Genomic DNA, 461,373 nt, shown 5'->3' with positions numbered 1-461,373 from the left:
AGGAGATGTAAGATGGCTTTTAATTACGAAGAATATTTACGAATGGACAAAATGCCAACACTTTGGTGTTGGGGCTGTGGCGATGGTGTTATCTTAAAAAGTGTGATACGCGCTATTGATGCACTTGGTTGGAATATGAATGATGTGTGTATAGTAAGTGGTATTGGTTGCTCAGGAAGATTTTCTTCATATGTAAATTGCAACACTGTGCATACTACACACGGGAGGACAATGGCTTATGCTACAGGTATTAAGCTTGCCAACCCAGATAAAAAAGTAGTTGTTATCTCTGGTGATGGAGATTCTATGGCGATTGGCGGGAATCATACAATTCACGCTTGTCGGCGCAATATTGACCTTAACCTTGTAATGATTAATAACTTCATTTATGGGCTTACTAATTCTCAAACTTCGCCTACTACACCTAAAGATTTTTGGACGGTTACGGCGCAATATGGTAATATTGACCCTAATTTTGACCCTTGTGAAGTAGCGAGTGCAGCAGGAGCAAGTTTTGTTGCTCGTGAAAGTGTGCTCACTCCCAAAAAACTTGAAAAAGTCCTTATGGAAGGCTTTACCCATAAAGGATTTAGCTTTTTTGACATTCATAGTAATTGCCATATTAATCTTGGTCGTAAAAATAAAATGGGTGAAGCAACATCTATGCTTAAATGGATAGAATCTCGCCTTGTGTCTAAAAGTAAATTTGATACACTTTCTGCAGAGGAACGTGTAGGCAAATTCCCCACTGGAATCCTTAAACATCAGACAGATAGAATTGAATATTGTCAAGCGTATGAAGAGGTAATTAAAAAAGCTCAAGCTAAAGGGGGACACTAAGATGATGCATCAATTACGATTTACGGGTGTAGGAGGACAAGGTGTGCTTTTGGCAGGAGAAATTCTCGCTGAAGCACAAATTAAAGATAAAGGTTATGGAGTAAAAGCGGCAACTTATACGAGCCAAGTGCGTGGAGGACCAACAAAAGTGGATATTCTATTGAGTAATGAAGAAATCCTTTATCCCTATGCAAATGAGGGCGAAATTGAGTTTATGCTTTCTACAGCACAAGTGAGTTATGATTCTTTTAAAAATGGTGTAAAAGAAGGGGGTGTTATTGTTGTAGAGCCCAACCTTGTGCGACCAAGCCAAGAGGATTTTAAAAGGTTTAAAATTTATGAGATTCCCATTATTACGATTGCTAAAGAAGAGGTGGGCAATGTCGTAACACAATCTGTTGTAGCACTTGCTATTACAACTACCTTTACTCAATGCGTAGATAGAAATCTTGTATTCCAAACAATGATAGAAAAAGTGCCTGCTAAAGTTCAAGAAGCAAACAAAAAAGCTTTTGAGCTTGGTGAAAAGTATGCAAAAGAAGCCAAAGTGAGTTCATAACTCATAATTGAGAGAGTAAGAGATTTTGCTCTCTCAAATCTTAAACTTTCTGTTCTTTACTTACCTTTTTACATTAAGTGTCCCATCTTTAAATACAACTTCTAAAAAACCATTTTACATTGTTATATTATTTTTGATAGAATCCCCTAAACATTTTACTTCATAAAGGATTCTCTTGGCACATACGGCATTTGAAACAAGCTTGGACACTTTGCTTGAAGAACCAAAAATGTATCGTGTTTTGCTTTTAAATGATGATTGGACAGCAATGGATTTTGTAGCGCGCATTCTTATGGAAGTGTTTGACAAAACTTCTGATGAAGCTACAGCAATTACACTTAAAATCCATAATGATGGAAAAGGCGTATGCGGTATCTACACTTATGATATCGCTGAGCTCAAAATGCAAATTGTAAGTCAAATGGCGAAACAGCACGGATATCCCTTGCGCGTCATTACTGAAGAAATGCCTTAACGAGGAATATTAATGATAGGGCAAAACCTCACACTTGTATTTAATGAATCTATTGATATTGCACGTGAAATGCGACATAATATACTCACAACAGAACATCTTTTCCTTGCTACCCTGAACAACACGCAAGGTATGTCTATTTTAAAAAAATGTGGCGGTAATATCCAAGAAATGCGCCGAATGACAAATCTCTATTTACAAAAATATGTCCCTTTCTCTCACGAGCTCACTAAAAATCCAAAACAAACACCAGCACTTGATAGAATCATTGAAGCAATGGTAAAACACGCCCAAAATAGCAATCGTCAAAATATAGATGTTGGCGATTTACTTGCTTCAATTATGGAGGAAAATCAAAGTTTTAGCACACAGATTCTCAAGTCTCAAGGCATAGATAGATTAAGTGTATTAGAAATTATTACTCATCAAGAACAAGAGCAAGATATATATCAAGAGCAAAAAGAATCACCACGAGATATAAATGAAAGCTACCTAAACAAATACACAAAAAATCTTTCTACTCTTGCCAAAGAAGGAAAAATTGACCCAGTAATTGGACGAGAGGAAGAGATTTGGCGTGTAAGTGAAATCCTCGCTCGGCGCAAAAAAAATAATCCTATCCTTGTAGGAGAGCCAGGCGTAGGCAAAACTGCCATAGCCGAAGGCTTAGCACTTGAGATTTACCATAAACGACTCCCAAAAGTGCTACACAATGCACAAATTTTTGCACTCGATGTAGGTGCAATGATTTCAGGAAGTAAATATCGTGGCGATTTTGAAAAACGTCTCAAAGGTGTGCTTAAAGAAATAACACAAATGCCTCATAGTGTGCTTTTTATTGACGAGATTCATACTATTGTAGGTGCAGGAGCCACTTCTGGGTCAAATCTTGATGCGTCAAATCTCCTTAAACCTGCCCTTGCCAATGGTTCATTGCGATGTATTGGAGCGACCACATTTGCTGAATTTAAGACGCATTTTGATAAAGATAAAGCTTTATTACGCCGCTTTAGCAAGATAGAAGTCAAAGAACCAAGCTTAGAAGATTGCTATAAAATTATTGAGGGCTTAGCCCCTATTTACGAATCTTATCATCATATTAAATATACAAAAAATGCGCTCAAAGCCTGTGTGGATTTATCTGCAAGGTATGTAAGTGATAAATTCCTTCCTGACAAAGCTATTGACTTACTTGATGAAGTGGGTGCAAATATGAGAATCTATCACAACAAAATAGATTCGACCCCAACTATTACAATTAAAGATATAGAATCTATCCTTAGCAAAAGTGTGCATATTCCCAAAAGTTCTATAAGCAAAGATGAAGGAAAATCTCTACAAAATCTCTCTGCCAAACTCAAAGAGCGGATTTTTGCGCAAGATAAAGCTATTGATGAGCTAAGCAATGTTATTAAAACAAACAAAGCAGGGTTAAGTGAAGGCAATAAACCCATTGGTAGCTTTGTTTTTGCTGGACCAAGTGGTGTGGGAAAAACAGAACTTGCAAAAGAGTTAGCACGAATACTTGGCATAGGCTTTGTGAAGTTTGATATGAGCGAATATATGGAATCCCATTCTATTTCGCGTCTTATTGGAGCTCCTGCTGGATATGTAGGCTTTGAACAAGGAGGTTTACTTGTAGATGCGGTGCGTAAAACTCCTCATTGTGTTTTATTATTTGATGAAATAGAAAAAGCTCATCACGATATTTATAATATTTTATTACAAATGCTTGATGCGGCAAGTTTAACCGATAATACAGGGAATAAAGCCGATTTTAAAAATGTAATTGTTATTATGACAAGTAATGCGGGTAGCCAAGATGCAAATACTCTTGGTTTTAACGCCAATTTACAAGGCAAAAATGATGTAGCGATAAAATCACTCTTTTCTCCTGAGCTTCGTAGCCGCATTGATAGAATCATTGCATTTAATCCACTTGGCTTACGAGAATACAAACTGATAGCTAAAAAATATATTGATGACATTGCTACTTCATTAAAAGCACGTCAAATTCATCTTAGCATAGATTCTAAAGCACTTAATTATCTTGCTTCACAAAGTATGGATAAATCTCTTGGCGCGCGGGAGATGAAAAAAATCATTGATAGTCAAATTAAACTTGCTCTTAGTGATGAAATTCTCTTTGGTGCGCTTAAAAAAGGTGGGAATGTAAAAATTACGATTGCTCCATTGCCTAGCCCACATATTACACTCCTATGCGATAAACCCTCACATAAGCCTAAAATTACTTCCAAACGCAAAAAAAATGTTGCCAAATCTTTTTAATTTTTCTTGGGAAGAAAATCTTGCTTGTGTGTATCGCTCAACATTTGAAAGCTTTAATGGATATTTTAAACCCACTGCAGACTTTACACGGCATACTCAACTTATCGGTTTAGAAAAAGAAATTACTGCCTTAAAAAATAATACACTTGCCTTTATGCAAGGAAAAAAAGCTTCTCACGCTTTGTTGTGGGGAGCTAGAGGTTGTGGCAAAAGCTCCTTAATTCACTTTGTATTAAGTCATTTGCTCTCACCTACTTCACCCTTACGCGTCATAGAAATCAGTAAGGAATCTTTAGGAATTGTGCCTATGGTGCAAGATTGTGTGCGAGAATTACCTTATAAATTTATAATCGTATGTGATGATTTATGTTTTACTCCTTATGAGGAGCATTACAAATCCCTTAAAACACTCCTTGAAGGCTCTTTTGAAAATAAAGCACATAATATTCTTTTTTACACTACTTCAAATCATCGCCACCTCATTACAGAATCTTACGCTCAAGATACTCTTCATCTCAATGATGCTCAAGATGAGATTCTTTCTTTAAGTGATAGGTTCGGGCTCGTGCTAGGATTTTATACCCTTAGTCGCACTGAATTTATGCAGATTCTCAAAATACTTCTTAACGTGCCACTTGATGAAAATATCAAACAAAAAGCATTACAATTTAGTGCTATCAAAGGTTCGTGTAGCCCACGAATTGCTCAAGAGTTTTGCACACTCTATTACAATGGGATCCTTTAAGTAAGCTTCTACTTTCTTAAACATAAATCATCTCTTATATTTACACAAATAACAAATTTCTTTGTTATAGTTGTTTTTATATAAAACACTAAAGGAGTATATTTATGAAAAATATAATGTTATCAAAAGTTTTATTAAATCTAGTAGCTATTATAGGCTTGATAAATGCTGATACTGCAATGGCAGAAGAAGCTGTGCATTCATCTCATATGCACCAACATAAGAAAAAATCTCCCACTATTTCAGAGACAATGATGAATTCAATGCATAAACCTATGATGGATACAACATTTGCAGAAAGTGATAATATAGATTTAAACTACCTTTCAAATATGATTCCTCACCATCAAGGCGCGATTGACGCTTCAGAAATACTTTTAAAATATTCTAACAATCAAAAAGTAAGATCTCAAGCTCAAGCAATTATTAAAGAACAAAAAGCTGAAATTAAGGAGTTTCAAAATCTTCTCCCACAGCTTCAAGAACAAAAGAATCTTTATAGCCCTAAAGAAGTAACACTCTTTAATAACCAAGCTAAAGCAGATATGGATACTATGATGAAGAATATGAACGCAACTAAGCTTACTCACCAAATTGACCGCGATTTCCTTGAAGGTATGATTCCTCACCATCAAGGCGCGATTGACGCTTCAAAACAAATATTACAATACACGCAAAATGAAAATATCAAGAATATCGCTAAACGTATTATTCAATCTCAAGGACAAGAAATTGAGACATTCAAAACCATTCTTAAGACTATCAAGTGAATCTAAAAATGCAGGGGTTAAAAAAACTCTTGCACATACCAAAACAACAAACAAACATTGTGTTGCAAAAGCTATACAAATAGGCAAAATACAAAAGTTACGCATTATGCGCCTAAGCAAGTATGGTGCATATCTTGGCACACTGCCACAAGATTCTATACAACATAGAGAATCTACTTATTCCGCACAGATTTTTACAGAAGTGCTTTTACCTAATAAATTCCTTCCCCCACAAAGTGCAATCAATGATGAATTAGAAGTATTTGTGCTTACAGATTCAGAGGATCGGCTTGTTGCGACTACACAAACTCCAAAAGCACAATATGGCGATATAGTAGAGCTTGAAGTAATAGATTATGCCTCTTTTGGCTGCTTTTTAGACATAGGCGTTGATAAGCATATTTTTATGCCAACTCAAAACCCTACACGCTTTAAATTGCACCAAAAAGTAGTTGTAGTTATTACACTTGATAAACAATCACGCCTTATTGCTAAAACTAATATCAAATCTTATCTCAAACCCGCACCAATGCTACTATTACACAAAAAAATAAAAGCATTTGTCTTTGAGCAAACACCTTTAGGTTTTGGTTGTGTGATAGAAAATGCTTATTATGGCTTACTTTATCATAATGAATTACCACAAGGGATTACATTAAATATAGGCACACACATTGATGCTTACATCAAAAATACCTCATCACATTCACACCAACGCTCTGATGGCAAACTTGACCTCACACTTAATCCTCCACACTCACAAGAACAAAAGCAATTTTTACTTAATCAAATGCCCTTAGCACTTGATTTTTCTGCCTCGCCCCAAAAAGTCTTTAATACTCTACAAATGAGCAAAAAACTTTTTAAACGACTTATTAATGAACTCACAAGAGAAGGTAAGATTGAATTCATAAGTCACAAGCGTATGTTTGAACGCATCAATAAACCTCAAAAAAAGGAGATTTTATGACAGCACTCATCACTGGAGCATCATCGGGTTTTGGTAAAGCAATCGCTCGGCTTTTTGTCCGCAATGGGCACAAAGTAATTATTCTTGCACGAAGAGAAGAACGAATAAATACGCTACAAAATGAGCTTGGTGCATTATGTGAAAAAATTATATGCGATGTGCGAGATACACAAAAAATAGAATCTGCACTCAAATTGCTTCCTCAAGAATTTCAAAACATTGATGTGCTTATCAATAATGCAGGTTTAGCACTTGGTTTAACCAGCGCGGATAAAGCAAATATTGCCGATTGGGAACAAATGGTAGAGGTTAATATCTTAGCTCTCATAAAGCTTACGCATCTTATTTTGCCCCAAATGGTAGCTCAAGGTTATGGGCATATTATCAACATTGGCTCAATCGCAGGCACCTACTCCTATCCGGGTGGCAATGTGTATGGTGCTACAAAAGCTTTTGTGAAGAGATTTAGCCTCAATCTCCGTGCTGATTTATATGATAAAAATATCCGTATAAGTGATATTGAACCGGGCTTATGTGGTGGAAGTGAATTTTCACAAGTGCGCTTTAAGGGTGATGAAAGTAAGGCAAAAAGTGTATATGAAGGCACAACACCTCTTATGCCTGAAGATATTGCTCAAAGTGTATTGTGGGTTGCCTCACTGCCCCAACACATCAATGTTAATACACTTGAAATAATGCCCACAACCCAAGCTCCAGCAGCACTAAATGTATATAAAAATACAAAATAACAAAAAGTATGGTAAAATTTCATCTTTTTTTAGGTTTTATGCACGATAATAAAGGAGGATATTATGCAATGGCACGCAAAAAGTTGGAGAAACAAACCCATCAAACAACACCCTATTTATAAAAATCAACAGCTTTTAGAATCTGTTGAAATGCAGCTTAAATCTTATCCACCACTTGTTTTTGCAGGTGAAGCGCGTGCATTACAAGAACGCTTAGCTCAAGTATGCAAAGGAGAAGCATTTTTATTACAAGGTGGAGATTGTGCAGAGAGTTTTTCACAATTTAATGCCATTAATATTCGCGATTTATTTAAAGTCATTATTCAAATGGGTGCAATCCTTACCTTTGGTGCTTCGTGTCCAATCGTTAAAGTCGGGCGTATTGCAGGACAATTTGCCAAACCTCGCTCAAGTGATATAGAATCAAATGGAGATATTGAACTCCCAAGTTACCGCGGTGATATGATTAATGGTATGGAATTCACACAACAAGCGCGTGAGCACGACCCAAATCGCCTTATTCAAGCTTATAATCAAAGTGCAGCCACACTCAATCTTTTGCGTGCATTTGCACAAGGAGGCTTCGCAGACCTCAATCAGGTGCATAAATGGAATCTTGGTTTTGTTAAGAATAATACATTTGGGCAAAAATATGAAGAACTCGCCTCTCGTATAACTCAAGCTCTTGAATTTATGAAAGCCTGTGGCATTGATTCTGAACATTCTCCTACATTGCGCGAGACAGAATTTTATACCTCACACGAGGCTCTTGTGCTTCATTATGAAGAACAACTTTGCCGACAAGATTCTCTTACGGGAGATTGGTATGATTGTTCGGCACATATGTTATGGATTGGTGAGCGCACAAGAGGACTTGATGAAGCACACATCGAATTCTTGCGTGGTGTAAATAATCCTGTGGGTGTAAAAATTGGACCAAATGCCACAAAAGAAGATATTATGGGTATTTGCGATAAACTTAATCCGCTTAATCAAAGTGGCAGACTTAATCTCATTGTGCGAATGGGGGCTGAAAAAATCAAAAGTAATCTGCCTCAATTATTAGATTCTATCAATCCAGAAGGACGTGAGATTTTGTGGAGTTGCGACCCTATGCACGGCAATACAATCAAGGCAAATAATGGTTACAAAACGCGTGTATTTGATAGTGTGCTTGATGAAGTTAAAAGCTTTTTTGAAATCCATAAAGCCTATGGAAGCTATGCTGGAGGGGTACATTTAGAAATGACAGGAGCAGATGTAACAGAGTGTATTGGCGGTTCACAAGCAATTACCGAAGAAGGTTTAGCCTGTAATTATAACACGCAATGTGATCCACGACTTAATGCTACTCAAGCTCTTGAAATGGCTTTTCTTATTGCAGATATGATTAAAAATCGCTCATAAACTCTCTATAAAGTTTTAATAAACCTTTAATTAAACTTTAAATGGTAGAATAAGGTTTCATTTTAAAAAAATTATATAAGGAAATCATATGATGAAAGTATTAGTTTTTATTGGTATTACTTTTGGCATACTATCTCATAGTTTTGCAGATGAAATAATTATCAAAAATTATGATAAAACAAATATAAAGATAAATGATTTAAGTAATGTTGATTGGATTAAACAAAGACCAAAAAAGCCTAAATGACGACTACCACAGCAATGGCAAATCCCCCATCGTGGCTGATGCTTAGTGCAATATTTGTTACATTAAAATCATTTATTTTTTCAGATGCAAGATGAATGCTGGGTGCGTTTGTACTACTCTTGCTTATGTGCATATCTAAAAAGTTTAGCTTACTCCCTATACCTACACCTAATGCCTTAGAACACGCTTCTTTTGCCGCCCAGAATCCAGCTGCACGAGGAATATTTATAGATTTATTGGTATTCATACAAAGAGCTATCTCTTTTTCACAAAGAAAACGCTCCAATGCACCTCTGTCAAACTTCTCTATAAATTTCTGCATACGAGCAATACTAATAATATCAATCCCTATCAATCAACTAACTCACCACAAATTCAACAAAAAAGATATCACTCACTTGTCCATCAATCAAAAATTCATTAATACGTTTTACAATCTCATCTTTGACACGATTTTTTCCTTTTACTGTAGCAACATCTTCAATAGATTTTGAAGAGAGAATCTCAATAATGGTATCTTGCACCATAGGCAGTTTTTTGTCCAACTCTGCCTTAGTAGCATTTGCTTTTATCTCATCTTTATCAAGCTCAAATTGCACGCTTGTTTTGAGATAACGTTTGCCTGTTTGCGTCATTAAATTCACCGTAAAAGGGAGAGGACCCTCTGCAGGATAAATCAATCCCGGAGCAAATTTATCTGTGCTACGCACTGAAACCGTATTGCCTACAATGATTTTAGCAGCCTGTTGTGAAGGCGCACTAGTTTGAGTCTGGGCAACCTCTGCAGGTTTTTGTTCGTGTTCTTCCTCATCGTGTCCTCCGCCTGTCATCATTAGCACTACAACACCTACTAATAGAAGAAGCACTACCACAATGCCAATAATAACAAATAAAATTGCTTTGCTTTTTTTATCTCCGCCACTTTCTGCTGCTTTTTCTTCTTCTGCCATAATTAATCCTTTAATGTGTAATAAGTGAGGCTGCTTTTACCAAATTGACGAGTCTTAAGCAGTATATATTCCCCAACAATGGAAGGCATATTATACCCACTCCAATGTTCAAAAACAATAAAATTCACACTACATTGTCCAAGATTTTCTACCATTGTCAAAAGACGTTCATAAATATCTCCCATACCTTCCCTAATGCAAAAGGGTGGGTCAAAATATAAAATCACATTTTCTTTTGTAGTAATCCATCTTTGAAAACTTTGTGTAAAAAAATCGGTATTGTAAGCATAAAATTTTAGCCCTGATGCTCTTTTTTGTGCAAATGCAAGATTTTGCAACAAAATATTATATGCTCTTTTGTCTATCTCATAAAATATTGCTTCACTTGCTCCGCGAGAAAGTGCTTCAATTCCCATCGAACCACAACCACCAAATGCTTCAACAAATACACACTCTACAATATTTATGCTCATTGTGTTAAAAAAAGATTCTCGCACAATAGATTTCGTTGGGCGCGTGCTTTCTTGATTATTCCATATTAAAGGGAGATGTTTAAGTATGCCTGCTTGAATATGAAATTTTACAACGCCCATCTTTGTATCGCTTGTTCTATGTTAATGTGCTCAATATTTATTAAAATGTTATGTATGCTTCAAAAGAGCGATAATTTTTTGTGTAAGCTCTCTTGCACTTTCTTGACAAATTTGTTCTATTTGTGCTTCAAGTTGCCCTTGAATTTTGCGCTGTGGATAACTAGGTGGTGACATAGGTGGCTCAAAGACTTCTGGCAAACTCTGCACTTCTTGTAAATGTGCGGATTGACTAGGCATATCTACTGCTTGAGATTGAATATTCTCATAAAAAGCTTGTATATCTTCAAACAAACTTTGTTGTGTAAAAGGTTTGCGAATGTGTGAATGCACATCATCACTCACAAAACACACTGCTTTGGTATATTTTTTCTCATTGACATCATCAGTAATAATAAAATCACATTCACTTTCACTACTCAGATAGTCTTTTAAGAAAAAACTCAAACTATTTTGCATTAATGGCGAAAAACAAGATATAGCAATTTTCATTTGCTCTCCTTTATTATGTTGGGTTATACAATACTTTATTATAGCTAATCTACCTCTATACTATATTTAAAGGGTCTACATCAATTTCATACATACGCCCTAAATCTTGATGAGTATGAGCATTAAGATAATGCAATAACTCTAAAAGTGCTCGTGCAGAAGGTGAGCGAAGCAATAATATAAAACGATACTTATTATAGAGTCGCTCTACCAATGCCTTAGAATCCCCCACAATCTCTACCTCTCCTAAACCGCGTTTTAAAAGTATTTCACGCACATTTTGCATAGCATTAAGAGCTTTGGATTCTATCTTGTGTGAAAAAGTAAGAGTAGCTAATCTCTGATAAGGCGGATAGAGATGAGGGCGGTTGCGCAATTCATAATGTAAAAAATCCTCATAATCTCTCAAAAATTGCTCTAAAAATATACTATTAGCACTTTGAACATACACTTCGCCATCGTATTTACGCCCACTACGCCCTGCAATTTGATGTAACAAACTTATTGCTCGCTCATTGCAGCGATAATCACTTCCTTTGAGCACATAATCAATACCTAATATTATCGCAAGATTCACACGATGATAATCGTGCCCTTTACTTAACATTTGTGTGCCAACAAGCACATCAATGTCACCATCATTAAACTTTTGAAGTATCGTTTTAAGTTTTGTGTGTGTGGTGATATTATCCCTATCAAAAAGTGTAATTTTTGCGTTTGGAAGTGCTTTTTGTAAGGCTTGTGCAACTTGAGCAGTGCCAATACGATGAGAGTGCAAACTCTCACTCTTACACTTAGGACATAATGTAGGAATAGGTGAACTCCAATGACAATAATGGCAAATAAGTGCATTCTTATCAAGATGTAAGGACATATTTACCGAACAAAATGCACACTCTATACCACTTCCACATTCACTACATACCAGCATCTTATAATGTGCACGCGTAGGGATAAATACAATGGCTTGTTCATTATGCTCAAGTTTTTCTTTGATTTTTGCTACAAGCCCTTCATCAATGGGTGTAGATTCTGTTTCTATTGTCATTTGCGGATTTTGGCTTACTATATAAATAGATTTATGCGAAGTAAAATATCGCCCCCTCAAGCGATATACGCTGTCTTGCTTAATTGCATTATAGTAGCTGACTACACTTGGTGTTGCCGAACCTAAAACAACTTTGATATTTGTTTTGCTCCCGAGATAAAGTGCCATATCACGTGCATTATAATATGGTGTGCTTTGGGATTTATAAGCGTCATCGTGTTCTTCATCAACAATAACAAGCCCAAGCTCTCTTATAGGCAAAAATAATGCGCTTCTTGCTCCTGCAATTATGCGTATCGTGCCACTATGCAAAGCCAAAAGAAGTTTTCTTTTTTGTGCTGGAGTAACTTTGCTATGCCAAATTCCTACTGCATCACCAAATACTTCTCTAAGGCGGGATTCTATCTGTGGTGTAAGAGCGATTTCTGGCATTAAAAAAAGTGTGTTTTTAGCTTGAGCAAGTGTGTGAGCAATAAGATGAATGTATATTTCTGTCTTTCCACTTCCTGTGTCACCAAAAAGCAAAGGATTAGTGTGAGATAACAAAAATTTGAGAGCTTCATTTTGCTCCCGGCTTAAAGTTTTAAGCTCAAATGTTAGCTCTGCGAGATTCTTATTTGCGCTCTCTTCGCTCTTGCTTTCTTGAGGGACAAAAAGCCCATAGCTTTCCCCTAATCCCACACAATAATATTGTGCAATAAATGAAGCTAAAAGTATCTGATGGGGCAAAAAACAATTTGTAATCTTATGCGCAATTTTACATTCAAAAGAAGGTTTATCAAGCGATTGCAATATTACACCAAGATAGGATTTACCGCGCACAACAATAGAACAGATACTCTCTTTGGCACATTCCTCTTCACACTCATAAACAAGCGGCGGGGATTTTAGTCCAATCGGAGCTATAAGGTAATAATTCACAGATTCTCTATGGCGTGAATCTCCACACTTGTATGCGGAGTAGGCATCTCTACACTTTCAAGGCTTTTATAGAGATTTTCAAGTGATTGACAGATGAGGGCATATTCTTGTGCCTTAGTGATATAGAGTTTTAATAGAGTGAGTGGTTCAATTTTTTGGGTAGAAAGTTCTTTAAGTTTCCCCCTTACCTCATCGTGCAAACAATCAAGCGAAATCATATAACGTTTGCCATTAAGTGCTATTTCAAGGCTTTCTTGTGCCATTATTTTAAACCTTCATCAATTCTAGCAAAAAGGTTTTCAAAGCCTCTATCTTTAGAAGCAATTTCTTCATATAAATTAGAGATTTGGCTATCTTTGGCTTCATTTTGTGCTTTAAGTGAAGAAATTTCAAGATGTAAAGATTCTATTTCTTCTTTTTGATGAGCAATTTTTGAGAGCATTTCTTCAATTTTGTGGGAGAGTTTTTCCATTACGCTACTCATTTTACAATCCTTTGGTTGTGAAAAATAGATTATAATTTTAACACAAAATCTTCAAGGAGTGTGGATAAAATGGGAAAATTTATCTTAGATTCTCAATTTGCGCCCGCAGGAGACCAGCCCCAAGCTATCCAAAAAATCACACAATTTATTCATAATGGCGCACAATACTCTACTCTTGTAGGTGTTACGGGCAGTGGCAAAACTTACACAATGGCAAATATTATCGCTAACCTTAATATCCCCACACTCATTATGACACATAATAAAACTCTTGCTGCGCAGCTTTATAGCGAATTTCGTGGATTTTTTCCTAAAAATCACGTGGAATACTTCATCTCGCATTTTGATTATTACCAACCAGAAGCATATATACCGCGCCGTGATTTGTTTATTGAAAAAGATTCTAGTATTAATGAAGATTTGGAACGATTGCGTCTATCGGCTACAACCTCACTTTTAGCTTATGATGATATTATTGTCATAGCAAGTGTATCGGCAAATTACGGCTTAGGAAACCCTGCCGAATATCTCACAATGATTCACAAATTTGAAATCGGACAAGAAGAAGCTCAAAAAACACTTCTTTTAAAACTCGTAGATATGGGTTATACACGCAATGACACCATTTTTGAACGTGGAAACTTCCGCGTAAACGGAGAAGTCATTGATATTTTTCCTGCATACAATGAAAAAGAGTTTATTCGCATTGAGTTTTTTGGCGATGAAATTGAACGCATTGGCGTATTTGATGCATTAGAGCGCACCGCTCTTACACAATTAGAATCTTTTGTCCTCTATGCAGCAAATCAGTTTATTGTAGGGGCACAAAGACTTCAGAGTGCAATTAAAAATATAGAAGTTGAACTTGAAAATCGCCTTGAAGAATTTGTTTCCCAAGATAAACAAATTGAATATCAACGACTTAAAACCCGCACAGAGTTTGATTTGGAAATGATAAAAGAATCAGGAATTTGCAAAGGGATTGAAAATTATGCACGCCATCTCACAGGCAAAAAAGCAGGTGAAACGCCTTATTCGCTCCTTGATTATTTTGAACAAAAAGGCAAACCTTATCTTCTTATCGTTGATGAATCACACGTAAGTTTGCCACAATTTGGAGGTATGTATGCAGGGGATAGGAGTCGTAAAGAAGTGCTTGTAGAGTATGGTTTCCGTTTGCCAAGCGCGCTTGATAATCGTCCTTTACGCTTTGATGAATTTATCAATAAAGCGCCTCATTTTCTCTTTGTCTCTGCAACTCCTGCTCAAAAAGAATTAGAACTTAGCCAAGAACATATTGCCGAGCAGATTATCCGCCCCACAGGATTGCTTGACCCGCTCTATGAAGTGCGAGATGCTGATAATGCCGTGCTTGATTTATATGATGAGATAAAAGCAAGAATTGCCAAAAATCAACGAGTGCTCATTACCACACTTACAAAAAAAATGGCAGAGGAGTTAAGCAAATATTATGCTGAACTTGGCATTAAGGTGCGCTATATGCACAGCGATATTGACGCGATTGAACGTAATCATTTAATACGCGCTCTAAGGCTTGGAGAATTTGATGTGCTTATAGGTATAAATCTCTTGCGTGAAGGACTTGACTTACCTGAAGTGAGCCTTATTGCCATTATGGACGCAGATAAAGAGGGATTCTTGCGCTCTGAAACAAGTCTCATACAAACAATGGGTAGAGCTGCACGCAATGTAGAGGGAAAAGTAATTTTGTATGCAAAAAAGATTACAGGTTCAATGCAAAGAGCCTTTGAAGTTACTGATTATCGCCGCACTAAGCAAGAAGAATTTAATCGCATTCATAACATTACGCCCAAATCTGTGCAAAGGAATGTAGAGCAAGAGCTTAAAATAGAATCTAGTGGCTTAAGTAGGCTTTATGAAAAAGCAAGCAAAAAAATTCCAAAAAGTGAGCGCGAAAGTATCATTAAAGAGCTCAATATTAAAATGCACCAAGCAGCTAAAGCACTTGAGTTTGAAGAGGCGGCAAGATTAAGAGATGAAATTGCTAGAATCCGCACTATGTAGCGGGATTCTAACTCTATAATTAATGTGCTACAGCCTCACTTGCTCCTATACCGCTTTGCGCACGGAAATCCTGTGCTTCAAAACCTGCTCTATCAATTTGTGCTCGTTTAGAATTATCCAACTTTGAAATAATAAAAATAAGGATAAAGGTAAGTGGCATAGTAAAAATCGCAGGGTGATCATAAGGGAAAATCGCACTTTCAAAACCAAAGCTTTTCACCCAAATACTAGGACTTAAAATTACAAGTGTAAGCACCACTATAAGCCCTATAAGTCCGCCCCAAAATGCACCCTTTGTGGTGAGGTTTTTCCAATAAATACACAAAAGCAAAATAGGAAAATTCACGCTTGCAGCAATCGCAAAAGCTAATCCAACGGTGAAAGCAACATTTTGCTTTTCAAATACAATGCCAAGTGCAATTGCACATATTCCAATACAAATTGTAGCGATTTTAGTTACTCTCATTTCAAGTGCAGGATCACATTGTCCATTTTTACAAACATTGACAAACAAATCGTGGCTGATTGCACCTGCACCTGTAATTGCCAATCCAGAAACAACTGCCAAAATTGTAGCAAATGCCACCGCACAAATAAAGCCATAGAAGAAATCTCCGCCAAGCACAGAAGCAAGATTTACAGCAACCATATTTGTAACACCATTATAAGCACCATTTGCATCTGTATAATCTGGATTCCCAAGTAAAAGTGCAATTGCACCAAAACCAATGATGAAAGTTAGAATATAAAAATATCCAATTAACCCTGTTGCATAAAATACAGATTTACGAGCTTCTTTGGCATCTTTTACCGTGAAAAATCTCATTAAAATATGAGGCAATCCTGCTGTTCCAAACATAAGAGCTAACCCAAGCGATACTGCAGAAATACTATCAGGTAAAAAACCTCCAGGCGACATAATAGATTCTCCTTTAGGGTGATGTGAAACCGCCTGTGAGAAGTAGTAGCTTAAGTCAAATTTTGTCAAATACAAAATCATAATTGCCATAAAACTTGCACCTGCTAAAAGCAACACTGCTTTAATAATTTGCACCCAAGTTGTAGCGTGCATTCCACCAAAAACGACATAGCAAATCATTAAGATTCCCACAAGCACCACTGCTACACTATAAGGTAAACCAAAAAGCACCTGTATAAGCTGTCCTGCACCAACCATTTGTGCAATGAGATAAAACACTATAACGCTCAAAGCAGAAATAGCAGAAATAATACGAATAGGCTTTGCATCTAAACGATAGGCAGTAATGTCAGCAAAAGTGAATTTACCCAAATTTCTAAATTTTTCAGCAATCAAAAACAAAATGATAGGCCACCCAGCTAAAAATCCTATGGAATAAATAAGTCCATCAAAGCCATTTGTAAATACAAGCGCAGTAATACCTAAAAAGCTCGCTGCACTCATATAATCTCCAGCAATAGCTACACCATTTTGCATACCAGTGATATTACCCCCTGCAGTATAAAAACCACTTGCAGATTGACTCTTTTTGTTAGAAAGATAAGTAATAAATAAAGTTGCAAGCACAAAGGCTAAAAACATACCTATCGCTATTGGATTAATGTCTGATTTTGCACCACCAAAATCAATAGATGCACCAAAAAGCGAATTTACACTTAATAAGCTTAAGCTAAAAAATAAACTTTTCATTACTTTTCCTCCTTTTCTGTTTCAGCTGCTTGCTCTTTATAGTGAATCTCGCCACTTTTAAGTGCTTCAAGCACACCATTTTTTTCTAATTGCTCAAGCACTTCATTTTGGTCTTTATCAAAATAAGTATTTGCCAAAAATGTATAAAGCCCTGTGGCAATAATACAAAGCGCAATAAGAAAAATTCCTAGTATAATACCAAGTGTAATAGAGCTAGGACCTAAACGATAGCCCAATACTTCGGGGAAAAGCCCCACACCTATTACAAATACATAATAACAAACCAAAACAACAAGTGATAAGATAAGTGAAATTTTATTTCTAAAAGCAATAAAATTTCTAAACTTTACAACTGCCTTTTGCTGATTTTCAGATAGCTTCATACTCTCCTCCTAAATTTATTTACGTTAATCCCATTACTCAAAAGCTTGTGCAAAAGGTAACATATATTTATACTAAAAAAATATATGAAACTAAAAGTAATTATTGTATAAAACTTTATTGAAAAATAGAAGAATTGTAACATAATAATTTCATAGTTCTATTTGAGATTTTAGACAAAAGCAAGAAAACAGAATTATAAAATAACAAAGAAATTAAAGAATAAAGTAGCTTGTTAAAGCTATCCTCGCACAAAAAGTGCAAGGTTGTAGCTTTTGTATCGTCTTAGAGCTTATCAGCATTTTTAGCAAGGTATTCTGCTACACCTTTAGCATTAGCTTTCATACCCTCATCACCTTTATTCCAGCCTGCAGGACATACTTCGCCGTGCTCTTCAACAAACAACATCGCATCTACCATACGAATCATTTCATCAACATTACGTCCAAGTGGAAGGTCATTAATGACTGCGTGGCGAACTACTTTATTTTTATCAATAAGGAAGCTACCGCGAAGTGCAACTGCACCATTAAAAAGCACATCATAATCACGAGAGATTTGTTTTGTAATATCAGATACCATAGGGAATGTTACTGCGCCAATCCCTCCTTGATTTACAGGCACATTTCTCCACGCAAAATGCACTTCTTTAGAATCAATAGATACTCCAATCACTTTTACACCGCGTGCTTCAAAATCTTTCACGCGTTTGTCAAAAGCAATAATCTCACTAGGACATACAAAAGTAAAATCCTTAGGCCAAAAAAATACAACTGCACCATTCTTACCGATGTTTTTGTAGAGGTTAAAACTATCCTCAAAAGTTCCATCTGCTTTAATCGCCTCCGCTGTAAAATCTGGTGCTGGTTTTGTAACTAACATATTGAACTCCTAATAAAAAATATTAATAACAAATTGTTATTGAAATGCTATTGTAATACGCACAAGTAACTCAATAGTAACAATATCAATTTATTATATTAAAAAGTATATTGATAAGCTATGCCTGCGAGCATTGGGCTTTTCCAATAAAATTCCTCATCATAGTTTGCTTTCATCGGCATTTTGCAATACAACTCCAAATGATGTTTTGCACCACCGGTAAAAGCCAAACCAAAATTATAAAAATTTCTTCCACCTTTTAAATACACATAGTTCAATATACTTGTGCTTTCAAAATTTAAACTTCCAAATCCAACTCCACTAAAAAACCCAATATATTGATAAGTATTAGGAATACGTAAATCAACAAGTACATCAATATTCCAAGCCATAAAATCTTGTTCAACTTGTGTTAAAGTATTCTCTGTTTCTCCTCTGCCAATATGTGCATCAGCATAGATTCTAAAGCCAAATATACTATTATTGATGGAAAAATATTGATAACCCAATCTTGCGCCACCCACAGCCAAATCACCTTTTGCAGAATGTAATAAAGTCTTATATTCCATAGGCATAAATCCCGCACTAATGCCCAATAACACACCGCTACGATTTTTTCCAAACATTTTATCAGATTCTTCATCAAGCTCTTGTGTGATTTTATTAGTTTGCGCAAAATCCTGCTGCACAGGATTATTTTGTAATTTTTCTTCAGGATAGGAATATTGAAGTGATTTGAGCCTCTGCTCAAGCTTTTCTAATTCTTTTGTTCCTCTATGGCTTGTTGAGATTCAATCTCACGAATTTTTCGCTCAAGTTCCGCTTTTCTTTCACTCAAACTATCTGCATTAAGAATCTGCGCAGTTACTAAAGCATAAAATATATAATATCGCTTTTTCATCAAAATCTCCTTAGATTCTTACTAAAAGCGATATTATACCCCCCTTAAATTCTGCTTAAAAATACACTCTCATTTTTGTCCATATACTGCGTCCTGGCTCATAGATTCTAGTTGTGGGCGCAATATCTAATGCTCCAATGTCTATGCCATTTTTAGAGAGATGATAAGCATAAAGTGTATTTGTGAGATTATCTACTCCTGCTAGAAGCATAAAATATTTATGTTTGTAGCCTCCATAAAGATTAAGCGTTACAAATCCTTTAGAATTCCCTAAATCCTTACCCACCACATTACCATAATTAAATGCATAACGATTTTGTACGGCGTTTGCAATTACATCAAGGCGTAAAAGCCAATTGCCATTCTCATAAAAGCTTGAGATTTGAGCCTGAAGTGGGGCGACTTGTGGAAGTGGTGAATGAGATTGTAAGCCTTGTTTGGTACTTAGATTTAAACCATAAGTATAAGCAAGTGAACCATAGAAGTGCAAACTATCCCACACAATATACTCTGCTTCTACCTCCCCACCTGCAAGAAAAGCATCGGTATTAAAAGCACTTGCTGTTGCTGGAATATAGTTGATTAAAATATAATTTGCCATATGCGAAGCATAGGCTGAAACCTTACTCTTAAATGCATCGTCTTGATAAGTAAGCCCCACATCAAACTGGGTATTTGTTTCTGGTGAAAGATTCATACCATTAGCCTTACTTCGCTCCCAAAAGTCCGCTCCTCTCTGCGCTACACCTAATCCCGCATATAATGTGGATTTATCTAGATAATGTTCATATCGCACAAAGGCACTTGCAAGGTTATTTTTATCCTCTGCTGCACTTCGTGCTGCTAGCTGTTTTCGTTCTGTTACAAGATAATCATATCTTGCACCAAAGGCTATACCAAAGTTTGATTGTGAATGATATTGCCCTTGTGTGAAAAACCCTAGATTTTTGAAAGTAAAGTTTGGATTGTATTTTTGGTTAAGCACATTATTTGCATCTTGCAAAGTCGCACCTCCACCATTGCGACTCTCGTGCGAATCGTGGTTATAATTACTCCCCACATAAAACTCTACATTCTCACCAAAATAGAATCTCCCCTCTACCCTACCACCTGTATTTGTGCGTTTAGGATTACTAATATTGTAAAGATTATTATTTATTGCTTGTGGTGGGCGATGTGAAAAATTATCCATAATATGGTCTATAGCATTATGCCAAAGCCGCACATCAAGCCTATCAAAAGTATCATTAATATGCTGCTCTAAGGCAAGGTTATAGGAGATTCTATCAAATGTCCGAGCGTCCATTGCTCTATCTGCATAAGAAGCCCAGCCACGTCCTATATCAATATCAAACTCAAGAGCTGTGCTTGAAGTAGGTGTAAATGTGCCTATAAGACTTGCAGATTCTCTATTATAGGCTGAATGCACGATTCTCCTATCTCCAGCACGATAATCTGCAGATTCATAATGTGAAACTATCGCCTGCAAAGAACCATATTTTCCCCCAGCTAAAGCATTCGCATTTATATCAAAACGATTAAAACTCCCATACATTGCACTTGTATCAACATTAAAACTTCCCTTACCAAGTCTTAAAATATCGCGTTCAAAAAGTAAGCCACCACTTATAAGTGCACCATAACGAACATCTTGAGGACCTTTAAGAAAAGTGATACGATTGTAATTTTCCGGAAATATATAAGTCGTAGTCGTATCCATACGCCCGCCACAAGCACCATTTAACACACCGCTATTTAAAAATATAGGCAATCTTGAAGCAACTTGTGAGCGAAATATAACCTCACTTCCACCACCACCTTTGCGAGTCATAGAGAATCCAGGTACTTGCAGCATTGACTTGGCAATATCGCCGCTGTGCAAAATCGTATCTTTACCTTGCCAGGTTATATTTGTTGTAGATTGTAAATCTTTGCTAAAAACCGCCTTTACTACAGATTTAGGTAATACACGTTTATTTTCTACAATGCCTCTACTCGTGTTTGAGCGCTCATTTGCAGCAGATTCTAAAATATTATCTGCATAAGCAAAAGTGCTAAAAAGCATCGCTACTCCCATAGAAACATAAATTTTTCCCATAAAACTCTCCAACCCAAATTAATTTCTAGACATTATTGCAAAAAAAAACAAATTTGAATTGTGTGCAAGTCTTAATGTTTTACTAAATGCAATGTGCAAGATTTGCAAAAAATACAAAATACAATATGTAAGTTTAAAATTTTGTGTTAGCATTTCACATAAAATTTAAATTACAAGGCGAGTTTATGAAAAAATCGTTTCTATTCACTTCAGAATCCGTAACAGAAGGACATCCAGATAAAATGGCTGACCAAATCAGCGATGCAGTGCTTGATTATATTATTGAGCGTGATAAAAAAGCTCGTGTAGCGTGTGAAACGCTTGTGAGCAATGGTTTTTGTGTTATTGCAGGCGAACTAAAAACAAGTGTGTATGCGCCTATGCAAGAAATTGCGCGCAAAGTAGTGCAAGAAATTGGCTACACAGACGCACTTTATGGTTTTGATTATCGTTCAGCAGCAGTGCTTAATGGCATTGGTGAGCAAAGCCCAGATATTAATCAAGGTGTAGATAGAGAAGATGGCGAAATTGGTGCAGGCGACCAAGGACTTATGTTTGGTTATGCGTGTAAAGAGACACCTTCACTTATGCCTCTGCCTATTTGGCTCTCTCATCGCCTTACGGAAGGTTTGGCAAAAAAAAGAAAAGATGGCACTCTACCTTTTTTGCGCCCCGATGGCAAATCACAAGTAACCGTGCGCTATGAAGATGGCAAACCTGTGAGTATTGATACGATTGTTATCTCAACCCAACATAGCCCAGAAACGCAACAAAGTCATTTAAAAGATGCTGTAATTGAAGAAATCGTGCAAAAAGTGCTTCCACAAGAATATTTAAATGATAATATTCGCTATTTTGTTAATCCTACAGGCAAGTTTGTTATTGGAGGACCACAAGGTGATGCAGGCTTGACAGGGCGCAAAATCATTGTAGATACTTATGGCGGAAGCTGCCCTCACGGCGGCGGTGCATTCAGCGGCAAAGACCCTAGTAAAGTGGATAGAAGTGCTGCATATGCAGCACGCTATGTTGCTAAGAATCTCGTAGCAAGCGGTGTATGTGATAAAGCCATTGTGCAAGTAGCCTATGCTATTGGGGTAGTAGAACCTGTTTCAATTCTTGTTGATACGCAAGGCACGGGAAAAGTTGAAGATTCTAAACTCACTGAATGCGTAAAAGCAGTATTTCGTTTAACACCTAAGGGTATTATAGAATCGCTTGATTTACTCCGTCCAATCTATCGTAAAACAGCAGCTTATGGACATTTTGGACGCGAATTAAACGAATTTAGCTGGGAAAAAACAGATAAAGTTGAAGCAATTAAAGATTTTTGTGGTATAAAATAAATTATAGAAATTTCTTATACAAATCTGCGATTTTTAGATTCTCTATGCGATACTTTACTTGGAGATTCTTTTTTTGCAGATGTATTTTCCTCATCTTTGGCATTTTTGCCCTTTACACTTAATAAAATTGGCACACCTTCAAAATCAAATTGCTCCCTTAACATATTGATAATATATCGCTTGTAGCTAAAATGCAAACTTTCTGGGCGATTGCTCACAAGCGCAATTTGTGGCGGATGTGTGGCATATTGCGTAGCATAATAAATTTTGACAATCTTGCCGTGATCGCTTGGAATATGATGATGTGCTACTGCTTGAGCGATAACATCATTAAGCGCACTTGTAGGGATTCTATATGCAAAACGCTGATAAACCTTCAAAATTTCCTTTTTAAGTTTATCAATATTACGCCCATTAAGAGCACTCAATGTCATCACTGGAGCGAAAGAAAGAAATGGGAATCTATGCTTAAATTCTTTGATGATTTCTTTATATTCCTTATGCTTTTTGTCCCATTTATTTAGCACAACAATCACTCCCAAAGCGTGTTTAGGAATAAGAGAGCTAATTTTTTCATCTAATTCAACAAAACTTTCGCTCGCATCAAGAACTAAAATCACAATATGACTTTGGGCAAGTGCTGCATTTGTGCGTAAAAGTGCAAATTTTTCAATCCCCCAAATCTTACTCGCGCGTCTAATCCCTGCCGTATCCACAAATCTTACTCTTTTGCCCTCTATATCCATTTCATCATCTACAGGATCAATAGTCGTTCCAGCCACTTCACTTACTACACTTCTCTCTTTACCCAAAAGTGCATTTAAGAGGGAGCTTTTGCCTACATTTACGCGTCCAATAATCCCAACAGCAATGTTTTCCTCACTCTTATTTGGAGTAGATTCTAAAATACCCAAAAACTCCTCTAAACTCTCATCAATCTCTTCGTTATCCATTTGTGAGCGCAAATTATTACTTAAAGATTGCTCCTTTGCAAGAGAGAGGAGTTCAAAAATAGCTTCAAGCAAAATACTTAACCCACGATTGTGATGCACAGAAATAAAATACATCTGTTCTGCACCAAAACACGCAAAATCCCACGCTTGTTGCTTGATTTTATCATTATCAACCTTATTGATAACAAGCACAAGCGGTTTTTTAGCCTTTTGAATTGTGCGAAAATATGCAATATCATCATCTTGAGGCACAACATTCCCATCAACCATATATAAAACCAAATCTGCCTCTTGCCCTGCTTTTAGCGAATTGGCAGATACTTTGGCAAATAAACCCTCTGCCTTATCAATTCCACCTGTATCAAGTAGTTCTACTTCTACGCCACTTATATCAAAACACGCTCTTTTTACATCACGCGTTGTCCCACTTACATCTGAAGTGATAGCTAAATGTTGCTTGATAAGTCGATTAAAAAGGGAGCTTTTGCCTACATTGGGTTTGCCCAAAATTGCAATTGTTTTCATTGAGATTCTCTATTTGATAAAATATTTTTACAAGACATCTTAGCCAAAGTTGGATTAAAGTTGGATTTTAGATTGATAAAATAACTTTTTGATAATTTCGCTTAAAACCCCTTGCAAATACCAAATATCAGGCTTTATAATACTCATTTTTGCTTACTTAAGATGTGAAAATAAAAAGGGGAATAAAATATTTAAAGACTTTTTATAGCTTCTTTTAATAAAATATTTTTCCAACGATATTTTATTAAACTTAGATTCGGATTAGCAATAAGGAAGCACAAATGAGAGTATCTCTGCATCTCGCCATCTGCTGTATATATCTTGAATTAAGCATACTTATCACAGGCTGCGCAAAAACAAATGCACCCTTAGAAAATCAACCCTCTGCTAAACAAGCTCAGGAAGAAAGTGTCAAATCCCAATCTCATTTTAAAACAAAATCAAAATTTGAAGAAGTCTATGTCAATGAAGGTATAATCTTTATACTAAAAGAAGATGATGCAAATATTGCCCTCTATGGTAAATCTTACGCACTTTTACCTCGCTCTAAAGCTCTTAAAGCATTTCTTAATCAGCAAAAATCAATATTTGATGTGCGCACGCTTCGCTCCAACAAGAGTATGACGCAAATTTACAATCAAGGTAAAAATATTCTTTTTTATTACTCAAGCACCAAAGGCTCAAATCTCTATAATAGAATCGCTCCTAAACGCTTTAAACTCACGCTTGAAGAATTTAGCGATGAAAGTAAAGAACCTCACGAAATCTTACAAATTTATAGAATCCATCATTTTAACAAAGCCATTTTAAATACGCCTTGTATTATTGTCCAAAGTAATCAATTTATCCGTGATAGGGCACGGAGTGAAATGCTCATTAATCTTGATAAACATATCAATGCCAAGCTTTTAAGTCAAAAAGAAACAGAACTTTTCTTAGAATGCTCCATAGAAGAAAATGAAGATATTTCAAACCAAATAAGCCAAATATAAAATGACATTACCTATAATACAAAACATTTAACTTTACTTTTTAAAGGCTATTCTTTATGCGAGGTTTTAAAATCTTTAGTGGTTCAGCTCATACACTTTTTAGCAATGAAGTTGCCAAATGTCTTGATATTTCCCTCTCTAAAACAACAATCAACCGCTTTAGCGATGGTGAGATTAATGTGCAAATTGGAGAATCTGTGCGTGGCAAAGACATTTTTATTATTCAACCTACTTGTGCTCCAGCAAATGACCATTTAATGGAACTTCTTATTATGACTGATGCACTTAAACGCAGTGGAGCAAAAAATATCAATGCAGTGATTCCATATTTTGGCTATGCAAGACAAGATAGAAAAGTAGTCCCACGCGTGCCCATTACTGCTAAACTTGTAGCAAATCTCATAGAACAAAGCGGTATCCACCGCGTCATCACAATGGATTTACACGCAGAGCAGATTCAAGGATTTTTTGACATACCCGTGGATAACCTCTATGGTTCTATTGTATTTCGTGACTATTTGAAAACTAAATCCTTTAAAAATCCTATTGTTGCTTCACCTGATATTGGAGGTGTAGCGAGAGCTAGACATTTTGCTGATAGAATCGGAATGGATTTGGTTATCGTAGATAAAAAGCGTGAGAGGGCAAATGAAAGTGAGGTGATGAATATCATCGGTGATGTAGATGGCAAAGACGTCATTCTCATAGATGATATGATTGACACTGCTGGGACAATGTGCAAAGCCGCTGATGTGCTCAAATCTCGTGGTGCCAATAGTGTTATTGCATTAGGTACACACCCTGTGCTTAGTGGTCCAGCACTTGAGAGAATAGCCAAAAGTGCGCTTGATGAAGTTGTGGTAACAAACTCTATTCCTCTGCGCGTTGCACACCCAAAAATTAAAGTTTTAAGTGTTGCACCACTTTTTGCAGAGGTTATCCGTAGAATCTGCCATAATGAAAGTGTCAATTCACTCTTCTTCTAAATCGTTATGGGAAATATAGAAATTATAAGCCTCTTAAGCATTGCTTTTTTTGCCTCATTTGGGCATTGCATAGGTATGTGCGGAGGTATAGTATTAGCATATAGCACACTTTATATGCCTGTGCAAGATTCGCAAGTAAGCACAGCTTCACACACTTTACAAAAGCCAAAAAGCCATATCACATCTTTTATCTCCTCATTCATTACACAAATACCCTTTCACCTCCTTTATCATTGCGGTAAAACTACTACTTATGCTATACTTGGTTTCTTAGCTGGGAGCATAGGATATATTGCTTCACCAAATAATGAAATAAAATATGCAATAATGCTTATTGTAGGCACGCTTCTTGTCATTTTTGGCATAGGAATAGCGTGGCTACCTAAAGTTACGAGATTTTTACATACACCACTTCCTTTTCAATCACTTAGCAAAATAATGTGTTTTTTGCTCACAAAAGGTTCAATATGGCGACTTTATGCACTTGGCTTATGCAATGGATTACTCCCTTGCGGCATAGTCTATTATTTTCTACTCACTGCCGCGGTATCTGGCAGCGGTATCAATGGCGCAATCACAATGTGCCTTTTTGGCATAGCTGCTACACCTGCATTACTTGCACTAGGTCTTATAAGCACAAAAATGCAAAATAAGCGAATATTATTTTTGCGACTTGGAGGCGTGGGTATGATAGGCTTTGGTTGCTATGAAATATATAAAGCTCTTAGGGCTCTAGGATTTATAAGTGCTTGATTAATACAAAAGAAACACAGCTTTTTTGTATTATAATTTTTTATGTTTTGATATTTTATGACATTAAATTTATGGCAAAATTATAAATTATAGGAAACGGATATTCTTAGTTCTACATTAAACTTGAGAGAAAGTAAAGTGAAAATCTAAAAAAATTGCACAAAATTTATAAAATACTCACAAAAAATAAATAAAATTTGTTATAAATACTCTAAATATTTTGAGGAGAGTTTATGCAAAAATGTGCATTTTTTGATAGAGATGGAGTGATTAATCAAGATAATGGCTATGTATATAAAATTAAAGACTTTATCTTTTGTGATGGGCTTTTTGCATTACTAGAGACACTTAAAGCACAAAATTACCTCTTACTTGTTATTACAAATCAATCTGGCATTGCGCGCGGCTATTATAACGAATCTGATTTGAACACACTTCATCAATATATGCAAGAGAGACTCAAAGCACAACTTGGCTTTGGTTTTGATAGAATCTATCACTGCCCTCATTTACCGAGCGAAAATTGTGATTGTCGGAAACCTAAAATAGGTATGATTAAAGCGGCTTGCAGAGATTTTAATATTGATTTAGCACATTCATTTTTTATAGGCGATAAAATTACAGATATGCAATGTGCACAAAATGCACATATTAATGGGAAATTTTTACTAGGAGAGGCACAAGTAAATGATAATTCGCTTAAAAATGTGCAAAAGATTGCAACTTTACACCAACTCCATAGTATAATAAAAGAATCTCACTTTTAAAGGAGCAAGTATGAAATACATTTATGATGACCTTGCAGAAAAAAAAATACTCATTACAGGTGGAGCTGGATTCATTGGAAGCAATCTCGCCTTTTATTTTCAAAAACATCACCCACTTGCTCAAGTATATGTATTTGATAAGTTTCGTAATGATGAGACTTTCCCTAGTGGCAACCCAACAACACTTGGACATTTTAAGAATCTTATTGGTTTTAAAGACAAAGTGATTGTAGGCGATATTAATAATCCTAGCGATTTAGAAAAGCTTAAATCTTATGATTTTGACATTATCTTTCATCAAGCTGCTATTTCTGATACCACCGTGCTTAATCAAGAGCTTGTTATGAAAACTAATCACGAATCATTCTTGCGCTTGCTTGATATTGCCACTCAATCCCAAGCAATGGTTATCTATGCTTCATCGGCTGGAACTTATGGTAATTCTCCTGCACCCAATAGTGTAGGAAGCGGCGAAATGCCGGAAAATATTTATGGATATTCTAAACTCTGTATGGACGAAAGTGTAAGGAGGATTCTTACTTCAAATCCTAGTTATCCTATTATTGGATTAAGATATTTTAATGTTTATGGAGAGAGGGAATTTTATAAAGGCAAAACTGCCTCAATGATTTTGCAACTTGGACTACAAGCACTTAAACATAAAAAAGTGAGACTCTTTAAATATGGTGAGCAAAAGCGAGATTTTGTCTATATTAAAGATGTTATTCAAGCTAATATCAAAGCCATAGAATCTATGCAAAGTGGTATTTATAATGTCGGCAGTGGCGAGGCAAGAAGCTTTAATGATATTATTGCGTGTCTTAAAGATGGAATTGGAGATTTTGAAGTGGAATATTTTGATAATCCTTATGCTTTTTTCCAAACTCATACACAAGCTGATATTGCTTCTACAAAAGAACATCTCTCTTATATGCCACGTTTTAGTCTTGAAGAAGGCATAAAGACATACCTTAAAGAAATCAAAGCAATTTTTGAACGTGAAAATCCAAAAATATAATATTAAGGATAAAAGAGTAGATAATGTTTGGTTTAGAATCTAAGAGTCCTAAAATTCTTGTTATTGGTGATTTAATGATAGATCATTATGTATGGGGAAGCTGTGAGCGTATCTCGCCTGAAGCTCCTGTGCAAGTAGTAGATGTCAAAGATGAAAATAATCGCTTAGGTGGAGCGTGCAATGTCGTGCATAATCTCATTGCTTTGAATGCACAAGTCTTTGTGTGTGGCGTTGTGGGTAATGATGAGGCAGGATTCTGGCTTGGTGAAAAATTAGAATCTATGGGGGTGGATATTTCTTATCTTTTTGTAGATACTTCGCGTCCTACGACTAAAAAAACGCGTGTTATCATTGCTAATCAACAAGTTTTACGCGTAGATAGGGAAAGTAAAACGCCCATAGATTCTCATATTCATAATAATATTGTCCAACATCTCCACGCTGTGCTTGATGAAGTGGATTGTATTATTATTTCTGATTATGGCAAGGGATTATTAAATGATGAACTCACACATTTTGTCATTGATTATGCAAAAAGTAAATCTAAGCTTGTCCTCTGCGACCCTAAAGGCAAAGATTATAGTAAATACACAGGTGCAACACTCCTCACTCCTAATAAAAAAGAGGCTGAACTTGCCACAGGCATTACTATCTGCGATAAAGATTCGCTCATCAAAGCAGGTATGACACTCAAAACTCAATGCCAGCTTGATATTTCACTCATTACACTCAGCGAAGATGGGATTGGCATATTTGATAATAATCAAATACATATTATCCCTACTCGTGCAAAAGAAGTATATGATGTTACAGGTGCGGGAGATACGGTAATTGCTGCGCTTAGTTTTGCTCTAAGTAGTGGTTGTGATATTTTTCAAGCGTGTGAATTTGCAAATGTCGCAGCAGCAGTCGTTGTGGGTAAAGTTGGGAGTGCAGTTGCAACTCATAGTGAGATTCTACAATATATCCACACTCAACCCTCTAATCTACAGCAATATATAGAATCTAAAATCATCTCTCAAGAAAGTTTATTCACGCTCCTTAAAGACTTGAAACAAAGCAAAATCGTTTTTACAAATGGTTGCTTTGATATCTTACATATAGGACACTTGAGCTATCTCAACAAGGCACGTGATTTGGGCGATATTTTGATTGTGGGATTAAATGATGATGATTCTATAAAACGACTTAAAGGAAAGGAACGTCCTATCAATACCTTACATAATCGTGCCCTTATGCTTGCTGGCTTAGAATGTGTAGATTATGTAGTGAGCTTTTGTCAAGACACACCCTTAGAGCTTATTAAGGCTATTAAGCCCGATGTACTTGTCAAAGGCGGTGATTATCATAATAAGGAAGTTGTTGGGAAAGAATACGCCAAAGAAGTTGTGCTTATTGATTTTATTGAAGGGCACTCTACTTCAAATATCATAGAATCTATCCAAAGGAGCAAAATATGCAAACACTCATAGAATCTGAATTCAACGCTCATTTACAAAGCGCACAAAAGATTTTTACTCTCACCCCTGCAATACAAAAAGCAGCAGATATTCTTATTCAATCTCTTAAAAATGGGGGCAAAATTCTCATTTGTGGCAATGGTGGTAGCGCAGCTGATGCACAACATTTCGCTGCGGAACTCACAGGACGTTACAAAAGAGAACGAAAAGGCTTGGCAGGCATTGCTTTAAGTGTAGATACTTCTGCGCTTACAGCCATTGGCAATGATTATGGCTTTGAATATGTATTCTCACGACAAGTAGAATCTCTCGCACAAAAGGGCGATGTATTTTTTGGTATTTCTACAAGTGGCAATTCTCATAATGTTCTTAAAGCTGCACAAATAGCACGCGATATGGACTGCTTCGTTATCGGACTTAGTGGGCGTGATGGAGGAAAACTTAGTGCACTTTGTGATATTAATCTTATTATGCCAGATAATGACACGCCTAGAATCCAAGAATTACACATTTTAATTATTCATATTTTATGTGATATTATTGAAAGCGAATGTGGCGAAAATGGTAACACAAATGTTATTTCCTAAAACTATTCAATCTTTCCAAAACACGCAAAAACACGTTATCAAAGATACACTTTTTGATATGCTCCATAGTGATGGCATCAGTGTCTCATCGGTAGATTTAATCTTTGGACACTATTTTATATATGTTCTTCTAGGCGAGGGTATGCTTGCACCTGTGTTTTTATATGAAAAGCGCATTAGTTATAAACAATCTCAAACAAATGGTTTGCCTCGTCTGCATTTTTGTCAATGTGATAATATTCAAACTGACTTTAATCCAACAAATAAGCACCACACACTCACTCATCGCCATTACACCGCCAAGATTACAAAACGCAATGCTTTTAGCTTGAGCATCAAACAAGGAATAAGCGAAGTGGGATTATATAACGACTACCCACTTGAGCTCTGCCCATTATGCAGTGATATTTTAAAACAAATGAGAGAAGGACAAACTATTGATAGCACCTTGAGTGTATATGTCTTTAAAAATCAATATTTAGAACTTTTGGAAGCAAATCCCACCTTGCGGCAAAAAGAAATGATTGCTTTGCAAGTCGCCAATCTTGAATGCTATAAATGCAAAAAACATATTGATATAGATTCATCAATATGGATACAGATTCACGACAATATATTAAAAATTTGTTGTTGTTGATGCATCGTTTTTTTCCTTTTTTTGATACAATGTTATTTTATGCTTGAGTTTTGTTTTTTACTAAGGGGTTTTTATGAGTTTAACGCTAGGGATTGATATTGGTAGCACAACAGCAAAAGTCGCTCTTATGGACGGAGATGACATCATTTTTCAAGTGTATGAGCGACACTATTCAAAAGTGCGCGAAAAAAGCATACAAATCGTGCAAAGTATTGCTCAAATTATTGGCGATAGAGAATTTAAAGTTGCTATTTCAGGCTCTGCGGGATTTGGTATTTGCAAACTTACGGGGATTGATTTCGTGCAAGAAGTATTTGCTACAGCCGGAGCAGTGCGTCATCTTGTGCCTGATGCCGATGCAGTCATTGAGCTTGGCGGAGAAGATGCAAAGATTATATTTCTCACAGGTGGAACAGAGGAGCGTATGAATGGTTCTTGTGCAGGTGGAACAGGCGCATTTATTGACCAAATGGTAACTTTACTTGCAATTACACCAGAAGAATTTGATAATATTTCACTTAAATGCCAAAAACTCTACCCCATAGCATCTCGTTGTGGCGTATTTGCTAAAACTGACGTCCAGCCATTGCTTAATCAAGGTGTCAATAAAGAAGATATTACTGCAAGTATTTTTCAGGCTGTCGTAGATCAAACTATCACAGGATTAGCTCAAGGACGCAAAATTGAAGGGAAGATTCTCTTTCTTGGAGGACCGCTTTTTTATTATAAGGGCTTGCAAGAGCGATTTGCAAAAACTTTAAAACTTGATAAAGAACACGCCATTTTTCCTGATTTTGCACAATATGCCGTGGCGATTGGCGTCTCCCTTCAAGCACGTGAGTTAGAAAAAACTTATACTTGTCAGTCACTCATTACCATACTTGAAGAAAGCAAAAACACTACTTCAAGCAATAAATATCTTGAGCCGCTTTTCGCTTCAGAATCTGATTATAATGCCTTTATTGCACGGCACGAAAGTGCAAGTGTAGAAGAAATAGAAATTGAGCAAGCCTACAAGGCAAATAATCATCACAAAATTGATGTGTATATCGGCATAGATTGCGGAAGCACAACAACAAAGCTTGTTATGCTTGATAGTCATAATGCCATTGTATATCAATATTATAATTCTAACAAAGGCAATCCCGTAGAAGTCATATCAACGCAACTTACTTACATTTATGAACATTTTGGTGATAAAATCAACATTAAAGGAAGTGCGGTTACTGGCTATGGTGAAGAGCTTATAAAGGCTGCCTTTACCTTAGACGCTGGACTTGTAGAAACAATGGCACATCTTAAGGCTGCTAAATACTTTAATCCTAAAGTAGATTTTATCATTGATATTGGCGGACAAGATATGAAATGCTTTTATATCAAAAACCAAACCATAGATTCTATAATGCTTAATGAAGCGTGTAGCTCAGGTTGCGGAAGTTTTATTGAAACTTTTGCAAAATCTATGGGTTATGATATACAAACTTTTTCTAAGCTTGGTTTAGAATCCAAACAACCTGTGGAGCTTGGAAGCCGCTGCACGGTGTTTATGAATAGCTCGGTTAAAGAAGCACAAAAAGAGGGTGCGAGCATTGAAGATATTAGTGCTGGGCTTTCTATGAGTGTAGTTAAAAATGCTATTTATAAAGTTATACGTGCACGCGATGCAGATGATTTGGGTAAGCAAATTGTCGTGCAAGGTGGAACATTCCTCAACAATGCAGTGCTTAGAAGCTTTGAGAAAGAAATCGGTAGAGAGGTTGTGCGACCCAAAATCAGCGGACTTATGGGAGCATTTGGCGCAGCATTATATGCAAAAGACTTAGGGTTAGAACATTCAAGCACAATGAAACAAGAGGAATTAGCCACTTTCAAACATACTGCAACCGCAAGTGTATGTAAAATCTGTGGGAATAATTGCCATTTAACGATTAATCGCTTTGGCGAGGGCAAAAAGTTTATATCAGGTAATCGCTGTGATAAGCCACTAGGCTTTAAAAAGCTCCTCTTTTTGCCCAACTTGTATGATTATAAACTCAATAAAATTAAATCTCTTTGTGCTTATGAAAATATGGACAAATCTCGCCTCACAAAGGGAAAAATAGGTATTCCCTTAGGGCTTAATATGTATGAGAATCTGCCTTTTTGGCATACATTGCTTAGCGAATTGGGCTATGAAGTGGTAGTCTCTGATATTACCACACGAAAGACCTTTTCCTTAGGACAATATAGTATCCCAAGCGATACGGTATGCTACCCTGCTAAGCTCCTGCACGGACATATTGAGAATCTTTTGAAAAAAGGGGTGGATAAAATCTTTTATCCTTGTATGAGTTATAGTTTTGCTGGCGATGAAAAACACAAAGATTCAAGCACAAATAATTATAATTGCCCTGTTGTAGCTTATTATCCCGAACTTTTAAATGCAAATGTTGATAAATTACGAGAAGTAAGCTTTTTTTATCCGTATTTTGGATTACATCAAAAAGAAGATTTTAAGAAAAAGGGCTTTGTATTTTTCAAAAAAGAATTGGGTGCGGATAAAAAGTCATTCCTCAAGGCAGTAGAAAAAGCCTATGAAGTGCGTGATGAATGGCTAAGTGATGTAAAACTACAAGGCGAAAAAGCTCTACATTTCGCACGAGCAAATAAACTCAAGGCTATTGTGTTATGCGGACGTCCATATCATATTGACCCAGAAATCAATCACGGCATTGATAAGCTCATTAATTCTTTAGGGCTTGTTGTGCTAAGTGAGGATAGTGTCGAGCATTTAGCAGATGCGGGAGAACTTCATATCCTTAATCAGTGGAGCTATCATTCACGGCTTTATAATGCAGCAGCCTTTGTAAGTAGTGATGAGAATCTTGAGCTTGTGCAGCTTGTAAGCTTTGGTTGCGGAATAGATTCTATTACAACTGATGAAGTGCGCGAGATTTTAGAATCTCACGGGAAATTCTACACTCAGCTCAAAATTGATGAAATCAGCAATTTAGGCGCGGTAAAAATCAGAATCCGAAGTCTGCTTGGAGCAATGGAAGAAAAACAAGCGCAAAAAAATGCAAAAATTTTGCTACAATCAACTCAAATACTTGAGAATGCTTAAATTTATTTATAAAGGAATCCTATGACACAAAAAATGACCCCTCATATTAATTCTTGGCAAACGCCAGATTCTCAATCGTTGATTATCAAAACAGAAAATAAGCGCGAACTTAAACGCGTGCCATTTACTGCAGAGATGAAGCAAACACATACAATTCTTGTGCCGATGATGTTGCCTGTTCATTTTGAATTGCTTGTAAAAATCTTGCACTTACACGGCTATAATGCGGAGCTTTTGCATAATGATGGGAAAGGCGTGGTAGATGAAGGTTTGCGCAATGTCCATAATGATACTTGTTATCCTGCATTGCTTGTGATTGGGCAAATGATTGATGCGCTTAAAAGTGGTAAGTGGGATTTGCAAAAAGTCGCATTACTGATTACGCAAACAGGAGGGGGTTGTCGTGCAAGTAATTATATTTATCTCTTGCGAAAAGCTCTCAATAAAGCGGGATTTGGGAATATTCCTGTTATCTCTCTTAATTTTAGTGGATTAGAAGCTGACCAAGGCTTTAGCGTTACGCGCCCAATGCTACAAAATCTTTTAAACGCAATTGTGTATGGGGATTTGATAATGCATATTGCTAATCAATGCCGTCCTTATGAGAAAAATAAAGGTGATACCGATGCAATGGTAGATAAATGGGTGCGTCGCATTACAAGTGAGGGCACGAATGAGGGATTAAGAAAATATAGTGCGCTCAAAAAAGATATGAAACTTATCCTTGATGATTTTGCCTCTATCCCTAGAGATACCAAGCAAAAAGTGCGCGTAGGCATTGTAGGTGAGATTTATATCAAATTCTCTCCGCTTGGCAATAATAATCTTGAAGATTTCCTTTTAGCAGAAGATTGTGAGGTTGTAATTCCGGGCTTTATGGACTTTTGCTTGTATTGTATCAATGATACAATTGTGGGTGGCAAAATGTATGGTGGCACACTTATGCAAGCGCTTATTTATCGTGTGGTGTATTGGTTTTTTGCAAGCAAACAAATTGATACAATTAAAGCCATTAAAAAGCACGGTGTATTTAGAGCACCCACTGCGTTTAAATACACGAAAAAAGCGGTGCAAGGCTATGTCTCTGAAGGTATGAATATGGGCGAGGGGTGGTTGCTTACTGCTGAAATGCTTGAACTCATTGAGCAAGGTGTGGAAAACATTGTTTGCACCCAACCTTTTGGTTGTCTGCCTAATCATATTGTAGGACGCGGTATGATGAAAACGATAAAAGAGCGCAACCCACAAAGCAATATCGTCTCCATTGACTATGACCCGGGTGCGACAAAAGTTAATCAAGAAAATCGCATCAAGCTTATGTTAAGCAATGCTAAAAAGGCGCACACTGCAAATGCTTAATGCGCATTTATGCGCACCCAAGCAAGTGAGTAAAATTGTAACTTATATAAGATTGTATTCAGTATTCAAGGGGGTTTCATACTCTCTTTTCTTTTTATACACCCCCACATATTACTTAACCTAAAAGTAATGCTCAATACATTAATAAAAATTTAAACTTTATTATGGAAATATGACTAAGACTACTTAAAACTTGATAGTTTTTTTGTAAAGTCAATTTTTACATTTCAATATAAGGAGTTCGTATGAACAAATTTGGTTTGGTTTTGACTTTATGTTTGGGTTTAGCTTTTAGTCCGCTTTGTGCATTAGAATCTACTTCACAAAAGAATGCACACAATGCGCAAAACACATCTCTTAGTCAAGCTGATGCAGCATTTCTTTTTACTGCAAATGCAAACAATCTTAATGTAGTGGCTTTAAGTGATGAGGAAATGCAAAAGACAGAGGGAGAAGGAGTTATCCTTACTGCTGTAACAACAGCATATAAAGCGTATAAGTATTATGAAACAGGCAAACAAGTAGTCAAAGTAGTCAAAAAGATCAAAAAATGGTTTAGATAAGCTGGGGGGGATGAATAGTGAAACATTTCCGCAAAATATTTTTAGGTTGCTCTCTCTTTGGTGCAGTATGTGCGTATGCGGGTGAATATAGTGCGTCAAAAATAGGTATAGGCGGTGTATATAGCCTTCAACAACCAAGTGGGGAAAAAGACATCACTAATACAGGTGGTTATGTGGCTCTAAGAGGGAGAAGTTCTTTGCTTCAGGAAAGATTTTTGTTGCAATTTGATGTTGAAACAAATTTTGGTAAAGACAAAAGAGATAGAAGCAAAAGCAATTCATTTCGTATGAGCAATGTCCTCTTGGGTGCTGGGGTAAATCTCCTCACTCCAAATGCCCCACTCTATCTTAGCGTAATAGGTAGTCTTGATAATTTTGAATACTCAGCTTCAAATAATTGGATTGATAGTAGACTTATGCTTGTGGGAGCTGATTTGCAAGGTTTCATAAAAAGAAATCGCTTAACCTTTGAATATAATGTGGGCTATCACTATATGCTATCGGGCTATTATAAACAACAAAATGATGATATTGACGTAGATGGTTCTAGCTATGCTATTAAAGGTGGGGTAGGATTTGTATATGACATTACAGAGGAAATAGGTTTTTTTATGAATCTTCGTGCAAAATACTACAATCTAGCAACTTCTAAGTTCAATGCAACTTTTACTCGTCCTGCTACTAAACATTTCTTAGGTGGAGTAGAAGTAGGGATTAAGTTCTAAGGAGGCTTGAGAGATTCTTTAATAATAGAATCTCTAGGCTTGATGTTTCTAGGTTTTTTGCTACTTGAAGGTAGTATAAAGACTTAATTTTTGAAATAAATATTAAGGATTTTTTATGAATAAGAATATTACAGCTTTAACTTTATCTTTGGGTTTAGCTTTTAGTCCGCTGTGTGCGTTAGAATCTACTTATAAAAAGAATATGCAAAATACATCTCTTAGTCAAGCTGATGCAAATTTTCTCTTTGCTAGTAATGCTAGTCATCTTAATGTAGTGGCTTTAAGTGATGAGGAAATGGGGGTAGCAGCAGGAGAATTTTGGCCGATATTAATGGGGTTAGGATTAAGTTTTTTATCCTATTTAAATGCCCCAGCACCAAATGACCCTATTTATAGTGGCAAACCTCCATTTTGATTTATAGGCAATAGTGTAACAAGACAAATCTCCGTTACACTATCTTAACTTCAAATATAAGAGCTACAATTATGGCATTTATTTTGGAACAAATATTTATATGGCTTACTTTTCTTATTTTGCTTTGCACAAATTATTTGCTTTTTTCTTTTAAATATATGCATAAGTTTGAGTTTGTGGCTGTATTGATTGGCTATGTATGTATAATAGCCATATTTTTATGGGGGACTTCTTCTAGAGAACCTATAAATATCAGCTCGGTATTTGCTTCTTTAAACATAAATATTTGGATAACACTTTGTATTGGGCTATATGCATTTTTTATCTGCTTTATTTTGTTGAAAGTAATCAAAAGAAAAAATGAACAGAGATATTTTTATATCTTTTCAACTATCATCATTTGTTTGCTTATCCTTAATATAGGCAACAACATCGTATAACTTTTTATTATCAAAATTTTCTAAAGAATAAAAACCCATAATAATATTAATAAACTAAATTAAGTGTTTTTTATTAAATGTAATATACAATGTAAAACTCTTAAAATATGTTTTAAAGAACATATTTTAATATTTAAGGAGTTCTTTATGAACAAACTTGGTTTGGTTTTGACTTTATGTTTGGGTTTAGCTTTTAGTCCGCTTTGTGCATTAGAATCTACTTCACAAAAGAATGCACACCATGCGCAAAACACATCTCTTAGTCAAGCTGATGCAGCATTTCTTTTTACTGCAAATGCAAACAATCTTAATGTAGTGGCTTTAAGTGATGAGGAAATGAGATTGATAGAGGGGTAAATTATGAATTGCTTAATCAAATTAAAATATTGTTGTCTCATACTTCTTCTTTGCTGTGGGTTGTGTGCTAATGTATGGGCGTATAAATGTTCGGATACAAGCTGTGATGACTTACGCATTGGTTTGGGAGTATATTATGGTGATATGAATGCCTCTTCCAACCCAAAAGCCACAAGCTATGGCGGATACATACCTGTATCTGTAGGGAAACACTGGCGTTGGTTTGGCATAGGAGCTGATTTTCTAGGAGGAATATCTCACTCACAGATTGAGGGCTCCCTCATCGGAGCAAATGCTCCTGCTAAAGATATAGGAAACTTTGTATCTGCTAAACCTCGCGTAGGTATCAATCTCGGCTCACTGGAAAATCCGCTCTTTATCTCTGTTATCGTGCCTCTTGAGGTTTATGACTTTAGGATACAAAAGGGTAATCACCTCCAAAGTGCCTTTGTATTTATAGGTGGAAGTATTTCGGGACGCAAGAGTCTTAATAAAGCTGCCCTAGAGTATGGATTAAGTTATAGCTATGCAGTAGGCTCAAATCAAGGGCATACTTTCAAATATCAAGGCACTGGAGATTCTGGGCGTTTAAATATTGATGGCGGGAGTTTGTGGGAGGGTTCTTTGGGCATAGTATTTGGCAAAAATATGGCTCAATCTTATGAAAAAAGCCCTGTGTATTACACAAAGCTTAAGGTGCGATATTTTGATTTAAATGCCGGCTCTTCTAAAAATACTACTCCTGCTTTTACCTATCCTGCGACAAAAAATCTTGTCGCTATGCTTGAATTTGGCGTAAGTTTGGATTTTCGCTATTAATTGAAATGCAACATTTGAGTAAAGATAAAATCAAGATTTAATACAAGGAGTTCTTATAAACAAAATCATTTTAGTTTTTCTCCTTTACACTAATGCCTTTGCCTATACTTGTTATAGCTCACATTGTGAGGATATACGCATAGGGCTAGGGGCACATCATAGTAAAACTTATGATACAGGCGTATATCTCTCTGGATATGCTGGAGGACATTGGGATAAGCTCTATATCGCAGGGGGTGTGAATATAGGACAAGTCAATCCTACCTTTGCACCCACAATAGATTCAAATAAGCAAAATTATAATTCTCTTTTAGCTTCTGCCTACGCGCATATTGGCGCAAAACTTGGTGGAGAGAATCCTCTTTTTCTCTATGTTGAAACAAAAATTGAGCGATACAGCATTGGAGAAAATACCACCTTTAGTACAAATCAACTCTTTATGGGCGCATATATCGCCAATCACGCAAAGATAAGCAGTGGCATAATGTTAGAGTTAGGATTAGGAATAAGCCCAAGTATTGTAAGATACTACACAAGCCAAAATGCAGATAAAAACTCTATATCTCAAAGAAACAATATTGATGGAAGCTATCGCATTGATACTTTTATCGGTATACGCTTTAAAAGAGGAGATGAATACAGCAAGAAAAGCGATATTTATGTAAGAGCAATGGGTATTTTTTATCACAATAAAACATATAATACCCCTATCACGCTGCCTCCACGCAATGATTATGCACTTATGCTTGAATGTGGTATAAGCCTTAAAAATTTATTAAGTTAAATTGTAACACTTTTATAAGTTTCTATAATGTTTGGGGAATTTTGTAACTCTTAATGATTATAGAATCTTAGTATATCTTTTTGCTGAAGCAGGGGGTGAGATTCTTGGAGTTGGTGTAAGCAAAGCAAAGGGTAGTAAAAATGAGCCGTTCGTTTGGTATGATGCTCATATCAAGTTTGGAGTAAATATTGCTTCTCAAACAAATCCACTCTTTTTAAATGTAGCGTATTCATTTAATCATCAATGGAATGACGCAATAGGTAAAGACTTTAGGACAGGGCTTCATATGGCTGGATTAGATTTGCACGGCTTCATTCAAAGTGGTGCTAAGACAACTTATGAATACAATGTAGGCTACTACTATGTATTTCACGGCTATCACTATCTTGGCGAAACCCGCTCTGGCATAAATGATTATAGCTATGTGATTAAAGGGCATAGTGGCTTAAAATCTATTTTGTAGTGTCTTTGTCATTTTTACTATGCTTATGTAACCATTGCTTGACTTTTGTAAAGCACTCTTCAAAAACATTCTTATAAGGCTCGCTCTCAATGCCAAAGCTTTCTTGAAGCTTTTCAGTAAGCGCTCTTTGCTCGGCATTAAGCTTTGGAGGATAAGTGATTTTAATCTGTGCGACAAACTTCCCTCTGTATGCGCTATTGACATCTTTTATCCCCTCATTATCAAAAACAAATTGCTCTTTATCCCGTGTATTTGGCGGGATTTTAAGCTCTAATTCTCCACGCAAAGATGGAATCTTAAGCGTTGTGCCAAGCACGATTGAAGTAAAAAATACCGGCACTTCAATATAAACATTCTCTCCATCACGCACAAAATTTTCATCTTCTGCAACACTCACGGCAATATATAAATCTCCCCTGCTACCATTCTTATCAGCATTTCCTCGCCCACCAATGCGGATTCTATTCCCATCATCAATGCCTTCAGGGATACTCACTTCAAAGCTCTCCTCACTTATCTCAAACCCGCTACCCTTACATTTGGAGCATTTCTCGCTTGCACTTTGCCCCTCACCCTTGCAAGTAGGACAAGTTTGCGCAAAAGTCATAAATCCTTGTCGCATATATACCTGTCCCTTACCACCACAATCCTTGCAAGTATTGAGTTTGCCACCTTTAGCACCTGTGCCTTTACAATCACTACACGCAATTTTAAAACTATTATGAATTTCTTTTTTGCACCCAAATACGGCTTCTGTAAAGCTTAACTCTAATCCCACAATCTCATCTAAATTATATTTACCCCCGCCTCGTTTTTGAGTTGAGAATCCAAAGTTGGCACCGAATGCAGATTCAAAAATTGAACCCAAATCCCCAAAAATATCACTAAAATCGCGACCGCTAAAACCACTAAAACCTGAATTTTGCAAGCCTTCCTTGCCATATTTATCATAAATTTGGCGCTTAGAATCATCGCTTAGCACCTCATAGGCTTCATTCACGCGTTTAAACTGCTCTTCTGCATCTTTATCATCAGGGTTTCTATCAGGGTGATATTTAAGTGCCATTTTACGATAAGCTTTTTTGATTGTCTCCTTATCACTTGTGCGCGTAATTTCAAGGATTTCATAATAATCAAATGTCTCCAAAACTCACTCCTACTTTAATCAAAATTAAATCTGAAATTGTAGCGAAATTTTATAAGGCGAAGTTAAATTCTTTATAGCTATGATTGCAAGTTTAATCTTAGTAAGGGCATAATAATGAATCAATATAAATCCAGCCTTAAAGCGTTTTCAGAGCTTATCTCTACACTTGAGAAACTCCCCGCCATTGGCAAAAAAAGTGCGCAAAAAATGGCATATGCTCTCTGTATGGAAAACAAATTCTTAGGGCTTAATATCGCTCACGCCATTGAAAATGCTGCCCTTTTGGTGCAAAAATGCCATAAATGTTTTGGTATAAGCGAAAGCGAGATTTGTGATATTTGTCTTGATAGTTCAAGGGAAAATGGAGAATTATGCATCGTAGCAAATCCACGTGATATTTTTACGCTTGAAGATATGGGAGAATTTAAGGGGCGATATTTTGTGCTAGATTCACAAGGAGATTTAGAGCAAATTGACTTTACGCTCCTTAATCAAAGAATTGATACCGAATCTGTGCGTGAAATTATTTTTGCACTCTCGCCAAGTCTTGCAAATGAAGCAATTATGCTCTATATTGAAGATAAAATTAAAATGCCTTTGCATTTTAGCAAAATCGCACAAGGTGTGCCCACAGGGATAGGACTAGATGCTATTGACCAGCTCTCTCTTTCGCGTGCAATGAGTTTGCGCGTCAAGCTTTAATTAAGAAATAATTAAGAAATAATTAAGAAATAATTAATTTCTTTGGGCGTATAATTTACGCGTTTTCTAACTCCAATAACAGAAAGGAACAAACAATGAAAAAGTTGCTTTTACTCACACTTTTGGGTTTTGCTAGTCTTGCTTTCGCTGATGCTCCTGCAGCATTCAAAAAATGCGTTGCTTGTCACGGACCTGATGCAAAGAAAATTGCTCCGGGCAGCAAAGGTGATGTAACAATAGCTGGTATGGCAAAAGATGATTTGCTCAAAAAGCTTAAAGGTTACAAAGCTAAAACAGAAGATAATGGTGGTGCTAAGGCTATTATGTACGGACAGATGGCAAATGTAAGTGATGCTGATATTGAAGCATTAGCTGATTACATTTCTAAACTTCCTAAATAAATTTATTTATGCGGATATGACATTGTATCCGCATAAGCGACATTATGTCCGAAATAATTATTGATTCTCAATCTTACAAACACAATCTCAATCTCATATCTTCACACATCGGAACAAGCACAGAACTTGCTATTGTATTAAAAGATAATGCCTATGGACACGGCTTAGAGCAAATAAGTACTTTAGCGAGAGAATATGGCATTAAGAGTGTGTTTGTCAAAAACTATGCCGAAGCAATGCAAATCAAAGATGATTTTCCTTGTATTACTGCACTTTATGGAATGCCTCAAGGCACATTCCCTCCTCATATCGCCTTTGTTATTAATCATAAAGAACATATCTCTATCTTGCCAAAAGGCACAAATGTAGAATTAAAAGTGAATGCAGGAATGAATCGCAATGGCATACAAGCAAGTGAGATAAGTGAGTTTGTTGAACTTATTTTGCATCGGGGCTTAAACCTTATAGGTGTATTTTCACATAATGGCTATGGCGATGATATTGATGAAGAATTTGAACGCACACAGGAACGATTTGCACTTATCAAACAAGAAATCAAAGAATTAGCCCAAAAGTATGGATTTCCTCTGCCACGTTTTCACTCCCTAAGCTCCTCTGGGGCAATTCGGGAAGCAATGAATAATAACATTAATGATGATTTGGTGCGCATAGGTATTGCAGCGTATGGTTACCTTGATGTTGCCTTTGAGAATCCTATTAGCGCGAAATTACGCAAAGTTGCAGCCCTCTATGCTGATAGGATTTCTACACGTGTTTTACCCCAAAATGCGCGAATTGGTTATAGTGGTTGCACAAAGATGGATTCTAAAAATATAGTAAGCACTTATGATATAGGCTATGGTGATGGATTTTTCCGCGTGAGTGAGCGACACAAAGTCTATACTGCCAAAGGCTATCAAATCTTGCCCCGCTTGTCAATGGATTGCTTTTCTTGTATGTGTGATGAGAGTAGAATCTGTGTCTTTGATGATGCAAATACAATCGCTCAAGCTTTTGGCACAATCACCTATGAGATTCTAACTCATCTCTCGCCCTTTATCAAACGCACTATTATATAGCTATGTCGCCGCACCTTCCCCAGTTTACAAACATTTCTAGAATCTACCCCTTTACACACACTCCCATAGAATGCTATTTCAACACCTCACCTCGCGATTTTGTGATTAAAGAAATTCCTCTTTATGAGCCAAGCGGAAGTGGTGAGCATTTATTACTTTATGTGCGTAAAAAAGGCTTAAGCACTTTTGAACTCTTAAATATTCTTTCTAGCTCATTAGGTTGTAGAGTGCGTGATATTGGCTATGCAGGGCTTAAAGACAAAGCAGCTACAAGCTATCAATATTTAAGCATTCATCGCTCTTTACAAAATCGTCTTGAATCTGCCTTGCCTCATTTACACTCTCAACATATTAAAATTCTCACTATCACACCTCACAACCATAAACTCAAAATCGGACATCTCAAGGGGAATAGCTTTTTTATGCGCCTCAAAAAAGTTTCCTCAAACAATGCTACTAAACTTCATTCCACATTAGAATTACTCGCTCATAGTGGATTCCCAAATTATTTTGGTAATCAACGTTTTGGCAAAGAAGGGGATAATTTTCAAAGTGGAAAAGCTATCAGTGAGCACAAACTCACGCTTAAAAACAAAAAAATAAGCAATTTTCTCATCTCAAGCTACCAAAGTCATCTTTTTAATGCGTGGCTTAGCTCAAGGATACAACTCGCACAAATACTTCGCTCTTTTAAGCCAAATGAAGTTTTAAGAGCACTGCAAAGCCCAAATTTTCCTACTTTGCATACTTTTGCCAAGTCTTGCACACCTCAACTCATTAAAACTTTGCAAAGCCAAAAACAACCATTTGTGATTCTACAAGGTGATATAATGTGCCATTATCCATTTGGCAAAAACTTTGTATGCGATGATACATTAATAGAATCTACACGTTTTTTGCAAAAAGATATTGCTCCCACGGGCGCGCTCTGTGGCACAAAATTCACTCATTCAAAATGCCTTGCCTATGATATTGAAGAACAATTTTTAGATTCTCAAATCAAAGCAAATGGCACAAGACGTTATGCGTGGGTGTGGGCAGAAAATATAGAGGGGCGATATATTCCACAAGAGGCACATTTTGAATTGCATTTTCATCTCCCTAAAGGAAGCTATGCCACTATTTTCCTTGAAAGCCTACTTAGCACACATAATTGTTAATAATTCGCTATGTCTAAAAGATGTTGTTCTTTCATTGCTTGAGCAATCTCTTCATAACCCTTCAGTGCATCTTGATCGCATAAAACCCATTCATTAAGTCCCTCTAAACTCATCATATGTGCAATTTTTGGGTCATTTTTAAGGGCATTTTGTGATTTCATCATTTCTACAAAGCTTCTTTTTAAGTAAGAATCAAAACTTTTTAGGGTTGTAAAATTACAATGACAATAATCAGGGCTTGTGTAAAAATTCACCATTTGAGGATAATTTCCCTCTTGCATAACCCTCACCCAAGTAGTAGAGCCAATAGCTCCTGCATCTAATTCTCCACTTTTTATTTTATCCAGCACATCAAATTCACTTCGCCCTGTATCGCCGTGTTTGCCCACATCGCTATTAAAGCGGAAGATTCTAAGCATATCATCTGTGCCTTTTTGATTGAGTGAATCAAGTGGCATTTCTCTAAGATTCAATGCACTTTGCTGCAAGTAAAATAAAGGCATAATCGCCGCTTGAGCAGAATCTAAACTCCCTAAACCAAATTTTTTACCCTTCAAATCCTCTAAGCCCTTCATTGTATCTCTCTTGGCTACAAATACACTTTTAAAGCCAATATCAGTATCGCGCATTAAAATTGCCTCTGCACCATTATTTGTGCAATGCTTAGAGCGAATAAAAGCCACATTTGTATTCCAAGCAATATCTATTTTTCCCTCTTTAAGCCACTGCACTTGCCGCTCATAGTTGCTAAATAACACATAATCTAGCCTTATATCTTTAAAATAATCATTAGCATATTCCCTAATCGTATCCCAAATAGGGACAATTTGTGGCGCATACGCCACTGCACCTACTAAAATTGACTTCATATTTACTCCTTTGGTAAAAGTGCATCAGAGAGCCACACTTGTAAAATATCAAGACTTGGCGCCATTACTTGTGAAGCGAACGCATCTCGCAAATATCGCTCTAGTGGTAAGATCTTACTATAAGCTTTTCCTCCACCAAGTCGCATTGCAAGAGCACAAATATCCATAACAAGATGTGTGGCGTTAATCCTACACGCAAATATTTTGCACATTGCATCAGATTCTTTATTATCAAATGCCCTTGCAGCCTCATAAACAAGTGCAATTTGGCTTTGCGTTTTGGTATAGAGTTCTGCGATATGGATTCTCACTAACTCTTTATCTGCCAAAGAGGAGCCATCAGTATATTTTCTACTCTTACAATGACTAAGTGCGCATTCATAAGAAGCCTTTCCCACACCGCTATACACCGCTCCAAGCCCCACGACAAAATACATTGCTACAACTCCAGCTTGCGCTTCACCCTCTCCGTCTTTGCCTAGCAAATATTGTTTTGTATGAAGCTTCACATCATTATATTGCACAGGTTTTGAGACATTTCCGCGCATACCTAACCCATTCCACACGCCCTCTTCGTGATAAATACCCTCCACATTATTGGGTGTAATCCAATTATTTTTACCACCATTTACCTTGCAAGAATTTGTATAAGTAAGATAATAGTTAGCTTGTTGAGCCGAAGTTACAAAGCTTTTGCGCCCTTTTAAGATTCTATACTCTCCCGCTTCTGTCTCTGTTATATCAGGCAAACCAAAGTGTGTCCCAGAGCCACTTTCACTATAAGCAAGAGCAAAAGAAATCTCCCCTTTTGCTATTTTTGGCAAAAATTCCTCTTTTTGCCCCTTTGTCCCAAAAGTTGCAATACAAGCCGTTGCAACATTGTGCATCATATAACAAAGTGCAGTAGAAGCATCAAATTGTGCTAAAGTATAACAAGTTAAAGCGTGATGAGAGCAATTTCCACCGCTTCCGCCATACTCTTTAGGCACAAGTAGCCCCATAAACCCTTGCTTTTTGAGCTCATCATAGGCTTCTTTTGGGAATCTTGCTTCTTTGTCAATAGATTCTGTATGAGGAGCAACAAATACCTTACCAAACTCCGCTGCTTTTTGTTCTAAGTTTTCCAAACTTAACATATTTTCTCCTTACATAAAATTAGGTGTATGAGCCCTGCTTAAATCAAGGGCAAGTTCCTCATCAATGCCACATTCCACAAGCCGCTTTGTGCGATTTTTCTCCATTTTTTTCTTTAATTCCTGCACCTCCTCAAATCCATTCGAAATTAATGCGCTATCCTCACCTCCTCCACGCAATAGAGCCATAGATTCTAAAAGCAGGGAGGATTCGCCACTTTGTGCGTCTAAATAATTTTTACGCGCAAAAACGACTTCCTTTAAGGCAGCAATTTTGGCAGGATTTTGTGCTATTGCTTGTTTCACATTATTGATTCCATAGGCAACGTGGCGACTTTCATCTTTCCTTGCTAAAGCAAGTAAATATGCACTCGCCTCATCTCCTAATGCCCTAAAGCTCTCCTCTAAAAACTTTAATAAATCAATGAAAGTCCCTTCCCCCATAATATGCAGCAAAAAGCTAGATTTGAAATAATCTTTCTCATTCCACAGGCTAAAAAGGCTTTGTTGTGTTGTAAGTGTGGAGTATTGCACACCAAGCCCTGTAATATTTGCCCTTTTGATAAAAGATTCTATATGTCGGCTCTCATCACCGATAATAGAAGAGAGTAAAAGCGGAATAGGCGTGAAAAAGGGTGAAATCTGCCCTAAAAATCGTGCGGGGATATACAGAGCTGAAAACTCATTTTCAGTTAAATAAGTCATAATCTGTGCGATTGCAAATTGCAGGGCTGGGCTAAACTCTGGTATTTCTTGCCATTTTATATCTGTGGTGGCATTCCATTGCGACTTTTTAGAATCCTCATAAATTTGCAAAGCATTACTGCTCCAAATATTATTAGATTCTATACCAAAATGATAATTTGGACTTGCCAATTCCACTTGCACACCATTTGGTGCTAAACCTTGCGCCGATGGACTTATGTGAGAATGACAATCAAATTTTTGGAATCTTGTGGGGGATTTTTTGCACAAGATATACACAAAATTACCCTTAGAATCTGCATTTTGACTTATTGCACACTTTTGGACAAACTCCTCACCTTTGAAAGCACACCACATAATAAGGTCATTTTCTAAATTATCTACATCACTTACAACTTCTATCAATGCGCCTTTTTCTGTTAATAAAAAAGCATTTTCAAGTCGCATAAAAAAGAGTGTGCCAAGCGGTAAGCCACCCATAAAGCAGACGGATTTCAAAGAATTTTGCATAAAATGACTTTGTGTTAAAACTACATTCAAGTTTAGGAAGACTTGTATTCTTTCTTACAGAAAGCTTAGGAAGAAATGATAAAAATATTTAACTTAAATAACTCTTAAGGCAGATACCTTTCATATAAAGTTTAAAATATCTTCTAATACTTGCTCTTTATTTATTTCATTTAAAATCTCGTGTCTTGCACCCTCATAAAGTATCAACTCCACATTAAAGCCGCATTGCTCATATTGATATGCAATTTTCTCTACACCTGCACCAAAATCTCCACAACTATCACAGCTACCACTTATAATTAAAAGCGGAAGATTCTCTCCTTGTAGCCCTCGCATATCATTTACCTGTCTCATACCCTCAAAAAGTCCTATAAAGCTCTCTAGACTGAAAATAAACTGACACGCACTATCTGCCTTATATGCCTCTACTATGGCTTTATCGCGACAAAGCCACGCAAAGCCACCTTTTGTATTATCTTCATCCTCATTGTGTAAAAATGGTTTATTAAAACTGCCAAAAGAAAGATTATTAATTAAATGCTTCCCCCATTGCTCAAGTCGGCAGACATTAAGCATCTGTGCCAATGCTTGTCCAAAGCCAACAAGTGGATTGTATGCAGGTGAGCCTGATAAAATAAGTGTATCAAGCTCGTGTTTATAACTTTTAAGGTAACTACGCGCAAGTAGAGAACCCATAGAATGCCCAAGTAAGACAAATTTTTGCGGCTTAAAATGCTGTTTGAGCAAAAGCGTAAGCTGGTGCATATCTGCCACTGCTTTATCAAATCCACTGGCATTATTTGCCTCATTTTGTGCACTTCCCTTCATTTCACCCCATATATGATACCTATCAATACTCTTTCCGTGCCCTCTATGATCATTTATCGCCACAATAAATCCCGCTTTGGCAAGAGATTTGCCTACCCACTCATAACGTCCTTTATGTTCTACCATACCGTGTGCTATTTGAATGACAACAACATACTCTGACAAAATGCTTGGCATATATACATCATAAAAGATTCTAAGTCCATCTTGTGCTGAAATAAAACTATTATCTTTTTGTATAAAAATTTCTTCTGTAATATTTTTTTGCATATTTTATTCCTTATTCTTTTTAAGCCATTGTTCTAGCTCTATTTGTCCTCCATTAAACACATTTAAATCAATATACTTTTCAGCCCCGCTATATCCCTTTAATACACCTTTTGGATTATACTGCCAAAATATCCACGAGTTTTTATCAAAATACACATTAAACAACCTTGCCCATAGAGAATGTGGGGCAAAAAATACCGAACGTATCCATAATGGATTATCTTTATATCGCCCACGCAAATACATATCATAAAAACTAGGTGTTGTATAAATAATAGGCTTTACTCCATAGTATTGCTCTAAGTGCAAAAGAAGCTTATCAAGCTCTTTATATACAGATTGAGCACTTGGAGGATTGCTTGCCTTTGTGCCATAAAATTCTATATCTATCACAGGAGGTAATCTCTTAGGAGATTTATCATTTTGCACATTACGAATAAAATTTTCTGCCTGCGTAAGCCCACTGCTATCAAAGCTAAAAAAATGATAAGCTCCTACAAATAATCCTTGATTATGTGCATTTTCAAAATTATATGCAAAACGTTTATCTACCCATTTGCTTCCCTCTGTGGCTTTGATAAAAGCAAAGCTAATGCCTTGCTCTTTTAGAATCTTCCATTCAATTTGCCCCTGATGAGCAGAGACATCTACACCTTTGATAGGATATGCCTTATCACTTGGCATATTAAACCACACTACACCATTATGCTGCAAAATAAAAAAAATAAAACCTAACACACATAGCACACCTATACGAATGGCAAACTTCCCTACTCGCCGTAAAAACACTAAATAGCGCAAATATTGCAATCTCACTTTAATCTCGCATCATATTTTTCAAGCAAAAATGATGGCTGATAGGAAAGTTTCGCCTTTCGCAAGCCCTCAATGCCCAAATCTTCCTCACGATTAACATAGCGATGATTTGAAAATTCATTTTTTAACAAAGCTTGATTAATCGCTTGATATGCACCACTAAAAGCAATATTAGCCTTTTCAATATGAATAAGTGCCAAATCGTCATCAATCTCTTCACCAAAACTAAAAGCGATAATCTCCCCATCACAACGCAAAAGCCCTCCTCGCAATGAGAGTTTATCAAAATGAGAGAGAGCATCATTAATGCCTAGATTCTCAAAATATAATCCCTTATCTTCGCTATTTCCTGCTTCAAACCACATATTATTTACTTTTAGAACTTCGGTAAGATTAGCATTTGAAAAAGATTCATATTGTGTTTGTGGATATGTAAGCCAAAAACGATTCAAATGATTTTTTTTCTTATGAAACTTGCGTCCAGAAAGTGTTATAAGCTCCTCTACATTATACACATAATCAAATCTATCACGTCTTTGAGTGATTTCAAAAGTATGTGGAAAATAAGATTCAAGCTCTTCTACTTCATTACTTTGCAAAGAATGCAGCTCAAGCGGTAATGATAAGTCTTTATAAAATTGTATGAGGGATTCTATAATGGGTTTTTTATCTCCTGCTCCCAATGGATAGAATACAAATGGATTTTGATGAGGATAGCGTGTCTGCACAATGAGATGTTCTTGTAAAAATGTATAGCTAATCTCGCGTGAATGTCGCCACATAAACATATTGCTAAAATTCATATCTGATAGCCATCGTCCTTTCTGATTTGTAAATGGTTCTAGAAGTGTTCTATCTTCAAGTTCTATTTTTTTAAACTCCATTATTTCTCCTTAGTTGCCTATATTGCATTTATTTTTTAATATCAGTAAAAATATAACTTCCAAGCCATTTTATTTCATCACTTCTCTTAGCAAAAAGTCGCTGCAATGGTTTATCAAGGTAATGCCCCTCACAATCAATAAAAAATCCTGTTTTAAAGCTCTCATTTGAGCGAATCGGACGCGAATCTATTTTTGTAAGATTAATACCCTCTTTTTCAAAATCACCCAATAAACGAAATAAAGTGCCTACTTGGTCATCATTTTTGAGATTCACAAAAAGAGAGGTTTTATCCTTTCCACTAGGTGCATTCGCAAAATCACTCACTATCACAAAACGAGTTTTATTATTTTGGGAATCCTCAATATGTTCAAACATCAATGGCAAATTATAAAGCTTTCCTGCAATTTTAGAGCCAATAGCCGCACTTTGCGGGTTACTAGCAGCAAGTTGCACAGCACGTGCTGTTGAATCTGTAGGAATCTGTTCAATATGATGAAGATTATGTGCGTGAAGAAATTTTTGACATTGCCCAAATGCAATATCTTTAGAAAAAATCTTTTTCACTTCGCTCAAATGCTCACAGCTACTCAAAAAACTATGATGAATAGGCAAAATGATTTCTGCAATAATTTTAAAATCATAATATGCTAAAAAGTCAATACTCTCACCTACCATACCATTTGTATTATTCTCAAGTGGTATTACGCCATATTTTACACGTTTATAAGCAAGAGATTCAAAAACTGCACTGATAGTATTAAGTGGTATATACTTGCTCATTGCGCCAAATCGTTCTTCTGCCGCCTGATGCGTATAACTCCCTACAGGTCCTAAAAATGCCACTTTTTCAGGTAACTCCAAATTGCGCGAAATAGCAAAAATTTCTTGATAAATTGCCTCAATGGCACGTTCATTTAAATATTTACTTTCTCTTTGACTCAAACGTTCAATAATTTCCCTCTCTCGCTCTGGGCGATAAATTGCTCCGCCTTGCTTGGTCTTATGTGCTCCTACTTGTGCTACAAGCGCCATACGCTTTTGCAAAGCATCAAAAATCTCCGAATCAATGCTATCAATCTCATTACGGAGAGTTTGGAGTATCGTATCTTGTGGTATTTGAGGCATAATATGTCCTTATCTTGTTTTAGGGATTCTCTCCATCTTCTGATTGAAGAGGCATTTCTAAAGTATCTTCAAGCAATCTCTCCTCATCTTCTATCATTTTCTCAAAAGATTCTCTATGTTTAATAAGCCGTGCATTGCCTTGCATAAGAGCTACTTCTGCAGGACGAGGACGCGTATTATAATTACTTGCCATACTATAACCATACGCTCCAGCATTTTTAAGCACGAGCACATCTCCTGCCTGAAGTGGTGGAAGTTTAATATTTTTCGCCAAATAATCGCTGCTCTCACAAATAGGTCCTACAATATCGCATAGGCTAGACTCTAAAGAAGAATCTACTCTTTTATCTTTTAAAAAATATTCCACTTGATGCGTAGCACGATAAAGTGCAGGGCGCATTAAATCATTCATCGCTGCATCTACAATTACAAAACGTTTATGTCCATTATGCTTTTCATAGAGCACACGCGTAAGCAAAACGCCACTCTCCCCTACAAGAAATCGTCCGGGCTCACATATAATTGTTAAATCAAGCCCATACAATGCTTCCAAAATAGCTTGAGCATAATCATATGGATTAATAAGGGATTCATCAGTATAGCGAATCCCTATACCCCCACCAATATCAAAAAATTTCAAATCAATTTTAAGGGCAAGAAGAGAATGTGTAAGTTGTGCTATTTTTTGTGCAGATTGTTTAATTGGCTCTAAATCTGTAATTTGTGAGCCAATATGAAAATGAATCCCGATAGGCTCAAGAAATTGAGCATTTTTAGCAAAAATATACATAGATTTTGCCTGCTCTATATCTACGCCGAATTTATTTTCATTCAATCCTGTTGAGATATAAGGGTGAGTTTTAGCATCAATATTTGGATTAACACGCACTGATATTCTTGCTATTTTATCAAGTTTTTTTGCAATAGATTCTATACGCAATAATTCCTCTTCGCTCTCCACATTTAAAAATAGAATATCACTTTGAAGTGCTTCTTCAATTTCATTATCTTGTTTTCCTACACCACTAAAAATAATTTTATATTTAGGAATCCCGGCTCTTAAAGCGCGTCTTACTTCACCGATAGATACACAATCCGCTCCGCTCCCAAGTTGAGCTAGGTGATGAATAATAGAGAGATTAGAATTTGCCTTAAGTGCATAACAAATGAGCGATTTACGCGCTTTAAAAGCGTCTTTTATCGCACAAAATGCTTGAGTAATGCGCTCCAAATCATATACATAAAGTGGTGTTTGATAAGTATCTGCAAGGGCAAAATAATGTGTTTGCTCCATAATTACTCCGAATTTATCATTTCAATTACTTTTATAAATGATAATTTTAGCCACAATAGCATAATATTATGTTAAAATCTAATATGTAATAACAATTTTCTCTATCAAGGATTGCTATGGCGTTATCTCCAGATGGTGTCTTTATGCTCATAAGCATATTTTTTGTGGCTTTATTCGTGCTTATTTCTTTGTTATATATTTTTGGTCCAGCACCCAAAAAACCTGAATATCAATTTAAAGAAGAAGAGCGAAAAATAAGTATTGAAGATATTATGAAAATCCTTGATTCTCCTAAAAGCGATTTGCCCACGCTTAAAAAAGCAGCTGATATGTTTTTTGACAATTATGACAAACTTACCTTAAACGATTATCGCAAAAAGAGTTTCCTTTTTGCAATTACTACACACGCGCGCACCTCAACTGAACTCATTATGAATACAGAAAAACGTTTAAGGGAGCTTAATCCCGGTTTAGAAAAAGATCTTAATAAAACACTCCATCGTGCTCTTGATGCACGAGATATAATGGCTACTTGAATGTGTAAAATTATCAATTATGTGCCTTTACTTTGCTTATTGGTATGTTTTGGTGCGTGTAGTCAAGAGAATGAAGATGTTATCACAGAGCCAACATCAAAAACTCCTGCAAAACACCATTTTGCACCCTTAAGCGAATTTGAAAAAGTGAAATTATCTCAATATCTCAATGATAGTGTTTCCACAAGAGATTTATATGAGAAATCTTGTAAAAATGGTAATAAAGAATCTTGTGATGTGTTCAAATGGACTTATGCACCTTTGTATAAGATTTGGGGAGCAAATGCCCATAAAGCAAGCGAGCAGAAACAAGCTCAAAAAGCCTATATGAACCAACTCATAGATGAATATCGTGCAACCTGTGGCGATGATAGAGATATACTTACACTTATCACAAAGAATTCTTTTACTTCTGAATCCGCCCACCACATCGCACTTAATTGGAAAGACACCAATTATTCGCAATCTTGCGTATCTCTTGCTCATCGCCTCAATGCAGTGGCACATTATGATTTTAGATTCAAAAATCCTCCCTCTTATGCTATAAAAGAGGCGGCGTTAAGCAATTTGAGTGCGTGTTTAAAGCACAATAATATTACCTCTTGCCTTTTTGCACAAAATTTAAGCTTTGCTGGAGGTCCTGATACACTTGCATTCCTCCCACCACTAAATTTAAATATTGCATATTTAGCAAGTGAGCAGGGCAAAATCTTAAGTTTGGAAAGATTAGAGCAAATAGCAGCTCTGCAATCTTTAGATTCGGACACAATCCAAGAGAAACAATATTTTCTATTTAACTTAGCACTTTTATACAAAAATGATTTAAGAAATCTTGAGAGAGCATTTTATAAATCAACAAGAGAGTATCGCGAAGAATGTCTGGAAATTGAATACAAAGCACAAGATGAAGTAATGGCACAAACAACACAAGATTTCATACATATAAGCTGTGAAAAGGGTGAAGAGTGCAGAAATGAGAGTGTATATAGCAGATGGTTTAAACGACATTTTAAGTGCTGTTACTATAATGATAATGGAGTAAAATATCCACTTGAGGACAAGTGTGCTGCTATTTTAGAGCGCACAGAACCACAAGTAAGAGAACTCATAACTTCAACTCTTCCAAAGATAAATGCTGTGTATAAATCATACCAGTTAGCTCTTGAAACAGGTAAGGAATACTTTGCCAAAGCTTGTGAAGCAGGTATGCAGGATCTTTATTGTGAGCGTTTAGAATATCTAAATATAGGCGAGCCCTATTGGGAACTCCCAGAAGAGAGTGTGTGCCCACCAATAAAGCTCCTAGACAAAACTCTACAACCCAATTAATGTTTATGCTGTGTAGGCTGAATATCTTTATTGTCAGCAAGATTTTGCGATGAGACTTTTTCCAAAAAGTTTAGAATCTTTGCAGCGGCTTGCATATATGCCTTTGCACTTTGAGAATCTGGCTCAAAAAATGCAATAGGCTTACCACTATCACCACCCTCACGCACTTTTGGTTCAAGCGGCACTTGAGCAAGTATATGCGTAGAATATTCATTTGCTAGCACTTCGCTTGTGCCTTTACCAAAAATATCATATTCTTTACCACAATCTGGGCAAATAAAACCACTCATATTTTCAATAATCCCCGCAATTGGCACTTTAAGCTTATCAAACATATCTAAACTTCTCGCGCTATCATCAAGGCTTACTTTTTGTGGAGTTGTTACGATAACACCCGCACTCACAGGCACACTTTGAGCAAGAGTAAGCTGTGCATCGCCTGTGCCCGGTGGCATATCAATCACAAGCACATCAAGATTACTCCAAATCACATCTGTAAGCATTTGCTCAATCGCGCGCATAATCATAGGACCCCGCCAAATGAGGCTTTGCCCCTCATCATAAAGCACACCCATACTCATCATTTCAACACCAAAAGCTTTGAGTGGAATAAGCTTTTTTTGACTTTCATCTACTTGAGCCTTATTGGCATTAAGCCCGAGCATTCGCGGAATATTAGGACCATAAATATCTGCATCAAGCAAGCCTACTTTTTTGCCCTGCTGTGCAAGAGCAATTGCAAGATTCACGCTTGAAGTAGATTTTCCCACACCACCTTTACCAGAGCTTACCATTACAAAATGTTTAATATGTGGAGCAAGATTCTTAGTTTTTGGTTGAGGCTGTGGTGCAGGTTTAGGAGAATTGATTTCAAGATGTAAAGTCGCTCCTTGCAATACACTTTCAAGTTTTTGACTTATCTCTTGTCTTAATTTTTCAATTATTTCTTGTGAGCTTGAAGGTATATCTATACGAACTCTTACCTCATTATCGCTTACTTTCACTTCTTTAAGAAAACCAAAACTCACGATGTCTTTTGAAAAATTAGGATAAATCACACTTGATAAAATTTCTGTGATTTGTTCTTGATTTTGTGGCATATTCTATCCTTCCTTTATGTAAAGTATCTGAATGCTTGCTAAAACTCCTGTTTAACAATATCATTTATATCTCAAAGATTTAAGAAATTATAACAATTAATATTTAACCCTTGACTTTGATTGTATCTTCCCTAGAGTTATAAAATATTTGTATAAATAATATGTAATCTATTTAAAATATGTTAAAATTCGCATAAACCCACTTAAATTGGATAGAATTTATGCTTCTTGCGATTTATAGCGTATGTGTATTTATTTTTATCGGTTACATTGCAAAACTTTTGCGGCTTGTAGGAAATAAGCAAAGCGGTATTTTGCTTGGCTTTTTGCTCAATTTTGCACTGCCAGCACAAATCTTTAATGGCACTTATCACGCCGATATTGATAGTGTATTTTTTTCTGTATGTTTGGTAAGCTTTCTTTGCTCTATAAGCGGCGGTTTGGTACTTTTTGCGATTGGCAAAGCTTTAAAATTCAATCGAGATTCTATTATCACAATGAGCTTTATGGGAGCATTTGGCAACACACTTTTTTTAGGACTACCCATTGTTAATGGCGCACTTGGCGAAGCATATGCAAATAAAGTGATTATTTATGACCAAATTGTTACAGGTATTCCTATCGCTTTCCTTGCACCACTTATTCTAAGTCTTGGAGGCAAAGGAAGTTTTCGCCCCAAAGCGATTGCTTTGAGGCTTTTTCAAAGTCCTCTTTTCCTTGCTTTACTCTGTGGCTTAGCACTCAAATTTTTACCTATAAAAATCCCCGATGAACTCTTTCTCCCGCTTAAAAGCCTCGCTCAAACTGCTACTCCCGTGGCACTTTTTGCTATCGGGGTGCAAATGAGTCTTCAATCTATTAAAGAGGAATGGAAGCCAACTTCAATTTTGCTCTTTGGCAAAATGTTTATTGCACCTTTGTTACTTTTTAGTGCCGTAAAGATTGGTTTTAACGAATTTAATGATTTATGGCGTATGGCACTTATTGAAGTTGCTATGCCCCCAGTAGTAAGCGCTGGAGCAATTGTCATTAGAGCAGGATTAAATGCAAGACTTGCTGTAAGCGCTATCGCTTTTGGTATTTTACTTAGTTTTGTGAGTGTACCCCTATGGCTTACTCTCACATAATCTTACATTGAAAGGTGGAACAATGTTTCAAAAATATCTTATCCCTCTGTGTATCGTTACAATCATCTATCTTGTCTCTACGAGTGAGGCTCTTACAAGCGTTACTGCTGGACTTGCAATTTTGCTCTTTGGTATGCTTAGCCTTGGTAATGGCTTTAGAGTGTTTAATGGAGGCTTTTTAGAGAATCTTCTCACTTCATCAACGAATACCTCTATTAAAAGTGTAAGTTTTGGAGCAATAGCTACAGCAATTATGCAAAGTTCCTCTCTTGTTTCTGTGCTTTCTATATCTTTTGTTTCAGCTGCACTCCTTAATCTTTCTCAAGGTATTGGCGTAATGTTTGGGGCAAATCTCGGTAATAGTGCCGGTTCGTGGCTTATTGCAGGAGTAAGCGGTATGAAAATTTCAGCCCTTGCGTTGCCACTCGTTGTAGGCGGTGTATTGTTCAATTTTCAAAATAATAAAACTGCAAAAGGCGTAGGACAAATTTTTATTGGCATTGGATTCTTTTTCTTGGGTGTCTCTTACATTAAAGAAGGCTTTGAAGAATACAAAGAAATCATTGACTTCTCACAATATTCCATAGAAGGCTTAAGAGGAGTGCTCTTTTTCGTAGGACTTGGTGCATTAATGACAGCTATCGTGCAAAGCTCACACGCCACACTCACTATTATCATTGCTGCATTTGCTGCAGGAAGCTTGACTTATGAAAATGCCCTAGCAGCCACACTTGGCACAAGCGTTGGTGGTGTAGTAACTGCAGCAGTAGCCTCACTTAGCACAAATATAGATGGTAAGCGCCTAGCTGCAGCAAATTGTATTTTTAACTTCGGTATTGCCCTACTTGTAATTGCAACATTTGATTATTTTGTATGGGTTAATAGCACATTTGCTTCGCTTCTTGGTTTGGGTGAAGAAAGTGTGTTACGCATTGCTTTGTTTCACACACTCTTTAATCTTGTGGCAGTCGTTATTTTGCTTCCATTAATACCTAAAATAGCTACCATACTTGAAAAATCTATGACACAAAAAGATACTCAAGTAGATAAACCCCTTTATATTAACAGCACAATCGTGCGTTACCCAGATACTGCTTTTATTGCCCTTACTAAAGAAATTGAACATCTCTACCAAAATGCTTTTGAGCTTATTGCGCACTCTTTGGGTTTTTCACGTGCAGATATTACCAGTGATAAAAATATGAGTGAGGTATTAAAAAAAGATGTATGGAAAAAAGAGGATATTGATATTGAAATTTTTTATATCAAAAAAATCAAAGTGCTTTTTAATGCCATACTTGATTTTTCTACACAAGTGCAAGCTCACACGCAAGATGCAGCTTATATTTCCAAATTTGCGCTTCTTACTTCATCTTCGCGGCATATTGTTGAGGCTATAAAAAGTATGGAACTTTTACAACCCAATCTGAAAAAAAATAGTGTATCTAAAAATTCAATTCTCTCAAGCGAATATAATAATCTAAGATTGCATCTTGCTGAACTTTTGCGCAGTATCCAAGAAATAGGATTCGATAGACAAATCCACCCTGAAGAAGCTATTATTAAGCTTAAAGCGCAAAAAAAGACATTCAAAAAAATAGACAAAGATTCTATTGTGCATATAGAATCTATGCTAAGCAAAAAAGAAATTAGTGTCTCTAATAGCACTTCGCTTCTCAATGCAATAGGTTTTAGCCACAATATTGCCAAAGAACTTGCGAATGCAATCATTCAAATCCAAAAAACATATATAGAAAAAGATGAAGTGCCAAATGATATTATAGGAGGCAATGATAATGAATCAAGAGAAGGTCTTGCTGAAAAATAAACGATTTATTCTAAGTTTTATATTTATCGCTATATGCACTATTGTAGGCATTATAGCTTATGTATTCCTGCATCAAAAATACTCTAATCCGCCAAGTTTAGAATCTATTGTGGCTAAATATGACCACCTTAGCCCTACACAATGGGGCGAGAAACTAGAAGGCATTACTTCACTTTTGCCTGATAAAAGTAAGCCTGTTGCATATCTCACATTTGATGCTTGTGGTGGGGCGTATGATAAGGCATTGATTGATTATTTAATAGCTCATAATATTCAAGCCACCTTATTTATTAATGCACGTTGGATTCATAAACACACAGATGATTTTATAAAACTCGCTCAAAATCCGCTTTTTTCTATCCAAAATCACGGCACAAAGCACCTTCCTCTTAGCGTAAATGGCAAATCAATTTATCATATCAAAGGCACAGATTCTGTGAGCGGAGTATATAAAGAGATTATGGATAATGATGAGCTTATTTTTAAACTCACAGGTAAAAAGCCACATTATTTTCGCTCTGGCACAGCATATTATGATGAAATAGCAGTATCCATACTCAAAGATTTGGGTTATAAAATTGGTGGATTTGATGTATTGGGCGATGGTGGAGCAACTTTTTCTAAGCAAAAGATTATCAAACAAGCGCAAAAAGCGCGTAATGGTTCAATTCTTATTTATCATTTCAATAAACCTCAAAGCGATACATTTGCAGGAATTAAAGAAGTGGTGCCTATGCTTTTGGAGAAAGGTTTTTATTTTGGAAAGCTTGAAGAATAAAAGAAAGCCTCTCCCTTAGATAAGGGAAAAGGCTAAAGGCAAGACTTAGTTACCTTTTACGATTGTTGTTGAAGTTGTGTAAAGTCCAAGAATACTCCATATTTTAGTATCTACACTTTTAATTTGTGAGATATTACCAGCTTTTGCTGCTGCATCAACAGAACAATTACCAACACTAACTAAACCAAGAATGTTTGAGCATTTTGCTTGTCCTTGTTTAGAATCTCCACCTGTTGAAGTTGCTGCCACAGGACCTGTCATATCAGAATACAACACACCTGAAGCAAGTCCTGCGGTGCTACCTATTGCACAACCACTAAAAAGTGCTACTGCACCACCAAAACCTAGAGCTAAAACTAGCTTTTTCATATAAACTCCTTAAAGAAATAATGACGCATTGGATTAAATCCTTAATGCTGGAATTTGATTATACAAAAAAAAAAAAAAACAAAAGTCAAGGGTAAATCAATCCTTTTACGCTCAAGGTAAAATTAATAATTTTCTCTCTTTGCTATATACACGCCAAAAATAATAATTACAATGCCACATATTTCATATATACCAAGATGCTCTCCTAAGAACAAAAAGCCCATAAAAGCAGCAATCACAGGAGCAAAAAGCAGTAAAAATGAGGAAGTTTGAGTATTGACTTTGCCCATAATATAATTAAAGAATCCTTGCCCTATTACTTGTCCGCAAAGAGCAATAAGCACCACTATACCCCAATCTTTGGTATCCTTTGGCACTTCAAAACCTTCAAAAATAAGCACTAAAGCTAAAAGCACGATGCTTGAACCCACACAGGCAAAAAGCATAATCTCAAATGTGCCATATTTGCGCCGTAGTGAGTAAATCACACCCAAAAAACAGCTATAACACAACACACTCAAAAATGCCATAAAATCTCCATAAGGTGTTGCCACACTTAGTGCTCCTTTACCACCCATAAGCACAAATACACCAATAATTGCCACAAACCCGCCAAAGAAAAAGCTCTTTTTAATTTTCTCTTTAAAAAAAATAATGCCAATAGGTATAAGAATAAAACACGCAAGAGAAGCAAAAAGATTAACATTTGCTACACTTGTATGCCGCAAAGCAAGGTTGAAAAAAAGCAAATCAAAAGCAAAAAATACACCCGCCACAAACATTAAAGAAATATCTTTCAACGGAATACTAAATATATTATGTTTTAAATGAGCCATAAACCAAAAAATAGGCAAGGCAAGAATGATTCTATAAAATGCCAAATTAAGCGGTGACATATCTGTGAGTTTGACAAGCACACTTGCATAAATAATAAAACATTCTGCCATAAGAGCCACAGCAATAAAAAAAGGTGTATTTTTAGATGGAGACATCATCTATCCTTAAGAGGGTTAAGGGCTATATTATAGCACAAACACCCATACAAATTTATGCTATAATATATTGTTTAAATTGGAGAGGGGTTTATATGGCTTATTCATTTTCAAATTCACATCAACATTTCATATTTTTAATTATTCGCACTTGTCTTTTAACATTTGCACTCTTGCTTCTTTGCACACTAGCTCGTGGTATTATGGTGGCACATTTTTTACCACAAAGTATGTGGGAATCACACTTGAGCGATTTTGGTGCAATGTGGTTTATGGGATTTAAGCTTGATATGCGCAGTATTGGCATTGCTATGCTTGGATTCCTAGCATTAACTTATATTGTAGAAGCGATATATGCTCTTATTGCGCGTATGAGAAATAATTTAACGGGGGGGGGGGCATATAATCTTTGTGATAAAATCCGCCTGATAATCCCACAAATATATGCCTTTTTACTTGGTTTTATCTTTATGGTGGCTGCTATTGTTAATTTTTATTATTTTCGCACTTATGGAAATAAAATTGATGTTTTTATTTTTGGGTTAAAAGATGATGACACACTTGCCATTCTTCAAATTATGTGGCAAGATTATCCCGTCTTGCTTGGTATATGTAGTGCTTTTATTTTCGGATTCTTTACTCTTTATCTCTATAAGATTCCAAGCAAATTTTCATTTCTTAACACAATTACAATTCCCATAACCAAACTTCGCGTTTTTTATCATTTTTTCGCTCACCTTTTACTTATTGTGCTGCTTCTCATTGCTGCGCGTGGCTCACTTGGAACTTTTCCTCTTACAGCAAATAATTACACTATCTCTACATTGCCCATTTTTAATCATCTTGCTACAAATCCACTTCTTGCACTTGATTGGGCATATAAACATTATAAAGCAGATTCTCATTTTGCTCCACCATCACCTCAAAAGGGTGAAGAATTACAAAAAGCACTTTTTCCATTGTTTCATCAAAGTGCAGATTCTGTATTTTTAAAAAATAATCCTCCTCATATCGTGCTTAATCTTATGGAAAGTTTTGGAAGCAATATGCTTGCTTATGATGAAATCCCACATAATGACTTACTTGGAGCTTTACGCAAACATTTTGAAGAAGATTTTGTATTCTATAAATTCCTTTCAAGTACAGATGGCACACTTGGCTCATTTATCGCACTCTTTTTAAATAGCCCTTTTGGAAATATTTCACGCGGGGCTACCAAAAATACCCTCCTCCCCTATAATCCATTTTCTATCTATGCAAATGCAGGATATGAGGTTATTTATATTACTTCTGGCTATGCTTCGTGGCAAGATTTAGGAGATTATGTTAAGATTCAAGGTGCGCACCATATTTATGATGCCCTCTCGCTTATGGAGGTTTTTCCACAGAGCAAAATTGACAAAAACGCTTTTGGCATCCCTGATGAATATGCCTATAAGCTTGCATTTGAATTACTAGAAAATGCACAAAAGCCAACATTTATTGCCATACTTACCACCAGCAATCACCCACCCTATCATCTCCCTCGTCATTACACACCAAAACCTATCACACTTAATGAGAAACTCAAAGCAAAAGCGACAGATGAAGCAAGAAGAAAACTTGAAATTTCTGCTTCGCTCTATCAATATGCTAATGATACTTTCGGACACTTTATGGACAAGATTAAAGATTCTCATTTGGGGAAAAAGACGATTGTTGCCGCAAGCGGAGATCATCGTGTCAGGGATTTTACCAATAATCCAAGCACCGATAAAGCACTCAATCACGCTGTGCCGCTTTATATATATGTGCCACAGGATTATGCACACCATATACACTATGACCCAACTCGTGTAGGTTCACACAAAGACATACTACCAACTCTTTATGAATTAAGTCTTTCAAATACCCAATATATGAGCTTAGGCGGACGAAATATCCTCGCTAAACAAGACAATGAAAGATATGCTTTTGGCTATAATGCAGCTGTTTGGATTGATAAAGAGGGCATTTATCCAATTCCAAGTGATGTGGGCTATAAATGGGAAGATTCTAAAAATGCGTTTGGATTGCTCTCTACTGATACGCAAATACATCTTACACCTTACAAAAAGGCTTTTAGCTCTACTTATAAAGAACTTTTTGATTACTCAATAGCTTGGCGAATTTTTAATCCGCAACTCCACGATGATTCTCGTTAGTTTCCTCAAAACAACGGATTCCAGCAAAACCAAGTAATCCTAACTCCTTAAGAAGTGGGATATGATAATTATTAATACCACCAAGTGCGATAATGCGCGAACGCAAAGATTTCGGAATCTGATAAAAGACTTCCATACCTAATGGTGTGCCTTTATTTGGCGTAGAAAATATTGGACTAAGTGTGCAATAATCTGCCCCACACGCCAAAGCATATGTTACCTCATCTATACTATGCGCGCTATATCCAATGATTTTTTTTTCACCTAAGGCAAGATAAGATTCTCTTAAGGGAGTAATCCAAGAAAGATATATTGACTTTAAATGCACACCTGCAAAGTCTTTTGATAATTGCAATATCTCTTCTGTGTTTTTAAAAGGAATATTGAGCAAAAGAGGTTTATGCAAGAATGATAAAGATTGTGTAAAAGATTCTATCCATTCACTATTTTGATGACGATACATAATCCAATCAACAGACAAAGATTGTATTTTAAGCTGAAGATTCTCAAGATATGCCCCATTAATATGAGGCGTAATAAGAAGTGTAATAAAATCAGTGTTCTTCATCCACGACCACTGCGCCGTGAATATACACATAAGTAAGTATCATAAACACAAAAGCCTGAAGTAATGCCATAAAAGTAAGAATTGCAAAAGGAGCAACAGGCACAATCCAAGGTGCAAGCATTAGCATTACAAGTAAAAACATATCATCGCCTTTAATATTACCAAAAAGACGAAAAGAAAGCGAAATAATGCGCGAAAAATGTGAAATAATTTCTACGGGAAACATAAGCGGAGCAAGCCACCATACAGGACCCATAAAATGCTTAAAATATTTCAATACACCTTGAGCACGGATACCCTCAAAATGATAATAAAAAAATACAACCAATGCTAACACAAGCGTAAAACTCCAGCTTGAAGTAGGAGCCTCAAATCCCGGTATAATCCCTATGGCATTGCCAAAAAATACTAAAAATGCAATGGTTGCAGCAAGCGGAAAATATTTGCGAGCAACTTGCTCACCTACAATATCTTTAGCAAATGAGATAATGCCAGAAATAATAAACTCAAATACATTTTGTATGCCACTTGGAACAACTTGCATTTTATGTGTTGCATATCGTGCAAGAATAAGTAAAATTACTGCTACAAGCAGTGTATGAAAGCCAATGATAAAGTCGTGATTGGGATTAATCAACCCTGCAAAAGTAAAAAGCCTCTCGTCCATAGCAATACCCCTTTATTTATGATGTATTGATTGTGCCCAGTTTTTGGTTAGTTTTACTTTAAACTTTAAAATTTTTATGAAAACTTTTGATTTAAATACCGAATATGCCACAAAAATACCACAAATAAAATCCCCATAGGAAGCAATAATCCTATTTCGGGATATATAAGTCCTGCAACACTTAATTGTGAGAGAGAGAAAAACAACCCCCACACTGCCAATGCACCAATAATACATACAAAACTAATAAAAGTAAGATTTCCATAACGAGGCAATGAGGGAATATAATAAGAAATAATAGCAATACATAATGGCACAAAAAATGGAATCACAAGTAACGCATACAAAATACTACGTATTTTATCAGAACTTACATTTTGTTTGTGTGCAATTCTAAGTGAAGCAATTGCATCAATGACTGAAGCTGTGGGCTTATCTTGCGCAATGGTTTCAAGCACTTTTGAGCTAAAATCTTTGAGAATCTCAATCTCTCCACTTGTAGTTATTTTTAAAGCTTTTTCTCCAAGCGTAAGCGAAGAGGCAATCTCAAGGCTTTTAACATTTTTAAGAATCCAAACATTATTTTCAAAAAAAGCTTCCTGTGCCTCGTGATAATTTTTAAGCTTATGCTCACCATCAAGTGTAAAAACTTTAATTCCCTCTGCTCTTGCTTGCTCATTAAGTAAGGGATAAAGTTTGCGGATAAAAATATATTGATTGTCACTTTTTAAAAGGAGATTTTCACGCGCATTTTGGGTATTTTGTTGATAGATAATGGATTCTGCATATTCTTTTGCATAAGCAAAAGATGTTGTATTAAGCCCAATAAACCCTCCAATAAACACACTTGAAATAACAAGCAAAGGTGCAAGAATTTGCCGCTTAGAATATCCTAAAGCCATAAGTGCTGTTAATTGTGAACTTTTAAGAAATGCCATATAAAACAGAATTGAACACAACACAAGCGATATGGGCAAAGTATAAGTGAGTGCAAATATGCCATTATAAAATAAAAACAAAATCAACAAATTTGCAGAATCTGGCAATTCATCAACATATTTGAGCATATCAATAGCAAGAAAAAAGCCTTCTAAGCCTAAAAAAATAATGAAAAAATATTTAAGATAATATACACCTACAAAACGGAAAATCATTTTTATCCCTGCGTAAATCTTGTATACTGCATTTGTGAGAATTGTGTAGCAAAGGATTCATTATTTTGAGTTTGCGATGGCGTAAGCTTAGGTATTTTGAGAGTAAAATACTGCTGTAGATGAGTAAGAATATGCTCTTTAGGATATTGTGCCATATTACAAAAACTCATAACTGCTTCCTTAGCGTGAGCTATTAATCCTTCAAGTTGCTCTCTTTCTTGTGCATTAAAATCACTTAAAACATACTCTACTACATTTTTATTCGCACTTCGTCCCACACCAAAACGTAATCTAAAATATGTATCTCCCATAAATGAATCAATAGATTTTAAGCCATTATGTCCGCCACTTGAACCACCATATTTAAAACGCATATCACCAAAACCGATATCAATATCATCGTGAATTACGAATGTATGTGTGATATCAAAATACCGCACAAAAGGATTAATTGCCTCCCCGGAGAGATTCATAAAAGTTTGTGGTTTAAGAAAAAAAACTTTGTGAGGACCGATATTTATAGCACCAACTTCCGCATTAAATTTTTTATCAAAAGAAAAATCAAAGTCTAATTCTTTTGATAAAAAATCAAGCACCATAAACCCAATATTGTGCCGAGTATTTTGATATTTGGCACTCGGATTACCAAGTCCTGCGACAAGGAGGCAAGGCATTATTTAGCTTTAATTACCCCAACTACTGCCACAGATGGACGATTCAACACATTTACATTATCAAATTGTGGCAAATCGCGAATAAGGATAGAATCTCCCACATCTAAATCACTTACATCAATCTCATAAGCATTGGGGAGATTTTCAGCAGCACATTTAACACTAATACGTTTTGTAGAAATAAAAAGCACACCTTTATTCTTAAGCCCTTTTGCATTTCCTTTGACAATTACAGGAACTTTATATTTATTTAAAATACCTTTTTGTGCTAAAAGCAAATCCACGTGGATAAGAGTGTTTGTTACAGGGTCTTTTTGATATTCTTGTATCACCACTTCCAAAGTCTTGCCCCCTACTTGCACGGGAAAAATCAAGGTAGTCTTTTGCTTCATTGCTTTAATAAAATCATTAAGCTTAAAGGCACAATGAATATTTTGCTGTCCCTTGCCATAAATATTTGCAATTAGATAACCATCATTCCTCAAAGCCTTTGCTTGAGATTTTGAAATACTCTCTCTAATTTGTCCTTCTAACATTGTATGTCCTTATGTGAAAATTAAGGGTTGCATTATAGCTAAAAACCCTTAAATACACTTGAGTTACTCACCTATATACACTTGTCGTGGTCGTGTGATTCTTGTAGTTGGATCTTTAACGTGCTCTAAAAGCTGCGCACACCAACCCGGCATACGCCCAATAACAAAAATTGGCGTGAAAAGAGAAACAGGAATTTTAAGTGCAGAAAGAATGATACCGGAGTAAAAATCAACATTTGGATAAAGATTTCGCTCTACAAAGTAGCTATCACTTAATGCTACTTCTTCAACCTTATGTGCCAAATCACTTAATCGTGTATTCATTTTAATACCTTTAGCATCAAGGTCATCTTTGAGTTTTTTCAGAATCTTTGCACGCGGGTCATAGTTTTTATACACACGATGTCCAAAGCCCATAAGCCTAAATGGATCATTTTTATCTTTTGCCTTATTGATAAACTTATCAACATTTTTAGCATCGCCAATCTCATTGAGCATATCTAACACTTTTTCATTAGCTCCTCCGTGTGCTGCACCCCACAATGCATTAACACCAGCACTTAATGCTGCATAAGGGTGTGCTCCCGTAGAAGCAACATTGCGCACAGTAGTAGTAGAAGCATTTTGTCCGTGATCAGCGTGAAGCGTAAAAATCTTATCAAGAGCCTCTATTTCTAAAGGAGTGATTTCAACTTCACCCTTAATTGTATGTTTCATTTTACCACCAGGATATGCACGCAACATATAAAGGAAATTTTCAACATATCCACGCGCAACATCAGGATAAATATATGGAATCCCTAAAGAATGTCTATAAGAAAATGCTGCAAGTGTAGGGATTTTAGCAATTGCTCGCCGTGCCATTACTTGACGCTCTTCCTCATTACCCATATCCAAATGGCGGAAATGGAAAGTAGAAAGTGCAGAAAGCGAAGCAGAGAGATTTGCCATAGGGTGTGCGCTATCAGGAAATGCGTTAAAAATATTAATGAGTCCCTCATTCAAAAAACTACGATGCACAAGCTCAATTTCAAATTCCTTGGTTTCTGTCTCATTTTTAGGAACTTCACCTGTAATGAGTAGCTTGCACACATCAGTAAATTGGTATTTTTCTACAATTTTTTCTATTGGAAGCCCTTTATAAAGTAATTCTCCATTTTTGCCATTAATATAGCTAATGGTTGATTTACATCCTGCGGTTGAACCATAACCTGGGTCATAAGAAAAAATATTGGTGCGTTCAAAAAGCTTAGAAAAATCTACAGCCTTTGGTCCTCTTGTGCATTCAATAAGCTCAAACTCAAAACTCTCTTTTGTCTCATTGTTTGTTAAAGTAATGCTAGCCATGTATTCTCCTTTTTTAACAATTTTTAGAATCTATACACTTTTATTATGGCACAAACCTCTTTTAAAAGTCAAAAAAAAATTAAATTTTGTATAAAATTAGCACCAAAAGTGCCAAATCTTACATTTTATTTTCATAATATTTTCAAAAATACCATTTTCTTATTCATTTTTATGAAGTTTTGGTTTTTTTGTATAACTTTGTTTTATATAATATCGTAATCTTATAGAAGCTTAAAATGAGGGAGAAAATATGTCAAAGCATAAAGTTGTTTTAACAGCACAGGATAGAAAAGAACTTACACCTTTGCTCCATATCACAAAAGCTGAACGAGAACTTATGCCTCAAGAGATTCTTGATAAACTTGAAATCCTTGCCAAAGAAAAAGAACAAGAAGAAAATGAATTTCAAGATTTAGAACAAATCATTGAAGAATCATTGCATATTGTAGAATCTCTTGCGCCAAATGCAGACATAACTCATAAAGCACTTAAAAAAAGACATATTAAAGATTATCTTTGGTGGCAGACAAATTATAGAATCTTCCTTGCTCAACGCAAAGCCCAGCGCGCACGCCGCAAATGCTACAAAAATAAATCAAATTAGCTCTTTAAGGCTATGTATCCTTGTTTGCTTGCTTATCCGTATCAAGCAAATCGCTTGTATCAATATCAAAATCAAAAAATTCAGATTCAAAATCTGTATTTGCAATTTTATCATAATGCTGTGTCGCAGCTTTCATATTTTTACCTTCTTGATAGAGCAATCCAAGCGCATATCGTGCCTCAAAATTAGTCGCGGATTCTATCTTTGAGAGTTGCAAGAGGGCCACCGCATTTTCGTGGTGACCTGCCCCCATAGCCGCAATCGCAGCATAAAAACGTGTTTGAGAATCATCTTCGTGCAGATCATCAAGCAATGAATTATAAAATGCGAAAGCTTTTTCAAAATCATTGCTGTAGATATTTGAAAGTGCTAATGCCTGCAAAATACCATTACTTGTGCGAGTTTCTACTACAAGCTTCGCCTCTAGCTCTTCTTGCACGGAACGCAAAGAACCTGTTACAAAGCCTACATAAACATACAATTCACGTGCAAGAGAGGGACCATAATAAATTGAGCGCATATCAAGATTTTTTTCTTTATAAATGATATTCATTTGCAAGGCAAAATCTTTTAAATTGCTGCCAAATCGCTTGCCTAACTCATACATTGTATTTGCCACAACATCTTTTGTATAAATCTTTTTTATCCCCTCAAATGCACTCACAATTTGATTTGCATTCGCAGTATAAATACCATACACAGCATTAAGCGCGTAATAAATAGGCTTTCTATCCTGTAAAGCTTCGCTTTGCATATTATTAAGCCAAGATAGCGAATCTGAAGGAGAATTACCAGTATAACGAAAGAGTGAAAGTAAAAAATTATGTTCAATTTTGCTTGTATAATTAATCTCTGCTAAATCATTAGAAATTGAATTACTAAGACGCGAAGTATCTCTATAAGTGAGTTCTGCACACATTAATGCAAAAATGCCCGACATTGTATCATTACTATCAAGATGATAAGCACGAATAAAATGCAAATACGCATTGTCAAAATCGCTCATCTGTGCATAAAGTAAGCCCACATTATAATGCAAGATTGAATGGTTTGGATAAGCTTTAAGCAAAGATTCCATTGATTTAATGGTTTCTCTAATATCTTGATTAAAGGCTAAAGTGCGCAAATCTTGTGCAATAGAACGATTAATTTGTGAGACTTTTTGTCCCTCTTGTAAGGTGCTTTTAGCACTCTCAATATTGTTTGAGTAAGCATTAAGATTCCCATCTTCAATAATTGCTAAAGCATTTTTTGCATCAAAAACTCTAAAAGGCGCATAATAAAAGAGAATCTTGTAGCCAAGTATTTTATTATGCTCAAAGCGGCGATTCCAAAAATTTTCCTGTGCAAGATTAATATCAAACAAATCATCACGTAATTTGACTTTAATGGGGTAATCGTTAAAAACTTTTGTGTCTTCTTCTTTGGCATTAAGTCGCTCTAAAATGAGTGCGCTTTCTTTAAAATTTCCACTTTTGAGCTCAACAAGCTGTAATGCCATAAGTGCTTGTGCATCTCCTACGTGCGAACCAAGATATTCATATAAATACTGCTTTGCCTGTGTATATTCTCCAAGTCGTGCGTGCAAAAGTGCAATAGCAAAATTATCATCTTTGGTTGCTACCTGTTTGAGTTGAGCAAGCGCATTATATTCATCGCCAAAAACTAAAAATGCCTCTGCAGCCATTTTTTTGCTTTCTTTTGCATAGCTTGTTGAACTTGGATTTAAAAAAGGCGAAAGAGATTCAAAATAAAATCCTTTGTAATATTGCAACAGACCATAGAGATAAGAATAAAGAGGCTGATTTGCTGTGTAATATAAATAACTTGAGCTAATACCCAAATAATACTCATAAAGATTCATATCTCCTAACATATACGCGCTATAAGCAGCATTAAAAGCGCTAACGCTAATATCTTCTCCTGCATTAATTGCTCCATCAAAAGAACTAATTGCTTTTTTATAATCGCCCTCTTTGACTTCAATAACGCCCAAATTATAATAGGCAATAGATTGGGAATACACAGCAATATTTTCAAATAAATTAAGAGCTTCCATCTTATCGCCTTGTGTATAGAGAAGATTCGCTTTTTTTAACATATTTCCAAGCTCCGTATCATCAACTTCTGGACGCTTAGAAGCACCAAGAATTGGTGCTGGCTCAACAATCTTTCGCGAAATAGGTGCAGGTTCTGGCTTTTCTTGCGAAGTATTTTTACTAAGGAGTAGCACAATAATTAATATCAAAAATACCACAATAAGTGCAAAAATAGCAATCACACCAATCATTAAGACTTTATTTTCTTTGAGCATTTGCAAAAAAGGTTGCAAATGCGATTCAAACGTCCCTATGATAGCCTTAATTTTATTTTGCCCAGCAGCAGATTCTGTAGTTTCCTCACTTTGAGAATCTCCCTCATTTGCACCATCTTTACCTTGTGAATCTGGGATTTCTAAGTTATCACCAACATTATTTTCTTGTTCTTCTGCCATAATATCTCACTTTTATAGATACTTTTGTAGCACTTCAGGAATCATTACACTCCCATCTACTTGCTGATAATTTTCCATAATTGCAATAAGTGTGCGTCCTACTGCCAAAGATGAACCATTAAGTGTATGCACAAGGGCATTTTTACCATTTTCTTTGTAACGAATCTTCGCTCTACGAGCTTGAAAATCACGCGTATTTGATATAGAGCTAATCTCACGATAACAATTTTGTCCCGGAAGCCACACTTCAATATCAATGGTATTACTTGCACTAAAGCCCAAATCACCACCACATAACTGCATTAAACGATGTGGAAGCTTAAGCTCACTTAAAATCTCGCTTGCTGTTTGCACCATTTTCTCCTGCATTGCTGCACTTTGGGTTGGGTGAGTAATAGCCACAAGCTCAACTTTATCAAACTGATGTTGGCGTATCATACCCCGCGTATCTCGCCCTGCACTTCCCGCTTCTTTACGAAAACAAGGTGTTTGAGCTGTGAGCATAATAGGTAGTTCCTCACTTGGAATAATACTATCTTGATAGAGATTAGTAAGCGTAATTTCTGAAGTAGAGATAAGATACAAATCGTGCTCACTTTGTTCATCACAAAAATGAGAATCTACTTTAAACATATCTTCTTCAAACTTTGGAAGCTGTCCTGTGCCAAAAAGTGCTCGTGCATTAACAATTACGGGTGTTACAATAGATTCAAAACCTGCTTTTTCATTATAATCTAACATAAAATTAATAAGTGCGCGATTGAGTTTTGCTCCCATTCCACGCAACACACTAAAACGACTTTTAGCAAGTTTTACTCCTGCTTCAAAATCAATCCAACCATTTGCAATACCAAGTTCCCAATGCTCTTTAGGAACAAAATCAAAATGTGGAGGAGAGAGCACTTTTTTAATTTCAACATTATCATTCTCATCCTCACCCTCTGGCGTGGCATCATCAGGTAGATTCGGTATCCCATAAGCAAGTGTTTCTAAATGTGATTCTATCTCTTTTAGCGTAGATTCTAAAGTGCTCATCTTAACTTTATTCTCATCAAGCGCCACTTTAAGTGCTGTAATATCTTTTTGCTCTCTTTTATATTCGCCAAAAAGTTTTGAAGTTTTATTTTGAAAAGCTTGTAACTCTTCAAGCTCCTGTTTGCAGGATTTATATTTAAGAGCCATATCTTTAAGAGCACTCAATGTTTCTTCACTTACTTTTTTAATTGCAAGTCGCGATTTTATTTCATCAAATTGATTTATCAATGCCTTTGTATCAATCATTACTGCTCCACTTTATCTCTAAATAAACTCTAATTTTAACCCAAAAAAGCATTTTTTATTCCTAAAAGGGCAAGCAAGAAACTTGTAAAATTACTAAGTTATTATAAAATGCTATTGTCATTATGCAAGTAGATTCAATAGAGTGAGAACGAGGTAAGTATGTTTGGTGTTGGTATTTTTGAAGTATTAGTTATTTTGATTGTAGCAGTTATTGCACTTGGTCCTAACAAACTCCCGCAAACTATTGTTGATATTGTTAAGTTTTTCCGCGCCGTAAAAAAAACTATGGCAGAAGCAAAAGAGACTTTTGATAAAGAAATTCAACTCTCTGAAATCAAGCAAGAAGCGCTCAAATATAAAGATACCCTTGAAAGTGAAGTTAATAAACTCACAAAAGATATAAGGCTTGATGAGCTACGCGAAATAAGTGTGGATTCTCTCACTAAACCATTGCAAGAGACAAAAGAGGTTCTCTCGGAAGAGGCAAAAAATTTACAATCCACTCTTGAATCTCTTAATAGCGATATAAGCTATGAAAGTTCAGCAGCAGCACAGACACCTACTACCCAAGAATCAATTCCTACAGATTCCACAAGGGAGATTGCATACGCCACACAAAAGCCTCAAAATTCCATAGATTCTATTAATTCTAAGGAAAGTAGTGTAGATTCTCTGCATTCTCCCTCTATAGTAGAATCTACACAATCTTCATCATCAAAGGATTCATAGCTATGCTTGAAGACCTCAAACCACACATACAAGACTTGCGCAAAAGACTTATTATTAGTATTTCTGTATTATTCGCCGCCTTTGTTGTATGCTTTGGTTTTTGGGAAGAAATTTTTCATATTATTAAACTCCCTCTTGTTGAAGTTTTAGGAAGCGAAATAAGGGGTAAATTCATTGCTTCAGGTATGATAGAGGGGATTTTTATTGCAATGAAATCTGCACTTTTTGCTGCTCTTGTTATCTCTACGCCTGTAATTTTTTGGCAGATATGGATTTTTGTCGCTCCAGGCTTATATAAGAACGAAAAAAAAGTAGTGATTCCCTTTGTATTCTTTGGGACAACTATGTTTGCCATCGGTGTAGTATTTTCTTATCTTGGCGTGCTTCCTTTTATTATTAAAAATGTTTTGCTCTTTGGTAATGACCAATTTGAAGCCTATATCACCGCAGAAAATTATTTTACATTTTTTACACGACTTGTTATTGGCTTTGGTATTGCATTTGAATTGCCTGTATTATGCTTTTTTTTGGGAAAAGTAGGTTTAATCACCGATGAAAGCCTAAAGAATTTTTTTAAATATGCGGTGGTTCTTATTTTTATCATTGCTGCCCTTATTGCCCCTCCAGATGTCATTTCACAAGTTCTTTTAGCCATTCCTCTTATGGGACTTTATGGAATCTCTATTATTGTGCTTAAGTTTGTTAATCCAGCACAACCTCAAGATGAGGAAGAAGATGAAGAAGACATTGCTCAAACAGACTTACAAGAAAAACAAGAGGGCAAAGAGAGTTCTTTATGACATATTTTGATCCAAAAATTCAAGAAAGCGACTTTGCTCTCTCTAGTTATGACTATACCTTACCTTTTTCAGCCATAGCACAAAATCCTGCCAATCCTCGCGAGAGGGCAAAATTACTTATCTATCAAAGAGATAGTGGGCGCATTATCCATAGTGATTTTTATCATTTTTGTGATTTTGTGCCAAAAGACACGCTTCTTGTATTTAATGATACTCGCGTGATTAAAGCGAGAATCTACGCCCACAAGCTTGATTGTAACACACAAAAACTAAGTGATAAAACTTTTGAAATTTTTTATCATAAACCCCTGCAATCAACATCTTCTGCGATACCGCTTTTTCTTGTGCAAATCAAAGGACGTGTAAAATGTGGCGATAAACTTCTCATAAATACAGATTCTACAAACCCATTTCTTATTGCCCAAGTCCAAGAATGCCTTGATAATGGATTACGTGTGGTAAGTTTTATGCAAAATGAACACGCACTTGAATATATACAAGTGCTTGATATGCTTGAAAAATATGGACATACCCCTCTTCCACCTTATATTAAACGCGAAGATTCTTGCCAAGATGCCCATTTTTACCAAAGTGTCTTTAGCAAACAACTTGGCTCAATCGCTGCCCCAACTGCTTCATTGCATTTTAGCAAAGAGAGTATAGAGTCTATAAAGGCGCAGTTTGAGACTTGTTTTCTCACATTACATATCGGAGCAGGGACATTTATGAACGTAGAAAGTGCCGATATACGACATCACCTTATACATAAGGAATTTTTCTCTCTCTCACCTCAAAGTGCTGCTGCTATACAAAATGCTCACAAGGTGCTTTGTATTGGCACAACGAGTGCAAGATGTGTAGAATATTATGCAAGATATAAAATTTTACAAGGAGAGTGCGATATTTTCTTATACCCAAGCAAAAGTTTTAAACGTGTGGATTATTTGCTCACAAACTTTCATCTTCCCAAAAGCACTTTAATGATGCTTGTAAGTGCAATGGTAGGGCGAGAGAAATGCCTTGAACTTTATAAACTTGCTTTGGAAAAAGGATATAGATTTTATTCCTATGGAGATGGGATGTTAATACTATGATAGATTTACAAGAGAGACTTCAAAGACACCACATTATGTTGCCTGAAGTGTGCTATAAGCATTTTACTATCTTTGGCGATGAACTGCTGAAATGGAATAAGATTCACAATCTCACAGGCGCGAGCAGCATAGAATCTGTGATGGAAAATATTTTTGATTCACTCTATCCATTAAGATTTATTGATGATTTTACAAGTTGTATGGATATAGGATCAGGTGGAGGATTCCCAGCAATTCCTCTTGCTATCGCTAAACCACAATCGCATTTTATCCTCATTGAGCCGCGTAACAAGCGTTCTTGCTTTTTGCAAAATATCATTATACAATTAGAGCTTAATAATGTGCAAGTGCGTCCTATTCGTATTCAAGATGTGCCAATTGCTGAAGTCAATAATCTTGACCTCATCACTTCGCGTGCGCTTATGGACGCTAAAGAGCTTATTTCACTCTCACGCAAATTTCTTAAAAGTGAGGGATATTTTCTTCTCTATAAAGGCACAAGATTCCGTCAAGAAACACCAAGTATGAGCATAGAGGAATGTTTTACACGAGAAAATCGTATTTACTACTATAAACACAGCCGTGATTTATAAATTTTGTATTTAAATAAAAAGGAGAGAGTATGAAATTTTTACTTATTATCATCACTCTTGCATTACTTGTGTATATACTTATTCGCCCGATTCTTAAAAATAACAAACCTCGCAAAAAACCTAAAGATGAAAGCATTGAGGAAATGCAAGAATGTGCATATTGTGGTGTATATACATCTGCAAATGAAGCATTTTTATCCCAAGGGAAATATTATTGCTCCAAAGAATGTATGCAAAAGGATACGCAATGATTATTATCGGACACCCAGCTATTCCTCACCAACATTTTGTTAAGATTACGAATATAGCAGATATACAAAACACCCATTCTTCTAATATAGTATGGTTTGATACAAGCAAACTCAAAAAAGAGCAAGGCTTTATACTTGGGAAATATTGCTATGAGCATAAGGTAAATTATGCAGTGATGATTTGCTCTATTGATGAACTACTCATTTATGCCAATTTAACACCACAATATCTCATTTTGCATAAAAGCCTACACAACCAAGCTAAAATGTATCAATCTCTTATAGAACATTATTTGCTTGATTGTAAGCTTTTATGCGTGATTAAAACAGATTCACAACTTACAAAAATCGCTCAACTTGGCATTGATGGGGTGATTTTTAAGCAAGTTTTGGATAACATTCACTCCTCATAGAGAGGTGTCCGAGTGGTTGAAGGAGCACGCCTGGAACGCGTGTAAAGTGCAAGCTTTCGAGGGTTCGAATCCCTTCCTCTCTGCCATAGCTCTTACATTTTTTGATAAGTAACTTTATGAAATATATGCCATTTTTTTATCAAGATAACGCACAAGCACAGAAAGACTAAAACAAATCACAAAATACACTCCTGCAATCAATCCAATCATAGCAAGTATTTCTTGAAAACTCGCTAGTTGGGCTAATATAATCTTAGATTGATAAGTAAGCTCTGCTATTTGCAATCCTGCCAAAAATGAAGTATCTTTAAAAGTCGTAATAATCTGCGAAAGCATAGAAGGAATAACTTTTCTAAAGGTTTGAGGCAAAATAATATAAAAAAGTGTAAAAAATTGGCTAAAACCCTGTGAATATGCTGCTTCAAATTGTCCTTTAGGCACAGAGTTAAGCCCGCCGCGAATAATCTCTGCCATAACCGAGCTTGTATAAAGCGAAAAACCAATAGTTCCCCATATTGCAGGTTCAGCTCGTCCAAAAAAACTCGGCAAAACAAAAACAGCAGTAAGCATCCATAAAAGCAAAGGTGTATTTCTAAATACTTCAATATAAATAGCTGCAAGAGAACTTATAATCCTGCCACCATAATTGCGTGTAATTGCTAAAAATGTGCCAAAAATGATAGAAATCACACAAGTTGCTAATGCCACAACAAGCGTTAGATAAAGCCCATCAAGTAAAAAATGAAGATTTGATTGATTAAATACATTTCCCATAATATCTTCCTTATCGCTTTAAGTGAGCAGTTTTAAGTCTATCTTCATAAAACTTCGCAAAATATGCTAAGGGATAGCACACGATAAAATATAAAAATGCCGCAAAAAGATATGCCGGTGCATAATTGCTTGTATCTCCAGCATAACTATCAGCTACATACATAATTTCCCCACCTGCAATAATCAAAAGCACAGAAGTATTTTTAATAAGATTCACTACTTGATTAGTGATTGGAGGCAAGATGATTTTAATAGTTTGAGGCAAAATAATATAACGCATTTGCTGTGTATAAGTAAAGCCCTGTGAAGCAGAGGCTTCAAATTGTCCTTTAGGCACAGCAAGTATCCCGCTACGGACAACTTCACTCACATAAGCGCCGTGATATGCACCCACTCCTAATACACCCACACTAAAAACATCAAGATGGATTCCAAGCGGAGGCAAGGCAAAGTAGAGAAAAAATATCTGTATCACTAAAGGTGTATTTTGAAAAATCTCAACATACATTCGTGTGTAAGCACGAAGAATTGTAATCTTGCTTGTCGCCATAACACCACCAATCGTGCCAAATATAAGTGCTATAAGCAAAGCTAAAATGCTCACACTCAAAGTATAACCAAAGCCAGAAAGAAACTCGTTACTTTGAGCAAGAGTGTCAATAAACTTCCACATCGCAAATGGGCTGGAACTTTCCTCATCATATAAGCCTATATACTCCAAAAATGTGCGTAGATTCTCTACCCAACTTACACTATCCACGATATTACAAGCCCCACTTTTTTGCTAATTCATCAATTTGTGCTTTATTCTTTTTTACAAATGTATCAATAAAAGCCGCGAATTCTTTATCTTTTTTTGGACTTACAATACCATACTCTTGAGGCTCAAAACTATCAGAGAGAATCTCGCTTTTTTTATCAACATAACCTAAAAGAATTGACTTATCAACACTAAAGGCATCAATACGTTTTGCATCAAGTGCAGCTTTTATGCTTGGATAATCTGGAAATTCATTAAATTTCACATTTATGCCTAGTTTTTTTGCTGCAGAGGCAATGGCTCTTTTAGAGGTTGCGGCTTGAGCTACCCCAATAGTTGCATCTTTCATATCTGCAAGTGATTTATAACCCTTTTCTTTAAGCACGAGCAAACCCACAGAATCCTTATAATAGGGTTCAGAAAAGTTATAAGTGCGTTTGCGTTCAGGCGTAATTGTAAAGGTCGCAATCACAACATCTATGCTCCCATTATCAAGCAATGGTCCTCGTGTCTTGGCATTAACTGCAACAAGTTTGAGTTTATTTTCATTGCCTAAAATATGCTTTGCTAGAAGTTTTGCTACATCAATTTCAAAACCCTTAATCTCTTTTGTTTTTTGGTCAAGCAAAGCAAAATGTGGAATATCATTTTTGACACCTACCACAAGCTCATCTTTTTTCTTAATATCTTCCAACATACCTGCATTTGCTTGCAAAGCAAACATACTTAAAAACAAAAATAATCCTGCCACTTTGAGCAATCTTTTCACATTTACACAACTTCTCATAACATCTCCTTACATTGGTTTAATGACTTAAAATTTTTCCCAAGAATGCTTTAGCTCGTTCCGTTTTTGGAGACGCAAAAAATTCTTTAGGCACACTTTCTTCCACAATAGCACCATCTTCCATAAAGATAATTCTATCGCTCACTTCCCTTGCAAAACCCATCTCGTGCGTTACAACAACCATAGTTGTATTGCTTTGATGTGAAATTTCTCGCATAACATCTAAAACCTCTTGTATAGTTTCAGGGTCAAGAGCAGAGGTAGGCTCATCAAAAAGAATATAGGGCTTTTGGGTGCAAAGACTTCTCGCAATCGCTACACGTTGCTGCTGTCCTCCGCTTAGTGTCGCTGGATAAACCTTTGCCTTATCTACAAGTCCTACAACTTCAAGGTATTTATAAGCTAATTCTTGAGCCTCTTTTTTACTTTTACCTCGTAGTTTAATGGGTGCAAGCGTGAGATTTTCAAGCACATTCAAATGTGGATAGAGATTAAAATGCTGAAACACCATTGCACAATATTCTCGACAAATCTTTGTTTTTGTTTTATGATTAAGCGTAATGCCCTCTACAACTACCTCGCCAGAACTCACCTCTTCAAGCCCATTCATACATCGAATAGTCGTGCTCTTGCCGCTCCCACTTGGTCCAATGATAACAAGCTTCTCGCCATCCTTAATTGTCAAATTAATATCCTTTAATACGTGATGACGACCATAAAATTTATTCACATTTTTTAATTCAATCACATTCAACCCTTATGTAAAATATACAACAAACGACTTTAACATAAAAAATGTAAATAATGCCAAACAACAATAAATACCTCGTTGATAAAAAGTAGCAGATTCTTTAATAAAATTGTTAAATTAAGTTGCCCACATTTTTTCCACAAACCATTTATCAATGGGCATTTTTCTAAGAATCTTAAAGCTTCTATTCTGCCAATGCTTCCTCTGCCTTTTTTACGCCATTTTTCCATAGTGTATGCCTGTGTAAAATGTAGTTTGCACTCACTTTTCCACTAAACATTCCACTAAGCAAAGGACGATTTGCTTTAAAGATAAAAGCAGCTAAATGCCCGATAATTGCTAAAATCATCAAAAACATTCCCAAATTATGCAGCTGCGTAACCCAAAACATTGTCCCCTCACTTAGATTAAATCCTGCTAGGTTTTTATAAGTTTTAATCATTCCAGTAACAACCAAAAGCAAAATCACCATCGCAATTCCCACATAAGCAAGTCTTTGCTCGGGCAAATATTTCTCACTTGGTGGCTCCTCTCCCTTAAACAACATCGCCTTAATCACAGCAATGCTTTTACCAAAATCGCCCTTTTTAGGGAGTATATCAAACTCCTTTCGCCCAAAGTGAAACATCAAATGGAATCCCACAAAGAATAATAAAGCAATCGCAAACACATAATGCACAACTAAAGAGATAGAATAATCCCCGCTCCAAGCCATTAAAGGCAATTCATTGAGCATATAACGCTTACTGATTGGCATTTGCAAGATTCCGCTAAAAATAAGCCCAAAAATACTTATTGCAACACCCCAATGCACGATTCTATTTTGCGCACTTTGTCTTTGTATTTTTGCCTCTTTCATTTTCCCTCCTTTTTATCGGTTCTATTTGCCATTGCCACAGCAATACCTCCTGCTATTACCCCCGCAACAGGAGCTAAAAGCACACTTTTAATCAAAGCAGAATCCTCACTCACAAAGTTTTTAATTGCAAGATTCATATGGGGAATCCCCATTTTTTGTGGTTGTTCTTGTGTGAAATTGTGTTTTTTGTTTAAAGATTCTTGGATTTGCTCAAACGACACTGGCGAGACATAAAATGTAGAAGTGCCACCATTTTGCGTATCCCCATAGATATAAGTCCCCTCTTTGTCTCCCTTATACGCTTTTTGCAATGCCTTAGCTTTGGTAAGTATTTCCTCTCTATCTCCAAAGATTATGGCTTTTTTGGGGCATTGCACCTCACAAGCTGGTTTTTGATTCTTGGCGAGTAAATCCGCGCAGCTATCGCATTTATACATTGCTCCTCCCCCTGCAAGTTTGGGCGCTATTTTCAAATAGATTCCAACTCCTGCTTGTCTTTGTGGAATCCCCCAAGGGCATACATCTCTACATTTTGCACCGCCAAAGCAATATTCATCATCAATTTTTACCGCGCCATTAGAATCCTTAGAAATCACGCCAAAGGGGCAGAGCTTCTGGCAAGTCGGATCATCGCAGTGCATACAACGTCTAGGCACATATATGTCTCTATCCTCAACCTTTAGAGATTCCACATAAGTCCAATTATAAGGGGTTAAACGCTTAGTATTTGCTCTATCTTTGGAATAATCCTCATAGACTTTTCGCGGAAAATAATACGGAATCTCCGCTATTGGCTCGGGAAAATTTGTCGTATTTTTTGCTTTACAAGCCTCAACACAAGCGGGAATCTCCCTATCTCTGCACCCATCGCACAATCCCAAATCTATAATGGAAGCCATTTTATATTGTGGTTGCTTAGAATCTGTGGATTGTGCCGCATTAACGCTCACAGCACTCACACTTGCCACGCCTAGAAATTTTAAAAAATTCCTACGCGATGTATTTGTCTGATTGTTTTGATTGGTTTCTTCCATAATTTTAACCTTGATTTAGCCTTAAAAATATGGAAGTATATAAAATTGCAAAGAAAATAAAAGTGATATTATCACATTTGCACTAAGCCCTACCCAAACATTCCATTAAAGTCATTTTCAATTTGAGTATATCTAGTGTGGCTGCAATTTGTCCGCAATGATGCGTAGCGTAGTAAAGCAACGAAATAGAAAAAGCAATATAAATCTAAGCTATTATAAACAATATTTAATGTATCTTTAATGAGTTTTAATAGATGGAGGTTTGTAGATGAGGATTCTTGGTTTTGATATAGGCATTACAAGCATTGGTTGGGCATATGTAGAGAGCAATGAGCTTAAAGATTGTGGGGTGAGAATCTTTACCAAAGCAGAGAATCCAAAAAATGGCGATTCGCTTGCCGCACCGCGCAGAGAAGCACGAGGAGCTAGGAGGAGACTAGCAAGGAGAAAGGCTAGACTCAATGCGATTAAAAGGCTGCTTTGCAAAGAATTTGAGTTGAATTTAAACGATTATCTTGCAAATGATGGGGAATTACCAAAAGCATACCAAACAAGCAAAGACACCAAAAGCCCCTATGAGCTATACACTGCTTTCCATTGGATTATTTTTGCTTTTTGCTCTATTGCCTCAAGTCTTTCAAATCGGCAAATGTTGCCCATTTAGAATCTCGTGGTGGGCGATTAGTTTCCCTTTGGCTGCAATGTGTATTGCAAGCTTTAATATTGCAGAATCTATCGCTTCAAAATCCTCTGCTCTAAGTGGTGGAGCAATATTCTTTTCTGCACTCTCTAGTATGCTCTTAATTGCTGTAACACTTACTTTTATATGGCTACTTGTACGCACATTGAGAGGAATTATCAAAGGTGAGTTAAAAAATCTTGCCTAAACTTTAAAGCTTAGAATTTATCATTGAAGTTTTCAGAAAATTCTGCTGAGAGTGAGAAATTGTGCTTGTCAAAGGGCGGGAGAAAAGGAAATGATAATTTTATGTTATAATTTAAAGCTAAAGACCTCTTAAGGAAAGCAATGCGACGCAAAGATTTTGATTGTAAAGATTCTAAGTTGATTGCGGAATTTTTAAACCAAATAGAGTTTGGCACACTCGTAATACCTGATAGTATCCCTTATGCTGTGCCACTTAGCTTTTGCTATGAGGATTCTAAAATTTATCTGCACGGAGCAAAGGCTGGACGCAAATACGCACTTTTAAAGCAAAATCCCAAAGTTGCCTTTAGTGCAGCAAAGCCTTATGCTTATATCCCCTCATACTTTTTACATCACACGATGATTCCCACGCAATTTTTCTTTTCTATCTTTTTAGAAGGACAATTTTGCGTGGTAGAAGACTTGGTAGAGAAAAAGCATATTTTAACGCGCCTTGTTCAAAAATATGAGCCAAATAATCAAACAATGGATATGGAGAAAGGGCAATTTATCGGTCAAGAAAAAGGTGTATTTGTAGGAAAAATCCTTGTGGAATCTTTAACTGCAAAAGCGAAATTTGGACAGAATCTTAAGCAAGAGGATTGGGAGGAAATTGTGCAGGATTTAAGCAATCGTGGAGATAGACTAGATACACAAACGATAGAGCAAATGAAGAAATTTTCACCTCAAAGGCTTATTAATCCCTAAGCTTTGCCTGATGCCAAAATCCTTTGTCGTGCAGAGTTTGACAATTAAATCCGCAATGCTTTTGCGAGAGATTTTCCCACTTGGATTTTTAAAGGCTTCGCCCTTTTGCGTCAGCTCATAGTCTATCTCATCAGCGTTGCTAAACCACTGCGCTCGGATAATCGTGTAATCAAGCGGGGAAGATTCTATAATCTTTACTTCCTCTCTGTGCGGCGCGATATAGTTTGCAATGCACCTTAGCTCACTCTCTGGAATCTCTTGGTATTGCCCATTATACACGCCAAAGGAAGTTATCCACACAAGCCTTTTAAGCCCCACTTGCTGCATAGAATCTATAATTACTCTTGCCATTTGCGGCGTGTCTGTGCCATAAAGATTCGCATAGACGACATTGACATCACTCATTGCCTTTTTGAGCGCATTTTCATCAAGTGCATTACCCTCCACTACTTCCACACGCGCACTTTTGAGGTGGGAAAGTCGCTTTGAGTTTCGTAAATAAAGTTTCAAATCTACATTGGTATTTTGTAAAAACATCGTAGTAGCTACCCTTGCGACACTCCCATTCGCACCGATAATCAGCACTTTGAGCCTTTCATCTTTGCCTTGTGTGCTTTGGGATTTCACATTTTGTGCGAAAAGTGGATAAGACACATAAGCCGTGAATGCCACTGCTCCTGCAAGTTGTGCTAGATTCTTTAAAAAGTCTCTACGATTTGTCATTATTGCTCCTTTGTTAGAATCTAAAACGCGTAACCTTGCGCTTACTAAAGCTCTATTTGCCAAAAACCTTTTTCAAATGCGCCTCATAGTCTTTAATATATTGTTCCACTTGCGGATTTTTGACGACATCATTACAGATAAAGCTCGGCAAAGCCTGCATTCCCATAAACTCGTGTGCTTTGTGTAAATGCAAATACACGCCATCTACGCCAACGCCCTCAAAAAATCCATTTTTTTCTGTGAAAGCCTCAATCGGAGCATTCCAAGTGAGAGAAAACATATATTTTTTGTCTTTCAAAAGTCCGCCTGTGCCATAGCCTTGAGTTGGATTATTACTATGCCGCCCATCACTTGTAAAAAACTTCCCAGCCCCAGCAATACCTATCTCATCAATATATTTTTTCACAATCCACGGCTCACCCATCCACCAACCGGGCATTTGATAGATGATTGCATCACTTTGAAGCCATTTTTGCACCTCTACTTGCTCCTCATAACCCTTATCAATATGCGTTTGCAAAATCTCAAAGCCAAGATTCTCTAAAGTCTGCTTTGCGACATCGTGCAAAGTTTGGCTAAGCCTCCCACCAGAGCCTCCAAAGACTTTGCCACCATTTAAAAGTAAAATTTTTTTCATTTGTTCTCCTTAAAATAGATTTTGAAATTATAAAGCCTGATACTAAGTGTTTGTCAAGGGATTTTGCTTAATTCCCATTGCTTATTTATTTCACTTCCCACCAAACACAGGAAAATATGAATGCTCACCATAATCCTTAAAGGTAAGCTTTTTAAGCGTTTGTAAATCCGCCTTTGAGAATGTGAAATCCACCTGCGCATTCTCTGCTATATATTTGGGAGTTTTGCTCTTTGGCAAAGAAACAAGTCCTAACTCTAAAGTATAGCGGATACAAATTTGCGCAGGGCTGACATTGTATTTTTTTGCTAACTCTATCACGCGAGGGTCTTTCAAAAGCTCTCCGTGCGCAATAGGCGAATATGCTTCTGCGAGGATATTTTGCTTTTTGCAATAATCCAACAATGTAAAAGGCGTGTTGCCAATATGGCATAGAATCTGATTTGCTGCGGGTTTAGTTTTGCAGTTTTTGAGGATATTTTCTAAGTCTTTTTGCAAAAAGTTACTTACACCAATAGAACGCACCTTACCCGCCTTTTGCGCGTCCTCTAGTGCGTTATAGACTTCTACATTTTCTTTAAAATAATCGCCCTTTCTAAAACTATTCCAAGGCTGTGGGCTGTGGATAAGCATTAAATCAATGAAATCTAGCTTCATCGTTTTTAAAGAAGTATCTATGGAAGCACTCGCGCTTTTATAATCTTTATATTCTGCACGAATCTTGCTTGTGATAAAAAGTTCCTCTCGCTTGATTTTGCTTTTTCTCACCGCCTCGCCCACACCTCTTTCATTGCCATAGGCTTGTGCAGTGTCAATGTGGCGATAACCCACCTTAAAAGCCTCTCGCACCGCCGCTTCTACCACATTATCATCAATACGCCAAGTCCCAAGCCCAAGTTTTGGAATCTTATTGCCATTATTGAGCGTGAAAAATTCATTTAAAATCACTTGAGTTTTATTGTTTTTAGCCAAATTTTGCGCTCCTTGTAAAAGATTTGGTATGAATGCCGCACTTACACCTGCTAAGCTTAGCATTGCGGAAGTTTTCAGAAAATCTCGCCGAGAGTGAGAAATTGTATTTTGCATTTTTACTCCTTGTCAAATGGATAAAATCTAAAAATAGATTGCGTAATTATACAGCCTGATACTAAGTGTTTGTCAAGGGATTGGAGAGGGAAAATCTATAAAGGTTACTTACCAAAAAATAAAAATGCTAGATTCTAAAGCTAGAGTAAATCAAAAACTTTTACAACCACGCATAAAATTTGCAAGGCAAGGACTCCCAAGCACATTGCTTAATGCGTTATTGCAAAACACATCTCCCACTTGCACATTGATTGATAAAACGACTAAGGGGCATATTGCGAGTTCCTCTCCTATCTTCCCCCTCACCGCTACAATTATTATTAGATACAAATGCATTAATGGGATTAGGATAAATCTCACGCAAACGCAAGGAATAAAGCATATATAAGTTGAGTGTGCCATTGCGCGTAACGACATTGTATGCCTCTCTTAAATTATGTGCAAAAGAATTGGATAATGCCCGCTCATATCCCTCATAGTTCATATTTGTTAAGTTAGTTGGGATAAATTGGATTCCATCACCTGTCCTTAGCACAGGCATTCCGTGTCCATTGAAGCTACCATCTCGTGCGACATAATACATCTGCACCACCCATAAAGTCCCAGCAGGTTGTTGAAACAAATCTCTCAACGCACTTCTTATTGTAACATCACTTGTGGCAAACTCTGAAGAGAGCCAAAAATGTCCGGGAAAAAGGCTTAAGGCAATGGCTCTATACATCTGTGCTGCGTATGCAAACACAGCAGAGCGAGATAAGCCCGGTGGAGTATTAGAGGCACGATATTGTTCAAGCGAAGCAGCAAGCATTGGATAACGCGCACGAAAAGAAGTAAAAGGATTACGTCCAAAAGCTGTATCAAAGAAAAAGCCTCCAGATTCTAGCGGAGTAGCGGTATATTCATTCATTTCAGCAATCATTTGATAGCTATGCAATAAACACACGCCACAATCTCCAGCTCTTTCTAAGACGCCATCGGTTGTCGTTGCAATCTGCCATAATCGCTTTTTCCACTCTTGCGTTAAGACAAAGCTAGGGGGTAATTTTACACTTGCTTTTAGATTCTTTGCATAAGAGCCATTTGCAGGGCAAGTGGGGAGAGAATCTGAAAGATTTGCATTTTTAAATCTTTCCCAATCTTGCATATCGTGTCTAAATTGAAAATAGGAAGTCTGCCCCTCATTTGTATCTTTAGCTAAATAATCTGCCTTAGCGGTATAAGGCACACCCCAATTTGAGCCATATTTGGTAACGCGTAAAAAATTGCCTAAATAATCCTTAAGCATTGCGCTATCATTATCCGCAAACATAAAAAGTTTCCAATTTTGCGCATTTAATTTAGATGGTGCTGCTTTATTTTCTCGCAAATTTTGCTGCAAACATTCTTCCCAACTCGCCCAATTCCAATCTTGCTTTGCATTCTGCTTAGAAGTAAGACAAAACATCTTTGCACTTGCTGAATCATATTGTGCGATAATGCCATTTTCAAGGTTGAAATAAAGCTCTTGCGGGTCATTTTTAATCGATTCGTTATTACGCAAATAATATACATCAAAACCTTGAGGGCTAATGAATTTCCAGGCGATAAAGCCCTTTTGCATTAAGGGTGCAGGAGTGGCTATTGTATCAAGCCATTCTTGCATATTATGGAGGATAAGATTAGATTGCGCACCTTTAGATTGGCTTTTTTGCAGAGTAAGGAATCCATTGGCAATACGAACCACAAATCGCAAATCAGGAGTATATAGCATATTGTCTTTGATTGTGAAACTTTGCGTTTTATCATCAATAACGCAAGGTCTTAAGATGAGTCGCTTACCTTGATTATACTTTTCATTTTCTGCACTTAAACACACCCAACCATCGCGAAGTTTCCACGCTATGCGGCTAAAGACATCATAACGCGCATCTATTGCTTCTTCGCAATCACTTACACTCACATAACCCTCAGAGTTTGTAAAGACTGGCGTGAGACACTGCGTCAACGAATCAGGCTTACTTACAAAGGCAATGGGTCTGTCTTTGGGCTTATTGGCAAGCTTTTGGGAGACTTGCTTAGGATTTTCAAGCGCAAGAGCAGTATAAAAGGGCACACAAAGGCTAAAAAAGAAGAAAACAAAGGCATATAAGCGTGAAACTAAGCTTTTCATATATATCCTTTTGGGGTATCTAACTTGTGTTTATTATAGCAGTTTTGGCTGAATATAAAATTTCTACCTGCCTATAAATGCCCTTAAGATGTAGAAACTTGTTATTGCTTTATGTGGCTATTTCTCATACCCCTCAATGCTTTTTAGCACCCTTGCAGGGTTGCCTCCAACAATCACATTTGGAGGAACATCTTTAGTTACCACGCTTCCAGCAGCAATCACAGAGTTTTGCCCAATGGTTACACCCGGACAAATAGTTGCATTAATCCCTATCCATACCCTATCTTTTATCACAATGGGTTTGCAAAAAGTCGCTTGGCGATTGTAGGGATTAAAATCGTGATTAATCGTTGTGAGGCAGACTTTGGGTGCGATAAACACATCATCACCGATTGTGATGCCGCCCCTATCCATAAAGGTGCAAGCTTGATTCATAAAGAAATTTTTGCCCACCTTAATATTTTTGCCAAAATCCACATAAAAAGGCGGGATAATCCAAGTGCTACAATCCACCTCTTTGCCAATGATTTGCGAAAACAGCTCCTGCACGCGCTCGGCGCTATGATGTCCGCTATTTAGCTCACTTGTAAGCCTAATCGTCTCTAAAATAATCTCTTTAATCCTCTCAAACTCTGGGTCATTCATATCTATAAGCTCCCCACCCAAATCCCGCGTGAAAATATCGCGATTTGTGCTAGGTGTGGGTGTGCTACGAAGCGAAAAAGTTGGTTTCATAGTTTCTCCCTAAAATATAAAAATTCTTTTGTGTTGCTTCTTTATTATTTTCTCCTCTCCTTAAAAACTTTTTTAGCTACAAACACCGCATTAAGCACCTTTGGAAATCCTGTGTAAGGAATGCACTGCATCAAGCATTCAATAATTTTTTCCTTGCTTATGCCAACATTTAAAGCCGCATTGATATGCACTTCAAGCTGTGCTTCGCAGCCTCCTGCTGTGAGCAAACTAGAAAGCGTAATCATCTCTCGCTCTTGCAGATTAAGCTCACCTCGCGTATAAATATCGCCAAAGGCAAATTCTATAATAAAGCGTCCCAAATCAGGTGCAATATCCTCTAGTGAGCTGATGACTTTACTCCCCGCCTCTCCATCAATGCTTTGAAGTTGTTTTAAACCTTTTTCAAATCGTGTTTGCATTCTCTCTCCTTGTTTGATTTGTATTTGTTGATGATGTGTTTTAGCAAATGCTTGCGTGCCAAGCACTCCTAATCCTCCTGCAATAATGAGTGAATCTTTTAGCACCTTACGCCTTTTAAAATCTTGATTTTTCATTTTTGCTCCTTCACCTGTTCTTTCAAAACCCTTTTGCACTCGCTAAAGCTAGAATGCCGATAATCCACTCCATTTTCAATCAAATCTGTATAAAGCTGCTCTTTGTATTCAAGCATTGCGATATTTTCTTTAGCTTTTGCAAGTTGGGCGAGATTCTTTTTCTTTTGCGCTTGAATGATTTTTAATCGCTCTTTTAATGTTTCATCGCCCTTATCACACAAATCTTTGTAATATTTAAGCTCTTTAATACTCATTCCAAGCTCACGATAAAGGTTAATCCAACAGAGCCAATCAATATCTTTTGGATTAAAAAGCCGTGTGCCGTTTTTGTCCTTATAAATGCGTGGAAAAAGTCCCTTATCTAGCCAAAAGCGAATCTTGCGTGAGGGAATGCCGCTTTTATGCTCTGCTTCTAAAATGGTGAAATTCATCTCATCTCCTTTTAAAGTTTTTAACCAAGTTTTTGAGGCTTATAAAATGACATTATAAATCCTAACACTTAGTGTTTGTCAAGGGGTTGGAGAGAAATTGTAGAAAAATATTTGCTTTTATGAGGTGAGATTAGCCTTTTTCCTCTAAGCGACAGATATTGCCAAATCCAGCGACAGGCACACCAAGAGCGCGGATAAGCCTTGACCAATAATTCACCTGTGCAATGGTTGAGGCAATAATCACAATGCCACGTTCAGAAAAATGTTCTTTGAGACTACAAACAATCTCTTTTGAAATAAAAACAGGCGTATTTGTCGCCATTTCTACGTATTGTAAGATAATCCTTTCTTTTTCACTAAAAGTATGATAAGTGTAATTTTTATCAGCTATTGCATTGATTTCATCGAGTTTTAATCCAAATTTTTCATACTCAAAGGCATTCATATCAATACAAAATGGACAAGCCACCAGCATAGAAACCTGCACACGAATGATTTTTAGAATCCGCTTATTAATCTCTGCATCATCGTGAGCTACAAGGCTTTCTAAAACTGCAGAACTCACCGCTGCCTTAGGATACCAAGTCAAAAGTTTAGCGATGAGCACTTCTTTCTTGACGCTTTTTTGCGCTAAATAAACGGCTATTTTTAGCAAAAATGGCATTTTTTTGGGTGGCTCTATATAAGCCTTATCTTTATCTTTGAAAAAGTTATTCTCATCATTGATTGTAAAGCGCATACTTCCTCCTTAACACAAAATATATGTGATATTATAGAATCTTACACTTAGTATTTATTAAGGGGATTTGGTAAAATGTAGAGTGAGAAAAACAGCAAATCTTGCTTAAGATAATAAGAGTAATTGAGATTTTTCAAAGTGCTTAATGCAGTTTAAGCACTCTATTTTACCCTCCCAAGCAATCTCCAAACACCTAAGCTTAAAGCAAGGCTTATAAGCCCCAATATTCCCAAAGTGTAAGAAAAAGATTGCAGATAAATAGAGGGTGCATTTGCTGAAATCAGCGGATTCTCAACCGCACTAAGATTTCCACTTGCGATACTTTCCACAATGGGATACACAGAATCTTCACTATCCAAAAGATAGGAGAGATTTGCGGTAATAAACACCACCATAAGTGCGCCATAGAGGCTTACTCCCACCGCTTCAGAGCCTAAACGCAAGGAATTAAGCACTCCTGCGCCTAAGCCACTTTTAGCAGATTCTACACTCCCAAGAGCCAATCCATCAATCGCCCCTGCGTGTAATCCCATACCACAGCCAATAACAAAAAGCACTAAAAGCGTCATTAGCTGAAGCGTAACACCGCTTAGAGTATGCAAGATGATTAAAAGTGCAAAGATTCCTAAGCTCATCATCAAAGACATTGCAAGGGCAAGAGCTTTAGAATCTACCCCTTTGTTTAGCATTTTTCCTGCAAGAATTGGACAAAATAGCATAGGCGTAGTGAGGGAGAGCATAAAAAGCCCAGAAAAAGAGGCAGAGAATCCAAAGTTTATAGAGAGAAAAGTAGGAAAATAAGTGAGTAATACGACAAAGCTAAATCCAGCAATCACTGCTACAAGGCTAAATCCAAAAAACGAAGCATTTTTAAGCACTTCAAAGTCTAAAAGCGGTTGAGGAATGTGCAGGGTAGGATTTGGTGTAATATTTTTATAGTGCAAACTTCTCTGATGCACCCCAAAAACTATCCCTACAATGAGACAAAAGGCTAATATTCCAAGTGTTTGAGGCTCTTTGAAAGCGTGGATTTTGGTGATAAAAAGCATAAAGCTTGACATAAAAGCGATAAAGAGAAGTGCACCCATTTTATCAAACTTAAAGGCTTTTTGTTGTTTTTGTGGGTCTTTTGGCAACATAGGTGAAAGGAGCAAAACAACCCCAAGTGTGAGAAAATGAAAGACAAAAATCGCCCTCCACGCAAAAAGATCAATGAGGAATCCACTTAATGTGGGTCCTAAGGTAATGCCAAGCCCTGCGGTTGTGCCAAAAAATGCAAAGGCTTTCACTCGTTCCTTGTCTTCAAAAGTGCGGATTAAAATAGCACTTCCACACGCAAAAACACTTGCCCCACCAATCCCCGCTAAGGCTCTACCCACATCAAGCCAAAGTAGGCTAGGAGCGAGAAATGAGAGTATTGAGCCTAAAAGATAGGTTGCCACCCCAGCAATAAGACAAGTTTTTGCACCTAATCTATCACTTATAGCACCCCAAATGAGCGTAAAACACGCAAAAAATAGATTAAAGCTATTCACAACCCATTGTAAGAGCGTGGTATCACTTCCAATATCCTCTGCGATATAGGGTAAGGCAATAGCTGTGCCAGAAATAGAGCTAGGCACGACAAATACAGCAAGTAGAATAGTAAAAAGAATGAGATTCATTGGGTCTCCTTGATTTTAGCCTTTTTAATGTAATAAATAATATTACAACTAGTAATAGAGGAAGTATAAAGCAGTTTTGTTATAATGTCAAGTATTACAATACAATCTTGTGCTACAATACCACAAATCAATCAAAGGAATCTTATGCAAATCCCCTCACGCTTTAGTATTGCTATCCATATCTGTTTGTGTTTGGAGTTTTTCAATGAGGATTCAGGGTTCAATGCAAATACAGACAAAACACATTGCAAAAAGATGACAAGCGAGGCTTTAGCGGATTCTGTGGGAGTGAATAGCGTGATTATCCGCAATATCCTTGCTCAACTTAAATCTGCGGGGTTAATAAATGTAGCAAGAGGCAGTGGCGGGAGTGTATTGAGTAAAAAACCACAAGAAATAAGCCTTTTAGATATTTTTAATGCAGTGCAGTCTATGGGTGGCAAAGAGACTAATGGCAAAAATCGGCTTTTTAAGTTTCACGCTAATCCTAATGAGCTTTGCCCTTTGGGTAAAAACATTCATCTTATTTTAGATTCATCTTTTGAAAAAGCACAAATTACTTTAGAATCTTATCTTTCAAAAGTAAAATTAAGCAATTTATTGAAAAAATTGCAAAACTTGCCATTGTGATAAAGTTTGCAAAAGTTTTGATGAAGCACTCTACGCATTTTTCGTGTGATTTTTGTATATTTGCCCCTTTCAAGATAAAATAATAGTATAAATCCTTACACTTAGTATTTGTCAAGGGGCAAATAAGATTTAAAATCTACAGCCCCACGCTCTTTGCCGCATCGCTATTGGGTGCGTATCTATCCCCTATGATGACAATCTTGCTTAATTCCTTATTGATTTCTTTTAGCTCGTTAAGGCTAAAGTGCAATAAACTTGCGTTAAGATTCTCCTCTAGTCTGTGGATTTTCGTGGTTTCAGGGATTGGAATGACAAAGCTTTTGTTAGAGAGAATCCACGCTAAGGCGACTTGTGCGACACTTGCTGGTTTGCCATTAATGCTTTTACTCTGCGCTACCTTTTTGATAAACTCAATCACACTTTGATTTGCCTCTAGGGCTTCTTTGGTGTAACGTGGCATAGACGCGCGGAAATCAAGCGTTTTGTGAAAAGTCGTGTTTTTATTAAAGCTTCCACCTAAAAATCCTCTATCAAGCGGAGAATAAGCGACAATCGTGATTCCTAGCTTTTGGCAAGTATCCATTATGCCATTTTGCTCTAATTCACGGAATGCCATAGAGTATTGACTCTGCATTGCCACAGGGGCAAAGACTTTGTGCGCCCTCTCTATTGTCTTAATCCCTGCTTCGCCTAACGCCCACGCTTTGATTTTGCCCATTTTGACTAAATCTTTCATCGTCCCTGCCACTTCCTCAATAGGCGTGTCAATATCCACTCTATGCTGCGTGTAGAGGTCAATACAATCCCTTTTTAAACGTTTCAAGCTCCCATCAACTGCGCGCATAATAGACTTGCGACTAGAATCTAGCTGTTGTTTGCCAAAGGGATAGTAAAAGCCAAATTTGGTATTGATGACGATTTTGTCTTTATAACCTTTCAAAGCCTCGCCCAAAAGCTCCTCATTGGTATGTGGTCCATACACTTCAGCGGTATCAAAGAATGTATATCCCAAATCCACCGCTTTATGCAGCAGCTTTATCATTTCTTTTTTATCCCTTGTAGGTCCGTGATTGGCACTCATTCCCATACAACCTAAGCCAATCGCGGAGACTTTGAAATCGCCAATTTTTCTTTGTAGAATTACACGATTCTTTGTATTTGTGCTCTCTTTGCGTGCTTGAGTAGATTCTTTAGAATCTTTTGCAAACGCACTAGAGCTAAAAAATGCCATTGTAGCAAGTGCTGCACTTGTTTTTAAAAACTCTCGTCTTGAAGCTTTTGCTGATTTTTCTTTCATTGTATTTCCTTGTATGTTTGCTATCATTTATTTCCCTATTACTACAACGGCGCAATCTCATCAAGCGCACTTAGGGCGTTTAAGCTTCTAGGGTAGCCGATGTAAGGCACAAGTGCGGTGATGACAGAGATGAGTTTGCCTCTATCATTTCCCACTCTTATATTTCCTGCGATATGCGCCCTCACTTGAGAATCTGCCCCGCCCATTGAGAGGATATACACAAAGGTTAAAAGCTCCCTAAACTTTAGAGGAAGCCCACCGCGCGTGTAATAATCCCCAAAGCAATTCGCACTTAAAAAGGTGCGGATATGTTGATAATCCTTTGGTGCTGCGGCATTGCCTTTGTCAATCGCCTCACCAAAAAGTGCGCGTTGGGTTTCTAGCCCTTTTTCTCTCCTTTGAGCGTATTCTACCCTGCCTTGAGATTCCAAAGGAAGCGCAATTCCAAGTTGTGCAAAGATTTCATTGGTGGCATTAATAAAATCTAGCACTTTCCCCATACCCACATAAGGCGTGGCTTGGTAGAGAATTTCCTTAATTGCCACAGGTTCAACGCCATTTTTCAAAGCTGCGTTGAGAATTGCCTTAAACTCACTCAAAGCAGGAATAGCTACAAGTGAGGCAAGAGTAATCATCAAGCCTTCTTTTAGCTCAAGCTTGGATTCACTTGGCACCTCATCAAAGGCAAAATTCACATAATTACTAAAAAACTCGGGGTCGCTTTTGCTTAGTGGCACATCGGTGCTGCCAAAAAGCTTTTCAAAGGTTTGCTTGGCTTTTGGGGTTAGATTAGTTTTCATTGTGTCTCCTTGAATGTGTTGTGTTTGCGTGTTTGAAGTCTTAGAATCACACGCACTTAAGGCAAATCCGCTAAGGCTCACTAGACTTGCAACTGCGCCAAACTTTGCAGAGGTTTTGAGAAACTCCCTGCGCTCTAATAACTCTTTGTACTCTTGCATTCTTTCTCCTAAATAATAAACTTAATATTTGAAAATCTCATTTTCTCATCTTGCCCTCTGCCTCCTTGATATAGCCCTCATATTCTGTATCGCTTAAAAGCTCTAGCCAAGTAACATTCTTGCCATTTTTCTCGTGCGTAAGGGCGATATGCACGCCCTTTTCTTTCAAGCCTGCTCCGTGCCAATGCTCTACATCAGGCGGACAAAGCACCACATCACCAACCTTTGCGATTTGTGTAATACCTGCTTTTGTGCCCGTATAAATCGTGCCTTGTGTAACTATAAGCGTCTGTCCTGCAGGGTGAGTATGCCACGCTGTCCTAGCCTTTGGGCTAAAGGTAACCTCCCCACCTCCATAAGGGCGATAATCTCCGCTTTTAAAAAGTGTTTTGACACTCACTTCACCGCTAAAGATTTTAGAATCTCCTTTAAATCCTCCAAGACTGCCACTTTTAACCACTTCTTGTGTTTTTTGCATTTTTGCCTCCTTTGTATAAGCGATATTCACGCAACCTAAAGCCGCTACCAAAGCAATAGCAATGAGTTTTTGCATTTTTTCTCCTTATGATTTTAAAATACATTTGACATTATAAAGCCTGACACTTGGTGTTTGTCAAGGGGAATATTAAAATTTATCATAAAAGATTTTGTTATAATCACAGCATAAGGATTGATAATCGCAGAGGAAACAAGGGGTGCAATGTCGGCTTGGAATAAATCACCACAACCACACAAAGATGAAATCATTTATGAGTTTAAGTATAGTTTTCCAAAGGGGTGGTTTTATCGTGTAGAGAGATTAATGATAAAATTAGTTTTTTGGGTCGGTTGTTTGTTTGCTCTTTTGATGTTGCAATACCAAATAGAATCTACACTCAACTTTATAACCTCTAATTTAATAATGCTACAAAATATTGAGATATTAGACTATATTATTCTTGCTTGTTTGTGTTTTATTATTTATATCATTCCTTGTCTTTTACTCTTTCTTTTTATTTGTGCTTGTATTAATATCCTTTTCTTATGTCCTTATCATTCTATCACCTTAACACACAAAGGTGTATATATCAAATATGCTCCCCTCTTTTTTCCATATTATCAATACAAATTTTATGCTTATGGGAATTTTTCATTTCATAGTTATTTTGGTGGAAAGATTTTTTGGGCAGTAAGAGTTTGTGATGATATAAGCAAAAATTATAAATTCTTTGATTTTAAGCACTCACATACAATACCCTTTTTAGAATATGTGGGAATGCAGTATGAACAAGAAATCATTAGAATCTTGCGCGAAAAAACACAAGAAGCCCTAAAGAAACAAGGCAAGGCAGAAATATATAATGTGAATGATAGAATTAAAAATATCCAAAAGGGGTAAAAATGAATGGTAATTGGAATAAATCACCACAACCACACAAAGATGAAATCATTTATGAGTTTAAGTATAGTTTTCCAAAGGGGTGGGGAGATAGGGTAGAGCGAATCATAGACAGGATTAATTGGTTTCTTGTTTTGCTGTCATCTTTATTGTTTTTATGTGCTTTTTATGATGGCATTTTTTATCCAACGATAAAGCCTATTTTTGCATCACATTTCAATATGCAAACATTGCTTGGAATATTTGTATTATTGTTTGTATTTTTTATCTTGCAACTCCCTCTCATCACTATGATAGTCTTTAGTCTGCACACTTTTATTTTACAACCCCACAATACTTTTGTCCTTACTTCTGATGGTATTTACATCAATGCTACACGTGGGATTTTATTATGGAAAACAAAACAATTCTATCCGTATGGGACATTTTCGTTAATGGCGCAGAATATTTGGGGGCTTGGTTTCTCTCAATCCTCTTTGGCGATAAAAATTTGTGATGATATAGATAAAAAGTATAAATTATTTGATTTTAAACACTCAAAGTTTTTTACTTTTGCAATCAATGGCGAAAATGATATTGAAGAATTCTTGCAAATCCTAAGAGAAAAAACGCAAGAAGCCTTACAAAGACAAGGCAGAGCAGAAAAATATAACCTTAAAGAAAAAATTAAAGATATAGATATAAAGGAGTGGTAATGCAAACAGATTCTAAGCAAATGCCTCAACAACCACACAAAGATGAAATCATTTATGAGTTTAAGTATAGTTTTCCTAAGGGAAAATTTAATCGTTTTGAGCGGATAGTAGATAGAATAGCGACAATCATTGTGTTTTATTTCTCACTTTTGATTTTAACAAGGCTTTATAATTATAGTGCAATCTATGATACGATGATTCTAATCTTTAGTTATCCTACATATTTGAGCTTAGAAAATTGGCTTGTTTTGGGGTTATATAGTATTTGCTTTCCTGCACCTTTTTTATTGGTTTTATGGAGCTTTAATGGGCTCTTTTTTCGTCAAAGAAATGCTATTTGGCTTACTAATGAGGGAATGTATATACGCTCTAGTGGTTTTTTAAAGCTATGGTATCAGCATAGATTCTATAAATATGGGGAATTTGGGTTTTATGTAAATTGGGTATCAAGTGCTATCTATACGGGTTCGTGGGTAATAAGAATAAATGATATAAATACACAATATCGCCACTACTTTCATAATCTTTCAAACAAAGAATCTAAAGTTTATGTGATAGTTGATAATGATGAGCAAGATATGAAAAAACTCCTTGAAATCCTAAGAGAAAAAACACAAGAAGCCTTAGAGAAACAAGGCAAAGCAAATCAATATGATTTGCGTGAGAAAATTAAACCTATAAAAAAAAGAAGAGGCTTGCAAGAGGAGGAGCAAAAATGAATGGCAATTGGAGCAATTTTCCCTATATGAATGATTCAGATTATTTCCAAAGAGAAAAGATAAAGCAAGAGGAGGAGCAAAGAAAGTTTCTCTATCGTAATGAAAAAATAGTATTTTATCAAATCGGGGATACTTTAGAAATTATGGTGCAAGGCATACATTTTAGAGGCAATGGCTCGGATATTGGTATGGGGGTGATTGGGAGTATATTTGCTGCAATCAGTGAGGGGATAGAACAACTATACAAAAAAGGTTATATTAGTCAAGCTTCTAAGAAGTTTAGCAAATGGACATTTATCCTAGAGGGATATTCTCTTGTGTTTGTGTATAATCAAGGCACAAAAGAATGGTATAGAGGATTGGCAAGTGTTGGGTATGAAGTGATTGTGTATGGCATTACTGCTTCTATTATAGGCTTAATAAGTGCTTCTTGGTGGCTTGCCCTCATCATTGCAGCATTCATTGCCTTTATAGCTGCTCTTTTTGCAACCTCAAAATGGGGTAAAAGCGCATTAGAATTGATTTCAGAGAAAATACAGGAGCTTGCAGAAACCATTAAAGCCAACCTAGAAAAGGCAAAAGCATTTTTTGAGGCAAACGAGCAAGACTACTACAAGCCCTTTAGAAATAAAGATTTTATGAAAAATCTCTGTGAGGATTTGACTTGTAAGGATTTCAGTGAGCAGAGTTTGCGCGATTTACTCGCATATAGCGGCTATAAGAGAGATAATAATGAGTGGCAAACCTTTGTCTATTATCATACTCGCTTAAGTCTGCAAGATATATTTGATAGAGAAAATGGCACATTCAAAGCAAGCTATAAAGCAATGCGTGATACTGCTTTTGAAAGAGGAGTTGAATCTCAAAAAGAAGCACGACTTACCTACAATGCAAGCAAGCCAAAAATAACTTCTGTGTAGCAAAGATTTCATCTTGCTTAGAATCTCCTCTCCTCAAAAACTTTTTATTTCTTTTTATCCTTGTCTTTCACTTTGTCTCCTTGCTTTTTATGAGAATCTGCCCTCTAAGCATTAAAAATATAATGCTTAAAACCACCAAGCACACTGCCGCTAAAACTGCAAAGCGTGAGCCATTGAGTGAGATAAACAGCCCACAAAGCGAAGTGCCAAGCGTGATACCGATATTTGCAGCACTGATGAAAAGTCCATTTGCGAGTTCCTTTGCCTCTGGGATAGGCGAGGTTACGACAAATTGCGCCATATTATTACCAATCCCCGCAAAGATGCCAAGAATGATGAGAATCACACTTGCACCCCAAACATTGCCCCCACCAAAAAAGAGTGCGTTATATAACACAATGAGGCTTAAAGGCACGATTCTTAAAGTCGCATTGGGCGCACTCACAAGGCTTTTACCCGCAATGAAATTGCCGATGACATTGCTTAGCCCATAGATAAGCAAAAGCGCGCTAATGAGATTAAAAGAAACCTGCGTGAAATGGAGCAAAAACTCACTCATATAGCTATAAAAGCCAAACATTGCTCCATTTAGGAGCATTACAACAATGACAGAAACCCACACTATGGGCTTTGCTAATACCTTGAATTGCTCGTTTTGTGGAGCTTTTTGCTCTTGCTTTTGATTTGGGATAAATAAAAGTGTGGCAAGGAGGCTTAGAGCGTTAAGCGCACCAAAAAAGATAAAAGACATTTCAAGGCTTGTATTGCTTGCGATAAAGCTAGTAAGCGGCACCCCAAGCGTCATACCCGCAGAGACAGCGATAAAAATCTTTGCGATTGCCTTTGGGGATTCGTTGTGTGGGACAGAATCCGCTGCCATACTAAAGGCAAAGGCGCAAAAGATAGGGTGAAAAAATGCTGGAATTGCACGCAAGATAAGCAACACAATAAAATTTGTGCAAAAGGCTGCCAAAAACGAGCTAACGCTAAAGATAAGCAGGCAAAATAGCAAAACTTTTTTCGCGTCATACTTCGTCAAAAGCGGGGGTAAAATCGGTGCGACAAGCGCAACAATGAGTGCAAAAATACTCACAACCCACCCCGCGTCTGCGACACTCACATTATAGACTTCCGCCACGATAGGCAGCACACCCATCATTCCAAGCTCCATACTCAAAAGCGCAAATACACCAAGCATTAGCGTAGGAAGCAAAAGAGGATTTGTTTTTATCATTTAGATTCCTTTGTTTGAAATAATAAAATTGACATTATAAAGCCTGATACTTGGTGTTTGTCAAGGGGTTGGAGAAAAAATATATTAAAATTATGAAGCAAATCTTGCGCTACTAATCTAGCTAAAAGCCAAGTAAATATAAACCTCGTAGCTCTTTAGCCCCAAGCGAAGCTAAAGATTCCAAGCTAACTAAAATTTATGATAGTGCCTTTAATCCCACGACAGAGATAATAATAAGTGCGATGAAAAAGAGTTTTTTTGCACTTTTACTTTCTTTAAAAAACACCACGCCCACAAGCACGCCTCCAGCTGCGCCAATGCCTGTCCATATCGCATAGGCTGTCGCCATCGCAATGCCCTGCATAGCCATTGATAGCAGAGCAAAGCTTAGCATAAACTGCACCAAAAGCCCAAGCAAAAAGATTTTTCGCCCACTTAGGGAGTATTTTTTCATCGTAATTACGCCTATGATTTCCATACAACCAGCCATTATGAGATACACCCAACTCATTTTGCCTCCTTGATAGAATCTTGCACGATTTCATCAATTCCCAAATCGTGTGAGAGCGTTTCTGCAAGTTTTTCTCCTTGAGATTCCTCTGTCTTATCTGCTGAAAGCTTTAGCCCCACCACGCCAAGAAGTAAGGTCGCGATAAAGAGGATTTTAAGAGGTGAGAAAGGCTCACCAAAGATAAGGATTTCAGCAAGTGTAATGCCCGCTGTGCCAATCCCCACAAACACGCTATAAGCAATACCAATCTCTAAGACTTTTATCGCTAGAATCATACTTACAAAGGATATGAGAATCCCAATTCCTGTGAGTGTGTAAAAAAAGAGATTATCGGAATATTTTAACCCACTCGCCCAAAAGCATTCTACAATGCCACCAAAAAGCACCAATCCCCACGCGAGATTGTGGGTAAGTTTGATATTTTTCATTTGTTTCCTTTGTTTTATTTTATATGTTTTATTTTATACATTTTATGGGTTTAAAAAGCCAAAGCCCATAAATGTGATTAGAATTTATGTGAAATGATTAAACAAAAGAAATAGGGGTTAAAGCGAGGAGGTAGCAAAAATATAGACTAAAAGAAACCACGAGAAAAACCCATAGCCACAATCCCATATCATTGCTTATCCCTCCGTTTTAAGAATCTTAAATTTGTGGCATTATAGCATAAAAGCTATATCTCTCTTGCACTGCCCCGCACAACACTTGTATATTTAATGGTTTGAAAAAAGTTTAAGAAACTTATCTTTATCTACCCAAACATTCCATTAAAGTCATTTTCAATTTTGCGTATATCTAGCGCAGCGGCAATTTGTCCGCGATGATGTGTGGCGTGGTTTAAAAGTGCGAGGATAAAAAATCCACGAGATTTTTTAAACTCTACACCCGGAAAGGCAAATGTTTCAATACTTTTGAAATCCTCTATAGATTCTATTAATTCTATGATTTTGCTATCCACTTTGGCACGCAACGCTTCAAATGCACCCATATCCTCATAGAATGCGCTTTTTAGCCTGTGCATACCCTCATAAATCGCACTTTGTAACTTACCCTCTTCTAGGTTAAGAGTTTGCAAAATCTCCTCCACACCCTCTAATGGTTTGGAAGCAAAGGCACTAAACCTCCCCAAAACAAGCTCTATATCTTCGCAAAGAATATGCTCTGCTGTTTGCATCACACTCCCAAAATACAACCCACAATCCTTATACAACTCTTCCTTTGAGCATTTCTTAAAAGTCGCAAACATATTTTCATTGGCAAGTTGATTGTATTGCGCCTGAAGCAATAAAGTCTCTTTCATTCTATTTCCTTTTGCATAAAATCTGTGCCATTATATCATTTAGAATCTATAATTCAATGAGGCTTATTCTTTGGCACATTTTAATCTCTCCACTAGAAAGCAGTTTGATAAGTGCAGTCGCATAAGTGCTATAAGACACTCTACTTTCACCTTTTGCATTGACTTTAAATTCCTCGCCTATTAACTCATAATTTTGCGATTTACCTTCATAAAAAAGTGCTGCGGGGCTGACATAGAGCCAATCGAGATTGCTTTTGCGCACAAACTCAAGCTTTCTTTTATGCAAACTTTTAAGGATTAATAGTTTTTGCCTCAACTAAAGGAGGGAGAATGAGCATAAGTTTATACAAATTTATGGTTAATATTTTATCTACACTACAAGGAGTAATGCCAATGCCCCTTCCTGAAGGTAAGCGAGGGTTAAAAAACACCGAAATACATTCTGTTTTATCCAAAACAAAAGAACGAATTTGCACCGCAGAACTTGTTGTAGGAATAATTGTAAATACGGTTTCAAAATTTTTACTTTTTAAATCCTCTTCACAATTTTTAAGCGCAAAAAATCCGCTTTCATCAATCCCTAGGCACGACTTTGGATCATCTGCATTAACAAATTGCATAGCCCCTAAATTAAACTTATCAAAAGGATCACTTTTGCGGATCTGCTCATCAAGATCAACTTGCTTGAGATTCCAATTTGGTTTTCTATAATCTGGAGCAAGCAAATCTCCTGTTGCAAGGCTTCTTAGAGAAAATGGTGCAGTAAAATCTGGTAAATCTTCAGGACCACCTCCATATACAAAGCTTGAGATTAAAATGAATAATAAAGTAAATTTTTTCATTGATGCCTCCTAAAATCGTCCAAAATGCACAGGTGAATGGTCAGATGAGAGGTGTGCGCGTATATTTGCTGCCATAAGTATTGCTGCAATTTGCGGCAATACTATAGTGGAACGAGAAGGGCTTGATCTACCTACTACCGCATAATCAAGTGTTCTATTTGTTCCTCTAGAGCTAAAATGTGTAGCAGAGTTTGGAGCAGTAATACGGATATGATTAGCGATTCTTGTATCTAGCCCTGATTGCAAGAGCGCTGGATCGCGATTAAAATCTCCAGCGATAAGCCAATTTATTTGTGGCATATTAATAAAATTATCGTGCACAGCTGTAACTAAAGCAGGTGCATCACCACCTCCACTTGCTAAAGCGTGAATATTAAAAAACACATCATTGCCGATACGAATACCAATAGCTGGACGCGATGCCTCTGTAGCAACAACATTTTGATGCACTACAAGAACTTCATCAGCTCTTCTATCAGAAACTATGGCGAGATTCACCCTTCTTGCTCCCACATCTAGAGGAGCATAATAGATATAAACTGTATTTGGTCTAGAATAAGTTCCAAGTTCCCACGTAAACTCCTCTACAGGTGTACCACCGGGCTGAACCATTCTACCTGTTCTTCTCGCTGAAGCAGGTATAGCGCCAGCCTCTTGCACCATAAGAATATTAGCAGGATTATCTCCTGTGATGAGTTGTCTCACACTTATATTCCATTTACTCTCAGTATTTGCTGAAGAACCTTGTAGATTCCAAGTGCTTACTCTATAATCTTCAAGATTGGCTAAAGCAAAGGTAAAACTCATTAAAAAGCATAATAGTATTCTCATTTTTACTCCTTAATATTGATTATTTAATGAAAAAAATAGGCTCTGGTTCTAGTGCCACAGGGGTAATATACCATTGTTGGTCAAGGTTAGAACTCGTCGCACATTTTGTTAAATAAATACTATAGTATGTCGTTGTTCGCACAGTTGGTGTTTGCAAACAAGTTTTTGCACTCACACTTTGAATTTGTATGGCTTGATTGTCAAAAAAGTTGAGATTCCATAATTGTGCTTGATTTTTACTATCGCATATATCGTGAATCACACCATTTCCGTAAGCCTGAAGACAAGTACCTTCTTGCATATTTTTAATTATCACTTGCCCATTTGAAAAACTTATAATACGCCAAAATTTTGCTCTGCCAAACTCAAAACTATCAATAGGCGTATATCCCCATACCCAATTTCTTGGCTTAAGCGCCCAAAGTGTTAAAAGACCTCCCGATGAAGACATAATTGATATAGGATTAGAAACATTTTTATCTATTTTTGATGCATTTGCATCAGGAATCCTAACAGGAATTTCACGCCCTTCCATTTCCATCAACATTGCTCTTGATTTTTCACCTGGTATTCGTTCATTAGGTGGAGGCGTTGGACTTAATCCTATACCCAAATCTTTTTCAGTCTTAGACGAATGCTTAGGCTGATGAACCTTTGGTGTTGAAGAACACGCTGCAAACAAAAGAGTTATTAAGAGAAAAAATAAAAGTCTCATTGTTATATCCTTTGTAAAATAAATTGATTAAATACACTCAATAGCAGTCTATAACCAAAAGTTAAATACTTAAACATTTTAAACATTAATGTAAATAAGAATCTAAATTTATATATTAAAATTAAATAAAAAAGTTTATTTAATTTATTCTATAAGATAGAGCTAAATACTTTAATTTTGCTATTTATTTTCATAAAGAGCCTGATATATTTATATTTGGCAAAACTGCTTTATTCAAATGTATTTATATCATATATTAAAATGATTAATAATGCAAAAATTTTTATTTTTATTAAAAATTTATCATTTTTAATCTTTTTTTAATTGCTCCTTAACTATTTGCGCTCATTTGTTCTAAACGGATAATCACTTATTTAGCAGTGGGTGAGTGAAGCGGTATAATCGTATAAAAGCTTTTTTATCTTGCTTTTTAAATCGTTTATGTAAATCATTTTTTGTGATTTCCTCATAAACTTCATTCCAAACATATTGATTGCTTTTTACATAAAATAAGATTCTATCTTTGACATTCCCATAGGCTTTGCGTTTAAAGTTTTTAGGATTACATTTAATGCGCGTAATATCATTGATAAAATGCTCCCTTCCAAAAATCTCATCACATAAGATTTTGACATAGTGTCCCACCTTATCATCAAGCGGTCCTATTTGGCGATTCGTTTCTTTTGATTGCACTCTTGTCGCGCCTTAGATAAGCAATATAAAAATCTTTAATAAGAAACAAATCAAAATCAAGTAAGGATTCTATAATTTTTTCTTGCTCATTGACACTAAAGGCTTTTTCAAACCTATTCCATTTGATAGAATCTATTTCTCTTATATTGTCTGGACTTATAGGATATACTCTAAAAAGCTACTCTCAAAATAATCCTTTTGATTTGCAAGTTCTATGGTTTGAACTAAAAAATAATTCATAACACTTCCCCTCACTCCCACTCAATCGTCCCTGGCGGTTTGCTTGTGATATCATACACCACGCGGTTAATGCCCTCTACTTCGTTGATGATTCTATTACTTACGCCCTCTAAAAAATCGTGAGGCAAATGCGCAAAAGTTGCGGTCATTCCGTCAATCGCTTCCACCGCTCTTACACAAATCGTATTATCATAAGTGCGATTATCGCCCATTACACCCACACTCCGCACATTGAGCAGCACACAAAACGCCTGCCATACCTTATCATAATAGCTTTGTTTGTGTAGCTCGTCTATAAAGATAGAATCCGCCTCACGCAGCAAATCCAAATCTGCCTTATTCACCTCTCCCATAATGCGAATGGCTAGCCCGGGTCCGGGGAATGGGTGGCGCATTAGCATAGATTCAGGCATTCCAAGCTCTCGCCCTAATGCCCTTACTTCGTCCTTAAATAGCTCTCGTAATGGCTCAATCAGCTCAAACTTCATCCATTCAGGTAACCCACCGACATTATGATGAGACTTTATCGTCTTAGAGGGACCCTTCACACTCACAGATTCTATCACATCAGGGTAGAGTGTGCCTTGCGCGAGGAACTTTATCTCACCTTTTGTATTATGCTTTTTCGCCTCTTTTTCAAACACTTCAATGAAAGTCTCGCCGATAATTTTACGCTTAATCTCGGGGTCAAGCACACCCTTAAGGCGGCTTAAAAATAACTCACTTGCGTCCGCAGTAATCAGGGGCACTTTGAGATTTTCTTTAAATATTTTCTCCACTGCCTCTCTCTCGCCTTTGCGCAAAAGTCCGGTATCAACAAACACTGGAATAAGATTCTCCCCAATGGCGCGATATAAAAGTGCAGCGACAACGGAGCTATCTACCCCACCACTCACCGCACACAACACTTTACTCGTTGTCTCTTTGGTGATTTTAAGAGAGTTTGCTACTCCACTTCTGTCATTACCCTCAAGGTAACTCCCTCGTGTCGCACCTTCACAACTCTTAAAATCCCTCAAAGATACTGCCGAACCTGAATCTGCACTAGATTCTAAATGACTTTGCCCTTTAATGTCGCTAGATTCTGTATGTTGAGAATCCACAATTCTAGTATTTGCGGTGTGGCTGTGTAAGTTTTTTGGATTTTTTGTAAGGTTAGCGGACTTAGTGTTCGTGCCCTGCGAAAAATCCAAAATCTTATCGCATTGCATACCCAAAGATGAATTGCACTTAAAGCACGAGGTAAGATGGTCATTCACCATTCCAATACTCTGCATCATCGCATACATAGTCGTAGTGCCGACAAACTTAAACCCGCGCTTTTTCAAATCCTTAGCGATTTTATCCGATAGCGGCGTGGAAGCGGGTAAATCCGCAATGCTTTCAAAGGCATTGATAATCGGCTTACCTCCCACAAAGCCCCAAATATATTTATCAAAGCTCCCAAACTCCCTTTGCACCGCCATAAATGCCTTAGCATTGATAATCGCTGCTTCTATTTTGGCACGATTCCTAATAATCCCCTCATTTCGCATTAGCTCTTTGATTTTGTCCTCATCATAGTTGGCTACAATGTGAGGGTCAAAGTCATCAAATGCCACCCTAAAAGCCTCGCGTTTTTTAAGAATCGTAATCCAAGAAAGTCCCGCTTGAAAGCCCTCTAGCACAAGATGTTCAAAGAGCTTTTTATCCTCGTGCAGTGGTTCGCCCCACTCTGTGTCGTGGTAGTCCTCATAGAGCTTACGCGCCGCCTCGTCCTTATCGGTAGCCCAAGCGCAACGCACCTTTTCACGCACACCCTCATTTGAATCTTGCGCCTCAAGCCCCAAAGACTTTTGCAAACTCTCACGCGCAATGCTTAGAGGGATAAGTTCGGGTGAAAATGCACCAGCACTCCCCGCAGGGATAGGCTTTTTTCCTGTTTTTGCAAACCCCAAAGCCTGATAGAATCCTAAAGCCCACTCAAGACTATTAACCTTTATCACTTCAAATGCACCTAAATACCGCATAAATGCCTCTTTGAGCAGTGCCTTGCCCACACCCTTTCTAAAGGCTTTTGGAACGACAAAAAGCATTGCAATTTCATTTTTTTCTATCTCAATAAAACCTAACCATTCTTCATTTTTTTGCGCTATAAGTAAATTTTTAGATTTTAATATAGCCTCCCGTATTTCCTCTCTCATACCCGCAATTTCATTTTCGCTTAAATCTTTGTGTGTAGCCCTTGCACCTTCCTCCCAGATTTCAACAAGTCTTTGTATGGTTTGTGCTTTGCCAATGTGCTTAAAGGCTTCTTGAATCTGCATAAAACTCATAGGATTTTCACAATGTGCCTTGCCTCCATAGACGATACGGCGCAATTTTTCAATCTCATTTTGCGCGAAATGACGCATATTCCAGCAAGTATTTGCACCGCAAATCCCTACTGCAAAGTTTTGCAACATTTGCCCACCACATTCACTATGCACAACTTCAGGGTGAAACTGCAGGGCATAAATCTTGCGTTTAGAATCCGCAATCGCGCAATAATGAGTATTTCCAGACTTTGCAAGCTCTCTAAATCCTTGCGGGATAGATTCTACCTTGTCCGCGTGGCTCATCCACACGATAGAATCTTGCTTTATGCCTTTAAAAAGTGAGCAAGATTTAAAACCTTGCGTGGCGTTATTTTTGGATTCTTGCCATACTTTTTTTTCAAGCCTAAAGACAAGATGACTGATTTTTTTGCCCTTATAAGGTTTAGGATATTCCCCCACTTTTTGCATTTCAAGCCTTTTTGCTACCTTGATTGAAGCGGTATTATCCTCTTTGATGAGACAATACACTTCCTCCAATCCCAAAGTTTCAAAGCCATATTTTACGCACATTCTAGCCACTTCGCTTCCATAGCCTTTGCCCCAAAAATCGCGGTGCAAAAGATAGCCGATTTCTACAATTTTTTGAGTTTTGCCCTTTAGACTTATCTCCGTATGATTTAGCCCCGCATTGCCGATAATTGCGCCGCTTTGCTTCTCTATAATCGCCCAGATTCCAAAGCCATATTGTTGATAATGCGCTAATTGCTTATCCAGCCATTCTTGGCTCTGCTTTTTGCTAAAGCCCTGCCCCCACGCATACATTGTTTCCTTATCACTCACAATTTTATGCAATGCCGCAAAATCTGCCTGTGTATAAGGGCGCAAAAAGACGCGCTCGCTCTCGCACACAAAAGCATTTGCCACAGAATCGCTAGTTCCTCTTTCAAGTGCTTTTTTTAATATCGCTTTGCTCACCTTTAAATGCACGATGGGGAAGTCTCTCCCTGCGGAATCTTTTTCACTCATTCCTACTTTTTCAAAGCCCAAAGACTTATAAAATGCCAAACCTTGCGTGTTTTGTTCATTGCAATCTACTAAAATGTAAGGATAGTCTTTCAAATATCGCTCCAACGCCTCTTTGAGTAGTGCTTTGCCTATACCTTTTCTAAAGACACTCGATGCGACAAAAAGCATTTCAATCTTATTCTTTTCCACACCGATAAAGCCCAAAAAATCCTTTTTATCTGTCGCAGTGATGATGTTTTGGGAGCTTTGCAATGCCGCTTTGACTTCTAGCCTAATCTCTGCAATGTGTTGCTTAGTTAAAAAAATATGGCTTGCTTGCACAGAATCTTCCCATAAATCAAGCAGGGCTGTGAGCATTTGAGGAAACTTGTGATGAGAAAAAATATCAAAAGAGAGCGTCATTGGTGCTTGTATGCCTTGAGAAGCACCTTGAAATGCGAAACAAGAAGAATCTTTAGAATCTTGAGAAGATTCCATAATCTCTAGCACCGCCTTGCCAAATTCTTGCGCGTCCGCCTTGATAACGCGTCCGCCAAAATGTTGGGCGATGAGCTGCATACCATAGCAGATGCCAAGAATGGGAATCCCAAGCGTGAAAATCGCACTATCAGGCTTATAAGCGTCTTTTTCATACACGCTTGCAGGTCCTCCACTTAGGATAATGCCCTTAGGATTTTTGCTCTTAATAGAATCTAGCTTTTCAAAGTAAGGGACAATCTCGGTATAAACGCCATATTCACGTAGTCGCCTTGCGATAAGCTGTGTGTATTGAGAGCCAAAATCTAGCACTAAAATTTGGACATTATTTTCTTGCATAAAGAATCCTTGATAAAGTAGATTTACATTTGTTAATTTTCGGCGCAATCTTAGCTAAAAGTTGCTTATAAGTGCTTTTATTCAAGCTTTGTGATTGAGATTTGTGATTTTGTGATAGAGTATTTATTGACTTGTAGCAGAATTTGTTTTTTTGATAAAATATGTGTTAGAAATGTTTAGAATAAAGAGGGGTTGTTTATGGATATTGATAAATCTTTGTTTGAAAACACATTAAAAGAGTTTAAAGAACAGGTTGATAAATGCGTGCAAAGAGGGGATGGAAAAACAACAGGTGCTACACCAAAAGAAATAGAGAAGAGTTTAGACACTTCATTAAAAAATAATAATTATGAGTCGTGCGTTAGTTTTGGTAGTGGTAAATTAGCAGATACTTGTGGAATTGCTTTTGTGCGGAAAGATATTTTGGGGGAGCAATATGTTAATAGCGAAAAATTCCAACAATCAAAAGGAATTTATATTTATATTGGTTATAAACATAAAAATGGAGAATGGTATATTTGCTTAGGGAATAGTGAGAATTGCAAAGAATGTGAGGCTAAAATTTTTATAGAAAATAAAAAATATTTTAATAAGGGTAATAAAAATTTTGATGTTAAAAAACTATATGGAGATTTTGTAAAACTAATGAAGGAATTCAATAAAATACCAAAAGAACATTTTGTAATACAAAACATTAAAGATAAAGGAGAAAATATGTCAAATACTCAAGCTCAAAACACAATCCCTTTGAATCAAATCCTCTATGGACCTCCAGGGACAGGAAAGACTTATAGTACTATCAATAAAGCTTTGGAGATTTTGGCTGGTGATAAATACAAAGATTCTTTAGAACCAACCAAAAGAGATGAAATCTTACAAATCTTAAAAGAATTAAAAGAAAATCCTAGCGACAAAGAAAGCAGACAAAAAGCAAGAGGGATTTTTAATGTCTTTAAAGATAAGGGACAAATCGCTTTTATCACCTTTCATCAAAGCTTTTCTTATGAGGAGTTTATAGAGGGGATAAAGCCAAACACTGATAATCCGCAAAATATGACTTATGAAGTGCAAAATGGAATCTTTAAAGAGATTTGCGAGGAGGCATTAAAAAATTATCAAGAACATCAAATATCTAACAACAAAACCCGAGATCTCCAAATAAATGCTAAAGAGATTTTTCAATCTTATGCTTTGGAGTTGAAGCAAAAATTGGACAATGGAGAATCCATTAATTTTTTAAATAAAATGAAAATTCAATCTGTTAATATCAATCAAAATGGAGAAATAAAATCTATAAGCATTGGAGTAGATGAAAGCCCTTTTCAAAGCCTAACTCAAGAAATTATTTCAAGAGATTATTTAAATTTCAAAAATAACAAGATAAAAACTTACAAGGATATTAAACCAAGATACGAATCACAATCACAATGGCACGGGAACGCTATTTATTACTTTGAGCTATATAAAAAGCTTCAAGAATTTGAGGAGACAGAGTATAAGCAGGATTTTAAGCCTATGCAAAAAGTCTCACTTAAGCCCTATATTCTTATCATTGATGAGATTAATCGCGGGAATATTAGCAAGATTTTAGGGGAACTCATCACACTCCTTGAGCCAAGCAAGAGAATCGGGAGTAAGGAAGAGCTAAGTGTAACCTTGCCTTATGGTAAAGAAAACTTTGGTGTGCCAAAAAATCTCTATATCATCGGCACGATGAATACAGCAGATAGGAGCATAGCCTTGCTTGATACGGCATTGCGTAGGAGATTTGAATTTATTGAGATGATGCCAGATTTTACACTTTTAAATAAGGATTGTGAGGGTATGGATTTACAAGAGTTATTACAAAAAATGAACGCGAGAATTGAATTTCTACTTGATAGAGAACATACCATAGGACATTCATTCTTTATGGAAATACAATCTATAAATGAACTTAAAGGAGTTTTTACCAAAAAGATTATCCCGCTTTTGCAAGAATATTTTTACGAGGATTATGCCAAGATTGACGCTGTGCTAAATGGCAATGGAATGATAGAGATTCAAAAAAATTCTAACTTTAGCGAGTTATTTGATAATAAATTTAGTAATTTGGACACTGAAAAAGTTATTTATAAAATCACAAATTCTAGCGATTGGAATATAAAACATTTTCAAAAAATTTATGATAACACTATAAAATTAGATGACAAAAAAGACAATGAAGCATAAAAGTTTGTGTATTGCTGAATGGCAAAGCTTTGGCGTAGAGGATATTTGCGAAGTTTTAAGGAATTGCCAAAGCACCAAAACTAATGAGGATTTAAAGAATCAAGCCCAAAAAATCTTTAATGAATTGATAGAATTTGCACACGCAGAAGGCAATCATATTTTCTTAAAATTTGCAGGTAAAAAGCTAAAGGCGCAAAATTATGTTGGGCTAATTCAAGCCAAAAGTGGCTTTTGCGTGGAAATTTTACCTAAAACTTTTCGCACAGCTAAGAAAAATGAGGGCTTTAAGATTCAAAACTGCACTTGTAAAAAAACGCAAGATACAACCAAACAACCACAAAATATGGAATCTAACCCGCCTAAATGTAAAGTGTGTGAGGCTAAAGCACTTTTACTAAAAATGCTTCAATCGCTCAAAGATTCTCCTTTCAAACAAAGCCATTTCGCACATTTAAAATTAACAAAAATGCCTTTACTTGAAATTTTTATCTTAATGTTTTTGCAGGAGCTAGAAAAATTAGTAAAAAAGGGCTTAAAAAGCGATTATATCGTGTGTGAAGAAAATCGCAATTTTTTAAAGGGCAAATTGCTTTTTCATCAAAATTTAAAACTCAATTTCGCCCACAGAGAAAGGTTTTTCACAAGTAGTGATGAGTTTAGTGTCAATATCGCCCCAAATCGCATTATCAAAAGCACTTTAGAACTTTTAAACACACAGAATCTAAGCACAAACACAAGTGCAAAATTAATGCAAATGCGTTTTATCTTTTTAGATATTCCTCCAAGTCAAAGTATAGATAAAGATTTGAGTAAATGCCAAAATTTAGGGTATTTTAGAAATTACAAAATGATTTTGCAATGGTGTGAAATCTTTTTAAAGCGCAAATCTTTCGCCCCCTATCAAAAAGATTCCAAAGCTTATGCTTTACTCTTTGATATGAATAAGCTTTTTGAATCTTTTGTTGCAAGTGAAATGAAAAAGTGGCTATGTGATATGAAGTTGAGCTATGAAAATAAAGTATTTATAGAGCAAATTTTTAGGGAAAGCAAAAAAGACTCTTACCTTAAAACCCAAGAAAAGAGCAAATATCTTATAGTAGAGGGTGATAAAAATAGATTTTTACTTAACCCCGATATTGTCGGCTATCAAAAACAAACAAAAGAAACTTTTTTTATCGCGGATACAAAATGGAAAATTTTAAGCAAAGAACAACAAAATTATGGTGTTTCTCAAAGTGATATGTATCAAATTTTTGCGTATTTGGCAAAGTATCAATGCAATCAAGGCTTTTTGATTTATCCAAAGATAGAGGATTGTAATGATGAGTTAGAAAACTTAGAGTTAGTTTTTAAACCACAACTTTTCACCAAAGCAATAGCAGAAACTAATAATATCAAACCCCAAGTTATGCTCTGCTTCTTTAGTTTGTAGTATTTGTTTATAAAGTATGATAAAATACATTTATTAACCCACAAAAAGGCAAGAGATGAGCATAGGTATTAAGATTTATAATCAAGGCATTCGGATACTATCAGGCTTCATACCACTAAAATCGCTTCGCAAGAAGTTTAGAAACCGCTTTTTTAAGCGCATTCCGCTTTATTTTGTTACGCACTCTCTGTATGGCAAACTCTATATGCCCCATTATGAACTTCACCATCCCATTTTATGCCAAGAGCCCGAAATCTATAACGCGCAAGGAGAGAGAATGCGGACATTTTTTGTGCGAAGTTATTTGGACGCTCATTATCCCAATAGTGATTCAAAGTATTTTTTATGGGATAGATTCAATGTCTCATTGCCTGTGCATTTTTACAAACATAGAGCAATCTTAGAAACAATTTTATTTGGGAGCAAGAGAAATTCATCAATTCTTTAATCCAAATGGCATTATCACCTTTACTCCCGATACACCACTAGAGGAAATCTTAAAAATGTGTAATGAAAAGGAATATCTTGCGCGATTAGAGGCGGTGCTGGATAACTATCATAGGGTGTTGCCCTATCAAAATATAAATGACATATTTTATGAGGAATATTTTACCAATAAACCTAAAAGATTCACTGGGATTAGGTAGTGTGAGGAAATCTCAAGCGTATGGAGAAGCCAAAATGTCTTTATAAATCGCCCCTCCCACTTGCGACTTTGCAAAAGCTAGAAAATAGGGATTCCTCACACTTGGCTTATTATACTGCAAAGGTTTCTTACTCTCACAATCTAATATCACACCGCCTGCTTCTTCTAGCACAATGTCCGATGCTGCGCTATCCCATTCGCTCGTGCCATTCAAGCGCGGATAAATATCTGCCTTACCCTCTGCAAGTGCGCAGACTTTAAGCGATGAGCCATACTTTTGCACTTTTAAGTGATATTTTGCGATAAAATCTTGCGTTTCTTTCGTACTATGAAAAAGCGAATCGCAAGCGATAATCTGCTCCTCTTTTGCAATTCTCTCTCCACTTAACCTTTGTTTGTTTTGTTCTAGCCAAGCAGGATTTAGAGTTTTAGAATCTAGTGCGTCTTTTAGCGTTTGAGGTGTATAAGTAAAGCTACCAAAGCCTTTCAACGCAAAATAAAGCTGATAAAATGCAGGAGCATACACGACCCCCAAAATCGGGCGATTCTTGTGGATTAGGGCAATATTAATCGTGAAACCGCCATTTTTTGCCAAAAAATCCTTTGTTCCATCAAGCGGGTCAATTAGCCAATAATATTCTAAATCTTTGCGCTCTTCATATTCTAATACTGCTTCTTCAGAGCATACCTTATAAGGAGAATTTTCTTGCAATTCTTGCGTAATAAACGTATTAGATTCTAAATCCGCCTTTGTAAGTGGCGAAGAATCCGACTTTAACGCAAACTCCTCCAAACCATAATATTTTAATACCAACTCTCCTGCTTTGATTGCAATAATGGCGCTTTGATAGAGTAAAATATTCAAATCATAATCTCCAAATCACTCTTAAAATCAATCTCGCACCAACCACCATTAATCTCCACCGCTTGTGCGCCACCGAATCTATCAATCAAGCCCTGCAAAAAGCTTGTCATATACATATTATCAAAATCTTTGCCATCATACATCGCACCTCTATCCAAGCTATCATAAAACTCTAAAACTTGTGGCAAAAAGTGGTAAGAAAATTTAAAAAGCCCAATATACTGCCCCTCTATCTCCTCATAACTCTTAGGCTTTTTGCCAAGCTCTATGACTTTGCCCTCTCTTATTTTTAATGTCTCTGCGTCCAAAAGAGGGTTTTCAAATCGCTTCTCCCACAATGTGCGCCAATTTTTATCCACCACGATACTTAAAGGCTCTTGTGATTCTATCAATGCGCACACAATCTCTGCGCTATACACAATATCCGCATACGAAATAATCAAATCTTGCTTGTGTGTGATACAAGATTCTATAAACTCCCTTGCACAAAAGAGCGTTTGCACCATATTTGTTTTATTAAATTCAAGATTTTGATAAATATTTTTTATGTTAAATTGTGATTCCACATAGTTTTTTAAAACCGCAAACAAATATCCGCCCACCACTGCAATTTCCTTAATCCCAGCGTCTTTTAAAGCCCCGATTTCATAATCAATGAGCTTTTTGCCGTGATATTCCACCATACACTTTGGATTCTCTTGTGTCAAAGGCATTAGCCTTGAACCAAATCCCGCCGCTAGAATAATTGCTTTCATTATTTTGCTCCTTTTTGTATTAAAAACTTTTCTACTGCGTTATAAAGTTCCTTCACTTTAGAATCTAACTTATCGGCGGTGTTGTTTTGAAGCACATAATGCGCTTTAGGCGTATCATAGGTTAAATCTATGCCTATAACATCTTTTATATCTCCCTTGAGAGCTTGAGAATACAAGGCTTTTTTATCTCGTCTTAATAACTCCTCCATAGAACACTCTACAAAAACTTCAAAATAACGCGCGATATGCGAGCGATTGAAAGCATAAATCTCATCAAAAAGCGAAATGGTTGCGCACACTACGATTAAACCACTCTTTGAGAGAAAAACACATAATTTTGCAATCAATCTTGCGACTTCTAAGCGCTCCTCTTTGCTAAAGCCACTGCGTCCAAAAATCTCTCTAAACTCATCGCCATCTAAAAATATTACATTAGAGTATTTTTGCTCTAAAAGCGTAAAAATTTCTTTGGCAATAGTCGTTTTCCCTGCTCCTGCCAATCCACAAATCCAAATAACTGCGCCTTGTTGCTTTGAACACATTGTGCTTGTTTGTTGATTGTCTTGTTGTGAAGTTTGTTTTGATTGTATGGATTGATTTTGCATAGCTACTCCTTTGATTGAGATTCTACCCCAATTTTCCATTGATTAAATAATATATTTTCTCCCATTTTTGGAGCGCGTTCAATATGCCACATCATCGCAAAAATAGGCTTATGTTTATGTTTGAAAGCCTCTATGCTCCTATCTTCTGCTCTCACCAAAGGCTCTAAGCAATCCCCTAAAGCCCTAATACCATAGTTATGAAAAGAATTGACTTCAAATTTCTCACCACTGCTTATATCTACAACTTGATGATTGCCAATATGCCCCTCTAAAAGCTCCAATTTTGCACCAAAATATTCTGCTATCATCTGCGCACCACGACAGATTCCAAGCAAAGGCAGATTATACCGCAAACAATGCGTGAGTATTTGCGCCTCATATTCATCGCGCATAGAGGAAAGCGGATTAGGATTTAAAGAGTTTAAATCATTCCCGCCGCTTAGAATCACGCCGCCTAAATTTCCCCCTAGAGATTGCGCATAAGTGCTAAAAGGTATCACGTAGCTCAAAGGCAGAGGCAAAAAGCCCTGCAAATGCTCCTTAAAAAACTCGCCCCACTCTACGCTTAAAGCCTCGCGCACCTCGTAATAACTCGTATTTTCTAGCAATCTTTGCGTAATACCAATAAACTTCATAAGACTACAATTTGCCCACTTTCACAATCTAGCTTAATGCGCTTTGCGCTTAGAAATTTGCCAAAGTTTTCCTCGCCTACGCCAATGGCTGCAGGCAATCCAAGCTCACTTGCGCGAATTGCCATATGCGAGTTTGCCCCACCATAGCAGGTAATCAATCCTGCAATATTTTTCGTAAATAAATAATCAAATCCGGGGTCGGCGGATTTAATCAGCACAATTTTGCCCTCTAAATTCGTATCGCTTAAATCGCTAATGAGCGCACTTACAGACTTTTGCGTGATGAAGTTTGGCACAATCTCCGCGCTTAAAAAGCTCACAACCTGCTCTGCATTGGTAAGTAGCACAGGAAGCTTCACGCTCAAAGTCAAGGCGTATTCCTCCTTGTGCCTTTTAATTTCCTCTAAAAATCTTTCCTTTGGATTCTTAGAATACAGCGAGGCATAAAGGTTTAAGATATTTTGAATATCCAAATGCGCCATTTCCTCTTTTGGGATTCCATAATAAACGCCTAGCTCACCAATGAGGCTTAAAGCGCGGGAGAGCAGTTTGGTAAATTCAAACTTCGCATATTCTCTCCCCTCAATCGCTCTTTTCAAAAACTCTAAAAACTCTTTTGCGCTAATCTTTAGCCCGTGTTCGCTTAAAAGCGTATCAAGAGATTGTAGCTTTTTAGCATTAAGCACAAAATTACTTTCATTTGATGTCAAGCCCTCTCTTGCACCCAAATCAAAGTAAGCTCTAAAATCCTCGTCATAGCGCGGACTTAAGATATTATAAGTGCTAGGGCGCAAATGCCCAAATTTGCTTAAAAACTCCTCTTTTGTTTCCTCTGTAAGCGTGGCAACACTTGAGGCTAGCTCCTTGCTCACCGTGTTAAGAGAATTTAAAAACGCCTGTTTTTCCGCCAAGCTAAAAAATCCAATTTCTACAAGAGAATTAAGCATAGAAACCGCCACAAACCCAGCCCTTGCAATCCCTGCAAAAGGCAAAGTTCCATATCTCTTGCAAGATTCCAAAAGCCAATAAATCTTATCCAAAGTCGGCAAGTGCGAATCCTCTAAATCTTTGTAAATTTGCTCTAACTTTGCAATCTTTTTTAAATCCTTGATATACAAGCCTTTTTTGGGATTGATGATAGAATTTGTAAGCTCCAAAAGTGCAAATTCTAGCCTTTTAATCTCATTTTCATTAAAGCCTTTTGAAAGCAGACTTTTTAATTTATGAGGGATATTTAAATCATAGCAAGAAAAGACAATGTTAAACTCTATCTTATCGTGGAAATGCGGGTTTGCCTCCAAAGTATCCAAATAATAATCCACTAATTTACTTGCGATTTTTTTATCCAAAGCTTTGGGAATAAAGGAGTTAAAAGAAAGCCGCACATCAATATAAGGAATGCCCAAAAAGCAGTGCATTAGCGGGTGAGAGCGCAAATTAAGATAACCATAATTATCCCGTTGATACGCCCAAATATTATCCGTGATGATTTCTTTATAAAGGCTTAGGGCTAATCGCTTAGGCTTCAACCCCAAAATCTCGGCAGGATTCCAATCAGGCATTACACCAAAAATTGCGCGTTTGCCATAAATATCTGGCGTTTGCTTTTGCAAAGACACAATGCGCTTTTGTAATCTCTCTAGCGCACTAAATGGCAGGGATTCATAGAGATTGAGTTTATCTTTGACTACAAGCGGACGCACTTGCAGACAATACAAATCCCCGCTAGAATCTATCGCAAATTCCACATCTAAGAATTTATAGTCAAAAAGTGCTTCTAACTCCCTTAGCATTACAATAATAGCTTTTAAAGTGCTATCTTTTGGCAATTCCGCTTCTTTATGGGCAAAAAAGCTTAAGCCTTTGGCACTTCCATCGGTAATTGCGCTATTTGAACCGCTTTTATCCCACTCAATGCAATAATAAGGCGCAAGCGTATCTTTATCCGCGCTCATCGCCACACCGCACATTGCGATATGCTCTAGCATTGGCTGAATCAAAATCTCATCATCAAGCTTTGGCATAGATGCCCCAACTTTGCGCAACGCCTCTAAAATCGCTTGGGATTCCACACTCACATTTGCAAGACTTAAAAACGCTCCTGCATTAGAAGTTTGCGCACTATCCTCACTTTTGGAACTGCTACGAACGATAAGCTTTTCACACGCATTTTCACCGCTGAAGCATTTTTGAATCTCCTCTAATACCCTCGCCTCATTCGCTTCTAACTCTTTAAGAGAAGTGAGCATTAAGGGCAAGACTTTTGCACTCTTTAATATGCCTTGTAAAGCTAGCAAATTACGCGCTTTGGTTTGAAAAGATAATTGCATAATAAACCTTAGATTCTACAAAATAAAGGCGACATTATAGTTTAAACTTACTTCAAGATTCTTTATTTTGCGCTTTTTGCTTATTTAGGGTTATCAACTTAGCCCTTTATGGAATGCCAAAAAGCACACATTTTAAGAAGTGCTTTTAAGATTTAGAGATTTCATCTTTACTCTTGTGTCAAAGCTTCTTTTAAAATTTTTTGCTTTTGGGATTGTAGAGTGGGTAAAAAAGAATCCAAATGCGCAATATGGGATTCTATATTTTCTACCACATTCACGATTTGTTGTTGGGATTTTAGAGGAGGAAATATAATTTTTAAGGCAGCAATTCTCTCAATGGAGGCTCGTAAAGTCCTAGAAAATCCAGCCCTTTCCCCCTCATCTCTTAAAATATAAGCAATAAGTTTTGCCTCTCCTCCATTCACGCGCAATACACCGCAGTGGTCAGTTGGATAAAAAGGAGTATTTTTTGGCATAAAACTCACCAACCAATCTCCATCAATCCCCCAAAGCACACTATCGTTTTCATAATCTTTTAAAATTTCTTTGTCAATCAAGCCAAATATTATTTTAACATTCGCACTATACACAGGAATGTTACCCTTTGGATTGAGTTCGCTATCAAGCACTCTTTTACCAATACTTAAACTAAATTTTGTTTTATCACCTAGTCTTTTTCTCTCCCAACCCTCTTTTGGTGGAATCGGAAGTGTGTTTAAAATATTTTGAAATTCTTTAATGTCAAGGGTTAGAGATTCTTTATTTGTAGCTTCCGTATTTAAACTTTGTAAAAATTCAAAATCAAGCGTGGATTCCAACTCTGCAATATGCGCTAAAATCTGCGCGATAAAAGTATCAATAGAATCTAGGCTACTAAGAGAGGCGTTTATCCCTCCGCACTATTAGTGGATTGCGCAGTATCTGCTTCACAGATTCCACATTTTACTAAAATTGCTTTGATAAGTTTTTGGTATTCCTCAATGCTCATTCGTATGGTGTTATACTGCTTTTCTACTCTCTCACATTCTGCAACGATTTGTTTTTGAATGTCTAGGGGTGGGAGCGGGATTTTAATTTGTTCAATATCTTTTGGATAAACGTGTGGTTGTGCAGCTCCTCTAGCCAATCTATAAATATCTTTTTGAATAAATTGTAAAACATAATAAATAAATTTTATATCAAGTTTTGAGTCTGAATTAATAGTAGTGCAATCTGAAGCGAAAATTTCCTCATTCCAATAATTAACAAATCCAGCATTTGCTCCAGAAGCACTAATTGTAATTGTGTCTTTTGGGCGATTTGATGTGTCGTGTAAATAAGCATAATCAATCCCTCCAGCGACAACTTTTATATTGCCTAGTCTTACCTGTTTTTGTGTGATAGATTTTCCTTTTGCAATGGTGAGGTTAGGCAATGCCCCCAGCCTCACCAACTCATACTTACAATTTTCAAAAGGATTGCTAAAGATTGTTAGATTTTTAGGATTCAAACTAATTGCCTTGCTAAACTCCACCCTAGAAAAATCCAGCAAATCCTTACATTGTGTGCTAAAAAGTGTGTAACTATCTTGCTCATTGCTTTGTAAAGATTCCAAAAGGTTATCAAAGTCTAAGGCATTGCTAGAATCCTGCCCCATAAAGCTTTTGAGTGCATAAGCTAGTTTGGTGCTGTCCTCTTTATTGGTAGGATTATAAAGCGGGGTTTGGATAAATTTCACAGAGTTAATGTTCCTTAAGACTTCTTTTTGCTTTTTCTCCTCATCGCTATCCTCATCACTTTCTTTTAACTCAGAATCTAAGGGCTTATTTGTAATGTATTTTATTCCCTCATCACCCTTACGATTGCTCCAATCATAGCCTAGAAATTTAACAATATTTGCCTTGTTGCTTTTGCCCTCTTTGTTTTTATCGCTTGGGCTTTTTAGGATTAGGACTTTTTCATCTTTAATATAAGCAAAATAAAGCATTTTCTCGCATTCTAAAGCTTTGATTTGATTTAAGAAATTTTGAAAGTGTAAGTTTGCTTCTGCCTTTTTGTATTCATCACTTTTTAGAAATTCGCTATATTGCTTTTTATATGTTTTAGAATCTAAATCTTTTTCAAAAAGACTAGATTTTTCAAACAGGGCTTTTTTGTCGCTTTCATTAAACTTTTGTTTTTTAAATATTTTAGGCTTTGAAGATTCATAATCTGCAAAATATTCTTTAAATACATTTGAACCTTTAAGATTCTCGCCCAAAACCGCTTCACGCATAAATTTGCTAAAACTTCCATAATCATAGCCCATAAAGTCGCAGTAATCTTGCAAAAAGTTTTTATCGTTAAAATCATCACTTAAAGCTTCATCGCTAAAATTAGAATCTTTAAGCCTAGAAATCAAATCTTCATCGTATTTTTTCACCCTTTTTGCAAATAAAATAATCGTTTGCGTACCCGTGCTACCAAAAGTGCGTGAGTTTAACTCTACAAGGCATAAAAACTTAAAATGCGCTAATAAAAGTTCCCTTGTTTTTTCATAAATTCCACCTTTTTGCAAGATAGACACAGGCAAAACAAGAGCAAAAATTCCACCCTCTTTTAAAAATTGCTTTGCCCTTTCTACAAAAAAGCATTCTATGGCATTGTTTTTGTCATAGCTTTTAGAGTCTATGCTTTGACTTAAGCTAAAGGTATTTAAGGCTTTGTCTAGGTTACTTAAAAAGCCTTTTACGGAATAGGGTGGATTTGAGAGTATCAAATCAAAGCTTTCATTTTCAAACTCATCTTTATAATTTTCTTTGATGAAATCTAAGGCGTCTTGGAAAATGATTTGCGATTTGCTCTTGGGATTATGAAAGATACAAGCGGTTTTTGCGACTTTACTTAAATCTTTATTCTTTTCTATACCATAAAGCTTGGCATTTTTATTATGTGCGATAAATTCTGTTAAAAAATGTCCTGCCCCACAAGCAAAATCTAGAATCTTGGCATTGTTGCTTAAGGTTGGCAAGGAATTAATAATAAAATTTGTAATTGGCGTAGGGGTGAAAAATCTCCCCTCTGTTTGATGCACAGCACGATTTAAAAAGCCCTCAAACAAATCGCCTAAGAATTGATTGTTTTCGCTTTCGCTAATGTAAAAATCTTGGATTAAATTTGTGATTTGCACCAAAACCTTAAAATTAATAAAAAATTCCTCCTCGTTTTCTACTTCAATGAAATTAAATTTTTTGATATTAAAGTATTTTTGCTTATCAAAGATTTTTTCAATGCTTTCTTTAAATTTGCCTTTGTGTCTTTTTGCGGATTCAAAAAGATAGTCAATTTCACTTTTTTGAACATTGACAACTTTCTTTTTAAAAAGTGTTTCGATACCCTTTTCATAGAGGTTTAAAAGTCTATCGCAGTAGCTAAAGGGATTATCATAAAAGATTCCTTTGTAGTAAAACTGCAAATCTTGGGGGTTTTGTATCTCATCAATGATTTTACATAAAAACAAATCTACAAGGATATAAAAGGTGTTTTCATAGTTTCCTATGGCATTGTTGCGTAAAATAGTCGCAAAGTTGTGATAAATACCGCTAATTTCACTATAAGGCACAACTGATAAGTCTTTTAAAGTATATTTTTCTTTGCCTATTTTATAGGGCAAAATATCCTCTTCAAATAAGCCCTTGCTCGTATATGCTAAAGAATAGCTTTCATTCCATACTTTGTAATAACCCTTTGCATTTGCGTTTTTAGAATCCCCAAAACCTAACTTTTTATCCTCCTCTTTTAAATCTGCGTTAATAATCTCTAAATGCTTTTGATTGTCCTTTGTAGTGATGATATGGCTAGTATAAATAAGGCTTTTTAGGTTTGGTTCATAATCAAAAGCAAGTAAGCATAGGAAATCTGTTTTATTCACTGCATAGTAGCTAAAAAGCTGTCCGCCATTTTTTAGCATAAGATTCCATTCCTTGCTAAATTCTGCACCATAAGTTTTGTTTTCTATCAAAATAAGATTTTCAAATTGCTGATTTAGCACTAAAATATCACCATAAACGTGTTGATTATGCCCAACTTTAAAGGTAGGTTCTAGGATAATATGCTTTGGCTCATAACCTTTGCTTAAAAGCTTGTCAATAGCAACGAGGCAAACAAAATTCTCATTGGAGCTAAAATTTGTTGTAGTGTTTCTGTGGATAATAAAACCTGTGCTTTGCTTATCGATGCTTGGATACTCGCCCTCGTTAAAACGAGAATCTAGCGGAGCATAGGTAATTTCTCTCTTACTAAAATCTACTTTAATAAAAATATCTGCATTATTTGTATAGGTTTTTTTGAATATTGTATTTTTGTCATTTGCAGTAAATCCTAAATAGACTAAAACTTCTTGCAGATTCTCTTTTGTTATCATTAATCTTCCAACTAAATTTTGATATAAATAAGGTGCGATTATACCAAATTTTTCCCAATAGCTCGTTCAAGAAAACGCACCTAGAATAGCATTTAGCTCATCTCCTCGCACATTGCTAAAAACTCCTGATAATACTTCCAAGATTCTATATACCTCTTTAAAGCTATTTGCCTTACTCGCATTCCTTGCAGTATTTTTTGACAATGCGTTCAACTTCGGCTTGGTATTCTTCTAGTCTATATATAATCATACAATGCGCAAAACGAAAGGTATTCATTGCATTAGGCAAGTAGTTATAGTTATCATCAAAATATTTTTGCAAATCTAACCTGCCTTGAGCTACATCTTTGCGTAGCCCAAAAATTTTATCTTTCTCCATAGGTTTAAACAAATTTTCTTTATCATATTGTAAGCAATATTGTAATCCCCATTCGGCTAGAATAGAGGATTGTGTGGCATTTGTTACTGCGAGAGCTTCGCCAAATGGAGGTCCTGCATATACTATTGTATATGCCATAATCAAATATTGCAAAACAAACTTTTTCATACAACCCCTTTAATCAATTAAATCCCAAAAGTATAAATCTTTAACAATATAATTTGTTTCTTTCAAAAAATTATAATAACCAAAATCCATATCCACAAAATCATTCCCATTCCATAAAGTAGTATGTCGTAGCCCACTTGTGCCAATCATTGCGATAATACTTTTTCTTTGAATGAGAGCAATCATTTACTCGCATTCCTTGCAGTATTTTTTGACAATGCGTTTGACTTCGGCTTGGTAGTCTTTGGAATCGTAAAGAGATAAGCATTTTTGCAAAAGTGGAGGGGATTCTAATATTTCTTTAAGCCTTTCTTCAGTGAGAACCGATTTGATTGCTTCTATTGATTTTTTTTTATAATCTACGATATAGTTTTCAACTTCTTCTTTCATCTTTTCTCCATTGTTTGTTATAATACATCGCTTATCGTGCAACCAATCCCTCTTTTCTATCAGTCTTAAGTTATCTCGTAAGGAATCCATTTCCCTCTCTTTTCTTTTAGAATCTAAATCATAATATTCTAAGCACACACCAAAGCCATAGTTTTTCATTGTTTTTACCATAGTAGTCTTAGCATAAATCATAGCTTCAGAAAACCGCTTGCTTCTAAGATATGATGCGCTGCTCTTATCATCATAATCTAAGCATTCCTCTGCATTAAGAAAAATTCCAAACAAAACCAATAAGACAAAATACTTCATATCAACCTCCTTTTATTTAAGCTCCCAAAAACATAATTCTCTAACAAACACATAGTTCCTCTCATCATTTAAATAATTGGTATCGTCTAAAAATTCGCTTCCATTCCATAGGGTAGTATGCCCTCCAGCATTACTCCAAGCGTCAATATCCATTGTTATAATACCTTTAATACCCAAAGATTGCAAAGTATAGAAAAAATTTAAATTGTCTTTGCGTATCTGTTTTACTCTTTCTTTATTAAGAACATTTCCATATTTATCTATCAATAATTCGGATGGTTCTTTTTTATAGTCATAAAATACTTTATAAAAGTCTTTATTGTTTGTTTGAGAATAAGGTTTCAATCCTTTCTCTTTCCAATTTTCAAGCAATAAGTTTTTAATCCCAGAAACTCCTGTATAATAATAGTATCCATCTTTCCCTTTCCACTTTGTGCCACTTGTCAGCTTTAATCTATATCATCTATTTTTATTTCGCTATTATTAAATGCAAAACTTACTTTTGTAGCACAAGTATTTCTATATGTATTGACATTTTCTCCTAGCAAAGCCTTACTCTCTGCTTCTATACGAGCTTCGTTGAGCTTACCCCCAATATGTTCAAATACATATTTAGCTATAAGTTTTGAAGTCTCTACATCATCTAGCCCGTCTTCTTTAGCTTGTTCTTCTGCTTCCTCGGCGATTTGATGTATTATCTTATAACCTTGCTCCATACAACACCAACTCGGTCTTTGAATCTTGATTGTTGCCTCTTTGTCTCCACATTTTACCTTGCATATGTTTGACATCATTGCTCCTTTTATGATTCGTTAAAGATATTGAGAATTATGGCTTGATTATCTCTTATGGTTGCTGAAATTTGAAAGGTTTTTTCTTGAAATTCTAATGTCAAATCCACTTCCTCCCCCTCACTATATCCTTGTGTTTTAATATGCAAATTTATATCTTGTGAATGTCTTGAGATGTCCTTAAGTTTTATTTTATCCTCTCCATAAGAAAAATAGATTTCTGTGATTTGTTTTTCTGTCTCTTTTGTGGAATCCTTATGTGAGTTTATATTGTGATGGGATTCCATAGTGCTTTGTGTATTTAGCCTTGCATTTTCACTTTGTTTAGCCTCTCCCTCCCTTGCTTTATTCCCTTTCTCATTTAAATACACAAGATTATGAGGCGTTTTATTTTGTAATGCAAGAGGAAAGCCTTTATCTGTAAGGATTGTTGGAATCTGACTTTGCAAAATTACTCCACTGCCATTTACCTCTAAGATTAAAGAAATTGCATTCGGTGGGATAGTAGAAACTTGTGTGCAAGGAGTAGGAATCCCTGCGGTTGTTTTCGTGCAACCTATGATAGGAGAATGAAGTAAATCTGATTCTGTAATCACTCCTACACCCTCTACTTCAAGCAAATTTCCACAAAGACTTTTTAATTGAACGATTCCTTTATGAGGGCAAGTGAGTATATCAGATTCTAAAAGAGGATTTGTCTCATTCATAAAGAATCCTTGACAAAATAGAGTTGCAAGAGTTGCATTTGTTAAATTGTGGTGGAATCTTAGCTAAAAGTTGCTTAATAAGAGGTGGTGGAATCTTAGCTCATCTCCTCGCACATTGCTAAAAACTCCTGATAATACTTCCAAGATTCTATTATGTCGGGACGCACAGAAGCTAGAAATGTGAGATGTTTTTCAAAGACTGCTTTAGCTTCAAGACATAAATCTTTGTGAGATTTGAGATATTCTAAAATGTCTTTTTCGGTGAGTTTTTTAGCATTCTTCATCTCTTTTTGCTTTTCTAAGAGTGGGATAATCTCTAACAATCTCTTTTTAACCAACCCTAAGAGATTTTCATTCTCAAAAAGAATTGCCCAATCTTTTGAATGAATGCAAAGAATAATTCTGTCATAAAAGCAAGTTTGCCCAAAAAGAGAAAAAGTAATATCTTTATAATTTGCATTCTCCTCCAAAGCCTGTTTATGATAGCTCGAGCATCTTTGAGAATTATAATCAAAGATATATTTTCTCTTATCCATACAAAATACCCTATCCATTAGAGTAATGGCAATCACTTGATTGTGGCTTTTAAACTCCAAAGTAAGGGGCAAAATCGTTTGATACTCCGATATACCCATTGCAAATATCTCTTTATCTTCGGGCTTTGGCGGAGGGAAATGAAGCTGCTTAGCTAGAGTGTGGATTGTCTCAAATGCCCTATCACCTACTATTTCAGCCATATCAAGTATTATACTCTCCTTAAAATTGACTAGAAAATCCCAAAGCTGCGTATCGTGGAAACAATAATAAATGTCTTTAATAAAATACTCCATTAAATGCGCAAAAGTATCCGTCTCTGCAATTCTTAAATCCTCTTTATCTCCCTTGCCTCTATTTTGCAAAAAATGCAATAAATCCTCTGGATTGACAAGCTTTTTCATCTCTACATATACTTCTCTGCAAGGAGTTAAAGAACAAGCACTCTTTAATGCACTAATTGGGTCTCGGACAAGGTAAATAGAGGGAGTATTGGGAATAAGCGCGCAGAGTTTTTCTCCATTTTCTTTTTTATTATGCGGTATATAGTTTCTTAATGCAATGTAGCTAAAATAATCTTGCAAATCTGTATGCTCCATAATTAAAGTAAATAATGTAATATACGCTGCTTTTGCCCTATCCTCTACATCTACATCGCCTTGATAATAAGATAAGCCCCCGCATCTTTGGATAAGATTCTCTAATCCTGTGTTACCTGTGGCGTGGCTACCAAAATAGAGGAACTGATAATAAGGCGGCAAAGGAATATTTAACTTCCACGCAAATTCGGGGGGAATGTCTGTGTAATCTATTTCTTTAGGATTAAGCAGCGGAGGATAAGTATATAATGGGGGGGGGGGCAGAATATAAGTCTTTTTAAATTCCTTAGATTCTAACCACTGCTTTACATTGTCGTATTCTTTAGCAAAATACGAAAGAAATGAAAAATCAGCAACACAAATATTATATCTCCTTAAAGCTCGGTAAATCTCATACGCGCGGGGTTTATCAAGGCAATAGAGGGTAAGAAGCATTAGTAGTTTTTGAAGCAGTGCGTAAATTCCGCCTTTATGTGCCTTTTTATCTGCCACATATCTTAAGGCATTTAATACGCCACTTTGCTTTAAAATCTCAAATGTCTTGCTCTTGCTCATTTTGCCTCCTTGGATTTCACCCTACTTCATCATACTTTCTTTACCCTACTTTTCTTGCACTCCAGCAACGCGTAGTGTATTTGATGTCAAATTCTTGCGGGAGAACTTCTCGCATTTTTGCAGTGATTTTATCAAAAATCTCTTGCCCTTCTTTGGTCTCTAAATCCCAATAAGGATTTTTCACACTCTGCCACGCTAAGATATAGTTTTCCAAACTTTGGTGAAAGTAAAAATCCTCTTCAATGTAAATAATATTATCAAAAAACTCTTTATGTGCCTCAATAATTGGGCGTTGGTCTTCGCGTCTCACACCTCTTGTGTAGTTTGGCACGATGGAGAGAATCGCATTTTCTGCCTTTTGCTGAATGGGGTCGTTTAAGTCTCTATGATTCCACATACACGAAAAGTATCCATTGCCTTTAAGCAGTCTATGGGCTTCTTTTAACGCCTCTGTCCTATCCATTACATTAAAGCTACTGCCAAAGGTTACCCAATCAAAACTCCCGCTTTGTAATGTAGAATCCACGCCCGTAGCCCTTACCCATTCAATTTTTGCGCCTTTTGTGCGCTCAATGCCGATTTCACGCATTGCGTCATTTGGCTCTACACTCACCACTTCACAACCTCTCTCTAAAAGCATAATGCTTAGATTTCCTGTCCCTGCGCCAATATCTGCGACTTTCAAATTGCCCGCTTTTTCTCCGCTAGCCAAAGTGATAAGCATATCAATCGTTTTGGGTGCGTAATTCGGGCGGTAGCTGTAATATTTCGCGTGTTTGGTGTAATCCCAAACTTGTTCTACTATTCTTGTCTTATTCTCTTGCATTGTTGTTTCCTTATTATGTTGCCCAATGCAAAAGAAAAAGAATAGAGAATTACGCCCTAGAGCCTCCTTTGCTGGACTTTCTAGCCGTCCAAGCACGAATTTTATAAGGAATCTCTAAAGTTTGTAATCCTAAGATTTTGGATTCTATCATTTCCAAAATCTTTTTCCATCTTTGCTCCCCTGCTTGGGCTTGTATATCATTTACAGAATGCCATGCTCCAAGATAACGCGCCTTGTCCATTATCTCTATATAATCGCACTCCATAAAAAAGCAGTCTGTAAAATCCCCAGTGGAGATGAGGATTTCCTCCCATTTTTTGACATTTTGTGTCCCGCTGCTCACTCTAGCAAGCTCTGGAACAATATTCTTAATCTCTTGTTCAATTTCATAGAATACTGAACCCTCTAGGATATTTCTAGGATTCCATATAGCAGTGAAATACCCCCCCCCCGCAGAAGTATTGTGGGTAGAAGTATGGGCAGAGCCATTTTGAGCCGCAGAATTTTTTAAGATTCTCGCAAACTCGGGCAAAGATTTCTTAGGGTCAGTCCAATGGAAGCTACTTGCCATAATCACCCAATCCGCGATTCCACTTTGCACGCCTGTTTCCTCGCCACTTCCTTTTTGCCATTTGATATTTGTGTCTTTGGTATAGGCGATGCCCTCTTCTCTCATCTCATCATTTGGCTCTACGGCTAAGACTTGCATTCCAAACTCACTTAGCATTTTGGTAAGCTTGCCTGTCCCTGCGCCCACTTCTACGATTTGCAAATCTTTGAGATTTTTTTGCTCATCATTGATACAAGCAATCAGCTTTTCTAACAACATCGGGCTATATGCCGGACGATTATGATAATGCTTCGCCACTTGTGTAAAATCACCTTGTTTCATTATTTAAGTCTCCTTGAAATATTTATTTCTCATTAACGATTAAAATGAAAGTATAACAAAATATTGATAACTTTATTTACCTAAGATATTTCCTCGCACATTGCTAAAAACTCCTGATAATACTTCCAAGATTCTATAATATCTGGACGCACAGAAGCTAGAAATGTGAGATGTTTTTCAAAGACTGCTTTAGCTTCAAGACATAAATCTTTGTGAGATTTGAGATATTCTAAAATGTCTTTTTCGGTAAATCTCTTTGTCTCTTCAATTTTCCTTTGCTCCTCTAGGCGTGGAATAAATGTAAGTAAATATGCTTTTATTTCATCACAAACTTTTTTATTTTCTTTTAGAATCTCAAAGTCTTTTTTCTCAATACATACAATAATACGCTCATAAAAATTATCTTGATTAAAAAGAAATTGTGTGATGTCTTGATAATGCTCAAAAGCATTTTTATGCTCAACAAACTGACCTAATTCTATATAAAATCTGCAATCTGAACAATAAACATTGTCCAAAAGGTAAATATGTATATTCTTATAAGCAAACTTTATGGGCAACACTCCCTCATATAAACCAGCCTTTATTCCAAATTTCTCCTTATCACTAGGTTTTGGGGCAGGAAAAGAAAATGCTTTTGCTAGAGTATTCATTGTTTCAAAGGCTCTCTTACCTACAATTTCAGACATATCAATACATATAATATCTTCATCTGCAATATTAATAAGGGCTTTTCTTAAGTCTGTGTCGTGGAAAGTCGCATCATATTGATTTAGCCGAAATGCACTTGTTCGTAGTGTAGGATATTTGGTGTATTCCCAAATAAGATGTTTTCCATCAAAATGCCAATCTATATATCGTATAAGCTCCTCAAAAATCTCACTAGGACTAAGGGCAAGTTCAAATACTTGCGTAAAACTAGGACGACCATGATATGAGGTATAGCTCTTAAGCATACCTATAGGGTCTCGAACGAGACAAAGTGCATTAGTTTTGGGGATAAGGGCATAAAGCTTATCTTTATATTTATCATTAAACATATATTCTCGAACAGACAAATAGCCAAAATATAACGGGGGGGGGGGCATAGTATAATGGTAATTTCTCATAATTTGTTTAAAATAACAAAAATAAGATTCTTTCGCCCAAGATTCGCCATTGAGCAAAGGTGGTTGCACACAATAATTCAATCCCCCACATCTCCTCAAAAAACTTTCCAATCCTCTATTACCAGTTGCGTGGCTACCAAAAAACACGAACTGATAATAAGGTGGTAAAGGCAAATTAAGATCCCACGCAACTTCGGCAGGAATCTTTGTGTAATCTAATTTTTTGGGATTAAGCAATGGAGGATATGGGTGATTAGCATATTTTTCTAAGAATGATTGAGAGGTAAGCCATAGTTTGATATTATCATACTCTTTGGCAATCAAATCCAAACTTGCTTTACATTCAATTAAAATATTATATTTTCTTAAGAAAAAAAAACTTAAGTTACATTTTGCTTTATTTACAAGAATAAACATCTTTAAAATTTTATACCAATGAGTTACTTTTATCTTTTTTGCTATTCTCTTCTTTTTCTTTCTAATTCGATAAGCAAGGGCGTATCGTAATCCTACCCTTTTAATAATTTTTATTGTTTTAGACTTTTTCACTCTTATTTCCCAATCGTTTTGATTACTTCTATTATAGTGAATCTAAGTAACTTTTTATAAAAGCCTATTTTTCAAACATAAAAATAATATCCCCAAATCAGCCCGAACAATCCTAAAAATAGCACAGGTAGAGTAACTACAAACGCCACTGCCATATAACGCATAAAACTAATGCGGATTCCATAGCCTTTTAACCTTTCAAGCCAAAGTAAAGTTGCAAGTGAGCCTATGGGTGTGAGTTTCGAGCCAATATTGCAACCAAGCAAATGTGCGATGATAAGACTTTCCTGCGCCTCATTCAAATATGCTTTAAAATCTGCAAGTGCGAGATTACCAAGCATTACCATAGGCAGATTGTTTATCACACTACTGCCAACACCACTTCCAAGCCCCATACTTACAATCTGCCATTCTTTTGGCAACGAGACAAACAACGACAGATTATCACTTAGAATCTGCAACACACCGCCATTTTTAAGCCCAAAAACGACAACAAATAGCCCAAGAGAAAATAATACTATACCAAAGGGTGCGTTTTTAAAACAAGAGAATATCCCTAGCTGCCCTTTTATCTTGCCATAAAGCAATGCCAAAATCGCACATAGAAATGTAAAACTTGAGAGTGGAATACCTAATTTATGCGCAAAAGCAATACCAAACACAAGAAGGAGTAGCAGGGCAAAACAAAAGATAATGCAACCTTTAGAAATATCACTTTGCAAATCCCTAAATTCAAGTCTAGGAGGCAAGATTCTCCTCACTATATACCAAAATCCTACAATCCCACAAATCACAACAATTTGGGGCAAAAACATAAGCACGCTAAAGCGGAGTGAGGGAATCTCAAAAAAATGCGCGGTGATAATGTTTGTGAGATTAGAAATAACAAAGGTATTTGAAGCAAAATCACTCACAAAGCTTACAAGAAACAAAAATACAATTAAAGGCGTGAAAAATACCTTTGTATTATGCACTTTAAAAAGTGTGAGGATTAAAGGTGTGAGGATTAAAATAGCACCATCGTTTGCAAAAAACGCACTTAAAAAAGCACTAAAAAGCACAAGAAAAATATAGAATCTTGCGCTACTTAAGCTTTGTTTCTCACCCTTTTGACTTAAGATTCGGATAAGTAATAATGCAAGGAAATCAAAAAATCCTAATGTTTCAAACGCGAGAGTAAGAAGGATAAGTCCAATGAGTGTAAGTGTGCTATCCCACACCATTGCCCATACACGCCAAATATCGTCCAAATTCACTACATTGAATAAATAAGCGCCTACAGCTCCTAAAGTGCTAAACACCCACAAAGGAAGATTTAAAGGACGCCAATAAATAAGAAGCATTGTGAGTATAAAAAGACTAAAAGCCATAAAATCCATAAAAGGCTACCTCGTTCATACCTGCTTTGATTTGCAATTTTTGCGAGATTCTAACATAGAGGGTATTAAGAAGAGTTAAGATTAACTTAGCTTCAACTGCTCTATTTCCCTAAGCGCATTCTTAAGACTTATACAAATTTGCTCACTTAAATCTTTTGGGCTTGGTAGATTCTCCAAATCCTCTAAACTCTCATCTTTTAGCCAAAAAATATCCAAATTCATTTTATCGCGCTTCTTAATCTCCCCAATGCTAAACGAGCGAAATCGCTCACTCTCCTTGCGATTTTCCATTGCCCCCACGCAAAAACAAGATTCAAACTCCCTTAAATGCTCCGCACTTAAAGGACTTGTTACAAGGCTTAGATTCATATTCGTGCGCATATCATACACCCACACTTTTTGCGTGGAATCCTCGCTTGTTGCCACTTTGTCAAAAAACAGCACATTTGCTTTCACCCCTTGTGCGTAAAAAATCCCTGTGGGCAGTCTCAAAATCGTATGCAGATTGAAATCCTCTAAAAGTTTTTTACGCACCTTTTCGCCAGCTCCCGCTTCAAACAGCACATTATCGGGTAGCACCACCGCAGCCTTACCCCCGATTTTTAAAAGATTCATAATGTGTTGCAAGAAATTTAGCTGCTTATTAGAGGTTGTGGCGAAAAAATCCTCTCTGTTGTATTCGTCCTTTTGGCTTTTCACCTTGCCATTTTCGGCTAGAATCTTAGTTGCCGATTTCTTGCCAAAGGGCGGATTGGTTAGCACCCTATCAAACCGCCGATTGCCTAACTCACTTAGAGAATCCCCGATTTCTATAATGCCTCCCTCGCCCCCAATTCCGTGCAGATACAGATTCATAGCGCACAAAGACGCCACTAAGGGCGTGATGTCCTTGCCACAAAGCCTCTCATTTCTTAAGCATTTGATCTCCTCTTTGTCTTTCGTCTGTGCTTTCATCGCCTCATACGCACTTAGCAAAAATCCACCCGTCCCACACGCAGGGTCGCACACCTCCATATTGGGCTTTAGCTCCATTAGCCCCACAATAGAATCTATCAGCACGCGAGGTGTGAAATACTGCCCTGCTCCCGCCTTTGTCTCTGTGGCGTTTTTCGCAAGCAGCCCCTCATAAATCGCGCCTTTGACATCTACATTCAAGCCTAGCCAAGTCTCACTATCCATAAGCACAAAAAGCTTTTTGAGATTCGCGGGTTCTTTGATTTTGTTTTGCGCATCATTATAGACAAGCCCTATCACGCCCTCACTCTTTGCAAGTTGCGCTAACGCGGCATTATACGCACTCTCTAGCTCCAGCCCATCTAGGTTTATAAGCCGCTCCCATTTGCAGCTTGTAGGGATTTTGCTATGCTCCCCGATACTCTCCCGCTCACTTTCCATTTTCAAAAACAGCAAATAGCTTAACTGCGCGACATACTCGGTATAACTCACACCACTATCACGCAAAATCGTTGCGAAATTCCACACCTTTGCAACAATCGCTTTTTCACTCATTTTTACCCCTTTGTATTATTTTAAAAGTTTCAACCTATTTCCACAATATGTTAATTTTCTCTCATTTTTTTAACACAATTTCCAATTCTGTTAAAAATCAAGCGGAATTTTAACATACTCCCTTTTTAAACAATTCAAATAAGCCAATATTGACATAATAATGATTCCTACCTATTTTTACACATCGCACGATTTTAAGCTCCTCACAAATTTTAAGATATTTTGAAGCAGTCTGCCTTGTGATATTAAGCTTACTTGCAATCGTTTCTATCCTAGTGTATGGGTGTATAAACAAAGTCTCTAAAAAATCTTTTGTGTAAAATTCAGTTTGATTTTTTAATAAATCTTTTGTGTGTTGCATAAGGCTTTGAATAGTTTTTATTGTTGTAGTCGTTGTTTTAGAAGTATATTCTACTCCTTTTAAAATATAGCTTATCCACTCTTCCCACGCATTTTCATCACGCACTTTTTGTAAAAGTTCATAATATTCTGCCTTATGCCGCACAATATAACCACTTAGGTAGAGTATAGGCAAGTCCAAAAGCCCTTTATACACAAGATATAGGATATTAATAATCCTCCCACTTCTCCCATTCCCATCATAAAATGGGTGTATGCTTTCAAATTGATAATGAATAATTGCCATTTTGATAAGCGGGTCTAAGTCTTGCATACTATCATCATTTATATATTGCTCTAAATTACTCATTAAACGCACTATATCCTCATAATGCTGTGGTGGAATATGCTTAATTTCTCCTGTGCTTGGATTTTTAAGCATTGTGCCACTTTGTCGTCTAAACCCCGCATCATTGCGTTCAAGTCGTTTTTGAATCGCCAAAATATGAGAGTTTCTAAACAACCTATCCCTACTAATAAGCCAAAATCCTATTTGTAGAGCCTTACCATAATCTTGCACCTCTTTAGTAGCTTTTGCCATTTTACTCTTATCAACTTGCGATAAAAACAATTCATCGTGCGTAGTGATAATATTTTCTATCTCACTAGAATCCTTTGCTTCTTGTAAGACTAATGCATTAATCAATATAAAGCGGTTGGGAATTGTCCTTGCTATACCTCTTAGCTCACTCAAAGCCCTTGAAGCAGTTACAAGTAATTTATACATATTTTCACTTATAGGAATTTCTAATGGAAGTTCATTTGGGATAAATTCTTTCATTCGCCTTGCCTTGATATGTTAAAAAATATAAAATTTTTTAACATTATAACAAAATATGTTAAAAATCAAGTGGAATCTTAACATATCAGCTCACCCTTAAACGCTTGGTTTAAAAGTGAGGATTTGAGTTTTTGGAGATTTTCTAGGCTTGCATTCACAAACTGCTCCAACTTCTCCAAATGCGCAAACTTGGATTCTAAAATCTGCACGATTTGATTTTGGGTTGCAAGGGGCGGAATCTTTAATGCTACCTTTTTAAGAGTATCTTTTGTAATACCATTAATAGTTGTCCCTCTGCTGCTAACAATAAAATTTTGTGCCTTATTTCTTATTTGAAATGCCATAAATTTCACATTTAAATCTATTAAAGGCAATAAGGCTTGACTATCTTGACTAAAACAAGTTTCTACATCTGTGATGCCTACCTTACCGAGTCCAACTCTTGTTACAACAATAATAGTATTTTTTGGCACAAGATTTGTAGCAGAGGCTTGAATAGCACTTTGATTTATAAATTTTTTAGGGATAATTGTAAAATTTTCATTCTCTATATTTGCGCTTGTAATCCAAGCAATATTACCGCTCCAAAACTTAGGGTTTGCAGTAGAGGGCGTTCCACCACCTATGACCTTAAATACTTCCCCAAGTGTTTTAATTTCCCAACCTTGCGGAATTTCTTCCTTTATGAGAGGGTGGAGGGGCTTGAATGGCGAAGTCGCTCCCTCCTCCCTCTCAAACTCTCCCTCCACCCCGACAACGCTTTTTAAGGTTTGCACTTTGTGCGATGAATTTTGAGATTCTGTAAGTTTGCCGCTAAAGGCGCAGTGGAGCAAGGAGGATTTAAGGCGCGGAATGTTTGTTTGAACCGACTTAAGATGACGCACTGCCTCATCAATATGCGCAAAGGCATTTTCTAGCTTTTCCACTATGGCTTTTTGAACCTCAAGGGGTGGGAGGGGGATTTTTTCTTTTTTATAATCCCTAAAATAAATATGTGGAATCGCTGAACCACTTATGTATTGGTTAAAATTGATTGTATGCAAAAAATGATATAAATATTTTAAATTCAAATTTTCATTTGCTTGTATGTAAGCCATTGTCCCTATTAAAGATGATTTTTCAGGCAATAGAAAGATTCTACCTACTCCCGCGCCATCTTTGACGATACCCAAACTTTCATTTTCTATGGTGTAGAAATCAATAGTTTTTAAAAATCCTTTCGCCCCATAGATTGGATATTTCCCTGTATTATTTTCAATACTGCTTAAAACAATATTTGAATTTTTAGAAGTGCAAACTTCTGCTAAGGTTTTAATTTCCCAATTTTTTGGAATATTGTTTATCATTATTTTCCCAATCCATCATAAAAATATTTTAATATATACTCATCAAAATCATCAAAATCATTGTGAGATTTGAATAAGTTTATTATTTCTTCAACGCTTGATTCTTTAAATGTTTCTAAAGCTTCATCAATCTTTAAATCATTATTTTCAAAGTTGATAAAGTTATATTTGTGCAATTTCTTTGATAACATTCTTGGCAAGCCAAATTCTTCTAAGGTATAGACAACAGAGGGAAGAAATGCGTTAGAAAGTTTGCTTACAAAGGGAGAAATATTAATGTGCTTATCAGGATAAAGAATTTGCTGTATTTCATTAATATCGTTAAAAAAACTAGCTATATCAAAAACAATGATTTTTTCAATATTAAAATAATCATTTATGTTAATAGTGCTATTGTTCAATAATGCAGAAGTGCCATTCCAATTATATTTTGCAAATACTTTAATATTTTTATATGCTCTATCTAGCTTCTTATCATTGTTAGAAAAAATATTTCTAACAGATTTTACCTCTAACAATCCCCAAGAATCTGGATTATCATTGTTAAGATGTTTAATGCTCTTCATAATTTCATTGACACTTTCTATGATTTGCAGGACATTTTCAATATTCATTATTATTTTGTAATTTTTTATATAGCTTATTAATTTTTGAAATTTTTGTTTATCTTTTATGAGACTGAATAGCTTCTGTTCAATTAATTTTTTACTTTCTAAATCAGGATTTTCTAAATCATTTCTATATAAAAACTCTTCATCAGGATTAATATCAATTTTTTCAACTTCTTTTTCTTCTATTTTATTTTCATTATCCAACAAATAAATATTTCCTACAAAATACTTAAACATTCTTCCGCCTCTACCAATTATATTTTTATAAGTAAAGCTGTTCAAAGAATCATTAGCAACTTGATTATTCCATATAATAATATTTCTTGCTGCAGTATTTACCCCTTCAATTAAAGAAGTAGTGCTTACCATAATATTCATACTAGGGTTTTCAGAAAATAATTTAACTTGTAATTGTTGTATATATCTATGAATTGCGGAATTATGTTGCCCTATACCATTTTTTATATTTGTTGCAAAATCCCATTCTCTGGCATAGTGTTTTTGCAGCCATTGAGAAAACGAATTAAGTTCCTCATTGCCTGCTTTAATAAATTTTAATAAAATTTTACATAATTTTTTAGAATTAGGTTTTGTGCTAACATAAATCAAACTTTTGCCAATTTCATTTTTTAAAAGATTTTGAATTTTTAATTCCTTGCTCCCTGTTTCTTTGCTTAAGTCAAATTTATTGAGAGCCACTGTTGTGATTGTCAAAATTTCTTTCTTTAAACCTGCTAGAAAAATTTTATTTTTAGACTTATCTTCTATGTCGTCTGCATTAGGGCATATATAATATTTTTGTTTGGCAATATTTTTAAACTTATTAACAATATTGTGAAGTATATGTGTTCTTCTGTCTTTATTAGACATTTTATAAAACTCATCTACTATAAATAAATCCAAGCTTTTTTCTCTAAGATTCTCAAAGTATTCTAAAGCCCTTTCCTGCGGGAAAATAAATATATTTTTATCTTTTAGTTGAGAACCGCTAGTTGTAATAATATGATAGTCACTACCAAATTTTAGCGTTAATCTTCTTCTTGTCTCGTCCATAAGCGAAATAGTTGGAACGATAATTAAGATATTGCTTGGTTTTTTAATGGCGATGAGTGCATCAATAATAAAGCTTTTTCCAAAACTTGTAGGAGCTGAAAGGATTAGATTTTCTCCCTCCAATAATCGTTTTAAAATCCTTGATTGCTCTCTATGCAATATCTTTGGTTCATTCTCTCCTACATCAGTCTTGAAACATTCACACACGAGCCTATCTGAAAATATGGCTGTATCTTGATTGATATAAGGATATATTCCAACCTCTCTAATTAAGTGGTTTAATACAGGGGAATAATTTCGTTTATTACCTATTTTATCAAGCAATCTAAAAAGCTCATTAGCTTTTTCTTTGTCATCAAGCGTGTAGATTCTTTTGCATTCATCAAAAATTTGTTCGTTAGTCATCATTGTCTATGTGCCTCAAAAATTTTATTGATTTGTGCTACTAATTCTTTTTTATTGGGAATTGGAAAAATTATAATATGAAATTTAATATATTCAATCAAAGGTATATTATTAAGTTTGCTAATAATCTTTTGAGATAAATTGCCGCATTGATTCTTATGGAATTCAATAATTAAATTTTTATAATTATCATCAAGACAAACTGAAGGGTTTTGCAAATGTTTTTTTGTCATTTCGCACTCATAAATAATAGAAATAGGTATATGCAAGATTTTTTTCATCTCATCTAGTGAAGTTCTATCATTAAGTGTCTTTTTTAGCTCTATCATTAAAAGCTTCTTTGAATCATCAGCATCACTTAAATAATCCTCAATATCATTTAAATTCATTATTAAAGATTTTTCCTTTTTTAATTTATCAGTAGCCAAAAGTTCATACACAGATTTTACTGCTTCATTAATAGAACCTGTTATATCATTATAAATTTTTGATTCTCCAAGCCATATATGATAAGTATTTTCTTCTAAGGTTATATGGACACTATCTGCGCCTTTTGCGTTATCATTAGGGTTTTGTTTGTAGAATATTTTTGGAACAACTGGTAAAGCATTGTAATAGCTTTTCATAATACCATATAAAAAAACTTCTCCAATTTCACCCCCTGAGTTATCAATGTGCATTTTAGAAATAGCTCTTTCCAATATATCACCTTCATTTCCACTCAACGCATCTCTTTCTTTTTTATTTAACGCAACTTCTTTTAGATTATTTATAATAAAATTCCTAAATTTCTTGCTCCTCCATTGATTGCTCTCAAAATCATTAACAAGAGATAGCATAGCGTGATTCACCGAATCATTTGACATAAGCCATTCGTCAATCAACACTTCAAAATCTACCTTATCCTTGTCTCTATATTTTGTAAAAGTATAATCACTCATTTTTTCCTCCTACCCCACCAATGCCAAGCTTAGTTCCTCCACGAGTTCGCCTAAATTTTCCTTAAAAATCGCTTTTGCTCTATAAATCCCGCCTAAGTCTGCGCAAATCTCTTGAATATCCTTAACTTCCGCACAGCCATTTGCGATAATGTATTCTTTGATAAGCTCCAAAAATGCCTCTTGCTCGGGGCTAAATGCAATGCCCTTTTTCTTACATCGCCCACGCCACAGATTATAACGCGCATTCGCCCCAATCGCAAAATCTTGCAACTCTGTGTCCATTTTGAGTGCATAGCGCACAAGGGAGATGAGGTTGGTTAGGTTTTTGCTAGGATTCTTACTCACTTTGCCCTTATCACGCAGTTTATACGCATTCCATAAGCTTGGAATATCCATAGAATCCTGCTTAAGCTTATGCGCTAATTCTGCAATCACCTCATAAGTTAGGTGGCGATTTTTGTAATTTTGTGAGTAGATAATGCTTAGAGCGGTGATTTCGTCTTTATGCTGCAAAATGAATTCATTAAATTGCGCGATGAGATTCTGCGCCTTTTGCGTGTCAAATTCTGCACTAAGCACAGAATCCTGCGAGATTTCATCAATATAAATTTTGCTCTTTTTTGCCAACTCTAAAAGCAGCTTGCAAAATGTGTCATTTGTAAAAATCTCTAGTGGATTGTGCGCCACCTCTGCCCTCTCTAACGCTTGTAAGGAATCCGCAAATGCTAAAATCTCTTTTGCAAGTGCGCAAAGGCTTTTGTTAGAATTAAGTTCTTGCAAACTCGCATTATCCTCCTTGCTTAAGCTTAACTCTAAGCGTGTAAGCCTTGAAGCGAGGCTTAAAAGTGCGTCTTTGTCATATTCACCTTTTGCCACACTCTCGCGCACCTGTTGCAAAATCTCCTTTAAACTTAAGCGTTTCTTGCGTTCTAAGGGGCGTGAATCAATCTTTTGGCTTTCACTCACGCCCACCGCGTCAATCACATAAAAACGCGTCTTACAATCCGCATTTGGCGTAACAGCCCTTAAATCGTCATTATGGATACTCCGCACCCCGCGCCCAACCATTTGCGCATAATAACTCGCCGATTTGACATCACGCATAAAAATCAGCACTTCTAAGGGCTTAATGTCTGTGCCTGTGGCTATCATATCCACCGTAACCGCGATTCTAAACTTTTTGGAATGCCTAAAGGCATTGATAAGCTCGTGTGGGTTTTGATTGCCGATATTATAGGTGATTTTTTGCGCAAACTCATTGTCTGCGTTAAACACTTCTCGCGCAAGGCGCACGATTTCCTCTGCGTGATTATCGTCTTTGGCAAAAATCAAAGTTTTAGGCAAATAGCTTCGCTCACGTTCGGGAAAAAGTAGGTCAAAGACTTTGTTTTTATAAGTCTCTAAAATCGTGCGGATTTGGCTAGGAGCAAGCACGGAGCGGTCTAAATCTGCTTTGGAATATTCTAAATCCTCCTCTAAGCTCTCATAGCCGATTTTTCGCGTGTCTTTGTCGCGGAATGGAATCTGAAATTCTGCATTCGCTTCAATAATGCTTCCTTGCTCGCTAATGCGCGTTTTAATCCTAAAGATTTCATAGCCCACATTGACTTTGTCAAGAATGGATTTTTCTAAGTCATATTGCGCCACAACATTTTGAGCGAAAAACCCTAAGGTATGCTTAGAGGGTGTCGCGCTAAGCCCGATAAGAAATGCGTCAAAATACTCTAGCACCTGTCGCCACAGCCCATAAATGCTGCGGTGGCATTCATCAATAACGATAAAATCAAAGGTATCAATGCCAATTTTGGGATTATAGGCAACTTCTTTTGTTTCTTTATCCTCATTTTCAAAGGCGGAGTGTTCCTCGTTTGCGCTATCAAACTCACTCTCTCCACGCAAAATAGAATACAGCCTCTGAATTGTCGTAATCACGACTTTGGATTCTGTGAGAATGTGATTTGTCTCTAAATGCACCACATTATAAATCTCGCTAAAATGCCGCTTATCTGCGCTTGGGCTGAAATTATCAAATTCTTTTTTGGCTTGTTTGCCAAGATTGTTTCTATCTACAAGAAACAAAATGCGCTTTGCTTTTGCTATGCTTAGCAGACGATACGCAAAATTACAAGCGGTAAAGGTTTTACCTGCACCGGTTGCCATTTGGATTAAGGCTCTTTGTTTGTTTTGTTTCAAAGATTTTTCTAAGCCCTCTATGGCTTCTTTTTGACAATCTCTTAGCTTTTTAGAATCTTGGCTGCTTAGTGGCGGGATATGTCGGATTCTCTCACGCAAAGAATCGGAATTAAGCTTCTCTAAAAGTTCTTTTGGCGTATGAAAGGCAAAAATCCTCCTTGCGCGTGGGTTTGGTTCGCGCAAATCTGTAAAATAAATTTCACTCGCATTGCTGACATAAACAAAGGGCAACATACCTTGAAAAGAGGGAATATGCGCGGGAAGAGTATAAGCATAATTTTTGGCTTGATTTTCCGCCCCACTTAGAGACAAAGAAATTTTTTTCGCCTCTATCACTCCACACGCCTTACCCGCGACAAATAGTATATAATCCGCCCTTGTGCCATTTTTTAGGATAAATTCTTTTATGGCGAGATTGCGTGCTGCATTGGGAGTGGAATCCCCTAAAGCGTAATCCTTAAAATCTCTTAACTCAAATCCCGCTAGTGATAAAAGCTTATCAATCTCTTCTCTTGCTTTTTGCTCTGGTTTATCCAAGATTCCCCTTTGAATTGCTTTATTATATTTTACAATAAACTTGAAAGTTATGCGCAAGGAATCGTAACTATTTTTTGGTAAAATACTATTCAAGAAGCACAAGGCACAATAGAGCTAAAAGGAGTCCGCTTGAATAATAAGCATTATTTTTTAACAATCTCTTTGTTTGCAGTGATATTTTTAGCAACTTCTAGCCTCGCAAGTCAAAAGGACAGCACTTTAAAACAGACTAATCCTTATTTAAAATCTTGGAGCGACATAGGGGAATTTTTTGCAAGTGATTATTTCTATGCGCCACTTTCTGGCACTTCAAGGCTAAGCAGCAACTTTTTTAGTATAAAGATTCTCAAGCACAATAAAAATACTTTACAATTAGGCTTTCTACTTGAAAAAGCGATAAATGGCGGGGCTAGACTTAGAGAATGGGGGAATGAAGGCTCTTGTTATAGAAATAATGAGAGCAAAGGTGAGCCCATTGCACTTTTAAAACCTTTAAGCCCTACACAAGCACAGATTCTATTCCCTGTTTTTCCACAATGCACCCTTATGGCACAAAGAGATGCTCAATACTTATATATTAATATAGAGAAGCAAAAGGTAAATAAAGCCTGTGCGTTTTTAGAGCAAAAATGTGAGCCTGATGTGGGTGAAGAATATTATATCACTGATAAATATTATAAGCTTAAAGCCGGATTTGACTGCACAAATGCAAGAAGTGCGAGTGAAAAGAGCATTTGTTCTGACCCCTCTCTAGCAAATGACGATAGGATAAATAATGTCTTGTATCTTGGTGCAAGAGAATATATAAAGAATCTCGCCTTAGAAGAATTAACGCTATACACAGATAAAAATAATGAAGTATCTATCAATGAGCTAGATTTAAAGCTTATAAACACTCTACAACAAGAGTTAGAGACACAAAAATCCCTTCTGCTTAAAAAGCTTTTAAATACTCAAAGAACGTATTTAAAAAACAGAGAATCTTGCAGCGATGATAAGAAATGTATAAAAAATGTTATGGAGGAGAGATTTGGTGAATTAGACTATCCTTTTCCAAGATATGAAGAAGAAAATATAAACAAAGCAGTGCAAAAAGTCTTTATGTCTCAAAAAAAGGATTAATATGAAAATGCCTCCACTCAATGAGCAAGAACGCGCAGTTCTTTTACATAAAGCCACTGAAGCACCTTTTAGCGGTGCTTATACAGATTGCTTTGAAAATGGAATCTATCTTTGTAGGCAATGTGGCACACCCCTTTATGAATCAAATGCAAAATTTCCTTCACATTGTGGTTGGGCAAGTTTTGATGATGAGATTCAAGGTGCGATAAAGCGCATACCCGATAGTGATGGTGTGCGCACTGAGATTATCTGCGCTCATTGTGGCGGACATTTAGGACATATCTTTGAAAATGAGGGCTTTACCCCTAAGAATATACGCCATTGTGTAAATTCACTCTCGCTTAGCTTTCGTAAAAACAATGCTCAATAAGAAAAGATAGAATCTACCCTATACGAGCGATTTCTTCGCTTAAAAATGTCTTCCAATGTTCAGGTGTAAGAGCTTTAGCAGTAATAAATATATCCTTATCGCCGCGTCCGGAAATATTAGCAATAATTTTTTTGCCTTTTATATCTTTGCATAGGCGTATAACAGCAGCGAGAGCGTGGCTAGATTCTAAAGCGGGAATAATGCCCTCATATTGAGCAAAAAAGCTAAGTGCTTCTAAAGCCTCTTTATCTGTGGCAGATTGAAATTCCACACGTCCAACCTCATACAAATGTGCTAATTGAGGTCCAATCCCCGCATAATCAAGTCCTGCCGAAATAGAATGCGTATCACTAAGCTGCCCATCTTTATCTTGCAAAAACAAGCTTTTATAGCCCTGTGCAATGCCTTCACTTGCATTTATTGTATTAATCCTAATAGCATTTTCCCCCTCTTTATCTCCTATACCTCCAGCTTCAACGCCAATAAGTCGCACACGCTCTTCTTTGAGATAATGAGTAAAAAATCCCATAGCATTGCTTCCTCCACCCACACAAGCTACCAAAATATCAGGCAAGGAGCTAAAATAAGCCTTTGTTTGCTTCTTAAGCTCTTTACTTATCACACTCTGCAAATCTCGCACAATATCAGGATATGGATAAGGTCCAAGTGCGCTTCCTAGCACATAAAAGCTATCATCACTTCTTTTACTCCACTCACGCAAAGCCTCATTAACTGCATCTTTAAGCGTCTTGCTTCCACTGCTGACACTATGGACTTTTGCGCCAAAAAGTTCCATATTAAAGACATTGGGACGCTGTCGTGCTATATCTATCTCACCCATAAAAATTTCACACTCTAAACCCAAACGTGCACAAGCTGCTGCTGTGGCTAATCCGTGCTGTCCCGCTCCTGTCTCGGCAATCACACGTTTTTTCTTCATATGCTTTGCTAAAAGCACTTGTCCTAGAGCATTATTAATCTTGTGCGCCCCTGTATTTGCTAAACCTTCAAACTTCAAATAAATATCATTTTTGAGAATCTTTGAAGCATTATGAGCATAAATAAGCGGTGTTGGACGTCCCACAAAATGCTTGAATAAGCTTTTAAGCTCCTTTTTATATGCTTTACTCACAAACACGCCATGATATGCTTTTTCCAATTCTTTTAAAGCCGGAAGCAAAATTTCAGGGATATATTGCCCACCAAAAGCGTGATTACCACCTTTTGCTTCCCCAAAATAACCATTTTTAGATTCTGTAAATATTTTCTTTTTCATTATTACACGCCACTCTTTAATTTGAAAGTAGCTGAGATTATAGAAAAAAACGCATTAGCTTCACTTTAAATAACATTCTTTTTAAACAAAATTATAGTATAATTGACACTTTCTTTAACTTTTATAATCATTTTGGAGGATTCTTTGAGCGCACAACCAAAGCCACAGCTTATGGGACATATCATTGCAGGTTATCCAAGCTTTGAATCAAGCTTATATGCGGCACTTGGTATTTGCCAAGCCGGAGCGAGTTATCTTGAAGTGCAGTTTCCATTTTCTGACCCAAACGCCGATGGAAGAGTTATTGAAGAGGCGTGCAATAAAAGCATAGCGCAAGGATTCAAAGTTGCTCAAGGTTTTAAGCTACTCCACACGCTCTCCCAACACATAAACCAAGACAACAAGCAGCCCACACGACTTATTATTATGACTTATGCTAATCTTATTTTTCATTATGGCATTGAAGCATTCATCAAAGAAGCTAAAAAATGCGGTGTATGGGGTATAATCGCACCTGATTTACCTATAGAATCTGATGAATCTCTCCGCATTTTAGCCAAAAAACATCATATCCGCATTATCTCTCTTATTGCTCCAAAAGTAAGCATATCACGGATTAAAAAAATTGCAAAAATCAGCGATGAAATCGTATATGTCGTGGCACGTGCTGGGATTACTGGGGAAAAAACACATATTGATAAAGCACTTTTTGAGTGGATAAGGCTTATTCAAAAGCACTGCAAAAAACCTATTGCACTTGGCTTTGGGATAAATTCCTACGAACAAGTAGCAGCACTAAAAGATAAAGTAGATATTATTGTGGCAGGAAGTTATTTTGTGCGATTTATTAGCGAGCTTAGCACACAATCTCAACTTAGCCCACAAGATTATATGCACAAACTTCAAGCACACGCACAAATGCTAATGGGTTGGGATATAAATGAGTAAAAAATGACACTTCTTATTCTTTTGACAATCTTATTTCTTATTCTCTTAGTATGTGGGAGTATTGCCGGACTTATAGCATATTTTTCTACAAAAAAACTACAAGAGCATTTAATCACACTCAATGCACAAATTACCACCCTTAAAGCTGCTTTAAAACAAGCTCAACAAGGCGAAACTTCATTAAAACAATCTACAGATAAAAATATCATTTCACAAAGCTTATCTCATCATACTCCACAAACACACATATTACAAGAAGCTGCTGCTTATACGCATTCTCAATCTACTACAAAAATACCAAAAGATACTTTAAAACCCACACAAATACTCCAATCACAATCCCTTAAGAAAAAAGACTTTTTTGATTTTGAATGGCTCTTTACACAAAGGGTAATGGTATTTTTAGCGGGAATTTTCTTTATTTTTGCAGCCTTTTTTCTTATTCGTTATAGCCTCGAACATAATTTGCTCACACCTGCTGTGCGCATAAGCCTTTGTATAGGATTTGGCATTATCCTTTTTGTAAGTGGCATATCTTTACACTATCTCCAACATCATAGCATTTTTTATAGAATCTATAACCTTGCACTCCACCATTTAAGGCGCATTGCTAACATACAACCTCAACCTCTCAAGACCTCTACTTCATATTTTTCTTTGCCGCATTTAACATTGCAAATAATTGCTCAAACACTTGTTGGTTCTTCACTCGTAGTGCTATTTTTTAGTTTTTATGGAGGCTTTAAGATTTATGGCTTTTTTGGTGATTTTTTTACGCTCATAACTTTAAGTCTCATTGCACTTATAGGATTAGGCTTAAGTGTGCGTTTTGGTGTGATTATTGGTATTTTTGGATTACTTGGAGGCTTTGCAACGCCTATTTTGCTCTCAAGTGGATATTATAACGCACCTTTTCTCTTTGGCTATTTAGGAATATTTTATATCATAAGTATGTATTGTGTGCTACGATATGCTCAATCTAAGCCTCAACTTATATACTTAATAGTGCTTGCAAATATCCTTATGGCTCTCTTTAGCTTACACTTTATAATATTTTACACTATGAGCAAGAGTGATTTATTCATAGCATTTTTGCTCTGTGTCGGTATGTTTTTAAGCAATATACTTTTACTTGCAAAATTTCACACCCTTAGAGAATCTCCTGTGTATAATAACTTTATTGCCTTTAGTATTCTCTCTCCTGTATGCTTTGTGGTCTGTCTTTTTGGGTGGGATGATATGGCTATAACTTTTTCTTTTGTAGAATACGCTTTTTTAGCTGTGCTTTGTGTATTGACATTGCTTATCCCTTGTATGCTAAAAAATCTGAGTTCATTTGTGCTCCATACTCCTTTGATAGCGACTTTTCTCTCAGTCGTAGCTCTTTTATTAAAATTAGACAATGCGCCATTTTTGCCCTTTTGTATCATATTTATGAGCTTTATCTCTGTGTATCTCTTCATATTTAAGCATAAGATTCTTTATCTGTGGCTGCAATTTATGGTTGTATGTGGATTTAGCATAATGATGGATATACATAACAAAGATGTATTGTATGTATATAGCGTATGGTTTGCAATGATTATTTTTGCATATAGCTATATTTACAAACATATCAACACAGAATGGGCAAAGGCAAAAAGCCTTGATTATCTTTTGTTGTTTTATAGCATTTTATGTGTTATAGGGGCACTTAATTTAAGTAATATGCCTTTTGTGATATGGGTAAGTAGTGGGCTGATACTTGCATATCTAGGTGGGCAGATTCTCAAACGCAATATTGCATATTTTGAATATATTTTTATCACTCTTGGGATATTAGCAAATGTCTTCTCAAAAGAGGGATTGTTTTATATTGATATTGATTCGGTAAGCATTTACTCTCCAAATCCAAATATATTTATTACATTATCCGCCTTATTTGGAAAAACTATGCACTATCATTTTAGCACTCTTTTACTCTCTCTTGGCTCTTGTGCGATTTTGCTTTTTATTTTAAAAAATAAATCTTACGCATTTCACACCTATGTCAATATCATCTTATTGAGCATTTGCTGCATAAGTGCAATTTTAATTGTGCAGGATCTATGCTCTATTCATCTTTTTGGACATCATCTTATCTCATATCCTCTAAGCACATTGTGTATTGGGTTTTTGGCACTTATTATGGGAAAATATTTATCTGCAATTAACACACTAAGCATAAAGGCACAACAGGCTTATATTTTTATAGTAGGCTTTTTATGTGTGAAGTTTTATTATGATGTGGTTATTCTTGGTATATTTGCGTATAATCCACTTATAATGCTTATCCCTCATTGGAATCTTTATGATATGGCTCTTTTACTTGTTGGATTAATAGGTTGCCTTCTTATCGCGTGGCACTTCCAAAGCATATTTACATATTTTCAAACACAAGATTATATGTTTAAAAAAGATTATAAGCACATCATTTCTGCTATCCTTTATGTAAATTATAGCCTTATTTTCGCACTCGGGCTTATAGTGCTATTTTTTGGAGTAGCTTACGGATTCTATGTATATCATTTTTTAGGAGATTTGATACACATACCCGATAGCACAATTAATTGGGATTTTTGGCTTATCTTTCCTTTGCAAAACTACGCTTATTCGGTAACTTTAGTGCTAAGTGGAGTAATACTTTTATACTTCTACATCAAAAAGCATATAAAGATTTTTAGAATCTACTCCCTTCTCTTATTTATCCTTGCTACCTCAAAAGTCTTTTTACTTGATACAAGCTCTTTTGGTGGAATTGCTAAGATTGTGCTTTTTATCTTTATGGGCATTGTTTTTCTCTTACTCTCTTATATCTATTCACGCTATATTAACAAAGAACACGCTTAAGGCTCAATGATATAAGGCACGGAGCGCACACCCGTATCTGCCACCGCTTGTGTAAGTGCCATAGCTGCTTTTATATCCATAGATTGTCCTTTAGATTTAGGCGTATAAAGCTTTTGAAGCATAGCAATATCTTTGGCTTGATTACCGCTTTTATTTTTTAGCGCATTTGCAGCTTTAAGTATAGAATCTTCACCCAAAAAGCCTACGACCAAAAGTTCTACATTTGCGCTTTCTAAACGTTTATCAAGATTTGCAAATTCTCTTTGGCAATAAGGGCAGTTAAAATCAGATACGATATAAATAGTTTTGTTGCTTGGCTTTTTTGCTTTAAAGGTAAAAACATTGGCTTTTTGGGCTTTAAAAACCTCCTTAAGTTTTGCGCTAATTCTTAGCTTTTCTTTTTCATATAAATTTTTATAAAACTCTTGCACACGAGATTCTGTGCTTTTATCTTGAGCAATTAACACTTCAGCTTGAAATATCATTTTACCATCATCAGTAGCAAGAAATGGCGCTTGTTGATTATTAACCTCCACTATAACCATACTCAAACCACTCCCTAAATCACTACTAGAGACGATATTTCCTTGAATCTTATTTGCTTGGAGTGTTTTTTGTAGCTCTGCCTTATCAGCCGCACCATACCCTATACTCCATATAAAAAATAATGCGATTAATCCTTTTACAATGTTCATTTGTGCTCCTTATTTTTAAAAATATGCGATTATAGTCTTTATGAGTAATCTTTTTAGAATCTTTTGTCATTATCAATATTTTACTTACATTGCTTGGGCTTCATTAGGCTGCACAGGAGCAGATTCTATACGTTTGAGATAACCATCTTCAAGCATAATTTCTACAATGCGTTTAAAAATCGGAGCAGCTGTGCGTGCGCCATAATAATCATCTTTTATATCAGATTCAAAAGCCACAACACCAATGGTATAAGCATTACTTTCATCTTGTGCAAAGCCAAAAAATGAGCCATTATACTTACTATCATATTTCCCATTAAGAGCGATTTTAGCCGTGCCTGTTTTACCCCCAGTAATAATACCTTCTACTTGGGCTATTTTAATAACCTTTTGCACAACTTGAATAAGCGTATGATAGACTTGCTGCGTTGTTTGTGGAGAAATAATAGCGATTGGTTCAAGTCGCTTAGGGATATACTTTTCTCCACTCGGAGAAGTTACATATTCGCTTACACGAGGTGTTATCAAGTATCCACCATTGCTAAAAATTGCATAAGAGCGCAAAAGCTGTATAAAAGTCGCTCTCATTCCATATCCATAGCTCACACTCGCACGATACACTTCATTGTTAAAAGTTTTAGGGCTTGGCACTAAACCCGTTTTTTCATAAGGCAAGTCAATCCCGCTTAATTCCCCGAATCCAAAAGCGTGGAGTGCGATATGATATTCATTGGGCTTTAAATCTTTAGAGATTTTTACCATACCTATATTGCTAGAACGCACTATAACATCTTCAGCACTTGCGCTTTTGAGAGGATGAGTATCGCGTATAGTATAACTTTTTAACTTGTAGTAACCATTATCAAGCTCAATCATATCATTTGGGCTTACCATACCCTTTTGCAACAAAATGGCATAGATGATAGGTTTAATCGTGCTGCCTGGTTCATAAGAATATTCAATGGCATTGAGATTAAGATGTGGATAATCTTTTTGTTGAATATTCTTTGGGTCAAAGCGATTTGAAGTCGCAAGAGCAAGAATCTTACCTGTTTTAGAATCCATTACTCCAGCAATAATCTCACGCACCTTATAACGTTTTTTTGCCTCATCAAGTTCAAACTCTATTTTACGCTGCAAACTTAAAGGAATACTTAGCGTAACATCAAAACCATCTTGCCTACTTTGAATATGCGCTGATTTATTGGCAATGACGTTAAAGCCCACATCGCGTTTGCCCGTGATATTGCCATCTTGCTTAGGAGAAAGTATATCATTATAATATTTTTCTACTCCCTTGACACCATCAACACGTGTGATATTTTGGCTCTCAAATTTACGCGTATAGCCTATGAGCGGCTCAAGGATATTTTTATATACATAATTTCTATTATTGCCGCTCACTTCAATGCTAAGTCCCATTTTTTGTATCACGCGTCCTCTTTTATCTTCATACTCACGAAATACGTCATAACGGATAAGGATAAGATTGAGATTCTTTAAATTTGTCGCCACAGCGGAATTAAGAGTATAAGAAAGCACCACATAACCCTTTTGGGCTAATTTTTTGCTAATCTCATCTTTAGGAATACCGCTATATATGGAAAAAAGTGTGATAAATAGCTCTTTTTTATCTGGGTCAATACTTTGAGTATTCACACTTGCTTTATAAAGTTTATCACTATAGGCGACTTCAAAACCATCACTTGTATAAAGACTGCCTCTTACCGAAGTATCACTCTTAGTTGCCGTTACTGCAGGAAGTTTGCGTGGAGTTACTATTTTGACATACACAATGCTAAGAAAAATAATAAAACATAATAAAATCAAGAAAAAAACAGATATAATCACACCTGTTTTTTTCGCATAATACGCCACAAATGCCCTTAAATTTGAGTTCTTAAAATCTCTTTATAAGCATTAATTGCTTTGTTTCTCACTTCAAGCATTACTTTCATACTATTTTCTGCACGATTAATCGCAATTGCTGCTTGATGCAAATCTTTCACTTGCCCACTTGCTATATCTGCAAGAGCTTTTTCTGAAGTTTGTTGCTCTGTATTGACATCTTGAATAGAATCTTTAAGAGTTTTAATAAAATCAAGTCCATCTTGCCGATTTTTTATATTTTCTACATTCTTATTGTTCGTGCCAATAGGTTGAATATCGTTTGTAATCACACCAAATTTATTAGACATCTATTTCTCCTATGCTTGAAACATTGTAATTGCATTGCTCGCCATATTCTTTGCACTTTGAAATGCTGCAACATTTGCTTGATATGCACGAGTTGCTTCTATTAAATCGGCCATTTCAACAACGGGATTAACATTAGGATAAGCGACATAACCTTCAGAATTCGCATCTGGGTGGCTTGGGTCATATTTCATAAGCGGCTCCCTGTCATCACGCACGATTTTTGGAATATAAACGCTCATTATAGCAGGTTTTGGTTCTTTTCCCAAATCGCCTTCATTTAATGGGTCTTCATATCGTAATTGCTGGTTATTTTTGCCCAATTTTTCATTTAATACTTTATTAAAATCAAATGCACGAAATATCACTTCTCTTCTGCGATATGGACCACCCTCATCGGTGCGTGTAGTGTTTGCATTGGCAATATTTGATGAAATCGTATTAATACGCACTCTTTGCGCTGAAAGCCCATAACCGCTAATATCAAAACTTGAGAGAAACATATTTGCTCCTTAATTATTTTAGATATTTCTACCTGAATCCATAGCATAAGCAAAAATACCCTTATGCCTCTTCAAAGCACTTGTGAGAGCTTGATACATTGTGCTATTTTTGCCCATTTCGCTTGTTTCTACGTCTAAATCTACGCTATTGCCGTCATTTTTTGCCAAATGTCCATCACGCCAAAACATTGTAGCAGTGTCCTTATCTATGCGTCTTGTATCAAGGTGTTTGCTTGAAGTTTTCGCAAGCTCAAGCTTATAGCTTCTAGGCGCAGTGCCAAATATTTTTTTATTTTCTCGCGATAAATATTGTTCAAAATTGACATCTTTAGGACGATAAAAAGGCGTATCAACATTAGCAAGATTTGACGCAATCATATCCTGACGGATTGAACGATAATCAAGCGCCTTATGGACGATAGGATAAACCTTTGAAATATCTGCAATAGCCATATTTTTAACCTCTCTTTACACAATATTGTGCAAATATGAAAGCAAAATATATTCCAAATATTTGCTTTTTTAAGGTCCTCTATAAGTTTTTACGAATGGATATGCTCTAATGTCCTTAAGCTGCATTTTAGATTCTAAAATATCCTTATAAGTTTGCTGCTGTATAGAATCTCCCATATCATAAATGCCTTGCCTTGCAATCGCACTCGCACTTATCAGATTAAACCAAATGAGTGCTATATCTTTTTTATCTTCATCATCAAGTCTTGCGTATCTACTATCAGTTGCTGGTAAAATAATGCCCTTAGCCACATAACGCCAATGAGCAATACTTTCAAAAATATTACTTAAAGCATTGCTCTCGGTAACTGCAAGGCTTTTTGTAATCATAGGATTATTTTTAAGCGCATTTTGATAATCCCCATTTGTAATGGCAATTTCAAGCATTTGTGCCGCTATTTTATTAGTAGGAAGATAAATACCATTATCAAGTAAAAAGAGTATGAGAGTTGCCGCGTCTGTATTGCCCCAAAGTGCTGACTGCATAAGAGCATTAAGCGCACGAGTATTTAGCCCAGAGAGTGCAAAATGCGCATAAGCACTCACAAGCAAGAGAGAATCTTGCTTACTTAATCCCTCACACAGCAATTTTTCACCACTTAAAGCATAAGAATCTAGACTCACAAGCCGCCCTAAAAGCTCTTTGCTTGGTTGTGAATGTGTAAAATCTATAATATGCCACACCTTGCTATCATTTATTTTTTCAGGCATAAAAGTTAAAATAAAGCCTATTTGTTCCTCTGCCACGCGTAAGCAAGTAATGCAAGGTGAGCGAGTGTCCATTATTGCCAATTGCATAAGATAGACTTTAGCAAGTGTAGAATCTTTTGCCAATGTCGCAAGTTCTTTGATATGGGGGATATTCTCCGCGTTGTCCCTTAGAGGCATTTTGCGAGATTTTTGGATAGAATCCACAATCAAAGAAAGAGCTTTAGATTCAGCTTTTGCATTATGATTTGTCTTTATTTTCTTATCATTTGTGCTCATCTCGCATTGAAGCACACCACCCAAATCTGCCTTACTTGTTTGCAAAAAAGCATTTTTTATAAACGCTTCTTTAAATTGCGGCAGAGTAAAATCACTTGCACACACTAATGCCACAGATATAACCAAACTTATAATATATCGCATTCCCTCTCCTTGTGCCCAAAACTTAACATATTTATACAACAAACCTATATCAAATCATACGGGAAATATTTATAGCCTTTAAATTCTTCTTTATCTACACCTAAGATTTTTAAAACAGCTGCTCCTTCATAATTCCAATATCCACTATAAACTAATCTCTCGTCAGGATATTTATGATCTCCCCACCAAGCATCACCTCTGCTTTTGCTATACCATTGCTTAAGATAGGTTTTAAAATAATCGCTCTCTTTGGTTTCAATAAAAAGCTTAAGCGTATCGTATTTTTTGAGACTTTGCGCCATTTTTGAAAAGTCCTTTTCCGCTCCCTTACTCGCTAGAAAATGAAGCAACCAATCATCATAATATGTGTCCTCCTTTTCCCTCTCGTTCACATTAAGCTGCTCTAATACCCAAGAAGTATTCATATCGCACAGAATCATCACAGCAAGTTTTTCAGTATTTGTAGTGTAATCACTTATATCAAAATTATTTTTCCATTCATTGAGACTTTTTACAAAGACTTGCTTTATAGATTCTATATCATCACCCCTAGAATACATTGCCGTTGCTATGCAAAAGTTTTCGCTGTAAATATTATGGCTCTCATTGTATTTTTTCAAAAACTTCTCTTCCGCCCTAATATACCTATCAAAATATTCCTCATCTTTGTGAATATCTCTTAGTGTTTTTGGCGTTTTTGGCTTTTCATCGTCAATCTCTATGGGCGTTTTTTGATAGCTCTTATCCTCCAAACGCTCATAGTAGATTCTCACCTGTTCAGGCACAGTAAGAGTCGTATCGATATTATATTCCTTGATAAGCTGTTCCCAGCTCCGCGCACCTGCTGCTTTTAAAAGTTCCTCATTCTGTGCCACATCACAATAATCCAGCACAGATTGAGGCTCACTATACTCACCTCTACCTTCAAGTATCCTTTTACCATTCCTTTCAACTTTGTGGCTTTTTTCCATATAGCCCACCGCATTGACCTCCGCCCCATACTTGAGTAGCAGCTGTATGCTAGCTCCCATTGGTGCTTCACGGGCGAATGTAGAATTTCCAGCATACATCAAAGGCGTAGCTCCGATATTTTTACCACCCAAATCCCAGCCATCGCTTAGAGTTGGCGGGATATTTTTCACATTTGGATTCGCACCATATTTGAGGGCAAATTCAAGATTAGGTGCCTCATTCATCTTCGCCCAAAAATGCAATTTTGTCTCACCATTCCTGCCATAGACTTCCCACTTCGCGCCCTTGTTTAAAAAGTATTCAATCACAGATTCTCTCTTTTTCCCCTCAAGGTCAATATACGCAAGAAGCGCATTATCACCACGATATTCATAATCTGCCCTTAGTCCGCACTTTTCAAGGAGTTCAAGCATTGCAAAATTTTTACTAGAGCTATTTCCCGCACAAGCTAAAAGTTCCACAGGATCGAGGAAAGATTCATTATACTCGAAGCACTTTTCATAGAAAGTTTCTTTCACAGGATAAACCTTGAAAAACTCACTCACGCTATCCAAATTATTGTTTCTCACCGCACTAAACAACTTAGATTTTAATTTTTCTTTTTGTTCTTGACTCATCGCCTTGAGATCCTCTAGTGTTTTCATTGTGTCTCCTTTGGTTAAATATTCTGCAACTATGAATTGAATATGCAGATAATATCAAGGCTTTTGCTTTTTGATTTGATATATCACGCATAACAATAAATAAAAATTCATAGCTTTAAATTAGTGTCTTTATTTCCTTTTTGATGTTTTACTTCTGGAATCTAAATCCACTTTAGTAGCCTTCAATTTTGTATTAAAATATTATCTTTATTTAATTTAGCGTTTTATAGGTATGAATTTATCTTGTGTGTTTTGCATTATATCCCCTCTCTGTATGAAGTATCTTTTACTTGCGTTGCGTATTGTATCGTTTTTTTTTTTTTTGTAAAGTAGGATTAGACATTGAATCTAATAATATCAATACTTAAGACTTCACTTAAAAACCAAACATTCAAAACTAAAGTCAAAAATGGCATACAAAGTTGAGTTTGTATTATACAAGCTCAATAATTGCCATTTGTGAAGCATCTCCTCTGCGTAAGCGTGTGCGTTGGATTCTTGTGTATCCACCATTGCGAGAGGCATATTTAGGAGCTATTTCTGTAATGAGCTTCTTTGTAGCAGATTTATTTTGTAAATATGCAAAAACATAGCGGTGTGCATTTAAATCTCCGCTACGCGCTGCTGTAATAAGCTTTTCAATATAGCTTTGTAATTCTTTTGCCTTAAATACCCCTATTTCAATCTTACCATATTCAATAAGTGCAATAGCAAGATTCTTAAGCAATGCCTTGCGATGAGCTGAAGTCCGTCCTAATTTCCTATATCCGTGTCTATGTCTCATTGTTTTGCTCCCAATTAATTACTTTTAAGTTTGGCTAACTTACGATTGAGTAATGGCAAGATATCATCGGCAATTTCCCCACCAACAGGGTATCCTAGCTCCTCAAGCTTATCTGCAATCTCATCATAAGATTTTTTACCCATATTTTTGATATTTTTAAGCTCATTCTCACTCATAATCACAAGCTCACCAACATATTTTAAACCAGACCTATCAAGACAATTAAAACAACGCGCACTTAAATTGAGTGTGTCTATTTTAATCATCAAAGTTTTAAGTTCTCCAGAATCTTCAGAAATATTTCTTGTGCCGCTAGAAGCAGTGCTCAAATCCACACCAAAAATACTCATTTGTTTGTGCATTATGGCTATGGCTTCTTTAAAAGCTGTTATAGGTTCAATTTGCCCATCTGTCTCAATATCAAACACAATTTTTTCATAATTTGGATTGTCTTCAACGAGCACATTTTCAATTTCATACACTGCTTTTTTTACAGGCGTAAAATACGCATCAAGCGGGATATAATCCTCTGAAATTTTACCACGTATGCTTTCACTTGGCACATATCCAATACCCTTTTGCACGATAAGAGAAAAACTCAAAGAGGCATTCTCATTAATTGTTGCTAAATACGCTTCGGGATTGACAATCCCCACCATATCATTAACGAGCTCATTTGCACTCAAAACCATTGGACCTTTAAATTCATAGTGAAGCTGCACATTATCACTCTCCGTGTCCTTAATAAGAAAGCGAATATTCTTGAGGTTAGTAATAAAATGTGACACATCTTCTACAATACCTCTAATTGAATCAAACTCGTGTGTTACACCCTGAATCCTCAATGCCGTAGGGGCATACCCCACAGAACTTGAGAGAAGTAATCGGCGAATAGGGTGGGCAAGAGTAATAGCATAACCTGATTCAAAAGGATAAGCACTAATTCTGATTCTATTGGTTGAAATTTCCTCAATGCTTATATCAGTAGGGATATAAGGCTCAATTTTAATCATATTCATTCTACAACCATCCTTATGTTTTATTTCTTATTTAGAGTAAAGCTCAACGATTAGTCTTTCTTCAATAGGTATTACAACCTCTTCCCTTTGTGGAAAACGCGTGAATATACCAAATTTCTTTTCTTTATCCACATCCACCCAAGGAACAATACCTGTTTGAGAAGTCAAGTCAATCGCCCGAATCACTTGAGGATTGTTTTTACTCTTTTCTTTTACTTCAATCTTTTGTCCGGGTTTTACCATATACGAGGGAATATCCACACGCTTACCATTTACAAGGATATGTCCGTGTGTAACAAGCTGACGAGCAAAACGACGTGTTGTCGCAAAACCCATACGATACACAACATTATCAAGTCGCTGCTCAATGATACGCACAAGATTCTCACCTGTATTACCCTCTTGACGATTTGCCTCTTTAAAAAGCGCACGAAATTGCTTTTCGCTTACGCCATACATAATCTTGGCTTTTTGTTTTTCGCGAAGCTGTAAGCCGTATTCGGAAATCTTGCCTCTTTTTTGCCCGTGTTGCCCGGGTCCATAAGGTCGCTTATCAAGTGCGCATTTACCTGCCAATCTCCTTTCACCCTTAAGTGCAAGAGATATACCAAATCGTCTCTCTAATTTTTCAACTGGTCCTCTATATCGTGCCATTTATACTCCCTTACACTCTTCGTCTTTTTGGCGGTCTGCACCCATTGTGCGGCAATGGTGTAATATCTTTAAGCCATAGCACCTTAATACCTTCAACCGCTCCCACACTTTTTACAGCTGTTTCGCGTCCGCTGCCTGGTCCTTGAACCTTAATACCTACTTCCTTAATGCCGTGCTCTTTAGCTTTTTCCATTGCAGATTCTACTGCTTGTTGTGCGGCATAAGGTGTAGATTTCTTACTTCCTTTGAATCCTAAACCACCCGCAGTAGCCCAACACAATACATTTCCCATTTCATCGGTAATTGTTACATTTGTATTGTTAAATGATGCAGAAATACACACTATACCCCGTGCAATATTCTTTTTAACATTTTTTTTCTTTGTTACACTTTTTTTTGCCATACCTACTCCTTACTTACTACCAACTGTTTTCTTTTTGCCCTTGCGTGTGCGAGCATTATTTTTGGTAGTTTGTCCCCGAACAGGCAAACCTTTTCTATGCCTCAAACCTCTGTAACTTCCTAAATCCATTAAGGATTTAATATCCATTGTTACTTTCTTTCGAAGGTCACCCTCTACCATATAACTTTCTTGAATCTTTTTTGCAATAGATGAGACTTCATCTTCGCTGAGATCAGAAACTCGCTTATCAAAAGAAATATTTACAGCCTTAAGAATATCTTGAGAACTCTTAAGTCCAATGCCATAAATATAAGTGAGAGCATACTCCACTCTTTTCTTTTTTGGCAAATCTACACCAGCAATTCTAGCCATTTTTTATCCTTGTCTTTGTTTATGTTTTGGGGTAGAACAAATTACCCGAACTATACCCTTACGCTTGATAACCTTACACTTGTCGCACATTTTTTTGACTGAAGGTCTAACTTTCATACCTAGCTCCTTTGTATTTTCTAACTTTTTTGAGTTAAAAGTGCCGATTCTATAAAAAAAATATTTAAAAACTACTTACAAAAGCACTATTTATGCCTATAAGTGATTCTACCCTTATCCAAGCTATAAGGTGTCAATTCAATTTTCACCATATCGCCGGGTAAAATCTTAATATAATGCATACGCATTTTGCCTGCAATATGGCATAACACTATATGCCCATTTTCAAGCTGCACGCGAAAAGTCGCATTTGGCAAAGCTTCAATAACTTTGCCATCAACTTCAATCACATCATCTTTTGCCATTCTTATACCTCCGTTAAAATCTCTGCTTTGCCATCAACAATTGCAATCGTATGTTCATAATGGCTACCATTTAAACCATCTTTGGCTATTACCGACCAATTATCATTTAAAATCACAGGCTCCCCATTATGTTGAGCAATCATTGGCTCTAAACAAAACACCATACCTTCTTTAATTTTTGGTCCTTGATTTGTATGAGGAGATTCTAAATAATTTGGAATCTCTGGCTCTTCGTGCGGACTTCGCCCGATTCCGTGCCCACAAAATCCACGCAATGGAACGAATCCACGCCCATTAATCGCTTGTTCTAGAATGAGGCTTAATTCCTTAAAGCGCATACCTATTTTGACTTTAGAAATAGCCTCATATAAAGTATCCTTAGCACAATCAATCAAGATTCTATCTGTCTCTTGAATATCGCCAATCCCAATAGTAATTGCAGCATCGCCATACCAGCCATTATATTCCACTCCTATATCAATCCCTACAATATCACCATTTTTGAGTATATAATCTGTGGGGATTCCGTGAATAATCACTTGATTCACAGAAATACAAATTGATTGCGGAAAACCATACAACTGATAAAATGAAGGTCTCCCTCCTTGCGAGATAATAAAATCTTTTGCTTTTCTATCAAGCTCAAGAAGACTTATGCCCTCTTTTGCTTCAAGACGTAGAAGTTCAAGTGTTTGAGCAACAATCTTATTAGGTATGCGCAAAGATTCTATATCTTTCTTACTTTTAATACCTATCGCCATATTAGAGCCCTACGGCGCTTAGGGTCTGATATTTACTCATATAAATTTGGGCTTCTATGCGTCTCATCGTATCAATAGCGACTTGCACGACAATTAATACCGCTGTCCCACCAAAATAAAAAGGAACTCCTGTAAGTTTTACAAGCACCCAAGGAAGCGTTGAAACAAGAGCCAAATATAATGCACCCCAAAAAGTGAGATTACTCGCAACATTATTAAGAAAATTTGCTGTGCCCTCTCCCGGACGCAAACCGGGTATAAAACCGCCTTGCCTTTTTAAATTATCTGCAATGTCCTTCGCATTAAAAACAATAGAGGCATAAAAAAAGGCAAAAAATATGACAAAAATAAACATAAGCAAATTATAAATATAACCATCAGGCTTTAAAATATCGGCAACCGCTTGAATCATACTATTTGATGATGCTTGCAAAATTGTTGAGGGAAATACAAGTAGCGCAGAGGCAAAAATAGGGGGAATAACGCCACTTAAATTCATTTTTACAGGAATGTAATTCATAATGCGCTTATTTTGATTTTGCATAACAACCTTACGCGCATAAGAAACAGGTATGCGTCTCTCGGCAAGCTCTATGAAAATAATCACTCCAACGGTTATAACAATCACTGCAAGAAGAATAAGCAACATAAAAACATTAATTTGTCCTGTATTAACAAGATTAAATGTTTTTCCTATATTTGAAGGAATTGAAGACACAATCCCACCAAAAATAATAAGACTAATCCCATTACCCACACCTCGTTGTGTGATTTGCTCTCCAATCCACATAAGAAGCATTGTCCCTGTAAGCATTGAAAAAACTGATATAGCAATAAAAAGATTTAAATCAATTTTAATTGCTCCGACACTCATACTATTGAGCCCTATACTTACGCTCACAGCTTGGACAATCGTAATAGCAATAGTTACATAACGCACGATTTGCATATATTTTTGCATACCATCACGTTCTTTTTTCATTTTAGCAAGATTGGGGAAAGTCGCTGCAAGAAGCTCCATAATAATAGAAGCGGTAATATAGGGCATAATTCCCAAAGAAATAATACTAAAACGTTCCACGGCATTACCGCTAAACATATTAAATAAGCCAAGTGCATTATTAGCATTATCATCAATAAATGATTTAATAATACTCACATCTACACCTGGCACAGGCACATATGCCAAAATTCTATATGCAAGTAAAAAAGCGAGTGTGATAAGAATCTTATTTACAATGCTCCTTGTCATTCTTTGCTTCCACTTGTTTTAATGCACTCATCTTTAATTTTAGACATCAAAGCTTTTGCTTTTTTCCCAATAAGCTTTACTTTCACTACATTCTTAGGAATACTAAAATGTGTTCGTAACACTTCCATATTGATTTCACTTAGAGAATCAAAAATATGTGTTTTATCAACATTAATGACAATAGGCTTTTGAACACGTGAGCTAAAACCAATTTTTGGCAAACGTCTTTGAAGCGGTTGCTGTCCTCCTTCAAATCCTCTTTTTGCTTTATAACCACTACGTGCAGTTTGTCCTTTACCACCTCTAGTAGAGGTTTTACCCATACCACTCCCTTGTCCTCGCCCTATGCGTTTAATTTTTCTTACGCTTCCATTTGCTGGTTTAATTTTTTCTAGCATAAGTTTCTCCTTAAGCTTTGATTCTCGCAAGTGCATCAATTGTTGCGCGCACTACATTATAAGGGTTATTTGAACCAAGCGATTTTGTCAAAATATCTTTAATTCCTGCAAGTTCAATAACAGGACGCGTAGAGCCACCCGCAATAACACCTGTTCCTTCACTTGCTGGTTTTAATAAGATTCTACTTGCATTATACTTATGCTCAATATCGTGGGCAATTGTTGTGCCTTTAATATTCACTTTGATAATGTTTTTAAACGCATCATCAATAGCTTTTTTAATCGCATCAGGCACTTCTTTAGCTTTACCAAGTCCAAAACCAACAAGTCCATTTTTATTACCTACAACTACAAGTGCATTAAAACGGAATCTACGCCCACCTTTAACAACCTTTGTAACTCTACCGATATTTACAACCACTTCGCTAAATTCTTCTCTATTGATTTCCATAATCTTCCTTTATAACTTTATGCCATTTTCACGTAAAGTATCAGCAAATGCTGCTACAACCCCGTGATAAAGGTATCCATTTCTATCAAAGACCACCTCTGTAATCTTAGCCTTTTTAAGTGAAGTTGCAAATTCATTAGCAATTTGCTTTGCGTTCTCTTTATTATTTCCTAAACCAAGCTTTTTGCCATCAACACTTGCAAGCGTTACACCCAACTCATCATTGATAGCTTGCGCATAAAAATATTTATTGGATTTAAACACGCTTACACGTGGCTTGTCAGCTCTACCAAAAATTTTCCCTCGTGTTCGAAGCTTTCTTTTTACTTTAAGAAGCTGTTTTCGTTTTAATACTTTATCTGTCATCGCATAATCCTTGCCCTATTTTTTAGAAGTTTTACCAGCTTTGCGAACAATCATTTCGTCGCTGTATTTAATACCTTTACCCTTATAAGGCTCTGGCGGTCTAAATTTTCGAATCTCAGCTGCGATTTGCCCTATTTGTTGCTTATCAGCGCCTTTAATGGTGATTGTATTCTTATCTACACTCATTTCAACGCCCGCAGGAATAGGATAAATCACAGGGTGAGAAAATCCTAGAGCCATCTCAAGATTCTTTCCGCTAATATTAGCTTTATACCCTACGCCATTAATTTCTAACACCTTTGTAAAACCCTGACTTAGTCCCACAATAATATTATTTGCCAATGCGCGATAAGTCCCCCAATATGCACGAGATTGAGCTTGAGAATCAACACAAGCAAAACTTAATGTTCCATCTTGCAAATGAATTTGGACACGCCCATAAGTTTCAAGCTCTTTTTGCTCTTTAGCACCCTTAAAGAGGATTTTACTTCCTTGCACAGATACTTCAACACCCTTTGGAATGTTAATAGGTTTTTTTCCAACTCTTGACATATCTCTCTCCTACCATATACTGCAAAGCGCTTCGCCACCGACATTTGCCTTATAAGCTTCGTCATTGGCAACCACGCCTTTACTTGTGCTCACTACTATTGTGCCATAGCCATTTTTAAAACGCTTTAATTCGCTTCTAGCCTTATAAACACGGCGTCCAGGCTTACTAATGCGTTTAATTTCATTGATAGCACTTTTGCCTTGCTCATCATAAGCAAGTTGCACCATAATAGAGCGCTTTCCATCTTTATCATTTACCTTATAATCTTTGATAAAGCCCTTTGTCTTAAACACTTCTACAATTGAAACAACGATTTTCGCATAATACAACGTTGTAACTTCTAATCGCCTCATAGAGGCATTACGAATTCTCGTTAAAGAATCTGCAATAATATCATTTACCATACTTTCTCCTTACCAACTTGCCTTACGAAGACCGGGTATTAAACCTTCATTGCCCATTTTTCTCAAACATACTCTACACAACCCAAAGTCGCGATAAACAGAATGTGGTCGCCCACATACCTGACATCTTGTATATGCTCTTGCACTAAATTTTGCCTTTCTCTTTGACTTTGCAATAATTGATTTTTTTGCCATTTTATCGTCCTTTCGCAAAAGGCATACCAAGAAGCTCAAGCAACTTAAACGCCTCTTTATCACTATGAGTAGAAGTTACAATCGTAATATTCATACCATGAGTTACCATAATATCATCATATACCACTTCAGGAAACATAAGCTGTTCATTTAAGCCAAAGCTATAATTCCCACGCCCATCAAATCCATTACGTTTTAAACCTCTAAAGTCCTTTACACGTGGTAAAGCAATAACAATAAGTTTTTCAAGGAAATTATACATCATCTTGCCACGAAGAGTTACTTTCACTCCCATAGGCATACCTTCACGCATCTTAAAACCTGCTACCGATTTCTTTGCCAAAGTAATAACAGCCTTTTGCCCCGCAATAAGCGAAATGGTATCAGCGATATTTTGCATAATTTTTGAATCTTTTGCATAATCGCCTGCACCTACGCTAATAACAATTTTTTCAAGCTTTGGCAACAACATAGGATTGCTCATATTAAGCTCACTTTTAAGCTGAGAGATAATTTCGTTTTTATATTTTTCTCTTAAAGCAAACATTAGTTATCTCCTTCCGCTTTTTTCACATTTGAAATACTCATTGGCATTTCCTTAGATACAAAGCCACCTTTGGGATTCTTTTCACTTACCTTGATTGCTTTTTTAACAACTTTACAACCCTCTACAATAACTTGTGCTTGCTTTGGCAATACTTGCAACACTTTTGCTTTCTTGCCCTTATCATCTCCTGCGATAACTTGCACCATATCGCCTTTTTTAATCTTAAACTTTGCCACTATAACACCTCCGGAGCTAACGATACTATTTTCATAAAATTCGCGTATCGCACTTCTCTACTTACTGGTCCAAAGATTCTCGTGCCAATGGGTTCTTTCTTCGCATCAAGAATCACCGCCGCATTATCATCAAAGCGCACTAAAGAGCCATTTTCTCTATGAATCTCTTTTTTTGTTCGCACAACTACCGCCTTAACAACCTGCCCCTTTTTTACCTTGCCATTTGGAATAGCTTTTTTCACAGATGCCACAATGACATCACCTACACGTGCATATCTTCTATGACTTCCGCCTAGAATCTTAATGCACATAATCTCTTTTGCACCGCTATTATCTGCAACGCTTAATCTTGTAAAACTTTGTATCATAGCTCTACTCCTGCAGTAATAATTTCTTTAAACCTAAAAGCTTTCGTTTTAGAAATAGGCTTACATTCAATGGCACTTACCACATCGCCAATTTTTGCACTTTGATTCTCATCGTGTATAGTATATTTTTTAAAACGTTTTACAATCTTACGATATTTGCTATGAACAACTTTCCGCTCTACCAAAATTACTATACTTTTATTTCCCGCTTGACTGATGACTTTACCTTGAATTACTCTTGTATGCGCTTGTTTTTCACTCATATTCTAATCCTTCTTTGCACTTAAGGCTGTATTGATTCTTGCAATATCCTTGCGAATAACCTTAATTTCGCTTGGATTAGTAAGCTGCATTGTCTTTAGCTGCAATCTTTTTTCAAAAAGCAACGATTTTTTTTCCTTCAACATTTTTTGCAATTCTGCAATGTCCTTGTCTTTCAAATCAATAAATTTCATTTTCACTCTCGCTGGTTATGATTTTAGTTTTAAAAGGAAGCTTACTTTGAGCTAAAGCTAAAGCCTCTCTCGCCAAAGCTTCATCAATCCCTGCCATCTCATAAATCAAACGACCGGGCTTAATATTCATTACCCACTTTTCTACACCACCTTTACCCTTACCCATTCTTGTTTCAAGAGGCTTTGCAGTTAATGGTTTATCAGGGAATACACGAATCCAAACTTTACCTGCTCTTTTGATATGCCGAGTCATTGCAATACGAGCAGATTCTATCTGACGAGAATCAATGCGCCCGTGCTCTATTGCTTTAATTCCAATATCACCAAAAGCCAGATTTGCGCCACGGAACGATTTACCGCGATTGCGCCCTTTCATCTGCTTTCTATATTTTGTTCTTTTTGGCATTAACATAATTTATTGCCTCCCTCTTCGTGATTTAGAACGCACTTCTTTATCGCCGCTCTTGCTCTCTTCTTTTTTCTCTGGCAAAATGCCTTTATGAAGCACCTCGCCTTTAAAAATCCATACTTTTACGCCAATGATTCCATAAGTTGTCATCGCCTCTGCAAAACCATAATCAATTTTTGCACGCAAAGTATGTAAGGGCACGCGACCTTCCATATACCATTCTGTTCTTGCCATTTCTGCTCCTGCTAAACGTCCTGATACCTTTACTTTAATACCTTTCGCTCCCGCTTTCATTGCAGCCTGCATAACCTTTTTCATAGCGCGTCTAAAAGCTACACGCTTTTCAAGCTGTGTTGCAATATTTTCTGCCGCAAGTTGCGCATTTGCTTGTGGACGTTTTGCCTCTTTAATATTAATAAACACTTCCTTATGAAGAATCTTTTTCAATGCTTCTTTATGCTTATCAATATCCACACCTTTTTTGCCAATAATCAATCCCGGACGCGAAGCTACAACGGTTACACGAATCTTATTTGCTGCACGTTCAATAATAAATTCGCTTACACCCGCATAATACATTTCACGTTTCAAAAACTTACGAATCTTATGGTCTTCTAATATATTTGAAGGTGTTGTTTGCGACACAGAAAACCACCGAGAAGACCAATTACGATTAATACCTAACCTTAAACCTATTGGATTAACTTTTTGACCCATTGTTATTTTTCCTCGCCTTCAGTTTTTTTCTTTGTTGTTTTTCTTGTTGCTGTCGATTTTGTTGTTGCCACTTTTGCTTTAGCTACTTTAGTTTTAGATTCAGCTTTTTCTTGCGTTGTTGATGCCTTTTGGGCGGCATCTACTTTTGAATCTGCTTTAGATTCTGTAACTTTTAAAGAATTTTTAGAATCTTCACTCTTAATATTTTTTGCTCCTTTTGCCTTAGCTTTTGTTGATTGAACAGATTGTTGAACAGATTTTTGCGTTCCAACTTCTACTAAAATATGTGCCATTGGCTTACGAATAGGTGTTGCTCGTCCTTTAGCTCGTGGCATAAACCGCCGCAATACAGGACCCGCATCAACACGACAAGAAAGAATGATAACATCTTGGGCATCATATCCACCATTTGCAACAGCAGATGCAATAACCTTTGAAATCACTCGTGCAGCTTTATTGGGAGTAAATTCCAAACTCGCAATAGCAATCTCTGCATTCATACCCTGCACTTGGCGAGCCACTAAACGCGCTTTTGTTGGAGATAATCGGATATATTTTAATAATGCTCTACTCATTCTCTCCCCTTACTTACCAATTTTCTTTTGGACACTACCTTTGTGCCCCTTAAAAGTGCGTGTTGGAGCAAACTCACCAAGCTTATATCCAACGTGGTTTTCAGTAATATAAACAGGCACAAATGCTCTGCCATTATGGACATTAAAAGTAAGTCCTATCATATCTGGTAAAATCGTGCTACGTCTTGACCAAGTTTTAATAGGCTTATTATCTTTACTTGCTTTTGCTTTCTCAACCTTTTTGACGAGATAATCATCAACAAATGGACCTTTTTTAATTGACCTTGCCATACTTCCTACCTTACTTTTTCTTTCTTGAGATAATTAATTTATCACTCGCTTTTTTCTTACGAGTTTTAAATCCTTTTGCTGGAGTTCCCCACGGAGATACAGGATGTCCGCTAGAACCTGTTTTACCTTCACCACCGCCGTGAGGGTGATCTACTGGATTCATTGCACTACCACGCGTTTGTGGGCGAATACCACGATGACGATTACGCCCTGCTTTACCAATAGAGATATTTGCAAAATCCTCATTTCCCACTACGCCTATGGTCGCCATACATTCTTCTAAAATATATCTCATTTCTCCACTTGGCATTCTAAGGATAATATATTTACCCTCACGCCCCATAATTTGCGCACTTGTTCCTGCACTCCTTGCGAGTGCTCCACCTGCACCCGGGTGCATTTCAATATTATGCACAATCGTTCCAATAGGCATACTTTTTAATTTCATTGCAAAGCCTGTTTTAATATCAAGCCCAGATGAGGCAGAAAATACTACATCACCCACTTTGAGACCACTAGGTTGAATAATATAACGCTTTTCTCCATCAACATAATGAATAAGTGCTATGCGGCAGTTGCGATATGGGTCATACTCAATCGCTGCTACTTTTCCTTGAATATTAAATTTATTACGTTTAAAATCAATGATTCTATAAAACTTCTTAGCTCCGCCTTCTTTATGACGACTTGTAATGCGTCCATTATTATTTCTTCCTGCACTTACTGGTAATTTAATAAGCAAACTTTTTACACTCGCCTTACCCGTAATGTCGCTAGAACTTAGATTGCTCATAAATCTACGACTTGGGGTATAGGGCTTATATGTTTTAACTGCCATAATCACTCCTTATACTGATAGCGCATCAAGTTTTGCGCCCTCTGGAATCTTTACATAAAACTTTTTAAACGATGCTCTCTGCCCGATTTTACCTCTAAATCTTTTTACCTTGCCCTCTTGACGAAGAGAATTGATTCTTAGAGGTGTAATCCCAAAATATTCTTTAAAAATCTCCTTTAATTGATTTTTACTTACATTTGTTGCTGTTTGCACAACCAACACGCCACTTTCTTGGAGTGAGAGAGATTTTTCTGTATAGAGAATTGACTTAATGTCTGTAATATCTGCCATTTATTCCCCCTTCTTTTCTGCAATAATTTCATCAAAAACAGCCTTTTCAATCACAACAGAACGAAATGCTGCTACCAAATACGCATTAAGCTCATTTGCATCAGCCAAATAACATTGTTGCAAATTTCTAAATGCCAAAAATGTTGGTTCATCACTCATCTGTGCAACAAATAATGTGCTACGTTGTTTTAACGCCTTAAACATTGCATACGCATCTTTTGTTTTACCACTAGGCATTGCTAGAGAATCTACTACAAAAAGTTTGCCCTCTTGTGCTTTTTGAAAAAGTGCGCATTCAAGAGCCAAACGTTTTTGTTTTTTATTGATTTTAAGTGTATAATTTTTATCATTGCTAGGTCCGTGAGAGACACCACCACCTACAAATACAGGAGAAGTGATACTTCCAGCGCGTGCGCGACCTCCTCCTTTTTGTTTCCACGGCTTTTTACCTCCACCACTTACTTCGCCTCTCTTTTTTGCAGAGGCAGAATTTGCACGAAGTGATGAGAGATAAGATTTTACATACAAATACAAATTATGCTCTTTGATTTGTGCATATCTCTCTGGCAATGCTAATTCATTGCTTTGTTGAAGCTTTTTGTCCAATAAAATTGCTTTACTCATACTGCCCTGCCTTATTTTATAATTTGGATTCTGCCAAATGCACCATTAAATCCGGCTACTGAACCCTTAAGCACCAAAATAGCACTTTGCTTATCAAAAGACATAATATCATTTTTTGCGCTTACAAGCTCATTTCCATAATGTCCAGCCATTTTTTTACCCGGCTGAACGCGCCCAGGCCACTCACGATTCCCTATTGAACCCAAACGTCTATGGAATCTACTTCCGTGCGCACCCGGACCACCTTGAAAATTCCATCGTTTCATTGCTCCGCTAAAACCTCGCCCCTTAGTCTTAAAGCTTACCTGAACGCGTTTAGCCTCACTCAAACTTGCAACATCAAGCTCACCAACTTCTTTATTGCTCACTTTAAGTGTTGCAAAACGATTAAACTCTTTGCTTAAGCTGTATTTTTTCTGTTGCCCTGCGATAGCTTTATTCACAGATTTTCCTTGAGAATAAGCCACCAATGCCTTACCATTATCGTATATTTCGCACACTTTTGCACCAAGCACACGAAGCAAAGTTACAGCTTCACTCTTTGTGCCTATCGTGCGGCTCATACCGATTTTTTCAACTATAAATTCCATTGACCAAATCCTTAATCCTAAACTCTACATAATTTTCTTTGCTCATTTTTCTTAGCTACTTACTCATAGACATAACTTCTACATCTACTTCTGGAGCCAAATCAAGCTTCATAAGGCTATCTACGGTATCAGGAGTAGCCGACATAATGTCAATAATGCGATGATGAACTCTGATTTCAAACTGCTCACGAGAATCTTTATTGATATGTGGCGAACGAAGCACAGTGTATCGCTTCTTTTTGGTAGGAAGTGGCACTGGACCCCTTATCTCTGAACCTGTCCTTTTTACTGCTTCTACAATAGATGCAACCGACCTATCAAGAACCCTATGATCATAAGCCTTAAGCCTAAGTCGTATTCTTTCCATAATGTTTCCTTGCTTTAAAGAACCCACCAAAAATTTTGATGTTTTGAGTGCGCGATTATAATCAATTTTGAGAAAAAAAGTCAAGTATTTTGCCTATTTTTGGATATTTTTTAATATTTTTATTTCCTTAATATAAGGAAAAATAGAAAATATTGCTCTTTTTTACACCACCAAAATTTAAAATATGAGACACATTGATTTAAATAGATTCGCTTACACAATTTAATACTATTTTAATTTTGATATAAACTAAAATAGTATAGTATTACAAAAAAAAAAAAAATAACCAAGTATTGTATTAATTTAAGGTTTGATGAAATTGACTTTAAAAGGAGACACAATGAAAACACTAGAAGAAATTAAGGCTATCTTTAGAGAAAGTGAGGACGAGATAAAAGATAAGTTTTGGGAGCTTATCAAATCAAACAATCTTGAAGCAGTGAAAGAGTTTTTAAAGGATTATCCAATTCCTGAAATCTTTTTTGAAAAATGGTTTCAAAACAGCTGGACACGAAAGGTCCAACTTGAACCCTTTTTCCCTTCTCCCCTTGTGCTAGCTCATGCAGGGCTTGCGTATGAGAAAGACAAAAGTTTTGCAATGATAGAGTATTTTGAAAGCTTAGGATTAAAAGCTGATGATCAGTATGATTGGTGGAATGCCTTAAGTGGTTATATTGACTGGGGAGGAAAAAATCCAAAAGTCATTGAATACTTTTTGGGTAAAGGAGCTACATTTGAAACATATACTGAATATGGAAACACTCCTATACATAATTGGGCATTGTTTGGTAAGCCCAAAAAACTAGAAGTTGCTCTTAAAGCCGGGGCTAATATAGAAATGAAAAGTATCAAAACGGACAATGAGCTTAGAGTAGGTTGGAATCATATCGACGCTACACCCCTATATGAAGCTGTAACAGATGATGAAAGGGTCGCATCTTGCACAGGAATATTATTAAAATATGGAGCGGAGGTAAATGCTGTGCATTGTTCTTTAAACGATGATGGCACTTGGTTTGCAATTCGCTCTATATTAGATGTAGCCTATGGCGGTAAAAACAAAAAGCTTCTAAAAGAAGCAGGTGCGAAGACTTGGAAGCAATTGGTCAAAGAATATAACATTGATACAAGCCTGGAACTATCCGAGCAATACAGAATCTACAATGAACTTTTGGAGAAAAAGAAAAAGGCTAAGTGATGGATTTAAAAGAAAGTTATTTCTCTAAAAATTTAGAGGAATTTCAAAAAGATTTTTGTGCTTGTGCGCAAGAGAATCTGAGGCAAGAAATATTTGAAATTTTTAGAGCACAATATTACAAATGGAAAGACGATAAAAGTGTCAATGAGACAAATCTTAAGTTTGATGATAAACTTGCGTTTCTTTTGCGCTATGACACGCAAGAATTGCAAGGGGTGTGCAAAAAGACGTGGTTGAAAGAGTTGCAAGAAAACGCCGATGAGATTTACGACAGTTTGTATGTAGAGAGCGACGATAGGGATTATGATTCTTGCGAACTGCTTGAGTTTTATGGTGAGGATTATGACGAAGCAGAATCAGATGATGAGGACTATGAAAGCTGGAGAGAATCGCAAAACGACTTTGAATACGCGCTTATGGATAAATTAAAGGGATTTGAATGACAAAAACACTAAGTGCCAACCAGCTCCATTTCCATTTCTTCTCCAAACAATCCTTTAGTGATGAAAAATATCTCAATGCTTGGAGTTTAAAAGGTAGTCGCTTAAAGGCTAAAGAATGGTTAGAATTTCAAATAGCAAATCAAGGAAAGTTTTATAATGAGCATTTAAAAAATACTTTAGATTCTATGCAAGAACTTATTTTACATATTCCTGCCATTCTTTAAAAAACTTATCTTCTGCAGTGCGCTTAATTTCGTCATTAGAAAGCCCTTCAAAAAACCATTTAAGCATAGGATTTGCTTGGATTTCCTCATAAGTTACTATCTTTTCTTGTGTGTTTTGCATTATACCCCTCTCTGTATGAAGCATCTTTCATCTGCGTATTGTATCGTTTTTTTTTTTTTTTTGTAAATGCAAGGTTAGACATTGAATCTAAAGTGCATTACATCACCATCTTGCACGATATATTCTTTACCTTCAATACGCATAGCCCCAGCTTCTTTTGCTTTTGCCTCGCCACCATATTTAATAAAATCTGCATAACTGATACACTCCGCACGAATAAAACCTTTTTCAAAGTCTTTATGTATCACACTTGCAGCTTTTGGCGCACTATCTCCTTTTCTAATGCTCCAAGCTCGCACTTCTTTGACACCTGCAGTAAAATAACTTATAAGCCCAAGTCGTGCAAATCCCTCTCTAATAATCTGCGTTAATCCACTCTGCTTTGCTCCAAGACTTACTAAAAACTCTGTGCGCTCATCATCACTCATATCTACCATTTCCTCTTCAATCTTTGCACACAGCTTAATTGCTATACCATCATTTTGCGCTGCATATTCACGCACTTTTTGCACAAACTCATTATCAGATTCTAAGCCCTCTTCATTGACATTTGCCCCATAAATCACTTCTTTATTGGTTAAAAATCTTAAATCCTTATTGAGTGCGATAAATTCCTCACTTTCACGTTTAGCAAAGCTTCGCACGGGCTTATTAGATTCTAAATGCGCTAAAAGCTCTTGGCAGAGAGTAAGTTGAGTATTTACGCCTTTTTGAGATTTGCTCTCTCTTTGGAGTTTCTCAATGCGTTTATTTAAACTTGCCATATCGGCAAAAAGCAGTTCTAACTCAATAATTTCAATATCATCAATCGGGTCAATGCGCCCCTCAATATGCGTGATATTAGAATCCTCAAAACACCGCACGATATGCAAAATCATATTACATTCTTTAATATTTGCTAAAAATTGATTGCCTAATCCCTCACCTTTACTCGCACCTCGCACAAGTCCGGCAATATCCACAAACTCCACGACAGAGTGCTGAATCTTTTGAGGATTGACAATTTTAGCCAACTCTTGCAACCTTACATCAGGCACACTCACAACTGCCTTATTTGGCTCAATCGTGCAAAAAGGATAATTTGCTGCCTCCGCATTTTGTGCTTTTGTGAGAGCATTAAAAGTCGTAGATTTACCAACATTTGGCAACCCTACAATACCGATTGATAATCCCATTTATGCTTTTCCTTGTGCTAAAATAAATTCTATTCCTGCCCTCACGCCTGCACCACTCGCTCCACTTGGGTTAATATCCCACTCTTTTTCCACATACGCGGGTCCTGCAATATCAATATGAAGCCACTTTTGCTTAAACTCTTCTCGGATAAATTCACTCAAAAACAATCCCGCACTTATCGCACCACCATAACGCGAAGAGCCGACATTACATACATCTGCAATTTTAGATTCTATAAGTTTTTTAAGATGACGATTAAAAGGCAAAGTTGCCATAAGTTCGCCACTCTCAAGGGCACATTTTTCAAATTGGGCTTTAAGTCTGTCATTATGTCCCATAATGCCACTTGTAAATTCACCCAAAGCTACTACACACGCTCCTGTGAGTGTCGCAAAATCAATGAGAATATCAGGTTTTAAATCTTGAGCATAACTTAGACAATCAACAAGCACCAAACGTCCTTCCGCATCAGTATTTCTTACCTCAATGCTCTTGCCCTCACGAGAATACAGCACATCATCAGGCTTATACGCATTGCCACCTATCATATTTTCTGCTGCACCTATAATTGAATGCACTTCAATATTCGCACCTAGCTGTGCTATGGCTTTAATTATGCCCATAACAGCACAACCTCCGCTCTTATCAGCTTTCATAGTTACCATAAAATCTGCAGGCTTGAGTGAAAGCCCACCACAATCATAAGTAAGTCCCTTACCTACAAGCACAATACGCTTTTTAGCACCTTTGGGTTTATAACTTAAATGTATCAAACGCGGTGGATTGCACGAAGCACGATTAACTGCTAAAAATGCACCCATTTTTTCCTTTTGCAATGCTTCCTCATCTAATATTTTACATTCAAGATTCCCTACTTCTTTGCTCAATTCTTTAGCATATTTAGCAAGGTATTTAGGTGTTGCTACTTGTGGGATTGTATTGATAATCTCACGCACTTCATTGACACTTTGGGCGACTATATGCACCTTTTTAAGCACACTCTCACTTGCAACCTCATTCTTTTCATCAAGCAATATTATCTCTTTAAGGTGTAAAGGAGGGGTTTTCGTTTTATAACTTACACATTCATATACTCCAAGTAATGCCCCTAAAAGCAAGGCATAAGCTTTAGAATCATCAAGTTTGCCATTTAATGCAACATTCACATTCTTATAAGGCAATGTCCTAAAATGCCGCGCGATACTTGCTCCAGCCTCTCGGATAGAATCAAGTCCTAATTCTTCTACGCACACCAAAAGCAAAGCTTGCTCTTGAAGAAAAAATTTGCCCTCTCCCTCAAAACCAAAACTCTTACATAACTTTGCATAAGGGGATTTTGCAAAGACACTTTTACTCATCAATAAAGCCTGTGCTTGATATGACACACCCTTAAAATTATTTTTGTGAGAAATACTTACTTTCATAAACTGCTCCTTAGTTTTAGTTTTTAAGCAACTCTTATACTATTGTGTATTGCTTATTTTTTCTTTGTTTTCAAGCTCTCTTTGAATCTTAGCAATCTTTTTATCCACTTTTTTTGTTTGAGAATGAAAATACCACCATACACCCCCGCCAATAATAATCGCAAGAGGTATAAGCAAATAAGGGTGTCCTTTAAACCAATCTAAGATAATAAAAATATGCTCACCAAAAAACCAAGTTAATACAATAGTGATTGCCGCCCATACCCACGCCGAAAAAAGGTTAATAACAGCAAATTTAAGCGCACTATATCGCGTTGTGCCAATACTCATAGGAATAATTGTCCGCATACCATACATATAGCGTTGAATAAAGATAATAGGCCAGCCATATTTTTTCAACAATAAATGTGCAAGGGCAAATTTGCGCCGTTGGGAAGTGAATTCCTCTTGAATCGTCTTGCGATTAAATCGCCCGATATAAAAATAAATTTGATCTCCCACAAATCCGCCAAGCCCCGCGATAAAAATAGCCATAAATAGATTCATTTTGCCATCGTGTGCAGCCAATCCAGCAAAAATAAGTCCAAGCTCTCCCTCTAAAATGCCCCAAAAAAATAAAATCACATAACCCCAATCTTCTACATATTGATTCCATAAATGCGTGATAAATTCTTCAAGTGAGAATCCCGAGCGTTTATAAAGAATAAAGAGTATAAGAATAATGCTAAGCAGTAAGCCCCAAATAAAAATACGTTTTGGATTCTGTTTTACGTAAGCAATTACCTTTTGTATGGATTCCATTATTTTCCTTCATATTCTACAATGCTAAAGACTTGTGTATAAGGAGCGAGCTTTTTTTCACCCTCTAAACCTTTGAGATTAATCACAAATGCAGCCTCAACGCATTGTGCGCCGATAGATTTTATAAGCTTTACACTTGCTTCTGCTGTGCCTCCTGTGGCTATTAAATCATCTATAAGCACAACTTTAGCATTTTTCTTATCCCTAAAGGCATCTGTATGTATATGCAACTCATCAGTGCCATATTCAAGCGTATATTTTTCACTAATAGTATTATAAGGCAGTTTGCCTTTTTTGCGTATAGGGACAAATCCTATGCCTAGTGCGTATGCAAGAGCTGAACCAAAAATAAATCCTCGCGCTTCAATAGCAGCTATAAAGTCAATACTTTGATTCTCATAGCGACTTCTTAAGATATTTATCACTTCTTTGAATACCTCTGCATCACCTATGAGTGTAGTAATATCTCTAAATATAACTCCGGGCTTATAGTTATATACCGCCCTGATAGAATCTGCTATTTTTTGCTTGTCCATTTGTTCTCCTTAGTGTGTTATCCCCTCTTAAAGCAGTGCTTCAATCTTTTGCTCCAAGTCTTTAATGCGAGCTTTATATTTATCTGTCTCGATTCTATATTGAGAATTACGCGATTTGAGCACTTTAACTTCATTCTTTAAAGCATTCATCTCTTGAGTAAGAATATCTATATTGCCCAACGCCCTTTGAAGCTGGAGCTGATGTTTGCGGATAAGGATTTCTGCTTCATTAAGTGTGAGTTTCATAGAAGCAGAATTGCGCTCTTCTTTTTGAGCTACAGAACGATAAAAAAATGTCCGCACAATCATATAAAGCACAAATAAAATAAAACCCGTTAAAAAAAACCATTTTGCAATGAAATTTCCTACACTTCCTTCCATACTTTCTCCTTAACTTTATAGAATCTGTCCTAGATTCCCTAGCTTTTCCACACGCACAAGATGCCGCTCACCCTCAAATTCGCTGCTTACAAAGGCTTCAAGGATTGACTCCACCTCACCTAAGCCACTAATGCGCTCTCCCATACAGAGCACATTTGCGTCATTATGGGCACGTGCCATTTTTGCCATATAAGCATCTACACAAAGTGCAGCGCGAATATGCTTAAAACGATTAGCAGCAATGCTCATTCCAATTCCGCTTCCACATATCAAAATGCCTCTGCGATTTACTTCTTCACCCACTGCCTCGCATACTTTTTTTGCGTAATCAGGATAATCTACTCTTTGATTAGTTTGAGGTGCTAAATCTATGATTTCAAAACCTTTTTTCTGCAAAAATGAAATAGTAAATTCCTTGAGCTTAAATCCTGCGTGGTCTGTCCCTATAACATAAGTCATTGTATCTCTTTTCATTTTGGCATTGCCTCTCGAGCAGCTTTTTCAAGTCCCTCTGTTGTTTTAAACATTCGCTCCCAACGAATTGTATAACGCTTGCTTTTATCTTCATCGGCTCCTGCTTCTTGAGAATTTGCCTTATTAATACTAAAATATATAAACCAAGGCTTACCAATAATATTTTTATAAGGCACACTTCCCCAAAATCTAGAATCAAAGCTGTTGTTGCGATTATCTCCTACCATAAAAAACTCATCATCATCAATTTTTTTATAATACATACCATCAAGCTTGACCATAGAACTTATCATTCGTCCATTGCTCATATCTGTATAAGCAATATTAGAATCTTTTATAAAAGATTCTAATGGTTCTGAAGTGTATTCTTTATGCCATAGTTCGCAACTTTCCTCACCATCGCCTATATTTATCCCTTGATTGCCCTCAACACATACTCTTTGATAAAGTTTGCCATTTTCATCTGCAAAATAGCGCTCCATACTCATTGGATTCTTATAAAATACACTTTGGTAGGTGATACCGGGGTGCTGCCCACGATAAGGGTCTTTTACAAAAAGTTTGCCTAATCGTTCTACGATAATTTGCCCTGAATAATGTTCTCTTACATATTCATCTCCCTCAAATGGGTGGAGATATAAGCCATCTTTATCAAAAATCACTTCATCACCGCCTACTGCAAAAGTGCGTTTAACAAAATAAGTTTTTTCTATATGTGGAGGAAGAAACACTACTACATCACCTCTCTTGGGACGCTCACCTGCAATCAAGTGTCCATTTCCAGAAAAATCAGGTAAAACATTCACTTCAATCCACGGAATCCGTGGTGTGGGAATCCCATAACTAAATTTTTTAACAAATAAAAAATCCCCCTCAAAAAGTGTGCCAACCATTGAACGTGTAGGAATAACAAACGCTTGCATAACAAAAAATATTAAAATAAGCACGATAACAATCGTCCCTGTCCAGCTTGAAGCAAATGCCCATAATGCACTTAAAAACTTTTTCATACTCGCATCCTTTGCTCTAAACGATACATTGCAGCCTTATAAGTATTTTGAAGTAGGCTAACAATAGTCATAGGACCTACACCACCGGGCACAGGTGTAATAAAACTACTCTTAGGTGCGACATTCTCAAAATCCACATCTCCTACAAGTGTGCCAGATTCTAAACGATTAATACCAACATCTACTACAACTGCACCCTCTTTAATCATATCTGCACTAAGTAATCCGACTTTTCCCACAGCCACACATACAATATCCGCATTCTTAGTATATTGTTTCACATCGCGCGTGAGAATATGACAACAACTTACACTTGCTCCTGCATTAAGCATAAGGCTCATAAGCGGCTTACCCACAATATTACTCATACCTATAATCACAACATCTTTACCGCGGACATCAATATGATAAGATTCAAGGAGTTTCATTACACCAAGTGGCGTTGCAGGGACAAAAGTATCAACATTCACACTCAATCGCCCTATATTAAATGGATGAAAACCATCAACATCTTTTTTAGGGTTGATTGCTTCAAGCACTTTACTTGTCTGAATGTGTGCAGGCAAAGGCAGCTGAACGAGTATACCATCAATATTTGGGTCATTATTTAAAATCTCAATAACAGATAAAAGCTCATCTTGTGTAATTTTTGAAGGCATTTCGTGGGTAACAGAGTATATTCCTACGCGCTTACACGCCTTTGCTTTCATCTGCACATACGCGCAACTTGCAGGATTATTGCCAACCAAAATTACTGCTAAACCCGGCGTTACACCTTGAGAAACAAGTGCAGCAATTTGCTCTGTTAAATCACGCTCAATCGTTACACTCAAGGATTTGCCATCTAATAATGTCATTTTAAAGCCTTTGTGATTATCATTGTGTTATTATAATATAAGATATTAAAGAAATATCGTTTAAGTGAGGATTTATGAATAAAAAGCTGATATTGTTTCTAGTGATAAGTCTAGCAAGTGCTGATGAAGGAATCTTATCGGAAAATCAATATGGCAAAAATCTTTATGAGAATCCACGAGGTATAGCCTGCAATAAATGTCACGGAAATAAAGGTGAGGGTGATATTATAGCGCGCTATAAACATAAAGGTATAGAAAAAACTTTGCTTGCACCACGTATTAATAATCTTGAATTTAGCACATTTGCCAAAGCACTTCATACTCAAAAAGGGGTTATGCCCATATATTTTCTCACTGATGAAGAAATTACGGCAATTTATATGTATCTTTATCGTCCATAAATAATTTTAGTCCCCCCCCCCCCAAAAAAAGAGGAGACTTAAAGAAGTGTTACTTCAATTAGTTAAGTAACCTAAGAATATTTTGCTGAATTGCATTTGCTTGAGAGAGAGCATAGCTACCAGATTGAGCAAGAATATTAAGTTTTGTAAATTCTGAACTCTCTGCTGCAAAATCCACTTCACGAATACCAGATTCAGCTGCCTTAACATTCACTTGAGTAATAGTGATGTTATTTACTGTGCTTACCATTTGTCCAGATACAGAACCAAGGTCTGCTCTAATTTTATCAAGTGTTTTCATTGCAGATTCTGCAATATCCATTGATATCATTGCACCTCTTAAGCTTGTTACACCAGAACCAAGGTCTGCTCCACCAGATGCAATAACAGCATTATAGTTTGCACCTGAAGCAGAACGAACATTTTCATTAAATACACCTTTCATATCACGAAGGTTTGTAGTTGTTTGAGCTACTTTTGTATCATCATTATATCCTGTTGAGCTAATATTCAAACCAGAGACAACAATATCTCTTGCATCAGTTCTCACAAGAGAGAGACGTCCATAGTTGTTTGCACCAGTAGTAAGATCGTGTCCGCCATTCACAGTAGTAATTGCTACATCATTACCTTGTCCTGGCACAGCACCATTAGCCTTCAAACTAATACCACGTCCATCTGTGCTTCTAAGCATCAAGCGACCAAGATTATCTGTATAGGCTTCAACACCTGTGTGCATTGTTGCAGCATTGAAAGCTTGCACCAAACGTCCATCGCTATCATTTTTTTGAATACCAATAATATCTCCAATAGAAACACCATTAACCATAAGATTTGCCAAACTTCCAGATTTAATTGATTCATCTGAAGTTGTATATGCGTTTGCTTGAGCACGAACACCTGTTTTATCAGAGTTTTTATTAATAACTTCTGCTAAAACACCAAGTCCTGTTCCTGCAGAGTGAGAAACCTTTACAGATTCTAAAGTAATATCATTAACCCCATCAACATTTTTAAAGGTTACAGTTACTTCACCAGAAGCAGTAACTAAAGCACCTGTCTCAATACGCACCTGTCCAATCTTATCAGATGTAGTTGAACCAATAGATGTTTTAATAGATTGGTTAGAATATGCACCTACTTGGAACTCTTTGTTAGTAAAAGCACCAGAAAGAAGAGCCATACCATTATAAGTAGTATTATTACCTATACTATCCAAACCTTCAATCAAACGGATAATGTCCATTTGAATCATTGAACGAGATTGTGTAGATTGTCCATCTTGAGCTGCTTGAACGGCTTTAGATTTGATTGTATCAAGAATCTTAAGTTGTTCGTCCATTGCCTTATCTGCAATTTGAATAATTCCCATACCATCATTTGTATTTCTTATTGCTTGTCCTAGCGCACTTGCTTGAGAGCGCAAACTATCTGCAATTGCCATACCTGAAGCATCATCTGCTGCCTTGTTAATGCGAAGACCAGAACTCAATTTCTCCATAGAGTTTTTAAGGTTGTATTGAGTAAAGGTAGATTGTGCGTGCGCATTAAGTGCGTTAACGTTAGTATTGACTTGAAAAGCCATGGTAACTCCTTTTTAAAATTTTCCTTAGGCGTCCTTGCCTTTGGCTGTAATACAAATCGGCTATGATGAAAAAAATTTAATTGTTTTTTATTCTTTTGCATCACACAGTGCCAAACAAAACAATATTTGAGTATCCCTAAATGCACTTATAGCTTCATTCAAGCTTGTTCCGGTAGTAATAATATCATCAAGCAATACAAATCCGCGCGATTGTATATCAATATTTTGAATAAAAGAATCTTTATACACAAATCCCTTAGGATTGTTCTGGCGAAAATGAAGGTTTTTGCCTGCATATTTAACCTTATTTTGAGCTTTGAGCGCACCAAAAGAAGCTTTGAAAATACCTTTGCTCTCTTGAGAAAATACTTTTACAATCACACCTACGTGCGAATATGCACCATAGGGATAATCATCTAAACCAACAAGGGCAATAGGCAAAGATTGATTTGTGAGATGATGAAAGCTAAAATTCGTGAAAAAATATGCTGCCGCCCTCTTAGTAAGAAGTGGTAGAATCCGAGAGCCAATAAGATGATATTTGCTCTGCATAAGAAACGCTACATCTTCATAACGATAAAAACTATATGCTTTTATGCCGCTTTGCAAGATTCTATAACGAGGCACGAGAGGAATACGCGCAAGGCATTCTTCACAAATAATTTTAAAGCTCCATTTCTCACATACAAGACATTTCATAAGTTACACTAAAATATTGATATGCTCTCTAATTTGGGCACAAATCCTTTCTTTATCCTGTGTAGCATCAAGCACTATATATTTAAGATTCATTTGGGTAACGACATTTTTAAAGCATTTTTGAATCTCAAGCATATATGAAATGCCTCTACTTTCAATATTATCGTGGCTTTTGCTCTCAATCCTTTCTTTCAGGCTTTTCTCATCAAGCTCCAAAATGACTACTAAATCGGGTAACATACCACGCAAAACAAAATCATTAAGGGCTATACTTTGTGCTATATCAATACTCTTTGCATACGCTATACCCGATATAACACTTCTATCGGAAATAATAAGTTTATCTTTGTGCGGAAGAAGGACTTGAGCATAATGCTGTGCTCTATCAGCAAGAAATAACATTAACTCTGCCCGTTCATCAAGTGTAAAACCATATTTTTTAGGCGCAAAAAGCACAAGATCTCGTATATGCTCACCAATAATACTGCCACCGGGCTCTTTGGTAAAAACAGCTTGTGGGTAATACGCTTTGAGTAATTGAATCTGTGTGCTTTTACCACAAGTATCTACGCCTTCAATTGCTACATACATTACATACCTCTTTTATGTTTGGTATAAAGTGAATAAATAAAATCAGCAGCATTTTTTGGCACAAGGTGAGAAAATGCTCCATTATGTTCAATGATTGAACGCACTACTGATGAGCTAATAAATGCATTCTCTAAAGTTGGCATAAAATAAATTGTTTCAAGCTCTGGATTGAGCGAAGCGTTCGCGTAGCCTATTTGTAATTCATATTCAAAATCACTTACAGCCCGCAATCCTCGTATAATCATTCTTGCACCCTTTTGCTTTGCAAAATCTGCAAGAAGAGTGCAAAAACCTTCAACTTGCACATTTACTAAATTTTGTGTGCTAAGCTTTAAAATATCAATGCGTTCTTGAAGCGAAAACATTGGTCGTTTAGAGCTTGATTGAGCCACAGCAACAATTACATTATCAAAAATCTCCATAGAACGTTTGATAATATCCAAATGCCCATTTGTTACAGGGTCAAAAGTGCCCGGATAAATGGCTAATGTTCTCATTAAATCCCCTTTATATCATATTTCCAACGTTGATAAAGTATATTTTCTATACAAAGTGCATCAAACCACTTTCCTATAAAAAACCTCTCCATAGATTCTAAATCATTCGGCTTAGCATAATACCCTACACTTGGAGGGGCAATTATCACGCCAAGCAAAGAAAGCTTACTCATTTGCTCTAGTGCAATAGGACTTAAAGGCATTTCACGAGGTGCCAAAAGTAATTTTCGTCTCTCTTTAAGCATCACTGATGCACATCGTGAAATAAGCTCATCACATAATCCATTAGCTATTTTAGCAAGAAGATTCATACTTGTTGGCACAACCGCCATAGCATCAATACCAAAGCTACCCGAAGCTATTGGGCTATCCATTTCATTTTCATTATAAATACAAAACTCTCTTTTATGTTTGAGTGCAAAAAGCTGTTCTTTAAAATTATAATCAAGCTCGTGCTTTGCAACATCTTTTGCACCTTCACTCACCACCACAAACAATTCAATAGAATCTGGGACACATTCAATAAACTTTAAACCTAAATGCACCCCGCTCGCTCCTCCTATAGCAACTACAAGCTTCTTGATTCCTCTCATATACTCTCCTAAATTTTTTAATCATCATACCACATCATCAATACGCTTACCACTTACAAAATTTCACCCTTGCCTTCATCGGTAATTTTTACGCGTATGATTTTCCCGCTATTTGGATTTTGGGCATTAATAATTTCATTGTGCACGGCATTTTGTCTTGCCACAAGGACTATTTCCGTTGTAATACCACCTTCACGACTAAAGACACGAATCTTATCTCCTTTTTTTACGATGATTCTTGGCTTGATTTTATCTTTTGTAATAGCTGTATCTACGCGAATATAGCTCTTCGCTCCACTATTATAAATCTCTTGTGTGCTAATGTATTCTGCACCTACTCGCTCAAAAGTGATACGCTCTGCGCGCGTATTTTGCGGTGTTAAAGTATCATTAACATTAATATTTTGCGTGCTTTTAAGCACTTCAAGCGTTCCTTCAAGCATATAAGCAAAAGTGATTTTTTTGATATGTGAATGCTCTCCAGTGCGATACTTCATCACAAAAGTGCCGTTGTTTTTTTTTAATGCAGGAGGTGCTAATTCATACTCAAGTAATTCATATTGTTGTGGCAATACGCCTATTGGACGCACGAGTAGCTTTTTTATCTCGAGACTTTTACCATAATGTTGAATATACATTTTTTGTATAAAATCCAATGCCTTATCTTCGCGCATATCACTTACAAAATTAAATTCTACAAATTCACTCTCAAAAGAGCTAATCTCATATCCATAGCGCGCAAAAATAAGCTTTATATCTACACTTTTAAGTTTAAGAGTGAATTTATCAGGAGGTAGAGTAGCAATCTTAAAACGCTTATCTATTTGAGGAAATATATCTGTTGAATAAATATTATTTTTGCTCACTTGATAGCTCTTTTGCAATGAGAGTTTAGATGGAGGGATAGAAATATCATCTGCGATTAGATTTATATTCGCAAAAATGACAAAAAAAAGAAAAAATTGTTTCATTCGCATACCTTTTGCACAAATGAAGCTAGAATCACGCGCTCTAATCCGGAAAAATTAATCCTAAGCTGACACTGACTTCCCTTACCCTTTATAGATTCTACTACACCTACACCAAAGAGTTTATGTTGCACTTTCATACCTTTGCTAAATACCACTTCTGCTTCTTCTTGTATAGATTGAGTTTTATAAAGACTTGGTGCATTATATACGCCCAATAATCCACTTTCTCTTAAAAAACGCGATTGTTCAAGCCATTCTCTTTTACCCCTACGCAATCTGCTTTTTGCCGAACATAATGTAAGAAAATCTTTCGCTCTTGTGATTGCCACATAGCCTAATCGTCTCTCTTCTTGTATTTCATCTTCATCATTCCAAAGAGGAAAAATACCCTCTTCAAAACCAATCACATATACATATTTAAACTCTAATCCCTTAGCCATATGTATGCTCATACAACTCACATATTCTCCTGTCAATTCATCAGTAGGACTTGCCAAAGCAATATCATTTAAAAAATCTTCAACTTGATTGCTTGGATTAGCAATAGCATAATCACGAAACATACCATAAAATTCCTCAATATTTCCCTTTCTATCTACCTCATCAAGCCTACTGAATGTAAATACAATATGCTCTTGCATATCTTCAATCACATCTGCTAAATCTGTATATTTACGCCAACGTTCAATATTTTGAGTAAGCTCCAAAAGTGCATTATATGCCTTTTCTCCAATGGCTTCTTTGCTCTGCTGTGTATATTGGGTAATACTTGAAAAACAAGAGGTATTGAATGTTCGCGCAAGTTCTTCTAATTTAAGTTGTGTAATCTTACCAATCCCTCGTCTAGGGCGATTAATAATGCGTAAAAATGAATAATCATCATTAGGATTAACAATTAATCGCAAATAGCAAAGTAAATCTTTAATCTCTGCTCGTTCATAAAAGCGCACTGCTCCAATAATTTTATAGGGAATCTTAGCACGATTAAAGCCCTCTTCAATACTCCGAGAGAGTGCATTTACACGAAACAAAACTGCAATTTCGCTCGGATTTATACCTTGAGAAAGGAGCGTTAAAATATCTTTAGCAAGAAATTCCGCTTCTGTGCTTTCATTTTCACTTTCTATTACTCTTACATTTGCTCCAGCACCTTTGATACTCTTTAAATTTTTACCCAAACGCTTACTATTGTGAGAAATAAGTGCATTTGCAGCATTAAGAATCTGCTCACTTGAGCGATAATTTTCCTCTAACTTAACAACCTTTACTTCATCAAATTCCTTAGGAAATCCTAAGATATTCTTCACATTTGCTCCACGCCACCCATAAATACTCTGATCATCATCACCTACAACACAAAGATTAGTATGAGCAAGACATAAACGTTTAAGGATTTTATATTGAATCTCATTAGTATCTTGGTATTCATCAACCATAATGTAGTGATATTTTTCGCTCATTTGCTTTGCTATATTGTCATTTTTAAGCAAAATTGCATACGTAAGATAAAGCAAATCATCAAAATCAAGTAAATTTTTATTCAATAAATAATTTTCATATTCCCCATAGATTCTATTCATTAGCTTATATTCTTCACTATGGGCATAAGTTTGTGCTTGTTCGGGCGAAAGAAAGGCATTTTTCATATCTGAAATATAATAATCAAGCTGTGAAATAGGACGAATCTTGCACAAAGATTTTAAAATAGCGCGTTTATCATCAGTATCAAGCACTACAAAATTTGCATTTCTCCCAAGTGCAGTAATATGAAAGCGTAAAAAAAGTAGTCCAAAACGATGAAAAGTGCATAAAAGCGGTGGAGATTCATATCTATTATGCAAAAGTGTTAAGGCTCTCTCTCTCATCTCCTGCGCAGCTTTATTAGTGAAGGTAAGTGTAAGTGTGGCACTTGGGGGAATCCCAACCTCATCAATCAGATAAGCTAAACGTGTTGTAATTGTTTTAGTCTTACCACTCCCTGCTCCTGCAAGGATAAGCATTGCCCCATCAATATGTTCAACTGCTTGCTTTTGAGCGTCATTAAGCGAAACAATAGTTTGCTCAAGTGTTTGTGGAACAAGTGGTTGAACAGATGAGAGAGATACCGGCATCTTATGGTTTTATATCTTTAAGACTTTTTTCTACAACAGAAAAATCTGGCTTTTGGGATAGATAAGGCTTAACTTCTTCATCGCTTAGCTTTTTCCAAACCTTTGTCTCACCCATAAAGCCAGATTTATCAATACTCCCGCGCAACTCAAGTGTATTGCCCTTAAGCGTTACTTTGGCATAATACTCTTTTCCTGAATCAAAATTATATACCTTGCCATTTTTAAATACATCACTCTTACCCTCTCTTACGAGATTATAGACAAATACACTCCCCTTATCAAGACGATTTCTAAGAGCTGGATTCTCATTATTGACATCTTTTTTGGGTAGCGAACCATCTACATTAGCAAAACCATAGGCATAGTATTTATCACCTTTTTTAAAAAACTCCACAATACTTTGCTGTCCTTTCTCACCTTTATGAGTCATATAATAACCCTCTAGCTCTGCTCCATAAATAACTGCCGTAGATAAAACCAAAATCAATATTATTTTTTTGTAATTCATTTGTTTCTCCTTATATATTCATAAAAAATAATTAAACCTTAAATGGCACAAAATTCGCTTTTGTTTTTTAACTAATTTTGCAAGTATAACAAAATTATATTAGAATAGCACAATTTAAAAAACACTGAAAGGGTCATATACAAATGAAATATGGTGTTATAGTAAAATGCCTCACATTATGTAGCATTCTTATGTATGGAATGCAAAAAACACCTATAAAATATTTCTCAAATGATGTCCAGCCAAATGAAGCTCTACAAGAAGTTGCTAAAACGCGTCAAGATTTACTCTATGAGGTTGCAGGAGTAAAGATTCCCAAACCAAAAGACCCACGTGAGGGCTTATATGCACTTGTTAATGTGGGCGTAGTTTTCACACCTTCACTTGGCTCAAGTAGTATGCTAGGAATAGAAACAGGATATGATTTTATATTTGGCAAACATCATTCATTGCGCATATTTGGATTTTTTGACCGCACGAATTATGGTGCATTTGGAGATTTTGAATTTGATGCTAATAAGCCTAATAAAATGCAAATTTATCGTGGAGGATTTTCTGCTGAATATAGAATCTATGCCACGCGCTACATAGGATTTCGTATGCGACTTGGTTCATTTGGAGCTTATAGCTTCTCACGCACAGATAGTGCAGCTCTTCCCACTCTTAGCACTAAGCGCACTAAATGGTTTTATCCTACTTTTGCTTTTGGACCAATTTTTATCTACGGCAAACATCACGAGCTTTTTGTAGGCTATGATTTACTTGATTATGAAAAAGAACGCGGTATGAGTGTAAATTATCTTAAATACTCATATAAATTTTGATTAAAGGAGATTCTATGCTTGATGTTAAACAACTCTATTTAAATGCGAATGCTTTGCTTAAAGGACACTTCCTCTTAAGCAGCGGAAATCACTCTGACCACTATCTCCAATCAGCACGTGTATTAGAAAATCCAGCCATTGCGCAGCAATTAGCCAATGCCTTAGCAGCACAAATTAAAGATTCTCATATTAAAGTTGAATGCGTATGCTCTCCTGCTCTTGGTGGAATCCTCGCAGGGTATGAACTCGCAAGAGCTCTAGGTGTGAGATTTATTTTCACAGAACGAGTTGAGGGGCAAATGCAGCTAAGAAGGGGCTTCAAAGTGGCAAAAGATGAAAAAGTGCTTGTATGCGAAGATATTATTACTACTGGTGGTTCAGCTTTAGAATCTGCTCAATGCGTAGAGTTTGAAGGTGCAAAAATAGTCGCTTACGCAGGATTGGCAAATCGGGGATTCTGTAAGCGCGTAGGCTCAAATCTCCCGCGCAAAAAAGAGGCGCGATTGCCAGAGCACATCCCGCTTTTTGCACTTGAAGATTTTGTATTTAATATGTATGAGCCGCATTCCTGCCCTCTGTGTGATGCAGGAGAGCAAAAAGCAATTAAACCCGGTAGTCGCGGTAATTAAATGCTATGGGAACGCCTAAACGTTGGCGGAAAATAAAATCCGCACAAAAGACAACCCCCTTAGCACATAGCGTAAAAAAATCTCAATGGATAAATATATATAACTTCTCACTCAAAAAGCAATTACAGCTAATGCACGCGAGTGAGCGGTTAAAAGCATTTATCACTGATATGTTTATGATTAATATGCCTCTTTTGTATCTTACCACTTATGTTTTTTTAGATGGCAAAGAGGCTTTTACGCACAATCAAAGTGTTATTTTTGCCTGTGGCATAGGCTATGGATTTATTACTTCACTTTTTTTAGCACTCTCTAGCCAAACACCCGGTTTCCGATATATGCACCTTCAACTTGTGCGAAGCGAATCTAACTCAAATAAATCCACGCAAAACATTGCTTATTGCAAAGTAGGCTTTTTGAGGGCATTTGCGCGTTATGTATTATGGGTAATTGGCACAAGCTTTTTATTTGGAATCCTCATCGGAATATTGCGCCGTGATGGTAGATGTCTGCACGATGTGCTGTGCAAAACACAAGTAATAAGCCAAGATGATGAGTCTATTACTCATCAAACACTCTCTTAAAAATCGCATCAATATTTTTTGTATAATACTCATAAGCAAAGCATTCCTTGATAGCCGCCTCACCAATAAACCCCACTAGTTCAGAATCTGCTAATAAATACTGCAAATACAAGCTCTCTCCTTTTTCATTCACCACTGCTTTACCCTCTTGTAAATCCTGCCATACTTTCATCGCATTGCGTTGCACGATTTTATACGCATCTTCACGACTAACGCCCTTTTTAGGCAACTCTAATAAGATTCTTTGTGAAAACACAAGCCCACCGGTTAAATTAAGATTTTTCATCATATTTTTAGGATACACCACAAGCTTATCAAGCAATCCCTTAAGTCGCACAAGCATAAAATCAGTAGTGATAAAACTATCAGGCAGGATAAAACGCTCTACGCTTGAGTGGCTAATGTCTCGCTCGTGCCAAAGGGCGACATTTTCCATTGCTGGCAGAGCAAAAGAGCGAATCATTCTACAAAGTCCGGTGATATTCTCACTTAGCACTGGATTGCGCTTGTGTGGCATTGCACTACTGCCTTTTTGCCCTTTTTCAAAATATTCCTCCGCTTCATACACTTCTGTGCGCTGCAAATGCCGCACCTCAACAGCAATTTTTTCACAACTACTAGCTAGAAGTGCCAAATCACTCATTAATCGTGCATATCTATCACGCTGAATGACTTGATTGCTCACAGGAGCGGGTTTTAACCCCAAATCTTTACATACAATTTCTTCTAGCTCAATAGGTGTATGTGCGAGATTTCCCATTGCTCCGCTTAACTGCCCCACAGAGATGACTTCCAAAGTAGATTCCAAAGCCTTTAAATGCCTTCCTAGCTCATCATACCAAATTGCCAAAACGAGCCCAAAAGTAATGGGTTCGCCGTGGATTCCGTGAGAGCGTCCTACCATAAGTGTGCCTTTGTGTTCCATCGCCCTTTTTTTAATCACTTCACGCACCTGCTTAATATCCTCTAAAATAATCTTTAGAGAATCTCGCATTTGCAGCGCCACAGCCGTATCAATACAATCACTTGAAGTAATCCCATAATGCACCCAGCGCGATTCCTCACCTAAGCTTTCAGCCACACTTGTAGTAAAAGCAATTAAATCGTGCTTTGTAACTGCCTCTATTTCATCAATGCGCGCAATATCAAACTTTGCATTCTTGCATATTTTGTCACAATCATCATCAGGGATAAGCCCTAGCTTATTCCACCCGCGCACTAATGCCTTTTCCACCTCTAGCCACGCAGAATATTTAGCATTTAAATCCCATAGTTTTTTCATTTCCTCGCGTGCATATCGCTCTATCATACTTTCTCCTTAATAATACAATTTTCCGCTTAAGTTCTACTATGTTATGGCAAAGTGTTAAATTTCATAGCCAAAAATTCATTATTGTAAATCTCATCAATTAAAGCTCAAATTTTGCCATTATAATAAATCTTAGCTTAATATGCTACAATCTCATTTAAGATTTAACTCTATTAAGATTCCCTACTTACTAAGGATATTTTTATGAATGTCGCGCTTTTACAGCTTCCATCACTTATGTCCTCTGACACAAAGCTTGAAAAATATTTTCAAACTTGCAAAGCGAAAAAAGTCAAGCTTGTAGCTCTTGGAGAATATGTCCTTAATCCTTTTTTTAAAGAATTTGACACCACAAACCCTAAAGAAATGGCGCATACTCTCTCTGCCGATACGCTTTCTGTGCTCCATAAACTCTCTAAAAAATACAAACTTGATATTATCGCTCCACTACTTATGAGAGAACAAAATAAACTTTATAAATCTATCGCTCTTATTCAAAATGACAAAGCACAATTTTATCATCAGCAAAAACTCATTGCTTATCCACATTGGAACGAAAAAGCCTTTTTTGATAATAAAGTCTCAAAATCCCCGCAAACACCGCTTATTTTTGAAAAAGATGGCTTTAAAATAGGTATTGTCGCAGGCTTTGAAATACATTTTGATGAAATATGGCTCAAGCTTAAAAAAGCGCAGGTAGATGTGGTATTCTTGCCTTGTAGTAATACTTTTAATTCCAAGATGCGATGGCGCAATCTCTGTCAAATGCGTGCTTTCCTTAACTCTATGGCAATCTTGCGCATTAATCGCGTTGGGGAGCTTTATTATGAGCAAACGCCTTGGAGATTCTATGGAGATAGTCTTTTTATCAACGCAAATGGGCATATTGAAGAAAGCTTAGGTGATAAAGAAGAAATGATGCTTGTTGGGCTTGATTTAACACATATTCATCAAATACAAAAAGAATGGCAGTTTAGAGAATAATTGTTTAGAATCCTTACGAAACATCAAATTGCAAAATTTTCATTTTGACTTTATTGTTATAATCATCGCGCATAAGTTCAAATTGCACATTACCGCTTTGTCCTATTTCACGCATTTGTGGCACAAAAAACTCTATGGCTTCAAGCAACACGCCATTGCTTTTATCGTTCAATATGTAGCTCAAATGCTTTTTATCTCTGCCAAGAGGCTTAAGAGATTGGATTTGAAGATTCTCACACAAAAATATAGGCTTTGGATTTCCCTCGCCAAAAGGTTCAAAGCGCTCACAAATCGCCAAAAGCTCCTCATTAATACTCGCACTCTCAATCACACCAAGTATTGCATTTTCTTTTATATCATCAAATATGAGAGCAGATTCTAAAGCATTTATGAATCCCTCTAATTGTTCTAACTCTAAACTTATCCCCACTGCGCCACTATGCCCACCAAAACGCAAAAGATGCTTACTTAAAGGCGTGATACTTGCAATAAGATTAAGCCCTCCAAAACTGCGCCCACTCCCCTTAAGTATGCCATTGCTATAACTCAATACAAATGCGCTCTTACCTTTTTCTTGAGCAAGTGAAGAAGCAACAATACCAAGAACGCCTTCGTGCCAATCCTCTCCATAACTCACAATAATATGTTCAGATTCTATATTTGGCATTTGTGCAAGAGATAGAATCTCACTCTGCACACTTTTGCGCTGAACATTGAGTTCAAAGAGTTTATCATAGATTCTAAGTGCATCTACAACACTTGGAGCAAGCAAAAAATCCAAAGCTAAATTTGCATTTGCCATACGCCCAGCACAATTAAGCAATGGCACAATGGAAAATGCAAGATTCTCTGCATTGATAGTTTTAAGCTTAGAGCGTATCAACAAAGCAAGAGGGCTTGAAGAGTTGCGAAGTCGCTCTATGCCTTTTTTTACAAGTATGCGATTAATCCCCACAAGCGGCATAATATCTGCAATACTTGCCAAAGCAAGATATTCTAAAAATTCGCCCATATCTATTGAGGCGCCAAGAATCTGTTTTATCGCAGCGCAAAAATACCACGCTACCACTGCTCCACAAATTGATTTTTGTATAAAGCTGCAATCAGCCATATAAGGGTCAATAATCACATCAGCTTGAGGCAATGTATTTGCGGGTGTATGATGGTCTGTAATGATAAATACAATATTGTGCTCTTTGCACCAATCTCCTGCACAAAATGCGTTTATACCATTATCTACACTTACCACAATAGAAGCATTATTTGCGTATTTTTCCAAAAGTGCAGCACTCACTCCATAGCCATCAATAAAACGATGAGGAATAACAAGCCTAAATTTTTCATAACCTAAACGCTCAAAAAATCGGCACATTAGCGCACTTGCACATATTCCATCAGCATCATAATCCCCTACCACAAGAATCTCTTGCCCTTTATTCATACATTCTACCACTTTTTGTGCGCCTGTAAGTGCGTGTGTAAGTGAATCAGGCTTGGGCAAATCACGTAAGGTCGCTATACCTTGCTCTAAATCACGCTCTAAGAGCATCTGTAAAAGGGTATCTTTATCAATCTGACGCATTTTTATACCAATTTATTTATGTCTTTTTATGTGCTAAAGTTTCTTTCACAAAAGCCAAAATGACAGGATTAGGGTTTTGCAATCGCGAAGTAAATTCAGGGTGAAACTGCACTCCAACAAACCACGGGTGATTTGCAAGCTCAATAGATTCTATAAGTCCATTGCTCTCTCCACTTACAATCATACCATTTTTTTCAAAAAGTGCGCGATAGTGAGGATTTGCCTCGTATCTATGACGATGACGCTCTTTAATAAGTGTCTGTTTGCCATAAGCCTCATAAAGCTTTGTGCCTTTTTTGATATGGCATTCATACTCACCCAAACGCATTGTTCCACCCATAGGTGAAGTATGCGTGCGTAATTGCACCCCACCTTGCGAATCGATAAAATTTTCAATTAAATATATCACAGGCTCTTTTGTTTGTGGATCAAATTCAATAGAGTTTGCTTCGCTCATTCCTAATACATTGCGCGCAAATTCAATGAGTGAGAGCTGCATACCTAAACAAATACCAAGTAATGGAATCTGCTGGATACGCGCATATTTTATTGCCTCTAATTTACCTTCAATGCCCCGCTCGCCAAATCCTCCCGGTATAAGAAGAGAATCTACATCATATAAAAGCGCAAGATTATCTACTAAAATCTCACTATCAATCCATTTGATATTTACACGTGTGTCGGTGTTTGCTCCTGCGTGTATAAGAGATTCTATTAAAGACTTGTAAGATTCTTTGAGGCTTAAATATTTGCCGACAAAACCAATGGTTATGTTTGATTTGGGTGCAATGATTTTTTTTACAAGCATATCCCAATTATCCATTTTGGGTTTTAATTCGCCCAACTCCAAATGCCTTGCAATAGGAGTAAGTATGCCTTCTTCTAAGAAATTAAGAGGACATTTATAAATACTCTGCGTATCTTGAGCCACTATCACACTATCATTATCAACATCACAACTCAAAGCAAGTTTGCGCTTTAACTCTTTGTCAAGATTTTTCTCACATCGCGCTACAAGAATTTGTGGAGAAATACCAATGCGTCTAAGTTCTTGAACGGAATGTTGGGTAGGCTTTGTCTTTAGCTCTCCTGCTGCACGCATAAGAGGAATAAGCGTAATATGAATAGAAATAACTTGTTTGCCTCCTAGCTCGTGCTTCATCTGTCGCATAGCTTCAAGATAAGGCATACCCTCTATATCACCAACTGTTCCACCAAGTTCTACAACAAGAAAATCACTTCCCTCTCCTGCAAACTTGATACGAGATTTAATTTCATCAACAATATGCGGCACAATCTGAATGGTTTTGCCTAAATATTTACCCTTGCGCTCATTTTCAATCACAGACATATAAATTTGTCCTGTGGTAAAATTATTTTTTTTATGGAAATCTTTATTCAAAAACCGCTCATAATGCCCTATATCCAAATCTGTTTCTGCTCCATCACAGGTTACAAAAACTTCTCCGTGTTCTAATGGACTCATCGTGCCCGGATCAACATTAATATAAGGGTCAATTTTTAAAATTGATACACTATATCCGCTCTGTTGAAGTAAAGTTGCGATGGAAGAAGAAGTAATACCCTTACCAAGGGAACTTAAGACACCTCCTGTTACAAAAATATATTTTACTGCCATTAGCTAATCCTTCATAAATTTTGATGTAATCATAATAAATGAGTAGTTAAAAGCTTGTTAATTTACTTTTTTTTGTATTTTATATTCCATAATATGTTTTTGATAATTTTTATAAATTACAAGGAGCATAAATTGTTACATACTCTCATTATTTTTGTTGGCTTGTTTATCTGTGCTTATGCCTTGCCAAGTATTATTTTAGCTATTTTACAAATACGTCATATTAAAGCTGAATTACAAAAACCTGCCATTTTGTTAGAATCTGAGGATTACCACCAAGCAGGAGAGTATGCTATTGCTTCATTACGTCTTGATATAATAAATCGTGTCCTTGAAATTATTACTTTTATTCTATGGGTAAGTTTTGGCTTTAGCTTACTTCAAAAACAACTTGATATATTTATGCCACATTCTTTGAATCCTATATGGCAAAGTGTGGCTTTAGTGCTTAGTTTTATGCTTATAAGCAGTATCATTGAATTACCCTTATCTATTTATAAAACTTTTGGGCTTGATAAGAAATTTGGATTCTCCAAACAAACACCGAAACTTTTTATTATTGATTTATATAAACATTTTCTTTTGAGTTTAATTGTTGGTGGTTTGATTGTATTTTTGCTCATTTTTATCATTGAAAAAGTTGTATTATGGTGGATTGTGGGCTTTATCGTTCTGCTTAGTGTAGTTATTCTAGCTAATTTTGTTTATCCTACACTCATTGCTCCACTTTTTAATAAATTCACTCCCCTTGATGATGAAAACCTCAAAGCTCGCATAGAATCCTTACTCAACACCATAGGTTTTAAAAGTAATGGTATTTTTGTTATTGACGCTTCTCGGCGCGATGGACGACTTAATGCTTATTTTGGTGGACTTGGCAAAAATAAAAGAGTGGTGCTTTTTGATACTTTGCTTGATAAAATTAGTGCTGATGGCTTAATTGCGATTTTAGGACACGAACTCGGGCATTTCAAACACAAAGACATACTTAAAAACATTGCAATTATGGCGTGTGTGCTTTTTGTGCTCTTTTTTATTGTAGGACATTTACCTCCACAACTCTTTGACGCACTGAGTTTGGCACATAATGGTGCAGGGATACTTATCGTAATGCTCCTTATTTCACCTATGATTGCTTTTTGGTTTATGCCTTTAATTGGTTATTTTAGTCGTGAGGCAGAATACGCAGCTGATGAATTTGGAGCGAATCTTTCAAGCAAACATTGCCTTGCTGATGCTCTAGTATGTCTTGTGAATGAAAATAAAAGCTTTCCAAGCTCTCACCCTGCTTATATTTTCTTCTACTATACTCACCCACCACTACTGCAACGACTTAAAGCATTAGATTATGATATGTAGTATTGACGAGCTTTTAGAAGATTCTATTTCCCGTCTTTCTCAATCTGATGTTACCTTTGAACTTAAGCCTAGATACGAATCCGAAATCCTCCTTTCATTTCTACTAGGTGTCCCACGCACCTATCTTCACACTCATAGTGCGCAAAATATAGAATCTACTCTTGCGCAAAGATTCTATACACTTATAAATGAACGTGCAAAGGGCAAGCCTATTGAATATATTACACGCCAAGCAAGTTTTTATGAGAGAAGTTTTTATGTTGATGAGCGCGTATTAATTCCGCGTCCGGAAACCGAAATACTCATTGATAAAGCAAATGAGATAATTAAAGGGGAAAAAGTAAATTTTATAGCAGAGGTAGGGGTAGGTTCAGGCATTATCACTACTACACTTGCCATTATGCACCCACAATGTTACTTCTTTGCCACAGATATAAGTGAGCAAGCCCTTGAGGTGAGCAAACTTAATATTGCCACTTATGCACCAAATGCAAATATTACACTACAATGCTGCTCCCTGCTTCCCGCGCATATAAACCCACAACTTATCATCTCAAATCCTCCTTATATTAAAGATGATTATCCTATAAGCGCACCGCTGCACTATGAGCCCAAAATTGCACTTTTTGGCGGAAAAGATGGGTTGGGGATATTAAAATCACTCATTAACGAATGCGCTACTCGTAAAGTATGGCTACTATGCGAAATAGGCTATGACCAAAAAGATGCACTTGAACACATACTTTTACAATCTCGTGCAAAAAATATAACATTCTATAAAGATTTAAGTGGCTGGGACAGGGGATTTAGTGCTTATTTTGGTATATAAAAGGTGTAGTATAATCTAACTTTAGTCGCCCTTTTGAAAAATCAATCAAATCTTGCATACTTTTAACAAAAGGCGGAAACATCATTGAAGCAATTTCAAAAACTCTAAAGCTTGTGAGTGCATCAGCATAAGCGCGATGAGTAACTGCTGTGCGTATGCCTAAAAATTCATTTAAAAACCCAAGAGCATAACGAGGAGAAAGAATCGTTTTTTTGGCAAGCTCAATCGTGCAAAGCTTAGGATTAAGTAGCCCAAACAAACCACACTGACGTAAGTGATAATCTACAAAGCCATAATCAAAATTTACATTATGAGCCACAAATACATCTGTGCCTAAAAATGCCCTAAATTCTCCTAAAACTTCTTTAATTGAAGGTGCATAAGCAATATCTGCTTGGCAAATACCTGTAAGCTGCGTAATATTCTCTGGCACTTCATCAGCATAAACATAGCTTTCAAATTTATCTATAATCTCCCCACCTTTTACTTTAAGCGCACCAATCTCAATAATTTGACATTGTTGAGGTTTAGCCCCATTAGTTTCAATATCTACAAAAACTAAATTGCCTTTTTGCCATTCTTGGTGTTGTGTGCTTAGACTAAAATATGATTCTCCATTGTGTTTTTGCACATACAAAGGAGCACCGGAACCCTTAAGTAGTTCAAGTTCAGATGCTATATCTGCATAAAGTCCGCCGATATTTTTTACATAAGTATAAAATTGTGCCTCGCTCATAGGCTTTTGACGGAGTTTTTCAAAAAGCTGCTGATATGTCATAGATTCTATCTAAGTGCGCTAATAGCTTGAGCATAATCAGTTGAGCCAAAAATAAAACTCCCAGCTACAACTATATCAATTCCTGCATTTTTGAGTATGTCAATATTTTTATCACTCACTCCTCCGTCAATCTCAAGCAAACAAGAAGGATTGAGTCTATCACGCATTTTTTTAAGATTCTGTAATTTTTTGACACTATGGGGGATAAAACTCTGCCCTCCAAAACCCGGATTTACACTCATAAGCAATACCAAATCAATATCAGGCAAAATATACTCTAAGCTTTGCTCGTTAGTGTGAGGATTAAGCACTACACCTGCTTTTACGCCGGATTCTTTAATATACCAAATGAGGCGATGCAAATGTTGCACTTCCTCAATATGCACACTCATAAATGCAGGTTTTAAAGGCAAAAATAAATCCACAAAAAAGGGAACATTTTTTACCATAAGATGAATATCTAAAGGTTTGCTTGAACTCTTGGCTATGCTTTGCACAATCATAGGACCCATTGTGAGATTTGGCACAAAATGTCCGTCCATTACATCAATATGCACAAAATCACACCCTGCTTTACATATATCTTCCACCTCTTGCCCTAATTTTGCAAAGTCTGCAGAAAGCATACTTGGGGCTACTAATATATCTTTGTTCATTACTTATCCTTATGATAAAATCCTACATATATTTTAGCATAATATCGCTGTAAGTCTTGCACTGATTATTAAGGAGATTGTATGCCCTTATTTTATTCATTACGTCCATTACTCACTCCATTTACGCCTACGCTCATTTATCCTCTACATCATTTACCTAAGCCCAAAAGTCCTTTTATACCCTATGGGTTTAATATTTCTATACAAGAAGGAAAAGAAATCATCGCACACATAGAATCTTCTCAAACAAATGCGCCCAAAGCAATTATCATTTTTGTGGGTGGATTTTGTGATACAATTATGCGAGCTGTATATAGGGAATTTGTGGCATTTAATGAACCTTTTTGTCTTAAACTCTATATAAGTTTTAAATGCCAAAAACTTTTTACTTTATGGCTACCCATACTTACAAATATGGGATTACCGCTTTTTATCATTGCACATTCTTGGGGTGCAAGTAATCTCAATAAAGTTCTTCAAACAAAGATTGCTGATAATATACACTTACATTACTTACTTACGCTGGACCCTGTGGGTTATAATACACCTCACACACGCCCTAGTGGCATTAGATTATGGGAAAATATTTATATTTCTCATAAAATACAATACTTGCGCCGCGATAATATCATTGCTCTTATTGGACACGCGTGGAATAATATTGAAGTAAGTGATTATAATGCCTCATTATCTAAACCAGCTCATCACGCAAGTATCAATCAAATGATAAACACTTCACATTTTTACCAAGAGCTTACAAAAATCATCAAATCTTAATCCTAAAATGTTATAATCGCCTCTATTTTTATACACGAGGAGAATCTATGATAAGCATCATTATTGATTCTTTAAGAGAATCTGCCCTACATATTGATAGTCTTTTAAAAGACACTTCCACAAGCTATCTGCAAAGCATTAATGCAAGTGGCGATATGCAACTTGAAATTGATGTAAGGGTTGATAAATTTTTAAGCGAAAAATTACTTAATCTACCTTGTGTAAAGGCTATCTGTAGTGAAGAGCAAGAAGAAATAATGTATTCAGAAAATAAAAATGCACCCTATATTATTGCTTATGACCCTCTTGATGGCTCTTCGCTCATTGATAGTAACCTAAGTATTGGCACAATTTTTGGCATCTATAACGAAGAGTTAAGTGCAAAACATCTTATTGCTAGTGGATATATTATTTATGGACCGCGTCTTGAAATGGTAGTGGCTCAAGAGCAAGCTCTGCATTATCGCTATAATGGCAATATGTGGCGCAATCTTGGTGCATTAGCTCTTAATACAAAAGGTAAAATTAACGCGCCCGGTGGCACACAAAAGCATTGGGAAAACAAACACAAAGCAATGATAGAATCCCTTTTTGCACAGGGGTATCGTTTGCGCTATTCTGGAGGTATGGTGCCAGATTTGCATCAGATTCTTATTAAAGGTGGGGGGCTTTTTAGTTATCCTGCCACGAGTGATGCTCCTAATGGCAAACTTCGCAAACTTTTTGAAGTATTTCCCTTTGCATTTGTGTATGAAAAAGCTGGAGGATTTGCTACAAATGGCACTTATAGAATTTTAGAGCTTGAAGTTGCTCACCTACACGATAGCACACCTTGTTTTTTTGGTAGCCAAAGTGAAATGAACCTTGTAAAGGAAGTCTATGAGTGAGCCTATAACAGATGAATACACACAAAATCTCAATGACAAAACTACTCTCTTGCAGCAATGCCAACAAAACAAAGGTTATATATCTTGTTTAAAATGTGAACAGCTTATAGGTTGTCAAGTGCGACAAGAGTATGTCAAAGCAGTCTATGAGAGTATGTCAAAAGGGCAACACGGCGATTTTGATTTTAATTAATGTATACAAAGGATAGAAAATGAGTCAAAAAATCCTCATAACCTCCCCTATTTATTATGTGAATGATATTCCTCATATTGGGCACGCTTATACAACCATTTTATGTGATATGCTTAAAAAATTTTATCAACTACAAGGCAACGATGTAAAGTTTCTCACAGGCACAGATGAACACGGACAAAAAATTGAACAATCCGCACAAAAGCATAGCCTAGACCCTCAATCTTATGCTGATAAAATTAGTATAAGATTCAAAGAGTTGTGGAATGAATTTAATATAGATTATGATATTTTTGTGCGCACCACAGATAATATGCATTGTCTAAGTGTACAAAAAGCCTTTGAAATAATGTATGCTAAAGGTGATATTTACAAGGGGAGCTATGAGGGACATTATTGTATTTCGTGTGAGACTTTCTTTACTCAAAAGCAACTTAATGAAAATAACGCTTGTCCTGATTGTGGCAAGCCTACACAGATTGTGCAAGAAGAAAGTTATTTTTTTGCCCTAAGTAAATATCAAAATAAACTTTTGGATTGGTATAAATCTCACCCTGATTTCATTTTACCACAATTTCGCCAAAATGAAATTATCAAATTTGTAAATGAAGGACTTAATGACCTCTCCATTACGCGCACAAGCTTTGAATGGGGTGTGCCACTCCCGCATAATCCCGTGCGTAAAGATGACAAAAAACACGTGATGTATGTGTGGCTTGATGCACTTTTAAGCTACTTAAGCCCTCTGGGTTATCTTTCAGATAGTGCAAAAATGCCTTATTGGGAGAATGCAATACACTTTGTTGGTAAGGATATTTTGCGATTCCACGCAGTGTATTGGTTAGCATTTTTAATGAGCCTTGAGCTACCTTTGCCACAGCACATTTATGCGCACGGCTGGTGGACAAAAGATGGAACAAAAATGAGCAAAAGCATTGGCAATGTGATTAATCCAAAAGAAGTTGCAAATGCCTATGGTATAGAATCTTTGCGATATTTTTTGCTTAGAGAAATGCCATTTGGACAAGATGGAGACTTTAGCCAAAAAGCCTTTATTGAGCGCATTAACGCTGAACTAGGTAATGATGTAGGCAATTTGCTTAATCGCCTTATTGGTATGAGTGAGAAATATTTTGCGCTCCAAGTCGATTCTGTGCAAGTGGAAATGTTTTTTGCCCCTGAACTCAATGAGCTTAAAAATATCATTGCCCAAGCACAAGAAAAAATGCTCTCTATGCAGCCACACCGCTATGTTGAAGAGCTGTGGAAAGCTTTTGGACTGGGCAATAGTGTCATTACCAAATATGAACCTTGGAACCTCATCAAGTCTCATCAAACAGATAAGGCAATGGCTTTGCTCGGCTTGATTGCTAATATTTTAGCCCAAAGTAGCCTTTTACTCTATCCGATTATGCCTCAAAGTGCGTGTAAAATCGCCAACACGCTCAATTTTGATATTAATGCACAAAATTATGAAAAACTTATTAAACAAGGACAGCTTCTTGCCTCTTTTAAACTCAATAAAATTCCTCCACTTTTCCCTCGTATAGAATCTCCTTTACTTGCAGAATCTCCTACCAATACCAAGGAAGATTCTCAAAACAAACATACACCTGAAAAAACAGGACTTATTGATATTAAAGATTTTAGCAAAATTGATATACGCGTAGGAACAATCATAGAATGCACTCCCATAGAAAAAAGTGAAAAACTCCTAAAATTAATGGTAGATATTGGTGAATCTAAGCCACGTCAGATTCTTTCAGGTATCGCTCAATACTATACCCCTCAATCTCTTATAAATAAACAAATATGCTTGATAATCAACCTCAAACCAGCCAAACTTATGGGAGAAATCAGCGAGGGAATGATACTTGCTAGTAAAGATAAAAACGGCTTGTCTTTGCTTGGTGTAGATAATCCACGAATCAATGGAAGTCCGATAAGTTAAATTTCTTAAGGAAAAAATGTGAGAGTAAATGAAGTTGTAGAAATCACTAAAGGAAAGCTTCTTACTACACCTTCCATTGCGGAGTTTTCACGTATTATTTGTGATGTAGAACGTGTGCAAAAAGGTGATTTATTTATCGCTAAAGACATTGCTCAAGTGCCACAAGCTGTTGCGATGGGAGCATATGGCATAATTTGTGCAAATATACATAATATTAATGATGGAGAATTAGCGTGGATTATGGTAGAAGATTTACAAGACTGCCTCACACGCCTTATTCGCTATAAGCTCTTAGCCAAAAATATTACTACTATTTCTCTAAATCCCATTGAAGAAGCAATAGCCCAAGAAATTATTATTGATGAACGTGCAAAATTTTTTCACAATGATTTGTATGCTTTTATTGAACTCCTCAATAATGAGCAAATCAGTTTTATATTCACACACAATGAGCATATTTTAGAGATTAGCTTTGAAGTGATACAGGCTCATAAACCAAAAGAGCGTCCATTTCTAATCATCTCCCACACACTCTTTGATAGCACTATTTTCTATCAAAGCACGCATTATCGTATTAATCTTCCTAAACTTTTTTTAAATGATTTGGGTGCAGTGGTTAATCTCTGTGAAAATAAAGGCATAGAATATTCACTTAATCATTTTAAACATATTCCTTTCTTTAAGCCTAATTTTCTCAACGCCTTTGGTAAAGTAATTGATTATGGACAAGCTGCTAAGGTTGCTATTGCCGAAGAAGATATTGAACAATTTAAAAAATATATGGCATATATTGCTAATAATGCCACTTGGGGGAAACTTCTTTTTCTTGTGCCTGATATATATTTAGAACTTTTTAATCAAATCGCTCAAACATTTGCATACAAAACTCAAGAGGAGTTATATACATATATTCACCATAATAATTTCAATTTTGCACTTATCTTAGGTATTGATGATAGCACACTTGTGCATACTTTAAATACTAATCACAAACAGATTCTTGAGCCCAATTTATTCTCAGATATTATGGAAGAAAGATATGCAAGAAAGCCTGAACTCTAATGATTTTAAAGAATACGCCGCCAAAAAAGCAAAGCATATCACCTCTGCTAAAAATATTGCTCCGCTTTTAGAGTGCATTGCATCTCTTCCAACTATTCCCTCACATTTTTATAGCGATAATGGCATTCATATTGTCGCTCAAGATAAAACTTTAGCTCAAAAGTATCATAAAGCAATTTATACACTTGCTACACAGCTTAAGCCGTGGAGAAAAGGACCTTTTTTTTTATTTGATATACATATTGATAGTGAATGGCAAAGCTTTATGAAATGGCAGCTTCTCGCTCCACATTGCAACCTTGAGGGTAAATACATAGCAGATGTTGGCTGTAATAATGGCTATTATATGTTTGAAATGCTCCTGCAGGGGAAAAAATTATATAAAAAAATCATAGGCTTTGACCCAAGCGGCATTTTTAAATGCCAATTTGATTTTATTAATCACTTTATCAATGCTCCTATTGAATTTGAGTTGCTTGGTGTAGAAGATTTGTTAGCATATTCTCAAGCACACAATCAAAGTTTTGATGTGATTTTTTGTCTTGGAGTGCTTTATCATCGATTTGACCCAATCAATACGCTTAAAATCCTCTCTCAATCGCTCAACAAAGGTGGAGAGCTTATTTTGGATACGCTTATCTATGAGAGCAATGAAGAAATTTGTCTTTGTCCTGCACAAAGTTATGCTAAAATGTCAAATGTCTATTTTATCCCGAGTATCCCTACTTTAAAAGGTTGGTGTGAAAGAGCAAATCTCTATGATTTTGAAGTCATTAATCTTACACCCACCACCACACAAGAGCAACGCCAAAGTGCTTGGGTAGATTCTCAAAGTTTAAGTGCATTTTTAAATGAAACACAAACTCGCACTATAGAAGGGTATCAAGCCCCATTAAGAGGATATTTTAAACTCAAAAAACGATAAAGGAGCAAATGTATGGAAGAAGAAAAATTTAATGAAGATAATGGCAATGCCTTCACTCCTCTTGAAAAAGATGATTTAGAAGTCTGCACGAGTATGCCCTCAAATATGAGCGGAGAACTTCTTGAGCTTTACCGCAATAAAGCAGTTGTTCGTTTTACTCCAACTGAACGTATGATAATGGACGAGAGCAAAATGATTCACGCAGGATTTGTTTTTAACTCTGCAAGTTTTGCAGCAATGGCAGCTATTAATAAAAAATATAGTGTGCTTATTGCTGCTGATGTGAAATTTCTCGCACCCATTGAATTAGGACACGAAGTCATTTTTAAAGCTGAATCTATCCAAAGTGATACAAAAAAATGCGAAGTTAAAGTAGAAGGCTATCTGCTTGATATTAAAATTTTTGATTCTATTTTTCATATTGCTGTATTTGACAAAAAAATCTTCAAACTGCGGTTTAAAGATGAATAACCAACAAAATAAGAAAAATTGATGATTATTAATCAGCGTTTTTTTTTTTTTGTTAGAATTAGAGTTTTATTTGACCAAATTAAAATACTTAGGGAGCGTTATATGAGTTTTTTTAATCACTTCAAAATTGGCACAAAGATTATTTTTGTTGTCTCTATTATTGTCGCAATTTGTGTGGCAGCTATTATTTTTATTGTCTCATATTTTGCATCAAATACACTTTCGCACGAAAGCGATAAACTCTTAACTAATACGGCTGCTCGTTATAAAAATCTCATTGCAGGCTCAATCAATGAAATTTTTGCAAGCACAATCTCTGCAGAAGCAGGCATAGGAGCATTGCTTGATAAAGGTGTCGCTCTTGATGAGGAACAGCTTACGACTATAATTGAAAAAGTAGTTGATTCTAATCGCTATTCTGCTGGAGGATTTGTCATAATGACAAAAGAATACACGCAAAGTTTTATTAAAAGCTCCTCTGTGTTACCAACTGGTGAATTTGCTATACTCACGCTTGATGAAGACACAGGACCGGGAGGCACTTATACACAAACTTTACCATCTGAGCTTATAAAAGAAATGCCTGACATTCTCGCCTCTTTGCACAATGACCAAGTAAGTATGTCCCTATCATATGAAATTACTTTCAATGATAAAAAATATTATATTAAAGCTGCAATTGTTCCAATTATCCGCAAAGGTAAGATAATAGGAGCTATGGCTAATCTCTTTAACCTAGAAATGCTTGATGAGCATTTAGCAAACCACGCATTAAGTGTATTTGAACACGACCAACGCTTTGTTATTGATGATAATGGACGCCTTGTCCTCAATAGTGCTACCGACCAACGTGCGGAAACACGCCTTAAAGACTTGCGTGAAACAAATACTCACCCAACTACAAAAGTAATTGTTGATGCTGCTAAAAAACGTGAAAATGGTATTTATACTTATACCAACCTCCACGGCAGAAGCTCAAAAACAGCTATTACCTCATTTGAAATTTGGCCCGGAACAGGCCAATATTGGACTGTTCTTTCCCTTGCACCCTTTAGTTCAATTGAAAAACCAATTAATACCCTACAAATCGTAATGGTTGTTGTAGGAGTGCTTGCTATTATCGTCATCTCACTTATTGTATTTATCTACATTCGCTCAACCATTGCACGTAGAATCCAGCATATCTCTCACACACTCTTTGAATTTTTCAAATATCTCAACTACGAACGCAAAGATGCACCACAACCTCTTAAGATTGTTGCTCAAGATGAATTAGGTGAAATGGGTAATGCTATTAATGATAATATTCAAAAAACAAAAGCTGGTTTAGAACAAGATTCTAAAGCTGTAGAACAATCAGTTTTAACTGCAAAAACCATAGAATCTGGAGACTTTAGAGCAAGAATTACAGAAACTCCTCATAATCCACAGCTTAATGAATTAAAAAATGTGCTTAATCATATGCTTGATGATTTACAAACAAAAATAGGAAGTGATACCAATGAAATAGCAAGAGTATTCGATAGCTATACTAAACTCGACTTCACCACAGAAGTAAAAGATGCAAGTGGTAGAGTAGAAGTTGTTACAAATACTCTAGGAGAAGAAATTAGAAAAATGCTCTCAACAAGTTCAAACTTTGCTCAAACATTAAGTAATGAAGCTAAATCTCTTGCTCAAGCAGTAACTAATCTTACTAATTTAACAAATTCCCAAGCTTCCTCTTTAGAACAAACAGCTCAAGCAGTAGAAGAGATTACAAGTTCTATGCAAAATGTAAGTGGTAAGACTGGAGAAGTTATCCAACAAAGTGAAGATATTAAAAATGTTATAGGTATCATTAGAGATATAGCAGACCAAACAAACTTACTTGCTCTTAATGCAGCAATAGAAGCTGCAAGAGCAGGAGAACACGGAAGAGGATTTGCTGTTGTTGCAGATGAGGTGCGAAAATTAGCCGAGAGAACTCAAAAGAGCTTAGGAGAGATTGAAGCTAATACAAATCTCTTAGTGCAAAGTATTAATGATATGGGAGAATCTATTAGAGAGCAAACTACTGGAGTTACTCAAATTAATGAGGCTATATCACATTTAGAATCTGTTACACAAGAGAATGTTGAGATTGCTAATTCTAGTGCAGAGATTAGTGAGAGAGTAGATAAAGTAGCTAAAGATATATTAGATGATGTGAATAAGAAGAGGTTTTAGAGTTTTTTTACAGGGTTTTATAAAAGAATATATTTAGCCGCGCACATCAAGGAGAGATTCTTTAAATTCATATAAAGCTGAGAGATTGGTGTCTATAGAGATTTTGCTTACCTTAAATCCTTTGAGTATATTTAGATTGTTTTCCAGCACTGCTTTTGTCGTTTCATAGAGCACTTTTATATCTAAAGTATTCCCACTCTTATATATCCCAATATCTCCTGAAATAATCCCTAAAAGTGGCATTATTGCACTAAAACGCACTTTATTTGAAGCATATTTTTTTATCTGCAATATCTCATCTTTTTCTCCGATGACAAGGCTTAAAACCCCGCTCTTTAACCCAAGTAATATATTGCTTAAAAACAAAAATTCCTCTTTGCTACTTGCTTGGGTAAGCTTATGAGCAATAAATTCTTTAAAGCCCTCAAAAATATCACTTTGCTCTCCTAAAGTTTGTAAGTCTTGAAGGGACAATTTCAATGGGGCATTTTGAAAAAAATCCAAAATTTTAGGCTGGAGAATAAGATTATGTAATGTAATATGTCCGAGGGAACTTCTCCCCATTTCTCCCCAATATCGCTCCCCTACGATAAGTGCTTTATGACTTTTTGTTTGCATCTGCTGTGCGCCAATTTGCAGAAGATACATATCGCCCTTTAGCTTTTGGATAACGCGTATTAATATGGGAAGTGAAGCATTATAAGTTGCTGGTGTTTGTTGGCTATTTTTTAACAAATGCGAAAGCTTTTGAAGCTTTTGTATCATTCATCACCTTTAAGAGATTGTAGTTGTGAAAATGCACTAGCAATACCAAAAGCAACTTCAAGCTTTGAACCACTTACCTCTTGTATGTCCTTATGTGTAATTATTTTGATTCTATTTGTTTCTCCACCAAAAGGGTTTTGAGAACCCACAACATTAAGGCACACCATTTCACACTCTTTTGCCTTTAGCATATTTTGAGCATAATATAAGGCATTTACATCATCAATTTCAGCCTTAAAGCCTACTTTATAGGCTTTTTGCGATGAAATAGATGACAAAATATCATTTGTTTTGGAACACAAAAGAGAGAGATTCTCTCCAATTTGCTCTTTTTTGAGTTTGCCACTTTGAGGTTTTGGCGCATAATCTGCAAGAGCTGCTGCCATAAAAATAATAGGTTTAGATTCTATAGAATCTAAACTATTAAACGTTTTATGAATTGCCTTTTCAAATGTTACCACACTCTCCACACTCACACATTTTATGTCCAAGGGCAACACAAGCGGGAATGAGCTTGAGATAAAAGTTACCTCCGCGCCAAGCATATATAGAGCTAAAGCAAGATAACTTGCCTGTTTGCCACTGCTTCGATTAGAAATATAGCGCACCTCATCTATGCTTTCTTTTGAACCACCACCACTGACAATAACACGTTGCTTACTCCAAAATGTATCCCTCAAAATCTCTCTGCCAAGCCTATAAATAATCTCTTCTACCTGAGCAAGAGCCCCTTCTCCCTCATCTCCACACATAAGGATACTTGAACGTGGAACAATGATTTCATAGCCCATATCTGCAAGCATAGAAAGATTATGCTTGGTTTGAGAAGCATTAAGCATAGCTGTATTCATTGCAGGAGCTACAAGTTTAGGAGCACGGGTGGCTAAAAGCGTAGAGAGCAAAACATTATCGGCGATGCCACAAGCAATTTTTGCGATAGTATTTGCTGTTGCTGGAGCAACAAGCACAATATCTGCCCATTTTGCGTAAAAAATATGATTTGGGCTTACTTCTTGTAAAGTTGTATGCCAAGATTGATTGTCATCGTGCAAAACAATATTATGGCTCATAGCCTCAAAACTTAGTGGAGCAATAAATGCGCGAGATTCCCTACTCATAACAACTCTTACATCTGCACCATATTTTGTCAGCTGTGAGATACAATCAAGCATTTTATAAACGGCAATAGAGCCACTCACAAGAATAAGAATTTTTTTATTAACAAATATGTGATGCATATGCTCTCCTTGAGCTTTTTATTGCTTGGTTTTTTCACGCAAAAGCTAGATTCTTTAAGAATCTAACATAAGGGAGCTTATTTTGAGGTTATTTTGAAGCAAGTTCTTTAATAAATCTATCTGCAAGATAAGGACCATCACCATTTGAGCCAATAAGCTTAATCTTATCTACGATACCGCGAAAAAGCGCTTCTTCTTCGTGCTGCTCACTCACATACCATTGTAAAAAATTAAATGTCGGATAATCTTTGCTTTGAAGTGTAAAATCTACAAGTTCATTAATAGATTGAGTAATTTTTTGCTCGTGGGCATAAGTTTTTTCAAATACATCAAGCAAACTACTAAAATGAGATTCAGGAGCTGCCACTTGTGCAATATTTACTTTAGAATCTGTTTCATTGAGGTAAGTAATCAAACGTTTTGCGTGTCCGCTTTCTTCATCGGCGTGCTGAAATAAAAATAACCCCGCGCCATCAAAGCTATTTTCATAACACCAAGAACTCATACTCAAGTAAAGATTTGCCGCATACATTTCTTTTGCAATTTGTTCATTGAGCATTTTTACAATACTATCTAAAATCATTTTGTATCCTTTAATGAGAATTTAAAAACATTGCATTGTAAAATGTATTTTCTAACAACTTGCTTAAATTTTATCATTTTTGGATAATTTTGAGAATTTCATTCTGTGTCAGCCACCACGAATTAGTTTCACTGCTATATTCAAATCCTGATTGCACAGGAACTCCTTTTTCTCCCTTACGCGTTTTATAATAATCAATAGGTGTTTGAAAATTAATAGTAGGCATAAGAATAAAAAATTGTTCAAATTCCGCACATAAATGAGAATCATCGCGTGGCACCATTACTTCGTGGAGCTTTTCGCCCGGACGTATGCCGATAATTTTATGTGGCAAATGTGGTGCAAGTGCACTTGCTAGCTGTGTAATTTTCACACTTGGAATCTTTGGTATAAATATCTCGCCTCCGTGCATACGCTCTAAATTCTCAAGCACAAACTTTACGCCAGATTCTAAAGTGATAAAAAACCTACTCATACGCTCATCAGTAATAGGCAGTTCATTTGCACCTTCTTCAATAAGTTTTTTAAAAAATGGGATAACCGAACCACGCGAACCTACAACATTCCCGTAACGCACCACACTAAATTTAGAATCTTTATTGCCTTTAATATTATTTGCAGCAATAAAAAGCTTATCTGAACATAACTTTGTCGCCCCATAGAGATTGATAGGATTTGCAGCCTTATCTGTGCTAAGGGCGATAATATGCCCAACATTATTGCTTAAACACGCACTAATAACATTACTCGCACCATCAATATTTGTTTTTATACACTCCATAGGATTGTATTCAGCAATAGGCACGTGTTTAAGTGCAGCCGCGTGAATACAAATATCCACGCCATCTAGTGCACTCTCTAGCCGATTTTTATCTCTGACATCACCAATGAAATAACGCATTCGTTTGTCATTAAAAACCTGCGCCATTTCATATTGCTTTAGTTCATCACGACTATAAACAATAATTTTTTTTGGATTATGATATTTTAATATATATTCAACAAATTTTTTACCAAAACTTCCTGTGCCACCTGTAATCAAAATACTCTTAGAATCAATCAAATGTCCCATAAGCCCTCCTTGAATTATTTAATATAGCCTAGTTCTTTAAGCTTGTTTGCAATTTTTACAAGCACAGGTCCTCCGCTTCCTCCGCTTCCTCCGTGTTCAATGAGAATTGTAACTGCATATTGAGGATTCTCATAGGGTAAAAATGCGGTAATCCAAGCGTGAGAACGATGAAAATATTCCATATCTGCCTCCCTAGTTCGTCTTTGTATATCTTGAGGAATACCCACTACTTGTGCTGTCCCTGTTTTACACGCAAGACTTACTCTTGTGCCTTGCGTGCGATAATATGCTGTCCCACCCGGCACAGAGCATACTTGATACATACCTTTACGCAAAACATCAAGTTTAGATTTTTGAAAATCGCTTAGGATATCTTTAGCCTCAAATTCTGCACTCTCTTCATTAAATTCTTTTGCAAAATGTGGTGTTACTAATTTACCTGATGCAATAAGCGCCGTATAACGAGCGATTTGCATAGGTGTAGAGAGAAAATACCCTTGCCCAATAGAAGTTGTAATCGTGTCCCCCTTATACCATTGCTCACCATAACGTTGCAATTTCCATTCAGGCGTAGGAAGTATGCCACTTACTTCATTGGGAATATCAACGCCTGTAAGCTCACCTATGCCCATTTGTCGCAATACACTTGCCATATTATCAATCCCTGCACGTTGAGAAAGCAAATAAAAATACACATCTACAGATTCTCTAATTGCTTTGATTGCATCAGCACTCCCGTGTCCTGATGCTTTCCAATCGCGAAACTTTCGCCCACCAAATTCTATAAAAGGCGGTGTTTGAATCAAAGTGCTTTCATTGATTCCTGCATATTGTAAAAATGCCAAAACCATACCCATTTTAATAACAGAGCCGGGTGGATAGCGCCCATACACAAGCTTATTGATAAGTGGCTTATGGACATTTTCAATAAGTCCCTCCCAATTTTTATAGCTAATGCCATCAACAAACCAATTAATATTATATTCAGGATAGCTCCCTGCTGCAAGTATTTCACCATTATGCACATTCATCACAATTACGGCTCCAGAGCGTTCTGTAAATTCTGAATCAATACTTTCTTGGAGCTTTAAATCAAGCGATAAATATAAATCATTGCGTTTAAGCACGCTATCTTCTTTTAAAAGCTTGATTTCTTTGTGAAGAGAGTTAATATGAGATTTTCTATATCCTGCCTCGCCTTGTAAATACGAATTATAAAATTTCTCAATGCCTTCTTTGCCAATAACCTTGCTGTATTGAGAAAGAGGATTATTTTGTATATCTTTATCATTTGCCTTTGATACATAGCCTATAACGTGTGAGGCTGCACTTTCATTTGGATATAGACGCTTACTATTGGGTGCAATAACAACATAAGAAGATCGTTTAAGATAGGCATAAATACTCAACATTTGGGCATAAGGAACAAAATTTACAATTTCTATAGGCAAGTGGTTATAGGCGTGATTATTTTTTTTATAGAGATTGAAAAGTTCCTCTTTATCAAGTGAGGGCAAAAATGAAATGATTCGTTCAATTTCAGATTCGACAATACGACTATTACGTATTTTGGGTATAAGTGAGATAGAAAACCCTATCTCATTAATTGCCAAAGGTTCGGTATTTCTATCAAAAATTAACCCACGCATTGGCACAAGCACTTCAGTTTTTGTGATATTTTTCTCAGCAAATTTTTCATAATACTCGTGATTAATAACATTCACCACAAAAAGACGTATTACAATAATAAACCACACTACGATAAAAAAGAAAATAAGCAACCAATAACGCAAATTAATCATAGGAATATCACTACAAGAATTTCAATAGCAATATAATAGAGCACAATCCATATACTTGGAGTGATAGTGCTTCCCATAAAAGCATCAAATAAAGATAGCACAATATAAAAGCTTACATAGGCTAAAGCAATATAAACAACCCTCGCTGTGCGAAGTGTGCTTAATACAATCTGAATACGTGAGACAACGAACAAAGAAAGGAACAAAAATAATCCCAACACTATACCCAAAGGTAAATTATTCTCTGCTTCTATAAAAGCTATGCCACAAAGCACAGCTAAGAATCCATAAAAATTATCCTCTTTATCAAAATGCAAAAACAAAATAAAGTATATGCCGATAAATGGCGGTAGCCATATCCACATACTTGCTATACTCTCATAAATATAAAGACCTATAAATAAAATAAAAACTACGAGAGTTTGTTTATGAGTGCTATTTCGTCGCATATTGGAAAATGTTTGCATTTAATACAATCCGCCCATATTTTGTGATTTGGTAAAAACGATTTCTCTATTATAGCAAAACCTAACCTTTGGAACAAATTTGCTTTATAAGTAAGTGTTAAAACTTCCTTTACACCAAGCTTCTTCCCCTCCTGCAATGCCGTTTGTATAAGCTTGCTTCCTAAACCCAACCCTCTAAATTTTTCTTTAACAACCAAAGAACGCACCTCAGCTAAATCTTTAGAATACACATACAAAGCGCAAAATCCTGCAATTTCTCCACTTTTGCTCTCACGAGCAAGCTGATAAGAACGGATAGCATTTGCCATCTCATCTTCGCTTCGCTCTAAAATCACGCCATTTTTAACTTCCACACTTACAATCTCTCGCATTTGAGGAATATCTGCGAGAGTGGGTTTAATAATTTCAAATTCCATTTTCTAATCCTAAAGTATATTTAACAATCTCCTCGCGCAAATGCGTTAAAGACACCATTTTACGATGATTTTTACTTATAGCACTAAAAAGTAAGCTTTGTGTGTGCGTATCATCTGTATCTACACCTTGCACTTTATTCTTTTGTATATACACTCTCTTATATAAAGCATTAAGTGCAGACTGATTAAGCTTATCGGCTTTAGTGTAGATTCTTAAAATACATTGGTCGCCTCTACATATTTGTTCCAACATTGTAGCTACAGATGTATCAATAGCTAGATCTGTATGTCGTGCATCAACAAGATGCAAAAAAAGCTTGATAGATTGACGCATAAACAAAAAATTAAGTAAATGCCTTTCCCATTCTTTTTTGATAGTTTTACTTACTTTTGCATAGCCAAAACCGGGCAAATCAATAAAAGTAAGTGGCAACCTTTGATTATGCCATACCCACACAGATGCAAAAAAATTAATAAGTTGTGTTTTACCCGGCGTAGAAGAGCTTTTTGCAAGAGGTTTGTTTAAGAGCGTATTAATAAGTGTGCTTTTGCCCACATTGCTTCGTCCTAAAAACACTATCTCCGAAGCATTTGGTGGTGGAGCATTATCTAAATGGCTTGCACTGCTCATAAAGCGGGATTCTATAACCTGAACCATATTTGCCTCATTGCCCTTTTCTAAAGATATACATTTGATTTATGTTATTTCTCATTTTTCTTATCTTCCATAATAAAAGTCATCATTCCGGGTTTTTGGCTTGAACCCTTAACAAAAGCCTCTTGAGATTGTGGATTAAAAACAATCATATTACCCCTAATAATATTTTTTTTTCCAATCTCCTCAAGCATAGCACTATCTATAAGCTGATATTCATCTTTAATCACATTATAGACTGCTTTCTTTGCTTTTCCTCTCATTTCTTTATTAGGCATCTTAGCATAGAATCTTACATTGCCTGTCGCTGTATATTTTTGTGGTTTGTTTTTTTTGTTTGTCTCAATTACAACCTTATCTGCCCATAATTTATCCTCACCTTTGACAACTAACACTTCACCACTCAATTCTGTTAGCCCATTTTTTAAATCACTCTGAAACACCTTTGCACTTACTTCAAGTGTATCTGCTGCATTCATACACATACATACGCATACGCATTTCACAATCCAGCGCATTATCTTTCTCCCATAGCAATATCTGCCTTGATAGAATCTGCTCTCAAATCCCCTTTAAACATATTGTAATAAATATTTTTCCCTGTTGCTCGGGTCGTGTGGTTTTCTAAGACAAAATCTCCTTTGCCCTTAAAAATACGGTTGTGATAATCATATACACCCCATTTACTCCAAAAGCTCAAACCATCTACGCGCAAATAATCTGCACCTTGAGAAAAAGTATAAAGATTATCTTTACTCAATACAAAAGGGGCATACATATATTCATTAAGTTTATTATTTATTTGATTGACAAAAATATCATAAATTTCCTCGTGGTCTTCAAAACGTAGTGCTTTTCTCCCTTGCGAAATTGCTTGCGTATATTGCGCATTTAAAAGATAAAGCGTAAAATCTGATATTTCAATGTTTGGCACTTCTTTACCAATATTCGCATAAAGTTCATTATTGGAAGTAAAAAATACAATGCTGCTCAAACTAAAACCAAGTAACGCAATAAAAAAAGCATAGATTCTATAAGAAATATTTTTCAAGCTTTTTATCTCCATTAAGTTTTAAGACATCTTCTATCATTTCACGCACTGCACCATTACCGCCAGAGTGTTTAAGAATCTTATACGCATATTTTTTGAGTGCTTTTGCGCCATTTTTTGGCATATACGCCTTTGCACAAATTTTAAACATACTCAAATCATTTAAATCATCACCAATACAAGCCACTTCAGACATATCCATTTTAAGTTGCGATACAAGATCTTGTAATACCTTACCTTTATGCTCACACGCCATAAAAATATGCTCTATGCCTAGCTCTTTTGCACGCTTGCGCACTATATCAGATTCTCTACCTGTGATAATAGCACTTGCGCGGCGCATTTGACGATTCCATACACTAATCGCTAAACCATCACGCGTGCTAAAACTTTTTATTTCTTCTCCCGATTGCGAATAATACACTTTACCATCACTTAATGTCCCATCAACATCAAAGACTAAAAGTTTTATCATAATACACCTTTTGTTGATGGAGTGAGGATTCTTGGATTTAATGTGAGTGCGCGGCGCAAAGATACACCAAAAGCTTTAAACATCGCTTCAATAATATGATGAAGATTTTTGCCTCGTTTAAGGACAATATGTGCACTCAAATGAGCATTAAAACAAAGTGCACGGAAAAACTCCTCAACCAATTCTACATCAAGTTCGCCTACTCTACCTTTGAATGGCAGTTTATAGGCATTTGTTTCAAAGACAAGAAAGGCACGATTGCTCACATCAATATCACACTCCACACACGCTTCATCCATTACTATACTTGCATTGCCAAATCGTTCAATACCTGCTGCAGGGTAAATGCCTTGAGCTAATCCTTGCCCTAATACAATCCCACAATCTTCTACGCTATGATGCCCATCAATAAATGTATCACCTTTACACGCAAGCTCCAAATCTATAAGGGAGTGTTTGGTCAGCGATTGCAACATATGGTCAAAAAAGCCTATTCCACTTTGAATCTGTGCGTTACCATTGCCATAAACAAGAAGTTTCAAGCTAATGTCTGTTTCTTTTGTTGTGCGCGAAATCTCTATAACATTTTTTGCCATTCTTTCCTGCATACCTCACTCCTTTAGTTTTTCTTTTTTAGTCACGGATAAAAAATCCTCCTTGAATCTGCGTATTCTTTTTTAAGAAATCACGCGCTTCTTGTTCACTTTGGAATCCCCGCAAAAATACACGATAAATAGGTGCACCATTAAGTTCAAATTCTTTTATCACACTCTGATATGGAGGCATATGCGAATATCGTTCTTGAGTGATTTGTGCGCCTTCATATCGCCTAAACGCTCCCACTTGAATAGCGAAATCCCCACCATTTACTGATTTTGGAGTGTTAGCGACTTTAAACTCATTGCTTAAAATATCTTCGCTCTCCACATTCTGCACTTTAGCATCCTTATTAATAACGCCACCAAATCCAATTACTTCTAGTCGCACTTTTGCTGTGCCAACTTTTACCATATCAATATCGTGTGCAGCGGCACTGCTTAAATCAATAATGCGCCCTTCCACAAATGGACCTCTATCATTAATTCGCACAATGGTGCTTTTACCATTTTCAACGTTAAGCACTTTTACAACTGTATTCATCGGAAAAGTCTTATGTGCAGCAGTATGGGCATACATATTATAAGTCTCACCATTAGATGTCTTTTTAGAATGAAAATCTGGACCATACCAGCTTGCATATCCATCAAACTTATCTCCAAGGCTCACTTTTTCAGGATAGTACCATTTCCCTGCAACTTGATAAGGGCGCATAGTAGCCTCTTGTATAGCAGGTGATTCTCGCATAGAGTTTCCACCAATATTAGGTGTAATACCTTGATTAAAAGCATCTAAATCATTAAAGCTTTCATTAAAACCCTTTGCTTTTACCCCGTTCTCATTCCATTGTGTATCTTTTCCTAAACAACCCCAAAACAGCCCACACAACACACTTAAACTTATAGCAATTTGTATTTTTTTTAGACCTTTCATTCTATTCCTTTACTCTACCTATTATCGGCAATCGTCGTAGATTTGCCTTTGAGCACAGGAATTATGAGCTTTTGATTAATTGCGATATGTGAACCTTTGATATTATTTGCCGCTTGTAGTTGATTGAGCGAAATTTTATAATTCCGTGCAATAGAACCTAGATTCTCGCCCTTTTGCACAATATGGGTTATAAATGAAGCTTGAGGATAGCTTTTTTCATTAAAATATCTCTTAAAAGTGCGCAGCTTATCATAAGGAATATAGACATTATAGCGCTTATTACCCTGTGGAAGCAAAGAACGCGTAAAATGACGATTATACTTTTGTAATTCACCTAATGGAATCCTCGCACTTTTTGCAATCGCACTTAATGATGTTCCACCCCTAATGCTCACACTTGTAATACTATCTGTTGCCCCACGATTAAGTAAATAATCAGCATTTTGCGCTTTAAGAAAATCTACATCATTAAAAAGCAAACTCATAGCCAAAATTGTGCGAATATAATTGCGTGTTTCAGCTGGAATATATTGAGCCTCATCATCAAGCAGCGTTTCAATGCGCTTATCGCCTCCTGCCTCTTCAATGCCTCGCTTTAAGCGTCCAAGCCCACAATTATATGCCATTGCTGCCAAATACCATTCACCTGTGGCATCATAAAGATATTTAAGATACTTTATTGCTGCCTCTGTGCTTTTAATCGGATCTCTACGCTCATCAATATATGAATTAATTTCTAAGCCTAAACTTTTACCCGTTGCTGGCATAATCTGCCAAATACCTATGGCTTTTTTAGAGCTTTTTGCACTCGGGGCAAATTCGGATTCTGCCATAGCAAGAAATAAAAACTCTTGAGGAATCTGCTCTCGCGCCATCATATTTTTTAATGTAGGGATAAATTCATAACTATGCTCAAAACGTTGCACAAAATACTTCCATTTCTCTTGTATTTTCTGTGCTCTTGCATCATCTGCGATAGTCGCAATAAAAGCTGTATGTACCCCGAATGAATTAAGCACATTATTTGCACTTCTATTATGTGTCATTGTATAAAAACCATTTTCATCGCTCAATGACACATTTACTACACAAAATAAAGCAAAAATTATCAAACATATATGACACTTTGCATTTTTCATTGGCATTCCTTCCTCTTTCTTTATTGAATCTCTTTAAAAAGCGTAATAGCGTTGTGTGTGCTTATATCTATCACTTCCTCTTCACTCATACCAAGCACTTGAGCAATTTGACGCATAATCAATGGAATATAATGCGGCTCATTGCGCGTCCCCCTATATGGGTGAGGCGTGAGATAAGGTGCATCAGTTTCAAGCACAATGCGTTCCTTTGGTATAAGCGGAAGCGCTTCAATAATTCGCCGAGCATTTTTAAAGGTGCAAACTCCACCGATTCCATAATAAAATCGCTCACTTAGTTTAAGCAAGATTCTATCTGCATTATAGCAATGCAACACTCCACGCGCCTGAGGATAAGCCTGTAAAATCTCAAAGCTATCTGCGCTTGCTTCTCTAATATGCACAATAAGCGGCTTTTGTAAATTTAAAGCAAGTTCAATTTGTGCGATAAAGCATTGCTTTTGTTGTTGCTTTATTGTCTCTTTTTCATTTTCGTTTTGTGATATTTCAGACAAACGATAATAATCTAACCCACACTCTCCAATAGCAATACACTTTTCATCTTTTGCATACTCTTCAAGCACCTTTATATCAAAATCAACAATCTCATTAGGATGCACTCCTGCAGCAAAATATACATTAGGATAAGTATGAGCGATATTTTGTGCAAGGGGTAATGTGCGTATATCTGCACCTGGAATAATGATTTTAGCGACATTTTGCTCATACGCACGCGCAATTACTTGCTCTAAATCATTCTCAAAACTTTGAGAATCCAAATGACAATGTGTATCTACCATATATCTAAAATTTGCACTCATACGCCCAAAAATCCTTAAAATTATACTAATTGTGCTAGAATAAAGCCAAGATTCTAACATAATTATCTTTAACAAACTAAGGAATTTTAATGTTTAGTGGATTAGTTCGTCAAATCGCCCAAGTAAAGAGTTTCACAAATAATACTCTTGAAATTATCACACCTTATAAGGCACAACTTGGGGATTCTATTGCTATTAATGGCGCGTGTTTAACAGCTATGAAACTTTTTGAAAATGGCATAACAATGGAATTAAGCCAACACACACAACAAAGTATAGCGCTTGAAAACTATACACAAGGTGCATTTGTGCATTTAGAGCCAGCTTTACAAGTGGGTGATAGATTCGATGGGCACATTGTGCAAGGGCATATTGATGCGATAGGGTGCATCAGCCATATTGAGCACCACGCAGATTCAAGCGATTTTTGGATACAATCTTCCCCGCAGATTCTATCTCTGATTATCCCTAAAGGCTCGGTATGCGTAGAGGGCATAAGCCTCACAGCAATAGAATGCAATGATAAAGCCTTTAAACTCACACTTATCCCTCATACATTGCAAAATACGCTTTTTGGGAAATTTAAAGTAGGCAGAAGGCTTAATATTGAAACAGATATTATCACGCGCAGCGTAGTAAGCACACTTAAATCTATTTTTGGCACTACACATAACTTCAACAAACCTCTTTCTTGGCGTGATATTGATACACTCTCACTCGGGTATTAAGGTAAAAAATGAAAGATAAGAAAGCTGTTGCACTTGCTTATAACGCACAAAATGACAGCGCCCCTCGTGTCGTAGCAAAAGGCAAAAATGAACTTGCTCTCAAAATCATCGCCAAAGCACAAGAATTTGATGTGCCACTTTTTAGTAATCCGCTACTTGTGGATTCTCTTTTGGAAATCCCTCTTGATTCTCATATTCCACCGGAGATGTATAATGCTGTGGTGGAAGTTTTTGTATGGCTTTTAAAATGTGAAAAAGCTGCTCAATTAAGCAAGGACATTGAGTGAAATATAAAAAAGCCTACTTAACACATCTTATCCATTTTTTCAGACGCGAATTTAATGGCTTCGTGCAGGATAGATTCTCACTTTTTCTTTGCACACTCGCTCCTTTGCTTCTTGGGCTTTTTGTATGGGGAGTGTTTTCTCAAAGCTTTGTGCGAGGCGCACCTATTGGCATTGTGGATTTAGACAAAAGCCCTTTAAGCCAAGAACTTGCGCGCAACCTTGATGCAATTCCAGCTGTGAGTGTTACTAAAGCTTATGCAAGCCTCACAGAAGCAAAGTCAGATATAAGTAATGTTAGAATCTACGCAGTAGTCGTATTTCCTAAAGGACTTCAAACTCACGCAAAAAAGGGAGTGCTTACCCAAATTCCTATTTATTACAACGCACAGCTTGTGCTTGTGGCAAAATCCATTGAAGGTGCGTTTAAGCAACTCATTCTCACAAGCAATGTCAAAGCAAAACTTGGCAAAAATCTTATTCAAACGCAAAATATTGATGCTGCATTAGCGAAAAGCTCACCTATTTTAATGCAAATCACCCCACTTTATAATATCAATAATAGCTATGCACAATTCCTACTCACAGGGATTTTACCTTGCTCGTGGATTATGCTTATTATTATTTGTGTGATTAATTCTTTAGCACGCGATGAAAGTGATGTGGGCTTTGTCAAAGGGAAAAAAAGTCAAATGCCCGATGGAATCAGCGCATATGTCTATATTCTCACGAAGGTTTTTGCCTATGCGGGGATTTTTTCATTATGGTGGGTAGTGATGATGATATTTTTTCATTCTCTTGGCTTTGAATGTCGCGGGAGTTATATCACACTTTATCTTGGGGCATTGCTTACTTTTTTTGCCTATGCAGGGGTGGGGGTATTTGTCTATGCACTTTTTAAAGATCATACGCGTGCTTTAGCTGTGGCTGCGATTTATTGCGCTCCAAGCTTTGCTTTTGCCGGACTTACCTTTCCTGTAAATTCTATGGGGAGTTTTGCGACATTTTGGCACACAATTTTACCTATTAGCCATTATTTGAAGCTCTATGTGCAAGTAGCAAACTATGATGTTGGATTTTTTACCGCTTTTAAAACAATGTGCGAAATCCTGCCTTTTATACTCTTTTTAATCTTTGGGATTTTGATTTATCGCAAAAGAGAGCATTTGGAATAAGCCCAAGTGTGTATTTATCCAAAAATCACGCGGATTCTATATTTATTCATTATTTAGTATTTCTTTTTACTTCCTTAAAGTAACCTATATCCTGTAAAGCCTGAAGCAATACAAAGTAACAACCCAAATAATACACCTAACCATTACTAAAAAATTATTTTGATATTAGGATATTATTTTTGTAAAGTGCGGTATTCAATATTCAAAAACGATGGGGTAATGCTGCTCCAGAGGAGATTTTAGCATTTTAACCTTGAACATTGTTACAAAATAGCCAAATCACTTAATGTCAATATCAGAGAGTTCTTTTAATCGTGCGAGTCTCTCTTTTTCTTTTTCATCGCACACTTGCAGTGTATTTAAATCACAAAAGCTCAAAAACATCTGCAAACATACAGATTGTCCATTTGCAAAATATGCTCTTGGCTTGAGATAAGCAAGTTTATTGCCCAATCTATCCCGAGAAATTTGAATAGCCCTAAAAACAACTTCTTGTCTTTTGTCGTGTTTGAGCTTTACTTCATATAATTCATTACAAAGAAAAGATGTTCCTAAGCATTCTATCTTTTTATCTATATGAGCCATTTATGCCTCCCGCTCCAAGCAAATAACTCTTTGCCCCCATATATTCGCGTATGATATTCCATACTTCTTTATAGAATCCTTAAGGGTAAGGATTTACTTCACTCAAAGTGTGTAATTTTAGAGAATCTACTTAAGCTCTGCCCAATTTTTGCCTATGGAGATACCGCATTTAAGCGGCACTTCAAGCTCATAGATATGATTCATAATCTGCGCTGCCTCTTGTGCATAAATATGTGCTTTTTCTTGTGGGGCTTCAAAAATAAGCTCATCGTGCACTTGCAAAAGCATTTTAAAATCACTATGTCCATATCGCTTGTGAATCTCACACATTGAGAGCTTAATCAAATCTGCCGCACTCCCTTGAAAAATAGAATTTATCCCCTCACGTAAAAAGTTTGCTTTCATAAAATCCGTAGCATTTTTAAAGTCAAAATATCGCCGATGCCCAAGCAATGTCTGCGAATATCCATTTTCAAGCAAAAATTCCTTTTGAGCATTTAAAAAATTCTTTATAGTAGGGAAAAGCGCAAAATAACTCTCTATATAGTTTTTTGCTTCTTTAAGTGAGATTTGCAATGTTTGAGCAAGCTTTTTACTCCCCATACCATAGATAAGCCCAAAATTAATAGATTTAGCAATGGCACGTTTTTGCGCGGCTAACTCTACCCCAAAAAGTCGTGCAGCAGTCTCAAAATGAATGTCTTTATCTTGTTTAAAAGATTCTATAAGTGAAGAATCTTTGCAAAAATGTGCCAAAAGTCGCAATTCAATTTGCGAATAATCAATACTAATAAGGCTATGTCCTTCTTTACTGATAAAGGCTTGACGAATTTTGCGCCCCTCCTCTCGCCGCACAGGGATATTTTGGAGATTTGGAGATTTGGAGCTCAATCGCCCTGTGGCAGTGCCACTTTGAAGAAATGATGTATAGATTCTATGTTTATCATTTGCGCTACCAAAACGAAGTAATGGCTCAATATAAGTGCTTTTAAGTTTATTTACTTCACGATAGTCAAGAATAAGCGCAATTACAGGGTGGGCATCAATAATCGCAAGAAGTGTTCGCTCATCGGTGCTTAATCCACCTTTAACACTGCGTCCTGCCTTCAATCCAAGACGATTAAAAAGTATGTGTGCGAGCTGTTGAGGAGAGTTGAGATTAAAAGTCTCTCCACAGAGTTCAAAAATCTGTGCACTCAGTTGCGAAATATGCTCACTCGCTTTTTCTTTGAGAGATTCCAAAAGTGGAATATCTACTTTAATCCCCTCACATTCCATTGCGAGAAGCACTTTAATAAAAGGATATTCAAGCTTATTTGCAAGTTCAAGTATGCTACTCCATTCACGCTTATAAAATACTTCTTCTAACCTATGATACAGCCTAAAGGTTGCAATGGCATCTTCTGCTGCATATTGTGTAGCTGCAGCAATATTTACTTGTGAGAAATTTTCATCTTTTGCCACCACAGAATCAAAGCTAATCATTGTATGATTAAACCATTTAAGCATTTGCTTATCAAGCCCTATAGGTGCAATACTATCATAAAGCCACCCTAAAATCATACTATCATAAATTTCCCCTGTGTGCTCTAACTCTAAAGTGTGAAAAATAAGACTCAAATCAAATTTAAGATTATGTCCAATAAGTGGATATGTAAAAATACGCTTTAAAGCTATTTTTGCTTGAGTATGTGTAAGCTGACACCCTACACCCAAATAATGATGCCCTACTGGCACATAATAAGCATTCTCTCCATCAAAACAAAATGAGAATCCAACTAAATTTGCTTCTTGCATATTTAAACTATCGCTTTCGCAGTCAAACCCTATCTTCGCACCACTAGGGATAGAATCAAGCACAGCTTCTAAAGCCGTAAAATTATCAAGTAAATGTGCCTTAAAGCTAAAACTTTGCGCAGATGAAGAAGATTCTATCACATCGGGCATATCATTGAGCGAACCTATACCTTTTTGCGCACTTCTTTTTTGCGCGTATCGTTCGTGTGGAGATTGCACTTTGGAAATAATATTTTTCAAATCATATTTTTTAAGCTCATCTAAAATTTTAAGCATAGGATTGCTCTCTGGCATCAAACACTTACTCAAATCAATATTTTCAAGTAAATCATCATAAAGTGTTACAAGCTTTTTGCTTAAAAAGGCATTGTTCTTTCCTTCACGTAAAAGATGAGCAATACGCGGTGTAACAACCTCTTCTAGCTCACTTTCACGCTCATACAGAGATTCAATACTGCCAAAGTGCGTAATGAGTTTTTGAGCACTTTTTGCTCCTATGCCTTTAATACCTACAATATTATCGCTCGTATCCCCAACAAGACTTTGATAATCTATAAAGTTTTTAGGATTTACACCATATTTGTATAAGCACTCAGCCTCTCGTATATCCCTTTTTCCAATAGGATCATAAATATAAGTATTCTCATCAATAAGCTGGTAAAGATCTTTATCGTGGCTAATAATACGCACAACAATATTTTGTGCATTAGCAACTTTATTAATTGAGGCAATCACATCATCAGCCTCATAGCCCTCAATGCTAATGTTCAAAAAGCCCATTTTTTCAATCCATTCAATCGCAATAGGAAGCTGCATTAGTAGTTCTTGTGGTGGAGGTTGGCGATTGCGCTTATAAGCATCATAAATTTGCCTTCTTTTATTCTCGCCTCCACCCTCAAGTGCAAATGCTAAATAAGTGCAAGAGGGGTCTTTATAAAGGGATTGTAATAAATTACAAAATCCTACAAGTAGTCCTGTAGGGAATCCTTCCTTATTTTTTAATGGTGGCAGGGCGTAAAAACTCCGAAAAAAAAACCCAAAAGTATCAATAACGCTCAAAGTATTCATCTAAACTCACTTTGCTAGAGAGGTAAAATGCGAAATCATAACTGAAAAATATTGTATTTGCAAATGTTGTAAAATCATTTAAGATTCTACACTAGTAAGTAGAATCTTAAATGTCTGCAAATTATCTAAAAGTAGGTTTTGGAGTTTTATTTGTTACAGCTGGAAGCATAGGATAAATAATTTGAGGTTTATCCCCTGTAAGAGTATTGAAAAAGCTTTCAATTTTTTTTGCCTCATCATCACTAATTTTTACGCCAAGCTGTATTCCTCCCATTTCTTTAATGGCATCTTTTATATCCCAAAATTGCCCATTATGAAAATAAGGCATTGTTTCCATTACATTGCGCAATGTAGGTGTTTTCACCAAACCTTGTTTATTTCCTGCAAAGCCACCAACTTTTCTATATTTATAACTCTTTGCCACTTCAAAAGCCTGCATTGAACCACCAAGATTCACTCCATTATGGCAAGCAGCACAACCTTTATTAATAAAGATATTTAAACCCTCTTGCTCTTCCTTGTTTAAAGCCCTTGAGCTTCCGTCTAAAAACTTATCAATACGAGCAGGTGTAACTAAAGTATGCTCAAACATTGCGATTGTATCAGCAATGAGTTTAAAATCAATCTTTACATCTTTACCATAAGCTTTTTTAAATTCCTCAACATATGCTGGAATTGAAGTAATCTTAGCAACAACAACTTTGGGTTGAGCATTCATTTCAGGTGCAGCTTGGATTGGTCCTTGAGCTTGGTCTCCCAAATGTGCAGAGCGCCCGTCCCAAAATTGCGCACTATTAAACACAGAATTATACACCGTTGGAGAATTTAAATGAGAGGGATTGTGGGTCCATTTATGCCCAATAGCTGCAGGCACAATATCTACACCTGCAAGTCCCACATTATGACAAGTGTTACAAGAAATAAGATTAGAACTAGAAATACGAGGGTCAAAATACAACTTTTTGCCTAATTCAATTTGTTCTTTTGTCATTTTGTTTGGATAAGCCTCTGCAAGTTTAGATTCTTTGGCTTTTTGAATTTGGATATCCTTAAGCTTTTTCCCACTAGGCATTGATACAAGCCCTGCTTCTTTAGCTTTCTTAATAAGCGCACTATCATAAACCATATCATTAGCTTGGAGCATTACACTAAAGGCAAGCAAAACTCCTAAATATGTTTTCATAACCTCTCCTTAATTGATAATATTGAAACTATACTTTTTTTAATTTTAATAAAATATAGTTATTAATTATAATTATTTAAAAATAAAAATTATCTAAAATAAAGTCTAAATTGAAACCTTTAAAACTTTAAGATACAATTTTGTTTTTATACTTTATTAATTAAAGAGAGGATATTATGACTATCATTGCTGGTAATTTCAAGGCAAATCTCACACGCATTCAAGTTGCTACCTTTGCAAAAGAGCTAGATTCTATACTCACAGATATGCAAACATCATCTCATCTTCAAGTAGATATTTTTCCTTCTCATACGGCATTACTTACGAATAATTTTAAGCATTTTCATATCGGCGCACAAAATGCGTATTTTGCACAAAATGGGGGATTCACGGGCGAGATTGGACTAAGCCAACTCCAAGAATTTAATATTAATCGCCTTATTATTGGGCATAGCGAACGTAGGACACTTTTTGGTGAAAATCAAGATTTTATTAATAAAAAATTTAGATTCTATGCAGAAGCAGGATTTGAAATATATTACTGCATTGGTGAGCCCTTGAGTATGCGACAAAAGGGTAAAAATGCGCTCAAAGACTTTCTAGGTGCACAATTAGATGGTATTGACATCACTTATCCTAAGCTTATTATTGCATATGAACCTATTTGGGCTATTGGCACAGGTGAAAGTGCGACTTTAGAACAAATAGAATCTACTCACTCGATGCTTGCTACATTTACAAGTGCCCCGCTACTTTATGGAGGCAGTGTGAATCCCACAAATGCAAGAGAGATTCTTTGCACTCCTTACGTAAATGGTGTGCTTGTAGGCTCTGCAAGCCTCAATATACAAAGCTTTACGGATATTATTCGTGCTAGTAAATAGCACAAAAACCTTTACTTTATCTTACCGATCGCTTTTGCCACACCAATAGCAGCGCTACAAGTTTTAATTGCAGCCTTAGATTCACTGCTTGTAATACTTATTTTCTTTAAAGCAGACTCTGAAGCATCTTTAGTCTCTAGCCTTTCTTTAGCACTACCACCCAAAAAAAGTTTTTCATTTTGTGTAAGTTGCTTAGTAAGTGCTGCTGCTACGCATTCATTAAGCTTTTGAGCATCTACTTCATTAACTACCTTGCCATAAGTCTCTTTGAACACAACTTCATTTTTTTCTGCGATATTTCGCTCAACATTTTTCTCTAGCTCTAGCTGTGGTGTAGGCGAATTTGAGAAACACCCTACAAACAAAAATGTAAAAGCAACCAAACCTAACTTTTTCATAAGATTCCTCCTAAAAAATTTTAAAGACATTTTATTCCTTCAAAAATTACAAAAAAATAAAATCAAATATATTTTAGTCTATACATAACCAAGCTAGTGTATAATAGTGCATAAATTATTCAAGGAGTAAATATGGCTGGAATCTTAGCGGGAAAAAAGGGGCTTATTGTAGGTGTAGCAAATAATCGCTCAATCGCTTATGGTATTGCAAAAGCGTGTAAAACACAAGGTGCGCAACTTGCCTTTACATTTTTAAATGAGGCTTTAGAAAAACGAGTGCGCCCTATTGCAGAGGAACTAGGCAGTGAAAAATATGTATATGAACTTGATGTAAGTAAGGAAGAACACTTTAGCGCACTTGCAGATGCACTTAAAAAAGATTTTGGCACATTTGATTTTATCGTGCATTCTGTAGCTTTTGCTCCTAAAGACGCATTAGAAGGAGATTTTGTCCAAACAAGCAAACAAGCCTTTAATACTGCTATGGAAATTTCTGTGTATTCACTTATTGAACTTACCCGTGCGATGTTACCCTTACTCAATAAAGATGCTGCTATTCTTACTCTTACTTATCTTGGAAGCGTGAAATATGTAACAAACTATAATGTTATGGGTGTAGCAAAGGCTGCCTTAGAATCTTCTGTGCGCTATCTCGCTTATGACTTAGGAAAACAAGGCATTCGTGTCAATGCTATCTCTGCAGGTCCAATTAAAACTTTGGCAGCAAGTGGGATAAGTGATTTTAATATTATGCTCAAATGGAATGAAGCAAATGCGCCTTTGCGTGAAAATGTGAGTATTGAACAAGTAGGAAATGCTGCAATGTATTTGCTAAGCCCTCTTGCAAGTGGTGTTACAGGAGAGGTGCATTATGTAGATGCAGGATATAATATTATGGGTATGTGCGCCACCGAGCAAGTCGATGGCAAAATCACACCTCGTTGGGATATTTTGCGCTCTTAAAAAGCAATCATAATATTCGCGAGGTAGTCAATACGCATAGGCAGAGATTCATTATTATTAGCTCCTATTTCCTTAAACTTATCGCTTAAAGGAAAGCTACCTCGTCCCATTACCTCAAGGCTGACAAAATCGCTTAGCACAAAACCTAGTCCTAGATTCACATTCACGCCAAATCCTTTTGTGCTCTCATCATTGAGCTTAAGTTGTGCATAATGCACACCCGGTCCGCCAAATGTATAAAATCGTGGAGTGAATCTATACCCTTCTTCCCAAGTAATACCATAGCTCCGATATGTTGGCTTTGAATCGCTTTTTAAGAGGTTTGAATGCGTAATTTCAGCAAGGATACGCGTAAAAAGCTTTTGGCTTGTATTTATCTGCAAACCCACCGCACCGCGTCCGCTTAAACCACCCTTTTCATTATATAAAGTTTCACCCATATTACTCCATTTGACATTTGTATCAGCATTTTTAAACCAAGTGGTTTGAGAACCTATACTTCCACCTGCTATAAAGCGATATTTCTGCTCATCTGCTCCAAAAGCACAGAATGCAAAAGTAAGTGATATAAAAGCAAGAAATTTTTTCATTTTCTCTCCTTTATAAGATTATAAGCATATCAAATCAAAATCTTAAATGATTTGAGGCGCGAATTGTATCTCATAAGAAAAATTAATTCTGTGATAAAGTTACATTTGAGTCAAATTTGCCTACAATGCGTCTTTTATTTTTATAAAGGATTCAAAAACAATGCGTTTTAGAGAACGACAGAGCCTCCACCTCATCTCACTTGGCTGCACAAAGAATCTTGTAGATTCTGAAGTAATGCTTGGACGATTACAATCTTATACCCTCACACAAGAGCTTGAGAATGCTGATGTGATTATCATTAATACTTGCGGTTTTATAGAATCTGCTAAGCAAGAGAGCATTCAAACAATCTTTCACGCTTCAAGCAATCGCAAGAGAGGTGCATTGCTTGTAGTAAGCGGCTGCCTTGCAGAGCGTTATACCAAAGAGCTTAAAGAAGAAATACCAGAGATTGATATTATCACAGGTGTAAGCGATTATGACAAAATTGATAGTATGATAGCCCAAAGGCGCAGTATAGAATCTGCTAAAGTCTTTTTAGCAGATGAGCACAATGAGCGCGTGATTATTGGCTCATCTTTTCACGCTTATATCAAGCTAAGCGAAGGTTGCAATCAAGCTTGTAGCTTTTGTGCGATTCCACAATTTAAAGGCAAACTCCACTCACGCACATTGCAATCCACACTCAAAGAATTGACAAATCTCTATAATCAAGGATTTAGAGATTTTAGTTTTATCGCTCAAGATTCTAGTTCATATATGCGTGATTTAGGGCAAAAAGATGGGCTTATGCAGCTTATCCGTGCAGTTGATAATCTTAATCTTCCTATAAGTGCGAGAATCCTTTATCTTTACCCCTCTAGCACATCACTTCAACTCATAGAAAGTATAGCACAATCAAAAAGCTTTCTCCCCTACTTTGATATGCCTATCCAACATATTGCAGATGCTATGCTTAAAACTATGAGGCGCGGTGCGGATAAAGCTACTCATTTAGAACTCCTTAATGCGATGCGAGCAGTGCCACATAACTTTGTGCGCACGAGCTTTATTATAGGACACCCCAATGAAGATGAAAAGGCTTTTTTAGAACTACACGATTTTATAGAATCTTTTGCTTTTGATAGGATTAATCTTTTTGCTTACTCACCACAAGAAGGCACTGCTGCGGATTCTATGCCCAATCGTCCTAACACAAAAATAACAAATCAACGTATCAATACACTTAATAAAATTATCCAATCTCAATACAAAGCTCATAATCTTGCGCTTGTAGGACAAGAAGTAGATGCCATACTTGAGGGTAAAAGCGAAGTAAGTGAATATTTTTATAAAGCGCGATTAAAACTTTGGGGCAAAGATATTGATGGGGAGATTCTGATAAATGATAGTGAAATTGTAGATAGCAATAATCAAATGCTCCTCCTTAAAGAAGGATACTATCGTGTGCAAATTACTCAATGCAAAGATAATTTTCTTTTTGGCAAAGCCCTCTCCCACCTTTAGCAAATCTATCAGTAAAAAACATAAAAAATGTAATAACAATTTAAGGCACAATACATTAGACTTTGCACTCTGATTTTTGCCTTAAGGAATAATATGACTTCTGCACTTCGCCATTTAAGCATCAAGATTCAAATTCTTGCACTTGTAGCAATTCCCATTATTGCACTTATATATTTTCTCTTTATTCAGTTTTCTTATACGCTTGATTCTATCTCTCAAGCACAAAACCTACAAAAACAAATTCACATCTCCGAACAGCTCTCAAGACTTGTGCACGAAATGCAAAAAGAACGAGGTATGAGTGCTGGATTTCTCGCAAGTAGTGGCACAAAATTTGCAAATGAGCTTAAAGGGCAGAGGCTACTCACAGATAAAGAACATAAAGCTCTAAGCGATATGCTCTCTCAAAGCAGCAATTTACCCCAAAGCTACCTTACACAACTTCATCAAGGTTTAGAATCTGTGGCAAAAATACAGCAGATTCGCAATGATGCAGATAAATCTATTGAAGATAAAATCAATATAGCGCCACAAGTTATTGGCTATTATACTTCTACGATAGCTTTTTTACTTGATAGTGTTTTAGAATCTACAAAAATCATTTATGATGCACAACTTGCTAAGTCTATGGTCGCTTATACAAGCTTTTTATATGCAAAAGAACGTGCAGGACTAGAACGCGCTACTATTAATGGTATCTTTACCCACAATGGTGTGCCAAATGATAATAATTATAATAAAGTTGTCTCTTTGATTGCCGAACAAGATGCGTATATAAAATTCTTTCTCTCAATTGCCTCACAAGAGAGCATTGATTTTTACAAAAATGCAATTAAAAATCCAAGCTTTGAACAAGTCCAACAAATGCGTGAGATTCTGCATTCTAAACGTCATAGTGGAAATTTTGGGATTGAACCAAAAGTATGGTTTGATACCATTACAACAAAAATTAATGTGCTTAAAGAAGTGGAAGATTTTATCGCCCATCGGCTTGATAGCTTTATCACTCAACATATTCAAACATTACAAAACGAGTTTATTAAATGGCTTATACTTGAGGGTGTTATTATGATATTTACACTCTTTTTATGCTTTATTGTGGTAAAAAACATTCTCACACGACTTAACAATGTCAATACCAAACTTGCTTATATTACACAAAATAAAGATTTAAGAGAGCAAATTAAAGTATTAGCCAATGATGAAATTTCTGCTATGGCACATTCTGTAAATGCTTTTATCCGCTATATTCACAATGTATTTTTAGAAGTAATTAAACAAACAAAAAATAATCTCTCTATTACACAAATACTTATAGATGTTTCCCACAAACTTGATAGCAACACCAAAGACATTGCTAAGATTTCTGAAAATAACACAGGACTTGGAGAAAAAAGCTACTCTATCATAGAGCAAAATATTACACTCTCTCAAGCAACAAAGGAAACATTAGAATCTGTGCTTTTAGATGTTAATCAAACAAAACATATCATAGAATCTATTAATGAGGAGATTGGGCAATTTACAATAAAAGAAAATCAAAATGTAGAAAAAATACTCTCCCTTGCTAATGAAGCAAAAAATATTCAAAGTGTGCTTATAGCAATTACCGATATAGCAGATCAAACAAACTTACTTGCTCTTAATGCAGCAATAGAAGCTGCACGTGCAGGAGAACACGGAAGAGGATTTGCTGTTGTTGCAGATGAAGTAAGAAAACTAGCTGAGAGAACTCAAAAATCCATTACAGAAACAAGTAGCATTATTCAATCCATATTGCAATCTATCAATGAGATTTCCTCTGATATGGAGCAAAGCTCTCAATCTATGAATCATCTCACACAACAATCCGAAATAATGCATAACAATATAGAATCCCTCTCAAATATCGTGCAAGAAGCAATGGAAAAATCACTTCTTAACTTAGAGGGTGCGCAAAAAGTCAATGCTAATACATCAGAAATTTTAGATAATGGCATTAAGATTGCCTCTTGTGTAGCACAAATTGTAGAGATTAATGAAAAAATGCAAAAAAGTTCAGGCACACTTGGCACACAAACAAAAACACTTAATGAGATGATTGATACTTTTAAAATATAAATTCTCAATTATTTTTCATTCAAAAAAAGCATTAAGGTTAAATAAAGAAAAATAAAAAAGATAAAAAAATCTTGTCTAAAATGTATCAAAAATACACATTGAGTAGTAAGCTACTTTTTAATATGTATAAATTAAACACACTTAGTTTATGATTGAATCTTAATAACTTTTTTTATTTTGGAGGAGTAGCTATGAGTTTTATTGATACAATTAAAACACAGGCAAGGAAGAATAAAAAAACGATTGTTCTTCCTGAAACATCAGATTCTAGGACAATAGAGGCAGCGGTAAAAATTCTAAATGAAGACTTTGCAGAGCTTATTTTAATTGGAGAACAAGAACAAATCCTCTCCACATACCAAGATAATGCTCAAGTGCTTAAAAAAGCGACTTTTCTCCATTCTTCAGATACCGCATTGCTTGATGAATTGATTGAATTACTTGTCAAATTGCGCGCTCACAAGGGTATGGATAAATCTAAGGCGCGTGAAATCCTCGTAAATGATAATCTCTATTTTGGCGCAGCACTTGTGAAAGCAGGTAGGGCTGATGGTATGGTAGCAGGAGCAATTCACGCAACCTCTGATGTATTGCGCGCAGCACTACAAATTGTCGGCACTGCTCCAGATTCTAAACTTGTATCAAGTTTCTTTGTAATGGTAGTGCCTCAATGTGATTATGGATTAAATGGCACATTTGTATTCTCTGATTGCGGACTTTGTCAAAATCCAAGTGCTGAAGAGCTTGCACATATTGCTCTTTCAAGTGCAAAAAGCTTCGCGTCCATTATGCACGAAGAACCTATGGTAGCTATGCTTAGTCATTCAACTTATGGCAGTGCAAAACACCCAGATGTTGATAAAGTCGTTGAAGCAACAAAAATTGCTAAGAGTTTAGATAAGAATCTTAAAGTTGATGGGGAACTTCAATTAGACGCAGCAATAGTGCCAAGTGTAGGTGCTTCTAAAGCAAAAGGTTCAAATGTAGCAGGAAAAGCAAATGTGCTTGTATTCCCTGATTTAGATGCAGGAAATATTGGATACAAACTCGTGCAAAGATTCGCAAAAGCGGAAGCCTATGGACCTATCACGCAAGGTATGGGTGCGCCTATCAACGACCTTTCACGTGGTTGTAGCGCTGATGATATAGTGGGTGTAGTAGCTCTTACTGCACTTCAAGCCAAATAAATTCATACAAGGAGAAGAAATGAATATTTTAGTCATTAATTGTGGGAGTTCATCTTTAAAATTTCAGCTTATAGACACTGACACAGAAAAAGTCTTAGCAAATGGTATATGCGATAGAATCGGTATTGAGGGTTCAGTCTTACAATATAAAAATAAAGAGGGCAAAAAAAGTGAGAAAAAAGAAGCTATGCCAAATCACACTAAAGCCATTGAAATGGTGCTAGAAGCTCTTACAAATAAGCAAAATGGAGCAATTAGCTCGCTTGATGATATTCGTGCCATTGGACATCGTGTCGTTCACGGAGGAGAATTTTTTAAAGAATCTGTGCTCATTAATGACACGGTTATTGCACATATCAAAGAATGTTCAGATTTAGCACCACTACATAATCCAGCAAACCTTATGGGTATTGATGTTTGTAAGCAAAAAATGCCAAATACTCCTATGGTGGCAGTTTTTGATACAGCATTTCATCAAAGTATGCCACCACAAGCCTACACTTATGGTGTGCCTTATGAATGGTATGAAAAACACAAAGTGCGAAGGTATGGATTCCACGGGACAAGCCATAAATATGTCTCTCAACGCACAACAGAATTTTTGGGGCTTGATTATCATAATTCTAAAATCATCGTATGTCATTTAGGCAATGGTTCATCTATCTCGGCGATTAAAAATGGTAAATGTGTAGATACAAGTATGGGACTAACGCCATTGGAGGGCTTGATTATGGGAACTCGCTGTGGAGATTTAGACCCTGCAATTTTAGAATACATCTCAAAACGTGAAGATTTAGATATTCAAAGCATTTTAAATGTTTTAAATAAAAAATCCGGTGTGTTAGGTATTTCTGGCGTATCAAGTGATTTTAGAGATTTGCTTGATGCAGATTTAGGCGGAAATGAACGCGCCAAACTTGCCCGACTTGCTTTTGCTTATCGTGTAATGAAATATGTAGGCGCATATTGTGCGGCGATGAATGGAGTAGATGCTGTGAGTTTCTGTGCAGGAGTGGGTGAAAATGCAAAATTTATACGCGGTATGATTGTAAAACATTTAGAATTCTTGGGTGTAGAGCTTGATGAGGAGGCAAATAATATCTGTGGGCAAGAGGCAATCATCTCTACTGCAAACTCTAAAGTGAAAGTGTGTGTGATTCCTACAAATGAAGAGCTTGTCATCGCACGAGATACAAGAGCTATCGTTTCACAGCTTAAAGACTAGGCACACAAAATGCAACCCTTTATCAAAGCAAAGAAAACTTTATTTATTTGCATTGATGTGCAGGAGCGGCTTTTAGGGCTTATGGCTCATAAAGATGAGGTAATAAAAAATACTAATATTCTTTTAGAATCTGCGCAGATTCTAAAAGCGCCTTTGCTTATCACAGAGCAATATCCCAAAGGACTAGGCAAAACGGATAATGCAATTAAATTGCCACCAAATGCAAAAGTATTAGAAAAAACAAGTTTTGGTATCTTTGGTGATAAAAAAATCAAAGATTATATCGCCAAAAGTAAGTGCAAGAGTCTTGTATTTTTTGGGATAGAAAGTCATATTTGCGTCCTGCAAAGTGTTATTGCTGCGCAGGATTTGGGCTATGAGTGTATACTTGCCGCAGATGCGCTGAGTTCGCGCAATGAGATTAATCATAATCTCGCGCTTGATTTTTTCCGCACGCAACAAGGGGTAAATGTGCTTCCTACAGAATCTATTCTTTTTGCAATTTTAGGAGATTCTATGCACGCCTCTTTTAAGGCAATCAGTGCGTTAGTAAAATAATTTAAATAAGTCTTCTTTAATCCGATTTTGTATATAAAGGTTTCTAAAAGAGGGCATTTAAGGAATTTTCTTTGCTTTATTTGCTCAACAAATGAAAGATTATTCAAAGGATAGACACAGGCAATGAATGTAACACTCTTGCAAAAATATATTCAAATCACTGTTGAGGAAGAGAGTGATTTTCTTCACAAAGCCCTTGCCTATGCAGAAAAATATTTCTCTAAAAGTTATCGCCTCTCAAGCACGATTCTTATCCTTGATGATGGCGAGAGATTCAAAAAAGATTATCTTGTGAATTGGGCATATCACGCTTTTGGGCAAGATGAAAAACATCAAAAATTGCATCATTTTCTAGATTCTTTGCAAAGTGATTTGCCTTATTTAGGAGAGAAGGCTCAAAAACCAGCTTTAGACGCGATAGATTCTATGCAGAAGCCTATTGAAGAGCCATTGCAAGATTTAAAATATTTGCTTGATTTTACTTATCTGCCTATTCGCATTAAAATTGTGAAAAAAAATTCGCTTATCCAACGCGTGAAAATTGCTTTACGACTCTTAAATACGCGCCGCGTAATGCTAAAAATGGACCAAGCTAATAGTGTAGCTCGGCGATATATTGCAAATATTTTTGAGGATTATTATGTGGGGTGTGATAGAGATGAGATTTATCTAGATAGCACAAAGCCTTACTTTTGGGAAAGTATCATTAATCTCATTAGCTTTAAAGTTATTCACAATATCATTTTAGACTTTGATTATGATAGCTTTAAAAATCGGGGTGGTTTGGGTAAATTTGAAAATTCGTTTCTTACCGAAGAAGAACGCATATTGCGAAACTGCTATATGACATTAGAATGCCATTATCAAGATGATTTTGAATTTGTGAAAAAAAACTACCTTAAACTTGCTAAAGAATATCACCCCGATAATGTATTTGGGCAAGATGAACAAATTGTTGAAAGCTATAATGACAGATTTAGGAAGATTCAAGAAGCGTATGAGAGGATTAAAAGCTACACAAAAGCTTCTTAGCAAATACAAATGGAGGGGGGAGATGCGTTTTGTTTTACTACTTTTATTCTTAATTTTTCATTTTATACATCTTAATGCAGAACAATACAAGGCTACAAGACACTTTCCAGAGCTAAAGCAAAAAGGGGAAGTTACTCACTCCTCACTTGATATTGCAAAAATATGGGGTTATTGGGCGATTTATAATGGCGAGATAGAGCTAAGCGGCGTTTTAGAATTAGCCGACTATGGCGGTATGAATATGCACAAACTTTATGGTCATATTGGTGTATTAAGTGTATTGAACTTTTACCCTGATACTGCCACTTTAAAGCAAATACCTTTTGTTTTTCCCTATACCAATTTTGGTTCTCTTTCGTATATGTCTTATAATGCAGACGCATTCAAATTGTTTGGCATACATTTAAGAAATTTGCAGTGGTGGAAAGAGCATTTTGATGATGACCCCCGCATTATCATTGAAATTATAAGGCGCAATGAGCATTCAAGCAATAATACTCTACCTCCATCTCTCACAAAGCCAATTTATGGCGCAAGTGCAGTAAGGGCAAAAGTGCGACTAAAAAATTATAGAACAAGCAGTAGTGATTATACAGAATCTATCAAATATGCCAAACAAGAAAAAATCAAAACAAACCCACATTTTAATTACTCTGCTCATTATTTTGCAGATGCTAAACTCATCTCCATTGAACTTTTGGGCGATGTGGTAGTGAAGTATTTTCCTCGCCCAAAGGCAGAGGATTATGGCTTTATTCTTAAATATAATTCAAAAGATGAATATATCAATCTCCGCCAAAGCCCAAATGGCAAGATTCTCACTCGTATTTATAAAAAAGATATGCCCTCAAATCAAGCACAAGCCTTAAATCTTGAAAAAGGACTTATTATATATGATGAATATAAAGATTCCTATCGCATAGATTGCACTTTACAAAAGGATTGTGTCGCAAATCCACCGCTTACTTTTAAAGATGCTTATCAAGCACATATATACGGAGAGAGTAGCATATTACTAGCAACCTATAACAACAATATAGACGACTATTGCGGGCAACTTTGTGGAGGCATAAAACGTTTGCAGTGGATAAATGCTATGCTTGATAGAGAGAAACCAATATGGCTGCCTGTCGTGTATTTTCCACCTAATGTAACTGATGGCAGTGGAGCTATATACGGCTATATCCACAACTCGCAGTTAAGTAGATTCTATCATTAAGTATAGAATCTACTCCGCTCTAGTGTGTGAGAACATTAACTTTTGGAGGAGTTATCCTAGAAACTAAAGATATATCTCACACCAACATTATAAGTATGTGAGGCTGTTACTTTTGGTTCACTTTCATCTAATGTCGTAGCAATAAAAGGCACACGAGCTGCTATTTCTATGCCGTGTGCTTTAGCAATCTCTGTGCGCAAACCAACATTGAGTGCGAGATTTAAACCTGTTTTATCTATTTTACTATCTTTGAAATCTCTGCCACCCCAAGAGTTAGCACCAAGTCCAAGTCCTAAAAATGCACCAAAATCTGTATTGCCACCTGTAATAAAATTATAAAGTGCATCAACATTTACTCCATAATCCATTACATTCCCTTTGATTTTCTCACTTGTGCCTTTTACTTTTCCACTTGCATCTGCATAAGCGAAGTTTATGTAATAACGCAATCCAAAACTAGGAGTAAAGAATTGCTTATAACCAGCAATCACTTCATAGCTTATGCCACTTAAGTTTTGCTTTTCGCTACCAGCTTTTAATTGAGAACCACCATAGCCTACACCAACACCTACAAATCCACTACTCTCTTCAGCTACAAGTGTAGAACTAGCCAAAGCAAGGGCAAGAGTAGAACTTATTATATATTTATATTTTTTGATTGTTTTCATTAAAAACCACCTTATATTAATAAATTTGCGTTAAACGCTATTTAAAGTCTACAGCCCTTTCTTCACCAATTTTGCTCTTAAGTAAAATTTTGGGGTGTAAAAATATATTTATGTAGAAAAATGTAGCAATATGGAGAGAATGTTAAGGCTGTGTTTGTTGAGTGCGTAGTCATATTCACTCGTAGGTTTGCCTTGCTTTGTGAGTGCATTGCGTGGCGTGCATTTGCTAGTGGGAAAAATTTGAAGTGTGTGCGTATCAAATGCTACGCGACATAAAATTCTTGTGTGAAATGATATTTTTGATACGCCTTTTTGAGGGTAGATTTACTTTTTTCTATACCATTGTGGTAGATTAGATTCTAAAGGTGTATTTTTAAACATCGCCTCTTGTTTTACATTGCTCTTTAGCTGCTCTCCCCATTGTTCAAGCGAAAAAGACATTGAAGTGTTTTCAAACATCTCACTCATATCCTCTACATTAGAAATATCCCACCCACTCAAATCGCAATTCAATGATTTTACATCTTTAAACATAGCCCTCATTGTTTTAACATTACTCACATTCCACTTTTGTATTTGGCAACCAGAATGACGATAATAGACATATTCAGAAAATAATCCTGCCATATCTGTAATAGCACTCGTATCAATATGATCAAGAGCTATTCGTATGGGTTGTCTCAACAATAAAATAAGCTCCTCTTTATCTTGTGGGTAATATATAATTCCTTTCTTGGGTATGCTTTCAAGCTTTGCTTGTTCTTTCTCTGTCAGCTTGTAAACCCAATTTGGCAAATGAGATTCTAAAGGTGTGCCCTTAAAAGTTTCTTCCGCAAGACAATCACAATTATATTCCATTTCAAGCATACGCGAGACTTTCCACATATTTAAGTCTTGATTAAAGGTAGAGGCATTTTTAAATATGTATGTCATATTTACAACATTTTCCACATTCCATTGGTTAAGAGGTTGATTAAAACTCTCTGCATTCCAAAACATTTCGCTCATATTTTTTACATTGCTGACATTCCACGCATTTAATGGTTGATTAAAACTTATTGCTCCTGTAAACATAAATTGCATATTTTTAACATTACTTACATTCCATTTATCCAAAGGTGCATTGAATGCGCTCGCATTCGCAAACATACCCTCCATACTTTCTACCTTAGAGGTATCCCATTCATTAAGTCCATCAAACTCCCAAGTTACTCCTGCAAACATATATGACATATTGGTAACATTGCTGACATCAAAATGTGAAAAATCACTAGGCTGGAAACTTGGTGCATTTTTATCTCGCATACACCCCCAAAAGGAGAAGAAATCACCATAATCAAGCTCGCATTCTAAGGCATACAAAAAGCTCATATTTGTAATGTTGCTTGTGTCAATATTTTTAAAATCAATATTTTCAGAGGTGAGAAGGTGATAGAGCTCATATTTATCCTTTGGGTGAAAGATACCCTTGTCGTCAATAGCTATATACATTACTTCGGATTCTTCAGCTTCTGCGGATTTATTTTGTCCTCCATAAATACCATCATAATATACAGACTTAAAAATATCATCTGACAACAAAAGACCATTTATTTCAAAATCTTCAGTAACTTCAATATAGCCGTGATTATAAAGCCACCAATGAGCTAGTTTCTTTTCACCATCATAAAGTATTCTTGCTATGGCTGTGCGTTTGCTTTGTGAATCATAAAAAATAAAATAATCCCCTACAACTTTTGCAAAATCAACGCTGAACTCTAGCCCATTGGGTATAGAATAAAATTGGCAACAAGTTTCTTCTGGGTCTACTCCCCAAACATTAAAATAGCTTTTTCATTCTTTCCTATGAGTGTTACACCAAAAGATTTATCTAAAGTATTTTCTTTTAGGATAAAATAGGGTGTAGCATATATGATTTCATTATCTTTTTGATTGACGGGTATCATCATCTCAGTGGGTTTATCAGGAAGTTCAAATAATGAATGTCCTTGAGAATCTTTTAACTCTAATAGTGGAAAGTCATAAGTGTAATTATCGGGGTCGTATGGGTGCTTGAAATGAGGTTTATCTTGTTGGTTAAACTTAAAATCTTTGGCTTCCAAGCCTTCAGGAAGTGGCACTTCTGGGATTATAGGAGGTAATATATAAGTCTCATTTGGATTTTGAGATACATCAGTAGAAGTAGAATCGGCATTATTGAGTGTGGCAATATTGTTTTGAGTATCTTGGAGCAATACACTTTCTACATTTTCAGAAACAAGAGATTTAGAATCTCTTAATGCCTTTATTCCAAATGCAACTGCCCCCACACAAGCTAAAAACACAAATCCAAAGACAATTTGTTTTTTCATTTTCTCTCCTTGATTATTTTCTTAAATTTACTTTATAACTTAACGAAAATATTAAGAGGAATTAGGCTTTAATACATAAGCAATAAAAGTAGGGGGGGGGGGATTAGTAGATTCACTCTGTGAAATCTTATGTGTGTAAGAATCTTTAATTATATTACAAGCCTTTCTTGCCATTGCTACTCCCCCGAAGTTTTAAAATGTCGCATTATAAAATAATTTTGCTTAAACATCTTAATCTGCATATTTTAAGGCTTCTTGATAAGATACCTTATCGTGGCTCCTAGCTGCTCTACTCCTAACACTTCATAGCCGTGATTTTTCGCATCAATGGGGATATTATTAATGCTTTGTGGGCAATCACTTAGCACTTCCAAAATCTCGCCACTTTTAAGCTCAGGCAAAACCTCCAGAGTTCTTACCGCAGGATAAGGGCAAGGCTCACCTTGCAAGTCTAATCTAAAATTTGGGATAATTTCTTGTTGCATATTCTCCTCCTTTATGCGCGTTCAAATCGTTTATTTTTGGCAAAATATCGCCGCTCAAGAAACAGCACAAAGGCAAGGAATGCAAAAAGCAGCACATAGCTTACCACCAAGCCGCCATAATTACCAAAGGATTCTAAAAGATTGATTTTAGGGAAGCTTGTCGCAAGCGGCACAGAATAATAATCCCAAGTCGCTGCCAAAAGCGTAGAGCCAATGACATTACCAACACCTACAATCCAATAATGCACCTGCCCCTCAACCGCGCGATACATCCAGCCACATTCACACCCTCCTGCAATCACAATACCAAAGCCAAAGAGCAATCCGCCAATCACTGCATTTGGCGCAGCCCACATAATTTTAGGCGGAAGTCCAAGCATAATGTAACTAAAAACGCCAATAGTTGAAACCATCATTCCAACAATCACCGCTCTTGCCATATATCCACGCCCTGTGATAAATAAATCCCTAAAGGCAGAAGTAAAGCAAATCTGCGCACGTGAGATGATAAAGCCAAATCCCACACCAAATACAACTGCAAGTGCTAAAATCGGAATCTTCTTACCCTCTGGAATATTGCCATACGCCATTAGATACGCTACCCAAACGCCAATTCCAACTAATACCAAAACACCAAGTGCAAAAAGGAGTTTTGCCCTACTCTGATTTTCTTTGCTATTTCCAATGTCTTTTTGCGCACTGACTTTCTCTAGCTTTGTATGAGAGCGAAAAAGTGAGAGTAAAACAACCTTTGTGCCTAGCCACACACCAACAAGCGTCATAATCGTAAAAAACCACGCGTGCAAGCTAAATTGTGGAATCCCCGTAAAGAAACTCGCCAAATTACAACCCATACCAATCCTCGCACCAAATCCTGCAATAATCCCACCGATAAGGGCTTGAGCGATTCTAATATTGCTTTGAGGCAAACGAAACTTGACATTATTTGCCATTGCCGCAGCGGCAAACGCCCCTGTAAACATTCCAATAATCATCACGCCATCTACCCTATCTAGCGGTGTTCCTTGCAAACCTAGAATCTTAAAATAACCCCAAGTGCTTGTATCCACACCCAAAAGATTCATAATATGTCCGCCCCAACGCGTAAATTCACCTGTAACAGCCCAATAAGTCCCAGTCAAACCAAAATAATAAGCAGCCATTACGCCAAGTGCGATAATCGCGGGCATAGGCGACCAAAATTTGACTAGGAATCTTTGCTTGAAATCCTCAAACATAACATTCCCCAAAATAACAAAATAAAATTAGAGTGCGTAAGAAAAAGAAGTATGATGCGTCTCTAATGTAATGCTTTACACGAAAGCCTTTCTAAGATAGATTTAAGATTGTATATTACAGCGACTTAATAGAATCTTAACCTTATGGTGGAATATTTTTTGCTTATATTCCTTAAAAATAAGGAGCACCAAAGGCGTTATAACCTCTAGCTTTTGACATATACAAGGAGTGTATAGCTATGGAAAGGAATTCATCAAAAATAAAAATTTTTTTAATATTTGTCCTGCTACTTTTAGTGGCTCTTGGTGGTGTATATTATTATATAGCAGCAGATTCTGATATTTCGCTTGAGGATATTAGTGAAAAAATAGAATCTAATCTTTTACAGCAAGAAAAAATAGAAAAATCTGAACTTGATTCTAAAGACACGCAAATTCAACGTTTAAAAGCCCAAACCAAAGCATTAAAAAAAGAGCAAGAGAGCACTCCTGTGAAACTCCGCTATTCTATCAAACCAAAAGATAAAATCGTGGCACGTTGTGTCAATATGAAAATAGGACGTTGGGGTATGCCAAAAAACTGCACTGAAGAGCTTACAAGTGGTATTGTAGCAATGGCAAGGGCAGATAATAAAATTGTGGCTTTTGAGATTTCAGGCGTGGTAGATAATCTCCCTTATGCAGGGCTAAGCCCAGAGCTTAAACAAGAAGGATTAGCGAGTTTTCGCGCAAGAGAGGCTATTTATATAGTGAGCAAAAGAATGCCAAATGTCGCAGCATTTGAGGGCTTAAGTCAGCAAAAGGCAAATCAAAGGGGATTTGTTGTCCGCGCATACTATGTGGAATAGACTCTAAAATGAAATCTCATAATGCCCCTATTACAAAAGTTGGCGTTATCTTGCGCCCTTCAAGCCCGGAGCTAAAAACGACTTTTTTGCAAATAAAAGAAGAGCTTAATAATGCTGGCATTGAAGTGATATTAGAAAGCATTAGTGGGGGTATGATTGAACTCTTAGGAAGAGATTTTCATCAGCTTGCTACACAATGTGATGCACTTTTTAGCCTTGGTGGCGATGGGACACTTATTTCTATGCTTCGCCGCGCATTTGAATATGAACTACCTTGTATGGGGATTAATACAGGACGATTAGGCTTTCTTACGGCACTTATGCCTCAAAATCTACATACCTTTACTTCTCATCTTAAAAGTGGGGATTACACTCTGCAAAAACATCTCGTGCTTCAAGCGCGTATATATTCTACCTTAAATACCGCATACGAAAACAATTTAGACAATAAAAACCAAACTCCTACTCAAACGCTTATTGCCATCAATGAGTTTCTTATCTCCAAACACGAATTAAGCGGTATGGTGCATATTGATGCAAGTATTGATAGAAAATATTTTAATACTTATAGATGTGATGGGCTTATCATCGGCACGCCTGCTGGCTCTACCGCATATAATATTAGTGCAGGTGGTTCAGTTATTTATCCTTATTGTCGCAACATTTTGCTTACCCCCATTGCACCACATTCGCTCACGCAGCGCCCATTAGTCTTAAGTGATGAATTTATGCTAGAATTTTATGCCAAAGAAAGAGCAAAACTTATCATTGATGGGCAAGAAATGATTGATATTATGCCCTCTGATAGAGTGCAAATTCAAGCTCTGCCCCAAAGTGCTATGCTGATGTATCCCCCTACACGAGATTATTTCAGCGTTTTAAAAGAAAAATTTAAATGGGGTGAGGAGCATTAAAACAAGGAGTAAAAATGGTTAAGAGAATCTTAATCCATAATTCCCCCGCTTTTAGTGATTTAGAGCTATATGTGCAAAAAGGCTTTAATGTTTTTAGTGGTGCGAGTGGCAGTGGTAAGTCAGTATTTATGGAATCTCTGCTTGCAATTTTTGGGATTAAAGAAAGCAATGCCGACCTCATTGAAGCAAACATTGAGATTGATTTGCCCACATTTGATTGGCTAGAATATGGCATTCCAAATGATAATGAAAATGAAATCGTTCTTAGCATTCTCAAAAAAGATAAAACACGTTATTTCATCAACCACGCATCAAGTTCCAAAAAAAAACTCTATGAAATAGTATCAGGCTTCGCAAAGCATATCAGCACAAAAGGTGCAGATGAACTCAAACCTGCAAATATTCTTAAGATTCTTGATTTATTTATCACGCGTGAAAATCCTACACACAAGGAGATTCTCAATCAGTTTCAAACAGATTATCAAGCATTATGCCAAGCCCACAAAAAATTAAGTGATATACAAGCTCAAGAGGCAAATATTGCTAATTTAAAAGAGTTTGCAGCATTTGAAATTGCCAAAATAGAATCTATAAATCCAAAAGAGGGCGAATATGAAGAGCTCATTACCCTTAAAAAAATGCTCTCCAAGCAAGAAAAAATCAAAGAGCAAATATATAAGGTGCGTCAAGCACTTGAACTCTCACGCGGTTTTGAAGAATTTTTGGGGCTTGTGGATAAAAGCTGCCCCAATCTTATTGAAGGCTTAAATGAATTTGAAGCGATTGTCCAAGCCCAAGAAGAGCGTTTGGAGGACTTAGCAGAGATTAATCCTGAAGAAATATTAGATAAAATTGCCGCACTCTCCGAGCTTAACCGCCGATTTGGTGGCATTAAAGAAGCACTAGCATACCTTGAAGAACAAAAGCAAAAACTCCAAGAATATGAAAATCTAAGCTTTGATAAACAGCATTTGCAAAAGCGTGTAGATGAACTTTCCCTAGAATGCAAAAAAAATGCCCAACTGCTTCATACAAACCGCGAACGCTTTGTGCCGCAATTTAATGCTTTGTTTCAAGAATTATGCGCAGAGCTTAGGTTAAACCAAAGCAACATAAAAATAGAAAATGTGAAAATGAATGAAAGTGGGGAAAGCTTATGCGAAATAAAACTTGGCAATAGCAGTGTAGATGTGCTCTCCTCTGGGGAATATAATCGCTTACGACTTGCGATAATGTGCATTGATACACAACTTGAACCGCGCAGTGGGATTTTAGTGCTTGATGAAATTGATGCGAATCTAAGCGGGGAGGAAAGTGAGGGTGTAGCAAAGATTCTTAAAACGCTCTCCCAAAGCTATCAAATCTTTGCTATTTCTCATCAAACGCATATGCCCTCTTTGGCAGATAATCATTATCTTGTGCAAAAACAAGGAGAAAAAAGCATAGTTACAAAGCTTGATGAAGAGGGCAGAGTGCAAGAAATTGCGCGCATTATTAGTGGAGCAAAAATTACTGCACAAGCACTTGAGTTTGCAAGAGCACATTTAAAAACTTAGCTATTCCATTAAAGGCAGGGCATTGAATCTCGCATTATTAAAGGGTATAAGCACATATCTGCAAAATATGGAAAACATCTTATGTTTTAAACGCAAAGAAATAAACCTCTTTATGCTCCTCTGCCAAGATAAACAAGGCAATAAACATAGAATCTATTTTGATATGACGCGCTCTCAAAGTGGTGCATTTATAAATGAGCAAGAAATACTCAATACACAAGAGTTTAAAGCCCCATTTGATAATAAACTAGCTCGTTGTGCTACTTATGCAAAAATAGAACAAGTGCGCATAGATGGAGAAAATAGAATCTTACAGATTCTCATAAGCCAAAAGGGGCACTACAAACTCCAATATTTTTGGCTCATATGTGAATTTACAGGAAAGCATACAAATGTCATAATATGTGATGAAAGCTTTGTAGTTCTTGAAGCATTGCGACACATTCCACTTAGTAAATCGTGGCGTGAAGTGCGTGTAGGCAAAGTGCTTCAACCTCTACCTCAACCCTCCAAAAAGCCATTACCACAGGAAATCCCCTCACTTAGTCAAACGCTGGACTTACTTCATCGTGCATATGTGGAGAGATATTGCCAATCTCACAATACCAAAAAACAAGCTTTGCTTAAATCCCTGCACACAAAAAAAGAGAATCTCCTGCAGATGCTTCATACTCTGCCAAAATATGATGAGCTCTTAGCATCTGCAAAGCAATACGCACACTATGGTGAAGTGCTTTTTGGCTCATTACATCTTTTGCCAACGCATAAAATCACCTCATCGCATTTATCCTTGCAAGATTTTGATGGCGGAGTGCTAGAGATTGAACTTCCTGCTTTTGCTAGAGATTTACAAGAAGCTGGAAATTGGTATTTCACTCAAAGCAAAAAATACCATAAAAAAGCTCAACATCTCCATAAACAAATAGAGAATCTCCAAGATAAGATTGATTTTCTCTCTGATAAAATTGCACTTATAGAGCAATGCGATGAGTTAAGTAATATATTTGCCACTCAAGATAAAAAGCCCAAAACCAAAGATAAATCTACGCAAACAAAGGATATAGAGAGTTTTTTTATTGAGGGATTCAAAATTAGTGTAGGACGCAATGCAAAGGAAAATCAACGACTTTTAGAATCTGCAAAGGCTGATGATTTGTGGTTTCATATTAAAGATGTGCCAAGTGCACATTTAATCATACATTGTGGGAAAACAATGCCCACAAATGCCGTGATTGAAAAAAGTGTGGAGATTCTTGTAGGGCTATATGCAGTGCGTAAAGGTGGTGGTGATTTTGTAGTGGATTATACCAAGCGGCGATTTGTCAAACCCGCGCAGAATGCACAAGTAACTTATGCCAAGCATAAAAGTATAAAATATAAATATCCATAGGGATTGTTTTTATAGATGAAATAGACCACTACAACCCAACTTATGCCATATGCTAGAGATATTACACCTCTTTGGGATTCCTCATCTTGTGCTTGTAATTCTATATTGAGTGTCTTTTTGAAATGGTTTGATTGTTGGATTGTCTCTCTTAGATTCTAATACATCTGTGTAGAGATAGCCATTCCCTAATACTTTACCTTTTGTAAATGATAGGTTACTTCAAAGCCTAGTGTATCACGCAAGGTTTGTAAATTTGTGGTGCTTAAAAAAGCAATGATTTTGTAATGCAGAATAGAATTTAGCGAATTCATATTAGTGGCTATGTGTTTTTTAGCTATAAGTTCTTAAGTTTTTTACTTTCTTTTACTTCAACAATATATGTAACTACAAGTTTGTTTATAGCCTTTGTTGTGATAACAATAGTTCTCTTTAAACTCTCATTATCATATAGAGTATTTCAAGCAAAGAGAACAACAAAGATAATAAAAACTAATGGGATTTGCGATATTCTAAAATCATTGCATAGGCTTCATCTTTGAGGCGAAGCTTTTGTTTTTTGAGCACCTCAAGCTCCATATCACTCATAAGTTCCTCGCCATCTTCAATCTTTTTAATTCTATCATCAAGCTCATTATGCTCATCAAAAATTTTTGCAAAATGCGCATCACTTGTTTTGAGCGCAGTAACCTCATCTCTATATTCGTGAAACATCTTCTACTCCTTTGGGGCAAATTCAATACTTTATTATAGAATATTTTCAATAATAGCGCATTTTTTTACTCTAAAATCATACTACTTTTTAAAATCTCCAAAAATACAACAGAATCTAGCTTCTATAATCAGCATTAATATCTATATAGCGATAGCCCAAATCACAACCATAAGCGACAAAATGTCCCTCACCTATGCCCAAATCACAAGTGATTCTAAAACTTTCTTGTTCCATTACAGCCGCTGCCCTTGCTTCATTCTCTTCATCAAAACATATCTGCCCTCTATCAAATACTACCACAGAATCAAAGGCGATTCTCAAACTTTCCTCATTGCATTCTACACCACTTGCACCGATTGTTGAGGCAATTCTCCCCCAATTTGGATCTTCCCCATAAATAGCAGTTTTTACCAAAAGTGAATTTGTAAGGGCTTTTGCAGCACATATAGCTTGTGATTCATCTCTTGCGCCACACACTTCAAAGGCTACAAGCTTAGTAGAACCTTCGCCATCTCTTACCATATCAGTAGCAAGTTTGTGCATAATCATTTTCAATGCTTCTTTGAAAGCCGCTTCATTATATACCCCACTGCGTCCATTGGCAAACAAAAATACGGAATCATTCGTGCTCATATCGCCATCTACACTAATAGCATTAAAGCTTGTCTTAGCGCATTCACGCAAGATTCTATCACCTTCATTTTGAGGTACAAGTGCATCAGTTGTGATAAAACAAAGCATAGTTGCAAGAGCAGGTTGTATCATACCTGCTCCCTTTGCCATAGCTCCAATACAAAAGCTCTCACCATTATCAAGTCGCACCCTTAATGCGATTTCTTTACTAAAAGCATCTGTCGTGCGTATTGCATCAGCAGCACGAGTGTGAGCATTTTCACACTTAGCATTAAAATCAAAGGAGGCAAAAGAAGCAATTATTTTCTCTTTAGGGAGATACTGCCCGATAACGCCTGTGCTTGACATTATAGGGTTTTGTATAAAGGGAAATTTTTGCGTAAGTGATGATAAAATATCGCACACATCTTGCACCCCTCTCTCTCCTGTCATCGCATTTGCATTTTTGGTATTAATAAGCACGAAATTACTCTCTTTGCCTTTTATAAAGTGTTTAAAATGCGTTATGGGAGCTGCTTGAAAACGATTACTCGTAAAAAGTGTAAAGGGCTTGAGCACATCTTCACTATATAAAAATGCTACATCAAGTGCAGGAGCACCATTAGGAAGCGGAGGCTTTAATCCCGCACTTACACCATCTGCGTAGAATCCCTGTGGCGCATTGACACCACCTTTAATAGGAATAATCTCAAACATAATCAACCTCTCTTGGTTTTTGCTTTTTCATAATCAAACGTTTGGTAGCACGAATATTTTCACTTGTGCCAATCACAAGGAGTTTGCATTCGCTTGAAACAATTGTATTACCATTTGGCATAGTGATATAAACGCCATCTTTTTGCGTTAGTCCCACCACAGATACATTTGTAACATCGCGGAAATGTGCTTCTTTAAGCTTTCTTAGCACAAGCCACGAATAACGTGGCACGATAATTTCTTCCAAATCAAGCGGCGTATCACGTTGATATAAAAACCGCTCAAGGAGATTCTCCATATCAGGACGCACTGCCATTGCAGAGATTCTCTGTGCCATAAGCTTAGAGGCAGAAATTACGGCATCACAGCCTATTTTTTTAAGCTTTTTGCTCTCTTCTTGAGAATTAGCGTTAGCGATAATATAATAAGGCTTTCTTCTTAGCTCTTCTTCAAAGATACGTGCACTCACCACCATAGTAATATTATCCGCAGGATTCTTAGAAAAGCTTATGATACCTTTTGCACTTGAGAGGTGAGATTTGAGCATAGCTATATGCGTATGTGGGTCATCAATAATGTAATAAGGATACTTATGCTTTTGGGCTTGGACTTCAAAATCAGGAGAATTATCCACCACGACAAAGGGAATATGAGCTTCTAAAAACTGCTGGGCAAGTTCAGTAGTAAATTCATTGTGATAGCAAATCACATAATGATTTTGCAAACGCGCAATTTTATATACCATTTTTTGCTCCTTAATTAATCTAATAAGAGTGCCATTATTCACCACACTCATAATAAATGCCACGCTAAAAGTTACAACTCCCGCTCCACACACCATTAAAATAACAGTGAAAAAAATAGTGATTGTGCTAAATTCATTTTCTTTTAATGAGCCAAATCCTGTATTTGTAAAAGTATAAGAAGTTTGAAAAAATGCCTGCATTAAATCATAATCTTCTAATGCTAAATACCCTAATGTGCCAAAAAGAAGAAAAAATTGAACAAGAATAAGCGGAAGTCTAAAGGGTTTGAGCTGCTCGTAGAGCTCACCAGCTAAAGAAATGTCTGGTTTCGGGGTATTGCCCCAGTGAAGAAATTTCTTAAATCTTGCAAACAAGATAGATAAAGCTCAGTTTAAGAATATTTTTTTATCGTTCGCAATGTGGAAGCGGCAACTTTTACTCTTACGCTTGTTCCATCTTCAAGTTTAAGTCGAATACTGCGAAGATTAGGCAAAGAACGCTTTTTTGTTTTGTTATTTGCGTGACTTACATTGTTTCCAACCATAGGACCCTTACCTGTGAAAAAACATTTTCTTGCCATAACAGACCTTTTTTATAAAATTAAATAAGCTATGCATTTTAGTAAAAATTACCCCAAAACTACCTTAAACTAATCAATAAGCACACTCATACCTACGCGTAAGCCCTCAATAGGAGTGGTAGGATATGCTTCAACTTCAAAGGTTTTCACATCATAACCTTTAGACGCACTTGTGGCTCTCCAAGTAGCAAAATCTCCCATAACAGAGACAAATTCTACTCTAAATTCTGCTCTTTTATCCAAAGCGGGGATAAATGCTTCAAAAGTCGCACCTTTAGTAAAATCTTTTAAACGATATTCGGGAAGATGAAAGACAATCCACGCATCATTCATATCAATCATCAATGCCACAGGGAATCCACTAGGTGCAAGCTCACCTTCGTGCAGTAAAACATTGCTTACCTCTCCATTTGTTGGTGCAATAGCTTGAGTATCTTTAGCATAGCTTTCAACTTCATTTACTTGTCCGGCTGCCGCATCTTCTTTGGCTTGTGCAGCTATTTTTGTCTCGGCACTTGCGCCATCAAGAGCAATTTTGTATTGTTGATAGGTTACATTTTCATTATGCTTGGCAGTAGTGTAGTTTGCATATGCTTCATCACGCCTTTGTTGGCTCACTACACCATCTTTATAAAGGGATTCTATGCGTTCATAAGTGCTTTTAGCAAGGTTCGCCATTGTTTTAGCACCTTGCCAAACATCTTTTGCTGATTGGATAGTCTCCACTCTTGCGCCTTGCTTCGTCTCTGTGCTTAGAGCTTTTGCTGCTTGATACCCAGCTTTTGCTTGTTCAAGCTTAGCTTGCAACTCTGGAGAATCAATACTATATACCAAATCACCCTTTTTAAGCATATCTCCTTTTTTAACAAAGATATTTTCCACTCGTCCTGCAACCTTAGAGCTAATAGCGTATTCACGTGCTTGCACTTGGGCGTAGATTCTATTTTCCTTTGGCTCATAAGCACGACTAAAGCTTACCACGAGCCACAATAAAAATGCCAAAGCTATAACGACTAATGCTACAAGCTTGATATTTATTTTCATATCTTCTCTCCCATTTTTTGCTTAATTAAAAAATCCATAGAATCTTTCCACCTCTCCGCTTAAAGCAAGAAGTCGCGCAAGTGAAATTGCATAGCTATATGCTACACTCTGGCGCTCAATAAGAACAAGTGAGAGAGCATTTTGCGCATCACTTACTTCTGTGCTTGTGCTCATACCTTGCAAAAATGCCTTCTGACGCAATTTTAGATTCTCTTTGGCAAGCTCAACCGAAGAATCAAGACTAAAATATTGTGATTTATATGAAAGGACTTCATTATAAGTTTTTTCACAGAGCGTTTTTAAATCTTTTCTAGCTTGCGAAGTAGCAAACTCTGCTTGAATAGAAGCTATTTTGCTTGCTTGATATTTCTGGATTCTCCCATTAGGCGAAAGAAGAGACCACCTTGCACCTATACCCACATACCAATTTGGCATAGCTTTATCAAGCAAGGAGCTATTATCATTGAGCATATAACTTCCAAAAGCTCCTATTTCTGGCAAAAATGAAGAAAATTCAATATGCGAAAGTTCGTGTGTAGATTTAACTTGATTATCCATTATATGCAAAGCTGGATAGACTTCAAGTGTTTTATTTACAAAATAATCCACATTTTGTAATATCGCATCTTGTTTAATATCAATGTTTGGTGTTAATTCAAAAGGTGCATTATATTCTCTATTCAACATTGCATTAAACGCCATAACAGCAATATTGAGATTATCGCTTGCTTTTTGCACTTCAATCGTTGATTTATCATAATTTACTTGGGCTTGGAGTGTTTCTAAACGTGCAATTTGCCCTTTTTCTTGCAGTTTTTGTGCATTTTTATAATGCGTGAGATGTCCCTCATTTGCATCTTGGAGTGTATCAAGAATCTGATGGGCTAATACCACACCATAATAAAGTTTTGCACAATCTTCAAAAAGGCTTAACTCTTTGAGTTTAAGGGTAAGAAGTGCATCATCAAAGGCAATGTCAGAAAGTTTATTAGCAAAATGCCGCTTACCACCTGTAAAAAGCGGATACATAATATTAAGTGCACCAAAGATAATATTTTGATCTTGTAGAGTGATAGGTCGTGCGAGCAAGGGGGCAATACCGCCAATGCCACCAAGATTCCCAAGTTCAGAAGCATTAAAAAGATGTGTATTCATCGGTGATTGCAAATGTATATAAAATGCATCAAGTGAGACTTGAGGGAGGTAAAGCATTTTGGTTGCATTCTTGAGCTTTTCTTGTTTATCAACTGCACTCTGCGTAGATTTTAATCCATCATTATTTTGTAAAACTTGCTTATAGGCACTCTCTAATTCCAAATACTCTGCTTGTAGAGTATTCAAAGCTACCCCCACAAACAAGAATATCCATTTTTTCATTATTTGCCTCTTTATCGAAATTGCGTTAGAATCTATATTAGCGCAAAAATACCAACGATAAAGGAATATCGTGAAAAAGCTTAAGGCAATGCTTGATGCTCACTATATGCTTAAAAATACTTCTCAAGAGATAAATGCGCAAAATCCAGACCCTTTACTTGTGGCAAAAAAATACCAACACACGCCTTATTTTGCAGAAATTGCTCTTATATGTGCGCTTCTCTCTTATGGAAATGCAAAAGCAATCGTGCAGATGCTCCAAAAACTTGACTTCTCACTTTTGCACTCTCGCACAAAAATACGCAATGCGACATTTCCTTATTATAGATTTCAAACAAGTGCAGATATTCAAAATATATTTGAATCTGTGGCTTGTATGCTTGAAAATGGTGGTTTGCTCACATATTTTCTTAAAGCCTATAAAAATCCTCCTGCACATTTTGCACTTTGGCATCAAAGTGCAAATAAAAACCACGCACGCATTCTTTATAGTATTTATCATTGCATTGATGCTCTTTATTCTTTTTTATGTAAAGACACTAAAAGTAAAGGGTTACATTTTGCATTTGGCACATCTTATAGTGTCCATATAAATACTTATGGTGCATTTCCCACTGGTGCTTGTGCATTAAAACGTTGGAATATGCTCCTACGATGGCTTGTGCGCAAAGATGAGATTGATATTGGTTGTTGGCAAGAGCATATACCAACTTCACACTTAATATTGCCTCTTGATACTCATACTTTTAAACTTTGCCTTAAGCTTAAGATTCTAAAACGCAAAAGTTATGATTTACAAAGCGCACTGCAAGCCACTGATACCCTATGTATGCTAAACCCTAACGACCCTATATCATATGACTTTGCCCTCTATCGTATAGGACAAAGCAAACAAGATATATGTGAGGATTTATTTATCTAATATCCTATCACTAAAATCTTTGCAAAGAGCCGAGGAAAGTTTGCAAGAAATTTTAGGATTTTTTTCAAGGGTAGGCGGCTCAAGTGTAAAAGTAAGATATTCTATACCAATATGGGCAATAATCTTGCTTCCTTGCACACTAAAAGCACACTTTGAAGTATTGCTTTTCTCCAAATGCTTTAAAATACTTTGTGCTTGAGTATAATCTATCACATCTGCACGAATAAAAGCATCTGCATAATACATACTCAAAGCATTTTGCGTATGGGCAAGTTGAGATTTAAGGCGAGAGATACATTGTTTATGTGCAATATGCCCCATATATCGCACCCCTACACTCATAATAATGGCGATGATAATAATGACACATAATATTTCAAACGAGCTAAATGCTCCTCTGTTAGAAAATTGCATTTGAGGTGCTAAGCGGCACTTCTCGCCTCATCTTATGTCGCTCAAGTAATTTGGTGCATAAAGTAGAATCTGCTTTGGGTTGAATAAAAAAGATAATTTTACCATTTTCTTGCATAAGCGTTATGCAATCATTTTGTGTATCAAGCACACCATTTTTGGCAAGTCGCACACCATTATTCTGTGCTATCCAGCGCGAATGACTAAGGCCAGCAAGTTCAAGCATTTTTACTCCATCAAGAGTAGAGGGTTCAATATTTTGACTAAAAACTTCGCGCTGAATTGCATTAAGCGCTCCAATAATATCATTTTCCACTGCAATAAGTTGAGCATCAGAACGTGTGAGTGAAAGTCGTGGCAACGCAATGGCGGCAAGAATCCCAAGTATAATGATAACAAATACAAGCTCCATCATACTAAATGCTCCACGCTTTGTGCGTATATAGTGAGCATATCTCATACTTATTCCTTATTTTTTAAAATCTTCAAGCATAAAGGGTGGCAAAATAAAATCAATTACACCTTGTCCTTCAAGTCCATTGCTGCCAGAATGAAGTATAAACCTCATCAATACGCCCTTAGGGACAAGTGCACGAAATGAAGGACAAAGATAAGTTGCAAAACTCTTTAAATCAGGTTGATGTCCTACAATAAGCGCATTTTGTGCTTTTTGAAATGATTTTTTTTCTATAAGCTTCATATATCCCTCAAGTCCGCAATCAGGAAGAATCTCATCACACAGAATTATAGAATCCGAACGCACATATTTGCTTAAGGGTTTAAGCGTTTGCTGTGTGCGTTTAGCAGGTGAGCAAAAGATGACATCAAAGTGCAAATGTTGTGCAGCTAAATGCGCTATATGCTTACTTTGAGTTTTACCAAGCTTACTTAATGGACGAAAAATATCACTTTTATCTTTTTTATTGTTGAGTCGGTATTCTTCCCTACTTATTGTATCGGCGTGGCGCAAAAGAGTAATTGTTTTCATAAAATGCTCCTTTATTTGTGGGCTAAAATCATTTCACACATCATCATTACAAAATCAGCACTGCGTTTTGCCGAGCTTACCAAAAATTCATCAAAGCTTACATCGGCGTTTCCATCAGCACTATCACTAATGGAGCGTAAAATACAAAATGGCACAGCAAGCAAATCACATACTACAGCTACAGATGCTCCTTCCATTTCTACTGCATCAGCTCCAAAATGCTGGATAATCCACTGCTTTTTTTGAGAATCAGCTATAAAAGCATCACCTGATGCAATAGTGCCTTCTTTAAGTTTAATGCCTTGTTTCTTTGCAATCTCACGTGCAATGCTATTGAGTGTAGCATCAGATTCTATAAAAATTTTGCTCTCAGGAATAAAACCCAATGGGTGTCCAAATGCACTAATATCTACATCATATTGACAAAGTTTTTGCCCCAATATTAAATCACCCACTTTCAAATCTGCACTCAAACCGCCTGCTACACCACTAAAAATAATTTTCTCGCAACCAAAATGTAAAATCATTGTGCTTGATGTCAAAGCGGAATGAACTTTGCCAATTTTGCTATAAGCAACAAAAATTTTGTGTTCACCTCTTTGAATTTCATAATAAGTATTGCCGCCAACTTGTCTGCCTTTATAATCACCAAAGAGCTCAAGCAAAGGCGTAATCTCTTCAATCATTGCCCCTATAATACCAAGTGTCATAGATACTCCTTTATTTAAACTCCACTCTTAATGCTATCAATACATTCCTTCAAGCTTGCAAGATTCTCAATATTCCAAGTAGGTAGAGTGCTTAAGCGCTTATTTAATCCCCGCAATACACTGCCATTACCAAATTCAATAAAAGCATCAACCTCATCATTAAGCCTAAGAATAGATTGCTTATAAAGCACAGGGTGTGTAAGCTGTTTGCTTAGTAATGATTTTGCTTGTGCTTTTGTATTATAAGTTTCAAGTGTAGCATTTGAAAGAATAGGTGTGCTTAGATGCTCATTCAAGCTTTCATCTAAAAGCTGTGTGAAAGCTGGTAGAGCTGATTCTAACATAGGACAATGGCTAGCAACCGACATAGGAAGCAAAAGTGCCCGCTTTGCACCAAGTGCTTTAAGGGTAGATTCTGCTTCACTTAAGTCTTTTTTACACCCTGCAAGTACAACTTGTCCATTGCCATTATAGTTTGCACACCAAATGCTTTTACCATTTTTTTGTGCTTCTTGCGAAAAATCCTCAAGTTTTTTATCCTCCACGCCTACAATAACCATCATTCCTGCATCTTTGCCTTCACACGCCTGTGTCATAAGCTCTCCACGCTTATGTGTAAGTTTTATCCCTTGTGAAAAACTCATACCTTCAGATAATACTACTGCACTTACTTCACCAAGAGAGTGCCCCATAGCCACTTTTGGCATTAATGGACATTCGCTTTGAAAAACACTATGAGCAATAGCACTGACAAGAAAAATTGCTGGCTGAGTATATAATGTAAGGTTAAGTTTATCATTTTCTTCAAAAAGAAGATGTTTCATATCTAAACCCAAGCTATCAGATGCTTCCTCAAAAAGCTCTTTTGCCACAGCAAAGTTATCATAAAATTCCTTGCCCATACCTATTTTTTGGGAGCCTTGTCCGGGAAAAATAAATGCGTATTTCATCATAATCCTTTAAGCCTAAAATGAAAAGAGAGGATTCTAACATTACTTTGCTTTATTTGTCTTTTGGTATCTATGAAAATTTTATTTTCACTTTGCCTATCCTTTAAGTGGCGTTAAGTGTAGTTTTATCATTTTTCCCCTACAATAGCGTTCTTTTTTTATATGGACAGGTGGGTGAGTTGGCTGAAACCACATCCCTGCTAAGGATGCATAGCCGCAAGGTTATCGAGGGTTCGAATCCCTCCCTGTCCGCCACCTTTTTACAGAATCTAAAATTCATTAAGAATCAAAAATTTATAACGCAAACTCTCTACATCGTGTTTTAATCGCCTATTTTCATCAATAAGCATAGCATACTGGGTTTGAAGATTTGCAATCTCTTTGCTTAAATAATAAATATTGCTAGAGAGGTAGATTTTTGGCACGCTTATTATCAGCACAAAAAGCATAATATAACCAGCAACTTTAAGTTCATACCAACCCAAGCCTTGTGTATTTTTCTTTGAAAAACTATTTTCTTTTTTACCATCTTCGCTTTGAATGGCATTTGCAATCTCTTCTTTTTCCCATTCGCTCACACGCGATTTAGGAAGAATAATATCATCAAGACGCATAGTTTTATAATTTTCACTATTCATTTATACTCCTTTATCTTTAGAACTCTTTAATTCAAAAATTCTTAATTTTGCGCTACGAGAACGCTTATTTTGCGCTATCTCTTGTGGGGTTGGGATAATTGGCTTCTTAGTAAGAATCTGCCCTTTAGCGTGATTATTGCCACACTCGCACCTTAAACTTTCTTCTGCGCAAATGCACGATTTGCTCCATTGTTTAAAACATTGCTTAATGATTCTATCTTCTAGAGAATGAAAAGAGATGATTCCTACCCTACAAGATGCAATTTTGCCCTCATCAAAAGCAAGTTCTATGTTATGGAGCAATCGCTTAAGCTCGCCTAGTTCATCATTAACCTCAATGCGTAGTGCCTGAAAAGCTAGTGTCGCTGGATGTATACCTCCAACACGAGGAAAATGTTGCTCAATAAGTGTGCTTAATTCTAAGCAAGAGCTAAAAGGCTTTTTCTTGCGTTCGTATGCAATAATCTCTGCGAGTTTTTTACTCTGGCGCACTTCTCCATAGATTCTGAAAATCTCTTCTAAACGAATAGGCGAATAAGTATTAATCACTTTTGTAGCATTCAAGTCTGCTCGTGTATCCATACGCATATCAAGCGTGGAAGAGACAAAGCTAAAGCCACGTTGCGTTTCATCAAGCTGCATAGAGCTTACACCAATATCAGCAATAATGCCCCTTACACGAGGCAATACCACATTTGGCACAATGTCTAAAAATTGAGAAAAAGCATTATGACAAAAATGAATGTTTTGCAAATAAGGTTTTAATCGCTCTTTGGCAAGATTAAGTGCATATATATCTTTATCAAAAGCATAAACTTCAATATTTGGATAAGCCTGCAATGCCCCAATAGTATGCCCTCCAAAGCCCAAAGTGCAATCAATCAAGATAGAATCTTCTTTCAAACAATCCAAAGCCTGTATCATTTCATTTTTTAAAACTGAATAATGTTTCATTATACTCTATTAAGGCTTGAAATAATCAAATCGCAAATGGTTCTCAAGAATAATTTGATGTTCTTTATAATCTGAATTTTTTAAACTTATCACTATCACAAAATAAATTTGTTTGCTTTTCTCATCAAGTTCCATTTTAAGCGGCAACTCTACACGCGCAAAATAAGGCATTGTATTTGCCCATAAAATAAAATCTTCAATACTCTGTGTAGTAGGTGCATAACCGATAACTTGGTATCTTGTATCAAGAATATCTTGTTCGCGCGTGGTATTGAGCTTTTTTACTTCTACTTCTGTGAAATAATCTTGCAATAAAGCTTGTAATTTTGCTTCATCGCCTTGATTATGAAGGCTTAAGAGCATCTTATAATGTTGGATAGAGAGTGTTTTAAGTTGCGCTTCTATAGCTTGATAATCTTTATTGATTTGGTTAAAAGCAATTTTTGATTTTTTACTCTCAAGAGCTTGTTTTTTATATTCATTAATTTGAGGCAAAAGAATCTTGCTTACACAAAAAACACAAATGGCTGCAAATACCAAAAACCACACAAAGTTTTTAAGCGCAAATTCTAAACGAAAATCGCTATTCATCACTTTGCTCCTTTTTGTCATTTTTAAGAGGTTTAAGTGTAGGATTCGCCTTGCTCACAGCAACAAAATTAAACCACCCGCTTACAAGAGGATAAAATTCTACTCTTACCTGCGTAAAAATTGCACGCAAAGGAGCTTCTAAAAGAAATTTATAGACTTCCTTTGAAGGTGTTAAACCTTTCATTATAAGAGAATTATAATTTAACTCTATACTTTTAGCTGTGATTTGGTCTGGAATGAGTTTAAGAAGATTTGATAACCCATCTTTAAGCATTTTATTTTGTGTTTGTATATTCTCACCCATTGTTATTTCATAATCTAGTCGCTCTATATAGTCCTTAATTACAATAGTTTTAAGCTTGATGTTTTGAATATTTTCCTCAATATGAGTTTGTTCATTGATTTTAGCAATAATTTGCTTTTCCAATACCTTTGCAAAACCACAAATACATACCACAGCCAATATACTATATACAAACCAAATTTTTGTATAACGTTTAAAAATACTCTTAGGTTTAGGGCGTATGAAACTATAAGCCATATTTTAACCCCTATTATCTTTAAGCTCGGCTTTAGCAAGATCAATAAGAGCATCGGGAATATGAATTGAGCGCACTTCCACTTCAATCATAAGCGTATTACGGATATGGGCAACTGCTTGTTCTGTCATACCATAAGTATCCAAAAGCACGATAGTTTCTATAAATTGTGTGCTATTATAGATAGGATTGCTATAAAACTCATTAATAGAATTTTTGAGAATCTCTGTTGCATTTGAAGCTCGCGCTAAATCCCTTAATCCTTCCAAACGAGACATTTCAGCCTCTTGTTGTTTTTGAGAATCTATCTCTTGGGGCGTAAATTCCTTGCGAATAAGCTCTTCATCTAAATCTTCTAGTTCACCTATTTCTTTTAGCTCATCAATAGAACCAAGTATAGAATCCAAATCACTCATTTCTTTTGCTGAATGTATCTCAAGCATAGAAGCACCTTTATCTTCATTGTTCTCCAACTCACCACCAACCATAAAAAACCCGCCAAAATACACACCTTTTTTATCTGCTACAAAAAGTGTAATGCTTGCTCGCTCTTGTAATACATACAAGCGCACTTTTTCGGTAAGTCGCCCCTTAATACTCTCATATACAAGCACAAATGGAGAAAAAAGATAATCCAATCCCAAAGCACGAATAAACTTTACGCGATTTTCATCAACAGCCAGCTGTTGGATATAAAAAAGCCAATGATTAGGCATTTCAATAATATGTGAAGTCTTGGCATTAACGCCAAATTTAATCAACTCACCCTTTTTAGAACAATTTGCCAAACCCTGATTATAAGTCTTACTCATTGCGCTCAAATAGGTAAAAGGATATTTTCGTTTATAATCAGCAATCAACTTTGCTGCCTCCATAGGCAGTTCTTTATTTACAATTTTAAATTCCTTACTTACACTGCTTTTAACGTGTCCATTCTTAAGCACAACAATTTTGAGCGAACAAACTTTGGCGTCGAGATTCACGCCGATTAAAACCGTAGAAAAAAAAGGACGAAGCAAAAACTTTAACAACTTACACACCCTCACATATTTACAATTTTTATCAATTTTAGCAAAACTTTGGTGAAGTTTGAATCAATTATAAGCATTTAGAGTTCCTTTTCTAAATGTAAGCGCACTAAATTTTTTGCATCTTGTAAATTCATATTTTTATCAATGACAAAACCATCAAGCATATGATAATCAACCCGCGAAAATGGTTTAGGAATACGAAATTTATCCCAAGTTTTTAACTCCCAATAACGACTATACACTACGCGTATAGGGACAATATACCGCTCAGTTTTTTGACTCATCACCACTATGCCATCAGATATGGAATGATAAGGTCCTTTTGGTCCATCAGGAGACATTCCTATGTCGCACCCTCCTTTAAGCAACTTCAAGGCTTCCATTAATACACGCAAACCACCTTTTGAAGACGAACCGCGTAAAGTTTTTAAACCAAAAAGTGCAATAACACGCACCATAAGTTCAGCATCAAAATGATGAGATTGCACGATATAAAAACCCTTATCACGCTCTTTACTTACAACCTTTTGGAATCTCTTATATAAAAAAGGCAACATAAGAAGTTCTCCGTGCCAAAATGCACCAATAAAATTGTGCTCTTTTGCGTGCTCATTGATGTGAAATCTATGTCGTGTAAGAGCATATAAAATACGCAATGCAGCATACATAATGGGTGGAGCGATTTTAATAAGTATCTGACGTTTTCTCTCACGACTTAGCATAAGGCACCTTCTTGAATGTATATAGGATTTTGAAAATATTCCTTAGAAGCAAGTGCTTCGCTAAGACTTAGTTCATTTATAAATCTCCCCATAAGCCCACCACCTTCATTGTGTGTTATCTCTACTTTTACGATAGAACCAATCTCACATTTTTTATCTAAAATTTTAATCAGCTTATTGCTACTACTACGCCCCTCACTCCAACACTGCCCCTCACCATTGTAGTGATTTTCAATAAGCACATTATGAATGCGTCCAATTTCAAGTTGTGCTTTTTTGCTAAGAATCTCTTTATGAAGATTTTGCAATCGTGCTAAACGCTCTTTTGCCACTTCAGGAGACACAAGCATACTTTTGTCATATTCAAACGCACTTGTATGCGGACGAGGCGAATATACAAAACTATAAAGCGTATCAAACTCTACAAGAGAAAGTACTTCCATCGTGTCTTCAAAGTCTTGCTCGGATTCGGTAGGAAATCCCACAATAATATCTGTGCCAATGCCAACATTAGGGACAAGGGACTTAAGTTTAGCAATTCTGTTAAGATACCATTGCTTATCATAACCTCTTCTCATCATTTTGAGAATCTGGCTTGAACCACTTTGTAATGGAATATGTATGCCTTTGGCAATTACAGGATTACTTGCAAATTCCTCTAAAAATTCATCGTCCATATGCAATGGGTGTGGAGAAGTAAAACGGATTCTGTATAAACCATCAATCTCGCTCAAAGCGCGTAAAAGCTGCGTAAAATTTGTTTTTGGGTGAGAGTGTGAAAATCTCACGCCATAATTATTAACATTTTGCCCTAATAAAAGTAATTCTTTCGCACCACTTGCCACACATTTTTTTGCTTCAGATATAAGCAAATCTTTAGGAACTGAAATCTCTTTACCACGCGTAAAGGGCACAATGCAATAACTACATTTTTTATCACAACCTATGGAGATGTTAAGATGCGCTTTGATACCCATACCTTGTGAAGAGGCAAACACATAAGTGCTATCATCATAATCAATATCTACCTCAACGGCTTTGGGACGCTCAAGCACTTGCGTTATTTTTGATACATTTCTTGCACCTAATACAAAATCTACACTTGGAGCTTTTTTGATAATTTCCTCACCCAAATGACTGGCTGTGCAACCACAAACACCGATTTTTGCCCCTGCTTTTTTTTCTTTGGCAAATGCTCCAATTTCAGAAAAAAGCTTTTTTTCTGGTTTTTCGCGCACAGAGCAAGTATTAATAAGAATCAAATCTGCTTGTTTAATATCATTTGTAAGAGTATAATGTTTTTTATCGCGTAATTCGGCAATCATATGCGCAGAATCGCGCTCATTCATTGCACAACCCAATGTTTGTATAAAAAGTTTCATTGTCTCAAGTGTATAGATTCTATGATTTTAGATAATATGAAGTTCATAGATATAACTTGCTTCATCAAGACCATAGCGCACTTCATTGAGATATGTATTATAGCCTGCTTTTTGGAAAGAAGCACATACTTTTTGCATTTCCTTATGCGAATTTTCTTTATCAAAATAGAAAATATGTTCTCCTTGTGCGCATTTTTTGAGCATATCTTCATAACTTATTTTTGCTACATTGACTTTATTTTTAGCATTCGCTTGAGAGAGCGTGCTTTTAGCAAGTTTAAGTTCCATAATCTCTCCTTAATTTAAAGTATAGAATCTCGCATTATAGCCAAAAAAGGCATATTTGTGAAACTTTAAGCAAAATTTTATTATAATCTATAATTCTTCATTAAGCCATATAGCCTACAAATCCGCAAGCTATGAAGGCATAGTCCCACAATATAGACCTAAGGAGATGGATTTTATGGAAAAGATTTTAGATATTATTGATTTAATTGCTTATGATAAAGGCTTAGAATCGCAAGCTGTGTTAGAAATTGTCAAAGAAGGCTTAATTAAAATTGCTCAAGAAGAGATTAATCCACATTATGATTATTTTGTTGAGCAAGATGCTAAAGAGCGCACACTCAAGCTTTTTTATCGTATGAAAGTATGTGCAGATGAGCAAGATTTAAGCGAGGAGAATCTAGGGACATTCCTCCCTCTTTCTCAAGCAAAAGGACTTGGTGATGTAAGCATAGGTGATGAAGTAGATTGCGAATTGCAATTAGATGCTATGAGTAGAGGGGCTATTAATAAGCTTTTTTTAAATCTTGAATACAATTTGCAACGTTCCATTGAAAATCAAATCTTGCAAAACTTCCGCGCAATGGTGGGTAAAATCGTTAATGGGCAAGTTGTGGGCATAGATGATAGCGGCAATACCTTTATAGAAATTGAAAGTATCCGCGCAATATTGCCACAAAAAAATCGCATTAAGGGCGAAAATTTCAAAGTTGGTGATTGTGTGCGAGCAATTTTAAAATTTGTAGGCATTAATCGTAATGGATTGCAAGTGGAACTTTCCCGCACAACGCCGAAATTTTTAGAAGAACTCCTCGCAATGGAAGTGCCAGAGATAAAAGATAATGAAGTGATTATCCACAAAAGTGCGAGAATACCCGGTGATAGGGCAAAAGTTGCTGTATATTCAAATAGTGCACGTATTGACCCCATTGGGTGCTGCGTAGGCGTTAAAGGTGTAAGAATCAATGCTGTAAGCAAAGAATTAGCAAATGAAAATATTGACTGCGTGGAGTATCATAGCACACTTGAAATTTTTGTCGCTAAGGCTTTGACCCCCGCACAAGTAGTCAGTGTTAAGATTGAAGAGGCACAAGAGGGAGAGCGAAAAAAAGCAATCGTGCAAATAAAAAGTGAGCAAAAAAGTAAAGCTATTGGTAAAAATGGTGTAAATATACGTCTTGCAAGTATGTTATGTGAATGCGATATTGAACTCCAAGAAATTACAGAATCTAAGCCACTTGAAAATGAAAATACCCCAGCTGAAAAAACAGGTATAGACGCGCTTAGCTCCCTCTTTAAGTCTTAATTTAGATGTTGCGCGATACACTCTTGTATTTTTGTCTCCTCTTTTGCCTGTTGCTCACATAAAAGCTTAAGCACTTCACGATAATAATTTCCAGAAAATATTTCTACCTGCAATGGTATTAATCCTTCATTATTGCGCACTGAAGAATCCCCTCCGAGTGCCAAAAGTTGAGCGATGAGATAAGGGTTGCCTTTTTGTGTCAATATATGCAAGGGCGTATCACCATTTTTATTTTTCGCATTCACATCTGCACCAAAATCTTTAAGAATATGAAATACACTTATATTGTCTGCGTAGGTTGCATTATATGCAATATGGTGCATTAGCGTATTACCATTTTCATCTTTAGCATTTAAATCAATATCTTCCCCCTTATCCTTTAAGATGAGAGGCAATAATTCATAGGATACTCTTTCAAATCCTTTATCAGCAGTATTATCTAGTGCAATTTTTCGCACAAGTGTATAAAACTGCTCTGAAGTAATATCCTCTCGGATTGGTTTGTATAAACGCATAAAGATTCTTTGATTTTGTGCCTTATTTGGAAAACTCTTTAAAAAGTAACTCAAAAATTCTTGCACATCTTCAAATGCTACCTTTGCCCCTTTATCAAGGAGATATTGCAAACTCAATTCATTAGAAAATGTCATTCTTAAAGAACTTTGCTCTTGGCGAACATCCTCATAAAAATAACTTCTCATGCCCTCATCATCCATTGGCTCAAATCTTTCCCATGTATAATAAACAAGTGGCTTATTTGCCTCTGTTTGATTTGTAATAAGCACTGACAAAGCATTATAACAACCATAGTTTAAGCTTAGATATGTCATAAAATCCCACGCATTATTAAAATATGATATACCCATATTATTAAAATCATCAAGTTCTCCTAGAGTGTCTGGGTAAAATCTATCATAAGGAAATATAGCGAGAGAAAGCACTCTGAGAGCAAGGAGTTCTCTCACACAAAGGCGAGCCTTATTAGAAGGGAGATTCTGACAACTTTGTAAAGTTTTAAGCCAATCGCGTTGCATTGATAAAAGCATATTTTTAAGCTCTTTTTGCCCTATTGCTTGGAGTTGTGAATTACTTTCAACAAGTGTGGGGATATAATCTTTGACATATTTATAACGTTGTGCCATAAGTGCATCAAGCATAGCAAGCTCTTTGTCTTTGCAAATCATTTGTTCTATGGCATTGTGAGCTTTTGTGCAATCAAAACTTGGTGCTTTTATCGGCTCTATATCATCTTTAAGCGTTAAGTCATCATTGAGTGCATTATCAAAGCACACTTCATCACAATTTGCAAAAACTGCCAACGGGTGCTTTCTAAGCTCATCTTTTGCATTTACCCCCAAAGGCAAAATCCACAAAAAGACAAAAATATACCAAACCCTCATTAATCTATCTCCTCCATAAAATATAGCAAGATTATAAACTATGAAATTTAATGTTAAAATAAAGAATCTTTCCCATTTTAAGTGTTTCTAATGGAGTTTATTTTATAATTTCACTTACTTTTAATAAAATGAATATTACATTCAAAGGGCATACTTATGAGCTTTACACATCTTCATCTTCATACCGAATACTCCTTACTTGATGGCGCAAATAAAATTAAATTCCTAGCTAAACGCATTCGTGAATTAGGTATGGAATCTGTTGCGATTACTGACCACGGCAATATGTTTGGTGCGCTTGATTTTTATGTAAGTATGAAAGAAGAGGGGCTTAATCCCATTATCGGTATGGAAGCCTATCTGCATAATGGCGATACACTCGGTGATAAAACAATCAAGCAGCGATTCCATCTCTGCCTCTTTGCCAAAAATGAAATAGGTTATAAGAATCTAATGTATCTCTCCTCACAATCTTTTATTGAGGGATTTTATTACTATCCTCGTATTAACAAAGCTTTACTAAGAGAGAGGAGCGAAGGGCTTGTTTGCTCTTCAGCCTGCCTACAAGGCGAGATAAATTGGCAACTTAATACCAGCAATCAACGCAATGTGCGATTTGGAGCAAAAGGTTATGAAGTAGCCAAAGAAGTAGCATTAGAATACAAAGATATTTTTGGTGAAGATTTTTACCTTGAGCTTATGCGACACGGCATTAACGACCAACTTTTCATTGATGAGCAGATTCTAAAGCTTGGCAGAGAGCTTGATATTAAAGTGATTGCGACAAATGATACGCATTATTCTTTGCAAGAAGATGCAAGTGCGCAAGAAGTAGCAATGTGTGTGGCAATGGGTAAAACATTTAACGACAAAGATAGACTAAAACATTCAGTTAAAGAATTTTATGTTAAATCCCCGCAGGAGATGCAAAAGCTCTTTTGTGATGTGCCTGAAGTGCTAGAAAATACGCAAGAAATTGCGCAAAAATGCCAACTTCATTTAGATTTGAAAAATATTGAGATTAAAAACAAACATACAGGTGAGATACTATTAAAAAATACTCCAGCAACCCCTCCTACTTTTAAACATACCACAAATTATGCGCTTAAAGAAAATTTGCCACAGATTCTTAATTGCTCTTTAGAATCTATTGATGATGCAGTGTATTTCGCCTTTAAATGTCGTCAAGGGCTAGAGGAGCGACTTAAACATATCCCCACAGAATCTCACCCTATATATAAAAAACGTCTAGAACACGAGATAGAAGTGATTAGTTCAATGAAATTTCCCGGCTATATGCTCATTGTGTGGGATTTTGTCAATTTTGCAAAACAAAATAATATCCCCGTGGGACCCGGACGTGGTTCAGCAGCAGGCAGTCTCGTAGCGTATTCACTTAAGATTACAAATATTGACCCGCTTAAATATGATTTACTTTTTGAACGATTTTTGAATCCCGAGCGGGTAAGTATGCCCGATATTGATATGGATTTTTGCCAACGCAGACGCGGCGAGATGATAGAATATGTAGCAAATACTTATGGCAAGTTTAATGTCGCACAAGTTATTACCTTTGGTTCGCTCCTTGCAAAAGGTGTGATACGAGATGTCGCACGTGTGCTTAATATGCCCTATAATGATGCTGATGCTTTTGCAAAACTTATCCCAGCAGAGCTTGGTATCACCCTTACAAAACACATAGGTAAAGATGGTAAAGAAAAAGATGGTGCGTGGGAAAAAGAGTCGAGGATTAAAGAACTTGTAGAGAAAAGTCCTTTAGCAAAACAAGTATGGGATTATGCCTTGTTGCTTGAAGGATTAAAACGCAATGCCGGCACACACGCTGCAGCTATTGTAATAGATTCCCAAGAAGAACTATGGCACAAAGTCCCTCTTTATACAAATGATAAAATGAATGGTGTCGCTACGCAGTATTCTATGAATTGGCTTGAGCCTGTGGATTTAATTAAATTTGACTTTTTAGGACTTAAAACGCTCACTGTAATTGATGATGCAATTAATCTTATTAAAAAGCGATACGAAAAAGAAATTGACTTTAGCACAATGGAAATGGACGATTACAAAGTCTATGAAACAATCCAAAGCGGAAATACGCTCGGACTATTCCAAATAGAATCTGAAGGTATGCAAGCAATAGCAAAAAGGCTCAAACCAAGCAATTTTGAAGATGTGGTGGCAATGATTTCCCTCTATCGTCCAGGACCTATGGATCTTATTGATGATTTTGTTGCGCGTAAGCACGGATTGGTAAAAATTGAGTATCTCATAGACGCCCTAGAGCCTATTTTAAAACCTACCTATGGTGTTATTGTCTATCAAGAGCAAGTTATGCAAATTGTGCAAACCATTGGTGGATTTTCTCTTGGCGGTGCAGATTTAGTCCGCCGTGCTATGGGGAAAAAGAAGCTTGATGAAATGTTAAGACTAAAAAAAGAATTTGCTGATGGAGCACAAAAGCAAGGCTATAATCGTGCTAAAGCGGAGGATTTATGGGAGATTATCGTAAAATTTGCTGGCTATGGATTCAATAAATCTCACGCCGCAGCCTATGGAATGATCACCTATCAAACTGCATATTTAAAAACTTATTATGAACACGAATTTATGGCAGCTATGCTCACAAGTGAGACAAATAAAATAGAATCTATAGCAAAATACATTGATGAGGTAAAATCTCTTGGTATTGAGATTGTCCCTCCACACGTGAATATTTCTGAAAACAATTTTGGTGTGGGTGAATTTGATGGAGTGAAAAAAATCATTTTTGGACTAAGCGCTATTAAAGGACTAGGCGATGCACCTATTGAAAATATCATAGAAGAGCGTGAAAAAAATGGTGCATACAAGAGTTTGGAAGATTTCGTCGCAAGGGTAGATTTCTCTAAACTTACAAAACGCTCTTTAGAGCCATTGATTAAATCTGGAGGATTAGATAATCTAGGCTACTCGCGTAAAAGTATGCTTGAATATATAGATATACTCTGTGATAAAGGGCGAGAAAAAAGTAAAGCACAAGAAATGATACATAATTCACTCTTTGGTGAAGATGAGGTAGAGATTAATATATACTTACCTATCACTCATAAAGGTGAATATGATATACGCACTTTGCTTGATTATGAGTATGAATGTATGGGAATCTATATATCAGGACATCCTCTTGATGACTTTAAAGACAAACTCAAAAATATCAAAGGTATAATCAAAAGTCTTGAATTAGAGAATCTAGAATTTAATTCTGTATGTATGCTTGTAGGCAAGGTTCTTTCAATCAAGCGAAGAATCAGCAAAAAAAGCAACAAACCTTTTGGGAGTATTGATTTTCTAGATTATGGTGGAAAAATTGAAATAATGGTGTTTGAAAAGCACCTTGAAGCACTTGAAGGATTCAATCTTGATGAGCCTTTGGCACTTAAATGCAAAATAGAAGAGAGAGAAGAAAGATTTAATGTGCGTATTTTAAAGATTCTTAATCTTGAAGAAGCTGCTAAAGAAAAAATAGAGCCCATAATAAAAAATATTGCACAAGAAGATGAAGATACAAAGATTATCCCACTTGATATGAAGCCTAGTGAGATTGATGTTTGCACACCCTTATGCGTGGTTATTGATGCGAGCTGCGTTGAAAATGGCATTTTAGATAAACTTAAGGCTTACTCAAAAGAGCTTAAGGGTGAACGTGAGTTACGAGTGCGTATTAAAAATGATACATTGGGCTATACTTTTATTAGTCACCTCAAAGTTCATTCGCAAATTAAAGAAGCATTTAAAGAATTAGAGTGGCAGGAATAAAAGTATTTGAGATAATAAGCTACAATATGATATTTTTTAATAAAGGAGTTTTTGTGAATCTTAAATATTTTTTCTTATCAGGTATGCTAGGAGCATTGGTAATAGGTTGTGGAAATGCACAAGATATACAAAGAGATATTATGGCTAAATGGACACTCAATACATTAAGTGATGGACATAAAGAGATTAATGTAGGGCTAAGTGAGCATAACGCATTTATCCACTTTGAATCTGATAAAGGCTTTTATGGTAATGCTGGATGCAACAATTTTTTTGGCAATTACCAAATTCAAGCAAATACCCTTATAGTTGGTGGTGCAGGTATGACACGTATGATGTGCGCACCAGAGAGTATGGAAGTTGAAGATGCGCTTATGCGGATTCTTAGTGATGGCAATACCTCTGCTTATATTTCAGGCAATAATCTTATTTTGCAAAAAGGAAATATCAAGGCGGTATTCAGTAGATAGGTTTATTTTATTTTCTCTAAGCTATAATGAAACAAAGCAAAAGGAGGAAATATGCAATCTAACACGTTAACGCCTGATTTTACAGGATTTATTACTGAAGCACAATCACATTTCAAACATAGAATCTACACAGATTATTTGCGGAGATTTGCCTATGGCACAGACGCTTCTTGTTACCGTTATGTCCCACGAGTGATAGTTTGGGCATTTGATGAAAGTGAGATTGTAAAACTTTTTGCTTTGAGCAGAAAATACAATACTCCGCTTACATTTCGCGCAGCGGGAACAAGTTTGAGTGGGCAAGCGTGTAGTGATAGTGTGCTTGTACTTGCAAATGCGAGATGGCAAAATATATCCATACAAGATAATGCTTCAAGTATTGTATGTGATTGTGGCGTAATAGGAAGCGAAGCAAATGAAGCATTAAAGCCATTTGGCAAAAAAATAGGACCAGATCCAGCGACTATTAATAATGCTATGATTGGCGGTATCTTTTCAAATAACTCAAGCGGTATGTGCTGTGGCGTCAAACAAAATAGCTATAATACGATTAAATCTGTGCGGGTAATCCTTCACGATGGCTTTGTGCTAGATACAAGTGCAAGAGCAAATGAAAATGAAAATATACAATCATTTTTAACTCATCATAAAGACAAAGCTAGTGCGCTTTTAGCATTACGTGATGAGATTTTAAAATCTGATGAACTCCCTAAACTTATCCGCCGCAAATTTGCTATCAAAAATACAACAGGTTATAGCATCAACACTTTGCTTGATTTTAGTGATATAAAAGATATTTTAAATCATATTTTTATTGGTGCAGAAGGAACACTAGGCTTTGTTTCTCAAGTAGAATATGAGTGTGTAGATGATTATACTTTTAAAGCGTGTGCTTTACTTTTTTATGAAAATCTCAAACTTGCAGCAAAGGCGGTGCGCATTCTTGCAGAAAATGAAGATATTGTCTCTGCTGCAGAACTAATGGATTATGCATGTTTAAAATCAGCACAACATTTAGGTGATATAGACAAGCGAATCTTAAATGTAAAACAAGGACAATGTGCGCTCCTTGTGCAATTAGAAGATTCTACCCTCAAAGATTTAGAATCTAAAATAAACACGATTTCACAAGCCCTCAAAGTAGCACCTAGTTTGTTTGGCGAAAACTTTAGCACAGATGAAAAACAAATGGCATCGTGGTGGAAGATTCGCAAAGGACTTTTACCACTCTCTGCGTCTTTGCGTCCTAGTGGAAGTATTGTTATTACAGAAGATATTTGTTTTGAAATTGAATCTTTCGCACAAGGCATTGAAGAAATTACACGACTCTTTGCCGAATTTAATTTTGAGGGTATCATTTTTGGACACGCTCTTTCGGGCAATGTGCATTTTATCATCACGCCAAATTTGAATGATAAAGATGAAAGTGCTCGTTTTGGTGCATTTATGGAAGCTATGGTGGATTCTGTCCTTTCACTTGGAGGAAGTACAAAGGCAGAGCACGGCACAGGACGTATGATTGCACCATTTGTAGAGAGAGAATGGGGCAAAAGCGCCTATGCTATCAATCAAAAAATCAAATCAATCTTTGACCCACATAATCTCATTAATCCCGATGTAATCATCACAAATGATGCCCGTATTCACTTAAAAAATCTCAAACACTCAAGTGAGGTGGAGGATTTTATCAATCAATGTATGGAATGTGGATTTTGTGAAAAAGTATGTCCAAGCAAAGAGCTTACATTCACTCCTAGACAACGTATTGCCGTGCGTAAAGAAATAAAAAGGCTTGAAAATCTACAATCCAAAAGCTTAGAAGAGGAGAAATGGCTTAAAGAACTTAAAGAGGGCTATGTTTATTTTGGCATAGATACTTGTGCTATTTGCTCTATGTGCGCAACACTTTGCCCACTAGAAATTGATAGCGCAAAAATTGCTCTCACGCTTAAACCAACTCTCACTTCTAATATTGCACAATTTATTGCTTCAAACTTGGGCAAACATTTTGGTAGCACCCTCGCACTTGCTAAAGGAGGGTTGAAGTTTGTGAATATGAGTTCTCATTTTTTTGGTGCAAATACAATAAGTAAATGGAGCAAAACCACAAAAAATCTCTTAAGAACACCTTATATTCCTACAAGTATGCCACGCGCTAATGAAAAAGTCTATTTTGGAGATTCTATATCAAAAATAGAAAGTGATAAAAAAGTAATATATTTTAGCACCTGCATAAATCGTGTTCTTGCTCCCTCGATTAAAGCATTAGATAAACGTCCTTTGCAAGAAGTCTTTGAATCTTTATGTAAAAAAGCGGGCATAAACATCATTTATCCACATAATATTACAAATCTCTGCTGTGGTAAGGCATTTAAAGATTATCCAAAAACTTCAGAACAAAAGGCACAAGAGCTTTATGAGGCTTTGAAGACGATGAAAGGAAGTGAAGAGACAATAGATATTGTATGCGACCATAGTGCGTGCAGTTATGAGCTTATACAAACAATCAAACATAAGCAAGATTTACAAAATATAAGCGGCATCAAAGTTTTTGATATGCCGGAATACATTGCAAAAGTGGTTTTAGAAAGATTGCGTATTACACCTTTAAATGAGGATATTGCACTCTATGCGATGTGTGCCACTAAAAAAGGTGGGTGGGATAATACACTTGATATTATTGCAAAAGCTTGCACGAATGGAAATATCATTAAACACACCAAAACTCAATGCTGTGGTTTCGCTGGAAATAAAGGCTTTATATGTCCAGAACTTAATGAAAGCGCATTGAGAGAGTTAAGCGAATTTTATGTCCAAAAAAAGCAAGTGGATAAACACTTAAGACGAGGATTTGCGAGCTCTAGCACTTGTGAAATTGGTTTAAATGATAAAACAAATATTATATGGCAGAATTTACTTTATCTTGTTGATGAAGTCAGTGAATCTCTATAAACAATCAAGTTTTATTTTGGTTTGCATAAAGCAAATACAGCCATAATAAAAAGGAGTAATGCTACAACCAAAAAAAGATGAACGATTCCATATCTATGCACAATAGGCTGGGAAAATAATGGCGAGACAAACTGCCCAAAACACGCGGTAGCACTTAAGATTCCAATTGCTTTTGCTATGTGTCCTTTAGGCACTTTACTAAGCAATAAAGATGAATTATTCACAATCATTGCGCCTCCACCAGTGCCCACAAGAAGTAATCCCAATACAACCGCATAAATATTGTGCAATATGAAAATAAGGGCAAATCCGCTCCCCATAAACAAAAATCCAACAACATAAATATCTTTTACGGATAAAAATTGCCGAATTCTTGGATAAAAAAGAGATGATACACCATACGCAAAAGCTGAAGCTGAGATACAAAAGCCAACTATGATTTCACTTTTACCTAAATTTTCTACAATAAAATGTGGAATCTGCGTAGGTGAAGTATAATAGGCAACCATAATAATAAAACCAAAAAAATAACAGGGCAAAATTGATGTGATATGGAAATCTTTATGCGTTTCTTCTAAGATTCTCTTAATCTTACTTGTGCGAGGTTCAAAAAGTGTGCTCGCAACGAATATACTCAAAAAGATACCAAGCCCATATACGAAAAAAGGATAATGCCAATCAAAATGTGCCAAAATACCGCCAATACACATAAAAATTGCACTGCTACACGCTGTTGCAAAACCTTGTATACCCAAAGCCTTTGAACGCTCTTCCCCCACATAATAATCTGCCACTAATGTGCTTGCAGTTGTCATAACAAATGCTGTTGCAATACCAAAAAGTGCACGAGAAAAAAGAATCCAATAGATATTTTCCCATACAGCCCCAAGCATACCACTTATACTCCATAGAATCATAGAACTAATAAGGAACTTTAAACGTCCAAACTTATCAATAAGAATTCCACCTAATGGTGAAAATAACATAATAAAAAGTGCAGGAAGTGTCAAAATAAGCTTTGAAAGCGTTTGTATATGTGGAATATCTGCAAAATGCTTCTCAATAGCAGGTATCGAAGTGGCAATAATCATACTTCCAAACACGGTCATAGAGGTGCTAGAAAAGAGTGCAAACATAAAGCGTGGACGATGAGTTAAAATATAGATTTTTTCTTCAAAACGATTTTTAGGTATTTCTTGCATAATCTCTCCACAAATAACATTTTATTTACTAATATCTATAACTTTTTGAATAAACATATTTTAGCCAAATAAAGAAAATTATTAAGGCACAAGAAGCACATAGCGCTTGGTAATACGCAAAGTATTACTACTAGATGGATGTAAGATGCTACCGTGTATATCAAGCAAAAGCGTGTGAGAATCCAAACTTGTAAGTGCTGTGCGAAAATGATAATCTTGAGGAAAAGAAAATTCTTGTGTGCGACAAGTGGGTATATCTTTCTCTTTGAGGCAGAGGATAACCATATCTTTGAGGCTTCGTGCATAGAGATAAAGTTGAGTTTTGGCGTGAATATGAGCGTGAGTGTGTGAACGATGGTAAGATTGACGAAGATAAAATGTGCAAACAATCCCTACGGAGACGATGATTAATATAGCATATATCATATAGAATCCTTTACGTTTATAAGCAATCTTGGATACCTTTTGTGATGATTGTTTAGACTTTTTCACAACATATTCTCTACAATTTCATCAAGCCACACACCCCCGCTTTCACAATGCTCTTTTAATGATGTCGCAACACAAAGATGTAATTCAATAAAAATGCCTTGAGAAAAAGATAGTGGTTTAATACTAAAAGAAAGCACATCAAAAGCAAGAGGTGCTTTATCAAGCCACAATATATTATCTCGCAGTTCAATAGAGTGCGATTGTATTGGCAAGGCAAGATAAGGGGTATGCTGTGGTGCTTTATCAAGCACAAGAGTTTGTGTGTGAATGCGTGTAATAGTATAGGGAGTGAATATTTCTTTAGGCTGTGTAACAAGATAGAGTTGCTGCTGGAGCTGCCATCCTCTCAAGGTTGTAAAGTATAAAGAAGTATCGTGATGAGATTGTATATTTATAGACACTAGAGGCAGGAGCGTATCTCCTTGCATAGGTGATGGAGCATTTTTGTATCCACCCCCAAGAAGAGATTGCTCATCAATGGCTGCAAACATAAGAGATGAACTTGCTACGCTAAGTGGCACTCCGCCATCTCCAATGAGAGATTCTATAATCGCATATTGTAGTAGATTCTCAATTTTTGCGAGGATTATATGCGCATTTGGGTCATTCAAACTACGAGTATAGGTGAGATTTTTGCTCATATGCAATAGCATAGAACTGCATATTATACCAATCACGCCCAAAATAACAATGCTCACTACTACCTCAAAAAGCGAAAAAGCCCGTTGTGTAGAACGAAAATAATGCAATATTTTGTGCATCAGTGAATAGCTTTGGGCATATAAAATCTTAAAAATTCAAAATTATCAGGAATGCTATAACTATGTTCTAAAAGTTCATAGGTAAGCAGTGGTGTAGAATGCGTATTCAAAGTCACTGATGTTGTCTTAGGTGAAAGAAAAAGCTGCTTGTAAGCAGAATATGTAGAAACTTTGGGAGTTGGTGCAAGCGTATATAAAAACCCAAATGCAAGGATTAGAGCAGTTGCACAAATACAAATACCCATAACTGCATCAAGCAACATAAAAGCTTGATGTGAATTGTAGAGTTGCTTACTCATTTTATTGCTTTAGTGTTGTGTGTCTTTAATAAAGACTTGACATTCAAAATATGCTTTTTGTGTTGGTGTAACATATTTTTCTATTCTACTATAAGATATTTCAAGCACAAATTTCCACCGCCCCAAAGGAAGATTGTTAAGAATCTCACTTTCCCAAAGCGCATCATTATGAGTTCTATCAAGATTTAAAGGTCTTAGCTCGCCTAAATCTTGAATCTTATTTGCTTCGTGCATAGAATCTAAAAAAAGTTGTATTTTATCAATTTTATAATCATCTGGAAGAATCTTGCGCTGAAGGTCTATATGTAGCTTTACCTCATTGGGAGAGATAATGCTTGTTGGTATCTTGGCTTTTATATCAGGACGATTAGCTGGGGTATAATATGGAAAAACAAAGCTGTTATTAGCACATATTCCTTTTTCATCACTTAGCCAAATCTTATAATCATAAATGTTGTGAAAGAGGGTTTGTTCTTTAATTATTTCATTAATATTCTCATCTACAATACGCTTTTTTGCAAAATAGGTATTTTCATCTTGGATAGGGTTTTTCATTGCAATAGTAATAGATACACTTACCATAAATACACCAAAAAGCAGCACACCTATAATAGCGTGGGGCCAATAATTCTTTTCTTTCATTTTTACTCCTTAATGACTATTTCTTGCGTGTGAGATAAATAATGCCAATGATGCCAAACATAATGAGGAGCATAGCATACATACTAAATCGCACAAACTCTCTTCCTCCGCTTTCATCAACAGGCATATTATTTTCAAGCTTTACACTAAAATGTGCTGCAATCATATCTGCAGCTTCAGAATAACCATTAAGCATAATCGCGGAAATAAGCTGTGGTGTAAGGGCTTCATCTTTCTCTTTTGGCAATAATGGCACCATATATTCATAATAAACTTTATCTTCATCAAAATATTCTTTAGGCGTAGAACTTAGAATATCCATTTTTTTATCCTCTCTCATAAAGACAAGAACCGCGTAAGGTTGGGGCAAATCCTTTGTTAAATTTTTTTTATATCTATCACGATAGAGCTTTTTCATATCTTGCTCTACAAAATTATCGCCACCAATCACGCTATGTTTTAGATTCTCTGGGATTTTATCAACAACTGCGATATATAAAGAAAAACCAGTTTTTGAAAAAATCTCATTTGAAAGTGTATCAATAAAGCCAACACTTTTAGGTATGAGGAGGGAATCAGAATTATCAAGGACATAATTTTTAAAAGAATAATCCTCAATTTTTTCATTTGCATCAAGTGTAAAGGCAACCAAGAGACTAATACATATTAGCCTCCCTAGTAGCAAGAGCATTTATTAAACCAAATGCAAAAAGAAATCAGGAATAAAAGGAATGACGATTGTCATAACAATAGTGACGACAAGTAATGTCCCAAGAAGCTTCTCAATAAGTGTAAGTTTCATATCTGCCTCCTATTCTGCACTTATGCGATGTTGCGCATTTTCAATGTCAATTTGCTTAATTGCATCTACTTGTTCAATCTTGTAATAATCTGTTGCCACAGATTTCTGCGTAAGAATAGCGCAAGTGCCCAAACCTGCAACAATGCTAAGCAAAAGCACTACAGCGATAATAAACCCTGTTAAACCATTAAGTCCAAATAAACCATTCATTACAATCTCCTTTATTCAGCTTCAGATGATTCTAAAGAGCGAATATATACATTAAGCGCCTCTTTTTGGCTTGGCGCAAAATTAGCATATTCAAACGAAGGCATAACACCAATTATACCTTTTTTGCCTTTTGCAAGCACTTCTGCTAAAAAGTGCGATGTGCCATATTGGCTAAGATCAGGTGCAAATCCATCTACACCACCTCCATTACCCTTGCCTTCATCTCCGTGACAAGCTGCACAATGTATTGCAAAAAGCTCTTTGCCTTTACTTACCTCAAGCGGATATTTGGTGCTTTTCGTATTTGAAATATCTTGCATAACATAAGCTGCTATTGCTTTTGCTTCGCTATCGCTTACTGCTACAGGCACCATTTCGCCAGCCATATAATCTAAGCCTTTACTTCCTTCTTTAATAACTTTAATAATGCCCTCTTCTTTACCCCATTTTGTAAGGTTTTCTGCCTTACCATTCATACCTTCTGCTGTGATGCCGTGGCATTGAGAACATTGCACTAAAAAAATACTTTGTCCCATACTACCAAGTTCCTCTCCACTTAAATTTTCCCAAGTAGAAGCATATTTTTGATTATAACTTTGGACTTCTTGGTTATATTCTCCAATCTGCGAATAAGCATTAAGTGGATATCCTAAAAAGATATACCAAAAACCCCAAATAAGCACACCTAAAAAGCAGGCAGCCCAACCAACAGGAAGATTATTCGTCTGCTCACCAATACCATCCCAGCTCTCACTTGTCAATTCTCCTTCAGCTTTGCCATCTTTAATCTTTTTAAGATATACCCCTATTATAAAAATAGTAAGTATTAAGATAACAAAAGCACCTAACAAACCTAGTGTTGTTATATTATCTGACCAATTCATCTAGTTCCCCTTTCATTTTTTATTCGTGGTTCAATGGGCTCATCATCAAGATTATCATTAAGAGCAAGATTAGCATATTTTTCATAATCCTTTACACCTTTGGCTTGTGAAGAATATAAATGATAAACATATCCATATAAAAATACTACAAGTAAAAGCGTAACTGCAAGATAAATCTCTTTCTGATAAGCGACAATAAACTCCAAAAATGTAGCATTATTTATCATTGTGCTGCCTGTGATACTTGTGTAGCTGCACGACGTGATTGCCCAAGACTATTCATATAAGCAATAAGTGCCACAATTTGTTTTACTTCTCCTTGTTCAAAGGCATCTTTGACATCTTGACTTATCATTTCATCAACAACCACTTTAGCTTCTTGCATAAAAATTTCTTTTGCTTTAGAAAGTGTAGCCAGGTCATTTTTATCATAAGATTGCGCACCAATTTGCACTCCACCTTCTATATCATAAGGCACACCAAAAACGACTTTTTGTGTATAAGCTTCTGCAAAAGCAGTCTCAAAATCAGCATTTTTTGCATAAAGATGCTCATAAGCTGGCATAATTGAGCCAGGTACACGCGATTTTGGGTCTCTCATATGCCCATCGTGCCAATCTGCTGCTTTACGGCTATCACCTACTCTATGCAAATCAGGACCTGTGCGCTTTGAACCCCACAAGAATGGTCTATCATAGGCATATTCACCACTTAGGCTATAAGCACCATATCGGTCTGTTTCAGCCTTAAATGGACGAATAAGCTGTGAATGGCAATTATAACAACCCTCTGCAATATATACTTGTCTTCCTGCAGTTTCAAGTAAAGAATAAGGCTTTAAGCCCTCAATAGGTTGAGCCTTTTTTGCAAAACCAGGCAAAACTTCTACTAACCCTGCAATAGAAAATACCAATAAAAATGCAACCGTGAAAAAGAATGGATTTCTCTCTAAAAAACTAAACATATTCTCATTCCTCCTTTACGCCGCCATCGGAGTAGCATTTTGGGGTTCTTTTTCAAGCACCCTGCCTGATGAAATTGTCATAAGAATATTATAAATAAACATTATAAAACCTGCCAAATACATCAAACCACCAATTGCACGGATAAGATAATAAGGGAAAAGTGAAACAACTGTATGGATAAAACTATATGTAAGGTTTCCATTATCATCAACATCTCTCCACATCATACCCTGTGTAATACCTGCAATCCACATACTTGAAAAGTAAAGGATAATCCCTGTCGTCATAATCCAGAATTGTGCGTCCATAAGTTTTTTAGAATAAAGCTCACGCTTAAATATGCGAGGCACCATATGGAAGCACGCTGCGATAATCATAAATCCTACCCAACCAAGTGCCGCATCATGAACATGTCCAATAATCCAATCTGTAAAGTGAGCCAAGCCATTGACTGAACGAATAGACTGAATTGGTCCTTCTAGCGTAGTAAGCATATACCAAGTTGAAGCAAGGATGAGGAATTTTATCATTGGAGATTCTTTAATTTGATGCCATTGCCCACGCATTGTTAAAAGCATATTAATAGCTGTCCCCCACGAAGGCAAAATCAAAATAACTGAAAACACAGAACCAAGTGTCTGAATCCAATCAGGTGTGGTTGAGTAAATTAAGTGATGTCCACCTGCCCAAATATAGATAAACATAAGTCCCCAGAATGAGAACAAAGTAAGTTTATATGAGAAGATAGGTTGCCCAGATTCTTTAGGTAAAAAGTAATAGATTAACCCAATAATACCTGAAGTAAAGACGAATGCAACGGCATTATGCCCCCACCACCATTGCACCATCGCATCATTTGTTCCTGCATAAAATGAAATTGAATGTAAGATACTTCCTACACCTGCGATAAAATAAGTTGGAACTGCAAGATTATTAAAGATATAAAGAGCAGAAATTCCTACAAAAGTAGCAATGAAATACCACAATGAAATATAAATTGTCTGCTCACGTCTTACACCCATACTTCCAAAAAGGCTTACACCCCATAATACCCACACAACAACTACAAGAATATCAAGAGGCCAAATAAGTTCAGAATATTCTTTTGATTGTGTTAATCCAGCAAAAAGTGTAATTACTGCAAGAGCCATCAGCACAATATAAATCCAAAAATGTGCTAAACCAACTGCACGTAAAAAGCAGTGCTCTTTGTATGTAATCTTAAGCACTCTTTGTCCTAAGTAATACCACGAAGCCCAAATTCCGCTCAATGTAAAACCATAAATAATACCATTGGTATGAAGTGGTCGAAGCCTACCAAAAGTTCCATATTCTGAAGCTAGATAGTTTAAATCTGGGAATGCCATTTGAAATGCAATAACTACCCCGATGAGTAGTCCTACAAATCCAAAAGCCATCGCAGAGAAAACAAATAACTTAGCAATTGAGTAATCATACTCGAGTGTATTTGTCTGCATTGCAGTCTCCTTGTCCTTTGAAAGTTATTAAAATACAAATTTGATTATAGTGCCTTTGAAGTTATAGCTGCCTTAAAAAGTTAATAAAAAAACAACAAAGCTTTTCTAAAGGGTAAAAAAGTTGTCTATTTTTGCTAAAAAATGAGTGAAAAGATGTTGGTTTCCTTGCTCATTTACCAAATAATCAGCATCTGCATATGCACTTTTACATAACATTTCCCAAGCGCAAAATTCCGCCCACAGCAAGAACCGAAGCTTTGAGGGCACACGATGGGATGCACAAAATATTTTAAATTTTTTTGACATAGGGCTTTGTGTTACTATTTTATACATACTCATAGAATCTTGTGCAATATAGATTCTATGAGTATTGCTTGTAATAATAAAATGAGCAATTTTGCAATTAAATCTGCTTTTGCTTATCTCATCTCTTTGAGCTGCGCTAAGCACATATCCACATTGTTTGGCTACCTTATCGCAAAAAAGCAAAAGTAAATTTTCATCATCTTGCACCTTTGATTTATGAATACTAAAAATTATACAGCATATTTTATGGGTGTGCATTGGAACACTAATATTATGTATTTGTCTTAGAATCTGCATCTTCAAAGATTCTAGCTCTAAAGTATCTGCATAGAGCATATTTTCAAGGCTTTGCCTATCACGTTGGAGATAGGATAAACTGCGTGCAATGCCTGCGCTAAACTCATTCACTAATTTATCGCAAAATTCATATCTAAAATAATTTCGCCTAAATGTCTTATCTTGATTGCTACTATCTTCAAAATACTTTATTCCACGCTCCTTACAGAATCTATACAATTCATTTTTAGGTATAGATTCTAAAGGGCGCACGATTGTATAATTATTTAGAGATTTATCATAGTTATATCGTTCGTCTGCAAAACCTAGCAAATTCCCAAGTCCTGCACCTTTTGTAAGCTGCATAAGTAACCATTCTAAGCGATCATTAAGTTGATGAGCTAGCAAAAGATGTGTGTAGTGGTGTTTAATAATTAAAGACTGAAAAAAATCAAAGCGAAAAGAGCGTGCATTGCTTTCAAAATTTGCATTAAAATGTGGTGCGTGTGCCACAAAACAAAGCTTATTATAAGTAGCGGCAAGCTCTTTAGCATAAGCAACTTCATCATCAGCTTGTAAGCGCGTATGATAATGCACAATGGCAATATCAAAGGGAATCTCACACTCAAGTAAGAGAAAAAAAAGTGCCGTAGAATCTACACCACTAGAGAAACCAAGCAAATTACGTGTTTGTTTAATTGAGGCAAAAGAGGGGGCAAGAATATCTCCAAGATTCGTTGCAAATAAAGTATCAGAAGTATTATATGTCAGCTTATAAGCATCTTTTTTAGCCACACTTTACCTTTGTTTATGAATTAATGTAATAATAACACAATCCAAAACAAGAAATTAAGAACTATGTGAATTTGTATGTGGGCTTATTTTAGAATGTGGATTGCCAATACTACCAACTTGCTTTATCTCGCCATTTGGTAAAATATCATATGCCTGTCCAAAACCCTTTACAAATCGTCCAAATCCTAATTGCAACTCTATAAGATGAAAATCACTCATTTGGCGAATCGTTTTAATACCCCCTGCCCCACCCATTGCAGATTCTAAACTATTAAGTGCTTTCTCAAATTCCTCACTATTTCGTTCTATAAAACGCGCATTTGCACGATATTTTAAACGTTTGCGCAAAATCACAGATTTTGCCTTGCATTCATCTTCTAAAAACATTACTTCAATTTTAGAAGGATTAGCGGTAATGCTATGGAAATGCTCAGCAACTTCGCTAATATAAATATAAGCCCTATTTTCTATCTGCATAAGAGGTGCATAGGAACAAATTGCGTTGCCTTCTTTATCAATACTTGCAATCAAAATAGAACCAAATTCCTTTTTAAATTGAGCAATTTCATCACTTATCATACACATATCAGATGTTTTTGCCCCTTGACATAATGTAATAATTGCATCTTTAAGCGTGTGTTCATCTGCTTTTTTTGGAAACTCTACGCGCAAAGACATATTATCATTATAGATAATATCTAAGCCCTCAAAATCCACATTTACAAGGGAAACATTTTGTATTTTATTATTTTTTAAGGCACTCAAGTCGCCATACTTTTTACATAAAGCAATAAGTTCATTTTTGTGATGTTCATTCATATGTTCAATAATACGATGATTCATAAAATTCTCCTTTGAAGATTTGTATATAAATATTGCACAGAAGCTACCTGTTTTGCTTAAGGTAGCCTATTTATGCAATCAAACAACAAATAAGGAAGGAAAAGATGCTTCTAACCCGCCCAACCCTACCAAAATCACCCAGATTCTCTATATCTCTGATTTTTGTTAGAAAGCATATTTTAAAAACAAGTCTTATTTTAATATAAAAAATCTTAAATATAAATTAATAATTATTATTAATTTATAAAATGATTATTAAATACTTAAATCAAAACTTTGAGTAACTTTCCACAATGTCAATATAATAGACAATGCATAAATACCAATAAGTGCATAACGATGGTTACTCAATGTAACCTTGTTCATAAGATAAATGCCACAAGCTACACCAAACATTGATGAAAGTCCAACAATTAAGCCTGATTGAAAATCAATTAAATCGTGGGCAGCAAGTGAAATACTCCCTGATACAGAAGCAAAAATAATGAAAAAAAGTGAAATAGGCACTACTTTTTTAGAATCAAATCCGAGATAATATGCAAGGATAGGCGCAAGGATAAGCCCTCCGCCCACACCCAAACTCACAGCAAAAATCCCGGTGAGAAAACCAGCAATAATCATAAGAACTTTTTGTTTAAATGGGTTTGTAATAGGTGGTGTAGGATTAGCAGTAGTCTTTACATCAAAAGCATATTTGTAAAAACTTATACAAGAAAGAAGCAAAAAAAGTAAAAGAAGGATTTGAGAGGAAAGTGTATCAACAATTACCCCGCTAAAAGCCGCTCCTATAAGACCTCCTAAGCCCACAAATACACCATCGTGAATATTAAGCTTTTTTTGGAAAATATTAATGAGTGAGCCAAATGCAGAGGAAAATATCATTTGCATTATTGAAATACCAATGGCATATTCCATTTGCATACCAAGCAAAAGCAAACAAGGGACGATAATCACCCCCCCACCTATGCCAAAAAATCCAGCAGCCACACCACTTACACAACCAAGAATGATCAAAATCTCTATACTCATTTTTATCCTTACTTGTTTATTTGGGCGATTGTAATACAAAAGAGTAAGATTATTTAAAATAATACCTCCAACTCTACTCAAGCCTTAAACATACAATTTCACTTGGTGCTAGAAAACGAATAGCAGGTCCCCAAAATCCTACTCCACTACTTACATAAAGCTGTGTTTTCTTAGGTAAAAATGCACTATCTGCAAAAACTTTGCGTTGTGGTAATTCATATAATCCATACACATAATGCTGGTCTAGCCATACAAAAAATGACAATGGAAATACTTGTCCTGCGTGTGTATGCCCACATAACACTACATCAAAATCGCTTACATCATTTGAACATACAAATTTAGGCTGATGTGCAAGGAGAATGCTTGGTTTATGCGGATTTATACCTTTTTTTGCAGATTCTAAATCTGGTTTTAAATGATTAAAACGCAATCCTGCCAAATCACTTACTCCAGCGAGATTTAAATCTTCTAACTCAATATTTTTATTATGCAAAATTGTAAGATTCAATGTATGCAAATATGCCAAAATATCATCTATGCCGTGATAATATTCGTGATTGCCTGCAACATAATATACGCCCTCTTTGCTCTGCAAATTTTTGAGTGGGTTTAAATCTGCTTTAACCTCTCCTATCTTATTATCCACCAAATCACCCACAATCACTACAATATCAGCATTAAGTGCATTAATTTTTTCTACAACTTTTAAGAGAAATGCTCCACCTAAAGCTTTCCCTATATGCACATCAGTAATCATTGCAATAGTCTTTTTATTGCGCAAATTTGGGACTTTAATATATACTTCTTTAATAGGCGGGGGCAAAAGAGCATTTGTAAAACTTCTAACGCTAAAAATTACAAATAAAGCTGCTATACTTAAATCAAAAAGCATTTTTAAAAAGATGCGGCGCGATGATGAATAAGGGGATTCAATAGATGGGGCTATGATTGGTGTATTTGTATTGACTTTTTGATATGAGTTTTCAAAGCATTGTTGAGAATCTAAAAATGAAAGTGGTATTTTATTTGCCAAAATACGTTTTAAAAATCGCAGAGCTATTCTTAATACATCTACACACAAAACTGCCATAAAAAAACAATAAGTAAAAACTATGCACGAACTAACTATAATGTATGGCGTAAGTGTAAAAGTCGAATCTCTTATAATAAATAAAGAGATTTCTCCGATTCCTAATGCCACAAGCAAGGCAATCCCTATTTTTTGTCGTTCAAATACAACACTATGACACATAAATCGTTTGTATATATACAATTTCATTAGACTTAAAACAACAAAAATAACCCCCACAAATATAAGAATCTTTATCACTCTATCAACCTTTATTGTCCCACTCACAACCTTAAGTTCAATTATTAAAAAATAATAAGCTAAGTATTACATTTTGATACTTTCATTGTATATAATTAAGTCTAACAATCTTTAAATCTATGTGCGAGGTGTGCTATCGATCCATATTTTATTATTTTATGCGTATTAGCTATGGCTGTTATTTCAGGCATTATCCTTAGTCGGCTTAAAATTCCAACAATCATTGGATACATCATCACAGGTGTTCTTAGTGCATACATTTTTGGATTCGCGTTAGAAGATTCTGAAAGTCTTAATAGTATTGCCGAACTTGGTATTGTATTTTTGATGTTTATGATTGGGTTAGATTTTAGCTTCAAAAGTATCACGGCAATGAAACAAGAGGTGCTAGTATTTGGCGGAATGCAAATAGGAATTTCAATCGCTTTTTTCTTTGTTGTATGCTTTTACTTTCTAGGGTTTAACTTTGCTACTTCTATCATTATAGCAAGCGCAGTAAGTCTCTCTTCAACAGCAATCGTGCTTAAATTTCTTAATGAAAGTAATCAAACCAAAACACCTTATGGCACAGCCTCAATAGGAATCTTGATTTTTCAAGACATTGCAGTTATCCCTATTTTACTAATGATTAAACTCTTAAGCGATAAGGATTCTCATTTATGGGCACTTATACTGACTACATTTCTTTCTGCTATTATTCTTCTCATTGTCCTTGTATTGCCTGGGCGAATCGTAGCAAAGGTATTTCTACGTTTTTCTGCAAATATGAAAACTGATGAGATCTTCGTTGGAGCAGTATTTCTTATAGTATTAGGTGCAGCATATATAAGCAAATCTTTTGGCTTCTCTCTTACTCTTGGAGCGTTTTTGGCAGGTATGATTATCTCGAATACACCTTATAAATATCAAGTTTCTTCAGTTTTAGTGCATTTTCGCGACATACTTTTGGGCATATTTTTTATCACTGTGGGAATGCAAGTTGATGTGATATTTTTACTTGAACACTTTGTAATTATCGTGATTCTAGTCGCATTAATGATGGGAGCAAAAACACTTCTTATGTATCTTTTTCTGCTCTTTTTTAAAGGACAAAGGATTGGTATGCGCATTGCCCTCTCACTCGCACAAATTGGGGAATTTTCATTCGCAATTTTCCTCCTTGCAAGTCAGCATAAAATCCTTAATCTCACCCTTGATGGTGGAATTTTAAAAGCCATTTTTGGCGAAGCGATTTTTGCAAATATCACACCTGAAGAAATTTATCAATTCCTCACTTTAATGGTAATTTTTTCTATGATTGCCACACCCTTTATCCTTGATAGGCTTGATAAAGTAACTGATTTTTTCTTACGTTATATGCACCCATTACATATATTTCAAACAACAAAAAATAATGACGAAGAAGAAACACTACAAGAGTCACACCATAAGGAAGCAGGACTTGAAGGACATATTATTGTATGTGGATATGGAGAGCTTGGACGCAAGATTCTAGAATATTTCAAAGGTTGTGATGTGCGCTATATTGCCGTAGATAAGGATTATAATAAAGTAGAAAGAGGCATTAAAAATGATGATAATGTGATTTATGGAAATATTACTCGTAGGCGCATACTTGAACAATTGGGTATAGAGCAATGTGCAGCTGTTATTATAGCAATAGATTCTATTGAAGTGGTCCAACACGTTTATCAAGAGATTCTCTCTATTGCGCCTTTGTGTAAGATTATCCTTAAAACTAAAAATTCTGCTTTTGAATCTCAAATGAAAACCCAAGGCATATATGGTATAGTGCACGAAAGACGCGAATTAGCAAAAATTTTAAGCGATTTGGCTTTGCAAGCCACAAATGAGTACTTACGAGATTAAGTCTGACTAAAGTTTCTCCCACGCAATGGGTTCTTTAGCGTGCTCTTGAAGATAAATATTAGCCTGAAGAAATACATTGCTCCCTACAAAGCCACGTGCTAAAGGACTAGGGTGAGGTGCAGTGATAATTTTATGTTTAGAGGCATCAATAAGTGGTGCTTTTTTCTTTGCATAATTACCCCATAGCATAAACACCAAATGTTCTTTGTGCGCCGATAATGCCCTTATCACACCATCGCTAAAATATTCCCACCCAAAATGCTTATGTGAAGCAGGTGCATTTGCCCGAACGCTCAAAATTGCATTGAGTAATAAAACACCTTGCCTTGCCCAACCACTCAAGTCTCCGTGTGTCGGTGGTGTGATATGTAGGCTCTGAGAAAGTTCTGCATAAATATTTTTCAAAGAAGGTGGGATAGGCATACCCCGAGGCACACTAAAACTTAAGCCCATTGCTTGAGGAGTTTCTACGCCTTCAATAATGCCACTGCCGTGGTAAGGGTCTTGTCCAAGTATTACAACCTTAAGAGAAGAAAGAGGTGTAAGGTTAAAAGCAGCAAAAATCTGATGGGGTTTTGGATATATCATTTCTTTGTTTTGAAGTGCATTCAAATAATGCGTTTTAATATCTGCAAAATAAGGGCTTAAAAACTCGCTAGCAAGGAGTTGCTTCCAATCATCTGGAATTTTTATTTTGTCAAGATTAATTGTCATTCAATGATTTTGGGGACGATAAAAAAGTTATCTTGTGCATTTGGAGCGTGAGTAAGCACATCTTGTGCAATATGAGAATCTTGTGGCTCATCTGCCCTTAATGGATTCTTAAGCGAATCCTCAAAGCATTCTTGTGGCACCTCAACAGCAGCAATATTCTCTACAAATCCAAGAATCTCGCTTAATTGTGTCTGCATATCATCACGCTTATTCTCATCAATATGGAGCATAGATAGTCGTTCAAGCTTGCTTAAAAGCGCATCATCAATACGCATTTTCTCTCCTTGATTAAATCTTAAATATACATTATAACATAAATTCGTAGGCTTTCTATAAAATCTCATTCATAAACGATGCAATACGTTGTATCTCTAAATTGCCTTTGTTATATTTTTGTTTGCAAAAAAGCTCAAATGAAAGAGCCGCTTGATTTATAAGCATTTCTTTTCCATCACTACAACTAAGATGGAATGATTGAGCTAAAGCAAGAAAAGGTGTGCATTTCCCATAAATAAGGTCAAATGCATATTTACCACAAGAGCAGAGTTCTTTAAGTTGTGATTCATCACAAGGCAATAGATTATCATTAAGCCCTGCACTTGTAGTATTAATAAGAATATCATAACTACAAGTGGGTTTAAATTCACTGTTTACATAGCATTCAAAACCTTTATGAACAAAAAAGCTAAGATTTTGCACGGAGCGATTAATAAGCGTTGTTGGAATATTATGAGATTGAAGTATCATCGCTACTGCCTTGGCTGAACCACCTGCGCCAATGATAAGGGCATTTTTAATCTTATATTCTTTAATGCACTCATAGAATCCTTGCGCATCTGTATTATAACCAACAAGATGATTTTTGTCCTCAAGCACCCAAGTATTACAAGCGCCAATATTTTGGGCTACTCCGCGCACCTCATCACATTGATTAAAAGCTTCTTCTTTAAAGGGTAAAGTAATATTTGCTCCACTTAAGCCATTTGAAAGAAAATTTTGGCGAAGGTTTGCACCTTTATCAAGCAAAATACGACTATAATAGCCACTTAAGCCAAGTTTTGTAAAGGCGTAATTATGCAAAAAAGGGGATTTAGAATGCGTGATAGGATTGCCATAAACAGCAAAAAAACCAAGCATAGCTAGTTTGCACCTTCTTTAACAATATAATGAGACGAAACATAACCATATTGCCCATTTGAAAGCAAAATCTTTGCCCATTCTTCTTGAATTTCAAGCACGAAAGTATGGTTATTATAGTTTAAATGCCCAATAACTGCTGCTTGTAAATCCGGAGCAGCACGAACTTTAAGCACATCTGCCAAAACAATATATGCTTCTCCTTTGGACTGCTTGAAAGATTCACCAAGCAAACGAGATGCAATATAACCCTCTATACCACGAGCATTTTTTACTTTACTCCACCCATTTTGTGTATCAAGTATGTCTAATACTTCTCCTACATCTACATAAGAAATAACTGCAGATTCTAAGGAAGGTGCTTTGCGGATATTAGAGCGATACTTAGCATAACGATGTGTTTGCACATTGGATTCAGGAGGAAGAGCAGATACTTGTGGATCTTCCAAAGTTACTATTTGTGTATTATTTGTTGGTGATTCTATGGGAGATTCGTTATCAATTAATAGATTTTCAGGCTCGCGAATATTTTGTGCGAGCGAATCTGTATTTTGCAAAATAGGTTGCTCTTCTCCTTCTTCATTGCTAAGAGTATTTGATGTTGAATCTGCTATTTGGGGAGATTCTTTATTTAAAGATGTCTCTTGTGTTGGTGTGCTTGATACACTATCTTTAATAGTTATAAAGTTTTTTTGGGTCATAAGCACAACAATTCCAGCATATACCCCCAACCCAAATAAAATAATTAAAAAAGGAAGCGAATAAAGTTTAAAAAAAGTCCGTGCATTCAACATATATCCTTTGTAATTTTAATTAAAATATATACCCTCATCGCCACATACCTCACCAATGATATACCCGTGAAAAGTATGATTAAGGCGCAGTATTTCATCTACTTTGGTCTTATCTACAGCAAGAATCATACCAACTCCCATATTAAAGGTGCGATACATTTCATTTTTTTCCACATATCGTCCAATAAGTGTAAAAATCGGTGGAACTTGGAGCGAATCTGAGCGTATTTTTGCCCCTAATTGAGGAGGCAATATACGAGGTAGATTCTCTATAATACCTCCACCTGTAATATGCGCTAATCCGTGCAGATATGGGCGCAATGGAGAAGCATATATATGCCTAAAAAGCGGTGTATAAATTCGTGTAGGTGTAAGAAGCGTATCAATAATCATTTGTCCCTCAAAATCCTGCTCAAAAGACATTTTAAGCTTTTCAAAAAGCACTTTGCGCACAAGCGAGTAACCATTACTATGAATTCCGCTGCTTGGCAAAGCAATAAGAACATCACCTACTTGAACACGCTGTATTTCTACCTCATCTCTCTCAGCAATACCTACTGCAAATCCTGCCAAATCAAAATCATCTTTTGCATACATACTCGGCATTTCTGCACTTTCTCCACCAATAAGAGCACATTGAGCTTGTTTGCAGCCCTCTACTATGCCACTAATTACTTTTAGGGCAATATCTTTATCAAGCTTTCCAGTAGCATAATAATCAAGAAAAAACAAAGGCAGAGCAAAGTTGCAAATCAAATCATTCACACACATTGCCACCAAATCAACACCTATATTATCAAACTTTTGCGCATCAATCGCAAGGCGCAATTTTGTTCCTACGCCATCAGTTGCACCTAAAATCACGGGATTTTTATATCCACTTGGTAGCGCGTATGCCCCAGCAAAGGAGCCTATTCCACCTATTACATTTTTATCAAATGTAGATTTTACAAGAGGCTTTAAGCCTTCTACAAGGGCATTCCCCTCATCAATATTCACTCCAGAATCTTTATAGCTTATCATTTAAAGTCCCTTTTTAGCTCATATCCATAAATAGCGGATTCTAACATAAAAAAATGATTTTAGAAAAGACTTATAAATTACTCCCTATAAAATGCCGGTTTAATTCTCTGCAACACTCTAATACGCTAAAACTACCGCTTGCTGGATCAAGCACCACTTCGCCTACTTTGGTGCAAGATTCTATAAGCGCACTTTGCAAACCCTTTGGCTTTGTATGAGGATGAATTTTTATAGAATCTGATGGGATTTTTTCACTCCATATATCACGGATATTTTTTCTCTCCCAAGTGCCTTTCGCTTTGAGCGGTTTTTTTTGCAAAATGAGCAAATATTCACTTTGTCGCCTAGTGCGATAGCCCATACCCATTTTTTGTTTATCCCAAGTAATCAAATCTACAATTTGCAAATTTGTATTTTTAAGCCATTGATGAATCCCCTCACATAAATGAAACTTATCAATCCACAGCATTAAATATTTACTTAATTTAAGCACACGAGCAATCTCTTGTAAAAAATGTATAATATTTTCCTCGCTCATTTGCATTAGATTTGCTCTACCTCTTTGCCGCTCACCTTCATTGCCATATTTCATTTTATCTAATACTCCGCGATATTGCGGGTCAAAAAAACATAAATCAATACTTTGGGATTCTATCATAGACAAAAGCTCTAAGCCATCAATTTTTAAACGCGTATTAAAAAGCTTTTTTTCGCGAAATTTGCTTTTAATAATATCTTGCAAATCTTTACTCATCATTTATCCTTAAGAATTGCTTTAATTTTTTCTGAACATAATTGTAGTGTTAATTAAAAATTTGTGGAATCTTTTCCTCGTCTAAAAGCAATACAAAACAAGTAATCTCAAATATGCTCCGTCTTTTCCTCGCATTAATTGGCTAATCCTATTCTATTTTAGAGGCTACAAATTTTATCTTAGAATCTTTAATATGGCACTGCACTCATAAACTTTAGACTTTTACATTAATCTAATTACTCGTGCGATAGCGGAATTGCCCCTTTTTAAATACAAGCTCTGCCCCACCAATACCAAAAAGCCATTTATTTTCAATAAAATTCTTCAAAAATGCAGCAACTTCGCCACTAATGCTCTTTTTATAAATAATGCCCACTCCATCAGTATGCCCAATAGAACACACCGTGCCACGATGTTTAAATGCAAATACTTTTTTTTGGGGTTTATTATTGAGGATTTTTATAAGGCTTTTGCCCACATAATCTCCCATTTGAGCTGCAAGCTGTGCTGTTGGAGCGTGAATAGCATCACGTGAAGCAGAGATTGCACAATCACCTACTACATAAATATTCTCATATTGTGGGCATCGTAAATAAGGATCAACTTTAATGCGCCCTTTTGTAGTCTCAAAACAAGAACGTTCTAGGCTATCATTGCCTTTAACACCTGCACTCCATAAAATCGTATTGCCCTTAATATGCTTTATCTCTCCATTATGCTTGATCATCACGCCATCACTGCGGCATTCTTGCACATCGCCTCCACAAATCACTTCCACACCAAAAGCTTCAAGCTTCTTTTGAGCCAATGCACTTCCTTTTTTGCTAAACATAGGCAGGATTCTATCACTTCTACCGATACAAGTAACTTTAGGCACATCGCGTGGAATCCCACCAATAAGACAAAGGTCATCAAGCCTAGAACCAAGTTCAGCCGCAAATTCAATACCTGTAAAACCTGTGCCACATACGATAACACTTAAATCATCAGCATTTTTAGTATGGCAATATTCTTTGAATCTATACTCAATAAGCTTATCAAGTTTGAGTGCAGCATTGAGTGAGGAAAGTTTGTGGGCATACTCCTCTACACCCTTAATTCCAAAATCATCGGGCTTAAATCCAAGTGCGATGACTAAATAATCATATTCATATGCTCCGCCATTACCAATAACTCGCTTAGATTCTGGTTCAAATGATAAAATCTTATCTTTGATAAAATGCACTTTTTGCAAATCAAGAATCTTGCGAAAATAAACTCGCGACTTACGCGCACTTAGTGTGCCGATAGCAACCTTGTGTAAAAGTGTCGTTTGATAGTGGTAATCGTGCTTACTAATAAGTGTAACATCTGCATCAACTTTGAGCTGCTCTTGAAGCGTAATGGCTGTGCGTAAGCCCCCATACCCCCCGCCAACAATTAGAATCTTGGGTTTCATAGCCATACCTTAAAATGTAAAATTTTGTGTAAAGTATTGTATCACACTTCTTAATAAAAATTACTTATTTGTAAGGCAAACAAGTAAAATATTAGTTTATTTTTTGATATTTTTACTCATTTTTAAATATTAAGCTATAATTTATATTATGAAAATGTTACAACCACACGATAAAGCTATTCATATAGCACAAACTTGGCGAGAAAATATTCTTAATTGGTATAAAAAACACGGCAGAGTATATCTTCCGTGGCGAAATTTAAGTGAAAAAAATGCTCCATATGGAGTGTATGTAAGTGAGATTATGCTACAACAAACGCAAGTCAAAAGAGTATTAGAGCATTACTATATGCCTTTTATGACAGCATTTCCTACGCTTACTTCTCTTGCAAATGCACAAGAAGAATCTCTACTTAAACTTTGGGAAGGATTAGGTTACTATACACGGGTAAGAAATATGCAAAAAAGTGCTCGCATTTGTTGTCAAAGATTCAATAATACTCTACCACATACTTATGCAGAACTCATAAGCCTACCAGGCATAGGCGCATATAGTGCTGGAGCAATTTTATGCTTTGGGTTAAGGCAAAATGTAGCATTTGTTGATGGGAACATTCGGCGTGTATTTTGTCGTATTTTTGCGCTCTCCTCACCTACACAAAAATCATTAGAGGAACTTGCTTGGATACTTTTAGAGCCAAAATATAGCTTTGATTACAATCAAGCACTACTTGATATAGGCGCAATGATTTGCACACCCAAATCGCCCTCTTGCCTTATTTGCCCATTGCAACAATTATGTGAAGGGCAAATCACTCCAGAACTTTATCCTACGCCCAAAAAATCACAGCTCCAGCCTTTGCATCTCCACCTTGCTCTTTGCATCTCCCAAAATATAAACAACAAGACTGAAATTGGACTATTGCGTTCCACACAGAATCTTTATCGAGGACTTTATAATCTTCCTCGTCTCTCCGAAGAGGAAGCCAAAACTTATGGCACAAAATGCGGTGAATACAAACATCACTATACAAAATACGCCATCACTGCTACAATCTACCATATATCTTTTGAAGATTTGATACATATTTCCACATATCAAAAAAAAGAAGAGATTACCTTTTTCACATTGCAAGACTTACAAAATAAGCCTCTTTCTTCATTGTGTAAAAAGGCACTTGTATGTGCACAAATACATTAATATTCATCGCTAGAAATTAAGAAAAGAAGTTGCGCATCTTTAGAATACTCAACTTCTTTATTAGGATTGTAACTCAATGCCAAATTAAATCACACCTTGGTCTATCATTGCTCCAGCAACCTTGCGGAATCCTGCAATATTTGCACCAAGCACTAAGTTTGTAGGCTCACCAAATTCTTTTGCAGTTTCACTTGCATTTGCATAAATGCTTTCCATAATAGTATGTAAGCGTTTATCCACAACTTCAAAAGTCCACGGATTCATACTTGCATTTTGTGCCATTTCCAAACCACTGACTGCTACACCACCTGCATTTGCAGCCTTACCTGGTCCATAGCAGATTTTTGCATCAAGAAATTGATGAACAGCTTCAATGGTTGAAGGCATATTTGCCCCTTCACTGACACATTTGCAACCATTCGCAAGAAGTGTTTTAGCATCATTCCCATTGAGTTCATTTTGTGTTGCACTTGGGAATGCCGCAAAACAAGGGATAGCCCATACAGGATTGCTATCTTTTGGATAATCAGCCACTTTTGTATAAACCGCTTGAGGTCTTGCTTTTGCATATTCTGCAAGTGTTAAACGTTTGATTTCTTTGACTTCTTTGAGTAATGCTAAATCAATACCCTCTTTATCATAAATCATACCTTGAGAATCACTTGCAGTAACAGGAATTGCCCCAAGCTGAAGGAGTTTTTCAATCGTATAAATAGCAACATTACCCGCACCTGAAACGCTACAAACTTTGCCCTCTAAACTTTCACCTCTATCTTTAAGCATTTCTTGAGCAAAATATACACAACCATAACCTGTTGCTTCCGTGCGCACAAGACTTCCGCCCCAAGGAATTGCCTTACCTGTAAAGACACCTTCAAAGCAGTTTGTTAATTTACGATATTGTCCAAAAAGATAGCCTATTTCTCTACCACCTACGCCAATATCTCCTGCTGGAACATCAGTGGTTGCACCGATATGACGATAAAGCTCATTCATAAAAGCTTGACAAAATCGCATTATCTCGCCTTCACTCTTTCCTTTTGGGTCAAAATCACTTCCGCCCTTACCACCTCCCATAGCGAGAGTTGTAAGAGAGTTTTTTAGAATCTGCTCAAATCCTAAAAATTTAATTACACCTTCATTTACACTTGGGTGAAAACGCAAACCACCTTTATATGGTCCAATAGCAGCATTAAATTCAATACGATAAGCTCGGTTTGTTTGGATTTTACCATTATCATCAGTCCAACTTACACGAAAATGGATTTCTCTATCTGGTATTGTGAGACGCTCAAGTATCGCATAAGTTTCATATTTCTTATCCTTTTGAAGAGCCGGTTCTAGAGATTCAAAAACTTCCGCCACAGCTTGATGAAAAAGCGTTTGTGAAGGATATTGTTCCTTAAGTTTGTTAAGAACATTACTTGCGTATGACATAATGGTGCCTCCTTTTTTGGATATTTTAATTTTAAGATGTGCGTTAAACGCATTGCAATTATAAGCCAATTAAACTTGAATATTCTTAATTAAGTTTAATTAAAGTTAAAACTTACAATCCGAGTCCCAAAATTTCCCATAATTCATCAATTTCTGGATTCTCAAGCAAAATTGTGCTCTGTTTTTGCAAAAAATACAAAATTTGCTCTGCGCAAAATGTTTTGCCACCTATACAAGATTGATGTGCAAAAAGAAATGCTCTCCCTAAAGCAATATCTTTTGTAAGTGATTCTTGACATACAAAGCATACTCGCGTATGTTGTATATCTTGATGTGCCCTGCCTTCAAAATAAAGCAGTTTAGCATACATTTCAAGGACTACGCGTTTAGGATTCTGAAAATGAATCTTTTGTGCACCTTCTTCAAGAAGTTGAAAATAAAACTCATCAATATCATAGACATCAAATAAATGCCTATGTAAAAGCTTAATGAAATGTTGCCATATATAATATCGTTCATTTTCAAGCTCCCACTTGTATGCTAGATGCAGGATATGTTTAAGCTTTGGTAAAAAACCTATTTGGCTTTCTTCTTCAAAATCAATTTTGCGCCCTAGATTAATAATACTATGGCGCACACCATAGAATCTATAAAGCGTTTTTATATGCGCGGGAGTGAGAATCTTCACAATCATATCTTCTGTGCGCATTTTTTGCATATCTAAAATATAGCCTTGCACTTCTATCCTTAATTTAAGAAAATTCAGAGCATAATTCTAACCTAAATTCATAAGTGATGAGGTAAGTATTGAGCGAGTTTTTGCACAAGGCAATTTTAGCCACACATAAAATCATTCTTGCTTTACAAGAGAAAAATCAAGCACTCTATGTTACACATAATTTTGGTGCTGGAGGCGATAAAAGCATTGGTGCCGATTTACTCAGTGAAAAGATTTACACAGAACATCTCATCTCTTTAGCGAATATAGACTCTGAAGAAAGCGGTTTTATTAATGGTGCAGGAAATGATTGCATCGTGCTTGACCCACTTGATGGGAGCGATAATTTCCTCTCACATATTCCTTATTATGGTTCATCTCTCGCCTTATGCGATGCAAATGTCAAGGTTAAAGAAGCAGTGATATTTAACTTTTGTACCAAAGAAGGCTTTGCTCACCTTGGAGATAAACCCTTCAGATTCTATATAGAATCCTATATGCACCAAGGAGAACTTAGTTTTATGCCACTCGTTTCTACACCTTTAGGAAAATGTGGCATTTTTGAAAAAGCTTACTGCAATCCTAGCTTTGCCACATTGCTTTATGAAAATCATTTAAAATTCCGCTCTTTAGGAGCAAGTGCACTTTCTATGGCAAAATCTTATGAGGCAAATTTTATGCTTTTTCTTGGCAATATTCGCAAGTTCGATAGTAAAGCTGGATTGTTTTTGTGTGATAAATTACACCATTTACGCACAAACAATTTTACACTTATAAGTAAAGATAAACATATTTTTGATATTATTCACAAATTTTTAATAACTCATAAAGGATAAAAATGGGCTTGAGTGATTTATTTAAAGCAAAAAAAGAAGAAAATAAAGAGACGGGAACAAAAATTGATGCCCCTAATCATTGGCTAAAATGTCCTAGCTGTAATGCAATGATGTATTATAAAGAAGTATTTTCACAATCTCATATCTGTCCTAAATGCAACTATCATTTCAGAATCTCCGCACAAGAACGTATAGAAATGCTTTGTGATAAGGATACTTTCATTGAAATTGATAAAGATTTGCGCCCTATTGACCCACTTGAATTTGTGGATAAAAAAAGCTACAAAAAGCGTATTCAAGAAAGTGAGGAAAAGACAGGTCGGGCAAGTTCGGTAATTGCAGGAGAAGCACTTGTTGGAGGAATAGAAATGCAACTTGTGCTTTTTGATTTTGCCTTTATGGGTGGTTCTTTAGGCTCTGTGGAAGGTGAAAAAATTGTGCGAGCCATTGATAGGGCAGTTGCTAAAAAGCAAACACTTGTGATTCTCTCTACAAGTGGTGGAGCGCGTATGCAAGAATCTACTTTTTCTCTTATGCAAATGGCAAAAACCTCTGCTGCGCTAAATAAGCTCTCTGAAGCAAAACTACCTTTTATTTCCGTGCTACTTGACCCAACATTTGGTGGAGTAAGCGCATCATTTGCATTCTTAGGAGATATTATTATTGCAGAGCCGGGTGCAATCATCGGATTTGCAGGACCCCGCGTGATTAAACAAACTATTGGTGCAGATTTGCCAGAGGGATTTCAAACAGCGGAGTTTTTGCTTGAACACGGACTTATTGATATGGTGGTGCATCGTAAAGATTTAAAACAAACTTTAAGTGATATAAGCAAAATGCTTAATCCAAATTATGCAAATCAACATCTATTCTATAGCTAAAAAAGATGCAAAATATCAGGCATTACTAGAGGAGCTATGTATGCAATGTAAGCAATTTGGTGTAGAAATAAAAATTTTAAATTTACTTCCTCAAGCTGTGCTTAAAGCTCAAAAAATCTCAAGTGCAAAAGCGCAGCAATCTTACACACAAACTTTTCTCCCCTATATTGCGCTTCCTACTGCGTTAAATCTTATTTTACACCCAACAGGACACAATTATGATTCTCAAAGTTTTGCTAAACTCATAGAATCTCAACATATTGTCCAATTTTTTATTGGTGGAGCTTTTGGCTTTGAAGAATCATTCGTGCGATTAGGTAAAAGCGTGAGTTTAAGCGCAATGACTTTTAACCACAAAATCGCTAAACTTGTGCTATGTGAACAAATCTATCGGGCATTAAGTATTTTGCATTCTCACCCATACCACAAATAAGGAGGATTTATGATTGATTATACTTTTTTTGAGATACTTCTCAATGAACGTTTAAGTAAGCTTTGCGACAATATTGATAGCAAAAATACGCGTATCAAAAATATTCAAGATGCTCATCATAAAGACGAGGGCGATATTGTAGGTGCAGGTTTGCAAGGCAATCTTGAAATGGGTATGATTGATTTATATAAAGATGAAATAAAAGATATTCGCAACGCTTTGCAAAAAATTAAAGATGGCACATTTGGAGTGTGTGAAATGTGTGATGATGAAATTGATGTAGAACGCCTTAAGGTTAAACCTCACGCAAAATATTGTATAAATTGCCGTGAGCTTTTTGAACAAACTCAAAAAAAGGAGCGATAATGAAATTAAAGTATTATGTTATTTTTTCAATAGTGTTTATGTTAGTGTGCGGACTTTATCTTTATAGTCTGCAGCCCCAAAACTACACTTATACACTTCCCTTTAGCTCAATGAATATTACTTTGCCCGTGGCAGTATGGATTATGAGCATTGTATTTGTATTTTTCGTAGCAACTTTAGTATTTTTTGCTTCAGCGTGGGCAAAAGATGTGATAGAGGATTATCACCGCAAAAATGATTATGACAAGCTTCTTACCCAAATTAACGAGCAGGCTCTCAATCAGCCCATAAAAAATCGTGTTTATAAACGCAAAGCCTTTGGCGACCTCTCTAAAATATTGCAGAGATTCTATCTTAAGCCACGATTAGATTCTATGGAAAGTTTTAATCGCAAAATTGATACATTATTTGAAAATTACAAAGATGTAATGAGTGGCAAAGTCGTAGATCTCAAAAGCTACCATTTAAACCGCGAAAATAAATTTAATATTCAAAACCTCAAAAATAAAATCAATGCAAATTATAAATTTGGATTTAATGTATTAGGCGAAGAATACCCCGATGAGCTTAAACGACACGCTGTGCTTGAGATTCTAAAACACGCTGAACCAAAAGAGCTTGATAAACTTCTCTCTCAACTGCCTCATCTTAGTATTGATAAAGCGCTTGCACAAGAAATGTTTAGAATCTATTTGAAATATCCTCAAACGATTAATGTTAAAAATATGAGAGAAGCCCTCAAAAATGTAGGGAGTGATGAGATGGAATATATTCAATATGCACGAGAAAGCAAAGGTGTGCTCACACCTGATGAATGGATTAAATTTTTTGAAGAATGCGCAGATAATGATGAAAAGGCAGAAATGGCATTCTTTTATGTGCTTTTTGAACTTGAAATGATTGATAAAGCAAAAGAAAGGCATCGCTCTCACGCTAAAGGTGAATATAAACTTATTGATGTATATTTAGAGCTTAAAAATAGTGGTAAAAATTATCCATTTGATATTTTTCTTTTCCAACCATAAAAACTAAATTATCCTTTTAAGCTTTGCAAGAAATGCGCATAGATTTCATCAAGGCTTTGAAGCTCTGCTTTGAGCTTAGTGCAGTTTTGCTCATCTTGAGTGGATTCTAGAATTTGTATGCGTTTAAAGAGATATTCAAACAATGCCCTATCAATATCAGGTAGCTTATTAATCGCATTTATACCTTGTGCTCGTCCTTTGACAATAACTCTTGCTGGGATTCCAACTGCAGTGCAATCTTGTGGCACATCTTTAATCACAACAGAATTTGCACCGATTTTCGCATTTGCACCAATTCTAATATTTCCTAAAATCTTTGCACCTGCCCCTATGACTACGCCATCTTCTATCGTAGGGTGGCGCTTGACTTTATCAAGGCTCGTGCCTCCGAGTGTAACACCTTGGTATATCATCACATCATTACCCACTTCCGCAGTCTCGCCAATGACTACACCCGTAGCGTGGTCAATAAATACGCGCCTACCTATTATAGCTGCAGGGTGAATATCAACATTTGTTATAAAACCTGTAAGCCCCATCAAAATACGCGCTAATATTTTAAATCCAGCCTTATAAAAGCGATGAGCTATACGATAATGCACCAATGCAATTAAACCCGGATAATTAAAAAATAACTCCACGCTGCTATTAAGTGCTGGATCTTTTTGTTTAATAATACTAAAATCTTCTTTGATAATGCCCCACAAAGTCATTATTCTCTCCCTTTGGTAGCAATAGTGCGTAGATAACTATTTTCACTTAGCATTACATAAAGTTGTCCAAGCATTTCTTTTTTGCCTTCTTCATCAAGATTCTGATTTTCTTCAATATGCTGTTTTAAGCGGCGCTCAATCTCTTTGGTATCATAATCTAAATCATCAAGCACATCTAAACTCGTTTGAGCTTCAATCAAACGCGTAATTTCGTAGCCCTTATTAAGATCATCATCAAATTCAATACTAAATTCAGTAGGGTGAGTAAAAAGATTATGTCGCATACTTAGCACTTCCTGATATGCTCCTACAAGAAAAAACCCTAAAAAGTATTCTTCTTTGGTTACATCAACATCGTGTAAAAAAAGCGGCTGCATAGGATTAAAAGCAATTTCCCCATCAGAATCACAAGTAATATCCCACAAACTCGCACTTCTATTCGGGCGGCGATTAAGCCTATCAAGAGGCATTACCGGAAAGTTTTGCCCCAATCCCCAATAATCAGGCAGGCTCTGAAAAAAGCTACAATTAAGCAAATACCGCTCTTGCACTTGCTCTTGTATTTGGAGAATCTCATTATGACTTTTATGCTTTAAAAGCTTAATGACCTTTTTAATAATCAAATGCACGAGCACTTCAGTATTAGAGCGATCTTGCAAGTCAATATAGCCTAAATCAAAAAGTGTAAGCAAAGATTCCATATGATCAAGACTATCGTGCAAATATTCAATAGCGTTTTTCTCCACCACGCTATTATAAAGGTCAAAGAGCTCTTCAATAAGCGGCGGATTATGTTTTTTAAGCTTAAGAGCTTTTTCATCATACTCTTGAGAAAAAAGCTCTAGCACGGGTGCGATTAGCACAGCGTGATTTGCAGCAATAAAACGTCCGGATTCTATAAGAATATCAGGTTCGGGTTCTTTTTTGTTTTTAGCAATTTCTCGCAATGAAAACACCACATCACCGCTAAACTCGCTCAATGTATAATTGCAACTATTTTTGCCCTCGTGCTGCGTGTATTCTACTGCCAAACCACCGCCGATATTGACGCATTGAAGATTCTTCGCACCTTTTTTACGCAATTCTGCATATATATTTCCCGCTTCTCTAATAGCCTTTTTAAGAGGTGAAATATCGCTCATTTGACTGCCAATATGAAAATGAATCATTGTAAATTTATGTAATAGCTGCTCTTTTTCAAGCATATTAATCGCCTCTAAAAGCTCCGTACTTGTAAGTCCAAATTTTGAATTTATGCCCCCACTTTTTGCCCAAATGCCTACGCCTATACTATGGAGGCGGATTCTAAGTCCGATATTAGGATAAGGTTCGCCCAACTCTTTTGCTACTTCAATAATTGTTTCTAGCTCATTTAAACCCTCAATTGTAAGCGTAATATCGTGTCCCATATTAGCAGCGCTAAAGCCAAGCGAAATCATCTCTTTATCTTTGAATCCATTGACGGTTATGGGCGCGTTTTTATTAACATAAGCCATAGCTAAAATAAGCTCTGATTTACTCCCTGCTTCTAATCCATAGCATTTATCTTGGCTTTGTTCCACTAGAGGAAGCACAAAATTTGGCATTTGATTTACTTTTAGAGGAAAAACTGCCTTAAACTTTCCCTTATAAGAATACTCTTTAATTGCACTTTCAAAGGCTTTGAATACTTTATCAACTTGATTTTTAATTAAATGCGGAAATCTCAATAATAGCGGTCCTTTGTATCCTTTTTCTCTTGCATCTTGGACAATATCAATAAGTGCTGGTTTGTGTTTAAAATTGACTTTGACCTTGCCATCTTTAATGATAAAATCATTATTCGCCCAAAAATTAATCCCATAATCAACCATAATATTTCCTTATGAGTATAAATTACAAAATGAGTTTGAATTATATCATTTTGTGGATATACTTCACTATATTTTTATACTCAATGGAGCAAAAATGAGCATAATGCCTACACTTGATATGGACAAGGATACATTCACACAAGTAGGCTATCTTTACAATTTACTTGATAAAATAGGACATTTGGGTTTATTTGAGCGTGATTTATCGTGCTATATGCTTGAAGTTTTAGCAGTAGATTCTCAAAATATGAGAGAGATAAACTTCGCCCATAGAGCAAAAAATAGCACGACTGATGTGTTAAGTTTCCCTTTAGATGTAAGTGAAGGTGCAGATTCTCACATATTAGCAAAGCAAATGAAAATATGCTTAGGAAGCGTGGTGATAAACTATGAACTTGCTCAAAAAGTAGCAAAGCAGCGAGGGCATAGCACACAAGATGAAATAAGTCTGCTTTTCATACACGGATTTTTGCATATTTTAGGCTATGATCACGAAGTAGATAATGGGGAACAAAGAGCGTTAGAGCAAAAGATTATAGAATCTTTAGGGTTAAAAGAAAGTCTTATTGTGAGAAATACCACATAAAACGCTACCATAAGTATATAGGATAAGAAATACCTATGCTAAAAGAAAATTGATTCTTTATATAATATTTGCCCGAAAGAGGAATGCTCGTAGCCACTTCTACGCTAAATAACAAATCCGTATCCACACCCCCACCAATTAAAGCCAATCTTATGGGCATATAAAGCGCATTTATATCTTTTGTTATACCTGGATAATTATTAATGGGAAATGTAAGGCTTGAATTGATGTCCTTGCTTAATCCAATACCCAAAAGGAAGCTTTTTGTCATACCTAAAACAGCCTCTATGCCAATCTGCTCACTTTTAAGCATTGCAGTATTTACGCTACTATAATGAGTTTGATTAGAGCTATGGGTATTCCTTGTAGTCTCAATATCCATTCCATTTGAAAAATTTTTTGTATAAACTATGTTTGCTCCTATTATATATTGCTTAGGGAGTTTCCTTAAATATCCCACACGAATATTAAGAGGTATATTTAAGCTATTATCAACACTTGTTATATCATCATAATACCCATACAAGGACAGAGAAATCCTATCATTCATTTTACCTTGTAGCAAGCCTATGCCAACATCAGAGCCAATTAAAATCATATTTTTTGCTCGTTCTTTTTGGAGGAACTTCCTCACATTTTGATTGCCCCCTATACTCAAAGAACCATCATAAGCCTCATAATTATCTACAGCAAGCACTACAAGATTATCAATCATTTTTTCTTTATTTGCATTGTATTCATCTAATGTAGCACTGGCAAAGCCCTCCCAAATATGCTCTAAAGTATTATTTGCGTCCAAACAAGCAAAATCTAAATAAATATTTTTATATTTTGTATTATAAGTATAATATATTATTTGTGGTGTGGGAATGCTTGAGGTATAGCCCCCATACGAATTATGAATAGTGTATGAACCTACATTTTTATAGGTAGGCTCTTGCAAACTAAATGTAAAACCACATTTCGCACTTTCAGATAGTTTAAAGCCATTATTCTTTAGTGTATGTGATAAAAGTTTAGCAAAATTCTTATCCTCCATATTAGACTTTGTTGGTTCCAAGATAAAGACAGATTCTTGCTCATCAATGTGGTAATATCTATTTTGTTGCGTTTTGTAATATGCCGTAGTGCTACACCCACTTAGCAAAAAAATTACAAAAATAATGAGAACTTTCATAGTTCTCCCCCAAAAGTTCAAGTATATTTTACAATCTTACTTAAACTTTGCTTAAATATCATCATTATCGCTTTCTTTTTGTTTTCTATTTTTTATCCTTTTGCAAAAACCTCTAGTTCATCTAGTTCCAGCAATTTTCCTTTATCTACATCTAGTTGCTCAATACTTTTTCTAATTGCTCAAATTTTTGCTTCTTCTGCGGAGATACTTTAAAATTTTTCCCTCCTCACCTCAACCCTTTTATCCTTTGTCTCACACACCAAAGAGGAGCAGTTGATTATTGATTTTTTCAAAATTATCTTTTTTAATACCTTTATACACAAGAAAAAAATCTACGATAATCCAAAGAACAATAGGAATAAGAAATATGAAAAAAACTTCTCCTTGTTGAAACACAAAAACCGCTATCCCTCCACAAACAAAGAGTATAGGAACACCAAATAGTTTTAAAATCCCAAGCCAAATATCACCTTTATAGAATCTATCCATCCCTATTACAATCCAAACTAGACATAATCCCAAAACAACTCCAACTGCAGGGGTTTTAAGTTGTATAAAGTTAAGTAATGCAATTTGATTATCATCTTGTAAATTTGCTAATCTCTCTTGCAAAGATAACAAGGTATCTTCTGGAACCTTACCTTGCCATTTTGCAATTAACATTTGTGTAGATTCTTGAATTTGCATTGCATTATCTCTTTCTTGCATATTTTTTGATTTTTTGCAGTAAAAGGAGAATTATACCCCCCCCCCCCACTTAAAATTTACTTAAATAAAAGGTTTTATGCGCTTTTTACAAAATAAAAAATAAATAAAATCAATACAGATACTCGTATTTATAAGGATTTTGCTTAGGATTTTTGCGATTGTATATATCGTTGCAAGATTTCACACGCACTTAGAGAATCTATGCGCCCATCTTTTTGGGCTCTGGCACGATTTTGCCTTTTCATATAAGAGAGAGATTGCAAAGCATTAAAGCTTGTATAGTCCTCATTGACAAAGCAAATCTCACCCTCAAAACTAAGAAGGGAGATAAAATGAGAGATGCGCTTTTGCGTATCACTATGCTCTGCTTCCCCGCCGCTTGGCATTCCCACGACAAGTATGTGTATGTTGCGCTCTTTGAGAACATTATCAAGCTCTTTTGCAGCTTGATTACGATTAATACGGATAATAGGAGGGAGAGGGAGGATAATTTCTTGCTTGAGTGTGGCTAAGCCGATACGCTTAAGTCCCACATCACACGCAAGAATGCAATGATTCATTATTCGCTTTTTTTAGAAGTATCAGCTTTGTATGCTTTAATAACAGCAAGGATATTAAGCACTGCAAAGACAGCCTCAATGATAGGTATAAGCACAAACCAACCTAAAAATGGAATAAATGCACAAATAAGTAAAAGTAAAGCTTGGAATAGTGCAATGCCACAAGCCTTATTGATATTTTGTTTTGCAAAGTCTTTACGCACAATGTATGTGCCAAGCAAAGGTATAAAAGTAGCAAAAAATGCAAAAATATAAGCAATCAAAGACGCATTTTGTTCAAATGCAACATCAAGTTTTTTAGCATTTTGTTCAAATTGTTTTTGTAAATCTAAATCAGTCATAAGTTTCCTTTGAAATAAAATTAAAGTTGTGATTGTGGCATTCTTTAGTAAATATTCATTTATGGCACGCGGACGAAGCTAGATTCTCTTATAATTTTTCCCTCAAATTCATATTCATATATCTTCGCACCAAAACGCTCATAAGCCTCCTCAAAACTTGGGTTATTTGCACAAAAAAGCAAAACCTCATCATCTTCGCGAATCTTTGTGCCAAAAGTAGATTCTATAAAGGCATTCACATCATAAATAGCCTGTGCCTCTCCTGTAGAAAGTAAAGCATTTGTGCCCTCACTCTCACCTATACGATGAGGCAAAACAAAAATAGGCTTACCCAGCTCTAAAGCAATACGTGCACTTTGCATTGAACCACTTTGTTTGTCAGCTTGAGGGATAATTACCTTATCACTTAAAGCAATTACAAGACGATTTCGCTCCAAAAAACTATACTTATGAGGCATATATTCCTTTTCATACTCACTTAAAACAAGACATTCTTTCATCATTTTTTGAATCATCTCCGCATTGCTCTTAGGGTAAAGTATCTCTAAACTCGCGGGAGAAAACATAATCGTGCGTGGATAGGCGTGTGTATGAGCGATAATATCTACTCCCAAAGCGCCACCGCTTATGACTACACCATTATTTTGTGCGATTTTACTCGCAAGTGTAGCGACAAAGGATTTTGTATAAGGATTAGGTTTACGTGTACCAACAATAGCAATTTTATGCTCACAATCAAGCAAAGTGGAGATTACCTCATTTTTTCCACAATAAAAAAGCTTTTTTGGTGGATTTGGCAGTATTTCAAAGGCTTTTGGCAAACTTCTAAGGGATAAAATATCAGCAATCATTGTGTAACTTTATGGCGTAAATGGCGAGCGAACATACTGATTGGTATGCGCGGAAAGATAAGATTCTAGCTCTTGGGGTGAAATAAGCTCTAAGGTAGAATTAATCTCATCTCTCATTTGGGCTAATGCTCTAAAAGTGGTAGAGTGAGGGTGGCAAATAGCAATTGCATAGCCCTTTTTTTGTGCCTTTTTAATCAAAGATTTAAGTTGAGCTTTAGTATAGGCGACATCACTTTGATTATCTAAAAAAATATCACGTGCCATAATAAGCCGCTTTTGTTCTCTAGCGATACTTTCGCTTGCAGGGTATGAAGTCGTAACGCTATCAATAAACTTCAATCCCAGCTCATCAAACACACTTAGAAGATTAGTCATATCAGCTTTGCTTTGGGTGAATTTACTCCCTGTATGGTTATTGAGATATACAAGCTGAGGAAAATCATTTTTAATCGCCAAAATATCTTGCTTGATAGATTCTCTACTTGCACCCACTTTTATAGGCTCTAGCTCTTTTTGTATAAAATGCTGTGCTTCAAGGGGAAGATGAATCATAAAACTTTTACCATTTTTAAGCACGAGTTCCGCAAGATGTGGCGTAGAGGGATTATGTTTTGTCTTTGGAAAAATAGAGGGTGTTATATTAAGCTTGAGATACTCTAAATGTTTAATTTGTGCAAGCGTAGAAAGGTCATCCATAATAAGAAGCACTTTTGGCTTCGCAGCACTTTGAGGCATAGAGGGTGTATTTAAAAATTGAGAATCTTGTTGTTTTAGAGGTGGAATATCTAAAGAATGCGCTTTAGAATCAAGATTGATAAAATTATCTGAATGAAGTTGCGAAAATGCTTTATTAAAGCCCTGTATAATAGGGTGTTGCATTGAGACGTGCTGCTGCGTGCTTTGTGTAGATGCTGATTTATCTTGTAGCGAAGTGATAATAGAATCTGCCCACACATTTATATGGTATATACATATAAAACCACAAAAAATAAAAATACGTGTTATCACTTAGTTTCCTAATGTGATTTCTACCTCAAGGGTGTTAATATTTTGATTACTATTAGTGCTAAATTCAATCTTGCTTGAACGCGTATATTTTTGCACAACTTGGAGAATCTCCTTTTGCATATCTTCAAGATAGGGTATATTCGCTGTCCTCTCGTGCGATAAAACCAACTTAAGACGCTCTCTTGCTAAAGTAGCACTTTTTTGTGAGCTATGTCCAAACATACCAAGAAGACTCATTTAAAAATCCTTTTAAGCGTGCCCATAACACCCTCACTTTCCAAAGAAACAAAAGGCACTTCTTGTCCTAAGATTCTCTTAGCAATCCGCACATAAGCTTTTGCACTTGGTGCTTGAGTGTAAATCACAGGTTCGCCCGAATTTGTTGCACTCACAATTTTACTATCCTCTGGGATAAGCCCAATAAGAGGCAAAGCAAGTATGCCTAGCACATCATCGGTTGAAAGCATTTCGCCCTTTTTTACAAGTTCTGGCTTAATACGATTGATGATGATATGTTTTTGGACTTCTTCATTTTGTTGTGCTTTGTGGCTCTTTGCATCAATAATACCAATCACCCTATCGCTATCTCGCACCGAACTCACTTCCGACGTAACAACAATAAGTGCTCTATCTGCCCATAATATTGCGTGTTCAAACCCACTCTCAATCCCCGCTGGAGAATCTATAAGAATATAGTCAAAATTTTCTCGCAAAGATGCAATGAGTTTACCCACTTTATCCTTATCAAGGATTGTTTTATCCTTTGTCTGTGAAGCAGGAAGAAAGTAAAGATTTTTTGTTTTTTTATGATTGATGAGGGCTTGTGAGAGATTGCATTTACCTTCCATTACATCAATGACATCATATACAATGCGATTTTCTAGCCCAAGGAGCATATCAAGGTTACGCAAACCAATATCAAAATCTATCGCTACAACTTTCTTCCCGCTAGATTCTAGCTCCATAGCTAAACCCACAGCAAGATTTGCTGTTGCGGTAGATTTGCCCACACCGCCTTTACCTGAAGTAATCGTAATAACTTGTGCCATATCTGCTCCCATTTATCAATTAAAATATCATTATATAATGCTAAAGTTTAGTATGCGCTTATTTGAGCTTTTGTTGCAAGCTATTAAACATTGAACAAGCATTATCTAATCCACCCTTACAAGCTTTTTGATAATATTTCAATGCTAATTCATTATTACTACTCACACTTCCAAAGCCGTGCTCATATATGCTAGCAGCACCTGAACACGCTACATTAATAATGATTTTTGTATGCTCCTCACATCTGTAAATATTTGCCTTTTCTTCGCTCAAAGCACTCACGGCTTTGCAATTTCTTTTCACATCACTTTCACAAGCAAATAATGTATGCTCTAAGGCTTTGTTTGCATCTTTAGTTGTTCCACCTAAGCCCTGCATTTCCCATAATCCTAATTGATAACAACTATTTGCATCTTTTAGCTCACAGCCTTTTTCTAAAAGGATTCTCGCTTGTGTGTGATTCTTATTTGCTCCACCAAAGCCGTGATAATAGTAAGATGAAAGCCTCTCACAAGCAGTGCCTAAACCATCTTCACAATCACTCTTATACATTAAGCCATACCTATCAAGATTCTCATTTTCACTATATTGCTCTAAAGCCTTTAGATTCTCACAACCTGCCTTAAATCCATAATCACACGACAAAGTGGCGTATTTTTTAGCAAGGGGGATATTTTGTGCCACACCCTGCGCGTGTTCATATATAATGGAAAGATTATAGCAACCTCCACCATCTTTATTATCACAGGCTTTTTGATAATATTTTTTTGCATTACTCAAATCTTTTTTTTCAAATTTATAACTCGCACCTAACGCCCGACAGCCAAAAGGAGAATCTAGCTCACACGCCTTAAGTGCGTAAGAATGCAAGAGTGGCTTTTTGTTTTGCGGAATGCTCTCAAAAATACCGAGCCAAATCTCACTTATTGCGACTTCACACGCTGCTTTTTGCTCTTTTAAAGGTAAAGAAGCAGCAAGACATTTTTTGCCATAAAGAGATTCTCGTTCAAGAGGAAGCGGCTCTTTACTTGCCTTTTTAATATGCTCAATATAGTCCCACTCCACCAAACCGCTCTCTAGATTCACAATACTAAAAATAAAATGATAAGACACAATATGCAAACTGCCCTGCTTTGTTGTATCATTTGTAATCCGCGCACTTAAGGAATATTTAGGAGCAATCAATGTGCCTTTAGGGATAATGTCGGCAAACTCCTCATTGTTACGCATTGCACGAATCTTATCAAGGCTCGGGTCAGCATTAAAAGCATTTCCAGCAATCGCTGCAGTAAGTGTGATTTTTTGTGAGCTTACCGTGTCCGTGATAATCTTCCGCGCCAAAAGCCCAATGTCAATATCAAAATCACTCAAATTATTAAAATCTGAAATCATTAGAACTTTTTTGTTTTTAGAATCTTTTATAAATGAAGATTCTAATAAATCCGCTCCTGCTAGAGAGGTGATTTGAGAAATATCATCAAAGTTGAGCACAAATGGACTATTTTTATTAGGCTCGGCATAAATATATGTGCAAAATAAAGATACTAAGATACAAAATCTTAACCCCATCATCACTTATTTGTCCCTATTTGCCTTTCCTGCGATGATAAAGCGTAAAGCATTAAGTTTAATAAACCCTGCGGCATCTTTTTGATTATATACAGAATCTTCCTCAAAAGTGCTATATGCTGCATTAAATAAAGAATTTTTAGATTCTCGCCCTATAACAATGACATTCCCTTTATAGAGCTTAAGGCGCACTACTCCACTTACTTTTTGCTGTGTCTTATCAATAAGTGCTTGTAATGCCTCGCGCTCTGGGCTAAACCAATAGCCATTATAAATGAGCTCTGCATACTTTGGCATTATAGAATCTTTTAAATGTGCCTCTTCCCTATCAAGACACAAAGATTCTATCGCACGATGAGCTTTTAAATATATTGTGCCTCCGGGTGTTTCATAACACCCACGAGATTTCATACCCACATAGCGATTTTCTACCAAATCAAGCCGCCCAATGCCGTGCTTTCCGCCTAGCTCATTGAGATTTACCCAAAAATTCGCAGGACTTAGCTTTTCTCCATTTATCGCCACGCCATCGCCATTTTGAAACTCAATGCTAATAGATTCTGGCTTATCTGGCGCATTAAGTGGTGAAACACTCCATCGCCACATATCCTCTTCTGGTTCTACATTTGGGTCTTCTAGAATCTGTCCCTCATAGCTAATATGCAATAAGTTTGCGTCCATTGAATAAGGCGATTTATTTTGCTTTTTTTCAATAGCAATCCCTGCAGATTCTGCATAGGCTAAGAGTTTTTCACGACTATTCAAATCCCATTCACGCCAAGGCGCAATGACTTTAATATCTGGATTAAGCGCGTAGGCTCCGAGCTCAAATCGCACTTGGTCATTTCCCTTTCCTGTCGCTCCGTGTGCTATGGCATCAGCCCCAACACTTTTAGCAATCTCAACAAGTCTTTTTGCAATAAGAGGGCGTGCAATGCTTGTGCCAAGCAAATATTCTCCCTCATAAATTGTATTTGCACGAAACATAGGAAAGACAAAATCTTTGATAAACTCCTCTCTTAAATCTTCAATAAAAATATTTTCACTTTTTATACCAAGCTTTAAAGCCTTTTCTCGTGCAGGCTCAACCTCTTCACCCTGTCCAATATCAGCTGTAAAGGTTACCACCTCACAATGATAATTATCTCCGAGCCATTTTAAAATCACACTCGTATCAAGTCCGCCACTATATGCCAAAACAACCTTTTTAATCGCTGCCATAATCTACTCCATATTTTTATAGAATCTAAAGTGCATATTCTATACTAAAGATACTATATATGCAATATTTTGTTATGATTGTATTTTTCAATCACTATGAGCAAAGGTAGGTTATCGCACAAATGCCACATAATAAAGATTCACATAATATTAATTATGGCACAAGTGTGCGCAATCATAAACCACGTTTTACTCCAAAGGTTGCACAATCCTTGCACCAAAGCGAATCCGTCTCGCACTCGTTTTTTAAAAATCTTAAAGATTCACTACAAGATGCCTTAAAAGCCGCTCAAAAAGAACAATTCGTGCTTAAAACCTCAATGTATAGTGCATTAGCTCTAGCCATTTTTGGCATTAGCTTTGGGATTTTAGTCAAATCTATGGCAGTTATTTTTGATGGCTTTGTAGCACTTATTAGCGTAGGTTTAGGTGCGCTTAGCGTAGTAACTTCGCGCTATATCTACAAAGAAGATGATGATATTTTCCAATATGGATATGTGCGTTTTGAGCCAATGGTTAATCTCTTTAAATCTCTTGTGCTTGTTTTTATTTGTATATATGCCTTTATCAATGCCCTGCAGAGTATTATTAATGGTGGTTATGAAGTAGAACTTGGCGGTGCAGCGATATATAGTGCGTGTGCATTTGTATTTTGTGCGGCTTTGTTTATTTATACTTCGCTGTATGCAAAGGTGTTAGAATCTGATTTAATTAAAGTAGATAATACAGAATGGAAAATTGATTGTGTGCTGTATTTGGGCGCATTGTTGGCTTTTGGTGTAATTTATATGTTGCCTTATTTTAGTGAGATTGTTGGTAAAAACGCCTTTGCAGATTCTATAAATACTCTTTCACGCTATATTGACCCATTGCTTTTAGCAGTGCTTTCATTGCTCCTTTGCATCTCACCCATTCGCATAGCACTGAGCAATTTTAAAGATTTGATTATGGTAGCTCCACCTGAAATTGATGAAAAAATCACGCAGATTATGGAAGATTTGAGCAATGAATTTGGTTTTAGCGACTATGACACCCATACAGCAAAATCAGGGCGATTTTATATGGTAGAAGTCAATATTCTCACACACGAAAATTTCAAGCCCACAACGATGAAAGAATTTGATTCTATTCGCGAACGTATTGAAAAAGCCCTTGAGATTCCAAGCTATAAAATATGGCTCTCTGTGAGCTTTACTGCAAATCCCAAGTGGTTATAGAATCTATTGTCTTCTACTAAAAGTAAGTGCATAAGTGGCATTTCGCGTATCAAATAGCGGGTCTTTTGGAGGTTGCACTCCTGCGGGTAAATCTGATGGGAAATACACTTCTGCATTGCATTTTGTGCCGTTATATTTTTGCACTTTGAGTGTGCCAACTAATGTTTCTTTATGTGCTCCCTTCCAAAGTGCTGTTGTATCATTTGTAACATCTTGCTTATTAGGATAGATGAGATACATATCATATTCCATTGGTTTATTTTTTGTATAGGACTTAAAGGAAGAAAGCAAAAAATCTTTATCTAACTTTGAAAGTTCTTGCTCACTTAAATATTTTATCCCATCTTTTGGGACAAATTTCCACCGCGCCGCAATATTGGCTTTTTTGTGTGGTGCTTGAAAATAAAAGGTATGGATACTATAAAAGCCTGTATGCTCTAGGCTTGATATACCTATATTCTTCATATATGCCTCAAAATTCCTATAAGAGCTTACTTTTTGCGTAAGTCTTTTGATTTTCTCTGTATCGGGCTTTCCATTTTCTTGAGGGATTCTCATCTCAAAAAATTGCCCAAACTCTTGAGGATTCTTAGCAAAATTAATTTCGGTATTGAGCATTACCATTGTCCAAGTGTCCTTATCTCCTTGAAATTTGAGCGCCATTCCTCTAGGCTTACTTCTATCATCTTGTTGAGCTCCACCTAATGAATAACGAATCTCTACAGGAATTGATTGTTGGGAGAGTAAAGGAACATCAATACTAGAAATAATACCTTTATGTGGGATAAACTCGCCACTTGCACAAAAACCTTTTGTATGGTTGATTTTTTGTTTAGGCTTTATCGCATTACCATTCAAGCGGTAAAAGACATCTGCTATACTCTGTGAATCATAAGTTTTTCTCTCATCATTTGCAAAAGCAATATTGCCCAAAACACAGCACATAAGGACTAAACCCAAATTTTTCTTTGTCAGCATAAAAACTCCTTCGTTCAACATAAAACCAAAGTATAACGATTAATTATAATAAAGCAAAACCTTGTCCAAATATGAGCTAACCTTAACTTCAATGAGAATATAATTTCTTCAATCTCAACTCTAAGGAGCATTTATGCTTATTATTTACACAACTACTTCAAGCAAAAAGGAAGCCAAACGCCTTACGCAGCTATTTTTACAATCTCGCCTCATTGCGTGTGTCCAACGCCACAAAATAAAAAGCAGCTATGTATGGCAGAAAAAAGGTAAGGATACAATTTGCAAAGAAAGCGAATATCTGCTTATTCTTAAAACGTTGCCTGTGCATTATAAAGAAATTGAAAAACTCCTCCTTACTCATCACAGCTATGAAATTCCTCAAATCATTGCTTTTGAGGCAAAAGCACAACCCTCTTATGAAAATTGGCTTACTCTTACACTCCAAAAGCCGAGTGCATAGCTAAAATATTATATTTGATAATAAATTTTCTTGTTGCTATTTGTTTTCTTTACGCTTATAGAATGAGTGCGTAGGCTATCCTACTAATTTTAATATAAAGGATCTATTATGAAAAAATTATTCATTATAGCAATGGGAATCATCTTTAGTGCCTCTATGGCAAGTGCGTTTGATGTCAAAGGAGAAACTTATGGTGCAGCTTCTGATATTGCAAATGGCAAAAGCGCAAAACAAGTAGCTTCTACTAAGAAAAAAGAAGTAAAATCTGCAACAACTAAAGAACTAGAGAAAAAGAAAAAAGATGCAATGATGAAACAAATGCAAAAATAAAACTCTATGGCTCTTGGCAGAATCATAAAGATTCTGCCAACAAACTCTCTCCTATCACTTTTCCCCATTTTAAAACAATTTCAAATTTTAAGTGTATTTACCAATCGTTTTTTTTTTTTTTTGTCAAATTGCCTTTCGTGGTTTATCACTACAATTTTCACATTACAAGGAGATATTATGAAAAAATTATTCATAATAGCAATGGGAATCATCTTTAGTGCCTCTATGGCAAGTGCGTTTGATGTCAAAGGAAATGCTCTTGGAGCAGCTTCTGACCTCTCAAGCGGAAAAAGTGCAAAAGATATAGCCGAAGCGAAGAAAAAAGAAGCAGTAGATGCAGCAAAAGCTGAAGCTGAAAAAAAGAAAAAAGAGGCTATAGATAAAGCTGATTCTAAAACAGGTGGAGCAGCAAGTGCGGTAGGAGGATTCCTTAAAAAGTAATCTTCTTAGATTAAAGATTAAGTATCTCTCTATTCTTCGCGTGTAATAAAGTCTGTGGGTAGGCTTTATTACACTACATTCTTATGACAAACATACAATCTCCTTATCGTTTCTTTTAACAAATTTTTTATGAGTTATATTCAGGCACAATTAAGAAAGTGATAGTTGAATTTGCTTTTAGCCTATGCTGTAGATTCTTATTTTATCTTAAAATATGAGTAAAAAAGTAGCATTAATTTACAAATTTTTATAATTACATATTGTATTTTCAAAAAAATGTGAGTATGATACGTTTTATAGTTTAACCAAACTTAACAAAATGTAAAAAATGGAGGCATCAATGAAAGAAGCAAAACCTATTCATTTTAATGTTTTTGAGATGAATTGTATTTCTCATCTTAGTCCGGGATTATGGCGCTATCCCAAAGACCAAGCACTGCAATACAAAGATATTGAGTATTGGCAAAATATTGCAAAAGTGGCAGAAAAAGGGCTTTTTGATGCTATCTTCATCGCTGATGTGATAGGTGTATATGATATTTATAGAGGTAATGATTTAGGTGCGCTCAAAACTGCTTTACAAGTGCCGGTTAATGACCCTACACAACTTGCTGTAATTGGCGCAGCAGTTACTCAACATTTAGGTTTTGGAGTAACTGCAGGTGTACCTTTTGAGCACCCTTTTCCTTTTGCAAGAAGGTTAAGCACTTTGGACCATCTCACTAAAGGACGCGTGGGGTGGAACATCGTTACAGGTTATCTCCCAAGCGCCAATAAAAATATGGGTGAGAGTGAATTACCTCACGATGAGCGCTATAACATAGCTGATGAATATATGGAAGTCATTTATAAACTACTAGAAGGGAGCTGGGAAGATGATGCGGTAATTTTAGATAAACAAAGTGGCGATTTCGCTAATCCTTCTAAGATTCACCACATAGGGCATCACGGCAAATATTTTGATGTGCCCGGAATCCATATATGCGAGCCAAGTATTCAACGCACGCCTGTGCTATTTCAAGCAGGAAATTCAGCTCGTGGAAGACAATTCGCTGCTACACACGCAGAAGCAATTTTCATTGCACCTCCCACCAAAGAATATGCTAAAATTGCAGTCAAACAAGTGCGTGATGCGCTCATTCAAGCAGGGCGAGACCCATATAGCGCAAAAATCTATATTCTTGCTACGATTATCACTGATGCAAATGAGAATCTCGCTCAAGCCAAATATAAAGACTTACTTTCTTATGCAAGTGTTGAGGGCTCACTTGTGATAAATTCAGGCTGGCTCGGTGTAGATTTGTCTAAATACAAGCTTGATGACCCTCTAAACAATATCAAATCAAATGCCATAGTTGCACAAGTAGAAGCTTTGAGCAATTCTACCATAGATGATGGGCGAGTTTGGACATTAAGAGATTTAATTGGACTTACAGGTATAGGTTGTCAAGGACCAAAATTTGTTGGAAGCCCACAAAAAGTAGCAGATATTTTGCAAGAATTTATCGCATACTCTGATGCTGATGGTTTTAATCTCGCATATGCTACTACACCGGGCACTTTTGAAGATGTTGTAGAATTTATTGTGCCTGAATTGCAAAAAAGAGGTGTATATAAGCAATCTTATACACAAGGGAGTTTGCGCCATAAGCTTTTTGGTAAAGGTGATAGACTTGGTAATGAACATATTGCTTCAAAATATAGAGTAGGTGGCGAAAAATCTACTATTAACGATTATGCAGGGACAGGGAGACCAAAATTAAGAGGAGAAGAGTATGTTATATAATTCATTACCACAAGGCATTTTTATTATTCACGAGAATCCAGAATGGATCCCACCTTTTAAAGAGGCATTTGAACGAGCAAAAGTGCCATTTCAAGAAATAATCCTTACAGAAGGTGCTATCTATCTTGACAAAGAACCGCCTAAAGGAGTATTTTGGTCACGACTTAGTGCATCTTGCCATACACGAGAACATCAATATACCAAAGAATATGGACGCGCCATTTTACAATGGTTACATTCTTACAATAGGCGCGTAATTAATGGTTCATCGGTGCTTGAATTTGAAGTGAGTAAAATCAAACAATATCTTGCGCTTAATGCAGCAGGATTCTTAACGCCAAAAACTTATGCTTGTTTTGGTAAAACAAATTTACTTGAAGTGGCAAAAACATTGCAAACACCTTTTATCTCAAAACATAATCAAGGCGGTAAAGGGCTTGGTGTGAGACTTTTTGAAAACTTTGAATCTTTTAAAGAATATGTGCATTCGGCTGCATTTGAGGAAGCGATTGATGGTATTACGCTCTTGCAAGAATATATTAAAAGCAAGGAATTTTTTATCACTCGTGCAGAATTTATTGGTGGTAAATTTCACTACGCTGTGCGCGTTGATACAAGTGCGGGTTCATTTGAACTTTGTCCAGCAGAGGCGTGCAATATTGAATCTTTACCAAAACTCGCTGGTGGAATGTGCGAGATACAAGATTCTACACCCGCTATTGCAGGAGCAATGTGCGAGACAAGCGGAGATAAATTTAGCATTAGAGAAGATATTAACGCACAAACACCACTTATTGCAAAACTTGAAACATTTTTACACGCACATAAAATTGAAGTTGCAGGCGTAGAGTTTATGGAAAACACACAAGGTGAATTAGTCGTGTATGATATTAATACAAATACTAATTATAATAAATCTGTGGAATCTAAGGCTTCTCACAGAGCAGCAGATAGAATCGTAGCCTTTCTTAATGCAGAATGGCAAAAAAATCGTTAATTTAATCTCAAGGAGGCATTTATGGAATTTGGATATTGGACACCTGTTTGGGGAAGTTGGCTTAGAAATGTTGATGATGATAGCACTCAAGGCTCGTGGGAGTATATCAAAGACTTGACACTGCGCGCTGAAGAACTCGGTTATGTGCTTACACTCGTGCCAGAGCTCTACCTTAATGATATTAAAGGTGAAAAAGCTCCTGCTCTTGATGCGTGGTCTATTGCTAATGGATTGGCAGCAATTACGAAAAAAATTGAGATTCTAGCAGCCTTGCGCCCACAATATCATCAGGTTGCTCTCACAGCAAAGCAAATTGCTACGATTTCACAAATTTGTGGTGGGCGATTTAGTATTAATATGGTGTCAGCGTGGTGGGCAGAGGAAGCGAGACAATATGGGATAAGCTTTGATGGGCACGATGATAGATACGCCCTTACACACGAATATACTGATGTTTTAAGGGGATTTTGGAGCAAAAGCCCTCTTAATCATAAAGGCAAATACTTTAGTTTTGAAAATTCATTTAATGAACCTAAACCTCCTAAAATGCCACTTGTATATGCCGGAGGAGAGAGCGAAAGAGGAAGAGAAGCCATTACGCAGTTTGCAGATAAATATTTAATGCACGGAGGCACAATAGAAGAAGTCAAAGAAAAAATTGCTGATATGAAAGGAAGAAAACAAAAGGCTGGATTAGCACCTTTTAAAGGCTTTGGAATGGCTACTTATATTATCATTAGAGACACAGAGGAAGAAGCCTTAAAAGAGCTAGAAAGAATCACAACGATTAAAAATTATGCAGATTATGAAAATTCCTATAAGAATTTCACAGGCAATTCCCAACTTGATGTAGAAGTCTCTAAATATGATTATAGCGTTTCTAATCGTGGTTTGCGCTCTAATCTTGTCGGCACAGCTAAGCAAGTAGCACAAAGAATTAAGGCGTATGAGGAAGCAGGACTTAATCTGCTTATTGTGCAATGTGCACCTATGAAAGAGGAACTTGAGCGTATTGCCAAAGAGCTTATGCCACTTGTAAAATAGATTCTTTGTTTCTTAACTTAAGCAAGGTTTTATACTAATGAATACGATATTGCGTCAGCTTTATGTTGTGGGAATTCATACAGATGTGGGCAAAACGCACTTAAGTGCGGCTTTTTGCAAGGCATTTTCATATACTTATTTTAAACTCATTCAAGCGGGAAGTCCGACAGATGCACATCGTGTGAAAGAACTCTCCCCTCACACACAGATTTTGCCATCTGCACTTACGCTGAATACAGCTGCTTCTCCACACATTGGACGCAAATATGAAAATTTAACATATAATGGACTACATTTAAGTATTCCACAATGTGATAAATTACTCATTGAACTTGCTGGGGGACTTTTCACGCCACTTGATGATAAAATTACTTTTTTTGATTTTATTCTTGCCAATCCTCGTCCTACACTTATTGTGGGACGATATTATCTTGGTTGCATTAATCATATTTTACTCACATTGCGTGCTATGCAAAATATACCGGTTCTTGCGATTGTTATGCTTAAAGATAACCAAGATGTGCATCGTGATGATATTGATGAATTTGTGCGCTCTTATGCGAAAATACCACTTGTGCATATAGAATCTTATACAACTCAAACTTTGGATTCTGCTGCAAATGCACTCTCTTATGAGCTTACACCTTATATTCAAAAATTATTATAAATTAGAAATCATCTTCTAAGATTGCATCAAGCACATTGCATACATATTCAGCAATTTCAAGATTTATCACATAAGGTGGCATAAAATAAATTGTATTTCCCAAAGGACGCAATAACACGCCTTTTGCAAGTGCGTTTTCATACACATATAAACCAGCTCTTTTAAGCTTACAACCTTGCAAATCAAATGCAAACACCATTCCGCATACTCGTAGATTCCCTACTTTTTTATGCTTTGCGAGCATAGACCACCGCTTGACTATGGCAACACTTAAAGAATGATTAGAAAATATAATATCATCTTGCTCAAAAATGTCTAATACGGCATTTGCAGCTGCTATAGCTAAAGCATTACCTGTGTAGCTATGAGAGTGCAAAAATGCTTTTTGTTCCTCATAAGGAGCATAGAATCCCTCATAGATATTATTGCTTGTAACCACAACAGATAAAGGAAGATATCCTCCTGTAATACCCTTAGAAAGACAGAGAAAATCAGGCGTTACATCACATTGCTCTAAAGCAAACATACTGCCTGTGCGCCCAAATCCTACGGCAATTTCATCAAAGATAATATGAATATTATGCTTCCTTGCTAATGCACACGCTTCTTTAATATAAGCTGCGGGATACATATTCATACCACCAGCACATTGCAATAATGGCTCAAGTATAAATGCACAAATGCGATGAGCGTGATGTTTTAAAATTTCCTCCAATGCTTCAAGTTCCATATGATAATCTCCACTTATTGTGCCATCATCGGGATTCCATATACCTCGTGGCACAGGTGCGCTTAAACATTCAAGTAAAAGAGGCTGATAAGTGCTTTTATATAATGCGACATCACCTACGCTTAAAGCTCCTAAAGTTTCGCCGTGATAAGCATTACTAAGGGATAAAAATGCGTTTTTATCTTTATTTCCTGCATTATAATGGCTATGAAAACTCATTTTCAGAGCTACTTCAATGGCACTTGAGCCATTATCGGCATAAAAACATTTTTGCAAGCTCTGCGGAAGCAAAGCACATAATTTCTCTGAATAGCGAATGATTCCCTCGTGTGAGAAACCTGCCAAAATAATATGCTCCAATTGTTGTAATTGTTTCGTAATTGCAGCATTGATAAAAGGATTGCAATGCCCAAAAAGATTCACCCACCAACTACTGATACCATCAATAAATGCCTTTCCTTCAAAATCATATAAATATACACCTTTTGCTGATTTGATAGGAATAAGAGGCAACGTTTCGTGGTCTTTCATTTGTGTGCAAGGATGCCAAATATGCGCCAAATCCAATGCTTTTAAATCTAGCATAACTCAACCTTTATATAATAATTTAAGATATAATTTTACTCCAAAACATCTAATCACATCTCTTAACACAAGGAATATTATGCCTATCAAAACCTCATTTGATTATACTTCATCGTCTGATGTGGGCTTGAATGCACGATTAAAATCGCTTAAAAATGCACATAATTTCCGCACAATCACGGATTATCAGCACGATGGTATTTATATCACTCCTTATGCCTCACACGCTCATCATTCCTCACATAAACCTTTAATTAATTTTGCAAGCAATGATTATTTGGCTCTTTCCCTAGATACTGCACTTATACAAGAATTTCTTAGCACACTCTCGCCACAAGATATGGTTTTTTCTAGCGCATCTTCACGCTCTTTAAGCGGAGGATTCCCTATTTATGAGACTTTAGAATCTCATCTTAGCCAACTCTATGCCCCAAAAAAAGCTTTACTTTTTAACAGCGGTTATCACTGCAATCTCTCTTGTATTCAGGCATTAAGCACTCTCTCACACACACTCTTTTTGCTTGATAGATTCTCTCACGCAAGTGTATTTGATGGAGTGCGCAATGCTCACTTTAAGCGTTTTAGACACAATGATATGACTGCGCTTGAAACACTTATTGATTTTCATCATCGTCATTATGAACGTATTATCATTGTAACTGAAGGACTTTTTAGTATGGAGGGAGATTTTGGCAATATTAAAGAAATAATACAACTTAAAAAAGATTACCCCAATGTATTTTTATATGTTGATGAAGCACATAGTGTAGGTGTGTGTGGAAATAATGGACTCGGAATAGCTTATGAATGTATTGAAGACATTGATTTTCTTGTGCTGACTTTTGGTAAGGCTCTAGCCTCTATGGGAGCTTGTATGCTTTGCAATACAACTCAAAGAGACTTCTTTATCAATACTGCACGGGGACTCATATACTCTACTGCCCTGCCCGCAATTAATATTGCGTGGAGTAATTTCATATGGAGCAAGATACTCACTCTAACAAATAAGCGCGAAAAATTGCAACTTCTAAGTCAGCATCTCCGCTCACACTTAAAAGAAAAAGGCTATGCAATAAGAGGTGAAGCACATATCATCTCGCTTATGTGTGGAGATAACCAATCTGCAGTTCAACTCTCTCATCAGCTACGTGAGCGTGGATTTTTTGCTCCCGCTATCAAGGAACCTACAATCCCCAAAGGAACAGCAAGAATCCGATTCTGTCTTAATGCTGCTTTAGAATTAGAACACATAGCTCAACTTGCGGAGACACTATGAAGTATAAATGGCTTCATAGCGCAAATACTAAAGATTCTTTGGTTAAAGATTTAATAATATTTATGGGTGGGTTTGGAAGCGACCCTTGTCATTTTCACCATCTTAAAATTTATGATTGCGATGTAGTGATGTTTTATGATTATAGAGATTTAAATACGCTCAATTCCTACAATACACACGATATTTTTAAGAATCTCTCCTACTATCGGCATATTTATCTTATCGCCTTTTCGCTTGGCGTATGTGTGGCAAATGCTATGTTTTCATCTATATGGGAGCAATTTACACATACACTTGCTATTAATGGCACACCTTTAGGGGTTGATAAAATCTATGGTATTCCTCCTGTGCTTTTTAGACGAACAATGAAACATCTTGATTCTCAACAATTTCGTACAGGATTATTAGGGCACAGATTAGACGCTCATTTTACTTTGCGAGATAATCAAGCTTTACGCGATGAACTTGGAGCGCTTTATGAGTTTTCTCAATCTATACACTCACATCAATGTCAGAGGTGGGAATACGCACTTATATCACGTAATGATGAAATTTTCCCACCAGAAGCAAATAAACAATATTGGCTCTCTCAATCTCCCCAAAATACACGGATTCTATGGAGTAATGAGCCACATTTTGTTTTCTTTAACTTTACCTCGTGGGAAGAATTATGCCACCTACAAAAATACTAAAATATTCTTCGCACGATTTTAATCTTATCTCTTTTCATAAAACCCGAGACACTTATAATGACAATAGTCCTATACAACGCGCTATGAGATTTCATCTTTTAAACTTGGTTTTGGGCACAAATCGCAAAAGCTTTGATTCTATCTTTGAATTTGGTGCAGGGACAGGTGAGCTTACAGCTCTTATAAGCAAATCATTTGATTTTCAACACTATATAACAAATGATTTTTACCCTTATGATATGGCTGGAGCATTGCACGATGAGAGAATCTTGCACCTTGCCTTTGATATGGCACAACTTTGCACTCATTCTCTTGCAAAAAAACAATTTGAACTTATCATCTCTAATGCCTGTTTGCAATGGCTTGATTGCGCCTCTACGCTCACTAATTTAAAATCTATGATTACTTGTGGTGGCATATTGGCATTAAGTAGTTTTGGACAAGATAATATGCACGAAATACGCGAAATTACAGGGGTTGGTTTGAAATATGAAAGCTTAGATACGATACGCGCATTACTAGAAAAAGACTTTGAAATCCTTGTCTTAGAATCTACGCATCATCGTCTGCATTTTGATAGCTCCCTTGAAGTCTTTAGACATCTCAAACTAAGTGGTGTAAATGCCTTTGGTATAAACAAACCCTTTCATCTCACAAAGACTATGCTTAAAAACTACACTCAACGATTTAATAATACACTCACTTATGAACCTGTATATATCCTTGCGCTTAAGCATTAATATGTGATTGAAGCAAAAGCAATACTGCTCCTTGCTCAAGTATGAGTTGCTCAAGGGGCTCTTTTACCCCTGCTTTTTTGGTATGAATATGCCAAATGCCACTTTGATATACGCCTATAATTTTTACATTCTCTCGCATTTGTAGCTCATATTGCTTTGTGCCTACACTTTTGCCTACATCAGATTCTATAATAGGCACTTTGCTTAAATCTAATTGTTCATTGATTTTAAAAATATGGTTGCGATTCCATAATAATTTATCAAGGAGCCGACTTGAAGCATCTTGCTCTGGACGCACGACCAAATCCACACCCAAACGATTTAAAATAATGCCGTGTGAGCGATTGACAGCTTTGGCAATAATAAATTTATTCTTCAATTCTTGGAGAGCAATCACGCTCAAAATGCTAGATTCTATATTTTCTCCTATGCTAATAATAACGACATCAAGCTCCTTAACACCAGCTTCACGCAATGCTTCTTTATTTGTCGCATCAAGGATATAAACCTCATCACTTAAATCCTTAAATTCTCTAATATGCTCCTCACTATCATCACATACAATAACATTTTCATTATTTCGTATAAGCCCTTTGGCAACATATTGCCCAAATTTCCCTAATCCAATAACTGCATAACTTGTTTTCATTCGTGCTCCTAAAATTGATAGATTCTAAATAATCACGCGCTCCTCTTGTAGAGTAATATAACTCTGCTTACGTTTGCCCACAAATGCCAGCCAAAAAGCTAAAATACCTACTTTTCCCATTAGCATAAGCCCAATAATTACTATTTGCGAGAGTGGGGAGAAATTCGCACTTAAGCTTAATGTGCCACCATTGCCTGCAGACACGCCCGTAGTTGCAAAAGCTGATGAAACCTCAAACATAATAAGCATAAAACGCGTATCCTCTTGTAAAGCAGCAATAATGAAATTTGCTAAAGTGATACAAATCATAGCAATAATACCTACACCAATGGCTTTTTTTACACTTTTTTCCATAATCCTACGTTTAAATAATCGTGGTTGTGTATCATAAAAAAGCGCGGCACAAAAAGCAAAAAGTGTTGCGAGAGTGGTTACTTTAATACCTCCTGCTGTGCCACCCGGAGCCCCTCCTATAATCATAAGCAAAGAAGAGAAAAACATTGTAGAATCTTTCAATCCTCCCAAATCAATGCTATTAAATCCAGAGGTGCGATAATTTACCGACATAAAAAAACTTGAGAGTATTTTGTCAAAAAACTCAAAATTACCCATACTCTTTGGATTGTGATATTCAAGCACAAATATAAAGCTAAATCCCAAAGTTAAAAGCACAAATGTATAACTTACAACAATCTTACTATGCAAACTCAAGCGAATTGTGTGCAGATTTGATAATGGTTTATTGCGCATAAAAGCTAGACAAATATTCCAAAATATGTATAAACGCGACTTTATAAAGGTATGGAGTTCAATAAGCACAATATAACCCATTCCTCCAGCGATAATAAGAAAACATATCACACTATTAACAAACACGCTTTGGCGATAAGCCATAAGATTAGTGCTAAAAATAGAGAATCCTGCATTATTAAAAGCCGAAATAGCGTGAAATATACCTGCCCACAAAGCAGTGAAAACGCTAAAATCTTGCACAAAATAAAAATAAATAAAAAGCGCCAAAGCACCAAAGGATTCAATTAAAATTACAAAAAACAAGACTTTTTTTAAAAAACTCATCATACCATCATAGGAAGGATAATTAAGTGATTCTTTTATCATATTGCGTTCCCTATTTGAAAGTCGCTTTCGAAGGAATACATACACGATACCAAGCATACTCATATATCCCAATCCGCCAAGCCAAATAAGAGCTAAAATCACAGCTTGTCCAAAAGGTGTAAAATCAAGTGCCGTATCTTTTATAATAAGCCCTGTGCAAGTAAAAGCTGAAGTGCTCGTAAAAAGGGCTTCTATAAAACTAAGAGAAGAGGAGTGCATACAAGGTAAAAACAAAAGCAAAGCTCCAAGTATGATAATCCCCACATAGCCTATGATGAGAATTTGCATACTCTTTAGGTTTGTCATTCTTACTCCTTAGATTCTATGCCCTCCTTTTATAAAGTATTTTATACTATAAACAATTTTAATGTTGCAAGTTCATTGCAAGTGGGAGTTTTATTTAGTTTCTCTCCTTATCTACCAATTTATTTGCACCAATCCACGGCATCATTGCGCGGAGTCTGCCACCGACTTGCTCAATTTTATGATTTGCTAGATTTTTTCGCTCTGCATTCATTCTCGCATATCCTGCTTTACGCTCCAATATAAAATCTTTAGCAAATCGCCCTTCTTGAATATCTTTTAGAATCTGCTTCATTGCTTTTTTAGATTCTTCATTAATCACACGCGGACCACTTACCATATCGCCATATTCTGCGGTATTTGAGATAGAATAGCGCATATTTGCCAAGCCACCCTCATAAATCAAATCCACAATTAGCTTTAGTTCGTGCAAACACTCAAAATACGCCATTTCTTCAGGATAGCCTGCCTCAACCAAAGTTTCAAATCCAGCTTTAACAAGGCTCGTTACACCACCGCAAAGCACAGCTTGCTCACCAAATAAATCTGTCTCTGTCTCATCTTTAAAAGTCGTTTCAATAATGCCACTGCGCCCTCCTCCAATCGCACTTGCATAACTTAGTGCAATCGCTTTGGCATCTCCTCTGCTTGTATCTTGCTCTACAGCAATTAAATCAGGGATTCCGCCACCTTTTACAAATTCACTACGAACGGTATGACCCGGGGCTTTTGGTGCAACCATAATCACACCTACACCCTTTGGAGCTTTGATTTGCCCAAAATGGATATTGAATCCGTGCCCAAATGCAATAATTTTATCTTCGCTTAAAGAGGGTAAAATATCTTTGGCAAACACATCAGCTTGCAATTCATCAGGGATTAATATCATAATCACATCAGCAACTTTTGTTGCCTCACTCACTTCAAGCACCTTAAAACCCTTTGCTTCAGCTTTTACCCAGCTAGAGCCACCGCGATACAATCCGATAATTACCTCAACGCCAGAATCTCGTAAGTTTTCTGCGTGAGCGTGCCCTTGTGAACCAAAGCCAATCACTGCAACTTTTTTCTTTTGAATAAGTCCTAAATCACAATCTTTGTCGTAATACACTTTTAATGCCATTATACATTTCCTTTCTAGCAGTTTAGCCGCTATTTTAAATTAAAGGCTCAATTATAGTTAAAACAAACTTAGTTATAATTAAGCCACCAAGTCAAAGGCTTAAAGGAAGTAAATATGCAACACTCTCACTCACCACAAGAAGGCATAAAAAAATCTCCAAAATCCACTTTGCTCCAACCAATACAAGTAGAATTTGTTTCTGATACAATTATTCACTTGCTCCAAAGTGTTGATGAGGAGCTAAAAAATGCTTTTTTAAATATTAAGCAAAGTCTTCAAAACCACGATTCAACTATGCTTAAACGCATACTTGCAGATATTTCAGCCCAAGATAAAACACTTTTTATTATTAAAGCTTTCACGCTTTATCATATGTTGCTTAATATTATTGAAGAACTTAATTTAAGCAATAATGCTATGCTTAATCACCTCCCTAAAACTCTAAAAGAGCTTAATCAGGAAGGTTATGACAAAAATGATACACTAGAGATTTTGCAACATTTACGCTTTTATCCCGTTTTCACTGCTCACCCTACAGAATCTCGCCGCCGCACATTTCTTGAAGCACATCACCAAATGAGTGAAAACATCAAAAATATCTTTGCCCATAATGATGCAAATGCTAAATCTCAGCTTCTCTATAGGCTTCATTTATTATGGCACACACATTTAGTGCGAAGTGAAAAAATGGAGATTCTCTTTGAACTTGATAACTTACTCTATATTATTGAAAGCTCTATTCTTAAATCTGCAACGCAAGTGCTAGGCGATATAAAATCTACACTTGGCAAGGCATTAGAAAGCTCTCCTATCATACTAGGAAGTTGGATAGGTGGTGATAGAGATGGTAATCCATATGTGAGCAATGAAGTAATGACAAAAACAATGAAAATTGCACATAAAGCGATTATTGAAATCTATATTCGCACAAGTGAAAAGCTTATTCGTGAGCTTTCTATGTCAATGGATTTTATTCAGCCCAGCAAACGCCTTATACAATCACTCCAAAATGATAGCTCCGAACTTTTAAATAACGAAGCAAAACTTTTTGCTAAAGAACCTTTCCGCGCAAAACTCTACCTCATCAAAAAAAAGCTTCAAAATCGGCTTATTGCAATTAATACTACCGATAGCATTGATTTTACTTATAAAGATTCTAATGAGCTTTTAGAAGATATTGATATGATGATAGAATCTCTAGATGATATATCTGCGCGTGGATTGGTAGAATTTAGACATTTAGTGCTACTTGGAGGTTTTCATCTTTTGCGCCTTGATTTTAGAGAACATAGAGATATAATTTTAAGCACTATAAGCGAAATTTTTTGTCTTATAGGGTTTTGTGATAGTGATTTTAAAGACTTAAATGAAAACAAAAAGATTGAGATTTTAAACTATGCGTTAAGTGCTAAAAAATATGATTTAAATACAATTATTGAGCAACTCTCTGAATCCTCTAAGCGGCTTGTAGGAGCATTTTTAAGAATCCAATGGGCAAAAAAACATATTTCAAAACATATTTTACAAAGCTTTATTATCTCTATGAGCACTCAAGCGAGCGATTTACTCTGCGTATTGTGGTTTGCTAAACAAAGTGGTTTATGGAAACCGGGCAAGAAAAAAGAGGGCAAAAAAGGCAAAGCGAGTGTTTCTATTACACCACTTTTTGAAACCATTGATGATTTACAGCGCGCCCAAAGCATTATCCAAACCCTCTATGCTAATACTCATTATCAGCAATATCTTTTTGACCATAATAGCACCCAAGAAATTATGGTAGGCTATTCAGATTCAAGCAAAGATGGCGGTATTTTTACGAGCAATTATAATCTCTACTGCGCTATTAGCAATCTTACCAAACTCCAAACGCAACTTGATATTCGCATTAGTTTCTTTCACGGACGAGGAGGAAGCGTTAGTCGTGGTGGAGGAAGCCTTGAAGAAGCGCTACTTTGTTCTGCACCTCAAAGCGTGCATAGCTTTCTTAAAACTACAGAGCAAGGCGAAATGATAAGTGCTAAATACCTCAATAGCCATATTGCAACCAAAAACTTTTCAAGCACCTTGAGTGCTTTGCTCAAAAAAGGAGTATATGATTCTTATGGCACAGAAAAATATAAAAACAATCCGCAGACAATGGCATTGCTTGAAAATGTTTCTAATGCCTCCTGTGCAACTTATCGCGCACTTGTATATGAAAACAAAGGCTTTTTAGAGTATTTTAAAAACGCTACACCTATAAAATTTATACAAAACCTTAATCTAGGCTCTCGCCCAAGCAAACGCAAAGATACACAAAAAATTGAAGATTTGCGGGCAATTCCTTGGGTATTTGCTTGGACACAAAATCGCGCTATTATTTCCGCTTGGTATGGGTTAGGAAGTGGATTAGCAAATGTAGATAAAAATCAATTACGAGATTGTTATGAGCAATCACTCTTTTTCAAAACAACTATTGATAATATCTCTCAAGCTTTGCTTAAAGTGGATTTAGATATTGCTTCATTATATAACCAATTTGTCAAAGATAAAAAAGTGCGTGAGGATATTTGGGAGCATATTTATACACAATATCATCTCACAATGGAGTATTTGCTGCATTTGCGTGGGGAAAGTGTGCTTTTGGATTCTGAAGGTGCTATTAGAGAATCTATCCTATTGCGCAAGCCTTACCTAAGCGTGCTTAACCTCACCCAAATTGAACTGATTAAAAAATATGAAAGCTGCAAATATCCTAAAGGACAAGAACGTCTTCTTGAACAAATCCACGCGACTATTGTGGGTATCGCACAAGGTATTCGCAATACAGGGTGAAAATGTTTGGTAAATTAGAAACAAGTTGGAATCCGTGGCACGGCTGCTTTAGAGTAAGTGAGGGTTGCAAAAATTGCTTTATTTATAGTATGGATTCTATCCATAAACGAGATACAAAACATATTTGTCTTAATAAAAATTTTGAATATCCTCTCAAAAAGCGTAGAAATGGTGAGTATCATATACTTGATAATACATTAGTATATACTTGTTTTAGTAGCGATTTTTTACTTCCACAAGCTGATGAATGGAGAAAAAGAGCGTGGGAAATAATGCAGCAACGCAAAAATGTGCATTTTGTCTTTTTCACTAAAAGAATTGAACGTTTATATGAGAATCTCCCCAAAGATTGGGGGGAAGGATATGAAAATGTGAGTATTGGCGTGAGTGTAGAAAATCAAAAACGAGCTCATCAAAGAATCTCACTTTTGTGTGCTCTGCCTATTAAGCATCGTTGGGTGATTTGCGCACCATTATTAGAGGAGATTCATATAGAATCTTATTTACAAGATATAGATCTTATCTCTGTGGGAGGAGAAAGCGGATATAAGGCAAGAGTATGTGATTATAAATGGGTGTTGAGTTTGAGAAAACAAGCCTATGATGCGGGTATAAAATTTCATTTTCATCAAACAGGTGCAATGTTTTTAAAAGATAACAAACTTTATAAGATTCCAAAAAACTTACAGAGAATCCAAGCCAAGAAAGCAAATATTGATATAATGTAAGATTATGCAGGAAGCAAATGCTCTATTTGAGAAAGGTTTAAGCTAGTAAAAAAGGAGTTTATAGAATCTACACAGATTCTATAAACTCAAAAAGCAAGGGGGATTACATCATTCCACCCATACCGCCCATTCCACCCATATCTGGCATTGCTGGAGCTGGTTTATCTTCTTTGATTTCATTGATTGTTGCTTCAGTTGTTAAAAGCAGACTTGAAACTGATACTGCATTTTGTAACGCCACACGTGTAACTTTGAGTGGGTCAATAATGCCCTCTTTAAACATATCTACATATTCACCTGTAGTCGCATTGAACCCAAAGCCATCTTTAGAATTTTTCTCTACCTCATTCACAACCACACCTGCATCATATCCTGCATTTGTCGCAATTTGTGCAAGAGGAGCTTTAATTGCGCGTTTGATAATATCATAACCAATTGCTTCATCACCTTCAAGCTTAAGTTTAACTTTTTGTGAAGCACGAATAAGGGCAGAACCACCGCCAATAACGATTCCCTCATCAACCGCTGCTTTTGTTGCAGAAAGTGCATCATCTACGCGGTCTTTTTTCTCTTTCATCTCTACTTCACTTGCTGCACCAACCTTAATAACTGCCACACCACCGCTTAATTTTGCTAATCTCTCTTGGAGCTTTTCTCTATCATAATCGCTTGTAGTGTTTTCAATTTCAGTTTTGATTTGTGCGATTCTATCTTTAACATCTTTTGTTTTGCCCTTACCATCAACGATTGTTGTATTATCTTTATCAATCACGATACGAGCTGCACTTCCTAGATCTGCAAGTGTTGCTGCTTCAAGTGTTTTGCCAAGCTCTTCGCTAATAACTTGTCCACCTGTGAGAATAGCGATATCTTGAAGCATTGCTTTGCGTCTATCGCCAAATCCAGGTGCCTTAACAGCAGAAACATTAAGCACTCCACGCAATTTATTCACAACCAATGTTGTCAAAGCCTCACCCTCAATATCTTCAGCAATGATTAAAAGCGGTTTGCCACTTTGCATAGTTGCCTCAAGCAATGGCAAAATCTCTTTCATATTTGAAATTTTCTTATCTGTCAAAAGCACATAAGCATTTTCAAGCTGTGCTGTCATTTTATCAGTATTTGTTACAAAATACGCAGAAAGATAGCCTCTATCAAATTGCATACCCTCAACTACACTTAGCTCATCATTAATACCTTTTGCTTCCTCAACGGTAATAACACCATCTTTACCAACTTTTTCCATTGCTTCAGCAATTAATGCTCCGATGTTTTCATCAGAGTTTGCCGAAATAGTTGCAACTTGTGCAATATCACTTTTGCCACCAATTTTTTTACTTGATTTTTTAAGCTCTTCAATAATTGCTGCACTTGCTTTATCCATACCACGTTTTACTTCAATAGGATTCGCACCTGCAGTAATATTTCTTAATCCTTCCTTATAAATGCTATAAGCAAGAACGGTTGCCGTTGTTGTCCCATCTCCTGCTGCATCAGCAGTTTTGCTTGCCACTTCTTTTACAAGCTGTGCACCCATATTTGCAATAGGGTCTGCAAGCTCAATTTCTTTTGCCACAGATACACCATCTTTTGTAATCGTAGGTGCTCCATAACTTTTTTGAATGAGCACATTTCGCCCTTTTGGTCCCATTGTAACTTTTACTGCATCACTTAATTGCTTAATGCCCTCATAGAGCTTATTCCTTGCCGAATCTGAAAAGTTAATTTCTTTGCTTGCCATTTTTTACTCCTTTAATGTTTAAGATTCTAAAATTTATTTTTCAATAACGCCCAAAATATCATCTAGCTCTAGGACAATAAACTCCTTTGAATCTAGCTTGATTTCTGCGCCCTTATATTTACCAAATACGACTTTATCATTTTCTTTCAATATTTTGTCGTCTTTGATTTTAGCACTTACTGCCTTTACTATACCCATAAGAGGTTTTTCTTTAGCATTATCAGGAATAATAATACCCGAACTTGTTTTAGTATCTTCTTCCACGCGTTCTACGAGAACTCTCTCTCCCAAAGGTCTAAACTTCATAATCAACTCCTTTATAAATAATTAATCAAAAATTTTAGCACTTAATTTTTGAAGTGCGAAATTTTATATTTTTTTGTTAAACAAGTCAATACTTTATATTTAAATATTGAATAAAATTTAGTGTAAATGACTAAAGTTATATATAATAGATTATATAAAGTTTTTCAAAATTCACTCATTCACATTCACTAAAAAGCAAAATAAATATCAGATTCAAAGGTTTATTTTTATACAATCTACACTTCAAAACACAATCTTACATATTCAAGGCATACACAAATATTATGATTAGCAAGCACTCGCTTGAAACACTCAAGCAAAATATTGATATTGTTGATGTTATTGGCTCATATATAGAACTGAGAAAATCAGGAAGCAACTATATGGCTTGTTGTCCCTTTCATAATGAAAAAACGCCGAGTTTTATCATTAGTCCCACAAAAGGATTCTATCATTGTTATGGCTGCGGTGTGGGCGGTGATGCAATTAAATTTCTTATGGAATATGAAAAACTAAGTTTTGTAGAAAGCGTGGAAAAAATTGCAGCAATGACAAACTTTGCTCTTGAATACGAAAATACTTATGAAAAAAAACCCGATTCTATTGTGCTTGATGAAATAATGCGATTTTACCAAAAACAGCTCCTTTCGCATAAACCTTCGCTTGAATATCTCGCCTCTCGTCAAGTAGCAAATGCAAGTATTGAAAAATTCCGTTTGGGCTATTGTGGAGCAAGTTTTGAGACGATTAATTTCCTTAATGCTAAAATTCTTAATAAACAAGAAGCGCTTGAATTTGGGATTATTGGCAAAGATAATGGGCGTGAATATGCACGATTTAATGACCGCATCATCTTTCCTATACATTCTCCTAATGGAAAAGTCGTAGGTTTTGGCGGACGCACGATGAGCAACGCAAATGCTAAATATATCAACTCTCCCCAAAGCAAAATATTTAATAAATCAAAGCTTCTTTATGGCTATTATCTCGCCAAAGATAGAATCTACAAGCAAAAAAAAATCATCGTATGCGAAGGTTACCTTGATGTGATTATGCTCCATCAAGCAGGTTTTGATTATGCGGTGGCAACACTTGGCACAGCCCTTACCAAAGAGCATTTACCTCTTTTGCGCAAAGGTGAGCCAAAAGTAATTTTAAGCTATGATGGTGATAAAGCAGGGATAAACGCAGCATTCAAAGCAGCGAAGATTTTATCGGAAGCGAGCATTGAGGGCGGTGTAGTTATCTTTGAAAATGGTGCGGACCCAGCTGATATGGTAGCACATAAACAAATTAATGAATTAAGTGAGCTATTCTCTCACCCCATTTCTTTTATTGAATTTGTCCTTACGCACATTGCCCGCAGTTATGAGCTTGAAAACCCATTACAAAAAGAAAAGGCTCTTGCCGAATCTACTCAATTCCTACACACTCTAAGTCCTCTTTTACAAGAAGAATACAAACCACTACTTGCACGATTGCTCTCTTTGCCCACACGACTTATTCATACTCAACATAATAAAGCCCATTCAACCCAAACAATCTTTAATGCGTCTATGCAAGATTTTGCAGAATCTGTGCTCATTAAAAGTTTCCTTGAAAAACCAAACTTGATTGATTTTGCCATTGAATATATTGATATATCACTCTTTAAATATAAAAAAATAGAATTTGGGCTTGTTACAAACCAATGCTACGATGATCCACGATTACTTGCAATATCGCTCAATGACAATATAAAACCACTTCCTGATTTACCCTCTCTTAAAGAACATTTGCGATTATTCGTCACTCAAGCATATAGTCAGCTTTTAGGACAAATTCCTCATTCAAATGAGATGAGTTTGAGACGCAAAAGCGAAATTATCAAAGAATTAAAAACAAAAATCTTAACACTTAAAAAAGGAGAATTACTGCCCTATGTTAGCATTAGCACTTTTTAGCGGAGGTTGCGATAGCCTCATTTCTATGAAACTACTCAAAGACCAAGGCATTGATGTAATTGCTCTGCATTTTAACATCGGTTTTGGCAGCAATAAAGATAAATTAGCATATTTCCAAAATGCAACTGCACAAATTGATGTAAAATTGCAGATTTTAGATATCCAACAACAATTTTTTAACGATGTGCTTTTTAAACCAAAATATGGTTATGGCAAATATTTCAATCCCTGCATCGACTGCCACGCAAATATGTTTGCTAATGCTTTTGATTATCTTTTGCAAGTGGGAGCGGATTTTGTGGTGAGCGGAGAAGTGCTCGGACAGCGTCCCAAAAGCCAGCGTAAAGAAGCCCTTGACCAAGTAAAAAAACTTGTGCGACACATTGGAGAAGAAAGCAAATTTGATTCTATCCTTTCAAGAGATGGTAGCAATCCTAACAAACCACAATTTCTTGATGAATTGCTCCTGCGCCCTATGAGTGCAAAACTACTTGAGCCAAGCTTCCCTGAAAAAATGGGTTGGGTTAATAGAGAACGTTTGCTTGATGTGAGTGGAAGAGGGCGCACAAGACAGCTTGAAATGATAAAAGAATATGGGTTTAAATATTTTGAAAAACCAGGTGGCGGTTGTTTGCTTACACAAGATTCTGTGGCACTCAAAATCAAAGACCTTATCTCCCATCGTCAAATGCACTTTGAAGATATAGAAATGGTAAAAGTAGGACGTTACCTTGTATTAGAAAATGGTGCGCGTTGTGTCATTGCTCGTAATGAAGAGGAAAACATTAAACTAAGTAAGCCAAATCCAAATATGGAACAAATTACATTACTTGATTGCGTAGGACCGCTTGGCATTGTAGAATCTAGTGCTTCTATGGAAGATAAAATACTTGCAGGACGCATTGCTTTAAGCTATGGCAAAACAAATATTAATCAATGCTATCAGGTCCAAATCGGTGCGCAAACACATTCCCTCTCGCCACTTGAACGCGATAAGGCACAAAGCTATTTACTTTTAACATAAGATTCTATAAATTAAAGAGCAATTTTACACTTTAAGAATCTTTAAATTTTAATTTACTAAAATACTGCAATTTTTCTGAGGAACATTTATAAAATATGGTGTTGTCTTATTTATAAGTTTTGTTGCTTTATGCAATGTCGGCTGTATGTTTAAAGGAAGTCTTGCCCATATGGCTTCTAGCTCCATAGGTTGCGCACCTTCAGAGATTACTATTAAAAAGAATAGATATGGATTTGTCAATGAAACATATAGTTATGTAGCTGAATGTAGAGGGAGAACTTATTATTGCACAACAAGCGAGAATGTCTGGGGAGGAAATACTTCAAATACAAAATGCGCACAATCAGCGCAATAATTAAATGCTAAGTCAAATTTAAGTGAGTAATTGCTACCTATCTGCCTCTAAATCTTTAAAAGTTTAAAAAATCTTTATCTCTTATTGCAAACATAATGATTTTTGCTATACTTAAGGGTATTAAATCTATACCGAAAGGATACATTATGAAAATTACATACACTCTCACAGACGAATCTCCAGCACTTGCAACCTACTCTTTTTTGCCTATTGCAAAGGCATTTTTACGGCACGCCAACATTGAAGTGGCAACCTCTGATATTTCCCTATCAGCACGCATTTTGGCTCAATTTCCCGAGCGTTTAAAACAAGAGCAACAAGTAGAAGATGCTTTAAGCATTTTAGGGGATCTTGTAAAAACAAAAGAAGCTAATCTCATCAAAACTCCTAATATTTCTGCTTCAATCCCTCAACTCAAAGCAGCAATAAAAGAATTGCAAGGCAAGGGCTATGATGTGCCAAATTTCCCTGATGAGCCACAAAATGACACAGAAAAAGCCATTAAAGAAAAATACCAAAAGGTGCTAGGCTCAGCAGTTAATCCTGTGCTTAGACAAGGTAATTCCGATAGACGCTCTACAAAAGCTGTGAAATCTTATGCGCAAAAAAATCCTTATCGTGTCGTGCCTTTTAGTGCGGATTCTAAAAGCTACGTTAGCTATATGAAAGAAGGTGATTTCTTTGACAATGAAAAGGCGGTATTAATTCCATCTGCTACAACCGCAAAAATTATCTTTAGAGATTCTAGTGGAGAAAAAGTGCTTAAAGAGGGCTTGAAATTAGAACAAAATGAGATTTTAGACGCGACATTTATGGACGCACAAAAGCTTTCACGCTTTTATGAAGAGCAAATTACATCGTGTAAAAACAAAGGTATTCTTTTCTCACTCCATTTAAAAGCAACAATGATGAAAGTAAGTGATCCTGTGCTCTTTGGCTATGCAGTTAAGGCATATTTTAAAGAAATTTTTGAATCTTTTGGTGATGAACTCTCACGACTTGGTGTCAATGCTAACAATGGCGTAAGTGAGCTCCTTAGCAAGATAGAATCTTCTCCTAAAAAAGCAGAGATTCTAAGCAAATATAATGAAATCCTAGAAAAAAGTGCAAAAATCTCAATGGTAAATTCTGATAAAGGTATTACGAATTTACACGTGCCAAGTGATGTAATTGTTGATGCTTCTATGCCTGCTATGCTTAAAAATGGGGCAAGATTATGGGATAAAGAGGGCAAAGAATGCGATGCAAACGCTGTGATACCAGATAAAACTTATGCGACAATCTATGAAGCTGTGATTGAAGATTTACATAAAAATGGCACACTCAATCCAGCGACACTTGGCAGCGTCTCTAATGTCGGGCTTATGGCAAGAAAAGCTCAAGAATATGGCTCACACGATAAAACTTTCATAGCACCAAATGATGGCGAATTTGTAATTGTGGATGCTAATGGTTCTGTGCTACTCTCTCACAAAGTGCGCAAAAACGACATTTATCGTGCAAATCAAGCAAAGTTTGATGCGGTGCAAAATTGGATTGATTTAGGCATTGAGCGTGCTGATATTACAGGTGATAAGGCAATTTTTTGGCTAGATGCTAAGCGCGCAAGCAATAAAATTATGATTGATTTAGTGCAAAAACGATTAAAAGAAAAAGGCAAAAACATAGAGATTCTAGCCCCAAAAGAAGCGTGTTTAGAATCTTTACGCCTTATTCGTGCAGGTAAAAATGCCATTTCTATTACTGGCAATGTATTGCGGGATTATCTTACCGATTTATTCCCTATTTTGGAGCTTGGCACAAGTGCAAAAATGCTATCAGTCGTGCCTATGCTTAATGGAGGAGCAATGTTTGAAACAGGTGCTGGCGGAAGCGCACCTAAACAAGTAGAACAGCTTGTAGGTGAAAATCATTTGCGTTGGGATAGTTTGGGTGAATTTTTAGCACTTCAAGCAAGTTTAGAATTCTACGCACAAAAGCAAAATAATGCTAAAGCTAAAGTCTTGGCAGATGCACTTGATAGTGCAACTTCGCAGTGGCTAGATAATAACAAAGCTCCCTCTCGCAAGGTTGGCGAAGATGACAACCGCACAAGCCATTTTTATTTAAGTATGTATTTTACAAGGGCTTTGGCAAATCAAAGTGCAGATACTAGCATTGCCGCATTTTTTAAACCAATCGCAGATGAACTAGAATCTAAGCAAGATTCTATACGAGCAGAGTTTAATAATGCTCAAGGCAAAGCGGTAGATTTGGGTGGATATTATAAGTTTGACGATAATAAAGCAGAATCTATTATGCGCCCAAGCAAAAGCTTTAATACAATAATAGAGCAAATTGCAAGAGGATAACCCTTTAAATAGCAAAGTCCTTATGAGCTAAAGATAGTTAGAATCGTTACACCTATAGCTAGTTTTAGATTCTAAACTCTCTTTAATATGGGCTTTGGTAATAGTAAAGGTAAAAGAAGGAAGAGAGAGGGAGAGGTAAGACATCATCAATCCTTTATGTTAAGTGTAAAGGGGGAGGTGGTCTAGAATCATAAAAAGTTCCCCCTGATTGAAAGTTTTTGTATTTGAATCTTTGTTTGCACTAAAATTCTTGTAATATTCTAATTGAACAAGTTGGCGCAAAAGAGACAAAAGGTGCCCAAGATTTTTGTAATTCCCAGACTAATACATCAATACCCTCTTTATTTTTTCTAACTTGTTTAATGCTTTCCCGATATGAACTTGAATCCTCTAATCCCTCAACAATAATTCTTTTTTCTTCATCAAGCAATATGATTTCATTGCCAGCTGTTGCATAGCCCATTATAAGCATAGGATAAAAAACTTTGTAAGACCAATCATAACCCAATGATACAGAAAGAGAATTGTTAGGATTATTATATACTAAATTTCCTGCCTTAAAATCATAAACTTGTCCTTGATTTTTGTTATTTACTATAAGATATTTATCATCTAAAGAAAAATAAACCTCTGTGCATTTTTTATCTTTGTAATGCTCAAGTTCATATAGGTTGTTGTTTAAATCAAATATACGCAGCTTTCCTCTATCACAAATTCCTAAATGTTGCTTATCATAAGATATATTGAACACTCCATCTTTAGAATGATTATATGCTGTATGTATGATAGTGTTATCTGCCTTATTCTTTATTATTATTGATTTTTTGTTGTCGGTAATTTCATATTGATTTATTTGTATTTTGCCATTTTCATAGTATTGTTTCTTATAATCTATCAAGTCCTTATTGCTCAAAATTTGTTCAGCATTTTTATACGGTTCTTGTTCTATCTTGCTACATTGTCCAAAGCTAAACCCTGATAGCACCTTCATTTTTGCTCTGCTTGTCTCAAAGCTTGTATATATAGGCTTTGTGCAGGAGGTAAGCATCACGCACAAAGGCATAAGATAAAGTAGTGTTAATGTTCTCATTCACACTCTCCTAACTCATAAGGTATAGGCAAGAATACCATAGCATAATCGTGCCTTTCATCAGTTTCATCAAGGACAGCAATCAGGTGAGTTTATCATTTTATCATAAGATGAAAAATAAGGATAAACTTCTATCCAAATAGCGAAAAAGAACATTCCTATGAATATAGAAATAAAGCATATACCAGCTATATAAGCGTCTGCTAAATATTTCTCTTTTGTTTTGATAAAAATAATCCACAACAAAACACATTGTAAAATAAGTCCGATTAAATGTATTACAAAAGGTATTACATCATTTGCAATCCCAAATATCTTAAGTTTCCTTTTATACTCGCCTTCATTTAATCTCACCTTTATGTCCCTAAGCCTTAATATCAAGCAAATGTGTCGGCTCTGTAGCGCAAGTGGGTGTCTCATCTTCTATAAAAGATTCTATTGCATTTTGAGAATCTTGCTCTTTTTTCTTTTCCTTTTCTTCAAATTCACGTTTTTTATCTTGCTTATCATCTGGATTTATAGCTTCAGTTTGAGGAGTAGGAGAGACTTCCTGCACAGCTTTAAGTTTATCTACAAATTCTTGCATATTTGCGTGAAGTGCAACATCAACTTTTTGCATATTATTTGCATACTGAATTGAGCCAACCTGCGAGTTTTGATTGATATAAGTAACATTACCAATAGGACTAACTGCCATTGTTTCCTCCTTAATGCACATTAGACAAATCGTCAGTTTTGTTAAACCACAAGTTTTTTATCTTTATTTAAAGTTAGCAATTATTATGCCACAAAATACTTTTGATTTCATATCTTAACATTTGGCATAATTGACATATAATATCATTTTTTATAAGGATAAAGAATGAATGCCCAACAATATTTCATCATTACGCAGAAACATTTTCTTTTTCTCTTGTGCCTTGTGTGCACAATCGCTTTTTATGGCTGTATCCAATCTCAACAAGAGAAGGCACAAAAACAAGCTATAGAAGGTTATATGCAGGGTTTATTTGGGGGAGATTTAAATAAATTTGTGCAATATTCAAGCTATGGCTACGCACTAGATTCTATGAATCAACGTAATCTTGCTAATTTGTTTGTAAGCGCAGAAAGCACAAGAGCAAAAATAAATGGTGGTTATAAAAATGTAGAAATACTCTCCATTACACAACCCCCAATCTCGCAAGAGCAAGATTCACAGGTGCAGATTCAAAAATCCTATGATGATTCTCAATACAATGATACCAACAGAGACAATAAACCTATGCCAACTGCTAGGGCAAATGTGCGTGTAGTTTTTGGCAAAGGCACACTTACATCTGATATAGAACTTGTCAATTATGAGGCAAATAAATGGATTATCAACACTATGCTAACTTTAAAATAATATACACTCATAAAATCACATTTTTGGAGGACGAAAATATCGCAATAGCCCAAATGCTATTGCTGCACACAAAAGAACAACAATAATGCCACTAAATGCCTCAAAATAACCAAATGGTTGGCTCAAATCCCACACGTGAAATCCTAGAATATCAAAACCCATTTATAACCTTTTATTTATATCTCATTTTTACGCTTCTCAAACTATTTCTTAGTTTGAGCTATCACTGATGTGCATCTTTTGCATAATTTACCTTCACTTTCCTCTACAATAAATTGCCAACATCGCTCACAACGACCATTTTGTGCTCTATAAATAACAAATTCCTCTTTATCTTCAAGCATAAATCGTGCTAATTCCTCCTTGTCTTTACACTCCTTCCCACATACACCAGAGACAATAAGCCATCTATCAAGCAAAGCAAATTCTTTCTCTTGCGGACTTTGAAGTAATACCTCAAGCGAAGATTTAACAATCTTTTGTTTTTTGAGATTATCTAAGGATTCGGTAAATTTCTCACGCACACGCAAAAGTCGCGTAAAATCCTCATTTATTTCAAGATTATATCCCTGTGCACAGCTTAACTTTGGCAAATCAAAAATGGATTCATATTCTCCTTTCAAAGCTGCACTTGAATGTCTAAAAGCCTCATCTGCAGTATAAGTAAGCACAGGTGCGATAAAATGCAGCACTCGCCTTAAAATCATTACTAATGCACTTTGTATAGCACGACGCCGTAGGGAAGATACATCATCACAATAGAGTATATCCTTACACAAATCCAAATAAATACCGCTTAGCTCATTAATCAAAAAGCTCATTACTACCTGAAAAGCCTTAGCAAACTCATATTCATCAAAGTATTCATACGCCTCATCAAAAACTCTATCGCACACACTTAGAATCCACCTATCAATCACGTCAAGTTCATCTTTTTCCACCATATCTTGGCTATTTTGTGAGGCATTTGCAAGGAGAAATCGGATAGTATTGCGAATTTTGCGATATTGCTCACCTACTTGTTTAAGAATCTCATCGCTAATATTTTGGTCGCTCTGATAATGACTAAGTGCCACCCACAAACGCAGAATCTCACTTCCTTGAGTTTTGATAATTTCACTTGGAGAGATAACATTCCCTTTGCTTTTACTCATTTTCTCACCATTTCTATCAAAGGTAAAGCCGTGCGTAAGAATCTGTTTATAAGGTGCTCTCTTAGCTATTGCACAAGAAAGCAAAAGTGAACTTTGAAACCATCCCCTATGCTGGTCGCTTCCTTCAAGATACATATCTGCCGGGTGAGAGCCCGCATCATAGTTATTTCCTGCACCCTTATATTCATTCTCAAGCACCGCGCTCCAAGTGCTCCCGCTATCAAACCATACATCAAGTATATGTTTGCTCTTTGTGAGATTCTCTGCTAAATGCTTATGACTTGGAGGCAGAAGGTCTTTTATCTCATAGCTCCACCACGCATCACAGCCCTCTTTTTCAAAAATACAAGCAATATGCTCAAGCACCGCCTCATCAAGCAAAGCAACATTCGTTATCTTATCAATCAAAAATGCAATAGGCACACCCCAATCTCTTTGTCGAGAGATACACCAATCAGGGCGGTTTTCAATCATTGAATAGATTCTATTTTTTCCATTTTGTGGATAGAATCTCACCTTGTCTAACTCTTCCAAAGCTAACTCTTTAAGCGTTTTGCCTTGATAAAATGGCTTATCAAGCAAGATAAACCATTGCGCAGTAGCTCGGTAAATCACAGGTTTATGCGAACGCCAACAATGTGGATAACTATGGGTAATCACATCTTGTTTTAAAAGTGCTTTCCCCAAAATCTTAAAAATACTCTCGTGTGTATCAAAAATATTTTTACCCACAAACTCATTAGCAAATTCTTTAGGCACAAGCCCCATAGATTCTATAAGAGGGCTAAAATTCCCCCTATCATCAACAGGCATAATAACTTCAAGCCCATATTTAAGTCCTATATAATAATCATCTTCACCGTGTCCTGGCGCAGTATGCACTGCTCCTGTGCCATCATTTATGCTTACGTGCTCTCCCAAAACAATAAGAGAAGTTCTTCCATTAAGAGGATTTATGGCTTCAAGGCGCTCAAATTCTTGTGCTTTAAACTCACGCTTACTTATACCAATGTCTATATTTTCACATACTTTTTCAAGCAATGCTTTTGCCACAATATAACCCTTATCGGTGAGCACATAAGATTCACTAGGATTAAGTGCAATACCTACATTCGCAGGAAGTGTCCAAGGCGTAGTTGTCCAAATAATCACTTTACCTTGTGAAATTCCAAGTGATTGCAAGGCAGAATCCGATAAGGTAAAAGCGACAAAAATAGAATCTGATTGCTTATCTTGATATTCTACTTCCGCATCAGCTAATGCCGTCTCACACGCCCAACTCCAATAAATAGGCTTGGAGCGTTCAGCAAGCAAACCTTCTTTCACAAGCTCTATCAAAGAGCGATAAATTTGTGCCTCAAAAGCAAAGTCCATTGTTTTATACGGATTCTCAAAATCCCCCAAAACTCCTAATGCCTGAAATTCATCAGATTGAATCTGTATAAATTTTTGAGCGTGATTGCGGCAGAGTTCGCGCAATTTTGTTTTATTCAAGTTATCTTTTTTTGCCTTGCCAATCTTTTGCTCCACTTGTTGTTCAATAGGCAATCCGTGGCAATCCCAACCTGGTGTATAACGGATATTTTCTCCCTTAAAGTAATGATATTTCACAATAATATCTTTGAGAATCTTATTGAGTGCGTGCCCTATATGTAAATGTCCATTTGCATACGGGGGTCCATCGTGCAAGCAAAAGTTTTTAGCACCACTATGAGCATTTTTAAGTTTAGAATAAAGCTTCTCATCGCGCCATTTTGCATAAGTATGTGGCTCATTAGCAGGGAGATTCCCCCTCATTGGGAAACTTGTATCAGGCAAAATTAAAGTCTCTTTGTAGTCCATTACTACTCCCTATTCAAAAATTAAAACAATGGCAGGATTGTAGCAAAAAATCCTAATTTTTAAACGCTTTGTGCTAGAATCCTTAGACTTTGACTTAATTTAAAGGAAATAAAAATGCAATTTATAAGTTTTGTGCCCTATATTTGTGATTTCTCTAGGGAATCTCCGCCTTTTTCTCTCTATGCACAACCTCATCAAATTGGTATTCTCCAAGAACAAAAAGTTTATCCACTTTCAACGCTTATACAAAGCGATATTCCTCATATTTACACAGATATGAATACTTTTATCTGTCTTCATACTCCAGATATGCTTAATACGATACAAACAAATATAAAAAATACTCACGCTTTTTCTCTTGCAGATATTACACTCCTAGCTCCTATTCCAAAGCCAAAACAAGATGTAATTTGTTTAGGCATTAATTACCTTGAACACGCCAAAGAATCTGCAGCCTATAAAAATGAGATTTTTGACCAAAAGCGCGAAAATGCTGTCTATTTTAGCAAACGTGTGAATTATGCTACGCCTCATAATGCACCTATTCCCTTGCACAGCAACCTCACTCAAAAGCTTGATTATGAAGTAGAGCTTGGGGTAGTCCTTGGTTCTCATCTTTATAAACCTAAAAATATGCAAGAAGTTATAGATTCTATCTTTGGCTATACTATCATCAATGATATTTCTTCAAGAGATATTCAGCAAAAGCACAAACAATGGTATATGGGAAAAAGTCTTGAGGGAAGTTTGCCTATGGGACCTTGTATTGTAAGTGCCAGAAGCATTGATGCGCAAAATCTTGCTATCAAAAGCTATGTCAATGGCGAACTAAGACAAGATTCTCATACTTCATTGATGATTTGTAATATCACTGCTGCACTCTATGAGTTATCACATTATTGTATGCTCCAAGCAGCTAGCATTATCTCTATGGGGACTCCAAGCGGCGTTGGTATGGGGTTTAATCCACCAAGATTCTTAAGCAATAATGATGAGATAGTTTGCGAAATACAACACATTGGCTCATTACGCAATGTCGTTATAGATTATTAACTCAAAAGTTCTCTTACCATTTTACGCACAAATGGGGCATTATGCGTAAGATTTAGTTCTTTAGCAGCTCTGTGTGAGCAAATCTTTAATGCCATAATCTCCTCACTGCTTAGAACATTTAGAGAATCTGCTAAAGATTTTATAGCAAAGTCTTTGGCAACAACGATATTGTTATATTTATCACCAAATCCTTGTAATTGCTCTATCGGAGGTATAAGCACTGCTAAACGCGATTGGATATATTCAAAAAATTTATTAGGCAAAGTGGCGAGGAGATTATGGTTATGCGACGGAATATAAAGTAAGCCTATGTCATAATTGTTTCCAAAAGGCACAATTTGCTCCAATTTCACAGGTGGTAGTATTCTTACTGCTTTGCCTTGCTCTTGCAACTGCGCAATACGAGATTGTATTTTTTCACGAAACGCATTCTCTCCACCTGTAAAAATAAAATCAATACAAAATCGTTCATCAAGATATTGGCACATTTCAATGACTTTATCAATATCGCGATTGCGATTTAATGCTCCGTGATAGAGAATCTTTATTTTATGTGCATTTATAGGCGTTGGCTCAAGTGGATAATATGTTGGAAGCGACATCAAAAGATGAACCTGTAATCCAAAATGCTCCTTATACAACTCACAAAATCGTGGCGACACGCTTAAAAGTAAATCTGCTTGAGATGCAAAGTAAGTGCAAAGATAAGTATTAAAGCGCTTAAAAAGCAATCGCCAACGCAATGAACTTGTATTTTGCAAAGGATAAAATTCTCTTGCATCAAAAATTACCTTTGTATCACTCTTTTTGCCACATTTATGCCCACTCTTTTCTAACCCAGCAAAAAGCACAGGCAAAAGCAGCAAATCGTGGCAAATCACGACATCATAGCTTTCCTTACATAAATGTTCTATAATCGCCAAACGATTTGGAATAAAACTAAGTTTATCCCATCGCCTTAAAGCTACATTAATCCATAACTTTAACTCACCCCACACATTGCGTTTTTTATAAGTGGGATAGCTAAAGCTTTTAAGGTTATACGACCCCCCCCCGCCGTTTTGCACCACTACGGGTGGCATTGGCGTGCCATTTTCATTATCAATACCCATCACGCTTACATCATAATCATCTTTTAGCACCTCAATCATTCGCATAGGACGAGGACAAGTATTAATATTTGCTGCTGCAAGAATCAAAATGCGTGGCTTTGCCTCTGCTTTACGTGCCTTATGTTCGCACAATATCTCTTCCTTCTCGTATTTTAGGGATTTATAGTCTCTATCGCTTGGTTTATAAGCTCTTTGATACGCGATTGCTTCTCTGGCTCCAAAGAATGAAAAAGTGTTCTTGCATATTCACTACTCATTCGTTCAAGCTTATTCTCACCAATAATATCTAATGCACTTGTTTGATAAAATAAATCTTTTTGCATAGGATTTGCACCTGCTTTGAGTAATGCCTCTACTGCATTGACTAACCCATATTTGACCGCGTCATTTAGAGGTGGATACCTTTCATCTTTGATATCTGCGCCTGATTGTATTAAAAGCACTGCGAGATTCCCCCTCTCTAGCTCTAATGCTGAAAAGAGTGCATTTATGTTATCCCCCTCACGTGCAAAATCTTGTGCATTGACATCACCCCCAGATTTTATAAGCAATTCTAAAAGCGGTATGCGGGCTTTATCTTCCTCTTTTGTGCGCTCTTTTTCATCTTTAATAGATAAAAGTCCTTTGCTTTTACCCTCTACAAGCGCAATAATAGGCGTAGTTCCATTATCTTGTGCGCGTAAATTTACATCTGCTCCGTGTTCAAGCAACAATTTTGAGATATGATAATAATTGTTTGTAGCCGCCTCAAGGAGTGGCGTTGTATAATATCCTATAACATTTGGATTTGCTCCAAGCTCTAATAGTGTAGCTACTAACTCATCATAGCCAAATTTTGCAGCAAGAAGCAATGCACTCTGTCCTTCATACGCATATATATCTTTAGAAACTTCTTGTTCCTCTTTTAAAACTTCATCAATGTTATCACTCTGCAAAAGCTCTGCTATACACTTTATACCCACTTTGCCATTATATGTGCGCACTACCTCTACCAAACGAGGATTAGCAATGCGGCTTATCTCCTGCTCACTCAAATTATTTACGCTCTCATCAAAGCTTTTAGAATCTAGTGCGCCCTTGCTTTTTAAGTATTCCTCTATCTCCTCACTTGAACCAAGTGCCACGCGCAACACACTATCGCCTTGTGCATTTTTCGCATTTACATTAGCCCCAGCTTCTACAAGAGTTTTAACCTTATCAAATATACAACCCTCTGCTCCACAAAAAAGCGCGTAAAATAATGCACTCTGTCCTTGCTTATCTGTAGCATTCACATCTGCACCTTGTGCAAGAAGATATTTCACCTCATCATCACTCCCATAGGCTGCAAAAAACATAAGCAAAGTCTCTCCATTGGAATCTTTAGCATTAACATCATATTTTTCTAACCATTTTTGAGGACTTTGTGAGCGCAAACTTCTTTCTTCATTGATAAAAGTTTCTTTGGATTGATTTTGTGATTCTTTGGTTTGGCTCACATTTTCTTGTTGCACTTCTTGATTTTTCTCTTGCAGGTTTTGCTTTATCTCATTTTCTTCATTACCACACCCTACAAATGCACTTATCATACATAGCAATATAAGCCATTTTTTCATTCCCACTCCTTTTTTATTTCATTTTGAATTTAAATATTACCAAAATTTTAACAGAATTTGCTCTAAAATCACTCGAAAATAATAATGCAACAAAAGAGAGGTTGATAAAACAAAATTGTTTTAAAAGGTGTTTTTGTGATGATTTCATACCAAAGCAAATTAGAAAGCAATTGCTTCTTTAAATGCTTGCACTCCTTTTATTTCTCTAAACTCATCGCTTGCAGCCCTTCCATAAGCTATTACAGCTCTAAGAGATGCTATTTTTTGTGTTTGTTTTTTTGTAAATAATTCAACTAAAGCTTTTCCCTTTTGAATGTAATCTTCTTCAGAAAATGCAATAAGGGGTAAATGGGATTCTATAAGAATAGTATGGGTTTTCTCACACTCCTCTTTGCCCTTAAGCGAACCATCGCGATGAGGGAGAGTTGCCCATTGTGCTATCCATTTCTCTAAATGCTGCGTGCGCTCCTCTTTGCTTTGTTTGCTCATCACAAGGCTTAAGCCACCTTTTGCCACATATTCAATACGACTTTCACCTTGCTCAAGCGGAAAACTATCAAACCATATATCAATGATATGCCCATAAATAGTGCTATCAATATAGCCTGTGAAATATATGCGCTCTAAAAATATCTCACCTTTTGCCTTGTCTGCAAAACAATCCATAATGCACTCACGGATAAGTGAGCTATTGCCTCCTCCACAAGCTAGATAAATACTTTTAGGAAAGCAAAGCATAATCTCAATCACACAACGCCAATATTCGCGCGATTGCAATTTTACTAAACGCCCGATACTTCCTAGAATTACAGCATCTTGTGGAAATTTTAGACGAATAGAATCTATTTGCTGTTTAGATTCTAAAGTAAGAGGTGGATTATAGAATCTCTCCTGCATTTTCACAGGCACACCATAAAATTCATAACCTTCGTGAACAATACGTGGCTTGTTTTGGCAAATATGCGTCATTTTAACATCAATACAAGACAAATCATATACAAAATTGCCGTGAGAATAATAAATTTGTAAAGGAGCACTTCTTGATGCAAGAAGAAAATCACTTATACCATAGCCATTATTTGGGCTTATAAGTATTGAGATATTATCGCGATGAAATGCCTCTTTAAGCGCAAGTGCTTTTTGAAAATGAGAATTGTAGAATCCTTTTGCATTAAAAGGTGAGACAACATCAACAACACTTATGCCAATCTCTTCATAAGAGCGGACAATGCGCTCATCATTTGCGCTTTTTTCAATAAGATTCATTGTATAAACTTTTATTTCGTATTTTTGTAAAAATGCTTCATCGCGCATCAAATTACTTAAAAGGCTATATTCAACCTTATAGGGAGAATTTGCCACAAGCCTATCGCGCAAAATTCCAATGCGGATTTTATCACTTTGTTGTTTTTTGGAAACACCATAAATACCTTGATTTTTGGCAAATTCCTCGTAATATTGCACACTTACCCTATCAATTTCATCACAGAATCTGCGCCATTGCTCTTGGTGATGAAAATTATTGCCACAGAAATGATATATGAAAAACTGCATATACATTGCCTCATCAATGCTTTCTATATCACCCTTTTTAAGAAGCACATAAAATATTTCTTTCCACAATGGATATAATTCAAGCCACAAATGATGATTAAAAAAATGTGAAACATTCCAAAAACAATGCAATTGCCAGTTTAGAATACTTCTTTTTCTGATAGTAGAATGAGCAAAATAAGTTTGTGGCTCAAGCTGTATTTGAAGTGCGGATAACAATAAGCGCATATCTACACCAAGTGCCTCAAAACGCTCCACAATAAAGCTTGTATGTTCAAGCGAAGAAGGAATATTGATATCTATGAGAATCACAAGTGAAATATATTCGCATATTATATCTTCAAAATTGTGCATTGTGCTTAGTGCTTTTGAAAGTATATAAAGTTCAATGAGCAAAAGGTTTTCAACATCGCTTATTCCATTGGCAAAAAGGCTTTCCTCTGCCATTTTATTAAAAATTGCAAAACGTGTATCAACCTCAAAGCGTGTCTTTGCCAAAGAATCAACAAAAAGTAAAATGTTAAAATATTCTACTCCACAAATATGCCCTTGAGAAAGGAAATTATAGATTTTTTCCCTTATAAGAGAGATTATATCCATAAGGATTTTTTCACCTTCTTGATGAGATTGAATCAGGATTATATCATCACGTTTTAAGCCATAAAGCTCTCTCATAAGAGAATCAACTTGTGCTTTGCTTGTAGCAGTATTCAAGGCATTAATAAAAATATGCAAAAACGCCAAGATTTGCTCTGTAGTTTGGGTAGAAAATTGTTGAAAAGAAGTTGTAGGCTCTGACCAAGCAGAATCTAATTGCACAAAAGAGTTAGGGTTGCTTTTCTTCATTTTCGGAAACTTGGGTAGTAGGCTGTGGGATATTTTCAATTTGAAGCGACTCTTCTGGGGCATCTTGTATGCTTAGTTGAGGGATTTCTCTGTCAATAATCCATACATAAGATAGCTCTCCTACACTCGCGTATGGCTTCACATCAACACTCAAATAACCATAATTTTCTTGCACATCTTCAACTATACCCACAGGTATGTTTTCCAAAAATATACCATCAAGTCCACTTGTAAAAACCTTGTCTCCCTTATGAATTTCAATCCAATCAGAAATATAATCCACAAGTAATTTGCCATTATGGGAGCCAGATACGATACCCATTGCTTTGTTCTCGCCAATATATACATCATAATGGCAATTTTCATTGCCATTTAAGAATCCTTCAATACGCCCATTTTGATAAACTGCCACACCAAGTGCTACATTATCTTTTACAATCCCAAAGATTCTATCCTCTAAGTTCCCGTTTTGATGATAACGACTTAAATCAGTATTGAGCCATACTCTATCACGTTGCCCTAAGGTTGCAAATGAAATAATGCGTGCAGGATGAATTTCACTTGTAGCATAGGTAATGCCACCCATACCAATGAGCTTACGTAGCTTATCTCTATCATCTTGAAGAGACTGAATCTCAAGTTTAAGCTTGTCATAATCTTGCATTTTTGCGCTAAGCGATTCTATCTTCGTAGCTTGGTCAATATATTTGTTATAAGTATTTACTATACCCTCTTTGGAATCTAAAAAAAATATCTTAGCATAATCACTTACAGAAAGCATCTTAACTTGAATGGATTTATCAACTTCCATTAAGACTAAGATACAAATGAAAAAGATAATCCCAAAAATAAGGAATTTATATCTCATATTTTTCTCTAATCAAAAGCAAGCTGATTGAGCAAATCCAAATCTTCCATTGCTTTACCCGTGCCCTTTGCTACACAAAGCAGCGGCTCTTCACCTACATACACAGGCAAACGAACAATATCAGAAAGATATTTATCAAGCCCTTGTATCAATGCACCACCGCCAGTAAGCACTATACCATTTTCAACAATATCTCCTGCTAAATCAGGTGGCATAGATTCTAACACACTTTTAAGCGCATTGCTGATTTCGCGAAGCTGCTCTTTCATTGCCTCACGCGCATCTTCACTTGTAAGCTCAATGGTATTAAGCAATCCGCTCACTTGGTCGCGCCCACGCACTTGCATAACAAGGGGTTTTTCCATCGGTGAAGCTGAACCAATCTGAATCTTAATTTCCTCACCTGTGCGCTCGCCAATTAAAAGATTAAACTTCTTTCTTACATAATCTACTATTGCTGTATCGAGCTTATCACCAGCGACTCTGATTGATTTGCTAATAACTAAACCTCCTAAAGAAATCACACCAATCTCTGTTGTGCCACCACCAATATCAATAACAAGATTACCTTTAGATTCCTGAATCTCAAGCCCTGCTCCAATAGCCGCTGCCATAGGTTCTTCTATTAAAAATACTTCTCTAGCACCTGCACTCATTGCAGATTCTTTAACTGCCTTTTTTTCTACTCCTGTCAAACCATAGGGCACACATACCATAATCCGAGGGCGAATAAGCGCTTTGCGTTTATGTGCTTTCTCGATAAAATAACGAATCATTCTCTCCGTCATATCAAAATCTGCTATAACACCATCTTTCATTGGACGAATTGCCTGTATACCATCAGGAGTTTTTCCTAGCATATCCTTTGCTTCTTTCCCCACAGCAAGAATCTTCCCTGTGCTGAATCTATCAGCTTGCACTGCCACTACGGAAGGCTCATTGATGATGATACCCTCTCCTTTAACCAAAACCAAAGTATTTGCTGTCCCTAAATCAATCGCAATATCTTTGGAAAAAGTCCCAATGAGTCTATCCACCAACATAAAAGCTCCTTAAAAAATATTACAAAATAATTTGTGCATTATACATTCTAATCCTTTGCTAAACCTTTTGTTTTATGTTAAATTAAGCTCTTTTTTGTATATTTCTCTTTTTTTTAACGCGAAGAGGACTTTGCTTGTCCATAATACATTCTTTAGAAATGGTAATTTCATAACCTGCAAGCTCTGGTAAATCATACATTAAATCAATCATTGCTCCCTCCATAATAGACCTTAAGCCTCTAGCACCTGTTTTTCTTGCAATAGCAAGTTCGGCAATCGACTCAATGGCATCTTTTTCAAAATGTAATGTTGCACCATCAATTTCAAAAATTTTTTGGTATTGTTTTATAAGTGCATTTTTAGGTTTTGTGAGAATCTCTACCATTGCTTCTTTGCTAATTGGAGAAAGTGTTGTAATCATATGGAGTCTGCCGATAAGCTCTGGAATCAACCCATAGCTAATAAGATCATCAGGTTCTACATATTTGAGTAAAGCATCTTCTTCGCTTTTACCTTTTTTCTCTCCGTGAAATCCAAGCACATTTCCACCCAAACGTCTTTTAATAATATCGCCCAACCCATCAAATGCACCGCCGCATACAAATAAAATATCGCTTGTATTAATTTGCACAAATTCTTGATTAGGGTGCTTTCTCCCACCTTTTGGGGGAATATTTACCACACTACCCTCAATAATTTTAAGTAATGCTTGTTGCACGCCTTCTCCTGATACATCACGTGTAATAGAACGATTTTCAGAAAGACGCGAAATTTTGTCAATCTCATCAATAAATACAATACCTTTCTCTGCTTTTTTGACATCACCATCAGCAGCTTGAAGAAGTCGAGTAAGGATATTTTCTACATCTTCACCCACATACCCTGCCTCTGTAAGACTTGTCGCATCAGAAATAGCAATGGGAATGTCTAAAAAACGTGCTAAAGTCTGTGCCATTAATGTTTTTCCGCTACCTGTTGGACCAATGAGTAAAATATTTGATTTAGAGAGCTCTACATCATCTTGTAAAATTGGATTTGGCATTTCTTCTTCAGAAAGACTATTTGCTTTGATACGTTTATAATGATTATATACTGCGACTGAGAATACACGTTTTGCTTCATCTTGTCCTATCACATATTCATCAAGTTTGGCTTTAAGTTCTTTTGGTGATGGCGTTTTAATGTCTATTGCTTCTTGATCTTGTTGTGGATTTTTATTCAAATAACCTGTCAAAATTTCACTTCCAACAATCAAACAATAATTACAAATATATACATCTGGAGTAATCCCTGAATTAATGATAGGATTATCTAAACTTTCTTCTTTATTGCAAAAACTACATCTTTTTTTTATTTCATTCACTTTGCACTCCTTTAAAGGGGATACCACGTGTAGTTGAAAGGATAAATTCACAAATATAGCGGATAGTGTTATTTGGATTCTTATCAAGTTGAGATTGAGCAAGTTCCCGAATGGGTGCACTGCGCGAAAAAAGAATCTTATACACACGATTTATTTCGTCAATTTCTTCACGTGTAAAAAGTTTTCGCATACGATGTTTATTTAATCCTCTAATATAAGCCCTATTGCCTTCTGCCAAGCAATATGGAGGCATATCCTGTGTTAAAACAGAGCCTCCTGCTATCATACAACCATCTCCGACTTTGACAAATTGATGCACGGGTGTCAATCCCCCGATATTAACATAATCACCAAGCTCTACGTGCCCACCAAGCGTAGCATTATTTGCAAGAATACAATCATTTCCTACAATGCAATCGTGTGCTATATGGACATAAGCCATAAATAAATTTCTATCGCCTATTATCGTTTTTCCTCTTCCTCCTGCAGTGCCGGGATTAAGTGTAGTAAATTCACGAATCAAATTATCATCTCCGATGATAAGCTCTGTCTTTTCTCCCGCATATTTTAAGTCTTGTGGTGGCACACCAACAGCAGCATTATTAAAAACCTTGTTGCGCTTACCTAGAGTTGTGCAACCACTTATATGCACATAATTGCCTATGATACATTCATCACCAATGATAGTATTCTCATCAATAATGCAAAATTCGCCAATTTGGACATTTTTTCCTATTTTTGCGCCTTCTTTAACAATACTTGTTTTTCCTATCATATATATTCCTTAAGATTCTTTAGCTTCAGTAATCATAGCTTTAAGTTCAGCTTCACTTACAAGTTTATCCTCAACAAAAGCATTTGCTCCAAGTTGCCATATACTTCCTTTGTGTTTTAAAACCTTGAGCTCATATACAAGCCTATCACCTGGGACGACAGGGATACGAAACTTAACATTATCTATCGTCATAAAATATACAATTTTATTTTTTGCCTCTGCAACATTATCACCAAACATACTTACAAATGCTAAAAGACCGCCGGCTTGCGCCATTCCTTCAATCTGCATTACACCCGGATAAATAGGTTTGTTTGGAAAATGCCCCAAAAATACCTCTTCATTAATTGTTACATTTTTATATGCTTTGATATAACCATTTGGTTCACTATCACTTGTATTTTGCACAAGCTCCATAACTCTATCAACAAGTAACATCGGATAACGATGTGGTAAAATTTGACGAATTTTCTCCACATTCATTATGGGTTTATCCCCTTGTATCTTATTTGTATCCATTCTCTTACTCCTTATAACAAATGTGATATTCTACCAAAAAATTTTAATATGGAGTGATAGCAAAAATACTACTTTCTTGAAAATGTGCATTAATAAAAACTTTTAGACTATGTTTGATTTTTTTATCAAGGATAATAATAGGATTGATACTATCTGCACCACACAATGCCGTGCGCAATGCTATTTCATATTCATAACAAGGCGCATTATACACCATTTCTTGCACATTTGCATACTGCGTTTTTAATAAAATATTTGCATCATCTATGCTTAAAAATATACTTTCATCACGTTTAGCATAGCCCACCTCAACACATTGAAGTCTATAATCTTTATCATATACAGAGCGCTTGATATAGGTAATATTTGAAGTCTTTATCATATTCTTACTACGTGAATGTGTAATAACATACGAACTTATTACTTTCCCTTCATCAATACATATACTTCGTAAATTACGCCAAATAATTTTTGATTGTTTATAAAGCGCATACTCCCTTCCTTCTTTCTCACATTTATCCCGTAAATCAAAAACAGCTTTGCGCTGCTCATTACTCGCAGGTAAAATTTGCTTCCCAATATTGCTCATCAATTCAAGAGGAAGTTGCCCTTGAGATTCTCTTTGCTTACTTAAAGCAAATTGGCACCCACAATATGTTTGTTTATAAAGCCTATCCTTATTTGCTAATTCACTTTGTGCTTGCGTACCTCCATTGCTCCTCACATCAACCTTGATAAAACACAAGCCATAATGTTGCGCGATTTGGTTACCTTGAGTAAAAAGAATCTGCTGCTCTTTGAGAGGGCTAGAAAGTAAAGTTGAGGTAAAAGATTCTATTGACATTGTATGCGCCATTTGTGCAGTTTTTTCTAATCGCATATCAAAACATTTTACACATCGCTCTCCTTTTTCTGGCTCTTCTTCAAGTCCTCTAACACTTTCAAACCATTCTTGACTTTCATATTCTTCTTCTATAAGCTCTACTCCTAACATTTTACAACTTCGCCTGACATCAAGAAGCCGCAAATCATATTCGCTTTTTGGGTGAATATTTGGATTGTAAAAATACCCTATCATCGTTGTATCAGGATAAATTTTTTGAATCTCACTAAGAAAATAATGACTATCTACTGAGCAACATATATGCACAAGCATATTTTTCTTTTTTTCTATATGTATGCTTTCACTCATTTTTATTGTCCGCAAAATACCAAAAAGAAACGATACCTATGACTACAACCGCTGCCAAAAATACTGCTAAAATAATATCAAGATTCATTGTATATGCTTCTCCTTTCTTAGATTTTTTATGTCAATGTTTCACAAGAAACATTTTCTGCTTTAACTTTTTCGCGTAACTGCCCACACGCAGCACTAATATCAATACCTCTAGATTCTCGTATAGTGCAAAGTAATCCCCGCTTTATTAAAAAATCGGCAAATGCTCTTACATCGTTTATTTCCGGTCGCTTAAATGTGCTTCCTTCGTGTGGATTAAACAAAATCAAATTTACTTTTGCTTTAATACCATTAAGGAGTTGAAGCAATTTTTTTGCACTTTTTAAGTCATCATTCACACCTTTAATCATAAGATATTCAAACATTACTTTCTTGCGCGTATCTATGGGAAATGCCCTTACCTCAGTGAGAATATCAGATATATTATAGGCTTTATTCATAGGTATAAGTTGAGAACGCAACTTATCATCTACTGCGTGGAGCGAAATAGCAAGCTGCACACCTAAATTAAGCTTGCCTAATTGTTTGATTTTAGGTGCGATACCACTCGTAGAAATCGTTTGTCGCCGAGCAGAAATACTTAATCCTTCGGATTCTGAGAGAATCTCGATTGCACGTGTTACATTTTCAATATTATCAAGGGGTTCACCCATTCCCATATAAACAATATTCACTCTTTTATGGGGCGCCATTTGATTGTCTTTTTTCATAATTACAACTTGCTCAACTATTTCACTTGCGTGGAGATTCCGCACAAATCCACCCTTTGCAGTAAAACAAAATGCACAACCCACCTTACAACCAATTTGACTTGAGAGACACATTGTCCATTTTTCACTCTCTACCACTTCGCCTTTGTGTCCCAATTTTTTATCACGCATTTGAATCAACACAGATTCAAAACAATGTCCATCATAAGTTTCAAAGAGATATTTTTTACTTCCATCAATGCTATGTTCTACCCGTATAGGATAAATTTGAGAAAGTGCAAAATGCTCACGTATGTAATTTTGCATAGTCTTTGAAATATTATCCATACGCATTGCATCGTTCTCGTAGCGATGATAAAGCCAGTGATAAATTTGTTTCGCACGAAATGCAGGAGAAAGAATGGATTTAAGCTCATTAAGCTTATAACCATAAAGGCTTGGTTGTTGGAATGGAAAATCTATGTTCATATCAATCTCTTATTTTAACTTTTATGATTCTGCACCAAATCTTTGCTAAGGATACAAGAAATATCTTGAATTAAAGGGAGTTGTTCAGTGAGTTTTCGCTTAACCTGTTGATGATTGCTCATAAATTCATCGTGCGCATAAGTATGGCAATAATTACTTACGCAAAATATACCCACACACGGAATCTGAAAATACTGCGCTACCCTCATTACAGCAAAAAACTCCATATTCTCAAGTAAGATTCCTGCTTGAGCCAAACACATTGCTAATTGCTCATCAGTAGTAACATAATTAGAGCTATTGATAACAGCTTGTTTATAGTTTGCTTTGTGCTTAAATGTTTCATATGAAACTAATTCTTTCAATACTCCACTCTCAATGCGATTATCAATAGGTGTATAAGATTTATCCTGCAAAAATGAAAGTTCTACCTGCGTAGCACTATCGGATATATACATATCAAATATATTTATACTTTTATCATACGCTCCAGCACTTCCTATAAAAATAACACAATGCACATATTCTCTTGAACATATTTGAGAAAGTCCTATTGCACCCTCTACCAAACCCACACCGATAGATTTTGCAAAAGCAAAACTCTCACTATATCCAGCGCATACTATCATTCTCTACCTCGCAACAAAACTTTCTTTTGTGGTATTAATACTTTGTATTTATTGTCCAAATCTAATCCTTACGTCCAATTTTCTATTGCCTCTTTTAAATTCTTACAGGCACGCCTTTATCTTGCAAATAAGTCTTTAGCATTTTTATTTCAATTTCTTTATAATGAAACACACTCGCAGCTAAAGCTGCATCAGCTCCGTGAACAAATACATCAGCAAAATCTTCCATACTCCCAGCTCCTCCACTTGCAATAATTGGCACATTTATAGATTTAACTGCTTCTATCATTGCCTTGTCATAACCACCTTTGGTGCCATCAGTATCTATACTTGTAAGGAGAATCTCTCCTGCACCTCTTGCACACGCTTCATTTATCCACTCTAACATATCCTTACCGCTATCTACGCGCCCACCATTAATATAAACATTCCAAGAATTTTGGGATACCTTTTTCACATCAACCGCTACCACTATACATTGTGAACCAAATCGCTTTGCACTTTCATCAATAAGCTGTGGATTTCTAATTGCCGCACTATTAATGCTAATTTTATCACAACCTGCATTTAATAATGCAGACATATCCTCTAGTGATCTTATCCCTCCTCCTACGCTAAAAGGAATAAAAACCTCTTTTGCAATATTTTTTACAACCTCTATCATTATGCCGCGCTGCTCATAGCTTGCAGTAATATCAAGAAGCACTATTTCATCAGCACCTTCATCATTATAGCGCCGAGCAATTTCTACTGGGTCGCCCGCATCTTGTAATCCAATAAAATTCACTCCTTTTACTACGCGCCCACCATTAATATCAAGGCACGGGATAATCCTTTTGGCAAGGCTCATTATTGCTCCTTTTATTCCTGATTCTATAAATTTACTCTTATTTTGAGATTTCTCTAAGAATCTTATCTATGTGTAAATATGTAGATTTTATATATATCATAACCAAATACTCCTTATAAAAACAAAATATTTGCATAGTTTTGGTTATAATATCAGTCAAAATAAAGGTAAAGAAGTGGAAGAGTATCGGAGCAAAAAGCGTTTCGGGCAAAATTTCTTGCAAGATTCTCACTTCTTGCATAAAATTATCCAATCCATTCCCGATATTCCTATTCAATGTATAGAAATCGGGGTCGGCTTGGGTGATTTGACACAAGAGCTATTAAAAATAGAATCCTTGATAGCCTATGAAGTCGATTTAGACTTATGTTCTTTACTTAACAAAAAATTTTCTAACCAAATCCAGAGTGGGCGATTAAATATTATATATAAAGATATTTTAAATCTCCCTTCACAACAAGCTTGGTTACATACTCACGAATATAAGGTCGTCTCTAATCTTCCTTATTATATTGCGACACACATTATATTACGACTTTTGCGTGATAGATTCTGTCGTGCTTTTCTTGTGATGACACAAAAGGAAGTTGCACAAAAATTTTGCGCCACCACTGGGCAAAAAGAATTTTGTGCCTTGAGCGTTTTAGTTGAAAGTTTCGGTAAAGCGAAAATGCTTTTTGAAGTGCCAAAAGAGGCTTTTTCTCCTATGCCTAAAGTAACCTCATCTGTTTTTGTGATACATAAATACTCTCAACAAAACCAAATTGAGGACTCTTTCCTCTGTGATTTAGAATCTTTTTTAAAAATTGCATTTTATGCTCCGCGCAAAACGCTTTTCAAAAATCTTTCACAAGTTTTTGATAAAAAACTACTTGAAGAAGTTTTTGAAAACGAAAATATAAAATCTAATGCACGAGCTCACGAAGTAAAGACAAAAAGTTTTCACCACATTTTACAATTTTTAAAAAAAAGGAATGACAATGGAAAACAAACACTCACAAGAACAACAAAACAACGACCAAGTTAGTAAATTTAAATCATTTACAGATAGATTTAAAAAAAAGACGCCAGAAGAACAAGCTAATGATATGCTTTCTGATATATCTGCTCACGATTCTCAAAGTGCAAATGAACATCTCTCTCAAGATACTAAAACTCATCAAAAAGACATACGTAGAGAAAATCGCTATAAACCAAAATCTCACACAGCAGAAAAAAATTATAATGAACACACACCAAAAACGCATTATGATAATCAAAAACCATTTGAAAAACGCAGATGGCAAGGCAAGAATCCACAAACTACTCATCAAAACAAAGTTCATTCTGATGAGAGCAAAAATGGTATTCGCGAAGTAAAAGATATAAATGAAAAAGATAATCTTGGACTTCACAAAGACCTTAAACGAGGTGTGGAAGCAAATACACGAATCCAACGTCAAAGCCTCAATCCTCACAATAAACTTAATCTGAATACAAAAGCAAGTGTGCGCATTACACCACTTGGTGGGCTAGGTGAAATTGGAGGCAATATTACTATCATTGAAACACCAGATTCTGCCATTGTCATTGATGTGGGTATGAGCTTTCCCAATGAAGATATGCACGGCGTAGATATTCTTGTGCCCGATTTTAGCTACCTCTTTGCTATTAAGGATAAAATTGCAGGTGTTGTTATTACCCACGCACACGAAGACCATATCGGTGCAGTACCCTATCTTTTTAAACTTTTACAATTTCCTATTTATGGCACACCCTTGCCACTTGGTATGATAGGAAGCAAGTTTGATGAACACGGCTTAAAAAAATACCGCTCATTTTTTAAAATTGTTGAAAAGCGCAAACCCATTAAAATCGGAGCATTTGAAGTTGAATGGATTAATATCACACATTCTGTAATTGATGCCTCTGCATTAGCTATTCGCACAGATGCAGGAGTGATTATCCACACAGGTGATTTTAAAATTGACCACACACCCATTGATAATCTCCCCACAGATTTGCACCGACTTGCACATTATGGAGAGGAGGGCGTAATGCTCTTACTGAGCGATTCCACTAATTCCCATCGTAGTGGCACAACACCAAGCGAAGCTAGTGTGGGACCAACTTTTGAAGCACTCTTTAAACAAGCTCAAGGGCGTGTAATTATGAGTACCTTTTCTTCAAATATTCATCGTGTATATCAAGCAATCCATTATGGACTAAAATACAATCGTAAAGTTGCCGTTATTGGACGTTCTATGGAAAAAAATCTTGAAATTGCACGTGAACTTGGATACATTGACTTACCACAAAATATTTTTATTGAAGCACACGAAGTAGAAAAATATCCCGATGAAGAGGTGCTTATCGTTACTACTGGTTCTCAAGGTGAAACTATGAGCGCGCTTTATCGTATGGCGACAGATGAACATAGACATATCAAAATCAAACCAAGTGATATGATTATTATCTCTGCTAAAGCTATTCCGGGTAATGAGGGTTCTGTCTCTGCTGTACTTAATTATCTAATGAAAGCAGGAGCAAATATAGCATACCAAGATTTTAGCGAAATCCACGTAAGTGGGCACGCTGCTCAAGAGGAACAAAAACTTATGTTGCGGCTTATTAAACCAAAATTCTTTCTTCCTGTGCACGGGGAATATAATCATATCGCTAAACATAAACAAACAGCTATTGCTTGTGGAGTATTAGAGAAAAACATCTATCTTATGGAAGATGGTGACCAAATTGAAGTGAATCCTAATTACCTTAAAAAAGTTAGGAGTGTCAAAAATGGTAAAACTTTCATTGATAATCAAATTAATCGCCAGATTGAAAATGATGTCGTACTTGACCGCCAAGCTTTAGCACACGATGGCATCGTAATCATTTCTGCGCGTATAAGTAAAGAACGAAAGATATTAGAAACCAAAATATCAAGCTATGGACTGGTGGCAGATAAAGAAGATAAGGGCTTTGAAAAAGAAATGAATGAAACACTTGAATTTCTTGTAAAAAATTTCAAAACGGAAGGTTTTAATGCAAAAAATCTTGAAAATGAAGTGCATAATGTATTTAAAAGACATATTTTTAAGAAAGTCAAAAAATACCCTACAATTGTGCCGATGATTTATGTATTATAAGTGAGCCAAACTATGAAATTAGATTATGCATTAGTTGCAAAAGAAGTGCTTGAAATAGAATCTGCTAGCCTACTTCAAGCAACCAAAAGGCTTAATGGAAAAATATTAGAATCTATTGTAGAATGTATTATCAATTCTCAAGGAAAAGTAGTTGTATGTGGCGTTGGGAAAAGTGGGCTTATTGGTGCAAAAATCTCTGCAACACTCTCTAGCACAGGCACTCCTAGTGTATTTATGCACCCCACAGAGGCAATGCACGGTGATTTAGGATTGCTACAAAAAAATGACATTGTCCTTGCGATCAGTTATAGTGGCAAAAGCGAAGAATTGCTTAATATCCTCCCTCATATTAAACGGCTAGGCAATCCTATTATCACTATGAGCAAAGATATAAATTCTCCTCTTTCGCGTATGGGAGATTATTTTTTAGATATTAGTATCCAAAAAGAAGCGTGCCCGCTCAATATTGCACCCACAAGCTCTACTACTCTTACTCTTGCACTTGGCGATGCTTTGGCTGTATGTTTAATGAAACGGCGTGATTTTAAAGCTAATAATTTTGCTTCATTTCACCCAGGCGGAGCTTTGGGCAAACAGCTTTTTGTGAAGCTAAAAGACCTTATGCAAATAGAAAATTTGCCACTTATTTCACCTGATTTGCCGCTCTCTCAAGCCATTATTATAATGAGTCAAAAACGATTAGGAAGTGCAATAATTACGCAAAATGATGCATTATGGGGTATTTTAAGTGATGGAGATTTGCGCCGAGCGATGATGAATAAAGACTTTGATTTGAATGCGCCTGTAAGTATCTATGCGACGCGCAATCCTAAAACTTGTGATAATCCTGACATTCTCGCATTTGATGCGCTCAAGTTTATGGAAGAAAATAAAATACAACTCCTTATTATTACAAATAAGCAAAATCATATACAAGGTGTTATACACTTGCATACGCTTATTGCTGCTGGGATTAAATGACATAATATACAAAATAAAAGGAGTAAATAAATATGTTTGAAAAAATAGATGAAATTTTTAAAAATATAGAGGACATTCGTGATGATATTAATATCTTGCTCAATATTGCCAAAATTTCACTTATTGATTATATTATGATTAAACGTGGTTCGCAGGATATGCCAGAACATCTTACTTTTACTATGCTTGCGCAAATTGACGAGCAAATTGAAAAACTCAAAGCCCAAATTGATGCACTCAATAAACTTAAACGCGAACTTCTCATATTTTAATTGCTCCTTTCATATTCTCTCTAAATATAAAATATTTTTTCGTGGATTCTAGCTGATTTTTGACGCTTCACATTTATATCACACTCTTTAGATACTATTTGAAAATATCTCTATCAAATTCTTATACAAAAGGATTTTCAATGAAACTTCATCGCAAATTATGGATGCAAATCCATTTGTATTTAAGCCTTTTTTTCTTACCTGCGGCATTAATTTATGCGATTACAGGAGTGTTTTATATCTTTGAAATTCGTCAAAATTCAGGGGCAAACATTATAGAAATTAAACTAGATTCTATGCCACAAAAGGGAGATGAAAAGGAGTTTATAATAACTACCCTACAGGAACATCAGCTCAAAGTGCCTAAAGACACGACATTACACTCAATGAAAGGCAATCTCACTATGGGCGATATCAAATATGGAGTTAGTCTAATCAAAGATAAAGATGGCACACCTATAATCCGCACAATAGATAGGGGTTTATATGGAATCTTAATGCTTATGCACAAAAGCACAGGGACAAAATATGAGCTAGGGGGATTTAAATTCTCTTTCTTTGATTTTATTGCTATTGGTTTTGGCATTTCAATGCTACTTTTTTATCTCTCTGGCTTAATTATTACTTCATTTTGTAAAGGCAAACGCAAGGCAGCCTTTGGCGTTTTAGGTGCAGGATTTATTATCACCACACTTGCGGTGTATTTAAGCATTTAATATAAAAGCTAAGCTTTATACTTATTGCAACCAATTTTTTTAAAATAATGGCTTATCCATTTCAGGTGGAATAGGCAGATTCATTGCCTTAAGGACACTTGGAGCGATGTTATTCAATCCTCCATTCTCAATTTTACTCACTCCCTCAATCATACCAAAACACCATACTTGTCCAACGGTATGATTTGTGAGCATATTACCTTTTTCATCTTTCATTTCTTCGCAATTTCCGTGATCACTCGTGATAAAAAGAGCATAATGGTGTTTTTGAGCAGATTCTACAATCCTACCTAATTCCTTATCCACCGCTTCTACTGCTTTAATTGCTGCTTCAAGATTCCCTGTATGCCCGACCATATCACCATTTGCAAAATTTACCACCACAAAATCATATCCTTGCTCTACAGCTTTTATTACTGCATCACCCACTGCAGAAGCATTCATTTGAGGCTGTAAATCATAAGTTTTGACATTAGGGGAAGGGATAAGCACTCGTTCCTCTCCTATAAAAGCTTCCTCGCGCCCTCCATTAAGGAAAAATGTAACGTGAGCATATTTTTCAGTTTCAGCGGTATGAAACTGCTTTAAACGATGTGAAGAAATTACTTCGGCGAGAGTATTTTGCACATTTTGCTTGGGAAAAAGAATAGGGTAGGGGAATGTTGCGTCATATTCTGTCATTGTAGCAATATGAAGCTTTACATATCGCTCCCGCTTAAACTCTTTAAATTGTGGATTCCCTAAGCAATCAACAATTTCACGTGCCCTATCAGATCGAAAATTCACAAACACAAAGCTTTCATCATCATTCATCCCTTGAAACCCTCCAAAACTCACAGGAGTAAGAAATTCATCAAAAATTCCTTCATCATATTGAGATTGAATATACTCTTTAGGAGAAAGATTTGTAGGATTTTTGCCAAGTGCTATACTTTCATATGCCTTTTGCACTCTATCCCATCTTTTATCTCTATCCATCGCATAAAAACGCCCAGATACACTTGCTATACTTACATTATCTTCGCAAATAGACTCTATATCTGCAAGATAATTAAGCGCACTTTTAGGCAAAACATCGCGTCCATCAGTAATAAGATGTAAATACACCCTTTTACCTTGAGTACTTAGAATCTGTGCAAGCGCCTTTAAATGCACAATATGAGAATGCACCCCGCCATCACTTAGTAATCCACACAAATGCACAACTGCACTCTGCTGCGTAACCTCAACCAAAGCAGGATTATCTTTTATCTCATCATACTCAATCGCACGCGAGATTCTAACCAAATCTTGATATAATACTCGCCCGGAACCAATGCACATATGCCCTACTTCAGAATTTCCCATTTGTCCTTGAGGTAATCCCACGCTCAAACCAAAAGTATCAATCATACCATAGGGCACATTTTTGAATAAATAATCATAGGTAGGCTTTTTAGCGTGATAAAAGGCGTTATATTGCGTTTTATCACTATATCCTATGCCATCAGTAATCACAAGAATTGTTTTCATAATATGCTCCTCATTTTAATCTTTCATATTAACTAATTGTAGCTAAAATCCAAAACCTTTCATTAACTAATTAACTCCCTTAAAAGTTAAGGGGAAAAGGAATCTGTATGCTGTATTGGCTTTATCAATATTATGGAGTTAATATTTTTTCCTATATAACCTTTCGGGCAGGAGTAGCATTTTTTGTTGCCTTTGGTTTGAGCGTGTTTTTTATGCCTTATTTTATCAAATGGGCAAAAGCTAAAAAAGCCAACCAACCAATATCAACCTATGTTGCAGCACACGAAGGTAAAAAAAATACTCCCACTATGGGTGGAATTGTTTTTATTATAAGTATGATTTGTGCCTCTTTGCTCTGTGGCAATCTTTTCAATCCTTATGTGCTACTTGGACTATTTTGTATCTCTTGCTTTGCTTTGATTGGGGCAAGAGATGACTATATGAAAATCTCTGCTAAAAATAATGCTGGTATGAGTGCAAAAATGAAATTTTTTCTCCTTTTTATTGTTTCTCTTATCATCACATCTATCCTTCTTTACATCGGACATAATACAAATTTTTACATTCCTTTTATGAAATATCCACTCTTTGATATGGGAGCTTTTAAAATAATGGATATTTCAGTGCTTGCGCTAGGATTTTGGGTGCTTGTATTTCTTGCTACAAGCAATGCTGTAAATATTACCGATGGACTTGATGGGCTTGCTACAATGCCAAGCATTTGCGCGCTTTTTTCCCTTTCTGCCTTTGTATATGTCGCTGGACACGCTGGATTCTCTAGCTACCTGTTATATCCTAAAGTTGTGGATAGCGGAGAACTAGTGATTCTTTCTGTGGCGCTTATTGGCGCACTTTTTGGATTTTTGTGGTATAACTGCCACCCTGCACAAGTATTTATGGGCGATAGTGGTAGCCTCGCGCTTGGAGCATTTATTGCCTTTATGGCTATTGTATCAAATAATGAAATTCTCTTATTGCTCATCGGCATTATCTTTGTCATTGAAGCCCTCTCTGTTATTTTGCAAGTAGGCAGCTATAAATACAGAAAAAAGCGTATCTTCGCAATGGCACCCATTCATCATCACTTTGAAGTTCAAGGTTGGGCAGAAAATAAAATCATTGTCCGATTTTGGATTATTGCAATTTTAGCAAATATCATCGCACTTTTAAGCCTTAAAATTCGTTAAGGAAAAATAATGCATATAAGTATTTTTGGCTATGGCGTTACAACAACGCCCCTTGTAAGCTTTCTCAACCAGCAAGGGCACACTCTTCACATTTATGATGATAAATTTACTCAAGCTCATAATGATGATTTTGGCAATACCTTGCTCCCTTCAAATGATTTTATTCCAGAACATAGCGATAAAGAGATTCTTAGTCCGGGTATCCCCCCCTCTCACCCATTAGTGTGCAAAGCCCAACACCTCATTAGCGAATATGACTATTTTTATAGGCTTTTGCAAAATGATGTGAATACTCACAAAAAAGATATGCCTTTTATGATATGGATTAGTGGCACAAATGGTAAAACCACCACTACAGAAATGACAACACTTTTGCTTGAGCCATTCAATGCACAAAGTGGGGGCAATATCGGCACACCTCTTGCTATGCTTTATACAAGCAATCCAAAAATATGGGTGCTTGAGACAAGCTCTTTTAGCTTGCATTATACGCACGATGCCTATCCTAAAATCTACGCCTTATTGCCCGTCAAAGAAGACCATATCAGTTGGCACGGAAGCTTTGAAAATTATATTGATGATAAGCTTAGTCCGCTTAAGCGTATGGATTCCTACACTTACGCAATTATTCCCAGTGAATTTGAACATCATAATTTTATAAAAGATTTTAAAGGCACACTTATTAGCTACAAATCTACGCAGGATTTAGCCCAAAAATGTAGCATTTCTCTTCAAGATATTAACTTCAAAGAGCCATTTTTACTTGATGCCATCATAGCCCTTAGTATCGCTAAGCTTGCCTTTAAAGCCGATGATATTGCACGATTGAATACCTTTCAAATAGGAGCACATAGAATCGCTGAATTTTATGATAAATTCAATCGTTTGTGGGTTGATGATAGCAAAGGCACGAATGTCGATGCAACCATTCAGGCTATCGCACGATACATACATACACATATTATTATCATACTAGGTGGCGATGACAAAGGAGCAAATCTCACACCACTCTTTGAGTTTATGAAAGATAAAGATATTGAAATTATAAGCATTGGCGCGAATGAAGAACGCTTATGTTCTTTTGCTCAAGAATATCATATCCCCATTACACCTTGTAAAGACATCTATAAAGCTATGGATTGCATAAAGAAAAAACGCGATACGAATGCCAAAGATGTTGTGCTTCTCTCTCCTGCCGCTGCAAGCTTAGATCAATTTAGCTCTTATAAACAAAGAGGAGAGATTTTTACACAATTAGCTCTCCAAATGTAATAAATTATTTATTTGCTTATTCTTTGAGGCTGCTCATATCAATCACATAGCGGAATTTCGCCTTGCCGCTTGTAAGATTCTCATACGCCTCATTGATTTGCTCCACAGAAATAACCTCTGTCTCGGGATAGATTCTATGTTTGAGCGAAAAATCAAGCATTTCTTGTGTCTCTTTTATTCCGCCAATGAGTGAGCCATAGACTTTTTTGCCCGCCGCAAACACAAGTCTCGTTAAATCAATGCTAAGCTTCTCATCTGCAGGTGGTAAGCCGACAATCGCCATTTCTCCGCCAAATTTCAACAACTCCGCATAGGCATTCACATCATACGCGGTTGGAATCGTAGAAATGATAAAATCAAATCGTTCGCTCACACCCTTTGTATCAGTATAAAGTGCCTTTGCACCAAGATCTAATGCCTCTTTTTCTTTATTTTTATTACGCGCAAACACGCTCACTTCCGCACCCATTTTGATTGCGTATTTGAGTGCCATTACACCAAGCCCACCAAATCCAGCTACCGCGACTTTATCGCCTGCCTTGACATTGCTAAATTTAATCGGCGAATAGGTGGTGATTCCTGCGCAAAGCAAGGGAGCAACTTTTTCTAACGGCGCATCTTGTGGGACATTGACCGCAAATTTTTCACTCACTACAATATTATTTGAATACCCGCCATAAGTTGGCTCGTTATCGTGGAAGCAATCGTGGCAATCATAAGTAAAGACGCATTTGCCATTTTCACAAAACTGCTCTTGGCTTCTTTTGCACGCCTCACACTCACCGCAAGAATTGACCATACAGCCTACCCCTGCGTAATCGCCAACTTTAAATTTGCTTACCTTGCTTCCTACTGCCACGACTTTACCCGCAATCTCGTGTCCGGGCACCATTGGAAAAATTCCCTTATGCCATTCCTCACGCGCGCTATGAATATCGCTATGGCAGATTCCAGCATATAGAATCTCAATCAAAATGTCAGTTTCTCCCAAAGCGTGGCGCGAAAAACTAAAGGGCTTAAAAGTATCACTTTTATGTGCGACTGCGTAGCCTTTGGCAGTGATTCTCTGCCCACTTTGTGCTTGTGTCAAATTCTCTTTTAATAGCATAAATACTCCTTAAATGACTAAAATTGAAAATGTAATTATAAAGCCTGATACCTAGTGTTTGTCAAGGGGCAATACACATAATAACGAAAAATATCAACAAAGTATTATTGCGCATTGTTGATTTTATATTTATCTTATGTGTGTGGGAATTTTTACCAAAAATGCAAAAATTATACAAACGCTAGTAATTTGCTATTTTTGCTTAGTAAATATGCTCATTTTTTCATCAAGCACTTCGCTCTCCACATCTAAAAATGTCAAAACACTATGAAAGATATGAAAGTGTGTTGCTTCATTTAAATCTTTAATCCTGCTAGCATTAGAACTCCACACAAAAAATGGTATTTCATATTGCTCCTTTGGTGCAAATGCTAATGGTATCCCGTGCATATATACACCATTTTCACCCAAGCTCTCGCCGTGATCACTTACATAAATCATTGTGCTGTCGTATTTATCAAGTTTGCTTAACTGACTAATGACTGAGTGCAATAAAAAATCAGTATAGAGGATTGTATTATCATACGCATTGATAATTTCACTCTGTAAGCATCCCTTTGGTTCGACACTTTTACACACAGGCTTAAAGACTTCAAACTGAGGAGGGTATTTCTTATAATATGTTGGTCCGTGGCTCGTGCTTGTATGAATGACGATAAGCACTTTAGGCGATTTTGCTAACTCAATGTCCTCGGTTAGTCCCGCCACAAGTGTAGACTCATAGTTATCATCAAGATGAATATATTTCTCTGCAAGTTGCGAATATCGCATAATATTTTCACTAGGTAGGTGAAGCGGGGGTTCACCCCAATTTGTCGAACGCCACATCACATCTACCCCAGTGCGTGCAAGATAGTTTGGCAATATCTCATACAGATTTGTGCTATCCTTGTATGAAAGCATATTTTTCACAGATGCACTCGTATATGTCGTGCTTGATTTTGCATAAAAATGTCGAAGTCCTGACACTTCTAAAAGGAGAGGGTTGGTATTGCGTGAGTAACCATATAATGAGAAGTTTTTTGCACGTGCAGATTCACCAATCACCAGCACGACTACAGATTTTTTGTCATTTGTAATGCGTGCATCAGGGAGGGGAATCTCTTTTTTATTTTTTGCTAACTCCCCTTGAAAATACCGCACTGAGTTACCTATATATGACCAAGGCATAATAAGTGCGCCAAGTTGTTTAGAGTATTTATCAAACCACAATAGATTCTGAAAATTAACTCCAGTAAGCACAATAAGCACGAAAAATATCAAGCCTAAGCTCTTAGCAAGTGATTTGCGTGTAGGTCTTGCCACCTTTTCAAAGAGTAGAAAGCATGCTGGGAGAAGACCTAGTATAACTATATATAGTGCCATTTTTAAAGATAGAAATTCTCCTGCTTCTGCTGGGTTTGTATTAAAGAGATTGCCCATCATCGTTTTATCCAAAAACACTCCATATACAGAGACGAAATACACCGCTATGGCATTTGTGATTGAGATAATTGCGAACCATATTTTAGTGAGCTTGAAAGAGATGAGCGCTAATAAGAGTGGCATAAGTGTAGTAAGTGCGAACAAAAATAGCACGAGTGAAACAAATAGCACAATTGCATTTAGTGAATCTAAAGCGAGATTTGTCCGCACGAATCCTAAAAAAGGAAAATGGAAAAATGCTACTTGAAGTGCGGAGATGATGAAAATAAAGACGATAGGTTGACTCGGGGTGGGGTGGGGGGGGGGGGGGGGTGGAGTGGTGCATTGTAAATCCAATCTTTGAGCGCTAGTAAAATATTTATGTAGCATCATAAATAAGCAGCCTGACGCACAAATAAGTGCAAGATAAAATACCGCAAGATTATGCTTACTGATATTTTGAATCGCCATCACCACAGCAACTGCGCCCAAAGTAGCGAAAATAAGCAAACCAAAATGTGAATCTAACCAAGCAAAAATACGCGTCTTACTAGCCACAAGCACACCAAAGACTCCGCACACACACCCAAGGGACGCGCCCACAAGGACATCTAGCGGATAGTGTGCTCCCACGCCCACGCGTGAAAGCCCCACAAATACACCCAAAAGAGTGATACCTATGATAAAAGGCAAACGCCATTTGCGAGTGCTTGGCATAAAAGCAAAAAGCAGCACAGAAAGTATCGTGAATATAGTGATCGAATGCCCTGATGGTAGGCTATTTGTGCCTGCTAGTCGCTCACCGATGATATTAAAAGTATTCTCAAAAGCACGTGCTGGACGTGGCATTGCATAGATTGTCTTGAATAATGTAGAAAGCACAAGAGAAAGCAAGGAGCCTGCGATGAGTGCTTCCCAAAGCTTAGGTGCGATGAGGAACCCTAGCAAGAGTGCGAATGCTACACTTGCATCACCGAGTTGGGTAAGATTGTGTGCGAGAGATGGGACATTGGACCAAAGCGAATTGATGGCTAAGAAAATATCCTTTTGAATCTGTGGATATACCTCCGGCTCACTCCAACCAAAGATTCTTAACATACCAACAATAAGGCAAAAAATGCCTATTGTGACACCTAAATGCCATAAATTCACTTTGGCAAAATTCATACTAACTTGTTTATTCATAGCTGTGATTATACACAAATTATCAATGAATTTGTGTAGTTTTATTGTCATTTGTCTTTGGTGCAATTTGATCATTAAATTCTATAAGAATCTAAATGCCCTTGCTTAGATTCTAACCTAGACCTTCAGCAAGCTAGAAAATATATTTATCTTGTATCTTTGCTTCAAGAGCTAAAATTCTGCTGCTTCATAACTATGCTTGGCACATAAAAAACTTTGGTTTTTTCATAAATATCGGGAAAGTTCTGAAGTATAGGCAAGTATTCTTTACCCTTGCAAATCTTTCTTTTGCCTTTAGAGTCCTCCATAGTATCTAGCAAGTAGTTTTCACAAAAATATATCAATTTTTGGCTTTGACTTGATTTTATTATCATTTTTAATTATAATAATTTTTAGTTACTATAATTAAAAATTATTATAAGGAGAAAATTATGAAAATGCAAAAACGAGATTCCAAAACCCCTTTAAAGCAAGATGTAAGCAATGAATCTTGTGATATTTACGAAAATATTGGTTTTCTTGCTACACAACTTAGAGAAAAACTCTCTACAGAATTTGATAGGCGTATAGCTCCACTTGGTATCATACACCACAAACAAGCAGGGATTTTATGGGTATGCTCACAAAATCCACACTCCCAAATCAGTTTGTGCAATTTTGCTTCAAGTGATAAAAATTATGTGCGTATGTATATTGATGACTTAGAATTTAAAGGCTTAGTAGAGCGCAAACAAAATCCAGCAAATAGACGCGAAAATCTTATCACCCTTACACCTAGTGGCAAAGAATACGCTAAAAAAACATACCAAATAATGAAGGAGGTGCATAATGACTTACTCTTAGAGCATCTAAGTAAAGAAGAGATGCAAGAGCTTCGCAAGATATTATATAAGGCAGTCATAGGACTTGAAAACAAAAGCAAAAGCTGAAAGGATAATTATGTTACACACAAAAGCACGACACAAAGGATTTGGACAAAGAGGCACTTTAGAGAAAATATTTCATAGCCTCATATGCGCTCTATTGCTTATGACAACACAAGCTTATAGCGCAACCCATCAAGGCAATCTTTCATTAAGCGAAGATTCTCATATTGGTTTTAAAGCAACAAAATTTGGTTTCGTATCAATTGATGGGGTTTTTAAAGACTTTAGTGGCAATTTAAAACTTGATACTACAAATAATATCATTAATCTAAGTGGTGAGGTCAAAATAGCCTCTGTTTTTACTGATAATAAAAAACGAGACGCGCATCTATTAGAATCTGATTTCTTAGATGTCAAGGCTTATCCAACAAGTCGCTTTATGATGACAAAATATGAAAGACTTGAAGAACAAAAAGATGATAAGCATATCAAGGGTAAAGTGTATGGAGAGCTAAATTTGCACGGCGTAACTTTGCCACTTGTGCTTGATTCTATGCTTAATATAAACACACTTGAACTCACACTAAAAGGAGAGATTAATATTAAAGACTTTGGTATTGAGGGCTCAAAAATGAATAGTGATAGAATAGAGCTACATATCAAAACTTTTTGGAAATAACGCACATTTATTAATAAATAATTGTATTACTAATAGCTTCTTAGGTAGGGTTAGATTTTGGAGTTAGACTCTAACCATACCTAACTAAGTATTTTATACTTTCGCTTATTATACTTCATAAGCAGATTTGAGATTTGCATTTGATTAAGCCAAGTTTTAAGCGTATTTAGCTATAATACGCATTTCTTTTTGTGGCTCGATAGCTCAGTCGGTAGAGCAGGAGACTGAAAATCTCCGTGTCGGTGGTTCGATTCCGCCTCGAGCCACCATACATTACCTCTAGTATCTGTATTTATTTACAAATCATAAAATAGAACAAACATTTATTTCTTAAAGGATATATAATGGCTTATCGCTTTCAAGGTTTTCTCTATGGCATATTATTTCTTGCTTTTTTTAGTTTGCTCTCACTCTTTATTTCTGCCACGCTTACACCATTTCTCTCTCCACTCATTATTGGTATTTTGCTCGGGGCTGCACTCTCTCCGTTTTATCCCAAACTCAATCAACATTATGATATACAAGCAGGGATTACTTTTGGTGCGAAAAAGCTCTTGCGTCTTGGCATTATTCTCTATGGTTCATATATCACACTCGGCGAAATTGCTACACTTGGGCTTAATGGATTCCTTATTTCTTTATTTATTGTTGCTGGAGTATTTATTGCAGCAATTTTTATCGGTAAAATGCTCAAACTTGATAATGAAATCAGCTTACTTGTAGGCATTGGAAGTGCAGTATGTGGTGCTGCAGCAATCCTAGCTTTAGAATCCACCCTCAAAACTCACCCGAGTAAAAGCTCTGTGGCTCTTGGTTTTATTGTCATTTTTGGACTTATTGGTATGATACTCTTACCTGCAATATATTATGCCAATATACTCCCCTTAAATGACTATCAGTGGGGTATTTTCATCGGTGCAAGCTTGCACGAAGTAGCAAATGTCGTAGGTGCTGCGGCAATCTCACCAGAATCTCAAAATGTAGCTATTATCGTTAAAATGACGCGTGTCGTGCTACTTGTGCCACTTTTGCTTATTATCTCCTATATTATTTTTAAGCTCAATCAAAAACGTGTTCAAAATGATACAAATATTCCAAATGGCGACACACACGCAAAACAAAATGCACTTTATATTCCTTATTTTGCTTTTGGATTTTTAGGCGTAATTGTGCTTAATTCTTTTATTGATTTTCCACCAGTGGTGGTAGAATCCACACAATTTGCTTCTAAAATTTGCCTTGTTTTTGCAATGGTAGCGCTAGGTTTGCAAATTGATTGGCAAAAATTTATCTCTTTTGGAGCAAAGACATTTGCCCTTGCATTAATTTTATTTATTATCCTTATGTTTGGCACTTATGGGTTAGTTTATATTATGTTTTAGGAGGTATTATGATAGAAAATATTGATAGTAAGCGTTTTTATGAAGTGATTAAGCAAGGTTGTGTAGTAGTGGATTTTAGTGCACCTTGGTGTCCAGACTGCCGAGCTATTGACCCTATGCTTGAGGTGCTTGCCCAAGAGTTTGCAGGGAAAATAACCATATTCAAGGTAAGTTTTGATACACAAACACACCTTAAAGATGAACTCAATATTCGCAAGATTCCCACACTCATTTTTTACAAAGATGGAAAAGAGGTAGGAGAGCGCCTCATTGAGCCGCACTCTATAGAAAGTATTAGAAGTGCATTTAACACACTCTTATAATTTCTCCCATAGTGCCAATTATATTTAAGCCTGCACTCAAAATAGGCGTAAAAATACTTCAACAATCTTTATTTTAGAAACAAGTTAAATAATTCAATATACAATAATAGTTTTTGAATCTAACTCTTAAGAGGGGTAAGCCCAATGATTACCAATAATACACGAATATACTTAAAGTTTCTTTTATTTTTATGGCTGATAGCTATTATTATGCGCATTGGCTTTGTGCTTTGGCAATGGGAAAGTCTAGCTGGTTTTTCTTGGGCTGAATTAGGAAAGGCTTTTTATATCGGTGTTCGCTTTGATGGTCGTATAGCTGCCCTAATGTCTCTACCTCTGCTTATATGTCTTTTTACACCTTTTATATCAAAATCTTTTGATAAAGTGCGTCCATTTTTAGTGGCATTTTATACAATTGTATTTATTTTTTATGTTCTAATTTATATCGTTGATTTTGCCCATTATGCGTATTTACAATCGCGCCTTAATTTTGCAGCCATCGGATTACTAGAAGATACCAAAGAAGCTTTAGGAATGATTTGGCAAACATATCCTGTTATAAAACTCTTGGTGCTTCTTGGTGTTGTTGTTGCTATACTTACCTTTGGAAGCAAAATGATTTTAAATAAGTGGGTTTATAGCGTAAATACTATTTCAAGTAAAATAACATCAGGAGTGGCTACCTTACTTGTAGTTCTTATTTTAATTTATGGGCAATATGGCATAATTTATTATCCATTGCGGTGGAGCGAAGCCTTTTTCTCAGGATACAATCAAATTACTGCCTTAGGGCTTAATCCCATTCAGAATCTTGCAGACACGCGTCCGAAAAATTCCTATATAGATAATACAAAACAAGCCCGCGAAGCTTATCCTACTGCTGTGGAATACTTAGGCGTGCAAAACCCTAATACAAATTCTATGAGTTATGACCGCTTTTCAAAAACTACTGGTGAGGCTAAACCAAACATTGTTATCATTGTTATTGAATCTATGAGCACTCATAAAAGCTCACTTATGTTTGATGAAATAGATACCACGCGCTTTCTTTCTCAACTCGCCAAGGAATCGCTATATTTTCCTAATTATTACGCTTCAGCTCGCACCACCGCAAGAGCAATGTTTTCTATCATAACAGGCATACCCGATGTGAATGAATATTTTAAGACCAGCTCTCGCGACCCTTATACAATGGATCAACATCTTGTATGGAATGACTTTGAGGGATATACAAAGCTTTATATGCTCGGTGGTAATGCAAATTGGGCAAATATACGCGGCGTGTTGAGCAATAATGTCTCTGGGCTTCAAATATACGAAGAGGGATATTGGAAATCTCCTAGAATGGACGTATGGGGAGTTTCAGACAAAGACCTTTTGCAGGAAGCTAACACACTCCTTGAATCACAAAAAGCTCCTTTTATAAGCCTCATTCAGCTTGCAAGCTTCCACGCGCCTTTTACCGTCCCTGAAGGCATACCTGATTTTGATTACACCATACCTGATAATGAATTTTTAAAAAAATATGGTTTCGAAGACAATAGAGCAGAATATCTCTCTATGAAATATTGTGATTATGCGCTCAAAAAATTCTTTGAGACTGCCAAAAAATCATCATATTATGACAATACAATTTTTATCATCACAGGAGACCACGGAATGTCGCAAATTTCACCATCAGTTGATAAAACTTATTCAAATTTGCTTCTGCACGAATTTCAAGTGCCACTTATTATCCACTCTCCAAAATTCTTTCCTCAAGGCAAAATAATGCCTCAAGCAGGAGGGCATATTGATATATTTCCAACAGCAGCTGGTTTAGCTGGAGTTAAAATCCACAACACCACTATGGGAAGAGATTTACTAGATAGCAGTTTTGGGGAAGAACGCTTTACCTTTATCCGCCGCTGGAATAGACCACCATTACTTATAAGCAATAAATACTGCTACTCTAATGAATACGAGCAAGCAGGAGGAGGTGCGCTCTATAAACGCACTCCCAAAGATTCTACAAATAAAGATTCTACTCATTGGCAGCTTGTAGGAGAAGAAGATTCTAAACTTTATGCAAAACTTAAAAAAATCAATGCGGATTTATGGGAAACAGCAATATATATGCTCTATCACAATACCAAAGCACACGCCAATGAAGCTACAAAAGCCCTTGAAAATGCACAAGAGCATTAACTTAAACTTATAGCCTCCCCATAAAGCCTATAAGATTCACAAGTGCGCGTTTGAGCCAAAATGGTAAAATAGTATAGAATCTTGCTGCATACGCTAAAGAGTGTGGAAATGCGTAGAAACTTTTGCCTTTCTTAATCGCATAATACATCTTTTTACTTGCCTGTTCAACACTCATTTGTGGAATAGAATGGTGAATATAATCTGTCAGTGGCGTTTTAATAAACCCCGGACAAATAGTTGTAATATGCACATCTTTTTGCGCCACGCTCAAACTTTCTCCCAAACTTTTAACAAAACTCTTTGAAGCACTATAACTTGGTGCATTTGGCAATGAAAGAAGTGCTGCAATAGATGCCATAAGCACTATTTGTCCTCTCTTTTTATCTTTTAATTCTTGCTTACGGAATGCTTCAAGTGCGTAAAATGCAATATAGGCTACACCCATAACATTTGTATGACAAATTTCAAAATGTTTTTTTACACTCTCTTTTTCTCCCATCGCAACCCCTGCATTTATAATAAGCACATCAAGGCGAGAGACAAATATTTCTTCACACCAAAGTTTGCACGACTTTTCATCGCTTACATCAAAACAAGAAATTTCTACTTGTGCTTGAGGATTTGCAGCTAAAATATATGCTCTACTCTCTTCTAATCGCTCCTTATTGCGTCCTGCAATATATAAATGAGTTGCCTCATTTGCAAAACAAATTGCTAATGCTCTACCTATACCACTGCTCGCTCCTGTAATTGCCACACGAAAAGTATTCATTTCTTATCCTCTCAAAATCAATAAAAATATGACTATTATAGCAAATATGCTACAATCGCTTTTTGCACTTTAGCATTTAATTTTCAAGGGATAAGATGATAAATATTGCTATTAATGGCTTTGGACGCATTGGCAGAAGTATTATGCGCGTAGCCTTGCAACATAAATACAAAGAACACATAAGCATTGTTGCCATTAATGATATTAACGATTGGGAGATTCTAAGCTATCTGCTTGAGAATGACACCACCCATCGCACACTTCCCTTTGAAGTTTCGCACACCTCTAATACTCTTATACTTAAAAATAATCACAACACTTATCCACCTATTCGCACTTTTAATCATAGCAATCCTAAAGAACTTGATTTTGCTGCGTGTGGGGCTGATATTGTTATTGAATCAAGTGGGCAATTTTTAGATTCTAAGCAGCTTACACATCATTGTGAAAAAGGTATAAAAAGAGTTATTCTCTCTGCTACACCAACCGATAATATGCCAACCTTTGCACTTGGAGTTAATCATACCCTCTATGCCAAAGAATCTATTATCTCTAATGCCTCTTGCACTGCAAATGCTCTAGCACCGCTTTGCAAGATTATTGATGAATGTTTTGGTATTGAAGTAGCGAGTTTTTGCATTATGCACAGCTATACAAATGAACAATCTCTCCTTGATAGCGTTTATCCTACAAATAAACGCCGCTCACGAGCTGCTGCTCAAAATATTATCCCCACTCATACAGGTGCAACACGCACACTTATGCGAATCCTCCCAGAACTTGAGGGAAAAATAGATGGACATAGTGTGCGTGTGCCCATTTCAAATGTTTTGCTTATTGACATAACCTTTAATCTTTCGCGTCAAACGACTATCACGGAACTTAATAATGCACTTATAAATGCAAGTAAAACCTCAATGAAAGGAATTATTGGCATTGATTCCAAACAAGGCGTAAGCAGTGATTTTATAGGGAATCCTCATAGTGTTGTATTTGCACCAGATTTAAGCTATATCGTTAATGGCAATATGGCTCGTGTTATGGCGTGGTGTGATAATGAATGGGGATACGCTAATCGTTTGCTTGATATGGCACAATTTATTAGCTCTTAAATTAATTTATGTATGATTTTAGCTCCTTTATTCAACATCTTGATAAAACCAATCAATCGCGTCTAAAAAAACTTAAAATAAACAATCTCCTTGCTCTTATCATTACTCACGTTCCCAAATCTTATATTGACACCACGCTTACTCCTACTCTTACTCCTCATAGCAATGTCCTTATCAAAGTGCATATACACGATACAAAAACGCTCGGTTTTGGCAAAAATGCTCGTTTAAGCATTTACGCTACGATGAGCGATTTTAATCAGCCCCTTGAAATGATTATCTTCCACCCAAAGCCTTTTCACAAAAAGATTTTTAGTGAAGATTCTACTCATTATGTATTAGGCAAACTTGAAACCTATAACCAGCGCTACACTCTAATTCAACCAAAATCTATTAAGCACATTAACACCATTACACCACATTTTAAAACTACCCTGCTTAGTGCTAAAGCAATGCAGGAATTAACTCAAGCTGCTATCAATATAGATAATCTCCTCTCTTGTGGTATTCCTCAAGAGATTGCTCAAAAAATATATGAAATTTTTACACCCTCATCGCATTTTATGCTCGCTTTTAAAAAACACAACGCATTGCCCCAAGAACATATGAATGCGCTTAAATTTATTGAAATTTATCATTATTTGCACTTACTCTCACGCAAAAAGATACATTTCAAAGCCAAATATCGCTGCAATAACGATATTACGCCTTTTATAGAATCTTTGCCTTTTTCCCTCACAAGCGGACAATGCTCCGCCATAAAAGATATAAGCTTAGATTTAGATTCCAAAATTGCAGCAAGGCGACTTATTATGGGTGATGTGGGCTGTGGCAAAACAATAGTAATCCTCTGTGCTGTAATGATGACATATCCACACACAAGCATTCTTATGGCACCCACTACAATTCTTGCTACCCAACTTTATGAAGAAGCAAAACGACTGCTTCCACCATTTATCAAAATACATCTTATTACTGCTAAAACGCGTCAAGATTTGCAAGAAGCACATTTTATCATAGGCACGCAAGCCTTGCTATATCGTGAGATTACATTAGAAAATGTAGCCCTTGTAATGAGCGATGAACAGCATCGCTTTGGGACAAATCAACGCTATGGGTTAGAAAAAATAGGACAAGACGCCCATAAAAATGCTCGTCCTCATATTTTGCAATTTTCAGCCACTCCTATTCCACGAACTCTTGCGATGATTAATGCACAATTTATTGACTTAAGTGTCATTCAAGACCTACCTTTCAAAAAAGATATAAGCACTTCCATTGTAGATAAAAGCACCTTTAAAACTTTACTTTCTGCCTTACAAAATGAAATCAATCAAGGACATCAGGCAATCATTATCTATCCTCTTGTAGAAGAAAGTGAGCATCTTGATTATCTTTCTTTAAATGAGGGATTAAGCTTTTGGCAAAAGCATTTTAATAGCGTGCATTACACTTCAGGTAAAGATAAAAACAAACAAAATGTTATAGATGATTTTGCGCACAATGGCTCTTTACTCCTTGCTACTACACTTGTTGAGGTGGGAATCTCCCTGCCAAAAGTCTCTACTATTGTCATTGTTGCACCCGAACGACTAGGATTAGCCACATTGCACCAGTTGCGTGGGCGCGTAAGCCGAAACGGATTAAAAGGATACTGCTATCTTTATACACATCAACCGCAAAATGAACGATTAAAAGCTTTTTGTAGCACCCTTAACGGATTTGACATTGCTGAACTTGATTTAAAATATCGCAATAGTGGAGATTTATTAAGTGGAGAGCGACAAAGTGGCGATGAATTTATATATTTTGATATGGGAAGCGATGAAAATATCATTAAAGAAGCAAAAATGCTTATTCAACAACAAAATGCACAAAAAGGGCGATTAACCTAGAAAAATTGCCCTTTGTCTTTTTTATTACACCTTAAAATGTGTCATATTCTTTTTTAAGGCATCAGAGATATTTTTAAGCTCACCAATAGCCTTATTGGTATTTTCAAGTGAATTTCTTGTCTCCTGAGATAATGTAGAAATACTCTGCATATCGTGCAAAATACTCTGCATTGTATCTTCTTGTTGAACTGAAGAAGATGCTACCACTTGAGCTTTTTGGAGAGAATCTTGAGCTTGACTTTGGATTTCTTCTAATGTATGCACAGAATCTAAAATGAGCTTTTGTCCCTTATCAATTTGTGGCACAATGGCTTCAATAGAATTCACAGAAACACCTATACTCTCTTGAATAAGTGTTATCATATTAGCGATTTCCGCCGTAGTAGAAGCTGTGCGCTCTGCGAGTTTTCGCACCTCATCTGCAACAACAGCAAATCCTCTTCCGTGTTCTCCTGCACGTGCAGCTTCTATTGCTGCATTAAGAGCAAGTAAGTTTGTTTGATCTGCAATTTCCGCAATTAAGCCTGCACTCCCACCAATTTCCACAGATTGTTGTTGCAAACCACGAATATTATCCGCTGAAGAGCTAATCATTTCTGTAATTTTGCCAATCTCTTGGGCTGTAATATTAATAATCTCCACACCCTTAGATGAAATTTCAACACTTTTGACTGAATTTTCCTCTGTTTGTTTGGCAATATCTGATACCTCTGCGACAGAATGGTTTATTTGCTCTATTTTACCAACTATGGCTGCTGAATTTTGCATTTGTGTATTAGCGTCATCTTGCGCTTTTCTCGCTACATCAGAGACTTCAAGCGCGATTTTATTCACTTGCTGCGATGAATGCGTAATAGCCTCTACAATTTCTCTTAATCCTTCCTGCATACTTGCAATGGATGAAAGTATAGAATCTTTATTTTTGTATGTTATATGTCCAGATAGGTCTCCATTAGCAATTTTAGAAACAATATATGAAGCTATATAAGGCTCTCCACCAAGCAAACGCAACAAATTACGAATAATCACAATAGCTACAATTACACCAAAAATCACGCTACAAGCCAAAAGCACTAAAAGTAAGATTCTAAACTCACTAACATCACTTCTTAGCTGATGTGTAAGCCCTGAATTAGCATTTTCTTGATAATCAATAAATTCATTAATTTCTGCAAGCCACTGCGTAAAATAAGGAGAAAGTGTTGTAAGAATAGTGCGCGCCTTTTGAGAATCTCCTGCGAGCTTAGCCTGAATAATTTGAACAATAAGCGGAATAGCTTTAGCTTGTGTTTCCTCAATAGAGTGCAAAATGCTTAGTTCTTTTTTATTGAGCAGTTTTGCATCAATAAACTTCTGCTTCATATTATCTTCTGCTTCTTTGTAAAATTTCTCTAGTGCATTAATCTGTTCTAAAAGCTGTTGCAATCCGTTTTTATCCTCACTACTAATAAGCACTACATCACGCACAGCAATAGCTCTATCATGCACACTTCCCCGAAAGTTGATTGCATAACGTTGAGCAAGGGCATTTTTATCATTAATTTCGCTCAATGAGGCATTGATACTGCTTACGCGATTAAGACTTAAGAATACCATCACACACGAAAATACAATTAAAACCCCAAAACCAAAACCAAGTATAACACCTATGCTTGTTTTTTTCTTTGGGGGCTGAACCTCTAAAGTCTTAGACATAATTTATTATCTCCCTTAAAATATTTAAGAAATTATACTACTTAAAAGTATATTTTTATAAATATTATCCATATAAAAACATATTTTATTTAGTTTCGTAATTAAAAATATGTTAGAATCCTGTAAAAATTCATCATCAAAAAGGTTCAATACTAATGAATACCGAAATGATTGCTGTAATGCTCGGTGTTTCTCTTGTGCTAGGCTTATTTGGATTACTTGCATTTATATGGGGCTTAAAAAATGGACAATTTGATGATGCAAACAAAATGATGCAGGGTGTGCTTTTTGATTCTGTGGAAGACTTAAACCTTGCTGCAAAAACTGATAAAAAACAAAATAAACCTGCCATACAAAATAAAGGAGGCAATGATGAATAAAGTATATGATGTAGCTGTAGTAGGCTGCGGACCTGCTGGGATTAGTGCTATTATAGAATCTCAAGCACGCAATTTAAGTGTGATAGCACTTGAAAAAGGTGATTTGCACAATATGAGTATTCGCAAGTTTTACAAAGAAGGCAAACGCGTGGATAAGGACTACAAAGGGCAAGTTGTGCAATTAGAAGGAAAGATTGACTTTAAAGATGGCGATAGAGAAAGCACATTAGCACTTTTTGATGAGATTCTCTCTCCTGTTGAAGTAACTTATCAAAGCGATGTGGAATCTGTTGTGCCTTGCAAAGATAGTGAAGGCTTTGTGATTACTACAACAGATAATCGCAGCTATAAGGCGCATTTTGTCGTTATCTGTATAGGGAAAATGGGACAACCCAATAAACCAAGCTATGCTTTGCCACCGACAATTCGTAAATATATTAATTTCAATGCCAATGATGCGCAAAAAAATGAAAAGATTCTCGTTGTAGGTGGAGGAAACTCTGCTGTGGAATATGCGTATGATTTAGCCCAAAGTGCAGACAATGGTGGGAGCGTAACGCTTAATTACCGCCGAAGTGAGTTTTCACGCATTAATGATACAAATGCAGCTGCACTTAAAGATGTGATTGCAAATGGCTCACTTCACACAAAGCTTGGCATTGATATTACAGAGCTAAGTGATGATAACGGAAAGGTAGGAGTGCATTTTAGCGATGGGAGTAAAGATGTATTTGATAGGGTGATTTATGCTATTGGTGGTGCTTCACCTATTGATTTTTTGAAAAAATGCTCTATTACCACAGATGAAAAGGGTGTGCCGCTTTGCTCTCCTTTATGGGAAAGCAGCGTGAAAAATATCTTTGTAGCGGGGGATATTGCGCTTAAAAATGGTGGCTCAATCGCTGCTGCTATCAAGTATGGATATGATATTGCCAAAGAGATTGCAAAAAGAGCAAAGAATTAAATATCATCAATTATAAATACACCCACAATTATACAGCCAATTAACCATACAAAAGGCAAAAGAAGTAAATAGAGTAAAAATAAAGCAGGGAGTTTGCTTTCAAATCGCCGCATAAAGACGCTTAAGGCTGCTAATAGTGTAAAAAGGAGTGGCGGCACAAAACTCCAAGTCATCAATAAACCTACTTGATAAGGAGAGTGTAGATCCTCATTGTTTGATGCGATAATTTCAAGTATTTCTTGTAATTTAAAATGTTCTACTCCAAAAATTCCTTGATAAAAGAGCACACCAAGAAGGCATATACCGCCAAAAGCGATATACAGCGTAAGCAACCCAACTTTAAAATAGTCTTTTTTAAAGAGGTAAAAAGCAAAACCCGCTCCTGTAAATACATTAATAAAAGTATGTGAAAGAAAAGGTGTTTTCACCTGAACAAAAACAAGATACACAAACACAATGATAGCCGATACATATTTGCATATTTTTTGCATTGTGCTTAAGCTTACACTAGAATATAAACCAATTTTCTTTAAAAATTCAATTTCTCTCCTCTGCATATCTTTAAGATTCATAGCCACCCCCAAAGAACAAATTTCTGCATTCTAACACATTTGTTTGTAAAAATTTCGTTTTTTTTTTTTTTGTTAAAAAGTAAAGCGTATGTTACAAAAATTAATCATCAACACTCCATCTTGTATCATAAGGCGGCTTACAAGGCTTAGCACTTTCATAAACCCTAAGCACATCTTGTGATAAATTTTTAGGAAAATCAGGCAATGATATGCCATTTTTCAAGCTAAAAACAAGTTTGGATTGTGATTCTTCATCCCTCAAATCAATAAAAAGGACAGCTCTTGCCTGTGATATATCTTGATTATCAAAAATCAACCGCACAATAATCCTTTCTTGTGAATTAAAAAAACCCGCAATACCATATACATCAAAAATCGCTTCATTCTTTGGAGATTTTTTTGGCACAATGCGTGTAAGATAATATGTCGCCTCTTCGGTATATAAGGCGCGCCTTAGACGCCATAGAGAGTATTCACTCTGGCTTAGGCATATTTGGGAATTATTTTCATTAGCTTCTTTGTTATCATTAGCTAGTCTAAAATCTCTATCCCAAAATGCTATATTATCAAATAGCCTCAAGCTCTTATCTTCGCTTAAATTGAAATCTTTAGGATAAACAATCTTATTGCCTTCGTAATTCACATAATCAATTTTTGCTAAATCTAGGGGCAAAGATGTGAGTTTATTATAAGAAATATCCAAAAATCGCATATTTTCAATAGAATGAGGCAAAGATTGAAGCTGATTGTGCGAAACTTCAAGCTCAATTATATCTTTAATGGTATCGGGCAAAGATGTGAGTTTATTATGATTAATTTTGAGGTAAAGAAGTCTAGGAGATGTGGGAAGTTTACCCTTTCCGGGATTAATATCCCATTCAATCATATAAAGAGGGCTTTTTCTTTGGTTAAATAAACAAGAGGGTAAAGTAGAAATTTTATTATGCGAGAGTTCTAAATCCATTAGATTCCTTGCTTCACAAACATTTTGAGGAATCTCTGTAATCTCATTATGCGCTACATTTAAATCTTGAAAATATTTTAAAGAAAAAATATGAGGATTTAAAGCTTTAAGATTGGCATTTTGTATGCGTAGTCCTTTAAGATTTTCTAAAAGCCTAATAGCATCGGGGAGACTATCTATTGGGCATTCTTCGTCAAATACCAATCTTTCTATACTTTGAAGTTTCTTTAAAATCGCCTTATCATCTAAATCACTCTCTAAAAACAATCCACAATAAGCGAGTTTACCTTCTTTCCAACTTTTGTTTTCATCGTATGCTTTATTAGAGATTGAAAAAAAATTATCTTTAGGATAGAGGGCATTTTGCTTTTGCCATTGTTTAATCTCCTGGATTTGACTTTTTATAGAAGCTCCATAACTATTTACACCTACAAACACCCAAAATATTACAAAAATTCCTAGCAATTTCATTTTCTCCCTCCTATTAAGAACACAAAATAATTTTTTTATATGCACATTTGATTTCACCGCGTTTTTCCATTTCTTTGAGGATTCGTGAGATGACTTCACGCGAACTCCCTAGATGATTAGCAATTTCTTCGTGGCTTATGAGAATCTCCCCATTATGCGCATTTTCATACAAAAACTCACGGATTCGTTCAACAAGCGGCTTAAATAATGCTTGCTCAAGTGTGGATATGGTTTGGCTTAGTCGCTTAGAAATAAGCGTGAGTGTGAAATTTGAAAGCGTAGGATAAGTATCTTTAAGCCTAGAAAATAACTGATGAGGCACAATAAGCACTTCTGTGTTTTGGCTGCTCTCAAGTAAAATATCATAATGTATAGAATGCAACGCACAATGCGAGCAAAGAAGACAATAATCATTCTCTTTAAGATTAAAAAGTGTAATTTCTTTAGCATTCTCACCCATAATATAAGCGCGTAAAGCCCCTGAAAACACATAAATAAAGCCCAAGCAATTCTCATTTTGATTAATAAGTGTATTTGGCGCAAAACTTTTAAAATATGCTTGTTGAACTATGCTTTCAATATCTTGCTGTGCTAAGCCTAGCGGGGCAAAAATAGCTTTAAGCGGCTCTTTACTCACTTACCCTCCTTGCATTAATAATCAAAATGTGATTTTATCACAGACATTCTTATTTTTGTATTCTATACTTCATCATTACTTTTCAAAAAGGAGTTTATATGAAAATGACAGAACGAATAATCCGAATCATAATTGCTTTTGCTATTTTTGGCATTGGATTTTATTTTGAATCTTTATGGGGACTTTTAGGGCTTATACCTTTGCTTACAGGTGCATTTGGTGTCTGCCCTTTGAGAGTATGGGCAAACAAACAAGCTTGTCCGCTTAAAAGTTGCTCTGTCTTTAAAAAAGAGAAAGAATAAATTTGATAAGGCTTATTTTTGATAAGCCTACTCTCTCACTTACTTTTATATTAGTGTGTGCTTGAACTTAGCTAAACTATCCTCTCAGCTGTTCTAGTCTATCTCGTTTAGTGCCAATATCTGTGATTTGAATCCCAAAGTTTCCATCAACGATAACGACTTCACCTTTAGCAATGACTTTATCATCTACGAGAATCTCAAGCGGGTCATTTGCCAACTGATTGAGCTCTATCACGCTCCCAATGTCCATTGCAATGACATCTTTAAGAAGCATTCTTTTTTGTCCTATACGCACCTTAACATTCAAGCGCACATCTAAAATCATATTGATATTTTTGTATTCTGTCGCAGAGAGTGCCGGGTTTGTTTGAGCAGCAGATTCTGCAGGAGCCGCTTGAGCAGATGTATTACCGCCTTCAAAAAGTTCCACAAAACTTTTATTTGCCAAAATCGTAAAATTTGACTGAATAGAATCTAATGTAAAATTAAAAATATATGCCTTATCAAAGCGAGACAAATCCATATTTTCTGTAATAAATTCAATATTGCTACACGTAAAGTTGAGTTTTGGTAGCTCATTTTGAGAATTAAGCGAAGTAGAAACAGCACCAAAAATATTAGAGCTAATTTCTTTTATTGCATCTAAATCATCATCACTCATCTCACTCTTTACTTCGCCCTCGCCGCCGAGCATCATATCTGCAAGTGCTGTTCCCATTTCTACAGGAATAACCATTGCTATTTCACCATTACCATCGCCACTTGCTTGAATATAACTGATAGCATAGGGTGTGGGGAGATTTTCAAGGCTAACACTATCATCTTGCGTATGGCTTACACTTGGAGTTTTCCCCATTAAGCCTTCAATGGTCGTTGTTGTCTCTGTAACAACTAAATCAACAAATGCTTTCATTCTCCCTCCTCTGCAATATTTGCAATTCTATTTTTACGTTGCCCTTCAAGCATTTCAAGCACTTCTTTTACTTGGTCTTTTTCTGTTTTAATGACTTCTTTAATCTGCAATGTCTTTCTATAACGTTGCAATCCTATACTTGCAATATATTTTTCACGCCCATCAACAGAAACGATTATAGTATCATCAGCAATAGTATCAAGTCGCACAATATCACCTACTTGCAAATCCAAAATTTCTTTAAGCGTGAGTGTAGCATCACCAAGATAGCCCGATACTATTACATTTGCCCCTGCGATAAGGGCTTGGAGTTCCTTATTACGACTTTTCTTGGAACTTGTATCACTTAGCATTAAATCCCGACTTGCCAAACGTGAAAGCACTGTTTCAAGCGAAATAACAGGATAACAAATACTCATCATACCGCTACTATGCCCAATAATAATCTCCATAACTACCATAATAACAATTTCATTTTGTGCGACGATTTGCACAACATTAGGAGAAGATTCCTTAGCATCAACACTTGGAAAAATCTCTGTGATAGAGCTCCACGCTTCTTTGAGATTTTGCATTACTTGACGCAAAAGTGTATCAAGGAGATTGAGTTCAATATCACTAAACTCACGTGAGCTTTCATAAGGGTCGCCTTTCCCTCCCAAAAGTCTATCAATCATTGGAAAGGCAATACTTGGATTAATCTCTAAAATTGCAGCGCCCTCTAGTGGCTTCATTGAAAAGATATTAAAGCTCGTAGGAGAGGGCAAACTCATCAAAAACTCACCATAAGTCATTTGATCCACACTATGTAGTTGAATCTCCACAATACTTCGCATAACCGCAGAAACTTGAGATGAAAGACTACGCGCCATTTTATCGTGAATTGATTTAAAAGCACGTAACTGCTCTTTACTCACACGATTAGGACGTTTAAAATCATAAAGCGTAACTTGTTTTTGATGTGTTAAATCCTGTTTCTCTATATCAGCAGTATCGCCATCATCATCAACAACTTCTAAAAGGGCGTCAATTTCTTCTTGACTTAATATATCAGCCATTAATATCTCCTAATGCTTGTCTAATTTTTTTGACAATTTCCTTAGTAATCTGCGAAATACGAGATTCTGTAATATCTAAAATCTCGCTGATTTCCTTAAGACTAAGCTCCTCAAAATAATACAGCTGAATAATCATCTGCTCACGCTTACCAAGCTTTTTAAGGACATTAAAGATAATCTCCATAAGCTCATCTTTTTGCACATCTTCAAGTATATTTTCCGCACAAATAGCGTTATATTGTTCATCAATAGGCACAAGTGCGTATATATCCGAAGCCATACGCGCCTCTTTTATCTTTGCTATATCTTCTTTAAGGACTTTCGCAAGATATTCATCGCTTGGCTCTTCTTGGTGTTCATTAAAATATTTTGATACTTCATAATCAATACTCTTTACAAGCTTACGATTAGCACGAGAAAGGACATCAAGGCTTCGCAAATAATCAAGCATTGCTCCATTCACTCGCGTTTTAGCAAAGCCCCAAAAAGAATCATTAAGGCTACTATCATAACGGCGAGCAAGTTTAATAAGCTCTTCTGTGCCAATAGATACAAGATCTGCCATTTCAATAGAGCTAGGCAAACGCTCCTTAAGGCGAAATGCCATCGCCTTAACTGCCGGAAGGTATTGCAAAGCAAGCTCATCTTGTGCATATTTGAGCGTCTGATTATATCCGTTGTTATTTTTTATGCTTTTCATTAAAATACCTCTTAACCCTCTTTCTGCGTATTTTGTTGTGCTGCCTGTGCTGCCATTTCTTCATCATCAGATTCTATACTTCTAATAAAATTCCGAATCTTAGCCGATTCTTTTTCACGCTTATCAAATTCAAGGCGATAAAATTCAAGATTATTCTCAAGTTTGCTTTTTTTAAGCCGAGTTTGTTCAAAATCCAAAAACCAAAAATATAATGATACGCATACAGCCACAATCAAATATACACCCATTGTCGTAATAATTGTCCATAAAACCATAAATTCAGGCTCATCAAATTTGGTAATGGAAAATGTCAATCCAATAAAAAACCCTGCTACAATGCTAAAACTCATATAATTATCTGGTTTCATACCATCCCCTATTATAGCCTGACATCAAATATAGCCTAATATCCGTCGCAAAAAATCAGCAAAATGCTGCTTATGAGGTTTGGTAAGCATATTTTGTTCCAATTTTTCTACAAGCTCTCGTGCAATATCCTGAATCTGTCCGCTAGGCAAGCTCAAAGGTTCGGCTTTGGCAAAAAGTTCCCTTGAACGCACCGCTTTTGCTACAACCTGACTTTGTTCAATAAACCCAATCAAAAAAAGATTAAGAGCAGGCATACTTTTTTGAGCCAAGCCTAAAATGCGTTCAAAAACAAGTCGTGATTCTTTAGCATTTTTTACCATATTGAGAATCATATAAATGTTATTATGTATTTTACTATTAAGCTTAATAGTAGCGTAGGCATCAGTAAGAGCCGAAGGGTCAGGCATAGTAACTACTACGAGCGCATCGCTTGCATTTAAAAAATTTTGTGTTATGCCGCCAATACCCGCGCCTGTATCAATAATCATATAATCAATACTATTTAAAATATCGCTCTCTTCAAGGAAGCGTTCTAATACGCCGCTATTAGCGTATTTAAGGATTTCCTCACCATTATCTCCGGGTATAAGGTATAAACCCTCTTCAATAGGATAAATAATCTCTTGGAAACTCGCCTCCCCACGTAAAGCGTGAAGAATATTTTTATCCGTTTTTACTCCAAAAATTAAATCAAGATTAGCCAATCCAATATCCGCATCAAAGACTGCTACACGCTTTTTAAGCTTCCATAAACAATAAGCAAGATTAGCACTAATGCTTGATTTTCCAACACCACCCTTACCTGAAGTAATAGCAATAAATTTTGTTGTGCTAAAATTGCGTTTATCCCGACTTTGAACGAGCGCTTGAAGCTCGTGGGCTTGATTTTGTATCATTTAGCACTTCCGCTATTTAGATTCTGGGCGTTTAAATCCATCAAGCAAACAATCTACCAAATAATCATTGCCTGCTAAAATCAAATCATTTGGCACACCTTGCCCGATTGAGAGATAACTAATGGGTTTTTTTGTCTCATATACAAGTGAAAACATATTACCAAAGTTGCGACTTTCATCAAGCTTGCTAAAAATTAATGTATCAATATTCATTTCACTAAAAGCATTATAAGTATCTCTTAAATCTTCATATTTTGCATTAATCGCAAGCACAAGACTCACATCAATTTTGTAATCATTATTAAGGTAAGATTTAAGCGCTTGAAGCTTACTGCGGTCGTGTTGAGAATGCCCCGCTGTATCAATGAGAATATAATCACAATGCTTAAGGGAATCTATTGCCTTGCCAAATTCCTCTGGCTCTACCACCGTGTCAATACTTAGCTTCATCATACGCGCATAAGCCATTAGCTGATCAACCGCTGCTAAGCGATAAGTATCAAGCGTAACTACACCCACACGATAACGTTGATTAAGCATTAAAGAATAACGCGCGGCAAGTTTGGCTAGAGTGGTTGTTTTTCCCACACCTGTAGGTCCTACAAGCATTATGATTTTTTTTGCATTGCTTTGGAGGTTTTCAGGACGACAATAAATCATTTTTCTCAATACTTCGCGAAAATAACGTTTAATTGTTGTGGAATTTGAGCGCATCTTAAGCGGCATAAGTTCTAATGATAATTGCATAATTGTATCCAAATGCTCCTTGTTCATACCGCTACTTTTTGCGATTCTATAAATTTCTGCAAACTCTTGAGGAATATTAATGCCTTCATTTTTGGGGCTTTTTTCCTCCCACAGCATATTTTGGATAATTTTCATCTTATCGTTAATCTCATCAAGCTCATTTTTAATATGCTTAAGTTCTATTTTTTGATTGATACTTTGCTCTAAACGAGTTTGTTGCAAATCCTCAATTTTATCTTCTATACTTGAAATATGCGTTGTGTTTGCTTTGTTAAAGGTTGCTTTAGCCGTAGGATAAGGACGCTTGGGTTGAATCTTAGGATTTACAGGCATATTGCTCGGCACATTGGCAATTTGTGATATTTGTTTTACCGCATCAGAAAGTTGAAGCGTTACTTCATCATAAACTTTAGGCTTATTTGATTCCTGACGCTTCTTTGCCATATTTTTCTCTGCAATCTCATCAAGTCTTTTTTGCACACTATTGGGTGCTAATTTCTCTTGAGTATCTTTTGTATCTGTAGATTCTGTAGGTGTTGATGGTGTGCCTTCATCATCAACTGCAATGACTATCTCATATAAACCCGATTGTGTAAGAGATTTTTTCCGAATCTCTTTATTTTCTACGAGTAAAATCTCGTTGCCAAAGGTATCTTGTGCCTTTTTAAGGGCTTGGGCTGGGGTATCTCCCATAAAGGTGTGAAGTTTTTTTGCCATCGTATCCGCCTATAAGCTCAAAATAGAAATTCTTATTGTAGCTTGTTGATGTTTTAGTAAAGTTTAACTGCTTGCACAAAGATACAAACTTTCACATATATGTTTCTATAAAGCTCAAAGGCAACATTACCGAAGCCCTAACATCGTAAAAAGAATGAGGCACTTGCAAATAAGGGCGCTTAATATGCAGCGCATTAAAAAAAATAATATCAATATCAAGTGTGCGTGGGGCATTTTTAAAAGCTCTTTTGCGTTCTCGCCCAAATCGACGTTCAATATAAAAAATAAGCCCATAAATTTCTACCAAACTTAAATTGCTCCCACACACCATAATTGCATTATAAAAATCATCTTGGGATTCAAAACCAAAGGGTGGATTGCGCCAAAGTGGTGATGTGCAGAGAATCTCTATATATGAGCAGGAATCAAACCACATAAATACAGATTCTAAAATTGCAATACTGCCTTTCTCATTGAGGAAAGTGCAAAGTCCCTGATTAGAACCAAGACCTAGCATAAAAATATTACGATACTTAGGAGAAATGGGCTTTTGAAACTTTTTGTGTAACCTATAAGGATAATGCTTGGAGCTTAGAATCTGTGCGCTTTTATATGCCATTATCTGCCTTTGGTTTTATGTTTGTGAAAACATTATAAAATCTTAGCCCAAATTTATATCATTCAAAGGACAATACAATGAAAAAAAATACCATAATATATGTTTTTTGTATGCTTTTATTGAGTATCTCAACGAGTTTTGGAGCAAGTTTTGAAGATACACTCAAAGCCACGATTAAAAGCAATACAAAACAAGATATTAAGATTCTCAAAATTCAAAACCTCCAATCAAGCCCTGATGTAAAACTTGTGCTTATTGCTGTAGGCAATATGCAAGTGCCAATTTTTGCAAGCAAAGATGGCAAACTTGTTATGGGTGTTTCAAATGTATTCTTTGCACATAAAAGCGAGGATATGGGTGCGGTAGGTAGCCTCATCAAACAAACTCAAAGCGAATCTAAACCCGATAAAGCTATCCTTGATACGTTATTTAAAAAGATTCCCCAAGATGAATATATTATCCTTCGTTCCCCTAATAAAAATGCCAAAAAAATTACCTACATTGTCTCTGACCCCAATTGTCCTAGCTGTCAAAAAGAGCTTAACAATATCCAAGAAAGGTTAAAAGATTCTGATGTATATATGCTACTTGTGGGATTTGTAGGCGAAGATTCTCCCATTAAATCAAGTATGTTGCGTGATAGATTGCTTGATGTTAAAGATGATAAAGAAAAACTTAAGATTCTTAGAGAAGTTTATACGCCCAAATCCAAAGTGCCCACAAGTTATATTAATATTGATATAAAAGATACAATGAAGATAAATCAAAAGGTGATAGATGCAGGCATTAAAAGTGTGCCATTTGTTTATGAGCGTAATAAATAAATGACAAAAACTAAAGTGATTTAAGCAAATCTTCAAAACTTTGCTTAAATGCCACAAGCCCCTCATCTAAAAGGCGATGAGCGATAATGTCACGATGGATATTTTTCTCTTTCATATCCTCCCAAAATGCCAAGCGTGAAGATATATTAATTAATGATTTTTGTTCTTTATCCTCACTCATCTGATAAGCTCTAATACTTTCAAGTGGGGCAGTATTGATACTATGAGGCAAAATAAGTTTGTCAATATAATAACTTTTTGGCAAATCTTCACCCTTTACACCCGTTGAGGCAAAAAGTGTGCGGATATGGGACACATTATATTGCTCAATCACTTCATAACAATCCATTGCATTCATAATACCCACTTGTGAGCACAAATGCGATTGCACTATATGTTCATCAACTACCCTATCAAAACGTGAAACAAATACACTTATTACGCCTTGAAGCAAGTTAGAATGCTCTAAATGAGAATCTTGCGCTTTTTTAAAACCCTCTTGTAATGCTAATGCACATTCTTTTGCTTGAGAGGGAGTAAAAACCAAAGTCGCATTTATATTTATCCCTTTTGTGGCAAGCGCATTCATTATTTCATATCCTGCAAAAGTAGCTGGCACTTTTATCATCACATTTGGCATAGCAATACTATGATACAATCTCACGCCTTCATCTACGCTTTGTGCAACATCATCACACAAAAGTGGGTCAATTTCAAGACTAATAAAACCTTGCGTCGGATTACTCTCCCACAAATATTTAAGTATCTGTGCTGCCCGGTGAATATCTTCAAGAGCAAGATGTTCATAAATTTCTTTTGGATTTTTCCCCTTTAATTTAGCAATAGCATTTTGATACACAGGACTCTTAAGAGCTTGAGCGAAAATACTTGGATTGCTTGTGGCTCCATTTATTAGCCCTGAATCTACGAGTTTGCTAAACTCATTTTCTAAGAAATCTCTTTGTATGAAATCACACCATAAACTAAAATCAATACTATGCACTCTTGCTCCTTATTTAAAATAATGGCTATTTTATAAGAATAAAATGGCAATATTACATTAAAAAAATTAGGAGAAGCTTATGCAGTATAAATTAATGATGTGCGGCTTTAGCGCTATGTGTGAAGATATGCAAGAAGTGCAAGATAGACTTAAGGTTATTCCCGTGGAACGAGCAGAGCTTGAAAGCTCGGCGTGCTATGTATTTGATTTGTATTCAGCACAAAAATATGAAATAATCCCCACACCAAAAGGCTGGGTAATACAAGGCTATGAAGAATAATTGCATTTTTATGCAATAAATTTATTTTGACTATACAAAGTGATACATTAAGGTTCTCTTATAACCTAAAAGCTTTCGTTTTTAGAGAATTTTTATTACTTATGTAGTTTTTATTGCTACAATAAAAGGCTTTTTTAGTAGCAATTTTTTCTTAAATAGGAGTTTCTTATGAGTTATACAAAATATCAAAGAGGCTATTTTATGCCTCCTACGCCGTCTTTAGAATGGAGCAAAAAAGAATATATTGCCAAAGCACCAATTTGGTGCAGCGTGGATTTACGCGATGGGAATCAAGCCCTTATCACGCCTATGAGCCTAGAAGAAAAAATTACATTTTTTAAACTGCTACTAAAAGTTGGATTTAAAGAAATTGAGGTGGGATTTCCTGCAGCGAGTGAAACAGAATATCGCTTTTTGCGCACATTGATTGAAGAGGATCTTATTCCTGATGATGTAAGCGTGCAGGTGCTTACTCAAGCACGAGAACATATCATTAAAAAAACTTTCGAAAGTCTTGAGGGCTGCAAAAATGCTATCGTGCACGTATATAATTCCACCTCTTATGCCCAAAGAGAACAAGTCTTTAGAAAATCAAAAGATGAGATAAAACACATTGCGTGTGAAGGAGCAATATGCCTTAAAGAAAGTGCAGCAGCCACAAAAGGTAATTTTAGGTTTGAATATTCTCCAGAGAGTTTTAGTGGCACAGAAGTAGATTATGCACTTGAAGTGTGTAATGCTGTCATTGATATTTTTGAGCCTACACTAGAAAAAAAGCTTATTATTAATCTCCCTGTAACTGTGGAAATGAGCTTACCTCATATCTATGCAAGTCAAGTGGAATATATGTCAAAGCATCTCAAAAACAGAGAAAATGTGCTTATTTCTCTCCACCCGCATAATGATAGAGGCTGTGCCATAGCAGATGCAGAATTAGGCTTGCTCGCAGGTGCGGATAGAATCGAAGGCACACTTTTTGGCAATGGTGAGCGCACGGGAAATGTGGATATTATCACTCTTGCGATGAATATGCACTCACACGGCGTAGATCCTAAACTTGATTTTAGCAATATCCCCTCCATTTGCGATGTATATGAAAAAGTAACAAAAATGCAGGTGTATGAACGACAACCATATTCAGGCAAACTCGTATTTGCAGCATTTTCAGGCTCTCATCAAGATGCTATTGCCAAAGGTATGGCATATCACAAAGAACATAATTTAAGCACTTGGAGTGTGCCTTATTTGCCCATTGATCCAAAAGATGTAGGGCGCGTATATGAAAGCGATGTGATACGTATTAATTCTCAAAGTGGCAAAGGTGGGATTGCCTATATTTTGCACCATCATTATGGTGTGAATCTTCCGCCACTTTTTAGAGAGGAGTTTTCTTATTATGTGAAAAATATTTCTGACAAAGCTCACAAAGAACTAAGCCCTGATGAAATTTGTGAGATTTTTCAAAATGATTTTGTAAATCTCAACAATACGCTTTGTGTGCAAGATTTTCATTTTACACACATAGATTCTAAACCTTCGCAAGAATTTAATGTAAAATTACACATTCTTTACGCAAAAGAAAATTCTAAAACACAACAAGAAATCACGGGTAAAGGCAATGGGCGGCTTGATAGTATTGCGAATGCTTTAAGAGAGCATTTGAATTTAGACTTTGAAATCATTGATTACAGCGAACATTCGCTTAAAAAAGGTTCTACTTCACAAGCTGTCTCATATGTGCAAATAGAGAGCAAAGGAAAAAAATGCTTTGGAGTAGGTATTGATAATGATATTATTACTGCATCTATATATGGGCTTGTAAGTGCCCTTAATCGCATTATATAAAACTAAGGAGGAACTATGGGAATGACGATGTCACAAAAAATTCTTGCTGATAGAGCAGGGTTAGAATCTGTGCGCCCTAATGATTTAATTATGGCAAAACTTGATATGGTGCTTGGCAATGACATTACCACACCGGTGGCGATTAACGCTTTCAAGGAAGCAAAATTTCAAAAAGTTTTTGACAAAGATAAAATTTCACTTGTAATGGATCATTTCGCACCTAATAAAGATATCAAAGCAGCTACACAAAGTGCTCAATGCCGATGTTTTGCCAAAGATTTTGATATTTCTCATTATTATGATGTGGGCAATATGGGCGTAGAACACGCGCTCTTGCCAGAACAAGGCATTGTAACTATTGGAGACCTTATCATTGGTGCAGATTCTCATACCTGCACTTATGGGGCATTAGGTGCGTTTTCAACAGGGGTAGGCTCTACTGATATGGCTGTGGGTATGGCAACAGGACAAGCGTGGTTTAAAGTGCCTTATGCTATAAAATTTAACCTCAAGGGCAAACTGCGTCCTTATGTCAGTGGTAAAGATGTGATTTTACATATTATTGGCAAAATTGGCGTTGATGGTGCGCTGTATAAAAGTATGGAATTTGGTGGAGAGGGATTAAAAAATCTTACCATTGATGATAGGCTTTGCATTGCAAATATGGCAATAGAAGCAGGAGCAAAAAATGGTATTTTTGAGGTTGATGATATTACAATTAGTTATGCCAAAGGGCGCACAAAGAGAGATTTTAGAATCTACAAAGCAGATGTTGATGCGGAGTATGAGCAAGTTTTTGATATTGACTTAGATTCTATCAATCACACAGTGGCATTTCCACATTTGCCTGAAAACACAAAAGAAAAAGATGATTGGGGCGAAATCAAAATTGACCAAGTTGTCATTGGCTCCTGCACAAATGGGAGATTAAGCGATATGGCAGTGGCTGCAGAGATTCTAAAGGATAAAACCATTGCAAAAAATACACGCTGTATTATTATCCCTGCTACTCAAAATATTTACCTAGAGTGCATCAATCGTGGATATTTAGAAACCTTTATCAAAGCTGGGGCTGTTGTCTCTACACCTACTTGCGGACCTTGTCTTGGCGGACATATGGGGATTTTAGCGGCAAATGAAAAATGTGTCTCTACGACTAATCGTAACTTTGTAGGCAGAATGGGACATATCACAAGTGAAGTCTATCTCTCCTCGCCTGAAGTGGCAGCAGCAAGTGCTGTAAGAGGGATTTTAAGTGCGCCACAAGATATAGCCTAGCTAATGACTTAATAGCACAAAAAAGCAAAATAATAATCTTTAAGGAGTGTAAAATATGAAAGCACAGGGTTTTGTCCATAAATATGGCGATAATGTAGATACAGATGTCATTATACCAGCGCGGTATCTTAATACTGCTGATCATAAAGAACTCGCGAATCATTGTATGGAGGATATTGATAAGGATTTTGTTGCCAAAGTCAAAGAGGGCGATATTATGGTGGGAGGTTGGAATTTTGGCTGTGGGAGTAGCAGAGAACACGCACCTATTGCCATTAAAGCAAGTGGGATTTCGTGTATTATCGCTAAATCTTTTGCGCGCATTTTTTATCGCAATGCCATTAACATTGGACTTGCAATTATAGAATCTGAAGAAGTAGCACAAAGCCTAGAAAATGGCGATGAGGTAGCTATTGATTTTGATAAGGGTATCATTACAAATTGCAAAAATAATCAACAATTTAGCACCACACCTTTTCCACCTTTTATCCAAGAAATCATCAATGCAAATGGGTATTTAAATTGGATTAGCAAACAAAAGGCAAATGCCTAATATATAAGGAGGAGATATGCAAAAACGCATTGCAGTAATATATGGTGATGGTATTGGCAAAGAAGTCATCACACAGGCATTAAAGATTCTAAAAGCAGTAGCAAAAAAATATGAGCATACATTCATATTTGAAGAGGTTTTGGCAGGTGGAGCTGCCATTGATGAATGCGGGGAATGTCTCCCAATGAAAAGTTTGCAAATTTGCAAACAAAGCGATAGTGTGCTTTTGGGTGCAGTAGGTGGTCCCAAATGGGATAATGAGCCTAGCCATAATCGCCCAGAAAAAGCGCTTCTTACATTGCGAAAAGAGCTAGGATTATTTGCCAATATCCGTCCAGCGACACTTTTACCCCAACTAAGCAAAGCTAGTCCATTAAAAGATGAGATTTTAAATCGTGGCATTGATTTTATCATTGTGCGCGAACTCATCGGTGGAGTATATTTTGGCGAACATAAGCTAGAAGAAATCAATGGTGAAAAAGTAGCAAGTGATGCGATGACTTATAGTGCTTCACAGATAGAATCCATTGCGAAAGTTGCTTTTAATATTGCTAGAAATCGCAAAAAAGAAATTGTTTGCGTTGATAAAGCAAATGTGTTAAGTTCTTCAAGATTGTGGCGAGAAGTGGTAGATAAAGTGGCTCAAAACTACAAAGATGTGCATCTTAGCTATATGTATGTAGATAATGCAGCAATGCAAATTTGTCGTGCACCGAGCCAATTTGATGTGATTCTCACTGAAAATATGTTTGGCGATATTCTAAGTGATGAGGCAAGTATCATTACTGGCACTATTGGCGTTATTCCTTCCGCTTCTCTCTCAAATGGCACTTTGGGTATGTATGAGCCTATACACGGTAGTGCGCCCGATATTGCAGGGCAAGATAAAGCAAATCCCATAGGGACAATTCTATCTGCAGCGATGATGTTAGAGCTTTCATTTGGATTAACAAAAGAGAGTGAGGTGATACAAAAAGCAGTGCAAAATGCACTTGATAAAGGCTACCGCACAGGAGATATGATGAGTGAGGGAATGCAGCTTGTAGGCTGTGAGCAAATGGGTGATGTGATTTTAGAATCGGTTATATAATGTTGCCTAAATGGACTAAAAGAGCTTTAAAATTGATGCTAGGATTAAATATCCTCTTTGCTTTGCTCGTTGGATTTTCTTATACTGAAAAATGGATAAATAATCATATTTTTTACACCACAGAAGTTTATGAGGGACTCTAGGCGACCCTAACCCTGATGAATATGTTTTAAAAATAGATAATCTTATTTTGCCTCTTACAAAACAACTTGCATTTGGCCTAATGTTCAATAATGCTATTTACCTAGAGAATATTCCTGATGGCAAAGCGTATATATTTAAATGGTTTTTTGGAAATGTGGGGAGAAATTAAAAATAACAAAAAAAATGGACTTTGGTATAATACAAATTGGCGAAATAAAAAAGAAGTATATAAAGATGGGGAGCTTTTAGAATCTCTTGCAGATTCCAAAAAGAAATAAAAATGAAAAAATCTATAGATACCATAATAGATATATGTATTGCATTATTTAGTATTATTATTTGTGGGATTGTTTCACTTTGCTTTTGGTTTTACATAAGTCTGTTAGAAAAAGAATCTGATTTATATTTATATTTTATAATATTATCTTTATTAATTTGTAAGGTTTTTGGATTTAAATCTTAAACGTAATAATCTCACAAGGAATCCTATGCTCTTCTCCTCCTATATCTTTATACTTGCTTTTTTACCCATAAGCTTATTAGGATTTTATACATTAAGGGCTATGAAGTGCTACTCTCTTGCTAAAGTATTTCTCATTGGTGCAAGTGTATTTTTTTATGGATATTTTAAAGTTGAATATATCTTTATCCTCATCTTTTCTATGTTGGTTAATTTCTCCTTAGCTCATTTTATCCTAAAAGCAACGGGGGGGGGGGAAGCAGTATTTAATTATAGGCATTATCTTTAATCTCTCTTTATTAGGATTTTTTAAATACACTGATTTTTTTTTAGAGAATTTCAATCTCTTTTCCAATCTTTTAGAACTTGATTTTAATATTCCCTTACCTCATATTCTTTTACCTCTTGCTCTCTCCTTTGTAACCTTTCAACAAATTGCTTTTTTAATAGATTGTTATAAAAAAGTAGATATAAGTGATATGCAAGAGGTAAAAGAACGATGCCAAAGTGAGAAATTAGATTCTCAAACCTCAATCAACTTCCTAGATTATGCTCTTTTTATCTGTTTTTTCCCTCAACTCATTGCTGGTCCTATTGTGCATCATAAAGAGATGATGCCTCAATTCCATAGCCTCTTTTTACACTCTTTAAATGCTAAAGTATGGGAGCATTGTGCAAAGGGACTTTTTATCTTCTCCATTGGATTATTTAAAAAAGTATTCATTGCAGATTCTTTTGCAAAGTGGGCAAATGCTGGATTTAATGTTGTAGAAAATGGAGGAGTATTAAATATTGCAGAATCTTGGGCTACTTCACTCTCTTATACTTTCCAACTCTACTTTGATTTTAGTGGATATGCTGATATGGCAATAGGTTTAGGATTATTCTTTGGGATAATGTTGCCTCTTAATTTTAATTCTCCTTATAAGTCTTTAAATATCAGTGAGTTTTGGCGCAGATGGCATATAACGCTCGGGAGATTTTTAAAAGAATATGTCTATATTCCTCTTGGAGGGAATAAAAATACAAAGTATCAACACAGCAGATTCTATACTACCATTAATCAACTCCTTACACTTAGAAATCTTTTTATTGTAGCCTTTCTTAGTGGCATTTGGCACGGAGCAGGCTATGGATTTATAATATGGGGGATACTACACGGAAGTGCAATGTGCATTCATAGAATCTATACTTGGAGTATAAAGAGCATAAGAGGAAAGATAGAGATTTCTTTATCAAAAGACAAAGTCAATGTTAAAGACAATAAAGCAAGTGTGAGTTTCAATGCTGCTTCTGTTATATCTACACATATATCTCATAAATATAAACTTATCTTTTTACATTGTTTAGATACTAAAGTATATAAGTTTTTATGTTGGTTTATTACTTTTAACTTTATAAATATCACTTGGATATTTTTTAGAAGTGAGAATGTAAGTGGAGCAATCAATCTACTTAAAGGAATGTTTGGGATTACTTGGGTGGAATTGCCCCTAAAGGCACATCATATGCCTGCACTCTTAGAACATATTGGTGGAAGGAATGATACGATTATTTATATTATCTTAGGGTTTGTGGTATGTGTGGGAATGAGGAATGGTGTGGAGAGGTTGGAAGGGTTTAGAACGAATGTTTTTAATGCCATTCTTGCAGCTGTATTCTTATGTTACTCTTTATTTGTATTGGGGAGTAACCCCTACACTGAATTTATTTATTTCAATTTTTAAAGACATAAAATGAAAAAATTAAAGAATTTTGCTCAACAAACTATGAATGAAAGAAAATGGATTGTAAGCATACTTTCTTGTGTGACGTGTTTTCTTGGCATTATAGCCTGTTTAAACCTTGCCATTGATCCTTATTTCTTATATGGAACACCCTCTCATAAATATAATTATTTTTTCAACAGCATTAATGAAAGGGTAGAAAAGGTGAATAGGATTTATTATAACAAAAGAGAATCTTATGATAGTGTTTTGCTCGGTAGCTCTAGGGCAACTTATGTTAATCAATATGATTTTGAGGGTAAAAAATGTTTTAATTTTGCTGCAGGGGGTATGGTTCCCTTTGAATATGAATACTATTTGGATTTAATGAAACAAAAAGGACATTCTTTACATACAATTTACTTACAAATAGATTTTTTTGGTTCTAATACTTTAGATAAACAAACAGCTAAAGATAGGGTTAATATAGCATTTGAGCCATTAAATAATCCTTTTAATAGAATCCAAAATATATTTACTGCAAATAAACAATTAAAGGATATTCTAGTAATTAACTTTAACCGAAAACGCAAGGGTGATACATATTATGCAAAAAACGATAAATACTATTCTAGAAATAATATAAAATATCAAGAGAGAATAGAGGAAAAACACAGAATCCCAACTTTAAAATATGGACTAAAGGCATTAAATTTAGGATTTGTTGGAGATAAATATAACTTTGATGAAGAAGTATTAAGAAATATTCTTATCAATGTAAAATCTCATAATCCAAACTCTCAATTTGTAGTTTATACTTCCCCTATACCTGTGATTTTACTCGCAGCTGAAATTAATTTTGCCAAAAGATGGGAAGAGTATAAACAATGGATAAGAATCCATATTGAAGTGTTTGGTGGGATTTATCAGTTTATGGGATTTAATGAAATCACGCAAAATTATAAACAACATCATTTTGACCATTCTCATTTTTATCCCTATGTAGGGAAAATGATTGCTAAAACATTGACTTCAAAAGATTTCACGCCTATAAAAGATTTTGGCATTTATTTGGATTCTCAAAATGTTGAAAACTACTTTACAGAGCTAGAATCAAAACTAAAAAACTATGATATGAACGAGATTATAGAGATTATGAATGATGAGAGTATAAAAACTAATTAGATTCTGTAGAATCTACACATCAAGGTGTTTTACATCTTTAGCGTGCTCTTGTATATAAGCTCTTCGTGGCTCTACCTCATCACCCATAAAAAGTGTGAAAATTTCATCAGTGTTTATGTCATTATCAATTTTAACACGCAAAAGTGTGCGATTTTGTGGAATCATTGTTGTTTCCCATAATTGATCTGGATTCATCTCTCCTAAACCTTTGTATCTTTGGATATAAGCATCTTTTTTTGCACTTTCCTCAATTCTCTCTAAGAAAACAATCATATCTTCATCATTTAAAAATCCTAAATCTCTATCGGCAATTTTCTTATAAATAAATCGTGCTTCTTGGAAGAAATTATCCATAAAAAGTGTGTCATTAATGCTAAGCTCTACAAGTCCAACTTTTGTTTGCACATAAAGCGTAATTTGTTCCTGTGCAGTTGTTTTATTTAAAATATTGCATTCTTTGCTTATAAGATAAGATTCTATATTTTGACTTAATGCTTTAAGCTCTAATGTATCAAACTGCTCATTTTCAACCAAATAACGCACAACTTCAATCATCGGATAACGTTTTTCTAGCTCCTTGAGGATTGAACGATAATGTGAAATAAATTTAAGAATCTCAAGTAATTCACGGTTACCAACACCCTCAAACTTGAAATTTTCAATGCCATTTTCAATTAAGTATTCGCTTAAAGCACGTTCATCTTTAAGATATATTTCTTTTTTGCCCTTTTTATAACGATAAAGTGGCGGTTGAGCAATATAAATATGTCCATTTTCGACTAAGGGTTTTAAATAACGATAGAAAAATGTCATTAAAAGCGTTTGTATATGGCTTCCATCAACATCTGCATCTGTCATAATAATAATTTTGTGATAACGCAATTTTTCTATATTAAATTCTTCACCTATACCACAACCAAAAGCAGTAATCATATTTTTAATTTCATCAGATTTCAAAATCTTATCAAGACGAGATTTTTCAACATTAAGAATTTTTCCACGCAATGGCAAGATTGCTTGGAAAGTCCTATCACGTCCTTGTTTTGCACTTCCACCAGCACTATCACCTTCTACAAGATAAATTTCTGACACACTCGGATCTTTACTTTGGCAATCTGCAAGCTTACCGGGCAAAGTGCCAACAGAAAAACTTTCTTTCTTACGCGTTAAATCACGAGCTTTTTTAGCAGCCTCTCTCCCGCGCGCCGCCATAATAGCTTTTTGCATAATAGCCTTAGCTTCATTAGGATTTTCTTCAAAGAATTTTGAAAGTTTTTCATAAGTGAGCTTTTGCACAATAGGCTTAACAAAAGAGCTTCCAAGTTTGCCTTTAGTTTGTCCTTCAAATTGAGGATCAATAATTTTAGTAGAAATAATCGCCACAAGCCCTTCACGCACATCTTCACCACTTACTTTTGCATCTTTTTCACGTGCATTTGCATTTGCTTCAATATAATTCATAATCGCACGGCTCAATCCTGCTCTAAATCCTGCCTCGTGTGTTCCTCCATCAGGTGTGCGAATATTATTTACAAAACTTAAAAGTTTTTCATCATAGCCTTCATTATAAGCAAGAGCGATTTCAATTTCACTCTCTTGCTCTGTAGCCTCAAAACTTATAATTGATGAAATAAGTGGCTTTTTATTTACATCTTGAATAAATTGTTTTAGCCCCCCTTCAAAGTGATAGATTTCTTCAAATTGTGTGCGTTCATCTTTAAATTGAATGGTAATATTATGGTTAAGATATGCCATTTCTTTGAATCTACGAACAAGAATATCTTTATCAAATTCAAGCACTTCCATTACTTCTCCATCAGGGAAGAACTCAATGGTGGTGCCGTGTTTTTTAGTATTACCGATAACTTCTAAATCGCTTTGAGGGATACCTTTAGCAAACTCTTGACGATAAATATGTCCATTTTTTTTGATAGTCATAATAAGACGTTTAGAAAGAGCATTCACTACACTTACACCTACTCCGTGTAATCCGCCAGAAACTTTGTAAGTATCCTGGTCAAACTTTCCACCTGCGTGAAGTGTTGTAAGAACGAGTGTGGCTGCAGGAAGATTTTCAGTAGGATGAATATCTACTGGGATTCCGCGTCCATTATCTTCAATAATAGCACTGCCTTCCATAGTGAGAGTAATATTGATTTTATCACAATACCCTGCCATAGCTTCATCTATTGAATTATCTACTACTTCATAAATCATATGATGCAATCCACCAGAGTTTGTATCACCAATATACATACCAGGGCGTTTTCGGACAGCTTCTAAGCCTTTTAAAACTTTAATATTACTTGCTTGATATTCTTTTTTTTCCATTGATATGAGCTCCGTTTTTTAATTTTAGAGAATCACAGGCATAATAACAGTTGAAAAATTCTCACTCATTACTACAAATGGTGTATTTGGTTCATTAATACAAAGCGTAAATTCATTTGCATCAATTTGTGAAAGAAAATCTAAGATATATTTAGAGTTAATGCCAAGCGTAAGATTTTCAATGTTTGTTTGCACTTCAATTTGTGTAGAAGCTTCACCACTTTCTTCATTAAGAGATTCAAAAAGCACTTCATTTGGAGAAAGAGTAATTTTGATGTTATTTGCAAGTGATTTGACGAATTGTAAAGCATCAACAAATTTGTCTTTGGGAAGCACGATTTTATGTTTGAATTCTTTGGGAATGATTTTCTCATAATCAGGATATTTACCACTGATAAGTTTTGTATAAAAGGTATAATCATTGTTTTTAAGAATTAAATGTGTAGGATTGTGATAAATTTCAAGTGTATCTACAAAGAGTTTTTGTATTTCATTAATTGCTTTTTTTGGTATCACAAGTGAGAGAGCATTAATAGATGGGTTTTTATATTCAATGAGCGCAAGTCGTCTTGTATCAGTAGCTACAAAATTAAAACTATAATCTTTAATGTCAAGTAGAGAACCATTAAGCTCGTATTTTGGATTATTTGTATCTACAGCAGGATTGATTTTTTTAATGGAATTGAGAAATTTATCAGATTCTATATTAATTTGTGCATTTGCATCATACTCTGGGAATTTTGGGAATTCGTCAGCATTAAACATAGGGAGTTTTGTGCGTGCTTTCCCTTGAGATATGTGAAGAGAATCTTGTTTTGTTTCGATAGTAACATTGTCGTCTTTGAGGCGTTTAATAATATCAAGAATCTGTTTTCCATTGACTGTGGCATTTCCCTGTGCTTGACAAGGAATGTTGATGTAGGATTCAAGCCAAATTTCATAATCTGTGGCTTTAAGGAGAAGTTTATCATCTTGTGCTTCAAAGTAGATATGAGAGGTAATTTGAGATCTGTCTCTTTTGTCAAGGAAATTTTGGCAGTTTGTGAGGATTGTTTCTAATGAGCTTTTTGGAAGTGAGATTTTCATCTGCAATGTCCTTTGTAATAGAATTATTTTAAAGTAGGGGTAGTAGGGAAAGTGAAAAAGTGAAAAAGTGCTACTAATCCGCCTATACTTTTATATTTAAATGTGAAAATTAAAGAGTTATTTTTCACATTATTTCACTTTATTATAACTTAAAAATTCTTAGAGTTTGGATAATTTCTATTTTAGATTACAAGCTTTTGTTATAATTTCTTTCTTTAGATTTTCTGTATATTTTATAATTACATGGTGTATGATGGATTTTAGGATTAGTTTTCAAGGAGATAGGGCACTTATAGAGCTTCAAGGTAGATGTGATTATTCATTGTCTAAAAAACAACGAGAAGCTTTGAGTGAAGCTATTATTTCTCAACATAAGCTCACTATTGATTTTAAGCGAGTTTCAAAAGCAGATTTTGTTTTTTGTGCATTTATTTATGGGCTTATTGTAGATAAGGACACACAAATTATAGGCACAAATACTCGAACAAATGAGATTTTTCAAACTCTTTCTTCTTCGTTACCAAAAGAGAATGAAGAAAATGCTATTAATAATGCTTTTTCGTTAAAGATTTCACATATGGTTTTAATTCCTTTAGGGAAACGTATAGAGCAATTTTTTGAAAGCTTTTTAAATTTTTTAAATTTTTGTGGTATGTGTCTGTGGTATTTTTTTCTTTCACTTCTCTCACCACGCCGTTTTAAATGCGGCTCTATATTTTATCATATGAATGAAGCAGGATTCAAAGCTTTACCAGTTGCTTTGCTTACAGCTTTTATTGTCAGTTATGCAATTGCTTTACAAGGGGTATTGCAATTAGAAAAAATGGGTGTTCCTTTAATGAGCGTGGAGATAGTAGCAAAACTATCTTTGCGTGAATTAGGACCTTTTATTTTAGCTATTGTCATTGCTGGGCGGAGTTCATCAGCCTTTAGCGCACAACTTGGTGTAATGAATCTTACAGAAGAAAATGATGCACTTAAAACGATGAATCTAAGCCTCTTTGATTACCTTATATTACCGCGAGTTTTAGCACTTATAATTGTAATGCCTTTATTAGTTTTCTTGGCTGATAGTGTGAGTTTATTTGCAGCAATGCTTGCAGTAAAAATGCAAACAGGCATAAATTTTATGCAATATTTGGAGAGATTCTATGAATATGTGGGTATTAATCACTTTTTAGTAGGAATGATAAAGGCACCATTTTTTGGAGCGGCTATTGCTCTTGTAGGCTGTTTTCGTGGATTGTATGTCAAAGGTGATACAGAATCTATAGGGCTTGAGACAACAAAAAGTGTAGTTAATGCTCTTTTTTGGGTCATTTTAATTAATGCAATATTTTCAGTTATTACAACAAGGCTTGATATATGAGTATTATTAAAGTGCGTGAGCTTTATACACAATATGGTGATGTTATTATTCACAATGGGATTAGTTTTGATGTGAAAAAAGGTGAAATTTTTGGTATCTTAGGTGGAAGTGGAAGTGGTAAAAGCACATTGCTTAAAAATATGCTTTTTTTGGAAAAACCAACTTCTGGAAAAATTGAATTTTTTGGAGAAAATATTTGGGCATTACCTGAAGATAAACGAGGGAGGATTCTTAATCGCTGTGGAGTGATGTTTCAATTTGGAGCATTGTTTTCATCAATGAATGTGCTTGATAATGTGGCTTTTTTACTTACTCAAAAAAGCCATTATGATACCCTAACTATTAATAGAATCTCAAAGATGTGGTTAGAGTTAGTAGGCTTATCTAAGGAAGTAGCTTATAAATATCCTTATGAGCTCTCTGGTGGTATGAAAAAGCGTGTAGCACTTGCACGAGCTTTAGCCCTTAGTCCTGATATTTTATTTTTAGATGAACCTACAAGCGGGCTTGATTTACAAAGTTCGGAACGATTTGACACTTTGATTATTAAGCTTAAAGAAGTATTGAAAATTACGATTGTAATGGTAACACACGATTTAGATTCTATTAAAGATAGTGTAGATAGATTGATTTTACTTGAAGATAAGCATATTGTATTTGAAGGCACATTGTCTGAACTTTATCATCAAAAACAGCAAGGAGATAATCAGGCAAAAATCTTTTCAGGACAACGAGGGATAAGATTTTGGCAAAGTTTTGAAGAAAATATATCAAAAGGAGATAATAAATGGAACGCAATGTAAAATATGTGTGGATTGCCACACTCTTTTTTATTATTTTGATATTAATGGTTGCTTTTATATTGTGGCTTAATCGTTTTGAAATAGATTCTACACGATATACACAATATTATGCATATAGCTCTGATGAAGTAAGTGGTGTCAGCGCAAATACACCTATACGTTACAAAGGTATTAGTGTTGGAAGAGTGCAATCTGTAAGCTTTAAAGATATTAAAGAAGGCACAATACAAATTCAAATGCTTATAGATTCTCAATTATATGTGCGTGAAAATGCTAAAGTCATCATTAGCTCTCAAGGATTGGCAGGAGCGAATTATCTTTCACTTATTCAAAGCAATGGAGGAGAATTGCTTCAAAAAAATAGCGAGGGCAAAAAGGTGCTTGAGCTTGATAAGGGAAGTATTGAAAAGATTATGAGCAAAGCAAGTGAGCTAAGTGATGATATGGCATCTTTACTTAAAAGTCTTAATAATGGTTTGAATGAAGAAAATCTCCAAGAAATTAATATAATGATTAAAGAATTAAGCAACTCTGCACACAATCTCCAAAACATAAGCGCGCAAATGAATAAAAATATGCAAAGAGGTGAATATAATTTACGTGAGATTCTCACTCCTACACTCTTTCAGCTTCAAGGGAGCTTGCAAGATATGAGCAAATTTTTTAACCAAGCTTCATCATTTATAGACAAAATGGACAAAGACCCTTATAATAGTCTCTTTGGTAAGCAAAATCAATCCTCACAAAAGGATAAAAAATGAGATTGTATATTTTATGCCTATGTATATTTATGTTTGGAGGCTGTGTTGATATTAAGATTGCCTCTGAAATGCAAAAAATAGAGTATTTTACTCTGCATACACCAGATACACAAAAACAAGGAGAACAAGCGTGTAAGGTTCTTAATTCTAAAAACATCGGATTGCTTGATATATATGCCTCTACGCCTTTTGATAGTAATTCATTGATACTATTTGATAGCAAAACTTTGCAAGTGAGTGAGATTAAAGGAAAAAAGTGGATAAATTCTCCAAAAGAAATGCTTAAATTTAAACTTCTCTCAAAGCTACAAAACAAATGTTTTCAAGTATCTATCCAGCCCTTTGGCACGCAAAAATTTGATAAGATTCTTAAAATATCTCTTTTATCTTTGCAAGTGCTTAATGAAAAAGGAACTTATAGCGCACAAATAAGTGTATTTTATGAGGTTATGGATATGAAAACATATATTCATAATAAAAGTGCCACTCTTACTTCTAAAGTGCCTTTAGATTCTATTTCTGACCAAAATATCGCTCTTGGATTTGCCCGTGCAAGTGATGAGGTGCTTGATAAAGTATTAAAAGCATTATAATTTTTTCAACATTCTTGCACACAATCTTGAAAAATAAAACGATGTTCTTCTGGCAATGCGTTAAATATGCTAAAGGCTAAAGCACGAATCTCCCAAAGCGCAGATTTAGAAGTGCGTAAAGAAAGGAAATTTTGCAAACTTCGTGCATTAATACTAAAACTTAGCTCTGTGCGATAAGATTCTGGCATAGCAAATTTAGCGACGTCATTGCTGACATTATTACACAAAATCTCGCGTAAGTTTTCAAGTGCTTTAAGTGAGGCAATATCAACTTCCTTATTATTTGTAAAAACAACAAATTGCTCTGCACGAGCAAGATTCTCATCATTAACAGGGAGAAAGCTTGGAAGGTTTTTTAGTTCTTTGAGTGTATAACGCGATGATTTTACGCTATAGCTTGCGAGGCGATGACGCGCAAGTTCTTGCAAACACGCTCGTGAAATCCCTTTAATATAAAAATTATAATATAAATGTTCCAAAGTGCTTGCGTGTTTAAATTTATTGCCCACTCTATCAATGAGTTCAATGTCTTTTTCTCCACCATTATCGCCCTTATCAAAGCTCTGCCAGCAGGTGCGAATGGCATTGCTGCAAATATGCAATGGTGTGTAATGCAAAAGAGTGATAATGATATTGCAAGGTATGGTTTTTTCCATTAGGGATTCCTTTTAGGATATTGTGAGGTTTGCTTGAATACAATCTTAACGCAATTTAAAAAATTTAATATAAATGAGGTATAAATGATTTGGCTTGATATTATTGACCCAAAATATGTGTTGTTTTTTAAATCACTTATTCCACAGCTTGAGGCATTAGATTCTGTCATTGTAACCACTCGCAAAAGCAAGGATTATGATGAGTGCGCAAGGCTTTTAGAGCTTTTTAATATAGAATCTTATGCCATTGGTGGATATGGTGGAGCGAGCAAACTAGGCAAATTTGAAGCAAGGCTTAGTCGTCAAAAAGGTTTTTTAAAGCTTTTTAATAAGCTTGGGGAGATACCTAGTATTTTCATTACAGGCGCAAGTGTTGATGGTGTGCAATGTGCTTTTGGTTTAGGCATACCTGTGGTGCATTTTGCTGATACTCCTGTGGCAGGAGAGCATTTCTGCCTTAAGGATTTAACAATTTTATCAAGGCTTACCTTGCCACTTTCCACACTTGTTTTTCACCCTTTTGTCGTGCCCCAAATTTGTTATACAAGTTTAGGCTTACAACCTAGTCAAGTTATTTCTTATAATTTTATTGATGTAGCAGTGTGGCTACAAGATGTGCCGCTCTCATTTTCACCAAATTGCAAACAAAAAGCAGATTTTTGCTCTCATTTGGGATTATATGAGAATTTGCCCATTATTCTTGTGCGTGAAGAAGAATACAAAGCACATTATGTGAAGCAAAAGCTACCGATTATTTATCAGAGTATTGCACACTTAGCGCAAAGTGGAAAGGCGAATATACTCATAATGCCTCGCTATGGAGAGCAGGAATTAGAATCTCTTTTTGGCAAGGAAAAATATGTGAAGATTCTCACGCAAAAGTTTGAACCCAAAGCATTTTATCCTTTTATAGATGTGCTTCTTGGAGGTGGAGGGACGATGAATCTTGAAGCTTGTTATTTGGGTATACCTGTGATTTCAACGCGCTCACTTTTGCTATTTCACGATAGATTCTTGCTTGAGCACAATCTTATGCGCCACGCTAAGAGTGTGGAGGAGGTAATGAAATTTTTAGATGAGATACTTTGTTCTTTAAGTCCTAAGTCCAAAAGAGATGATTTGTTTGCGCCAAATGGTGCAGATTTTAGCACGATTTTGCCTCACATTAAGTCCCTTATTAAGCACTCATAGCGTGCGCACTCATATCCCACATAGGCACAAATACGCCCAAAGCTAGAAATAAAAGTAGCATACCCATACAAAGGCTCAAAATTGGCTCAATAAGTGAAATGAGAAAATCTATTTTTTCTTGGGCAATTTCCTCAAATCGTTTAGCGCATACTTCAAGCATTTCAGGAAGTTTGCCACTTTGTTCTCCAGCAGCAAGAAGAGCCAAAGAAATTTCATCAAGCATTTCTTCTTGTATAAGCGCTAAAGAGAGGCTTTTGCCATTTTTGACATATTCAAGCACTTTGTTAAATTGTGCTTTGAGTGCGAGATTACTTAGTGCATTATTGCTAAGGGAAAGAGCTAAGTCAAGAGGTGTGGCAGATTTGAGCTGTAAAAAGAGCGTGAAAGTGTATTGGTAGAAAAAATTAAGCTTTATAATTTCGCCTACAAAGGGTAAGTGCAAGATTAAAGTATGGATTTTATGCTTAAAGTCTAAAGAGTGTTTATATAATTTTTGCAACCCAAAAGTCATAAAGAGAAGCCCAAGAATAAAAATAAGTCCAAAATGCTCAAAAAAAGATTGCATATAAATGAGAATCCGCGTATAAATAGGTAGATTCACACTTAATTCTTCAAACATTACCAAAAATTCAGGTAGCACAAACATTACAATACCCACAAATGCACCAATAATGCTTATAAGCACAAGCAAAGGATAAAAAAGTGCGCGCTTAACTTTACTTTTGTTTTTGTGTTCCCTTGCAAGATGCGCACTTAGCATTTTAAAAATTTCACCAAGCTCCCCGCTCTTTTCTCCAAGTGCTAGCATACTCCAAGTCATATCGCCAAAAATATGTTTATGTTCTTTAAATGCGACAGAAAGCTTTTGTCCAAGATTCAAACGATAAGCAATTTCAAGTAAAATTCGTTTTAGGGCTATTTTTTTGGTATTTTTAGCACATACTTGAATGACCTCAAGGATTGGCAATGAGGCACAAAGCATAATGGAAATTTGCAAAAAAAGTGCACTTATATCCTGTTTTGTGATTTTGCTATCAAGTTGTAGCATTTGTAGGTGTAAAAATTCAAAGCCACTTAAGGCTTTAATTTCAATAGGATAAATATTATGCTTATGCAAACTTAGCTCCTTAGCATTCTCATACGAGGTTGCAAAGAGTGTTATTTGAATGTGTTGGTTATCTTTAATGCCTTTAATAAGGTATTTTTGTGGCAGTTTTTTCATATTTTGCACACCCTATATACTTCTTCAAAAGAACTTAAACCTTCGCTTGCAATCTTAAATCCATTTTCGAACATACTTTCAAACCCTTTTTCTCGGAGAGATTGTAGAATTTGGGTTTTGTTATGGGGCGATTTGATATAGGTGCGGAGTATATCAGAGTTTTCAAGGCATTCTGCAATAAGCGCACGCCCACTAAATCCCTGCATATTACAATATCCACAGCCACGAGGAGCAAAAAACACACTATCTTTTATTTTATCTTCAAAATGTTGTAGGTTATATTTTATAAGCTTTTGTTTCATATCTTGTGGGGAAAGCGGAATTTTACAATATGGACATAGTTTTCTTACAAGTCTTTGAGAAATGATTAAATGAAGGCTCGAAGCAAGCAAGTAATTCTCTGCTCCCATATCAAGCAGGCGTTCTATTACACTTAAAGAATCATTAGCGTGAAGCGTTGAAAGCACCAAATGTCCAGTTAGTGAGGCTCTTAGTGCAATTTCAAGGCTTTCTTCATCACGTATTTCTCCTACCATTAATACATCAGGGTCGTGTCGCAATAATGCTCTTAGAGCTTTTGCAAAACCGAAGTTATGTTTTTCATTAACGATTACTTGGGTTACGAGTTGCATTTGATATTCAATAGGGTCTTCAAGAGTGATGATTTTTTTAGTTGGAGATTTTATAGACTCTAATATGGCATAAAGTGTAGTAGATTTACCACTTCCTGTAGGTCCTGTAAGTAAAATAATGCCATAAGGGGCGATAATATTGCGCCTAATCATATCTAAATGTGTAGAATTAAAGCCAAGTGATTGAAGAGTGATTGTTTGTGTATTTTTGTTAAGGATTCTAATAACAATAGATTCTCCACCAAAAGCAGGAAGAAAAGAGAGTCGAAAATCATAAGCTTGTGTCCCAAATTCACGGCTAAAGCGTCCATCTTGACTTCGTCGTATTTGGGTAATATCAAGCTCACATTCAAGTTTTAGTCGTGAACTAAGAGCCTCAAAAACATTTGATTCTAGGCTAAAGCGTTCTCTTAGCATACCATCTACGCGTATTCGCACTTTTGCTTTTTGTTTATCTTGTGTATGTTCATATGGCGGAGAATCTTGAATAGTGCTTTGACATTCAAAATGTATATCGCTTGCACCCTCTTCAATGCAAGTTTGTAAGATAAAATCAAGGAGCTGCACCACGATTATATCTTGATTTTCATCTGCATTTTGTGGAGTTTGGTGTTGAGCTAAGAGTGCATTTTTGAGTATGCAGAAATGTTGAAAAATACGTATATGACGTGCTTGTATATCAAAAGCTTCATTTGTGGCAGAGAAAAATTGTATATCTAATTGGGGATAAAGATGTGAAATATGAGCTCGTATAAGCTCAAGTGGTGCTTGTATATTTTTGAGTGCAATGTGTAAATTTTGAGAATCTGCGAAGAAAATTAAACATTGGTGTTTGAGGATAAATTTATATTCAAGGGCATTTAAACACCAAGAACAAAGCGTATGTTCAAGGAGATTCACAGGCGAGAATTGAGCATATACTTTGGGCTGCATCATTGTTCCTTTGGTGCATTTTGAGAATCTTGTATGTCTTTATTATCTATAAGATTCATCTTTTGAATATGCTCTGCTTTTGGACTAGCGGCAGTTTCGTTAGCATCTAATCGCACGATATGGGGTGCTATGATAATAACCATTTCTTGAGTTTCTTTGATATTTTGCTTATAGCTAAAGAAATATTTGACAAAAGGAATATCCCCAAGAATAGGAATTTTACGAGTAGTTTGTCCTTCTGTTTTATCAATTAAGCCACCAAGCACGATTTGCTCACCATCTTTAAGCTGCACAAGTGAGGAAAGTTGTTTGGTGGAAAGATTAGGTGGTGCATTTAGAGCAATTGTTTGATTCTCAATAGAAATATCTTTTGTTTTCGTAATGGAAGGGTTGATTTTAAGAATAATCTTGCCATCTTTAATACTTGGTGTTACATCAAGGAGAATTCCAGCAAAGACAGAGGGAAAGGCTTGAGAGTTATTTTGCACCGAAGTGCCTTGTGTAGTAGTTTGATAAGTGGTGTTTTGTGAATAACGAAGCACACTTCCTACGCTAATAATGGCAGGTTGATTATTGAGGGTAAGGACTTTTGGGTTAGAGATAGATTGGACTTTGCCATAGGTTTGCAAAAACTCTACAATACGATTAATATTTACGCCTTGTGAAAATATATTAATCGCAAATCTGCCTCCACTAGAATCTATGCTTCCGCTACTTGTATTTTGATGCTCTGCGGGAAGTGTCATAATATTGCCAAGTTTATAAAACTCATTCCAATCAATACCATAAGTTTGGTTATCTGTGTGTTGAACATTAAGAATATGTACATCAATAAGCACTTGTTTTTGAATCTTGTCATTAAGCTGCGCTATATATCGCTCAACTCGTTTTATTTGTAATGGAGAAGCCGTAATAGTAAGCAAACCAGCAGCTTTATTGATGATAATATCTTTGTTTTTTCCTTTTAATTCCGACATTTGTGGCTGATATATATCACCGGGAGCATAAGCTACACCTGCGATTTCATTTTGCAACTCGCCCCAAAAATCAATTTCATCAATACTATAAATTTTTGTGCCACTTTTGCCAATGTTGGGATTGCTTGAGGTGGCTTTGTCCATTGCCATTTTATGCGCTTGGGATTGCATTTCAAAATTTGAAAATGCAAGAGGCGCAGAGTTTGTAGTATTGTAAAGAGATTGAACTTGGTTATCTTGTGAGAATACAATATCGGTATTGCTTGAACCTACGCGAGTAGTAGCGATATAGCTAATTTCAAAGGTTTTAGTGAGTAAAAAACCAATTTTAAGCGTGTCTTTTTGCAGGGTGTAGTGAAAATCATTGCCTATAATAAGACTATCAAGGACATTTTTAAGAGATTTGTTTGCAATATGAATAGATGTTTTTTTGTTATCAAGCATAGTTTTGGTATTTTCTTGGAGATATATGACGTTAAGGTGGCATTGTGTAGCAATTTCTTCAATGATTTTACTTAAAGGGGCGTTACTGCCTGAACGAATATTAATGGGTATATCACACGCAAAATCAATAAGTGGGACGAGATAAACACATAAGATAAAAAGCGCATTTTGCCTTTTCATTGGTTTCCTTTTGTTATTTTTTCGCCTATTGCAAGGTTAAATTGCGCTTTTGCTTTTTGCAAAATGACAGATTGAGATTCTATTTTGACAATGAGATAGCCTTCAATATATTCTCCCACATTTAACCATTGTTCGTTAATAAGGGCTTTGCCATTAATAATAGCATTAAGGTGTAAGGGCTGTTGAGATTGAGAATCTTCGTGCCAAAAAGGATTAATAAGAGTGTGCAAAATCTCTTGTGATGGAGATTTGGAGAAATTTTGAGAATCTTTTATAAATGATTGAATGTGTTCAGGGCTAGAATGCGCACCTTGAGCATTTAAAGAAGAGACACTTAAAGGAGTGAGAGTAAAAAAACCGAACAAAAAAGCATATATTTTCATAATAATTCCCTATAAATAGGGTTTTTGGAACGATAGTCTATAACCATTATATTAAAGTGAATGAGCGCATCATTAAAAGGTTTGAACGAGAGTGTATCAACACTGAAAAAACGATGGGATTCTATAAAATAAATCAGTGCCACAATTTCTTCAAAGCTGCCCATTCCCTCTATGCCTAGTGCATCAAGAGTGGCGTGAGGAGAGAACGAAGAGAGCGAGAGTTGGTGTGTTTTAGCAAAATTAATAAGTTCAGACATAAGTGCAAAAGGGTTAAGGTGAGGTTCTTTTGTGTTTTCTTTAAGATAGCTTTGTATGAGGGCAATATTTTCTTGTGTAATACGGAGTTTTTCTTGTATATTTTGGCTTTGCTCTAAATGTGCAGATGTAGCATTTTGAATAGAATCTGAAGAAAGGGCAAACTCTTTAAGCGTATGTGTATGAAGGCGTGAAAGAGCACTATACTTTTCCAATAAAGGCAAATAAATAAAATCAATTACAATAAAACACACACATAAAACTATGGTGGCAGCGAGGAAATATTTTTCCCTTGTGGTTTTGGTGGCGAGGAAATGCTCAAAAGCTTTTTGTATGGCTTGATAGGAATTATAAAGAGGCAAAAATATATTAAATCGCATAATAAATTACCAAGATATGCGAATAAAAACGCGGCGATACTAATTCTTGTTCATTTTGTGCTTTTTGAGAATCTAAGATTGAGGGCGAAGAAGTATGTAAAAAAGCGCGTTGTTGAGATTTTGTATTAAGTTGGGCAAGAAGGGCAGAGAGATGAATTTGAGAAGAAGAACTTGCTGTGAGGGAGGCTATAAATACTTGTGGAGTAAAAGTAAATTCCATATTTTCAAGTTTAATATGTTCTTTATCGCATTGAGCAAAAATATCTCTAATAAAGGCATAACGTTGATTATAACTTTGTTGCCAAAGAGATAGAGTATTCATATCTGCTATAAAGTCATTTTGCTGGGCAAGGAGATGTTCTAAGGTATGTGTGGCTTGAATGTATTCTTTTGTGTTTTCTTTGGGAGCAAAAAGGGCTTCGCTTTGTGCGTTTAGTTGAGCGATGGCAGATTCTAAATGGCGATTATGCAGCATAAAAAGCAAAGGGATAAGGAGCATAAATATTCCAAGTAATATGGCTAGAGTATAATAAAGCTTTTTACGCACATTTGGCTTTAGAGCAAAATGAGGTAAAGTGTGCGACAAGCCTTGAGAAAGCAAATTATCATAAATAGTAACATATTCAAAAGCTAAAATTGCTTTCAGTGTAGCATAATCAAGCCCTTTTGTTTGTGGAGAGAGTTCGCTTAGAGGCAAGATAGAATAAGGCATATCATTATGAGGCAAATTTTCCAAAGATGTAGCGGCATAAATACATTCAAGACGTTGATTATGAGCTTCTTGCAAATAAGAGATGTGTGAGGCAATCTCAACAAAAAGCTGCACGTTGTTGTGAGAATCTTGCGAAAGTGTGGATTGCGTGGCAGATTCTAAAGTAAGTGGCGTATATGAGGATTGGGATTTGTATTTTAAACGACAAATTTCTTTAAGTGTAGCATTTTCAAAGTAGCATAAATATGATTGCGCCCATACTACAAAGTTATGTGTGTTAGAGGCAAGAGTAGAAAAGCTAAAAGGCAAGAATATATCGCAAGTCAAAATCCGAGATGGGGGCAAGCTCTTTATGGCGTTTTTATCAAAGAAAAAGCTTTCACATACGCACTTTTGTTCATCAAAAAGATGTGCGCGAGGAATAAAATATAATTCATAAGTATGCACAGAAGTATTAAGGATAGATTTTTCATAAGCATAGCCAAAAAGGAAGGAAGAAAGTTGTGGGGATTGAAGGTCAGATTTATTTATTTCAATAGCAATATGAATAAGATGTGTGGCAGAAAATGAAAGGATATCATATTTTTTTGGAGGCTTTTTACAAGGTGTGAGAGCATTGTCTTCAAAAGCATAAGAGATATGTGTTTGAGAATCAAAAAATGTATATGTTTTTTGTTTCATATACAGCCTTTAGAAGGGTTTGCAGAAAGAGATTTTAAAGGCATTGCACGTTGAAGATTAGGTGTAGAATGAACATCGTTTGTTTTGATACGTTGAGAATGTGTAATGGCAATGGCAATAGCATCTGTAATATCAAGAGGTTTTATTTCACCCTTAAGCCCTAAAATGCGCTTTACCATAAATGCAACTTGGGTTTTGTCTGCCTTACCATTTCCTGTGATTGCTTTTTTGACCTGTAAGGGTGTGTATTCAGAAAAATTTCCAATCTCTTGGAGAATTTTTAAGCTCAATGCCCCACGAAATTGAGCAAGTTTGATGACACTTTGAGGGTTGTAAGCAAAAAATATATCTTCAATAGCCACCTCATCAATATGAATATTTTTAATTACCAAATCAATGCCTTCTACAAATTCCATAATTTGGGTTTGTAAATCACGCTCTTTGATTTTAATAATACCTGCTTCAATGAGTTTAAGTGAATTAACGTGAGGTGCATAATTGATAATTGCATAACCGCAATTTCTACTTCCGGGGTCTATACCTAAGATATGCAAATTTAATCCAAATTAAAAGTTTTTTTCATTATAATTTCACTTCCAAATTTTAATTAAAAAATCAAAAGGATTTTTGTTTTTTCACATTTTATTCACATAGTGAAATTAAAAATTCTTCATTTCACATCAGGAAATAAATTGCATATTGATAATATATTAAAGAAACTTAAAAGTAAGCTATCCGAGTTTGAATATCAATTTTATATTTCGCTTATGGAATACGATGAAAATGCCTCCAGAACAGATATGAAGGTTTTTTATGTGCCAAATATTTTTGTAGCGAATTGGATAAAAAGTAACCATCTAGAATCTATTATTGATGCATTTGAAGAGGAAAGCAATAATGGTGTGCGTCCAGAAATTCACATAAAAGTAAAAGAAAAAAAAGAGAATGTGAAAAGTTTAAAAAACAATAAAAGTATGCTTTATTTTAATACAAATGGTTTATCTCTTAATCCTTTTTACACTTTTGAAAATTTTGTTGTGGGAAAATCTAATGAATATGCCTATACGATAGCAAAACTTGTTTTGCAACAGCAAGCAAGTGCCTATAATCCTGTATTACTTTATGGTAAGTCAGGTCTTGGGAAGACACATTTGCTTAATGCCATAGGTAATGATGTCAAAGAGAAAAACAAAAATGTGCTTTATGTAACTTCAGAGGATTTTCTTAATGACTATATGGATAAAATCAAACGCAAGACAATGGATAGTTTTCGGGATAAATATCGCAAGTGTGATTATTTGCTCATTGATGATGTGCAGTTTTTTGGTGGCAAAGAAGGAATACAAGAAGAGCTTCTTCATACTTTTAATACCTTGCACAATAGTCAAAAACAAATTGTAATGACAAGTGATAAGCCGCCAAAAGAGATTAAGGGACTAGAGGAGAGATTGCGCACGCGTTTTGAGTGGGGAGCTATGGCAGAAATTACTAATCCAGAGCTTGAAACCAAAATTGCCATTATTAAATCTAAATGTGAAGTTAATCGTATTGTGCTTGAAAATGAAGTCATTGACTATATTGCTTCAAATATTTATGGCAATATTCGTCAGATTGAGGGGATTCTTTCTACTATTAATGCTCATATTAATCTTTCTCCAGAGAGCAGTAGTCTAAAAATTGCCAAAAATGTGCTTAAAAACTATCAAATTGAAAAGCTTGAGGGTATTACTCTTGATAATATTATTAAAGTTGTCAGTAAAGAGCTTAATATAAAACCTAGTGAAATTGTCTCCAAAGAACGCAATAGAAAGGTTACATTCGCACGCCGTGCAGTTATTTATCTTGCACACTCTTTAATGATTAACTCTATGAACATAATTGCCAAAGAGTTGGGTATGAAAGATCACAGTTCGGTAAGTAAAGCGCTCAAAGCTATTAAAAAAGAAATCGCTGAAAATTCTACAACGCGTAATATTATTGAAGATATGAAAAGCAAAATTCAGCAAAGTTTAGATAGCGTTTAATTTTATCGTTTCGGAGATAATATGCCTAAAGATAACTTAAGTGCTCAAAAACAACCTCTTACAGATACTTTTTTGTTTCAAGTAACACTTTTTGCTACTGCTTCAATGACGGTGCTTGGAGGGACGATTATCGCACCATCACTGCCGCATTTTGAAGAACATTTTGCAGATGTACCACATATTGATATGCTTTCGCGTTTAGTTTTAACGCTTCCTGCATTATTTATTATGATTTTTGCACCCATTAGTGGATTTTTGCTTGATAATTATGGCAGGTTACGATTTTTATATCCGAGTATTTTACTATGGAGCATAAGTGGGGCGTGTGGATTTTTCTTGGAGGCAAGTATTTATTGGATTCTCATATCAAGGGCAATTTTTGGTATTGCCACAGCGTTTGTTATGACTGCTGTAAGTGCACTTGTTGGAGATTACTATCAAGGTGCGAAGAGGGAAAGAGCCTTAGGATTGCAAGGCTTTTTTATGGCAGGTGGAGGCGCTGTATTCCTTGTATTGGGTGGTGTGTTAAGCGATATAGATTGGCGTTATCCTTTTTTAGTGTATCTTTCAGGCTTTATCATCTTGATTTTAGCTCTTGTAATGCTTTTTGAACCAAAACGTAACGTGTCCAAATCAGATGTCAAGGCAGTAAATTTTAATCTTTTCAAATTTGCACCTATTTATCTTTTTTCATTTTATGCAATGAGTATGTTTTATGTGATGCCCACACAAATTCCGCATTTTATCACGCATAATCTCAATAAAAGTGGGAATCTTATAGGTATAAGTTTAGCCGTAAGCTCTCTTTGCACAGCTATTCTTTCACTTTTTTATGCAAGGCTTCGTGCAAAATTAAGTGTTTTTCTCTTATATTTTATTTCTTTGAGTGCTATTGGAGGCGGATTTTTGCTTATTGGAATGTTTCAAAGCTATGAGATTCTTATTTTTGCTTTAGTGCTTGTAGGCTCGGGGTTAGGGATTATTCTTGTCAATAATAGTTCGTGGCTACTAAGTGTAGCAAGTGAATATGAGCGTGCAAAGGCAGCAGGATTCTTATCTGCAAGTGTTTTTATGGGGCAATTTTGCTCACCTTTTATCACACAGCCACTTGTGCGCTTAGGCGGCATACCTTTTATGCTTAATGTTAATGGCGTAATTTTGCTTATAAGTGCAGTGATTTTTCTTTGGTGGCATTTTGTGAAAAAACGATAAAAAGAATCCTTGATATGAGGTTGAAATCACATTTTTAACTTTCTTTTTGTTACAAGGTGCATTCCATAACCTACAAGATATACAGGAATGCTATTTCAGTTACCACAGGAAAATATCGTGAAACACCGGAGAGCGCATTGCCCTTAATCACGGGTTATATCTCGCCATATACGAGCAAAGAAATATGATGAGTATTGAGAATCTTCAACCCTTTTGGCGATTAAAGATTCTCTTATTTCGCTTTCCACAACGGCTAGGCTTTGAAATGGGCTTGTACTTTTTGTCCGATAAGCGTTTTCATTAATGGAATCTAGTGGAGGCACAATATGATTTTTTAAAAGTTATATTCCTCATCACTTAAGGATTTTTTGTGCATTGCAGGTAAAGCACAAAAGCATCTTTGAGATATTGTAATCTTAAAGATGAAGTTTCAGATTTTGAATAATTGAGCAAAAGCTCGAAGGCTTGTTGTGGGCTATCACAACAGCACAATGAGAGAGTGCAGAGAAAAGTAAAAATTATCTTTTTCATTTAATCTTAAACATCTTTAAGTGCTTGAAGCAAAGATTTAAGCTGTTTAAAATGATGAGCGTATTGCTCTTTATAAGTTGCAATAATTGCAGATTGCTTCTCACAAAGTGCTTTTTCCTCTCGCTCAAAATGCCACAACGCTTTTTTATGCAGTGGTTGCGTTAAAAGATTTTCTTGTAAAAGGTTGAAGTGAAAGCCAAGATTGAGCTCATCGCGGATATTTTCAAGCGTGGGATTAAAAAGTGGCAAAGTATCTGGTGTTTTGGTGTATTTTTCTAAGGCTTCTTGGATTTTTAAACTTATTGTATTGAGGCAAAGATTTATTGCTAGTGGGTAATTGAGTGTTAAGATTTTTGCAACGAGCATTAATTGGGCGTTAAGATTCTCACAATGCTCACGCATAAGGTTATCATATGTTCCCATTATCTCATTAAGTGTTTTTTGCAAAAGTGAGTTTTGCAAAGTAGGAATAAATGTTTCATACCATTGTATGATATTGTCATTCAAATGCCCTATATGTGCGTTTAGCAGAGCATTAAATTGTTCTCCTATGGCAGTTATATCAAAACCAAGTTTGGTAAATTGCCTTGCAAATGTAGAATCTGTATTGCATAAACTAAGATTTAATCGCTCTCTAGGAAGTGTTGTGATGTCTTTTATTTGTATATTTTGTGTTTTTATACCAAATTTTTTATCAGCACGCACAAACTCTTTGGGAGTTTTTTCAAGTGCGTTGTAAATGTGTTGAGTAAGTGATTCAAGTTGGGATTCTAAAGTATGAAAAAGTGTAGGGAATGATTTGTAAAATGCACTTTGAGGGTATTGCTCTGTGAAGTACTTAGTAGAATCTGCAAGGAGTGTCTCACACTTAGTAAAGCGTAAATGCGCGTGAAAACTTAAACGAGCATATCTAAGTACGAGAGTGCGCAGTTGCGTAATAATCGTGCGTTTTTTAGATTCTTGAGCTAATGGAGCAATGTGTGTATGGAGAAAATCAAGCACAAAATCTATGTGAGAATCTGCTCTCATATGCTCACTTTGCTCTTTTGGAGCATCATAAGAAAGCAGTGCATTTTTAGCAGATATGGCAATAATTTCCTCAAAAAGTCCATTGAATGCTTTCTTAGCATATTCAAGGCTTATGTTGATTTCCTCTTGATTTTTAAGCCTATCTTTTTGATTGAGGACACAGAGGCTTTTGCTTGCGTAACGTTTAATGTGGGAGAGGATAATTTCTTTTTCGCTGTGTTTGCCAACATTATCAATGAGGGTGAGCCAAATGATGCCATCAACGCTTTCTAATATAGAATTTGTAGTATCTGTATCGCTTTGATTTTGCGAGTTAAAGCCGGGTGTATCAAGAAAACTTATTTTTTTAAGGAGTTCTAATGGCGCATAAAGCTTGTAAAAGGCGATTTTGGCATTTTGGACTTCACTTACTTCGTTGAGGTATGAGAGTGTTTTTGTGGCAGTATTGCCATTTTTGTAGTGAATCTCAAGTGCATAATCTTGTCCATAGACAATATGGCATATTTTTGCAGTTATGGGAGTGATACCACTAGGCAGGATATTTTTGCCCAAAAGTGCATTTAAAAACGTGGATTTTCCGCTACTAAATTGCCCGATAATAGCCACTTTCATTGGTTCTTGAATGCTTTGAGTGAGAGATTGTAATGTATGCGTAGCACGAGAATCTAGCGGGGCAATTTGACTGAGCGCATAATGGGCTTTATCAATGAGAGCATAGAGAGGATTCCCTCCTTGCAAAAGCTGATTTTTTGCGCTGATATATTCGTTAATAAAGTTTTCTAGCAGATTTTCACTTATTTGTTCCATTATTGTTTCTTGCACCCTTTCATCTCATTATTGCAAACTATGCAAACCTTGCATAAGTTCATTTATAATACCTGTAAGCTGTTCTCGCTTGGTGTAAAGAGCATCTTTAAGTGCTTGAGTATCGCCACTTTCTCGCTTGGCTAAAGCAGCGTTGAGACTTTCTTGTTTATAAGCAATTTGCATTTGAATATGGTTTTTAGCACATTGAGTAATCTCGTGAAAATGTGCTAAAAACAGAGCTGCGATGTCTTTGTTTTTATTTTGAATAATCTCACTAAAGGAGCTAAACATATCTGCAAAAAGTTTATCAAGTGCGTTGCTAAGTTTATTTTGACTAGATTTATTAAAAGAGCGCACAAGCGAAGGAAGTGCAGAAAGTAACTCTTGAGTAATCGCACTTATTTGTGCGTTTTTGAGCTGGAAATGAATATGTGGAGGCGGAGAATCTAGCTCCTCTGAGAGTGTTATAGCGCTTTTAAGTTGAGCAATTTTCTTGCCTAATTTATATTTATACTCTCTCCCCACATCGGCGAAACAATCTTTAAGCCCTAGCTCTATCATTTTGTGCAGTGCATTTGTATCAGGTTTTGCTCCACGTGTATAATCATAAATAATATCATTAAATACCTTATCCTTGATGAGCATAGAAGCTTTACTAAGAGTATTTGCACTAAAAAGTTCAAGAGATTTAAGAAATTCACTTAGCTCATTATGGAGGGCACTAAGATGCTCTTCAAGCTCATAGAGTTCGCGCATAAGGGCATCATTATGTGCTTTATCTTGAGCAATAAGCTCCTCTAACTCCTCGCCATTTGCATTTAACAAAGAAGATTCTAAATTGATAATCTCTTCTGTATCTTGAGCAACTTTAAGTGTGGCTTTGTAGGCGAGATAAAGCATATCTTTTGCCTTAAGGCTATCTTCACCAAGAAGCATTTTTTGTAAATAAGATTCTATCTTAAGGATACCGCATTGTTCTAAAGTGAGAGAGAGGTTGCTTGTATCTGCATTTGTGCGATAAAGCAGTGCAGCATATCCCGCAAGTGGAATAAAATCAATACGATTGATAATGGATTCAATATCGCCTTTGTAATGTGCTTTTTTGAGTTGGGCAATGAGGCTTGATTTGGTGTATTCAAGCGAAGAATCAAGCTCTTGTGGTGTAAGCAAATCTATGCGTGTAAGCACTACAAGTAGGCGTGAGATGTTTTGTTCAAGCAGGGATTCTAAAATAAAATCAATGTCTACTTGCGTTGCTGCACAGCTTGCATTCATCACGTGGATAAGCACATCACAATGTTGAATATAAGAGCGAGTGATTTCTTCACGTTTTGTGATTGGGTCATCAAGTCCGGGTGTATCAACAATCTCTACACCATTTTTTAGAAATGACAATGGTGTAAAAAGCTCTACTTCTTGGATAAGATTGCAAAATTTACTTTGATGATTTGCCGAAGTATAAATGCTTAATTCGTGTGTTTGAATGTCTTTTGTTGTATGTGGCTGGGTAATAAATGTGTCTAATTGTGTGCCAAAATGAGCCTGACTTTCTTCTATAAAGGCTTTAAGATTTGTATCATACGCGCTTTGCTCACATAAATCAGCCCATTGTTCTTTGCTCCAAAAATGCACTCTTGCTCCTGCAGATTCTCCATAGCGCAAAATGGTAAGGTTGGCAGTTTCTGGCACACTTGAGCTTCCTAAAATTTCTTGAGATAAAAGCGCATTTAAAAATGTGGATTTCCCTGCACTTAACACTCCTGTAATACCGATAGAAAAATGTTGATTCTCTAATTTTTCCATTATGTGCGTAAGTGAGTTTTTAAGAGTTTCTTGAGGAAGCAGAGGTGAAAGGTTGTTATGAAGCAAAGCAAGGGCACTATGAAGAGATTTAAGACTTCGTATTTCTTTTGTATCTACTTTTTGTGATGTTTTTTGAGAATAAAAAGTATTTTTAAGCGAAGCAAACAAATCAAGTTCAAAATCATCAATGATATGTGCAAGATTAAGCTGAATAAAAAATGGCAAAAGCTCCTCAAAGAAATGTGGATTATATTCTATGATAGTTGCTTGAAGGGTAAATACATCTTTTAAAAGCGCGCTAAGAATCATAGATTTATCTTCATTTGAAGCATAAGCATCTAATTGAGAATTTATTTGTGATATGTGCAAAGATTCTAAAATTTTTATAAAACTTTGGCATTGCATAAATAACGCAATATTGCGCTCATTGGTGCAAAGTAGAATGCTCAAAGCCTGTGGAGAAAGCGTATTAAAAATAGAATCTTGTATTTTTTCCATAGGAAGCGGTGGTTGCGCACTATGGAAAGTCTCAAAAAAATGCTGCAAAATTGGCATATTAAGATGTCCCCATTTATTTATTTGTAGAGCGTAATTTTACATCAAAATACCAAAAGTAAAATAAATTAATAATTATCACTCAAAATGCCGTAAAAATTTTACAAAAAAGCACATTTTATGTAAGGAAAGATATATAAAATTTGATAAAATCCGACTTTTGTTATTTTATCGTAATTGGAGTTTATGTGGGATTTTTGAGAAAAGCATTAATGTTTTATATTGATGGTTTTAAGAATCTAAAACTTGGTAAAGTGCTTTGGAAGATTATTGTTATCAAACTTTTAGTTATTTTTGCTGTGCTTAAGGTATTTGTTTATGATAAAACTCTCTCTCATATAGGCGATGATGAACAAAAAAGTCATTTTGTATTAGAGAATCTCACTTCGTATTAAACCAACTTAGATTTTAAGGAAATATTATGGATATGGTAAATGAATTATCAAGCGTGAATTGGGCAAGAGCGCAGTTTGCTCTTACAGCGTTATATCACTTTTTGTTTGTGCCTTTGACTTTGGGACTTTCTTTTATTATCGCGATTATGGAGAGCATTTATGTCAAAAGTGGCAATCCACAATGGCGCAAAATTACACGTTTTTGGCTCACACTTTTTGCGATTAATTTTGCTATTGGCGTGGCAACAGGCATTATTATGGAATTTGAGTTTGGCACAAATTGGGCAAATTATTCTTGGTTCGTAGGCGATATTTTCGGTGCTCCTTTGGCAGTTGAGGGCATTATGGCATTCTTCTTGGAAGCTACATTTTTTGCTGTAATGTTTTTTGGCTGGAATAAGGTTTCTAAGGGATTCCATTTGTTATCTACTTGGCTTGTTGCGATTGGAAGCAATTTATCGGCATTTTGGATTCTCGTAGCAAATGGTTGGATGCAATATCCCATAGGCACGATTTTTAATCCCGATACGGCGCGCAATGAGATGAGTAATTTTTGGGAGGTTGCCCTCTCACCTGTGGCAATATCAAAATTTCTCCACACAGCAGCAAGTGGGTATGTCATTTCTGCTCTTTTTGTTATGGGGATTTCTGCCTTATATCTCCTTAATGGGCGATTTCGTATTGAGGCGAAAAAAAGCTTGGTTGTGGGAGCTAGTTTTGGGCTTATAACTTCAATATTTTTGTTTTTCAGTGGTGATGAGAGTGCTTATCGTGTAACACAACATCAACCGATGAAGCTTGCCGCAATGGAGGGAATCTATGATGGCGAACATCGTGCAGGAATAACTGCGTTTGGCATTCTTAATCCAAACAAAAAGCCCGGCGATGACAAAGAAGTATTTTTATTTGATATTACCATTCCCTATGCACTCTCTATTTTGGGTAATCGTAGCCCTGATAGTTTTGTTCCGGGCATTAACGATTTGCTTTATGGCAATAAAGAAAAAGACATAGTAGGTATAGATTCTAAAATCCATAGTGGCAAAATCGCCCTACAAGCACTCAAAGACTACAAAGAAGCAAAGGTGCAAAATGATAATGTGCGTATGAATCTTACTCGCGGGATTTTAGAATCTCATATGCCAAATTTTGGCTATGGTTATTTATCACAGCCTGAAGAAGCAATACCACCTATTGCCTTGACATTTTATAGTTTTCATTTAATGGTGGCGTTGGGTAGCGTATTTTTTGTGCTTTTTATCATTGTATTGTATTTGGCAATGGCAAATAATATAGAGAGATTCCCTAAGATTCTATGGCTATGTGTGATTGCTATACCTTTTGGTTATATTGCCGCAGAGGCAGGGTGGATAGTTGCTGAAGTAGGAAGGCAGCCTTGGGCAATACAGGACTTACTTCCTGTTGGTGTTGCAGCCACTAAGCTTTCAAGTGTAAATATACAAATTTCATTTTTTCTTTTCGCTTTTCTCTTTACATTATTGCTCTGTGCCGAAATTGGCATTATGGTGAGTAGCATTAGAAAGGGTTTTGAAGAAGAACGCAAAATCGTTTTTCTAGAAAGTGTAAAAGGGGGTAAATAATGTTTTTTGGACTTGATTTGGACGAATTGCAAATATATTGGTGGGTTATTGTCAGTTTGCTTGGAGGGCTACTTGTATTTATGTTTTTTGTGCAGGGTGGGCAAAGCCTCATTTGCGTGGTTGCCAAAGATGAGCTGGAGAAAACAATGCTTATTAACTCGCTTGGGCGCAAATGGGAATTAGGATTTACTACTTTGGTGCTTTTTGGTGGAGCTTGTTTTGCCGCATTTCCTTTATTTTATAGCACGAGTTTTGGCGGGGCATATTGGGTATGGCTCACTATTTTATTTTGTTTTATTATCCAAGCTGTGAGCTATGAATATCGCAAAAAAGAAGGGAATTTGTTAGGTTCAAAGGTGTATGAGGCGTTTTTGTGGATTAATGGCGTATTTGGTGTATTTTTGATTGGTGTGGCTATTAGCACATTTTTTAGTGGCTCTCATTTTGTGCTTGATGAACATAATTTTGTTGAATGGAGTATGGTAAGTCGGGGATTAGAGGCATTGCTTGAGCCTGCAAACTATTTGCTTGGTTTGGCATTAGTGTTTTTAAGTCAGATTCTAGGGGCGAGCTATTTTTTAAACAATATTGATGATACGCAGATAGCTAAACGCGCAAGAAAAGTCATTTTACTCTCAAGTGTGGCATTTTTGCCTTGTGTGCTTGGATTTTTAATGTGGATTTGCTCTAAAGAGGGTTTTTATGTGGATTCAAAGGGTGTAACATTGCAACCTTATGTGTATTTGCATAATTTCTTTTCTATGCCTTATTTAATTGTGGGATTATGCGTTGGTGTGGGTTTGGTGCTATGGGGAATATATCTTAATGTTTTTGCACAGAGTAAAAAGGGTATTTTCCCGCTTGGTATGGGCAGTGTAATTGTGGTAATGGCAGTATTTTTAAATGTGGGTTTGGGACAGAGTGCATTTTATCCCTCAATCGCTGATTTGCAAAGCTCTCTTCATATAAAAAATGCCTCCTCAAGCTATTATACGCTTTCTGTGATGAGTTATGTGTCTTTGCTTGTGCCTTTTGTGTTGGCATATATTGTGTATGTATGGCGTGCAATGGATAGAGTAAAGATTACTCGAGACGAGATGCAAGCAGATTCTCATACTTATTGAAAACAAAGGAGATAATATGCTTACTTCAATTTTTATGCTTATTTTGTGGATTGGCATTATATATGTGTGCTATAAATTTATTGTGTTTAATATCACACATTTAGAGAATCAAGAATCCAAATAAATATCTTACAATATGAGCTTATAAGTAATAGTAAATATTGTTAAAAGCCCTGTTATAAAGACAAAAGCATCAAGAGCTGGGTTTTTGAATTGTTTCATCTTAGATACGCTATAAATAGCAATAATAGGCATAAGAAAAAGGATAGCTGCAATAATCGGACCTCCTAAATCCTCAATAAACCCTAAAACGCTTGGATTGATATAGGCAGTAATAAGCATAATAACATACATTACAAATGTGCATATTGCTGCAATAAGTTTGAGATTTGGCTCTTTGTTTCCCGCAATTTTGCAACATTTCCTTACAATGCCATATGCACCCTCACGTGCACCAAAATAATGCCCAAAAAATGAACTAGAAATTGCCAAAAATGCAATCAAAGGACCACCATAGGAAATCAATGGATTATCAAGTTTATTGGCAAAATATGAGAGCACGGGGATATTTTGTGCTCTAGCTTCTATAAGCTCTTGTGGTGTAAGAGAGAGCACACAAGAGATGACAAAAAACATTACAAAGACAAGAAGCATAATTGAAGTGCGCAAAAGTATAGAATCTGATTTTATGATAGCATCTGCTCCATATTCGCGCTTAGCACTTAGCGCAAAGGTAGAAATAGCAGGAGAGTGATTAAAAGAAAATACAAGCACGGGAAGTGTAAGCCATACAATTATCAAAAAATCTTCTATATCGGGTACAAATGTAATGCTTTCAAGATTCCATTGGGGAATAAGATAGAGTGAAAATATAAATAAAATAGCACAAAGAGGATATACAAGCCATTGGCACACTTTTATGATAAGTTTTTCACTAAAAAGCATAATAAGCATAAAAGCACTTACCAAGATAAAAACAAGCCCAGCTCGCCAAAATGGGTGCAAAGTAGCATAATTTTCAGATTTAAGTTTAAGGAGTGCTCCAGATTCGCTTTGGTGGAGAAAACTATATGGGTCGTAATAAATGTCTTGTATAAATCCAGCTAAAGTCCCAAGTGGAGCAACTGCCGGGTGATTTTCATTGACAAGTGGGAGAATCTGATGATAAATAAAACTTTCAAATGTGTTTGTAATGCCTACGCAATATGCGAGACAAATAGGAAAAATTGCAAAAAAATAGAGAATTGAGATAAATATACTTACATTGCGACCAAAATATTCTTCAGCGGCGTATGTAATATCTTTATCATTACCATTTGCTTGACATACAAAACGACTAAGTGCGCGATGGCTAAGATAAACCATAGGAAATATAATAAAACACATTGCTATTACAGGCCAGATTCCCCCTCCACCTGCTTTAATTGGCAGATATAAAATCCCAGCACCCACAGCTGTTCCAAAAAGAGAAATTATCCAGCTTGTATCAAAGTTATTCCATTTGTTCATTCGGTATCCTTTTAAGACAATGATATTTTTAGTTTCATTATAGCTTTTTAGAATCTTTTTTTATCAATCTACGCAATGAAACATAGAATTTCATCCATTCATTGAGTTCCATAAGCGGGTGTCCGCCCCATTTGGTATGTGGAGGGAGATTTTTACCTACTGCTCCGCGTCCAGCGACTTGCACAAAATCACCAATATGAATATGTCCTCCTGTGCCAGCTTGTCCACCCATTATGACATTACGCCCGGTAGTAGTTGAGCCAGCAAGCCCTACTTGTGAGACAAGGAGAGTATGCTCTCCAACCACGCAGTTATGCCCTATTTGCACAAGATTGTCAATTTTTGCCCCTTGCTTTATAAGCGTTTGCCCAAATACAGCCCTATCAATAGTATTATTTGCACCAATTTCCACATCATCTTCTATAACAACGCGCCCATTATGTTCAATTTTAATATGTTTTCCTTCTGCTGTATGCGCATAGCCAAAGCCATCACAGCCTATTATGCTTCCTGCGTGGATATTTACACGATTACCAATAATACTATCGCGATAAATGACGACATTAGGATAAATTTTACAATGCTCCCCAATGCTGACATTATCGCCAATAACGACATTTGGCATAATTATGCTATGCTCCCCAATGCTGACATTATCGCCAATAACGACATTTGCACCTATTTGAATATTATTTGTACGGGGATTTTGAGTGGTGAGCGTGAAACAAGGCGCAGCAAAAAGCTGTGAAAGCAAGGCAAAAGCAAGATGGGGATTCTCTACTACAAGAGGCTGAATATGTGAAGGAACTTTATCAAGCAAGTGAGGGCGGATAAAAACAGCACCCGCTTGAGAATCTGTAAGATTACTCAAGTATTTATCTTGGTCTATATAGCTTATTTGTGTGGGTGTGGCAGATTCTAAAGGGGCAATGCCATTTAATTCAAAATCGTTTTCTATGGTATTTTGTAGGCTAAGATAGCCTTTAAATGCGGTATCTATGGCAAGTGAGAGAAGCATACATATCCTTTGGCTAAAGATAAAATGTAATCATAACATAAACATTACAGAATCTAGGGCTGTAGCGGTGAAATTTAGCTAGATTCAAGGATTTGGTGTATAATGACGTATAAAGTAACGATGATATCATACAAAGGAGAGATTATGGCTGTTGTTTTACAAATCGGAGCAGGGGGAGTTGGGGGCGTTGTCGCGCACAAAATGGCGCAAAATCGCGAGGTGTTTTCACGTATTATCTTAGCTTCGCGCACACTTAGTAAATGTAAGGCAATCGCAGATTCTATCCGCGCTAAGGGTTTAGGCGAAATTGAGATTGATGAAGTTGATGCGGATAATGTGGAATCCCTTGTGGCTTTGATTAATAAATACCGCCCAAAGCTTGTGGTGAATGTCGCGCTTCCCTATCAGGACTTGAGCATTATGGAGGCGTGTTTGCACACAAAGACGCATTATTTAGACACTGCAAATTATGAACACCCCGATTCCGCACATTTTGAGTATAAAGAGCAGTGGGCGTATGACACGCGCTACAAAGAAGCGGGGATTTACGCACTGCTTGGCAGTGGCTTTGATCCGGGCGTTACAAATGTCTTTTGTGCGTATGCGCAGAAGCATTATTTTGATGAGATTCATAGCATTGATATTTTGGATTGCAACGCAGGAGACCACGGATACGCCTTTGCGACAAATTTTAATCCCGAGATAAACTTGCGTGAAGTCAGCTCGAAAGCGCGATTTTGGGTAAAAGATTCTCAAAGTCAATATGCACAAAACTTTGACCTCTCGCGTGATAGCATTTATCGCAAATTTGAGGCTAAAGAGAAGCATTTTAAATTGGAATCTAACACGCAGGATTTGAAAAATGAGTCATATTTTAATGGTGAGTGGCGCGATATTCCACCTCTTGCGCTAATGAAAGAGTGGGATTATCCCGAAGTGGGTGTGAAAAACAGCTATTTACTTTATCACGAGGAGCTAGAATCGCTTGTGCGTAATATCAAAGGATTGAAAAGAATCCGTTTTTTTATGACTTTTGGCGAGAGTTACCTCACGCATATGAAGTGCTTGGAGAATGTCGGGCTTTTGCGCGTGGATAGCATAGAGCATAAGGGGCAAAAAATCGTGCCAATAGAAGTGTTAAAGACACTTTTGCCCGACCCTGCAAGTTTGGCAAGTCGCACAAAGGGTAAGACAAATATCGGCTGCTACATTAAGGGCGTGAAAGAGGGCAAGGAGCGCACGATTTATATTTATAATGTGTGTGAGCACGAGAAATGCTACGCGGAAGTGAATGCGCAAGGTGTGAGCTATACCACAGGTGTGCCTGCGATGATTGGGGCGAAGCTAATATGCGAGGGTAAATGGGGCGTTGGGGCAAGCAAGAATGTGTCTCTTACTCAATCTTCGCAGGAGCTTGAAAAATCCTCAATCGATAGGCGCACAGCCTTATCTCAATCGGATTTTTCGGCGCAACCTGCAAATCTTAAGCAAGATACACATTCTTTAGATTCTAATGTGAAATCTTACAATGCCGAGCGTTTGGAGCTTAATAAAGATATGCCACAGGGAGGTGAGGCGCAAGGCGTGGATTCTAAAAATGGCAGTGGTGTGTGGAATATGGAACAAAACGACCCCGACTTCTTTATGAGTGAGCTAAACAAGCAAGGGCTTCCTTATGTCGTGTTGGAAATAGAATCTAATGGAGAAGCAAAAGTGCTAGAAGATGGGAGAGAAAAATGTTAGATTCCACTAAAAGATTTTGGATTATCATAAGCATATTGCTCTCTGGTCTATTTATTAATGGCTGTTCTGCTAAAGCTTATTATTCAACGCAAATAGACCCTCAAATTACCTTTAATAAGCAAGAACCACTTACCATCTACACAGATGAAATGCCAAGCATCACAGATAAAAAGTTTGCACTATCACTGGCTGAAACAATGGTTGAATATGGTTTTCAAATTAATGGATTTAATTTAGAAACCAAATCAACAAACTGCTATCTTGTTTTTTCTTTAGATACTTCTTCTTCTCAATACACTGGGAGCTACACCACATATAATACAAGCACGGCATATATATCAGGTAAATATACTAGCATAACCACGCCAAATACAAATATATATACTATCCCAATAGTAACAAAAAAAATTGCAGTGAGTATCATTTGTAAGGATAACAGAGGTAAAAAAACTCAAGTATGGTTTGGATATGTGGGTGCTAATATTAGGGATTATGACAAATATCAACAAAAAATTATTAAAAATCTTGTAGAGCTTGTAGGCAAGGATTTCAAGGGTTATTTAAAGGTTGAATAAAAATATTGAAAAGAACTAAAACATTAAGTTACAATACAAAATGTTTTTTTATTGAAAATTTATTAGTGGCACAGATGGAGAATCTAAAGTGCTAGAAGATGGGAGAGGGTGAAACTTACTTAATGGTGTTTGTGGCATTTGAGTATTTAGAGGAATAAGGAGACATTTGTGGGTGTATTGTTTAAATTATTACGTTATGTGTTCTTTTCTAAAAAGCGCACGATGTATGCTTACAGAGAGAATAAAGATTCTAATAATGCACGACATAATAAACAAAAAGGCGATAAATACGAATTGCAAATTGTTAGGCATTATAAACAGCAGGGTTACAAGGTATATCCTAAAGGACTTAAGGAGGGTCGGCGCGATAAAGGCATTGACATCATTGCATATAAAGGTAAAGAGGCACTTTTGATTCAGTGCAAGAATTGGGAGCGTTCGCAAGTGAAGCAGGAGCATTTAAGAATCTTTTTAGGCGATTGTACAGCATACTTAGAGCAAAATCAAAAGATTTTTGCTAAAAGAAGTGTTCGCCGAGTGTTTGTAACGAGTTGTGAAAATGTGGATTATGGGGTAAAAAAATTTTTGGAAGAAAACGATATGGAGTATAAGATTATTCCTTATTTTGCGTAAAACTTGCACTCAAATTCAAAAAACAATCCAATAAGAAATTAAGCCCAATATCGCTAAAATACAGCAAAGTAAAGGCATAAGGGAGTGTTGCGTATGGATTACAAAAAAGCATTTTATTCTAAGCTAGAGGATTGCTATTTGGGCGTGAAAATCAAGGATTTTCATCAAGGGAATATTGCTAAAAGTGGCTTTAGCAATCTGCTTATTAATTGTGGATTAAAGTGTAATTAAGGGCAAAAATTATCTTATTACTTTGTAAGGTTGGAAAATCAAGGAGGTTAAAGCATAATGCAAGAAGAATTAATTAAAGAAGAGATTAAGCAAGGCTTGATTGCTTTTGATGAAAATAAAGAATATGTTACTTATACCTATCAAAGCAAAAAACGCAAATATACCAATCCCGAAGAGCAAGTGCAAACCTTGAGTTTTCTCAAACTCATACTTCACTATAATTATCCTGTGGAGCGTATCAAACAATTTGAGCCTGTGAAAATGGGAAGCTCCACAAAAACCCGATATAAAATAGTTCGTTTTTTGCTTTACACCCTTGCCACGCCGCTTTTTATCGCTGCATCTGCTACGGCATTTGAGACGACATCATCAAGTCTTTCATCAAAGGCAGAGGGGATAATATATTCTTTGCCAAAACTCATTTTTTTCTTTAAAAGTTTTTCAAGTTTTTCGGTGATTGGTTCACGTGCAAGATTAGCGATTGCATAAGCTGCGGCAAATTTCATTTCTTCGTTAATTTTGCTCGCACGCACTTTAAGCGCACCTTTAAAGATGTAGGGAAATCCAAGCACATTATTAATTTGATTGGGGAAATCACTGCGTCCTGTGGCAACTATTGCATCAGGACGTGCTTTTTTCACCTCATCGGGCATAATTTCTGGCGTAGGATTACTTAGTGCGAAAATGAGGGGAGATTCATTCATTCCCTTAATATCATCTCCGCTTAATAAATTGCCCTTTGATAGCCCAAGCATTACATCTGCGCCATTAAGCGCGTCTTTATATGAGGCATAGTTCTCTTGGCAGATAAACTCTTTTTTCAAATCATTTAAATCGGTTCTATTTGCACTAATTGCACCTTTAGAATCAAACATTACAAGATTTTTCACGCCAAATGCTTTATACATTTTTGCACACGCCACAGCTGCAGCTCCCGCACCAAATACGACAACCTTAATATCCTTTGCTTTTTTATTTACAAGGTGCAAGGCGTTGATAATTCCTGCAGTAGAGATAATTGCTGTGCCGTGTTGGTCATCGTGCATTACAGGAATATCAAGCTCTTCAATGAGTCTTCGCTCAATCTCAAAGCATTCCGGAGCTTTAATATCTTCTAGGTTAATGCCACCAAATGTGGGCGAAATCGCCTTAACTACAGCGACAAATTTATCCACATCTTTTTCGTTAATCTCAATATCAAAGGCATCAACTCCTGCGAAAGTTTTAAACAAAATGGCTTTTCCCTCCATAACGGGCTTACTTGCCATAGCTCCAATATCGCCGAGTCCAAGCACTGCTGTGCCGTTGCTAATAACTGCAACAAGATTGCTTTTTGAAGTGTAATCATATGCGCTTAAAGGATTAGCCTCAATCTGCTTACAAGGCACAGCGACGCCGGGTGTATAGGCTAATCCTAGTTCATCAATAGAGCGTAATCTTTTGCGAGGCTGAATACCAACTTTGCCGCCAATGTGGTAAGGTAGAGCTTTGGGATAGGCTTTTTTAAGAGTTTGTAAATCCATTATATATCCTTAATTTTTATAGAAGATATGGTTATATACAGCGAAGTTTTAGCACTTTTTTGCAAATAAAACATAAAGATATTATTCTACGCCCCCAAATCGTCTCTGTCGTTGCAAGAATTCTTCAAGCATAGCATTAAGTTCATTTTTACCAAAGCTAGGAAATAAAGTAGGTGTGAAAAAAAGTTCGGCATAGCTTGCCTGCCAAAGCATAAAATTTGAGATACGTTTTTCGCCACCTGTTCGTATTAGCATATCTACATCGGGCAGCGTGGCTGTATCAAGGTTGGCATTAATCATAGAAATTATATCTTGACTACTAAGCGATGCAAGAGTGTGCGGGGTGAGCGTATGAGCAAGTTTAATAAAAGTGCGCGCAATTTCATCGCGAGAGCCATAATTAAGAGCGAGAATTTGCGTGAGTTTTGTGTGGTTTTGCGTGGCGTGTTCAAGCTCTAAAATAGCATTTTTAAGGCGTGTGTTAAAAACGCTAATATCTCCAATGACCCGGAATCGGATATGATTTTTCATATACACTGGTTTTTCATCGTGCAAATATTTTTCTAAAAGTTTCATTAAAAAATCCACCTCAATTTTGGGGCGTTTCCAATTTTCGGTAGAAAACGCATAGAGCGTGAGATATGGAATCCCTTTTTCTGCACACCATTGCGTTATATCTCGGACAATTTTTGCACCTTCTTTGTGCCCTTGTGTGCGTTTTTTACCCTGTTTTTTTGCCCAACGTCCATTGCCGTCCATAATCACTGCAATATGCTGTGGATAAGAGGGCTTCATTGATTATCTTTTGTGTTTGGATTGGGCGATTGTGTTGGCGTAAAAGTAGGATTAAGTGGGCGAATACAACGTGCAGGATTTCCTGCATAATATCCACTTTGCGTAATAGAGCGTGTAATCACTGCTCCCGCACCGATGATTACGTCATCACAAATAGATACAGGCAAAATTGTCGCATTTGAACCGATACTCACGCGGTTTCCAATCCGTGTATGTTCCCACATTGTAGCATTTGGAGCGGGAGTGCCAAGTGAGAATCTATCATTAATAAACATCACGCCGTGCCCAATAAAACAATCTTCCCCAATCTGCACGAGAGAGCAGATAAAGCTATGAGATTGCACACGCGTGCGTTTGCCGATAAATACATCGCGTTGAATTTCACAAAATGGACCCACAAACACATCATCTTCAAGTGTGCAACCATAAAGATTACTTGGCTGCACTAATGTAACATTTTTCCCATAAGTGATATTTGTAAATCTTGATTGAAGCACTTTCAGTTCTTGCATTTAGCCCCTTAATGCTTGGAGTTTAGATTGAAGCACTTTCAGTTCTTTTGCATAACTTTGAATCTGCCTGAAAGTTTCTTGTGCATTAGCGCAAAAATCATCGGGGATAGCGAGTTGCTCTAAATCAGGTGGATTAATGCTACCAAGATTACGCTCATAAATCTTGCCAAGTGCTTTTTGCCCTTGCGTTGAGAAAAGGTAACAATAAAGTCCTATGGCAATTTCTGGGGTAGGAGAGCGCATAATGATAATGCCTGCATTTGCTACTACCTTATTATTTTTAAGCTTTGGGCTTAAAATAGTGAATTTAGGTGTCGTGCCACGAATAGATAAGGCAATGTCATAAGGTTTAAGCTGATATTTTTCAATCTTGCTTTTATCGCCCTTAAGTCGTTGGGTGGAAAGCTCATCAGAAAAGCCAAAATCCATAAAATCAGCAATGCCCAAATCAAAATAAGTAATTTTCTCATCTTTTGCACTTCCATACACGCGTTGCCCACGAAATACATTGATATTGAGTGCGCCCAGTAGCGTATGATTTTTTCTGCTAGATTGGGGTTCTTGGATATAACGCGCAACGCGCAAATCGTGTGGGTCAATTTCACTTAAAGGCGTGAGGGAGGAATATGTGCCAACATATTTATGTCTATAAATGTTAAGCAGCTCTTTAAGATTAACTAAGCGGTTATATTTGCCATCTTTATGATAAAAATGTGGTGCATTTGCATTAATGTGTAAAATTGCACGATTATTTGGAGAGAGCACGATAATTGAAAATTCGTGTGTTTGATGAGGAAAAATATTTTTTGGCAATTCAATAATAGATTCTATCAAGCCTTCTTCGCAAAGTTTTTCTCTTAGTCTGCCTTCAAGTGAGGATTTGAGTAGTGTTTGTGTGCGCAGGATAAATACACCTTTATCTTTAAGATGCGAGAGCGAATGAATTAAGAAAAGGAGTTCAGGATACGTTTTAATAAGTGCTTCATAAGTGGCAAATCGCTCGTCCTCTTTTAAAAATTGTGTGCCTATATGACTATCAAGTGGTGGATTACAGATGATTTTATCAAATTTTTGATTTTTAAATTGAGCATTTTTGAGAATATTATTTAAAATCAAATGTTGCGTATTTAAATCTAAAATCTTGCAAATAATTTTAGCAATCCGTGCTAGGCTTGATTCTAACTCTTCGCCATAAAGCTCAAAACTATGTGCATAATTAGCAATCGCAAAAAATAGGCTTCCTGTGCCATAGCACGGATTATATATGCTTTGAGATTCTTTAATATCAAGCAATCCTACAAGAAGCTCATTAATTTCAAGTGGGGTAGAGTAAGAAAACAGCTTATGCGTTGTCTTTTTTTGCGTGATAATATGCAAAAATTCCTCTATTGTATGATTTGAAGTATCATTTGCCATAATGACTTTGAGAATCTTCAATACATTAGAATGAGGGTTAAGCGGTATATAAAGCTCCTCTCCGAGCGCATCTTTTAACGCGTTTGTGCATTCTTCATAAATAGGCTTTCGTTTGGCAGCAAGAGCAATGAGGGATTGAATAAATGCAGGAGAATGCCGCTTAAGCCAAAACATCTCAAGCATAATAGCTATGGAATCAAGTATGTCTGTGTGATAACGTTTAATGTATTCAAAGCAGTTCAGCAATTCTTTAATTGCTTGGCTGTGTCCTTGCATAAATACTCCATATTATTAATGAATCAATTTTAAGCGCGCACTGCAAGTTTGGTAATGGCTTCTGCGTTAAGTTCGTCCATATGGCTTTTCATTACCTTAGAATACATATCTACAAGACGATTTGTTTCAATGAGGGAAGTCATCTCTTGCACGGCATTGACATTGCTTTTTTCTAAAAAACCTTGCGCAATGATACCATTATTTTGCAAAATATCGCGTTCTTCCAAACGTTCCTCTGGATATTCATAAAAATTTTTACCGACTTTTTTAAGATAACGCGGATTCTCAAATCCCACTACGGCAAGTGCGCCAATATTGATTTGCTCCGCAATGGCGTCATTATTAATATTTCTTAAATAAAGATTACCGCTATTATCGCTCTCTAGGTGCATACCTGTGGGGACAGAAATACCCTCTCCTTCTTCCAATCCATCGCGACTAAGCACAAGATGCCCTTCTTTACTCACAATATGTCCATCAGCGTCAATATGAAAATTTCCATCTCGTGTATAGCGGATTCCATCAGGGGTTTTTACAACAAAAAAAGCATTTTGATGTTGCAAGGCAAAATCAAGCGTATTATCTGTTTGTGCAAGACTTCCTATGCTTCTATCAGTATATTCTTCGCTAATAATTGGCACTCTATCCATTGTGCGATTGAGGAATTTAGCAGCTTTGCGTGTGTGGTCTTCTATGGGAAGTTGCTCTTTATGTGTTTCAAAAAGTCTTAGATAGTCGCCAATGACAACATCATCACGCTTAAAGCCTGTGGTATTGAGATTAGCAAGGTTATTTGAAATCAAATCAAGGCGGTTAAATTGCGTTACCATACCACCCGTGGTATTATAATATCCACTTTGCATAAAGCCCCTTTGTGTAAATTTCTAAACGCTTATAAGCAAAAGATATTCCTTTTCTATTTTATTTTGATATAAATCAAAAATATAAATAGGAAAATTTTCGTTTTTTTTTTTTTTGTAGAATTTGGGCAAAAATTAAAGTTAGATTTTATAGTTTTTTTATTATAGTCCGATTTTACTTATTCGTTATTTTCTAATGATTTTAGTTTAACAACATAGAGCTTATAATTTTACTATAACTTTAAAGGAGGAAACAAGTATTATGAGACTTTTTAATGGAACGGTAAGGCAAAAGCTTACTATTTTTGTTGTTTTCATAATCATTTTGATTTTGGGTGTAACAAGTTGTATAAGTTATTATAATCTTAGAACACTCACACACGAAGACCTTAAAATGCAACAAATTGTAACCAACCACGCATTCTTAAACGCACTAGAAAATTATGCTCAAAGACAAAAAAGAGTGCTTGTTGCAGCAAGTAATGTGTTGGTTAAAACCTCCTTAAATGATTCTGAAATGATTTATTTCTTTGAGATATTAAGGCAATCTGCAGGGCTTGATTTAACCTATGTGGGATTGGAGGAGAGCGGTAAGAATATCCGCTCAAATGGGAAAATACTCTCTCTTGAAACTGGATATAATGTCAAGGAGAGAAATTGGTATAAAATGGCTAAAGAACGAGGAGATTTTGCTATTATACCTCCTTATGTAGATTCAAGTGGGAATCTCTCTTTGAGTTATGCTTTGCCAATGTATGATAAGAATAAGAAATTTTTAGGGGTTATTGCCACAGATGATTCAATATCAAAACTTATAGATTCTGTTTTGCCTATTGGCTCATCAGAGAATATACAAAGTTATGTTTATAGCAAAGAAGGTTTAGTGTTTTTGCATACTGATGTGAGTAAAATTGGCACAGAGACGGTCTTAGGTAAAAATATCTCACAAGCTATAAAGTTAAATCCAAGCTTGCTTAAAAACGATAGTCTTTTTGAAGTTCAAGGCGACAATAATTTAAAGAAAAAAGTTGTGTGCAGTAGTTTTGGGAATTTTAGTATGGTTTGCTCTATTATGGAATCACATTTTTATAATGATTCTGCAAATAGACTTTTAAAAGAGGAAATCATAAGCACACTTTTAAGTATTTTAGTCGTTATTTTAACTTTAGGCTTTATTATAAATAAAATGCTTTTGCCACTCAAAGGCATTCAAGATAATTTAAAGAGCTTTTTTGACTTTATCAATTATAAAGCTTCTGTAGTTTGTCTTTTACCTGTTAAGTCGCTAAAATCTCAAAATGAATTTGATGTCATTGCCCGCTCTGTAAATGAAAATATCCAAATTACTCAAGAGTTTTTAGAACAAGATTCTAAAGTCGTCCAAGAATCTCTTGAAGTATGTAGAAATGTAGAGCAAGGGGATTTCTCTGTGCGTGTGCAAGCTACTTCAAATAACCCCCAGCTTAATGAGCTAAGAGCAAGTCTCAATAGGCTTTTGGAGCTTTTAGAGACCAAGATTACCGCAGATTTAAATAAGCTTGATAGTGTTTTTGAGAGTTATAGAGATTCTGATTTTACAATAAGAATTGATGACCCTAAAGGACATATGGAAGTCACAGCTAATCTTTTGGGTGATGAGATAACAAAAATGCTCAAACAAAGAGCCGAATTTGCTCATATTCTTTCTAATGAAAGCACTGATCTTCAAGATGCGGTGGATTCTCTGACAAAAAGCTCTCACTCTCAAGCGAGTTCTTTAGAGCAAGTAGCAGCTTCTTTAGACCAGCTCACAAGCACAATGCATAGTGTCTCTGATAAAACTACTGAAGTTACGCAGCAGAGCGAGGATATTAAGAATGTAACAGGTATCATTAGAGATATAGCAGACCAAACAAACTTACTTGCTCTTAATGCAGCAATAGAAGCTGCAAGAGCAGGAGAACACGGAAGAGGATTTGCTGTTGTTGCAGATGAGGTGCGAAAATTAGCCGAGAGAACTCAAAAGAGCTTAGGAGAGATTGAAGCTAATACAAATCTCTTAGTGCAAAGTATTAATGATATGGGAGAATCTATTAGAGAGCAAACTACAGATATTTCGCATATAAATGGTGCTATTGGTGATATTATGTCTAGCACTCACGAGAATGTAGAAATAGCCAATAAAACAGCAACTATTTCTAGTTCCGTGAAAAATATATCAGAAAGTATCTTGCGAGATATAAATACAAAGAAATTTTAAGGGATTTTGAAAAAATCTTAATTTACCCCTTGACAGATACTAGGTATCAGGTTTTATAATATCACCAAAATATCAAGGTGAAATTATGGCTTATACTATCATAGAAGTAGAGAGAAAAACCGGTATTCCCTCTACAAAGATACGATTTTGGATTAAAAAAGGATTATTTCCTTTTTTGCAGAGCGATAAAAATAATGTGCGTTATTTTAGTGAAGTGGATATAGAAGCTTTGCGTTGGATAGAGTATCTTAGGCAAACTAAAATGGATATAAAGACTATCAAGCTTTATATGGATTTGTATATGCAGGGAGAAAGCACAATTGGTGAGCGCAAGGAGATTGTAAAAAATCAAATAGAGTATGTCAAGGCGGATTTGGCAAAAACGCAAGAGATTCTAAGAGTCTTAGAGCAAAAGCATAAGTTTTATGAGGAGCTTCACTGCGCCAATCCTACAAAATGCTTAGTCCAATAGTATAAAGTGTAAAATGAGCTTATTTTATAGAATCTTTAGCTTAAAGCAAGAGGAGTTAAAGCTTTTGCTTTACTCATTTTTGTTTATTTTTATGCTTTTTAGCTCGTATGCGATTTTACGTCCTTTGCGTGATGCTCTAGGATTAGAAGGCGGACAAGATGAGCTAAAATGGCTCTTTTTAGCAACTTTTATCCTTGCACTTTTGTGTTCAATACTCATAATGTTTGTTGCTTCAAGAATTAAAAAGAAATTTTATATTGATGTGATTTTGATATTTTTTGCACTCAATCTCTTGCTTTTTTATGCTGCAATGGGTTATTTTGAACCAAACACGACTGCTTTTTTGTGGCTTTGTAGGGGATTTTATGTATGGGTAAGCATTTTTAATCTCTGCGTGTTTAGCACAGCGTGGAGTTTGCTTGCTGATATTTTTAATAAGGATATGAGTCAAAGGCTTTTTGGGATTATTAGTGCAGGAGCAAGTTTAGGAAGTATAGTGGGTGCAGCAAGTGTGGGATTTCTCTCTGTAAAACTAGAGCCAAGTTCTCTTATTTTTGGCTCAATCCTTTTATTTATAGGTGCGATAGTGCTTAAAAATATGATGATAAAAGAAGCAGGAGCGCATTTGCATATACAAGAGCATTTTATTGCAAAATTTAATCAACCCATAGGAGCAAAGAATCCTTTCATCGGCTTTAAGCTTATTATGCAATCAAAATATCTTTTAATGCTCTGCGCTTTTATTATACTACTTACAAGCGTCTCAACATTTTTATATATGGAACAAGCACGCATTATTAAAGAAGTCTTCCCCACTCGTGAAGCACGAACTGCTGCTTTTGCATTTATTGATTTAATCGTGCAAAGCTTTTCTTTAATCATTCAAATCTTTTTCACAGCTAAAATTGCACAATTTTTTGGCATAAAAATGCTCCTCTCAACACTTGGGTTTCTTATGTGTGTAGGTTTTATCATCTTAAGTTTTACTCACCCGGCTTTTTTGCCCCTTGCCATAGTGATGAGTATAAGACGTATAGGCGAGTATTCTTTAGTAAAGCCCGGACGCGAAATGCTCTTTGTGCCACTAGATGCAGATTCTAAATATAAAGTGAAAAACTTTTTAGACACGGTAGTGTATCGTGGCGGGGACGCACTTTCTGCACAAATTGAGGGCTTATTAGCGAGTGTGGGAATTATGTGTGTTTTGCTTATTGGCGCGTTTATTTCTTTTGTATGGGGGATATGTGGCAGCATTTTGGGCAGATATTATCAACAGAATAAGTTTTATATCAAAACAGAGCAATGAAACTCTATCTCTAATCAATACCATAACGTGAAGTCAAAGTAGCGTTTGTGTGGATTCTATAATGCGTTTTAGCTATAATACTACTCCATTTCTTAATGCAATTAGGGGGATAAGTGTTTTCACTTTTGGCTTTAGCACATTATAAATATCATAAAGACAAAACTTCTAATGATGAAAATCTCATCTTTGAAGCCAAGCACGAAGTAAGTTTTCTTGATTATATCACATTATCTTTTTTTACATTTTTTGGTTTGTCTTTCCTTTTGGCTTTATTTATTCCTCCGTTTGAAATAAAGGGGCTACTCTTTGGTATTTGTATGGTAGTTGTATCCCTTATTTTGCCATTTTTTCATCTTCTTTATTGGCGCAAACAAAGGGTATATATTACTACAGAGGGTATAGGTATGGACTTTAGGCGATATGGACGCTTGCATAAGAGATTTTTTCATTTTGGAGAGGTTGGTTTGAGCCGATTTTCCATTGGTTATGTTCGAATTCCTCTAAGTGATCCTGATAAATTTATTATTCATCCACTGGGGGCATATACACATACAAAATTTGGTGGAACTCTTTTTAAAATTCCATTCAAAAAGCGTATTTGCGCAGCGACTTTGACAAGTATGCCCTATTTTTCTCCAAAAGTTTATGATAGCCTTTATGAAAAAAGCTGCCTCAAGGAATATGTGGTAAGAAAAACAAAAGAAGCCTTAAGGCAAAAAAGAGGAGAGAGTTTTTTAGCTTCACTGCCTTATGAGATTGAAGAGCAATTTTTTGCAATATGATTTATCTGTAACAGATTTTTATATATTTGAGATTTCATAAAAATCTTTTGACCGCAGGATTAGCTTTGTGTGCTATAATTTTTAGCGATAATGAAGCTACAAGTAAGTTGTAATTTCAAAAAAACACTACAAGATTCCACACAAAAGGATAGCGCAGGAGTATGAGTTTTTTTTCACTTGAATTTAGTTTGCTTCTCCTTGTATTTTTTGTGTTCTATTGGTTAATCAAATCCCACACATTACAGAATCTTGCGCTTTTAGCATTTAATTATTGTGTTATTTATCTTTTTAGCCCATATTTCGCACTAGTGGTATTTTGTTATACTTGTTTTGTGCATTTTCTTGCACTTTTTATTGATAGCACCCGCTACCGCTTTATTTTTCTTGGTTGTGTAAGTCTTGTGATTGCTATTCTTTGTTTTTTTAAATATTATGCAAGCATCAAAGATGAAGTTGATTTACTGCTTGAATTTATGGGACTTGATTTTTTTGAGGTAGATGTTATTTTTCCCTTAGGGCTTAGCTTTTATACCTTTGCTTCCATTACTTATTTGCGCTGCGTATATGAAACAGGTAAGAATCTTGTGCGAGATACTTATTATGAAGAAGGCAATCCTGCGCTCGAAAGCTTCGTGGGCTTAGCGACTTATCTTTCATTTTTTGCTACATTTCTCGCAGGTCCGATTATGCGAAGTCAGTTTTTCTTTGCGCAATATCACGCATCGCGTACTTTTGGTTCTATTGATTTGATTATTACACTTGTGCTTTTTGGTGTAATCAAAAAGGCATTCATCGCAAATTATCTTGGCATCTATTCTCAACCAATCCTAAGTGCACCCTTTGAATATCATAGCCTTGAGCTTTTGAGTGGTATTTTGGCATATAGTGTGCAGATTTATTGTGATTTTAGCGGCTATATTCACCTTGTAAGTGCATTTGCACTTATGTTGGGCTTTAGTTTGCCCCCTAATTTTAATATGCCTTATATGGCGAAGAATCTTAAAGATTTTTGGAATAGGTGGCATATAAGCCTCTCTACTTTTATAAGGGATTATATCTATATCCCACTTGGTGGAAATCAAAGAGGGTTTATAAGCACACAATTTTTTGTCCTTATCGCCTTTGGGCTTTCTGGATTGTGGCACGGAAATACTTTGAATTTTCTCATTTGGGGGCTTTTACACGGATTTGGGATAATATGGCTTAATTGTCTTAAGGCTCTGCGTATAAACTTTGATTTTCTACCTTTTGTAGGTTCATTTTTGACTTTTATATTTGTGAGTTTTTGTTGGATTTTCTTTTTTTATCATTCGCTTGATGAGACAAAGAGCTTTTTTCTTGCGTTTTATCAAAACTTTACATTTCCTTTGCCTCAATATACTCTATGGGTGCTTGGCGGGTTTTTTATTATCTTTATATTTTATCCATTGATGCGTGGGAGTATGAATTTATGTCAAAAGATGTTAAGCTTTATCCCGTGGTTCATAAAACCTTTTGTGCTTAGCATTATTTTTACGCTCATTATTGTAATGATGCCCTCTGGCATACCTAATTTTATCTATGCGAGTTTTTAAGTGAAAGAGGCGAAATTTGTATTTATCGCGTTTGCAACTCTTATGCAGCTTTTGATTACATTGCATAGCTCAATTATTATCTACGTTGAGCAACAATACCATAATTTTACAGAATCCCCCTATCCTTTTGTCCAGGTTTTGAGTGGATTGTATGAACGTATTATGCTTGAAGATAATGCACTATTTGTGTATGCTGATAATCTTACACAATCACTTGAACAAGTGCGCAAGAATATATTTACTTTTGATAATCTTACTTTTGCACAAGAAAAAAACGATAAGCAAAATAAAAAGAATGCACCTGCAAATAAAGATTCTCAACGAAAAAAATCCAAGCATAATACAAATAATACTTCAAACCCTAAGCCCAAACCAAAAAATCCTCCCATATCTCACCCCACATTACACGCCAATGAGAATCCTGCCTCACAAAATTCTAATGAATCTACCAAGTCCCTTCCGCCCAAAGATATAGGGCATTTGCCTAAAGATTCAGAGTATTTGCAGACACCGCCTCTTGAAACTCCATCTATTTCTGTAAATCCACCCGCACAAACTACTCAAACTATACCACCACCTGTCAAAAAGCCACCCATTGAACAGCCAAGCTCCACCGCTCAAGAAAGTTATACACCTATTCGTCCGATAAATAATCCACGCATACCTATTGATGAGGGCTCATCGGTATTGCTTATTGGAGATTCTATGATGCAAGGAGTGGCACCTTATGTGCTTAAAACTTTTAAAAAAGTGAATTTGCGCGGGATAAATCTTAGCAAACATAGCACAGGACTAACTTACAAACATTATTTTAATTGGGAGGCAGCCCTTAAAGATACTTTTGCTAAAAACCCTGATATTGCCCTTGTAGTTGTGCTTTTGGGCGCAAATGATCCTTGGGGTATGAAAAATATTTCTTTTAAAAGCGTGCGTTGGGAGGAGACTTATATCCAACGCATTGAGGAGATTTTAAATGTCGCTCATAGCTATGGTGCGCGAGTAGTGTGGTATGAAGTGCCATCGGTAAGCTCAAAATCCCTCAATGATAAGATTGTGTATTTGAATAGTTTGTATGAACGCGTTGTAAAAGAAGAGGGCGAGTATTTTTTGCAAAGTAATGGCATTATTACTCAAGGAGGGAAATATTCTGCTTTTATCAAAAATGCAAATGGCAAGAGTGTGCAGGTGCGCATTGATGATGGTGTGCATTTTACAGCGCGTGGTTATCAAATTATGGCAAATATTTTTCTCAATGCACTTGAGATTATCCCACAAGTCAAAGAGTTAGATGTGCAAGAGGATTCAATACATTCTTTGCCTGCACAAGATGTAGAGTATCAAATAAAGGAGCATTTGTGGGAGTAAAACAGGGGCTAGGAGAACTTAAGATGTGGATATGGAGGATATTAGTAGGATTATGTATAAGCTTTTGCTTATCGCAAGGCGTGGATTATCCTCTTAAGGCTATTGCCAAAGAATTGAGTGAGCCAAAACAAGTTCAAAAGCCCTCAATAATACCAAAGAGTAAAAAACTCTTAGAATCCACGAGTGGTATTATAAATTATCAACAACAATCACCCGCAGAGCTTATAGCAAAACTCAAAAAAAGGGAGAATCTTATCATTCGTATCTTTGGAGATTCTCATATTGCGGGGGATTTTATTTCTCATCGTTTGCGTGGGCTACTTTTTAAAAATCACTCAATTGGATTTGTGTATCCAATGTATCCTAATTATCATCAAAATCTCACTCTTAAATATGAAAGCAATAATTTTGAAATACTTAATTCCCGCCTGCACGAGCTTGATGAATATCCTATGGGCGGAGTGGTAGCTAAACCTGTGGAATTGCCTGCTCATATTACACTCACGCCACAAACACAATCTACACAAGAAATGCTAAGCAAAATTATTTTCAAAGCACCCAATAAAGAAAAAGCTATTATCATTGAAGATGCTAAGAATCAACGATTTATTATTAATGCCAAACGCCCTTTTATATGGCAGATTCTCCCTCTTAAATTGCATTATCCTATCAATATTCGCGCACTCAATGAAAAGGTGCTTTTTGGCGGGTTTTTTATTTATGAGCAACAGGGTGTAAATAATATTGTTGAAAATCTTGGCATAAATGGTGCTCGTTCTGATATTTGGCTCAAATGGGATAAAGAACTTTTAAAACATCAAATGAGTATGCTTCCTGCGGATTTGGTTGTGCTCTGTTATGGGTCAAATGATGCGCTATATGATAATTTTAATGAGAGTATTTTTTTAAAAAATTATGGTGCATTTATTGATTTAATCAGGCAGAGCAACCCGCAAGCAAGTATTTTGCTCATCTCTCCGCCACCTGTGGTGCAAAAAGTTTCTGCCAAAAAGCGTAAAAAAGCTGTGTATAGGATAACAAAAAACGCTCCTGCAGTAAAAACTGCTATTGCTAAACTTGCTAAACAAAAGCAAACATTGCTTTTTGATATGGAGGATTTTATCAATCAAAGTGGGGGCAAAAAGAAATGGGAGGAGGCAAATTTAGCAAAAGCTGATGTGCATTTGCTACCTAATGGCTATAAGCTTGTGGCTGATAAGCTCTATTATGAGCTAAATAAACTGCAATAAAACAGACCTATTTTATCGTTTTAATCCATTCACCGTTTGCAACATAGAATCTGCTGTTTGGATAGTCTTAGAGTTTGCTTCATAGGCTCTTTGTCCTGTAATCAAATCTGTCATCTCTTCAACAAGTTTAACATTGCTTAATTCCAAGAAACCTTGTCGGAGTTGCCCAAATCCGTCAAGTCCGGGCACACCTGCCACAGGGTCTCCTGAAGCATTGGTATTGATAAAGAGATTATCGCCCAAAGAATGCAAACCTGCGGGATTGATAAAATTAACAATTTCAATTTGTCCTAATATATTAACTTCGGTTTGATTTCCTTCAATTACGCTCACCGTGCCATCGGTGCCGATATTAATTTGTGTAGCACCCTCTGGAATTGTAAGCTCTGGGATAAGGCGATAACCCTCCGCATTGACGACATTGCCATCATTATCAAGCTTGAAGCTTCCTGCGCGTGTATAGGCTATATTACCATCGGGAAGTTCAATTTGAAAAAATCCATTCCCTGTAATAGCAATATCAAGGTTATTTTCAGTCTCTTTTGGGTGTCCTTGAGAAAACATTTTTTGTATTGCCACAGGACGCACACCGATGCCTACTTCAATGCCTGTAGGAGAAATGGTCGTCTCACTTGTGCTTGTTCCCGCGTATTGCAACACTTGATAAAACAAATCAGCGAATTCTGCCCTTTGCTTTTTATAGCCTGTGGTATTGACATTGGCAATATTATTGGAGGTATTATCAATTTGAAGTTGCTGTCCGAGCATACCCGTGCTAGCAGTGTAGAGTGATCTCATCATAGGACAATCCTTTAATCAAAATAGAATCTTTAAGAGCGATTTTCACACAATCTTTTAAGCAAAAGAGATTCCATAAATATATTTTTAGCACTTTTATAGGTAGATTCTATTATAGTTCCTTTATTATTTTAGAATCTATTAAGGGAGAATAATGCTCCTTACTACGCTTTATATCATTGCTATCACCGCGGAAGGAATGACAGGCGCGCTTGCTGCTGGGAAACATAAAATGGATTTATTTGGCGTGATTTTTATCGCCCTTGTTACAGCCATTGGTGGTGGCTCTATTAGAGATATTTTACTTAATCATTATCCACTTACTTGGGTAGCTCACCCTGAATATGTTGTGCTTATTTGTATTGCTGCATTGCTTACAATGAAAGCTCCGCGCGTGGTAGCACGAAGTGAGGGCGTATTTTTAACCCTTGATGCAGTAGGTTTAGTTGTTTTTAGCATTCTTGGCGCACAAATTGCGATTGATAAAGAATATGGGTTTATCATTGCAGTAAGTGCAGCAGTGATTACGGGCGTATTTGGAGGCATTTTGCGTGATATTTTATGTATGCGAATCCCCCTTGTTTTTCAAAAAGAAATTTATGCAGGTATTGCCATTATTGCAGGAGCGATGTATTATGCGTTGCTTGAATGGACACAATTGGATATTGCTCTTGTTACGATTTTGACTTTAATAGTGGGCGTAAGCGCAAGGCTTTTGGCGATTTTTTATAAACTTTCTTTGCCTATATTTTCTTATGAAGAATCTTCACAAGAGGAGAAAAAATAATGCAAAAAGATTCTATGAAAGAGTAATTTTAGTTTTTGGAATCTTATTATACAATTACAATTTTTTAATATCTAAAGAAGTATTGAGGATGTAAATGAGTTCAATAGCCCTAGCCTTAAAATATCGCCCGACTTGTTTTAGCGATTTGGTAGGACAAAATGCCATTTCGCAAACGCTTTCTCTTGCTTTAGATTCTCAACATATCTCTCACGCTTATCTTTTTAGCGGATTGCGTGGGAGTGGTAAAACGAGTTCAGCGAGAATCTTCGCACGCGCTTTGCAGTGTGAGAATGGACCTACGAGCACTCCGTGTGGTAATTGTGCGAGTTGTGTAGCAGCATTGCAAAATAAACATATGGATATTATTGAAATGGACGCGGCAAGTTCAAGGGGAATTGATGATATTAAAAAAGTCATAGAACAAACAAAATATCGCCCAAGCTTTGCAAGATTTAAGATTTTTATCATTGATGAGGTGCATATGTTGAGCAAAGAAGCATTTAATGCTTTGCTCAAAACACTTGAAGAACCGCCGGAGTTTGTGAAGTTTATACTCGCAACGACTGATCCATTAAAGCTTCCAGCTACTATTTTAAGTCGCACGCAGCATTTTAGATTTAAGCAAATTCCTCACCGACTTGTTGTAGAACATATCACTCAAATTCTTAATAAAGAGGGAGTGAGCTATGAACCTCAAGCTCTTGATATTATTGCGCGGAGCGGTTCGGGGAGCTTACGTGATACATTGACTTTGTTGGACCAAGCGATTATTTTTTGCAAAAATCATATTGAAGTCACAGGAGTAACAGATATGCTCGGCGTAGTTGATCCTCAAGTGCTTGATGATTATTTTCAGAGTATTTTACACAAAAATGAGCAAAATACACATAAGATTATGCAGATTCTCCAAGAGTATGAATGTGAAATGATACTTGATGAAATGATGCTTTTTTTAAAAGATAAACTACTTAAAGAAAGTGTGGATTTTCCGCCACTTCTTCTTGAGAGATTCGCGCGTATTCTAAGTGAATCTAAGAGTCTGCTTAACCTTAATACTGATGGTGCGTTTGTGTTGTTATTATGTGCAATGAAAATGCAAGAAGCACTTAAAGTCAAAGATATAGAATCTATGATAGAAGAGCTTGAGGCAGAGCTATTTAATGGTGCATCTTCTACATCAAATACTCATATTCAACAAAGTTATACGCCTCCCTCCCTCACTTCTTCAGAGGTGCATACTCCAAATTCTTCGCATAATAATACTAGCCCAACTCTTAATGCTCATTTGCGCTTTAGCACACTTGTGCAAAAGATTAAAGACCGCAATGTGGGATTAGGGGAGATTTTTGAACGCAATGTAGTGTTTGTGGATTTTGATGGAGAGGTTTTGCGTTGGCGTAGCACAGCACAGGGCGAAGATAAGGAGCAACTCAAAGAGCATTTTAGTATTATCAAGGCATTAGTGGCTGAAATTTTTGGCTCGCAGGTGTCTATTCAAGTGATTCCTCAAAGCACTTCTGAACAAAACATCATTTTATCATCTGAAAATACCTCTACTAACACACACATTCCTCATTCAAATACATCTTCTACTTTAGATATCTCAACAGATAAAGCTATGCTTGATGCTAGAGATGCTTTTTTGACACAAAATAAGGATTTAATAAGTGCTATTAAGGATAGTGTAGGCATTAAAGAAGTGATTATGCAAGATAGTCAAACAGGTGGATCAAATGTGTGAATATGTGTTAAGCGAATCTGCGGTTGGGGAGCTTTGTCATACTTTAAAAAACAAAATTTGTAAAGGCTATATAGTGCTTTTAAGAGGGGATTTAGGAAGTGGCAAAACGACTTTGGTGCGTTCTTTTGTAGCATCTGAAAATAAGCAGCGTAAAGAAGAAGTTACTTCACCCACATTTAGCCTGGCACAAGCTTATAAAAGTCAAGATTATGGCGTGATTTACCATTATGATATTTATCGCAAGGACATACAGGATATGCTTGAATTAGGATTGCTTGAAATGTTTGAGGAAGAAGGGCTGCATTTTGTGGAATGGGGTGATGAGCATTTAGAAAAGATATTGCGTCAAAATGGCTTTAAGGTAATGAGTATTACCATAAATACAAATGCAACGCTTGATAATAGAATCTATAAGGTAGCCCTATGAATAAGCTTTCTGCACATAATCTCAATAAACATATTAAAAAAACAAAAATCGTTCAAGATATTTCTCTTGAAGTTAATAGTGGTGAAGTAGTGGGGCTTTTGGGTCCAAATGGAGCAGGTAAAACAACTACTTTTTATATGATTTGTGGGTTACTACACCCAAGCTCTGGAAAGGTTATGCTTAATCATACTGATATTACTAAACTCCCTCTGCATCAGCGCTCCAACCTAGGAATTGGTTATCTTCCTCAAGAATCGAGTATTTTTAAAGATTTAAGCACAGAGGAAAATCTTATGCTCGCAGCAGAGATAAGTATCAAAAATGCGAAAGATAGGCAGATTAAAATTGAAAAAATGCTTGAAGAATTTAATATTGAACCCATTCGTTCAAGAAAAGGCGTAAGCTTAAGTGGTGGAGAGAGGAGAAGAGTAGAAATAGCACGTGCGCTTGTGAAAGACCCAAAGTTTATTTTGCTTGATGAACCTTTTGCCGGTGTAGATCCACGCGCAGTAAGTGATATACAAAATATTATTTTGAGGCTTACAGAGCTTGATATTGGTGTTCTTATAACTGACCATAATGTGCGCGAGACACTATCAGTTTGCTCTCGCACCTATGTAATTAAAGGTGGGGCACTTCTTGCGAGTGGGAATGCAGAGGAAATTTATGCAAATGAATTAGTGCGCAAATACTATTTGGGAGAGCATTTTAAAGCATGAGTGTAGGGGGTAAGCTACGAAGTAATCTCAATATTAAGACGCGCCTTTCAACAACGCTAAAGAGTTGGTTGCCTATTTTACAAAGTGGCGTTATGGAGCTTGAAGAGACGCTCAATGCTATTGTAGAAGAAAACCCCTATGCTAGCGTGCAAAGCCAAATGACCCAGAGTTTGCAGTCTAAAAGCTATAAGAAATCTCATCTTTCTTCAAATACGTCAAATGACCGCTTTGAATCTATACATATTAGCCAACAAAGCCTCTATGAAGTGCTTGAGGAACAAATTGATTCGACTTTGTTTCCTACCGAAATTTCACGCACTATCGCGCTTAAGATTGTAGAAAATCTAAATGATGAGGGATATTTAGATACAGCAGTGGGTGAGATAGCTTGTGAATTGGGATTGAATGAAGAAGATGTAGAGCGTGTAAGGCAGAGATTTGCATATCTTGAGCCTTATGGTGTGGGTGCAAAAGATGTAATAGAATCTTTTCTTTTTCAGTTGAGCAATACTGAATTAGAGGGCGAAAGCTATGATTTGGCTGCGTGTGTGATACGTGATTTGCAAAATCATAGCAAATATAAAAATCACGCTGCATACAATGAAGTAATGAAAATTATTAAGAGCTTTAGGAATCCGCCTGCAATTGAGTTTGGAGCGAAAGAGGCTGAAGTGATTCCTGATATTTTTATCTTTGAACGAGTAAAAACTGATGCACTCAAAAATACTACCTATGAGCTTGAAGTGTCAATTAATGATGTGTATTATCCCAAGATTTTGATTGAGGAGAAAATTAAAGGTATAGAGGCACATAAGGAGAGTGCAGAGTTTTTGAAAACCAAACTTAAAGAAGCAAAAGATTTAGTTGATGCGCTTGATATGCGTAAAGCCACCATTTTAAAAATTGCCATTGCCTTGCGCGAGAATCAATATGATTTTTTTATGGGCGGGGAGATTCGCCCTATGAAACTTAAAGATATTGCCCAAGATTTAGGATATGCACCTAGCACCATTTCGCGTGCTATTGCCAATAAGTATCTTGAATGCGACAGGGGGATTTTCCCTATCAAAAGCTTTTTTACCGCAGCCATTGATGGAGACACTTCAAATGCTTCAATTAAGGATTTTATATTGAATCTTATCAAAAATGAAGACAGAAAAAAACCTTTGAGTGATTTGAAGATTCTAAAAAGTGTAGAGCAAAAATTTGCTCTTAAAATGGTGCGGCGCACGATTACTAAATATCGCCAACAGCTCAATATTGCAAGCTCTAGTGAGCGTAAAAAACTCTATGAAATGAGTGTATAATTAAAATTATAAGCAAGGTTTTAGTCAAATTAAGCTAAAATTTTTGTCTTTTACTTTGAAAAAAGTATGCTCTGTTATAGAATCTAGCAGCACATAAAGCTTAATAGCAAATTCACACATACCAATCCTTATGAGGTTGCAAGGGTTTAATGAGTCTTGCTAAGGGGTATGGAGGATAAACCAAAATTTACAAGGAGAACCTATGGTAACAATGAAAGACCTACTTGAATGTGGTGTGCATTTTGGACATCAAACTCGTCGCTGGAATCCAAAGATGAAAAGATTTATCTTTGGCGTGAGAAAAAATATTCACATTATTGACTTGCAAAAGACTTTACGCTACTTTCGCTACACTTATAATATTATTAAACAAGCAGCAAGTGAGGGTAAAGTGATTATGTTTGTGGGCACAAAGCGACAAGCAAGTGAAACATTAAAACAATATGCAGAATCTGTAAATGCGCCTTATGTTAATTACCGATGGCTTGGCGGAATGCTCACGAATTTTAGCACAATCAAAAAATCAATTCGCAGACTTGAAATTATTGAAGAAATGGAGAGCAGCGGGCAAATTGATTTGCTCACGAAGAAAGAAAAGCTTATGTTGCAACGCAAAAAAGAAAAGCTTGATAAATATCTTGGCGGTGTGCGACATATGAAAAAAGCCCCTGATATGATTTTTGTCATTGATGCAGCAAAAGAGAAAATTGCTGTAGCAGAAGCAAGACGGCTTGGTATTCCTGTGGTTGCACCACTTGATACAAACTGCGACCCTGATATGGTAGATTATCCTATTCCGGGTAATGATGATGCGATACGTTCCATTCAGCTCTTTTGCAAAGAAATAAGTGAGGCAATTTTAGAGGGGCGCTCTGAAAATAAAGATGAGCAGAATGAGCAAGGAGAGCAAATTGCTCCAGTCACTAATGAAGAAAAGCAAGAGATTCTTGATGAAGTAACTGCTGAAGTTGCTACACAAATGCAAGAGGAGGCATAATATGGCAGATATTCCAGCACAGCTTGTAAAACAGCTTCGTGAGATGACAGATGCAGGTATGATGGACTGCAAAAAAGCACTTGTAGAAACAGAGGGTAATCTTGAAAAAGCGGTAGAATACTTGCGCGAAAAAGGCTTAAGCAAAGCAGCCAAAAAGGCTGATAGGATAGCAAGTGAAGGTATTGTGAGTGTAGAGGTGGCAAATGATTTTAGCAAAGCAAGCATTATTGAGATTAATTCAGAAACAGATTTTGTAGCCAAAAATGATACATTCAAAGAGCTTGTAGCGCAAACATCAAAAATTGTATATGATAATGCTCTCTCTAGTGCGCAATCTCTGCATACAATGAGTATTGGTGGTGTAAAATTTGAGGAATACCTCCAACAAAACATTGCTAAAATTGGTGAAAATATCGTTGTGCGTCGCATTGCTAGTATTGAAGCACAAGGAAAAGGCATTGTGAATGGTTATGTGCATTCAAATGGACGCGTAGGCGTGCTTATTGCGATGAAGTTTGATAAAGAAAGTTCAAAAGTTGCTTGTGTAGAGCTTGCTAAGAGTATCTGTATGCACGCTGCTGCAATGAAACCTCAAGTATTAAGCTACACACAGCTTGAATATGAATTTATTCAAAAAGAAAAAGTTGCTCTTATTGCTGAATTACAAAAGGAAAATGAGGAGTTTAAAAGGCTTGGTAAGCCATTACATAAGATTCCACAATACATCAGCCGCAGCGAACTTACAGAATCTGTGCTTCAAGCACAAGAGCAAAAGTTACGAGAAGATTTAAAAGCTCAAGGCAAGCCAGAAGCAATTTGGGATAAAATTTTGCCCGGACAAATGGAGCGATTTGTGGCTGATAGCACATTGCTTGACCAAAGATTGACACTTTTAGGGCAATTTTATGTAATGGACGACAAAAAAACGATTGCTCAAGTGCTTGAGGCTAAATCTAAAGAGCTAGGTGATGAGATTGAAATAATTGAGTATATCCGCTTTGAGTTGGGTGAGGGTATTGAGAAAAAAGTTGAGGATTTTGCTGCCGAAGTCGCTGCACAAATGCAATAAATCTATATAATTTAAGGTAGGGGGTAATGATCCAACAGATTCTTAAATGTATTGTTTTTATATTCTTTATTACAAGCACCTATGGAGAAGTTGGGGTAGCATTGCCTTCAAATACTAATGAATTATATCCAAAAAATAATGATAAAAATTACAACGAGGAAAAGCAAGAGTCTTCTTATGAGCTAAGTGATTTTCTCTTTGATGAGAGATTTGTGTATCCAAAGGCTTATGATAAAAAGGCTTGGCCAGAGACATTGACATCTGGCGGAGTATTTTCAAGACTAAGCATACTCTTAAATACATTTGGCACAGAATATGGATTTATATTTAATGAAGATTCTATGACTTTCAATCAGTGGTACTATTCACAAAAGCATATTGCCTTTGATTTTGGCAAACTCTCCTTTGGTAGTGTTGGTAAATTTCCACAATTTTTTGGAGCGAAATTTCGCTATGAATATGGCTTTAGTGGGCAGGATTCTCATCGGTTTGGGATTGAGGGTTATTGGCATCCTGCATTTTTCAATATTCGTGGGTGGCAGATTCTAAGCGTATATATTGGTGGTGGATTTAGAGATAGCACGATAGATGGAGCATATTTTGATAAAGGTATTTTAATTTTGCCAAGCTCACCGATATATTTTTCACTTACACATCGCACGGACTATTCTTCACATTATTCATCGCAAGATAGCCTTATGTTTTCTATTCGCGCACCAATATATGTATGGGGTGCTCCTCTCGTTTTACCTTTTGTGCTTATTTGGGGTGGTGTTATAAGCACACATTAGGTTATTGTTCATTTGACTGATAGCTTTATCTGCATGCTAAGGGCATTTAAATAATCTTGCACATTTTCTTTTGTAAGGAGCATACTAAAATCATTAGGCGCTTCAATGCTTGTATTATTAAAGATGCTTGGCATCATTAACTTACTTACCTTTGGTTTAATGCCACCAGAAGAATCAAAATTTGTCTTATTAAGTGTAATGGAATTAATCCCATAAACTCCATACTTTCGCATTTGTATGTGTAACTAAATAAGTGATTGCTTTAAAATATTTTTTCTATCTCATCATATTTTGAACTATTTGATAAAATGTTTGAAATGCAAAATAGTTAAAGGCAGATTCTGTTGTGGAACATATTATGTTGATTATAAAGTAATTACCAACGTAAAGTTTTTTTATAAATCACAAGGGCACTCGCACCTGCATACACTATGCCTAAAAATAGTAAGCTCATAAAATATTCCCATACACTGCCAAAGCTAGCGCCCATTTGGTTAAGTTGTAAAAGTCCATTGATTCCGTGATATGCAGGCAAAAAGGCAATAACATCACTTGCCCAAGGAGCGATTTGTGCTTGAGGCCACATAAAGCCTAGTAAAAATACTATGGGCATAGAGGCGAGCATAATGATTTGCGTTGATAGGGCGCGTTTGGGAAGCAATGAGCCAAAAAATACGCCAAATGCAGCAGTTGAAAGAATAAAAGCAATGCTAAAAAGCCAAAAATCAAGAATACTAGCATTGACATTCACGCCATAAAATGCATATGCAAAGCCAAAATAAAATGCAAAAAGCAAAGCGTAAATACAAAAAAATACAATTATTTTGCATAATACTAAAATCAATGGATTTGCCCAAGAATAGTAATTTCGCATACCTTGAGAAAATTGTTGATTCTGTGTGCCACCGATGATTCCAGCTCCAGCGACAAGCGTTTGGTGCAAAATAAAAATAAGCACAGGTGCTAGAGTATAGTTAATATAGCCCATTGAAGGGTTGAAAAGAGGGATAAATGTGGGCTGTAAAATGTCATATTCTTGCACATTGAGCTTTGTTTTATGAAGTGTGTTAAATTCATTGATGACATCAGCAGCAGCATTAGCAATGGCACCATAAATAAGCAAATACGAAGCATTTGCCATAATAGGAATTGTGGGCGGGATATGCTTATAGAGATGTTTTTCAAAATCTTTAGGAATAATAAGTAAGCCATAAATGCGATTAGATTCTATGAGATTTTGTGCTTTTTGTGGATTATCAAGAATCCCTACAAGCTCTAAATGTGGCGATGCCCTTATAAGCGCAATGAGTTCGCGCGATGAGGAAGTATTATCATAATCAATAAGTGCAATTTTTTGCGCACTTACGACATCTTCATAATAAGGCGTGGGATAGAGGAAAAGATAAAAAAGCGAGCCCCCAAAAATAATGAGCATAGCTGAAACAGAGGTAAATATATTTTTTGATTCAAGTATAAAGATTTGATACAATGATTTCAAAGTGTAATGTCCTTAATATCCCCAATGCGGAGAAATTCATTATATATGCTCAAAATAAGCATTTGACGATTTGTCTTAATGGCATTATCATTATCATTTACAAGCACAGAAGCAAAAAATGCTTCTAAGGGTTCTTTGAGTGAAAAAAGTGTAGCAATATGCTCACTTATGTCCTTAAATTCCTTTGCTTTAAGAGCTTTAAGAGCTTGGTAAAGGGCAATTTCTTGAGGAAAACTTAAGAGAGATTCGTCAATGTGTGTGGGTATTATATCATCGTTAAGAATATTTGCTACGCGTTTAAAAAGCGTAATGAGAGATTGTTTGTCACTTTTTTCAAAAAATGCGCTTAGTGCTTCAATGTTGTGTATAATGGTGTTGAGATTACGCACTTTTGCGTTATTGACACGAGCATTAAGCACACATCGGATAAGAGAGGGATTAACCTTGAGCATACCCTCAAGTCGTTCAAGAAAAAAAGATTCAATGCGCTGCATATTGCTTGGTTTATAGCCTCCTGCTTGATATAAGCGAGGTATATCAATGCTCAAGTCAAAATCTAGTCCATAATGCCATATAATTTTAATGACCCCATTTGCAGCCCTGCGCAGAGCAAAAGGGTCTTTTGAGCCGCTAGGAATCTTATCAATGCTAAAGAGAGCAAAAATGTTATCAAGCTTGATACTAAGGGCGAGGATTGCGCTAAGTATATGGCTAGGAAGTGGAGAATCTTCCCCTGTGGGAAGATATTGTTCTTTGATAGCTTGAGCAACAAGTGGGTGCATACCAAAGCTTTGCGCATAATAATAGCCTATAATTCCCTGCAGTTCAGTAAATTCATATACCATTTCTGTGAGTAAATCAGCCTTTGCATACTTCACTGCAGTGCTTAATATTTCTTGGGATTCTTGAATCTTCATATCTATCTTATGAGTATAAAATTTGAGCAATTCAAGTGCAATGACGCTTTCGCGCTTAGTTTTATCAAGTAATGAACCTAGCCCATCAACAAATAGAATCTGCCCTAATTTTTCAGGAGCAAATCCATTTTTAAGGTCATTTTCATAGAAAAATACAGCATCAGAGAGGCGCGCTTTTAAAACCTTTTGATTGCCCTGCACAATAGGTCCAAGATTAGCAGCAGTAGAATTAGCAACAAGCACAAAACCATTGTGGAGATGCCCGTCTTTGTAGGTGGCAAAATATCGTTGATTTTCTTTCATTGAAGTAATAATGACCTCATTGGGTAGCTGTAAGAACTGCTTATCAAAGATTCCATACGCTGCGCGTGGATATTCTGTAATGGCTACAATTTCATTAAGCAATGCTTCATCAATTTCTACCTTTATGTTTTCTTGCGATTCTATGACTACAATTTGCTCTAAAATCATTGCTCTTCGTTTGTTTTGTTCAAGTATGACTTTGCTTTTTTCTAAGGATTGAAAATAATCAGAAGGAGAGGTAATGGCATAAGGCTCAAAGCTTATATCTCGGTGTGGATAAGTTTGGGCAATGCTATGCAGCCCAAAAGCATTAAAAGAAACACTTTGTTCTCCAAGTAAGATAAAAATATTGCGCACAGGGCGGATAAAGCTTTCATTTAAGTTGCCCCAAAACATACTTTTGCCAAATTGCAATGCCTTGAGCCACTCTATGAGTATCTCTCCTACAATATCTTTTGTTTGCACACCTTTTTGCATTTTGGCATAATAGAGGACTTCTTTATTCTCTTTGATTCTTATTTCATAAGGCGTGTTTGTTGGCAACTCAAGTTTTTTGAAGAAGCTTTCACCCGCTTTGCTTAGACCCTTTGTTTTATCACCATTAATAAAAGCAATAGCAAGGGGAGGACCATAAGATTCTATAAGAATATCTTGTGTATGAGTGGCGAAGTTTTGCTCATAAAGCACAATGCGGCGCGGTGTGAAATAGAGAGTGGGCGTAGAAGTAATGCGGTGTTTTTGCGCAATTTTTTGCCATTTTTCTACCATATGCGGTAACTCTTTGAGAAAAGGGAGAGCGGGGAGTTCTTCAGTGAAAATTTCAATAAGTAAGGGCAAATATGATGATTTCAAGGATATTCCTTTAAAATTTAGATATGATTGTATCATTATAATGCAGACTTGTTAAAAACTTATTTACATATATTGAGAATCACTAAAGTCTTATTGGAGGTTAGAGAGTGAAAATCATCATTGGATTATGTATAATGGCGATAAGCGGGGCTTTATGTATTGCATTTGCCCTACCGCTTCATAAAATTGAGGGCAAATGTGTGCAACCAAAAGAATTTAATAAAAACCAAAAGCAAGTTATTTTAAAAGCCTTTAAATATGGTGCAAAGAGTGGCTTTGGCTACACAATGGCAGCTATTGCGTGGAAAGAATCTTGTGCTGGAGAGTATAGGGTGAATTTCGCTGACCCATCAGCAGGTATTTTTCACGCACATATTCCGGGTATTATTAAAAAACACAAGCAAAAAGATTCTAATTTTATGCGTAATATGGTAGGAGAGCTTCTTATTCGTGATGATGAATTTGCCCTTCAGAGCGCACTTGATGAGTTAAGTTATTGGCACAAAGTGCGTAAGGGAAATTGGTATGAAGTGATTAAATCCTACAATAAAGGCTTTAGCTGGGAAAAAAACAAAGAGCGTAATCAAATGGCACAAGGATATTTTGAAGATGTAATTGAGCGTGTCAAGATTCTACAAGAGTATATTCCTAAAATTTCATCAAGCACCGCAAGACTTGCTAAAGATGATTATGCGCTCAATTTTTTAAAAATGGCTTCTCAAACATCTTATAAGTCTTATAATGACACTAGAAGAGGCGCTCAAGTAAATAAACCAAAAAGAGATTTTATTATTTTAGAAGAATAAACCTCATTTTAATACTTAAAAATTTCTACAATTTTCTCTTCAAACCCTTGAGAGATACTTAATATCAGGCTTTATAATGCCAAAGTTGGTTTTATTTTATCTCTTTACCACTCCTTTATATGTAAATGTTTAATTTTCTCACGCAAATCATATTGATTTGCTTTGCCTTGTTTCTCTAAGGCTTCTTGTGTTTTTTCTCTTAGGATTTCAAGGAGCTTTTTCATATCTTGCTCATCATTATCAACTATCACATAAACTTTAGATTCTTTGTTTGAAAGATTATGAAAGTAGTGGCGATATTGTGTATTTATATCATTTATTCTTATCGTCCAATTGCTCGTATAGATAGCACCACCTATCTTCTGCACATAAAACCCAAATTCC

General features: G+C 36.2%; 474 protein-coding genes, 3 tRNA genes and 8 pseudogenes (2 of these 485 running past the window's edge). 188 read left to right on the top strand and 297 right to left on the bottom strand.

Annotated features, from left to right (window positions below; genetic code table 11):
* From HH_RS07585 to HH_RS09565, 11 genes are all read left to right on the top strand, one after another.
* Nucleotides 1-11 carry the end of a 2-oxoglutarate synthase subunit alpha gene (locus HH_RS07585; protein WP_011116409.1) on the top strand. 1,114 nt of this gene lie to the left of the window's left edge, so only the last 11 of its 1,125 coding nucleotides appear in the window; the start codon falls outside the window, past its left edge; the stop codon is at nucleotides 9-11.
* Nucleotide 12: 1 nt separating this feature from the next.
* Nucleotides 13-840 carry a 2-oxoglutarate ferredoxin oxidoreductase subunit beta gene (locus HH_RS07580; RefSeq protein WP_011116408.1) on the top strand — a complete coding sequence of 276 codons (828 nt, stop codon included), beginning with the start codon at nucleotides 13-15 and terminating at the stop codon, nucleotides 838-840.
* Between the two features lies 1 nt (nucleotide 841).
* Nucleotides 842-1,399 (top strand): 2-oxoacid:acceptor oxidoreductase family protein, encoded by a 558-nt coding sequence (locus tag HH_RS07575; protein WP_011116407.1) that lies wholly within the window; start codon nucleotides 842-844, stop codon nucleotides 1,397-1,399.
* Between the two features lie 175 nt (nucleotides 1,400-1,574).
* Nucleotides 1,575-1,874 carry an ATP-dependent Clp protease adaptor ClpS gene (locus tag HH_RS07570; protein ID WP_034364865.1) on the top strand — a complete coding sequence of 100 codons (300 nt, stop codon included), beginning with the start codon at nucleotides 1,575-1,577 and terminating at the stop codon, nucleotides 1,872-1,874.
* Between the two features lie 12 nt (nucleotides 1,875-1,886).
* Nucleotides 1,887-4,163 (top strand): AAA family ATPase, encoded by a 2,277-nt coding sequence (locus HH_RS07565; RefSeq protein WP_011116404.1) that lies wholly within the window; start codon nucleotides 1,887-1,889, stop codon nucleotides 4,161-4,163.
* On the top strand, nucleotides 4,144-4,908 hold the full coding sequence (locus HH_RS07560; RefSeq protein WP_011116403.1) for an ATP-binding protein: 765 nt from the start codon (nucleotides 4,144-4,146) through the stop codon (nucleotides 4,906-4,908). Before HH_RS07565 ends, HH_RS07560 begins: the two co-directional genes overlap by 20 nt.
* Before the next feature lie 104 nt (nucleotides 4,909-5,012).
* Complete coding sequence (locus tag HH_RS07555; protein ID WP_041309131.1) at nucleotides 5,013-5,678, top strand: DUF305 domain-containing protein; 666 nt, start codon at nucleotides 5,013-5,015, stop codon at nucleotides 5,676-5,678.
* A complete protein-coding gene (locus tag HH_RS07550; RefSeq protein ID WP_011116400.1) occupies nucleotides 5,641-6,648 on the top strand; it encodes a S1-like domain-containing RNA-binding protein in 1,008 nt (335 codons plus the stop codon). Before HH_RS07555 ends, HH_RS07550 begins: the two co-directional genes overlap by 38 nt.
* Nucleotides 6,645-7,397 (top strand): SDR family NAD(P)-dependent oxidoreductase, encoded by a 753-nt coding sequence (locus HH_RS07545; RefSeq protein ID WP_011116399.1) that lies wholly within the window; start codon nucleotides 6,645-6,647, stop codon nucleotides 7,395-7,397. The genes HH_RS07550 and HH_RS07545 overlap by 4 nt, the downstream gene beginning before the upstream one ends.
* A 63-nt stretch (nucleotides 7,398-7,460) precedes the next feature.
* Entirely contained in the window at nucleotides 7,461-8,804 is a 1,344-nt protein-coding gene (locus HH_RS07540) for a class II 3-deoxy-7-phosphoheptulonate synthase (RefSeq protein WP_011116397.1), read from the top strand.
* Nucleotides 8,805-8,892: 88 nt separating this feature from the next.
* Nucleotides 8,893-9,051 (top strand): hypothetical protein, encoded by a 159-nt coding sequence (locus HH_RS09565; RefSeq protein WP_011116396.1) that lies wholly within the window; start codon nucleotides 8,893-8,895, stop codon nucleotides 9,049-9,051.
* On the opposite strand, the gene acpS is transcribed toward HH_RS09565, so the two are convergent.
* From acpS to HH_RS07505, 7 genes are read right to left on the bottom strand one after another with little or no spacing between them, the layout of a single operon-like run.
* The gene (gene acpS / locus HH_RS07535; protein WP_011116395.1) at nucleotides 9,044-9,406 is read right to left on the bottom strand and encodes a holo-ACP synthase; all 363 of its coding nucleotides are present in this window, start codon (nucleotides 9,404-9,406) and stop codon (nucleotides 9,044-9,046) included. The two genes, HH_RS09565 and acpS, sit on opposite strands and share 8 nt — an antisense overlap.
* A 4-nt stretch (nucleotides 9,407-9,410) precedes the next feature.
* Nucleotides 9,411-10,001: a flagellar basal body-associated protein FliL gene (gene fliL / locus HH_RS07530; protein WP_011116394.1), complete on the bottom strand. Its 591-nt coding sequence runs from the start codon at nucleotides 9,999-10,001 to the stop codon at nucleotides 9,411-9,413.
* Between the two features lie 2 nt (nucleotides 10,002-10,003).
* Nucleotides 10,004-10,594, bottom strand: coding sequence for a 16S rRNA (guanine(966)-N(2))-methyltransferase RsmD (gene rsmD / locus HH_RS07525; protein WP_011116393.1), 591 nt, complete (start codon nucleotides 10,592-10,594; stop codon nucleotides 10,004-10,006).
* A 48-nt stretch (nucleotides 10,595-10,642) separates the two neighbouring features.
* Nucleotides 10,643-11,083 (bottom strand): hypothetical protein, encoded by a 441-nt coding sequence (locus HH_RS09235; RefSeq protein ID WP_011116392.1) that lies wholly within the window; start codon nucleotides 11,081-11,083, stop codon nucleotides 10,643-10,645.
* A 55-nt stretch (nucleotides 11,084-11,138) separates the two neighbouring features.
* Nucleotides 11,139-13,052, bottom strand: a complete 1,914-nt coding sequence (locus HH_RS07515; protein WP_011116391.1) for a primosomal protein N' — start codon at nucleotides 13,050-13,052, stop codon at nucleotides 11,139-11,141.
* The gene (locus HH_RS07510; RefSeq protein ID WP_011116390.1) at nucleotides 13,049-13,315 is read right to left on the bottom strand and encodes a hypothetical protein; all 267 of its coding nucleotides are present in this window, start codon (nucleotides 13,313-13,315) and stop codon (nucleotides 13,049-13,051) included. Before HH_RS07510 ends, HH_RS07515 begins: the two co-directional genes overlap by 4 nt.
* Nucleotides 13,315-13,536, bottom strand: coding sequence for a hypothetical protein (locus tag HH_RS07505; RefSeq protein WP_011116389.1), 222 nt, complete (start codon nucleotides 13,534-13,536; stop codon nucleotides 13,315-13,317). Before HH_RS07505 ends, HH_RS07510 begins: the two co-directional genes overlap by 1 nt.
* A 69-nt stretch (nucleotides 13,537-13,605) precedes the next feature.
* Between HH_RS07505 and uvrB the strand changes: the two genes are divergently transcribed.
* Nucleotides 13,606-15,582 (top strand): excinuclease ABC subunit UvrB, encoded by a 1,977-nt coding sequence (uvrB, locus tag HH_RS07500; RefSeq protein WP_011116388.1) that lies wholly within the window; start codon nucleotides 13,606-13,608, stop codon nucleotides 15,580-15,582.
* Nucleotides 15,583-15,601: 19 nt separating this feature from the next.
* Here uvrB and HH_RS07495 read toward each other — a convergent pair whose 3' ends face one another.
* The 6 genes from HH_RS07495 to HH_RS07475 form a co-directional block, all read right to left on the bottom strand.
* Complete coding sequence (locus tag HH_RS07495) at nucleotides 15,602-17,251, bottom strand: cation acetate symporter (protein ID WP_011116387.1); 1,650 nt, start codon at nucleotides 17,249-17,251, stop codon at nucleotides 15,602-15,604.
* Complete coding sequence (locus tag HH_RS07490) at nucleotides 17,251-17,634, bottom strand: DUF485 domain-containing protein (RefSeq protein ID WP_011116386.1); 384 nt, start codon at nucleotides 17,632-17,634, stop codon at nucleotides 17,251-17,253. Before HH_RS07490 ends, HH_RS07495 begins: the two co-directional genes overlap by 1 nt.
* Nucleotides 17,635-17,917: 283 nt before the next feature.
* On the bottom strand, nucleotides 17,918-18,514 hold the full coding sequence (locus HH_RS07485) for a peroxiredoxin (RefSeq protein ID WP_011116384.1): 597 nt from the start codon (nucleotides 18,512-18,514) through the stop codon (nucleotides 17,918-17,920).
* Between the two features lie 98 nt (nucleotides 18,515-18,612).
* Nucleotides 18,613-19,203: an outer membrane beta-barrel protein gene (locus HH_RS07480; RefSeq protein ID WP_011116383.1), complete on the bottom strand. Its 591-nt coding sequence runs from the start codon at nucleotides 19,201-19,203 to the stop codon at nucleotides 18,613-18,615.
* Nucleotides 19,204-19,271: 68 nt separating this feature from the next.
* On the bottom strand, nucleotides 19,272-19,415 hold the full coding sequence (locus HH_RS09560) for a hypothetical protein (RefSeq protein ID WP_011116382.1): 144 nt from the start codon (nucleotides 19,413-19,415) through the stop codon (nucleotides 19,272-19,274).
* A 55-nt stretch (nucleotides 19,416-19,470) separates the two neighbouring features.
* A complete protein-coding gene (locus HH_RS07475) occupies nucleotides 19,471-21,513 on the bottom strand; it encodes a TonB-dependent receptor domain-containing protein (RefSeq protein ID WP_226989485.1) in 2,043 nt (680 codons plus the stop codon).
* Between the two features lie 185 nt (nucleotides 21,514-21,698).
* Between HH_RS07475 and metK the strand changes: the two genes are divergently transcribed.
* The gene (metK, locus tag HH_RS07470) at nucleotides 21,699-22,859 is read left to right on the top strand and encodes a methionine adenosyltransferase (RefSeq protein WP_011116380.1); all 1,161 of its coding nucleotides are present in this window, start codon (nucleotides 21,699-21,701) and stop codon (nucleotides 22,857-22,859) included.
* Nucleotides 22,860-22,873: 14 nt separating this feature from the next.
* Here the strand turns inward: metK and der are convergent, their stop codons facing one another.
* Entirely contained in the window at nucleotides 22,874-24,337 is a 1,464-nt protein-coding gene (gene der, locus HH_RS07465; protein WP_011116379.1) for a ribosome biogenesis GTPase Der, read from the bottom strand.
* A gap of 281 nt (nucleotides 24,338-24,618) precedes the next feature.
* Here der and HH_RS07460 point away from each other — a divergent pair, with 281 nt between their 5' ends.
* From HH_RS07460 to HH_RS07375, 17 genes are all read left to right on the top strand, one after another.
* A complete protein-coding gene (locus HH_RS07460) occupies nucleotides 24,619-25,329 on the top strand; it encodes a hypothetical protein (protein ID WP_011116377.1) in 711 nt (236 codons plus the stop codon).
* 56 nt (nucleotides 25,330-25,385) lie between these two features.
* Nucleotides 25,386-26,315, top strand: coding sequence for a ribose-phosphate pyrophosphokinase (locus tag HH_RS07455; RefSeq protein WP_011116376.1), 930 nt, complete (start codon nucleotides 25,386-25,388; stop codon nucleotides 26,313-26,315).
* 6 nt (nucleotides 26,316-26,321) lie between these two features.
* Complete coding sequence (locus HH_RS07450; RefSeq protein WP_011116375.1) at nucleotides 26,322-27,068, top strand: sulfite exporter TauE/SafE family protein; 747 nt, start codon at nucleotides 26,322-26,324, stop codon at nucleotides 27,066-27,068.
* Nucleotides 27,069-27,301: 233 nt separating this feature from the next.
* Nucleotides 27,302-27,835 carry a D-glycero-alpha-D-manno-heptose-1,7-bisphosphate 7-phosphatase gene (locus HH_RS07445; RefSeq protein ID WP_011116374.1) on the top strand — a complete coding sequence of 178 codons (534 nt, stop codon included), beginning with the start codon at nucleotides 27,302-27,304 and terminating at the stop codon, nucleotides 27,833-27,835.
* 10 nt (nucleotides 27,836-27,845) lie between these two features.
* Complete coding sequence (rfaD, locus tag HH_RS07440) at nucleotides 27,846-28,853, top strand: ADP-glyceromanno-heptose 6-epimerase (protein ID WP_011116373.1); 1,008 nt, start codon at nucleotides 27,846-27,848, stop codon at nucleotides 28,851-28,853.
* Between the two features lie 23 nt (nucleotides 28,854-28,876).
* A complete protein-coding gene (rfaE1, locus tag HH_RS07435) occupies nucleotides 28,877-30,325 on the top strand; it encodes a D-glycero-beta-D-manno-heptose-7-phosphate kinase (RefSeq protein ID WP_011116372.1) in 1,449 nt (482 codons plus the stop codon).
* Nucleotides 30,310-30,900, top strand: a complete 591-nt coding sequence (gmhA, locus tag HH_RS07430; RefSeq protein ID WP_011116371.1) for a D-sedoheptulose 7-phosphate isomerase — start codon at nucleotides 30,310-30,312, stop codon at nucleotides 30,898-30,900. Before rfaE1 ends, gmhA begins: the two co-directional genes overlap by 16 nt.
* Entirely contained in the window at nucleotides 30,875-31,537 is a 663-nt protein-coding gene (locus HH_RS07425; protein WP_226989484.1) for a hypothetical protein, read from the top strand. Before gmhA ends, HH_RS07425 begins: the two co-directional genes overlap by 26 nt.
* A gap of 73 nt (nucleotides 31,538-31,610) precedes the next feature.
* Nucleotides 31,611-34,640, top strand: a complete 3,030-nt coding sequence (locus HH_RS07420) for an acyl-CoA dehydratase activase (RefSeq protein WP_011116369.1) — start codon at nucleotides 31,611-31,613, stop codon at nucleotides 34,638-34,640.
* A 21-nt stretch (nucleotides 34,641-34,661) separates the two neighbouring features.
* Complete coding sequence (locus tag HH_RS07415) at nucleotides 34,662-35,999, top strand: 2-hydroxyacyl-CoA dehydratase (protein WP_011116368.1); 1,338 nt, start codon at nucleotides 34,662-34,664, stop codon at nucleotides 35,997-35,999.
* A 245-nt stretch (nucleotides 36,000-36,244) separates the two neighbouring features.
* The gene (locus tag HH_RS07410; protein ID WP_011116367.1) at nucleotides 36,245-36,562 is read left to right on the top strand and encodes a hypothetical protein; all 318 of its coding nucleotides are present in this window, start codon (nucleotides 36,245-36,247) and stop codon (nucleotides 36,560-36,562) included.
* A gap of 17 nt (nucleotides 36,563-36,579) precedes the next feature.
* A complete protein-coding gene (locus HH_RS07405; protein ID WP_011116366.1) occupies nucleotides 36,580-37,287 on the top strand; it encodes a hypothetical protein in 708 nt (235 codons plus the stop codon).
* Nucleotides 37,288-37,402: 115 nt separating this feature from the next.
* Nucleotides 37,403-37,702 (top strand): hypothetical protein, encoded by a 300-nt coding sequence (locus HH_RS09750; protein WP_011116365.1) that lies wholly within the window; start codon nucleotides 37,403-37,405, stop codon nucleotides 37,700-37,702.
* Between the two features lie 587 nt (nucleotides 37,703-38,289).
* The gene (locus HH_RS07390; RefSeq protein WP_041309129.1) at nucleotides 38,290-38,499 is read left to right on the top strand and encodes a hypothetical protein; all 210 of its coding nucleotides are present in this window, start codon (nucleotides 38,290-38,292) and stop codon (nucleotides 38,497-38,499) included.
* A gap of 3 nt (nucleotides 38,500-38,502) precedes the next feature.
* Nucleotides 38,503-39,318, top strand: coding sequence for a hypothetical protein (locus tag HH_RS07385; RefSeq protein WP_011116362.1), 816 nt, complete (start codon nucleotides 38,503-38,505; stop codon nucleotides 39,316-39,318).
* A gap of 238 nt (nucleotides 39,319-39,556) precedes the next feature.
* A complete protein-coding gene (locus tag HH_RS07380; protein ID WP_011116361.1) occupies nucleotides 39,557-40,102 on the top strand; it encodes a hypothetical protein in 546 nt (181 codons plus the stop codon).
* Between the two features lie 31 nt (nucleotides 40,103-40,133).
* Nucleotides 40,134-40,565, top strand: coding sequence for a hypothetical protein (locus HH_RS07375; RefSeq protein WP_011116360.1), 432 nt, complete (start codon nucleotides 40,134-40,136; stop codon nucleotides 40,563-40,565).
* On the opposite strand, the gene dnaJ is transcribed toward HH_RS07375, so the two are convergent.
* Nucleotides 40,555-41,712: a molecular chaperone DnaJ gene (gene dnaJ / locus HH_RS07370; RefSeq protein WP_011116359.1), complete on the bottom strand. Its 1,158-nt coding sequence runs from the start codon at nucleotides 41,710-41,712 to the stop codon at nucleotides 40,555-40,557. The genes HH_RS07375 and dnaJ overlap by 11 nt on opposite strands.
* Nucleotides 41,713-41,826: 114 nt before the next feature.
* Between dnaJ and recR the strand changes: the two genes are divergently transcribed.
* The 4 genes from recR to truD all read left to right on the top strand — a co-directional run bounded on the left by recR (nucleotide 41,827) and on the right by truD (nucleotide 45,054).
* Nucleotides 41,827-42,414 (top strand): recombination mediator RecR, encoded by a 588-nt coding sequence (gene recR, locus HH_RS07365; protein ID WP_011116358.1) that lies wholly within the window; start codon nucleotides 41,827-41,829, stop codon nucleotides 42,412-42,414.
* A gap of 95 nt (nucleotides 42,415-42,509) precedes the next feature.
* Nucleotides 42,510-42,815 (top strand): c-type cytochrome, encoded by a 306-nt coding sequence (locus HH_RS07360; protein ID WP_011116357.1) that lies wholly within the window; start codon nucleotides 42,510-42,512, stop codon nucleotides 42,813-42,815.
* Nucleotides 42,816-42,859: 44 nt separating this feature from the next.
* Nucleotides 42,860-43,894, top strand: coding sequence for an alanine racemase (locus HH_RS07355; RefSeq protein ID WP_011116356.1), 1,035 nt, complete (start codon nucleotides 42,860-42,862; stop codon nucleotides 43,892-43,894).
* Nucleotides 43,895-43,896: 2 nt separating this feature from the next.
* Nucleotides 43,897-45,054 carry a tRNA pseudouridine(13) synthase TruD gene (gene truD, locus HH_RS07350; RefSeq protein ID WP_011116355.1) on the top strand — a complete coding sequence of 386 codons (1,158 nt, stop codon included), beginning with the start codon at nucleotides 43,897-43,899 and terminating at the stop codon, nucleotides 45,052-45,054.
* Here the strand turns inward: truD and HH_RS07345 are convergent.
* The 8 genes from HH_RS07345 to lysA form a co-directional block, all read right to left on the bottom strand.
* A complete protein-coding gene (locus HH_RS07345) occupies nucleotides 45,051-45,923 on the bottom strand; it encodes a phosphate/phosphite/phosphonate ABC transporter substrate-binding protein (RefSeq protein ID WP_011116354.1) in 873 nt (290 codons plus the stop codon). The two genes, truD and HH_RS07345, sit on opposite strands and share 4 nt — an antisense overlap.
* A gap of 2 nt (nucleotides 45,924-45,925) precedes the next feature.
* On the bottom strand, nucleotides 45,926-47,059 hold the full coding sequence (locus HH_RS07340; RefSeq protein WP_011116353.1) for an acyl-CoA dehydrogenase family protein: 1,134 nt from the start codon (nucleotides 47,057-47,059) through the stop codon (nucleotides 45,926-45,928).
* Between the two features lie 9 nt (nucleotides 47,060-47,068).
* Nucleotides 47,069-48,271 (bottom strand): ferritin-like domain-containing protein, encoded by a 1,203-nt coding sequence (locus HH_RS07335; RefSeq protein ID WP_041309128.1) that lies wholly within the window; start codon nucleotides 48,269-48,271, stop codon nucleotides 47,069-47,071.
* Nucleotides 48,272-48,391: 120 nt separating this feature from the next.
* The gene (locus HH_RS07330; protein ID WP_011116351.1) at nucleotides 48,392-49,369 is read right to left on the bottom strand and encodes an alpha/beta fold hydrolase; all 978 of its coding nucleotides are present in this window, start codon (nucleotides 49,367-49,369) and stop codon (nucleotides 48,392-48,394) included.
* 3 nt (nucleotides 49,370-49,372) lie between these two features.
* Nucleotides 49,373-50,185, bottom strand: a complete 813-nt coding sequence (locus HH_RS07325) for a glycoside hydrolase family 25 protein (protein ID WP_041309127.1) — start codon at nucleotides 50,183-50,185, stop codon at nucleotides 49,373-49,375.
* Entirely contained in the window at nucleotides 50,182-51,069 is an 888-nt protein-coding gene (locus HH_RS07320; RefSeq protein WP_011116349.1) for a DUF2156 domain-containing protein, read from the bottom strand. The genes HH_RS07325 and HH_RS07320 overlap by 4 nt, the downstream gene beginning before the upstream one ends.
* Before the next feature lie 28 nt (nucleotides 51,070-51,097).
* A complete protein-coding gene (pheA, locus tag HH_RS07315) occupies nucleotides 51,098-52,195 on the bottom strand; it encodes a chorismate mutase (RefSeq protein WP_011116348.1) in 1,098 nt (365 codons plus the stop codon).
* 19 nt (nucleotides 52,196-52,214) lie between these two features.
* Nucleotides 52,215-53,489 carry a diaminopimelate decarboxylase gene (gene lysA, locus HH_RS07310; protein WP_011116347.1) on the bottom strand — a complete coding sequence of 425 codons (1,275 nt, stop codon included), beginning with the start codon at nucleotides 53,487-53,489 and terminating at the stop codon, nucleotides 52,215-52,217.
* 116 nt (nucleotides 53,490-53,605) lie between these two features.
* Between lysA and HH_RS07305 the strand changes: the two genes are divergently transcribed.
* Together HH_RS07305 and HH_RS07300 are read left to right on the top strand one after the other, a co-directional pair.
* Nucleotides 53,606-54,025 (top strand): hypothetical protein, encoded by a 420-nt coding sequence (locus HH_RS07305; RefSeq protein WP_034367217.1) that lies wholly within the window; start codon nucleotides 53,606-53,608, stop codon nucleotides 54,023-54,025.
* The gene (locus HH_RS07300; protein ID WP_011116346.1) at nucleotides 54,026-55,354 is read left to right on the top strand and encodes a hypothetical protein; all 1,329 of its coding nucleotides are present in this window, start codon (nucleotides 54,026-54,028) and stop codon (nucleotides 55,352-55,354) included.
* Here HH_RS07300 and HH_RS07295 read toward each other — a convergent pair.
* Complete coding sequence (locus HH_RS07295) at nucleotides 55,351-56,454, bottom strand: Mrp/NBP35 family ATP-binding protein (RefSeq protein WP_011116345.1); 1,104 nt, start codon at nucleotides 56,452-56,454, stop codon at nucleotides 55,351-55,353. The two genes, HH_RS07300 and HH_RS07295, sit on opposite strands and share 4 nt — an antisense overlap.
* Nucleotides 56,455-56,675: 221 nt before the next feature.
* On the opposite strand from HH_RS07295, the gene HH_RS07290 reads away from it, so the two are divergent.
* The 3 genes from HH_RS07290 to HH_RS07280 are packed head-to-tail and all read left to right on the top strand — an operon-like array spanning nucleotide 56,676 to nucleotide 60,187.
* The gene (locus HH_RS07290; RefSeq protein ID WP_011116344.1) at nucleotides 56,676-57,581 is read left to right on the top strand and encodes an AEC family transporter; all 906 of its coding nucleotides are present in this window, start codon (nucleotides 56,676-56,678) and stop codon (nucleotides 57,579-57,581) included.
* Between the two features lie 22 nt (nucleotides 57,582-57,603).
* Nucleotides 57,604-59,409, top strand: coding sequence for a Na/Pi cotransporter family protein (locus tag HH_RS07285; protein WP_011116343.1), 1,806 nt, complete (start codon nucleotides 57,604-57,606; stop codon nucleotides 59,407-59,409).
* The gene (locus HH_RS07280) at nucleotides 59,378-60,187 is read left to right on the top strand and encodes a polysaccharide deacetylase family protein (protein WP_011116342.1); all 810 of its coding nucleotides are present in this window, start codon (nucleotides 59,378-59,380) and stop codon (nucleotides 60,185-60,187) included. Before HH_RS07285 ends, HH_RS07280 begins: the two co-directional genes overlap by 32 nt.
* A 45-nt stretch (nucleotides 60,188-60,232) precedes the next feature.
* On the opposite strand, the gene HH_RS07275 is transcribed toward HH_RS07280, so the two are convergent.
* Together HH_RS07275 and HH_RS07270 are read right to left on the bottom strand one after the other, a co-directional pair.
* The gene (locus HH_RS07275) at nucleotides 60,233-60,556 is read right to left on the bottom strand and encodes a TRL-like family protein (protein WP_011116341.1); all 324 of its coding nucleotides are present in this window, start codon (nucleotides 60,554-60,556) and stop codon (nucleotides 60,233-60,235) included.
* Between the two features lie 122 nt (nucleotides 60,557-60,678).
* Nucleotides 60,679-61,548: a DMT family transporter gene (locus tag HH_RS07270; protein WP_011116340.1), complete on the bottom strand. Its 870-nt coding sequence runs from the start codon at nucleotides 61,546-61,548 to the stop codon at nucleotides 60,679-60,681.
* A 95-nt stretch (nucleotides 61,549-61,643) separates the two neighbouring features.
* On the opposite strand from HH_RS07270, the gene HH_RS07265 reads away from it, so the two are divergent.
* The gene (locus HH_RS07265) at nucleotides 61,644-63,731 is read left to right on the top strand and encodes an LTA synthase family protein (protein WP_011116339.1); all 2,088 of its coding nucleotides are present in this window, start codon (nucleotides 61,644-61,646) and stop codon (nucleotides 63,729-63,731) included.
* Here the strand turns inward: HH_RS07265 and HH_RS07260 are convergent.
* The 6 genes from HH_RS07260 to HH_RS07235 all read right to left on the bottom strand — a co-directional run bounded on the left by HH_RS07260 (nucleotide 63,700) and on the right by HH_RS07235 (nucleotide 68,677).
* Nucleotides 63,700-64,299, bottom strand: coding sequence for a thiamine phosphate synthase (locus tag HH_RS07260; RefSeq protein WP_011116338.1), 600 nt, complete (start codon nucleotides 64,297-64,299; stop codon nucleotides 63,700-63,702). The genes HH_RS07265 and HH_RS07260 overlap by 32 nt on opposite strands.
* Nucleotides 64,286-64,966, bottom strand: coding sequence for a F0F1 ATP synthase subunit A (locus HH_RS07255; protein WP_011116337.1), 681 nt, complete (start codon nucleotides 64,964-64,966; stop codon nucleotides 64,286-64,288). The genes HH_RS07260 and HH_RS07255 overlap by 14 nt, the downstream gene beginning before the upstream one ends.
* A 74-nt stretch (nucleotides 64,967-65,040) precedes the next feature.
* Nucleotides 65,041-66,120 carry an LptF/LptG family permease gene (locus HH_RS07250; RefSeq protein ID WP_011116336.1) on the bottom strand — a complete coding sequence of 360 codons (1,080 nt, stop codon included), beginning with the start codon at nucleotides 66,118-66,120 and terminating at the stop codon, nucleotides 65,041-65,043.
* A 2-nt stretch (nucleotides 66,121-66,122) separates the two neighbouring features.
* On the bottom strand, nucleotides 66,123-66,794 hold the full coding sequence (gene pth, locus HH_RS07245) for an aminoacyl-tRNA hydrolase (protein WP_011116335.1): 672 nt from the start codon (nucleotides 66,792-66,794) through the stop codon (nucleotides 66,123-66,125).
* On the bottom strand, nucleotides 66,794-67,330 hold the full coding sequence (locus HH_RS07240; RefSeq protein ID WP_011116334.1) for a 50S ribosomal protein L25/general stress protein Ctc: 537 nt from the start codon (nucleotides 67,328-67,330) through the stop codon (nucleotides 66,794-66,796). Before HH_RS07240 ends, pth begins: the two co-directional genes overlap by 1 nt.
* Nucleotides 67,331-67,393: 63 nt before the next feature.
* Nucleotides 67,394-68,677 (bottom strand): citrate synthase, encoded by a 1,284-nt coding sequence (locus HH_RS07235; protein ID WP_011116333.1) that lies wholly within the window; start codon nucleotides 68,675-68,677, stop codon nucleotides 67,394-67,396.
* Nucleotides 68,678-68,927: 250 nt separating this feature from the next.
* Here HH_RS07235 and HH_RS07230 point away from each other — a divergent pair, with 250 nt between their 5' ends.
* Complete coding sequence (locus HH_RS07230; protein WP_011116332.1) at nucleotides 68,928-69,281, top strand: hypothetical protein; 354 nt, start codon at nucleotides 68,928-68,930, stop codon at nucleotides 69,279-69,281.
* A gap of 10 nt (nucleotides 69,282-69,291) precedes the next feature.
* On the opposite strand, the gene HH_RS07225 is transcribed toward HH_RS07230, so the two are convergent.
* A complete protein-coding gene (locus HH_RS07225; protein WP_011116331.1) occupies nucleotides 69,292-71,775 on the bottom strand; it encodes a tetratricopeptide repeat protein in 2,484 nt (827 codons plus the stop codon).
* Nucleotides 71,776-71,787: 12 nt separating this feature from the next.
* Nucleotides 71,788-73,056: a serine--tRNA ligase gene (gene serS / locus HH_RS07220; RefSeq protein WP_011116330.1), complete on the bottom strand. Its 1,269-nt coding sequence runs from the start codon at nucleotides 73,054-73,056 to the stop codon at nucleotides 71,788-71,790.
* A 159-nt stretch (nucleotides 73,057-73,215) separates the two neighbouring features.
* Between serS and tatB the strand changes: the two genes are divergently transcribed.
* From tatB to HH_RS07185, 7 genes are all read left to right on the top strand, one after another.
* Nucleotides 73,216-73,785: a Sec-independent protein translocase protein TatB gene (gene tatB / locus HH_RS07215; RefSeq protein ID WP_011116329.1), complete on the top strand. Its 570-nt coding sequence runs from the start codon at nucleotides 73,216-73,218 to the stop codon at nucleotides 73,783-73,785.
* A gap of 2 nt (nucleotides 73,786-73,787) precedes the next feature.
* Nucleotides 73,788-74,585: a twin-arginine translocase subunit TatC gene (gene tatC, locus HH_RS07210; protein ID WP_011116328.1), complete on the top strand. Its 798-nt coding sequence runs from the start codon at nucleotides 73,788-73,790 to the stop codon at nucleotides 74,583-74,585.
* Entirely contained in the window at nucleotides 74,582-75,679 is a 1,098-nt protein-coding gene (gene queA, locus HH_RS07205) for a tRNA preQ1(34) S-adenosylmethionine ribosyltransferase-isomerase QueA (protein ID WP_011116327.1), read from the top strand. Before tatC ends, queA begins: the two co-directional genes overlap by 4 nt.
* A complete protein-coding gene (rsmG, locus tag HH_RS07200; protein WP_041309125.1) occupies nucleotides 75,676-76,272 on the top strand; it encodes a 16S rRNA (guanine(527)-N(7))-methyltransferase RsmG in 597 nt (198 codons plus the stop codon). Before queA ends, rsmG begins: the two co-directional genes overlap by 4 nt.
* 29 nt (nucleotides 76,273-76,301) lie before the next feature.
* Entirely contained in the window at nucleotides 76,302-76,523 is a 222-nt protein-coding gene (locus tag HH_RS07195) for a PP0621 family protein (RefSeq protein WP_011116325.1), read from the top strand.
* A complete protein-coding gene (locus tag HH_RS07190; RefSeq protein WP_011116324.1) occupies nucleotides 76,520-76,936 on the top strand; it encodes a hypothetical protein in 417 nt (138 codons plus the stop codon). Before HH_RS07195 ends, HH_RS07190 begins: the two co-directional genes overlap by 4 nt.
* A tRNA-Ser gene (locus HH_RS07185) sits at nucleotides 76,935-77,022 on the top strand. Before HH_RS07190 ends, HH_RS07185 begins: the two co-directional genes overlap by 2 nt.
* 28 nt (nucleotides 77,023-77,050) lie before the next feature.
* On the opposite strand, the gene HH_RS07180 is transcribed toward HH_RS07185, so the two are convergent.
* The 6 genes from HH_RS07180 to HH_RS07155 form a co-directional block, all read right to left on the bottom strand.
* A complete protein-coding gene (locus tag HH_RS07180) occupies nucleotides 77,051-77,710 on the bottom strand; it encodes an amino acid ABC transporter permease (RefSeq protein WP_011116323.1) in 660 nt (219 codons plus the stop codon).
* Nucleotides 77,711-77,720: 10 nt separating this feature from the next.
* Nucleotides 77,721-78,473 carry an amino acid ABC transporter permease gene (locus HH_RS07175; RefSeq protein ID WP_034367253.1) on the bottom strand — a complete coding sequence of 251 codons (753 nt, stop codon included), beginning with the start codon at nucleotides 78,471-78,473 and terminating at the stop codon, nucleotides 77,721-77,723.
* A 1-nt stretch (nucleotide 78,474) separates the two neighbouring features.
* A complete protein-coding gene (locus HH_RS07170; protein WP_011116321.1) occupies nucleotides 78,475-79,257 on the bottom strand; it encodes a transporter substrate-binding domain-containing protein in 783 nt (260 codons plus the stop codon).
* A 19-nt stretch (nucleotides 79,258-79,276) separates the two neighbouring features.
* Nucleotides 79,277-80,005 (bottom strand): amino acid ABC transporter ATP-binding protein, encoded by a 729-nt coding sequence (locus HH_RS07165; protein ID WP_034367255.1) that lies wholly within the window; start codon nucleotides 80,003-80,005, stop codon nucleotides 79,277-79,279.
* Nucleotides 80,006-80,192: 187 nt separating this feature from the next.
* Complete coding sequence (locus HH_RS07160) at nucleotides 80,193-80,867, bottom strand: formate dehydrogenase subunit gamma (protein WP_011116319.1); 675 nt, start codon at nucleotides 80,865-80,867, stop codon at nucleotides 80,193-80,195.
* On the bottom strand, nucleotides 80,864-81,901 hold the full coding sequence (locus HH_RS07155) for a 4Fe-4S dicluster domain-containing protein (RefSeq protein WP_011116318.1): 1,038 nt from the start codon (nucleotides 81,899-81,901) through the stop codon (nucleotides 80,864-80,866). The genes HH_RS07160 and HH_RS07155 overlap by 4 nt, the downstream gene beginning before the upstream one ends.
* A gap of 268 nt (nucleotides 81,902-82,169) precedes the next feature.
* Between HH_RS07155 and HH_RS07150 the strand changes: the two are divergent.
* From HH_RS07150 to HH_RS07140, 3 genes and pseudogenes are all read left to right on the top strand, one after another.
* Nucleotides 82,170-82,484 (top strand): annotated as a pseudogene (locus HH_RS07150) (type II CRISPR RNA-guided endonuclease Cas9); the annotation flags it as partial.
* Between the two features lie 25 nt (nucleotides 82,485-82,509).
* On the top strand, nucleotides 82,510-82,788 hold the full coding sequence (locus HH_RS09370; RefSeq protein WP_158295435.1) for a hypothetical protein: 279 nt from the start codon (nucleotides 82,510-82,512) through the stop codon (nucleotides 82,786-82,788).
* 140 nt (nucleotides 82,789-82,928) lie between these two features.
* On the top strand, nucleotides 82,929-83,534 hold the full coding sequence (locus HH_RS07140; protein ID WP_041309122.1) for a pyridoxamine 5'-phosphate oxidase family protein: 606 nt from the start codon (nucleotides 82,929-82,931) through the stop codon (nucleotides 83,532-83,534).
* On the opposite strand, the gene HH_RS07135 is transcribed toward HH_RS07140, so the two are convergent.
* The 9 genes from HH_RS07135 to HH_RS07095 all read right to left on the bottom strand — a co-directional run bounded on the left by HH_RS07135 (nucleotide 83,508) and on the right by HH_RS07095 (nucleotide 92,249).
* Nucleotides 83,508-84,257, bottom strand: a complete 750-nt coding sequence (locus HH_RS07135; RefSeq protein WP_011116313.1) for an SDR family oxidoreductase — start codon at nucleotides 84,255-84,257, stop codon at nucleotides 83,508-83,510. The genes HH_RS07140 and HH_RS07135 overlap by 27 nt on opposite strands.
* 52 nt (nucleotides 84,258-84,309) lie before the next feature.
* A complete protein-coding gene (locus tag HH_RS07130) occupies nucleotides 84,310-84,894 on the bottom strand; it encodes an NAD(P)H-dependent oxidoreductase (RefSeq protein WP_011116312.1) in 585 nt (194 codons plus the stop codon).
* Nucleotides 84,895-84,984: 90 nt separating this feature from the next.
* Complete coding sequence (locus HH_RS07125) at nucleotides 84,985-85,977, bottom strand: aldo/keto reductase (RefSeq protein ID WP_148141026.1); 993 nt, start codon at nucleotides 85,975-85,977, stop codon at nucleotides 84,985-84,987.
* 217 nt (nucleotides 85,978-86,194) lie between these two features.
* Entirely contained in the window at nucleotides 86,195-88,126 is a 1,932-nt protein-coding gene (locus HH_RS07120) for a DUF1561 family protein (protein ID WP_011116310.1), read from the bottom strand.
* A 117-nt stretch (nucleotides 88,127-88,243) separates the two neighbouring features.
* On the bottom strand, nucleotides 88,244-88,861 hold the full coding sequence (locus HH_RS07115) for a sugar O-acetyltransferase (protein WP_011116309.1): 618 nt from the start codon (nucleotides 88,859-88,861) through the stop codon (nucleotides 88,244-88,246).
* Nucleotides 88,862-88,905: 44 nt separating this feature from the next.
* The gene (locus HH_RS07110) at nucleotides 88,906-89,415 is read right to left on the bottom strand and encodes a carboxymuconolactone decarboxylase family protein (protein WP_011116308.1); all 510 of its coding nucleotides are present in this window, start codon (nucleotides 89,413-89,415) and stop codon (nucleotides 88,906-88,908) included.
* A complete protein-coding gene (locus tag HH_RS07105) occupies nucleotides 89,412-89,846 on the bottom strand; it encodes a MerR family transcriptional regulator (RefSeq protein WP_034368173.1) in 435 nt (144 codons plus the stop codon). Before HH_RS07105 ends, HH_RS07110 begins: the two co-directional genes overlap by 4 nt.
* 130 nt (nucleotides 89,847-89,976) lie before the next feature.
* Nucleotides 89,977-90,585, bottom strand: a complete 609-nt coding sequence (locus tag HH_RS07100; protein WP_011116305.1) for a carboxymuconolactone decarboxylase family protein — start codon at nucleotides 90,583-90,585, stop codon at nucleotides 89,977-89,979.
* Nucleotides 90,586-90,746: 161 nt separating this feature from the next.
* Nucleotides 90,747-92,249: an MFS transporter gene (locus HH_RS07095; protein ID WP_011116304.1), complete on the bottom strand. Its 1,503-nt coding sequence runs from the start codon at nucleotides 92,247-92,249 to the stop codon at nucleotides 90,747-90,749.
* 84 nt (nucleotides 92,250-92,333) lie between these two features.
* Between HH_RS07095 and HH_RS07090 the strand changes: the two genes are divergently transcribed.
* On the top strand, nucleotides 92,334-92,879 hold the full coding sequence (locus tag HH_RS07090) for an Rrf2 family transcriptional regulator (RefSeq protein ID WP_226989482.1): 546 nt from the start codon (nucleotides 92,334-92,336) through the stop codon (nucleotides 92,877-92,879).
* Between the two features lie 136 nt (nucleotides 92,880-93,015).
* Here HH_RS07090 and HH_RS07085 read toward each other — a convergent pair whose 3' ends face one another.
* From HH_RS07085 to HH_RS07075, 3 genes are read right to left on the bottom strand one after another with little or no spacing between them, the layout of a single operon-like run.
* Complete coding sequence (locus tag HH_RS07085) at nucleotides 93,016-94,176, bottom strand: aldo/keto reductase (protein WP_011116302.1); 1,161 nt, start codon at nucleotides 94,174-94,176, stop codon at nucleotides 93,016-93,018.
* A 41-nt stretch (nucleotides 94,177-94,217) separates the two neighbouring features.
* Nucleotides 94,218-95,135, bottom strand: a complete 918-nt coding sequence (locus tag HH_RS07080; RefSeq protein ID WP_011116301.1) for a carboxymuconolactone decarboxylase family protein — start codon at nucleotides 95,133-95,135, stop codon at nucleotides 94,218-94,220.
* A 37-nt stretch (nucleotides 95,136-95,172) separates the two neighbouring features.
* Complete coding sequence (locus HH_RS07075) at nucleotides 95,173-95,688, bottom strand: cupin domain-containing protein (protein ID WP_011116300.1); 516 nt, start codon at nucleotides 95,686-95,688, stop codon at nucleotides 95,173-95,175.
* Between the two features lie 147 nt (nucleotides 95,689-95,835).
* Here HH_RS07075 and HH_RS07070 point away from each other — a divergent pair, with 147 nt between their 5' ends.
* The 4 genes from HH_RS07070 to HH_RS07055 are packed head-to-tail and all read left to right on the top strand — an operon-like array spanning nucleotide 95,836 to nucleotide 98,847.
* Nucleotides 95,836-96,513: a hypothetical protein gene (locus HH_RS07070; RefSeq protein WP_041309121.1), complete on the top strand. Its 678-nt coding sequence runs from the start codon at nucleotides 95,836-95,838 to the stop codon at nucleotides 96,511-96,513.
* Nucleotides 96,514-96,515: 2 nt separating this feature from the next.
* A complete protein-coding gene (locus HH_RS07065; RefSeq protein WP_011116297.1) occupies nucleotides 96,516-97,208 on the top strand; it encodes a hypothetical protein in 693 nt (230 codons plus the stop codon).
* Nucleotides 97,208-97,927: a hypothetical protein gene (locus HH_RS07060; RefSeq protein ID WP_011116296.1), complete on the top strand. Its 720-nt coding sequence runs from the start codon at nucleotides 97,208-97,210 to the stop codon at nucleotides 97,925-97,927. The genes HH_RS07065 and HH_RS07060 overlap by 1 nt, the downstream gene beginning before the upstream one ends.
* Nucleotides 97,924-98,847, top strand: a complete 924-nt coding sequence (locus HH_RS07055) for a hypothetical protein (RefSeq protein ID WP_011116295.1) — start codon at nucleotides 97,924-97,926, stop codon at nucleotides 98,845-98,847. Before HH_RS07060 ends, HH_RS07055 begins: the two co-directional genes overlap by 4 nt.
* Nucleotides 98,848-98,914: 67 nt before the next feature.
* On the opposite strand, the gene HH_RS07050 is transcribed toward HH_RS07055, so the two are convergent.
* The 13 genes and pseudogenes from HH_RS07050 to HH_RS09850 form a co-directional block, all read right to left on the bottom strand.
* Nucleotides 98,915-100,081, bottom strand: a complete 1,167-nt coding sequence (locus tag HH_RS07050; RefSeq protein ID WP_011116294.1) for an MFS transporter — start codon at nucleotides 100,079-100,081, stop codon at nucleotides 98,915-98,917.
* 196 nt (nucleotides 100,082-100,277) lie between these two features.
* Complete coding sequence (locus tag HH_RS07045) at nucleotides 100,278-100,592, bottom strand: DMT family transporter (RefSeq protein WP_011116292.1); 315 nt, start codon at nucleotides 100,590-100,592, stop codon at nucleotides 100,278-100,280.
* Nucleotides 100,589-101,020, bottom strand: coding sequence for a DMT family transporter (locus tag HH_RS07040; RefSeq protein ID WP_011116291.1), 432 nt, complete (start codon nucleotides 101,018-101,020; stop codon nucleotides 100,589-100,591). The genes HH_RS07045 and HH_RS07040 overlap by 4 nt, the downstream gene beginning before the upstream one ends.
* Before the next feature lie 323 nt (nucleotides 101,021-101,343).
* Complete coding sequence (locus HH_RS07035) at nucleotides 101,344-101,892, bottom strand: DinB family protein (RefSeq protein ID WP_011116290.1); 549 nt, start codon at nucleotides 101,890-101,892, stop codon at nucleotides 101,344-101,346.
* 46 nt (nucleotides 101,893-101,938) lie between these two features.
* Entirely contained in the window at nucleotides 101,939-102,154 is a 216-nt protein-coding gene (locus tag HH_RS07030) for a hypothetical protein (protein ID WP_226989481.1), read from the bottom strand.
* A 28-nt stretch (nucleotides 102,155-102,182) separates the two neighbouring features.
* Nucleotides 102,183-102,734, bottom strand: a complete 552-nt coding sequence (locus tag HH_RS07025) for a cytolethal distending toxin subunit A/C (RefSeq protein WP_011116288.1) — start codon at nucleotides 102,732-102,734, stop codon at nucleotides 102,183-102,185.
* Nucleotides 102,735-102,743: 9 nt separating this feature from the next.
* Complete coding sequence (locus HH_RS07020) at nucleotides 102,744-103,565, bottom strand: cytolethal distending toxin subunit B family protein (RefSeq protein WP_011116287.1); 822 nt, start codon at nucleotides 103,563-103,565, stop codon at nucleotides 102,744-102,746.
* Nucleotides 103,566-103,584: 19 nt separating this feature from the next.
* A complete protein-coding gene (locus HH_RS07015) occupies nucleotides 103,585-104,280 on the bottom strand; it encodes a cytolethal distending toxin subunit A/C (protein WP_011116286.1) in 696 nt (231 codons plus the stop codon).
* A gap of 366 nt (nucleotides 104,281-104,646) precedes the next feature.
* Nucleotides 104,647-104,973, bottom strand: a complete 327-nt coding sequence (locus HH_RS07010) for a DNA methyltransferase (RefSeq protein ID WP_011116285.1) — start codon at nucleotides 104,971-104,973, stop codon at nucleotides 104,647-104,649.
* Nucleotides 104,933-105,100 carry a hypothetical protein gene (locus HH_RS09905; RefSeq protein ID WP_366100744.1) on the bottom strand — a complete coding sequence of 56 codons (168 nt, stop codon included), beginning with the start codon at nucleotides 105,098-105,100 and terminating at the stop codon, nucleotides 104,933-104,935. The genes HH_RS07010 and HH_RS09905 overlap by 41 nt, the downstream gene beginning before the upstream one ends.
* A 124-nt stretch (nucleotides 105,101-105,224) precedes the next feature.
* A pseudogene (gene guaA / locus HH_RS09860) lies at nucleotides 105,225-106,124 on the bottom strand (glutamine-hydrolyzing GMP synthase); the annotation flags it as partial.
* 378 nt (nucleotides 106,125-106,502) lie between these two features.
* Nucleotides 106,503-108,893, bottom strand: a pseudogene (locus tag HH_RS09855) (GNAT family N-acetyltransferase); the annotation flags it as partial.
* Between the two features lie 108 nt (nucleotides 108,894-109,001).
* Nucleotides 109,002-109,352 (bottom strand): annotated as a pseudogene (locus tag HH_RS09850) (glutamine amidotransferase-related protein); the annotation flags it as partial.
* A gap of 198 nt (nucleotides 109,353-109,550) precedes the next feature.
* Between HH_RS09850 and HH_RS07000 the strand changes: the two are divergent.
* Genes HH_RS07000 through HH_RS09455 form a run of 4 tightly spaced genes read left to right on the top strand, consistent with a single transcriptional unit; the run spans nucleotide 109,551 to nucleotide 113,642 of the window.
* Complete coding sequence (locus HH_RS07000; RefSeq protein WP_011116283.1) at nucleotides 109,551-111,563, top strand: McrB family protein; 2,013 nt, start codon at nucleotides 109,551-109,553, stop codon at nucleotides 111,561-111,563.
* The gene (locus HH_RS06995) at nucleotides 111,553-112,995 is read left to right on the top strand and encodes an McrC family protein (protein WP_050720614.1); all 1,443 of its coding nucleotides are present in this window, start codon (nucleotides 111,553-111,555) and stop codon (nucleotides 112,993-112,995) included. Before HH_RS07000 ends, HH_RS06995 begins: the two co-directional genes overlap by 11 nt.
* 55 nt (nucleotides 112,996-113,050) lie before the next feature.
* Entirely contained in the window at nucleotides 113,051-113,443 is a 393-nt protein-coding gene (locus HH_RS06990; protein ID WP_011116281.1) for a hypothetical protein, read from the top strand.
* Nucleotides 113,412-113,642 carry a hypothetical protein gene (locus tag HH_RS09455; RefSeq protein WP_148141025.1) on the top strand — a complete coding sequence of 77 codons (231 nt, stop codon included), beginning with the start codon at nucleotides 113,412-113,414 and terminating at the stop codon, nucleotides 113,640-113,642. The genes HH_RS06990 and HH_RS09455 overlap by 32 nt, the downstream gene beginning before the upstream one ends.
* Before the next feature lie 12 nt (nucleotides 113,643-113,654).
* Here HH_RS09455 and HH_RS06985 read toward each other — a convergent pair whose 3' ends face one another.
* The 25 genes from HH_RS06985 to HH_RS06865 all read right to left on the bottom strand — a co-directional run bounded on the left by HH_RS06985 (nucleotide 113,655) and on the right by HH_RS06865 (nucleotide 142,174).
* Nucleotides 113,655-114,506, bottom strand: a complete 852-nt coding sequence (locus HH_RS06985) for a 3'(2'),5'-bisphosphate nucleotidase CysQ family protein (RefSeq protein WP_148141024.1) — start codon at nucleotides 114,504-114,506, stop codon at nucleotides 113,655-113,657.
* Nucleotides 114,503-115,261, bottom strand: a complete 759-nt coding sequence (locus HH_RS06980) for a sugar phosphate nucleotidyltransferase (RefSeq protein WP_011116279.1) — start codon at nucleotides 115,259-115,261, stop codon at nucleotides 114,503-114,505. Before HH_RS06980 ends, HH_RS06985 begins: the two co-directional genes overlap by 4 nt.
* Nucleotides 115,261-115,866, bottom strand: a complete 606-nt coding sequence (locus HH_RS06975) for an adenylyl-sulfate kinase (protein ID WP_011116278.1) — start codon at nucleotides 115,864-115,866, stop codon at nucleotides 115,261-115,263. Before HH_RS06975 ends, HH_RS06980 begins: the two co-directional genes overlap by 1 nt.
* Before the next feature lie 2 nt (nucleotides 115,867-115,868).
* The gene (locus tag HH_RS06970) at nucleotides 115,869-116,501 is read right to left on the bottom strand and encodes a gamma-glutamyl-CDP-amidate hydrolase (protein WP_011116277.1); all 633 of its coding nucleotides are present in this window, start codon (nucleotides 116,499-116,501) and stop codon (nucleotides 115,869-115,871) included.
* On the bottom strand, nucleotides 116,498-118,834 hold the full coding sequence (locus HH_RS06965; protein WP_226989514.1) for a PEP-utilizing enzyme: 2,337 nt from the start codon (nucleotides 118,832-118,834) through the stop codon (nucleotides 116,498-116,500). Before HH_RS06965 ends, HH_RS06970 begins: the two co-directional genes overlap by 4 nt.
* A gap of 164 nt (nucleotides 118,835-118,998) precedes the next feature.
* Nucleotides 118,999-119,649 (bottom strand): restriction endonuclease subunit S, encoded by a 651-nt coding sequence (locus HH_RS06960; RefSeq protein ID WP_011116275.1) that lies wholly within the window; start codon nucleotides 119,647-119,649, stop codon nucleotides 118,999-119,001.
* A gap of 68 nt (nucleotides 119,650-119,717) precedes the next feature.
* Complete coding sequence (locus HH_RS06955) at nucleotides 119,718-123,212, bottom strand: N-6 DNA methylase (RefSeq protein WP_011116274.1); 3,495 nt, start codon at nucleotides 123,210-123,212, stop codon at nucleotides 119,718-119,720.
* A 92-nt stretch (nucleotides 123,213-123,304) separates the two neighbouring features.
* On the bottom strand, nucleotides 123,305-123,394 hold the full coding sequence (locus HH_RS09900; RefSeq protein WP_148141022.1) for a DUF2972 domain-containing protein: 90 nt from the start codon (nucleotides 123,392-123,394) through the stop codon (nucleotides 123,305-123,307).
* Nucleotides 123,385-123,759: a hypothetical protein gene (locus HH_RS06950; protein WP_041309120.1), complete on the bottom strand. Its 375-nt coding sequence runs from the start codon at nucleotides 123,757-123,759 to the stop codon at nucleotides 123,385-123,387. The genes HH_RS09900 and HH_RS06950 overlap by 10 nt, the downstream gene beginning before the upstream one ends.
* Nucleotides 123,760-123,768: 9 nt before the next feature.
* A complete protein-coding gene (locus HH_RS09570; RefSeq protein ID WP_011116273.1) occupies nucleotides 123,769-123,945 on the bottom strand; it encodes a hypothetical protein in 177 nt (58 codons plus the stop codon).
* The gene (locus HH_RS06945; protein WP_011116272.1) at nucleotides 123,946-124,458 is read right to left on the bottom strand and encodes a hypothetical protein; all 513 of its coding nucleotides are present in this window, start codon (nucleotides 124,456-124,458) and stop codon (nucleotides 123,946-123,948) included.
* Nucleotides 124,459-124,470: 12 nt separating this feature from the next.
* The gene (locus HH_RS06940) at nucleotides 124,471-124,905 is read right to left on the bottom strand and encodes a T6SS effector amidase Tae4 family protein (protein ID WP_083750352.1); all 435 of its coding nucleotides are present in this window, start codon (nucleotides 124,903-124,905) and stop codon (nucleotides 124,471-124,473) included.
* A 2-nt stretch (nucleotides 124,906-124,907) separates the two neighbouring features.
* Nucleotides 124,908-125,249: a hypothetical protein gene (locus HH_RS06935; RefSeq protein ID WP_011116270.1), complete on the bottom strand. Its 342-nt coding sequence runs from the start codon at nucleotides 125,247-125,249 to the stop codon at nucleotides 124,908-124,910.
* An 11-nt stretch (nucleotides 125,250-125,260) separates the two neighbouring features.
* On the bottom strand, nucleotides 125,261-125,956 hold the full coding sequence (locus HH_RS09645; RefSeq protein ID WP_011116269.1) for a hypothetical protein: 696 nt from the start codon (nucleotides 125,954-125,956) through the stop codon (nucleotides 125,261-125,263).
* Between the two features lie 95 nt (nucleotides 125,957-126,051).
* Nucleotides 126,052-127,644, bottom strand: coding sequence for a DUF2972 domain-containing protein (locus HH_RS06920; RefSeq protein ID WP_011116268.1), 1,593 nt, complete (start codon nucleotides 127,642-127,644; stop codon nucleotides 126,052-126,054).
* A 40-nt stretch (nucleotides 127,645-127,684) separates the two neighbouring features.
* On the bottom strand, nucleotides 127,685-128,470 hold the full coding sequence (locus tag HH_RS06915; RefSeq protein ID WP_011116267.1) for a class I SAM-dependent methyltransferase: 786 nt from the start codon (nucleotides 128,468-128,470) through the stop codon (nucleotides 127,685-127,687).
* A 49-nt stretch (nucleotides 128,471-128,519) separates the two neighbouring features.
* Nucleotides 128,520-129,362, bottom strand: a complete 843-nt coding sequence (locus tag HH_RS06910) for a class I SAM-dependent methyltransferase (RefSeq protein WP_011116266.1) — start codon at nucleotides 129,360-129,362, stop codon at nucleotides 128,520-128,522.
* Between the two features lie 80 nt (nucleotides 129,363-129,442).
* Nucleotides 129,443-130,801: a DUF2972 domain-containing protein gene (locus tag HH_RS06905; RefSeq protein ID WP_158295434.1), complete on the bottom strand. Its 1,359-nt coding sequence runs from the start codon at nucleotides 130,799-130,801 to the stop codon at nucleotides 129,443-129,445.
* A 290-nt stretch (nucleotides 130,802-131,091) separates the two neighbouring features.
* A complete protein-coding gene (locus tag HH_RS06900; protein WP_011116264.1) occupies nucleotides 131,092-132,399 on the bottom strand; it encodes an arsenic transporter in 1,308 nt (435 codons plus the stop codon).
* A gap of 81 nt (nucleotides 132,400-132,480) precedes the next feature.
* Nucleotides 132,481-133,908, bottom strand: coding sequence for a type I restriction-modification system subunit M (locus HH_RS06895; protein ID WP_011116263.1), 1,428 nt, complete (start codon nucleotides 133,906-133,908; stop codon nucleotides 132,481-132,483).
* 109 nt (nucleotides 133,909-134,017) lie between these two features.
* Nucleotides 134,018-135,088 carry a Fic family protein gene (locus HH_RS06890; RefSeq protein WP_041309118.1) on the bottom strand — a complete coding sequence of 357 codons (1,071 nt, stop codon included), beginning with the start codon at nucleotides 135,086-135,088 and terminating at the stop codon, nucleotides 134,018-134,020.
* A 77-nt stretch (nucleotides 135,089-135,165) separates the two neighbouring features.
* Nucleotides 135,166-136,434: a restriction endonuclease subunit S gene (locus HH_RS09230; protein WP_011116261.1), complete on the bottom strand. Its 1,269-nt coding sequence runs from the start codon at nucleotides 136,432-136,434 to the stop codon at nucleotides 135,166-135,168.
* Nucleotides 136,434-138,506 carry a DEAD/DEAH box helicase gene (locus HH_RS06875; RefSeq protein ID WP_041309117.1) on the bottom strand — a complete coding sequence of 691 codons (2,073 nt, stop codon included), beginning with the start codon at nucleotides 138,504-138,506 and terminating at the stop codon, nucleotides 136,434-136,436. Before HH_RS06875 ends, HH_RS09230 begins: the two co-directional genes overlap by 1 nt.
* A complete protein-coding gene (locus HH_RS06870; protein WP_011116259.1) occupies nucleotides 138,503-139,444 on the bottom strand; it encodes a HamA C-terminal domain-containing protein in 942 nt (313 codons plus the stop codon). Before HH_RS06870 ends, HH_RS06875 begins: the two co-directional genes overlap by 4 nt.
* A 9-nt stretch (nucleotides 139,445-139,453) precedes the next feature.
* Nucleotides 139,454-142,174, bottom strand: a complete 2,721-nt coding sequence (locus HH_RS06865) for a DEAD/DEAH box helicase family protein (RefSeq protein WP_011116258.1) — start codon at nucleotides 142,172-142,174, stop codon at nucleotides 139,454-139,456.
* Between the two features lie 129 nt (nucleotides 142,175-142,303).
* Here HH_RS06865 and HH_RS06860 point away from each other — a divergent pair, with 129 nt between their 5' ends.
* A complete protein-coding gene (locus tag HH_RS06860; protein ID WP_011116257.1) occupies nucleotides 142,304-143,296 on the top strand; it encodes a hypothetical protein in 993 nt (330 codons plus the stop codon).
* A gap of 7 nt (nucleotides 143,297-143,303) precedes the next feature.
* Nucleotides 143,304-143,666, top strand: a complete 363-nt coding sequence (locus HH_RS06855) for a methionine-R-sulfoxide reductase (protein WP_034366867.1) — start codon at nucleotides 143,304-143,306, stop codon at nucleotides 143,664-143,666.
* Between the two features lie 13 nt (nucleotides 143,667-143,679).
* Here HH_RS06855 and trpB read toward each other — a convergent pair whose 3' ends face one another.
* The gene (gene trpB, locus HH_RS06850) at nucleotides 143,680-144,942 is read right to left on the bottom strand and encodes a tryptophan synthase subunit beta (RefSeq protein ID WP_011116255.1); all 1,263 of its coding nucleotides are present in this window, start codon (nucleotides 144,940-144,942) and stop codon (nucleotides 143,680-143,682) included.
* 144 nt (nucleotides 144,943-145,086) lie between these two features.
* Here trpB and trpA point away from each other — a divergent pair, with 144 nt between their 5' ends.
* Entirely contained in the window at nucleotides 145,087-145,890 is an 804-nt protein-coding gene (gene trpA, locus HH_RS06845) for a tryptophan synthase subunit alpha (protein ID WP_011116254.1), read from the top strand.
* Between the two features lie 3 nt (nucleotides 145,891-145,893).
* Nucleotides 145,894-148,758, top strand: coding sequence for a DUF2339 domain-containing protein (locus HH_RS06840; protein ID WP_011116253.1), 2,865 nt, complete (start codon nucleotides 145,894-145,896; stop codon nucleotides 148,756-148,758).
* On the opposite strand, the gene HH_RS06835 is transcribed toward HH_RS06840, so the two are convergent.
* The 36 genes and pseudogenes from HH_RS06835 to rpsJ all read right to left on the bottom strand — a co-directional run bounded on the left by HH_RS06835 (nucleotide 148,755) and on the right by rpsJ (nucleotide 169,754).
* A complete protein-coding gene (locus tag HH_RS06835; RefSeq protein ID WP_041309116.1) occupies nucleotides 148,755-149,453 on the bottom strand; it encodes a hypothetical protein in 699 nt (232 codons plus the stop codon). The two genes, HH_RS06840 and HH_RS06835, sit on opposite strands and share 4 nt — an antisense overlap.
* An 84-nt stretch (nucleotides 149,454-149,537) precedes the next feature.
* Nucleotides 149,538-151,331: a peptidoglycan D,D-transpeptidase FtsI family protein gene (locus HH_RS06830; protein WP_011116250.1), complete on the bottom strand. Its 1,794-nt coding sequence runs from the start codon at nucleotides 151,329-151,331 to the stop codon at nucleotides 149,538-149,540.
* A gap of 8 nt (nucleotides 151,332-151,339) precedes the next feature.
* Nucleotides 151,340-151,651, bottom strand: coding sequence for a flagellar hook-basal body complex protein FliE (gene fliE / locus HH_RS06825; protein WP_011116249.1), 312 nt, complete (start codon nucleotides 151,649-151,651; stop codon nucleotides 151,340-151,342).
* A gap of 9 nt (nucleotides 151,652-151,660) precedes the next feature.
* Complete coding sequence (gene flgC / locus HH_RS06820) at nucleotides 151,661-152,152, bottom strand: flagellar basal body rod protein FlgC (protein WP_011116248.1); 492 nt, start codon at nucleotides 152,150-152,152, stop codon at nucleotides 151,661-151,663.
* An 18-nt stretch (nucleotides 152,153-152,170) separates the two neighbouring features.
* A complete protein-coding gene (gene flgB / locus HH_RS06815) occupies nucleotides 152,171-152,605 on the bottom strand; it encodes a flagellar basal body rod protein FlgB (protein ID WP_011116247.1) in 435 nt (144 codons plus the stop codon).
* A 69-nt stretch (nucleotides 152,606-152,674) separates the two neighbouring features.
* Nucleotides 152,675-153,796 (bottom strand): hypothetical protein, encoded by a 1,122-nt coding sequence (locus HH_RS06810; RefSeq protein WP_011116246.1) that lies wholly within the window; start codon nucleotides 153,794-153,796, stop codon nucleotides 152,675-152,677.
* 44 nt (nucleotides 153,797-153,840) lie between these two features.
* A complete protein-coding gene (locus tag HH_RS06805; protein WP_011116245.1) occupies nucleotides 153,841-155,412 on the bottom strand; it encodes a PoNe immunity protein domain-containing protein in 1,572 nt (523 codons plus the stop codon).
* A gap of 433 nt (nucleotides 155,413-155,845) precedes the next feature.
* The gene (gene rplQ / locus HH_RS06800; protein ID WP_011116244.1) at nucleotides 155,846-156,196 is read right to left on the bottom strand and encodes a 50S ribosomal protein L17; all 351 of its coding nucleotides are present in this window, start codon (nucleotides 156,194-156,196) and stop codon (nucleotides 155,846-155,848) included.
* Nucleotides 156,197-156,210: 14 nt separating this feature from the next.
* A complete protein-coding gene (locus tag HH_RS06795) occupies nucleotides 156,211-157,215 on the bottom strand; it encodes a DNA-directed RNA polymerase subunit alpha (protein ID WP_011116243.1) in 1,005 nt (334 codons plus the stop codon).
* 27 nt (nucleotides 157,216-157,242) lie between these two features.
* Entirely contained in the window at nucleotides 157,243-157,869 is a 627-nt protein-coding gene (rpsD, locus tag HH_RS06790) for a 30S ribosomal protein S4 (RefSeq protein ID WP_011116242.1), read from the bottom strand.
* Between the two features lie 10 nt (nucleotides 157,870-157,879).
* The gene (rpsK, locus tag HH_RS06785; protein WP_011116241.1) at nucleotides 157,880-158,272 is read right to left on the bottom strand and encodes a 30S ribosomal protein S11; all 393 of its coding nucleotides are present in this window, start codon (nucleotides 158,270-158,272) and stop codon (nucleotides 157,880-157,882) included.
* A 9-nt stretch (nucleotides 158,273-158,281) separates the two neighbouring features.
* Complete coding sequence (rpsM, locus tag HH_RS06780) at nucleotides 158,282-158,644, bottom strand: 30S ribosomal protein S13 (RefSeq protein WP_011116240.1); 363 nt, start codon at nucleotides 158,642-158,644, stop codon at nucleotides 158,282-158,284.
* Nucleotides 158,645-158,647: 3 nt separating this feature from the next.
* Entirely contained in the window at nucleotides 158,648-158,761 is a 114-nt protein-coding gene (rpmJ, locus tag HH_RS06775; protein ID WP_034367579.1) for a 50S ribosomal protein L36, read from the bottom strand.
* A gap of 86 nt (nucleotides 158,762-158,847) precedes the next feature.
* Complete coding sequence (gene infA, locus HH_RS06770; protein WP_011116239.1) at nucleotides 158,848-159,066, bottom strand: translation initiation factor IF-1; 219 nt, start codon at nucleotides 159,064-159,066, stop codon at nucleotides 158,848-158,850.
* 2 nt (nucleotides 159,067-159,068) lie between these two features.
* A complete protein-coding gene (gene map / locus HH_RS06765; RefSeq protein WP_011116238.1) occupies nucleotides 159,069-159,827 on the bottom strand; it encodes a type I methionyl aminopeptidase in 759 nt (252 codons plus the stop codon).
* 1 nt (nucleotide 159,828) lies between these two features.
* Complete coding sequence (gene secY, locus HH_RS06760) at nucleotides 159,829-161,079, bottom strand: preprotein translocase subunit SecY (protein ID WP_011116237.1); 1,251 nt, start codon at nucleotides 161,077-161,079, stop codon at nucleotides 159,829-159,831.
* Complete coding sequence (rplO, locus tag HH_RS06755; protein WP_011116236.1) at nucleotides 161,076-161,477, bottom strand: 50S ribosomal protein L15; 402 nt, start codon at nucleotides 161,475-161,477, stop codon at nucleotides 161,076-161,078. The genes secY and rplO overlap by 4 nt, the downstream gene beginning before the upstream one ends.
* Nucleotides 161,478-161,487: 10 nt before the next feature.
* On the bottom strand, nucleotides 161,488-161,928 hold the full coding sequence (rpsE, locus tag HH_RS06750) for a 30S ribosomal protein S5 (protein ID WP_011116235.1): 441 nt from the start codon (nucleotides 161,926-161,928) through the stop codon (nucleotides 161,488-161,490).
* Between the two features lie 9 nt (nucleotides 161,929-161,937).
* The gene (rplR, locus tag HH_RS06745; protein WP_011116234.1) at nucleotides 161,938-162,294 is read right to left on the bottom strand and encodes a 50S ribosomal protein L18; all 357 of its coding nucleotides are present in this window, start codon (nucleotides 162,292-162,294) and stop codon (nucleotides 161,938-161,940) included.
* Nucleotides 162,295-162,309: 15 nt separating this feature from the next.
* Nucleotides 162,310-162,846: a 50S ribosomal protein L6 gene (rplF, locus tag HH_RS06740; protein ID WP_011116233.1), complete on the bottom strand. Its 537-nt coding sequence runs from the start codon at nucleotides 162,844-162,846 to the stop codon at nucleotides 162,310-162,312.
* 9 nt (nucleotides 162,847-162,855) lie between these two features.
* Nucleotides 162,856-163,251, bottom strand: coding sequence for a 30S ribosomal protein S8 (gene rpsH / locus HH_RS06735; RefSeq protein WP_011116232.1), 396 nt, complete (start codon nucleotides 163,249-163,251; stop codon nucleotides 162,856-162,858).
* Between the two features lie 9 nt (nucleotides 163,252-163,260).
* Nucleotides 163,261-163,446 (bottom strand): type Z 30S ribosomal protein S14, encoded by a 186-nt coding sequence (locus HH_RS06730; protein WP_011115058.1) that lies wholly within the window; start codon nucleotides 163,444-163,446, stop codon nucleotides 163,261-163,263.
* Nucleotide 163,447: 1 nt separating this feature from the next.
* Nucleotides 163,448-163,993, bottom strand: coding sequence for a 50S ribosomal protein L5 (rplE, locus tag HH_RS06725; protein ID WP_011116230.1), 546 nt, complete (start codon nucleotides 163,991-163,993; stop codon nucleotides 163,448-163,450).
* The gene (gene rplX / locus HH_RS06720; protein ID WP_011116229.1) at nucleotides 163,993-164,229 is read right to left on the bottom strand and encodes a 50S ribosomal protein L24; all 237 of its coding nucleotides are present in this window, start codon (nucleotides 164,227-164,229) and stop codon (nucleotides 163,993-163,995) included. Before rplX ends, rplE begins: the two co-directional genes overlap by 1 nt.
* Entirely contained in the window at nucleotides 164,229-164,597 is a 369-nt protein-coding gene (rplN, locus tag HH_RS06715; protein ID WP_011116228.1) for a 50S ribosomal protein L14, read from the bottom strand. The genes rplX and rplN overlap by 1 nt, the downstream gene beginning before the upstream one ends.
* Nucleotides 164,594-164,860 (bottom strand): 30S ribosomal protein S17, encoded by a 267-nt coding sequence (rpsQ, locus tag HH_RS06710; RefSeq protein WP_011116227.1) that lies wholly within the window; start codon nucleotides 164,858-164,860, stop codon nucleotides 164,594-164,596. Before rpsQ ends, rplN begins: the two co-directional genes overlap by 4 nt.
* Nucleotides 164,861-164,863: 3 nt before the next feature.
* Nucleotides 164,864-165,052 carry a 50S ribosomal protein L29 gene (rpmC, locus tag HH_RS06705; RefSeq protein ID WP_011116226.1) on the bottom strand — a complete coding sequence of 63 codons (189 nt, stop codon included), beginning with the start codon at nucleotides 165,050-165,052 and terminating at the stop codon, nucleotides 164,864-164,866.
* Nucleotides 165,039-165,464, bottom strand: a complete 426-nt coding sequence (rplP, locus tag HH_RS06700; protein ID WP_011116225.1) for a 50S ribosomal protein L16 — start codon at nucleotides 165,462-165,464, stop codon at nucleotides 165,039-165,041. Before rplP ends, rpmC begins: the two co-directional genes overlap by 14 nt.
* Nucleotides 165,465-165,467: 3 nt before the next feature.
* On the bottom strand, nucleotides 165,468-166,178 hold the full coding sequence (gene rpsC / locus HH_RS06695) for a 30S ribosomal protein S3 (RefSeq protein ID WP_011116224.1): 711 nt from the start codon (nucleotides 166,176-166,178) through the stop codon (nucleotides 165,468-165,470).
* Between the two features lie 212 nt (nucleotides 166,179-166,390).
* Nucleotides 166,391-166,753 (bottom strand): annotated as a pseudogene (gene rplV, locus HH_RS09740) (50S ribosomal protein L22); the annotation flags it as partial.
* 9 nt (nucleotides 166,754-166,762) lie between these two features.
* Nucleotides 166,763-167,044 carry a 30S ribosomal protein S19 gene (gene rpsS / locus HH_RS06685; RefSeq protein ID WP_011116222.1) on the bottom strand — a complete coding sequence of 94 codons (282 nt, stop codon included), beginning with the start codon at nucleotides 167,042-167,044 and terminating at the stop codon, nucleotides 166,763-166,765.
* Nucleotides 167,045-167,054: 10 nt separating this feature from the next.
* A complete protein-coding gene (gene rplB / locus HH_RS06680) occupies nucleotides 167,055-167,882 on the bottom strand; it encodes a 50S ribosomal protein L2 (protein ID WP_011116221.1) in 828 nt (275 codons plus the stop codon).
* 9 nt (nucleotides 167,883-167,891) lie between these two features.
* Nucleotides 167,892-168,173 carry a 50S ribosomal protein L23 gene (locus tag HH_RS06675; protein WP_011116220.1) on the bottom strand — a complete coding sequence of 94 codons (282 nt, stop codon included), beginning with the start codon at nucleotides 168,171-168,173 and terminating at the stop codon, nucleotides 167,892-167,894.
* On the bottom strand, nucleotides 168,174-168,797 hold the full coding sequence (gene rplD / locus HH_RS06670; RefSeq protein WP_011116219.1) for a 50S ribosomal protein L4: 624 nt from the start codon (nucleotides 168,795-168,797) through the stop codon (nucleotides 168,174-168,176).
* Between the two features lie 11 nt (nucleotides 168,798-168,808).
* A complete protein-coding gene (gene rplC / locus HH_RS06665) occupies nucleotides 168,809-169,387 on the bottom strand; it encodes a 50S ribosomal protein L3 (protein WP_011116218.1) in 579 nt (192 codons plus the stop codon).
* 55 nt (nucleotides 169,388-169,442) lie between these two features.
* Nucleotides 169,443-169,754: a 30S ribosomal protein S10 gene (rpsJ, locus tag HH_RS06660; protein WP_011116217.1), complete on the bottom strand. Its 312-nt coding sequence runs from the start codon at nucleotides 169,752-169,754 to the stop codon at nucleotides 169,443-169,445.
* Between the two features lie 340 nt (nucleotides 169,755-170,094).
* On the opposite strand from rpsJ, the gene HH_RS06655 reads away from it, so the two are divergent.
* Genes HH_RS06655 through HH_RS06645 form a run of 3 tightly spaced genes read left to right on the top strand, consistent with a single transcriptional unit; the run spans nucleotide 170,095 to nucleotide 171,619 of the window.
* Complete coding sequence (locus HH_RS06655) at nucleotides 170,095-170,952, top strand: ankyrin repeat domain-containing protein (RefSeq protein ID WP_011116216.1); 858 nt, start codon at nucleotides 170,095-170,097, stop codon at nucleotides 170,950-170,952.
* The gene (locus tag HH_RS06650) at nucleotides 170,952-171,395 is read left to right on the top strand and encodes a hypothetical protein (protein WP_041309114.1); all 444 of its coding nucleotides are present in this window, start codon (nucleotides 170,952-170,954) and stop codon (nucleotides 171,393-171,395) included. The genes HH_RS06655 and HH_RS06650 overlap by 1 nt, the downstream gene beginning before the upstream one ends.
* Nucleotides 171,392-171,619 (top strand): hypothetical protein, encoded by a 228-nt coding sequence (locus tag HH_RS06645; RefSeq protein ID WP_011116214.1) that lies wholly within the window; start codon nucleotides 171,392-171,394, stop codon nucleotides 171,617-171,619. Before HH_RS06650 ends, HH_RS06645 begins: the two co-directional genes overlap by 4 nt.
* On the opposite strand, the gene HH_RS09555 is transcribed toward HH_RS06645, so the two are convergent.
* The 9 genes from HH_RS09555 to folD form a co-directional block, all read right to left on the bottom strand.
* Nucleotides 171,591-171,740 carry a hypothetical protein gene (locus tag HH_RS09555; protein WP_158295433.1) on the bottom strand — a complete coding sequence of 50 codons (150 nt, stop codon included), beginning with the start codon at nucleotides 171,738-171,740 and terminating at the stop codon, nucleotides 171,591-171,593. The two genes, HH_RS06645 and HH_RS09555, sit on opposite strands and share 29 nt — an antisense overlap.
* Before the next feature lie 74 nt (nucleotides 171,741-171,814).
* On the bottom strand, nucleotides 171,815-172,915 hold the full coding sequence (gene ychF, locus HH_RS06640) for a redox-regulated ATPase YchF (RefSeq protein WP_011116213.1): 1,101 nt from the start codon (nucleotides 172,913-172,915) through the stop codon (nucleotides 171,815-171,817).
* The gene (locus tag HH_RS06635; RefSeq protein ID WP_011116212.1) at nucleotides 172,916-174,340 is read right to left on the bottom strand and encodes a leucyl aminopeptidase; all 1,425 of its coding nucleotides are present in this window, start codon (nucleotides 174,338-174,340) and stop codon (nucleotides 172,916-172,918) included.
* 39 nt (nucleotides 174,341-174,379) lie between these two features.
* The gene (locus HH_RS06630) at nucleotides 174,380-175,141 is read right to left on the bottom strand and encodes a DedA family protein (protein WP_011116211.1); all 762 of its coding nucleotides are present in this window, start codon (nucleotides 175,139-175,141) and stop codon (nucleotides 174,380-174,382) included.
* Nucleotides 175,141-175,677: an adenine phosphoribosyltransferase gene (locus tag HH_RS06625; protein ID WP_011116210.1), complete on the bottom strand. Its 537-nt coding sequence runs from the start codon at nucleotides 175,675-175,677 to the stop codon at nucleotides 175,141-175,143. The genes HH_RS06630 and HH_RS06625 overlap by 1 nt, the downstream gene beginning before the upstream one ends.
* A 27-nt stretch (nucleotides 175,678-175,704) precedes the next feature.
* On the bottom strand, nucleotides 175,705-176,058 hold the full coding sequence (locus HH_RS06620) for a hypothetical protein (protein ID WP_011116209.1): 354 nt from the start codon (nucleotides 176,056-176,058) through the stop codon (nucleotides 175,705-175,707).
* A gap of 15 nt (nucleotides 176,059-176,073) precedes the next feature.
* Entirely contained in the window at nucleotides 176,074-176,517 is a 444-nt protein-coding gene (gene rpiB / locus HH_RS06615; protein WP_011116208.1) for a ribose 5-phosphate isomerase B, read from the bottom strand.
* 11 nt (nucleotides 176,518-176,528) lie between these two features.
* Entirely contained in the window at nucleotides 176,529-177,542 is a 1,014-nt protein-coding gene (gene lepB, locus HH_RS06610) for a signal peptidase I (RefSeq protein ID WP_011116207.1), read from the bottom strand.
* A complete protein-coding gene (gene folD, locus HH_RS06605) occupies nucleotides 177,539-178,399 on the bottom strand; it encodes a bifunctional methylenetetrahydrofolate dehydrogenase/methenyltetrahydrofolate cyclohydrolase FolD (RefSeq protein WP_011116206.1) in 861 nt (286 codons plus the stop codon). Before folD ends, lepB begins: the two co-directional genes overlap by 4 nt.
* 74 nt (nucleotides 178,400-178,473) lie before the next feature.
* Here folD and HH_RS06600 point away from each other — a divergent pair, with 74 nt between their 5' ends.
* Nucleotides 178,474-178,800 (top strand): c-type cytochrome, encoded by a 327-nt coding sequence (locus tag HH_RS06600; RefSeq protein ID WP_011116205.1) that lies wholly within the window; start codon nucleotides 178,474-178,476, stop codon nucleotides 178,798-178,800.
* Nucleotides 178,801-178,858: 58 nt separating this feature from the next.
* Here the strand turns inward: HH_RS06600 and HH_RS06595 are convergent, their stop codons facing one another.
* From HH_RS06595 to HH_RS06560, 8 genes are all read right to left on the bottom strand, one after another.
* Complete coding sequence (locus HH_RS06595) at nucleotides 178,859-180,385, bottom strand: flagellin A (RefSeq protein ID WP_011116204.1); 1,527 nt, start codon at nucleotides 180,383-180,385, stop codon at nucleotides 178,859-178,861.
* An 87-nt stretch (nucleotides 180,386-180,472) separates the two neighbouring features.
* Complete coding sequence (locus HH_RS06590) at nucleotides 180,473-181,084, bottom strand: phosphoribosyltransferase (RefSeq protein WP_011116203.1); 612 nt, start codon at nucleotides 181,082-181,084, stop codon at nucleotides 180,473-180,475.
* Nucleotides 181,085-181,087: 3 nt separating this feature from the next.
* The gene (tmk, locus tag HH_RS06585; RefSeq protein ID WP_011116202.1) at nucleotides 181,088-181,675 is read right to left on the bottom strand and encodes a dTMP kinase; all 588 of its coding nucleotides are present in this window, start codon (nucleotides 181,673-181,675) and stop codon (nucleotides 181,088-181,090) included.
* Nucleotides 181,675-182,172, bottom strand: a complete 498-nt coding sequence (gene coaD, locus HH_RS06580; RefSeq protein WP_011116201.1) for a pantetheine-phosphate adenylyltransferase — start codon at nucleotides 182,170-182,172, stop codon at nucleotides 181,675-181,677. Before coaD ends, tmk begins: the two co-directional genes overlap by 1 nt.
* Entirely contained in the window at nucleotides 182,172-182,765 is a 594-nt protein-coding gene (locus HH_RS06575; RefSeq protein WP_011116200.1) for a UbiX family flavin prenyltransferase, read from the bottom strand. The genes coaD and HH_RS06575 overlap by 1 nt, the downstream gene beginning before the upstream one ends.
* A gap of 53 nt (nucleotides 182,766-182,818) precedes the next feature.
* Nucleotides 182,819-183,736, bottom strand: coding sequence for a flagellar basal body P-ring formation chaperone FlgA (flgA, locus tag HH_RS06570; RefSeq protein ID WP_011116199.1), 918 nt, complete (start codon nucleotides 183,734-183,736; stop codon nucleotides 182,819-182,821).
* Nucleotides 183,733-185,847, bottom strand: coding sequence for an ATP-dependent helicase (locus HH_RS06565; RefSeq protein ID WP_011116198.1), 2,115 nt, complete (start codon nucleotides 185,845-185,847; stop codon nucleotides 183,733-183,735). The genes flgA and HH_RS06565 overlap by 4 nt, the downstream gene beginning before the upstream one ends.
* A 1-nt stretch (nucleotide 185,848) precedes the next feature.
* Nucleotides 185,849-186,355, bottom strand: a complete 507-nt coding sequence (locus tag HH_RS06560; protein WP_011116197.1) for a DUF2147 domain-containing protein — start codon at nucleotides 186,353-186,355, stop codon at nucleotides 185,849-185,851.
* 143 nt (nucleotides 186,356-186,498) lie between these two features.
* Here HH_RS06560 and HH_RS06555 point away from each other — a divergent pair, with 143 nt between their 5' ends.
* From HH_RS06555 to HH_RS06545, 3 genes are read left to right on the top strand one after another with little or no spacing between them, the layout of a single operon-like run.
* Nucleotides 186,499-187,179: a hypothetical protein gene (locus HH_RS06555; protein ID WP_011116196.1), complete on the top strand. Its 681-nt coding sequence runs from the start codon at nucleotides 186,499-186,501 to the stop codon at nucleotides 187,177-187,179.
* A 14-nt stretch (nucleotides 187,180-187,193) separates the two neighbouring features.
* Entirely contained in the window at nucleotides 187,194-187,808 is a 615-nt protein-coding gene (gene pyrE, locus HH_RS06550) for an orotate phosphoribosyltransferase (protein ID WP_011116195.1), read from the top strand.
* A gap of 5 nt (nucleotides 187,809-187,813) precedes the next feature.
* On the top strand, nucleotides 187,814-188,392 hold the full coding sequence (locus tag HH_RS06545; protein WP_011116194.1) for an RDD family protein: 579 nt from the start codon (nucleotides 187,814-187,816) through the stop codon (nucleotides 188,390-188,392).
* Here HH_RS06545 and purB read toward each other — a convergent pair.
* Entirely contained in the window at nucleotides 188,370-189,701 is a 1,332-nt protein-coding gene (gene purB, locus HH_RS06540; RefSeq protein ID WP_011116193.1) for an adenylosuccinate lyase, read from the bottom strand. The two genes, HH_RS06545 and purB, sit on opposite strands and share 23 nt — an antisense overlap.
* A gap of 204 nt (nucleotides 189,702-189,905) precedes the next feature.
* Here purB and HH_RS06535 point away from each other — a divergent pair, with 204 nt between their 5' ends.
* Nucleotides 189,906-190,685 (top strand): carbon-nitrogen hydrolase family protein, encoded by a 780-nt coding sequence (locus tag HH_RS06535; protein WP_011116192.1) that lies wholly within the window; start codon nucleotides 189,906-189,908, stop codon nucleotides 190,683-190,685.
* Nucleotides 190,686-190,698: 13 nt separating this feature from the next.
* Here HH_RS06535 and recJ read toward each other — a convergent pair whose 3' ends face one another.
* Together recJ and pyrG are read right to left on the bottom strand one after the other, a co-directional pair.
* Nucleotides 190,699-192,267 (bottom strand): single-stranded-DNA-specific exonuclease RecJ, encoded by a 1,569-nt coding sequence (gene recJ / locus HH_RS06530; protein ID WP_011116191.1) that lies wholly within the window; start codon nucleotides 192,265-192,267, stop codon nucleotides 190,699-190,701.
* A 16-nt stretch (nucleotides 192,268-192,283) separates the two neighbouring features.
* Nucleotides 192,284-193,906 (bottom strand): glutamine hydrolyzing CTP synthase, encoded by a 1,623-nt coding sequence (pyrG, locus tag HH_RS06525; RefSeq protein ID WP_011116190.1) that lies wholly within the window; start codon nucleotides 193,904-193,906, stop codon nucleotides 192,284-192,286.
* A gap of 132 nt (nucleotides 193,907-194,038) precedes the next feature.
* On the opposite strand from pyrG, the gene HH_RS06520 reads away from it, so the two are divergent.
* Both HH_RS06520 and prmC read left to right on the top strand, forming a co-directional pair.
* The gene (locus tag HH_RS06520) at nucleotides 194,039-195,265 is read left to right on the top strand and encodes a M48 family metallopeptidase (protein ID WP_011116189.1); all 1,227 of its coding nucleotides are present in this window, start codon (nucleotides 194,039-194,041) and stop codon (nucleotides 195,263-195,265) included.
* Entirely contained in the window at nucleotides 195,255-196,094 is an 840-nt protein-coding gene (gene prmC, locus HH_RS06515; RefSeq protein WP_011116188.1) for a peptide chain release factor N(5)-glutamine methyltransferase, read from the top strand. Before HH_RS06520 ends, prmC begins: the two co-directional genes overlap by 11 nt.
* On the opposite strand, the gene HH_RS06510 is transcribed toward prmC, so the two are convergent.
* Nucleotides 196,072-196,872 carry a 3'-5' exonuclease gene (locus tag HH_RS06510; RefSeq protein WP_011116187.1) on the bottom strand — a complete coding sequence of 267 codons (801 nt, stop codon included), beginning with the start codon at nucleotides 196,870-196,872 and terminating at the stop codon, nucleotides 196,072-196,074. The two genes, prmC and HH_RS06510, sit on opposite strands and share 23 nt — an antisense overlap.
* Nucleotides 196,873-196,877: 5 nt before the next feature.
* On the bottom strand, nucleotides 196,878-197,528 hold the full coding sequence (rpe, locus tag HH_RS06505; protein WP_011116186.1) for a ribulose-phosphate 3-epimerase: 651 nt from the start codon (nucleotides 197,526-197,528) through the stop codon (nucleotides 196,878-196,880).
* Nucleotides 197,529-197,609: 81 nt separating this feature from the next.
* Here rpe and HH_RS06500 point away from each other — a divergent pair, with 81 nt between their 5' ends.
* The 8 genes from HH_RS06500 to HH_RS06465 all read left to right on the top strand — a co-directional run bounded on the left by HH_RS06500 (nucleotide 197,610) and on the right by HH_RS06465 (nucleotide 206,002).
* The gene (locus HH_RS06500; protein WP_011116185.1) at nucleotides 197,610-198,305 is read left to right on the top strand and encodes a hypothetical protein; all 696 of its coding nucleotides are present in this window, start codon (nucleotides 197,610-197,612) and stop codon (nucleotides 198,303-198,305) included.
* 50 nt (nucleotides 198,306-198,355) lie between these two features.
* On the top strand, nucleotides 198,356-199,192 hold the full coding sequence (locus HH_RS06495) for a class 1 fructose-bisphosphatase (RefSeq protein ID WP_193328821.1): 837 nt from the start codon (nucleotides 198,356-198,358) through the stop codon (nucleotides 199,190-199,192).
* Nucleotides 199,185-199,385 carry a hypothetical protein gene (locus tag HH_RS06490; RefSeq protein ID WP_011116183.1) on the top strand — a complete coding sequence of 67 codons (201 nt, stop codon included), beginning with the start codon at nucleotides 199,185-199,187 and terminating at the stop codon, nucleotides 199,383-199,385. The genes HH_RS06495 and HH_RS06490 overlap by 8 nt, the downstream gene beginning before the upstream one ends.
* Before the next feature lie 19 nt (nucleotides 199,386-199,404).
* Entirely contained in the window at nucleotides 199,405-201,336 is a 1,932-nt protein-coding gene (gene metG, locus HH_RS06485) for a methionine--tRNA ligase (protein WP_011116182.1), read from the top strand.
* 18 nt (nucleotides 201,337-201,354) lie between these two features.
* The gene (locus HH_RS06480; protein ID WP_011116181.1) at nucleotides 201,355-202,398 is read left to right on the top strand and encodes a hypothetical protein; all 1,044 of its coding nucleotides are present in this window, start codon (nucleotides 201,355-201,357) and stop codon (nucleotides 202,396-202,398) included.
* The gene (gene cmoB / locus HH_RS06475) at nucleotides 202,376-203,323 is read left to right on the top strand and encodes a tRNA 5-methoxyuridine(34)/uridine 5-oxyacetic acid(34) synthase CmoB (RefSeq protein WP_011116180.1); all 948 of its coding nucleotides are present in this window, start codon (nucleotides 202,376-202,378) and stop codon (nucleotides 203,321-203,323) included. The genes HH_RS06480 and cmoB overlap by 23 nt, the downstream gene beginning before the upstream one ends.
* A 12-nt stretch (nucleotides 203,324-203,335) precedes the next feature.
* A complete protein-coding gene (locus tag HH_RS06470; protein WP_034366932.1) occupies nucleotides 203,336-203,794 on the top strand; it encodes a thioesterase in 459 nt (152 codons plus the stop codon).
* A 102-nt stretch (nucleotides 203,795-203,896) separates the two neighbouring features.
* Nucleotides 203,897-206,002, top strand: coding sequence for a methyl-accepting chemotaxis protein (locus HH_RS06465; RefSeq protein WP_011116177.1), 2,106 nt, complete (start codon nucleotides 203,897-203,899; stop codon nucleotides 206,000-206,002).
* A gap of 33 nt (nucleotides 206,003-206,035) precedes the next feature.
* Here the strand turns inward: HH_RS06465 and HH_RS06460 are convergent, their stop codons facing one another.
* The 15 genes and pseudogenes from HH_RS06460 to HH_RS06390 all read right to left on the bottom strand — a co-directional run bounded on the left by HH_RS06460 (nucleotide 206,036) and on the right by HH_RS06390 (nucleotide 217,992).
* Nucleotides 206,036-206,767, bottom strand: coding sequence for a hypothetical protein (locus tag HH_RS06460; protein WP_011116176.1), 732 nt, complete (start codon nucleotides 206,765-206,767; stop codon nucleotides 206,036-206,038).
* A complete protein-coding gene (gene coaBC, locus HH_RS06455) occupies nucleotides 206,764-208,005 on the bottom strand; it encodes a bifunctional phosphopantothenoylcysteine decarboxylase/phosphopantothenate--cysteine ligase CoaBC (RefSeq protein ID WP_011116175.1) in 1,242 nt (413 codons plus the stop codon). Before coaBC ends, HH_RS06460 begins: the two co-directional genes overlap by 4 nt.
* Before the next feature lie 88 nt (nucleotides 208,006-208,093).
* Nucleotides 208,094-208,588, bottom strand: coding sequence for a non-heme ferritin (ftnA, locus tag HH_RS06450; protein ID WP_011116174.1), 495 nt, complete (start codon nucleotides 208,586-208,588; stop codon nucleotides 208,094-208,096).
* A gap of 73 nt (nucleotides 208,589-208,661) precedes the next feature.
* A complete protein-coding gene (gene pseB, locus HH_RS06445; RefSeq protein WP_034367041.1) occupies nucleotides 208,662-209,651 on the bottom strand; it encodes a UDP-N-acetylglucosamine 4,6-dehydratase (inverting) in 990 nt (329 codons plus the stop codon).
* 23 nt (nucleotides 209,652-209,674) lie between these two features.
* On the bottom strand, nucleotides 209,675-211,462 hold the full coding sequence (gene mrdA / locus HH_RS06440) for a penicillin-binding protein 2 (protein ID WP_011116172.1): 1,788 nt from the start codon (nucleotides 211,460-211,462) through the stop codon (nucleotides 209,675-209,677).
* The gene (locus HH_RS06435; RefSeq protein WP_011116171.1) at nucleotides 211,459-211,911 is read right to left on the bottom strand and encodes a hypothetical protein; all 453 of its coding nucleotides are present in this window, start codon (nucleotides 211,909-211,911) and stop codon (nucleotides 211,459-211,461) included. Before HH_RS06435 ends, mrdA begins: the two co-directional genes overlap by 4 nt.
* Nucleotides 211,875-212,345, bottom strand: coding sequence for an N-acetyltransferase (locus HH_RS06430; RefSeq protein WP_011116170.1), 471 nt, complete (start codon nucleotides 212,343-212,345; stop codon nucleotides 211,875-211,877). Before HH_RS06430 ends, HH_RS06435 begins: the two co-directional genes overlap by 37 nt.
* On the bottom strand, nucleotides 212,335-213,003 hold the full coding sequence (yihA, locus tag HH_RS06425; protein ID WP_011116169.1) for a ribosome biogenesis GTP-binding protein YihA/YsxC: 669 nt from the start codon (nucleotides 213,001-213,003) through the stop codon (nucleotides 212,335-212,337). Before yihA ends, HH_RS06430 begins: the two co-directional genes overlap by 11 nt.
* A 44-nt stretch (nucleotides 213,004-213,047) precedes the next feature.
* Nucleotides 213,048-213,518 carry a lipopolysaccharide transport periplasmic protein LptA gene (lptA, locus tag HH_RS06420; protein WP_011116168.1) on the bottom strand — a complete coding sequence of 157 codons (471 nt, stop codon included), beginning with the start codon at nucleotides 213,516-213,518 and terminating at the stop codon, nucleotides 213,048-213,050.
* Nucleotides 213,518-214,051: a hypothetical protein gene (locus HH_RS06415; RefSeq protein ID WP_041309113.1), complete on the bottom strand. Its 534-nt coding sequence runs from the start codon at nucleotides 214,049-214,051 to the stop codon at nucleotides 213,518-213,520. The genes lptA and HH_RS06415 overlap by 1 nt, the downstream gene beginning before the upstream one ends.
* Complete coding sequence (locus HH_RS06410) at nucleotides 214,032-214,526, bottom strand: KdsC family phosphatase (RefSeq protein ID WP_011116166.1); 495 nt, start codon at nucleotides 214,524-214,526, stop codon at nucleotides 214,032-214,034. The genes HH_RS06415 and HH_RS06410 overlap by 20 nt, the downstream gene beginning before the upstream one ends.
* Nucleotides 214,523-215,134, bottom strand: coding sequence for an imidazoleglycerol-phosphate dehydratase HisB (hisB, locus tag HH_RS06405; protein ID WP_011116165.1), 612 nt, complete (start codon nucleotides 215,132-215,134; stop codon nucleotides 214,523-214,525). The genes HH_RS06410 and hisB overlap by 4 nt, the downstream gene beginning before the upstream one ends.
* Nucleotides 215,135-215,159: 25 nt before the next feature.
* Nucleotides 215,160-215,876 (bottom strand): annotated as a pseudogene (locus HH_RS06400) (septal ring lytic transglycosylase RlpA family protein); the annotation flags it as partial.
* A 194-nt stretch (nucleotides 215,877-216,070) separates the two neighbouring features.
* Nucleotides 216,071-217,195 (bottom strand): lytic transglycosylase domain-containing protein, encoded by a 1,125-nt coding sequence (locus HH_RS06395; RefSeq protein ID WP_011116163.1) that lies wholly within the window; start codon nucleotides 217,193-217,195, stop codon nucleotides 216,071-216,073.
* A 20-nt stretch (nucleotides 217,196-217,215) separates the two neighbouring features.
* On the bottom strand, nucleotides 217,216-217,992 hold the full coding sequence (locus tag HH_RS06390) for a TatD family hydrolase (RefSeq protein ID WP_041309370.1): 777 nt from the start codon (nucleotides 217,990-217,992) through the stop codon (nucleotides 217,216-217,218).
* Nucleotides 217,993-218,102: 110 nt separating this feature from the next.
* On the opposite strand from HH_RS06390, the gene ribE reads away from it, so the two are divergent.
* Genes ribE through HH_RS06375 form a run of 3 tightly spaced genes read left to right on the top strand, consistent with a single transcriptional unit; the run spans nucleotide 218,103 to nucleotide 220,200 of the window.
* On the top strand, nucleotides 218,103-218,741 hold the full coding sequence (gene ribE / locus HH_RS06385; protein ID WP_011116161.1) for a riboflavin synthase: 639 nt from the start codon (nucleotides 218,103-218,105) through the stop codon (nucleotides 218,739-218,741).
* Between the two features lie 8 nt (nucleotides 218,742-218,749).
* A complete protein-coding gene (locus HH_RS06380; protein WP_011116160.1) occupies nucleotides 218,750-219,028 on the top strand; it encodes an EscU/YscU/HrcU family type III secretion system export apparatus switch protein in 279 nt (92 codons plus the stop codon).
* Complete coding sequence (locus tag HH_RS06375) at nucleotides 219,025-220,200, top strand: ABC transporter permease (RefSeq protein ID WP_011116159.1); 1,176 nt, start codon at nucleotides 219,025-219,027, stop codon at nucleotides 220,198-220,200. The genes HH_RS06380 and HH_RS06375 overlap by 4 nt, the downstream gene beginning before the upstream one ends.
* 279 nt (nucleotides 220,201-220,479) lie before the next feature.
* On the opposite strand, the gene HH_RS06370 is transcribed toward HH_RS06375, so the two are convergent.
* The 3 genes from HH_RS06370 to HH_RS06360 form a co-directional block, all read right to left on the bottom strand.
* Complete coding sequence (locus HH_RS06370) at nucleotides 220,480-220,785, bottom strand: hypothetical protein (protein WP_011116158.1); 306 nt, start codon at nucleotides 220,783-220,785, stop codon at nucleotides 220,480-220,482.
* A 126-nt stretch (nucleotides 220,786-220,911) separates the two neighbouring features.
* Nucleotides 220,912-223,650 carry a DNA polymerase I gene (gene polA / locus HH_RS06365; RefSeq protein WP_011116157.1) on the bottom strand — a complete coding sequence of 913 codons (2,739 nt, stop codon included), beginning with the start codon at nucleotides 223,648-223,650 and terminating at the stop codon, nucleotides 220,912-220,914.
* A gap of 121 nt (nucleotides 223,651-223,771) precedes the next feature.
* Nucleotides 223,772-224,833: a cytochrome-c peroxidase gene (locus HH_RS06360; RefSeq protein ID WP_011116156.1), complete on the bottom strand. Its 1,062-nt coding sequence runs from the start codon at nucleotides 224,831-224,833 to the stop codon at nucleotides 223,772-223,774.
* A gap of 176 nt (nucleotides 224,834-225,009) precedes the next feature.
* On the opposite strand from HH_RS06360, the gene HH_RS06355 reads away from it, so the two are divergent.
* A complete protein-coding gene (locus HH_RS06355) occupies nucleotides 225,010-225,717 on the top strand; it encodes a triose-phosphate isomerase (RefSeq protein ID WP_011116155.1) in 708 nt (235 codons plus the stop codon).
* Nucleotides 225,718-225,728: 11 nt separating this feature from the next.
* On the opposite strand, the gene HH_RS06350 is transcribed toward HH_RS06355, so the two are convergent.
* On the bottom strand, nucleotides 225,729-226,115 hold the full coding sequence (locus HH_RS06350) for a hypothetical protein (RefSeq protein WP_011116154.1): 387 nt from the start codon (nucleotides 226,113-226,115) through the stop codon (nucleotides 225,729-225,731).
* Between the two features lie 132 nt (nucleotides 226,116-226,247).
* On the opposite strand from HH_RS06350, the gene fabI reads away from it, so the two are divergent.
* Nucleotides 226,248-227,078, top strand: a complete 831-nt coding sequence (gene fabI / locus HH_RS06345; protein ID WP_011116153.1) for an enoyl-ACP reductase FabI — start codon at nucleotides 226,248-226,250, stop codon at nucleotides 227,076-227,078.
* Here the strand turns inward: fabI and HH_RS06340 are convergent.
* The gene (locus HH_RS06340) at nucleotides 227,075-227,668 is read right to left on the bottom strand and encodes an outer membrane beta-barrel protein (RefSeq protein ID WP_011116152.1); all 594 of its coding nucleotides are present in this window, start codon (nucleotides 227,666-227,668) and stop codon (nucleotides 227,075-227,077) included. The genes fabI and HH_RS06340 overlap by 4 nt on opposite strands.
* 160 nt (nucleotides 227,669-227,828) lie before the next feature.
* Here HH_RS06340 and rimO point away from each other — a divergent pair, with 160 nt between their 5' ends.
* The 7 genes from rimO to HH_RS06305 all read left to right on the top strand — a co-directional run bounded on the left by rimO (nucleotide 227,829) and on the right by HH_RS06305 (nucleotide 236,496).
* Nucleotides 227,829-229,175: a 30S ribosomal protein S12 methylthiotransferase RimO gene (gene rimO, locus HH_RS06335; protein ID WP_011116151.1), complete on the top strand. Its 1,347-nt coding sequence runs from the start codon at nucleotides 227,829-227,831 to the stop codon at nucleotides 229,173-229,175.
* Between the two features lie 93 nt (nucleotides 229,176-229,268).
* Entirely contained in the window at nucleotides 229,269-231,275 is a 2,007-nt protein-coding gene (locus HH_RS06330; protein WP_011116150.1) for a methyl-accepting chemotaxis protein, read from the top strand.
* A gap of 191 nt (nucleotides 231,276-231,466) precedes the next feature.
* Entirely contained in the window at nucleotides 231,467-232,462 is a 996-nt protein-coding gene (gene pta / locus HH_RS06325; RefSeq protein WP_011116149.1) for a phosphate acetyltransferase, read from the top strand.
* A gap of 19 nt (nucleotides 232,463-232,481) precedes the next feature.
* On the top strand, nucleotides 232,482-233,687 hold the full coding sequence (locus HH_RS06320; protein WP_011116148.1) for an acetate/propionate family kinase: 1,206 nt from the start codon (nucleotides 232,482-232,484) through the stop codon (nucleotides 233,685-233,687).
* Nucleotides 233,688-233,696: 9 nt separating this feature from the next.
* On the top strand, nucleotides 233,697-234,245 hold the full coding sequence (locus HH_RS06315; RefSeq protein WP_034364989.1) for an isochorismatase family protein: 549 nt from the start codon (nucleotides 233,697-233,699) through the stop codon (nucleotides 234,243-234,245).
* Between the two features lie 123 nt (nucleotides 234,246-234,368).
* Complete coding sequence (locus HH_RS06310) at nucleotides 234,369-235,277, top strand: J domain-containing protein (protein ID WP_011116146.1); 909 nt, start codon at nucleotides 234,369-234,371, stop codon at nucleotides 235,275-235,277.
* A 22-nt stretch (nucleotides 235,278-235,299) separates the two neighbouring features.
* The gene (locus HH_RS06305; RefSeq protein ID WP_011116145.1) at nucleotides 235,300-236,496 is read left to right on the top strand and encodes a hypothetical protein; all 1,197 of its coding nucleotides are present in this window, start codon (nucleotides 235,300-235,302) and stop codon (nucleotides 236,494-236,496) included.
* A gap of 56 nt (nucleotides 236,497-236,552) precedes the next feature.
* Here the strand turns inward: HH_RS06305 and HH_RS06300 are convergent, their stop codons facing one another.
* From HH_RS06300 to yedE, 6 genes are all read right to left on the bottom strand, one after another.
* Entirely contained in the window at nucleotides 236,553-237,164 is a 612-nt protein-coding gene (locus tag HH_RS06300; RefSeq protein ID WP_011116144.1) for an outer membrane beta-barrel protein, read from the bottom strand.
* Nucleotides 237,165-237,488: 324 nt separating this feature from the next.
* Nucleotides 237,489-238,742: a BspA family leucine-rich repeat surface protein gene (locus tag HH_RS09225; protein WP_050720613.1), complete on the bottom strand. Its 1,254-nt coding sequence runs from the start codon at nucleotides 238,740-238,742 to the stop codon at nucleotides 237,489-237,491.
* Nucleotides 238,743-238,969: 227 nt separating this feature from the next.
* Nucleotides 238,970-239,515, bottom strand: a complete 546-nt coding sequence (locus tag HH_RS06290; RefSeq protein ID WP_041309108.1) for a hypothetical protein — start codon at nucleotides 239,513-239,515, stop codon at nucleotides 238,970-238,972.
* A 51-nt stretch (nucleotides 239,516-239,566) separates the two neighbouring features.
* On the bottom strand, nucleotides 239,567-239,689 hold the full coding sequence (locus HH_RS09820) for a hypothetical protein (protein ID WP_011116140.1): 123 nt from the start codon (nucleotides 239,687-239,689) through the stop codon (nucleotides 239,567-239,569).
* A gap of 71 nt (nucleotides 239,690-239,760) precedes the next feature.
* Nucleotides 239,761-240,000, bottom strand: coding sequence for a sulfurtransferase-like selenium metabolism protein YedF (yedF, locus tag HH_RS06285; RefSeq protein WP_011116139.1), 240 nt, complete (start codon nucleotides 239,998-240,000; stop codon nucleotides 239,761-239,763).
* An 11-nt stretch (nucleotides 240,001-240,011) separates the two neighbouring features.
* Complete coding sequence (gene yedE, locus HH_RS06280; RefSeq protein WP_011116138.1) at nucleotides 240,012-241,238, bottom strand: selenium metabolism membrane protein YedE/FdhT; 1,227 nt, start codon at nucleotides 241,236-241,238, stop codon at nucleotides 240,012-240,014.
* A gap of 239 nt (nucleotides 241,239-241,477) precedes the next feature.
* On the opposite strand from yedE, the gene HH_RS06275 reads away from it, so the two are divergent.
* From HH_RS06275 to HH_RS06260, 4 genes are read left to right on the top strand one after another with little or no spacing between them, the layout of a single operon-like run.
* The gene (locus tag HH_RS06275) at nucleotides 241,478-242,086 is read left to right on the top strand and encodes a hypothetical protein (protein WP_011116137.1); all 609 of its coding nucleotides are present in this window, start codon (nucleotides 241,478-241,480) and stop codon (nucleotides 242,084-242,086) included.
* An 8-nt stretch (nucleotides 242,087-242,094) separates the two neighbouring features.
* The gene (locus tag HH_RS06270) at nucleotides 242,095-243,000 is read left to right on the top strand and encodes an NAD(+)/NADH kinase (protein ID WP_011116136.1); all 906 of its coding nucleotides are present in this window, start codon (nucleotides 242,095-242,097) and stop codon (nucleotides 242,998-243,000) included.
* A 14-nt stretch (nucleotides 243,001-243,014) separates the two neighbouring features.
* Nucleotides 243,015-244,556, top strand: coding sequence for an AAA family ATPase (locus HH_RS06265; RefSeq protein ID WP_011116135.1), 1,542 nt, complete (start codon nucleotides 243,015-243,017; stop codon nucleotides 244,554-244,556).
* Between the two features lie 22 nt (nucleotides 244,557-244,578).
* Nucleotides 244,579-245,946 carry an NFACT family protein gene (locus HH_RS06260; RefSeq protein WP_011116134.1) on the top strand — a complete coding sequence of 456 codons (1,368 nt, stop codon included), beginning with the start codon at nucleotides 244,579-244,581 and terminating at the stop codon, nucleotides 245,944-245,946.
* 185 nt (nucleotides 245,947-246,131) lie between these two features.
* On the opposite strand, the gene HH_RS09815 is transcribed toward HH_RS06260, so the two are convergent.
* From HH_RS09815 to HH_RS06230, 7 genes are all read right to left on the bottom strand, one after another.
* On the bottom strand, nucleotides 246,132-246,257 hold the full coding sequence (locus tag HH_RS09815; RefSeq protein WP_011116133.1) for a hypothetical protein: 126 nt from the start codon (nucleotides 246,255-246,257) through the stop codon (nucleotides 246,132-246,134).
* 178 nt (nucleotides 246,258-246,435) lie between these two features.
* The gene (locus tag HH_RS06255) at nucleotides 246,436-246,657 is read right to left on the bottom strand and encodes a YdcH family protein (RefSeq protein WP_011116132.1); all 222 of its coding nucleotides are present in this window, start codon (nucleotides 246,655-246,657) and stop codon (nucleotides 246,436-246,438) included.
* 115 nt (nucleotides 246,658-246,772) lie between these two features.
* Nucleotides 246,773-247,987 carry a bifunctional glutamate N-acetyltransferase/amino-acid acetyltransferase ArgJ gene (argJ, locus tag HH_RS06250; protein WP_011116131.1) on the bottom strand — a complete coding sequence of 405 codons (1,215 nt, stop codon included), beginning with the start codon at nucleotides 247,985-247,987 and terminating at the stop codon, nucleotides 246,773-246,775.
* Entirely contained in the window at nucleotides 247,980-249,107 is a 1,128-nt protein-coding gene (locus HH_RS06245; RefSeq protein WP_011116130.1) for a potassium channel family protein, read from the bottom strand. Before HH_RS06245 ends, argJ begins: the two co-directional genes overlap by 8 nt.
* A 17-nt stretch (nucleotides 249,108-249,124) precedes the next feature.
* Nucleotides 249,125-249,313, bottom strand: a complete 189-nt coding sequence (gene rpmB / locus HH_RS06240) for a 50S ribosomal protein L28 (protein WP_011116129.1) — start codon at nucleotides 249,311-249,313, stop codon at nucleotides 249,125-249,127.
* 69 nt (nucleotides 249,314-249,382) lie between these two features.
* The gene (locus tag HH_RS06235) at nucleotides 249,383-250,357 is read right to left on the bottom strand and encodes an HlyD family secretion protein (RefSeq protein ID WP_011116128.1); all 975 of its coding nucleotides are present in this window, start codon (nucleotides 250,355-250,357) and stop codon (nucleotides 249,383-249,385) included.
* A 21-nt stretch (nucleotides 250,358-250,378) separates the two neighbouring features.
* Nucleotides 250,379-251,734, bottom strand: coding sequence for a TolC family protein (locus tag HH_RS06230; protein WP_011116127.1), 1,356 nt, complete (start codon nucleotides 251,732-251,734; stop codon nucleotides 250,379-250,381).
* 70 nt (nucleotides 251,735-251,804) lie between these two features.
* On the opposite strand from HH_RS06230, the gene HH_RS06225 reads away from it, so the two are divergent.
* Nucleotides 251,805-252,656 carry a TIGR02757 family protein gene (locus tag HH_RS06225; RefSeq protein ID WP_011116126.1) on the top strand — a complete coding sequence of 284 codons (852 nt, stop codon included), beginning with the start codon at nucleotides 251,805-251,807 and terminating at the stop codon, nucleotides 252,654-252,656.
* Here HH_RS06225 and HH_RS06220 read toward each other — a convergent pair.
* The 5 genes from HH_RS06220 to fabD are packed head-to-tail and all read right to left on the bottom strand — an operon-like array spanning nucleotide 252,645 to nucleotide 255,715.
* The gene (locus HH_RS06220; RefSeq protein ID WP_034365030.1) at nucleotides 252,645-253,070 is read right to left on the bottom strand and encodes a hypothetical protein; all 426 of its coding nucleotides are present in this window, start codon (nucleotides 253,068-253,070) and stop codon (nucleotides 252,645-252,647) included. The two genes, HH_RS06225 and HH_RS06220, sit on opposite strands and share 12 nt — an antisense overlap.
* Nucleotides 253,057-253,527, bottom strand: coding sequence for a prepilin-type N-terminal cleavage/methylation domain-containing protein (locus HH_RS06215; protein ID WP_011116125.1), 471 nt, complete (start codon nucleotides 253,525-253,527; stop codon nucleotides 253,057-253,059). The genes HH_RS06220 and HH_RS06215 overlap by 14 nt, the downstream gene beginning before the upstream one ends.
* 9 nt (nucleotides 253,528-253,536) lie before the next feature.
* Nucleotides 253,537-254,055 (bottom strand): SixA phosphatase family protein, encoded by a 519-nt coding sequence (locus HH_RS06210; RefSeq protein WP_011116124.1) that lies wholly within the window; start codon nucleotides 254,053-254,055, stop codon nucleotides 253,537-253,539.
* 11 nt (nucleotides 254,056-254,066) lie between these two features.
* A complete protein-coding gene (locus HH_RS06205; RefSeq protein ID WP_011116123.1) occupies nucleotides 254,067-254,765 on the bottom strand; it encodes a 5'-methylthioadenosine/adenosylhomocysteine nucleosidase in 699 nt (232 codons plus the stop codon).
* A gap of 14 nt (nucleotides 254,766-254,779) precedes the next feature.
* Nucleotides 254,780-255,715: an ACP S-malonyltransferase gene (gene fabD, locus HH_RS06200; protein WP_011116122.1), complete on the bottom strand. Its 936-nt coding sequence runs from the start codon at nucleotides 255,713-255,715 to the stop codon at nucleotides 254,780-254,782.
* 164 nt (nucleotides 255,716-255,879) lie between these two features.
* Between fabD and HH_RS06195 the strand changes: the two genes are divergently transcribed.
* Nucleotides 255,880-255,970: transfer RNA gene (locus tag HH_RS06195), tRNA-Ser, on the top strand.
* A gap of 14 nt (nucleotides 255,971-255,984) precedes the next feature.
* Here the strand turns inward: HH_RS06195 and HH_RS06190 are convergent.
* From HH_RS06190 to HH_RS06155, 8 genes are all read right to left on the bottom strand, one after another.
* The gene (locus tag HH_RS06190) at nucleotides 255,985-256,353 is read right to left on the bottom strand and encodes a hypothetical protein (protein ID WP_011116120.1); all 369 of its coding nucleotides are present in this window, start codon (nucleotides 256,351-256,353) and stop codon (nucleotides 255,985-255,987) included.
* Nucleotides 256,354-257,307: a 16S rRNA (cytosine(1402)-N(4))-methyltransferase RsmH gene (gene rsmH / locus HH_RS06185; RefSeq protein WP_011116119.1), complete on the bottom strand. Its 954-nt coding sequence runs from the start codon at nucleotides 257,305-257,307 to the stop codon at nucleotides 256,354-256,356.
* A gap of 9 nt (nucleotides 257,308-257,316) precedes the next feature.
* A complete protein-coding gene (locus HH_RS06180; protein ID WP_011116118.1) occupies nucleotides 257,317-257,898 on the bottom strand; it encodes a hypothetical protein in 582 nt (193 codons plus the stop codon).
* A complete protein-coding gene (locus tag HH_RS06175; protein WP_011116117.1) occupies nucleotides 257,891-258,439 on the bottom strand; it encodes a hypothetical protein in 549 nt (182 codons plus the stop codon). The genes HH_RS06180 and HH_RS06175 overlap by 8 nt, the downstream gene beginning before the upstream one ends.
* Nucleotides 258,440-258,442: 3 nt before the next feature.
* On the bottom strand, nucleotides 258,443-259,477 hold the full coding sequence (locus HH_RS06170; protein WP_226989479.1) for a hypothetical protein: 1,035 nt from the start codon (nucleotides 259,475-259,477) through the stop codon (nucleotides 258,443-258,445).
* Nucleotides 259,478-259,545: 68 nt separating this feature from the next.
* Complete coding sequence (locus tag HH_RS06165) at nucleotides 259,546-260,190, bottom strand: lysophospholipid acyltransferase family protein (protein ID WP_011116115.1); 645 nt, start codon at nucleotides 260,188-260,190, stop codon at nucleotides 259,546-259,548.
* A complete protein-coding gene (gene miaB, locus HH_RS06160; RefSeq protein ID WP_041309105.1) occupies nucleotides 260,184-261,572 on the bottom strand; it encodes a tRNA (N6-isopentenyl adenosine(37)-C2)-methylthiotransferase MiaB in 1,389 nt (462 codons plus the stop codon). Before miaB ends, HH_RS06165 begins: the two co-directional genes overlap by 7 nt.
* Before the next feature lie 27 nt (nucleotides 261,573-261,599).
* On the bottom strand, nucleotides 261,600-261,860 hold the full coding sequence (locus HH_RS06155) for an HP0268 family nuclease (RefSeq protein ID WP_011116113.1): 261 nt from the start codon (nucleotides 261,858-261,860) through the stop codon (nucleotides 261,600-261,602).
* Nucleotides 261,861-262,035: 175 nt separating this feature from the next.
* On the opposite strand from HH_RS06155, the gene nusA reads away from it, so the two are divergent.
* A complete protein-coding gene (gene nusA, locus HH_RS06150) occupies nucleotides 262,036-263,163 on the top strand; it encodes a transcription termination factor NusA (RefSeq protein ID WP_011116112.1) in 1,128 nt (375 codons plus the stop codon).
* Here nusA and HH_RS09220 read toward each other — a convergent pair.
* Nucleotides 263,160-264,563 (bottom strand): ankyrin repeat domain-containing protein, encoded by a 1,404-nt coding sequence (locus HH_RS09220; protein WP_011116111.1) that lies wholly within the window; start codon nucleotides 264,561-264,563, stop codon nucleotides 263,160-263,162. The genes nusA and HH_RS09220 overlap by 4 nt on opposite strands.
* A gap of 156 nt (nucleotides 264,564-264,719) precedes the next feature.
* On the opposite strand from HH_RS09220, the gene dnaE reads away from it, so the two are divergent.
* Genes dnaE through HH_RS06130 form a run of 3 tightly spaced genes read left to right on the top strand, consistent with a single transcriptional unit; the run spans nucleotide 264,720 to nucleotide 271,798 of the window.
* Nucleotides 264,720-268,376, top strand: a complete 3,657-nt coding sequence (dnaE, locus tag HH_RS06140; RefSeq protein WP_011116110.1) for a DNA polymerase III subunit alpha — start codon at nucleotides 264,720-264,722, stop codon at nucleotides 268,374-268,376.
* 53 nt (nucleotides 268,377-268,429) lie between these two features.
* A complete protein-coding gene (locus HH_RS06135) occupies nucleotides 268,430-268,846 on the top strand; it encodes an META domain-containing protein (RefSeq protein WP_011116109.1) in 417 nt (138 codons plus the stop codon).
* Between the two features lie 51 nt (nucleotides 268,847-268,897).
* On the top strand, nucleotides 268,898-271,798 hold the full coding sequence (locus HH_RS06130) for an FAD-binding and (Fe-S)-binding domain-containing protein (protein ID WP_011116108.1): 2,901 nt from the start codon (nucleotides 268,898-268,900) through the stop codon (nucleotides 271,796-271,798).
* Nucleotides 271,799-271,809: 11 nt separating this feature from the next.
* On the opposite strand, the gene HH_RS06125 is transcribed toward HH_RS06130, so the two are convergent.
* The 15 genes from HH_RS06125 to HH_RS06055 form a co-directional block, all read right to left on the bottom strand.
* Nucleotides 271,810-273,000 carry an MFS transporter gene (locus tag HH_RS06125; protein ID WP_011116107.1) on the bottom strand — a complete coding sequence of 397 codons (1,191 nt, stop codon included), beginning with the start codon at nucleotides 272,998-273,000 and terminating at the stop codon, nucleotides 271,810-271,812.
* A gap of 81 nt (nucleotides 273,001-273,081) precedes the next feature.
* Nucleotides 273,082-273,426 carry a hypothetical protein gene (locus HH_RS06120; RefSeq protein WP_011116106.1) on the bottom strand — a complete coding sequence of 115 codons (345 nt, stop codon included), beginning with the start codon at nucleotides 273,424-273,426 and terminating at the stop codon, nucleotides 273,082-273,084.
* Between the two features lie 62 nt (nucleotides 273,427-273,488).
* On the bottom strand, nucleotides 273,489-274,253 hold the full coding sequence (locus tag HH_RS06115) for a prepilin-type N-terminal cleavage/methylation domain-containing protein (protein WP_011116105.1): 765 nt from the start codon (nucleotides 274,251-274,253) through the stop codon (nucleotides 273,489-273,491).
* Nucleotides 274,253-274,552, bottom strand: coding sequence for a hypothetical protein (locus HH_RS06110; RefSeq protein WP_011116104.1), 300 nt, complete (start codon nucleotides 274,550-274,552; stop codon nucleotides 274,253-274,255). The genes HH_RS06115 and HH_RS06110 overlap by 1 nt, the downstream gene beginning before the upstream one ends.
* 9 nt (nucleotides 274,553-274,561) lie before the next feature.
* Nucleotides 274,562-275,194, bottom strand: coding sequence for a hypothetical protein (locus HH_RS06105; RefSeq protein ID WP_011116103.1), 633 nt, complete (start codon nucleotides 275,192-275,194; stop codon nucleotides 274,562-274,564).
* A gap of 16 nt (nucleotides 275,195-275,210) precedes the next feature.
* On the bottom strand, nucleotides 275,211-275,885 hold the full coding sequence (locus HH_RS06100; protein WP_011116102.1) for a hypothetical protein: 675 nt from the start codon (nucleotides 275,883-275,885) through the stop codon (nucleotides 275,211-275,213).
* Between the two features lie 120 nt (nucleotides 275,886-276,005).
* On the bottom strand, nucleotides 276,006-276,206 hold the full coding sequence (locus HH_RS06095; RefSeq protein ID WP_011116100.1) for a DUF4006 family protein: 201 nt from the start codon (nucleotides 276,204-276,206) through the stop codon (nucleotides 276,006-276,008).
* Between the two features lie 11 nt (nucleotides 276,207-276,217).
* A complete protein-coding gene (locus tag HH_RS06090; RefSeq protein ID WP_011116099.1) occupies nucleotides 276,218-277,090 on the bottom strand; it encodes a c-type cytochrome in 873 nt (290 codons plus the stop codon).
* Entirely contained in the window at nucleotides 277,087-277,317 is a 231-nt protein-coding gene (locus HH_RS06085) for a cytochrome c oxidase, cbb3-type, CcoQ subunit (RefSeq protein WP_011116098.1), read from the bottom strand. Before HH_RS06085 ends, HH_RS06090 begins: the two co-directional genes overlap by 4 nt.
* Complete coding sequence (gene ccoO / locus HH_RS06080; protein ID WP_011116097.1) at nucleotides 277,314-278,054, bottom strand: cytochrome-c oxidase, cbb3-type subunit II; 741 nt, start codon at nucleotides 278,052-278,054, stop codon at nucleotides 277,314-277,316. The genes HH_RS06085 and ccoO overlap by 4 nt, the downstream gene beginning before the upstream one ends.
* A gap of 15 nt (nucleotides 278,055-278,069) precedes the next feature.
* The gene (ccoN, locus tag HH_RS06075; RefSeq protein WP_011116096.1) at nucleotides 278,070-279,533 is read right to left on the bottom strand and encodes a cytochrome-c oxidase, cbb3-type subunit I; all 1,464 of its coding nucleotides are present in this window, start codon (nucleotides 279,531-279,533) and stop codon (nucleotides 278,070-278,072) included.
* 105 nt (nucleotides 279,534-279,638) lie between these two features.
* On the bottom strand, nucleotides 279,639-280,910 hold the full coding sequence (gene tilS, locus HH_RS06070; protein ID WP_011116095.1) for a tRNA lysidine(34) synthetase TilS: 1,272 nt from the start codon (nucleotides 280,908-280,910) through the stop codon (nucleotides 279,639-279,641).
* A 54-nt stretch (nucleotides 280,911-280,964) separates the two neighbouring features.
* The gene (locus tag HH_RS06065) at nucleotides 280,965-281,753 is read right to left on the bottom strand and encodes a HugZ family heme oxygenase (protein ID WP_011116094.1); all 789 of its coding nucleotides are present in this window, start codon (nucleotides 281,751-281,753) and stop codon (nucleotides 280,965-280,967) included.
* Between the two features lie 255 nt (nucleotides 281,754-282,008).
* Entirely contained in the window at nucleotides 282,009-282,782 is a 774-nt protein-coding gene (locus HH_RS06060; RefSeq protein WP_034365083.1) for a sulfite exporter TauE/SafE family protein, read from the bottom strand.
* 73 nt (nucleotides 282,783-282,855) lie between these two features.
* Nucleotides 282,856-284,115, bottom strand: a complete 1,260-nt coding sequence (locus HH_RS06055; protein WP_011116091.1) for a metallophosphoesterase — start codon at nucleotides 284,113-284,115, stop codon at nucleotides 282,856-282,858.
* 171 nt (nucleotides 284,116-284,286) lie between these two features.
* Here HH_RS06055 and HH_RS06050 point away from each other — a divergent pair, with 171 nt between their 5' ends.
* Nucleotides 284,287-285,984: a cation:proton antiporter gene (locus tag HH_RS06050; protein WP_011116090.1), complete on the top strand. Its 1,698-nt coding sequence runs from the start codon at nucleotides 284,287-284,289 to the stop codon at nucleotides 285,982-285,984.
* A gap of 6 nt (nucleotides 285,985-285,990) precedes the next feature.
* On the opposite strand, the gene ung is transcribed toward HH_RS06050, so the two are convergent.
* The 7 genes from ung to HH_RS06015 all read right to left on the bottom strand — a co-directional run bounded on the left by ung (nucleotide 285,991) and on the right by HH_RS06015 (nucleotide 291,844).
* Entirely contained in the window at nucleotides 285,991-286,698 is a 708-nt protein-coding gene (gene ung / locus HH_RS06045; RefSeq protein ID WP_011116089.1) for a uracil-DNA glycosylase, read from the bottom strand.
* Nucleotides 286,695-286,973 carry an Asp-tRNA(Asn)/Glu-tRNA(Gln) amidotransferase subunit GatC gene (gene gatC / locus HH_RS06040; protein WP_011116088.1) on the bottom strand — a complete coding sequence of 93 codons (279 nt, stop codon included), beginning with the start codon at nucleotides 286,971-286,973 and terminating at the stop codon, nucleotides 286,695-286,697. The genes ung and gatC overlap by 4 nt, the downstream gene beginning before the upstream one ends.
* Nucleotides 286,974-287,028: 55 nt before the next feature.
* Nucleotides 287,029-287,835 (bottom strand): shikimate dehydrogenase, encoded by an 807-nt coding sequence (locus HH_RS06035; protein ID WP_011116087.1) that lies wholly within the window; start codon nucleotides 287,833-287,835, stop codon nucleotides 287,029-287,031.
* A 2-nt stretch (nucleotides 287,836-287,837) separates the two neighbouring features.
* A complete protein-coding gene (locus HH_RS06030) occupies nucleotides 287,838-288,629 on the bottom strand; it encodes an SH3 domain-containing protein (RefSeq protein WP_011116086.1) in 792 nt (263 codons plus the stop codon).
* A 15-nt stretch (nucleotides 288,630-288,644) separates the two neighbouring features.
* On the bottom strand, nucleotides 288,645-289,652 hold the full coding sequence (purM, locus tag HH_RS06025; protein WP_011116085.1) for a phosphoribosylformylglycinamidine cyclo-ligase: 1,008 nt from the start codon (nucleotides 289,650-289,652) through the stop codon (nucleotides 288,645-288,647).
* A gap of 70 nt (nucleotides 289,653-289,722) precedes the next feature.
* On the bottom strand, nucleotides 289,723-290,406 hold the full coding sequence (locus HH_RS06020) for a DNA-methyltransferase (RefSeq protein ID WP_011116084.1): 684 nt from the start codon (nucleotides 290,404-290,406) through the stop codon (nucleotides 289,723-289,725).
* Between the two features lie 232 nt (nucleotides 290,407-290,638).
* Entirely contained in the window at nucleotides 290,639-291,844 is a 1,206-nt protein-coding gene (locus tag HH_RS06015; RefSeq protein ID WP_011116083.1) for an NAD(P)/FAD-dependent oxidoreductase, read from the bottom strand.
* A gap of 148 nt (nucleotides 291,845-291,992) precedes the next feature.
* On the opposite strand from HH_RS06015, the gene mutY reads away from it, so the two are divergent.
* Complete coding sequence (gene mutY, locus HH_RS06010; RefSeq protein WP_011116082.1) at nucleotides 291,993-293,045, top strand: A/G-specific adenine glycosylase; 1,053 nt, start codon at nucleotides 291,993-291,995, stop codon at nucleotides 293,043-293,045.
* A gap of 84 nt (nucleotides 293,046-293,129) precedes the next feature.
* On the opposite strand, the gene gdhA is transcribed toward mutY, so the two are convergent.
* Together gdhA and recO are read right to left on the bottom strand one after the other, a co-directional pair.
* On the bottom strand, nucleotides 293,130-294,482 hold the full coding sequence (gene gdhA, locus HH_RS06005) for an NADP-specific glutamate dehydrogenase (RefSeq protein ID WP_011116081.1): 1,353 nt from the start codon (nucleotides 294,480-294,482) through the stop codon (nucleotides 293,130-293,132).
* A 112-nt stretch (nucleotides 294,483-294,594) separates the two neighbouring features.
* Nucleotides 294,595-295,221, bottom strand: a complete 627-nt coding sequence (recO, locus tag HH_RS06000) for a recombination protein RecO (protein WP_011116080.1) — start codon at nucleotides 295,219-295,221, stop codon at nucleotides 294,595-294,597.
* A 68-nt stretch (nucleotides 295,222-295,289) separates the two neighbouring features.
* Between recO and HH_RS05995 the strand changes: the two genes are divergently transcribed.
* Genes HH_RS05995 through HH_RS05975 form a run of 5 tightly spaced genes read left to right on the top strand, consistent with a single transcriptional unit; the run spans nucleotide 295,290 to nucleotide 298,741 of the window.
* Entirely contained in the window at nucleotides 295,290-296,036 is a 747-nt protein-coding gene (locus HH_RS05995; protein WP_011116079.1) for an inositol monophosphatase family protein, read from the top strand.
* A 2-nt stretch (nucleotides 296,037-296,038) separates the two neighbouring features.
* Nucleotides 296,039-296,917, top strand: a complete 879-nt coding sequence (accD, locus tag HH_RS05990) for an acetyl-CoA carboxylase, carboxyltransferase subunit beta (RefSeq protein WP_011116078.1) — start codon at nucleotides 296,039-296,041, stop codon at nucleotides 296,915-296,917.
* Nucleotides 296,889-297,350, top strand: coding sequence for a 23S rRNA (pseudouridine(1915)-N(3))-methyltransferase RlmH (gene rlmH / locus HH_RS05985; protein ID WP_011116077.1), 462 nt, complete (start codon nucleotides 296,889-296,891; stop codon nucleotides 297,348-297,350). The genes accD and rlmH overlap by 29 nt, the downstream gene beginning before the upstream one ends.
* 9 nt (nucleotides 297,351-297,359) lie before the next feature.
* Nucleotides 297,360-297,716, top strand: coding sequence for an RNA polymerase-binding protein DksA (dksA, locus tag HH_RS05980; RefSeq protein WP_011116076.1), 357 nt, complete (start codon nucleotides 297,360-297,362; stop codon nucleotides 297,714-297,716).
* On the top strand, nucleotides 297,716-298,741 hold the full coding sequence (locus HH_RS05975) for a hypothetical protein (RefSeq protein ID WP_011116075.1): 1,026 nt from the start codon (nucleotides 297,716-297,718) through the stop codon (nucleotides 298,739-298,741). Before dksA ends, HH_RS05975 begins: the two co-directional genes overlap by 1 nt.
* A gap of 8 nt (nucleotides 298,742-298,749) precedes the next feature.
* On the opposite strand, the gene cysE is transcribed toward HH_RS05975, so the two are convergent.
* Together cysE and speA are read right to left on the bottom strand one after the other, a co-directional pair.
* Nucleotides 298,750-299,454: a serine O-acetyltransferase gene (gene cysE, locus HH_RS05970; RefSeq protein ID WP_011116074.1), complete on the bottom strand. Its 705-nt coding sequence runs from the start codon at nucleotides 299,452-299,454 to the stop codon at nucleotides 298,750-298,752.
* Nucleotides 299,454-301,307, bottom strand: coding sequence for an arginine decarboxylase (gene speA, locus HH_RS05965; RefSeq protein WP_011116073.1), 1,854 nt, complete (start codon nucleotides 301,305-301,307; stop codon nucleotides 299,454-299,456). Before speA ends, cysE begins: the two co-directional genes overlap by 1 nt.
* 103 nt (nucleotides 301,308-301,410) lie before the next feature.
* On the opposite strand from speA, the gene ybeY reads away from it, so the two are divergent.
* The gene (ybeY, locus tag HH_RS05960) at nucleotides 301,411-301,893 is read left to right on the top strand and encodes an rRNA maturation RNase YbeY (RefSeq protein WP_414843410.1); all 483 of its coding nucleotides are present in this window, start codon (nucleotides 301,411-301,413) and stop codon (nucleotides 301,891-301,893) included.
* Nucleotides 301,894-301,897: 4 nt separating this feature from the next.
* Here the strand turns inward: ybeY and HH_RS05955 are convergent, their stop codons facing one another.
* The 10 genes from HH_RS05955 to HH_RS05910 form a co-directional block, all read right to left on the bottom strand.
* Nucleotides 301,898-303,070, bottom strand: coding sequence for a DUF4136 domain-containing protein (locus HH_RS05955; RefSeq protein ID WP_011116071.1), 1,173 nt, complete (start codon nucleotides 303,068-303,070; stop codon nucleotides 301,898-301,900).
* A gap of 252 nt (nucleotides 303,071-303,322) precedes the next feature.
* Nucleotides 303,323-303,778 carry a hypothetical protein gene (locus tag HH_RS05950; protein ID WP_050720610.1) on the bottom strand — a complete coding sequence of 152 codons (456 nt, stop codon included), beginning with the start codon at nucleotides 303,776-303,778 and terminating at the stop codon, nucleotides 303,323-303,325.
* A 143-nt stretch (nucleotides 303,779-303,921) separates the two neighbouring features.
* Nucleotides 303,922-304,338, bottom strand: coding sequence for a Holliday junction resolvase RuvX (gene ruvX, locus HH_RS05945; RefSeq protein ID WP_011116069.1), 417 nt, complete (start codon nucleotides 304,336-304,338; stop codon nucleotides 303,922-303,924).
* Complete coding sequence (locus HH_RS05940; protein ID WP_011116068.1) at nucleotides 304,338-304,679, bottom strand: hypothetical protein; 342 nt, start codon at nucleotides 304,677-304,679, stop codon at nucleotides 304,338-304,340. The genes ruvX and HH_RS05940 overlap by 1 nt, the downstream gene beginning before the upstream one ends.
* Before the next feature lie 59 nt (nucleotides 304,680-304,738).
* Nucleotides 304,739-305,530, bottom strand: a complete 792-nt coding sequence (locus HH_RS05935) for a DNA-processing protein DprA (RefSeq protein ID WP_011116067.1) — start codon at nucleotides 305,528-305,530, stop codon at nucleotides 304,739-304,741.
* 9 nt (nucleotides 305,531-305,539) lie between these two features.
* Nucleotides 305,540-306,538: a divergent polysaccharide deacetylase family protein gene (locus HH_RS05930; protein ID WP_226989478.1), complete on the bottom strand. Its 999-nt coding sequence runs from the start codon at nucleotides 306,536-306,538 to the stop codon at nucleotides 305,540-305,542.
* Complete coding sequence (minE, locus tag HH_RS05925; protein WP_011116064.1) at nucleotides 306,539-306,775, bottom strand: cell division topological specificity factor MinE; 237 nt, start codon at nucleotides 306,773-306,775, stop codon at nucleotides 306,539-306,541.
* Nucleotides 306,772-307,587 carry a septum site-determining protein MinD gene (minD, locus tag HH_RS05920; protein WP_011116063.1) on the bottom strand — a complete coding sequence of 272 codons (816 nt, stop codon included), beginning with the start codon at nucleotides 307,585-307,587 and terminating at the stop codon, nucleotides 306,772-306,774. The genes minE and minD overlap by 4 nt, the downstream gene beginning before the upstream one ends.
* Before the next feature lie 58 nt (nucleotides 307,588-307,645).
* A complete protein-coding gene (locus HH_RS05915; protein ID WP_148141021.1) occupies nucleotides 307,646-309,160 on the bottom strand; it encodes an SEL1-like repeat protein in 1,515 nt (504 codons plus the stop codon).
* A 3-nt stretch (nucleotides 309,161-309,163) separates the two neighbouring features.
* Nucleotides 309,164-310,378 carry an argininosuccinate synthase gene (locus HH_RS05910; RefSeq protein ID WP_011116061.1) on the bottom strand — a complete coding sequence of 405 codons (1,215 nt, stop codon included), beginning with the start codon at nucleotides 310,376-310,378 and terminating at the stop codon, nucleotides 309,164-309,166.
* Nucleotides 310,379-310,500: 122 nt separating this feature from the next.
* On the opposite strand from HH_RS05910, the gene HH_RS05905 reads away from it, so the two are divergent.
* The gene (locus tag HH_RS05905; RefSeq protein WP_011116060.1) at nucleotides 310,501-311,595 is read left to right on the top strand and encodes a cation diffusion facilitator family transporter; all 1,095 of its coding nucleotides are present in this window, start codon (nucleotides 310,501-310,503) and stop codon (nucleotides 311,593-311,595) included.
* Nucleotides 311,596-311,598: 3 nt separating this feature from the next.
* Here the strand turns inward: HH_RS05905 and HH_RS05900 are convergent, their stop codons facing one another.
* The gene (locus HH_RS05900; protein ID WP_011116059.1) at nucleotides 311,599-312,573 is read right to left on the bottom strand and encodes a catalase family peroxidase; all 975 of its coding nucleotides are present in this window, start codon (nucleotides 312,571-312,573) and stop codon (nucleotides 311,599-311,601) included.
* Between the two features lie 133 nt (nucleotides 312,574-312,706).
* On the opposite strand from HH_RS05900, the gene cutA reads away from it, so the two are divergent.
* The 7 genes from cutA to bioD all read left to right on the top strand — a co-directional run bounded on the left by cutA (nucleotide 312,707) and on the right by bioD (nucleotide 318,298).
* On the top strand, nucleotides 312,707-313,033 hold the full coding sequence (gene cutA, locus HH_RS05895; RefSeq protein WP_011116058.1) for a divalent-cation tolerance protein CutA: 327 nt from the start codon (nucleotides 312,707-312,709) through the stop codon (nucleotides 313,031-313,033).
* A 108-nt stretch (nucleotides 313,034-313,141) separates the two neighbouring features.
* Nucleotides 313,142-313,363, top strand: a complete 222-nt coding sequence (locus HH_RS05890) for a hypothetical protein (protein WP_034325398.1) — start codon at nucleotides 313,142-313,144, stop codon at nucleotides 313,361-313,363.
* 177 nt (nucleotides 313,364-313,540) lie between these two features.
* Nucleotides 313,541-313,804 carry a hypothetical protein gene (locus tag HH_RS05885; RefSeq protein WP_011116056.1) on the top strand — a complete coding sequence of 88 codons (264 nt, stop codon included), beginning with the start codon at nucleotides 313,541-313,543 and terminating at the stop codon, nucleotides 313,802-313,804.
* 340 nt (nucleotides 313,805-314,144) lie between these two features.
* The gene (locus tag HH_RS05880; RefSeq protein WP_011116055.1) at nucleotides 314,145-315,590 is read left to right on the top strand and encodes an LLM class flavin-dependent oxidoreductase; all 1,446 of its coding nucleotides are present in this window, start codon (nucleotides 314,145-314,147) and stop codon (nucleotides 315,588-315,590) included.
* Complete coding sequence (locus HH_RS05875) at nucleotides 315,580-316,587, top strand: ATP-grasp domain-containing protein (protein WP_011116054.1); 1,008 nt, start codon at nucleotides 315,580-315,582, stop codon at nucleotides 316,585-316,587. Before HH_RS05880 ends, HH_RS05875 begins: the two co-directional genes overlap by 11 nt.
* Nucleotides 316,588-316,608: 21 nt before the next feature.
* Nucleotides 316,609-317,631: an LLM class flavin-dependent oxidoreductase gene (locus HH_RS05870; RefSeq protein WP_034325401.1), complete on the top strand. Its 1,023-nt coding sequence runs from the start codon at nucleotides 316,609-316,611 to the stop codon at nucleotides 317,629-317,631.
* A 37-nt stretch (nucleotides 317,632-317,668) separates the two neighbouring features.
* Nucleotides 317,669-318,298, top strand: coding sequence for an ATP-dependent dethiobiotin synthetase BioD (gene bioD, locus HH_RS05865; RefSeq protein ID WP_011116051.1), 630 nt, complete (start codon nucleotides 317,669-317,671; stop codon nucleotides 318,296-318,298).
* Between the two features lies 1 nt (nucleotide 318,299).
* On the opposite strand, the gene HH_RS05860 is transcribed toward bioD, so the two are convergent.
* The gene (locus HH_RS05860; RefSeq protein WP_011116050.1) at nucleotides 318,300-319,613 is read right to left on the bottom strand and encodes an adenosylmethionine--8-amino-7-oxononanoate transaminase; all 1,314 of its coding nucleotides are present in this window, start codon (nucleotides 319,611-319,613) and stop codon (nucleotides 318,300-318,302) included.
* A 121-nt stretch (nucleotides 319,614-319,734) separates the two neighbouring features.
* Here HH_RS05860 and HH_RS05855 point away from each other — a divergent pair, with 121 nt between their 5' ends.
* The 3 genes from HH_RS05855 to bioC are packed head-to-tail and all read left to right on the top strand — an operon-like array spanning nucleotide 319,735 to nucleotide 322,321.
* Nucleotides 319,735-320,889, top strand: coding sequence for an aminotransferase class I/II-fold pyridoxal phosphate-dependent enzyme (locus HH_RS05855; RefSeq protein ID WP_041309362.1), 1,155 nt, complete (start codon nucleotides 319,735-319,737; stop codon nucleotides 320,887-320,889).
* Entirely contained in the window at nucleotides 320,886-321,581 is a 696-nt protein-coding gene (locus HH_RS05850) for a pimeloyl-ACP methyl esterase BioG family protein (RefSeq protein ID WP_011116048.1), read from the top strand. Before HH_RS05855 ends, HH_RS05850 begins: the two co-directional genes overlap by 4 nt.
* A complete protein-coding gene (gene bioC / locus HH_RS05845) occupies nucleotides 321,560-322,321 on the top strand; it encodes a malonyl-ACP O-methyltransferase BioC (RefSeq protein WP_011116047.1) in 762 nt (253 codons plus the stop codon). The genes HH_RS05850 and bioC overlap by 22 nt, the downstream gene beginning before the upstream one ends.
* Here the strand turns inward: bioC and HH_RS05840 are convergent.
* From HH_RS05840 to ilvC, 3 genes are all read right to left on the bottom strand, one after another.
* Nucleotides 322,311-322,970 (bottom strand): potassium channel family protein, encoded by a 660-nt coding sequence (locus tag HH_RS05840; protein ID WP_011116046.1) that lies wholly within the window; start codon nucleotides 322,968-322,970, stop codon nucleotides 322,311-322,313. The two genes, bioC and HH_RS05840, sit on opposite strands and share 11 nt — an antisense overlap.
* 24 nt (nucleotides 322,971-322,994) lie before the next feature.
* Nucleotides 322,995-324,395 (bottom strand): potassium transporter TrkG, encoded by a 1,401-nt coding sequence (locus tag HH_RS05835; RefSeq protein WP_011116045.1) that lies wholly within the window; start codon nucleotides 324,393-324,395, stop codon nucleotides 322,995-322,997.
* A gap of 94 nt (nucleotides 324,396-324,489) precedes the next feature.
* Nucleotides 324,490-325,515 carry a ketol-acid reductoisomerase gene (gene ilvC, locus HH_RS05830; protein ID WP_011116044.1) on the bottom strand — a complete coding sequence of 342 codons (1,026 nt, stop codon included), beginning with the start codon at nucleotides 325,513-325,515 and terminating at the stop codon, nucleotides 324,490-324,492.
* Between the two features lie 114 nt (nucleotides 325,516-325,629).
* Here ilvC and HH_RS05825 point away from each other — a divergent pair, with 114 nt between their 5' ends.
* Both HH_RS05825 and HH_RS05820 read left to right on the top strand, forming a co-directional pair.
* Nucleotides 325,630-328,329 carry a phosphoenolpyruvate carboxylase gene (locus HH_RS05825; RefSeq protein WP_011116043.1) on the top strand — a complete coding sequence of 900 codons (2,700 nt, stop codon included), beginning with the start codon at nucleotides 325,630-325,632 and terminating at the stop codon, nucleotides 328,327-328,329.
* A 2-nt stretch (nucleotides 328,330-328,331) separates the two neighbouring features.
* Nucleotides 328,332-329,057 carry a DUF5131 family protein gene (locus HH_RS05820; RefSeq protein ID WP_011116042.1) on the top strand — a complete coding sequence of 242 codons (726 nt, stop codon included), beginning with the start codon at nucleotides 328,332-328,334 and terminating at the stop codon, nucleotides 329,055-329,057.
* Between the two features lie 103 nt (nucleotides 329,058-329,160).
* Here the strand turns inward: HH_RS05820 and groL are convergent, their stop codons facing one another.
* Together groL and groES are read right to left on the bottom strand one after the other, a co-directional pair.
* Nucleotides 329,161-330,798 (bottom strand): chaperonin GroEL, encoded by a 1,638-nt coding sequence (gene groL, locus HH_RS05815; protein ID WP_011116041.1) that lies wholly within the window; start codon nucleotides 330,796-330,798, stop codon nucleotides 329,161-329,163.
* A 42-nt stretch (nucleotides 330,799-330,840) separates the two neighbouring features.
* Nucleotides 330,841-331,104: pseudogene (gene groES / locus HH_RS05810) on the bottom strand (co-chaperone GroES); the annotation flags it as partial.
* A 284-nt stretch (nucleotides 331,105-331,388) separates the two neighbouring features.
* Between groES and dnaG the strand changes: the two are divergent.
* The 4 genes from dnaG (at nucleotide 331,389) to HH_RS05790 (ending at nucleotide 336,777) form a co-directional block, all read left to right on the top strand.
* Nucleotides 331,389-333,047 carry a DNA primase gene (gene dnaG, locus HH_RS05805; protein ID WP_011116039.1) on the top strand — a complete coding sequence of 553 codons (1,659 nt, stop codon included), beginning with the start codon at nucleotides 331,389-331,391 and terminating at the stop codon, nucleotides 333,045-333,047.
* Entirely contained in the window at nucleotides 333,025-334,071 is a 1,047-nt protein-coding gene (locus HH_RS05800) for an argininosuccinate synthase domain-containing protein (protein ID WP_011116038.1), read from the top strand. The genes dnaG and HH_RS05800 overlap by 23 nt, the downstream gene beginning before the upstream one ends.
* Nucleotides 334,072-334,216: 145 nt before the next feature.
* Nucleotides 334,217-334,426, top strand: coding sequence for a hypothetical protein (locus HH_RS05795; RefSeq protein WP_011116037.1), 210 nt, complete (start codon nucleotides 334,217-334,219; stop codon nucleotides 334,424-334,426).
* Nucleotides 334,427-334,572: 146 nt separating this feature from the next.
* Nucleotides 334,573-336,777: an NADP-dependent isocitrate dehydrogenase gene (locus tag HH_RS05790; protein ID WP_011116036.1), complete on the top strand. Its 2,205-nt coding sequence runs from the start codon at nucleotides 334,573-334,575 to the stop codon at nucleotides 336,775-336,777.
* Between the two features lie 241 nt (nucleotides 336,778-337,018).
* Here HH_RS05790 and HH_RS05785 read toward each other — a convergent pair whose 3' ends face one another.
* The 3 genes from HH_RS05785 to HH_RS09735 form a co-directional block, all read right to left on the bottom strand.
* Nucleotides 337,019-337,768: a hypothetical protein gene (locus HH_RS05785; RefSeq protein ID WP_226989477.1), complete on the bottom strand. Its 750-nt coding sequence runs from the start codon at nucleotides 337,766-337,768 to the stop codon at nucleotides 337,019-337,021.
* A 168-nt stretch (nucleotides 337,769-337,936) separates the two neighbouring features.
* A complete protein-coding gene (locus HH_RS05780) occupies nucleotides 337,937-338,221 on the bottom strand; it encodes a hypothetical protein (protein WP_226989476.1) in 285 nt (94 codons plus the stop codon).
* 10 nt (nucleotides 338,222-338,231) lie between these two features.
* The gene (locus HH_RS09735; RefSeq protein ID WP_011116033.1) at nucleotides 338,232-338,564 is read right to left on the bottom strand and encodes a hypothetical protein; all 333 of its coding nucleotides are present in this window, start codon (nucleotides 338,562-338,564) and stop codon (nucleotides 338,232-338,234) included.
* A 165-nt stretch (nucleotides 338,565-338,729) separates the two neighbouring features.
* Between HH_RS09735 and HH_RS05770 the strand changes: the two genes are divergently transcribed.
* On the top strand, nucleotides 338,730-339,254 hold the full coding sequence (locus HH_RS05770; protein ID WP_011116032.1) for a hypothetical protein: 525 nt from the start codon (nucleotides 338,730-338,732) through the stop codon (nucleotides 339,252-339,254).
* Nucleotides 339,255-339,269: 15 nt separating this feature from the next.
* Here HH_RS05770 and HH_RS09550 read toward each other — a convergent pair whose 3' ends face one another.
* Nucleotides 339,270-339,416: a hypothetical protein gene (locus HH_RS09550; protein WP_011116031.1), complete on the bottom strand. Its 147-nt coding sequence runs from the start codon at nucleotides 339,414-339,416 to the stop codon at nucleotides 339,270-339,272.
* A gap of 41 nt (nucleotides 339,417-339,457) precedes the next feature.
* Nucleotides 339,458-342,250, bottom strand: a complete 2,793-nt coding sequence (ileS, locus tag HH_RS05765; protein WP_011116030.1) for an isoleucine--tRNA ligase — start codon at nucleotides 342,248-342,250, stop codon at nucleotides 339,458-339,460.
* 114 nt (nucleotides 342,251-342,364) lie between these two features.
* Here ileS and HH_RS05760 point away from each other — a divergent pair, with 114 nt between their 5' ends.
* Nucleotides 342,365-343,303, top strand: coding sequence for a fumarylacetoacetate hydrolase family protein (locus HH_RS05760; protein ID WP_011116029.1), 939 nt, complete (start codon nucleotides 342,365-342,367; stop codon nucleotides 343,301-343,303).
* Here the strand turns inward: HH_RS05760 and HH_RS05755 are convergent.
* From HH_RS05755 to hisF, 12 genes are all read right to left on the bottom strand, one after another.
* Nucleotides 343,300-344,547 carry a hypothetical protein gene (locus HH_RS05755; RefSeq protein WP_011116028.1) on the bottom strand — a complete coding sequence of 416 codons (1,248 nt, stop codon included), beginning with the start codon at nucleotides 344,545-344,547 and terminating at the stop codon, nucleotides 343,300-343,302. The genes HH_RS05760 and HH_RS05755 overlap by 4 nt on opposite strands.
* A 20-nt stretch (nucleotides 344,548-344,567) precedes the next feature.
* A complete protein-coding gene (locus tag HH_RS05750; RefSeq protein ID WP_011116027.1) occupies nucleotides 344,568-346,010 on the bottom strand; it encodes an ankyrin repeat domain-containing protein in 1,443 nt (480 codons plus the stop codon).
* A 159-nt stretch (nucleotides 346,011-346,169) separates the two neighbouring features.
* A complete protein-coding gene (locus HH_RS05745; protein ID WP_226989475.1) occupies nucleotides 346,170-348,410 on the bottom strand; it encodes a hypothetical protein in 2,241 nt (746 codons plus the stop codon).
* Entirely contained in the window at nucleotides 348,391-349,278 is an 888-nt protein-coding gene (gene mreC / locus HH_RS05740) for a rod shape-determining protein MreC (RefSeq protein ID WP_011116025.1), read from the bottom strand. The genes HH_RS05745 and mreC overlap by 20 nt, the downstream gene beginning before the upstream one ends.
* 8 nt (nucleotides 349,279-349,286) lie before the next feature.
* On the bottom strand, nucleotides 349,287-350,321 hold the full coding sequence (locus HH_RS05735; RefSeq protein WP_011116024.1) for a rod shape-determining protein: 1,035 nt from the start codon (nucleotides 350,319-350,321) through the stop codon (nucleotides 349,287-349,289).
* Between the two features lie 82 nt (nucleotides 350,322-350,403).
* Nucleotides 350,404-351,675, bottom strand: coding sequence for an ATP-dependent protease ATP-binding subunit ClpX (gene clpX, locus HH_RS05730; protein ID WP_414843409.1), 1,272 nt, complete (start codon nucleotides 351,673-351,675; stop codon nucleotides 350,404-350,406).
* A 1-nt stretch (nucleotide 351,676) separates the two neighbouring features.
* Nucleotides 351,677-352,465: an acyl-ACP--UDP-N-acetylglucosamine O-acyltransferase gene (gene lpxA, locus HH_RS05725; protein ID WP_138091790.1), complete on the bottom strand. Its 789-nt coding sequence runs from the start codon at nucleotides 352,463-352,465 to the stop codon at nucleotides 351,677-351,679.
* 3 nt (nucleotides 352,466-352,468) lie between these two features.
* Nucleotides 352,469-352,978, bottom strand: coding sequence for a 3-hydroxyacyl-ACP dehydratase FabZ (gene fabZ / locus HH_RS05720; RefSeq protein ID WP_011116021.1), 510 nt, complete (start codon nucleotides 352,976-352,978; stop codon nucleotides 352,469-352,471).
* A gap of 43 nt (nucleotides 352,979-353,021) precedes the next feature.
* Nucleotides 353,022-354,170, bottom strand: coding sequence for an epoxyqueuosine reductase QueH (locus tag HH_RS05715; protein WP_226989474.1), 1,149 nt, complete (start codon nucleotides 354,168-354,170; stop codon nucleotides 353,022-353,024).
* A gap of 116 nt (nucleotides 354,171-354,286) precedes the next feature.
* A complete protein-coding gene (rlmN, locus tag HH_RS05710) occupies nucleotides 354,287-355,396 on the bottom strand; it encodes a 23S rRNA (adenine(2503)-C(2))-methyltransferase RlmN (protein WP_011116018.1) in 1,110 nt (369 codons plus the stop codon).
* A gap of 14 nt (nucleotides 355,397-355,410) precedes the next feature.
* Nucleotides 355,411-356,025 (bottom strand): purine-nucleoside phosphorylase, encoded by a 615-nt coding sequence (locus HH_RS05705; protein WP_011116017.1) that lies wholly within the window; start codon nucleotides 356,023-356,025, stop codon nucleotides 355,411-355,413.
* A gap of 94 nt (nucleotides 356,026-356,119) precedes the next feature.
* Nucleotides 356,120-356,875 carry an imidazole glycerol phosphate synthase subunit HisF gene (gene hisF, locus HH_RS05700; protein ID WP_011116016.1) on the bottom strand — a complete coding sequence of 252 codons (756 nt, stop codon included), beginning with the start codon at nucleotides 356,873-356,875 and terminating at the stop codon, nucleotides 356,120-356,122.
* Between the two features lie 175 nt (nucleotides 356,876-357,050).
* On the opposite strand from hisF, the gene rsmA reads away from it, so the two are divergent.
* The 5 genes from rsmA to HH_RS05675 all read left to right on the top strand — a co-directional run bounded on the left by rsmA (nucleotide 357,051) and on the right by HH_RS05675 (nucleotide 361,972).
* Nucleotides 357,051-357,902 (top strand): 16S rRNA (adenine(1518)-N(6)/adenine(1519)-N(6))-dimethyltransferase RsmA, encoded by an 852-nt coding sequence (gene rsmA / locus HH_RS05695; protein ID WP_011116014.1) that lies wholly within the window; start codon nucleotides 357,051-357,053, stop codon nucleotides 357,900-357,902.
* Nucleotides 357,850-360,003: a ribonuclease J gene (locus HH_RS05690; RefSeq protein WP_371414309.1), complete on the top strand. Its 2,154-nt coding sequence runs from the start codon at nucleotides 357,850-357,852 to the stop codon at nucleotides 360,001-360,003. The genes rsmA and HH_RS05690 overlap by 53 nt, the downstream gene beginning before the upstream one ends.
* A 12-nt stretch (nucleotides 360,004-360,015) precedes the next feature.
* On the top strand, nucleotides 360,016-360,984 hold the full coding sequence (locus HH_RS05685) for a KpsF/GutQ family sugar-phosphate isomerase (protein ID WP_011116012.1): 969 nt from the start codon (nucleotides 360,016-360,018) through the stop codon (nucleotides 360,982-360,984).
* 32 nt (nucleotides 360,985-361,016) lie between these two features.
* Nucleotides 361,017-361,256 (top strand): DUF2443 domain-containing protein, encoded by a 240-nt coding sequence (locus HH_RS05680; RefSeq protein WP_011116011.1) that lies wholly within the window; start codon nucleotides 361,017-361,019, stop codon nucleotides 361,254-361,256.
* Nucleotides 361,257-361,396: 140 nt separating this feature from the next.
* Nucleotides 361,397-361,972, top strand: a complete 576-nt coding sequence (locus HH_RS05675) for a hypothetical protein (protein WP_011116010.1) — start codon at nucleotides 361,397-361,399, stop codon at nucleotides 361,970-361,972.
* A 39-nt stretch (nucleotides 361,973-362,011) separates the two neighbouring features.
* Here HH_RS05675 and gpmI read toward each other — a convergent pair whose 3' ends face one another.
* A complete protein-coding gene (gene gpmI / locus HH_RS05670) occupies nucleotides 362,012-363,484 on the bottom strand; it encodes a 2,3-bisphosphoglycerate-independent phosphoglycerate mutase (protein WP_011116009.1) in 1,473 nt (490 codons plus the stop codon).
* A 107-nt stretch (nucleotides 363,485-363,591) separates the two neighbouring features.
* Here gpmI and mraY point away from each other — a divergent pair, with 107 nt between their 5' ends.
* Together mraY and murD are read left to right on the top strand one after the other, a co-directional pair.
* On the top strand, nucleotides 363,592-364,671 hold the full coding sequence (mraY, locus tag HH_RS05665) for a phospho-N-acetylmuramoyl-pentapeptide-transferase (protein ID WP_011116008.1): 1,080 nt from the start codon (nucleotides 363,592-363,594) through the stop codon (nucleotides 364,669-364,671).
* Between the two features lie 9 nt (nucleotides 364,672-364,680).
* Complete coding sequence (gene murD / locus HH_RS05660) at nucleotides 364,681-365,943, top strand: UDP-N-acetylmuramoyl-L-alanine--D-glutamate ligase (protein WP_011116007.1); 1,263 nt, start codon at nucleotides 364,681-364,683, stop codon at nucleotides 365,941-365,943.
* A 16-nt stretch (nucleotides 365,944-365,959) separates the two neighbouring features.
* Here murD and HH_RS05655 read toward each other — a convergent pair whose 3' ends face one another.
* Both HH_RS05655 and eptA read right to left on the bottom strand, forming a co-directional pair.
* Nucleotides 365,960-367,051, bottom strand: a complete 1,092-nt coding sequence (locus HH_RS05655) for an NAD(P)-dependent alcohol dehydrogenase (protein ID WP_011116006.1) — start codon at nucleotides 367,049-367,051, stop codon at nucleotides 365,960-365,962.
* Nucleotides 367,052-367,243: 192 nt separating this feature from the next.
* Nucleotides 367,244-369,640 carry a phosphoethanolamine--lipid A transferase EptA gene (gene eptA / locus HH_RS09335; RefSeq protein ID WP_158295432.1) on the bottom strand — a complete coding sequence of 799 codons (2,397 nt, stop codon included), beginning with the start codon at nucleotides 369,638-369,640 and terminating at the stop codon, nucleotides 367,244-367,246.
* A gap of 431 nt (nucleotides 369,641-370,071) precedes the next feature.
* On the opposite strand from eptA, the gene HH_RS05645 reads away from it, so the two are divergent.
* From HH_RS05645 to HH_RS05620, 6 genes are all read left to right on the top strand, one after another.
* Entirely contained in the window at nucleotides 370,072-370,569 is a 498-nt protein-coding gene (locus tag HH_RS05645) for a MarR family winged helix-turn-helix transcriptional regulator (protein WP_011116003.1), read from the top strand.
* Between the two features lie 10 nt (nucleotides 370,570-370,579).
* Complete coding sequence (locus HH_RS09215; protein ID WP_011116002.1) at nucleotides 370,580-371,185, top strand: YceI family protein; 606 nt, start codon at nucleotides 370,580-370,582, stop codon at nucleotides 371,183-371,185.
* Nucleotides 371,186-371,378: 193 nt separating this feature from the next.
* A tRNA-Phe gene (locus tag HH_RS05635) sits at nucleotides 371,379-371,454 on the top strand.
* 75 nt (nucleotides 371,455-371,529) lie between these two features.
* Entirely contained in the window at nucleotides 371,530-372,567 is a 1,038-nt protein-coding gene (locus HH_RS05630) for a YeiH family protein (protein WP_011116001.1), read from the top strand.
* A gap of 8 nt (nucleotides 372,568-372,575) precedes the next feature.
* Nucleotides 372,576-372,890, top strand: a complete 315-nt coding sequence (locus tag HH_RS05625) for a thioredoxin family protein (protein ID WP_011116000.1) — start codon at nucleotides 372,576-372,578, stop codon at nucleotides 372,888-372,890.
* 144 nt (nucleotides 372,891-373,034) lie between these two features.
* A complete protein-coding gene (locus HH_RS05620; RefSeq protein ID WP_011115999.1) occupies nucleotides 373,035-375,077 on the top strand; it encodes an LTA synthase family protein in 2,043 nt (680 codons plus the stop codon).
* 7 nt (nucleotides 375,078-375,084) lie between these two features.
* On the opposite strand, the gene HH_RS05615 is transcribed toward HH_RS05620, so the two are convergent.
* A complete protein-coding gene (locus HH_RS05615; protein ID WP_011115998.1) occupies nucleotides 375,085-375,849 on the bottom strand; it encodes an SDR family oxidoreductase in 765 nt (254 codons plus the stop codon).
* A gap of 95 nt (nucleotides 375,850-375,944) precedes the next feature.
* On the opposite strand from HH_RS05615, the gene HH_RS05610 reads away from it, so the two are divergent.
* Nucleotides 375,945-376,961: a type I glyceraldehyde-3-phosphate dehydrogenase gene (locus HH_RS05610; protein ID WP_011115997.1), complete on the top strand. Its 1,017-nt coding sequence runs from the start codon at nucleotides 375,945-375,947 to the stop codon at nucleotides 376,959-376,961.
* Nucleotides 376,962-376,969: 8 nt separating this feature from the next.
* Nucleotides 376,970-378,856 (top strand): ATP-dependent DNA helicase RecG, encoded by a 1,887-nt coding sequence (gene recG / locus HH_RS05605; RefSeq protein WP_011115996.1) that lies wholly within the window; start codon nucleotides 376,970-376,972, stop codon nucleotides 378,854-378,856.
* A gap of 24 nt (nucleotides 378,857-378,880) precedes the next feature.
* Here the strand turns inward: recG and HH_RS05600 are convergent, their stop codons facing one another.
* On the bottom strand, nucleotides 378,881-380,551 hold the full coding sequence (locus tag HH_RS05600) for a methyl-accepting chemotaxis protein (protein ID WP_011115995.1): 1,671 nt from the start codon (nucleotides 380,549-380,551) through the stop codon (nucleotides 378,881-378,883).
* Nucleotides 380,552-380,706: 155 nt separating this feature from the next.
* Between HH_RS05600 and ccoS the strand changes: the two genes are divergently transcribed.
* Together ccoS and HH_RS05590 are read left to right on the top strand one after the other, a co-directional pair.
* Nucleotides 380,707-380,931, top strand: coding sequence for a cbb3-type cytochrome oxidase assembly protein CcoS (ccoS, locus tag HH_RS05595; RefSeq protein ID WP_011115994.1), 225 nt, complete (start codon nucleotides 380,707-380,709; stop codon nucleotides 380,929-380,931).
* A complete protein-coding gene (locus tag HH_RS05590; protein ID WP_011115993.1) occupies nucleotides 380,924-381,895 on the top strand; it encodes an NAD(P)-binding domain-containing protein in 972 nt (323 codons plus the stop codon). Before ccoS ends, HH_RS05590 begins: the two co-directional genes overlap by 8 nt.
* Here the strand turns inward: HH_RS05590 and HH_RS05585 are convergent.
* From HH_RS05585 to HH_RS05575, 3 genes are all read right to left on the bottom strand, one after another.
* A complete protein-coding gene (locus HH_RS05585; protein ID WP_011115992.1) occupies nucleotides 381,892-382,467 on the bottom strand; it encodes a hypothetical protein in 576 nt (191 codons plus the stop codon). The genes HH_RS05590 and HH_RS05585 overlap by 4 nt on opposite strands.
* 100 nt (nucleotides 382,468-382,567) lie before the next feature.
* Nucleotides 382,568-383,902, bottom strand: a complete 1,335-nt coding sequence (locus HH_RS05580; protein WP_011115991.1) for a leucine-rich repeat domain-containing protein — start codon at nucleotides 383,900-383,902, stop codon at nucleotides 382,568-382,570.
* Nucleotides 383,903-383,915: 13 nt separating this feature from the next.
* Entirely contained in the window at nucleotides 383,916-384,539 is a 624-nt protein-coding gene (locus tag HH_RS05575) for a Crp/Fnr family transcriptional regulator (protein ID WP_011115990.1), read from the bottom strand.
* 98 nt (nucleotides 384,540-384,637) lie between these two features.
* On the opposite strand from HH_RS05575, the gene HH_RS05570 reads away from it, so the two are divergent.
* Nucleotides 384,638-384,841, top strand: coding sequence for a YgaP family membrane protein (locus tag HH_RS05570; RefSeq protein WP_011115989.1), 204 nt, complete (start codon nucleotides 384,638-384,640; stop codon nucleotides 384,839-384,841).
* A gap of 76 nt (nucleotides 384,842-384,917) precedes the next feature.
* Here the strand turns inward: HH_RS05570 and fliY are convergent, their stop codons facing one another.
* From fliY to folK, 7 genes are all read right to left on the bottom strand, one after another.
* Nucleotides 384,918-385,754 (bottom strand): flagellar motor switch protein FliY, encoded by an 837-nt coding sequence (gene fliY / locus HH_RS05565; RefSeq protein WP_011115988.1) that lies wholly within the window; start codon nucleotides 385,752-385,754, stop codon nucleotides 384,918-384,920.
* Nucleotides 385,751-386,812 carry a flagellar motor switch protein FliM gene (fliM, locus tag HH_RS05560; RefSeq protein ID WP_011115987.1) on the bottom strand — a complete coding sequence of 354 codons (1,062 nt, stop codon included), beginning with the start codon at nucleotides 386,810-386,812 and terminating at the stop codon, nucleotides 385,751-385,753. The genes fliY and fliM overlap by 4 nt, the downstream gene beginning before the upstream one ends.
* Nucleotides 386,805-387,512, bottom strand: coding sequence for an RNA polymerase sigma factor FliA (locus HH_RS05555; RefSeq protein WP_011115986.1), 708 nt, complete (start codon nucleotides 387,510-387,512; stop codon nucleotides 386,805-386,807). The genes fliM and HH_RS05555 overlap by 8 nt, the downstream gene beginning before the upstream one ends.
* An 11-nt stretch (nucleotides 387,513-387,523) precedes the next feature.
* The gene (locus HH_RS05550; protein ID WP_011115985.1) at nucleotides 387,524-387,880 is read right to left on the bottom strand and encodes a hypothetical protein; all 357 of its coding nucleotides are present in this window, start codon (nucleotides 387,878-387,880) and stop codon (nucleotides 387,524-387,526) included.
* Between the two features lie 24 nt (nucleotides 387,881-387,904).
* Nucleotides 387,905-388,777 (bottom strand): MinD/ParA family protein, encoded by an 873-nt coding sequence (locus HH_RS05545; protein ID WP_011115984.1) that lies wholly within the window; start codon nucleotides 388,775-388,777, stop codon nucleotides 387,905-387,907.
* Nucleotides 388,778-388,789: 12 nt separating this feature from the next.
* The gene (gene flhF / locus HH_RS05540) at nucleotides 388,790-390,241 is read right to left on the bottom strand and encodes a flagellar biosynthesis protein FlhF (RefSeq protein WP_011115983.1); all 1,452 of its coding nucleotides are present in this window, start codon (nucleotides 390,239-390,241) and stop codon (nucleotides 388,790-388,792) included.
* 91 nt (nucleotides 390,242-390,332) lie between these two features.
* Nucleotides 390,333-390,860: a 2-amino-4-hydroxy-6-hydroxymethyldihydropteridine diphosphokinase gene (folK, locus tag HH_RS05535; RefSeq protein WP_011115982.1), complete on the bottom strand. Its 528-nt coding sequence runs from the start codon at nucleotides 390,858-390,860 to the stop codon at nucleotides 390,333-390,335.
* Nucleotides 390,861-390,937: 77 nt separating this feature from the next.
* On the opposite strand from folK, the gene HH_RS05530 reads away from it, so the two are divergent.
* The gene (locus HH_RS05530) at nucleotides 390,938-391,684 is read left to right on the top strand and encodes a protein disulfide-isomerase (protein ID WP_011115981.1); all 747 of its coding nucleotides are present in this window, start codon (nucleotides 390,938-390,940) and stop codon (nucleotides 391,682-391,684) included.
* A 10-nt stretch (nucleotides 391,685-391,694) separates the two neighbouring features.
* Here HH_RS05530 and HH_RS05525 read toward each other — a convergent pair whose 3' ends face one another.
* On the bottom strand, nucleotides 391,695-392,687 hold the full coding sequence (locus HH_RS05525; RefSeq protein WP_041309096.1) for a transaldolase: 993 nt from the start codon (nucleotides 392,685-392,687) through the stop codon (nucleotides 391,695-391,697).
* A gap of 79 nt (nucleotides 392,688-392,766) precedes the next feature.
* Between HH_RS05525 and HH_RS05520 the strand changes: the two genes are divergently transcribed.
* The 8 genes from HH_RS05520 to HH_RS05490 all read left to right on the top strand — a co-directional run bounded on the left by HH_RS05520 (nucleotide 392,767) and on the right by HH_RS05490 (nucleotide 401,228).
* On the top strand, nucleotides 392,767-392,967 hold the full coding sequence (locus HH_RS05520; protein WP_011115978.1) for a hypothetical protein: 201 nt from the start codon (nucleotides 392,767-392,769) through the stop codon (nucleotides 392,965-392,967).
* 168 nt (nucleotides 392,968-393,135) lie between these two features.
* Complete coding sequence (locus HH_RS05515; RefSeq protein WP_011115977.1) at nucleotides 393,136-394,812, top strand: 2-isopropylmalate synthase; 1,677 nt, start codon at nucleotides 393,136-393,138, stop codon at nucleotides 394,810-394,812.
* A 15-nt stretch (nucleotides 394,813-394,827) separates the two neighbouring features.
* Nucleotides 394,828-396,090, top strand: coding sequence for a 3-isopropylmalate dehydratase large subunit (gene leuC, locus HH_RS05510; protein ID WP_011115976.1), 1,263 nt, complete (start codon nucleotides 394,828-394,830; stop codon nucleotides 396,088-396,090).
* Between the two features lie 55 nt (nucleotides 396,091-396,145).
* Nucleotides 396,146-396,643 (top strand): 3-isopropylmalate dehydratase small subunit, encoded by a 498-nt coding sequence (gene leuD, locus HH_RS05505; protein WP_011115975.1) that lies wholly within the window; start codon nucleotides 396,146-396,148, stop codon nucleotides 396,641-396,643.
* A gap of 16 nt (nucleotides 396,644-396,659) precedes the next feature.
* Complete coding sequence (leuB, locus tag HH_RS05500) at nucleotides 396,660-397,733, top strand: 3-isopropylmalate dehydrogenase (protein ID WP_041309094.1); 1,074 nt, start codon at nucleotides 396,660-396,662, stop codon at nucleotides 397,731-397,733.
* A gap of 260 nt (nucleotides 397,734-397,993) precedes the next feature.
* Nucleotides 397,994-398,155: a hypothetical protein gene (locus HH_RS09545; RefSeq protein ID WP_011115972.1), complete on the top strand. Its 162-nt coding sequence runs from the start codon at nucleotides 397,994-397,996 to the stop codon at nucleotides 398,153-398,155.
* 616 nt (nucleotides 398,156-398,771) lie between these two features.
* Complete coding sequence (locus HH_RS05495) at nucleotides 398,772-400,064, top strand: MBOAT family O-acyltransferase (RefSeq protein WP_432805827.1); 1,293 nt, start codon at nucleotides 398,772-398,774, stop codon at nucleotides 400,062-400,064.
* 9 nt (nucleotides 400,065-400,073) lie between these two features.
* Nucleotides 400,074-401,228 carry a hypothetical protein gene (locus HH_RS05490; protein WP_011115968.1) on the top strand — a complete coding sequence of 385 codons (1,155 nt, stop codon included), beginning with the start codon at nucleotides 400,074-400,076 and terminating at the stop codon, nucleotides 401,226-401,228.
* A 12-nt stretch (nucleotides 401,229-401,240) separates the two neighbouring features.
* Here HH_RS05490 and gyrB read toward each other — a convergent pair whose 3' ends face one another.
* Nucleotides 401,241-403,559, bottom strand: coding sequence for a DNA topoisomerase (ATP-hydrolyzing) subunit B (gene gyrB / locus HH_RS05485; RefSeq protein ID WP_011115967.1), 2,319 nt, complete (start codon nucleotides 403,557-403,559; stop codon nucleotides 401,241-401,243).
* 24 nt (nucleotides 403,560-403,583) lie between these two features.
* Nucleotides 403,584-404,645 (bottom strand): DNA polymerase III subunit beta, encoded by a 1,062-nt coding sequence (dnaN, locus tag HH_RS05480; protein ID WP_011115966.1) that lies wholly within the window; start codon nucleotides 404,643-404,645, stop codon nucleotides 403,584-403,586.
* 253 nt (nucleotides 404,646-404,898) lie between these two features.
* Between dnaN and HH_RS05475 the strand changes: the two genes are divergently transcribed.
* From HH_RS05475 to HH_RS05460, 4 genes are read left to right on the top strand one after another with little or no spacing between them, the layout of a single operon-like run.
* A complete protein-coding gene (locus tag HH_RS05475; RefSeq protein ID WP_041309092.1) occupies nucleotides 404,899-406,014 on the top strand; it encodes an MlaE family lipid ABC transporter permease subunit in 1,116 nt (371 codons plus the stop codon).
* The gene (locus HH_RS05470) at nucleotides 406,011-406,817 is read left to right on the top strand and encodes an ABC transporter ATP-binding protein (protein WP_011115963.1); all 807 of its coding nucleotides are present in this window, start codon (nucleotides 406,011-406,013) and stop codon (nucleotides 406,815-406,817) included. Before HH_RS05475 ends, HH_RS05470 begins: the two co-directional genes overlap by 4 nt.
* Nucleotides 406,802-407,578: an MlaD family protein gene (locus HH_RS05465; RefSeq protein ID WP_011115962.1), complete on the top strand. Its 777-nt coding sequence runs from the start codon at nucleotides 406,802-406,804 to the stop codon at nucleotides 407,576-407,578. The genes HH_RS05470 and HH_RS05465 overlap by 16 nt, the downstream gene beginning before the upstream one ends.
* Complete coding sequence (locus HH_RS05460; protein ID WP_011115961.1) at nucleotides 407,575-408,171, top strand: hypothetical protein; 597 nt, start codon at nucleotides 407,575-407,577, stop codon at nucleotides 408,169-408,171. Before HH_RS05465 ends, HH_RS05460 begins: the two co-directional genes overlap by 4 nt.
* A gap of 5 nt (nucleotides 408,172-408,176) precedes the next feature.
* Here the strand turns inward: HH_RS05460 and thyX are convergent, their stop codons facing one another.
* On the bottom strand, nucleotides 408,177-408,827 hold the full coding sequence (gene thyX / locus HH_RS05455; RefSeq protein ID WP_011115960.1) for an FAD-dependent thymidylate synthase: 651 nt from the start codon (nucleotides 408,825-408,827) through the stop codon (nucleotides 408,177-408,179).
* 84 nt (nucleotides 408,828-408,911) lie between these two features.
* On the opposite strand from thyX, the gene HH_RS05450 reads away from it, so the two are divergent.
* Nucleotides 408,912-410,018: a DUF354 domain-containing protein gene (locus HH_RS05450; RefSeq protein ID WP_011115958.1), complete on the top strand. Its 1,107-nt coding sequence runs from the start codon at nucleotides 408,912-408,914 to the stop codon at nucleotides 410,016-410,018.
* On the opposite strand, the gene HH_RS05445 is transcribed toward HH_RS05450, so the two are convergent.
* From HH_RS05445 to ruvC, 7 genes are read right to left on the bottom strand one after another with little or no spacing between them, the layout of a single operon-like run.
* Nucleotides 410,005-411,240, bottom strand: coding sequence for a type II secretion system F family protein (locus tag HH_RS05445; protein WP_083750349.1), 1,236 nt, complete (start codon nucleotides 411,238-411,240; stop codon nucleotides 410,005-410,007). The genes HH_RS05450 and HH_RS05445 overlap by 14 nt on opposite strands.
* The gene (locus HH_RS05440; RefSeq protein ID WP_011115956.1) at nucleotides 411,237-412,805 is read right to left on the bottom strand and encodes a GspE/PulE family protein; all 1,569 of its coding nucleotides are present in this window, start codon (nucleotides 412,803-412,805) and stop codon (nucleotides 411,237-411,239) included. The genes HH_RS05445 and HH_RS05440 overlap by 4 nt, the downstream gene beginning before the upstream one ends.
* Nucleotides 412,805-414,406, bottom strand: coding sequence for a pilus (MSHA type) biogenesis protein MshL (mshL, locus tag HH_RS05435; RefSeq protein ID WP_011115955.1), 1,602 nt, complete (start codon nucleotides 414,404-414,406; stop codon nucleotides 412,805-412,807). Before mshL ends, HH_RS05440 begins: the two co-directional genes overlap by 1 nt.
* Nucleotides 414,403-414,789, bottom strand: a complete 387-nt coding sequence (locus HH_RS09210) for a hypothetical protein (RefSeq protein ID WP_011115954.1) — start codon at nucleotides 414,787-414,789, stop codon at nucleotides 414,403-414,405. Before HH_RS09210 ends, mshL begins: the two co-directional genes overlap by 4 nt.
* Entirely contained in the window at nucleotides 414,786-415,424 is a 639-nt protein-coding gene (locus tag HH_RS05425; protein ID WP_011115953.1) for a hypothetical protein, read from the bottom strand. Before HH_RS05425 ends, HH_RS09210 begins: the two co-directional genes overlap by 4 nt.
* Nucleotides 415,414-416,817 (bottom strand): hypothetical protein, encoded by a 1,404-nt coding sequence (locus HH_RS05420; RefSeq protein ID WP_011115952.1) that lies wholly within the window; start codon nucleotides 416,815-416,817, stop codon nucleotides 415,414-415,416. The genes HH_RS05425 and HH_RS05420 overlap by 11 nt, the downstream gene beginning before the upstream one ends.
* The gene (gene ruvC / locus HH_RS05415; RefSeq protein WP_011115951.1) at nucleotides 416,814-417,371 is read right to left on the bottom strand and encodes a crossover junction endodeoxyribonuclease RuvC; all 558 of its coding nucleotides are present in this window, start codon (nucleotides 417,369-417,371) and stop codon (nucleotides 416,814-416,816) included. The genes HH_RS05420 and ruvC overlap by 4 nt, the downstream gene beginning before the upstream one ends.
* A 138-nt stretch (nucleotides 417,372-417,509) precedes the next feature.
* Between ruvC and dnaA the strand changes: the two genes are divergently transcribed.
* Both dnaA and HH_RS05405 read left to right on the top strand, forming a co-directional pair.
* On the top strand, nucleotides 417,510-418,841 hold the full coding sequence (dnaA, locus tag HH_RS05410; protein WP_034365965.1) for a chromosomal replication initiator protein DnaA: 1,332 nt from the start codon (nucleotides 417,510-417,512) through the stop codon (nucleotides 418,839-418,841).
* Between the two features lie 21 nt (nucleotides 418,842-418,862).
* On the top strand, nucleotides 418,863-420,053 hold the full coding sequence (locus HH_RS05405) for an MFS transporter (RefSeq protein WP_011115949.1): 1,191 nt from the start codon (nucleotides 418,863-418,865) through the stop codon (nucleotides 420,051-420,053).
* A gap of 143 nt (nucleotides 420,054-420,196) precedes the next feature.
* Here HH_RS05405 and HH_RS09440 read toward each other — a convergent pair whose 3' ends face one another.
* The 3 genes from HH_RS09440 to HH_RS05395 all read right to left on the bottom strand — a co-directional run bounded on the left by HH_RS09440 (nucleotide 420,197) and on the right by HH_RS05395 (nucleotide 424,778).
* Nucleotides 420,197-420,376 (bottom strand): hypothetical protein, encoded by a 180-nt coding sequence (locus HH_RS09440; protein WP_011115948.1) that lies wholly within the window; start codon nucleotides 420,374-420,376, stop codon nucleotides 420,197-420,199.
* 214 nt (nucleotides 420,377-420,590) lie between these two features.
* Nucleotides 420,591-422,420 (bottom strand): dynamin family protein, encoded by a 1,830-nt coding sequence (locus HH_RS05400; protein WP_041309089.1) that lies wholly within the window; start codon nucleotides 422,418-422,420, stop codon nucleotides 420,591-420,593.
* Nucleotides 422,421-422,447: 27 nt separating this feature from the next.
* Nucleotides 422,448-424,778 carry a dynamin family protein gene (locus tag HH_RS05395; protein WP_011115945.1) on the bottom strand — a complete coding sequence of 777 codons (2,331 nt, stop codon included), beginning with the start codon at nucleotides 424,776-424,778 and terminating at the stop codon, nucleotides 422,448-422,450.
* A gap of 188 nt (nucleotides 424,779-424,966) precedes the next feature.
* Between HH_RS05395 and HH_RS05390 the strand changes: the two genes are divergently transcribed.
* Genes HH_RS05390 through cydB form a run of 3 tightly spaced genes read left to right on the top strand, consistent with a single transcriptional unit; the run spans nucleotide 424,967 to nucleotide 427,898 of the window.
* Complete coding sequence (locus tag HH_RS05390; protein WP_034365927.1) at nucleotides 424,967-425,173, top strand: DUF4492 domain-containing protein; 207 nt, start codon at nucleotides 424,967-424,969, stop codon at nucleotides 425,171-425,173.
* A gap of 32 nt (nucleotides 425,174-425,205) precedes the next feature.
* Nucleotides 425,206-426,774: a cytochrome ubiquinol oxidase subunit I gene (locus tag HH_RS05385; RefSeq protein WP_193328818.1), complete on the top strand. Its 1,569-nt coding sequence runs from the start codon at nucleotides 425,206-425,208 to the stop codon at nucleotides 426,772-426,774.
* The gene (gene cydB, locus HH_RS05380) at nucleotides 426,774-427,898 is read left to right on the top strand and encodes a cytochrome d ubiquinol oxidase subunit II (protein WP_011115942.1); all 1,125 of its coding nucleotides are present in this window, start codon (nucleotides 426,774-426,776) and stop codon (nucleotides 427,896-427,898) included. The genes HH_RS05385 and cydB overlap by 1 nt, the downstream gene beginning before the upstream one ends.
* Before the next feature lie 129 nt (nucleotides 427,899-428,027).
* On the opposite strand, the gene HH_RS05375 is transcribed toward cydB, so the two are convergent.
* On the bottom strand, nucleotides 428,028-429,407 hold the full coding sequence (locus HH_RS05375) for a septum site-determining protein (RefSeq protein WP_011115940.1): 1,380 nt from the start codon (nucleotides 429,405-429,407) through the stop codon (nucleotides 428,028-428,030).
* Between the two features lie 37 nt (nucleotides 429,408-429,444).
* Nucleotides 429,445-430,425, bottom strand: a complete 981-nt coding sequence (gene lpxD, locus HH_RS05370) for a UDP-3-O-(3-hydroxymyristoyl)glucosamine N-acyltransferase (RefSeq protein WP_011115939.1) — start codon at nucleotides 430,423-430,425, stop codon at nucleotides 429,445-429,447.
* Between the two features lie 123 nt (nucleotides 430,426-430,548).
* Here lpxD and HH_RS05365 point away from each other — a divergent pair.
* The 4 genes and pseudogenes from HH_RS05365 to HH_RS09540 form a co-directional block, all read left to right on the top strand.
* Nucleotides 430,549-431,796, top strand: a pseudogene (locus tag HH_RS05365) (saccharopine dehydrogenase family protein); the annotation flags it as partial.
* A 365-nt stretch (nucleotides 431,797-432,161) separates the two neighbouring features.
* Nucleotides 432,162-432,743: a hypothetical protein gene (locus HH_RS05360; RefSeq protein ID WP_011115937.1), complete on the top strand. Its 582-nt coding sequence runs from the start codon at nucleotides 432,162-432,164 to the stop codon at nucleotides 432,741-432,743.
* A gap of 168 nt (nucleotides 432,744-432,911) precedes the next feature.
* A complete protein-coding gene (locus HH_RS05355; RefSeq protein WP_011115936.1) occupies nucleotides 432,912-433,376 on the top strand; it encodes a restriction endonuclease in 465 nt (154 codons plus the stop codon).
* A 93-nt stretch (nucleotides 433,377-433,469) separates the two neighbouring features.
* Nucleotides 433,470-433,607: a hypothetical protein gene (locus HH_RS09540; protein WP_011115935.1), complete on the top strand. Its 138-nt coding sequence runs from the start codon at nucleotides 433,470-433,472 to the stop codon at nucleotides 433,605-433,607.
* A gap of 308 nt (nucleotides 433,608-433,915) precedes the next feature.
* Here HH_RS09540 and HH_RS05350 read toward each other — a convergent pair whose 3' ends face one another.
* From HH_RS05350 to HH_RS05330, 5 genes are all read right to left on the bottom strand, one after another.
* Nucleotides 433,916-435,130 (bottom strand): malic enzyme-like NAD(P)-binding protein, encoded by a 1,215-nt coding sequence (locus HH_RS05350; protein ID WP_011115934.1) that lies wholly within the window; start codon nucleotides 435,128-435,130, stop codon nucleotides 433,916-433,918.
* 81 nt (nucleotides 435,131-435,211) lie between these two features.
* Complete coding sequence (locus HH_RS05345; protein WP_011115933.1) at nucleotides 435,212-435,925, bottom strand: di-trans,poly-cis-decaprenylcistransferase; 714 nt, start codon at nucleotides 435,923-435,925, stop codon at nucleotides 435,212-435,214.
* Nucleotides 435,922-436,437 (bottom strand): acyltransferase, encoded by a 516-nt coding sequence (locus tag HH_RS05340; protein ID WP_011115932.1) that lies wholly within the window; start codon nucleotides 436,435-436,437, stop codon nucleotides 435,922-435,924. Before HH_RS05340 ends, HH_RS05345 begins: the two co-directional genes overlap by 4 nt.
* On the bottom strand, nucleotides 436,438-438,129 hold the full coding sequence (locus tag HH_RS05335) for an N-6 DNA methylase (RefSeq protein WP_011115931.1): 1,692 nt from the start codon (nucleotides 438,127-438,129) through the stop codon (nucleotides 436,438-436,440).
* A gap of 29 nt (nucleotides 438,130-438,158) precedes the next feature.
* Nucleotides 438,159-438,992, bottom strand: a complete 834-nt coding sequence (locus tag HH_RS05330; protein WP_011115930.1) for a flagellar hook-basal body protein — start codon at nucleotides 438,990-438,992, stop codon at nucleotides 438,159-438,161.
* Nucleotides 438,993-439,251: 259 nt separating this feature from the next.
* Between HH_RS05330 and HH_RS05325 the strand changes: the two genes are divergently transcribed.
* From HH_RS05325 to HH_RS05295, 7 genes are all read left to right on the top strand, one after another.
* A complete protein-coding gene (locus HH_RS05325; RefSeq protein ID WP_011115928.1) occupies nucleotides 439,252-441,228 on the top strand; it encodes a methyl-accepting chemotaxis protein in 1,977 nt (658 codons plus the stop codon).
* Between the two features lie 85 nt (nucleotides 441,229-441,313).
* Nucleotides 441,314-441,700, top strand: coding sequence for a MerR family transcriptional regulator (locus tag HH_RS05320; RefSeq protein ID WP_011115927.1), 387 nt, complete (start codon nucleotides 441,314-441,316; stop codon nucleotides 441,698-441,700).
* A 13-nt stretch (nucleotides 441,701-441,713) separates the two neighbouring features.
* Nucleotides 441,714-443,006 (top strand): NTP/NDP exchange transporter, encoded by a 1,293-nt coding sequence (locus tag HH_RS05315; protein WP_041309086.1) that lies wholly within the window; start codon nucleotides 441,714-441,716, stop codon nucleotides 443,004-443,006.
* A gap of 113 nt (nucleotides 443,007-443,119) precedes the next feature.
* Nucleotides 443,120-443,788 (top strand): hypothetical protein, encoded by a 669-nt coding sequence (locus tag HH_RS05310; protein WP_011115925.1) that lies wholly within the window; start codon nucleotides 443,120-443,122, stop codon nucleotides 443,786-443,788.
* A gap of 161 nt (nucleotides 443,789-443,949) precedes the next feature.
* On the top strand, nucleotides 443,950-445,362 hold the full coding sequence (locus HH_RS05305; RefSeq protein WP_011115924.1) for an MBOAT family O-acyltransferase: 1,413 nt from the start codon (nucleotides 443,950-443,952) through the stop codon (nucleotides 445,360-445,362).
* Nucleotides 445,363-446,727 (top strand): SGNH/GDSL hydrolase family protein, encoded by a 1,365-nt coding sequence (locus HH_RS05300; RefSeq protein WP_148141018.1) that lies wholly within the window; start codon nucleotides 445,363-445,365, stop codon nucleotides 446,725-446,727.
* Nucleotides 446,718-447,977: an SGNH/GDSL hydrolase family protein gene (locus HH_RS05295; protein ID WP_011115922.1), complete on the top strand. Its 1,260-nt coding sequence runs from the start codon at nucleotides 446,718-446,720 to the stop codon at nucleotides 447,975-447,977. The genes HH_RS05300 and HH_RS05295 overlap by 10 nt, the downstream gene beginning before the upstream one ends.
* A 12-nt stretch (nucleotides 447,978-447,989) precedes the next feature.
* On the opposite strand, the gene flgG is transcribed toward HH_RS05295, so the two are convergent.
* Nucleotides 447,990-448,778, bottom strand: coding sequence for a flagellar basal-body rod protein FlgG (flgG, locus tag HH_RS05290; RefSeq protein WP_011115921.1), 789 nt, complete (start codon nucleotides 448,776-448,778; stop codon nucleotides 447,990-447,992).
* A gap of 151 nt (nucleotides 448,779-448,929) precedes the next feature.
* Between flgG and HH_RS05285 the strand changes: the two genes are divergently transcribed.
* From HH_RS05285 to HH_RS09205, 8 genes are all read left to right on the top strand, one after another.
* The gene (locus tag HH_RS05285; RefSeq protein WP_011115919.1) at nucleotides 448,930-449,562 is read left to right on the top strand and encodes a trimeric intracellular cation channel family protein; all 633 of its coding nucleotides are present in this window, start codon (nucleotides 448,930-448,932) and stop codon (nucleotides 449,560-449,562) included.
* A 94-nt stretch (nucleotides 449,563-449,656) separates the two neighbouring features.
* Nucleotides 449,657-451,303: a DNA polymerase III subunit gamma/tau gene (locus HH_RS05280; protein ID WP_041309084.1), complete on the top strand. Its 1,647-nt coding sequence runs from the start codon at nucleotides 449,657-449,659 to the stop codon at nucleotides 451,301-451,303.
* Nucleotides 451,296-451,730: a tRNA (adenosine(37)-N6)-threonylcarbamoyltransferase complex ATPase subunit type 1 TsaE gene (tsaE, locus tag HH_RS05275; protein ID WP_011115916.1), complete on the top strand. Its 435-nt coding sequence runs from the start codon at nucleotides 451,296-451,298 to the stop codon at nucleotides 451,728-451,730. The genes HH_RS05280 and tsaE overlap by 8 nt, the downstream gene beginning before the upstream one ends.
* Nucleotides 451,727-452,449 carry an LPS export ABC transporter ATP-binding protein gene (gene lptB, locus HH_RS05270; RefSeq protein WP_011115915.1) on the top strand — a complete coding sequence of 241 codons (723 nt, stop codon included), beginning with the start codon at nucleotides 451,727-451,729 and terminating at the stop codon, nucleotides 452,447-452,449. The genes tsaE and lptB overlap by 4 nt, the downstream gene beginning before the upstream one ends.
* Entirely contained in the window at nucleotides 452,446-453,756 is a 1,311-nt protein-coding gene (locus tag HH_RS05265) for an RNA polymerase factor sigma-54 (protein ID WP_011115914.1), read from the top strand. The genes lptB and HH_RS05265 overlap by 4 nt, the downstream gene beginning before the upstream one ends.
* Nucleotides 453,757-453,958: 202 nt before the next feature.
* The gene (rpsB, locus tag HH_RS05260; RefSeq protein WP_011115912.1) at nucleotides 453,959-454,753 is read left to right on the top strand and encodes a 30S ribosomal protein S2; all 795 of its coding nucleotides are present in this window, start codon (nucleotides 453,959-453,961) and stop codon (nucleotides 454,751-454,753) included.
* A gap of 1 nt (nucleotide 454,754) precedes the next feature.
* Complete coding sequence (tsf, locus tag HH_RS05255; protein ID WP_011115911.1) at nucleotides 454,755-455,822, top strand: translation elongation factor Ts; 1,068 nt, start codon at nucleotides 454,755-454,757, stop codon at nucleotides 455,820-455,822.
* 26 nt (nucleotides 455,823-455,848) lie between these two features.
* Nucleotides 455,849-456,613: a hypothetical protein gene (locus HH_RS09205; RefSeq protein ID WP_011115910.1), complete on the top strand. Its 765-nt coding sequence runs from the start codon at nucleotides 455,849-455,851 to the stop codon at nucleotides 456,611-456,613.
* An 8-nt stretch (nucleotides 456,614-456,621) separates the two neighbouring features.
* On the opposite strand, the gene HH_RS05245 is transcribed toward HH_RS09205, so the two are convergent.
* The 3 genes from HH_RS05245 to glyS all read right to left on the bottom strand — a co-directional run bounded on the left by HH_RS05245 (nucleotide 456,622) and on the right by glyS (nucleotide 460,183).
* On the bottom strand, nucleotides 456,622-456,846 hold the full coding sequence (locus HH_RS05245) for a hypothetical protein (RefSeq protein ID WP_011115909.1): 225 nt from the start codon (nucleotides 456,844-456,846) through the stop codon (nucleotides 456,622-456,624).
* Nucleotides 456,847-456,989: 143 nt separating this feature from the next.
* Nucleotides 456,990-458,111: an ABC transporter permease gene (locus HH_RS05240; protein WP_011115908.1), complete on the bottom strand. Its 1,122-nt coding sequence runs from the start codon at nucleotides 458,109-458,111 to the stop codon at nucleotides 456,990-456,992.
* The gene (gene glyS, locus HH_RS05235) at nucleotides 458,108-460,183 is read right to left on the bottom strand and encodes a glycine--tRNA ligase subunit beta (protein ID WP_041309081.1); all 2,076 of its coding nucleotides are present in this window, start codon (nucleotides 460,181-460,183) and stop codon (nucleotides 458,108-458,110) included. Before glyS ends, HH_RS05240 begins: the two co-directional genes overlap by 4 nt.
* A gap of 107 nt (nucleotides 460,184-460,290) precedes the next feature.
* On the opposite strand from glyS, the gene HH_RS05230 reads away from it, so the two are divergent.
* Nucleotides 460,291-460,989 (top strand): hypothetical protein, encoded by a 699-nt coding sequence (locus tag HH_RS05230; RefSeq protein WP_011115906.1) that lies wholly within the window; start codon nucleotides 460,291-460,293, stop codon nucleotides 460,987-460,989.
* A gap of 104 nt (nucleotides 460,990-461,093) precedes the next feature.
* On the opposite strand, the gene HH_RS05225 is transcribed toward HH_RS05230, so the two are convergent.
* Nucleotides 461,094-461,373, bottom strand: partial view of a hypothetical protein gene (locus HH_RS05225; RefSeq protein WP_011115905.1) — the 3' end only. The gene runs 413 nt beyond the window's last position; only the last 280 of its 693 coding nucleotides appear in the window; its start codon lies beyond the right edge, outside the window; it ends in the stop codon at nucleotides 461,094-461,096.

The organism is Helicobacter hepaticus ATCC 51449 (assembly GCF_000007905.1).
In the GTDB taxonomy this organism is placed as follows: domain Bacteria; phylum Campylobacterota; class Campylobacteria; order Campylobacterales; family Helicobacteraceae; genus Helicobacter_C; species Helicobacter_C hepaticus.
Note: the sequence above shows the minus strand (reverse complement) of the source record. Positions and strands in the feature narration are given on the sequence as shown.

Bases quoted from the DNA above. Each gene is read 5' to 3' on its own strand.
- HH_RS07580 (WP_011116408.1), top strand. From the start codon at position 13: ATGGCTTTTAATTACGAAGAATATTTACGAATGGACAAAATGCCAACA.
- HH_RS07575 (WP_011116407.1), top strand. From the start codon at position 842: ATGATGCATCAATTACGATTTACGGGTGTAGGAGGACAAGGTGTGCTT.
- HH_RS07565 (WP_011116404.1), top strand. From the start codon at position 1,887: ATGATAGGGCAAAACCTCACACTTGTATTTAATGAATCTATTGATATT.
- HH_RS07560 (WP_011116403.1), top strand. From the start codon at position 4,144: ATGTTGCCAAATCTTTTTAATTTTTCTTGGGAAGAAAATCTTGCTTGT.
- HH_RS07555 (WP_041309131.1), top strand. From the start codon at position 5,013: ATGAAAAATATAATGTTATCAAAAGTTTTATTAAATCTAGTAGCTATT.
- HH_RS07545 (WP_011116399.1), top strand. From the start codon at position 6,645: ATGACAGCACTCATCACTGGAGCATCATCGGGTTTTGGTAAAGCAATC.
- HH_RS07540 (WP_011116397.1), top strand. From the start codon at position 7,461: ATGCAATGGCACGCAAAAAGTTGGAGAAACAAACCCATCAAACAACAC.
- HH_RS09565 (WP_011116396.1), top strand. From the start codon at position 8,893: ATGATGAAAGTATTAGTTTTTATTGGTATTACTTTTGGCATACTATCT.
- fliL (WP_011116394.1), bottom strand. From the start codon at position 10,001: ATGGCAGAAGAAGAAAAAGCAGCAGAAAGTGGCGGAGATAAAAAAAGC.
- rsmD (WP_011116393.1), bottom strand. From the start codon at position 10,594: ATGGGCGTTGTAAAATTTCATATTCAAGCAGGCATACTTAAACATCTC.
- HH_RS09235 (WP_011116392.1), bottom strand. From the start codon at position 11,083: ATGAAAATTGCTATATCTTGTTTTTCGCCATTAATGCAAAATAGTTTG.
- HH_RS07510 (WP_011116390.1), bottom strand. From the start codon at position 13,315: ATGGCACAAGAAAGCCTTGAAATAGCACTTAATGGCAAACGTTATATG.
- HH_RS07505 (WP_011116389.1), bottom strand. From the start codon at position 13,536: ATGAGTAGCGTAATGGAAAAACTCTCCCACAAAATTGAAGAAATGCTC.
- uvrB (WP_011116388.1), top strand. From the start codon at position 13,606: ATGGGAAAATTTATCTTAGATTCTCAATTTGCGCCCGCAGGAGACCAG.
- HH_RS07495 (WP_011116387.1), bottom strand. From the start codon at position 17,251: ATGAAAAGTTTATTTTTTAGCTTAAGCTTATTAAGTGTAAATTCGCTT.
- HH_RS07490 (WP_011116386.1), bottom strand. From the start codon at position 17,634: ATGAAGCTATCTGAAAATCAGCAAAAGGCAGTTGTAAAGTTTAGAAAT.
- HH_RS07485 (WP_011116384.1), bottom strand. From the start codon at position 18,514: ATGTTAGTTACAAAACCAGCACCAGATTTTACAGCGGAGGCGATTAAA.
- HH_RS09560 (WP_011116382.1), bottom strand. From the start codon at position 19,415: ATGAAAAAGCGATATTATATATTTTATGCTTTAGTAACTGCGCAGATT.
- HH_RS07475 (WP_226989485.1), bottom strand. From the start codon at position 21,513: ATGGGAAAAATTTATGTTTCTATGGGAGTAGCGATGCTTTTTAGCACT.
- metK (WP_011116380.1), top strand. From the start codon at position 21,699: ATGAAAAAATCGTTTCTATTCACTTCAGAATCCGTAACAGAAGGACAT.
- der (WP_011116379.1), bottom strand. From the start codon at position 24,337: ATGAAAACAATTGCAATTTTGGGCAAACCCAATGTAGGCAAAAGCTCC.
- HH_RS07460 (WP_011116377.1), top strand. From the start codon at position 24,619: ATGAGAGTATCTCTGCATCTCGCCATCTGCTGTATATATCTTGAATTA.
- HH_RS07455 (WP_011116376.1), top strand. From the start codon at position 25,386: ATGCGAGGTTTTAAAATCTTTAGTGGTTCAGCTCATACACTTTTTAGC.
- HH_RS07450 (WP_011116375.1), top strand. From the start codon at position 26,322: ATGGGAAATATAGAAATTATAAGCCTCTTAAGCATTGCTTTTTTTGCC.
- HH_RS07445 (WP_011116374.1), top strand. From the start codon at position 27,302: ATGCAAAAATGTGCATTTTTTGATAGAGATGGAGTGATTAATCAAGAT.
- rfaD (WP_011116373.1), top strand. From the start codon at position 27,846: ATGAAATACATTTATGATGACCTTGCAGAAAAAAAAATACTCATTACA.
- rfaE1 (WP_011116372.1), top strand. From the start codon at position 28,877: ATGTTTGGTTTAGAATCTAAGAGTCCTAAAATTCTTGTTATTGGTGAT.
- gmhA (WP_011116371.1), top strand. From the start codon at position 30,310: ATGCAAACACTCATAGAATCTGAATTCAACGCTCATTTACAAAGCGCA.
- HH_RS07425 (WP_226989484.1), top strand. From the start codon at position 30,875: ATGGTAACACAAATGTTATTTCCTAAAACTATTCAATCTTTCCAAAAC.
- HH_RS07420 (WP_011116369.1), top strand. From the start codon at position 31,611: ATGAGTTTAACGCTAGGGATTGATATTGGTAGCACAACAGCAAAAGTC.
- HH_RS07415 (WP_011116368.1), top strand. From the start codon at position 34,662: ATGACACAAAAAATGACCCCTCATATTAATTCTTGGCAAACGCCAGAT.
- HH_RS07410 (WP_011116367.1), top strand. From the start codon at position 36,245: ATGAACAAATTTGGTTTGGTTTTGACTTTATGTTTGGGTTTAGCTTTT.
- HH_RS09750 (WP_011116365.1), top strand. From the start codon at position 37,403: ATGAATAAGAATATTACAGCTTTAACTTTATCTTTGGGTTTAGCTTTT.
- HH_RS07390 (WP_041309129.1), top strand. From the start codon at position 38,290: ATGAACAAACTTGGTTTGGTTTTGACTTTATGTTTGGGTTTAGCTTTT.
- HH_RS07385 (WP_011116362.1), top strand. From the start codon at position 38,503: ATGAATTGCTTAATCAAATTAAAATATTGTTGTCTCATACTTCTTCTT.
- recR (WP_011116358.1), top strand. From the start codon at position 41,827: ATGAATCAATATAAATCCAGCCTTAAAGCGTTTTCAGAGCTTATCTCT.
- HH_RS07360 (WP_011116357.1), top strand. From the start codon at position 42,510: ATGAAAAAGTTGCTTTTACTCACACTTTTGGGTTTTGCTAGTCTTGCT.
- HH_RS07355 (WP_011116356.1), top strand. From the start codon at position 42,860: ATGTCCGAAATAATTATTGATTCTCAATCTTACAAACACAATCTCAAT.
- truD (WP_011116355.1), top strand. From the start codon at position 43,897: ATGTCGCCGCACCTTCCCCAGTTTACAAACATTTCTAGAATCTACCCC.
- HH_RS07345 (WP_011116354.1), bottom strand. From the start codon at position 45,923: ATGAAGTCAATTTTAGTAGGTGCAGTGGCGTATGCGCCACAAATTGTC.
- HH_RS07340 (WP_011116353.1), bottom strand. From the start codon at position 47,059: ATGTTAAGTTTGGAAAACTTAGAACAAAAAGCAGCGGAGTTTGGTAAG.
- HH_RS07335 (WP_041309128.1), bottom strand. From the start codon at position 48,271: ATGCAAAATTCTTTGAAATCCGTCTGCTTTATGGGTGGCTTACCGCTT.
- HH_RS07330 (WP_011116351.1), bottom strand. From the start codon at position 49,369: ATGCAAAAAAATATTACAGAAGAAATTTTTATACAAAAAGATAATAGT.
- HH_RS07320 (WP_011116349.1), bottom strand. From the start codon at position 51,069: ATGGAGTTTAAAAAAATAGAACTTGAAGATAGAACACTTCTAGAACCA.
- pheA (WP_011116348.1), bottom strand. From the start codon at position 52,195: ATGCCTCAAATACCACAAGATACGATACTCCAAACTCTCCGTAATGAG.
- lysA (WP_011116347.1), bottom strand. From the start codon at position 53,489: ATGGAGCAAACACATTATTTTGCCCTTGCAGATACTTATCAAACACCA.
- HH_RS07305 (WP_034367217.1), top strand. From the start codon at position 53,606: ATGGCGTTATCTCCAGATGGTGTCTTTATGCTCATAAGCATATTTTTT.
- HH_RS07300 (WP_011116346.1), top strand. From the start codon at position 54,026: ATGTGTAAAATTATCAATTATGTGCCTTTACTTTGCTTATTGGTATGT.
- HH_RS07295 (WP_011116345.1), bottom strand. From the start codon at position 56,454: ATGCCACAAAATCAAGAACAAATCACAGAAATTTTATCAAGTGTGATT.
- HH_RS07290 (WP_011116344.1), top strand. From the start codon at position 56,676: ATGCTTCTTGCGATTTATAGCGTATGTGTATTTATTTTTATCGGTTAC.
- HH_RS07285 (WP_011116343.1), top strand. From the start codon at position 57,604: ATGTTTCAAAAATATCTTATCCCTCTGTGTATCGTTACAATCATCTAT.
- HH_RS07280 (WP_011116342.1), top strand. From the start codon at position 59,378: ATGAATCAAGAGAAGGTCTTGCTGAAAAATAAACGATTTATTCTAAGT.
- HH_RS07275 (WP_011116341.1), bottom strand. From the start codon at position 60,556: ATGAAAAAGCTAGTTTTAGCTCTAGGTTTTGGTGGTGCAGTAGCACTT.
- HH_RS07270 (WP_011116340.1), bottom strand. From the start codon at position 61,548: ATGTCTCCATCTAAAAATACACCTTTTTTTATTGCTGTGGCTCTTATG.
- HH_RS07265 (WP_011116339.1), top strand. From the start codon at position 61,644: ATGGCTTATTCATTTTCAAATTCACATCAACATTTCATATTTTTAATT.
- HH_RS07260 (WP_011116338.1), bottom strand. From the start codon at position 64,299: ATGAAGAACACTGATTTTATTACACTTCTTATTACGCCTCATATTAAT.
- HH_RS07255 (WP_011116337.1), bottom strand. From the start codon at position 64,966: ATGGACGAGAGGCTTTTTACTTTTGCAGGGTTGATTAATCCCAATCAC.
- HH_RS07250 (WP_011116336.1), bottom strand. From the start codon at position 66,120: ATGATTTTCCGTTTTGTAGGTGTATATTATCTTAAATATTTTTTCATT.
- pth (WP_011116335.1), bottom strand. From the start codon at position 66,794: ATGCCTTGCCTCCTTGTCGCAGGACTTGGTAATCCGAGTGCCAAATAT.
- HH_RS07240 (WP_011116334.1), bottom strand. From the start codon at position 67,330: ATGTTAGAAGGACAAATTAGAGAGAGTATTTCAAAATCTCAAGCAAAG.
- HH_RS07235 (WP_011116333.1), bottom strand. From the start codon at position 68,677: ATGGCTAGCATTACTTTAACAAACAATGAGACAAAAGAGAGTTTTGAG.
- HH_RS07230 (WP_011116332.1), top strand. From the start codon at position 68,928: ATGTCAAAGCATAAAGTTGTTTTAACAGCACAGGATAGAAAAGAACTT.
- HH_RS07225 (WP_011116331.1), bottom strand. From the start codon at position 71,775: ATGGCAGAAGAACAAGAAAATAATGTTGGTGATAACTTAGAAATCCCA.
- serS (WP_011116330.1), bottom strand. From the start codon at position 73,056: ATGATTGATACAAAGGCATTGATAAATCAATTTGATGAAATAAAATCG.
- tatB (WP_011116329.1), top strand. From the start codon at position 73,216: ATGTTTGGTGTTGGTATTTTTGAAGTATTAGTTATTTTGATTGTAGCA.
- tatC (WP_011116328.1), top strand. From the start codon at position 73,788: ATGCTTGAAGACCTCAAACCACACATACAAGACTTGCGCAAAAGACTT.
- queA (WP_011116327.1), top strand. From the start codon at position 74,582: ATGACATATTTTGATCCAAAAATTCAAGAAAGCGACTTTGCTCTCTCT.
- rsmG (WP_041309125.1), top strand. From the start codon at position 75,676: ATGATAGATTTACAAGAGAGACTTCAAAGACACCACATTATGTTGCCT.
- HH_RS07195 (WP_011116325.1), top strand. From the start codon at position 76,302: ATGAAATTTTTACTTATTATCATCACTCTTGCATTACTTGTGTATATA.
- HH_RS07190 (WP_011116324.1), top strand. From the start codon at position 76,520: ATGATTATTATCGGACACCCAGCTATTCCTCACCAACATTTTGTTAAG.
- HH_RS07180 (WP_011116323.1), bottom strand. From the start codon at position 77,710: ATGGGAAATGTATTTAATCAATCAAATCTTCATTTTTTACTTGATGGG.
- HH_RS07170 (WP_011116321.1), bottom strand. From the start codon at position 79,257: ATGAGAAGTTGTGTAAATGTGAAAAGATTGCTCAAAGTGGCAGGATTA.
- HH_RS07160 (WP_011116319.1), bottom strand. From the start codon at position 80,867: ATGAAAGAGGCAAAAATACAAAGACAAAGTGCGCAAAATAGAATCGTG.
- HH_RS07155 (WP_011116318.1), bottom strand. From the start codon at position 81,901: ATGGAAGAAACCAATCAAAACAATCAGACAAATACATCGCGTAGGAAT.
- HH_RS07140 (WP_041309122.1), top strand. From the start codon at position 82,929: ATGCGACGCAAAGATTTTGATTGTAAAGATTCTAAGTTGATTGCGGAA.
- HH_RS07135 (WP_011116313.1), bottom strand. From the start codon at position 84,257: ATGACAAATCGTAGAGACTTTTTAAAGAATCTAGCACAACTTGCAGGA.
- HH_RS07130 (WP_011116312.1), bottom strand. From the start codon at position 84,894: ATGAAAAAAATTTTACTTTTAAATGGTGGCAAAGTCTTTGGAGGCTCT.
- HH_RS07125 (WP_148141026.1), bottom strand. From the start codon at position 85,977: ATGCAAAATACAATTTCTCACTCTCGGCGAGATTTTCTGAAAACTTCC.
- HH_RS07120 (WP_011116310.1), bottom strand. From the start codon at position 88,126: ATGAAAAGCTTAGTTTCACGCTTATATGCCTTTGTTTTCTTCTTTTTT.
- HH_RS07115 (WP_011116309.1), bottom strand. From the start codon at position 88,861: ATGAAACCAACTTTTTCGCTTCGTAGCACACCCACACCTAGCACAAAT.
- HH_RS07110 (WP_011116308.1), bottom strand. From the start codon at position 89,415: ATGAAAAATCAAGATTTTAAAAGGCGTAAGGTGCTAAAAGATTCACTC.
- HH_RS07105 (WP_034368173.1), bottom strand. From the start codon at position 89,846: ATGAATTTCACCATTTTAGAAGCAGAGCATAAAAGCGGCATTCCCTCA.
- HH_RS07100 (WP_011116305.1), bottom strand. From the start codon at position 90,585: ATGCGCTTTACAATCAATGATGAGAATAACTTTTTCAAAGATAAAGAT.
- HH_RS07095 (WP_011116304.1), bottom strand. From the start codon at position 92,249: ATGAATCTCATTCTTTTTACTATTCTACTTGCTGTATTTGTCGTGCCT.
- HH_RS07090 (WP_226989482.1), top strand. From the start codon at position 92,334: ATGTCAAGTATTACAATACAATCTTGTGCTACAATACCACAAATCAAT.
- HH_RS07085 (WP_011116302.1), bottom strand. From the start codon at position 94,176: ATGAAAGAAAAATCAGCAAAAGCTTCAAGACGAGAGTTTTTAAAAACA.
- HH_RS07080 (WP_011116301.1), bottom strand. From the start codon at position 95,135: ATGCAAGAGTACAAAGAGTTATTAGAGCGCAGGGAGTTTCTCAAAACC.
- HH_RS07075 (WP_011116300.1), bottom strand. From the start codon at position 95,688: ATGCAAAAACTCATTGCTATTGCTTTGGTAGCGGCTTTAGGTTGCGTG.
- HH_RS07070 (WP_041309121.1), top strand. From the start codon at position 95,836: ATGTCGGCTTGGAATAAATCACCACAACCACACAAAGATGAAATCATT.
- HH_RS07065 (WP_011116297.1), top strand. From the start codon at position 96,516: ATGAATGGTAATTGGAATAAATCACCACAACCACACAAAGATGAAATC.
- HH_RS07060 (WP_011116296.1), top strand. From the start codon at position 97,208: ATGCAAACAGATTCTAAGCAAATGCCTCAACAACCACACAAAGATGAA.
- HH_RS07055 (WP_011116295.1), top strand. From the start codon at position 97,924: ATGAATGGCAATTGGAGCAATTTTCCCTATATGAATGATTCAGATTAT.
- HH_RS07050 (WP_011116294.1), bottom strand. From the start codon at position 100,081: ATGATAAAAACAAATCCTCTTTTGCTTCCTACGCTAATGCTTGGTGTA.
- HH_RS07045 (WP_011116292.1), bottom strand. From the start codon at position 100,592: ATGAGTTGGGTGTATCTCATAATGGCTGGTTGTATGGAAATCATAGGC.
- HH_RS07040 (WP_011116291.1), bottom strand. From the start codon at position 101,020: ATGAAAAATATCAAACTTACCCACAATCTCGCGTGGGGATTGGTGCTT.
- HH_RS07035 (WP_011116290.1), bottom strand. From the start codon at position 101,892: ATGAAAGAGACTTTATTGCTTCAGGCGCAATACAATCAACTTGCCAAT.
- HH_RS07025 (WP_011116288.1), bottom strand. From the start codon at position 102,734: ATGAAAAAATTTACTTTATTATTCATTTTAATCTCAAGCTTTGTATAT.
- HH_RS07020 (WP_011116287.1), bottom strand. From the start codon at position 103,565: ATGAGAATACTATTATGCTTTTTAATGAGTTTTACCTTTGCTTTAGCC.
- HH_RS07015 (WP_011116286.1), bottom strand. From the start codon at position 104,280: ATGAGACTTTTATTTTTTCTCTTAATAACTCTTTTGTTTGCAGCGTGT.
- HH_RS07000 (WP_011116283.1), top strand. From the start codon at position 109,551: ATGGATATTGATAAATCTTTGTTTGAAAACACATTAAAAGAGTTTAAA.
- HH_RS06995 (WP_050720614.1), top strand. From the start codon at position 111,553: ATGAAGCATAAAAGTTTGTGTATTGCTGAATGGCAAAGCTTTGGCGTA.
- HH_RS06990 (WP_011116281.1), top strand. From the start codon at position 113,051: ATGAGCATAGGTATTAAGATTTATAATCAAGGCATTCGGATACTATCA.
- HH_RS06980 (WP_011116279.1), bottom strand. From the start codon at position 115,261: ATGAAAGCAATTATTCTAGCGGCGGGATTTGGTTCAAGGCTAATGCCT.
- HH_RS06975 (WP_011116278.1), bottom strand. From the start codon at position 115,866: ATGCAAAATCAATCCATACAATCAAAACAAACTTCACAACAAGACAAT.
- HH_RS06970 (WP_011116277.1), bottom strand. From the start codon at position 116,501: ATGAAGTTTATTGGTATTACGCAAAGATTGCTAGAAAATACGAGTTAT.
- HH_RS06955 (WP_011116274.1), bottom strand. From the start codon at position 123,212: ATGATAACAAAAGAGAATCTGCAAGAAGTTTTAGTCTATTTAGGATTT.
- HH_RS09900 (WP_148141022.1), bottom strand. From the start codon at position 123,394: ATGCGAGTAAGGCAAATAGCTTTAAAGAGGTATATAGAATCTTGGAAG.
- HH_RS06950 (WP_041309120.1), bottom strand. From the start codon at position 123,759: ATGAAAAAGTTTGTTTTGCAATATTTGATTATGGCATATACAATAGTA.
- HH_RS09570 (WP_011116273.1), bottom strand. From the start codon at position 123,945: ATGATTGCTCTCATTCAAAGAAAAAGTATTATCGCAATGATTGGCACA.
- HH_RS06945 (WP_011116272.1), bottom strand. From the start codon at position 124,458: ATGAAGTATTTTGTCTTATTGGTTTTGTTTGGAATTTTTCTTAATGCA.
- HH_RS06935 (WP_011116270.1), bottom strand. From the start codon at position 125,249: ATGTCAAACATATGCAAGGTAAAATGTGGAGACAAAGAGGCAACAATC.
- HH_RS09645 (WP_011116269.1), bottom strand. From the start codon at position 125,956: ATGAATGAGACAAATCCTCTTTTAGAATCTGATATACTCACTTGCCCT.
- HH_RS06920 (WP_011116268.1), bottom strand. From the start codon at position 127,644: ATGAGCAAGAGCAAGACATTTGAGATTTTAAAGCAAAGTGGCGTATTA.
- HH_RS06915 (WP_011116267.1), bottom strand. From the start codon at position 128,470: ATGCAAGAGAATAAGACAAGAATAGTAGAACAAGTTTGGGATTACACC.
- HH_RS06910 (WP_011116266.1), bottom strand. From the start codon at position 129,362: ATGAAACAAGGTGATTTTACACAAGTGGCGAAGCATTATCATAATCGT.
- HH_RS06900 (WP_011116264.1), bottom strand. From the start codon at position 132,399: ATGGATTTTATGGCTTTTAGTCTTTTTATACTCACAATGCTTCTTATT.
- HH_RS06895 (WP_011116263.1), bottom strand. From the start codon at position 133,908: ATGAGTGAAAAAGCGATTGTTGCAAAGGTGTGGAATTTCGCAACGATT.
- HH_RS06890 (WP_041309118.1), bottom strand. From the start codon at position 135,088: ATGAAAGAATTTATCCCAAATGAACTTCCATTAGAAATTCCTATAAGT.
- HH_RS09230 (WP_011116261.1), bottom strand. From the start codon at position 136,434: ATGATAAACAATATTCCAAAAAATTGGGAAATTAAAACCTTAGCAGAA.
- HH_RS06875 (WP_041309117.1), bottom strand. From the start codon at position 138,506: ATGATGACTAACGAACAAATTTTTGATGAATGCAAAAGAATCTACACG.
- HH_RS06870 (WP_011116259.1), bottom strand. From the start codon at position 139,444: ATGAGTGATTATACTTTTACAAAATATAGAGACAAGGATAAGGTAGAT.
- HH_RS06855 (WP_034366867.1), top strand. From the start codon at position 143,304: ATGCCTCCACTCAATGAGCAAGAACGCGCAGTTCTTTTACATAAAGCC.
- trpB (WP_011116255.1), bottom strand. From the start codon at position 144,942: ATGAAAAAGAAAATATTTACAGAATCTAAAAATGGTTATTTTGGGGAA.
- HH_RS06840 (WP_011116253.1), top strand. From the start codon at position 145,894: ATGACACTTCTTATTCTTTTGACAATCTTATTTCTTATTCTCTTAGTA.
- HH_RS06835 (WP_041309116.1), bottom strand. From the start codon at position 149,453: ATGAACATTGTAAAAGGATTAATCGCATTATTTTTTATATGGAGTATA.
- fliE (WP_011116249.1), bottom strand. From the start codon at position 151,651: ATGTCTAATAAATTTGGTGTGATTACAAACGATATTCAACCTATTGGC.
- flgC (WP_011116248.1), bottom strand. From the start codon at position 152,152: ATGTTTCTCTCAAGTTTTGATATTAGCGGTTATGGGCTTTCAGCGCAA.
- flgB (WP_011116247.1), bottom strand. From the start codon at position 152,605: ATGGCTATTGCAGATATTTCAAAGGTTTATCCTATCGTCCATAAGGCG.
- HH_RS06810 (WP_011116246.1), bottom strand. From the start codon at position 153,796: ATGCGATATATTATAAGTTTGGTTATATCTGTGGCATTAGTGTGTGCA.
- HH_RS06805 (WP_011116245.1), bottom strand. From the start codon at position 155,412: ATGAAAACACTAGAGGATCTCAAGGCGATGAGTCAAGAACAAAAAGAA.
- rplQ (WP_011116244.1), bottom strand. From the start codon at position 156,196: ATGAGACATAGACACGGATATAGGAAATTAGGACGGACTTCAGCTCAT.
- HH_RS06795 (WP_011116243.1), bottom strand. From the start codon at position 157,215: ATGAATATGATTAAAATTGAGCCTTATATCCCTACTGATATAAGCATT.
- rpsD (WP_011116242.1), bottom strand. From the start codon at position 157,869: ATGGCACGATATAGAGGACCAGTTGAAAAATTAGAGAGACGATTTGGT.
- rpsK (WP_011116241.1), bottom strand. From the start codon at position 158,272: ATGGCAAAAAAAAGTGTAACAAAGAAAAAAAATGTTAAAAAGAATATT.
- rpsM (WP_011116240.1), bottom strand. From the start codon at position 158,644: ATGGCTAGAATTGCTGGTGTAGATTTGCCAAAAAAGAAAAGAGTGGAG.
- rpmJ (WP_034367579.1), bottom strand. From the start codon at position 158,761: ATGAAAGTTAGACCTTCAGTCAAAAAAATGTGCGACAAGTGTAAGGTT.
- infA (WP_011116239.1), bottom strand. From the start codon at position 159,066: ATGGCAAAAGATGATGTGATTGAAGTTGATGGCAAAGTTATTGAAGCT.
- map (WP_011116238.1), bottom strand. From the start codon at position 159,827: ATGGCGATAGGTATTAAAAGTAAGAAAGATATAGAATCTTTGCGCATA.
- secY (WP_011116237.1), bottom strand. From the start codon at position 161,079: ATGACAAGGAGCATTGTAAATAAGATTCTTATCACACTCGCTTTTTTA.
- rplO (WP_011116236.1), bottom strand. From the start codon at position 161,477: ATGCTAGAAAAAATTAAACCAGCAAATGGAAGCGTAAGAAAAATTAAA.
- rpsE (WP_011116235.1), bottom strand. From the start codon at position 161,928: ATGGAAATCAATAGAGAAGAATTTAGCGAAGTGGTTGTAAATATCGGT.
- rplR (WP_011116234.1), bottom strand. From the start codon at position 162,294: ATGACAGATAAAGTATTAAAACGAAAACAGCTTCTTAAAGTAAAAAGA.
- rplF (WP_011116233.1), bottom strand. From the start codon at position 162,846: ATGTCAAGAGTTGGAAAAAAACCTATTAACATTCCAAAGGGTGTTGAA.
- rpsH (WP_011116232.1), bottom strand. From the start codon at position 163,251: ATGGTAAATGATATTATTGCAGATTCTTTAACGAGAATTCGTAATGCC.
- HH_RS06730 (WP_011115058.1), bottom strand. From the start codon at position 163,446: ATGGCAAAAAAATCAATTATTGCAAAGTCAAAGAGAAAGGCAAAATTT.
- rplE (WP_011116230.1), bottom strand. From the start codon at position 163,993: ATGTTTGCTTTAAGAGAAAAATATAAAAACGAAATTATCTCTCAGCTT.
- rplN (WP_011116228.1), bottom strand. From the start codon at position 164,597: ATGATACAAAGTTTTACAAGATTAAGCGTTGCAGATAATAGCGGTGCA.
- rpsQ (WP_011116227.1), bottom strand. From the start codon at position 164,860: ATGAGTGAAAAACAAGCGCATACAAGAGTAATTCAAGGTAAAGTCATC.
- rpmC (WP_011116226.1), bottom strand. From the start codon at position 165,052: ATGAAATTTATTGATTTGAAAGACAAGGACATTGCAGAATTGCAAAAA.
- rplP (WP_011116225.1), bottom strand. From the start codon at position 165,464: ATGTTAATGCCAAAAAGAACAAAATATAGAAAGCAGATGAAAGGGCGC.
- rpsC (WP_011116224.1), bottom strand. From the start codon at position 166,178: ATGGGTCAAAAAGTTAATCCAATAGGTTTAAGGTTAGGTATTAATCGT.
- rpsS (WP_011116222.1), bottom strand. From the start codon at position 167,044: ATGGCAAGGTCAATTAAAAAAGGTCCATTTGTTGATGATTATCTCGTC.
- rplB (WP_011116221.1), bottom strand. From the start codon at position 167,882: ATGGCAGTTAAAACATATAAGCCCTATACCCCAAGTCGTAGATTTATG.
- HH_RS06675 (WP_011116220.1), bottom strand. From the start codon at position 168,173: ATGGCAGATATTACAGACATTAAGTCAATTCTCTATACAGAAAAATCT.
- rplD (WP_011116219.1), bottom strand. From the start codon at position 168,797: ATGAGTAAAGCAATTTTATTGGACAAAAAGCTTCAACAAAGCAATGAA.
- rplC (WP_011116218.1), bottom strand. From the start codon at position 169,387: ATGGAATTTATAGTTGAAAAAATCGGTATGAGCCGCACGATAGGCACA.
- rpsJ (WP_011116217.1), bottom strand. From the start codon at position 169,754: ATGGAAAGAATACGACTTAGGCTTAAGGCTTATGATCATAGGGTTCTT.
- HH_RS06655 (WP_011116216.1), top strand. From the start codon at position 170,095: ATGAAAACACTAGAAGAAATTAAGGCTATCTTTAGAGAAAGTGAGGAC.
- HH_RS06650 (WP_041309114.1), top strand. From the start codon at position 170,952: ATGGATTTAAAAGAAAGTTATTTCTCTAAAAATTTAGAGGAATTTCAA.
- HH_RS06645 (WP_011116214.1), top strand. From the start codon at position 171,392: ATGACAAAAACACTAAGTGCCAACCAGCTCCATTTCCATTTCTTCTCC.
- HH_RS09555 (WP_158295433.1), bottom strand. From the start codon at position 171,740: ATGCAAAACACACAAGAAAAGATAGTAACTTATGAGGAAATCCAAGCA.
- ychF (WP_011116213.1), bottom strand. From the start codon at position 172,915: ATGGGATTATCAATCGGTATTGTAGGGTTGCCAAATGTTGGTAAATCT.
- HH_RS06635 (WP_011116212.1), bottom strand. From the start codon at position 174,340: ATGAAAGTAAGTATTTCTCACAAAAATAATTTTAAGGGTGTGTCATAT.
- HH_RS06630 (WP_011116211.1), bottom strand. From the start codon at position 175,141: ATGGAATCCATACAAAAGGTAATTGCTTACGTAAAACAGAATCCAAAA.
- HH_RS06625 (WP_011116210.1), bottom strand. From the start codon at position 175,677: ATGGACAAGCAAAAAATAGCAGATTCTATCAGGGCGGTATATAACTAT.
- HH_RS06620 (WP_011116209.1), bottom strand. From the start codon at position 176,058: ATGGAAGGAAGTGTAGGAAATTTCATTGCAAAATGGTTTTTTTTAACG.
- rpiB (WP_011116208.1), bottom strand. From the start codon at position 176,517: ATGACTTATGTTATAGGGACAGACCACGCAGGATTTAAGCTCAAGGAA.
- lepB (WP_011116207.1), bottom strand. From the start codon at position 177,542: ATGAAAAAGTTTTTAAGTGCATTATGGGCATTTGCTTCAAGCTGGACA.
- folD (WP_011116206.1), bottom strand. From the start codon at position 178,399: ATGACATTATTAGATGGCAAATCCTTGAGTGTAACGATTGAGCGTGAT.
- HH_RS06600 (WP_011116205.1), top strand. From the start codon at position 178,474: ATGAATAAAAAGCTGATATTGTTTCTAGTGATAAGTCTAGCAAGTGCT.
- HH_RS06595 (WP_011116204.1), bottom strand. From the start codon at position 180,385: ATGGCTTTTCAAGTCAATACTAACGTTAACGCACTTAATGCGCACGCA.
- HH_RS06590 (WP_011116203.1), bottom strand. From the start codon at position 181,084: ATGAAATGTCTTGTATGTGAGAAATGGAGCTTTAAAATTATTTGTGAA.
- tmk (WP_011116202.1), bottom strand. From the start codon at position 181,675: ATGTATGTAGCAATTGAAGGCGTAGATACTTGTGGTAAAAGCACACAG.
- coaD (WP_011116201.1), bottom strand. From the start codon at position 182,172: ATGAGAACATTAGCCATTTATCCGGGCACTTTTGACCCTGTAACAAAT.
- HH_RS06575 (WP_011116200.1), bottom strand. From the start codon at position 182,765: ATGAGAGGAATCAAGAAGCTTGTAGTTGCTATAGGAGGAGCGAGCGGG.
- flgA (WP_011116199.1), bottom strand. From the start codon at position 183,736: ATGAAACAATTTTTTCTTTTTTTTGTCATTTTTGCGAATATAAATCTA.
- HH_RS06565 (WP_011116198.1), bottom strand. From the start codon at position 185,847: ATGCCGGTATCTCTCTCATCTGTTCAACCACTTGTTCCACAAACACTT.
- HH_RS06560 (WP_011116197.1), bottom strand. From the start codon at position 186,355: ATGAATTACAAAAAAATAATATTGATTTTGGTTTTATCTACGGCAGTT.
- HH_RS06555 (WP_011116196.1), top strand. From the start codon at position 186,499: ATGAAATATGGTGTTATAGTAAAATGCCTCACATTATGTAGCATTCTT.
- pyrE (WP_011116195.1), top strand. From the start codon at position 187,194: ATGCTTGATGTTAAACAACTCTATTTAAATGCGAATGCTTTGCTTAAA.
- HH_RS06545 (WP_011116194.1), top strand. From the start codon at position 187,814: ATGGGAACGCCTAAACGTTGGCGGAAAATAAAATCCGCACAAAAGACA.
- purB (WP_011116193.1), bottom strand. From the start codon at position 189,701: ATGATAGAGCGATATGCACGCGAGGAAATGAAAAAACTATGGGATTTA.
- HH_RS06535 (WP_011116192.1), top strand. From the start codon at position 189,906: ATGAATGTCGCGCTTTTACAGCTTCCATCACTTATGTCCTCTGACACA.
- recJ (WP_011116191.1), bottom strand. From the start codon at position 192,267: ATGCGTCAGATTGATAAAGATACCCTTTTACAGATGCTCTTAGAGCGT.
- pyrG (WP_011116190.1), bottom strand. From the start codon at position 193,906: ATGGCAGTAAAATATATTTTTGTAACAGGAGGTGTCTTAAGTTCCCTT.
- prmC (WP_011116188.1), top strand. From the start codon at position 195,255: ATGATATGTAGTATTGACGAGCTTTTAGAAGATTCTATTTCCCGTCTT.
- HH_RS06510 (WP_011116187.1), bottom strand. From the start codon at position 196,872: ATGACATATCAGCAGCTTTTTGAAAAACTCCGTCAAAAGCCTATGAGC.
- rpe (WP_011116186.1), bottom strand. From the start codon at position 197,528: ATGAACAAAGATATATTAGTAGCCCCAAGTATGCTTTCTGCAGACTTT.
- HH_RS06500 (WP_011116185.1), top strand. From the start codon at position 197,610: ATGCCCTTATTTTATTCATTACGTCCATTACTCACTCCATTTACGCCT.
- HH_RS06490 (WP_011116183.1), top strand. From the start codon at position 199,185: ATGAGTGAGCCTATAACAGATGAATACACACAAAATCTCAATGACAAA.
- metG (WP_011116182.1), top strand. From the start codon at position 199,405: ATGAGTCAAAAAATCCTCATAACCTCCCCTATTTATTATGTGAATGAT.
- cmoB (WP_011116180.1), top strand. From the start codon at position 202,376: ATGCAAGAAAGCCTGAACTCTAATGATTTTAAAGAATACGCCGCCAAA.
- HH_RS06470 (WP_034366932.1), top strand. From the start codon at position 203,336: ATGGAAGAAGAAAAATTTAATGAAGATAATGGCAATGCCTTCACTCCT.
- HH_RS06465 (WP_011116177.1), top strand. From the start codon at position 203,897: ATGAGTTTTTTTAATCACTTCAAAATTGGCACAAAGATTATTTTTGTT.
- HH_RS06460 (WP_011116176.1), bottom strand. From the start codon at position 206,767: ATGATACAAAAGCTTCAAAAGCTTTCGCATTTGTTAAAAAATAGCCAA.
- coaBC (WP_011116175.1), bottom strand. From the start codon at position 208,005: ATGCATCACATATTTGTTAATAAAAAAATTCTTATTCTTGTGAGTGGC.
- ftnA (WP_011116174.1), bottom strand. From the start codon at position 208,588: ATGATTTTAGATAGTATTGTAAAAATGCTCAATGAACAAATTGCAAAA.
- mrdA (WP_011116172.1), bottom strand. From the start codon at position 211,462: ATGATTAATTTGCGTTATTGGTTGCTTATTTTCTTTTTTATCGTAGTG.
- HH_RS06435 (WP_011116171.1), bottom strand. From the start codon at position 211,911: ATGCGACGAAATAGCACTCATAAACAAACTCTCGTAGTTTTTATTTTA.
- HH_RS06430 (WP_011116170.1), bottom strand. From the start codon at position 212,345: ATGGAATTTGAAATTATTAAACCCACTCTCGCAGATATTCCTCAAATG.
- yihA (WP_011116169.1), bottom strand. From the start codon at position 213,003: ATGGTTCAGGTTATAGAATCCCGCTTTATGAGCAGTGCAAGCCATTTA.
- lptA (WP_011116168.1), bottom strand. From the start codon at position 213,518: ATGCGCTGGATTGTGAAATGCGTATGCGTATGTATGTGTATGAATGCA.
- HH_RS06410 (WP_011116166.1), bottom strand. From the start codon at position 214,526: ATGATAAAACTTTTAGTCTTTGATGTTGATGGGACATTAAGTGATGGT.
- hisB (WP_011116165.1), bottom strand. From the start codon at position 215,134: ATGCAGGAAAGAATGGCAAAAAATGTTATAGAGATTTCGCGCACAACA.
- HH_RS06395 (WP_011116163.1), bottom strand. From the start codon at position 217,195: ATGAAAAATGCAAAGTGTCATATATGTTTGATAATTTTTGCTTTATTT.
- HH_RS06390 (WP_041309370.1), bottom strand. From the start codon at position 217,992: ATGGTAGATACACATTGTCATTTGGATTCTCAAAGTTTTGAGAATGAT.
- ribE (WP_011116161.1), top strand. From the start codon at position 218,103: ATGTTTAGTGGATTAGTTCGTCAAATCGCCCAAGTAAAGAGTTTCACA.
- HH_RS06380 (WP_011116160.1), top strand. From the start codon at position 218,750: ATGAAAGATAAGAAAGCTGTTGCACTTGCTTATAACGCACAAAATGAC.
- HH_RS06370 (WP_011116158.1), bottom strand. From the start codon at position 220,785: ATGGCTCATATAGATAAAAAGATAGAATGCTTAGGAACATCTTTTCTT.
- polA (WP_011116157.1), bottom strand. From the start codon at position 223,650: ATGAATACTTTGAGCGTTATTGATACTTTTGGGTTTTTTTTTCGGAGT.
- HH_RS06360 (WP_011116156.1), bottom strand. From the start codon at position 224,833: ATGAAAACATATTTAGGAGTTTTGCTTGCCTTTAGTGTAATGCTCCAA.
- HH_RS06355 (WP_011116155.1), top strand. From the start codon at position 225,010: ATGACTATCATTGCTGGTAATTTCAAGGCAAATCTCACACGCATTCAA.
- HH_RS06350 (WP_011116154.1), bottom strand. From the start codon at position 226,115: ATGAAAAAGTTAGGTTTGGTTGCTTTTACATTTTTGTTTGTAGGGTGT.
- fabI (WP_011116153.1), top strand. From the start codon at position 226,248: ATGGCTGGAATCTTAGCGGGAAAAAAGGGGCTTATTGTAGGTGTAGCA.
- HH_RS06340 (WP_011116152.1), bottom strand. From the start codon at position 227,668: ATGAAAAAATTTCTTGCTTTTATATCACTTACTTTTGCATTCTGTGCT.
- rimO (WP_011116151.1), top strand. From the start codon at position 227,829: ATGCGTTTTAGAGAACGACAGAGCCTCCACCTCATCTCACTTGGCTGC.
- HH_RS06330 (WP_011116150.1), top strand. From the start codon at position 229,269: ATGACTTCTGCACTTCGCCATTTAAGCATCAAGATTCAAATTCTTGCA.
- pta (WP_011116149.1), top strand. From the start codon at position 231,467: ATGAGTTTTATTGATACAATTAAAACACAGGCAAGGAAGAATAAAAAA.
- HH_RS06320 (WP_011116148.1), top strand. From the start codon at position 232,482: ATGAATATTTTAGTCATTAATTGTGGGAGTTCATCTTTAAAATTTCAG.
- HH_RS06315 (WP_034364989.1), top strand. From the start codon at position 233,697: ATGCAACCCTTTATCAAAGCAAAGAAAACTTTATTTATTTGCATTGAT.
- HH_RS06310 (WP_011116146.1), top strand. From the start codon at position 234,369: ATGAATGTAACACTCTTGCAAAAATATATTCAAATCACTGTTGAGGAA.
- HH_RS06305 (WP_011116145.1), top strand. From the start codon at position 235,300: ATGCGTTTTGTTTTACTACTTTTATTCTTAATTTTTCATTTTATACAT.
- HH_RS06300 (WP_011116144.1), bottom strand. From the start codon at position 237,164: ATGAAAACAATCAAAAAATATAAATATATAATAAGTTCTACTCTTGCC.
- HH_RS06290 (WP_041309108.1), bottom strand. From the start codon at position 239,515: ATGAAAAAACAAATTGTCTTTGGATTTGTGTTTTTAGCTTGTGTGGGG.
- HH_RS09820 (WP_011116140.1), bottom strand. From the start codon at position 239,689: ATGGCAAGAAAGGCTTGTAATATAATTAAAGATTCTTACACACATAAG.
- yedF (WP_011116139.1), bottom strand. From the start codon at position 240,000: ATGCAACAAGAAATTATCCCAAATTTTAGATTAGACTTGCAAGGTGAG.
- yedE (WP_011116138.1), bottom strand. From the start codon at position 241,238: ATGTTTGAGGATTTCAAGCAAAGATTCCTAGTCAAATTTTGGTCGCCT.
- HH_RS06275 (WP_011116137.1), top strand. From the start codon at position 241,478: ATGGAAAGGAATTCATCAAAAATAAAAATTTTTTTAATATTTGTCCTG.
- HH_RS06270 (WP_011116136.1), top strand. From the start codon at position 242,095: ATGAAATCTCATAATGCCCCTATTACAAAAGTTGGCGTTATCTTGCGC.
- HH_RS06265 (WP_011116135.1), top strand. From the start codon at position 243,015: ATGGTTAAGAGAATCTTAATCCATAATTCCCCCGCTTTTAGTGATTTA.
- HH_RS09815 (WP_011116133.1), bottom strand. From the start codon at position 246,257: ATGAATTCGCTAAATTCTATTCTGCATTACAAAATCATTGCTTTTTTA.
- HH_RS06255 (WP_011116132.1), bottom strand. From the start codon at position 246,657: ATGTTTCACGAATATAGAGATGAGGTTACTGCGCTCAAAACAAGTGAT.
- argJ (WP_011116131.1), bottom strand. From the start codon at position 247,987: ATGTTTGAGATTATTCCTATTAAAGGTGGTGTCAATGCGCCACAGGGA.
- rpmB (WP_011116129.1), bottom strand. From the start codon at position 249,313: ATGGCAAGAAAATGTTTTTTCACAGGTAAGGGTCCTATGGTTGGAAAC.
- HH_RS06235 (WP_011116128.1), bottom strand. From the start codon at position 250,357: ATGAAAATAAATATCAAGCTTGTAGCATTAGTCGTTATAGCTTTGGCA.
- HH_RS06230 (WP_011116127.1), bottom strand. From the start codon at position 251,734: ATGAAAAAATGGATATTCTTGTTTGTGGGGGTAGCTTTGAATACTCTA.
- HH_RS06220 (WP_034365030.1), bottom strand. From the start codon at position 253,070: ATGCAATTTTCTAACAGAGGAGCATTTAGCTCGTTTGAAATATTATGT.
- HH_RS06215 (WP_011116125.1), bottom strand. From the start codon at position 253,527: ATGAGATATGCTCACTATATACGCACAAAGCGTGGAGCATTTAGTATG.
- HH_RS06210 (WP_011116124.1), bottom strand. From the start codon at position 254,055: ATGAAAACAATTACTCTTTTGCGCCACGCCGATACAATAAGTAGGGAA.
- HH_RS06205 (WP_011116123.1), bottom strand. From the start codon at position 254,765: ATGACACTTGGTATTATAGGGGCAATGATTGAAGAGATTACGCCTTTG.
- fabD (WP_011116122.1), bottom strand. From the start codon at position 255,715: ATGAAATACGCATTTATTTTTCCCGGACAAGGCTCCCAAAAAATAGGT.
- HH_RS06190 (WP_011116120.1), bottom strand. From the start codon at position 256,353: ATGAATAGTGAAAATTATAAAACTATGCGTCTTGATGATATTATTCTT.
- rsmH (WP_011116119.1), bottom strand. From the start codon at position 257,307: ATGAAACATTATTCAGTTTTAAAAAATGAAATGATACAGGCTTTGGAT.
- HH_RS06180 (WP_011116118.1), bottom strand. From the start codon at position 257,898: ATGAATAGCGATTTTCGTTTAGAATTTGCGCTTAAAAACTTTGTGTGG.
- HH_RS06175 (WP_011116117.1), bottom strand. From the start codon at position 258,439: ATGGCTTATAGTTTCATACGCCCTAAACCTAAGAGTATTTTTAAACGT.
- HH_RS06165 (WP_011116115.1), bottom strand. From the start codon at position 260,190: ATGCTAAGTCGTGAGAGAAAACGTCAGATACTTATTAAAATCGCTCCA.
- miaB (WP_041309105.1), bottom strand. From the start codon at position 261,572: ATGAAACTTTTTATACAAACATTGGGTTGTGCAATGAATGAGCGCGAT.
- HH_RS06155 (WP_011116113.1), bottom strand. From the start codon at position 261,860: ATGGAACTTAAACTTGCTAAAAGCACGCTCTCTCAAGCGAATGCTAAA.
- nusA (WP_011116112.1), top strand. From the start codon at position 262,036: ATGGAAAAGATTTTAGATATTATTGATTTAATTGCTTATGATAAAGGC.
- HH_RS09220 (WP_011116111.1), bottom strand. From the start codon at position 264,563: ATGAGGGTTTGGTATATTTTTGTCTTTTTGTGGATTTTGCCTTTGGGG.
- dnaE (WP_011116110.1), top strand. From the start codon at position 264,720: ATGAGCTTTACACATCTTCATCTTCATACCGAATACTCCTTACTTGAT.
- HH_RS06130 (WP_011116108.1), top strand. From the start codon at position 268,898: ATGCAATCTAACACGTTAACGCCTGATTTTACAGGATTTATTACTGAA.
- HH_RS06125 (WP_011116107.1), bottom strand. From the start codon at position 273,000: ATGCAAGAAATACCTAAAAATCGTTTTGAAGAAAAAATCTATATTTTA.
- HH_RS06120 (WP_011116106.1), bottom strand. From the start codon at position 273,426: ATGATATATGCTATATTAATCATCGTCTCCGTAGGGATTGTTTGCACA.
- HH_RS06115 (WP_011116105.1), bottom strand. From the start codon at position 274,253: ATGCACAAAATATTGCATTATTTTCGTTCTACACAACGGGCTTTTTCG.
- HH_RS06110 (WP_011116104.1), bottom strand. From the start codon at position 274,552: ATGAGTAAGCAACTCTACAATTCACATCAAGCTTTTATGTTGCTTGAT.
- HH_RS06105 (WP_011116103.1), bottom strand. From the start codon at position 275,194: ATGAAAGAAAAGAATTATTGGCCCCACGCTATTATAGGTGTGCTGCTT.
- HH_RS06100 (WP_011116102.1), bottom strand. From the start codon at position 275,885: ATGCTCTTGCTACTAGGGAGGCTAATATGTATTAGTCTCTTGGTTGCC.
- HH_RS06095 (WP_011116100.1), bottom strand. From the start codon at position 276,206: ATGAATGGTTTATTTGGACTTAATGGTTTAACAGGGTTTATTATCGCT.
- HH_RS06090 (WP_011116099.1), bottom strand. From the start codon at position 277,090: ATGAATTGGTCAGATAATATAACAACACTAGGTTTGTTAGGTGCTTTT.
- HH_RS06085 (WP_011116098.1), bottom strand. From the start codon at position 277,317: ATGATAAATAATGCTACATTTTTGGAGTTTATTGTCGCTTATCAGAAA.
- ccoO (WP_011116097.1), bottom strand. From the start codon at position 278,054: ATGTTTAGTTTTTTAGAGAGAAATCCATTCTTTTTCACGGTTGCATTT.
- ccoN (WP_011116096.1), bottom strand. From the start codon at position 279,533: ATGCAGACAAATACACTCGAGTATGATTACTCAATTGCTAAGTTATTT.
- HH_RS06065 (WP_011116094.1), bottom strand. From the start codon at position 281,753: ATGAATCATCGTATTATTGAACATATGAATGAACATCACAAAAATGAA.
- HH_RS06060 (WP_034365083.1), bottom strand. From the start codon at position 282,782: ATGAGTATAGAGATTTTGATCATTCTTGGTTGTGTAAGTGGTGTGGCT.
- HH_RS06050 (WP_011116090.1), top strand. From the start codon at position 284,287: ATGGCTGTTATTTCAGGCATTATCCTTAGTCGGCTTAAAATTCCAACA.
- ung (WP_011116089.1), bottom strand. From the start codon at position 286,698: ATGACAATTAATCTTGACAAAATAAAAATTCCAGATGATTGGAAGCAA.
- gatC (WP_011116088.1), bottom strand. From the start codon at position 286,973: ATGCGTATTGATGATGCGCTTTTAAGCAAGCTTGAACGACTATCTATG.
- HH_RS06035 (WP_011116087.1), bottom strand. From the start codon at position 287,835: ATGCTTGGTTTTTTTGCTGTTTATGGCAATCCTATCACGCATTCTAAA.
- HH_RS06030 (WP_011116086.1), bottom strand. From the start codon at position 288,629: ATGTTGAATGCACGGACTTTTTTTAAACTTTATTCGCTTCCTTTTTTA.
- purM (WP_011116085.1), bottom strand. From the start codon at position 289,652: ATGATAAGCTATAAAGATTCTGGAGTGAATATTGATGAGGGGAATGCC.
- HH_RS06020 (WP_011116084.1), bottom strand. From the start codon at position 290,406: ATGAGTAAAGATTTGCAAGATATTATTAAAAGCAAATTTCGCGAAAAA.
- HH_RS06015 (WP_011116083.1), bottom strand. From the start codon at position 291,844: ATGAAACCCAAGATTCTAATTGTTGGCGGGGGGTATGGGGGCTTACGC.
- mutY (WP_011116082.1), top strand. From the start codon at position 291,993: ATGAAAATGTTACAACCACACGATAAAGCTATTCATATAGCACAAACT.
- gdhA (WP_011116081.1), bottom strand. From the start codon at position 294,482: ATGTCATACGCAAGTAATGTTCTTAACAAACTTAAGGAACAATATCCT.
- accD (WP_011116078.1), top strand. From the start codon at position 296,039: ATGGGCTTGAGTGATTTATTTAAAGCAAAAAAAGAAGAAAATAAAGAG.
- rlmH (WP_011116077.1), top strand. From the start codon at position 296,889: ATGCAAATCAACATCTATTCTATAGCTAAAAAAGATGCAAAATATCAG.
- dksA (WP_011116076.1), top strand. From the start codon at position 297,360: ATGATTGATTATACTTTTTTTGAGATACTTCTCAATGAACGTTTAAGT.
- HH_RS05975 (WP_011116075.1), top strand. From the start codon at position 297,716: ATGAAATTAAAGTATTATGTTATTTTTTCAATAGTGTTTATGTTAGTG.
- cysE (WP_011116074.1), bottom strand. From the start codon at position 299,454: ATGACTTTGTGGGGCATTATCAAAGAAGATTTTAGTATTATTAAACAA.
- speA (WP_011116073.1), bottom strand. From the start codon at position 301,307: ATGGTTGATTATGGGATTAATTTTTGGGCGAATAATGATTTTATCATT.
- ybeY (WP_414843410.1), top strand. From the start codon at position 301,411: ATGCCTACACTTGATATGGACAAGGATACATTCACACAAGTAGGCTAT.
- HH_RS05955 (WP_011116071.1), bottom strand. From the start codon at position 303,070: ATGAAAGTTCTCATTATTTTTGTAATTTTTTTGCTAAGTGGGTGTAGC.
- HH_RS05950 (WP_050720610.1), bottom strand. From the start codon at position 303,778: ATGCAAGAAAGAGATAATGCAATGCAAATTCAAGAATCTACACAAATG.
- ruvX (WP_011116069.1), bottom strand. From the start codon at position 304,338: ATGAATCATTGCATTCTTGCGTGTGATGTGGGACTTAAGCGTATCGGC.
- HH_RS05940 (WP_011116068.1), bottom strand. From the start codon at position 304,679: ATGACTGATTTAGATTTACAAAAACAATTTGAACAAAATGCTAAAAAA.
- HH_RS05935 (WP_011116067.1), bottom strand. From the start codon at position 305,530: ATGATTGCTGATATTTTATCCCTTAGAAGTTTGCCAAAAGCCTTTGAA.
- minE (WP_011116064.1), bottom strand. From the start codon at position 306,775: ATGAGTCTTCTTGGTATGTTTGGACATAGCTCACAAAAAAGTGCTACT.
- minD (WP_011116063.1), bottom strand. From the start codon at position 307,587: ATGGCACAAGTTATTACGATTACTTCAGGTAAAGGCGGTGTGGGCAAA.
- HH_RS05915 (WP_148141021.1), bottom strand. From the start codon at position 309,160: ATGATGGGGTTAAGATTTTGTATCTTAGTATCTTTATTTTGCACATAT.
- HH_RS05910 (WP_011116061.1), bottom strand. From the start codon at position 310,378: ATGGCAGCGATTAAAAAGGTTGTTTTGGCATATAGTGGCGGACTTGAT.
- HH_RS05905 (WP_011116060.1), top strand. From the start codon at position 310,501: ATGCCACATAATAAAGATTCACATAATATTAATTATGGCACAAGTGTG.
- HH_RS05900 (WP_011116059.1), bottom strand. From the start codon at position 312,573: ATGCTGACAAAGAAAAATTTGGGTTTAGTCCTTATGTGCTGTGTTTTG.
- cutA (WP_011116058.1), top strand. From the start codon at position 312,707: ATGCTTATTATTTACACAACTACTTCAAGCAAAAAGGAAGCCAAACGC.
- HH_RS05890 (WP_034325398.1), top strand. From the start codon at position 313,142: ATGAAAAAATTATTCATTATAGCAATGGGAATCATCTTTAGTGCCTCT.
- HH_RS05885 (WP_011116056.1), top strand. From the start codon at position 313,541: ATGAAAAAATTATTCATAATAGCAATGGGAATCATCTTTAGTGCCTCT.
- HH_RS05880 (WP_011116055.1), top strand. From the start codon at position 314,145: ATGAAAGAAGCAAAACCTATTCATTTTAATGTTTTTGAGATGAATTGT.
- HH_RS05875 (WP_011116054.1), top strand. From the start codon at position 315,580: ATGTTATATAATTCATTACCACAAGGCATTTTTATTATTCACGAGAAT.
- HH_RS05870 (WP_034325401.1), top strand. From the start codon at position 316,609: ATGGAATTTGGATATTGGACACCTGTTTGGGGAAGTTGGCTTAGAAAT.
- bioD (WP_011116051.1), top strand. From the start codon at position 317,669: ATGAATACGATATTGCGTCAGCTTTATGTTGTGGGAATTCATACAGAT.
- HH_RS05860 (WP_011116050.1), bottom strand. From the start codon at position 319,613: ATGCTAGATTTAAAAGCATTGGATTTGGCGCATATTTGGCATCCTTGC.
- HH_RS05850 (WP_011116048.1), top strand. From the start codon at position 320,886: ATGAAGTATAAATGGCTTCATAGCGCAAATACTAAAGATTCTTTGGTT.
- bioC (WP_011116047.1), top strand. From the start codon at position 321,560: ATGCCACCTACAAAAATACTAAAATATTCTTCGCACGATTTTAATCTT.
- HH_RS05840 (WP_011116046.1), bottom strand. From the start codon at position 322,970: ATGAAAACAAGTTATGCAGTTATTGGATTAGGGAAATTTGGGCAATAT.
- HH_RS05835 (WP_011116045.1), bottom strand. From the start codon at position 324,395: ATGACAAACCTAAAGAGTATGCAAATTCTCATCATAGGCTATGTGGGG.
- ilvC (WP_011116044.1), bottom strand. From the start codon at position 325,515: ATGGCATTAAAAGTGTATTACGACAAAGATTGTGATTTAGGACTTATT.
- HH_RS05825 (WP_011116043.1), top strand. From the start codon at position 325,630: ATGCAACACTCTCACTCACCACAAGAAGGCATAAAAAAATCTCCAAAA.
- HH_RS05820 (WP_011116042.1), top strand. From the start codon at position 328,332: ATGTTTGGTAAATTAGAAACAAGTTGGAATCCGTGGCACGGCTGCTTT.
- groL (WP_011116041.1), bottom strand. From the start codon at position 330,798: ATGGCAAGCAAAGAAATTAACTTTTCAGATTCGGCAAGGAATAAGCTC.
- dnaG (WP_011116039.1), top strand. From the start codon at position 331,389: ATGATTAGCAAGCACTCGCTTGAAACACTCAAGCAAAATATTGATATT.
- HH_RS05800 (WP_011116038.1), top strand. From the start codon at position 333,025: ATGTTAGCATTAGCACTTTTTAGCGGAGGTTGCGATAGCCTCATTTCT.
- HH_RS05795 (WP_011116037.1), top strand. From the start codon at position 334,217: ATGTTTAAAGGAAGTCTTGCCCATATGGCTTCTAGCTCCATAGGTTGC.
- HH_RS05790 (WP_011116036.1), top strand. From the start codon at position 334,573: ATGAAAATTACATACACTCTCACAGACGAATCTCCAGCACTTGCAACC.
- HH_RS05785 (WP_226989477.1), bottom strand. From the start codon at position 337,768: ATGAAGGTGCTATCAGGGTTTAGCTTTGGACAATGTAGCAAGATAGAA.
- HH_RS09735 (WP_011116033.1), bottom strand. From the start codon at position 338,564: ATGGCAGTTAGTCCTATTGGTAATGTTACTTATATCAATCAAAACTCG.
- HH_RS05770 (WP_011116032.1), top strand. From the start codon at position 338,730: ATGAATGCCCAACAATATTTCATCATTACGCAGAAACATTTTCTTTTT.
- HH_RS09550 (WP_011116031.1), bottom strand. From the start codon at position 339,416: ATGGGTTTTGATATTCTAGGATTTCACGTGTGGGATTTGAGCCAACCA.
- ileS (WP_011116030.1), bottom strand. From the start codon at position 342,250: ATGGACTACAAAGAGACTTTAATTTTGCCTGATACAAGTTTCCCAATG.
- HH_RS05760 (WP_011116029.1), top strand. From the start codon at position 342,365: ATGCAATTTATAAGTTTTGTGCCCTATATTTGTGATTTCTCTAGGGAA.
- HH_RS05750 (WP_011116027.1), bottom strand. From the start codon at position 346,010: ATGAAAAAATGGCTTATATTGCTATGTATGATAAGTGCATTTGTAGGG.
- HH_RS05745 (WP_226989475.1), bottom strand. From the start codon at position 348,410: ATGAAGAAAAGCAACCCTAACTCTTTTGTGCAATTAGATTCTGCTTGG.
- mreC (WP_011116025.1), bottom strand. From the start codon at position 349,278: ATGAGATATAAATTCCTTATTTTTGGGATTATCTTTTTCATTTGTATC.
- HH_RS05735 (WP_011116024.1), bottom strand. From the start codon at position 350,321: ATGTTGGTGGATAGACTCATTGGGACTTTTTCCAAAGATATTGCGATT.
- fabZ (WP_011116021.1), bottom strand. From the start codon at position 352,978: ATGGATACAAATAAGATACAAGGGGATAAACCCATAATGAATGTGGAG.
- HH_RS05715 (WP_226989474.1), bottom strand. From the start codon at position 354,170: ATGAGTGAAAGCATACATATAGAAAAAAAGAAAAATATGCTTGTGCAT.
- rlmN (WP_011116018.1), bottom strand. From the start codon at position 355,396: ATGAACATAGATTTTCCATTCCAACAACCAAGCCTTTATGGTTATAAG.
- HH_RS05705 (WP_011116017.1), bottom strand. From the start codon at position 356,025: ATGATAGTATGCGCTGGATATAGTGAGAGTTTTGCTTTTGCAAAATCT.
- hisF (WP_011116016.1), bottom strand. From the start codon at position 356,875: ATGAGCCTTGCCAAAAGGATTATCCCGTGCCTTGATATTAATGGTGGG.
- HH_RS05690 (WP_371414309.1), top strand. From the start codon at position 357,850: ATGACAATGGAAAACAAACACTCACAAGAACAACAAAACAACGACCAA.
- HH_RS05685 (WP_011116012.1), top strand. From the start codon at position 360,016: ATGAAATTAGATTATGCATTAGTTGCAAAAGAAGTGCTTGAAATAGAA.
- HH_RS05680 (WP_011116011.1), top strand. From the start codon at position 361,017: ATGTTTGAAAAAATAGATGAAATTTTTAAAAATATAGAGGACATTCGT.
- HH_RS05675 (WP_011116010.1), top strand. From the start codon at position 361,397: ATGAAACTTCATCGCAAATTATGGATGCAAATCCATTTGTATTTAAGC.
- gpmI (WP_011116009.1), bottom strand. From the start codon at position 363,484: ATGAAAACAATTCTTGTGATTACTGATGGCATAGGATATAGTGATAAA.
- mraY (WP_011116008.1), top strand. From the start codon at position 363,592: ATGCTGTATTGGCTTTATCAATATTATGGAGTTAATATTTTTTCCTAT.
- murD (WP_011116007.1), top strand. From the start codon at position 364,681: ATGCATATAAGTATTTTTGGCTATGGCGTTACAACAACGCCCCTTGTA.
- HH_RS05655 (WP_011116006.1), bottom strand. From the start codon at position 367,051: ATGCTATTAAAAGAGAATTTGACACAAGCACAAAGTGGGCAGAGAATC.
- eptA (WP_158295432.1), bottom strand. From the start codon at position 369,640: ATGAATAAACAAGTTAGTATGAATTTTGCCAAAGTGAATTTATGGCAT.
- HH_RS05645 (WP_011116003.1), top strand. From the start codon at position 370,072: ATGAAAATGCAAAAACGAGATTCCAAAACCCCTTTAAAGCAAGATGTA.
- HH_RS09215 (WP_011116002.1), top strand. From the start codon at position 370,580: ATGTTACACACAAAAGCACGACACAAAGGATTTGGACAAAGAGGCACT.
- HH_RS05630 (WP_011116001.1), top strand. From the start codon at position 371,530: ATGGCTTATCGCTTTCAAGGTTTTCTCTATGGCATATTATTTCTTGCT.
- HH_RS05625 (WP_011116000.1), top strand. From the start codon at position 372,576: ATGATAGAAAATATTGATAGTAAGCGTTTTTATGAAGTGATTAAGCAA.
- HH_RS05620 (WP_011115999.1), top strand. From the start codon at position 373,035: ATGATTACCAATAATACACGAATATACTTAAAGTTTCTTTTATTTTTA.
- HH_RS05615 (WP_011115998.1), bottom strand. From the start codon at position 375,849: ATGAATACTTTTCGTGTGGCAATTACAGGAGCGAGCAGTGGTATAGGT.
- HH_RS05610 (WP_011115997.1), top strand. From the start codon at position 375,945: ATGATAAATATTGCTATTAATGGCTTTGGACGCATTGGCAGAAGTATT.
- recG (WP_011115996.1), top strand. From the start codon at position 376,970: ATGTATGATTTTAGCTCCTTTATTCAACATCTTGATAAAACCAATCAA.
- HH_RS05600 (WP_011115995.1), bottom strand. From the start codon at position 380,551: ATGTCTAAGACTTTAGAGGTTCAGCCCCCAAAGAAAAAAACAAGCATA.
- ccoS (WP_011115994.1), top strand. From the start codon at position 380,707: ATGAATACCGAAATGATTGCTGTAATGCTCGGTGTTTCTCTTGTGCTA.
- HH_RS05590 (WP_011115993.1), top strand. From the start codon at position 380,924: ATGAATAAAGTATATGATGTAGCTGTAGTAGGCTGCGGACCTGCTGGG.
- HH_RS05585 (WP_011115992.1), bottom strand. From the start codon at position 382,467: ATGAATCTTAAAGATATGCAGAGGAGAGAAATTGAATTTTTAAAGAAA.
- HH_RS05580 (WP_011115991.1), bottom strand. From the start codon at position 383,902: ATGAAATTGCTAGGAATTTTTGTAATATTTTGGGTGTTTGTAGGTGTA.
- HH_RS05570 (WP_011115989.1), top strand. From the start codon at position 384,638: ATGAAAATGACAGAACGAATAATCCGAATCATAATTGCTTTTGCTATT.
- fliY (WP_011115988.1), bottom strand. From the start codon at position 385,754: ATGAAAGCATTTGTTGATTTAGTTGTTACAGAGACAACAACGACCATT.
- fliM (WP_011115987.1), bottom strand. From the start codon at position 386,812: ATGGCTGATATATTAAGTCAAGAAGAAATTGACGCCCTTTTAGAAGTT.
- HH_RS05555 (WP_011115986.1), bottom strand. From the start codon at position 387,512: ATGAAAAGCATAAAAAATAACAACGGATATAATCAGACGCTCAAATAT.
- HH_RS05550 (WP_011115985.1), bottom strand. From the start codon at position 387,880: ATGAAACCAGATAATTATATGAGTTTTAGCATTGTAGCAGGGTTTTTT.
- HH_RS05545 (WP_011115984.1), bottom strand. From the start codon at position 388,777: ATGATACAAAATCAAGCCCACGAGCTTCAAGCGCTCGTTCAAAGTCGG.
- flhF (WP_011115983.1), bottom strand. From the start codon at position 390,241: ATGGCAAAAAAACTTCACACCTTTATGGGAGATACCCCAGCCCAAGCC.
- folK (WP_011115982.1), bottom strand. From the start codon at position 390,860: ATGGCATATAAAAGCGCACAGATTCTAAGCTCCAAGCATTATCCTTAT.
- HH_RS05530 (WP_011115981.1), top strand. From the start codon at position 390,938: ATGAAAAAAAATACCATAATATATGTTTTTTGTATGCTTTTATTGAGT.
- HH_RS05520 (WP_011115978.1), top strand. From the start codon at position 392,767: ATGCAGTATAAATTAATGATGTGCGGCTTTAGCGCTATGTGTGAAGAT.
- HH_RS05515 (WP_011115977.1), top strand. From the start codon at position 393,136: ATGAGTTATACAAAATATCAAAGAGGCTATTTTATGCCTCCTACGCCG.
- leuC (WP_011115976.1), top strand. From the start codon at position 394,828: ATGGGAATGACGATGTCACAAAAAATTCTTGCTGATAGAGCAGGGTTA.
- leuD (WP_011115975.1), top strand. From the start codon at position 396,146: ATGAAAGCACAGGGTTTTGTCCATAAATATGGCGATAATGTAGATACA.
- leuB (WP_041309094.1), top strand. From the start codon at position 396,660: ATGCAAAAACGCATTGCAGTAATATATGGTGATGGTATTGGCAAAGAA.
- HH_RS09545 (WP_011115972.1), top strand. From the start codon at position 397,994: ATGGCAAAGCGTATATATTTAAATGGTTTTTTGGAAATGTGGGGAGAA.
- HH_RS05490 (WP_011115968.1), top strand. From the start codon at position 400,074: ATGAAAAAATTAAAGAATTTTGCTCAACAAACTATGAATGAAAGAAAA.
- gyrB (WP_011115967.1), bottom strand. From the start codon at position 403,559: ATGGAAAAAAAAGAATATCAAGCAAGTAATATTAAAGTTTTAAAAGGC.
- dnaN (WP_011115966.1), bottom strand. From the start codon at position 404,645: ATGAAAATCTCACTTCCAAAAAGCTCATTAGAAACAATCCTCACAAAC.
- HH_RS05475 (WP_041309092.1), top strand. From the start codon at position 404,899: ATGGATTTTAGGATTAGTTTTCAAGGAGATAGGGCACTTATAGAGCTT.
- HH_RS05470 (WP_011115963.1), top strand. From the start codon at position 406,011: ATGAGTATTATTAAAGTGCGTGAGCTTTATACACAATATGGTGATGTT.
- HH_RS05465 (WP_011115962.1), top strand. From the start codon at position 406,802: ATGGAACGCAATGTAAAATATGTGTGGATTGCCACACTCTTTTTTATT.
- HH_RS05460 (WP_011115961.1), top strand. From the start codon at position 407,575: ATGAGATTGTATATTTTATGCCTATGTATATTTATGTTTGGAGGCTGT.
- thyX (WP_011115960.1), bottom strand. From the start codon at position 408,827: ATGGAAAAAACCATACCTTGCAATATCATTATCACTCTTTTGCATTAC.
- HH_RS05450 (WP_011115958.1), top strand. From the start codon at position 408,912: ATGATTTGGCTTGATATTATTGACCCAAAATATGTGTTGTTTTTTAAA.
- HH_RS05445 (WP_083750349.1), bottom strand. From the start codon at position 411,240: ATGAAAAAACTGCCACAAAAATACCTTATTAAAGGCATTAAAGATAAC.
- HH_RS05440 (WP_011115956.1), bottom strand. From the start codon at position 412,805: ATGCAGCCCAAAGTATATGCTCAATTCTCGCCTGTGAATCTCCTTGAA.
- mshL (WP_011115955.1), bottom strand. From the start codon at position 414,406: ATGAAAAGGCAAAATGCGCTTTTTATCTTATGTGTTTATCTCGTCCCA.
- HH_RS09210 (WP_011115954.1), bottom strand. From the start codon at position 414,789: ATGAAAATATATGCTTTTTTGTTCGGTTTTTTTACTCTCACTCCTTTA.
- HH_RS05425 (WP_011115953.1), bottom strand. From the start codon at position 415,424: ATGCGATTTAATATATTTTTGCCTCTTTATAATTCCTATCAAGCCATA.
- HH_RS05420 (WP_011115952.1), bottom strand. From the start codon at position 416,817: ATGAAACAAAAAACATATACATTTTTTGATTCTCAAACACATATCTCT.
- HH_RS05405 (WP_011115949.1), top strand. From the start codon at position 418,863: ATGCCTAAAGATAACTTAAGTGCTCAAAAACAACCTCTTACAGATACT.
- HH_RS05400 (WP_041309089.1), bottom strand. From the start codon at position 422,420: ATGGAACAAATAAGTGAAAATCTGCTAGAAAACTTTATTAACGAATAT.
- HH_RS05395 (WP_011115945.1), bottom strand. From the start codon at position 424,778: ATGCCAATTTTGCAGCATTTTTTTGAGACTTTCCATAGTGCGCAACCA.
- HH_RS05385 (WP_193328818.1), top strand. From the start codon at position 425,206: ATGGTAAATGAATTATCAAGCGTGAATTGGGCAAGAGCGCAGTTTGCT.
- cydB (WP_011115942.1), top strand. From the start codon at position 426,774: ATGTTTTTTGGACTTGATTTGGACGAATTGCAAATATATTGGTGGGTT.
- HH_RS05375 (WP_011115940.1), bottom strand. From the start codon at position 429,407: ATGAACAAATGGAATAACTTTGATACAAGCTGGATAATTTCTCTTTTT.
- lpxD (WP_011115939.1), bottom strand. From the start codon at position 430,425: ATGCTTCTCTCACTTGCCATAGATACCGCATTTAAAGGCTATCTTAGC.
- HH_RS05360 (WP_011115937.1), top strand. From the start codon at position 432,162: ATGTTAGATTCCACTAAAAGATTTTGGATTATCATAAGCATATTGCTC.
- HH_RS09540 (WP_011115935.1), top strand. From the start codon at position 433,470: ATGGATTACAAAAAAGCATTTTATTCTAAGCTAGAGGATTGCTATTTG.
- HH_RS05350 (WP_011115934.1), bottom strand. From the start codon at position 435,130: ATGGATTTACAAACTCTTAAAAAAGCCTATCCCAAAGCTCTACCTTAC.
- HH_RS05345 (WP_011115933.1), bottom strand. From the start codon at position 435,925: ATGAAGCCCTCTTATCCACAGCATATTGCAGTGATTATGGACGGCAAT.
- HH_RS05340 (WP_011115932.1), bottom strand. From the start codon at position 436,437: ATGCAAGAACTGAAAGTGCTTCAATCAAGATTTACAAATATCACTTAT.
- HH_RS05335 (WP_011115931.1), bottom strand. From the start codon at position 438,129: ATGCAAGGACACAGCCAAGCAATTAAAGAATTGCTGAACTGCTTTGAA.
- HH_RS05330 (WP_011115930.1), bottom strand. From the start codon at position 438,992: ATGCAAAGTGGATATTATAATACCACGGGTGGTATGGTAACGCAATTT.
- HH_RS05325 (WP_011115928.1), top strand. From the start codon at position 439,252: ATGAGACTTTTTAATGGAACGGTAAGGCAAAAGCTTACTATTTTTGTT.
- HH_RS05320 (WP_011115927.1), top strand. From the start codon at position 441,314: ATGGCTTATACTATCATAGAAGTAGAGAGAAAAACCGGTATTCCCTCT.
- HH_RS05315 (WP_041309086.1), top strand. From the start codon at position 441,714: ATGAGCTTATTTTATAGAATCTTTAGCTTAAAGCAAGAGGAGTTAAAG.
- HH_RS05305 (WP_011115924.1), top strand. From the start codon at position 443,950: ATGAGTTTTTTTTCACTTGAATTTAGTTTGCTTCTCCTTGTATTTTTT.
- flgG (WP_011115921.1), bottom strand. From the start codon at position 448,778: ATGATGAGATCACTCTACACTGCTAGCACGGGTATGCTCGGACAGCAA.
- HH_RS05285 (WP_011115919.1), top strand. From the start codon at position 448,930: ATGCTCCTTACTACGCTTTATATCATTGCTATCACCGCGGAAGGAATG.
- HH_RS05280 (WP_041309084.1), top strand. From the start codon at position 449,657: ATGAGTTCAATAGCCCTAGCCTTAAAATATCGCCCGACTTGTTTTAGC.
- tsaE (WP_011115916.1), top strand. From the start codon at position 451,296: ATGTGTGAATATGTGTTAAGCGAATCTGCGGTTGGGGAGCTTTGTCAT.
- lptB (WP_011115915.1), top strand. From the start codon at position 451,727: ATGAATAAGCTTTCTGCACATAATCTCAATAAACATATTAAAAAAACA.
- HH_RS05265 (WP_011115914.1), top strand. From the start codon at position 452,446: ATGAGTGTAGGGGGTAAGCTACGAAGTAATCTCAATATTAAGACGCGC.
- rpsB (WP_011115912.1), top strand. From the start codon at position 453,959: ATGGTAACAATGAAAGACCTACTTGAATGTGGTGTGCATTTTGGACAT.
- tsf (WP_011115911.1), top strand. From the start codon at position 454,755: ATGGCAGATATTCCAGCACAGCTTGTAAAACAGCTTCGTGAGATGACA.
- HH_RS09205 (WP_011115910.1), top strand. From the start codon at position 455,849: ATGATCCAACAGATTCTTAAATGTATTGTTTTTATATTCTTTATTACA.
- HH_RS05245 (WP_011115909.1), bottom strand. From the start codon at position 456,846: ATGCGAAAGTATGGAGTTTATGGGATTAATTCCATTACACTTAATAAG.